The sequence below is a fragment of the Pseudoalteromonas caenipelagi genome (genome assembly GCF_013140855.1).
In the GTDB taxonomy this organism is placed as follows: domain Bacteria; phylum Pseudomonadota; class Gammaproteobacteria; order Enterobacterales; family Alteromonadaceae; genus Pseudoalteromonas; species Pseudoalteromonas caenipelagi.
Window position 1 is genome coordinate 1 of record NZ_JABBPG010000004.1, and the last position, 461,373, is coordinate 461,373.

General features: G+C 42.7%; 361 protein-coding genes, 8 tRNA genes and 2 riboswitches (1 of these 371 only partly in view). Of the genes, 136 read left to right on the top strand and 233 right to left on the bottom strand.

Going from position 1 to position 461,373, the window contains the following annotated elements:
* Nucleotides 1–486: 486 nt before the first annotated feature.
* The 8 genes from rplI to orn form a co-directional block, all read right to left on the bottom strand.
* Nucleotides 487–939, bottom strand: coding sequence for a 50S ribosomal protein L9 (rplI, locus tag HG263_RS10850; protein WP_171626113.1), 453 nt, complete (start codon nt 937–939; stop codon nt 487–489).
* 35 nt (nt 940–974) lie between these two features.
* The gene (rpsR, locus tag HG263_RS10855; RefSeq protein ID WP_002962753.1) at nt 975–1,202 is read right to left on the bottom strand and encodes a 30S ribosomal protein S18; all 228 of its coding nucleotides are present in this window, start codon (nt 1,200–1,202) and stop codon (nt 975–977) included.
* 11 nt (nt 1,203–1,213) lie between these two features.
* Nucleotides 1,214–1,540, bottom strand: a complete 327-nt coding sequence (priB, locus tag HG263_RS10860; RefSeq protein WP_171626114.1) for a primosomal replication protein N — start codon at nt 1,538–1,540, stop codon at nt 1,214–1,216.
* A gap of 32 nt (nt 1,541–1,572) precedes the next feature.
* The gene (rpsF, locus tag HG263_RS10865) at nt 1,573–1,914 is read right to left on the bottom strand and encodes a 30S ribosomal protein S6 (RefSeq protein ID WP_070991141.1); all 342 of its coding nucleotides are present in this window, start codon (nt 1,912–1,914) and stop codon (nt 1,573–1,575) included.
* A gap of 185 nt (nt 1,915–2,099) precedes the next feature.
* Nucleotides 2,100–2,175, bottom strand: a tRNA-Gly gene (locus HG263_RS10870).
* 99 nt (nt 2,176–2,274) lie between these two features.
* A tRNA-Gly gene (locus tag HG263_RS10875) sits at nt 2,275–2,350 on the bottom strand.
* Nucleotides 2,351–2,444: 94 nt separating this feature from the next.
* Nucleotides 2,445–2,520, bottom strand: a tRNA-Gly gene (locus tag HG263_RS10880).
* A 100-nt stretch (nt 2,521–2,620) separates the two neighbouring features.
* The gene (orn, locus tag HG263_RS10885) at nt 2,621–3,166 is read right to left on the bottom strand and encodes an oligoribonuclease (RefSeq protein ID WP_171626115.1); all 546 of its coding nucleotides are present in this window, start codon (nt 3,164–3,166) and stop codon (nt 2,621–2,623) included.
* A gap of 205 nt (nt 3,167–3,371) precedes the next feature.
* Here orn and rsgA point away from each other — a divergent pair, with 205 nt between their 5' ends.
* Both rsgA and asd read left to right on the top strand, forming a co-directional pair.
* Complete coding sequence (gene rsgA, locus HG263_RS10890; RefSeq protein WP_171626116.1) at nt 3,372–4,430, top strand: small ribosomal subunit biogenesis GTPase RsgA; 1,059 nt, start codon at nt 3,372–3,374, stop codon at nt 4,428–4,430.
* A gap of 42 nt (nt 4,431–4,472) precedes the next feature.
* On the top strand, nt 4,473–5,339 hold the full coding sequence (gene asd, locus HG263_RS10895) for an archaetidylserine decarboxylase (protein ID WP_171626117.1): 867 nt from the start codon (nt 4,473–4,475) through the stop codon (nt 5,337–5,339).
* Between the two features lie 61 nt (nt 5,340–5,400).
* On the opposite strand, the gene HG263_RS10900 is transcribed toward asd, so the two are convergent.
* The 8 genes from HG263_RS10900 to HG263_RS10935 form a co-directional block, all read right to left on the bottom strand.
* Nucleotides 5,401–6,144: a HesA/MoeB/ThiF family protein gene (locus HG263_RS10900; RefSeq protein WP_171626118.1), complete on the bottom strand. Its 744-nt coding sequence runs from the start codon at nt 6,142–6,144 to the stop codon at nt 5,401–5,403.
* Between the two features lie 9 nt (nt 6,145–6,153).
* Nucleotides 6,154–7,668, bottom strand: a complete 1,515-nt coding sequence (thiE, locus tag HG263_RS10905) for a thiamine phosphate synthase (RefSeq protein WP_171626119.1) — start codon at nt 7,666–7,668, stop codon at nt 6,154–6,156.
* 21 nt (nt 7,669–7,689) lie between these two features.
* The gene (locus HG263_RS10910) at nt 7,690–8,484 is read right to left on the bottom strand and encodes a thiazole synthase (RefSeq protein WP_171626120.1); all 795 of its coding nucleotides are present in this window, start codon (nt 8,482–8,484) and stop codon (nt 7,690–7,692) included.
* A gap of 3 nt (nt 8,485–8,487) precedes the next feature.
* Nucleotides 8,488–8,682: a sulfur carrier protein ThiS gene (gene thiS, locus HG263_RS10915; protein ID WP_171626121.1), complete on the bottom strand. Its 195-nt coding sequence runs from the start codon at nt 8,680–8,682 to the stop codon at nt 8,488–8,490.
* The gene (locus tag HG263_RS10920) at nt 8,679–9,704 is read right to left on the bottom strand and encodes an FAD-dependent oxidoreductase (RefSeq protein WP_171626122.1); all 1,026 of its coding nucleotides are present in this window, start codon (nt 9,702–9,704) and stop codon (nt 8,679–8,681) included. The genes thiS and HG263_RS10920 overlap by 4 nt, the downstream gene beginning before the upstream one ends.
* Before the next feature lie 98 nt (nt 9,705–9,802).
* Complete coding sequence (thiC, locus tag HG263_RS10925; protein WP_216628423.1) at nt 9,803–11,755, bottom strand: phosphomethylpyrimidine synthase ThiC; 1,953 nt, start codon at nt 11,753–11,755, stop codon at nt 9,803–9,805.
* Between the two features lie 123 nt (nt 11,756–11,878).
* Nucleotides 11,879–11,978: riboswitch (TPP riboswitch) on the bottom strand.
* 29 nt (nt 11,979–12,007) lie between these two features.
* Nucleotides 12,008–12,406: an META domain-containing protein gene (locus HG263_RS10930; RefSeq protein WP_171626123.1), complete on the bottom strand. Its 399-nt coding sequence runs from the start codon at nt 12,404–12,406 to the stop codon at nt 12,008–12,010.
* A 99-nt stretch (nt 12,407–12,505) separates the two neighbouring features.
* Nucleotides 12,506–12,901, bottom strand: coding sequence for a thioesterase family protein (locus HG263_RS10935; RefSeq protein WP_171626124.1), 396 nt, complete (start codon nt 12,899–12,901; stop codon nt 12,506–12,508).
* A gap of 129 nt (nt 12,902–13,030) precedes the next feature.
* Here HG263_RS10935 and HG263_RS10940 point away from each other — a divergent pair, with 129 nt between their 5' ends.
* Nucleotides 13,031–15,106 carry a TonB-dependent receptor gene (locus HG263_RS10940; protein WP_171626125.1) on the top strand — a complete coding sequence of 692 codons (2,076 nt, stop codon included), beginning with the start codon at nt 13,031–13,033 and terminating at the stop codon, nt 15,104–15,106.
* 61 nt (nt 15,107–15,167) lie between these two features.
* Here the strand turns inward: HG263_RS10940 and speD are convergent, their stop codons facing one another.
* From speD to rpe, 11 genes are all read right to left on the bottom strand, one after another.
* Nucleotides 15,168–15,977, bottom strand: a complete 810-nt coding sequence (gene speD / locus HG263_RS10945; protein WP_171626126.1) for an adenosylmethionine decarboxylase — start codon at nt 15,975–15,977, stop codon at nt 15,168–15,170.
* 87 nt (nt 15,978–16,064) lie between these two features.
* Complete coding sequence (locus tag HG263_RS10950) at nt 16,065–16,478, bottom strand: OsmC family protein (protein WP_171626127.1); 414 nt, start codon at nt 16,476–16,478, stop codon at nt 16,065–16,067.
* A gap of 77 nt (nt 16,479–16,555) precedes the next feature.
* Complete coding sequence (locus HG263_RS10955; protein ID WP_105166728.1) at nt 16,556–16,891, bottom strand: DUF3802 family protein; 336 nt, start codon at nt 16,889–16,891, stop codon at nt 16,556–16,558.
* Between the two features lie 180 nt (nt 16,892–17,071).
* Nucleotides 17,072–18,544, bottom strand: coding sequence for a succinylglutamate-semialdehyde dehydrogenase (astD, locus tag HG263_RS10960; protein ID WP_171626128.1), 1,473 nt, complete (start codon nt 18,542–18,544; stop codon nt 17,072–17,074).
* Nucleotides 18,545–18,560: 16 nt separating this feature from the next.
* Complete coding sequence (astA, locus tag HG263_RS10965; protein ID WP_171626129.1) at nt 18,561–19,577, bottom strand: arginine N-succinyltransferase; 1,017 nt, start codon at nt 19,575–19,577, stop codon at nt 18,561–18,563.
* 70 nt (nt 19,578–19,647) lie between these two features.
* Entirely contained in the window at nt 19,648–20,859 is a 1,212-nt protein-coding gene (locus HG263_RS10970; protein WP_171626130.1) for an aspartate aminotransferase family protein, read from the bottom strand.
* A gap of 310 nt (nt 20,860–21,169) precedes the next feature.
* Nucleotides 21,170–22,345: an HDOD domain-containing protein gene (locus HG263_RS10975; RefSeq protein ID WP_171626131.1), complete on the bottom strand. Its 1,176-nt coding sequence runs from the start codon at nt 22,343–22,345 to the stop codon at nt 21,170–21,172.
* Nucleotides 22,346–22,384: 39 nt separating this feature from the next.
* Nucleotides 22,385–22,966, bottom strand: coding sequence for an anthranilate synthase component II (locus HG263_RS10980; protein WP_171626132.1), 582 nt, complete (start codon nt 22,964–22,966; stop codon nt 22,385–22,387).
* A 54-nt stretch (nt 22,967–23,020) separates the two neighbouring features.
* Nucleotides 23,021–24,025, bottom strand: a complete 1,005-nt coding sequence (gene trpS / locus HG263_RS10985) for a tryptophan--tRNA ligase (RefSeq protein ID WP_171626133.1) — start codon at nt 24,023–24,025, stop codon at nt 23,021–23,023.
* A 25-nt stretch (nt 24,026–24,050) separates the two neighbouring features.
* Nucleotides 24,051–24,716 (bottom strand): HAD family hydrolase, encoded by a 666-nt coding sequence (locus HG263_RS10990; protein WP_171626134.1) that lies wholly within the window; start codon nt 24,714–24,716, stop codon nt 24,051–24,053.
* A 3-nt stretch (nt 24,717–24,719) separates the two neighbouring features.
* The gene (gene rpe / locus HG263_RS10995; RefSeq protein ID WP_171626135.1) at nt 24,720–25,400 is read right to left on the bottom strand and encodes a ribulose-phosphate 3-epimerase; all 681 of its coding nucleotides are present in this window, start codon (nt 25,398–25,400) and stop codon (nt 24,720–24,722) included.
* A gap of 198 nt (nt 25,401–25,598) precedes the next feature.
* On the opposite strand from rpe, the gene HG263_RS11000 reads away from it, so the two are divergent.
* Both HG263_RS11000 and HG263_RS11005 read left to right on the top strand, forming a co-directional pair.
* Nucleotides 25,599–25,895, top strand: coding sequence for a hypothetical protein (locus HG263_RS11000; protein WP_171626136.1), 297 nt, complete (start codon nt 25,599–25,601; stop codon nt 25,893–25,895).
* A 5-nt stretch (nt 25,896–25,900) separates the two neighbouring features.
* Nucleotides 25,901–26,080, top strand: a complete 180-nt coding sequence (locus tag HG263_RS11005) for a DUF2970 domain-containing protein (RefSeq protein WP_343043985.1) — start codon at nt 25,901–25,903, stop codon at nt 26,078–26,080.
* Here the strand turns inward: HG263_RS11005 and HG263_RS11010 are convergent.
* The 9 genes from HG263_RS11010 to HG263_RS11050 form a co-directional block, all read right to left on the bottom strand.
* The gene (locus HG263_RS11010) at nt 26,065–26,916 is read right to left on the bottom strand and encodes a Dam family site-specific DNA-(adenine-N6)-methyltransferase (protein WP_171626137.1); all 852 of its coding nucleotides are present in this window, start codon (nt 26,914–26,916) and stop codon (nt 26,065–26,067) included. The two genes, HG263_RS11005 and HG263_RS11010, sit on opposite strands and share 16 nt — an antisense overlap.
* Nucleotides 26,917–26,968: 52 nt before the next feature.
* Nucleotides 26,969–28,423 carry an SPOR domain-containing protein gene (locus HG263_RS11015; protein WP_171626138.1) on the bottom strand — a complete coding sequence of 485 codons (1,455 nt, stop codon included), beginning with the start codon at nt 28,421–28,423 and terminating at the stop codon, nt 26,969–26,971.
* Complete coding sequence (gene aroB, locus HG263_RS11020; RefSeq protein ID WP_171626139.1) at nt 28,423–29,493, bottom strand: 3-dehydroquinate synthase; 1,071 nt, start codon at nt 29,491–29,493, stop codon at nt 28,423–28,425. Before aroB ends, HG263_RS11015 begins: the two co-directional genes overlap by 1 nt.
* 23 nt (nt 29,494–29,516) lie before the next feature.
* Nucleotides 29,517–30,035: a shikimate kinase AroK gene (aroK, locus tag HG263_RS11025; RefSeq protein ID WP_152087244.1), complete on the bottom strand. Its 519-nt coding sequence runs from the start codon at nt 30,033–30,035 to the stop codon at nt 29,517–29,519.
* Nucleotides 30,036–30,197: 162 nt separating this feature from the next.
* The gene (locus HG263_RS11030; RefSeq protein WP_171626456.1) at nt 30,198–32,231 is read right to left on the bottom strand and encodes a type IV pilus secretin PilQ; all 2,034 of its coding nucleotides are present in this window, start codon (nt 32,229–32,231) and stop codon (nt 30,198–30,200) included.
* Nucleotides 32,232–32,250: 19 nt separating this feature from the next.
* On the bottom strand, nt 32,251–32,793 hold the full coding sequence (locus HG263_RS11035; RefSeq protein WP_171626140.1) for a pilus assembly protein PilP: 543 nt from the start codon (nt 32,791–32,793) through the stop codon (nt 32,251–32,253).
* The gene (locus tag HG263_RS11040; protein WP_171626141.1) at nt 32,790–33,395 is read right to left on the bottom strand and encodes a type 4a pilus biogenesis protein PilO; all 606 of its coding nucleotides are present in this window, start codon (nt 33,393–33,395) and stop codon (nt 32,790–32,792) included. Before HG263_RS11040 ends, HG263_RS11035 begins: the two co-directional genes overlap by 4 nt.
* 24 nt (nt 33,396–33,419) lie before the next feature.
* Nucleotides 33,420–33,992, bottom strand: a complete 573-nt coding sequence (locus tag HG263_RS11045) for a PilN domain-containing protein (RefSeq protein WP_171626142.1) — start codon at nt 33,990–33,992, stop codon at nt 33,420–33,422.
* Nucleotides 33,980–35,059 (bottom strand): pilus assembly protein PilM, encoded by a 1,080-nt coding sequence (locus tag HG263_RS11050; protein ID WP_171626143.1) that lies wholly within the window; start codon nt 35,057–35,059, stop codon nt 33,980–33,982. The genes HG263_RS11045 and HG263_RS11050 overlap by 13 nt, the downstream gene beginning before the upstream one ends.
* 132 nt (nt 35,060–35,191) lie before the next feature.
* Here HG263_RS11050 and HG263_RS11055 point away from each other — a divergent pair, with 132 nt between their 5' ends.
* Nucleotides 35,192–37,636, top strand: a complete 2,445-nt coding sequence (locus HG263_RS11055) for a PBP1A family penicillin-binding protein (RefSeq protein ID WP_171626144.1) — start codon at nt 35,192–35,194, stop codon at nt 37,634–37,636.
* A 57-nt stretch (nt 37,637–37,693) separates the two neighbouring features.
* Here the strand turns inward: HG263_RS11055 and metL are convergent, their stop codons facing one another.
* Together metL and metB are read right to left on the bottom strand one after the other, a co-directional pair.
* Nucleotides 37,694–40,042: a bifunctional aspartate kinase/homoserine dehydrogenase II gene (gene metL, locus HG263_RS11060; RefSeq protein ID WP_171626145.1), complete on the bottom strand. Its 2,349-nt coding sequence runs from the start codon at nt 40,040–40,042 to the stop codon at nt 37,694–37,696.
* A 4-nt stretch (nt 40,043–40,046) separates the two neighbouring features.
* Nucleotides 40,047–41,270 carry a cystathionine gamma-synthase gene (gene metB, locus HG263_RS11065; protein WP_171626146.1) on the bottom strand — a complete coding sequence of 408 codons (1,224 nt, stop codon included), beginning with the start codon at nt 41,268–41,270 and terminating at the stop codon, nt 40,047–40,049.
* A 281-nt stretch (nt 41,271–41,551) separates the two neighbouring features.
* On the opposite strand from metB, the gene metJ reads away from it, so the two are divergent.
* On the top strand, nt 41,552–41,872 hold the full coding sequence (gene metJ / locus HG263_RS11070; protein ID WP_171626147.1) for a met regulon transcriptional regulator MetJ: 321 nt from the start codon (nt 41,552–41,554) through the stop codon (nt 41,870–41,872).
* 52 nt (nt 41,873–41,924) lie between these two features.
* Here metJ and HG263_RS11075 read toward each other — a convergent pair whose 3' ends face one another.
* From HG263_RS11075 to rpsJ, 12 genes are all read right to left on the bottom strand, one after another.
* Nucleotides 41,925–42,821 carry a sulfite exporter TauE/SafE family protein gene (locus tag HG263_RS11075; protein ID WP_171626148.1) on the bottom strand — a complete coding sequence of 299 codons (897 nt, stop codon included), beginning with the start codon at nt 42,819–42,821 and terminating at the stop codon, nt 41,925–41,927.
* Nucleotides 42,822–43,227: 406 nt separating this feature from the next.
* On the bottom strand, nt 43,228–43,485 hold the full coding sequence (rpsQ, locus tag HG263_RS11080; protein WP_152087253.1) for a 30S ribosomal protein S17: 258 nt from the start codon (nt 43,483–43,485) through the stop codon (nt 43,228–43,230).
* Nucleotides 43,485–43,676, bottom strand: coding sequence for a 50S ribosomal protein L29 (rpmC, locus tag HG263_RS11085; protein WP_070986408.1), 192 nt, complete (start codon nt 43,674–43,676; stop codon nt 43,485–43,487). Before rpmC ends, rpsQ begins: the two co-directional genes overlap by 1 nt.
* Nucleotides 43,676–44,089 (bottom strand): 50S ribosomal protein L16, encoded by a 414-nt coding sequence (gene rplP / locus HG263_RS11090; RefSeq protein ID WP_046004902.1) that lies wholly within the window; start codon nt 44,087–44,089, stop codon nt 43,676–43,678. The genes rpmC and rplP overlap by 1 nt, the downstream gene beginning before the upstream one ends.
* Nucleotides 44,090–44,102: 13 nt before the next feature.
* Nucleotides 44,103–44,804 carry a 30S ribosomal protein S3 gene (gene rpsC / locus HG263_RS11095; RefSeq protein WP_070986410.1) on the bottom strand — a complete coding sequence of 234 codons (702 nt, stop codon included), beginning with the start codon at nt 44,802–44,804 and terminating at the stop codon, nt 44,103–44,105.
* Between the two features lie 12 nt (nt 44,805–44,816).
* Nucleotides 44,817–45,149 (bottom strand): 50S ribosomal protein L22, encoded by a 333-nt coding sequence (gene rplV / locus HG263_RS11100; protein WP_058031283.1) that lies wholly within the window; start codon nt 45,147–45,149, stop codon nt 44,817–44,819.
* 12 nt (nt 45,150–45,161) lie between these two features.
* Complete coding sequence (gene rpsS / locus HG263_RS11105; protein WP_010561269.1) at nt 45,162–45,440, bottom strand: 30S ribosomal protein S19; 279 nt, start codon at nt 45,438–45,440, stop codon at nt 45,162–45,164.
* 16 nt (nt 45,441–45,456) lie between these two features.
* Nucleotides 45,457–46,281: a 50S ribosomal protein L2 gene (rplB, locus tag HG263_RS11110; RefSeq protein ID WP_171626149.1), complete on the bottom strand. Its 825-nt coding sequence runs from the start codon at nt 46,279–46,281 to the stop codon at nt 45,457–45,459.
* A gap of 17 nt (nt 46,282–46,298) precedes the next feature.
* A complete protein-coding gene (rplW, locus tag HG263_RS11115) occupies nt 46,299–46,601 on the bottom strand; it encodes a 50S ribosomal protein L23 (protein ID WP_070991183.1) in 303 nt (100 codons plus the stop codon).
* Nucleotides 46,598–47,200 (bottom strand): 50S ribosomal protein L4, encoded by a 603-nt coding sequence (gene rplD, locus HG263_RS11120; RefSeq protein WP_070991184.1) that lies wholly within the window; start codon nt 47,198–47,200, stop codon nt 46,598–46,600. The genes rplW and rplD overlap by 4 nt, the downstream gene beginning before the upstream one ends.
* A gap of 17 nt (nt 47,201–47,217) precedes the next feature.
* Nucleotides 47,218–47,853, bottom strand: coding sequence for a 50S ribosomal protein L3 (gene rplC / locus HG263_RS11125; protein ID WP_171626150.1), 636 nt, complete (start codon nt 47,851–47,853; stop codon nt 47,218–47,220).
* 27 nt (nt 47,854–47,880) lie between these two features.
* The gene (rpsJ, locus tag HG263_RS11130; protein ID WP_005495349.1) at nt 47,881–48,192 is read right to left on the bottom strand and encodes a 30S ribosomal protein S10; all 312 of its coding nucleotides are present in this window, start codon (nt 48,190–48,192) and stop codon (nt 47,881–47,883) included.
* A gap of 363 nt (nt 48,193–48,555) precedes the next feature.
* Between rpsJ and plsB the strand changes: the two genes are divergently transcribed.
* Nucleotides 48,556–50,982, top strand: coding sequence for a glycerol-3-phosphate 1-O-acyltransferase PlsB (gene plsB / locus HG263_RS11135; protein WP_171626151.1), 2,427 nt, complete (start codon nt 48,556–48,558; stop codon nt 50,980–50,982).
* A 44-nt stretch (nt 50,983–51,026) separates the two neighbouring features.
* Here plsB and tesB read toward each other — a convergent pair whose 3' ends face one another.
* Complete coding sequence (gene tesB / locus HG263_RS11140) at nt 51,027–51,887, bottom strand: acyl-CoA thioesterase II (protein WP_171626152.1); 861 nt, start codon at nt 51,885–51,887, stop codon at nt 51,027–51,029.
* Between the two features lie 148 nt (nt 51,888–52,035).
* On the opposite strand from tesB, the gene HG263_RS11145 reads away from it, so the two are divergent.
* Entirely contained in the window at nt 52,036–52,485 is a 450-nt protein-coding gene (locus HG263_RS11145; protein ID WP_171626153.1) for an EVE domain-containing protein, read from the top strand.
* Here HG263_RS11145 and HG263_RS11150 read toward each other — a convergent pair.
* On the bottom strand, nt 52,482–52,700 hold the full coding sequence (locus HG263_RS11150; protein WP_171626154.1) for a hypothetical protein: 219 nt from the start codon (nt 52,698–52,700) through the stop codon (nt 52,482–52,484). The two genes, HG263_RS11145 and HG263_RS11150, sit on opposite strands and share 4 nt — an antisense overlap.
* Nucleotides 52,697–53,761, bottom strand: a complete 1,065-nt coding sequence (locus tag HG263_RS11155) for a potassium channel family protein (RefSeq protein WP_171626155.1) — start codon at nt 53,759–53,761, stop codon at nt 52,697–52,699. Before HG263_RS11155 ends, HG263_RS11150 begins: the two co-directional genes overlap by 4 nt.
* A 203-nt stretch (nt 53,762–53,964) precedes the next feature.
* Here HG263_RS11155 and HG263_RS11160 point away from each other — a divergent pair, with 203 nt between their 5' ends.
* From HG263_RS11160 to HG263_RS11180, 5 genes are all read left to right on the top strand, one after another.
* Nucleotides 53,965–54,912 carry a chemotaxis protein CheV gene (locus HG263_RS11160; RefSeq protein ID WP_171626156.1) on the top strand — a complete coding sequence of 316 codons (948 nt, stop codon included), beginning with the start codon at nt 53,965–53,967 and terminating at the stop codon, nt 54,910–54,912.
* Between the two features lie 149 nt (nt 54,913–55,061).
* Complete coding sequence (gene uvrD, locus HG263_RS11165) at nt 55,062–57,227, top strand: DNA helicase II (RefSeq protein WP_171626157.1); 2,166 nt, start codon at nt 55,062–55,064, stop codon at nt 57,225–57,227.
* Complete coding sequence (locus HG263_RS11170; protein ID WP_171626158.1) at nt 57,205–59,277, top strand: GNAT family N-acetyltransferase; 2,073 nt, start codon at nt 57,205–57,207, stop codon at nt 59,275–59,277. Before uvrD ends, HG263_RS11170 begins: the two co-directional genes overlap by 23 nt.
* The gene (locus tag HG263_RS11175; protein WP_171626159.1) at nt 59,252–60,358 is read left to right on the top strand and encodes an ABC transporter substrate-binding protein; all 1,107 of its coding nucleotides are present in this window, start codon (nt 59,252–59,254) and stop codon (nt 60,356–60,358) included. The genes HG263_RS11170 and HG263_RS11175 overlap by 26 nt, the downstream gene beginning before the upstream one ends.
* Nucleotides 60,359–60,401: 43 nt before the next feature.
* Nucleotides 60,402–61,250 (top strand): CZB domain-containing protein, encoded by an 849-nt coding sequence (locus tag HG263_RS11180; RefSeq protein WP_171626160.1) that lies wholly within the window; start codon nt 60,402–60,404, stop codon nt 61,248–61,250.
* A 55-nt stretch (nt 61,251–61,305) separates the two neighbouring features.
* Here HG263_RS11180 and typA read toward each other — a convergent pair whose 3' ends face one another.
* Nucleotides 61,306–63,129 carry a translational GTPase TypA gene (gene typA / locus HG263_RS11185; RefSeq protein ID WP_171626161.1) on the bottom strand — a complete coding sequence of 608 codons (1,824 nt, stop codon included), beginning with the start codon at nt 63,127–63,129 and terminating at the stop codon, nt 61,306–61,308.
* Nucleotides 63,130–63,780: 651 nt separating this feature from the next.
* On the opposite strand from typA, the gene glnA reads away from it, so the two are divergent.
* The 5 genes from glnA to HG263_RS11210 all read left to right on the top strand — a co-directional run bounded on the left by glnA (nt 63,781) and on the right by HG263_RS11210 (nt 68,932).
* Entirely contained in the window at nt 63,781–65,187 is a 1,407-nt protein-coding gene (glnA, locus tag HG263_RS11190; RefSeq protein ID WP_171626162.1) for a glutamate--ammonia ligase, read from the top strand.
* A gap of 114 nt (nt 65,188–65,301) precedes the next feature.
* Complete coding sequence (locus tag HG263_RS11195; protein WP_171626163.1) at nt 65,302–65,811, top strand: DUF4124 domain-containing protein; 510 nt, start codon at nt 65,302–65,304, stop codon at nt 65,809–65,811.
* Nucleotides 65,812–65,876: 65 nt separating this feature from the next.
* On the top strand, nt 65,877–66,983 hold the full coding sequence (gene glnL, locus HG263_RS11200) for a nitrogen regulation protein NR(II) (protein ID WP_171626164.1): 1,107 nt from the start codon (nt 65,877–65,879) through the stop codon (nt 66,981–66,983).
* Complete coding sequence (gene ntrC / locus HG263_RS11205) at nt 66,961–68,355, top strand: nitrogen regulation protein NR(I) (protein ID WP_171626165.1); 1,395 nt, start codon at nt 66,961–66,963, stop codon at nt 68,353–68,355. The genes glnL and ntrC overlap by 23 nt, the downstream gene beginning before the upstream one ends.
* A gap of 118 nt (nt 68,356–68,473) precedes the next feature.
* Nucleotides 68,474–68,932 (top strand): cyclic nucleotide-binding domain-containing protein, encoded by a 459-nt coding sequence (locus HG263_RS11210; protein ID WP_171626166.1) that lies wholly within the window; start codon nt 68,474–68,476, stop codon nt 68,930–68,932.
* Between the two features lie 69 nt (nt 68,933–69,001).
* On the opposite strand, the gene HG263_RS11215 is transcribed toward HG263_RS11210, so the two are convergent.
* The 3 genes from HG263_RS11215 to acnB all read right to left on the bottom strand — a co-directional run bounded on the left by HG263_RS11215 (nt 69,002) and on the right by acnB (nt 73,700).
* Nucleotides 69,002–70,240, bottom strand: a complete 1,239-nt coding sequence (locus tag HG263_RS11215; RefSeq protein ID WP_171626167.1) for a cysteine desulfurase-like protein — start codon at nt 70,238–70,240, stop codon at nt 69,002–69,004.
* Between the two features lie 9 nt (nt 70,241–70,249).
* Nucleotides 70,250–70,882, bottom strand: coding sequence for a 2OG-Fe dioxygenase family protein (locus tag HG263_RS11220; RefSeq protein WP_171626168.1), 633 nt, complete (start codon nt 70,880–70,882; stop codon nt 70,250–70,252).
* Nucleotides 70,883–71,102: 220 nt separating this feature from the next.
* On the bottom strand, nt 71,103–73,700 hold the full coding sequence (gene acnB, locus HG263_RS11225; RefSeq protein WP_171626169.1) for a bifunctional aconitate hydratase 2/2-methylisocitrate dehydratase: 2,598 nt from the start codon (nt 73,698–73,700) through the stop codon (nt 71,103–71,105).
* A 333-nt stretch (nt 73,701–74,033) separates the two neighbouring features.
* On the opposite strand from acnB, the gene HG263_RS22580 reads away from it, so the two are divergent.
* Nucleotides 74,034–74,168, top strand: coding sequence for a hypothetical protein (locus HG263_RS22580; protein ID WP_281358260.1), 135 nt, complete (start codon nt 74,034–74,036; stop codon nt 74,166–74,168).
* Between the two features lie 75 nt (nt 74,169–74,243).
* Here the strand turns inward: HG263_RS22580 and HG263_RS11230 are convergent, their stop codons facing one another.
* The 11 genes from HG263_RS11230 to HG263_RS11280 form a co-directional block, all read right to left on the bottom strand.
* Entirely contained in the window at nt 74,244–74,561 is a 318-nt protein-coding gene (locus tag HG263_RS11230) for a hypothetical protein (protein ID WP_171626170.1), read from the bottom strand.
* Complete coding sequence (locus HG263_RS11235) at nt 74,562–75,197, bottom strand: hypothetical protein (RefSeq protein WP_171626171.1); 636 nt, start codon at nt 75,195–75,197, stop codon at nt 74,562–74,564. It lies immediately after the preceding gene.
* Nucleotides 75,198–75,253: 56 nt separating this feature from the next.
* Nucleotides 75,254–75,946 (bottom strand): PspA/IM30 family protein, encoded by a 693-nt coding sequence (locus tag HG263_RS11240; protein ID WP_171626172.1) that lies wholly within the window; start codon nt 75,944–75,946, stop codon nt 75,254–75,256.
* 25 nt (nt 75,947–75,971) lie between these two features.
* A complete protein-coding gene (locus tag HG263_RS11245) occupies nt 75,972–76,385 on the bottom strand; it encodes a YjfI family protein (protein ID WP_171626173.1) in 414 nt (137 codons plus the stop codon).
* A gap of 76 nt (nt 76,386–76,461) precedes the next feature.
* Nucleotides 76,462–78,114 carry a polyamine aminopropyltransferase gene (locus HG263_RS11250; protein WP_439331991.1) on the bottom strand — a complete coding sequence of 551 codons (1,653 nt, stop codon included), beginning with the start codon at nt 78,112–78,114 and terminating at the stop codon, nt 76,462–76,464.
* 71 nt (nt 78,115–78,185) lie between these two features.
* On the bottom strand, nt 78,186–79,085 hold the full coding sequence (locus HG263_RS11255; protein WP_171626175.1) for a DUF350 domain-containing protein: 900 nt from the start codon (nt 79,083–79,085) through the stop codon (nt 78,186–78,188).
* A gap of 36 nt (nt 79,086–79,121) precedes the next feature.
* Nucleotides 79,122–80,057: a CHAD domain-containing protein gene (locus tag HG263_RS11260; protein ID WP_171626176.1), complete on the bottom strand. Its 936-nt coding sequence runs from the start codon at nt 80,055–80,057 to the stop codon at nt 79,122–79,124.
* 225 nt (nt 80,058–80,282) lie between these two features.
* On the bottom strand, nt 80,283–80,798 hold the full coding sequence (locus HG263_RS11265; protein ID WP_171626177.1) for a DUF2489 domain-containing protein: 516 nt from the start codon (nt 80,796–80,798) through the stop codon (nt 80,283–80,285).
* Nucleotides 80,798–81,385 carry a Der GTPase-activating protein YihI gene (yihI, locus tag HG263_RS11270; protein ID WP_171626178.1) on the bottom strand — a complete coding sequence of 196 codons (588 nt, stop codon included), beginning with the start codon at nt 81,383–81,385 and terminating at the stop codon, nt 80,798–80,800. The genes HG263_RS11265 and yihI overlap by 1 nt, the downstream gene beginning before the upstream one ends.
* Nucleotides 81,382–82,023, bottom strand: a complete 642-nt coding sequence (locus tag HG263_RS11275; RefSeq protein WP_439331990.1) for a class I SAM-dependent methyltransferase — start codon at nt 82,021–82,023, stop codon at nt 81,382–81,384. The genes yihI and HG263_RS11275 overlap by 4 nt, the downstream gene beginning before the upstream one ends.
* A 682-nt stretch (nt 82,024–82,705) precedes the next feature.
* Nucleotides 82,706–83,338 carry a c-type cytochrome gene (locus HG263_RS11280; protein WP_171626180.1) on the bottom strand — a complete coding sequence of 211 codons (633 nt, stop codon included), beginning with the start codon at nt 83,336–83,338 and terminating at the stop codon, nt 82,706–82,708.
* Between the two features lie 313 nt (nt 83,339–83,651).
* Here HG263_RS11280 and yihA point away from each other — a divergent pair, with 313 nt between their 5' ends.
* On the top strand, nt 83,652–84,305 hold the full coding sequence (gene yihA, locus HG263_RS11285) for a ribosome biogenesis GTP-binding protein YihA/YsxC (RefSeq protein WP_171626181.1): 654 nt from the start codon (nt 83,652–83,654) through the stop codon (nt 84,303–84,305).
* Nucleotides 84,306–84,314: 9 nt separating this feature from the next.
* Here yihA and HG263_RS11290 read toward each other — a convergent pair whose 3' ends face one another.
* The 3 genes from HG263_RS11290 to polA all read right to left on the bottom strand — a co-directional run bounded on the left by HG263_RS11290 (nt 84,315) and on the right by polA (nt 88,513).
* Nucleotides 84,315–84,839, bottom strand: a complete 525-nt coding sequence (locus HG263_RS11290) for a DUF1285 domain-containing protein (protein ID WP_171626182.1) — start codon at nt 84,837–84,839, stop codon at nt 84,315–84,317.
* Complete coding sequence (locus HG263_RS11295) at nt 84,823–85,395, bottom strand: YceI family protein (protein WP_171626183.1); 573 nt, start codon at nt 85,393–85,395, stop codon at nt 84,823–84,825. The genes HG263_RS11290 and HG263_RS11295 overlap by 17 nt, the downstream gene beginning before the upstream one ends.
* 352 nt (nt 85,396–85,747) lie before the next feature.
* Nucleotides 85,748–88,513 carry a DNA polymerase I gene (gene polA / locus HG263_RS11300; protein WP_171626184.1) on the bottom strand — a complete coding sequence of 922 codons (2,766 nt, stop codon included), beginning with the start codon at nt 88,511–88,513 and terminating at the stop codon, nt 85,748–85,750.
* A gap of 430 nt (nt 88,514–88,943) precedes the next feature.
* On the opposite strand from polA, the gene elbB reads away from it, so the two are divergent.
* The 3 genes from elbB to HG263_RS11315 all read left to right on the top strand — a co-directional run bounded on the left by elbB (nt 88,944) and on the right by HG263_RS11315 (nt 92,882).
* Nucleotides 88,944–89,594 (top strand): isoprenoid biosynthesis glyoxalase ElbB, encoded by a 651-nt coding sequence (gene elbB, locus HG263_RS11305; RefSeq protein WP_171626185.1) that lies wholly within the window; start codon nt 88,944–88,946, stop codon nt 89,592–89,594.
* A 162-nt stretch (nt 89,595–89,756) separates the two neighbouring features.
* Nucleotides 89,757–90,149 carry a c-type cytochrome gene (locus tag HG263_RS11310; RefSeq protein ID WP_171626186.1) on the top strand — a complete coding sequence of 131 codons (393 nt, stop codon included), beginning with the start codon at nt 89,757–89,759 and terminating at the stop codon, nt 90,147–90,149.
* Nucleotides 90,150–90,308: 159 nt separating this feature from the next.
* On the top strand, nt 90,309–92,882 hold the full coding sequence (locus tag HG263_RS11315; protein WP_171626187.1) for a bifunctional diguanylate cyclase/phosphodiesterase: 2,574 nt from the start codon (nt 90,309–90,311) through the stop codon (nt 92,880–92,882).
* Here HG263_RS11315 and rep read toward each other — a convergent pair.
* Nucleotides 92,871–94,886, bottom strand: coding sequence for a DNA helicase Rep (gene rep / locus HG263_RS11320; RefSeq protein WP_171626188.1), 2,016 nt, complete (start codon nt 94,884–94,886; stop codon nt 92,871–92,873). The genes HG263_RS11315 and rep overlap by 12 nt on opposite strands.
* A 118-nt stretch (nt 94,887–95,004) precedes the next feature.
* On the opposite strand from rep, the gene ubiK reads away from it, so the two are divergent.
* Nucleotides 95,005–95,268 (top strand): ubiquinone biosynthesis accessory factor UbiK, encoded by a 264-nt coding sequence (gene ubiK, locus HG263_RS11325; protein ID WP_171626189.1) that lies wholly within the window; start codon nt 95,005–95,007, stop codon nt 95,266–95,268.
* Between the two features lie 3 nt (nt 95,269–95,271).
* Here ubiK and can read toward each other — a convergent pair whose 3' ends face one another.
* From can to ilvG, 8 genes are all read right to left on the bottom strand, one after another.
* The gene (can, locus tag HG263_RS11330) at nt 95,272–95,928 is read right to left on the bottom strand and encodes a carbonate dehydratase (protein WP_171626190.1); all 657 of its coding nucleotides are present in this window, start codon (nt 95,926–95,928) and stop codon (nt 95,272–95,274) included.
* Nucleotides 95,929–95,938: 10 nt separating this feature from the next.
* Entirely contained in the window at nt 95,939–97,117 is a 1,179-nt protein-coding gene (locus HG263_RS11335; RefSeq protein ID WP_171626191.1) for a methyltransferase, read from the bottom strand.
* Nucleotides 97,118–97,150: 33 nt separating this feature from the next.
* Nucleotides 97,151–98,236 (bottom strand): ABC transporter substrate-binding protein, encoded by a 1,086-nt coding sequence (locus tag HG263_RS11340; protein WP_171626192.1) that lies wholly within the window; start codon nt 98,234–98,236, stop codon nt 97,151–97,153.
* Nucleotides 98,237–98,300: 64 nt separating this feature from the next.
* Nucleotides 98,301–99,842: a threonine ammonia-lyase, biosynthetic gene (ilvA, locus tag HG263_RS11345; protein ID WP_171626193.1), complete on the bottom strand. Its 1,542-nt coding sequence runs from the start codon at nt 99,840–99,842 to the stop codon at nt 98,301–98,303.
* A gap of 2 nt (nt 99,843–99,844) precedes the next feature.
* Nucleotides 99,845–101,701 (bottom strand): dihydroxy-acid dehydratase, encoded by a 1,857-nt coding sequence (ilvD, locus tag HG263_RS11350; protein WP_171626194.1) that lies wholly within the window; start codon nt 101,699–101,701, stop codon nt 99,845–99,847.
* A 95-nt stretch (nt 101,702–101,796) separates the two neighbouring features.
* On the bottom strand, nt 101,797–102,720 hold the full coding sequence (locus HG263_RS11355) for a branched-chain amino acid transaminase (protein ID WP_171626195.1): 924 nt from the start codon (nt 102,718–102,720) through the stop codon (nt 101,797–101,799).
* 39 nt (nt 102,721–102,759) lie between these two features.
* Nucleotides 102,760–103,002 carry an acetolactate synthase 2 small subunit gene (gene ilvM, locus HG263_RS11360; protein WP_171626196.1) on the bottom strand — a complete coding sequence of 81 codons (243 nt, stop codon included), beginning with the start codon at nt 103,000–103,002 and terminating at the stop codon, nt 102,760–102,762.
* Nucleotides 102,999–104,648, bottom strand: a complete 1,650-nt coding sequence (ilvG, locus tag HG263_RS11365) for an acetolactate synthase 2 catalytic subunit (RefSeq protein ID WP_171626197.1) — start codon at nt 104,646–104,648, stop codon at nt 102,999–103,001. Before ilvG ends, ilvM begins: the two co-directional genes overlap by 4 nt.
* Nucleotides 104,649–105,163: 515 nt before the next feature.
* On the opposite strand from ilvG, the gene HG263_RS11370 reads away from it, so the two are divergent.
* Nucleotides 105,164–106,051, top strand: coding sequence for a TraB/GumN family protein (locus HG263_RS11370; protein WP_171626198.1), 888 nt, complete (start codon nt 105,164–105,166; stop codon nt 106,049–106,051).
* A 46-nt stretch (nt 106,052–106,097) separates the two neighbouring features.
* Here the strand turns inward: HG263_RS11370 and HG263_RS11375 are convergent, their stop codons facing one another.
* Complete coding sequence (locus HG263_RS11375) at nt 106,098–107,834, bottom strand: response regulator (protein WP_171626199.1); 1,737 nt, start codon at nt 107,832–107,834, stop codon at nt 106,098–106,100.
* 138 nt (nt 107,835–107,972) lie between these two features.
* A riboswitch (Lysine riboswitch) is annotated at nt 107,973–108,174 on the top strand.
* Nucleotides 108,175–108,287: 113 nt separating this feature from the next.
* Here HG263_RS11375 and dapA point away from each other — a divergent pair.
* The 5 genes from dapA to HG263_RS11400 all read left to right on the top strand — a co-directional run bounded on the left by dapA (nt 108,288) and on the right by HG263_RS11400 (nt 113,457).
* Nucleotides 108,288–109,172 (top strand): 4-hydroxy-tetrahydrodipicolinate synthase, encoded by an 885-nt coding sequence (gene dapA, locus HG263_RS11380; RefSeq protein WP_171626200.1) that lies wholly within the window; start codon nt 108,288–108,290, stop codon nt 109,170–109,172.
* A gap of 10 nt (nt 109,173–109,182) precedes the next feature.
* On the top strand, nt 109,183–109,923 hold the full coding sequence (locus tag HG263_RS11385; RefSeq protein WP_171626201.1) for a 2,3,4,5-tetrahydropyridine-2,6-dicarboxylate N-succinyltransferase: 741 nt from the start codon (nt 109,183–109,185) through the stop codon (nt 109,921–109,923).
* Nucleotides 109,923–111,128 (top strand): PLP-dependent decarboxylase, encoded by a 1,206-nt coding sequence (locus HG263_RS11390; RefSeq protein WP_171626202.1) that lies wholly within the window; start codon nt 109,923–109,925, stop codon nt 111,126–111,128. The genes HG263_RS11385 and HG263_RS11390 overlap by 1 nt, the downstream gene beginning before the upstream one ends.
* Before the next feature lie 7 nt (nt 111,129–111,135).
* Complete coding sequence (locus HG263_RS11395; RefSeq protein WP_171626203.1) at nt 111,136–112,248, top strand: succinylglutamate desuccinylase/aspartoacylase family protein; 1,113 nt, start codon at nt 111,136–111,138, stop codon at nt 112,246–112,248.
* Between the two features lie 186 nt (nt 112,249–112,434).
* On the top strand, nt 112,435–113,457 hold the full coding sequence (locus tag HG263_RS11400; RefSeq protein ID WP_171626204.1) for a phospholipase A: 1,023 nt from the start codon (nt 112,435–112,437) through the stop codon (nt 113,455–113,457).
* 80 nt (nt 113,458–113,537) lie between these two features.
* On the opposite strand, the gene HG263_RS11405 is transcribed toward HG263_RS11400, so the two are convergent.
* The gene (locus HG263_RS11405; protein WP_171626205.1) at nt 113,538–114,794 is read right to left on the bottom strand and encodes a malic enzyme-like NAD(P)-binding protein; all 1,257 of its coding nucleotides are present in this window, start codon (nt 114,792–114,794) and stop codon (nt 113,538–113,540) included.
* A 643-nt stretch (nt 114,795–115,437) separates the two neighbouring features.
* Nucleotides 115,438–115,653 (bottom strand): 50S ribosomal protein L31, encoded by a 216-nt coding sequence (gene rpmE / locus HG263_RS11410; RefSeq protein ID WP_152087320.1) that lies wholly within the window; start codon nt 115,651–115,653, stop codon nt 115,438–115,440.
* A 231-nt stretch (nt 115,654–115,884) separates the two neighbouring features.
* On the opposite strand from rpmE, the gene priA reads away from it, so the two are divergent.
* From priA to HG263_RS11435, 5 genes are all read left to right on the top strand, one after another.
* Nucleotides 115,885–118,056, top strand: a complete 2,172-nt coding sequence (priA, locus tag HG263_RS11415) for a primosomal protein N' (protein ID WP_171626206.1) — start codon at nt 115,885–115,887, stop codon at nt 118,054–118,056.
* Between the two features lie 7 nt (nt 118,057–118,063).
* Entirely contained in the window at nt 118,064–118,594 is a 531-nt protein-coding gene (locus tag HG263_RS11420; RefSeq protein WP_171626207.1) for an SPOR domain-containing protein, read from the top strand.
* A 77-nt stretch (nt 118,595–118,671) separates the two neighbouring features.
* A complete protein-coding gene (gene hslV / locus HG263_RS11425; RefSeq protein WP_171626208.1) occupies nt 118,672–119,190 on the top strand; it encodes an ATP-dependent protease subunit HslV in 519 nt (172 codons plus the stop codon).
* 11 nt (nt 119,191–119,201) lie between these two features.
* A complete protein-coding gene (gene hslU, locus HG263_RS11430) occupies nt 119,202–120,530 on the top strand; it encodes an ATP-dependent protease ATPase subunit HslU (RefSeq protein ID WP_171626209.1) in 1,329 nt (442 codons plus the stop codon).
* Between the two features lie 46 nt (nt 120,531–120,576).
* Entirely contained in the window at nt 120,577–120,948 is a 372-nt protein-coding gene (locus HG263_RS11435; RefSeq protein WP_171626210.1) for a gamma-butyrobetaine hydroxylase family protein, read from the top strand.
* Nucleotides 120,949–121,012: 64 nt separating this feature from the next.
* Here HG263_RS11435 and HG263_RS11440 read toward each other — a convergent pair whose 3' ends face one another.
* The 22 genes from HG263_RS11440 to deoC all read right to left on the bottom strand — a co-directional run bounded on the left by HG263_RS11440 (nt 121,013) and on the right by deoC (nt 145,368).
* Entirely contained in the window at nt 121,013–121,186 is a 174-nt protein-coding gene (locus HG263_RS11440; RefSeq protein WP_171626211.1) for a hypothetical protein, read from the bottom strand.
* 90 nt (nt 121,187–121,276) lie between these two features.
* Complete coding sequence (locus HG263_RS11445) at nt 121,277–122,077, bottom strand: VOC family protein (RefSeq protein WP_171626212.1); 801 nt, start codon at nt 122,075–122,077, stop codon at nt 121,277–121,279.
* Between the two features lie 175 nt (nt 122,078–122,252).
* Nucleotides 122,253–122,915, bottom strand: coding sequence for a DUF799 domain-containing protein (locus HG263_RS11450; RefSeq protein WP_171626213.1), 663 nt, complete (start codon nt 122,913–122,915; stop codon nt 122,253–122,255).
* On the bottom strand, nt 122,912–123,268 hold the full coding sequence (locus HG263_RS11455; protein ID WP_246239949.1) for a DUF4810 domain-containing protein: 357 nt from the start codon (nt 123,266–123,268) through the stop codon (nt 122,912–122,914). Before HG263_RS11455 ends, HG263_RS11450 begins: the two co-directional genes overlap by 4 nt.
* 8 nt (nt 123,269–123,276) lie before the next feature.
* Entirely contained in the window at nt 123,277–123,948 is a 672-nt protein-coding gene (locus HG263_RS11460; protein WP_171626214.1) for a CsgG/HfaB family protein, read from the bottom strand.
* A 289-nt stretch (nt 123,949–124,237) separates the two neighbouring features.
* Nucleotides 124,238–125,947, bottom strand: a complete 1,710-nt coding sequence (locus tag HG263_RS11465) for an Lnb N-terminal periplasmic domain-containing protein (RefSeq protein ID WP_171626215.1) — start codon at nt 125,945–125,947, stop codon at nt 124,238–124,240.
* 88 nt (nt 125,948–126,035) lie between these two features.
* A complete protein-coding gene (locus HG263_RS11470; RefSeq protein WP_171626216.1) occupies nt 126,036–126,395 on the bottom strand; it encodes an adenosine deaminase in 360 nt (119 codons plus the stop codon).
* Between the two features lie 566 nt (nt 126,396–126,961).
* A complete protein-coding gene (gene tuf, locus HG263_RS11475) occupies nt 126,962–128,146 on the bottom strand; it encodes an elongation factor Tu (RefSeq protein WP_152087331.1) in 1,185 nt (394 codons plus the stop codon).
* A 60-nt stretch (nt 128,147–128,206) separates the two neighbouring features.
* Nucleotides 128,207–130,321 carry an elongation factor G gene (fusA, locus tag HG263_RS11480; protein ID WP_171626217.1) on the bottom strand — a complete coding sequence of 705 codons (2,115 nt, stop codon included), beginning with the start codon at nt 130,319–130,321 and terminating at the stop codon, nt 128,207–128,209.
* Between the two features lie 27 nt (nt 130,322–130,348).
* Complete coding sequence (gene rpsG / locus HG263_RS11485; RefSeq protein WP_152087333.1) at nt 130,349–130,819, bottom strand: 30S ribosomal protein S7; 471 nt, start codon at nt 130,817–130,819, stop codon at nt 130,349–130,351.
* A gap of 102 nt (nt 130,820–130,921) precedes the next feature.
* The gene (rpsL, locus tag HG263_RS11490) at nt 130,922–131,296 is read right to left on the bottom strand and encodes a 30S ribosomal protein S12 (RefSeq protein WP_010367657.1); all 375 of its coding nucleotides are present in this window, start codon (nt 131,294–131,296) and stop codon (nt 130,922–130,924) included.
* 394 nt (nt 131,297–131,690) lie between these two features.
* On the bottom strand, nt 131,691–135,872 hold the full coding sequence (gene rpoC, locus HG263_RS11495; protein WP_171626218.1) for a DNA-directed RNA polymerase subunit beta': 4,182 nt from the start codon (nt 135,870–135,872) through the stop codon (nt 131,691–131,693).
* 115 nt (nt 135,873–135,987) lie between these two features.
* Nucleotides 135,988–140,013: a DNA-directed RNA polymerase subunit beta gene (gene rpoB / locus HG263_RS11500; protein ID WP_171626219.1), complete on the bottom strand. Its 4,026-nt coding sequence runs from the start codon at nt 140,011–140,013 to the stop codon at nt 135,988–135,990.
* 268 nt (nt 140,014–140,281) lie between these two features.
* Nucleotides 140,282–140,644, bottom strand: a complete 363-nt coding sequence (gene rplL, locus HG263_RS11505) for a 50S ribosomal protein L7/L12 (protein WP_171626220.1) — start codon at nt 140,642–140,644, stop codon at nt 140,282–140,284.
* A 71-nt stretch (nt 140,645–140,715) separates the two neighbouring features.
* Complete coding sequence (gene rplJ, locus HG263_RS11510) at nt 140,716–141,210, bottom strand: 50S ribosomal protein L10 (RefSeq protein ID WP_171626221.1); 495 nt, start codon at nt 141,208–141,210, stop codon at nt 140,716–140,718.
* A gap of 339 nt (nt 141,211–141,549) precedes the next feature.
* Entirely contained in the window at nt 141,550–142,251 is a 702-nt protein-coding gene (gene rplA, locus HG263_RS11515) for a 50S ribosomal protein L1 (protein ID WP_152087337.1), read from the bottom strand.
* Between the two features lie 5 nt (nt 142,252–142,256).
* Nucleotides 142,257–142,685 carry a 50S ribosomal protein L11 gene (rplK, locus tag HG263_RS11520; RefSeq protein ID WP_105167006.1) on the bottom strand — a complete coding sequence of 143 codons (429 nt, stop codon included), beginning with the start codon at nt 142,683–142,685 and terminating at the stop codon, nt 142,257–142,259.
* A gap of 178 nt (nt 142,686–142,863) precedes the next feature.
* Nucleotides 142,864–143,421 (bottom strand): transcription termination/antitermination protein NusG, encoded by a 558-nt coding sequence (gene nusG / locus HG263_RS11525; protein WP_171626222.1) that lies wholly within the window; start codon nt 143,419–143,421, stop codon nt 142,864–142,866.
* Nucleotides 143,422–143,425: 4 nt separating this feature from the next.
* Complete coding sequence (gene secE / locus HG263_RS11530) at nt 143,426–143,803, bottom strand: preprotein translocase subunit SecE (protein WP_171626223.1); 378 nt, start codon at nt 143,801–143,803, stop codon at nt 143,426–143,428.
* A gap of 130 nt (nt 143,804–143,933) precedes the next feature.
* Nucleotides 143,934–144,010, bottom strand: a tRNA-Trp gene (locus tag HG263_RS11535).
* Nucleotides 144,011–144,131: 121 nt separating this feature from the next.
* Nucleotides 144,132–144,647 carry a hypothetical protein gene (locus HG263_RS11540; RefSeq protein WP_216628427.1) on the bottom strand — a complete coding sequence of 172 codons (516 nt, stop codon included), beginning with the start codon at nt 144,645–144,647 and terminating at the stop codon, nt 144,132–144,134.
* The gene (gene deoC / locus HG263_RS11545) at nt 144,619–145,368 is read right to left on the bottom strand and encodes a deoxyribose-phosphate aldolase (RefSeq protein WP_171626224.1); all 750 of its coding nucleotides are present in this window, start codon (nt 145,366–145,368) and stop codon (nt 144,619–144,621) included. The genes HG263_RS11540 and deoC overlap by 29 nt, the downstream gene beginning before the upstream one ends.
* 332 nt (nt 145,369–145,700) lie before the next feature.
* Here deoC and cysG point away from each other — a divergent pair, with 332 nt between their 5' ends.
* The 6 genes from cysG to cysQ are packed head-to-tail and all read left to right on the top strand — an operon-like array spanning nt 145,701 to nt 152,619.
* Complete coding sequence (gene cysG, locus HG263_RS11550; protein WP_171626225.1) at nt 145,701–147,122, top strand: siroheme synthase CysG; 1,422 nt, start codon at nt 145,701–145,703, stop codon at nt 147,120–147,122.
* A gap of 41 nt (nt 147,123–147,163) precedes the next feature.
* Nucleotides 147,164–148,063: a sulfate adenylyltransferase subunit CysD gene (gene cysD / locus HG263_RS11555; protein WP_171626226.1), complete on the top strand. Its 900-nt coding sequence runs from the start codon at nt 147,164–147,166 to the stop codon at nt 148,061–148,063.
* Nucleotides 148,063–149,478 (top strand): sulfate adenylyltransferase subunit CysN, encoded by a 1,416-nt coding sequence (gene cysN / locus HG263_RS11560; RefSeq protein WP_171626227.1) that lies wholly within the window; start codon nt 148,063–148,065, stop codon nt 149,476–149,478. The genes cysD and cysN overlap by 1 nt, the downstream gene beginning before the upstream one ends.
* Before the next feature lie 33 nt (nt 149,479–149,511).
* The gene (locus HG263_RS11565; RefSeq protein ID WP_171626228.1) at nt 149,512–151,236 is read left to right on the top strand and encodes an SLC13 family permease; all 1,725 of its coding nucleotides are present in this window, start codon (nt 149,512–149,514) and stop codon (nt 151,234–151,236) included.
* A 12-nt stretch (nt 151,237–151,248) separates the two neighbouring features.
* Nucleotides 151,249–151,845, top strand: coding sequence for an adenylyl-sulfate kinase (gene cysC, locus HG263_RS11570; protein WP_171626229.1), 597 nt, complete (start codon nt 151,249–151,251; stop codon nt 151,843–151,845).
* A 3-nt stretch (nt 151,846–151,848) separates the two neighbouring features.
* Nucleotides 151,849–152,619: a 3'(2'),5'-bisphosphate nucleotidase CysQ gene (gene cysQ, locus HG263_RS11575; RefSeq protein WP_171626230.1), complete on the top strand. Its 771-nt coding sequence runs from the start codon at nt 151,849–151,851 to the stop codon at nt 152,617–152,619.
* A gap of 59 nt (nt 152,620–152,678) precedes the next feature.
* Here cysQ and HG263_RS11580 read toward each other — a convergent pair whose 3' ends face one another.
* The gene (locus tag HG263_RS11580; RefSeq protein WP_171626231.1) at nt 152,679–154,007 is read right to left on the bottom strand and encodes a hypothetical protein; all 1,329 of its coding nucleotides are present in this window, start codon (nt 154,005–154,007) and stop codon (nt 152,679–152,681) included.
* A gap of 156 nt (nt 154,008–154,163) precedes the next feature.
* Here HG263_RS11580 and HG263_RS11585 point away from each other — a divergent pair, with 156 nt between their 5' ends.
* Entirely contained in the window at nt 154,164–154,928 is a 765-nt protein-coding gene (locus tag HG263_RS11585; protein WP_171626232.1) for a substrate-binding periplasmic protein, read from the top strand.
* Here HG263_RS11585 and HG263_RS11590 read toward each other — a convergent pair.
* The 3 genes from HG263_RS11590 to HG263_RS11600 form a co-directional block, all read right to left on the bottom strand.
* On the bottom strand, nt 154,925–155,764 hold the full coding sequence (locus tag HG263_RS11590; protein ID WP_171626233.1) for an arylamine N-acetyltransferase family protein: 840 nt from the start codon (nt 155,762–155,764) through the stop codon (nt 154,925–154,927). The genes HG263_RS11585 and HG263_RS11590 overlap by 4 nt on opposite strands.
* A gap of 293 nt (nt 155,765–156,057) precedes the next feature.
* Nucleotides 156,058–156,648, bottom strand: coding sequence for an outer membrane beta-barrel protein (locus HG263_RS11595; protein WP_171626234.1), 591 nt, complete (start codon nt 156,646–156,648; stop codon nt 156,058–156,060).
* A gap of 111 nt (nt 156,649–156,759) precedes the next feature.
* Nucleotides 156,760–157,326: a BON domain-containing protein gene (locus HG263_RS11600; protein WP_171626235.1), complete on the bottom strand. Its 567-nt coding sequence runs from the start codon at nt 157,324–157,326 to the stop codon at nt 156,760–156,762.
* Between the two features lie 269 nt (nt 157,327–157,595).
* On the opposite strand from HG263_RS11600, the gene HG263_RS11605 reads away from it, so the two are divergent.
* From HG263_RS11605 to HG263_RS11620, 4 genes are all read left to right on the top strand, one after another.
* A complete protein-coding gene (locus HG263_RS11605) occupies nt 157,596–158,495 on the top strand; it encodes a mechanosensitive ion channel family protein (RefSeq protein ID WP_171626236.1) in 900 nt (299 codons plus the stop codon).
* Nucleotides 158,496–158,666: 171 nt separating this feature from the next.
* Nucleotides 158,667–159,113 (top strand): PA2169 family four-helix-bundle protein, encoded by a 447-nt coding sequence (locus HG263_RS11610; protein ID WP_171626237.1) that lies wholly within the window; start codon nt 158,667–158,669, stop codon nt 159,111–159,113.
* Nucleotides 159,114–159,139: 26 nt separating this feature from the next.
* Nucleotides 159,140–159,310 (top strand): DUF1328 domain-containing protein, encoded by a 171-nt coding sequence (locus HG263_RS11615; RefSeq protein WP_171626238.1) that lies wholly within the window; start codon nt 159,140–159,142, stop codon nt 159,308–159,310.
* Nucleotides 159,311–159,327: 17 nt separating this feature from the next.
* Entirely contained in the window at nt 159,328–159,516 is a 189-nt protein-coding gene (locus HG263_RS11620) for a hypothetical protein (RefSeq protein ID WP_171626239.1), read from the top strand.
* A 329-nt stretch (nt 159,517–159,845) separates the two neighbouring features.
* Here the strand turns inward: HG263_RS11620 and tuf (HG263_RS11625) are convergent, their stop codons facing one another.
* The 8 genes from tuf (HG263_RS11625) to murB all read right to left on the bottom strand — a co-directional run bounded on the left by tuf (HG263_RS11625) (nt 159,846) and on the right by murB (nt 164,391).
* Nucleotides 159,846–161,030, bottom strand: coding sequence for an elongation factor Tu (tuf, locus tag HG263_RS11625; RefSeq protein WP_152087331.1), 1,185 nt, complete (start codon nt 161,028–161,030; stop codon nt 159,846–159,848).
* Nucleotides 161,031–161,156: 126 nt separating this feature from the next.
* Nucleotides 161,157–161,232 (bottom strand) — tRNA-Thr (locus tag HG263_RS11630).
* A 12-nt stretch (nt 161,233–161,244) separates the two neighbouring features.
* Nucleotides 161,245–161,319, bottom strand: a tRNA-Gly gene (locus HG263_RS11635).
* A gap of 44 nt (nt 161,320–161,363) precedes the next feature.
* A tRNA-Tyr gene (locus tag HG263_RS11640) sits at nt 161,364–161,448 on the bottom strand.
* A 46-nt stretch (nt 161,449–161,494) separates the two neighbouring features.
* Nucleotides 161,495–161,570, bottom strand: a tRNA-Thr gene (locus HG263_RS11645).
* A 121-nt stretch (nt 161,571–161,691) separates the two neighbouring features.
* Nucleotides 161,692–162,396: a type III pantothenate kinase gene (locus HG263_RS11650; RefSeq protein WP_171626240.1), complete on the bottom strand. Its 705-nt coding sequence runs from the start codon at nt 162,394–162,396 to the stop codon at nt 161,692–161,694.
* Nucleotides 162,396–163,418, bottom strand: a complete 1,023-nt coding sequence (gene birA, locus HG263_RS11655) for a bifunctional biotin--[acetyl-CoA-carboxylase] ligase/biotin operon repressor BirA (RefSeq protein WP_171626241.1) — start codon at nt 163,416–163,418, stop codon at nt 162,396–162,398. The genes HG263_RS11650 and birA overlap by 1 nt, the downstream gene beginning before the upstream one ends.
* A complete protein-coding gene (murB, locus tag HG263_RS11660) occupies nt 163,378–164,391 on the bottom strand; it encodes a UDP-N-acetylmuramate dehydrogenase (RefSeq protein ID WP_171626242.1) in 1,014 nt (337 codons plus the stop codon). The genes birA and murB overlap by 41 nt, the downstream gene beginning before the upstream one ends.
* Before the next feature lie 132 nt (nt 164,392–164,523).
* On the opposite strand from murB, the gene HG263_RS11665 reads away from it, so the two are divergent.
* Nucleotides 164,524–166,371: a M1 family metallopeptidase gene (locus HG263_RS11665; RefSeq protein WP_171626243.1), complete on the top strand. Its 1,848-nt coding sequence runs from the start codon at nt 164,524–164,526 to the stop codon at nt 166,369–166,371.
* A 33-nt stretch (nt 166,372–166,404) separates the two neighbouring features.
* Here the strand turns inward: HG263_RS11665 and HG263_RS11670 are convergent, their stop codons facing one another.
* Complete coding sequence (locus HG263_RS11670; RefSeq protein WP_171626244.1) at nt 166,405–167,028, bottom strand: DUF2057 domain-containing protein; 624 nt, start codon at nt 167,026–167,028, stop codon at nt 166,405–166,407.
* Between the two features lie 146 nt (nt 167,029–167,174).
* Here HG263_RS11670 and HG263_RS11675 point away from each other — a divergent pair, with 146 nt between their 5' ends.
* The 4 genes from HG263_RS11675 to HG263_RS11690 all read left to right on the top strand — a co-directional run bounded on the left by HG263_RS11675 (nt 167,175) and on the right by HG263_RS11690 (nt 174,386).
* Nucleotides 167,175–167,546 (top strand): histidine triad nucleotide-binding protein, encoded by a 372-nt coding sequence (locus tag HG263_RS11675; RefSeq protein ID WP_171626245.1) that lies wholly within the window; start codon nt 167,175–167,177, stop codon nt 167,544–167,546.
* Nucleotides 167,547–167,774: 228 nt separating this feature from the next.
* The gene (locus HG263_RS11680) at nt 167,775–168,431 is read left to right on the top strand and encodes a helix-turn-helix transcriptional regulator (RefSeq protein WP_171626246.1); all 657 of its coding nucleotides are present in this window, start codon (nt 167,775–167,777) and stop codon (nt 168,429–168,431) included.
* A gap of 295 nt (nt 168,432–168,726) precedes the next feature.
* Nucleotides 168,727–170,886, top strand: a complete 2,160-nt coding sequence (locus HG263_RS11685) for an ATP-binding protein (RefSeq protein WP_171626247.1) — start codon at nt 168,727–168,729, stop codon at nt 170,884–170,886.
* 209 nt (nt 170,887–171,095) lie between these two features.
* Entirely contained in the window at nt 171,096–174,386 is a 3,291-nt protein-coding gene (locus tag HG263_RS11690; protein WP_171626248.1) for a methyl-accepting chemotaxis protein, read from the top strand.
* 48 nt (nt 174,387–174,434) lie between these two features.
* Here the strand turns inward: HG263_RS11690 and HG263_RS11695 are convergent, their stop codons facing one another.
* Nucleotides 174,435–175,574, bottom strand: coding sequence for a methionine aminotransferase (locus tag HG263_RS11695; protein ID WP_171626249.1), 1,140 nt, complete (start codon nt 175,572–175,574; stop codon nt 174,435–174,437).
* A 113-nt stretch (nt 175,575–175,687) separates the two neighbouring features.
* On the opposite strand from HG263_RS11695, the gene HG263_RS11700 reads away from it, so the two are divergent.
* Genes HG263_RS11700 through HG263_RS11710 form a run of 3 tightly spaced genes read left to right on the top strand, consistent with a single transcriptional unit; the run spans nt 175,688 to nt 177,521 of the window.
* Nucleotides 175,688–176,302, top strand: a complete 615-nt coding sequence (locus HG263_RS11700) for a methylthioribulose 1-phosphate dehydratase (RefSeq protein WP_171626250.1) — start codon at nt 175,688–175,690, stop codon at nt 176,300–176,302.
* Nucleotides 176,299–176,982 (top strand): acireductone synthase, encoded by a 684-nt coding sequence (gene mtnC, locus HG263_RS11705; RefSeq protein WP_171626251.1) that lies wholly within the window; start codon nt 176,299–176,301, stop codon nt 176,980–176,982. The genes HG263_RS11700 and mtnC overlap by 4 nt, the downstream gene beginning before the upstream one ends.
* The gene (locus tag HG263_RS11710; RefSeq protein ID WP_171626252.1) at nt 176,979–177,521 is read left to right on the top strand and encodes a 1,2-dihydroxy-3-keto-5-methylthiopentene dioxygenase; all 543 of its coding nucleotides are present in this window, start codon (nt 176,979–176,981) and stop codon (nt 177,519–177,521) included. The genes mtnC and HG263_RS11710 overlap by 4 nt, the downstream gene beginning before the upstream one ends.
* 88 nt (nt 177,522–177,609) lie before the next feature.
* Here the strand turns inward: HG263_RS11710 and HG263_RS11715 are convergent, their stop codons facing one another.
* Both HG263_RS11715 and mtnA read right to left on the bottom strand, forming a co-directional pair.
* Nucleotides 177,610–179,568, bottom strand: a complete 1,959-nt coding sequence (locus HG263_RS11715; protein WP_171626253.1) for an alpha/beta hydrolase family protein — start codon at nt 179,566–179,568, stop codon at nt 177,610–177,612.
* Nucleotides 179,569–179,642: 74 nt separating this feature from the next.
* On the bottom strand, nt 179,643–180,659 hold the full coding sequence (gene mtnA / locus HG263_RS11720) for an S-methyl-5-thioribose-1-phosphate isomerase (RefSeq protein WP_171626254.1): 1,017 nt from the start codon (nt 180,657–180,659) through the stop codon (nt 179,643–179,645).
* Between the two features lie 119 nt (nt 180,660–180,778).
* Between mtnA and mtnK the strand changes: the two genes are divergently transcribed.
* The gene (gene mtnK / locus HG263_RS11725) at nt 180,779–181,981 is read left to right on the top strand and encodes an S-methyl-5-thioribose kinase (RefSeq protein WP_171626255.1); all 1,203 of its coding nucleotides are present in this window, start codon (nt 180,779–180,781) and stop codon (nt 181,979–181,981) included.
* A gap of 102 nt (nt 181,982–182,083) precedes the next feature.
* Here mtnK and HG263_RS11730 read toward each other — a convergent pair whose 3' ends face one another.
* Nucleotides 182,084–183,808, bottom strand: coding sequence for a DUF885 domain-containing protein (locus HG263_RS11730; protein ID WP_171626459.1), 1,725 nt, complete (start codon nt 183,806–183,808; stop codon nt 182,084–182,086).
* 339 nt (nt 183,809–184,147) lie between these two features.
* Here HG263_RS11730 and HG263_RS11735 point away from each other — a divergent pair, with 339 nt between their 5' ends.
* The 11 genes from HG263_RS11735 to hemB all read left to right on the top strand — a co-directional run bounded on the left by HG263_RS11735 (nt 184,148) and on the right by hemB (nt 193,751).
* The gene (locus HG263_RS11735; protein WP_246239950.1) at nt 184,148–185,149 is read left to right on the top strand and encodes a GGDEF domain-containing protein; all 1,002 of its coding nucleotides are present in this window, start codon (nt 184,148–184,150) and stop codon (nt 185,147–185,149) included.
* A 113-nt stretch (nt 185,150–185,262) separates the two neighbouring features.
* Entirely contained in the window at nt 185,263–186,018 is a 756-nt protein-coding gene (ubiE, locus tag HG263_RS11740; protein WP_171626256.1) for a bifunctional demethylmenaquinone methyltransferase/2-methoxy-6-polyprenyl-1,4-benzoquinol methylase UbiE, read from the top strand.
* An 8-nt stretch (nt 186,019–186,026) separates the two neighbouring features.
* A complete protein-coding gene (locus HG263_RS11745) occupies nt 186,027–186,629 on the top strand; it encodes a ubiquinone biosynthesis accessory factor UbiJ (RefSeq protein ID WP_171626257.1) in 603 nt (200 codons plus the stop codon).
* A 10-nt stretch (nt 186,630–186,639) separates the two neighbouring features.
* The gene (gene ubiB / locus HG263_RS11750; protein WP_171626258.1) at nt 186,640–188,244 is read left to right on the top strand and encodes a ubiquinone biosynthesis regulatory protein kinase UbiB; all 1,605 of its coding nucleotides are present in this window, start codon (nt 186,640–186,642) and stop codon (nt 188,242–188,244) included.
* A 62-nt stretch (nt 188,245–188,306) separates the two neighbouring features.
* Nucleotides 188,307–188,540 carry a Sec-independent protein translocase subunit TatA gene (gene tatA / locus HG263_RS11755; protein WP_171626259.1) on the top strand — a complete coding sequence of 78 codons (234 nt, stop codon included), beginning with the start codon at nt 188,307–188,309 and terminating at the stop codon, nt 188,538–188,540.
* A 3-nt stretch (nt 188,541–188,543) separates the two neighbouring features.
* Nucleotides 188,544–188,852: a Sec-independent protein translocase protein TatB gene (tatB, locus tag HG263_RS11760; RefSeq protein ID WP_171626260.1), complete on the top strand. Its 309-nt coding sequence runs from the start codon at nt 188,544–188,546 to the stop codon at nt 188,850–188,852.
* A 33-nt stretch (nt 188,853–188,885) separates the two neighbouring features.
* On the top strand, nt 188,886–189,629 hold the full coding sequence (gene tatC / locus HG263_RS11765) for a twin-arginine translocase subunit TatC (RefSeq protein WP_171626261.1): 744 nt from the start codon (nt 188,886–188,888) through the stop codon (nt 189,627–189,629).
* Nucleotides 189,626–190,102: a hypothetical protein gene (locus HG263_RS11770; protein ID WP_171626262.1), complete on the top strand. Its 477-nt coding sequence runs from the start codon at nt 189,626–189,628 to the stop codon at nt 190,100–190,102. Before tatC ends, HG263_RS11770 begins: the two co-directional genes overlap by 4 nt.
* The gene (locus HG263_RS11775; protein WP_171626264.1) at nt 190,102–190,893 is read left to right on the top strand and encodes a TatD family hydrolase; all 792 of its coding nucleotides are present in this window, start codon (nt 190,102–190,104) and stop codon (nt 190,891–190,893) included. Before HG263_RS11770 ends, HG263_RS11775 begins: the two co-directional genes overlap by 1 nt.
* A gap of 26 nt (nt 190,894–190,919) precedes the next feature.
* Nucleotides 190,920–192,725 carry a sensor domain-containing diguanylate cyclase gene (locus HG263_RS11780; protein WP_171626265.1) on the top strand — a complete coding sequence of 602 codons (1,806 nt, stop codon included), beginning with the start codon at nt 190,920–190,922 and terminating at the stop codon, nt 192,723–192,725.
* 15 nt (nt 192,726–192,740) lie between these two features.
* Complete coding sequence (gene hemB, locus HG263_RS11785; protein ID WP_171626267.1) at nt 192,741–193,751, top strand: porphobilinogen synthase; 1,011 nt, start codon at nt 192,741–192,743, stop codon at nt 193,749–193,751.
* A gap of 60 nt (nt 193,752–193,811) precedes the next feature.
* Here the strand turns inward: hemB and HG263_RS11790 are convergent, their stop codons facing one another.
* The 4 genes from HG263_RS11790 to HG263_RS11805 form a co-directional block, all read right to left on the bottom strand.
* On the bottom strand, nt 193,812–194,207 hold the full coding sequence (locus HG263_RS11790) for a hypothetical protein (protein ID WP_171626268.1): 396 nt from the start codon (nt 194,205–194,207) through the stop codon (nt 193,812–193,814).
* A 181-nt stretch (nt 194,208–194,388) separates the two neighbouring features.
* Nucleotides 194,389–196,476: an elongation factor G gene (gene fusA, locus HG263_RS11795; protein WP_171626269.1), complete on the bottom strand. Its 2,088-nt coding sequence runs from the start codon at nt 196,474–196,476 to the stop codon at nt 194,389–194,391.
* A gap of 232 nt (nt 196,477–196,708) precedes the next feature.
* A complete protein-coding gene (locus HG263_RS11800; protein ID WP_171626270.1) occupies nt 196,709–198,010 on the bottom strand; it encodes a GntP family permease in 1,302 nt (433 codons plus the stop codon).
* A 119-nt stretch (nt 198,011–198,129) separates the two neighbouring features.
* On the bottom strand, nt 198,130–198,318 hold the full coding sequence (locus HG263_RS11805; protein WP_171626272.1) for a LytTR family DNA-binding domain-containing protein: 189 nt from the start codon (nt 198,316–198,318) through the stop codon (nt 198,130–198,132).
* A gap of 917 nt (nt 198,319–199,235) precedes the next feature.
* Between HG263_RS11805 and HG263_RS11810 the strand changes: the two genes are divergently transcribed.
* On the top strand, nt 199,236–200,651 hold the full coding sequence (locus tag HG263_RS11810; RefSeq protein ID WP_171626273.1) for a sensor domain-containing diguanylate cyclase: 1,416 nt from the start codon (nt 199,236–199,238) through the stop codon (nt 200,649–200,651).
* 16 nt (nt 200,652–200,667) lie between these two features.
* Here the strand turns inward: HG263_RS11810 and ylqF are convergent, their stop codons facing one another.
* Nucleotides 200,668–201,612 carry a ribosome biogenesis GTPase YlqF gene (ylqF, locus tag HG263_RS11815; protein WP_171626274.1) on the bottom strand — a complete coding sequence of 315 codons (945 nt, stop codon included), beginning with the start codon at nt 201,610–201,612 and terminating at the stop codon, nt 200,668–200,670.
* 161 nt (nt 201,613–201,773) lie between these two features.
* Between ylqF and HG263_RS11820 the strand changes: the two genes are divergently transcribed.
* The gene (locus tag HG263_RS11820) at nt 201,774–202,310 is read left to right on the top strand and encodes a YaeQ family protein (RefSeq protein WP_171626276.1); all 537 of its coding nucleotides are present in this window, start codon (nt 201,774–201,776) and stop codon (nt 202,308–202,310) included.
* Nucleotides 202,311–202,318: 8 nt separating this feature from the next.
* Nucleotides 202,319–202,927, top strand: coding sequence for a PGAP1-like alpha/beta domain-containing protein (locus tag HG263_RS11825; RefSeq protein ID WP_171626278.1), 609 nt, complete (start codon nt 202,319–202,321; stop codon nt 202,925–202,927).
* A gap of 118 nt (nt 202,928–203,045) precedes the next feature.
* Here HG263_RS11825 and HG263_RS11830 read toward each other — a convergent pair whose 3' ends face one another.
* Both HG263_RS11830 and HG263_RS11835 read right to left on the bottom strand, forming a co-directional pair.
* On the bottom strand, nt 203,046–203,294 hold the full coding sequence (locus tag HG263_RS11830) for a hypothetical protein (protein ID WP_171626280.1): 249 nt from the start codon (nt 203,292–203,294) through the stop codon (nt 203,046–203,048).
* A 450-nt stretch (nt 203,295–203,744) separates the two neighbouring features.
* A complete protein-coding gene (locus HG263_RS11835; RefSeq protein ID WP_171626282.1) occupies nt 203,745–203,954 on the bottom strand; it encodes a hypothetical protein in 210 nt (69 codons plus the stop codon).
* A gap of 374 nt (nt 203,955–204,328) precedes the next feature.
* Between HG263_RS11835 and HG263_RS11840 the strand changes: the two genes are divergently transcribed.
* Entirely contained in the window at nt 204,329–204,802 is a 474-nt protein-coding gene (locus HG263_RS11840) for a Dps family protein (RefSeq protein ID WP_171626283.1), read from the top strand.
* Here the strand turns inward: HG263_RS11840 and HG263_RS11845 are convergent.
* The 5 genes from HG263_RS11845 to HG263_RS11865 form a co-directional block, all read right to left on the bottom strand.
* Nucleotides 204,770–205,195 carry a hypothetical protein gene (locus HG263_RS11845; RefSeq protein ID WP_171626285.1) on the bottom strand — a complete coding sequence of 142 codons (426 nt, stop codon included), beginning with the start codon at nt 205,193–205,195 and terminating at the stop codon, nt 204,770–204,772. The two genes, HG263_RS11840 and HG263_RS11845, sit on opposite strands and share 33 nt — an antisense overlap.
* A gap of 24 nt (nt 205,196–205,219) precedes the next feature.
* A complete protein-coding gene (locus tag HG263_RS11850; RefSeq protein WP_171626286.1) occupies nt 205,220–207,277 on the bottom strand; it encodes a prolyl oligopeptidase family serine peptidase in 2,058 nt (685 codons plus the stop codon).
* Nucleotides 207,278–207,402: 125 nt separating this feature from the next.
* Nucleotides 207,403–210,543, bottom strand: a complete 3,141-nt coding sequence (locus tag HG263_RS11855) for an efflux RND transporter permease subunit (protein ID WP_171626287.1) — start codon at nt 210,541–210,543, stop codon at nt 207,403–207,405.
* A 15-nt stretch (nt 210,544–210,558) separates the two neighbouring features.
* The gene (locus HG263_RS11860; protein ID WP_171626288.1) at nt 210,559–211,722 is read right to left on the bottom strand and encodes an efflux RND transporter periplasmic adaptor subunit; all 1,164 of its coding nucleotides are present in this window, start codon (nt 211,720–211,722) and stop codon (nt 210,559–210,561) included.
* Between the two features lie 224 nt (nt 211,723–211,946).
* Nucleotides 211,947–213,191: an aspartyl protease family protein gene (locus HG263_RS11865; RefSeq protein WP_171626289.1), complete on the bottom strand. Its 1,245-nt coding sequence runs from the start codon at nt 213,189–213,191 to the stop codon at nt 211,947–211,949.
* A gap of 173 nt (nt 213,192–213,364) precedes the next feature.
* Between HG263_RS11865 and HG263_RS11870 the strand changes: the two genes are divergently transcribed.
* Together HG263_RS11870 and HG263_RS11875 are read left to right on the top strand one after the other, a co-directional pair.
* Nucleotides 213,365–214,543 carry a tetratricopeptide repeat protein gene (locus HG263_RS11870; RefSeq protein ID WP_171626290.1) on the top strand — a complete coding sequence of 393 codons (1,179 nt, stop codon included), beginning with the start codon at nt 213,365–213,367 and terminating at the stop codon, nt 214,541–214,543.
* 110 nt (nt 214,544–214,653) lie between these two features.
* A complete protein-coding gene (locus HG263_RS11875; protein ID WP_171626291.1) occupies nt 214,654–216,426 on the top strand; it encodes a PKD domain-containing protein in 1,773 nt (590 codons plus the stop codon).
* 146 nt (nt 216,427–216,572) lie between these two features.
* Here the strand turns inward: HG263_RS11875 and HG263_RS11880 are convergent, their stop codons facing one another.
* The 3 genes from HG263_RS11880 to HG263_RS11890 form a co-directional block, all read right to left on the bottom strand.
* The gene (locus HG263_RS11880; RefSeq protein WP_246239951.1) at nt 216,573–219,479 is read right to left on the bottom strand and encodes a TolB family protein; all 2,907 of its coding nucleotides are present in this window, start codon (nt 219,477–219,479) and stop codon (nt 216,573–216,575) included.
* Between the two features lie 242 nt (nt 219,480–219,721).
* Entirely contained in the window at nt 219,722–220,573 is an 852-nt protein-coding gene (locus HG263_RS11885) for a D-hexose-6-phosphate mutarotase (RefSeq protein ID WP_171626292.1), read from the bottom strand.
* 123 nt (nt 220,574–220,696) lie between these two features.
* Nucleotides 220,697–222,655, bottom strand: a complete 1,959-nt coding sequence (locus HG263_RS11890) for a methyl-accepting chemotaxis protein (protein WP_171626293.1) — start codon at nt 222,653–222,655, stop codon at nt 220,697–220,699.
* Nucleotides 222,656–222,842: 187 nt separating this feature from the next.
* On the opposite strand from HG263_RS11890, the gene HG263_RS11895 reads away from it, so the two are divergent.
* The 4 genes from HG263_RS11895 (at nt 222,843) to katG (ending at nt 227,386) form a co-directional block, all read left to right on the top strand.
* The gene (locus tag HG263_RS11895; protein ID WP_171626294.1) at nt 222,843–224,063 is read left to right on the top strand and encodes a porin; all 1,221 of its coding nucleotides are present in this window, start codon (nt 222,843–222,845) and stop codon (nt 224,061–224,063) included.
* Between the two features lie 114 nt (nt 224,064–224,177).
* Entirely contained in the window at nt 224,178–224,561 is a 384-nt protein-coding gene (locus HG263_RS11900; RefSeq protein WP_171626295.1) for a YbaN family protein, read from the top strand.
* A 73-nt stretch (nt 224,562–224,634) separates the two neighbouring features.
* Nucleotides 224,635–225,012: a VOC family protein gene (locus HG263_RS11905; protein ID WP_171626296.1), complete on the top strand. Its 378-nt coding sequence runs from the start codon at nt 224,635–224,637 to the stop codon at nt 225,010–225,012.
* A 163-nt stretch (nt 225,013–225,175) separates the two neighbouring features.
* Nucleotides 225,176–227,386: a catalase/peroxidase HPI gene (gene katG, locus HG263_RS11910; RefSeq protein WP_171626297.1), complete on the top strand. Its 2,211-nt coding sequence runs from the start codon at nt 225,176–225,178 to the stop codon at nt 227,384–227,386.
* Nucleotides 227,387–227,455: 69 nt separating this feature from the next.
* Here the strand turns inward: katG and HG263_RS11915 are convergent, their stop codons facing one another.
* From HG263_RS11915 to HG263_RS11925, 3 genes are all read right to left on the bottom strand, one after another.
* Nucleotides 227,456–228,094, bottom strand: a complete 639-nt coding sequence (locus HG263_RS11915; RefSeq protein ID WP_171626298.1) for a histidine phosphatase family protein — start codon at nt 228,092–228,094, stop codon at nt 227,456–227,458.
* Nucleotides 228,095–228,159: 65 nt separating this feature from the next.
* Nucleotides 228,160–228,981 (bottom strand): 3-deoxy-manno-octulosonate cytidylyltransferase family protein, encoded by an 822-nt coding sequence (locus HG263_RS11920; protein ID WP_171626299.1) that lies wholly within the window; start codon nt 228,979–228,981, stop codon nt 228,160–228,162.
* A gap of 177 nt (nt 228,982–229,158) precedes the next feature.
* A complete protein-coding gene (locus HG263_RS11925) occupies nt 229,159–234,735 on the bottom strand; it encodes a two-component regulator propeller domain-containing protein (protein ID WP_171626300.1) in 5,577 nt (1,858 codons plus the stop codon).
* Between the two features lie 162 nt (nt 234,736–234,897).
* Here HG263_RS11925 and HG263_RS11930 point away from each other — a divergent pair, with 162 nt between their 5' ends.
* On the top strand, nt 234,898–236,415 hold the full coding sequence (locus tag HG263_RS11930; protein WP_171626301.1) for a response regulator: 1,518 nt from the start codon (nt 234,898–234,900) through the stop codon (nt 236,413–236,415).
* A 22-nt stretch (nt 236,416–236,437) separates the two neighbouring features.
* Here the strand turns inward: HG263_RS11930 and HG263_RS11935 are convergent, their stop codons facing one another.
* From HG263_RS11935 to HG263_RS11955, 5 genes are all read right to left on the bottom strand, one after another.
* A complete protein-coding gene (locus HG263_RS11935) occupies nt 236,438–236,791 on the bottom strand; it encodes a hypothetical protein (RefSeq protein WP_171626302.1) in 354 nt (117 codons plus the stop codon).
* A 392-nt stretch (nt 236,792–237,183) separates the two neighbouring features.
* On the bottom strand, nt 237,184–237,747 hold the full coding sequence (locus HG263_RS11940; protein ID WP_171626303.1) for a hypothetical protein: 564 nt from the start codon (nt 237,745–237,747) through the stop codon (nt 237,184–237,186).
* Nucleotides 237,748–237,834: 87 nt separating this feature from the next.
* On the bottom strand, nt 237,835–238,206 hold the full coding sequence (locus HG263_RS11945) for a hypothetical protein (protein WP_171626304.1): 372 nt from the start codon (nt 238,204–238,206) through the stop codon (nt 237,835–237,837).
* A 272-nt stretch (nt 238,207–238,478) separates the two neighbouring features.
* Nucleotides 238,479–241,169 carry a CHASE domain-containing protein gene (locus HG263_RS11950; RefSeq protein WP_171626305.1) on the bottom strand — a complete coding sequence of 897 codons (2,691 nt, stop codon included), beginning with the start codon at nt 241,167–241,169 and terminating at the stop codon, nt 238,479–238,481.
* 123 nt (nt 241,170–241,292) lie between these two features.
* Nucleotides 241,293–242,273, bottom strand: a complete 981-nt coding sequence (locus tag HG263_RS11955; protein WP_171626306.1) for a substrate-binding domain-containing protein — start codon at nt 242,271–242,273, stop codon at nt 241,293–241,295.
* A gap of 213 nt (nt 242,274–242,486) precedes the next feature.
* Between HG263_RS11955 and HG263_RS11960 the strand changes: the two genes are divergently transcribed.
* Both HG263_RS11960 and HG263_RS11965 read left to right on the top strand, forming a co-directional pair.
* Nucleotides 242,487–244,112: an esterase-like activity of phytase family protein gene (locus HG263_RS11960; protein WP_171626307.1), complete on the top strand. Its 1,626-nt coding sequence runs from the start codon at nt 242,487–242,489 to the stop codon at nt 244,110–244,112.
* A gap of 52 nt (nt 244,113–244,164) precedes the next feature.
* Nucleotides 244,165–245,034, top strand: coding sequence for a hypothetical protein (locus tag HG263_RS11965; RefSeq protein WP_171626308.1), 870 nt, complete (start codon nt 244,165–244,167; stop codon nt 245,032–245,034).
* A 118-nt stretch (nt 245,035–245,152) separates the two neighbouring features.
* On the opposite strand, the gene HG263_RS11970 is transcribed toward HG263_RS11965, so the two are convergent.
* The 6 genes from HG263_RS11970 to HG263_RS11995 all read right to left on the bottom strand — a co-directional run bounded on the left by HG263_RS11970 (nt 245,153) and on the right by HG263_RS11995 (nt 249,368).
* Nucleotides 245,153–245,638: a hypothetical protein gene (locus HG263_RS11970; RefSeq protein ID WP_171626309.1), complete on the bottom strand. Its 486-nt coding sequence runs from the start codon at nt 245,636–245,638 to the stop codon at nt 245,153–245,155.
* Nucleotides 245,639–245,673: 35 nt separating this feature from the next.
* Complete coding sequence (locus tag HG263_RS11975; RefSeq protein WP_171626310.1) at nt 245,674–246,516, bottom strand: hypothetical protein; 843 nt, start codon at nt 246,514–246,516, stop codon at nt 245,674–245,676.
* Nucleotides 246,517–246,854: 338 nt separating this feature from the next.
* Nucleotides 246,855–247,055, bottom strand: a complete 201-nt coding sequence (locus tag HG263_RS11980) for a WYL domain-containing protein (RefSeq protein ID WP_171626311.1) — start codon at nt 247,053–247,055, stop codon at nt 246,855–246,857.
* Nucleotides 247,056–247,105: 50 nt separating this feature from the next.
* Nucleotides 247,106–247,468 (bottom strand): DUF3325 family protein, encoded by a 363-nt coding sequence (locus HG263_RS11985; protein WP_171626312.1) that lies wholly within the window; start codon nt 247,466–247,468, stop codon nt 247,106–247,108.
* Nucleotides 247,465–249,066, bottom strand: coding sequence for a PepSY-associated TM helix domain-containing protein (locus HG263_RS11990; RefSeq protein ID WP_171626313.1), 1,602 nt, complete (start codon nt 249,064–249,066; stop codon nt 247,465–247,467). Before HG263_RS11990 ends, HG263_RS11985 begins: the two co-directional genes overlap by 4 nt.
* Nucleotides 249,063–249,368 (bottom strand): DUF3649 domain-containing protein, encoded by a 306-nt coding sequence (locus HG263_RS11995; RefSeq protein WP_171626314.1) that lies wholly within the window; start codon nt 249,366–249,368, stop codon nt 249,063–249,065. Before HG263_RS11995 ends, HG263_RS11990 begins: the two co-directional genes overlap by 4 nt.
* 246 nt (nt 249,369–249,614) lie before the next feature.
* On the opposite strand from HG263_RS11995, the gene HG263_RS12000 reads away from it, so the two are divergent.
* The 3 genes from HG263_RS12000 (at nt 249,615) to HG263_RS12010 (ending at nt 253,215) form a co-directional block, all read left to right on the top strand.
* Nucleotides 249,615–252,050, top strand: a complete 2,436-nt coding sequence (locus HG263_RS12000; protein WP_171626315.1) for a TonB-dependent receptor — start codon at nt 249,615–249,617, stop codon at nt 252,048–252,050.
* 422 nt (nt 252,051–252,472) lie between these two features.
* Complete coding sequence (locus HG263_RS12005) at nt 252,473–252,631, top strand: hypothetical protein (RefSeq protein ID WP_171626316.1); 159 nt, start codon at nt 252,473–252,475, stop codon at nt 252,629–252,631.
* 26 nt (nt 252,632–252,657) lie between these two features.
* A complete protein-coding gene (locus HG263_RS12010) occupies nt 252,658–253,215 on the top strand; it encodes a hypothetical protein (RefSeq protein ID WP_171626317.1) in 558 nt (185 codons plus the stop codon).
* A gap of 147 nt (nt 253,216–253,362) precedes the next feature.
* On the opposite strand, the gene HG263_RS12015 is transcribed toward HG263_RS12010, so the two are convergent.
* Nucleotides 253,363–254,259 (bottom strand): LysR family transcriptional regulator, encoded by an 897-nt coding sequence (locus tag HG263_RS12015; RefSeq protein WP_246239952.1) that lies wholly within the window; start codon nt 254,257–254,259, stop codon nt 253,363–253,365.
* Between the two features lie 56 nt (nt 254,260–254,315).
* On the opposite strand from HG263_RS12015, the gene HG263_RS12020 reads away from it, so the two are divergent.
* The 6 genes from HG263_RS12020 (at nt 254,316) to HG263_RS12045 (ending at nt 259,890) form a co-directional block, all read left to right on the top strand.
* Complete coding sequence (locus HG263_RS12020; protein ID WP_171626318.1) at nt 254,316–254,543, top strand: DUF2798 domain-containing protein; 228 nt, start codon at nt 254,316–254,318, stop codon at nt 254,541–254,543.
* Nucleotides 254,527–254,850: a putative quinol monooxygenase gene (locus tag HG263_RS12025; protein WP_171626319.1), complete on the top strand. Its 324-nt coding sequence runs from the start codon at nt 254,527–254,529 to the stop codon at nt 254,848–254,850. Before HG263_RS12020 ends, HG263_RS12025 begins: the two co-directional genes overlap by 17 nt.
* A 178-nt stretch (nt 254,851–255,028) precedes the next feature.
* On the top strand, nt 255,029–255,496 hold the full coding sequence (locus HG263_RS12030; RefSeq protein ID WP_171626320.1) for a GNAT family N-acetyltransferase: 468 nt from the start codon (nt 255,029–255,031) through the stop codon (nt 255,494–255,496).
* Between the two features lie 432 nt (nt 255,497–255,928).
* A complete protein-coding gene (locus HG263_RS12035) occupies nt 255,929–258,127 on the top strand; it encodes a hypothetical protein (RefSeq protein WP_171626321.1) in 2,199 nt (732 codons plus the stop codon).
* 311 nt (nt 258,128–258,438) lie between these two features.
* Entirely contained in the window at nt 258,439–258,621 is a 183-nt protein-coding gene (locus HG263_RS12040; protein ID WP_171626322.1) for a hypothetical protein, read from the top strand.
* Between the two features lie 210 nt (nt 258,622–258,831).
* Nucleotides 258,832–259,890 (top strand): Kelch repeat-containing protein, encoded by a 1,059-nt coding sequence (locus HG263_RS12045; RefSeq protein WP_171626323.1) that lies wholly within the window; start codon nt 258,832–258,834, stop codon nt 259,888–259,890.
* Nucleotides 259,891–260,286: 396 nt separating this feature from the next.
* On the opposite strand, the gene HG263_RS12050 is transcribed toward HG263_RS12045, so the two are convergent.
* The 6 genes from HG263_RS12050 to HG263_RS12075 form a co-directional block, all read right to left on the bottom strand.
* Complete coding sequence (locus HG263_RS12050) at nt 260,287–260,829, bottom strand: cytochrome b (protein ID WP_171626324.1); 543 nt, start codon at nt 260,827–260,829, stop codon at nt 260,287–260,289.
* A gap of 179 nt (nt 260,830–261,008) precedes the next feature.
* Nucleotides 261,009–262,289: a protoporphyrinogen/coproporphyrinogen oxidase gene (locus HG263_RS12055; RefSeq protein WP_171626325.1), complete on the bottom strand. Its 1,281-nt coding sequence runs from the start codon at nt 262,287–262,289 to the stop codon at nt 261,009–261,011.
* Nucleotides 262,289–263,152, bottom strand: coding sequence for an ACP S-malonyltransferase (fabD, locus tag HG263_RS12060; protein ID WP_171626326.1), 864 nt, complete (start codon nt 263,150–263,152; stop codon nt 262,289–262,291). Before fabD ends, HG263_RS12055 begins: the two co-directional genes overlap by 1 nt.
* A gap of 546 nt (nt 263,153–263,698) precedes the next feature.
* A complete protein-coding gene (locus HG263_RS12065; RefSeq protein ID WP_171626327.1) occupies nt 263,699–264,784 on the bottom strand; it encodes an efflux RND transporter periplasmic adaptor subunit in 1,086 nt (361 codons plus the stop codon).
* Nucleotides 264,785–264,854: 70 nt separating this feature from the next.
* Nucleotides 264,855–267,971 carry an efflux RND transporter permease subunit gene (locus HG263_RS12070; RefSeq protein WP_171626328.1) on the bottom strand — a complete coding sequence of 1,039 codons (3,117 nt, stop codon included), beginning with the start codon at nt 267,969–267,971 and terminating at the stop codon, nt 264,855–264,857.
* 507 nt (nt 267,972–268,478) lie between these two features.
* Nucleotides 268,479–269,939: a cytochrome-c peroxidase gene (locus HG263_RS12075; RefSeq protein ID WP_171626329.1), complete on the bottom strand. Its 1,461-nt coding sequence runs from the start codon at nt 269,937–269,939 to the stop codon at nt 268,479–268,481.
* Nucleotides 269,940–270,835: 896 nt separating this feature from the next.
* Here HG263_RS12075 and HG263_RS12080 point away from each other — a divergent pair.
* The 5 genes from HG263_RS12080 to HG263_RS12100 all read left to right on the top strand — a co-directional run bounded on the left by HG263_RS12080 (nt 270,836) and on the right by HG263_RS12100 (nt 281,138).
* Nucleotides 270,836–271,570 carry an SDR family oxidoreductase gene (locus HG263_RS12080; protein ID WP_171626330.1) on the top strand — a complete coding sequence of 245 codons (735 nt, stop codon included), beginning with the start codon at nt 270,836–270,838 and terminating at the stop codon, nt 271,568–271,570.
* 244 nt (nt 271,571–271,814) lie between these two features.
* A complete protein-coding gene (locus HG263_RS12085; protein ID WP_171626331.1) occupies nt 271,815–273,413 on the top strand; it encodes an AMP-binding protein in 1,599 nt (532 codons plus the stop codon).
* 18 nt (nt 273,414–273,431) lie between these two features.
* Nucleotides 273,432–273,986 (top strand): chorismate--pyruvate lyase family protein, encoded by a 555-nt coding sequence (locus HG263_RS12090; RefSeq protein WP_171626332.1) that lies wholly within the window; start codon nt 273,432–273,434, stop codon nt 273,984–273,986.
* The gene (locus HG263_RS12095) at nt 273,983–279,610 is read left to right on the top strand and encodes a beta-ketoacyl synthase N-terminal-like domain-containing protein (RefSeq protein ID WP_171626333.1); all 5,628 of its coding nucleotides are present in this window, start codon (nt 273,983–273,985) and stop codon (nt 279,608–279,610) included. The genes HG263_RS12090 and HG263_RS12095 overlap by 4 nt, the downstream gene beginning before the upstream one ends.
* Before the next feature lie 202 nt (nt 279,611–279,812).
* Complete coding sequence (locus tag HG263_RS12100) at nt 279,813–281,138, top strand: MATE family efflux transporter (protein WP_171626334.1); 1,326 nt, start codon at nt 279,813–279,815, stop codon at nt 281,136–281,138.
* Nucleotides 281,139–281,615: 477 nt separating this feature from the next.
* Here HG263_RS12100 and HG263_RS12105 read toward each other — a convergent pair whose 3' ends face one another.
* Together HG263_RS12105 and HG263_RS12110 are read right to left on the bottom strand one after the other, a co-directional pair.
* Nucleotides 281,616–282,383, bottom strand: a complete 768-nt coding sequence (locus HG263_RS12105; protein WP_171626335.1) for a HEAT repeat domain-containing protein — start codon at nt 282,381–282,383, stop codon at nt 281,616–281,618.
* A 297-nt stretch (nt 282,384–282,680) separates the two neighbouring features.
* Nucleotides 282,681–283,574 (bottom strand): PD40 domain-containing protein, encoded by an 894-nt coding sequence (locus HG263_RS12110; protein WP_171626336.1) that lies wholly within the window; start codon nt 283,572–283,574, stop codon nt 282,681–282,683.
* 191 nt (nt 283,575–283,765) lie between these two features.
* On the opposite strand from HG263_RS12110, the gene HG263_RS12115 reads away from it, so the two are divergent.
* A complete protein-coding gene (locus HG263_RS12115; RefSeq protein ID WP_171626337.1) occupies nt 283,766–284,023 on the top strand; it encodes a hypothetical protein in 258 nt (85 codons plus the stop codon).
* A 148-nt stretch (nt 284,024–284,171) separates the two neighbouring features.
* Nucleotides 284,172–284,879, top strand: coding sequence for a hypothetical protein (locus tag HG263_RS12120; RefSeq protein WP_171626338.1), 708 nt, complete (start codon nt 284,172–284,174; stop codon nt 284,877–284,879).
* Nucleotides 284,880–284,942: 63 nt separating this feature from the next.
* Here the strand turns inward: HG263_RS12120 and HG263_RS12125 are convergent, their stop codons facing one another.
* The 4 genes from HG263_RS12125 to HG263_RS12140 form a co-directional block, all read right to left on the bottom strand.
* On the bottom strand, nt 284,943–285,272 hold the full coding sequence (locus HG263_RS12125; RefSeq protein WP_246239953.1) for a PDDEXK family nuclease: 330 nt from the start codon (nt 285,270–285,272) through the stop codon (nt 284,943–284,945).
* A gap of 427 nt (nt 285,273–285,699) precedes the next feature.
* The gene (locus HG263_RS12130) at nt 285,700–285,927 is read right to left on the bottom strand and encodes a hypothetical protein (RefSeq protein WP_216628429.1); all 228 of its coding nucleotides are present in this window, start codon (nt 285,925–285,927) and stop codon (nt 285,700–285,702) included.
* Nucleotides 285,927–286,217, bottom strand: a complete 291-nt coding sequence (locus HG263_RS12135; protein ID WP_171626339.1) for a hypothetical protein — start codon at nt 286,215–286,217, stop codon at nt 285,927–285,929. The genes HG263_RS12130 and HG263_RS12135 overlap by 1 nt, the downstream gene beginning before the upstream one ends.
* Nucleotides 286,218–286,239: 22 nt before the next feature.
* Nucleotides 286,240–286,524, bottom strand: a complete 285-nt coding sequence (locus HG263_RS12140) for a hypothetical protein (protein WP_171626340.1) — start codon at nt 286,522–286,524, stop codon at nt 286,240–286,242.
* A 608-nt stretch (nt 286,525–287,132) separates the two neighbouring features.
* Between HG263_RS12140 and HG263_RS12145 the strand changes: the two genes are divergently transcribed.
* From HG263_RS12145 to HG263_RS12165, 5 genes are read left to right on the top strand one after another with little or no spacing between them, the layout of a single operon-like run.
* Complete coding sequence (locus tag HG263_RS12145; RefSeq protein ID WP_171626341.1) at nt 287,133–287,507, top strand: hypothetical protein; 375 nt, start codon at nt 287,133–287,135, stop codon at nt 287,505–287,507.
* Between the two features lie 3 nt (nt 287,508–287,510).
* The gene (locus HG263_RS12150) at nt 287,511–287,930 is read left to right on the top strand and encodes a hypothetical protein (RefSeq protein ID WP_171626342.1); all 420 of its coding nucleotides are present in this window, start codon (nt 287,511–287,513) and stop codon (nt 287,928–287,930) included.
* A gap of 4 nt (nt 287,931–287,934) precedes the next feature.
* Nucleotides 287,935–290,340 carry a sensor histidine kinase gene (locus HG263_RS12155; RefSeq protein ID WP_171626343.1) on the top strand — a complete coding sequence of 802 codons (2,406 nt, stop codon included), beginning with the start codon at nt 287,935–287,937 and terminating at the stop codon, nt 290,338–290,340.
* A gap of 1 nt (nt 290,341) precedes the next feature.
* Nucleotides 290,342–291,358: a hypothetical protein gene (locus tag HG263_RS12160; RefSeq protein ID WP_171626344.1), complete on the top strand. Its 1,017-nt coding sequence runs from the start codon at nt 290,342–290,344 to the stop codon at nt 291,356–291,358.
* Nucleotide 291,359: 1 nt separating this feature from the next.
* Nucleotides 291,360–292,121: a hypothetical protein gene (locus HG263_RS12165; RefSeq protein WP_171626345.1), complete on the top strand. Its 762-nt coding sequence runs from the start codon at nt 291,360–291,362 to the stop codon at nt 292,119–292,121.
* A gap of 7 nt (nt 292,122–292,128) precedes the next feature.
* Here the strand turns inward: HG263_RS12165 and HG263_RS12170 are convergent, their stop codons facing one another.
* From HG263_RS12170 to HG263_RS12200, 7 genes are all read right to left on the bottom strand, one after another.
* Nucleotides 292,129–293,817, bottom strand: a complete 1,689-nt coding sequence (locus HG263_RS12170) for an N-6 DNA methylase (RefSeq protein ID WP_171626346.1) — start codon at nt 293,815–293,817, stop codon at nt 292,129–292,131.
* A gap of 205 nt (nt 293,818–294,022) precedes the next feature.
* On the bottom strand, nt 294,023–295,639 hold the full coding sequence (locus tag HG263_RS12175; protein WP_171626347.1) for a Tn7-like element transposition protein TnsE: 1,617 nt from the start codon (nt 295,637–295,639) through the stop codon (nt 294,023–294,025).
* The gene (locus HG263_RS12180; RefSeq protein ID WP_171626348.1) at nt 295,626–297,143 is read right to left on the bottom strand and encodes a TnsD family Tn7-like transposition protein; all 1,518 of its coding nucleotides are present in this window, start codon (nt 297,141–297,143) and stop codon (nt 295,626–295,628) included. Before HG263_RS12180 ends, HG263_RS12175 begins: the two co-directional genes overlap by 14 nt.
* A 1-nt stretch (nt 297,144) precedes the next feature.
* Nucleotides 297,145–298,815, bottom strand: a complete 1,671-nt coding sequence (locus tag HG263_RS12185) for an AAA family ATPase (RefSeq protein WP_171626349.1) — start codon at nt 298,813–298,815, stop codon at nt 297,145–297,147.
* Nucleotides 298,812–300,899, bottom strand: coding sequence for a TnsB C-terminal domain-containing protein (locus HG263_RS12190; RefSeq protein WP_171626350.1), 2,088 nt, complete (start codon nt 300,897–300,899; stop codon nt 298,812–298,814). Before HG263_RS12190 ends, HG263_RS12185 begins: the two co-directional genes overlap by 4 nt.
* Nucleotides 300,883–301,710 (bottom strand): TnsA endonuclease C-terminal domain-containing protein, encoded by an 828-nt coding sequence (locus tag HG263_RS12195; protein ID WP_171626351.1) that lies wholly within the window; start codon nt 301,708–301,710, stop codon nt 300,883–300,885. The genes HG263_RS12190 and HG263_RS12195 overlap by 17 nt, the downstream gene beginning before the upstream one ends.
* Before the next feature lie 157 nt (nt 301,711–301,867).
* Nucleotides 301,868–302,047: a hypothetical protein gene (locus HG263_RS12200; protein ID WP_171626352.1), complete on the bottom strand. Its 180-nt coding sequence runs from the start codon at nt 302,045–302,047 to the stop codon at nt 301,868–301,870.
* A gap of 284 nt (nt 302,048–302,331) precedes the next feature.
* On the opposite strand from HG263_RS12200, the gene HG263_RS12205 reads away from it, so the two are divergent.
* Nucleotides 302,332–302,934, top strand: coding sequence for a hypothetical protein (locus tag HG263_RS12205; protein ID WP_171626353.1), 603 nt, complete (start codon nt 302,332–302,334; stop codon nt 302,932–302,934).
* A gap of 131 nt (nt 302,935–303,065) precedes the next feature.
* Here the strand turns inward: HG263_RS12205 and glmS are convergent, their stop codons facing one another.
* Together glmS and HG263_RS12215 are read right to left on the bottom strand one after the other, a co-directional pair.
* Nucleotides 303,066–304,886 carry a glutamine--fructose-6-phosphate transaminase (isomerizing) gene (gene glmS / locus HG263_RS12210; RefSeq protein ID WP_171626354.1) on the bottom strand — a complete coding sequence of 607 codons (1,821 nt, stop codon included), beginning with the start codon at nt 304,884–304,886 and terminating at the stop codon, nt 303,066–303,068.
* Nucleotides 304,887–304,971: 85 nt separating this feature from the next.
* A complete protein-coding gene (locus tag HG263_RS12215) occupies nt 304,972–305,739 on the bottom strand; it encodes a DeoR/GlpR family DNA-binding transcription regulator (protein WP_171626355.1) in 768 nt (255 codons plus the stop codon).
* A gap of 222 nt (nt 305,740–305,961) precedes the next feature.
* Between HG263_RS12215 and HG263_RS12220 the strand changes: the two genes are divergently transcribed.
* Nucleotides 305,962–307,275, top strand: coding sequence for a PKD domain-containing protein (locus HG263_RS12220; RefSeq protein ID WP_171626356.1), 1,314 nt, complete (start codon nt 305,962–305,964; stop codon nt 307,273–307,275).
* 40 nt (nt 307,276–307,315) lie between these two features.
* On the opposite strand, the gene HG263_RS12225 is transcribed toward HG263_RS12220, so the two are convergent.
* A complete protein-coding gene (locus HG263_RS12225) occupies nt 307,316–307,612 on the bottom strand; it encodes a DUF6482 family protein (protein WP_171626357.1) in 297 nt (98 codons plus the stop codon).
* Nucleotides 307,613–307,841: 229 nt separating this feature from the next.
* Here HG263_RS12225 and HG263_RS12230 point away from each other — a divergent pair, with 229 nt between their 5' ends.
* The 5 genes from HG263_RS12230 to HG263_RS12250 all read left to right on the top strand — a co-directional run bounded on the left by HG263_RS12230 (nt 307,842) and on the right by HG263_RS12250 (nt 314,394).
* Complete coding sequence (locus HG263_RS12230) at nt 307,842–309,125, top strand: beta-ketoacyl-[acyl-carrier-protein] synthase family protein (RefSeq protein ID WP_171626358.1); 1,284 nt, start codon at nt 307,842–307,844, stop codon at nt 309,123–309,125.
* Between the two features lie 100 nt (nt 309,126–309,225).
* Nucleotides 309,226–310,002, top strand: a complete 777-nt coding sequence (locus HG263_RS12235) for a LytTR family DNA-binding domain-containing protein (RefSeq protein ID WP_171626359.1) — start codon at nt 309,226–309,228, stop codon at nt 310,000–310,002.
* 135 nt (nt 310,003–310,137) lie between these two features.
* Nucleotides 310,138–312,105 (top strand): TonB-dependent receptor, encoded by a 1,968-nt coding sequence (locus HG263_RS12240; RefSeq protein ID WP_171626360.1) that lies wholly within the window; start codon nt 310,138–310,140, stop codon nt 312,103–312,105.
* A gap of 97 nt (nt 312,106–312,202) precedes the next feature.
* A complete protein-coding gene (locus tag HG263_RS12245; protein WP_171626361.1) occupies nt 312,203–312,955 on the top strand; it encodes an SDR family NAD(P)-dependent oxidoreductase in 753 nt (250 codons plus the stop codon).
* Nucleotides 312,956–313,104: 149 nt separating this feature from the next.
* The gene (locus HG263_RS12250) at nt 313,105–314,394 is read left to right on the top strand and encodes a LysM peptidoglycan-binding domain-containing protein (RefSeq protein WP_171626362.1); all 1,290 of its coding nucleotides are present in this window, start codon (nt 313,105–313,107) and stop codon (nt 314,392–314,394) included.
* Between the two features lie 48 nt (nt 314,395–314,442).
* Here the strand turns inward: HG263_RS12250 and HG263_RS12255 are convergent, their stop codons facing one another.
* The 7 genes from HG263_RS12255 to HG263_RS12285 form a co-directional block, all read right to left on the bottom strand.
* Nucleotides 314,443–314,967: a hypothetical protein gene (locus tag HG263_RS12255; RefSeq protein ID WP_171626363.1), complete on the bottom strand. Its 525-nt coding sequence runs from the start codon at nt 314,965–314,967 to the stop codon at nt 314,443–314,445.
* A 98-nt stretch (nt 314,968–315,065) separates the two neighbouring features.
* Nucleotides 315,066–318,242: a lantibiotic dehydratase gene (locus tag HG263_RS12260; protein ID WP_171626364.1), complete on the bottom strand. Its 3,177-nt coding sequence runs from the start codon at nt 318,240–318,242 to the stop codon at nt 315,066–315,068.
* 10 nt (nt 318,243–318,252) lie between these two features.
* On the bottom strand, nt 318,253–319,455 hold the full coding sequence (locus HG263_RS12265; RefSeq protein ID WP_171626365.1) for a lanthionine synthetase C family protein: 1,203 nt from the start codon (nt 319,453–319,455) through the stop codon (nt 318,253–318,255).
* A gap of 68 nt (nt 319,456–319,523) precedes the next feature.
* On the bottom strand, nt 319,524–321,647 hold the full coding sequence (locus tag HG263_RS12270) for a peptidase domain-containing ABC transporter (protein ID WP_171626366.1): 2,124 nt from the start codon (nt 321,645–321,647) through the stop codon (nt 319,524–319,526).
* A 29-nt stretch (nt 321,648–321,676) separates the two neighbouring features.
* Nucleotides 321,677–322,921 carry a beta-barrel domain-containing protein gene (locus HG263_RS12275; protein WP_171626367.1) on the bottom strand — a complete coding sequence of 415 codons (1,245 nt, stop codon included), beginning with the start codon at nt 322,919–322,921 and terminating at the stop codon, nt 321,677–321,679.
* Nucleotides 322,922–323,116: 195 nt separating this feature from the next.
* Nucleotides 323,117–324,478 carry a bifunctional UDP-N-acetylglucosamine diphosphorylase/glucosamine-1-phosphate N-acetyltransferase GlmU gene (glmU, locus tag HG263_RS12280; protein WP_171626368.1) on the bottom strand — a complete coding sequence of 454 codons (1,362 nt, stop codon included), beginning with the start codon at nt 324,476–324,478 and terminating at the stop codon, nt 323,117–323,119.
* 139 nt (nt 324,479–324,617) lie between these two features.
* Nucleotides 324,618–325,259, bottom strand: a complete 642-nt coding sequence (locus HG263_RS12285; protein ID WP_171626369.1) for a GNAT family N-acetyltransferase — start codon at nt 325,257–325,259, stop codon at nt 324,618–324,620.
* A gap of 192 nt (nt 325,260–325,451) precedes the next feature.
* Between HG263_RS12285 and HG263_RS12290 the strand changes: the two genes are divergently transcribed.
* Nucleotides 325,452–326,093 carry a hypothetical protein gene (locus HG263_RS12290; protein WP_171626370.1) on the top strand — a complete coding sequence of 214 codons (642 nt, stop codon included), beginning with the start codon at nt 325,452–325,454 and terminating at the stop codon, nt 326,091–326,093.
* An 81-nt stretch (nt 326,094–326,174) separates the two neighbouring features.
* Here HG263_RS12290 and HG263_RS12295 read toward each other — a convergent pair whose 3' ends face one another.
* From HG263_RS12295 to HG263_RS12370, 16 genes are all read right to left on the bottom strand, one after another.
* Nucleotides 326,175–326,327, bottom strand: coding sequence for a hypothetical protein (locus HG263_RS12295; RefSeq protein WP_171626371.1), 153 nt, complete (start codon nt 326,325–326,327; stop codon nt 326,175–326,177).
* 150 nt (nt 326,328–326,477) lie between these two features.
* Nucleotides 326,478–328,901 carry an ABC transporter permease gene (locus HG263_RS12300; RefSeq protein WP_171626372.1) on the bottom strand — a complete coding sequence of 808 codons (2,424 nt, stop codon included), beginning with the start codon at nt 328,899–328,901 and terminating at the stop codon, nt 326,478–326,480.
* A complete protein-coding gene (locus HG263_RS12305; RefSeq protein WP_171626373.1) occupies nt 328,898–329,605 on the bottom strand; it encodes an ABC transporter ATP-binding protein in 708 nt (235 codons plus the stop codon). Before HG263_RS12305 ends, HG263_RS12300 begins: the two co-directional genes overlap by 4 nt.
* Before the next feature lie 13 nt (nt 329,606–329,618).
* Nucleotides 329,619–330,860: an efflux RND transporter periplasmic adaptor subunit gene (locus HG263_RS12310; RefSeq protein ID WP_171626374.1), complete on the bottom strand. Its 1,242-nt coding sequence runs from the start codon at nt 330,858–330,860 to the stop codon at nt 329,619–329,621.
* Between the two features lie 137 nt (nt 330,861–330,997).
* Nucleotides 330,998–332,014: a TauD/TfdA family dioxygenase gene (locus tag HG263_RS12315; protein WP_171626375.1), complete on the bottom strand. Its 1,017-nt coding sequence runs from the start codon at nt 332,012–332,014 to the stop codon at nt 330,998–331,000.
* A gap of 20 nt (nt 332,015–332,034) precedes the next feature.
* Nucleotides 332,035–332,856 (bottom strand): thioesterase domain-containing protein, encoded by an 822-nt coding sequence (locus tag HG263_RS12320; RefSeq protein ID WP_171626376.1) that lies wholly within the window; start codon nt 332,854–332,856, stop codon nt 332,035–332,037.
* Between the two features lie 60 nt (nt 332,857–332,916).
* Entirely contained in the window at nt 332,917–343,284 is a 10,368-nt protein-coding gene (locus HG263_RS12325) for a non-ribosomal peptide synthetase (protein ID WP_171626377.1), read from the bottom strand.
* A complete protein-coding gene (locus HG263_RS12330; RefSeq protein ID WP_171626378.1) occupies nt 343,281–346,307 on the bottom strand; it encodes a non-ribosomal peptide synthetase in 3,027 nt (1,008 codons plus the stop codon). Before HG263_RS12330 ends, HG263_RS12325 begins: the two co-directional genes overlap by 4 nt.
* 143 nt (nt 346,308–346,450) lie before the next feature.
* Nucleotides 346,451–347,455: a TauD/TfdA family dioxygenase gene (locus HG263_RS12335; RefSeq protein ID WP_171626379.1), complete on the bottom strand. Its 1,005-nt coding sequence runs from the start codon at nt 347,453–347,455 to the stop codon at nt 346,451–346,453.
* An 18-nt stretch (nt 347,456–347,473) separates the two neighbouring features.
* On the bottom strand, nt 347,474–351,073 hold the full coding sequence (locus HG263_RS12340; protein ID WP_171626380.1) for a condensation domain-containing protein: 3,600 nt from the start codon (nt 351,071–351,073) through the stop codon (nt 347,474–347,476).
* Complete coding sequence (locus tag HG263_RS12345; protein ID WP_171626381.1) at nt 351,073–366,885, bottom strand: non-ribosomal peptide synthetase/type I polyketide synthase; 15,813 nt, start codon at nt 366,883–366,885, stop codon at nt 351,073–351,075. The genes HG263_RS12340 and HG263_RS12345 overlap by 1 nt, the downstream gene beginning before the upstream one ends.
* A 1-nt stretch (nt 366,886) precedes the next feature.
* Nucleotides 366,887–370,369 carry a non-ribosomal peptide synthetase gene (locus HG263_RS12350; protein WP_171626382.1) on the bottom strand — a complete coding sequence of 1,161 codons (3,483 nt, stop codon included), beginning with the start codon at nt 370,367–370,369 and terminating at the stop codon, nt 366,887–366,889.
* Nucleotides 370,370–370,389: 20 nt separating this feature from the next.
* Nucleotides 370,390–373,245 carry a hypothetical protein gene (locus HG263_RS12355; protein ID WP_171626383.1) on the bottom strand — a complete coding sequence of 952 codons (2,856 nt, stop codon included), beginning with the start codon at nt 373,243–373,245 and terminating at the stop codon, nt 370,390–370,392.
* Nucleotides 373,245–382,916 carry a non-ribosomal peptide synthetase gene (locus tag HG263_RS12360; RefSeq protein ID WP_171626384.1) on the bottom strand — a complete coding sequence of 3,224 codons (9,672 nt, stop codon included), beginning with the start codon at nt 382,914–382,916 and terminating at the stop codon, nt 373,245–373,247. The genes HG263_RS12355 and HG263_RS12360 overlap by 1 nt, the downstream gene beginning before the upstream one ends.
* 261 nt (nt 382,917–383,177) lie before the next feature.
* The gene (locus HG263_RS12365; RefSeq protein ID WP_171626385.1) at nt 383,178–384,929 is read right to left on the bottom strand and encodes a cyclic peptide export ABC transporter; all 1,752 of its coding nucleotides are present in this window, start codon (nt 384,927–384,929) and stop codon (nt 383,178–383,180) included.
* Nucleotides 384,930–384,943: 14 nt separating this feature from the next.
* Nucleotides 384,944–387,379, bottom strand: a complete 2,436-nt coding sequence (locus HG263_RS12370; protein ID WP_171626386.1) for a penicillin acylase family protein — start codon at nt 387,377–387,379, stop codon at nt 384,944–384,946.
* A 527-nt stretch (nt 387,380–387,906) separates the two neighbouring features.
* On the opposite strand from HG263_RS12370, the gene HG263_RS12375 reads away from it, so the two are divergent.
* Entirely contained in the window at nt 387,907–388,734 is an 828-nt protein-coding gene (locus HG263_RS12375) for an O-methyltransferase (RefSeq protein WP_171626387.1), read from the top strand.
* Between the two features lie 37 nt (nt 388,735–388,771).
* Here the strand turns inward: HG263_RS12375 and HG263_RS12380 are convergent, their stop codons facing one another.
* From HG263_RS12380 to mioC, 20 genes are all read right to left on the bottom strand, one after another.
* Nucleotides 388,772–389,890 carry a cupin-like domain-containing protein gene (locus HG263_RS12380; protein ID WP_171626388.1) on the bottom strand — a complete coding sequence of 373 codons (1,119 nt, stop codon included), beginning with the start codon at nt 389,888–389,890 and terminating at the stop codon, nt 388,772–388,774.
* A gap of 274 nt (nt 389,891–390,164) precedes the next feature.
* Nucleotides 390,165–390,761: a DUF4097 family beta strand repeat-containing protein gene (locus HG263_RS12385; RefSeq protein ID WP_171626389.1), complete on the bottom strand. Its 597-nt coding sequence runs from the start codon at nt 390,759–390,761 to the stop codon at nt 390,165–390,167.
* Nucleotides 390,762–390,818: 57 nt separating this feature from the next.
* Nucleotides 390,819–391,505, bottom strand: a complete 687-nt coding sequence (locus HG263_RS22585) for a helix-turn-helix transcriptional regulator (RefSeq protein WP_281358264.1) — start codon at nt 391,503–391,505, stop codon at nt 390,819–390,821.
* A gap of 969 nt (nt 391,506–392,474) precedes the next feature.
* A complete protein-coding gene (locus tag HG263_RS12395) occupies nt 392,475–392,963 on the bottom strand; it encodes a hypothetical protein (RefSeq protein WP_171626391.1) in 489 nt (162 codons plus the stop codon).
* A gap of 110 nt (nt 392,964–393,073) precedes the next feature.
* Nucleotides 393,074–393,226, bottom strand: coding sequence for a hypothetical protein (locus HG263_RS12400; RefSeq protein WP_171626392.1), 153 nt, complete (start codon nt 393,224–393,226; stop codon nt 393,074–393,076).
* Nucleotides 393,227–393,829: 603 nt separating this feature from the next.
* Nucleotides 393,830–395,962: a winged helix-turn-helix domain-containing protein gene (locus tag HG263_RS12405; protein WP_171626393.1), complete on the bottom strand. Its 2,133-nt coding sequence runs from the start codon at nt 395,960–395,962 to the stop codon at nt 393,830–393,832.
* A 330-nt stretch (nt 395,963–396,292) separates the two neighbouring features.
* On the bottom strand, nt 396,293–396,709 hold the full coding sequence (locus HG263_RS12410; protein ID WP_171626394.1) for a F0F1 ATP synthase subunit epsilon: 417 nt from the start codon (nt 396,707–396,709) through the stop codon (nt 396,293–396,295).
* A 14-nt stretch (nt 396,710–396,723) separates the two neighbouring features.
* Nucleotides 396,724–398,109, bottom strand: coding sequence for a F0F1 ATP synthase subunit beta (atpD, locus tag HG263_RS12415; RefSeq protein WP_171626395.1), 1,386 nt, complete (start codon nt 398,107–398,109; stop codon nt 396,724–396,726).
* Between the two features lie 32 nt (nt 398,110–398,141).
* Complete coding sequence (gene atpG / locus HG263_RS12420) at nt 398,142–399,002, bottom strand: F0F1 ATP synthase subunit gamma (protein WP_171626396.1); 861 nt, start codon at nt 399,000–399,002, stop codon at nt 398,142–398,144.
* A 58-nt stretch (nt 399,003–399,060) separates the two neighbouring features.
* Nucleotides 399,061–400,602, bottom strand: a complete 1,542-nt coding sequence (gene atpA / locus HG263_RS12425) for a F0F1 ATP synthase subunit alpha (protein WP_171626397.1) — start codon at nt 400,600–400,602, stop codon at nt 399,061–399,063.
* A 14-nt stretch (nt 400,603–400,616) separates the two neighbouring features.
* Nucleotides 400,617–401,150 (bottom strand): F0F1 ATP synthase subunit delta, encoded by a 534-nt coding sequence (gene atpH / locus HG263_RS12430; protein WP_171626398.1) that lies wholly within the window; start codon nt 401,148–401,150, stop codon nt 400,617–400,619.
* Between the two features lie 15 nt (nt 401,151–401,165).
* Nucleotides 401,166–401,636: a F0F1 ATP synthase subunit B gene (gene atpF / locus HG263_RS12435; protein WP_171626399.1), complete on the bottom strand. Its 471-nt coding sequence runs from the start codon at nt 401,634–401,636 to the stop codon at nt 401,166–401,168.
* A gap of 57 nt (nt 401,637–401,693) precedes the next feature.
* Entirely contained in the window at nt 401,694–401,927 is a 234-nt protein-coding gene (atpE, locus tag HG263_RS12440) for a F0F1 ATP synthase subunit C (protein WP_070988097.1), read from the bottom strand.
* A 56-nt stretch (nt 401,928–401,983) separates the two neighbouring features.
* On the bottom strand, nt 401,984–402,835 hold the full coding sequence (gene atpB / locus HG263_RS12445) for a F0F1 ATP synthase subunit A (RefSeq protein ID WP_171626400.1): 852 nt from the start codon (nt 402,833–402,835) through the stop codon (nt 401,984–401,986).
* A 15-nt stretch (nt 402,836–402,850) separates the two neighbouring features.
* Nucleotides 402,851–403,231, bottom strand: a complete 381-nt coding sequence (locus tag HG263_RS12450; protein ID WP_171626401.1) for an ATP synthase subunit I — start codon at nt 403,229–403,231, stop codon at nt 402,851–402,853.
* A 139-nt stretch (nt 403,232–403,370) separates the two neighbouring features.
* Nucleotides 403,371–404,300 carry a ParB/RepB/Spo0J family partition protein gene (locus HG263_RS12455; RefSeq protein ID WP_171626402.1) on the bottom strand — a complete coding sequence of 310 codons (930 nt, stop codon included), beginning with the start codon at nt 404,298–404,300 and terminating at the stop codon, nt 403,371–403,373.
* A 15-nt stretch (nt 404,301–404,315) separates the two neighbouring features.
* A complete protein-coding gene (locus HG263_RS12460) occupies nt 404,316–405,101 on the bottom strand; it encodes an AAA family ATPase (protein ID WP_171626403.1) in 786 nt (261 codons plus the stop codon).
* Nucleotides 405,102–405,115: 14 nt separating this feature from the next.
* A complete protein-coding gene (gene rsmG, locus HG263_RS12465; protein ID WP_171626404.1) occupies nt 405,116–405,736 on the bottom strand; it encodes a 16S rRNA (guanine(527)-N(7))-methyltransferase RsmG in 621 nt (206 codons plus the stop codon).
* Nucleotides 405,737–405,751: 15 nt separating this feature from the next.
* Entirely contained in the window at nt 405,752–407,641 is a 1,890-nt protein-coding gene (mnmG, locus tag HG263_RS12470) for a tRNA uridine-5-carboxymethylaminomethyl(34) synthesis enzyme MnmG (protein WP_171626405.1), read from the bottom strand.
* 423 nt (nt 407,642–408,064) lie between these two features.
* A complete protein-coding gene (gene mioC, locus HG263_RS12475; RefSeq protein ID WP_171626406.1) occupies nt 408,065–408,511 on the bottom strand; it encodes an FMN-binding protein MioC in 447 nt (148 codons plus the stop codon).
* Nucleotides 408,512–409,128: 617 nt separating this feature from the next.
* Here mioC and HG263_RS12480 point away from each other — a divergent pair.
* Complete coding sequence (locus HG263_RS12480) at nt 409,129–409,896, top strand: EAL domain-containing protein (protein ID WP_171626407.1); 768 nt, start codon at nt 409,129–409,131, stop codon at nt 409,894–409,896.
* A gap of 61 nt (nt 409,897–409,957) precedes the next feature.
* On the opposite strand, the gene HG263_RS12485 is transcribed toward HG263_RS12480, so the two are convergent.
* Both HG263_RS12485 and mnmE read right to left on the bottom strand, forming a co-directional pair.
* Nucleotides 409,958–413,803 carry a COR domain-containing protein gene (locus tag HG263_RS12485; protein ID WP_171626408.1) on the bottom strand — a complete coding sequence of 1,282 codons (3,846 nt, stop codon included), beginning with the start codon at nt 413,801–413,803 and terminating at the stop codon, nt 409,958–409,960.
* A 110-nt stretch (nt 413,804–413,913) separates the two neighbouring features.
* Nucleotides 413,914–415,278: a tRNA uridine-5-carboxymethylaminomethyl(34) synthesis GTPase MnmE gene (gene mnmE, locus HG263_RS12490; RefSeq protein ID WP_171626464.1), complete on the bottom strand. Its 1,365-nt coding sequence runs from the start codon at nt 415,276–415,278 to the stop codon at nt 413,914–413,916.
* A 196-nt stretch (nt 415,279–415,474) separates the two neighbouring features.
* Here mnmE and HG263_RS12495 point away from each other — a divergent pair, with 196 nt between their 5' ends.
* From HG263_RS12495 to HG263_RS12550, 12 genes are all read left to right on the top strand, one after another.
* Nucleotides 415,475–417,841: a winged helix-turn-helix domain-containing protein gene (locus HG263_RS12495; RefSeq protein ID WP_171626409.1), complete on the top strand. Its 2,367-nt coding sequence runs from the start codon at nt 415,475–415,477 to the stop codon at nt 417,839–417,841.
* A 556-nt stretch (nt 417,842–418,397) separates the two neighbouring features.
* Nucleotides 418,398–419,894: an AMP-binding protein gene (locus tag HG263_RS12500; RefSeq protein WP_171626410.1), complete on the top strand. Its 1,497-nt coding sequence runs from the start codon at nt 418,398–418,400 to the stop codon at nt 419,892–419,894.
* Nucleotides 419,894–421,318 carry an anthranilate synthase component I family protein gene (locus HG263_RS12505; protein ID WP_171626411.1) on the top strand — a complete coding sequence of 475 codons (1,425 nt, stop codon included), beginning with the start codon at nt 419,894–419,896 and terminating at the stop codon, nt 421,316–421,318. The genes HG263_RS12500 and HG263_RS12505 overlap by 1 nt, the downstream gene beginning before the upstream one ends.
* Nucleotides 421,309–421,941 carry an anthranilate synthase component II gene (locus HG263_RS12510; RefSeq protein WP_171626412.1) on the top strand — a complete coding sequence of 211 codons (633 nt, stop codon included), beginning with the start codon at nt 421,309–421,311 and terminating at the stop codon, nt 421,939–421,941. The genes HG263_RS12505 and HG263_RS12510 overlap by 10 nt, the downstream gene beginning before the upstream one ends.
* An 18-nt stretch (nt 421,942–421,959) precedes the next feature.
* Nucleotides 421,960–423,555 (top strand): class I adenylate-forming enzyme family protein, encoded by a 1,596-nt coding sequence (locus HG263_RS12515; protein ID WP_171626413.1) that lies wholly within the window; start codon nt 421,960–421,962, stop codon nt 423,553–423,555.
* A complete protein-coding gene (locus HG263_RS12520) occupies nt 423,552–424,268 on the top strand; it encodes a glutathione S-transferase family protein (RefSeq protein ID WP_171626414.1) in 717 nt (238 codons plus the stop codon). The genes HG263_RS12515 and HG263_RS12520 overlap by 4 nt, the downstream gene beginning before the upstream one ends.
* Nucleotides 424,265–425,062 carry a beta-ketoacyl-[acyl-carrier-protein] synthase family protein gene (locus tag HG263_RS12525; RefSeq protein WP_171626415.1) on the top strand — a complete coding sequence of 266 codons (798 nt, stop codon included), beginning with the start codon at nt 424,265–424,267 and terminating at the stop codon, nt 425,060–425,062. Before HG263_RS12520 ends, HG263_RS12525 begins: the two co-directional genes overlap by 4 nt.
* Nucleotides 425,059–426,162 (top strand): 3-oxoacyl-[acyl-carrier-protein] synthase III C-terminal domain-containing protein, encoded by a 1,104-nt coding sequence (locus HG263_RS12530; protein ID WP_171626416.1) that lies wholly within the window; start codon nt 425,059–425,061, stop codon nt 426,160–426,162. The genes HG263_RS12525 and HG263_RS12530 overlap by 4 nt, the downstream gene beginning before the upstream one ends.
* The gene (locus HG263_RS12535; protein WP_171626417.1) at nt 426,159–427,166 is read left to right on the top strand and encodes a 3-oxoacyl-ACP synthase III family protein; all 1,008 of its coding nucleotides are present in this window, start codon (nt 426,159–426,161) and stop codon (nt 427,164–427,166) included. Before HG263_RS12530 ends, HG263_RS12535 begins: the two co-directional genes overlap by 4 nt.
* A 9-nt stretch (nt 427,167–427,175) precedes the next feature.
* Nucleotides 427,176–428,117, top strand: a complete 942-nt coding sequence (locus HG263_RS12540) for an MBL fold metallo-hydrolase (RefSeq protein WP_171626418.1) — start codon at nt 427,176–427,178, stop codon at nt 428,115–428,117.
* 15 nt (nt 428,118–428,132) lie between these two features.
* Nucleotides 428,133–428,870 (top strand): SDR family oxidoreductase, encoded by a 738-nt coding sequence (locus HG263_RS12545; RefSeq protein WP_171626419.1) that lies wholly within the window; start codon nt 428,133–428,135, stop codon nt 428,868–428,870.
* Between the two features lie 27 nt (nt 428,871–428,897).
* Complete coding sequence (locus tag HG263_RS12550) at nt 428,898–430,073, top strand: iron-containing redox enzyme family protein (RefSeq protein WP_171626420.1); 1,176 nt, start codon at nt 428,898–428,900, stop codon at nt 430,071–430,073.
* 166 nt (nt 430,074–430,239) lie between these two features.
* Here HG263_RS12550 and HG263_RS12555 read toward each other — a convergent pair whose 3' ends face one another.
* The 7 genes from HG263_RS12555 to rpmH all read right to left on the bottom strand — a co-directional run bounded on the left by HG263_RS12555 (nt 430,240) and on the right by rpmH (nt 435,358).
* Nucleotides 430,240–431,088, bottom strand: a complete 849-nt coding sequence (locus HG263_RS12555; RefSeq protein WP_171626421.1) for a thioredoxin domain-containing protein — start codon at nt 431,086–431,088, stop codon at nt 430,240–430,242.
* Nucleotides 431,089–431,098: 10 nt separating this feature from the next.
* A complete protein-coding gene (locus tag HG263_RS12560; protein ID WP_171626422.1) occupies nt 431,099–431,560 on the bottom strand; it encodes a TlpA family protein disulfide reductase in 462 nt (153 codons plus the stop codon).
* Nucleotides 431,561–431,569: 9 nt separating this feature from the next.
* Nucleotides 431,570–432,259, bottom strand: a complete 690-nt coding sequence (locus HG263_RS12565) for a cytochrome c biogenesis protein CcdA (RefSeq protein WP_171626423.1) — start codon at nt 432,257–432,259, stop codon at nt 431,570–431,572.
* Between the two features lie 502 nt (nt 432,260–432,761).
* The gene (gene yidC, locus HG263_RS12570) at nt 432,762–434,396 is read right to left on the bottom strand and encodes a membrane protein insertase YidC (protein ID WP_171626424.1); all 1,635 of its coding nucleotides are present in this window, start codon (nt 434,394–434,396) and stop codon (nt 432,762–432,764) included.
* Between the two features lie 8 nt (nt 434,397–434,404).
* Nucleotides 434,405–434,668: a membrane protein insertion efficiency factor YidD gene (gene yidD / locus HG263_RS12575; RefSeq protein WP_171626465.1), complete on the bottom strand. Its 264-nt coding sequence runs from the start codon at nt 434,666–434,668 to the stop codon at nt 434,405–434,407.
* 88 nt (nt 434,669–434,756) lie between these two features.
* On the bottom strand, nt 434,757–435,218 hold the full coding sequence (gene rnpA / locus HG263_RS12580; protein ID WP_171626425.1) for a ribonuclease P protein component: 462 nt from the start codon (nt 435,216–435,218) through the stop codon (nt 434,757–434,759).
* A gap of 5 nt (nt 435,219–435,223) precedes the next feature.
* Nucleotides 435,224–435,358: a 50S ribosomal protein L34 gene (gene rpmH / locus HG263_RS12585; protein ID WP_008488847.1), complete on the bottom strand. Its 135-nt coding sequence runs from the start codon at nt 435,356–435,358 to the stop codon at nt 435,224–435,226.
* A 557-nt stretch (nt 435,359–435,915) separates the two neighbouring features.
* Between rpmH and dnaA the strand changes: the two genes are divergently transcribed.
* From dnaA to HG263_RS12620, 7 genes are all read left to right on the top strand, one after another.
* The gene (gene dnaA / locus HG263_RS12590; RefSeq protein ID WP_171626426.1) at nt 435,916–437,316 is read left to right on the top strand and encodes a chromosomal replication initiator protein DnaA; all 1,401 of its coding nucleotides are present in this window, start codon (nt 435,916–435,918) and stop codon (nt 437,314–437,316) included.
* 14 nt (nt 437,317–437,330) lie between these two features.
* Nucleotides 437,331–438,434, top strand: coding sequence for a DNA polymerase III subunit beta (dnaN, locus tag HG263_RS12595; RefSeq protein ID WP_171626427.1), 1,104 nt, complete (start codon nt 437,331–437,333; stop codon nt 438,432–438,434).
* A 1-nt stretch (nt 438,435) separates the two neighbouring features.
* Complete coding sequence (recF, locus tag HG263_RS12600) at nt 438,436–439,524, top strand: DNA replication/repair protein RecF (RefSeq protein ID WP_171626428.1); 1,089 nt, start codon at nt 438,436–438,438, stop codon at nt 439,522–439,524.
* Nucleotides 439,525–439,536: 12 nt separating this feature from the next.
* A complete protein-coding gene (gene gyrB / locus HG263_RS12605) occupies nt 439,537–441,960 on the top strand; it encodes a DNA topoisomerase (ATP-hydrolyzing) subunit B (RefSeq protein WP_171626429.1) in 2,424 nt (807 codons plus the stop codon).
* Between the two features lie 178 nt (nt 441,961–442,138).
* Complete coding sequence (glyQ, locus tag HG263_RS12610; protein ID WP_171626430.1) at nt 442,139–443,038, top strand: glycine--tRNA ligase subunit alpha; 900 nt, start codon at nt 442,139–442,141, stop codon at nt 443,036–443,038.
* 2 nt (nt 443,039–443,040) lie between these two features.
* A complete protein-coding gene (gene glyS / locus HG263_RS12615; protein WP_171626431.1) occupies nt 443,041–445,110 on the top strand; it encodes a glycine--tRNA ligase subunit beta in 2,070 nt (689 codons plus the stop codon).
* 135 nt (nt 445,111–445,245) lie between these two features.
* Nucleotides 445,246–445,686 (top strand): early set domain-containing protein, encoded by a 441-nt coding sequence (locus tag HG263_RS12620; RefSeq protein WP_171626432.1) that lies wholly within the window; start codon nt 445,246–445,248, stop codon nt 445,684–445,686.
* 19 nt (nt 445,687–445,705) lie between these two features.
* Here the strand turns inward: HG263_RS12620 and tusA are convergent, their stop codons facing one another.
* From tusA to fadB, 3 genes are all read right to left on the bottom strand, one after another.
* Nucleotides 445,706–445,945, bottom strand: coding sequence for a sulfurtransferase TusA (tusA, locus tag HG263_RS12625; protein WP_171626433.1), 240 nt, complete (start codon nt 445,943–445,945; stop codon nt 445,706–445,708).
* Nucleotides 445,946–446,130: 185 nt separating this feature from the next.
* Nucleotides 446,131–447,303 carry an acetyl-CoA C-acyltransferase FadA gene (gene fadA, locus HG263_RS12630; RefSeq protein WP_171626466.1) on the bottom strand — a complete coding sequence of 391 codons (1,173 nt, stop codon included), beginning with the start codon at nt 447,301–447,303 and terminating at the stop codon, nt 446,131–446,133.
* A gap of 10 nt (nt 447,304–447,313) precedes the next feature.
* Complete coding sequence (gene fadB, locus HG263_RS12635; RefSeq protein ID WP_171626434.1) at nt 447,314–449,476, bottom strand: fatty acid oxidation complex subunit alpha FadB; 2,163 nt, start codon at nt 449,474–449,476, stop codon at nt 447,314–447,316.
* Between the two features lie 272 nt (nt 449,477–449,748).
* Here fadB and HG263_RS12640 point away from each other — a divergent pair, with 272 nt between their 5' ends.
* From HG263_RS12640 to HG263_RS12660, 5 genes are all read left to right on the top strand, one after another.
* A complete protein-coding gene (locus HG263_RS12640; RefSeq protein ID WP_171626435.1) occupies nt 449,749–451,635 on the top strand; it encodes a transglycosylase SLT domain-containing protein in 1,887 nt (628 codons plus the stop codon).
* A 119-nt stretch (nt 451,636–451,754) separates the two neighbouring features.
* Complete coding sequence (gene pepQ / locus HG263_RS12645; RefSeq protein ID WP_171626436.1) at nt 451,755–453,077, top strand: Xaa-Pro dipeptidase; 1,323 nt, start codon at nt 451,755–451,757, stop codon at nt 453,075–453,077.
* A gap of 66 nt (nt 453,078–453,143) precedes the next feature.
* Complete coding sequence (locus HG263_RS12650; RefSeq protein ID WP_171626437.1) at nt 453,144–453,758, top strand: YigZ family protein; 615 nt, start codon at nt 453,144–453,146, stop codon at nt 453,756–453,758.
* Between the two features lie 48 nt (nt 453,759–453,806).
* On the top strand, nt 453,807–455,258 hold the full coding sequence (locus HG263_RS12655; protein WP_171626438.1) for a TrkH family potassium uptake protein: 1,452 nt from the start codon (nt 453,807–453,809) through the stop codon (nt 455,256–455,258).
* A gap of 124 nt (nt 455,259–455,382) precedes the next feature.
* Nucleotides 455,383–456,057 (top strand): flagellar brake protein, encoded by a 675-nt coding sequence (locus tag HG263_RS12660; RefSeq protein ID WP_171626439.1) that lies wholly within the window; start codon nt 455,383–455,385, stop codon nt 456,055–456,057.
* A 66-nt stretch (nt 456,058–456,123) separates the two neighbouring features.
* Here HG263_RS12660 and trkA read toward each other — a convergent pair whose 3' ends face one another.
* The 4 genes from trkA to def are packed head-to-tail and all read right to left on the bottom strand — an operon-like array spanning nt 456,124 to nt 460,294.
* Entirely contained in the window at nt 456,124–457,500 is a 1,377-nt protein-coding gene (gene trkA, locus HG263_RS12665) for a Trk system potassium transporter TrkA (RefSeq protein ID WP_171626440.1), read from the bottom strand.
* A gap of 9 nt (nt 457,501–457,509) precedes the next feature.
* A complete protein-coding gene (gene rsmB / locus HG263_RS12670; RefSeq protein WP_171626441.1) occupies nt 457,510–458,796 on the bottom strand; it encodes a 16S rRNA (cytosine(967)-C(5))-methyltransferase RsmB in 1,287 nt (428 codons plus the stop codon).
* Nucleotides 458,796–459,740 carry a methionyl-tRNA formyltransferase gene (gene fmt / locus HG263_RS12675; RefSeq protein ID WP_171626442.1) on the bottom strand — a complete coding sequence of 315 codons (945 nt, stop codon included), beginning with the start codon at nt 459,738–459,740 and terminating at the stop codon, nt 458,796–458,798. The genes rsmB and fmt overlap by 1 nt, the downstream gene beginning before the upstream one ends.
* Nucleotides 459,741–459,787: 47 nt before the next feature.
* A complete protein-coding gene (gene def / locus HG263_RS12680) occupies nt 459,788–460,294 on the bottom strand; it encodes a peptide deformylase (protein ID WP_171626443.1) in 507 nt (168 codons plus the stop codon).
* Nucleotides 460,295–460,413: 119 nt separating this feature from the next.
* Between def and HG263_RS12685 the strand changes: the two genes are divergently transcribed.
* Nucleotides 460,414–461,373: the 5' portion of a LysM peptidoglycan-binding domain-containing protein gene (locus tag HG263_RS12685; RefSeq protein ID WP_171626444.1), read on the top strand. 165 nt of this gene lie beyond the right edge of the window; only the first 960 of its 1,125 coding nucleotides appear in the window; its start codon is at nt 460,414–460,416; the stop codon falls past the right edge of the window.

The following is a 461,373-nucleotide window of genomic DNA, read 5'->3' on the forward strand; positions in this document are numbered from 1 at the left end:
ATTCCCATTTTTTTGTCAACACTTAATTTTAAGAAGTTTTAAATTTAAGTTTTACTCGACGCTGACTCGTTGTTGCTTTGCTTATTCAGCGTAGCGCTCCGTGTCAGTGGGGTCGCATTATAGGGCGATCCTTTTTTTGATCAAGTGTTTTTTTACGAAAAGTGATAAAAACAGATCGTTCGCCTACTTTTCAATCTAAACACTCTATTTTTACTGCTTTTATAGGATAGACGACGATATAACTGGTTAAATTAAAATCAACTATCACTAACCTTATCGCCAATTTATCCAAAGATATGAAAGTATGCTCTTCGAAATAACTCTTTTCTATCTAAAATACGGTATAAGCTAGTACGGACTTGGTAAGGTATAAAAAGAGTGCTTTAGCAGGATTAATACTTGATATGTAAGGGGTGCTGTTTACCAGTTCTTAAAAATAAAAAACCGCGCACATGATGTGCACGGTTTCGCTTAATCCACAAAAAATTAAGCTTCAGCAATAACGATTACTTTAATAGTAGCTGTTACGTCTGTGTGTACTGCGATTGATACGTCAAATTCACCAGTCTCACGGATAGTACCTAGAGGTAGACGAACTTCTGACTTAGCAACTTCAACACCAACAGCTGAGATAGCGTCAGCGATGTCACGAGTACCGATAGAACCGAATAGCTTACCTTCATCACCAGCTTTAGAAACTAATGTAACTTCTGCTAATGCTTCAAGTTTCTCAGCGCGTGCTTGTGCAGCAGCTAATTCTTCAGCGATTTTCGCTTCTAAATCAGCACGACGTGCTTCGAAAGTTTCGATGTTTGCTTTAGTCGCAGGAACTGCTTTGCCTTTAGGGAATAAGAAGTTACGTGCGAAGCCAGATTTAACTGCAACCTGGTCACCTAGGCTACCTAGGTTAGCGATCTTGTCTAGTAGAATAACTTGCATGTCTCTACACCTTTTAAAAACTGTTAATCAGCTGCTTACTTGTGTAAGTCAGTGTATGGAAGAAGGGCTAAGTAGCGAGCACGCTTGATAGCAGTTGCTAGCTGGCGCTGGTATTTAGCGCTAGTACCTGTGATACGGCTAGGTACGATTTTGCCACTTTCTGTTACATAGTTTCTAAGAGTAGCTAGATCTTTGTAATCGATTTGTTGTACGCCTTCCGCTTTAAAACGGCAGAACTTACGACGTCTGAAATAACGTGCCATGAGTAATTTCCTCAATTAATTCTTTCAATATGTTGTGCATGTAGTACGAGTTGACTCAAACCATTTCGGTTTTCGTGACGATTTAAAAAACCTCGAACTTGTACTGCTTGCCCAACGTATAAATGCTGTGTTTGAGACTGGAACTGTTGCCCACTGGCGACCACTTGAAGTCGAACATAACTATTACGGTTAAGGTCAGCTTCGACTTGTATTGATTTATGCTCAAGCACAAAAATACAATGTGGTATACCCGCTGGGCTTTGATTAAATTTGGGTGTTTTACAAATCACGCCCGAAAGCACATATTGATTTGTATACAGGTCAGCCTGTTGTTGCACCGCAAACCCTCAATGTCCAGAGTCAATAACGATTAAGCAGTAGCTGCTTCTCTTTTCTCTTCTCTTACAAGAGGAGATGCTTCAGTTACAGCAGTTTTAGTACGCATAACTAAGTTACGTAGTACTGCATCGTTGTAGCGGAAAGAAGTTTCAAGCTCGTTGATTACTTCAGTTGGTGCTTCAACGTTCATAAGAACATAGTGTGCTTTATGAAGCTTTTCGATTGGGTATGCCAATTGACGACGACCCCAGTCTTCTAAACGGTGGATAGTACCGCCAGCTTCAGTGATAGAACCAGTATAACGCTCGATCATACCAGGTACTTGCTCACTTTGATCTGGGTGAACCATGAATACGATTTCGTAATGACGCATGGATATTCCTTACGGTTAATATAGCCTTTTCCCGTTTCGGCCAGTCGGGTGAAGGCAAGGAACTAAATGTGATAGCCGAAAGAGCGCGTATTTTACGTAGAGTTGGATTATTAAGCAATTAAAATTTGATATGTATCGAAGAAATTTACAAAGGAATTGATAAAAAAGAAATTTTAAAGGGAGATTGGAGCGGCACACGAGGTTCGAACTCGTGACCTCGACCTTGGCAAGGTCGCGCTCTACCAGCTGAGCTAGTGCCGCATTCCAAATTAGCTCTTATTTTCCGTTATACGCAACTTAAAGGTCACTCCTAACGTTTTAGCGGCTGAGCTAAGTAGCCACTTTGTGATTCTGGAAGATTGGAGCGGCACACGAGGTTCGAACTCGTGACCTCGACCTTGGCAAGGTCGCGCTCTACCAGCTGAGCTAGTGCCGCATTCCAGATTAGCCCTCATTTTCCGTTGCGTGCAACCTAAGGTTACATCTAACGTTTTAGCGGCTGAGCTAAATTCCGCATGATTTTGAAAGATTGGAGCGGCACACGAGGTTCGAACTCGTGACCTCGACCTTGGCAAGGTCGCGCTCTACCAGCTGAGCTAGTGCCGCATAATTCTTTCTTAGCTTTTGATACTAAAAACCCCGCAAGGCTTCTCGTCTTAAGCGGGGCAGGATTCTACAACATAAAAAATGCTTTGCAAGTATTTTTTTAAATATTGAAAAACTTTTCTCGGTAGATTTTTAACTCCATGATGGAATCTTTAATATCGTCTAAAGCTAAATGTGAACTTTTCTTTTTCACTTCATCTAACAATTCAGGTTTCCATCGACGGGCCAATTCTTTGACCGTACTAACATCTAAATTGCGATAATGGAAATATGCTTCGAGCTCAGGCATATATTTGTTTAAAAAACGGCGATCTTGGCCAATAGAGTTTCCACACATGGGCGACTTTGCTGGAGGTAACCAGCCTTTTAGAAAGTCCAATGTTTGTTTAACCGCGTCTTCCTCTGTAAATTTGCTTGCTTTACAACGTGCAGTTAGGCCTGAACGACCATGTTGATTCGTACACCATTCATCCATATTATCTAGCAGTTCATCACTTTGATGGATAGCGATAACAGGACCTTCGGCTAATATATTCAAGTCACAGTCAGTTATCACTGTGGCGATTTCGAGGATTTTATCTGTCTTTGGTTCTAACCCCGTCATTTCGAGGTCAAGCCAGATTAAGTTAGATTCATTAAACGACATAGACTACCTTAGCGGTACTTTCCTTTAGATCCAATGCAATTAGATATATCATATTAGCTTCACCAGTTGACCTAAAGCTTTTTTTTAAAAAGCGGGGCATTTAATTGAGTTATAGACCAATTACATGCAGCTCACAAAACAAACAGTACAGGAATAGGCTAATTTAAACAAATTATCCTATTTTTGGGCGGTAGATCAAAGTAACATGGCAAAAAAGACAAAATTAAGTAAAGGCCAATCCAGACGGATCAGTGCCAACCACCAAAAGCGCTTGCACAAAGCTAAGCAGCAAGAGGCAAACCAACCACAGAGCACTTGGCAGAATGATAACCTTGGGCCTATAGAACCTGCCGTAGTGATCAGCCGTTTTGGTCAACACGCAGACATTGAAACCACACAAGGTGACGTGCTGCGCTGTAATATTCGGCGCACCATAAAAAGCTTGGTATGTGGTGACGAAGTCTATTTTCGCCGCGCCAAAGTTAGCGATGGTGATTTGGCTGGAGTCATAGAAACCACTGAAGAGCGTCGCTCTCAGCTCACTCGCCCCGACTTTTATGATGGCGTTAAAGTTGTTGCAGCCAATATTGATCAAATTTTAATGGTCTCGGCAGTCCTACCAGAGTTTACACCTCATATAATTGATCGCTATCTGGTGGCCTGTGAGGACATGGGGATTGAGCCCATTCTAGTTCTCAATAAAGTAGATTTGCTTGATGATGAAAGCCGTCAGTACATCGATGAAGTGTTAGATATTTATCGGGATTTAGGCTATCAAGTGCTATTTGTGAGTAATAAAACAGGCGAAGGCATTGAGGTTCTGAAACAAACACTGGCGGGTAAAAATAATATTTTTGTTGGCCAATCAGGCGTTGGAAAATCAACTTTAGTCAATACCGTACTTCCTAATGCAGAAATATTAACGCAAGAAGTGTCTGAGAATAGTGGTTTGGGGCAACATACTACAACTGTTTCTCGTTTGCACCATCTGCCTAGTGGCGGTAACTTGATTGACTCACCAGGGATCCGCGAATTTGGATTGTGGCATTTAGAGGTGGAACGCGTGACCTGGTGCTTTAAAGAATTTAGAGAGTTTATTGGCGGTTGCCGTTTTAGAGACTGTAAGCACCTCAATGATCCTGGCTGTCTGTTAGTCGAAGCTGTAAGCGAAGGTAAAATCAGTGAATTGCGCTTTGACAGCTACCATCGCATACTTGAGTCCATGGCTGATGGTCGAGCAGGCGCTCGCGCACCTCGTGTTTAATTCTGTGCTAATATCAGCAAAATTTTTTAGGAAAATAACAACGTGAACTTGGATAAATTTAAAATTGCCATGCAGTATGCACTGCCTAAGCATGGACTTTCGCGCCTTGTCGGAAAGCTTGCCGCTGCCGAAGCTGGTGCACTTACAACGCAATTGATTAAATTATTTATCAAGCAATATAAAATAGACATGAGCGAAGCGCTTCACGAAGACCCGGCACATTACAAAACGTTTAATGAATTCTTTACTCGTCCTTTAAAGCCAGGCATACGCCCTCTTGCTGATGATAAAAATATTATTGCTCATCCAGTAGATGGAGCTATTAGTCAATTGGGAGATGTCGTTGATGGACAGATTATCCAAGCAAAAGGGCATGACTATAGTTTGCAAACACTATTAGGGGGTAAAGAAGAAGACTTTTTACCTTTTAGCGGTGGCAAGTTCGCAACCATTTACCTTGCACCAAAAGATTATCATCGTATCCATATGCCGATTGATGGCACATTAAAGCGCATGATCTACGTGCCTGGAGATTTGTTTTCAGTTAATCCACTTACCGCGCAGAATGTGCCAAACTTGTTTGCACGTAACGAGCGTGTAGTGGCAATTTTTGACACCGAAATAGGTCCTCTTGCTATGGTATTAGTTGGTGCAACTATCGTAGCAAGCATCGAAACGGTTTGGGCGGGCACAATCACCCCACCAGCTGGCAAAGATATATTTAGCTGGGATTACCCTAGTGAGGGAAACAATGCCATCACCTTGAAAAAGGGTGAGGAAATGGGTCGTTTTAAACTCGGTTCTACAGTTATCTTAGCCTGGGGCGCTAACCAAGCTGACTTCCTAGATAATGAACAACCTGAAACAGTCACTCGAATGGGCACACCGTTTGCCACCATCAATCAGTAAGAACTGCTTATATTAAAAGGCTAATGTAACCCATTGGCCTTTTAATTTTTTTGTCCTTACCTCATGCTGTGCAAAACCTACATTTACTATCTTTGGCAATATTCCACACACTCTGATGCAGCGTTAAGCCATCAACACTGGCAAAGAAACTACCACTGTGATGACCTAAAATAGTATTCACCGCAAGCAGTGCCTGCTGAGCCCCGATCACACCTAACAATGGACTTAACACCCCAAAATTGTCACAGTTGGTATTGTCTACCTTATCACTTTTAGGAAACACGCAGGCATAGCATGGACCGCTTTGTCGAAAATCAAAGCACATGACTTGTCCTGATGTGGCAATCGCTGCGCCTGAGATCAACACTTTTTGGCTTTTCAAACAGTAATTATTAAGCAAATAGCGTGTTTCGAAATTGTCGCTGCAATCGAGTACTACATCTGCTTGTGCTAGCAGTGCATGAATATTCTCGTTCGTTACTTTTGCACGGTTAGGATTGAGAGTAATACAGTTGTTTAAACTCGCTAACACTTTACTAGCCGCTTGGCTTTTAGACTGTCCTAGATGGCTCACTTTATACAAGATCTGGCGCTGTAAATTAGACAGTTCCACTTCATCGTCGTCTATAAAGGTGAGTGTACCGACACCACTTGCCGCCAAATAGAACAGCGCCGGACTGCCTAGGCCGCCACACCCAACCACCGCAACATGGGCTTTTTTCAGTGCAAGCTGGCCGTGTTCCCCAACCTCTTTTAGCAGCAAGTGGCGGCTGTACCGCAGCCGTTCTTTATCGTCTAACGTCATGGCTTAATACTACTCCAAACACGCCTTAAGTTGCTCAATCGCCACGCGATGATCTTCTGACTCAGTGATGGCCCTCACTACCGCAATGCTACCCACGCCCGTTTTGGCCACGTCAGGTGCCACCGACAGATCAATTCCACCAATCGCTACCGTTGGATAGTACTCAGCCATCAAAGGCACAAAGTGAGAAAGCTTCTCCAAACCTTGAATTTGCCCTGTCATATCTTTGGTTGTGGTTGGGTAGATGGCCCCAAACGCTAGGTAACTCGGCCTGTAGTTATGCGCTCTAAGCATTTCGTAAAAACCGTGCGTAGACACACCTAGTCTGAGCCCCGCTTCTTGAATAGCCTTAAGATTGGCTTCACAGAGATCTTCTTGTCCTAAGTGAACACCATAAGCACCGTGTTTAATTGCCAATTGCCAATGGTCATTAATAAACACCCGAGATTGGTATTTTTTTCCTAAGGTAATGGCTGTTTGAATATCGGCTTCAAGTGTTTCTACGTTTGCATTTTTAATTCTCAACTGCACGGTTGGCACACCTGCCGACAAACACTTCTCGACCCAATCAACACTATCAACAACGGCATAAAGCCCAAGTTCACCATTAGTGTCAGCAAAGCCTGCTGCAAAATTAAATGGGTTAGGCTGTGCAAAATCCAATTCGTCTGCAAGCCAGCTGCCCGCTTCAATCACTTGTGGATAATAGGTTAAGTTGGTAGGAAAACCTGTCTGTGCAACGGGGCCGATTCCCTCACCATAGCGTGTTGCTGCATACAGCCCTTGATTTATGTAGGCTTTAGCCAATATAAAAGCATCTTTTAGTGGGTAGCCTTTTGCTAAACAAGCAGCTATCGCTGAAGATAAACTACACCCGGTACCATGGGTGTGTGGTGTACTAATCGTTTCATTGCCCAGCCAGTATTCTTGCCCTTGCCAGAGGCAAAAATCAACACAGTATCCTTTCGGATAATCCCAGTGCCCACCTTTGACTACGACGGATTTAACGCCCATTTCGACTAACTTACTTGCAGCTTCACGCACCGCATCGGGGCCAATTAAATACACCCCGGTTAACAGCTGAATTTCTTGTGTATTCGGTGTTATCACATCAACCAGTGGCAGCAAGTGAGTTTTTAAAGCATCAATGGTGTCTTCTTCAGTTAACCTATCACCACTGGTTGCAATCGCGACAGGGTCATACACAATAATCGGGGGTTGTGACCACTTTTGCTTGTAATGACTAATGTGCTCAGCGATTAATTGAATTTGCTGCACATTTGCTAACATACCTATTTTAATCACTTTTGCAGGCATGTCAGTTGCCAAAGCTTGAAGCTGTGATTCAATCACATCCGTTGCTACCGAATTAATCGCCTCTACGCCTAGGCTATTTTGGGCTGTTAATGCCGTAATCGCTGTGCAAGCATGCACACCAAAGCTCTGCATCGCTTTAATGTCCGCTTGAATACCTGCACCACCACCAGAGTCTGATCCTGCAATACTCCAAACTACCTGTGCCATTTCAGACTCCTCATTTTATTGTTAGTTGCTTTGATGCCAAAATGGCATACCCATTGTGGGCGTTGAAGGTGCCGCAACGTCTTTTTCAGGCATTGCTTGTGCAACGTATGCCGCACGCCCCGCTTGCACCGCATAGTTAAATGCGCGGGCCATTGTAACAGGACAACCTGCACCAGCGATTGCCGAGTTTAGTAATACCGCATCATAGCCCATTTCCAGCGCTTGGCAGGCATGTGATGGTAAGCCTAAACCCGCATCAACAATGAGTGTTATGTCTGGCAAACGCTGGCGTATCATTGATAAGTTATATGGGTTCAACAACCCTTTGCCGGTACCAATTGGTGCCCCCCACGGCATTAATACGTCACAACCCAATGCTGCTAAACGCTGACATAGTACTAAATCATCAGTGCAGTACGGTAGCACCTTAAAGCCCTCAGATAGCAATATCTGAGTCGCTTCTAACAATGCCACAGGATCTGGTTGCAAATTATATTCATCACCTATCAGCTCTAGCTTTATCCAGTCGGTCGCAAAAACTTCTCTACACATGTGTGCCAATGTCACCGCTTCTTTCACGCTATGGCACCCAGCTGTATTAGGAAGCACTTTTAGTCCTGTGTCTTTTATCAATTGCCAAAAATCATCTCCTGCTGACACCGAGTTTTGGCGGCGCAGTGATACAGTAACAATTTGCGACTGTGATGCACTAATCGCCTCTTGCATTATGTGTGGAGAAGGATACAAAGCAGAGCCAATCAATAGACGGCTCTCAAACTTTTGCCCATATATGGTAAGTGGTTTATCGTCTCGCATGACCTACCCACCTTGAATCGGCGAAAGCAACTCAATGCTGTCACCTTGCGCTAAATGCGTTGATTGACACTGGCTGCGTGGCACAAATTGGCCATTCAAAGCCACTGCATAGGGTTCTTTCGCTCCCATTGAATCAATAAATGCTTGAAGAGTATGCTCTGTTGATTCTATTGCCTGACCATTAAATGTTATTTTCACAATAACTCCTTACTAAGCGCTTGCTTAACTACAGCAGGGGCAAGCAGATAACCGTGACGGTATAAGCCGTTAATACTGATCACATTGCCATGCACTGACGTTTTCGGACGATTATCACTAAAAGCAGGTCTAAGCCCCGCATTAAGTGCCATTACTCGACCTTCGGCAAAACCACTATGTACAGTATAAGCCGCAGAAAGCAGCTCTAGGGTTGAACGTACCGTTATCGACCCACTGTCTTGTGATTCAATTTCAGTGGCTCCAATCACGAATTCATTATTGGGTTTAGGTGCAATGTAGATTGGGTAACGAGGGTGCATTAATCTCACAGGCCTATGCAACGACACTTCCGGTGCGTAAATGCGTGCTACTTCACCGCGTACACCTCGCAGACCATGTAGCTGTTGTTTAGCACCAATACCTCGACAATCAACGACCCAATCAAACTCTGCATCGTTTACTTTTATCCTGCCCTGAGCCTCTTGATGTAACTCAACAGACTGACCAAAGTAAAACTGACTATCCGTTGTTTGAAGCAGCTCAAAGCTTGCTTTGTAAAAGGCTTGATTATCTAACTGCCCTTCACTTGGCAAATAAATACCTTGATGAAAACGCCCGGCAAGTTCAGGTTCAAGTCTTGCAATATCTTGACTCGATGCCTGCTGCGCGTAATGTCCTGCCATAGGCTTCAGGCGCTGCTCAAAACTACGTAAATCCCCCATATCTTGCGGATGCGCAACAATCAACGTGCCTGATTGTTGATACATAACAGAAGACGGCAACGCCGCAAGGAGCTTCGGCCATAGTGCCATCGCTTCTACACCAAGCTCAGCAATATCAGTGTCACAAATCACTGACTCAGCCATAGGCGCGAGCATCGCTGCTGCAAGTGCTCCTGCACCGTTGTCATTGGCATTAGGTGCCGCCTCAAAGATGTGCAGTTGATATCGCTCATGCAGCATTAACGCCGCAATTCGGCCTACAAGACCGAATCCTAATATCGCAACCTTAGGTTTTTTCATGCTAAACATCTACCGTATGCAATGGTTAGTTAAGAAGTGACGCTGCATAGAAACAGCATCACCCAATACTGTTTGGCGTGCGCCAAACAGACACAACTCTAAATTGCCTTGTGATAAATTTCAGAGCCAGATTGCTTAAACTCTTCAGACTTGGCTTTCATTTCAGCTTCAACGTCCACCATTTTGATCTCAATTGCATCGCCAACATTATTTGGATCTATCCCTTTAGCTTCAAGATCTTTGGCATAGTCACGCACTTCTTGAGTGATCTTCATCGAACAGAATTTAGGACCACACATAGAGCAAAAATGCGCTACTTTACCTGATTCTTGCGGTAATGTTTCATCGTGGTATTCACGGGCACGATCTGGGTCTAACCCTAAATTAAATTGATCATGCCAACGAAATTCAAAACGTGCCTTTGATAAAGCGTTATCACGTACTTGTGCACCGGGATGACCTTTCGCTAAGTCAGCCGCATGTGCTGCTATTTTGTAGGTGATCAACCCTTCTTTTACATCTTCTTTGTTAGGCAAGCCTAAATGCTCTTTTGGCGTCACGTAACATAGCATGGCGCAGCCATACCAAGCTATTTGCGCAGCGCCAATGCCCGATGTGAAGTGATCGTAACCCGGTGCAATATCGGTTGTAAGCGGACCAAGCGTATAAAATGGCGCTTCATGACAGTGCTCTAACTGTTCTTTCATGTTTTGTTCAATCATGTGCATTGGCACGTGACCTGGTCCTTCGATGAATACTTGCACATCATGCTGCCAAGCAATCTTCGTCAGCTCGCCCAATGTGCGTAATTCAGAGAACTGCGCTTCATCGTTGGCATCTGCAATTGATCCGGGACGCAAACCATCTCCAAGTGAGAAACAGACATCATATTGCTTCATGATTTCGCAGATATCTTCGAAATGGGTATACAGGAAGTTCTCTTTATGATGCGCCAAACACCACTTCGCCATAATTGAACCTCCACGTGACACAATACCTGTGACACGTTTTGCCGTCATTGGCACATAACGTAGCAGTACACCGGCATGAATTGTAAAGTAATCAACCCCCTGTTCTGCCTGCTCAATCAGTGTATCTCGGAAAATCTCCCATGTAAGATCCTCAGCGACCCCATTAACTTTTTCAAGCGCTTGATAGATTGGCACTGTACCAATTGGCACAGGAGAGTTTCGCACGACCCATTCGCGGGTTTCATGAATGTATCTCCCCGTCGATAAGTCCATAACTGTATCTGCGCCCCAGCGAGTAGACCAAACCAATTTTTCAACTTCCTCTTCAATAGAAGACGTTACAGAAGAGTTACCGATGTTGGCATTTACTTTCACTAAGAAGTTACGCCCAACGATCATTGGCTCCGATTCTGGGTGATTGATATTGTTAGGTAAAATAGCGCGGCCACGGGCTATTTCATCACGCACAAACTCTGGAGTAATAAACTCTGGAATAGATGCGCCAAAAGACTGGCCTTTGTGCTGCTGGGCAAGGATCTCTTCTCTGATCTTGGCACGCCCCATATTTTCACGAATAGCCACATACTCCATTTCAGGCGTCACTATTCCTTGGCGAGCATAATGCATCTGAGTCACATTTTTACCTGCTTTTGCACGACGGATTTTTGGTAAGTGCTCAAAGCGAATGTGGTCTAGCCCTTCATCTGCCATGCGCTGTTGTGAAAACTTAGAGGTGACCGAATCGAGCCACTCGGTATCACCGCGCGCATCAATCCACTCTTTACGCAATTTAGGTAAGCCTTTACGTACATCTAATTTAAAATCTGGATCTGTGTATGGACCTGAGGTGTCGTATACACGAACGGGGTCGTTTTGCTCGTAGACAGGATTATCTTCAGTGCCACCAACAAAACTATCTGATAAGGTAATCTCACGCATACCAACACGTACACCTAGATATTCACCTTCCACATACACTTTGTGAGAACTAGGAAAAGGTTGCCCTGTAAGATTATAAATAAATTCAGATGCCGCGGCACGAGTTTCGCGGCGAGATGGTTTGCTACTATTGTTTGACATGACTTGCCTCATTGTTATTTAAGGGGTCTTGTCAGATCTCCAAAAGGAGCGAGATGAGGGGTTAACCTCAGATGATCGAGTTTTATGACATCATAAAACTTTGGCAGCCTACAAACATCTGTTTGTAATAGGCAGCTTGTTCCCTACGCAGGTTTTAACCTGATCAGGTTCACGGATCCCGCACAATGCGATCTCAGCCCAAAGGGCACTCCGACAAGTAACGAATTGACAATGAGTGTACTGGAGAAGGACTTAGCCTGCAACTCGAAAACGTAGTTCTGGTTGGCCTTTGAAAATCAGTGCATTTTCTATCATAAGCACAGGCACACCACTTTGAAGCATTTTCAACAGCATTTGTTCTTGCTGATTAGTCTGTTTATCACATAGTTTACGCGTCATCCCAATATGCGATACTTTAAGCGAGCTGTCGCGCACTATTCCTTCACCAAAGAATCGATTACAACCTCCGTTGCCGGCAACTTGCATAGCTTCTATAAACTCAATAGAAATGACACTATTAGCAACTAATTTTCCATTAATATGGCTCAGCTGCCATTTGGTATGCTTTAGCTGTGTATCACCCACTTGTGTCGTTGATATACAGCCAACTAAAAACGCGCCAATCACGCTATATAAAATGAAGGATTTCATGTCACACTACTACTCACTAAACTCGTATAATTATACACATTTAACGGGATTTAGCGGCAATAAATAGCTATTTAGAATCGAAAAAGCGCATTTTTAGCGCTAATTTCCTGAAAACAAACTTTGAATTTCCTCACATAGGAACGGACGACCCCTCTCATTCACAGAAGTACCTGTCACAATGGCATCTAACATGAGTTTGTCATCAGACTTACGAATGACTTTTTGTATAAAAATGAACTTTAATTTGCTTTGCTGCTGCATCTCAACTTGTACATAAAATTCATCTCCTGGTTTGAGTGAATCTTTAAAGTTCATTTCCGAACGGATCACTACTAGATTAACTTTATCTCGAGCTAACGCGGCAAAATCAACGCCTTTCGAAAGTAAAAATTCATGTCTTGCATGCTCTAAATAATTAAAATATACCCCATTGTTCACAATTCCTTGTAAATCACATTCGTAATCACGTACTTTGAAATCTACGCTAAATATCACTTGAGCCCCGCAAAATAAAAGTAAGCTATTAATAATTGGCAAAGTTATAACACATTTAAACGCTATTTTGGTTTTAACCTAGCGGTCATTTGCTAAAATGTGCGCAACTCAAACGATAACAGCCGAACTATGAATTCAAAATACTCTTTGCTAAGCGCAACAATAATATCGCTGCTTTCTTATCATTCTTTCGCTAACGAAGCATCAATTGAAACCATTGAGGTAACAGGCGACTTTAAAAGGGAAAGCGTTCAAACCTTAAGCGCAAGTGCCATAATAATGGGAGATGATGCCATCACAGCCAGAGGCGCTTCACATCTAGAACAAATGCTAAATAGCGCAGCCAACACAAACTTTACTGCTGGAGCATCACGAGGGCGCTTTGTACAGATCCGTGGTATTGGACTTCGCTCTCAGTTCGTAGACCCAATTCACCCAAGTGTAGGCATGTTAGTAGACAATATTGACTATTCAGGCCTAGGGGGCAGTGCGTTACTTTTTGATACTGACCATGTGACTATTTACCGAGGACCACAAGGCACACGTTTTGGAGCCGATGCTATGGCAGGTATGGTAGACGTGCATACTCAAGCTGCGACATCAGAACCAGCCCTAAATGTTAAACTGGGCATTGGTAACTACCAAAGTAAAGAAGCTGGTATTGCTATGGGTGGTGCAGTTACTGAAAGTACGGCTTTTCGAGGTAGTTATTATTTGCAGCAATCTGATGGCTACACCGACAATATTTACTTAAATAAAGCCACGCAAAAATTAGATGAGCAGGTTGGTAGAGTTAAATTACATACTCAATGGAGTAGCTCGCTAAGCTCTGAATTTGTTGCGCACCACATTAATATTGATAATGGCTATGATGCCTTTACGCTATATAACAATCGTCAAAGCAGTGCCGATGAGCCGGGACAGGATAATCAACAAAGCAATGCCTTTGCACTTAAAACGCATTATACCGGCGCTAAACTATTTGATATGTCGGTACTTGTTAGTCGATTGAGCGGTGACACTCTATACAGCTATGACGAAGATTGGACTTGCAATGATGTCTCTCGCCCTGACGTATGTGCCGCGGGACTGCATCCAGACGGTTACAGCTCAACAGATAGCTATCAGCGCAAACATGACAGAGGCACATTCGAACTAACGCTCTCAGATAAACAACAAAGCTGGGTTGCTGGTGTTTCAGCTAAACGTAAGCAAGTAGCGCTTACACGTGCATACACTTGGCAAAGCCAAGAGTTTAACTCTCATTATGATGTCAGCCATCTGGCATTGTTCGGTCAGAAGGTCACACATTTATCTGACAAAACTGAACTCATTACTGGTCTACGAGCTGAGCGATACAACACAGACTACTTTGATAACAATGCCATTGTCGGTAGTACCGATGATTGGATGTGGGGAACCAAGCTTGCCTTAGAACACTATGTAGTGCCCAGAACAATGATATACACCAGCCTTTCTCGCGGATACAAAATTGGTGGTATTAATGGCGAAGCGCTTGCCAGAGCGAAAGACGAACAACTAAATGTTCAGTCAGACCAACATAACTTTGCTCCTGAATATCTGTGGAACGCAGAGTTTGGCGTAAAAGGCAGCTCAGAAGACAAACGTCACATAGTTAGAGTCAGCGCTTTTTACATGCACAGAGAAGATATGCAAGTAAAACGCTCTTTGGAAGTCGATCGAAAGTTTTTAGAGTTTATTGATAATGCCTCTAAAGGACGAAATTACGGAATAGAGGTTGAAGGGCAATTTCAGTATACCGATCGTTTGAGTTTATCTTATAGTGTTGGCTACCTTGACACCAAAGTCGAAGGCGAATTTATCAACATCAATCTAGATGGTCGAGAGCAAGCTCAAGCACCAAAATATCAATACTCTTTAGCCGCTAATTATTTTATCACTGAACAATTAGTTGCTGCGCTATCGTTGGATGGTAAAGATGACTACTTCCATTCAATCAGCCATGACGCTAAAGCTAACAGCAGTAACTTAATCAATGCGAGTTTAAGCTATTATGCACCGCAATGGTCACTCACTGCATGGGGTAGAAACTTAGCAAATAAAGACGTAGCAGCCCGAGGTTTCAGATTCCCAAATAACCCATTAAATGGCTATTTGACAGAAACCTACGTTCAATACGCTGAACCGCGTCTGGTTGGACTTACATTTAAGTACGAGATATAAAATAACAGTAGATAAAAAAAGCGCTCATTGAGCGCTTTTTTTTATCGCATCGTACTAGAAGTTAATCAACTTCAGGTAGGTTACGTCCATAGAATACTTCTTGGATTTCACGATTTAGGCGAGCTCGGATCTCTGTTTCTTCATCTTCACTCAAATCTGCAGTGGTGATGCCAAACAAATAAGTGTTCAAATCTGTTTCTTTAAGCATCATTTTAGTGTGGAACAAGTTTTCTTGATAAACATTCACATCTAGCATCTGATAAGCTTCTTTCGTATCTTCTGTCATGTAATTCTGTATTGAGTGAATTGCATGATCGATGTAATGTTTCACACCAGTTACGTCACGAGTAAAGCCTCGCACACGGTAATCAATAGTTACCACATCTGATTCCAAAGAATGGATTAAGAAGTTAAGCGCCTTAAGTGGTGAGATAATACCACAGGTAGATACTTCAATATCCGCACGGAAAGTACAAATGCCGTCATTTGGGTGGGCTTCTGGATAGGTGTGCACACAAATGTGGCTCTTATCTAGGTGCGCAACCACAGATTCAGGTAGTGGCCCTGGGGTTTCATTGCTATCAAAAGTCTGCTGTTCAACAGGCTCTTCAGATACCAAAATAGTTACACTTGCCCCTTGCGGCTCGTAATCTTGACGCGCAATATTCAATACGTTAGCGCCAATAATATCGACAACGTCTTTCAAAATATCAGTCAAACGATCAGCACTATATTGCTCATCGATATATTCTAAATATTCTTTACGTTGTTGTTCTGTTTTGGCGTAACAGATATCGTAAATGCTAAAGCTTAAACTCTTCGTTAAGTTGTTAAAGCCATGGAGTTTAATTTTATCAAAGGGCTTGTTCACGATAGACCAACCTTCAAACTATAAATCTGCGAAGCGCAGAACCAAAAGTTTGCGGATTTTATACGAAAATCGCGCTATGAAAAAGGGTTATTTTCCCTCACTTTCAACAACCTCGTGGCTATGAGTAATTTCTACTGATTTATCAAGCATTAATGCTACTGAACAATACTTTTCCGCAGACAACTGAACAGCGCGAGCTAGGTGCTTTTCAGACACATTACGGCCCGTAACCACAAAGTGTAGATTCATTTTGGTAAAGACTCTAGGCGCAGTTTCTGCACGCACTCCAGTCAATTTCACTTCAACGTTATCAAAATCTTGCTTTGCTTTTTTCAAGATACTTACCACATCCACTGAAGAGCAGCATCCGGCCGACATTAATACCATTTCCATTGGACTGGGTGCTGCACTCTCAGAGCCGGCGTCAAAGACCACGTTATGCCCTGATTCAGAGCGGCCTAAAAACGTATCTCCCTCTACCCACTTTACACTTGCTTGCATAGTTACCTCATAAAAAACAATAACACCGCCAGTCGGCGGTGCTATTGTGAATAATCGTTATTATTAAATTTTTATAGTCATACAGCCGAGTCAAACATATTTTTAACTAAACCGGCAAATTCTTCAATAAACTCACGTTGCTCTACCGTAACACGCTGCTCAGTTACACTTGAAAGCACTTCTTGTAAGTCATAAACGATGCCATCAACTTCACGCACAATCAAGCTTCGTTGCTCTGTGGTCAACTCACTATGTTGCTCACAAATACGTATTACATTCTCTGCAATTACGTCTTCGATCAGTTCCATTACTTTAGGGGCACCAGGCTTAATCTCGCCGGGTTTTTCAAACAAGGCTAAGTTTTGTGTAAGATACATGACTAACTCGTCATAACCTTGTTTATCTAAAACCATCTTTAATTCACCTACGACTTTGAACTTACCTGTTATTGATTTAAGCAGAAACTGACTGCTAATGCTACTATTGTCGTTTAGCTGAATACAAAAAAAGCAGCCTAAGCTGCTTTTTATCAGAACAAAGTGCTAGCTTATAATTTCATCACAAAATAAAGCTAACTCTTTGTATACTAAGCCTTAGTCGATATTAAGACCTGGGCTCAATGTGCCCGGTAGGGTCACTTTTTCAAGTTCTACTGATGCCACTGGGTATGCGCAGTAATCTGCTGCATAGTAAGCACTCGCTCTGTGATTACCTGATGCGCCAATACCACCAAATGGCGCAGCACTTGATGCACCTGTAATTGGACGGTTCCAGTTAACAATACCAGCACGAATACGACGTAAGAAGTGGTCGTAGTCGGCTTCGTTATCACCAAGTAGACCTGCAGACAATCCAAAACTGGTGTCATTGGCCTTTTCGATTGCTGCATCAAAATCTGTGTAGCGGAATACTTTTAATAGCGGTCCGAAATGTTCTTCATCTGGAAAATCAGTGATATTGGTACACTCAATGATGCCTGGAGTAACAAAGCCACTGTCAGCTTTGTGTGTTAACTCAACAAGAGATTCTCCACCTAACGACTGCAATTGAGTTTGCGCTGCAACCATACCCTTTGCAGCTGCTTCAGAGATCATTGACCCCATAAATGGCTGGTCTGCATCATCAAAGTTACCCACTTTGATAGCCTTCGTCGCACGGATAAGGTGTTCTAAGATTGCATCACCTTGTGCGTCAGCCGGTAAAAACAACTTACGAGCACAAGTACAGCGTTGGCCACTTGAAATAAATGCCGATTGAATGATGTCATGAACTACAGCTTTAGTATCTGATGCATCTTTAACAATTAGAGGGTTATTCCCCCCCATTTCTAATGCAAGGATTTTACCTGGTTGACCTGCATACTGCTCATGCAATAAATGGCCTGTACGAGAAGACCCTGTAAAGAACAAGCCATCAATACCCTTGTGAGATGCCAGTGCTTTACCTGTTTCCACTTCACCTTGAACTAGGTTTATTACGCCCGCAGGCAGACCCGCTTGTTGCCAAAGCTTTAAAGTTAGCTCAGCAACATATGGAGTCAATTCTGATGGCTTGAAAATAACCGTATTACCGGCAAGTAGCGCAGGAACAATATGACCATTAGGCAAGTGGCCTGGGAAGTTATAAGGGCCAAATACAGCAACTACCCCATGTGCTTTGTGACGAATAACCGCACGTCCCACCGGCATAGGGTTTTCAACAGTCCCCGTTCTTTCATGATACGCTTTTTCAGAAATCGCAATTTTGCCAACCATTGCTCCCGCTTCAGTACGAGTTTCCCAAAGCGGTTTACCTGTTTCTTTAGCGATTGCAATTGCTAGCTCTTCAGCGTTTTCTTTTAATACATCTGCAAAACGTTTAACTATTTCCAAGCGTGCTGAGAAATCTAAGTCGCTCCACGTATAAAAAGCATTTCTTGCCGATTTAACTGCAGCGTCAACTTGCTCTGCAGTGGCAGAATTTGCACGCCAGATCACCTCATTATTTGCTGGGTTTACTGATTTAAACTCGCTGCCAAGACCTGCAGCCCATTCACCATTTATCAGTTGAGCAGGATGTGTTGTCATAATTAATACCTACAAATTAAAGTGTTGCGATGCTAACTGAGTCACCACTAACAATGTTCAATGCATTTGCTAATTCAGCCGAGATAACGATTTCATCACTCGCTGGATCAACTTGAAGTTCGGCTACTGTTGCCCGATAATCTGCAAGTTTACCATTTGCTACCATCACAGGGGAACCGCTCTGTGGTTTACCAATGCACACTTGCTTGTTTTGCACTGAGCGAACTGTACGAATATTATCTACTTTAGCTTCCACTGTCGGTCCTGCATCAAAAATGTCGACATAACCATTAAAGGTAAAACCTTCACTTTTCAGGAGCTGTATTGCAGGCCTCGTGTTGTTATGTACTTGACCAATCACAGCTTGTGCATCTTTACTTAGCAAGTTCACGTAAATCGGATATTTAGGCATCAACTCAGCAATAAAAACTTTTTGACCGATTCCAGTCAAATAATCCGCCGTTGGAAAGTCCATTGAGAAGAAGTGCTCTTCCAGCCATTGCCAAAATGGGCTTTTGCCATTTTCATCAGAGACACCGCGCATCTCTGCAATCACTGTATCAGCAAACCTATGCTGATGTTGCTTAATGAACATAAACCGTGACTTAGAGAGCAATTTTCCGTTGAGGCCTTTGCGATAACCATCTTTTAAAAACAGTGTACACAGCTCTGTAGCACCGGTGTAGTCATTACATAGCGTTAAAATATCGACAGCTTTATACACATCTAAGGTGCGTGAAGAATGGATCACCTTGCTAAGATGATAATGATAAAAAGCATCATCTAAGCCAACAGCGGCCTCTATGGCGCTCGTGCCAACAACTTCACCAGTGTCGCTGTCCTCAAGCACAAACAGATACCCCTCATCAAAAGGAATATCAGTCTCTTTTAAGAACGAAGTCTCTGAACGAGCTATTTTGTTTTGTAACAACTCTTCATTCACAGGCAGTGACGTAAAGCCATGACCTGATTCATGAGCAATATTTAAAAGCGCTGGATAGTCGCTTTTTTGGATTGGGCGAAGGATCATCATGAGCCCGCTTACTCCTCAATTATAAACCTAGACGGTAAACTAAGGCCTACCTAAGTAGGCCTTGCCAAGATTAAGCGTTATTAGCTACAACACTAGCAACCGCTTTTTCAAAACGAGCCATGCCTTCACGAATATCAGCTTCAGGAATAACGAGAGATGGTGTAAAACGCACTACGTCAGCGCCAGCGACCAATGACATTACGCCTTCTTTTATGCCCGCAACTAAGAACTCTTTAGCGCGGCCTTTGTATTGTTCAGCTACAACGCCACCTAATAATAGGCCTTTACCACGGACTTCGCTAAATACCTTGTACTTGTCATTAATGTCACTGAGAAGCTCACGGAAAAGCGCTTCTTTGTTTTTTACGCCTTCGAGAACTTCAGCCGTATTTACAGTATCAAATGCAGCTTCAGCAACAGCACATGCTAAAGGATTACCACCATAAGTTGAGCCATGAGTACCCACTTTTAAATGCTTAGCAATCTCTGTTGTGGTGATCATTGCACCAATAGGGAAACCACCACCAAGCGCTTTAGCCGTAGTTAAGATATCAGGTGTTACACCTAAGCCTTGATAAGCATACAAATCACCTGTGCGACCGACGCCAGTTTGTACTTCATCGAAAATAAGTAGTGCATTGTGCTTTGTGCAAAGTTCACGAACACCGTTTACAAAGTCAGCATCTGGAGAAATAATGCCGCCTTCACCTTGCAATGGCTCCATCATTACAGCACAGGTACTGTCAGATATTAACGCCTCAAATGCTGCTAAGTCGTTATAATCACAATGTACGATGTCGCCAGGCTTAGGACCAAAACCATCAGAGTAAGCAGCTTGACCACCCACTGTTACGGTAAAGAAAGTACGTCCATGGAAGCCTTTATTAAACGAAATAATCTGTGATTTTTGTTCACCAAAGTTATCCAGTGCAAAACGACGTGCTAGCTTTAATGCCGCCTCATTGGCTTCAGCACCTGAGTTGGCGAAGTAAACTTTCTCAGCAAATGTAGCATCAACCAACTTCTTAGCTAAACGAAGTGCTGGCTCATTAGTCATCACGTTTGATAAATGCCAAAGCTTTTCGCCCTGCTCTTTTAGCGCAGATACTAATGCAGGATGACAATGGCCTAAGCAGTTAACAGCGATACCACCAGCAAAATCAACATATTCACGGCCTTCTTGATCCCATACACGTGACCCTTCACCCTTTACTGGAATAACAGCAGAAGGTGCATAGTTAGGCACCATTACTTGATCGAACAATTCACGATTAATAGTCATTTTAACTCCTCATTTGTTTGAGTAGGGCACCGAGGTAAAAGCATAACTCAGCCTTTGATTATTACATTAGGAGCAATAAAAATTATCACTTGGTGCAAATATCATTCACTTATTATTTCAGAAAAAATGCTGAAAGTCTCATAGAAAACTTTCATAGAGGCCTTGATATTCAAGGGATTGAGATAATATTTCATGACCCGTGAATAACTATTTGCATAGAAAGAAAGGACAAGGAAGATGCGTAAGGTGTATAGCCCTACCGCTTAATTTCTCGGTTGAATGGTTAGTCGTAAAAAAAATTGTATAAATATTACGAAATAGTCAACTGCATACCATGGAATGAGCATGTTGAGAGTATTTTTTGCTCTGTATCGCTCAACCCTAAGTAAGAAAACCATAATTGCGTTTCGTCGTCTTCGATGAAATGGTTCTCTTTTAGTAATAAGTACAACGCATAACCATGGGCTTTTTTTAGTACTATTGTTAACGGCAGGGGGTCACTTAGTTTTTTATGCGAATTTGGTAAATAAGTAACCGCAAACTCTTCCATCGCAGCGTTAAAAGGCAAATATCGAAACGCCATGTTTTCTATCAGCTGTTGAGTAACCTTTGCGGAGTGTTCCAGTAATAAGTTACGCAAAAAAAGTGGATCAGGACTAAGTTCGAGCAGTGCGGTATGTAAGTCTTTGTGGCCTTTATTTCGTGCTTTTAACACTCTGTCCTGCCATGTGGTTTCATAACTTCTTAAATATAGTCGCGTTAGTGCCGCTTTACCGATATCTAACATCATACCTAACGTGTAAGCATGCTGCTCCTTTGCACCATTTAGCTCAGCAAGTGCTTTTGCGGCTAATGCAGTCGCCATACTCAACTCTCTAAGCTTTCGTTTCATTAACTGGAAAGGCTCTGTAGAATAAGGTAACCAATGACGCATAGCATAAGTGGGAATAACCCACTGCAAATTTTCCAGCCCCAAATAACGTAGTGCCAAAGCGGGCGTATCCACTTTAACCGTGGTTCCCATTGAACTTTTTTTACGGTACTGCGGCATGTTAACTAAAGATACCAGCTCTCGCCCCAACCAAGATAAGTCATTAACCAGTGGTTCAAGGCGACCAACAGAGGCCGATTTAACTGCAAGTAAATCGAATATAGCAGGCACACCATCTTCAATGCCCATCACTTCGTAGTACAAACAGTCGATATCATTCACTTCTTTTGTAATGCTGGCTTCTATCGCTTGATGAATATGTTCGCTGGCTTTTGCAATGTATTTATGGTGACTTGTGCTGCTTTCTTTTCGTTTAGCTGAGGCTGCAATTTCGACTTCTAGTAAGGTACGTTGCGGTACTTTCTCACCCAGATTCATCTCTAAGGTATGAATATAACCGAGCTGTTGTTGAGCAAAGCTATGACTAATAAGCAAATCGTGGGCACGTTCACAAAGCGCTTGTGCCATCCTTAAATGCGTATCTTGTTCAGTCATAAGCTCACTTTAAACTAGAAAATTTGTATTATAAAAAGGTTAGAAGCGACGAATAAAGTTATCAAGTAAGTTCAAACCATATTCCGTTAAAATGGCTTCAGGGTGAAACTGCACTCCCTCCAACGCTAAATTAGTATGGCACATCCCCATAATCTCATCCACTTGTTGCGTTGCTGTTTGTGTCCATGCAGTCACTTCAAAACACTCTGGTAAAGTATGCTTATCAACAACAAGAGAATGGTATCTACACACCGTTAAGGGATCCGGTAAGCCCTTAAAAACTCCGATGCCAGTATGCGTTATCTGCGATGTTTTACCATGCATTACAGTATGTGCCCTCACCACGTTTGCGCCTAGAGCCTGTGCGATTGCTTGATGTCCAAGGCAAATCCCAAGTATGGGGATCTGACCTTTAAACTGCTCAATGACTGATAACGAAATTCCCGCTTCGTTAGGAGAGCAAGGTCCGGGAGATATCACTATATGCTCTGGGTTAAGCGCTTTTATATCGGCCAAACTAAGCGCATCATTGCGCTTTACCAGCACTTCTTGATCCAAACGTTGGAAATACTGCACTAGGTTATAAGTAAATGAGTCATAGTTATCGATCATTAATAACATAGAAATTTCCATAAAAAAGCCAGGCCCATGCCTGGCTAACTGCAATATGTAAATTTACGGGCGAGGAATAAAACCAACCGCGTCATAAACCGCTTTTAAGGTTTGCTCGGCTCTAGCGCTTGCCTTTTCAGCCCCCTGCTTCATGATGTTATCCAGTAAAGTTTGATCTTCACGGATCACCTTAAAACGCGCTTGAATTGGTTCTATCATCGCAACTACAGCTTCTGCGGTATCTTTTTTCAAATGCCCATACATTTTATCTGCATATTCAGGTACCAGCTGTTCGATAGAACGCTTAGTTGCAACTGATAGCAAAGTTAACAAATTAGACACGCCAGGCTTCTCGTTACGATCAAAATAAATGCGCGCTTGTTCATCTGAGTCCGTAACCGCCTTTTTGAGCTTTTTCTCAATTTTTTTCGGCTCATCCAGCAACATAATAAATGAATTTGGGTTGTCGTCAGATTTAGACATCTTTTTCAACGGATCTTGTAAACTCATCACACGGGCACCTAACTCAGGAATATAGGGCTCAGGAATTTTGAAGACATCACCGTATAAATTATTAAAACGCGTTGCGATATCTCTAGTGAGTTCTAGATGTTGCTTTTGATCTTCTCCAACCGGTACTTGATCAGCCTGATACAACAAAATATCAGCAGCTTGTAATACTGGATAGGCGAATAAGCCAACATTCACGTTGTTGGCATGTTTAGACGACTTATCCTTAAACTGCGTCATGCGATTCAATTCACCCATTTGCGCATAGCAATTGAGAACCCACGCTAATTGAGCATGTTCTGGCACTTGCGATTGAACAAATAATGCAGACTTTTCTGGGTCGATACCACATGCTGTGTACAAAGCAATTCCATCTAGGACACGATCTCGTAATGCTTGTGGGTCTTGTCGTACTGTAATGGCATGCAAGTCAACCAACATAAAGAAACTTTCATGATCTTCTTGTAAGTTAAGCCACTGGTTTATGGCACCTACATAATTGCCTATCGTCATACCACCGGTTGGCTGAATGCCACTTAACACTACTGGTTTAGTCATGATGTTCCTTTATTAAAATATTGTATTATCGCTGAGTTAAAACAGGGATTATATCTAAGAAATTGTCGCAGAGGTACTGTGGATTAAATTCTTGCAAATTTACTCCTTGATGATAGCCATAAGTTAAGGCTATTACCTCTATGTTTGCGTTGTGAGCTGCTAAAATATCACTCTTTGAATCCCCCACCATAATCACTTCTGATGGCTGCAATGCCATACGCTCACACGCTTTAAGTAATGGCTGCGCGGCTGGCTTCTTCTGCCCATCATCGCCACAAACAAGCACATCAAAATGCGAGCTGAGCTGTAGTTGTTGCAAAAGAGGCACTGTAAACACTCTATCTTTGTTAGTGATTAGCGCTTTTGAAAAACCACTTAAGGCCGCCAAACCTGTTTCCACGTTCGGATATAAGTTTGCGTATTGCCCCGCCAACTGCTCATAGTGACCTTTAAAATTTTTTATGGCAAGGTCAATTAAGGTTTGGGGCAACTCAGGGTTTATTTCGCTATCACCACTTAAGCCGCGTTTGACCAGCATATCAATACCGTTTCCAACCCAAGTGCAAACTTGCGCATAGCTTACAATAGGAAATGCCACTTCGGTTAGCGTCAAATTGAGTGCTATGTACATATCTTGTGCACTGTTAACAAGCGTGCCATCTAAATCAAATAAAATGCCTTTATAGCGCATTACTTATTTTACCTTTGCTAATTCTGCACGCATTTGCGTTATTACGGCTTGATAGTCTGGCTGATTAAAAATGGCCGAACCGGCTACGAACATATCAGCACCAGCTGCTGCAATTTGTGCAATATTGTCAACCTTTACACCACCATCAACTTCTAGACGTATGTTGTAACCGCTTTGATCGATTAAGGTTCTTACCTGACGTAGTTTATCTAACGTATGAGGAATAAAACTTTGTCCTCCAAAGCCTGGATTAACTGACATTAGCAAAATAACATCTAGCTTATCCATAACATGGTCCAAGTAATGCAGTGGTGTAGCTGGGTTAAATACCAAACCAGCTTGACAGCCATTATCTCTAATCAGGCTAATTGTGCGATCAATGTGCTCACTCGCTTCAGGATGAAAAGTAATGATGTTAGCGCCCGCTTTAGCAAAATCAGGAATAAGCGAATCAACAGGTTTGACCATCAAATGCACATCAATGGGAGCTGTAATGCCATAGTCACGCAGCGCTTTGCACACCATAGGACCAAACGTGAGATTGGGTACATAATGGTTGTCCATCACATCAAAATGGATCACATCAGCGCCCGCGTGAAGTACTTTATCTACATCTTCACCCAAACGGGCTAAATCCGCCGATAAAATAGACGGTGCGATTAAATAGTCTAATTGTTTTTGCACAATAAAAGCCTCTGTTCCTCGGTATTGTCTATGCTACTTTACCGCATTTTAGATTCCCGACACACCATTAAGCGCCCACTAACTTTAACAATTCAAAAAAACAACCTACCTGACGCCTATCAACCGTAAATTTCCGTTTGTTTTGTGAACAATTGTTGTGTATTATTTGATGATAACCGTTAGGTGAGGAGTAACACTATGCTGGGTCAGCTTAAAACACGGATGCTTGTTCTTAGTGCGATTGTAGTTATGTCGACGGGATTTGTATTCCAAGATGAAGCTACGTTGGCACTTACAAAACATGACAATTGTACATGTAAAACCACAGATGGCAGTGCTGCACAATACTGTGAAACTGAAAAGGATATCAATTGGTACTCTTGGTTTATGGGTCAAAGTGGCAGTGCACAATTTCACTACCTAGACTTATTGGAGCTTTTATTGGGCTCTGACAGACAAAGCGACAGCGGTATTTCATCAAGGCCAGGACTCTAATCTCCGTGACCTTACTTCGCGTACTACAAAGCGTTTTAGCAGCAATGTTTGGCGTGCAGAGCGAGAAGAAGTATCATGATGATTTCAGTAAACCTGCAATCGCTCCTTACTTGATTGTCGGCATCATCTTAGTTGCGGCGTTAGTCGTTACGCTATCCGCTTTCGTAAACTACTTAGCACAGTAAGGTTTTTGCTTATGGTACATAGCCATGAGCTCATTGACTTTGTTTCGTGCGCCCCCTTTGGGACTGATAGTCCGTTTGACCTGAATAACGTCTAAGTTAGCTTGACTATATATTTTTCGAGTCCATACAGTATCATGATTTGAAATTAATACAGGCGTTTTGTGAACAAATGCCGTTTGCTCAGCTAAGTTTGCTAGGTTCGCCTGATCATCCAAATCAAAACCTCCTTTAGCATAAGACGTAAACGAAGCGGTTTTACTCAAAGGGACATAAGGAGGATCGCAATACACAACTGCGTTTTCAGGAATTTTGCGAAAGACATCCGTATAACTTTTACAGGTGAACGTGGCCCTTTGCGCCTTGCAGGCAAATGCATACATCTCTTTTTCAGGAAAATATGGTCGCTTATATTTTCCAAAAGGAACATTGAATATACCCTTTAGATTGTAACGACATAATCCATTGTAACCATGGCGGTTCATGTACAGAAATAAAATAGCGCGCTCGTAAATGTCGACGCTTTCGTTAAACTGTAAACGATAAGCATAATATGCATCTGGGTGATTGTTCAGCTCAACAAACAGTTTTTTTGCATCGCTTACAAATTCATCAGGTTGGCGCTTAAGCTCATTGTATAAATTGATCAAATCAGCATTGATATCATTTAAGTAATAATATTTAAAATCAGTATTTAAGAATACTGAACCTGCACCTACAAACGGCTCAACTAACGTGTCTGCTTCTTGACTTGCGGTTTTTAACCTACGCGCAATGTCTTCAACCAAACTGTATTTTCCACCTGCCCATTTTAGGAAGGCGCGAGTCTTTTGTTGCATGCTGATTCTATTTATAAAAAATGTGGGCCGATTTTACACTAAAAGTCTATGATTACCGAGTCGGTAGACTAATTTCTTGTTTTATTTTATCAACTTTCTTGAAAAATGGTTGGCCACTTAATATTTGCTCAGACAAAGCTGATTTTGCTTGCTGAGCCTGCTCTAAACTCGAAAATGGCCCCAAAATGACAATCCACCATATTTGACTACTGCGGTTAGCTCTATAAATTTTTATGTTGTCTAGCCTATGCTGCTCGATAAATTCTCGTGCCACTGCTTTATCTTTCACCGCTAAAAGCTGAACAGCCCATTCACTGTCTTCACGCGCCATCAACCAGATACCGTCATCTAGCGTTTGTGCATTACCCGCCGAAGGTGCTTTTGACCCTTGCTGATCTGATTGAACATTTTTCGGTTGCGTAACAGTCACGGACTGTGGACGCTGCTCTGTTCCTTCAACGAGTTGCTCAGCCAGCGCCTCAGCGACTATAGGTGCTGCTGTCGTCTCAACTGTGCCAGCCCCCTCTGCGACATCACTGCCGCTTGCCAGCGCCGAGACAATGGCAGCCACATCCTGCTGTTTTACGACACTACTTTGTTTGCTGGTTGGTAATTCAGTCTCACTCACAACGGGTTCTTGCGTTTCATTTTCGGCTGTTACAGGCTTAGAAACATCCGCAGTATTGACTGTTAAAGGGATGTCGGTTTTTTGCCCATCATTTGCAGCTTGCGTAGCAGTTATGACCGTATCTAGTTGAGTGTTCTCTTCTGGCTCTGGTAATAGCGCAATTAGCTCCTTTTGATAAATGAATGCAGTCATTAGCATGGCCAAAATAACGGTGAAAAGAACAAGGTGCCAAGATAGCTTTGTTGTTTTTTTAGGTGCGGCTCGCAAATCGACTTGCTGCTCACTTTGCCACTCAAGTAATACCGCAGGATTTCCGGCACAACCTCGTAAGAAGGTATGAAAAATAGGATCTTCAAGTGGCGGTAATTGTTTAAAGAACATTTCCATCAAACGGCGAGACTCTGCCATAGATAACGGTTCAATATGAATATCCAAAGCACCTCTTAACATGTTTGGCGCTTGTGCTGTTACTAATATATAAAGCGTTTCAGGACATTTTTTCGCTAATATTTGTAACTGCTCAATCATCTCATCTGATAAGTGTCGCGCGCCATCTAACACCCATAAACAAGGGCCACAAGGTGATTGACTATATAGATTATAGAAGTTCTTGCTCAGAGATAGCTGCTGGTCGATTAAAGGGCCTCTAAAGCTATGTTGCAATAATTGTGTTGTTAGGTCTGAGTCTTTTGTTGTGGCGGAGAGTTGGATGTAAGCTTTATTGAACTCGGGGTACTTACCAGTAATAAAAGATTCCGCAATATAGCTTTTGCCTAATCCTGAAGATCCCACTAAACAAATCAGGTTTTGCCCATATTCAAACTGTAATGCGATACGATCCACTAAGGCGGATCGACTTGGTAATATTTGCGACTGCATTAGCGCCCTATCAGCAATCTCACCGTGTCATCTGACACATCATCTACCAATGCACAAGTACCCAATGAAGTTGGTACTATAAAACGAATGCGCCCTTTTTTGTTCTTTTTATCTTTTCGCATATGCAACAAGAACTGTTCAGAATTCATCTGTGCTGGCACGTCTGTTGGCAATTGATAACTAGCTATTAATGCTTCTATTCTCGTAACTTCTGAGCTAGTCAAAGTATCTCGTAACGAAGCCAGTTTTGCCGCTAATACCATGCCAACTGCAACAGCTTCACCATGCAACCAGTTGCCGTAACCCATTTGAGCTTCGATAGCATGACCAAAAGTATGCCCTAGATTTAATAATGCTCTTACACCCGCTTCAGTTTCATCTTGAGCTACAATTTGCGCTTTAATTTGACAACAACGATGAATAACCTGCATCAGCACATTTTGGTTTAACTCAGTGAGCGCCGTGTGGTTATCTTCTAAAAATGTCAAAAATGGCTCATCATAAATGAGACCGTATTTTATGACCTCAGCCATCCCAGCTGCAAATTCACGGGCGGGCAAGGAGGATAAACTATTGGTGTCAATGAATACCGCTTTAGGTTGATAAAAGGCGCCAATCATATTTTTGCCTAACGGATGATTAACGGCCGTTTTACCACCAACCGAAGAGTCGACTTGCGATAGCAAAGTAGTTGGCATTTGAATAAAAGGTATACCACGTTGATAACACGCAGCAACAAACCCAGTTAAGTCTCCGATAACACCGCCACCAAGGGCGATTAAACAAGTATCTCTGCCACAATTATTTTGCAACAAAAAGGCATTGACCTGCTCGAAATATTCAAGGGTTTTGTATTGCTCACCGTCAGGAAGACAAAAATGTAACGGCTCATAGCCATTAAGCGCATCCAGTAAACTGCCTAGATACAATGGCGCAATAGTATGGTTGGTAATGATGACAGGACGGCATTGACCGATGTACTTGGTGAGCCGTCCGGCATCTGCTAGTAAGTTTTGCCCTATATAGATAGGATAGCTGCGCTCGTTTAAATCTACCTTCAACTCAAGCATCTATCCCTCCTAGGTGGTCAAAATTAAAAATCTAGCTTTTCTATGATTTGATTTGCTACAACCTTTGCACTTTGCTCATCAGTGCGTACTACAAAGTCTGCAACTTCTTTGTACAGAGGCTCTCGTTCCTCTGCTAAACGCTCTAGTACATCGCGTGGCGCTTCTTCTGTTTGCAACAGAGGACGACGTTTATCACGTTGAGTGCGAGCAACTTGTTTTTCAATTGGCGTTTCAAGGTAAACAACAATTCCGCGCGCAGACAACTTATTACGCACTTCTTTGCTTACGACAGAACCACCACCCGTTGCTAAAACTATACCTTGCATTTCTGTAAGGTCCGAAATTACGCCCTCTTCACGCACTCGGAAACCTTCTTCACCCTCAAGATCAAACACCCACGCAATATCTGCGCCTGTACGGCGTTCAATTTCTTGATCCGAGTCGAAAAATTCAAGGTGTAATTGATCAGCTAGGTGACGACCAATTGTGCTCTTACCAGCCCCCATAGGGCCTACTAGAAATATATTACGTTTCTCAGCCATATCTTTTTAGTACTAACGAACTCTAAAATTTGAAATAAAACCCCGCCTAACGACCTGGCCCCAAAATTAAGGAGGGGATTATCTCAGTAATCCACGAACGATTTCAAGTCAAATAGTATAAAAAGCAACTACAGTACGTAAATTCGTTCAACTATTCACTTATTACTGACTGTCAAGCATGATCTTTGGGGTCACGAAAATCAGTAATTCTTTTTTCTCATTTATTTCTCGGGTGTTTCTAAACATCGCACCTAAGTATGGAATGTCACCTAACAGTGGAATTTTACTTACCGCGCTGGTAATTTCTTGCTGGTATATCCCACCCAAGACAACCGTTTGACCATTATCTACCAAAACTTGCGTCTGTATTTGCTGAGTATTAATGGCCACCGCAGGACCATTTGGAGTCTGGACATTATCTCCTCGAGTATCCTGCGTAATTACTAAGTCTAATATAATTTTGTTATCAGGTGTAATTTGTGGTGTCACTTCCAAACTTAATACTGCTTTTTTGAAGCTAACTGAGGTAGCACCACTAGATGCGGCTTCAACATAGGGTATTTCTGTACCTTGCTCAATTCTCGCTTTCTTTTGATTGGCTGTGGTGATACTAGGTGTTGCGATAATTTCACCCTTGTTCTCTTGTTCTAGTGCTGAAAGCTCTAGATCAATCAAAGTACCATCTGCAAGTTTCGCAATATGCATCCCAATTGTACCAGCCGAGGTTCCTGATACTGGCAGATTCACATTTAAACGGTTTGCAAGATCTGGAATTTGACCGTTCGATAATTGCTGAGCACCTGTTAAGTTACCTGATATTGCATCAGTACCTTGCTGATCTCCAAACCCCCAGCGCACTCCCAAGTCTTCTTGAACGTTATCTTTAACGGTCACCATTCGTGACTCAATTCTAACCTGCTTGACCGGTACGTCCAAAGTTTCAACCATTCGCCTGATACTTTCGATACTACGCGCACTGTCTTTAATAAGCAGGGTATTAGTACGCTTATCAACTGACACGCTGCCTCGCTCGCTGACGATGCTGTTAATATCTGTTTTTAATAAATCGGCAAACTCTTCCGCTTTCGCATAATTAAGTTGAATATATTCACTATAAAGCGGCTCTAATTCCTCAACTTGCTTACGCGCTTGAAGCTCCTTAGCCTCTCGAGCTGCGAGCTCTTCTGATGGTGCAACCATCAAAATTGAGCCATCCATGCGCTTGTCTAAGCCTTTGATGCGTAAAACAACATCTAATGCTTGGTCCCAAGGTACACCATCTAAACGTAGCGTAATATTTCCCGCAACTGAGTCGCTGGTAACTAGATTGAAATTGTTAGTATCTGCAATAATTTGCAATACTGAACGTACCGGAATATCTTGAAAATTCAGCGTAATTGGCTGTCCTTGGTAATTCCTGCTGATACCAAAGCTTCGTTCTTCATCGTCTTTTTCTACTGTTAGCGTGAAAATGTTACCAAGCTGCTGATATGTGTATTTAAACGCTTCTTTTGGCTCGATAACCAAGCGGCTTTTGCCATCTTCCCTGAAAGTTTCAACGCGGTTAACTATTGTGCCAAAGTCCATTACATCTAATTCATATAATAGATCATCAGGGATATCAATATGGTGAAAGTCGGCGTAAATTTTACCACCACGCTCTTGCACATCTATTGCTGCTTGAGGAGTATTTAAAAACGCAAGTACCTTCGCCTCGCCTTTGTCTCCTCGTCTAAAGTCAATTGATTGAATTTGGTTTTTCTGCGCTTGTATCGCATCCCCTTCAGCAGAAGGGATCGGGTTGTCAGAAACCTGCAAATAGGCGATATTATTTTTTACAAAGGATTTATAGAGCTTTAATTGCTCCATATGTACCGTTACTATCACTCCATCATCAGTTAACATGCTTTCAATTGTAGTGATCCCCGCTTTGTTGACTTTAAGTGCTTTGAGACTTTCCTCAAATTCAACTTTGGGAAAAAACAATTCTAACCTTGCAGGGTCAGTAAGCGCTTTAACTTGCGGCTCGCCACTTAGCTGCTCGTCAAAAACCAGCTCGAGCTGAGTCTCCCCATTAGGTACGGGGTTGTAACGCACATCGTATAACATAGGCAACGCTTGAGCCCAGCCTGTTATAGCCAGCAATGTGCTACATATTAAACCTTTTACGCTCAAACTACTCCAAGCATGGGACATACTTTCACTACCTTTGTTGTTATTCACTCACACCACTCCCTTGCGCTTCTCGGATCTCGACTCTTGATAGCCGTTCTTTCCAACAGCCACTGCCATCAGGGATTAATTCTAATAATTCAATATATCCTGGTTGTACATTAATAACTTCACCATGATAAAGACCCATATACTGGCCTCTTTTTATTTTATATAGACCTTGATCAGATGCTTTAATCAGCGCCCATGTTACGTTTTGGGTTGCAATTGTCCCTTTCATCGAAAGCGTATCTATTGGATATTTTTCGAGTGGATCTCTTGCTCTATCAGGGTCAGGGTGCAAACAATTTTGCACCTGAATCATTTTACTCTCTATCACTTCAGGCTCCGGCGCCACAAAGGGGCTTCTTAAATTATGGGCCGTGTAAGCAAAATGCGTAAAGTCTCGCATTTGCGGAACCGGTTCAACTTGCGGTGTCGCACTTGCCTGAATTTGATCAATAAACTCTTTTTGCTCTGCTGTATTATCGTTACACCCAAACAGCACACTTAAGACAAGCATCAAATATGCGTTATGTTTTGTCATGGCTCATCACCCTGCCCATAACGATATGTTTTCGCTACTACGCTAAATATCAAAGAGTTACTACCTGCATTTTCTATTCTGAAATCATGTAAGCTAACAATACGTGGCAACTGTGCAACTTTACTAACAAACTCTCCAAACTCATGATATGTCCCAACGACTTCCAATTTAATTGGCAGTTCAGTGTAAAACTCTTTTTTATTTTCAGGTAACCAGCCAATCTTTAAGAAAGTCAAGCCACTAGAGGTACCTACGTACGTCAAATCATCGAGTAGACCTGGCGTTTCATTTGAGGATGGTAACTGGCGTAATAGTAGCGAGAACTGCGCCTCCATATCTTTCATTTGTTGACGATATAGGTCTAAGTTATTAGCTCGAGCATATTTAATGCGATAACTGGTACGCAACTGTGCCTCTTGTTGAACTACGTGCTCGTATTTAGCTATCGAATTAGAAACCAGCAAACTGTAGCCAACGACAAAAGTAATCACCACCACCAATGCACAACACATGACTTTAACAGCAAGTGGCCACTCACCTATATTGTCGAGTTCAATCTCGTTCCAATCAATACTTTGTATAGATTTCAAATCAAAATTCACGCTGCTATCTCGCTAATACCTAATCTATTTATCACGCTCAGCCGCCTGTATTTCACGAAACGGTTTAACATAAAAATGCATTGTAAAATCACTCAGTAAACGTGAATTTTGCTCACCGGTAACAATACCCTGAATAGTTGGCCGTTCTAGTAAATAAGAACTTTCAACAGAGCGCAGCATTTGTGAGAGGCGGTTATTTGATTCGCTACGACCCACAACTTTAATCAAGTCTTCTTTACGCTCTAAACTAGTTAAATAAACACCTGCAGGTACTACTCGTACTACCTCATCAATAATCTGAGTCCCTAAGTTTCTGTTACTTTGTAACTCTTCAATAAGATTGATCCGCCTTTGCAAACTTTCTTTTTGCTGGCTCAGGTCATTGATCTCCACAATACGGCTATCTAATTTACCTACCTCTTTATTCAGGTATTCATTCTTTATTTGCTGTCCTTCTGTCAGAGCGTCGTAAAAAGAACCAATTAAATACAAAACAAAAAGCACCGCAACAATATTGGCGGCAATAATCGATAGAAACTTTTTTTGTGATGCTTGTCTGCGCTGCTCTCGCCAAGGAAGCAAATTTATATGTGGCATGACGAAAAGCTCCTCAATGCCAAACCTGTGGCAATTGCAAACTGTGGTTTATGGCGCTCTAAAACATTGCGATCGACTTTCGGCGCTATTTCCATATCGGCAAATGGGTCTGCAATAATAGTATGAATCCCTAACTCTTCTATTAATAGTCTATCTAATCCTTCAACCAATGCTGTGCCACCTGTAAGCACAATGTAATCGATCTGTTCTTTGCCACTACTTGTGATAAACATTTGTACTGCTCTGCGTACTTGCTGTAACAAAGCCGTTTGAAAGGGCGCTAGCACTTCGAATATATAGTTTGGCGGTAAATCCCCCGTTGTTTTTGCGATTTCAGCTTCATCAAAAGTCTTGTTATAGTAAGCAACAATACTATTTGTGTATTGTTCACCGCCAAACACTTGGTCACGCGTATAAATCGTTTTTCCAGACAGCACCACACTCACCAAACTGATTGCAGCTCCGATATCAATGATAGCCACCGTTTTATCAAAGGCATCCGCGGGTAACTGACTGTATAGTACCGTTAAAGATCTACTCAATGCGTAGTTTTCAACATCGACCACCTTTGCTTGATATCCACCTTCTTCCAATGCACCGACTCTCGCCTCCACACTTTCGGTGCGCGCAGCTGATAACAATACGTTGACTTTGGAAGGATCAGCATCATTCACAGATATTTTCTCAAAATCAATACTCACTTCATCGAGCGAGTAAGGGATCAGGCTGTCGGCTTCAATCGCTATTTGCGATTCGAGTTCAGCATCGGTTAATGAGACATCCATAAAAATTACTTTGGTGATCACGGTTTGCCCTGAGACGGCTACTGCGCCAAACTGAGTCAGCCTCGGAATGCGCTTTTTGATTTTTCCTATCACTCGTCCAATCGCTTCAATATCTTGGATTGTTCGTTCAGTGATAGCCCCCTTCGGCACAAGCTCAATTGCTACCGCTTCAACACGATAGCCAGCAGAAGATTGCGACAACAGTACGGCCTTGACACAATGCGAGCCAATATCAATACCAATCATCATCGGAGCTTGCTTTTGAAAAAGGTTACTGAGCATGCGTTTGGTCTTTATCCTTTGTTTTAACTTTTAATAAGTTATAATTATAACGCGAAAATTATTAATCGTTTTTTATTCAAGATATACTAGCAGTGTCTACCTATAATTGGGAGTCTAACTAGGGAACATTCCGTGACTTTATTGAGAAGAGCAATACAATTTTTCATCGCAATAGGCGTTTTAGCCCTGCTAACGTTAATCAGTCTTTATTATTATGTCAAACAAGATATACCCAGTGTCGAGGTGTTACGTGATGTACAGCTACAAACTCCGATGCAAGTATTTACTCAAGATGGCAAGCTGATAAACCAATTTGGAGAAAAACGCCGTATTCCGGTCAAAATAGACGACATTCCAAAACCTCTGCTGCAGGCCTTTCTCGCAACGGAAGACAATCGCTTTTATGAACACTTTGGCGTTGATCCAATTGGGATAATACGTTCAGCAATCGTACTAATTAGCACCGGGCAGAAGAAGCAAGGTGCTAGTACTATCACCATGCAGCTTGCCCGTAATTTCTTTTTAACTCGAGAAAAAGCGTATATTCGTAAGGTGAAAGAGATTTTTATCGCGTTACATATTGAGCAATTACTTACAAAGGATGAAATTCTTGAGCTGTATTTAAACAAAATAGAGCTAGGTAATCGCGCTTTTGGTATTGGTGCTGCGGCACAAGTTTATTATGGCAAAGACTTAAAAGAGCTTACTTTGGCACAAATGGCAATGATTGCAGGTTTACCAAAGGCTCCCTCAGCATTAAACCCTATTAGAAACCCTACTCGTGCTAAATTACGCAGAAACGTGGTTTTGAGCCGCATGCTCAAGGAAAAATATATTTCCAAAGCGCAGTATGATGAAGCGCGTTTAGCCCCCATTACAGCAAAGTTCCATGGCGCAGAAATAGAGCTGTATGCTCCCTACATTGCTGAAATGGTACGCAGCTATATGGTTGATACCTATGGCGAAGATAAAGCCTATAACAGTGGGTTTAAAGTCTTCACAACCGTTGAATCACAAATTCAAAAGGCAGCACAACAAGCTCTTATAAATAATCTACATAGTTATGATATGCGACATGGCTATCGTGGTCCTGAACGCGTTTTGTGGACAGAAGAGCAATCTGCGCTAAGTAGCCAAGAGATTATAGAAGCGCTTCATAATGCAAAAGAGATAGATCCCCTTAAAGCTGCCGTGGTTGTTGATGTAGCAGAGCAAAGTGTGACCGCATTACTGAAATCTGGTGACTATATAACGCTCCCTTGGGAGGGCTTAAAGTGGGCACGCGGATATATTTCTGATACCCGCCAAGCAATGCCACCGAAAACGGCTTCTGAGATACTCTCGCCAGGCATGCAGGTTTGGGTTCGCCAAATAGCAGATACTTGGCAACTAAGCCAGTATCCAAGACCTGCAAGCGCCTTAGTTTCTATGGACCCGCAAAATGGTCGAATTAAAGCCCTAGTGGGCGGATACAGTTTCGCTCAAAGTCAGTATAACCGTGCTACACAGGCGAAACGTCAAGTGGGCTCTAATATCAAGCCATTCATTTACTCTGCGGCATTTGAGAGTGGTTATACACTGGCAACCATTATCAATGATGCGCCGATTAATCAATGGGATAAAAGCGTTGGTGTGGCTTGGCGCCCTAAAAACAGTCCTGAAGTATATAATGGTCCCATTCGCATTCGTCGCGCATTAGCTCAATCTAAGAACGTGGTATCTGTTCGGTTACTAAAAGGCGTAGGCTTACAGCGTACAGCAGATCATTTACTTAAGTTTGGCTTTGCGGATGGAGACATTAATCGTAGTGAATCTCTTGCCTTAGGGAGTGCCGCCATCACACCACTAGAAATGGCCAGAGGGATGAGTACCTTTGCTAACGGTGGTCATCTGATCGAACCTTACTTTATCAGCGAACTTCAAGATGCGTTTGGTAATACCCTGGGCCAAGCACAACCCTTAATCGCCTGTGATGAAGAGCAGTTAGAAACTCAGTCACAGCAGTGTGCCCCCAGAGTTATATCGCAGCAGAATGCCTTTTTAGTTGCCAGTGCAATGCATAGCGCTATTTGGGGAGGTGGAAGCTGGAAACATAAAACAGGTTGGACAGGTACGGGGTGGCGGGCACAAGCACTCAAACGTCGTGATTTAGCAGGAAAAACCGGTACAACCAATGACTCCGTGGATACATGGTTTAGCGGCTTTAACCGTAACGTGTTAACCACCGTTTGGGTTGGCTTTGATGATGCTGGTAAACCTCTAGGGCGGGCCGCATATAACACCAACCTAGGGAGTAACCAAATTGTGGGAGCTGAGTCGGGTGCCACGACGGCGCAACCTGCTTGGGTTGAATTCATGAAAGTAGCACTGGCAAATCAACCGGAAGCCCCTGTTGAACCCCCACCAGGGTTGATCTCAACGCGGATCGACTTGAAAACAGGGTTGTTGAGTAACAAAAATGACCACACCAGTCGCTTTGAATACTTTATCTCTGGTACAGCGCCGACTAAATATGCGCTAGATGAAAACAACAGCACACCATTTGGTGACAAGCCTTTACAAGAAGAGCTGTTTTGATAATCAAGAGCAATAAAAAAGGCGATTCATAAATCGCCTTTTTTATTGTCCAATTACCTACTTTAGCCGTTGAACTAGCCAATACAAATCAGAATGTACTCCGGCTGCCGTGACTTCTTTACCCGCTCCAGGCCCTTGCAACACAAGCGGGTTATCTTCATACCAGACACTCTTGATCACAAAGATGTTGTCGCCAGGGGTTAAATTAGCAATCGCTGATGACTTATCAACGTAGGCGATACCAACTTTCGCTTTTGCTTTCCCAGATGCAAAAACTTGCAAGGAGCCAGTATATCTCAGCACTTTGTCTTGCGTTATTCCCTGTTGGTATAGATGCTCATAAAAGCTATCTAACTCCCCCTTGCGAGCTAAAAATTCATCCCAGCTACCTTGAGCTAAATCATCTGGCATCAAGGGCTCTAGCTCTATATCAGCCAAATCCAGAGTTAGACCAATGTCTCTTGCTAAAATCAGCAGTTTGCGCTGCATATCTCGACCAGATAAATCTTCTCGAGGATCAGGCTCCGTGTAGCCCATATCCTTGGCTTCTAGCACTAAGCTGGAAAAGGGCTTGCTACCGTCAAAGCTGCTGCATAGCCATGATAAGGTCCCTGAAAAAACACCTTCAATTTGCGTGACTTTGTCACCACTATGCTGCAAATCAGCTAGCGCAAAGTTGATTGGTAAGCCAGCGCCAACACTGGTGTTATATCGCCAGTGCAAGCTACGCTCGTTGAGCTGTTCACGTAGCTGCTGGTACCACGTGCTTTCTGCCGTACCTGCATACTTATTTGCGCTGATCAAGTGACAGTCTTGCTTAACCAATTGCGGATATAACTTACTAAACTCCTCACTCGCAGTGATATCAATAACCACTTTGTGCTCATAGTCAAGCTCGCCAATACGCTCGATTAAGTCCTCATTATTATAATCAACAGACTCGTTTTGCCACTGCTGCTGCCAAGCTGACAATGAGATCCCGTTAGCCGAAAACAGCATCTTTTTTGAGCGTAGCAAAGCTACAACTTTCACATCGAACTGTTGTTGTAAATGTGCTACCTGTCGCTGACACTGATTGACAAAAACTTCACCTACATTGCCTAAGCCCGCGATGACTACCGCCAGCTCTCGTCCTTTATTCACTAACTTGTCGTGTAAAATCGCTAACACATCGCTATCAATTGCCTGATCAGTTAAGAACAGCGCATATTCATTATCTTTGTGGTTAAAACGCACGACGATATTTTGTTCATGCAGTAACTGAGCTGCCTGCGCTTGCAGCTGAGCAATATTGGCCGATGGTGCAACAACGGCAAAGCCCTGCAAGGCGCTTTCAACTATATTCGCACGCCCTGATAATGCCTTTAAAACACGATGCGTGCTTTGCGCTGGCACTAAAATAAACGTTTCGCCTTGGGCACTGAAGTGATGAATACTATGCTGGATGATTTGACTTAGCTGCCCCACTTCACCGGGTGCAATAGCATCCACGCGGACTAGGTCTAAGTCTTCAAACGTGGTGATAAAACGCTTAGCCTTACTGTAGCCTTCTTTAACAATCTCGGTTGGAGGGGATTCAACATCAAAACTACTTCGAACCTGTAGCTTTATTTTGCTGTGCTTAAGTGGAGAAAGCGTCTTAGCATGCAATACTGGATTACCTAAACGCGCCAGCAAATGCGCCTGTGCTCTACACACTTTGGGATATTTAATCGCATTTGCTACTTTACGAGGATCGGTACTGAAAACGCCCTGCGTGTCGGTCCAAATAGATACAGCATCTGCATCAATATAGCTTGCCAACAATGTCGCACTATAGTCACTGCCATTGCGTCCCAGAGTAACTGTATTCTTCTCAACATCGCTAGCTATAAAACCAGTAACCACATACAGCGACGTGTCTTTTAATCGCTCCATGCAAGCCTGCTTATTCTGCTGATGCAACAACTGCCCATGATGCAATGTGAAAAGGTTTCTTGCATCGACGTGCTCAGCGGCAAATCCTAATTGTGATAAATAGCAAGCGAGCAACCTTGCCGACCATAATTCGCCGTGTGCCAGCAATGTAGCTTCATGAAGCGTATCTTGTTTTGCATGTGATGTTATCCGTTGCAGCTCTAAATCAAGTTGCTCTAGTAACGTGTGTTGTTGCTGAGACTCAAACAGTGCTCGTATAAGCTCCGCTTGATGATTTTCTACCTGCAATAAAATATCACTAAAGCCCTGGCTATCATCTTGCTGATAGCTTTCCCACAACTTAACCAACGTATTTGTAGTCTTACCCGCTGCGGAGACCACCACACAATCACCAGCTCGGCAATGACTTAACACAATTTGCGCAACGGCTTGATAACGCTCTGCAGAACTGAGGCTAGAGCCTCCGAATTTATGTACTACTTTAGTCATTTTCTTACCACAAAGCCGTATGTGCCGGCGTTAGTTTAAACGTTTTACCTTCATCTGAAGCGCTCTGACAGCCAGTGTGAAGCCTATTAAATGCTTGCTCCAAGTCATCCAGTAAATCCTGTACATCTTCAATACCCACAGAAATACGTATCAAAGTGTCTCCCACACCAGCTTCTAAACGTGCTTGTGGTTCCATGCCTGCATGAGTCATTGTAGCAGGGTGACAAATTAAACTTTCAACTCCCCCTAACGATTCGGCCAAAGAAAATTGCTTTAAGCTCGTCAAGAAGGCTGCTGATTCTTGCAAACCACCTTTAATATCGAAACTCACCATCCCACCAAATCCCTCTTGCTGTTGTTTAGCTAGTTCGTGCTGAGGGTGTGATTCTAGGCCTGGGTAATACACTTGGCTCACATAAGGTGACTGCGCTAGATACTTTGCAATAGTAAGTGCGTTTTCTTGATGCTGTCTTAAACGTACATTCAAAGTGCGTAATCCTCTTAGCGTTAAATAACTATCGAACGGCGCACCAGTTATGCCTATATTGTTTGCCCACCAAGCTAGCTCTTCACCCAATTCTGCCGTTTTAGCAATGACCGCACCACCAACAACATCAGAGTGACCATTGATATATTTCGTCGTTGAGTGCACAACAATATCTACACCAAATTTTATTGGGTTTTGCAGTGCCGGAGATAAGAAAGTATTATCAGCGGCGACTAAAGCCCCTACGTCTTTTGCAGCCTGTGCGACAGCTTTAATGTCAGTGAGTCTTAAAATAGGATTACTCGGCGTTTCTATCCACACAAGTTTAGGCTTTATTGTTTTTATTTGCTCATAACTTTTTGGTTGAGTTAAATCGAGCACTTCGAGTTTTAGCAATCCACGCTTTTGCAAAGATGTAAATAAGCGATAACTTCCACCATAGCAATCATGAGGGATCACTAAGGTGTCATCGTGATTTAAAAGTTGAGTCACCAGGTGTACAGCCGACATACCGGTTGCAGTAATAATACCTCTTTCACCTCCTTCGAGCTGGGCAAGAGTTTGCGCTAGCGTATCTCGATTAGGATTACCGCTACGGCCATAATCATAAGCACGTTTGGTATCAAAATCGGCGAACGAGTAGGTCGTTGATAGATAAAGTGGAGGCACGACCGCACCGTGGTGCTTATCCGCTTCAATACCGTGGCGCACTGCAATCGTCGACTTTTTTCTTTGACTCATTTCATCACCTAGAAAGTTGGATGTTTAGACGTCTAAAAGGTTAGATGATAAAAAAAGAGAAGTCAAAACATTTATACCGCTAAATGGCTATTTAACTAGTATTTGACTATCTTTTTTAAACCGATAAAATTTCGCCACTTAACTAATTAGTATTGCTAATAAGACTGCGTTTTTGAATAAACTATCATAGGTACATCTAGTAGTTTATGCCACATAGTTAGTAAACGCGTTGACGAACCCAGTCTTATTAGCACTCCCAACACTGAGGCAGCAACAACACTATGGCTAAATGGAACGGTGAATATATTCACCCTTATGCAGAGCACGGTAAAAAATCTGAACAAGTAAAAAAGATCACCGTCTCTATCCCGTTAAATGTATTGAAAGTACTAACTGATGAGCGCACTCGCCGTCAGGTAAATAACCTGCGCCATGCCACCAACAGTGAGCTACTATGCGAAGCGTTTTTACATGCTTTTACTGGCCAGCCGCTACCAAGCGATGAAGATTTGCGTAAGGATAACCCTGAAAAAGTGCCTGAAGAAGTGCGTAAGATTATGGAAGATATGGGGCTGGAAGTACCCGAGATCAACGAAGAGTAATATACTTAAAAATCAGCCATGACTTGGCTCGTGGCTGATTTTACCAAACAAGTTATCCGTTTTGTTCCTCACAGACCACAGGCATATCACGTTTGTTCACCTGCGTCGGTTTAAGCTTTAATAGCAAAATCACGGCAACGTAAATTAATAAGCTACTCAGCAGTATCACTTTAATAGGGTGTAGGGGTAGTAACAAAAGCGTACTGACTGACTCAACTATAATAACCACTATCACAAAACTTAAAATATGTGACGGTTGCAATTTTGTCAGTATATAACCACCTAAAGGCGCTCCCAAAGCAACAACTGGTGCAGCGAAAAACCAGCTTTTTACTACGAATTCCGATGGTTGCTGATCTAAAACAAAAAACAAAACCGCACCGAGCTGTGCATTAAGTGCCATAAATGTCACCGTCGTAGGTATCATTTGTCTAGCTTGACTACCAAGCAAAAGTACAAAATAAAAAAACAGTAAAGTATCTGCTCCTGAGCCTAAGTAGCCGGTTATCATTCCACCTAAAAACGTAAGCAGTGAAAAGGTATAACGTCGTTTCCTATCGTTTAGGTTGATAACCAGATTTCGTTTGTCATGTATGAGTAGAATAGCAACCAGTAGTAAGAAGCAACTAAATGCATACTTTAACAATAGTCCGTCAGTGACAGAAAAAGCAACAGCGCATAACTGCCCTAATACGGCATACAACATACCTCGAGCAATCACGGCCCAATCAATAAAGACGCGTTGACTAATAAAGTAGAGAGTCGCAAAAGTCATACCGACTGACTGTATGAAAAGAGAAAACACGCGAGCTTCTGCTGCGCTCACTTGTAATACTTTGGTGAAGACTGGAAATGCGACAGCTCCACCACCTAAAGGTGTTGACCCAGCAACAAAAGATCCAAATAGCATGGTGAGGCCTGTTTCCCAGCTGGATAACAGCGCTGTCATATCCCACAACAATATAAATGCTATTGCCCATACAGCAGCACTAAAGAGCAGAACCAACCAAAAAAGCTTGCCACGGTAGCACATTTTATGAACGTTCCTTTAAAAGTTAAGATATACACTCCCTACCAATTTAGTCTGTTTTGAGCAGTCAACTGCATAGCAGGGTTCAATTTACTCTAACACAATCCAACAGTCGCAAAAATAGCCACCCATTACCTTTACTATATATCTGCTGCAAACATTCAATAACCTTGCGATTGAGTCCTTCGAGAACAAATCAAGGCACTAGAGTAAAAACCGACATTTATATAAGTGTGGATATTATTTCGATACATAAAAAGCAAAAAGCCCCGACCCAAGGGCCGAGGCTTTTGAAAACAAAGTTTAATTTAGTATAAAACTAAAATTAAGCTTGCTTAGGACGTGAAACTACTTCAACTAAAGTCCATGATTTCTTTTTAGAAATCGGCGCACATTCACTGATAGTAACTGTATCGCCTGCTTTAGCAGTGTTGCTTTCGTCATGTGCGTGCAACTTAGTTGTACGCTTGATGAATTTACCGTAAATCGGGTGCTTCACCTGACGCTCGATAGCAACAACGATAGATTTGTCCATCTTGTCGCTTAGTACACGACCTTGAAGAGTACGGATCTTATCGCTCATTATGCACCTGCCTTCTGGTTGATAACCGTTTTAACACGCGCAATATTGCGACGTACTTTTTTCAGCTCGTGAGTTTGAGCTAGCTGACCAGTGCTCACTTGCATGCGCAGGTTGAACTGCTCACGTAGTAGCTCTAGAAGTTCAGCATTTAGCTCTTCTACGCTTTTGTCTTTAAGTTCGCTAGCTTTCATCACATTACCGTCCGAGTTACAAATGTTGTTTTGAAAGGTAATTTACGAGCAGCTAGGTTGAATGCTTCACGAGCAAGCTCTTCAGAAACACCTTCCATCTCGTAAAGTACTTTGCCTGGCTGGATTTCAGCAACCCAGTACTCAACAGAGCCTTTACCTTTACCCATACGAACTTCAAGCGGCTTTTCAGTGATTGGCTTGTCTGGGAACACACGGATCCAGATTTTACCTTGACGCTTGACGTGACGAGTCATAGCACGACGAGCTGCTTCGATTTGACGAGCAGTCATACGACCACGACCTGTTGCTTTCAAGCCGAAAGAACCGAAGCTTACTTTGTTACCGCTGTTTGCAAGACCACGGTTGCGGCCTTTATGCACTTTACGGAATTTTGTACGTTTTGGCTGTAACATTAATCGCTACCTCTTACTTAGCACTTTTTTTGGCTTTCTTCGGCGCACGTTTAGCTGGCTTCTCTTGCTCTTGAACTAGTGGTAAACCACCAATTACTTCGCCTTTGAAGATCCAAACTTTAACACCGATGATACCGTAAGTGGTTAACGCTTCAGAAGTTGCATAATCGATATCAGCACGTAGAGTATGTAGAGGTACACGACCTTCACGATACCACTCAGAACGTGCGATTTCAGCGCCGCCTAGACGACCGCTTACTTCAACTTTGATACCTTTAGCACCAATGCGCATTGCATTTTGTACCGAACGCTTCATAGCGCGACGGAACATAACACGACGCTCAAGCTGAGATGCGATGCCATCTGCAACTAATTGTGCATCTAGCTCTGGTTTACGTACTTCAGAAATATTGATCTGAGCAGGTACACCCGCAATCTTTGTTACAGCTTGACGAAGCTTTTCAACGTCTTCGCCTTTTTTACCGATAACAACACCAGGACGAGCTGTGTGAATTGTTACACGGATTGATTTAGCTGGACGCTCGATAACGATTTTAGACACAGAAGCTGCTTTCAATTCCTTAGTAAGGTATTGACGCACTTTGTGATCGCCAAAAAGCTGTGCAGAGAAATCTTTTGTATTCGCGTACCAGGTAGAAACCCAAGGTTTAGAGATACCTAGGCGAATACCAGTAGGATGAACTTTTTGTCCCATTACTTATATCTCCTAGCTATCCGAAACCACAACAGTGATGTGGCTTGTACGCTTAAGGATGCGGTCAGCGCGTCCTTTAGCACGTGGCATGATACGTTTCATTGTAGGACCATCGTCCACAAAAATCGTAGCTACACGTAGCTCATCAATGTCAGCACCTTCGTTGTGCTCTGCGTTCGCAATAGCAGACTCAAGTACTTTTTTAACTAATACAGCCGCTTTCTTTGGGCTGTACGCCAGGATTTCTAGAGCGCGATCTACCGGTAGTCCGCGGATCTGATCAGCTACTAGACGTGCTTTTTGCGCCGAACCAGAGGCGAATTTGTGTTTAGCTAATGCTTCCATCATACCCTCCGATTAACGTTTTTTAGCTTTCTTATCCGCAGCGTGACCGCGGTAAGTACGTGTAGGTGCAAATTCACCTAGTTTGTGACCGATCATTTCGTCCGAAACAAATACAGGGACGTGCTGACGACCATTATGGACTGCGATGGTCAATCCGATCATATTAGGGATGATCATTGAACGACGGCTCCAAGTCTTTATAGGCTTCTTGTCACCGCTTTCCAACGCCTTCTCTACCTTCTTCAGCAAGTGTAGGTCAATGAATGGACCCTTCTTGAGAGAACGTGGCATGGCAATTCCTCAACTATTACTTAGTACGACGACGTACGATTAATTTATCAGTACGCTTGTTCTTACGTGTTTTAGCACCTTTGGTAGGCTTGCCCCATGGAGACACAGGGTGACGACCACCAGAAGTACGACCTTCACCACCACCGTGTGGGTGATCAACCGGGTTCATGGCAACACCACGAACTGTCGGACGAATACCACGCCAGCGATTAGCACCAGCTTTACCTAGTGAACGAAGCATATGCTCAGCATTGCCTACTTCACCTAAGGTAGCGCGACAGTCAGCTTCAACTTTACGAACTTCGCCTGAACGAAGACGTAGAGTCACATATTGACCTTCACGTGCTAGGATTTGAACGTATGCACCAGCAGAACGTGCGATTTGTGCACCTTTACCTGGCTTTAATTCTACGTTGTGTACAGTCGAACCTACAGGCATGTTACGCATTGGCAATGTGTTACCAGCTTTGATTGGTGCGTCAACACCAGACTGGATTTGATCGCCTGCTTTTAAACCTTTAGGTGCAATGATGTAACGACGCTCACCGTCTGCATATAATACAAGAGCGATGTTTGCGCTACGGTTTGGATCGTACTCTAAACGTTCAACAGTAGCAGGAATGCCATCTTTAGTACGTTTAAAGTCAATTACACGGTAGTGTTGCTTGTGACCACCACCGATGTGACGAACCGTGATACGACCGTTGTTGTTACGACCACCTGATTTAGAGTTTTTCTCTAAAAGCGGAGCGTATGGCTTACCCTTGTGTAGATCAGGGTTAACCACTTTAACGACGTGACGACGACCCGCAGAAGTTGGTTTACACTTTTGAAGTGCCATAATTCTAACTCCCCTTATTACTCGGCGCCGCCGACAAAGTCTAGCTCGCTACCTTCTTTAAGAGTAACGTAGGCTTTCTTCCAGTCTGAACGACGACCGAAACGCATACCAGTACGCTTTGTTTTACCCTTAACATTCAAAGTACGAACACCAGTTACTTCTACTTCAAAAAGCTTTTCAACTGCAGCTTTAACTTCAGCTTTAGTTGCATTTTTAGCTACTTTGAAAACAATCGTGTTGTTTTCTTCAGCAGCAATAGTGCTTTTCTCAGAGATGTGTGGAGCAAGAATTACTTTTAAAAGACGTTCTTCACGGATCATGCTAGCGCCTCCTCAAGTTGCTTAACAGCACCTGCAGTAATAAGTACCTTATCGAAAGCGATTAGGCTTACTGGGTCAATGCCAGCTACATCACGTGTGTCAACCTTATAAAGGTTACGTGCAGAAAGGAATAGATTCTCATCTACTTCTTCAGTCACGATAAGCACGTCTTTAAGCTCAAGCTCTTTAAGCTTAGCTACTAGCTCTTTAGTTTTAGGTGCTTCTAAACCGAAGTTTTCAACAACTACTAAACGCTCTTGACGAACAAGCTCAGACAAGATGCTCTTAATCGCACCGCGATACATCTTACGGTTAACTTTTTGGCTGTGATCTTGCGGCTTAGCTGCAAAGCTCACACCACCGCTGCGCCAGATTGGGCTGCGGATTGTACCAGCACGAGCACGGCCAGTACCTTTTTGAGCGAATGGCTTTTTACCACCGCCTCTTACTTCAGAACGTGTCTTCTGAGCACGAGTACCTTGACGAGCACCTGCTGCATAAGCAACAACTACCTGGTGTACTAATGCTTCGTTAAACTCACGTCCAAAAGTAGCTTCGGAAACTTCAAGCGCGCCAGCGCCTTTAATTGCTAATTCCATCACTAAATCTCCAGGACTTATGCTTTAACAGCTGGTTTAACGATAACGTCACCGCCGATAGCGCCAGGTACTGCACCCTTAACTAAAAGCAGGTTACGCTCAGCGTCAACACGTACTAGTTCTAGGTTCTGAGTAGTTGTTTGCACATTACCCATTTGACCAGCCATTTTCTTACCTTTAAACACCTTACCAGGTGATTGGTTTTGACCGATTGAACCAGGAGCACGGTGAGACAAAGAGTTACCGTGTGTAGCGTCTTGCATGCTGAAGTTCCAGCGCTTAACACCACCTTGGAAACCTTTACCTTTTGAAGTACCAGTTACGTCTACTTTGTTTACTTCGTTGAATAACTCAACAGTAAGCTCAGTACCTACTTCAAAATCGCCTTCACCACCATTTAGGCGGAATTCCCACAGGCCACGACCCGCTTCAACACCAGCTTTTGCGAAGTGACCCGCAGCAGCTTTGTTTACACGGCTTGCTTTTTTCTCGCCTGCAGTAACTTGAAGCGCTTCATAACCGTCTGTTGCTTCAGATTTGATCTGAGTAACACGGTTAGGCGTCGCTTCGATAACTGTCACAGGGATAGATACACCATCTTCAGTGAAGATACGTGTCATACCCACTTTACGACCGACTAGACCTAATGCCATTTTCCTAAAACCTCTCTAATCTTCCGATTAACCCAGGCTGATTTGAACATCAACACCAGCAGCAAGGTCTAGGCGCATTAGAGCGTCTACAGTCTTATCTGTTGGTTCTACGATGTCGATCAGACGTTTGTGGGTGCGGATTTCATACTGATCACGCGCATCTTTGTTTACGTGCGGAGAGATCAATACAGTAAAACGTTCAAAGCGCGTTGGAAGTGGGATTGGACCACGTACCTGAGCACCAGTGCGTTTCGCAGTTTCCACGATTTCCGCCGTTGATTGGTCAATCAAACGGTGGTCAAAAGCTTTTAGGCGAATACGAATGCGTTGATTTGACATTCTTAAACCTCAATTAAAAGAGCATTTAAAAAGAGCATAAGAAAAACCGCCAGATCGAATTAAATATTAACTCGCTGGTTGCTTTCTTATTTCTACCATTGAATTCCAAATCGGAATTCCTGTTTATTGGCTTGAAATCCAAGCCCTATATTTCATCTTTCCTACTACACTGTAGTAAGAAAGTCCGCACATTATAATGATATTGGTGATAAATGCAACAGTTAATACCAAGTTATTTTAGATAGCGGAATAGTTACGCCTTAATTACTTTTTAACCCTGTAACAGTAAACCAAAACGTCTATAAATAGTCAGTCCAGTTAAAGCTTGGTATGCTATTGCAAATTTTTAAATGTGGTGTTGTCATGAGAATTGTTTCTCGACTCTTAAATCTATTTTCCCAGTGGGCTAATCTATTATTTGTAAAAACAAAATTACTGCCAGACAACCCAATAGAGCAGTTTGACCTAAACCCAGAGTTCCCCACATTTTATGTAACACGGCTTAATTCGCGCGCCGATCTCGCTGCACTTGATGCAGTTTGTAAAAAGCTGGGCCTACCAAGAGCCACTCAGCCACAAGCGTTAGCGGGTAAAGAAATAGACCGATTTATTGCTTTGCAAAACCCTACGCCTTTATTTGCATCCGTTGCTAAACCCAGCAATGCTCTTGCTACTGGAAAAGAAATTTTCACGGCTTTGTGTAGTGATACAAATGCTCAGGCACAAATCATTCCGGTCACCATTTTGTGGGGCCGCAATCCAGGTAAGGAAAAACCTGGTATCGGTACGTTATTCTCTCATTCGTTGACACCAAGTTGGCTGCGCAAGTTGTTTGTTGTGCTGTTCTCTGGTCGCGATAATTTAGTACGCTTTAGCCATCCTATCGATCTGAATCAGCTAATTAACGACAAGTCGGATGTAAACGAGTTACCGCAAAAGCTAGTGCGTGTGGCGCGTGTTCACTTTCGTCGTCAAAAACTGGCTGCGACAGGCCCTAAACTGCCTTCAAGAGATCAACTCTTTAGCTCCTTATTAGCCGCACCTGCAATTAAAAAGGCGATCGCCGATGAAGCCAAAAGCAAAGGGCTAAGTTATGAAGAGGCACGCCTTAACGCACAAGAATTACTTGACGAAATCGCGGCAAATTACTCTGACGCTATGGTACGCGTTGGCGACCGTATTCTCACGTGGCTTTGGAATAAACTGTACAATGGTATTGAAGTTAAATACGCAGAGCGCGTACATCAGTTAGCCGACAAAGGCCATGAAATCATCTATGTGCCATGCCACCGCAGCCATATGGACTATTTATTACTGACTTATGTTATCTATCACCAAGGACTGGTACCACCGCATATAGCAGCGGGTGTTAACCTTAACTTCTTCCCTGCGGGGGGAATTTTCCGCCGCTCAGGTGCATTCTTTATTCGTCGTTCGTTTGCTGGAAATAAACTTTACTCCGCTGTATTCAAAGAGTATTTGAGCCAACTCTTTATCAAAGGTTATTCTGTGAAGTTTTACACCGAAGGGGGGCGAAGTCGCACAGGCCGTTTATTGCCACCAAAAACAGGCATGTTGGCGATGACAATACAATCTATGTTGCGTGGTATTGACCGACCTATCTCCATCGTACCGGTATATATTGGCTATGAGCATGTTATGGAGATCAATACCTACTTAAAAGAGTTAGCAGGCAACCACAAAAAGAATGAATCTATCTTTGCGGTATTTAAAGCCATTAAAAATCTTAAAAACTACGGTCGTGGCTACTTAAATTTTGGTGAGCCGATAAACGTTAATCAATATCTAAATGAGCATCAAAACAATTGGCGTGATGCTATCCACCCAACCGATATTCAAAAGCCTCAGTGGCTCAACACACAAGTGGCAGAACTTGCAGATACAATCATGACCAATATCAACAGTGCTGCAGCGCTCAATGCCATTAACTTGTTAGCGACGATTTTACTCAGTAACAGTCAATTCGCTCTCAGTAAACGCAAGCTACTAGAGCAGATGTCTTTTTATCTCACGTTGCAACGCAGTTCAAAATACAATGAACAGGTCACCGTCCCTGAAGACTCAGCTGAACAGTTACTCAGTCACGCCTTAAAATTGAATAAGCTGGATGTATTGTCAGATGAGTTAGGCGAAATTATCGCCATAAAAGAAAGAGAACGAACTTTGTTCAATTACTATCGTAATAACATCGTGCACTTGTTTGCAGTGCCGAGTGTAATCGCGCAGCAGCTATTTAACCGCTTTAGCGTTACTTTAGAAGAATGCCAGCAACTACTTGAGGTGCTGTATCCACTGTTTGCGAAGGAATGGTTTTTAACCCCTATGCGTGACGACTATATCAAGCAAATACTGACCTGTTTTTCACAGCAAAAACTCATCGAGTTTGATGGCACTACAGCCAAAGTGATTAAAGGAAGCAATGGATTAGCTCAGTTAGAGATGCTGGGTAAAGTCAGTCAATTAACGCTAGAACGTTATGCAATCACAGTGAGTTTAATACACAATAACCAAGGCATTACACGCAAAAACCTTGAGTCTGAAACTGATATCATCGCTAACCGCCTAGGTACTTTGCATGGTATCAAGAGTCCAGAGTTTTTCGATAAGAAGGTGCTAGTAGCATTTATCAATAGCTTAAAAGAACAAGGCTTTATTAAAGTGTCTGACGAGCAATGTATTCGCGCTCAAGATAAGCTGCAAACTCTGCAACTCCACCTTAATGAATTGTTACCCGCCAGCATTTCTGAGTCGATTCAAGATACCCTTTAGTGTATCTGGCGACACGTGCCGCCAGAGGTTTGGTGGCACGTTTGTTAGCCCCTTTGGCGCATGACACCTTCTTGAATGGTTGATGCAACCAACTCGCCTTGACGATTAAAAAATTGTCCTCGCACTAAACCGCGTCCATTGGATGCACTTGGACTATCAACACTATACAAGATCCACTCATCCATTCTAAAGGGCCTATGAAACCACATTGCGTGGTCTATGGTTGCCACTTGCATGCTTGGGTGTAAAAAAGACAACCCGTGCGGCTGAAGTGCGGTAGGTAAAAATTCAAAATCAGACGCATACGCCATTAGATAATTATGAATACGTCTATCATCAGGCAATGGGCCATTGGCTTTAAACCAGACATGGCGTTGTGGCTCTGTGATTTCAGGCTGAAATGGATTTTGGAATTCCACGGGCCGCGTCTCAAGCGGCATATCACAGGTAAACTTATTACGCAGTTGTTCTGGGATTAACGCTTTATTTTCTCGATAAAAATCAATCGAAGACTTTAGTTCTTCAGGCCCAGGTACATTTGGCATCGTGCTTTGATGAGACACGCCTGGCTCATCGCCTTGAAATGACGCTGTCATGTAAAAAATCGGTTTGCCATACTGGATAGCACGAACTCGTCGAGTGCTAAAGCTTCGGCCGTCACGAATAACTTCCACATCATATACTATCGGTTTCTTCGCATCGCCAGGTCGCAAAAAATAGGAGTGCAATGAGTTCACAAAGCGCCCCTCTGGTAACGTATATTTTGCCGCGGAGAGTGCTTGCCCCATTACCTGACCACCGAATACCTGTGGGAACCCTAAATCTTGGCTTTGCCCGCGATAAATGCCTTGCTCAATTTCTTCAAGTTTCAAAAGCGAAAGTAAATCTGTCAGAACCTGACTCATCGGGACCTCTTAATTTCGTCAGTTTAATTCAATAATCATAGTATAATAGTAACCGTTATGAGTCACCTTAAGTGGCACTATCGATACATTAAAGTAAAGACGGTGACTGATGGTTATTTTGGAATTAACAACAGCTCGCAGGTAAAGCATGGCATATTGGTTATTTAAAACAGAGCCCGACACATTCTCCATTGATGATTTAAAGGCTTTAGGAAGTCAGGGGGCATTTTGGGAAGGCGTCAGAAACTACCAAGCGCGTAACTTCTTACGTGATCAAGTCAAATTAGCTGACCTAGTCTTCATTTATCACTCTAGTTGTAAAGTACCTGCAATAGTCGGCATAGCGAAAGTTATCCAACAAGCGCAGCCCGACCCTTTTCAATTCGATATACAAAGTGATTACTTTGATGCTAAATCAACTAAAGAGAACCCAAGGTGGTATGGCGTTACACTAGAATATGTCAAACACCTAAGACCGATTACCTTGTCGGCTATCAAGGCAAACCTTGAGATCACTGAGCTTGCTCTTAAAAAGGCGGGTAGGCTTTCCATCATGCCAGTTAGCGAGCGAGAGTGGCATGTACTGTGTCCAAATTAACGTCGGCGTGCCCGGCTATTTTTTTCTTTTTCTGGATGAATACCTTCTTTGGGTATCATAGAAAAGTATAAAAGCAGGGTGATCCATGAAAAAAGCAGCGTTGCTATTAGCCAGCCGTTCTTTTCATGGCCCCTTGTGCGCTTGCTACTATGTATAATAGCCACAGGCGCTAAATAGGCAGATACGCCAATGAATAACAGAATTAGTTCATTCATGATAACCTTTGCCAAGCCACTTCATCAGGCAGTACCCGCTCAGTAGCAATATAATGTAAGATATCTCCCGCATTCACTAGATAATCCAAAGGCGGGTTCAACTCCATATTTTGCGCACTTAAATCATGGGCTACGCCCAATAAAATTGCATCATGCTTTTCTTTAAAATAATGGAATAAAGCACCAAATTGGCAAGTTTTTAAACCCACAGGTAGTTGCAAGCTAAATTGGGTATCTCCGTGCAGAGTAGACAACAATTCTTCTTGCACTCGACTAGACCCAGGATCTTGCATCGCTCTCACTAAAATTTCCGCCGACTTACTCGATGAACATTCAACATTTTGACAATGAGCCCGCAACAAACTTACTTTGCTTTCATCCACAAAATGCGCGCTGATATGCGCACTCCCCTGAATCATGGGGCTTAGTTTTAACGCGGTTGTAAATGTTTGATCGTCATCTTGACCATCAATGATGATTTTATCTGCATTGGATGTGCCAATACGAGCAAGTTCCTCATCGTCAGTGAAGCTAGATAGTTTCGCAAAATCAACTTGAGAATAGCTCAGCAAGGGGTGTTCAATATCGTCGACGACCGCTAATACAATACGCCTATCTTGGCGTTTTACATCCGCTAAGATGTAATCGATCATCTTTTTAGTTCTGATTGGATGCCAACCAAAAATAATTATATGGTTACGCAAATGGTAAAAGTCTTTGTCGCCAGTCATTGCTCTTCTTATCCAAAATGTCATAAATTGACCCGCTTTACCCAGCAAAATACCAAACAAAGCAAGACCAAACGGAATTTGTACCAATGCAACTATCCAACGGCCCAGCTCCGTCGTTGCGCTAAAGTCACCATATCCAACTGTCGACGTGGTCACTATATAATAATAAATAAAAGTGCTGGGCTCTATAAGAGTCTGCTCACCAGCATAATAAAGTAGTACCCAGACCAATGCTAAATGGCATGCGGTTACGGCACTTAATAATTGCCAGCTAGCTTCATCGACATGTGCACGTAACAGTACAAGTATACGTTTAAATATGATTGGCATAGTGTAGTGCGGTTTATAATTCTATAGCGCTACCTTACTCGATCTCACCTCGCTTTAAAACCTCAATAAATCGACATTCGTACTAAAAAGCAAAGTAAAAACATCAATACATTTATCGCGTTAGCATAGCATTGTGCAAAGCTCGTATTTTATCGCAACTTCAGTATACTGATGCATAGAGTATGGGAATAGGAAGATATAGTATGGCAGGTGTATTAGCTTCGGTAGATCAAAGAACGCAACTGGTTGGTGAAAACCGATTAGAGCTTTTATTGTTTCACCTACATAGCCGTCACTTCTTTGCTCTTAACGTGTTTAAAGTAAAAGAAGTTGTAAAGCTGCCACACCTCCATAGTATGCCAAACGCTCACCCTAAAGTATGTGGCGTTACTAACATACGAGGCGAATCTATTCCTGTCATTGATTTGCGTCGCGCAATCTGTATGCCTGAGTGTGAACGGGATAGCGATAGCAACCTAGTGATCACAGAATATAACCGCTCAGTACAAGCCTTTTTAGTCGGCAAGGTAGACCAAATAGTTAACACCACTTGGCAAGATATCATGCCAACCCCCAGCTCTGTTGGCAAAAACCATTATCTTACAGCATTGACCAAAATCAAACGAGATGGTGTCGAACATATCGTCGAGATCATTGATGTTGAAAAAGTACTGGCTGAGATTGTGTCATATGATGTCGTCATCTCCGAAGATGTTTTAGATAAAAGTATCATTGATGAGTTTCATGGCCGTAAAATTTTACATGCCGATGATTCACCCACAGCCCGACGCCAAGTCGCAGATACCCTTGCACAATTAGGTATTGAAATCATCCCGGCAACGGATGGTCAAGAAGCCCTAAATGTGCTCAAGCACTGGGCTGATGAAGGTATCGATGTTAATAAAGAACTACTAGCAGTGATCACCGATGCTGAAATGCCCGCAATGGACGGATATCGACTCACTTATGAAATACGAAACGATAGCCGCTTAAAAGATTTATATGTGATCTTGAATACGTCACTCAGTGGTAGCTTTAATAAGGCAATGGTCGAGAAAGTAGGCTGTAACGCGTTTTTATCTAAGTTCCAGCCAGATCTCTTGGTTGAAGAAATACAAAATCGACTCAAAGAAGTATTAAACAAAGAATAACTGGTTATTCGTACAGTGATTACACTTTTTTTTGTTTAACAAAATCAATACGATAAATTCCTTATGCCTGCTTTTTAAAGCCCGTAACTGGGCAACGCCCCCCTAACACAGGTATACTTTGCGTTCATTTTACTGAAATAGGCGTGGTAATGGACGTTTCTGAATTAATCGATGGCTTAAACGAAAAACAACGTGAGGCAGTAGCAGCACCACTGCAAAATATGTTGGTCCTCGCAGGCGCAGGCTCGGGCAAAACCCGAGTATTAGTGCATCGTATCGCTTGGTTAATGCAAGTAGAACACGCCTCAGCCTACAGTATTTTTGCTGTTACCTTTACCAATAAAGCAGCCAAAGAAATGCGCACCCGAGTTGAAGAAACTTTGCGCTCACCAGTGGGTGGTATGTGGATTGGTACTTTCCATGGTTTATCACATCGCATTTTACGCGCTCACCACCGTGAAGCGAACTTGCCAGAAGCATTTCAGATTTTAGATACAGACGATCAGGTTCGTATGATCCGTCGTCTTTTAAAAGCCATGAATATTGATGAAAAGAAATGGCCGCCAAAACAAATCGCATGGTATATCAGTGCAAGAAAAGACGAAGGACAAAGGCCCAGAGATATCCAAGCTTATGATGTGAATGAGCAACTATTACTACGTGTTTACACCGCCTATCAAGATGCCTGCGACAGAGCTGGATTAGTCGACTTTGCGGAGATTTTGTTACGCTGTTATGAGCTGCTGCAGCAGCAACCTACGTTATTACGCCATTATCAACAACGCTTCAGACATATGCTGGTAGATGAATTTCAAGATACCAACAGCATTCAATATCGCTGGCTAAAGCTCCTTGCGGGCCAAGATAATACCATGATGATTGTCGGTGATGATGACCAGAGTATCTATGGTTGGCGCGGAGCAAAAATTGAAAATATTAAACGCTTCTTGGAAGACTTTTCGGCAGAAACTATTCGTCTTGAGCAAAACTACCGCTCCACCGCCACCATTCTAAAAGCATCTAATGCTCTGATCCAAAATAATGCAGAGCGTATGGGAAAAAGTTTATGGACCGATGGTAACCAAGGTGAACCCATCTCCATTTACGCCGCCTTTAATGAATTAGACGAAGCGCGTTTTGTGGTCAGTAAAATTCGCACTTGGCTAAACGGTGGCAATGCATTGCAAGATTGCGCCATTTTATACAGAAATAATGCACAGTCTCGGGTACTCGAAGAAGCGATGTTACAAGAAGGATTAAAATACCGTATTTATGGCGGTATGCGTTTCTTCGAACGCCAAGAGATTAAAGATGCGCTTGCCTATTTACGCTTGATCAGTAATCGTCAAGACGATGCCGCATTTGAGCGCGTGATCAATACTCCTGCTCGTGGCATTGGCGATAAAACCTTAAGCCATATTCGCGATTGTGCCCGCAATGAGTCTATGCCATTGTGGTACGCAGCCAAAGCAGTGATTGAACAAAACCATTTGGCAGGTCGAGCTGCCACAGCTGTTTCGCGCTTTATTGAGCTCGTCGAGCAGCTAGATGACAAAATAACGGAGCTTGAGTTATCCGAGCAAGCCAAGACCACAATAGAGCAATCAGGCTTGATGGCAATGTATCAAGCAGAAAAAGGCGAAAAAGGCCGTGCTCGCGTAGAGAACTTAGAAGAATTGATCAGTGCTTGTGGTCAATATGAGCCACCCATTGATGAAGATTTTAGCTCACCACTACAGGGATTCTTAGCCTATACCTCTTTAGAGTCTGGCGAAGGCCAAGCCGATGAGCACGAAGATGCCGTGCAAATGATGACTTTGCACTCAGCAAAAGGGCTAGAGTTTCCATTGGTATTTATGGTTGGTGTTGAAGAAGGCATGTTCCCCTCTCAGCAAAGTCATGAAGAGTCGGGTAGACTTGAAGAAGAACGCCGCCTTTGTTACGTGGGGATGACACGCGCAATGGAGAAACTCTACATCAGCCATGCAGAAAGTCGACGTTTGTATGGGCAAGAGAAACATCACAGCCCATCGCGTTTCTTACGAGAGCTCCCAGAAGAGTGTGTAGAAGAAATCCGCATCAAAACTCAGGTATCAAGACCTGTAAACAGTGGACGCTTCAGCGCGTCTGTAACCCATGCAGCTTTTGAAGACAGTGGCTACAACCTTGGACAACGCGTTCTACACGCAAAATTTGGTGCAGGAACCGTACTGAACTATGAAGGCAGTGGTGCCCAATCACGGATCCAAGTGAATTTTGATGATGTTGGCACCAAGTGGTTGGTAACAGCGTATGCCCGCTTACAAAGCTTCTAACTTGGACACCTTATTTGCCGAATTAGCCCATAACCAACACCGTCAGCTGTTTTTGCTGTGCGGTGAACACCATTGGGCTATTCGGCAAGTCAAAAATCTATTTAAGCCATCCGCCAACTGCCTACTTCTGTCAAAACACCCTGAACTGGCAAACGCATGCTGGCCCGAGCATTTGCATCAGATCCTTGGCCAAGAGTTTGAACTGGCGCTTTACGATGGCTATGCAGGCATAGAGCCAAACAAACTGGCAGCACTCAGTGGTACCGTCAAAGCCGGTGGATTACTCATATTAATACTTCCTGAACTCGATGACTTGCCTTGCTGGCAAGATCCTAGCCTCGCGACATGGTGCTCTCACGGTTTTACTGCCACACAAAGCCCCTTTTTGCAACGCTGGCAAAAGCTGTTTAAAGAACTAGATATCTCGTTTTACTCTCAACGCCATGGGTTATCGTTGTCGCTGCATGGTAAATCCCAGCAATCACACATAGATTTTAGCGAACAACAAAGTACGCTTACAGAGATAACCACACGGCTGCAAAGCAAAAAACCTCACCCGATTTTACTCAGTGCTGATCGGGGTCGTGGTAAATCTGCCACCCTTGGTATGCTAGCGGCAGCAATGCGTGATCATACCTTTATTATTTGCGCCCTACAGTACCGTGCTGTGGTGAATAGTTTCAAGCATTTAGCTCGGCAATTGGATATGAATTATCTAGGCCATGAAAGGCACATTGCAAACCTACGCTTTGTCCCACCGGATCAGCTACTGACAATGCAGTTAAGCGATGAAATAGTCCTTATCGACGAAGCCGCCGCCATTCCAGTGCCTATATTAATAGCCCTTGTGAACAAAGCTCAGCGCTGCGTATTTTCTAGCACAATCATTGGCTATGAAGGCAATGGGCGAGGTTACACACTAAGATTTAAACGTTATCTATCAAAGTACTATCCTGAGTTTTTAGCTTTGCAAATGCAACAACCCATTCGCTATCAGCAGCACGATCCCCTAGAAGCTCAGATAAACCACCTGTTTGCGTTAGATTGTCATTACCCGACCACTGAAGACACTAGCAACTTAACATATGCCAAACTAACCGCTTGCGAGCTTGCGCTAAATGAACCTTTGCTACACCAAGCATTTTCGCTGTTGGTGCTGGCACATTATCAAACAACCGTCAACGACTTGCGTCAACTGCTAGACAGCCCATCGCAGGCTATTTTTATAGTGCGAAATTCCCAACAGCTTCTTGGCTTAAGTTTGGTTAATTTTGAAGGGCAGATTGAATATGAACTACATGACGATATTGCTCAAGGGAAACGTCGCCCTAAAGGGCATTTACTGCCTCAGCAACTATTTGCAGCACAAGGCGAGTCTCACTTTCTAACAGCCAAAACAGCACGTATCGTACGCATCGCTATTGCACCCAACTTACATGGCAAAGGCCTAGGTACGCAGTTACTCAAATATGTCGAGCAGCAACTAGAGCAATCGGTGGATTATGTAGGCAGCAGCTTTGGCGCGACGTCAACCCTCTTGAACTTTTGGCAAAAGAATGACTATAAAACAGTTAAATTAGGGTATAAACAAGATAAAGCCAGTGGGGAATATGCCGCAATGGTGTTGAAAAGCACTACAGATCCAGAACCTCATCTAGAATGTCTTTACCAGCATTTTAGAATGAATTTTACCTATCAACTAAGTAATCTTTATCAACAGTTGCCTTGGCAATTAGTAAAGTGCATTCTCGTTGCCATGCCCACACAGGATATTCCTGAACCTCTCATCAGACAGTTGAACTTTATGATGAGCAAACAAACGCTGCTAGAACAAGATAGTGCAACACTATGGCAAGTATTAGTCTGTTGCCCAGCACTATTATTAGCCTTATCAGATATTTCACAACAATTAGGTATTAGACTATTATTACAAAATAATACTAAAGAGCTGCTTAAAGTCGACTTGTCTCTAGACTCTAAAAAACAGTTTTCTCTAGCTTTCAATACCTTGGTACGTGAAATACATGAACAGCTTAGCACATTACATTAACGCGCTTTTTGCCACTATGCTCTCGTTAGCCAGTGGCTTTGGGCAAGCTGACGCGCCGCCACTCAAACTGGGTATGTCGATAGCTTTGAGCGGACCTGCTCAGGAGATAGGCAAACAACTTCGTGATGGGGCTATGCTGCACTTTGAAGCTGAGAACCTAGAAGGCGGTATTGCGGGACGCCCCATTGAATTACTCGTACTTGATGATGGGTATGAACCTAATCGTACGGTGCTTAACACAAAGCAATTCATCTACCAAGATAAGGTTGACGCATTGTTTGGCTATATGGGCACCCCCACCACAGCTGCAATTCGTCCGCTACTAGAGCACAGTAAAACCCCTCTACTTATGCCATTTACAGGCGCAGACTTTTTGCATCAAATCGACAAATATCACGTATTTAATTTAAGAGCGAGTTACCAAGATGAAGCGCAAGAACATATTAAATACCTTGTTAGCGAGAAAAACCATCAACATATTGCACTACTGATCCAAGCTGATGAATTCGGCATTACCGTTGAGAAAAGTTTAACAAAGGCACTCGCTCTAAAAGAGTTAACGCCCTCGACAATAGCCCGCTTTAGGCGCAATACCAGCGATGTTGAAAAAGCTTTTGAGCAAATCAATCAAACCAATGCTACTGCAGTTATAATGATTGGTACCTACGAGCCTTTGGCAACCTTTATACGGTTAGCTGAGCGGGCCAAACAGCATCTGGAATTTACCAGCGTATCCTTTGTCTCTAGTAAAGAGCTCTTCGCTCGCGTCAAGCCAGAACACCCTATAATGGTTACTGAAGTGGTCCCTAACCCTCTTTTATGCAAGGCAATGTTGTGTGAAAAATTTCGTCGCGTTGTAGCACAAAAACCACATTTAAAAATCGACCATATCCTGTTCGAAGGCTATCTTAATGCGCTCGTTTTTAGTCATGCAGTCAAACAATGTCAAACACAATACTCTGTGCAATGCCTACTCAATAAATTGCCATGGGTATTGGAGCATGAGCGTGATTTAAAAATGCTTTTTGAGCTTTCAAAACAACAAAAGAAATTACCAGTGTACCGCTCATATTCATCATAATGTTCTATTCTTTAACAATACCATTGTGCTTGTTGAGGAAAATATGGATTTAATCAATTTCCGAGTCGGACAAAAAACCATTTCATTGAAGATTTTGGATATTCTGCTCACTGAACGCTACGAAGGAAACTTAACGTCCTTGCCCAACGGTAACCCCAGCTTCTTGGGCGTCAAAGACTACATGGGAACACCCACGCCTATTTTTGACTTGGGTATCATTCTAAATAATCAGTCTTCTCACGAAATAAATTCTGCATTAGTAGAGCTGTTACGCTCTAAAGAAGAAGAACACAGAGATTGGCTGCACGCATTAGAAAGAAGCGTAATGAAAGGCCACGATTTTGATAAGGCAAGAGACCCAAAGCAATGTGCCTTTGGGCAATGGCTTTACAGTTTTAAAACTGAAAATGAAGATTTAAAAGCCATATTACATAGATTTGAAGAGCCGCATAATCGCCTACATTCACTGGCTGATAAATTACTAACATTGTGCGAACAAGATAAGCAACAAGAAGCCATTATGATGCTAGAAAAAGAACGTTCAACAACCTACGTAAAACTAATGCGCCTATTTGAGTCTGCAAGGGAGCAGATAAGCTTGGATCACAAACCAATCATCGTATTTACGACACAAGATGGACACAAGCCCCATATCGGCTTGTTAGTTGATCAGGTTGAAGACAACATGCACTGTGAAGAAGACGAGGTTAAGTCTCTGAGTGAGATTACCAATATAGGCTTTGAAATAGATGCGCAGACAAAAAAGATGATGCAAGGATTGATAAAGCGTGGCAACACACATACCGTGTTAATTGACCCCAGTGCGATATTTAGGCCTGAACATTTACAAGGCTATGAGCCAGAAGAAACCGAAAGCTACGGTTTGTTTTAAACACTTTACAAACAAAAGCGCCGCTATGACAGCGGCGTTTTTTATTGAAAAGAAATTAATCTTTTGCTTGACGGCCTGCGCGCTTACGCTCGCTTTCAGTTAGCAACTTCTTACGAATACGAATATTCACAGGTGTTACTTCTACTAGCTCGTCATCATCGATGAATTCAAGTGCTTGCTCAAGTGACATTTTGATTGGTGGCACAAGTGTTTGCGCTTCATCAGTACCTGATGCACGTACGTTTGTTAACTGCTTGCCTTTCAGGGCGTTAACAGTCAAGTCATTATCACGGCTATGAATACCGATGATCATACCTTCGTATACTTCAACACCGTGACCGATGAAAAGTTTACCACGCTCTTGTAAGTTAAATAGTGCGTTAGTTAGTGCTTTACCCGTTGCATTGGCAATCAATACACCATTCTTACGTTTACCGATTGAACCGCCTTTATGTGGGCCATAATGATCAAACGTGTGGTACATCAAGCCAGAGCCTGAAGTAAGCGTCATAAAATCAGTTTGGAAACCGATTAAACCACGGCTCGGCATCATGAAATCTAAACGTACACGACCTTTACCATCTGGCGCCATATCCGTCATTTCAGCTTTACGTAAACCAAGCTGCTCCATGATTGAACCTTGGTGCTCTTCTTGTACGTCAACCGTTACTGTTTCAAATGGTTCTTCTAGCTGACCATTTACTTCACGTAAAATTACCTCAGGGCGAGATACAGCAAGCTCATAACCTTCACGACGCATATTTTCAATCAAGATACCAAGGTGTAATTCACCACGGCCCGATACGCGGAAGCTATCTGGGTTATTAGTTTCTTCAACACGTAATGCTACGTTATGTACCAGTTCATTTTGTAGACGCTCAAGAATGTTACGAGAAGTAACAAACTTACCTTCTTGACCTGCAAACGGCGAAGTGTTTACCGAGAAAGTCATAGTAACTGTTGGTTCATCAACAGAAAGCGCTGGCAGTGCTTCAACCGTATTCACATCACAAATCGTGTCAGAAATTTTCAGCTCACCCAAACCAGTAATTGCGATGATGTCGCCTGCTTGTGCTTGTTGCGCTTCGTGACGATCAAGCCCAAGATAGGTTAACACTTGACCTACTTTACCGTTACGCGTCTTGCCATCGGCACCTACTACAGTGACTTGTTGGTTCACTTTAACTGTACCGCGCTTGATACGGCCTACACCGATAACACCAATGTATGAGTTGTAATCAAGTTGCGAAATCTGCATCTGGAAGCCACCATCTGGATCCGCATCAGGTGCTGCTACTTGCTCTACAATTGCTTCAAACATTGGTTGCATGTTGTCTGATGGCTCATCTAAGTCTAGCGTTGCCCAACCATTGATAGCTGATGCATAAATAACTTGGAAGTCCAACTGATCATCAGTTGCGCCTAAGTTATCAAATAAGTCGAATACTTGGTCCATAACCCAATCAGGACGTGCACCAGGCTTGTCAATTTTGTTAATAACAACGATAGGCTTAAGACCTAAAGCAAATGCCTTTTGCGTTACGAAACGCGTTTGAGGCATTGGACCTTCCTGTGCATCAACCAGTAGTAATACTGAGTCAACCATTGAAAGAACACGTTCTACTTCGCCACCGAAGTCAGCGTGTCCCGGAGTATCTACGATATTAATGTGGTAATCGTTCCACTCAATCGCGGTGTTTTTAGCTAGGATGGTGATACCGCGCTCTTTTTCGATATCGTTTGAATCCATTACACGTTCTTCATTACCGCCGCGTGTTTCAAGCGTGCCTGATTGCTCTAGCAACTTGTCAACTAGGGTTGTTTTACCGTGGTCTACGTGGGCGATAATCGCGATATTACGTAATTTTTCAATGCTCATGTTTATAACTCAGATAATTACTCGAAAGAGTGGGTTAATCCTAAATACACCTAATTGTGTAAAACAGCCTATAAATTGACCGATAGGATTTATAAAGTGGCGTATTATCCCCTAATAACGCAGTAGATGAAAGTTTATGCAGCATTATTTTTTAGTTACATGCCACAATTCATCGATTTTTAGGCGCTACTTAATACAATCCAAAGCTTTATTCAGGATAATAGTTTTTTTATAGTGCAATGTTATATAAAGAAAATATCGTGATTGAACATATACCAATGATGGCCGCATAGCCAGTTAATAAAAGTACTTGTTTTTACCTCTTAATATTTCACTATTGATTATAAATGCTGTTCACAGCACACCTTACACCCAATTCACAAGAACTTGTCTCTTTCGACAGCCTGATTACATGCTTAATAATGATATATCTCAATGAAAAAACAATCATGTCGACTATACTAAATGCGCACCATCAATGTGCATCATCGGATCATTTTGGTGCAATACAGTAGTAACCGCGTTAAACAAAAAACAATTAACCATTTATTTTCAATAAGTTGAAAAACTGGCACGTATTACGCTTACAAAAGTCGCAATCGCATTAAGTTAATGCAGCAAGCATAAAAAACCCAACGAGTCGGAGGACACATGTCACAATCGGTTTTAGATTTTATCAAAGAAAATGACGTTAAATTTGTAGATTTACGTTTTACAGATACTAAAGGTAAAGAGCAGCACGTTTCTATTCCTCATCATCAGGCCGATGAAGACTTCTTCGAAGACGGTAAAATGTTTGATGGCTCTTCAATCGCTGGTTGGAAAGGCATCAACGAATCAGACATGGTATTAATGCCAGATGCAGCTTCTGCAAAACTTGACCCATTCGCTGAAGAAACAACACTTATCGTTCGTTGTGACGTTGTAGAACCAAACACTCACCAAGGTTATGAGCGTGACCCACGTTCTGTTGCTAAACGTGCAGAAGAGTACATGCGCTCAACGGGTATCGCAGATACAGTATTATTTGGTCCAGAGCCAGAGTTCTTCCTATTTGATGATGTTAAATACAAAACTGACATGTCAGGCTCTATGTACAAAATTGACGCACAAGAAGCATCTTGGAACTCAGACAAAGACTACGAAGGCGGCAACACTGGCCACCGTCCAGGCGTAAAAGGTGGTTATTTCCCTGTTGCTCCTGTTGATTCATCACAAGACTGGCGTTCAGCAACTTGTTTGGTGCTTGAAGAACTAGGTCAAGTTGTTGAAGCTCACCACCACGAAGTAGCTACTGCAGGTCAAAACGAAATTGCTACTCGCTTTAATACGATGGTTATTAAGGCTGACGAAATTCAAGAAATGAAATACGTTATCCACAACATGGCGCACCTATATGGTAAAACGGCAACATTCATGCCTAAGCCAATTGTTGGTGATAATGGTTCTGGTATGCACTGTCACCAGTCTCTTGCTAAAGATGGCAAAAACATCTTCGCAGGCGATAAGTACGGCGGCCTTTCTGAAGAAGCGCTTTACTACATCGGTGGTATCATTAAGCACGCTAAAGCAATCAACGCATTCGCTAACGCGTCAACTAACTCATACAAGCGTTTAGTACCAGGATTCGAAGCACCAGTTATGCTTGCATACTCTGCACGTAACCGTTCTGCATCGATCCGTATTCCTGTTGTACCGTCAGAAAAAGCACGTCGTATTGAAGTGCGCTTCCCTGACCCTACAGCTAACCCATACCTTGCTTTCTCTGCAATGCTAATGGCGGGTCTAGATGGTATTAAAAACAAGATCCACCCTGGCGATGCAATGGACAAAGACTTGTACGACTTACCAGCAGAAGAAGCTGCAGAGATCCCAACTGTTGCGTCTTCACTAGACGAAGCATTGGCAAGCCTTGACGCTGACCGTGAGTTCTTAACTCAAGGCGGCGTATTCACTGATGACTTAATTGATGCATACATCAAACTGAAGTCTCAAGAAGTGGAAAAACTGAACATGACAACTCACCCTGTTGAGTTTGAAATGTACTACAGCGTTTAATCGCGCAATTAAATCATATGTGTTCTCAAGCCCGCGATAGCGGGCTTTTTTATGGTAAAGCCACGTGTTTCGTACTAAAGTAAAGCTGTGTAATATAAACAAAAGGCGCTTAAGATGAGACGTATTCTGTTGGTATGTAGCCTGATACTAACTTTTTGCGCCAGCGCTTCGCAGCCGCAAGTTTACCGCTGGAAAGATGAAAATGGTAACTGGGTGTTTTCTGATGTCCCTCGCCAGGGCTCAGAAAAAGTTAGCCTCAACAAACCTATTAGTATACCGACAACAGACACATCCGTGCTCACCCCAAAAAAAGAAAATAAAGCGCTAAAGTATGAAGTAAAAATATCTTCTCCAGGGCACCAGCAAACATTGAGAGAAAATACCGGCACAGTTTACGTTACAGGACAAGTGACCCCCGTATTTAGCCGAGGGCTCACTGTGCAGCTATCTTTGGATGGCAAATTAGTCGGCGACAAACAAACCAACACCACCTTTGCGCTAAGAAATGTTGACCGTGGTGAGCATCAACTTATTATGTATCTTTACGATGAACACGGCGCGAGAGTTGCAACTAGCACTATGAGCACATTTTACTTACATCGCGCAAACCGCATTAATCCATAGCTCACGACATATCCACATGATATAGTGCACCAAGTTGGTGCAAAATAATAAATAGGTGATCCATCATGGTACAAAGTACCCATCCGTTTTTGAGTGCGTTGTGGCATAATTTAGCAACATGCGTGCTGTTGTTGGACAACAAATTTGTTATTCAATATGCCAACAATAGCTGTAGTGAATTATTTGGACTGGGCATAAAGCGCCTAATTGGGTTGCCTGTCAATGATATCTTTAGTCATCATCATATTGACTTTGAACGCTTAGCTCAGTACACCCTCAATGATGGCGTAGACTGCCAACAGCATAGGATTGACGTGGTCTTCGTCGATAATCGTGCAGCAACATTGAACCTTCATGCACGTAGATTAAATCATCAAAATAACGCCTATATCCTGCTTGAGTGCCGCAGAATAGATGACGAGGTTCGCTTTGACCAAGCATCAAATCAAATGCACCAATATCAAGCAGCTCGTACCTTAATTAGAGGGCTTGCCCATGAAATCAAAAATCCTTTGGGTGGCATCAGAGGAGCGGCGCAATTATTGCAATACGAGACTTGTCAGCAAGAACGAGATCAATGTGCGCAGCTGATCATAGAGCAAGCAGACCGATTAACCGAGTTGGTAGACAAATTACTTGGACCAAACCAGTTACCAAATAAAGCACCATGTAATATTCACCAGACACTCGAGTCGGTCATAAAGCTCAGTATGCTCGATAATGCCAGTTGTATATCGCTGTCGAAAGACTACGACCCTAGCATACCCGATATCGTGATCGACCAAGCTAAAATTCAACAAGTGGTATTAAACATTGTTAGGAATGCTCAACAAGCATTAGAGAAAAAATCCGATGGTTGTATTAGATTAACAACACGTATCAAACATCGTATGCGCCGAGGTGAACGACTGATGAAAAAGGCGTTACTGATCCAAATTACTGACAATGGGCCGGGTATCGCGCAAGAGCTAAAGGATACCTTGTTCTATCCGATGATCACCAATAAAGACGGTGGTTCTGGTCTCGGTTTATCGATTGCACAAACCATAGTAGAACAGCATGGTGGCTTGATTGATTGTGACAGCTGGCCTGGGCATACCGAATTTAATATTTACTTGCCGTTTGACAACAGCGGCACGGGAGCAAGTAATGAAAACAGTTTGGCTCGTTGATGATGATGCCTCGATACGGTTTGTATTAGACAAAGCGCTGTCACGCGCTGGTTTTTCTACCGAAAGCTTTGCCAATGGGCAAGATGTACTCACCGCATTGTCATATAGTCAACCCGCAGTATTAATTTCTGACGTGCGAATGCCTGGTATGGACGGTATGGCTCTACTCGAAGAGATATCCACACAATATCCAAACCTACCGGTGATCATCATGACGGCACATTCAGACTTAGACTCTGCCGTTAATGCCTTTCAAAAAGGAGCTTTTGAGTATCTCGCTAAGCCATTTGATCTTAATGATGCGACTTCTTTGGTAGAGCGTGCGTATCAGGCAAGCCAGCAAGCTCGTAAAACTAAACGCCAAGTAACAGAGCAAAATCACCCCGACATCATTGGTGAAGCACCAGCAATGCAAGAAGTGTTTCGCGCCATAGGAAAGCTTTCCGCCTCAAGTATGAGCGTACTCATCAATGGTGAATCTGGCACAGGTAAAGAGCTTGTTGCGGGCGCATTACATAATCACAGCCCCAGAAAAGACAAAGAGTTTATTGCGCTCAATATGGCGGCTATTCCCAAAGATTTAGTGGAGTCTGAACTCTTTGGTCATGAAAAAGGCGCTTTTACAGGTGCAGATAGTATGCGTCGAGGGCGCTTTGAACAAGCCAATGGCGGCACTTTATTTTTAGATGAAATTGGTGATATGCCATTGGACGTGCAAACTCGTCTGCTACGAGTGTTGGCTGACGGAGAGTTTTACCGAGTGGGTGGACATCAAAGTGTCAAAGTGGACGTGCGCATCATTGCTGCCACGCATCAAGACCTAGAAGCGCTGGTAAAAAAAGGTCAGTTTCGAGAAGACTTATTTCATCGCTTGAACGTGGTAAGACTTAAGCTACCTGCACTGAGAGAACGCACTGAAGATATCCCGAAATTGGCGCAACATTTTCTGGCTCGTAGCGCTAAAGAGCTGCAAACAGACTCAAAAATCCTCAGTGATGAAGCCATTGATAAGATGCGCCTGTACCACTGGCCGGGTAACGTGCGTCAGCTAGAAAACACCTGTCGCTGGTTAACTGTCATGGCGCCAGGTGATCTTATTAGTGTACAAGATCTACCTGAAGAATTAACCACACATACACCTAGCGAGGAAGCTCAAGGTGATTGGCTTGATGCATTTCAGCAGTGGCTCAACCAAGAGCTAAAACAAGGCAAAGAAAACATTTGGCCTGCAGTACAAGCCCAACTTGAAGTGCGTTTGATTAAAACCGCACTCAACGCCTGCCATGGCCACAAACAAGATGCGGCATTGAGGATCGGTTGGGGCCGAAATACCCTTACACGCAAATTAAAAGAAAGAAATATTCAAGACTAACTCACCTACTGGCTGCATAATTAAGTGCAGCCAACCATGTCTGGAACATAAAATCTCATTGACCGTACTGGTAAAAATAGCCACTATCTTAAGCACGAAAACACAACTCGGTTGTCTTATGAAATTACTGGAAAATGTACCTCTAATTAAACAGCTCGAAATTATCAACCGCCTAAACTTTTTTGCTGATTTTAGCCTTGCTGAGAGACAAGTGCTATTGGAGTCTTTTAGTCATCTTTACTTAGTCAATAATGGCCGTCATGCTTTTAAACGCTTTGAATTGGACAATCGGCTATTTATTGTTTTAAGCGGGGAGCTAGTCATTTTTAAAGGCAGTGAATTACAGGAGTTAGGGCGTATTTTGCCAGGTGAGTTTATTGGCGAAGGTGCATTTATTTGTCACCGAGAGCACTCAACAAGCGCCAAGGCTATAAAAGACAGCATACTGCTGGCCATTACACCTGATGCCATGACTCGGCTACCCAATGTGATCAGAGAAAAAGTCAAAGACAAGATCATCGAAGGTATGAGTTTACGTATCAATAAGCTCAGTAGTTTTATAGAAGATAACATGTAGCTTATTGCGCATTAGCATCATCATTGATAAAGCAAAGGCCAACCAAACAAGGCCTTTGCTTTTAAGTGCTTAAATGGATACTAACTGCTCGAAAGCGTTAAATAGTTTATCCAGTTCTTCAATGGTGTTGTAATGCATACAGCCGATGCGCACTACACCGCCCTTATCCATTACCCCTAGTTGTTCACACAAACCTTGCGCATAAAAATTACCATCCCATACACACATGCTCTTTTTACCCAAGAACTCAGACACTTCACGCGGTGCAAAGCCATCAAAAGTTAAGGCAAATGTTGGTGTACGCTCAGCCAAACGAGCTTTATCAGCAATACCAAATAGCGAGATCTGTGGAAACTGCTCAAGGCGAGTTAGGAAATAGTCACTGAGGGCCATTTCATGCTGTTTGGTTTTAGTAAATGCCATTGCTAAACGCTCACGACGCGGTGTATCTTCGCTCATGCCGCTGAGTGAAGCAATATAATCAATCGCAGCAATAACACCCGCTAGCCCTTCAAAGCTTTGCGTGCCCGTTTCCCAACGACCTGGGATAACATCTTTAGCTGGCTCTACTTTATAAGGAGTGAAGCCTTCTAAATGCTCACGCTTACCATAAACTATGCCAACATGTGGACCAAAAAATTTGTAAGCAGAACATGCTAAAAAGTCACACTCTAATGCTTGCACGTCTAGCAGCTCGTGAGGGGTATAGTGTACCGCATCTACATAAACCAATGCACCAACTTGGTGCGCAAGCTCTACTATCTGTTTGATATCATTGATAGAGCCCGTCGTATTTGACGCATAAGTCACCGCAACTAATTTAGTGTTTTGATTTAGAAGACTTTGATAGTGCGCTAAATCAAGTGTGCAATCATCTTCATTAATTTGCACGGCATGTACGCTGGCACCTTTATCTTCTGCAGCTTGTCGCCAAGAAGACACATTTGAATAGTGATCTGCATTAGTCACTATCACCTCATCACCCGCTTGCCAATCGCGAGAAATTGCACGGCTAAAGCTAAAAGTGAGGCTGGTCATGTTGGCACCAAACACGATTTGCTCTTTGCTTGGCGCATTCAACAAATCAGCCACAGCTTGTCGGGCATCATTCATCAAATTGACGGTTTTATCGCTTGAAAAGAATGCCCCACCTAAGTTTGAGTTGTAATAGCCCAAATAAGCTGACATGGCACTTAGTACTGATTGTGGTACTTGCGCTCCACCCGGTCCATCAAGAAAAATAGGCGACTGACCATTCACCTGCTGCATCAGTGCCGGAAACTGGCGTCTTAATTGTGTAAGTTCCATAGGTTGCTCTTAAGCTGTAAATACAAAACAATCTAGGTAGCCTACTTTATCGGCATCTAACTTGTTCATTGGCGTGGCGTTATGCCAAACCTGACGGTCATTGATCAAAGCAAATAAGCCATCTTTGATCTCCATTTTAAAGCAAGGCTCTGACTCTTTATTTTCGTAAACAAGCAGCTCACCACCGGCAATATTTTCGTGAGACACCCCACATACGCATACATGGTCAAAACCATCTTGATGAATGCCTTCTGGTGCTGGCGGTGTATCCGACTCGATGGCCAACATGCGGAACTGATGTACTTCAATATCACGCTCGTCATTAATACCTGTCATTTGCTTAAACTCAGTGAGCAAGCGCTTAAAGCCATCACTATTCACCAAGTCGGCTTCAAGGTTTTCGTACACTCGCTCAACGTTACCTTGAAAGGTATTTATTGAATCATCCTGAACAAATGCTTTGGCTGGCTGCACTGAAACTGTGTTGTCAGCAAATTTTAAAACTGAGTAACGGCGCTTGCGAAATGCACCATCTGCATATGGGTTGTCTGGAAGTTGGTTAAATGAGGGCTTAACTGCTTCGATATGCGCTTGTTGGATAAAACGCAGTTGAAGCAGATTCTGGTTGTTTACTGCTGTCATCTTGCTGCCGCCTATTAATGTAAAATTAGCGACAATTCTAATTAAATATAAAATAAATTCTGTTTAATTTACCTATTATTTAGCCTTTATTTTAGATAAAAGATTCAATTAAAGATAAAATAAACGTTATTCAATCCAAAAAAGTGAGCGCATTTTTTGACCGCTATTCAGGTATAAAAAAGCCGGTGAATTCACCGGCTTTTTTAGCAAAGCTAAGGCATTAAACCGCTTGCTGAATGATCACACCGTCAGCCTTTTTAGTGTACTGAGGCATTTTGTGGAAGTTCAAGTAACGGTATGTATCTGCTGCCGTTGCGTTGATCTTCGCCGCGTATTCTTGGTACTCAGCTGGCGTAGGTAGTTTACCTAAAATTGCAGCTACTGCTGCAAGCTCTGCTGACGCTAGGAATACGTTTGCACCTGTACCTAAACGGTTAGGGAAGTTACGTGTAGAGGTAGACACAACAGTTGCTTTGTCAGCAACACGTGCTTGGTTACCCATACATAAAGAACATCCTGGAGTTTCAATACGCGCACCAACACGACCAAAGATACCGTAGTAACCTTCATCAGTTAGCTGATCTTTATCCATCTTAGTTGGTGGAGCCACCCAAAGCTGAGTTGGGATACGACCAGTATAACCATCAAGTAGTTTACCCGCTGCACGGAAGTGGCCAATGTTGGTCATACAAGAACCGATGAATACTTCATCGATCTTCTCACCCGTTACATCTGATAATAGACGTGCATCATCAGGGTCGTTTGGCGCACAAAGAATAGGCTCTTTGATTTCTGCTAGATCGATTTCAAGTACGTGCTTGTACTCTGCATCAGCATCCGCTTCCATTAATTCAGGGTTTGCTAACCACTCTTGCATCGCTGTGATACGGCGTTCAATAGTACGCACATCACCGTAGCCTTCAGAGATCATCCACTTAAGCATAACGATGTTTGACTCAAGATATTCAGAGATAGACTCTTTAGATAGCTTAACTGTACAACCTGCTGCAGAGCGCTCAGCTGATGCATCAGATAGCTCAAACGCCTGCTCAACTGTTAAATGCTCAACACCTTCAATCTCAAGAACACGGCCAGAGAACTCGTTGATCTTACCTTTCTTCTCAACAGTTAATAGACCTTCTTTGATACCGTAGTAAGGGATAGCGTGTACTAGGTCACGTAATGTGATACCCGGTTGCATTTCACCTTTAAAACGAACCAAGATTGATTCTGGCATATCTAGAGGCATAACACCTGTTGCCGCTGCGAATGCAACTGCACCAGAACCCGCAGGGAATGAAATACCTAGAGGGAAACGTGTATGCGAGTCACCACCAGTACCTACTGTGTCTGGTAATAACATACGGTTTAACCAAGAGTGGATAACACCGTCACCCGGACGAAGAGATACACCGCCACGGTTCATGATGAAATCAGGAAGTGTATGGTGTGTATTTACATCAATCGGCTTAGGATAAGCTGATGTGTGACAGAATGACTGCATAGTTAAATCAGCAGAGAAACCTAGACATGCTAAGTCTTTTAACTCATCACGAGTCATAGGACCTGTAGTATCTTGCGAACCAACTGTGGTCATCTTCGGCTCACAATATTGGCCTGGGCGAACACCTGGCATATTACACGCTTTACCAACCATCTTCTGCGCAAGCGTAAAGCCTTTGCCTGAATCAGTTACAAGTGCAGGCTTACGGAAAATGTCTTCGGCACCTAGGCCAAGAGAATTACGTGCTTTGTCTGTTAAACCACGACCAATGATCAGTGGAATACGGCCACCTGCACGCACTTCATCAAGAATTACATCTGATTTAAGTGAGAAAGTAGAAATAACTTCATCTGTACCGTGACGCTTAACCACACCTTCGTATGGGTAAATGTCAATTTGGTCACCCATGTTGAACTCATCAACATTTAGCTCAATTGGTAATGCACCAGAGTCTTCCATGGTATTAAAGAAGATAGGTGCAATTTTACCGCCTAAACAAACACCACCAACACGTTTGTTTGGTACAAATGGGATGTCATCGCCCATAAACCAAAGTACTGAGTTAGTCGCCGACTTACGAGAAGAACCAGTACCGACCACATCACCCACATAAGCCAGTGGTAAGCCTTTAGTTTTAAGCTCTTCTAATTGTGAAATTGGACCAACTTCGCCGTCTTTTTCAGGGTTGATACCATCACGCGCGTTTTTCAGCATAGCTAATGCGTGAAGCGGGATATCAGGGCGAGACCAAGCATCCGGTGCAGGAGACAGGTCATCGGTGTTTGTTTCACCTGTTACTTTAAATACAGTTACAGAGATTTTTTCAGCAACCGCAGGCTTGTTTAAGAACCACTCAGCATTAGCCCATGATTCAATAACTTGCTTAGCAAATTCGTTACCTGCTTTAGCTTTTTCTTCTACGTCATAGAACGCATCAAACATCAATAGAGTGTTTGATAGGCCCTTAACAACGATTGGCGCAAGCGATGCATCGTCAAGTAAATCAATCATAGGGGCGATATTGTAACCACCTAGCATAGTACCTAGCAGCTCAGCTGCGTACTCTTTGCTCACAAGTGGAGACTCAGCTTCACCCTTAGCAACCGCCGCTAAAAAGCCAGCTTTAATGTAAGCTGCATCATCCACACCCGGTGGTACGCGGTTAACTAAAAGGTCTAAGATAAATTCTTCTTCACCTGCTGCAGGTGATTTTACTAATTCGATAAGATCTGCAGTTTGCTGTGCGTCTAACGGCTTAGGTACGATCCCTTGCTGTGCGCGCTCTTCTACATGTTTACGATATTCTTGAAGCACAATTTTGCCCTCTTGGTGACGTGAATCGGACTGCTTATGTTTTTAAAACACAGCAGCAACCGATAAATTCCGGTGACTAATTATAAAGCCTTTGAGTATAGATGAAAATCTCACAACTGAAACGACTCTAAATAGTGATTATAAATACTATGAATGACCAAATACAAACTAGTATATTTTCATGAATATTTAGTAACTAGGAATCATTCGCAATGAATAGAGGATGTCAGCAGAGATTTGCTTTTTATCACTTCTTATTTATTAATTTTTTCTACGTTAGAATTGATTTAGGTACAAATGGCACTGTATTTAACATCACAAAAAGAAGTCACAATGAAACTAAAAAAGAAGCAACTTAAATCACTAACACAACAACAATCTTCATTCGTTAAAGGCGCTTGCAATGCTACTGTGGCGCCTAATGCGCGATATCAAGCACAGCAAACTATCACTGAGCCACCGCTTTAACTATTTGATTGATTTATACAAAAGACAGTGAAGTATTCCCTTCTACTGTCAAAATTCACTTACTCAGTGCTGAGCTTAGCTAAATTTGGTCTGCTCAATAAGTAACTCGGCGACGCGCTGCTTAACAGCGCGCTTATCATCGGCAGGCACTTCAAACCTAGCAGCTAACAGTTCAATCTCTTCGTTGCTTAAATTAAAGGATAAGCGCTGGCGAGTCTTTTTTGACTTAACTTCAAGCCCAAGGATTTTTCGGATCATATCTGACGGTGTTAATTCTTGATCAATGGCTTGTTTTTTGATTGATTTTTGCACTTCGCTACTGAGATCAAACGCCATTTGCGTCGCCCTAACGGCTTGCTCCTGACGTAGCCATTTCGCTTTTGCATCACTCACTTAATCACTCCCAGGAAACAGTTCCACAATATCAGATATGGGTCTAGTTAATGTTAATGATACATCTGTCTGACCACCGTCCCAAATTTCGATATTGAGCCCATAATTTCCATCATTCGATTCCAGACAGATCATTTCACAAGGCTCACCACCTTCTTGCTCATATCTCGGAAGTGATTGCCCGCGATAGTCACGTTCATGGAAATAGCTCACAAATGGCGCTTCTGTCTGCTTGTAAGTGGTCGCTAAAAACTGGCTGAACTGCTCAGGTGTATTGGCGACAGTTATTTCTGTTAATACGTCTTCATCAAAAATTCTCGCAAACTCGTCTAATGTAAATATCTCATCTACATCATCACGCTGAATTTTAATTGAAAAGTTAACCCACTGCTCACCATCTTCTTGCTCAATTTGCGCAAATACAACTTGGCCCGAGTTATTCTCAAGTACCATCTCATATTCGGCGCTGTGCTGATATTGGTATGTATTCACAGCGACAACCCTCAACGTCTGCCCTTTAAGCCACTGTGGATAGGCAAATGAGTCTATCAACGTGAGCATATCACCCGTTTTTAACTGCGTGGGATCACTTAACTGACGTGTTGGCTGTGTCTTTTTTTTAAATAGATTAAACATACTATCACCTATAAAAAGCAAAGGGGTAAATGAATTACCCCTCGTTTAGCTATCAATTAATTACCTTGTTTAGCTTTTATACGTGCCAAGATATCCGCACCACTTGCATTGGTACTTCCAATACCCGCTTCAGCCATTTTCGCTTTTAAATCGTCGCCATTTGTTTCAGCTTCAAGTGTTTTTGCCGCACCTAATTGATCTTGACGGTCTTGTTGACGCTGTCTAATGCGCTCCAAAGAAGCTTTTGCTGATGTCATCGCTGAACTGTTGGTGTTTAATGTGCTATTAACCGCCATAGTTGCTTGCTGAACACTCTCAGTGGTCTTTACCATACTTAATTGACGCTGATTTTCTTTAATAGATTTTTCAGCCTCTTTAATTTGCTGTTTTAAAACAACAATATGCTGGCTAAAACCACTTAATACTTCTTCATGCTCCGCTTTTTCTGTTTCAAAATCACCAATCTTCTGGGCTATTTCTAACGCTAACGCTTCATTGCCTTTTTCAAGCGCTTGGCCTGCATAATTTTCGTGCTCAGCAATCGAATCGTTCAATGCACTGATCTTACGGGTCGTTTGCATTTCTTTAGCCATAACCTCCGTTAGGCTGCGCTTTGCCTTTTGCAAAGCGTTTTTTGCATCCGCAATTTCTTGCTCAAAAATACGAATACCATTGGCATCAACGATAGATTCACCCACTTCACGTGCGCCACCACGAACTGCTGTAAATAATTTTTTTAAAATGCTCATAATCCTAACTCCTAAAGATACCTATTTAGTCATTTAAATAAGGTGTAACAGCGTCAAGTGCTTCAATCGCATTATCGGCAAGGGTGACTAACTCATGGGTAATGTCATCGAATGAAGAGTTAACTGATAACGCACCAAAAATAGCGTAACGATTATCTACTTTAGCAAACGCACTTAATGGGATCGGTACATTTAAACGTAGTAATGTCTCGTTTAACTCATTTTTAAGGTCTTCTTTCACTTCTTCATCAGCGAACAAGTAACTGATACATAGCAATTGCTCTTCGGTCTGCGTTACAAAAATAGGTAACTCATCATTACCATCAACAATCACTTGCAATACATCCTGCTCGCCAGGGTTAGCTATCATAAAAGATTCAAAGCCTACCCCTTCAGTTTCAAAAGAAGCCAATTTTATTGAAAGTTCATTTAATTCCATTTTATCACCTTATTAAGTTGACATATTATGTCGTAGTTAAGATTTGCATGATTGACATAATATGTCAATCATAAAACTAATTTTTATACAGCTCACTTTCTAATTGCCATGCTTGACGGTAGTAATCATACAACCTACCAGAGCCTAATTGATTGACTTCAATTGTATTTTCTAGCTCAAAAAAACGGTTTGGAAAAATAAATGCCGCCAGTAAGTAATCTCGGCTAGCCCAGCGCGATGGCACTGGCAGTTGAGTTGTTTGCGCAATGCGCGTGCTAGCAGACGCACCCGCCTTAGTTGCAATCGTCCAGCCCCACTGCCCAAATGAAGGAACATTTTGCTGATACTGCTCGACAAAACTAAACCCAGCGACTTTCACTGTCTTTGCGATACTAATAAAAGCTTTTTTCGCATGATATGGCGATGTAGATTGCACGACCATCGCACCATCAGCTGCGAGCAGTTGACGTAAGTGATTATAAAAATAATCACTGTACAGTTTGTTTAAATCAGGGTGATTGGGGTCTGGTAAGTCGACTATGATGGTATCAAACATCTCTCCTGATGCCAGCAAACGCTCAACTTCTAAAAATGCGTCTGCAACTTTAATGTTGGCTCTTGAGTCTTCCATTGCATGCATATTTAACTTGGTCAATCGCTCAACAATTTGCTTTGGGGGTTGGTAGTGAGAGTCTTCATGACCAAACAGGTTTAATAACTGGGCATCTAAGTCAACCAAGGTGACATTTTTAACGGGCCACTTCAGCACATCACGTAATGCTAAACCATCACCGCCGCCAATAATTAATACTTTGTCATGACGGTTTGAAGCCAACATTGCGGGATACACTAGCATAGTGTGATATATTTGCTCATCGACACTTGAAAACTGTAGGCGACCATTCAAATACAGATCTGTAATTGGCTCATTTTGATTTCGGCTTAGGCGCTCAGTCAACACCACATGCTGGTATTTAGTGGCCTGTGAATATATGACCTTATCCTTATAGAGCACATTGCTTAGCTCTTTCATCCAACTGCTGCCAAAGAGCAATACAAATGCAAACAGTATCAACAATAACGCGTGACAGAGCACCAACAAGCGGGCAAAACGAACATATTGATGATAACGCCATAGAAACACCAACCCAGCCACAATATTGAACAGTGCAGTCCAAGCCGCAGCTTGCATAATGGGCATCGCTAACATAATGCTGACCCAAATTGCGGCCCCAATGCCTGCACCAATATAATCAGCGCCATAAATTGTACCGGCATTATTTTCCAAGAACCGACCATATACCTGTTGACGAATACGGGCGATCAGTGGAATTTCCATCCCTATTAACATGCCCAGCAACAAACCAAATACGTAGGGCAAAAATCGCGATATTTCTTGCAGCTTCTCAAACACATAGCCATTTAATACGATATCGGGTGGAAGATTGAAAATCTCAGAGAACATATGAGGTAGAGAGTAACTCACTGCGATGACGCTGGCGATTGCCAAAATACAGCCCATTCCCACCAAAGCGATGAAGCTTTCGAGCCATGCAAAAGCTGTAAATGCATCTTTAAACCAACGCGCCATAAACGCACCAATGCCCATGGCAACTATCATGGTGCCAATCATGGCATAGATAGCGCTTTCTACTGAACCAAGTACACGTCCAGCATAGTGAGAAAGTAAATATTCATAAATAAGGCCACACCCAGCGAGTATGGCCATAACAGAAATGAGTAAAATATCGTGTCCAAGCAAGCCACGCTTACTCGGACTAAGAACTGAATCAGACAAGGTTAGGCACCTAGCAATGTGGCCATAGTAACACCAATTGCGAAAGAGATAGCCGCAGATATCGCTGCAACGCCGACGTTTTTCTGTCGATTAACTTCATCAGAAATATCACTGCCAGACAAAATTATCTTAATAGTGACTAAGTGCAATGCAATAAATACCAAGATACTGATAAATGCGCACATTGCCCAATACCCTAGGCTTGCAGCTAGATTATCAGCAGCATAAGGCGCCAAACCAGATGCTGCGGTAAGGGCTAAGGCACTTCCGATCAAGAAGCCCGCATATCTAATACCAACGGCTAAATTGTCATCTAATATTGCTTGTTGTAAACAATCACCGCTGCGATTTGTGCGCTTAAATAATTGCACTCGATATTGACTAACCAACAGCAAGACTAAGTTAGCGATAATGAACGACACTACAACGATAGGAAGACCATACCAACCTTCCGTTGCAACCCAAAATAGGGCCGAGCGGATCACTATCGCTACGCTGACTACATGACCAAAATCAATCAATGACGCTGTCGCATTACCTTTTACGATTTCATCGTGCAAACTTACTTTGCGCAGTGCTACTTTATCTTGGAAGAAATGTCCCAGTTTTATGAGTAAAATTGCCAGTAAACCATACCCACCCATTTGCAGCGCTTCTTGTTGTAACGAAGGCGCAAAAGCACCACTACTGATACCTGTTAATACGATGGCTAAAGCAACTAACCCACCCGCAAAGCTGATCCCAAAAGCAAAATTATCACGTTCGGTTATTTCATCATTGGCGTGCAAGTTTGACACCCAGCCTTTAATAAATTTCAGGCTTACAAATAGCGCGATAATAATCGCAAAATCTATGGCCAAAGCTTGTAAAGACCACATCGTTATTCCATTAAATTCATACATTTTTTAAACTCCAACAGTTGTTCTTTACACTCAATATCACTTGCCACGGCTCACGCCACGAGAGGTCCGGCTACTGCTATTGCGTACCGTGCCCGCACTGCGCTTACTGTACGAACTACTTTTAGCATAACTACTACGGGTGCTGGTGGGTGTATAACTACTTCGACTCAAACCAGATGCGCCACTACGTTGCTTGGCGTAAGGACTGGTAAATTGCTTCCCTTGGCGTTCATAAGACTGACGAGTACGCCTTTCCAACGTGGTTTGTGCCTTGATTTGTTTGGGACTTGAGTAGCGATAACGGCCGTAATCATTGTAATAGCTATATTTACGGCGTTTACTCCAACTACCATACTCAACCGCACCGATAACGTCGCCCAGCATTCGGTACATACCATACCACTGCCAAAAACTGATACCATTGCTATTCGTTTGCCACTGACCATAGTGTGGGTTACCAACAAGTTGATTACCCTCACCTGGGCCCTCTGCACTTTGACTGACAGCACCTACTCTTGCCAATGTGCCATTTGACATATCAGCAAGCATGTTAATTGGGTCTGTTAATGCATCGCCAAATAAACTTGGCTTCATCGCTTCTCGCAATATCCCTAAGCGCTGCAGCGTTTGTTCATCAGCAGCAGAAGTGGGTAAACTTTTAATTTCTTCAAGACGTTTCACTAAGCCTTGAAAAAGCGGCCCATTATCTGTTGCATCTTGGCCAATCACTTCACTGATCTGAGCGAGCTCAGGGCGTTGGTTTTGTAATACCTTACTATACTCTTTCAGAAGGTTAGCATTACGGATTTGGCCCTGTGCGAGCTCATTTTTGAGTTGATTGAGTTCTTGATCTGCATGTTGGATAGCTTGTGCAATAGACTGTTGCAACTGTTCTTCTTTCGAAGAGCAGCCGCTCAAAAAGCAAGCCGCACAAAACAAACAGATGAGTTCCCATATTTTGATTTTCGACATTCATGTCACCGTTTGATTAACTGATCGTGTTAATTGAATTCCCTATGTTAGTGTCACATAGGTTATCTTCGATGCCAAGCAGGAAATTGCAATAAAATGAGTATGATGGAAGTTAGTTTAGTCACCCATTAATCTGGGATTACATTTTTAAAAGAACGGTAGAAAAAATAAGACTTTGTATAAAAAAGCGGCTCCAAAAGCCGCTTTTTTTGTTACCTGATAAGGTTACTGAAATACAACATTTTCACTGCCAGGCAAGGGTTGAAACTCAACAGCTAAACGCTCACAATCTTTGAGGATCTCTTGCTCTAAACGTTGTTCTGCACGCCAGCGTTCGCTATCCATCTTAAATACTTCCTTTTTGGAATATTTTTTTCTCGCATCATGAGTTGGCATATCTTTTACGACTTCATACATTTGATGCACGCCAGGATAGACAGTGTGTAATTCTAGTTCCTCAGAGAAACTGTATTGAGAAATCAGTACCCATACTCTTAAACATCCTTCAGAGTATTCACATTGCTTCTCTTTCATAGCTCTTGCTAGCAAATTAATGCTATCAGCGAGCTTGGCATTTCTTTGCTGACGCGCTTTGATGAGCTTTTCGCTATGCTCGGCTTGACGCTTAGCAATAAGTTCTCTCTGTGTTTTTAGTTGCCAAAGCAATTTGCCAGCATAAAACGATAATCCTGCGATGATCAGTGCACCTACAACTATTGCCATCACCAACCACATAGACATTACTTCTCCTCATCCTCATCATCTGCTAACCATTCATCAGCCAGATCATTACTCATAAAAGAGGCCAACGGATCATCATCGATGATATCTTGTTCTTCAAACTCATCATCTTCTAAACCCAATAGTTCACATAACTCTTGGTGACGCGCTACACTACGATTAAAGTACTTCGCATCTTTACCAGTTAACAACTCTCCGCGCTCATGGCGTTCAAGCAAAGCCATTAAACGTTCATCGTTTTCAAGCTGCTCCAATTCTTGCTCTGGGGAAAGTACAGGTTTTACCTTTTTCAGCTCTACTTGTGGCTGTAAATGACGCTGTAGCACAGGTTGATGCTGCTCTTGTGTTTGCCCATCTGCAACTAATGGAATTGGTTTTTTACTACCAACGCGATTATCTTTAGCGCCCTTAGCATTGGTATTTTCTTGATTTACCTTCGCTTCTTGTGCATTACGAGAGCCGGGCTTGGCGCCTTTATACTTCTTAGAACGCTGCTCTTTCATTGCTCTAAGTTCTTGCAATTTTTCTTTGCTGAGTCTTGGTGTACCATTGCTGGCAACTTTACGTGTTTTCTTCTTTCTGGTCATAATAATTCTTCACTCGGTGCAGTTGGCACCTCAGGTTTTGTTAAGATAATGACATCGTTGCCGATGAATTCGACCTCGCTATCATAAATTTTTGCCACATAGGCGAATGTCTTGCGACTAAAAAACGCTATATGGGTTAAATCATTTTTATAGTGCCAAGCACTGAATCGCGCTTTATCGATCACCAGTTTTGTCATTAATACTAATGGCGCGCCCGGTTTCAATAAGCTAAACAATTGTGTTAGGACTGTCTGTGGTTGTGCAATATGCTCAATCACTTCAGTGCACGTAATAAAGTCGTACTGTCCTGTTAATACCTCAGGTTGATTGGCATAGTATAGGTCATAAAGTGCCATACGATGGCCTGCTTCTGTGAGCATTTGTGCCAGTAACGGCCCAGGGCCACAGCCAAAATCAAGTCCATTACTTGGTTTTTTGAGGCGTTCCAACAAGGGCTCACTCACCCTTGACAAAAAACGTCGATAGCCCAAATCAAACAAGTCATTTTCATGGCTATCATAAATCGCTTTTTCTTGTTGCGGTGTTAACCGCTCACTTTCGTCAACAAATACCAAGCCACATTGGTTACATTGCCAGTAATGTCTAAATTTATCTTGATGGTAGTGGGAAATCTCCACACTAGCGCACAAACCACAAGGTGAGCTCGGTTTCACAACAAACTTATAAGATATTTAACAAGAGGCGTATTGTAGCAGGTCTATTAGTAGGCATAAATAAAAAGACGGTAGAGATTGCTCCCTACCGTCTACTAATCTGAGCGTCTCAAACTGGACACTTCTCCCTTCGACTTTTAAGTCTTTATTATTTTTATTATGCTGTCTTCCATTTTGTTTTTATTTTTACTTCCCTGAGCCTTTCCATATTGTTTTTATTATTAAACTTCCATGGGGCTTTTATTATTATCGGTCAATCCTGACACTTTATTGTTATTTCCATGATAGTGAGTACCAGACTTAGTACTAAATTTGTCACCTACGCTTCCATCGCGAAATATCCATGTTGTTTTGTTGTCTCGGCGACACCAGTTAATCTACGCCTTAATAAAATAGTTACAACTGGTTAATAGTAATTTTCCTATAATTTCTTTCATGAAAATTTTGTAAGTTTCAAGATTACAAATACTTACAATTCAGAAAAAAACAAAAATAGGAATATTCCTACAAACCTATATGGCAAATGTCTCACAAAGATAAAGGGGGATATCGCAACTCAAAGACGGGATCAAAAAAGGCAGCTTTCGCTGCCTTCTTATACGATTTGCACAGTTTACAACCAAAAAAGTAAACCAACTATCAGACTTTAGTGTAATCCACCCAGATACTTAGAAAGTATCTCAATATCTTTATCTGTCAGCTTTTTCGCAATATCTTGCATCATACCGTTTAGGTCATTTGCACGCGTGCCGTCTCTGAATTTTTGCAATTGAGACTTAATATACTCTGGATGCTGGAACGAGATTTTAGGGAACTTAGCTAAAGATGTACCATTGCCTCTAGGACCATGACAGGCTGCACATGAAGGAATTCCACGCTCTGCATCACCCGCTTTGAATAACTGTTTACCCACTTCAACAACATCTTCAGGCGTTGTTCCAGCGCTCATATTTAATGAAGAAAAATAAGCCGCCAAATCTTTCATATCCTGATCTGATAACGGCATAGCCATACCACTCATCACAGGGTCCATACGACCTTCACTACCGCCTGACGTCATACCTAATTTAAATTCTTTTAATTGCTTATAAATGTAATCAGCATGCTGACCAGCAATTTTCGGGTACATATTCACAGGTGCATTGCCATCTGGGCCGTGACATGCCGCACATGTTGCAGACTTTGCTTTACCCGCTTCTGCGTCGCCATCAAATGCTGTTGCGTTGCTTGCTGACAACGTACCAAGCAACATTGTTAAAGTTAATGCTATTTTTTTCATGGTAAATTCTCTGTTTCGACCCTGTAATATTTCTATCTCACTTTACGATAACATACATTTTTCAGCGTAACGTGAGAAGACAATCTATCTATTTACGTTGCAATTTTTACATTCTACACGATATTAAATTTTCTGGCACGTTTTCTGCCCACATTAAGCTTATAAATTATGGGGTTTTGACATAGATTAAGTTCTCGCAAGGTGAAAAATCTGCTTTTCACGCTTGCTGATGCAATAATGCCTGCTTTTGCAATGCAGCTAAGTGTTATAAACTACGCTTGTTTTACCTTTTATCTTATTGTTAGGAGAGCCAGTGCTCAAATCTCGAATCAAATACCACACTGCAAGTTTTATCACCAGTGCCCCTGATATTTCTAAATTACCTGCTGATGAAGGTATAGAAGTTGCGTTTGCTGGTCGCTCCAATGCTGGTAAATCGAGCGCCTTGAACGCCCTAACAGATCAAAAGCTTGCGCGCACCAGTAAAACGCCGGGTCGTACCCAGTTAATCAATACATTTGAACTTGATGCTGAAAAGCGACTCATCGACCTACCAGGTTATGGCTTTGCTAAAGTGCCTATCGAAATGAAGAAAAAGTGGCAACGCTCATTGGGTGAGTACTTACAAAAGCGTAAAAGCTTGAAAGGGTTAGTAATACTGATGGACATTCGCCATCCTTTAAAAGACCTAGACATGGACCTTATTAACTGGGCTGTAGATAGTGAAATTCCTATACTCGCCCTTCTAACGAAGGCGGATAAGCTGAAACAAGGCAAACGTAAAGCCGAAGTGTTACAAGTGCGTAAAGCATTGGCTGAACTGGATGCAGACATAACTGTTCATGCCTTCTCATCATTAAAAGGCATTGGTTTAAATGAACTTGCTTGGAAGCTTGATGATTGGTACTTGGGCCCATTCGTAAAACCTGAAACAGACCAAGATGCGAATGAAGTTAATGGTAACTAAGCCACACCGCTACTTAGTTAAATAAAATTGTTGCCCCGCTGAGCAGATATAAACACCTTGATTGTCTTGCTCAGCAAGCTCTTCTACCCATTGATAATAAGAATTTCTCGATACCCGAGCCTGTAACCCGCGACCTAATTGCAAATACGGCAGTTCTTGCTGATGAAAACGCTGTAGCCGCAATGGAAACTGCTCACAGATAGGCCATTTTCGACCTAGATTATCAACGGCCACCAACACATCAATGTCTGCCAACGAGTGCCTGTACCAACTGCAAACTAAAAAGGCCACATCAGCTACTTGAACTTCACACCTCTCTACAGGTGTGGTCAGCCAATGCCGTTGCTGTTCACAACTCAACACACTCGCGAATAACTTTAACAATCCTAAGCGTTTTATTTCACTTCCTTGATGAAACCACCGCCCCTGCTCATCTATTGCCATATCGAGCCCCCCACAAACTTGCCCCGACCATTGTTCAGTCGGAGCATGGGGCGTTATCAAATCAGCAATTAAATCACTTAGACTGCTCATTGAATACCAAACTAAAAGTCACGGGAACCGCAGTTGCAATACTATCTAACCCTGCGATTTTTCGCAGCGCTTCGATACCAGCAGCCAAATTAAAGTCCTTAGCATTCACTAACACAGCTCGTAATGGCGTTACATGCAATTGACTATTTTGCTTATTAACAATCAAGTCTAGTTTTAACGCTTTGCGTTGACCGTGCATTAGCAGCTCAACAGGAACCGACTTTATAATTTGTACGCCGGTCTCAAGTGTTTTTAGATATGATGACAGATCAGCGCTCACTTGTGCTTGAGGAAAGTTAGCAACATCAAATAGCAACGATTGCATACGTTGATTTCTAATTGGGATCAAAGTTTCGATACTGCTCAGCTCAATCGTGAATGTGAGCTTTCCTTCATCAGACAAAGCACCATTAAGCTGCGTAAAATGATGATTTTCCGCAATGCTGTTTTTCTTAATTGAAGTGATACTTAAATCGCTATTTGAGTTATCTAATTGCCAAGCTGCAAATGCTGAAGATGACAGCAAGCTCGCACAAAGCAGTAAGGGCTTAAGCATAAAGAGATCCTTTTAAAAACTTAGAGCTCTAATACTAACATGCATTTGCAGTAGATACATAAGGATGGAGAAAAACACGGCTCACTAAAATGGTGAGCCGTTATAGCAATCTGGGGAGAAGCTATCAATACGTTGTATCCTCTTGCGAGAGATACATCATCAACAGGATGTCCTACAGGATGAGGACGCGCGCACTGTAGCAAAACCTAAACTAGAAATAAATGCTTTAAAGCAAAAATGGGGCCAATTTGATGTTTTTTAAACATTCCATTGTTTCCATTTACTCTTTCTTTACTCACAGGCTAATAAAAAAGGGCGCTGCGCGCCCTTTTATAAAAATATTAATTTTTTCTTAGTGTGCCTGATCCCAGTTTTCGCCATAGTCCGCTTCAACTAATAAAGGGACATCTAAAGTGGCAGCGTCACTCATCAGCTGACAAATTGTCGCACTGAACTGAACAACCTTATCTTTAGCGACTTCAAACACGAGTTCATCGTGTACTTGCATTAATAACTTAATGTCATCACTCGATTGAGTATGTAGCCAATCGCTCACCTTAAGCATTGCCTTTTTGATGATGTCAGCAGCCGTACCTTGCATTGGCGCATTGATAGCTGCTCGTTCAGCAGCTTTTCTTCGCGCACCATTACGCGCTTTGATATCAGGTAAATGCAGCCTGCGTCCAAACAACGTTTCTACATATCCTTTTTCAGCAGCCTCTTCACGAGTTCGCTCCATATATTCAAGCACTCCGGGGAAGCGCTCGAAGTATTTATCCATATAGTGTTGTGCTTCATGGCGAGGAATATCTAACTGACGAGATAAACCAAATGCGCTCATGCCATAGATTAAACCAAAGTTCACCGCTTTTGCTTTACGACGCATATCTGAGGTGACCTCTTCCAAAGGGACCGAAAATACTTCTGACGCTGTTGCGCTATGTACGTCTTTGCCATGAGCAAACGCACTCAGTAACCCCTTATCCTGAGAAAGATGCGCCATAATACGCAACTCAATCTGGCTGTAATCCGCCGCCAGAATTTGCTTTCCTGCATCAGCAATAAATGCTTGACGAATACGGCGACCGGCTTCGTTACGGATCGGAATATTTTGCAAATTAGGATCACTTGAGCTGAGTCGCCCTGTTGCTGTCACAGCTTGATGATAAGAAGTATGAACACGCCCGGTTTCAGGATTAACCAATTTCGGCAATTTATCAGTGTAAGTCGACTTAAGCTTAGCTAAACCACGATGCTCAATAATAAGCTTTGGTAATGGATAATCATGTGCTAACTCTTGTAGCACTTCTTCAGCAGTAGATGGCGCACCTTTTGGTGTTTTCTTAATGACTGGTAAGCCCTGCTTATCGAATAAGATAACTTGTAGTTGTTTAGGTGAGCTCAAATTAAACTCTTCCCCTGCCAACTCAAACGCTTCTTTTTCTATTTCTTCTAGCCTCTGCGCTAATTCAACACTCTGTTTAGCAAGCATGTCTGAATCAATTTTGACCCCAGTACGCTCTATATCAGATAGGACAGACAGAAGGGGTAATTCAATATCGTTAAAAACAACCAGTAATTCTTTTTGCTGCTGTAAAAGCGGCCATAAGTGTTGATGCAAGCGCAGCGTAATATCTGCATCCTCGGCAGCATACGGTGCAGCTTTCTCAAGCTCTATTTGATTAAATGTGAGCTGACTTTTTCCTTTACCCGCAATATCTTCAAAACTAATATTTTTGTGGCCTAAAAACTTAAGTGCCAAAGAGTCCATATCATGACGCGTACCGACGCTATTAAATACGTAAGACTCGAGCATCGTATCAAACGCGATCCCATTTAACTCCAGTCCGGCTCTTGCCAGCACACTTTTGTCGTATTTTAGGTTTTGCCCTACTTTTTTCACAGCGGGATCAGCAAGCAATGGTGCTACTTTTTCAAAAACCACACTTTTTGACAGTTGCTCAGGTGCACCTAAATAGTCATGGCCAATCGGTAAATAAGCCGCTTCACCTGCAGCCACAGCAAAACTCATCCCAACCAGATCTGCCTGCATATAATCTAAACTTGTCGTTTCAGTATCAAATGCTATAAGCTCAGCGGCACGTAACTTAGCAAGCCAAGTATCTAATTGCGCCTCGGTCAGAATAGTCTCATAATGTGCTTCAATTTGTTTTAAAGTTGGCGCGCTGCTTTGGCCCTCAACGTCAGCAATATCTGCTTTGTTATTACCCGCAGTGCCTTCTAGTAGCTCACTTAGCCAGCGTTTAAACTCACATTGTGCATATAGTTCAATCAACTGGTCCTTATTCACTTCACCGATAGCAAACTTGTCTAGATCCTGCTCAACATCAACATCCAATTTGATGGTCGCTAACTCATAAGACAATGCTAATTGCTCTTTATGTTCTGCAAGCTTTTTAGCCATTGTTTTTGAGCCCCGAAAGCCCAAACCGGCGATATCATCAAGCCGCTCGTACAAAGCATCTATTGAACCTATGCCTTGTAACATGGCAAGCGCCGTTTTTTCACCAACCCCTGGCACACCTGGAATATTATCAACTTTGTCACCCATCAGTGCCAAGTAATCAATGATAAGCTCAGGGCCAATACCAAATTTATCCACCACACCTTGAGGATCGAGTACCGTGTTAGTCATGGTGTTGATCAGAGTCACATGTTCATTAACTAACTGTGCCATGTCTTTATCACCGGTGCTTATCAATACATGACGTTTTTGTTCAGATGCAATTCGCGCAAAAGTACCAATAACGTCATCAGCTTCTACACCACTGATGCTAACAAGAGGCAAACCCATTGCTTTAATAATATCGTGGATCGGCTGGATCTGTGTACGCAGATCATCAGGCATAGGTGGACGATGGGCTTTGTACTCACTGTACATTTCATTTCTAAAAGTTGGCCCTTTTGCGTCAAACACTACCACCATATGGCTAGGCTGATACTGCTTCAACAGACTTTTAAGCATGTTTATCACGCCATATATTGCACCTGTAGCTTCACCTTTAGAGTTAGTCAGATGAGGTGGCGCATGATACGCACGAAAAAGATAAGAAGAACCATCAACCAAAATTAACGGATTTTCAGGGATCGAAGACATAATAAAGGGGATCCTAAATGAGCTTTAAAAAAACAGCATAAGCATGCCATAAGGACACCGATAAAACGAGGGATAAAAATAAGACTTACAAAACCTGTAGAGCCTAACAAGCTGTGGATAACTTTGTAGATAAACACAGCCTATCGCAGCGGACATGTATAAAAATGCTCACCGTAATATATAAATAATTGAAATCTATAAAGAAAAAGCAATATCTTATTCTTGTTTTTTATGTGTCAAATGTGGAAAAACATTTTACCGCCCACAAAGATTAGAACACTTTGTTCAAAAATCAAGCGCTCATTTTCAAGCGGACGGGTATACTAACATATTTGATCAAAGATCAAATAAGATCCTTTATAATATTTTTCTTCTTGCCTAATGACGATAGAGCATAAGCCAACTAAACCAGATACTAGAAGGAGTCAAAATGAAAAAAATAGCAATAATTTTGAGTGGCAGTGGAGTCTTTGATGGTGCAGAAATTCATGAATCCGTGCTGACAATGTTACATCTAGAACAATTAGGTGCACGTTACCAATGTTTCGCACCTGATATCCAGCAGCATCATGTTATCAACCATTTAACAGGTGAAGAACAAGCTCAACAGCGCAACGTTTTAGAAGAATCAGCCCGAATTGCGCGGGGGAATATAAAAGCCCTATCACAGTTAAATGTCGATGATTTTGACGCCCTAGTGCTTCCTGGCGGTTTTGGTGTGGCCAAAAACCTGAGTAGTTTTGCTTTCGATGGTGCTCAATCTAGTATTTACGAGCCATTGAAACACAGTTGCCAAATGTTTGCACAACAGCAAAAGCCAATTGCCTACTTGTGTATTGCACCCGCCTTGATTGGGCATATTCATCCAGCAGGCACCTTGGCAACTATTGGTAACGATGAACAAACTGCTGAAGCTGTAAACCAGCTTGGAGCAACGCATGTTGCATGTACTGTGGATAACATCATCATTGATAGTAAACAAAAAGTTATTAGCACACCAGCATACATGCTAGCGGAATCAATTAGCGATGCATCGAAAGGGATCCACAAAGCAATGCAAGCGCTGATTGCAATGGCATAAGAAAAAATGCCTAATGAAAGTTTGCGCCAAAGCAATAAATTAGGCATTTTTATCTTAATATGCACAAGATTGGTTTTATAAATTAATTGGTGGCGTTATAATCGCTAGAAATTCCGTCATCTTATCGTGATTGATCACGTCCAAATGAAGTGAGCAAGACTAATGAAAAAACTTTCGGCAGCACTTTTATTGCTATCAACGGCCGCTATTGCGCAGCCTTATGACAACGCTTTAACTGAAGAAGCAATCCAAAAACGCCTCGCCCCTATTGGCGACGTGTATTTAGCTGGCGCAGACAACGCAGCCGAAGCGGCTCCAACTGGACCTCGCTCAGGTGAACAAGTATATCAAGCTGCATGTTTTGCATGTCACGGTACGGGCGCGCTAGGTGCACCAAAAAGCGCTGACGATTGGGCTCCTCGCCTCGCTAAAGGTAAAGATGTATTGCTAGATCATGCAATTAATGGCTTCAATTCCATGCCGCCTCGTGGTACTTGTATGAACTGTTCTGATGACGAAATTGCCGCCGCAATTGACTTTATGACAGCTAAGTAATTCTAGTAAACAGAAGGGAAAGTTTTATTCCCTTCTGTTTATTCCAGACTATTAAAAAACCTCAACTGCAGCCTTTCACATTGCACTTGACCCTCGGCAATAAAAGTGAAAATATACGAATAATAATTGAGCAAATAATAATAACGATGGGTTGAATCATTGGAAGATCCCGCTTCTTTGCTTCGTAAGCTTGAGCACAATAATAAAAGACTCAAGTTTTTACTTAAAAAGTATAAGCAGAACAATCACTTACAGCACGCACTGATTCTACTTTCAGAGCGGGCAAGTACGGTTGCGGAGCTGACTTTGCTTTATCCAGCCATTCACGACATCTTGGTACAGTATCTTCCTAGCCGTAGCTTTTACGTTGTCTTACAAAACCAATATACACAAGCGCTAGAACTTTCTTACTTTGTTGACGAAAAAGATGGTATCGCAGTTCCTCTCAATGAAAAAAGCCATTTTTCTGAAGGCGTAACTGGTTATGTCTTTCGAACAGGTAAAACCGTTTATCTAACCAAAGAAACAATGCTCGAACAGACCAAAAAAGGGATTTTTAAAGCATTAGGTAGTCAGGCAGAACATTGGGTCGGTGTGCCTATATATCGTGATAATAAAATCATCGGTGTCATGGTGTCACAAAGCTACCAAGTCCAGCAAGGTTATAGCGAACAGCAAATCGAACTGCTGGAGGTGATGTCTCTTTACCTCGCTACAGCAATAGAACGAGTGAAAAAACGTGAGTTACTTGAGTCTGAAGTAAAAATACGTACACGCGCTTTAATGCAAAGTAATGAAGCACTCAATAAAGAAATTGAACATCGTAAAAGAGCATTAGAGCGCCAACAAATATTGTTTAAAATTTCTGAACTCGCTACTCAGTTCAATAATATTGACGATGTCTACAAGCAAGTTCATCACATCATACGCTCAATTACTTTTGCCGATAATTTGTATATCGCCTTGTATGATAAGCATGCTGGTTGGTTAAGCTTTCCTTACAGCGTGGATGAAGTAACGCAATATAAACCTCGGCCCTTTGCTAAAGGTTATAGTGAATTGGTGATACGCACCGAGCAAAGCCAATTGATAGATACAAACCGTGCCAAAGCACTTATTGCCGATGGCACAGTTGAACGTGCAAAAAGCTACAACAAAATTCAATTAGCGACCAGTTGGATGGGGGCTCCGCTCAAAACAGCTAACGGCGTGATTGGGTTGATCGCATGCCAAGCCTATGACCACAAATATGAGTTTGATTATGATGATGTAGAACTCATTTCATTTGTTTCCAATCAAATAGCATCGGTATTGCAAACCCATTTAGCTAATCAAGCACTAAAGACAAGTCACCAAGAGCTCGAACACCGCGTAGCAGAAAAAACCAAAGCGCTGCAACAAACCAATTTGCACTTACAAATGCAAATTGAAGAACGTAAGAAAATTGAACAACAACTGTATCATGACGCGCATCATGATCCTTTAACCAGCTTGCCAAACAGAAGCTTGTTCCTCACCCAATTAGAAAAGACACTACATAAATATCAACGACACCCTGAGCACCATTTTGCGGTTTTGTTTATCGATTTAGATAAATTTAAAACAATAAATGATGAATTAGGCCATCAAGCCGGGGATCAGTTCTTAATTTGGGTCAGTAAAGCCTTCTCAGATTGCATACGAGATCATGATCTTTTAGCACGCTTGGCAGGTGATGAGTTCGTGATTTTGCTTGACCATTTGAGTGATAAACAGCAAGCGGAAGATGTCGCTAAACGTATCATCCGTGTTATGCAGCAACCCTTCTGTATGAAGGGCACCTGCGTACAAAGTGGCGCAAGTATAGGCATAACTTATAGCAACAAGCGCTACAACAATATTGATGAAATCATCCGCGATGCTGATGCGGCGATGTACTACGCCAAAAACGCTGGCCGAGGTCGCTATGAGTTTTATCACCCGTTGCTCACTGCAGGTACTGGCAGCAACAAACATATAGAACACCACCATTTAGGTGCTTTACCTACCCATTTCAGACGCACTGAAGTGATATCCATGGATAATAAGCCCAGTAATATCAGCCTATTAGATGCTTTTGGCGAACATCCGGTGTTAGGCAGTACCAGCTTTGATATACTCAAAAAATTTGCAGCAGAAAGAGCTGAGCAACTGGAAATTGAACTTCAACTAATACAGCAAGTTATTCAAATTGGTAATACACAATCTCAAGATCTACTTTTTTGCAGTTCACTCAGCATACTTGACCATCAGGCATTTTTACCGCTTTGTCAGCTGCTAAAAAGTGCCAAACATCAACTATGTTTGTTATTTGATGAAAATGAATTACGTCATGCATCAAGCCAGCAGCTGGAGAACTTAAAAAGCCTCAGTAACAAGGGAGAGTTAATTGGACTTAATGATTTTGCCAAAGATCGTTGCGACTTAGCCTTATTAACCCAGTTTGATTTTAGATATGTGCTACTGAGCTCAACCTTTAGCAAGCGCGTATTACAACAGCAAAGTTATGACCTACAGTTACAAGGCATATTGGCGGTCACAAAACTCAAGCACACTCAAGTTATTGCTAAAGGACCCGCTATTTTGAATTTTAGAGGGTTGTTGGAAAGTCACGGTCTTAATTTGTTTTTTGGCAAACAACATACCATTGGCCATGAGCCCGAGCTTTCTTCACGAAAGCTACAGGGCATAAATCAAGAAACATTATCGTTTTAGCATTGCTCGTAAGTTGGCTACCCTAGCTTGGCCTTTTTCCATTCGCTCCGATTGTGAAGCGATGGTTTTTTTCTGGCCTTCGTAACTTAGATCATCTTGAGGGAGTTCGTGCACAAAACGGCTTATTTCAGGGGTTGCAACATCTCCAAACTGTCGACGATTTTTAGCGTGAGTTAAAGTCAGTGTTTGCTGCGCTCGGGTAATACCTACATAGGCTAGCCGTCGCTCTTCTTCAACGTTATCCTCGTCAATACTGGTTTGATGTGGCAAAAACCCTTCTTCCATACCCACCATAAATACATGTGGATACTCTAGGCCTTTAGAGGCATGTAATGTTAGTAATTGCACTGCGTCAGAATCATCTTCCTCTTCATTGCGCTCTAGCATGTCTCTGAGTGTTAATTTGCTCACTACTTCAGGCAGCGTCATAGCGGGGTTATCCGCATCTCCTGTGAGCATATCCGTGATCCAACGGTACAACTCAGAGACATTTTTCATACGCATCTCTGCTGCTTTTGCGCTTGGCGACGACTCATACAAATACGCTTCATAATGCGTCTCACGAACCATGTCTTTTACCGCCTCCAAAGTGTCACCACGTGAGGCCCTATCAGATAGTTCGACGACCCAACGAGCAAATCCCATCAATGCATTTAAACCACGACCCGCTAAGCGCTCAGCTAATTGTGGATCAAAACACGCTTCAAATAAGCTGATATGTTTTTCATTGGCCAAACTACCCAGCTTCTCTAGTGTAACGGGGCCTATTTCGCGTCTTGGTGTATTTACAATACGCAAAAATGCATTGTCATCATCTTGGTTTACCAATAGCCGCAAATACGCCATGATATCTTTGATTTCACTACGGGAGAAAAATGACATACCACCACTGATTTTATAGGGAATACGGTTACTCATCAGTGATTTTTCAAACACTCTAGCCTGGTGATTCCCGCGATACAAAATAGCGTAGTCGCGATAACTGGTGCGTTTCATAAATTTATGAGAAATGATCTCTGCCACCACACGCTCAGCTTCATGCTCTTCGTCACGAGTTGCGATCACGCGAATGGGATCACCGTTTTCCAGTTCACTAAATAGTTGCTTATCAAATTCGTGGGGATTGTTCGCGATGAGAATGTTCGCAGCTTTTAGAATGCGCCTACAGCTTCGATAATTTTGCTCTAGTTTGATTAGGCGTAATCCCGGAAAATCTTTAGACAATAGCACCAGGTTTTGCGGCTTGGCGCCACGCCATGAATAAATCGATTGGTCATCATCCCCTACCACGGTGAAACGCGCCCGCTCACCAACCAATAATTTAACCAGCTGGTACTGGCTGGTATTGGTATCTTGATACTCATCCACCAGCAAATAGCGAAAACGCGCTTGCCAACGCTCTCTGACTTCTGTGCTTTGCGACAGCAGCAACGTGGGCACCATGATCAAGTCATCAAAATCAAAGGCATTATAAGCTCTAAGCTGCGTTTGGTAACGCGCATATAGTTGCGCAAATAAGGCTTTTTGTGGCTCTCTGGCTTGCGCGATGGCTTGCTGTGGTAAAATTAACTCATTCTTCCAGTTACCTATTTGCATCTTCAGCAGGTTAAGTAAGTCTTTGTCTTTTTCCAGCTCTTTTTCGGTTAACTCACTGAGTAACTGATTGGTATCTTGGTCATCTAGTAAGGAAAAGTTGGTTTTATATCCGAGCGTTTTGAGCTCTTTTTTAATAATTTCTAAGCCCAAAGTGTGAAACGTTGAGACCCACAAACCTTTTGACTCTTGCTTGCCCAATGTCTGTGATACACGCTCACGCATTTCTTTCGCCGCTTTATTGGTAAAAGTAACGGCGGCAATATTCTTAGCTTGGTATTCACATTTTTGTATTAGATAAGCAATTTTATTAGTAATTACACGTGTTTTTCCCGAACCTGCTCCAGCGAGTACTAAACACGGACCACTTATATATTTAACTGCTTCGTCTTGTTTGGGGTTGAGTTTCATTCATTGCGCCAGTTGAACTACCAAACCACTATTTTACCGCAAAGCACAGTGTGCGCCTAGGCGCTAGACAAAGCATTTGCTAATATGATGACAAGCACATTCAAATAAGGGATCTGAAATGATTAACCCAGCAAAAATTGAAGAAATCGCCAAGCAAATCTCAAGCAATATGCCGCAAGGCGTGAAAAATTTAGCAGATACATTTGAAGCAAAGACCAAGCAAGTGATTCAAAATAAACTGTCTGAAATGGACTTTGTAAGCCGTGAAGAGTTTGACATTCAGAGTAAAGTACTTATTCGAACACGTGAAAAGCTAACCGAATTAGAAGCAAAAATAGCTGCTCTAGAAGCTAAACTAGAGCAATCAGACGATACTGAGTAAGCTTTACGATAAGTAGCGTTCTGCCACTTGTTCAACTGCTTGAGTATATCCAGCATTGATATGCTCGGGCAGTGACATTTGAGTCTGCACTTCATGCAGCAAGCCATCTTCTAACCCATATACCCAACCGTGAATAGTCAGCTCCTGATTGCGCGCCCAAGCATCTTGAACCACATTGGTTAGGCAAACATTGCGCACCTGATCGATAACATTCAACTCACATAACGCCGCACAACGTTTACGCTGCTCAATTGCCGTTAGTAATGCTTGATGCTTTTCTTTAACATCAGCCACATGGCGCAACCAGTTATCAATTAAACCAAATCGCGCTTCATCCAGTACAGCTTGTACACCACCGCACCCGTAGTGACCCACTACCATGATGTGCTCCACTTTAAGCACTTCTACAGCATACTGCATTACCGACAAACAGTTATGATCCGTATGCACGACCACATTTGCCACATTACGATGCACAAATAATTCACCAGGCATGAGATCTACGATCTCATTGGCAGGAACGCGAGAGTCAGAGCAACCTATCCACAAATAATCAGGGTTTTGTTGACCTGATAGCTTTTTAAAAAATTCAGGATCTCTTTGTTGGGTCCGCTTTGCCCATTGTTGATTATTACTTAAAAGGTGATCTAGCGAGCACATCTGTTTTCCTCTATTTGGCCTTCGCTTGGATCAGAATATTCCTCGGCGTTAGCTGTTTATCACAAAATTCCCTAAGCACAACATCATACCCAGATGCCTGTAAATATAAAGCCCTATCGAGGACCAACCAGATCTCAATTGCCCGTCTAAATGCATGACGTACCAGCTCTATTCTATCCGTTACTTTCTTACGAGCCTGTCCTTGCAGTAAGTACATATCATAATTACATTTGGTAGGGAGCTCGATACCTTTTTGTTCGGCTGCCCACAAGCAAAAACGCTCAAAAGACGCAGAGAAAATCGCTTTATTTACGGAAGGTACACTGACATAGGTATTAACCCCCGTCACATCTCGACGTAAAGCATCAAACCCTAAACGCCAAGTCACTTCCTTTTGCCGTATCTGAGCAACCCGCCCGGGAGCTGTCACAGTCTCTTGTAATGCAAGCTTCATATCACTGTGAGTTAAAGCTAACTTACTGTGCTTCGCTGCATCACTCATTGCTTGATAGTTGTTATCCGTAAATAAATGATAGCAACACGGAGATAGACTTATTTTTTCGCAACCAGCTTGCACCGCTTGCACCATAAAAACCTGATGTAATCGACCACATGCGTGTAATGCGACCGCGTGCTGTTTCGCAGCAAAGTACTCGCAAGTGTCATCCTTGAGTACATCGGCACACCTAAAAGTCATTGCCAAGTCTTGTTGTTTTGCACTGCGTTGACCTTGCTCACAGAGTGTTTGCTGTAACTCGATACTATGCACATGTGGCGCGCCATTAAAGGCAAGAATCCGCCCTAAATGCCCTTTTCCTGCACACCATTCAAGTACTGGTAAATGTCGTTCGTCAACATGATTAACAAAATCTTGTAACTGTAGTAGTTTTCGTCCTTTAATACCGTTACTTAACCAAAACGGCAAAGGTTCGCTGTGGTGTTGTTGGTAGGGCAAGGCCAGTAAGCGGTTGAGTTCGCTAAGCTGTGGAATAAACTGGGTTAATGCTTGTTGCAACTGTGCTTGGTCATTATCCAATTGCGTCACCTGCTCGTCACTGAGTGACATCAGCCATTCATTTAACTGACTGTCCCAAGGTAGTGCTCGCTTTTCAAAAGCGACTAACTGCCAAAAGGCTTTGGTTTCATAGAGTAAATTATCAAGATAGTTGAATCTGGTCAGTAACTGCATGGTTAAGGGTATACAACAAACAAAATCGAAACCTCATTCTACTCCTTTTTTATCCGCTTGTGTTGTATGCGCGATGCGATACTTCAAGTGGCGAGAAAAAATCAGATGAAGATATAAAGGAATACACAGAAAAGTTAAAATAGATGCAGCAACCAGCATCCATGACCATTGGTAAGGCGCTTTGATAGTTTGTGGATGGTAAACAAAGCTATCGAGCTGGTTTTGGTGTTTATCTTGATCGTAACCATAAAGCTGTGCTATCCAACGCCAACGTGTCTCAGACATGCTACCAATAGAAATTCCTGCTTGAGTAACAAATGGTCGTAACGTGTCAGCTTCGTATGCGAGCTGCTCTTTTGTCTTCTCAGGATTATATAGCGTTCTAATCACATCAATGCTTTCATGCATATTTAGCATCGCGTAACGCCACCCTTTAAGACTCGCTTGACGAAATTTTTCTACCAGCTGTGGCTTTTGCTCTATGAGATTTTCAGTGGTAAATAAAATGTCTCCATATACGTTCACGCCATATTGTTTTGGACATATTTGCCTTGTCGCGATACCAGCTTGACGCATTTTGAATGGCTCATTCGTAACATACACTTGCAAGGCATCAAATAATCCTTTTTTAAAATCGTCCATCGGATATAAGCCTGAATAAAGTGGCAATTTTCTAATATCCACCCCTGCTTGCTTTAACATCACCATGAGCTCTGCATTTTCAGCTTTACCCAAATAACTGATGCGCTTTCCTATAAAGTCTCGTGGTTCATATATTTGTGAGTCTTCTTTGACCATCCAACAATAGGGTGAGGATTGAAAAATTGCCGCTAACGCAACTAGCGGCTTTCCTTGCATACGAGATTGTAAAAGCGCTGAGTGTGTAACCCCAAAGTGCGCTTGTCCCGCAAGAACTTTGAATTGAGTATCCGGGATGCTTGTATCTGCTGGCAAAATACTGACATTTAGGCCTGCTTGCTCGTAGAAGCCCTTTTCTTTAGCCATATAATAGCCCGCAAACTGAAATTGATGGGCCCATTTCAATTGCAGCACGACATTTTCTTGAGCACTGCCATAGCAGCTAATCAACAGTACCACGATGTACACCAAGCCGCGCATACTCTTCCTTGCCTTATAATGAGAGCCCAGTCATAACTATAGAAAAGCAGGCATTAAATGCAAACTAACCTGCTTTTCTTTGCTGCGTTACAGGTTTTTGTAAATACTGGGCAAAACAAGGGTTATATGTTTCTTCAGTAAAGTTATAACCTAATTTAGATAAGTGGCTATCAAATAGATCATAGTCGTGACTTGGCACATCAAATGCGGCCAATACATTACCCTCAGCAGCACCATGATTACGATAATGAAACAAGGTAATGTTCCACTCACTACCGAGCGTATCTAGAAACCTTGCTAATGCCCCTGGATACTCAGGGAACTCAAAGCGAAATAACCGTTCTTGAATCGCAACAGGAGGCTTACCACCAACCATGTAGCGCAAATGCAATTTTGCCAACTCATTATCTGAAAAATCTTCAAATACGTAACCATTCTTATATAGCTGACTTTTAAGTTCATCTAGCTCAATTTGCCCACCACGAAGACCCACGCCGACAAAAATTTGTGCCTCGCCGTCATCCGCATAGCGGTAATTAAACTCAGTAATAGCACGGCCACCAAGCGATTGGCAAAAGCGCTTAAAACTGCCTTTTTCTTCTTCAATTGTAACTCCGAACAAGGCTTCATTTTTTGCCCCAAGCGCTGTGCGCTCAGCGATATAACGGAGCCTATCAAAATTAAGGTTGGCACCTGAAAGCACGGCTGCTACATGAAGGCCTGCTCGTTTCCCCTGCTGGCTCCATTTTTTTAAACCCGCCAGTGACAAAGCACCTGAAGGTTCTGCGATGGCGCGCGTTGCAACAAAAATATCTTGTACAGCGGCACAGATCTCGTCGCTGCTTACAGTAACCACCTGATCGCAAAATTTCTGTGCGAGTCGAAACGTTTCACTGCCAATAATTTTTACGGCAACGCCATCGGCAAAGCTACCTACTTGTGCCAGTTCAACAGGCTCACCAGCTTCCATTGCCGCTTTTAAACAGGCACTTTCTTGCGCTTCAACACCAATGATTTGAATATCAGGCCTAAGTGATTTGATATACACCGCCATACCCGCTAATAAACCACCGCCACCAACGGGGATAAACACGGCATCCAAATCATGAAGTTGCTGCATTAGCTCGCGAGCCACTGTACCTTGCCCAATGATGACATCTTTATCATCAAATGGCGGGACAAACACGGCACTATGTTGCTCCGCCAATTCAAATGCATGCGCCTTGGCAGCATCAAAGTTGTGACCATGCAGTACCACTTCACCACCTAAATTACGCACTGAACTTACTTTTATTTCCGGCGTTGTTACTGGCATAACAATGATGGCTCGGTGCCCTAGATGAGCGGCGCTCAACGCAACACCTTGAGCATGATTACCCGCTGAGGCGGTGATCACTAAACTGCCTTTGGGCAACTGTCGCAACTTATTATAAGCCCCCCGTAATTTGAATGAATATACAGGTTGCTGGTCTTCGCGCTTAAGCCAAACATGTTGTCCTAGTCGCTCAGATAAGTCTTTCATTTCACTGACTTCGGTGACTTTGGCCAAAGGCGACATATCAGCTTGGATGATAGCTCGAAAATAATCTAACTCTTGCGATACCATAGCTAACTGAGCTCCTCTAGTTTGGCTAAATCACGCACCGCGCCTTTATCCGCACTGGTTGCCAGTAACGCGTAAGCCTTTAATGCAGGTGATACCACTCGCTGGCGATCCAGTGGTTTATATGCCTCTTTGCCACGAGCATCTTGTTTTGCGCGACGTTCAGCCATTTGCTCGTCGTCGAGTAAAAGGTGAATACCACGATTTGGAATATCAATTTGAATTAGGTCACCATCTTCCACAAGCGCTAATGCACCGCCACTGGCAGCCTCAGGTGAAGCGTGACCAATTGACAACCCTGATGTACCACCAGAGAAGCGACCATCAGTTAATAGCGCGCAGTCTTTATCAAGGCCCATTGATTTGAGATAGCTGGTCGGATAAAGCATTTCTTGCATACCTGGCCCACCTTTTGGACCTTCGTAGCGAATAATTACGACATCGCCTTTTTTCACACGGCCATTTAAAATGCCATCCACGGCGTCATCTTGTGACTCAAATACGACCGCAGGACCAGTAAAGTTAAGCATTTCATCAACAACGCCCGCACTTTTCACAATGCAGCCATTCGGTGTTAAATTACCAGAAAGCACGGCAAGACCACCATCTTGCCTAAATGCATGTTCAATACTACGAATACAGCCATTTTCACGATCTAAATCTAGCTCATCCCAACGACACTCTTGACTCATTGCTTTGGTAGTTCGAATGCCTGCAGGTCCCGCGCGGTAGAAAGTTTGCGCTTTGCTATTACTACTATCGCTTGCATCCCAACGTGTTATCACTTCTCCAAGTGTACCACCTGCAACGTGACCCACGGTTAAATCAAGTCGCTCACCTTTTGCTAACTCATTCAATAGAGCCATAATGCCACCAGCTCGATGCACATCCTCAATATGGTATTGCTGCGTGGCTGGTGCCACTTTACATAAAAACGGGGTGTTACGGGATAGACGATCAATGTCATCCATATCAAAATCAACACCACCTTCTTGTGCCGCGGCTAATAAATGCAACACGGTGTTTGAAGAGCCACCCATCGCAATATCTAACGTCATCGCATTGGTAAAAGCGGCTTGATTAGCGATGTTTCTCGGTAATACTGCATCATTGTCTTTGCGATAGTACTCATCACATAGTGCCAAAATACGTTTGCCTGCAGCCTCGTAGAGTTGCTGTCTATCTTTGTGTGTAGCTAAAGTCGTACCATTACCAGGTAATGCCAAACCCAATGCTTCTAATAAACAGTTCATTGAGTTAGCGGTAAACATACCAGAGCATGAACCACACGTTGGGCAGGCTGAGCGCTCAACTTGCTCTGAATCTTCATCACTTACACTGGGGTCAGCACCTTTTACCATGGCATCAACCAAATCAAGTTTAATATCGATGTCGGCTAAACGCGTTTTACCCGCTTCCATCGGGCCACCCGAAACAAAGATAACAGGAATATTCAAACGCAATGCCGCAAGTAGCATGCCTGGGGTGATTTTATCGCAGTTTGAAATACAGACCATAGCGTCCGCACAGTGGGCATTAACCATGTATTCAACCGAATCGGCAATCAAGTCTCTAGACGGTAAAGAGTAAAGCATTCCACCATGACCCATGGCGATACCGTCGTCAATCGCGATAGTATTGAACTCTCGAGGTACACCACCAGCATCACGAATAGTCTGAGCCATTAAATCACTGAGTTGATTTAAATGCACATGCCCTGGTACAAACTGGGTATATGAATTAACCACGGCAATAATTGGTTTTTCAAAGTCACTATCAGTCATGCCCGTTGCACGCCAAAGAGCGCGAGCGCCTGCACGTTGTCTACCTTCAGTGGTGGTTTTGCTTCTTAATTTAGCCATGGTTTTTACCCTTCAATTATGCGATGCCTCATGCGGCAGCGGCTTTCCTCATTCCCAAAAAATGGGCCATCGGATGATGACCCAGTCAATTCTAATTACTCGTTGATATAATCTAGCCAGCCATTGCTATCTTCGCTTTGGCCTTTTACTAAGTCGAAGTAAGCTTGCTGTAATTGTGCTGTGATAGGCCCACGTTTGCCGTCACCAATTTGGATCTGATCTACACTACGTACCGGTGTCACCTCTGCTGCGGTGCCTGTCATAAAGAACTCATCAGCTAAATAAAGCGCTTCGCGAGCAATTGATTCTTCACGCACCTCATAGCCGCGCTCACGCGCAAGTTTCATGATGGTGTCACGAGTGAGGCCTGGTAAAATACAAGCCGTAGTTGGCGGTGTAAATAACACCCCATTTTTGATTACGAATAGGTTTTCACCTGCCCCTTCACTTAGGTAACCGTTTACGTCTAAAGCGATACCTTCTACATAACCATGACGTTTAGCTTCCGCAGTAATAAGCTGTGATGACAAGTAGTTACCACCTGCTTTTGCTCCTGTAGGCATGGTATTTGGCGCCAAGCGAGTCCATGATGAGATGCACGCATCTACGCCAGCTTCTAAGCTGCCGTCACCAAGGTAAGTACCCCACTCCATTGCAGCAACACTCACATCTGCTTTGTGTGATTTAGGGTGAACTCCTAATCCTACATTACCTAAAAATGCGAAAGGTCGTAGGTATGCGTTGGTAAAACCATTCGCTTTTACCGCATCTTTACATGCCTGCATTAACTCATCTTCAGTAAACGGGATCTCAATGCGGTAGATTTTCGCTGAGTCATAAAGACGTTTAATGTGATCTTTGAGACGGAAAATCGCCGGACCTTTTGGCGTATCATATGCTCGAATTCCCTCAAACACAGAGCTCCCGTAATGTATTGCGTGGCTCAAAATGTGTGTTGTTGCTTGCTCATAAGGGATCATCTCGCCGTTATGCCAAATTAATTCCGATGTTTTTGTCATTATGTAATACCTTGATTATTCTTTTCTAAATAAAATAATTTAAATTGCCTGTTGCTGTAGTGTGTGCAAATTCACTTGTTGCACCTCTACAAGCTTACTCAGTTGTGACGTTAATAGATAGATAGGTTTGTCACTGTCAACAGTCATTTTGACTTGAAACAACCCATCTTTTCCTTCTAATTCTAAATGAGTAAGACGAAAACCACGATGGCGTGCCACACGTAAAAAGCGCTCTACCGCAATAGCTTGATTTTTTACAGCAACCGTTAATTGGTGTTTCATTGAACCTTCTCCGTCATCATTTCATCATTTGCAGCACCCGGAGGAACCAGAGGCCATACGTTTTCTTTATCATCTATACATGCATGCAGTATGTATGGTCCTTGACTAGACACCAGTGCATTAATTGCAGCATCAACTTCATTTGCATGGGTGATGGTTTGCCCAGGAATACCAAATACCGCAGCCAACGCAACAAAGTCAGGGTTATCTGATAAATCGGTTTCGCTATAACGGCCGTCAAAGAATAGTTGCTGCCACTGACGAACCATACCCAAGCGCTGGTTATCTAAAATAACGATCTTTACTGGTAGGTTATTACGACGAATTGTCGCTAACTCTTGAATATTCATCATGATTGAACCGTCGCCAGACACCGTCACCACCATGTCATCAGGACGGGCGATTTGTGCCCCTATTGCAGCGGGTAAACCAAAGCCCATAGTCCCCGCACCACCACTACTTAAGTGATTGGATGGATGGGTAAATTTCATATGTTGGGCAACCCACATTTGGTGCTGGCCAACATCACAACAAACCACCCCTGTATTTGGCATTTTTTGGCTAAGCTGATTAAGTAGGTAAGGCGCAAATACGCGCTCCCCTGGGTAGTCGTAACGCCATGCATGTTTGAGCTTTAACTCTTTTATCGTGTCCAGCCATTGATTGTCTGTTACGAAACAACTTAACTGTGGAATAGACTGTTTTAAATCTGCTATTAAAGATGCTTGTGCAGGCTTGCGTTTACCTACCTCTGATGGGTCGATATCTAAATGGATCACATCTGCTTTGGATGCAAACTTGGCCAAGTTACCCGTCACTCGGTCATCAAATCGGGCGCCTATACACACCAACAAATCACACTCTTGCACAGCGATGTTGGCTGCTTGACCACCATGCATGCCGAGCATACCCAAGTCGTATTCATACTCAGGTAATACACTCCCCAACGCCTTTAATGTGGAGACAGCTGGCATGTGTGTTTTGTGCAAAAACTGCATTAGCTCAGCCTGTGCATCTGCGTTTTGCACCCCACCGCCGATATAAGCGACTGGTCTCTTTGCTTGTGAAAGTAAAGTCTCAGCTTTTAGAACTTCGCTGGGTGACGCTTTAAGCTGCGTCTCTTCTTGCGCTAGCCATGGATGGAATGGCACTTGAGCCAACTGGATGTCTTTGGGGATATCAACTAGTACGGGGCCAGGTCTTCCCGATTGCGCTACATGCATTGCTTCTTGCAAGATTTCAGCTAAATCTTCAGCATGCTCAACCATGTAACTGTGCTTAGTACATGACAAAGACATCCCCAGCACGTCGACTTCTTGAAACGCATCCGAACCGATAGCCGCGGTTGGCACTTGCCCTGTGATAGCCAACAGTGGCACAGAGTCCATCATCGCATCAGCAAGCGCGGTGATAAGGTTAGTAGCGCCAGGCCCTGAGGTCGCGAAACAAACACCTAACTTGCCCGTACTGCGGGCATACCCAACAGCGGCAAACCCCGCACCTTGCTCGTGACGCGTTAAATAATGCTTTACCGGCGCACCATACAAAGCGTCATAAATAGGCATAATCGCACCACCTGGATAGCCGAATACCTCTTTAACGCCATGTTTGGCTAATAAATCTATTAAAAGTTGTGCGCCTGTCATTGTCATCCCCATTGCCAATTGTTTGCCGATTGCTAATTAAATTTTGCCCTAAAACGAAAAAGCCCCCCGAACTTCTCAGTGCGGGGGGCTTTTGCTAATACTTTTCTTACAGCACTAGATAGCCCCCGCGGTAATAATAATCACCACGTTGATAATCACGACTAGAGTAAGTGCTGTGTTTAGCATTCTTTGAATCACCAAATAAATTTTTTACTACAAGCGAGACTTCTAAATGCCTTGCCTGTTCCTTTTTCTATTAGTAACCTGAGTGTGCTTTTAAGTCAACCATAAATATTATGCTTTATGGTAGAAGAATAAGTTTTAATTTGGATTGTATATCCACAAAAACTCAATGAATTAGAAATATATTTCTTAACATGAATAAATTATCTGAATGTTAAGTGTAAAAATCAGTTTTACAACAGAGCTAATTTCTTAAAAAGACAGATGATTTTTTTATGTATTGTTAACTTATGTGCTTAAAATAGGTTTACCTCTACATTTTAAGGATATTTATGCTTTCTTCGCTTCTCAGAGGCTGTTTTATCAGCTTTGTCTTTACTGTCTTGCTATTTAGCCAGTTGGTAAATGCAAATCCTGCGTTATTTCAAATTGAAAAAAATGGTATCAAGTCCTATTTATTCGGCACCGTTCATGTCGGTACCGCCGATATGAGTCAATTACCTCAAGATGTTCTGCAAGCAATCAAGAGCAGTGAACTGGTGGTTGTAGAAGTAAACCTTGAAGCGCTTTCTCCCAATCAAATACAGGATATTTCTTCTTCATATATGCTGCTGCCAAATGGTAGCAAACTACCGAATGTAGTAAGCCCAAACAACTATCAACAGTTAAAAAGTTACTTTTCAAAAGCAGGGATTGATATCTCACATTTTCATCAGCATAGACCTTGGGCTGTAATGGTCACCTTGTTACAACTAGAGTATCAAAAATTAGGCTTTAGTGAGCAATACGGTATAGACAAGCAAGTACTAGCTTACTCAAAAAAACATAATAAAAGCATCGTAGGCTTAGAAACTTTACAGCAGCAACTGACGATGTTGAGCTCACTTGAAAAACAAAATAATGCCATGCTAGAAGAAACATTTAAGCATTTAAGCGACATAGATTTCTATTTTGTTGATTTGGTCAATGCATGGAAAACAGGCGATATGAAAAAGCTGTCGCAATACTATAAACTCAGCTTTGATGACTCAGATTATGGGAAATTCTCTGAGCAAGTTATGTTGATTAACCGCAACAAACAGTGGCTGGACACTTTAAGTGCATTACTCATAAAACAGCCTACCTTCATCGCTGTGGGAGCGCTTCATTTGCCTGAGCAATATGGATTAGTCAATTTGCTACAACAAGCGGGCTTCAAAGTGACGAAATTGAACTACTAGGGCGAACACGCCCTGTGACTGTCTGTAAACGACTTTCACCCCTTTCCTAAATCGCTGTTAAAATACCAACATCTTCCAATGTTTTGGTCAGGATATCTTGTTGCAGCGGTTTGATGAGGTGATCATCTGCGCCAAATGCGATGGCTTTCGCTAAGTCTTGTTGCTCATCATTTGCAGTTACTACGATAATAACGGTATCGAGGTGAAGCTGAGTGCGAATGTAGTCGATTGTTTCATACCCATCCATATAGGGCATATTTAAATCCATAAAAATAACATCAAAGGACTTCACCGCCAAAACGTCTACCGCCTCTTTGCCATTGTGGACATGTAACACCTTAAACCCCAAACTATTTAACTGTTTTGAAAGGACGATGGCATTGATTTTATTATCCTCTACTAGCAATGCGGTTTTGCCATTTGCGCTGAGTTGTGGCTCAGTAATATCTGATTTGATTAGCGTGACGGGAACACTAAAGCGTACGCACGCCCCACCTTGTTGTCTGTTAGAGAACGTCATTTCTCCAGATAAAGCACCAATTAACCATTGGCAGCGCTCCAGCCCAAGCTGCATGCCTTGAAAGTGGTTATTGGCTTGTTCATGCGCTAGTAACGACTCTAGCTGCTTTTGACTGAATCCATAGCCTTGATCTATTACTTGTACCACTAGCTCGGATTGTGAGCCAGTGCGCTGCAAATTGGCAACCAGTGTCACCTTTCCTTTATCGCTAAATTTAATCGCATTATCAATTAACTGCGAGCACATCCATGCTAAATGTTGATGATCACAAAATAGCGTTTGATCGTCACTTTTAGATAGCTGCACGGTAAGAGAAAGGCCTTTTTTATGGGCTGTCAGCCTGTATGGCGCAACGACTGTTTCAAGCGTATCACTCAATTTGGCATAACTATTTTGAATACTAATTTTCTCATTAGACCACCGACTAAAATCGTGCATTTCGTTAATCAAAATATGTAACTGCTTAACTGATGTAATTGCTTGATCTAATTGATAGGTTTGCCGCTCTTTTTTATATAAATCTAGATATCCTAAAATAGATTGTAGTGGTGTTCTAAGCTCGTGGCTCGCTCGCGCCAAAAACCGAGACTTAATACCCAGCGCCTGCTCAGTTTTTTGCTGTTCTCGCTTAAGCTCATTGATACCATCTTTCACTTGCTTTTCCATAGGGCGAAATATCAACCGCACTTCTAGTAGCAATAACATCATGGCCACAAGCCAAATAGCGACTTCGACGTATCTTAAACGCTCAACCCCCTTATTGGAGTGATCTTCAAAAAGCCATACCGCATGGTCAAGATCAGCTAGTAGCGTTTGCGAAATTAGATATAACTCGTTGAGCTCATTTTGATCTTTCAATTGGATGTTACGCACACGTTCAACAAATTGACGACTACGCTTATCAAGCAATGTGGGAGATGAAAAATACCAAGCATCCAGCTTTTTAGAAAAAAATTGTTGGTTAGTGTGCAACTGAATCAAAAATTCATGGTTTTGTGAAAACAGATCTATCGCCGCATGTAATTGATTGTAAACATCCACAATAGCGTCGGAAGACGATTCGACTTTCGTTAACCGATGCGCAAGGAGTAATACTTTTTGCGATAGCATACGCTGCATACCTGCTACATTTATAACCTCCGCATCCTTTTGTTTTTCATGCAATAACACTTGCATCACGCCTGCTGACATTGAAATTAATAACGCCATCGCCAAGAGTGCCAAAATATATCGCGCTCGAATCGCTTTGATTATTTTTAACATAGATTATCTTGCCTCCTTGTCGCCTTCAAAGTGTAGTCTAATTTGCATTGAATGGGATTTAGTCACTTGACACCCAGACGGCTAAAATGTTTCAATGCGCGCTCACCCTATTTTGAGGTCAAGGCACTGCCTTGGCCTAGGGCTGGAAGAGGTGCGTTATTCAGGTAGTTGTGTTGAGGGGAGCAAACCCCAACGAAACACAACGAGGGGAATTAACGCCGAGAAGTCTTTGCTGTTTGCTAAACATTGACTTCGGGCGACTGGGCTGAATCCCAGCGACTGTCACCAAGTGTTTTTAACTTTTAAAAACGCGTAATTTTGGTGGAGAGCTTCTGGTCTTAAAATAATAAGGCCCGTTGCCTTGTCATTTTTAAGTCCATTGCTCTTCGAATTTTAACTGTTCGAAGTTTGGACTCCCTCCTAAACTCCGAACACGATATAAGTTCGGTAGAGATGAAATCACAAGTAGATTTATCCAACTATCCGTTGTGGACGGCTTTAGTAACACCTTTTGACGAACAAGGTAATGTAGACTTTGACACGCTAAAAGCCCTAGTCATTGAGCAACAAAGTGCCAGTAATGGCCTATTAATTTTAGGTAGTACTGGTGAAGGGCTTGCTCTTGCTCAGAGTGAGCAACGCGCTATCGTAGAGTACGTCTGTGCATTATCTCCATCAGTGCCAATTATGGTCGCAGTCGGTGGCTTTAACCTTGCAGAGCAACTCGAATGGCTAGCATTTTGTGAATCATTACCCGTTGATGCATACCTATTGGGCTCACCTCTTTACGCTAAACCTGGCTTAGTCGGGCAAACTCAATGGTTCGACGCATTACTTGGCGCAACTGAGCGCCCTTGCATGATTTATAACGTTCCAGGTAGAAGCGGCGTTGCGATCAGCCCTCAAGTGCTTGAAAACTTAAAGCATCACAATACGCTTTGGGCCGTAAAAGAAGCCAGTGGCGATATTGCCACCTTTGAAGCATTTCGCACAGCTGCACCCCATGTCGCTATTTACAGCGGAGATGACGCTTTAATGCCTTACTTTGCACAAGCTGGTGCCGCTGGTTTGGTTTCCGTTGCTGCGAATGCTTGGCCAGAGCAGACCGCAGAGTTTGTGCGCCGCTCTTTAGCAGGTACTTTCCCTAATCTATTTGCACCATGGACTGAAGCTATTAACAGCTTATTTGCTGTCGCAAATCCTATTCCTGTCAAAGTGCTTATGCATGAGCAAGGAAAACTGGCTACGCCAAACCTACGCCCTCCTTTGACACATCTTGAGCTGTCATGCAGCCAAGCATTGAACAACGCAAACGAATCAATTTTATCTTGGAACTAAGGCAATCACTATGAGCTGGTTAGAGCTATTAAATAATTTGGAAAACGGCAGTGTTCGCGCTGCAACACAAGACGAGAATGGCGATTGGCATGCCAACGTTGAAGTAAAGCAAGGTATTTTAGAAGCCTTCAAAAACGGCACAAACACCGAATTTCCGGGCGGCTTTGTTGATAAGCATAACCTCGCACCACAAGGTTTTGCTGCCGATGCGGGTGTACGCATGGTACCAGGAGGCACTAGTGTACGCAGAGGTGCCCATGTTGCCGCTGGCACCATCATCATGCCACCCGCCTACGTAAACATTGGCGCTTTCATCGACGAAGGCACTATGGTCGATAGCCATGTACTTGTCGGGTCTTGCGCGCAAGTAGGTAAAAACGTGCATTTGAGTGCTGCCGTACAACTAGGCGGTGTATTGGAGCCAATTGGCGCAAGCCCTGTGGTCGTTGAAGATGATGCATTTATTGGCGCGGGCTGTGTGATCGTTGAAGGCGTGGTAGTTAAAAAAGGCGCGGTGTTAGCACCAGGTGTACGTTTATCGGCAACCATTCCTGTATACGACTGTGTAAACGAACGTGTGCTCGACAAGGGCGAGCCTATCCCACAAAACGCCATAGTGATCCCAGGTTCTCGCCCCTCTTCAAGTACTTGGGGACGTGAACAAGGCTTAAGTATGTCGTGTGCGCTTATCGTCAAATACCGCGATGAAAAAAGCGATGCATCACTAGAGCTGGAAGAGGTATTACGCTAATGCCTTTTTTGAGCAGCGCCCATCGTCAGGTGATTGAAACCATCACCCAAATCGAGCAGACACCGTTTTTTATTTACGACTTAGATGCACTACTGGCGCATCTGAAGCCACTCACCGAGCAGTCGGTAGTTAAGCTTTGGTATGCGGTTAAAGCCAATCCATTGTCGAAAATACTGCAAACGTTGGATAAAGCGGGGTTTGATTTTGACGTAGCAAGTTCTGGCGAGCTAAACCAAGTTTTGGCTCAAGGCGTTTGCCCTTCGCGCGTGCTCAATACTGGACCTGCCAAATCAAAAAGGCAGATCCAACACTTTTTGTCACAAGGGGTTCGCACCTTTGTGGCAGAAAGCCACAACCAAGTAGCTTGGCTAAACCAAGCTGCGATGGACCATGATGTACAACTACGCGTGCTACTACGCGTACAACTTCGTTGGCCAGAAGGGGAAAAAAATCCATTGGGCGGTGATAGCTTAACACCGTTTGGACTAGGCACAGCACAATGGCAATCTCTTGATATTAATACATTTAGCGCACTTGATTTTGTTGGCCTACATATTTTTCAATGGGGTAATATGCTCAGCACGCAGAAGCTGGCTTCTCTTTGGTCACAAATGGTGCCACCTCTATCACAATTAGCCGACTCGCTAGGTTTTAAATTACGTATTTTAGATTTAGGCGGCGGGTTGGGCATTCCTTATGCAAAAGATGAATGTGCACTTGCATGGCCACAGCTAATCGATGCGCTTGCCACCATCAAAGCCTCATCAGGTGTTGAAGAGTTATGGATGGAATTAGGCCGCTTTGCAGTCGGTGAGTGTGGACATTACATCAACCCCGTGGTGGAACAAAAACAAAACTATGGCGAACAGCAACTGATTGTTGCTGGGGGTATTAACCATATTCTACGCCCTGCAGTTACCAATCAAGCATTTCCATGTACGCTATTGCGCGAATCAAACGCCGAACAACGCAATTACCTTTTACATGGTCCATTGTGTACTGCACTTGATCATTTAGGCACTCACACATTACCCAGTGATATTAATGAATACGACTGGCTGGTGTTCAGCCAATGCGGCGCTTATGGCTTCACCGAAAGCATGCCATACTTTTTGTGCCACGAATTACCGGCTGAGTATGTGATAGAACAAGGTCTAGTAAAATGTATTCGGCCATCTCAAATGGCCAGTGAATATTTGAGGTAACCTGAGCATGAACCAAATCAGCCAAGAAAACATCCAAGTAGGCGAAATCGCTAATGGCTTACCACTGACAATTCCGGTTTATCGACTAACAGGTAATGGTAAAGGCCCAAAAGTGTATATTCAAGCCAATATGCATGGTGCAGAGGTGCAAGGCAATGCCGTTATTTACCAGTTACTTGAACAACTTAAACAACAAACGCTAGCCTGCGAAATAACGCTGGTGCCGTATGCCAATCCCATAGGATGCAATCAAAAGTCGGGGGAGTTCACCCTTGGCCGATTCGACCCTATCACAGGCACCAACTGGAATCGTATGTATCATAACCATACAGAACTAGTGGACGAGTTTGTCGCACAGCACAGTGAGAGTTCATTAGATGAAATACGAGACGCATTTAGAACGTTACTGGTAGAGCAAACTCAAGCTCTTTTAGATGCTCCTGCATATAATATTAACACGGGAAAACGTATCGCTCTGAACTTACAGCGTTTGGCACACGAGGCTGATATCGTGCTAGACCTGCACACAGGACCTATTTCTGCAAAACATTTATATTGTCCAGAATATGCGAGGCTCAGTGCCAGTTATTTTGATATTCCCCATGTGCTTTTGATCCCCAATGTGTTTGGTGGCGCTTTGGACGAAGCAAGTTTTTGTCCATGGTGGTCGCTCAGTGAAGCATTTAAACAACAAGGCCGGGACATACCAGTATTAGTTGAAGCCTTTACCGTAGAGCTAGGCTCTCAAGAAAAAATCGACTTGGCAGAGGCCAAAAATGACGCCAACAGCATATTGAGTTACTTAACGTACAAAGAAATGTTAGTTAACTCGACCTACAAACCAAAAGAGATAGCGCGTTATGCTTGTATGCTGAAAGACTACTTTGCCTTTTATGCACCTATAGGTGGTATGGTGGAGTATGTGGCTCCGTTGGGCGCACATATCAAAGCGGGCGATACCATCGCACACATTTTGCGTATGGAGCGTTATTTAAGCGAGCAGCCGCTGCAAGCTATTTCCTTAGACATGGATGCTATTGCTATTTTGCATTTTGCTTCGGCATCAGTGAATCAAGGCACCGAACTCTATCAGTTTTTTACCAACTACTTTGAACTCTAGTTGGTACCCTTTTATTGCGTGAGAGTAAGCGGGCTTTGGCAAGCTTACTAAGGTATGGCGGCATTTGTCGCCAGCCTTTTCCTACAAGCATTTCCTTTCCATCTCTTAAACTGTGCTTTTGGTTAACCGCACTTTCATTTAAAAAGTGTATACTAATGCGACAACCACTTAATAAATCAAACAATTATGAAACTGCATTCAATACTATACAGTCTCGTTGTCAGCGTTATAGCTTTCACTCCCAAGGGGCTTACACAAGAAAAACAACAAGATGAAATCGATTTGGTACAACAATGCATAATGAATGAAATATTGGCAGGAGACCAAAATAGAACGATTGCACAACTTAGGAAAGCCTGTGCCGAAGTAACTCAACAGCTCAGCGCGCTAGATAAAAGAATGGCACGCGAAAGAATTACACAAACTAACCGCAACGTGATCACCCCACACCATCGTAATTATATTTTACCGGTTTCGTATATAACCAACCCTAATAGCCGTCCATTCAGTGGCTTGAAAGCACTGGATGATGATCAAGGTGAACCGCTAGACAACGTTGAGGTTAAATATCAAATATCCCTAAAAGTACCTGTTTACACAGGATTTTCAGACAAAGACCAAGCCATTTATATGGGCTTTACCTTGCAGTCATTTTGGCAATTTTATAATAAAGATATCTCTTCGCCTTTTCGCGAAACCAACTACGAGCCGGAGTTGTTTTGGATTAACTTTTTAGATGACGACAACGTATTATGGGGTGATGAGATGGCGTTTATACTTGGTATTTCCCACCAATCCAATGGTCGTAGCCAACCAAATTCACGTTCTTGGAATCGTATCTATGCTAATTTCATTTGGGAAAATAATGGCTTTGTCTTTAGCTTTAAACCTTGGTACCGACTGCCGGAAAACAAGAAAGAGGATGTGCTGGCAGCTAAAGGCGATGATAACCCCGATATCTATAAGTACATGGGTTATTTTGAGCTAAGTGGAGTCTATCGCTATGAGGAGCATGAATTTGGTTTTATGACTCGTAACAACCTCAATAGTGACAATAAAGGCGCGATTCAATTAGATTGGTCTTTCCCTATCTGGGGTCGATTACGCGGTTATGCGCAATACTTTAACGGCTATGGTGAAAGTATGATTGATTACAATGCGCATATTCAGCGCTTTGGGGTTGGGTTACTTATAACCGACTTGTTATAACGACCCAAAGTAGCGAAAAGCCAGCGTCAGCTGGCTTTTTGAGGCAAGTATTATTGCGAATTGGTATTACTATCAATAAATCACTGTGCCTTGTGATGTGCCATGTAATTATCAGGCAGCTCAATTTGCGCAACACCTGATTCAATTGCAGCATGTGCGACTGCTTTAGCAATACGTGGTAATAAGCGTGGGTCCATAGGTTTAGGAATAATATACTCAGGTCCAAACTGAAGGTTTTCCACATCCGCAGCTTTTAGCACTTCAGCAGGTACTGGTTCTTTTGCAATGCTACGAATAGCCTCTACTGCCGCAATTTTCATTTCGTCATTGATTGCGGTCGCACGCACATCTAATGCACCACGGAAAATGAACGGAAAGCACAACACGTTATTCACCTGATTTGGATAATCAGAACGACCTGTTGCCATAATCAAATCCTGACGCACACTATGTGCCACTTCAGGGTTGATCTCTGGATCTGGGTTAGAACAAGCAAACACCACTGGCTTATCAGCCATTAATTTAAGCTCTTCAGGCTTTAACAAGTCAGGTCCAGATACCCCAACAAACACATCTGCCTCAGCAATCACATCCTGAAGCGTACGCTTGTCTGTATTATTGGCAAACAACTTCTTATACTCATTCAAATCGTCTCGACGAGTATGTATAACACCTTTTCTATCAAGCATATAAATATGCTCACGTTGGGCGCCACATTTAATCAGTAGTTCCATACATGCGATAGCCGCGGCCCCAGCACCTAAACATACGATAATCGCATCATGGATCTCTTTACCTTGAATTTCCAGTGCATTTAACATACCTGCAGCTGTAACAATCGCAGTGCCATGTTGGTCATCGTGAAATACCGGAATCTCACAGCGCTCAATCAATGCTTTTTCGATTTCAAAACACTCTGGTGCTTTTATATCTTCTAAATTTATACCGCCAAAGGTATCTGCAATGTTGGCAACTGTATTTATAAAGTCTTCCGTTGTGCGATGCTTAACTTCAATATCGATAGAATCAAGTCCTGCAAAACGCTTAAATAGTAGGGCCTTGCCTTCCATTACAGGTTTTGATGCCAGCGGCCCTAAGTTACCAAGCCCCAAAATTGCGGTGCCATTACTGATCACTGCAACCATGTTGCCTTTGCCTGTATATTTGTATGCGGTACTTGGGTCGGCCGCTATTTCGCGCACCGGTTCTGCCACACCTGGGCTATAAGCCAATGCTAAGTCTTTTACGGTTTCCGCTGGTTTGGTCAGCTCTACGCTGATTTTACCTGGAACGGGATGAGCATGATAATGTAGTGCTTGTTCACGAAAGTCTGACATGACGCGATTTTTTCCTGCAAAGAAGTTAAAAGTGAGAGTGAGATAAAATTCGCAATATTAGTTAAACAATACCTTGTTTATAAATATATTCAAGCTATTTGAGGTCGATCCACTTAAGCGCTATTTAACCGAAAATAGCCACCATTTTACCGACATTTAACTTAAATTAATTAATTTAAAGCCACGATAAAAACGTTTAATTAAGTGTATTCTTGTCTAGTTCATGTGCAATTTTATCTAATTTTGCCCTACCCTACTAAAAGCTGTAAAAAAATGAATTATAGTGAACTTTAACAACACTTAACCTAACTTTAATGACATTAAGCACAAAACTACGGCTTTAATCTAAATTTCACAAAGGCATTTTTATGCAATAAATGATTTAGACTAAGCAAATCTAACTCTATGTTATGACTAAAATATAGCCCTATGAAATAAGGAAACAAATGCATAACTGTGAATAATGGAGATAACAGCAAAAAATTAGAGTTAAAACTCCAATTGCGGTATTTTTGTGTGACTATGCAGGTATTTGCGCGCTCTGATTAGGTATTTCCTAAATTAAGCGTTGAAGATACGGAGGAGTAGCTCTTAATTAGGCACAAAAAAAGCACCCTGAGGTGCTCTTTTAGTCAAACATTTCTTATTTTTTGCTGCTAAGCGCACCGAAACGTTTGTTGAAGCGATCAACACGACCACCTGTATCAAGAATTTTTTGCTTACCAGTATAGAACGGGTGACACTCAGAACATACGTCTAAGTGGATGTCTTTACATAGTGTTGAACGAGTTTGGAACTTGTTACCACATGAACAAGTAGCGTTAATCGTTTCGTAATTAGGGTGAATACCTTCTTTCATAGCAACCTCTGGTTAGGCCGTATCGCTCTCCAAACCCGAAGTTTGGCACCATACGTAGTTTATACAAATTAGTGGACGCGTATTTTATGTAACTCTCAAGCGATCCACAAGCAATAAATCATCAAATTTGGTATTTTTTGTACAACCAAACAGCAAGTCATGTTAATACGCTAGGCTTTTACGGCCGCCTTTAGTACATTAACCGCTATAGTTGGTCCATCAAAAAGGCTCATGATGTTTGCTGAAGTTGCCATTAAAGTGCCTTTATTTCGCACTTTTGATTATCGCATTGAGGATAATATTGACATTAAAGTGGGAAGCCGTGTCAAAGTTCCTTTTGGTAATCGCAAGCTACTAGCCATTGTTATTGCAATCAAGCATGACAGCGCGATACCTAAAAACAAACTAAAGTCTGTTTTTGAGGTGTTAGATGACACCCCTATTTTATCCCAGCAGCACCTTAAGTTTTTGCGCTTTTGTGCCCAATACTACTCACATCCGTTGGGTGAGACTGTGTTTACTGCACTCCCTGGTGCACTGCGCGATGGCGACCACCCGGATAAAGCAACCGTGGCAACCTTTGCATTAACAGAAGCTGGTAAACAATTACCAACGCTCAGAGCTAAGAAGCAAATGGCTTTGTTAACACAGCTCAATGAATCAGGTGAGTCGAGCTTAACAGAGCTAAAAGCACTGGGCTTTAGCAAACAACAAATTAACGCACTACTAGAAAAAGCGCTGATCTGCGAGCAAATAAAACACGACACGCAATGGCAAACTCAGGTCATCAGTCTATCTCAAAAACCACGTTTGAATGAAGAGCAAGCAACAGCATGCAGTGCCATCAACCAACAAAATGGCTATCGCTGCTTTTTACTTGAAGGCGTCACTGGCAGTGGCAAAACTGAGGTGTATCTACAAAGTTTAGAGCGCATTATTGAAAGTGGTAAACAAGCACTCATCTTGGTTCCTGAAATAGGTTTAACTCCTCAAACCGTCAATCGTTTTAGACGTCGCTTCGCTGGCCTCCCTATCGACCTTTGGCACTCAAATCTCACCGACAATGAGCGCTTACACACTTGGCGACGTGCTGAACAAGGTAGTAGTGCATTAGTGATAGGCACACGATCAAGCATTTTTTTACCATTTAAAAATTTGGGTATGATTATTGTTGATGAAGAACATGATAACTCCTTTAAGCAGCAAGAAGGACTGCGTTATCACGCTCGAGATTTGGCCGTCTATCGCTGTGCAAGTTCACAGATCCCACTTATTCTAGGTACGGCAACCCCTGCGCTAGAAACATTGCAAAAAGCAATGAGTGGCAAATATCAGCTACTTACGCTATCTCAACGCGCACAAACAACCACGGATAATCAATTTTTGCTGGTCGATATGAAAGGCCAAAAAGAGCAAGCAGGGATCGCACCAAACACACTACAGCATATTGAGGCAACGCTTAAACGCGCCAAGCAAGTGATGATATTTTTGAACCGAAGAGGCTATGCACCTACTCTACTGTGTCATGAATGTGGCTGGCTTAGCCAATGTCTGCATTGCAGTGCGAGTACGACTTATCATAAAGCGATGAATCGATTGGTATGCCATCATTGCGGTGAGCAAACATTTATTCCACCTCAATGTCCCGATTGTGGTAGTACACAAATAATGCCAACAGGAATGGGGACTGAACAGTTAGAAAGCTTTTTTACAGAACGCTTTCCCGATACGCCTTTGAGTCGTATAGACCGAGATACAACAAGGCGTAAAGGTGCACTAGAAGATGCGTTAGATGAAATAAATCAAGGGGGTGCCCGAATTCTGATAGGCACACAAATGCTCGCCAAGGGCCACCATTTCGCAGATGTTAGCCTCGTGGTCATTCTAGATGTAGACAGCGGTTTATATTCAAGTGATTTTCGTGCTACTGAGCATATGGCACAACTGATAACACAAGTAGCAGGACGAGCAGGAAGAAGTGGTGAAGCCGGCAAAGTTCTCTTACAAACGCATTTTCCTGAGCACCCACTTTTACAAGATCTCGTTAATAATGGCTATCAGGACTTTGCTCGATTTGCTTTAAAAGAGCGTGAAGAAGTACAGCTACCACCTTTTGGTCATTTGGCAATACTCAGGGCTCAAGCGACTAATGCAAAACTAGTATTCGACTTTTTATCCGATCTTATTCCCGCGACCCCCTTCAGTGGTATACAATTGCTCGGGCCGATCCCCGCACCTATGGAGCGGCTGGCGGGTAAGTATCGCTATCAATTACATATTCAAGCTTCGCAGCGAGTAGTTTTACACAACTATATCAGTCAGTTAATGCAGTACATTAGCGAACATAAACTGGCAAACCGCGTGCGCTGGAGCATAGACATAGATCCTATGGATACCTACTAAGTAAGTTATGGCACAACACGATTATATAAATAGAAAGCCAAAGAGCAACAAAGGCAGCAAGAATACAGCCCCTAAAAAACCCTTCCCAACCATCATGTCGCTCGCAGCATTATTGCTTGTGGGTGGGTTTGCCTATGGCCTTTGGTACATCAAACATAATGCAGAACCTGAAAAAATTGAGGCCGTTGCTAAGCCCGCTAAAACAGAAGCGCCGAAGCTAGAAAAGCCCGTGATCAAACCATTTCTTGAAGAAATAAAAGAGCACGAAGTTAAAGTTGAAGTTAAAGAGATTAAGAGCAAAGGCCCATACCAGATGCAGTGTGCATCAACCAGGACAAGGGCTCAGGCTGAAGAAATCAAAGCCAAAATCGCTTTTGCAGGCTTAATCGCTGAGATCCGTCGTACTGAAGGTAGTAATGGGGTGTGGTATCGCGTCCGATTAGGCCCATACGATACCTTAAGACAAGCCGAAAGCGATAAAAACAAACTCAAACGAGTCAAAATAACCGGCTGTGGCATTTGGGGTTGGACACCTTGATTTTCATCTAAACGCCCATATCTTGTAACAATCAGACAGTAAAAGGCGCCAAGAGCGCCTTCGTTTTAAGGAATACTATGACTACCATCGTTAGCGTCCGTCGCGACAACAAAGTTGTCATTGGTGGAGATGGCCAAGTGTCGCTTGGTAACACAGTAATGAAGGGTAACGCCCGTAAAGTTCGCCGTTTATACAACGGTAAAGTACTGGCCGGCTTTGCTGGCGGTACTGCCGATGCGTTCACATTATTTGAGCGCTTTGAAAGCAAGCTGGAAATGCATCAAGGTCACTTGACCAAAGCCGCAGTTGAAATGGCCAAAGACTGGCGTAGTGATAGAGCCCTGCGTAAGCTTGAAGCACTTTTGGCGGTTGCCGATGAAACAGCATCTCTGATTATCACAGGTAACGGTGATGTAGTGCAGCCAGAAAACGACCTTATTGCGATTGGCAGTGGTGGTAGTTTTGCCCAGTCTGCTGCAATCGCATTGCTTGAAAATACCGATCTTAGTGCCAGAGAAATTGTCGAAAAAAGTTTAAAAATTGCAGGTGATATCTGTGTATTTACGAACAATTTCCAAACCATAGAAGAATTGTAAGAGGAATTGCCATGACAGCAATGACCCCCAGAGAAATCGTCCATGAGTTAGACCAACATATTATTGGTCAAAACAAAGCAAAAAAAGCAGTGGCTATTGCACTTCGTAACCGCTGGCGCCGCATGCAACTTGCTGACGATTTACGCGCAGAAGTCACACCAAAAAATATCCTGATGATAGGCCCAACTGGTGTTGGTAAAACCGAAATCGCCCGCCGTCTTGCTAAGCTAGCCAACGCGCCTTTCATTAAAGTAGAAGCCACTAAGTTCACTGAAGTTGGTTATGTAGGTAAAGAAGTTGAGTCAATTATCAAAGACTTAGTTGATATATCATTCAAAATGACTCGCGAACAACAGGCTAAGAAACATCAACACCGTGCTGAAGAAGCCGCGGAAGAGCGCATTCTTGATGCATTATTGCCACCCGCCAAAGATGCTTGGGGTGAAAGTCAACCAAGTGAAAATAGCTCTACACGCCAAGTGTTTCGTAAGAAACTACGTGAAGGTCAGCTAGACGAGAAAGAAATTGATATTGATGTTGCCGAGTCAGCGCCGCAGGTTGAGATCATGGCACCACCTGGTATGGAAGAAATGACCAACCAGCTACAGGGTATGTTCCAAAACATGACTGGCGAAAAGAAGAAAAATCGCAAACTTAAGATCAAAGATGCGTTTAAATTGCTAGTTGAAGAAGAAGCCGCCCGCATGGTCAACCCTGAAGAGCTAAAAGAACAAGCGATCTTCGCGGTTGAGCAAAACGGGATTGTCTTTATTGATGAGTTTGACAAAATTTGTAAGCGTGGCGAAGCCCAAGGTCCAGATGTAAGCCGTGAAGGCGTGCAACGCGATCTATTGCCACTCATTGAAGGCTCAACAGTTAATACCAAGCACGGTATGGTTAAAACTGATCATATGCTGTTCATTGCTTCGGGTGCCTTCCAAATGTCGAAGCCATCGGATTTAATCCCTGAACTGCAAGGCCGACTACCTATTCGCGTGGAATTAGAACCTCTAACTGCTGGTGACTTCAAACGCATTCTAACCGAGCCACATGCATCGCTCACTGAGCAACAAGAAGCACTAATGAAAACCGAACAGGTTAATATTAGCTTTACCGATGATGCATTAACCCGCATCGCCGAGGCTGCATGGCAGGTTAACGAAAAAACCGAAAACATCGGTGCTCGTCGTCTTCACACTATCATGGAAAAACTGATGGAAGAGCTATCGTACGACGCCTCAGAAAAAACCGGTGAAAGTTTTGTGATTGATGCAGCCTATGTAGAACAGCACCTAGATGCGTTAGTACAAGACGAAGACTTATCTCGCTTTATCTTATAATGTTTGTAAAGCGGAGCTTTTTGCTCCGCTTTAATCTAGGCTTGCTATGTATATTGTCACCAAATTACACTACCACCAACAAAGTAAAACGTTAGATATCTTCTTTGACGATGCGACGCAATTTACTTTAAGCTGTGAGTTTTTGCGCACACATTCACCTAGTGCTGAAGTGCAAGGTCACGGTACTGGTATGGAGCTGGTGTTAGATAAGCAAAACGTAGCGATTACTAAACTTGAACCTGTCGGTCACTACGCGGTACGTTTGAGCTTTGATGATGGGCATAATAGTGGGCTGTACAGCTGGCAATATTTACGAACTTTGTGTTCTGAGAAAGAAAAACTATGGAGCGAATATCAATGTCGCGTTAAAGCACATCAAGAAAACCAACATAATGTGCCCATTAAGTTTATCCCCTAAACACAAACAAAAGTAAACATTGAGAAATATGCCATTAAATTGAGCAACTTAATGGCCATTTATATTAGCAATATACTTCAGAATAATGCCTATCACCTGTGTAACCGCTGCACTCTCCACATGCAGAAACCGTATTTGGATATACGCCACCGCCAATCTGCGGAGTTGCATTAGCAGGTATATGATTCTTGTTATTAGAAACCAACTTCAGATTTTTTTTATTTAGTTTTAATTTCATTATTTCCTTACCTTTATGCTCTAAACGGAAAATTAACAATATCACAACACAAAAGACACGGTCCATTTGTTTTTATCACAAATAGCACAACTAATCCGTAATGGTATCCATATAAGATTCGATGATTGAAAAGAACGCCCCTTGTGGATCACAAATCACCGCATAACGCCCAACGTCTGGCACATCAGTTGGCGGCACACACACCTTAGCACCTAACCCTGCTGCCTTTTTTGCAATCGCATCGCAGTCTAATACGGCGAAATACATCATCCAATGAGAGGGAGTTTTGGAACCCCAAGCACTGGTCATCTCGACCATACCGGCTAGCGCATGATCATCATTACTAAAAATTACATAATCCACCCCTTGTACCGTTTGATGAATAGAGTTCCAAGTAAATAGCTCACTATAGAATACTTCTTTTACATCGCGGTTTCGGCATGCTAGTTCATGCCAATAAGGTGTATTAGCCTCAAAGGCTCGGCGACTACCAATATGTTCTTTGGCTTGCCAAATAGTGATCTGTGCACCACCTGGGTCGCTAATAACGGCCATTCTCCCTGCTTTGCCAATATCGTACGGACCTCGAACCAGTTGCCCGCCTAGCTTTTTCGCTTTAGCAATAGATGCATCAACATCTAATACTGCAACATAGGCTTGCCAAACACTTTGCTCACGCACAGCTTTTTTGTCGTCATCCATTTCATACATACCCGCGATGATATCGCCTTGTTTCTTAAAATTGGTGTAAAAATCACCGTTAGCACCGCGTTCATCATCAAATTCCCAACCAAATAAAGCACAGTAAAAAGGTTTAGCAACGCGCCAATCTGCAGCTCGCAATTCGGCCCAGCAAAACTCGTGGGTATGGGCATGGGTTAATTTGCTCATGTTAGTCTGCCTTTTAAGAACACCTATAAGGGTGATAGTAAAAATAGTGAGAATGCGCAACATATGCGCCAACATATTGGAATACGTTGTATTGAATTAACAAGTATACTCTACATTAGTACGGATTTACTTCTTATTAAAGCAGCTCACTGGAACACATTTCATCACAGCGACGTTAGTGTACTTCGGGCGCACCATATTTTGGAGAACGAGGCCCATATAAGATACCATTACGCTGTTCAGCTGATAACAATCTGTGTACGGCGGTCTTTGATACTACAAAGCTCTTGTCACTGACAGTGTCAATAACCTGATCTAAAATGGCTAACACAAGTGAAGCCTTCCAATTATCATCCTTATGACGTTGCTCACCACTCGATGCCTGAGCTTTTCCTTCCCACAAAAGCTCATTACTTTTTAAGTCGATCAGACTCGCTGATACTTCAACCATGGTCTCGCTCTGAATCACGACATAAGAGGTACCATATTCTTTAATCCGTATATATAAGGCAGCATCTGCGCCAAATATTTCATACAGCTTTTGAGGTGGTACAGCATGAACATCCTCAGCTATGGGCAATCCATTTGCTTTAAATGTTTCATTTACCAGTGCCACAGGTAACACATAATATCCCGACTCAGCCAAAGGCTGTGTAACATGAGAGAGCAATGCATAGGGCGCCACTACTTCACTTGATTCATTAATAGGTGGTAACACCAATATCGAATGAGGATCGCTATTTTTGTAAGCACTATAGTCGTATGAGGCTCTGTTAGATGCACAGCCACTTACTAATGCAATAACAAAGCACGCAATAACTACTTTGCAAAAACTCATTGCACTTCCCCTTTTGTATTATTTATTAAAAAATCTATGTAGCGTGCAGATTCGGGATAGCGCTTCTTCTCTTGTTCTAGATATCTCAAACCTTGCTCTGAATTACCTTCGAGCAAATACAGATATCCTAGATGTGCCATAATACCCGGCGCAATGGCAACACCTCGACTTTGCGCCATTTGCACTGTCTGTTCCAATTCGTTTATCTGCTCGCTAACTGGTACTTCATCCGCTTTAAAGTAGTCATAAAGGTTCTGAGAGTAAGTACCGTAATAGTAGAGTGGTTTGGTCGAATCACATCCAGATAACAGTATCGCACTGAGCATCCCTGTGAGTAGTATGGTTTTATTCATTCTCGCCTCTAGTTTGGCTGCCAATCGCCTTTGTCTATTCCAGTGACCAGATTATTTACCGCCTCTCTAATCGCTAAGTCGAGTACTTTGCCATTTAACGTTGCGTCATAACTAGCCGTGCTACCAAAGCCCAAAACCTCGCGGCTAGATAAACTGTATTCACCTGCTCCTTGAACGGAATAAACTACTTCTGAAGTCGATACCTCAACAATATTCAAATTAACTTTTGCATAGGCAACTTGTGATTTACCTTTTCCAAGTATGCCGAATAACTGTTTATCACCTTGCTGCTTTCTACCAAATTCCGATACATCACCTGTTACAACGTATTTAGCTCCCTTTATGTTTTGTTGTACGCCAGAAAAACCAGCCTCTTGTTGAAGTTCACTTAAATTAGATCGTTCTAAAACCGTAAACCGATTACTTTGCTGAAGGTGGGTAAGTAAGATAGTTTTTGCTTGAGAGCCTAACCTATCAGTACCATTGCTAAATATGCCATTTTGAAATGGGGACTGATTTTGAAACTTACCGACTGACAGCTGACTTTTCTTGCCTGTGTAAGAAGAATGAAACGACTGAACCTTTTTGGTTTCAATTGTTTGCGCTGATTCAGTAACTGAACAGCCACTAAGTAATACTGAAACAACAGCAGCGGCCACTAAAAATTGTTTTTGAAACATGCCTTTATCCTTATTTAACGTATGCCTTTTAAATGAGCAATTAATGAACTTATTTTGCTTTATAAAGTAAGTATACGTGTCGTAACTAGGCGCGCTGTAATAGTATGTAAATATATGTACGAACCAACCGACATAAAATTACGTCTGAGACTTTGGCTATAAATTGAAGAAGTTTCTATTGTTTCTTTACTCGAAACATTGACCGTGTTAGCACGCATTATCGCAACCAAGAGTCGCTATACAAATAAAACACTCTCTAATCGGTGTTTATATAAAGCCAGAGATGTACTCAAAAATAAAGCTTGTAGCCCACAAATAAAGTTAAATTGGAAGTCGGCTCATGCCAGTCGCTATAATTTACTCCAAATAACATGGCTTGATCAGCGTCAATCGTGAATGTATTCCCAAGCTCAATTTTAACACTTCCTTGATGCTGATTATTCTCATTAAACACCCACTTTACGCTTAGGTTTAGTTTATTGTTCCCTCTTAAGTACGCAAACAAGCCAGCTTCCAATTTGCTCTCTAGCCATAACTTTCTAGCATCAGTTACAAGTGCCCCGCCAAGCGTTCCATAGTATTGCAAAGCCGCCATTGGTTGAAAGCTGAACCCAATTCCTCCATCCACAAAAATCTTACTTTCATTTTTAAAGCTGTGGGCATTAAAGCCACTATAAGCCATAGAAAAATAGCCTGATAACCCATTAACGGCTGGCTCATAGGGGATATATTGAGAAATACCATATAAGGTGAATTCATCTAGTTTAACTTTATCATCCGAAATAATAATTTTAGGACTTATAAGTTGTAATGAAGACTCCGAAAAAGCATGTCTATTATCGTCACTAACCAAATGAGATGCTGGAATAGCTTTTATAGATAAATACGGCGATTGATTATTCATAAATAAGCTGAATGATAGCTGGCTGTCTCCAAGGCGGTTTAATGGATTTTTAAAATTACCAACATCAATTTCTAAGCTGCTTACACTGTCAATTAGATTACTAATTTTCCTGTTATTGAGCTGCCATAACTCTTTCGTTATCTTTTTTTGGTCAAATAAGTATTGGTTAAGTGCTAAAAGATATTGACCAGTCAAAAGCATATCAGCCTCAGTACCATTTAATCTTGGCACTTGTCCACTGATTAGCTGTCGATTAAATTGCCTCTTTTTACCACTCGATAAATTTTTACCGTATGCACGCAGCTGCCAATTTAATGATGGAGTAATTGTTGACCTAGAAACCAATCGACTTTGATTAACTACTTTCACAACATCCAAAGGCGTTAGCCAAGATGATTGCGATTGAATCATATTTGGCTCTATAATCCCTAAAATATCCAAAGTGATTGTTGCGCAATTGTGCGTGTGAAAAAAGTAATCTATCCTGCGGTTTTTTAGCTCCCACAAATGCAGTGTGATGAGTTTTACTTCATACTCACTCAAGCCTAAGTGATATTCATAAATATTTCTGGACTCTACTTTTCCGTAAAACTGCTCACTTTCAGAGTAAGGAGAAACAACAAAATGACCTTGCTTTCCAGTAACTATTGACTCAAATAATAACTTGGGCACATTGATACTATCAACATCAGTAAAATACGATACCGCGTGCTCACGACCACTTTTACTATTTAACTTTAAGAAACTGTGACCCATAAAGCTACTTGGGCTGACGAGGTTTTCGGAAGCATAAACCAAGCTGATTGAATCTGTATTCACAGATTTTAAGTAGTGCTTTAAATCATCACAATGATCGAAGCTCACTTGCCCTACTTCAGAGTAGTGTTTACTAATCCATAAAGCCCGAGCAGGGAATGTACATACAAAAGCGTCTTTTTCCTTTTTGTCATCCAGCATCACCTTCAACGAACTACGAAGCTCAACTTCAACATTATCTCGCCTTGAAAAAGCGAAAAACGTTTCATCTTGTACCGCAATAGTTGATTCTTTCTTGTGTAAAAGCGCGCGAAATACAGCAAGATCAGACTCGGTCATTGAAAATGCTAGAGTCTGGCAGGACGTTAATATGCTGAAAAAAAAAGAAGCAACCATGCTTCTTTTTTTGAAAAAGTATGAGAGCATCTTATTGTGCGCAAGTAATACTTACAGCGTCTTGATAACGCCACATTTTTTCTGATGCATAATCTGTTGTAGAGCCAAACGCACCACCAGAAAGTATATTAACAAAGAAAGTAGGTTCTACTTCTTTGTTTAACGCGATTTCTTGCTCACACCCTGCAGTAGTTACTTTCAAAGTTTTATTCTTATTTTCTTTCTTAACTTCAACGATACCAGGTGCTGTTTGCGTTACTCCGTCTACTTCAAGTTGTAAGTTACTCTTGCTTGAGTTCACGTTGATACGGTGAACGTCTTCTGTAAGAATGGTAGAACAACCAGATGCTGTAACAATCGCAGCGCCAATAACTAAGTTAACTAATTTCATTATTTATATTCCATATTTATAAATATCCAAAAACCGTTCTTATAATAGCAACAAAAGTATAGTTTAGGAACAAAAAAAGGAACAGAGCAAGATTCTTACTAATTGAAAATAGAACAAAAATCACCCAGACAGTAAAAATCAGCCAAGAGATCAGAGTTTATTATTTGCAACAATCATCTCACAGTTGTGAAGTAGATAATTCATAAAACTCAACAATCAAGTTAAAAGCAACTGACTTAATCATGAAGAACAAGACAAAATTATCGAATTTAACGATACGATATTAAATGAAGCGTATAAGGTAAGCGAACCCTAACACTGTCGGATGCCCCTCCGTTTATCCGACCTACGCCCCAAATTACAGCCATTAAAAAAAGACCATCGAAGTGACTTTCGTGCAAGAGTTTAATGACAAAGCGCGCTGCGCGCTTACATTCCTTTGCACAAGGTGAAGTGAGCCAATCTAACAACCGCTTCGGGACTCACAACCCAAAATCCGAACATAAAAAAACCCGAGCCTAAACTCGGGTTTTTCTAATGCTTTGTGGCATTAACTAAAGTCGATATTACTCAACGATAGTTGCTACAACACCAGCACCTACTGTACGACCACCTTCACGGATAGCGAAGCGTAAACCTTCGTCCATCGCGATTGGTACGATTAGGTCTACAGTCATCTTGATGTTGTCACCAGGCATTACCATTTCTACGCCTTCTGGTAACTCAACGTTACCTGTTACGTCAGTTGTACGGAAGTAGAACTGTGGACGGTAGCCTTTGAAGAATGGTGTATGACGACCACCTTCATCTTTAGAAAGTACGTATACTTCTGAAGTGAACTTCGTGTGTGGAGTGATTGAACCAGGCTTCGCTAGTACTTGACCACGTTCTACTTCGTCACGCTTAGTACCACGTAGAAGTGCACCGATGTTCTCACCCGCACGACCTTCGTCTAGAAGCTTACGGAACATCTCAACACCCGTACAAGTTGTCTTCGTTGTATCTTTGATACCTACGATTTCAACTTCGTCGTTCACGTTGATGATACCAGCTTCAACACGGCCTGTTACTACTGTACCACGACCCTGGATTGAGAATACGTCTTCGATAGGCATGATGAATGGCTTATCGATGTCACGCTCTGGCTCTGGGATGTAAGTGTCTAGTGCTTCTGCAAGCTCAACAATCTTGTCTTCCCACTCTTTCTCGCCTTCTAACGCTTTAAGCGCAGAACCTTGGATTAGAGGTAGGTCATCACCTGGGAAGTCATATTCAGAAAGAAGTTCACGTACTTCCATCTCTACTAGCTCTAGAAGCTCTTCGTCGTCAACCATGTCACATTTGTTCATGAACACGATGATGTAAGGTACACCAACCTGACGAGAAAGTAGGATGTGCTCACGTGTTTGAGGCATAGGACCGTCAGTAGCTGCAACTACTAGGATCGCGCCGTCCATCTGTGCAGCACCAGTGATCATGTTTTTAACATAGTCAGCGTGTCCTGGACAGTCTACGTGTGCGTAGTGACGAGTTGGCGTGTCGTACTCAACGTGTGAAGTTGAGATTGTGATACCACGCTCACGCTCTTCTGGAGCGTTATCGATTGATGCGAAATCTTTTGCTTCACCACCGTATACTTTTGCAAGTACGTTAGTGATTGCTGCAGTTAGGGTAGTTTTACCGTGGTCAACGTGGCCGATTGTACCTACGTTTACGTGCGGTTTTACGCGTTCAAACTTTTCTTTTGCCATCTTAAAAAATTCCTATAAAGAAATTAAAGTCCAGCCCTAAGAGACCGGACCGAACTAAAATTACTTAACAGCGCGAGCTGCAATAATTGTGTCAGCTACACTCTTAGCCGCTTCTGCGTACTTGGAAAATTCCATAGAGTACGAGGCACGACCTTGTGTAGCAGAACGAAGATCGGTTGCATAACCAAACATTTCAGAAAGCGGTACTTGTGCATTAACTTGCTTCAAACCACCAAATGCTTCTTCCATGCCTTCGATTATGCCACGACGACGATTTAAATCACCTACTACATCACCCATGTTACTCTCAGGGGTGATAACTTCAACCTTCATGATTGGTTCTAAAATAATTGGCTGCGCTTCAAGCGCACCATTTTTAAAACCAATTGAACCTGCGATTTTAAACGCCATCTCGTTTGAGTCTACGTCATGGAACGAGCCATCAAACAAAGTTGCTTTAACACCCAATAGCGGATAACCGGCAAGGACACCTTGTCGCATCTGCTCTTGAATACCTTTATCAACCGCTGGGATGTACTCTTTTGGTACTGCACCACCGACGATTTCATTTACGAACTCGTATGTAGGCGCTTCATCATCAGAGATATCCATCGGTTCAAGCTTAAGCCAAACATGACCATATTGACCACGACCACCAGACTGACGTACAAACTTACCTTCCGCTTTTACCGAGTTACGAATTGTCTCACGGTAAGCTACTTGAGGTTTACCAACGTTACATTCAACGCTGAATTCACGTTTCATACGATCAACAATGATATCTAGGTGAAGCTCACCCATACCAGAGATGATCGTTTGCCCTGATTCTTCATCCGTTTCTACACGGAATGATGGGTCTTCTGCAGCTAGTTTACCTAGCGCAATACCCATTTTGTCTTGGTCAGCCACTGTTCTTGGCTCAACCGCAACTGAAATCACCGGCTCAGGAAATTCCATGCGCTCTAAAGTGATAACAGCTTCTTGTGAACATAATGTGTCACCCGTGGTGACATCTTTTAGACCAATAGCCGCCGCGATGTCGCCAGCGCGTACTTCTTTGATCTCTTCACGAGAATTTGCGTGCATTTGAACAATACGGCCCAAACGCTCTTTTTTGCTCTTAATCGGGTTGTATACCGCATCACCCTGCTTAACAGTACCAGAATAAACACGGAAAAAAGTTAAAGTACCTACAAATGGGTCTGTGGCAATTTTAAATGCCAACGCCGAAAACGGCGCATTATCATCTGCAGGACGGGTAGCTTCAGAGTCGTCCTCTAAGATACCTTGAATGTCTTTAACTTCAGTAGGTGACGGCATGTACTCAATAACCGCGTCAAGCACTGCTTGAACGCCTTTGTTTTTGAATGCACTACCACAGGTCATTGGCACAATTTCGTTCGCCAATGTCTGCTGGCGAAGCGCTGATTTTATCTCAGCCTCGCTTAATTCGCCGCCTTCTAAATATTTATCCATTAGCTCTTCAGAAGCCTCTGCTGCACTCTCAACTAGGTGAGAGCGCCACTCTTCGGCTAAATCCTGAAGCTCTGCTGGGATCTCTTCATAATTAAACGTCATCCCCTGGTCGTCATTATTCCAGTTGATGGCTTTCATTTTGATGAGATCAATAACACCTTTAAATTCGTCTTCAGCACCAATTGGTAGCTGAATAGGCACAGGTGTGGCGCCCAGGCGAGATTTCACCTGTTCCACAACAGCAAGGAAGTCTGCGCCAGTGCGATCCATTTTATTTACGAATACCATACGAGGTACTGCGTATTTGTTCGCCTGACGCCAAACTGTTTCTGTCTGTGGCTGTACACCTGATGAAGCACACAACACGACAACCGCACCATCGAGTACACGTAAAGAACGTTCTACTTCAATGGTAAAGTCTACGTGTCCTGGAGTATCAATGATATTGATACGATGGTCGTCAAATTGCGCGTCCATCCCTCTCCAAAAACACGTGGTTGCAGCAGACGTGATTGTGATACCACGTTCCTGCTCCTGCTCCATCCAGTCCATAGTTGCAGCACCATCGTGAACTTCACCGATCTTATGAGAAAGACCCGTGTAGAACAGAACACGTTCTGTTGTGGTGGTTTTGCCTGCATCTACGTGAGCACAAATACCGATGTTACGATAGCGCTCAATAGGAGTTGTACGTGCCATATTATCCTCTTAAAGGGTGTTAGCAGATTACCAACGGTAGTGAGCGAATGCTTTGTTCGCTTCAGCCATACGGTGAACGTCTTCACGTTTCTTAACCGCAGTGCCTTTGTTTTCAGCAGCGTCAACGATTTCTTGAGCTAAACGTAAGCCCATAGATTTCTCGCCACGCTTACGTGCAGCTTCAACCAACCAACGCATACCTAATGCATTGCGACGAACTGGACGTACTTCAACTGGTACTTGGTATGTAGAACCACCAACACGGCGAGATTTAACCTCTACCGCAGGGCGTACATTTTCAAGTGCAGATTCAAAGATTTCTAGGTGCGACTTGCCTGATTTCTCAGCAGCCACGTCTAACGCACCGTATACGATTTTTTCAGCAGTAGATTTCTTGCCGTCTAACATTACTACGTTAACGAATTTAGCAAGAAGTTCTGATCCGAACTTAGGATCTGGAAGAATTTTACGTTGACCTATTACGCGTCTTCTAGGCATTTTATATCTCCGGTATCTTCAGGTTCGCCTTATTGGGCGACTCCCAAAACAAATTATTTAAAAATTAAAACTTAAGTGCTTGGCCTTACTAACGGAGAACCATTAGCCCTTAGGGCGTTTTGCACCGTACTTAGAACGAGCCTGTCTACGGTCGTTTACGCCGGCACAGTCAAGTGCACCACGAACAGTGTGGAAACGCACACCTGGTAAGTCTTTAACACGACCACCACGGATTAGGATAACACTGTGTTCTTGAAGGTTGTGACCTTCACCACCAATGTATGAAGTTACTTCGAAACCGTTAGTTAAACGCACACGTGCTACTTTACGTAATGCAGAGTTTGGTTTCTTAGGTGTAGTTGTATATACGCGAGTACATACACCACGCTTTTGCGGACAAGCTTTAAGCGCAGCTGAGTTACTTTTTGTAACCTTGCTACGACGTGGCTTACGCACTAGCTGGTTAATAGTTGCCATTAAATAGCTCCTGATTAGTTAAAAATTACTACTGAAAAAATATAAAAATCGTCCCAAATTCTTCGCCACTTTCGTGGAACGAATAAATGGGTGGCCGAATTTTAATGAGCAAAGATTAACCTGTCAATAAAAACCGCGCTTAGAGTGGGAAATTTGCAGTATTTAATCGTGATTTTCGCTTTTTGACACAAATCACTGCTAACAGGTTAAATTAGGTTTGGAATTTGATATGTTCCGATCGTGCTGTATATGAAGCAATGAGTAGGATAACATTTCTTGCAATTCGATGCTATCAAACTAAGAGAATAACCTGCCCAATCAGTATAAAATACAGGCAAAAAAAAGCAGCTCATTGAGCTGCTTTTTCATTTTTACATCTATCAGTAATAACGAATTACTCGTTACCACCTAGTAAATCAGCGTTTAGTGCATCGGTAAGTGCTTGAGTTGCTTCTTCAGCACTTACAGTTTGCTCTTCAACTGGCATTTCTGCTTGTTTACGACGGTTAATGCGATCTTGGTGATACGCAAAACCTGTACCCGCAGGAATTAGACGACCAACAATTACGTTTTCTTTCAGACCACGTAATTCATCGCTCTTACCATTCACAGCTGCTTCTGTAAGAACACGTGTTGTTTCCTGGAACGATGCCGCTGAGATGAATGACTCAGTAGCAAGTGACGCTTTAGTAATACCCATAAGCTGAATTTCAAACTTCGCTGGGATCTTACCTTGCTTCTCAAGCTCACGATTAGAAATGTTCACACGTGCCACTTCAACCTGCTCACCCGCTAAGAACTCAGTGTCACCACCATCTAGGATGATACACTTACGTAGCATCTGACGAATGATAGTCTCAATGTGCTTATCGTTAATCTTTACACCCTGCAAACGGTATACTTCTTGTACTTCGTTTACGATGTAATTAGATACATCAGTCACACCACGTAGACGTAGGATATCGTGTGGAGACTCAGGACCATCGGCGATAACTTCACCTTTAGAAACCTGCTCACCTTCGAACACGTTAAGCTGACGCCATTTCGGGATCATCTCTTCGTACGCATCACCCTGTTCTGGTGTGATAACTAAGCGCTTCTTACCTTTGGTCTCTTTACCGAAGCTGATAGTACCTGTGATCTCAGCAAGAATTGCAGGATCTTTTGGCTTACGAGCTTCAAATAAGTCCGCTACGCGCGGTAGACCACCGGTGATGTCACGTGTCTTCGAACCTTCTTGAGGAATACGTGCAAGTACCGCACCCGGTAGCGCTTTAGCACCATCGGTAATTTCAATCGTAGTAAACGAAGGAAGACGGATCTCTTGCAAACCACGCTCGTCATTTTCAACGATTAGCTTAGGCTCTTTCGCGTTCACTTTAGCAAGGTCTTTAACAACCACACGCGTCAAACCAGTTAGTTCATCAGTTTGCGCTTCTGTGTTGCTATCATCAATATCTGAGAACGAGATCTTAGATTCGTGCTCAATGATGATTGGGTGACTATGCGGGTCCCAAGTAGCAACAATGTCGTTACCTTTAACGTCAGCACCGTCTTGAACTGTTAATACCGCACCATAAGGTACTTTATAACGCTCTTTTTCACGACCATGTTCATCAATGATAGTGATTTCGGTTGAACGCGATGTAATAACAATCTTGCCATCAGTATTTAATACATACTTGGCATTATGCAGTTTCAGGCTACCGTTGGTCTTAACTTGTACACTGTTCTCTGCTGATGCTCGTGATGCCGCACCACCGATGTGGAACGTACGCATCGTAAGCTGTGTACCCGGCTCACCGATTGATTGAGCAGCAATAACACCAACAGACTCACCTGCGTTGATCAAGTGGCCACGTGCAAGGTCACGACCATAACACTTGGCACACACACCAAAGTCGTTGTCACAAGTGATAACTGAACGTACACGAACTTCATCCACTGAGTGTTCTTCTAAAAGGTCACACAGTTTTTCGTCAAGCATAATGTTACGCTCAACTAATACTTCATCAGTACCAGGCTTAACAACATCTTCAGCTACAACACGACCTAATACACGCTCGCGCAGTGGTTCTACAACGTCACCACCTTCAATTAGCGGCTTCATTGTTAGACCATCTAATGTGCCACAATCGTCATCATTGATAACTAAATCTTGTGCCACGTCTACTAGACGACGAGTTAGGTAACCCGAGTTCGCTGTCTTAAGTGCCGTATCGGCAAGACCTTTACGCGCACCGTGGGTTGAGATGAAGTACTGTAGTACGTTTAGACCTTCACGGAAGTTAGCCGTGATAGGCGTCTCGATGATTGAACCATCTGGACGTGCCATTAGACCACGCATACCAGCTAACTGACGGATCTGAGCGGCACTACCACGAGCACCTGAGTCTGCCATCATAAACACAGAGTTAAATGATGGTTGCTCTTCTTCTTCGCCTTGAGCGTTGATAACGGTATCTTTTGACAAGTTCGCCATCATCTCACGTGATAAGTTTTCGTTAACACGTGACCAGATATCGATAACTTTGTTGTATTTCTCACCCGCAGTTACAAGACCTGATTGGAACTGTTGGTTAATTTCATTTACTTCTGCTTCTGCATTTTCAATGATTTCAGCTTTAATTGGTGGGATAACTAAGTCATCAATACCAATTGAAACACCTGACTTCATCGCATAATGGAAACCTGTGTACATTACTTGGTCAGCAAATACCACAGTATCTTTTAGACCTAGACGACGGTAACATTCGTTCAGAAGACCAGAAATTTGCTTTTTACCTAGCGGCTTATTGATAAGCTCAAACGGCAAGCCCACTGGCAGCACTAGAGATAAAATCGCACGACCAACCGTCGTATCAATGATCTCTGTCACTTCCGAACGTTCTTTGGTTTCTTCATCAATACGTGTTTCAGTAATACGTACTTTTACACGTGCGTGAAGTTCAGCAGTCCCTGTACGGTATGCTTTTTCAGCTTCTTTAGGATCTTTAAATACAATGCCTTCGCCTTTACCGTTAATACGGTCACGAGTCATGTAGTAAAGACCTAATACAACGTCCTGTGAAGGTACGATGATTGGCTCACCGTTCGCTGGAGATAGGATGTTGTTAGTCGACATCATCAGCGCACGGGCTTCAAGCTGTGCTTCAATTGTTAACGGTACGTGTACCGCCATTTGGTCACCGTCGAAGTCAGCGTTGTACGCCGCACACACAAGTGGGTGTAGGTGAATCGCTTTACCTTCGATAAGTACCGGTTCAAACGCTTGGATACCCAGACGGTGAAGTGTTGGTGCACGGTTCAGAAGAACTGGGTGCTCACGAATAACTTCATCTAGTACGTCCCAAACCTCTGGTACTTCGCGTTCAACCATCTTCTTCGCAGCTTTGATGGTTGTCGCCATACCACGGCGTTCTAATTTACCGTAGATAAACGGCTTGAATAGCTCAAGTGCCATCTTCTTAGGAAGACCACACTGGTGCAATTTAAGCGTAGGACCAACGGTGATTACAGAACGGCCTGAGTAGTCAACACGCTTACCTAGAAGGTTTTGACGGAAACGACCTTGCTTACCTTTGATCATGTCTGCAAGCGACTTAAGTGGACGCTTGTTAGAACCTGTGATAGCACGGCCACGACGACCGTTATCAAGTAGCGCATCAACCGCTTCTTGTAACATACGTTTTTCGTTACGTACGATGATATCAGGTGCAGCTAAGTCTAAAAGGCGCTTCAGACGATTGTTACGGTTGATAACTCGACGGTATAAGTCGTTCAAGTCAGACGTAGCAAAACGACCGCCATCTAGTGGTACTAGCGGACGTAAATCTGGTGGAAGAACCGGAAGCACGCTCATGATCATCCACTCAGGGTTGTTACCTGATTGGTGGAAAGATTCCATCAGCTTAAGACGCTTTGTGATCTTCTTACGCTTAGTCTCAGAGTTAATTGTTGGTAACTCTTCACGCATTTCGGCGATTAATTGACCAAGATCTAGTTCGCGTAGCAAATCAAGTACAGCTTCTGCACCCATTTTCGCTTCGAATTCATCACCGTGCTCTTCTAGTGCATCAAGGTACTCTTCTTCACCTAATAGCTGACCACGCTCAAGCGTTGTCATACCAGGTTCAGTTACGACGAATGATTCGAAGTAAAGTACACGTTCAATGTCACGCAACGTCATATCTAGCATTAAGCCGATACGAGATGGTAATGATTTTAAGAACCAGATATGCGCAACTGGGCTCGCCAGTTCGATATGACCCATACGGTCACGACGCACTTTAGTTAACGTTACTTCAACGCCACATTTTTCACAGATCACACCACGGTGTTTTAAGCGCTTATATTTACCACATAAACACTCATAATCTTTCACTGGGCCGAAAATACGGGCACAGAATAAGCCGTCACGCTCAGGCTTGAAAGTACGGTAGTTGATTGTCTCAGGTTTCTTTACCTCACCATAAGACCATGAACGCACCATGTCTGGTGAAGCAAGACCAATGCGAATCGCATCAAATTCTTCGGTCTTATTTTGTTGCTTCAGAAACTTAAGTAAGTCTTTCACCTTAGCTCTCCTGTCGGAGGTTAATCTTGAGGGCAAGCGTCGCCTGCCCCTTCATTCTTTCAGTCCGGCTACCCACTGGGAGGGTAACTGCCACAGCTAAGCTGCGGCGGTCGGATTAATTTTCTTCCAACTCGATGTTGATACCCAGTGAGCGGATTTCTTTGAGCAATACGTTGAATGACTCTGGCATACCCGGTTCCATCTTATGGTTACCGTCAACGATGTTCTTATACATCTTAGTACGACCGTTTACGTCATCCGACTTAACTGTCAACATTTCCTGTAGTGTATAGGCAGCACCGTATGCTTCTAATGCCCATACCTCCATCTCACCGAAACGCTGTCCACCGAACTGTGCTTTACCACCCAGCGGCTGCTGAGTAACTAAGCTGTAAGAACCTGTTGAACGCGCGTGCATCTTGTCATCAACCAAGTGGTTAAGTTTCAACATGTACATGTAACCAACAGTTACTTGACGTTCAAACGCATCACCAGTACGGCCATCGTAAAGTGTTACCTGACCGCTTGATGGATAACCACCTAACTCAAGTAGCTCTTTAATTTCGCTTTCTTTAGCACCATCAAATGCAGGTGTCGCAATTGGCAAACCACCTTTAAGGTTTTCAGCTAAGCGACGCACTTCATCATCTGTGAAGCTATTGATATCAACTTTCTGACGGCAATCACCTACTTCATACGCCTTCTTAATGAAGTCACGTAATTCAGCAAGTTCACGCTGTTCTTTGAGCATTTCTTCGATACGCTCACCGATACCACGAGCAGCAAGACCCATGTGAGTTTCTAGGATCTGACCGATGTTCATACGCGATGGTACACCTAGTGGGTTCAATACGATGTCTACTGTACGACCTTTGTCATCGTAAGGCATGTCTTCAACAGGTACGATAGTAGAGATTACACCCTTGTTACCGTGACGACCCGCCATCTTATCACCAGGTTGAATACGACGTTTAACCGCAAGGTAAACTTTAACTATCTTCAATACGCCCGGCGCTAAGTCATCACCTTGAGTGATCTTGCGACGTTTGTTTTCAAATTTCTTATCGTATTCAGCTTTAAGCTCATCGTACTGTGCAGCTAATTGCTCAAGTTCTGATTGCTGCTCTTCATCTGCAAGGCTCTGCGTAAGCAGCTTGTCAGTTGAAAGGCCTGCAATACGACTTTCATCGAAGCCAGCTTTAGCAAGTAGATTGCGTGCACGCGTTAATACACCGCCTTCAAGGATCTTGAATTCTTCGTTAAAGTCTTTCTTCGCTTCACGAAGTTGCATGTCTTCAACTTCTAAAGCGCGCTTGTCTTTTTCAACGCCATCACGTGTAAATACTTGAACATCAATAACAGTACCTGTTACAGAGTTTGGTACACGTAATGAGCTGTCTTTAACATCTGAGGCTTTTTCACCGAAGATAGCACGTAGTAACTTTTCTTCAGGAGTCAGTTGCGTTTCGCCTTTAGGCGTTACTTTACCAACTAGGATATCGCCGCCTTTAACTTCAGCACCGATGTATACAACACCTGATTCATCTAGCTTTCCAAGTGCAGATTCACCTACGTTTGGAATATCCGCTGTAATTTCTTCAGGACCTAACTTAGTGTCACGTGCGATACATTGTAGTTCTTGAATGTGGATAGTCGTTAGACGATCTTCTTCAACCACGCGCTCAGATAGCAAGATCGAGTCCTCGAAGTTGTAACCATTCCAAGGCATGAATGCTACACGTAAGTTTTGACCAAGAGCTAAGTCACCTAAATCTGTAGATGGACCATCTGCAAGTACGTCACCACGAACAACCGGTTCACCAACCATACAAGTTGGCTTTTGGTTGATACAGGTGTTTTGGTTTGAACGTGTGTACTTAGTTAAGTTGTAAATATCGATACCCGCTTCACCAGGAACACGTTCTTCTTCATTTACGTTAACTACGATACGACTTGCATCAGCATACTTAACCACACCGCCGCGCTTAGCAACAATGGTTACACCTGAATCTTTTGCAAGCGTTAGCTCAATACCAGTACCCACTAGCGGCTTGTCTGCTTTTAACGTCGGAACTGCCTGACGTTGCATGTTCGATCCCATCAATGCACGGTTCGCATCATCGTGCTCTAGGAATGGGATAAGTGCCGCAGCCACAGAGATAACCTGCTGTGGAGATACGTCCATATATTGAATGTCAGAACGACCCATGAATGTCGATTCACCTTTGTGACGACACGGGATCTGCTCATCAATAAATTCGTTATTTTCGTCTAAGTTTGTATTTGCCTGAGCGATTACAAACTGACCTTCTTCGATTGCTGATAGGTAATCAACTTCGTCTGTTACAACACCGTCTACCACTTTGCGATATGGTGTTTCTAAGAAACCATAATCGTTAGTACGCGCATAAGTCGATAGCGAGTTGATTAGACCGATGTTTGGACCTTCAGGCGTTTCGATTGGACATACGCGGCCATAGTGCGTTACGTGTACGTCACGTACTTCAAAGCCCGCACGCTCACGCGTTAGACCGCCTGGACCTAATGCAGAAATACGACGCTTATGCGTAACTTCTGATAGCGGGTTGTTTTGGTCCATGAACTGTGAAAGCTGTGACGAACCAAAGAATTCTTTAACTGCCGCAGAAATAGGCTTAGCGTTAATTAAGTCTTGTGGCATTACTGCATCAAGATCACCTAAGCTCAAACGCTCGCGCACTGCACGCTCAACACGCACTAGACCAACACGGAATTGGTTTTCAGCCATTTCGCCAACAGAACGAATACGACGGTTACCTAAGTGGTCGATATCGTCCACTTCGCCTTTACCGTTACGGATATCGATCAATACGCGCATTACAGATACGATATCTTCTTTGCTTAGCGTACCTGGGCCTGTATCAGTATCATAACCAACACGGCTATTGAACTTCATACGACCAACTGTTGACAAATCATAACGCTCTTCAGAGAAGAACAGGTTGTCAAATAGCGCTTCCGCAGCTTCTTTTGTTGGTGGCTCACCAGGGCGCATCATGCGGTAGATTTCTACCAATGCTTCTAGGCGATTGCTTGTAGAGTCGATACGTACTGTATCTGACATATACGCACCACTATCAACGTCGTTGATGTATAGTGTTGCGATACGAGTGTGACCAGCTTTTACAAGCTCAGCCATTAGCTCAAGTGATAACTCATCGTTTGCATTAGCGATTACTTCGCCAGTTGACTCATCGATGTAGTTTTTCGCAACAACACGACCAATGATATATTCATGTGGTACTTCTAATTGCTTAATTTCTTTCTTTTCTAGTGTTTTAATGTGGCGCGCAGTAATACGGCGACCAGATTCAATCACTATTTCACCGTCAGCATCTTTAACATCAAATGCAGCTGTTTCACCACGAAGGCGCGATGGTACTAGCTCCATTAATACTTTACCGTTTGTTACTTCGAATGTTGTGGTTTCGAAGAACAAGCTTAGAATCTCTTCTGTAGAGAATTCTAATGCACGTAAAATGATCGATGCAGGTAATTTACGACGGCGGTCGATACGAACGTAAAGGTTATCTTTAACGTCGAATTCAAAGTCTAACCATGAACCACGGTAAGGAATAACGCGTGCGTTATAAAGCACTTTACCAGACGAGTGCGACTTACCACGGTCGTTATCAAAGAATACACCAGGTGAACGGTGTAGCTGAGAAACGATAACACGCTCTGTTCCGTTGATAACAAAAGTACCGGTGTCAGTCATGAGCGGGATTTCGCCCATGTAAACTTCTTGCTCTTTAATGTCTTTAACTGTGCCTGGTGCGTCTTTATCCATTAGCACAAGACGTAATTTAACGCGAAGTGGAGCAGAATAAGTCACGCCGCGAATTTGACATTCTTTTACATCGAATACTGGCTCACCAATACGATAACTTACGTATTGTAGCTCAGAATTACCCGAGTAGCTTTTGATCGGAAACACAGAACGGAAAGCAGCTTCCAAACCGTGGTCGCCATCAGCGTCCGGATTCAAGAACTTTTTGAACGATTCTAACTGCGTCGACAGTAAGAAAGGTATGTCCAAAACTTGTGGACGTTTACCAAAATCCTTACGGATACGTTTCTTTTCAGAATAAGAGTAAGCCATGGGGTTCCTCAGCTTGCTGATCTTTGACCCAACCTGTTCTTGTAAGAACAGACTTAACTGGCATTCAAGCCATGATAACAACATCTAATTGTTGTACTAAACGCCATTGATATTAGCAAAAAACTGCTTAGTTATTGAAAATACCAGTGAAATTTAGAATTTTATTGCGCGATAGAAAGGTATCTCGCTATAGCGCAAAAGGGCCGGTGATTAAATAATCACCAGCCCTTGCCTGATTTCTCAGGCAGCGAACCTAGCGTTGGCTAGATTACTTGATCTCAACTTCAGCACCAGCTTCTTCAAGATCTTTCTTAAGTGCTTCAGCTTCTTCCTTAGATACACCTTCTTTGATTGGTGCAGGAGCAGACTCTACTAGAGCCTTAGCTTCTTTAAGGCCTAGACCTGTTGCGCCACGTACTGCTTTGATAGCAGCAACTTTGTTAGCGCCAGCAGCAGCAAGAACTACGTCGAACTCAGTCTTTTCTTCAGCAGCTTCAGCAGGACCTGCAGCAACAACAGCAGCAGCTGCAGTTACGCCGAATTTTTCTTCCATTGCTTCTACTAGTTCAACAACTTCCATTACTGACATTTCAGCAATAGCGTCAAGGATTTGGTCTTTAGTTACAGACATTTCAAATTTCCTAATTATTTACGAACCCATGTGGTTCAAAAAATTTATTAAAGAAAGGAGCGGTGCTTAAATTAAGCAGCTTGCTCAGCTTTCTGTACACGTACCGCTTCAATTGTTTTACACAATTTGCCAGCAGACGCTTCTTTCATAGCGCTCATTAAGCGTGCAACAGCTTCGTCGTAAGTAGGTAGCTTAGCAAGCATATCTACGTCTACAACTTTACCTTCGAATGCAGCAGTTTTAAGCTCGAATGCTTCGTTCTTTTTCGCGAAATCTGAGAAGATACGCGCAGCAGCACCTGGGTGCTCTGAAGAGAAAGCGATAAGGCTTGGACCAACTAGTGATTCGTTAAGGCATTCGTAATCAGTGCCTTCAACAGCGCGTCGAGCTAAAGTGTTACGAACAACTTTCATCCATACACCAGCTTCACGAGCTTCTTTACGAAGAGCAGTGATTGCACCTACTGTTACACCACGAGAATCAGCAACAACTGCTGAAAGAGCACCTTTGGCAGCTTCGTTGACTTCAGCAACAATTGCTTTTTTGTCTTGAAGATTTAAAGCCATGGGTGTTACTCCTGGTTTATAGAAAAACAAAGATTTGTTTTTCAGTTCTACTCTACCCTGCTAAAAACTTTAGCAGAGATGCTTTTTACGGCGAGAGCCAGAAGATTAGGAAAAATCTAGCTGGGATTCACACCGTCTACGTAGGACGATTAAGGCCAAAGGCCACCTACGGTCTTGGACGGAAGCGCAATTTATCGCGTTACTATAAAAGTGTTGCGAAATTATACGCTTCAACCCGAATTCGTTTTTTTGTTGATATTATTCAAATGAATTTATCAACAAAATGGCGCAAAATTATAGTTTAAAAATTACGCCATGTAAATGCTAATCTCTAATAAATTATACTTGCGTATTTAGAGTAGCTTGGTCAACAGCAACACCTGCGCCCATAGTTGTTGAGATGCTTACTTTCTTCAAGTAAGTACCTTTTGCTTGAGAAGGCTTAGCTTTCTTAAGCGCAACAAGTAGAGATTCAAGGTTTTGTTGTAACTGCTCAGCAGTGAAGTCCACTTTACCGATAGTAGTGTGGATGATACCGTTCTTATCATTACGGTAACGAACCTGACCAGCTTTAGCATTTTTAACTGCTTCTGCAACATTAGGTGTTACAGTGCCAGTTTTAGGGTTAGGCATAAGACCACGTGGACCTAGGATTTGACCTAGTTGACCAACAACGCGCATTGCATCTGGAGAAGCAACAACAACGTCAAAGTTCATTTCGCCTTTTTTAACTAGTTCAGCAAGGTCTTCCATACCTACTAAATCAGCACCAGCTTCTTTAGCAGCATCAGCGTTAGCACCTTGAGTGAACACAGCTACGCGAACGTCACGACCAGTACCGTGAGGTAGTACAGTTGCACCACGAACGTTTTGGTCAGATTTACGTGCGTCGATACCAAGGTTAACAGCAACGTCAACACTTTCAACGAACTTAGCTGTTGCTAACTCTTTAAGCAATGCAACTGCTTCATTGATTTCGTAATCTTTAGTAACATCCACTTTTTCGCGGATAGTACGCATACGTTTAGTAAGTTTAGCCATTTCTATTAACCCTCTACGTTCAAGCCCATTGCACGTGCAGAACCTGCAATCGTGCGAACCGCAGCTTCCATATCAGCTGCTGTTAAATCTGGACGTTTAGTCTCAACGATCTCTTCAAGTTGAGCACGTGTAACAGTACCCACTTTTTCAGTGTTAGGACGACCAGAACCAGACTTGATGCCTGCAGCTTTCTTAAGAAGGTAAGAAGCAGGTGGAGTCTTCATATCGAACGTGAAAGAACGATCGCTATATACAGAAATAACAACAGGAACAGGTGCGCCTTTCTCGATAGACTCTGTACGTGCGTTGAACGCTTTACAGAATTCCATGATGTTTACACCGTGTTGACCTAGTGCAGGACCTACTGGAGGACTAGGGTTAGCCATACCAGCAGCAACTTGTAGCTTGATTAGAGCTTCAACTTTTTTAGCCATGATAATACCTCATTAGGTGGGTCTTAGCCTTGTGCGCGCGAGGACGCGTACTCAAACGGCTTCCCAATTAATAAAAAAACTTTTTGATTTTGCAAAGAATTAATATCTTTAACATACAAAAAGGCCGCTGATTATAAGTTAACCAGCGGCCTTTTTCAATAGCTCTTTTAAGAAAGAATTATTTATCTTTCTCTACTTGGCCAAATTCTAGATCAACAGGTGTAGAACGACCAAAAATAAGCACGGATACTTTCAAGCGGCTCTTTTCGTAGTCTACTTCTTCAACCACACCACTAAAGTCGGCAAAAGGACCATCAGTTACGCGCACCACTTCACCCACTTCGAACAAGGTTGCTGGCTTAGGAGCTTCAGCATTTTCTTGTAAGCGGTTTAGGATACGGTCAGCTTCTTTTGAACTAATAGGCGCAGGGCGGTCAGACGTACCACCGATAAAGCCCATTACACGCGGTGTGCTATTCACTAAGTGCCAGCTCGCGTCGTTCATATCCATTTCTACCAGTACATAACCTGGGAAAAACTTACGTTCAGATTTACGCTTTTGACCAGCACGCATCTCAACTACTTCTTCAGTTGGGACCAATACTTCACCGAAGCTGTCTTCCAAACCTTCAATTTTGATGTGCTCAATAATAGTTTGAGCAACGCGCTTTTCATAACCTGAAAACGCTTGAATTACGTACCAGCGTAATTTCTTTTCTTTGTTCTCATCCGACATGGGATCAGATCTCCAATCCAGTTAAAAAGCCAACAACTCTGAATAAAATGCCGTCCAGACCCCATAGGATCAACGCCATTACTACTGTCGCAGCCATTACGATAAATGTAGTATGAGTTGTTTCTTGGCGCGTTGGCCAAACAACCTTACGTACTTCGATGCGAGACTCTTTTGCAAAAGCAGCGAAAGTACGCCCCTTCTCAGTTGTAAAAGCGACACCGAGTGCTGCTGCAATTGCTACAACCACGCCAACGGCACGTACTAACACAGACATATCTGCATAAAGATAGTTGCCAACTACCGCACCTGTAAGAAGCGTGATTGCAATTAGCCATTTTACCATGTCCATAGAGCTAGACTGGGTTTCAACATTAGTGCTCATAATTTATTTACCTTAAATACAGACACAACAACCCTGCATATAACAGGGTTAATCCATTAAATCCAAATGTATAAATAAGCGTTTACAACTCAAGAACACATTATTTTAGATTTGGACTCTACTGTATGAATGGCAGGGGCGGCAGGACTCGAACCCGCAACCATCGGTTTTGGAGACCGCTGTTCTACCAATTGGAACTACGCCCCTGCAAAGTGGATGCCCATTATACTTACGAACAATTTGAAAACAAGAGTAAAAGATATGCAAACACAAAAATCATCAAAACAGACACATCACTTTTGATGAGATAGGTCTGTAAAACGTGTTTTCAAGAGTCCAGTCTAATCAAATCAGGGTTATAAAAATCAGTTAATAGCCAAATTTGTTCAAATGCATGATTGCTGTGGAAGTCAAGCCTACCAACAATCGCCACAAAATCATCATGATGCCACAATGTACTGGCATTGCGGATCAACAGCCATGTGCGCTTAGAGTGATACCGTTTAAGCGCTTTTTGGTTTAATAAGCGCTCTAAGGCTACTTGCAGGCGCTTCTTAGTAGGCGCTTGCGCCATTGTCGCCAACTCTCTTTGGATTTCCAACGATAGCGGCCTTCCAAGCACAGCCATCGCTTCTTTCTCACTACCGTACAAATGCGCGACTTCTATATCAAGCCGCTCTTCTCCTTGATAGCAACTGATGTCTGGCATATTCGGCTCATTATGCCAAATATGCCGCATAGGAATACCATATTGCTGCTCATAGCAACGTAAAAACAACTTTGCAGCTTGATGTTCTAACTGCAGCTTTTCCAAATCACTTTCGCGCAGCACCGATTGTTTCATGTATATCCGTTAACAAGCTTGAGGCACCAAAGCGCAAATGTGCAGCGTTGATCCACTCTCGACCCATAATTTGCTCTGCTAAACGCAAGTAATCTGCAGCTTGAGCAACCGTCTTAACGCCGCCAGCAGCTTTGAAACTCACATCTTTGTCAGAACGCTTGATACAGTTAAGTATAGTCTTAGTTGCATCAAGTGTTGCATTTACAGGCACTTTTCCCGTGCTGGTTTTAATAAAATCAGCTCCAGCAAGTATTGCAACATCACACGCTTGAGTGATCAATGACTCACTTGCTAGCACACCACTTTCAATAATCACTTTTAATTTTGCTTTGCCTTTACACAATGCTTTACTTGAATTGACATATTGCCAAGGGGTATCAGGGTCTCCAGCTATTAATTGCTGATAAGGCAACACCAAATCAATTTCATCCGCCCCTTCACTGAGTGCTTGTTCCGTCTGCGCAAGGACCGTTTTTAATGGCTGCTTTGCATCCGGGAAATTTGTAACTGTAGCGACTTTTACTTGTGTCAGACCCCGCTCGGCTAAAAGCTGCTTAACCAACGCCACAAACTTAGGATACACACATATGGCAGCAGGCACCCCGAACTCAGGTTTAATGCTGTTAACCAATGACTCAATGGCATGTTCGTCATCGTTTTCATTCAACGAAGTTAAATCCATTAAGCTTAATGCCAATTTAGCATCTTCATACAATGCCATAATTCTATTCCAGTTAGGTCAATATCTTGGTTTAGTAAAAAGCATACGCCCAAATCCCCACAGGACATATGTCCGCAAAACACTTGGAACAAATAATTGTTATGCTGAATAACTCATAACTAAACACTATAAGCAGTGTGGCATAGTAAAATTTACGGCGCAACGCGCTGTAAATAAAGCCTTAAGCCATTTGACAAGGTGGTATATAACTTTTAGTTATATAAACTAGGTTTTAATTATTTTTTACTAAGCTTTAGGCACTATATTCTGCTTCCCTGTTCACCACTTTGTGTGCATTGTGGTCACGTAATCTTAGTGTTTTGGAGCTAACAGTGCAGTATTTACCCATTTTCACCAAATTAGATAACAAGCCGGTTCTCATCGTCGGTGGCGGTGATGTTGCGCTTCGCAAATGTCGAGCATTGATTAAAGCTCGCGCACATATCACTCTGGTAGCACCTCTATTTTGTGACGAGTTAAAAGCACACGCCGATAAGGGCGAAGTTGTGTTAGTAACAGATTACTTCACTGCTGAGCATTTAAAAGGGAAAATGCTGGTGATTGCAGCAACCGATAACGATACCGTCAATAATCAGGTATTTGAGCTGGCAAACGAGCGAAATATTTTTGTCAATGTGGTTGATGACCAACCTAAATGCACATTTATTTTTCCCTCTATCGTGGATAGAGATCCAATTACAATTGCCATTTCAAGTGCCGGTACTGCGCCCGTTCTGGCTAGACGATTGCGAGAAAAACTTGAAACGCTCATCCCACAGCACATTGGCCCACTTGCTAAATTAGTGGGTAGCTTCAGAGAACATGTTAAAGCACGATTTAAGCACTTTGCTGACCGTAGGCAATTTTGGGAAAGCGTATTTGATTCAAGTGTGGTAAGCAAAGTACAAGCAGGTGATACGCTAGGTGCCACAGAGCAACTACATGACATGCTAAACGCAAAACCTGAACCTGAAGGGGAAGTATATGTGGTTGGTGCAGGCCCAGGCGACCCTGAATTACTTACTCTTAAAGCATTACAGCTTATGCAGCAAGCCGATGTTGTCGTTTACGATTATCTTGTTTCTGATGAAATCATGGACTTGGTACGCAGAGATGCAGACTTAGTGTGCGTTGGCAAACGTTTAGGTAATCACAGCGTTAAGCAAGAAGATACTAACCAAATGTTGGTTGATTTAGCTAAGCAAGGTAAAAAAGTGTGCCGCATCAAAGGCGGCGACCCGTTTATTTATGGCCGTGGAGGCGAAGAAGTACAAGTGCTAGCAGCCAATCAAGTACGCTATCAAATTGTACCTGGCATTACCGCTGCGGCTGGCTGTAGCGCTTATGCTGGCATCCCTCTTACGCATCGTGATCATGCGCAAGCGATACAGTTTGTAACAGGGCATTGCAAAAAAGACGGGCAAGAACTTGATTGGCCTTCTTTAGCCAAGCCTAATCAAACTTTAGCCATTTACATGGGCGTGATAAAATCGCCACACATTCAAGCACAACTGCTGAAGTATGGTCGCGCCGGCTCAACCCCTGTGGCGATCGTCGAAAACGGCACCCGCAAAGAGCAAAGGGTCGTTAGAACACAGCTGAGTCAATTAGCAGAGCAAATAGAGGCACATAAAGTGGTCTCTCCTGCGTTACTCATTATCGGCGAAGTTGCTGCGCTTCACGAACAACTAGCCTGGTTTGGACAAACCGCACAGGTTAGCAGCTTTGCTCAGCCACTTACTGATGTGGCATAAACAAGTTTTATAATTTTAATATTTGATGTAGGACGACTATCATGGCTTTAACACACCTTCAGCAGCTTGAGGCTGAGAGTATAAAGATTATTCGCGAAGTCGCCGCCGAGTTTGAAAATCCAGTAATGCTTTACTCTATTGGTAAAGACTCTTCGGTACTTCTGCACTTAGCACGTAAAGCATTTTATCCGGCGAAGATCCCATTTCCTCTTTTACATGTGGATACAGACTGGAAATTCCGTGAAATGATCGAATTTCGCGACCGCATGGCAAAAGAGTACGGCTTTGAGTTAATAGTACATAAAAACCCAGAAGGTATGGCTATGGGAATTGGACCATTTACCCATGGCTCAGCAAAGCATACCGATGTAATGAAAACTCAAGGTTTAAAACAAGCACTGGATAAATACGGTTTTGATGCAGCTTTTGGTGGCGCGCGCCGTGACGAAGAAAAGTCTCGTGCCAAAGAACGTGTTTATTCATTCCGTGACAAACACCACCGTTGGGATCCAAAAAACCAACGTCCAGAGCTTTGGAATACCTACAACAGTCAGGTAAACCCAGGGGAAAGCATTCGTGTATTCCCACTTTCAAACTGGACTGAGCTAGACATTTGGCAATATATCTACCAAGAAAACATCGAGATGGTGCCATTGTATCTGGCTCAAGAGCGACCCGTTGTTGAGCGCAATGGAACGTTGATCATGGTGGATGATGAACGTATGCCACTAGAAGAAGGTGAAGTGCCTCAGATGAAGTCTGTGCGCTTTCGTACTTTGGGTTGTTACCCACTCACCGGTGCGGTTGAGTCAACAGCCAGTACATTAACCGAAATTATTGAAGAAATGTTGTTATCAACGTCATCAGAGCGTGAAGGCCGTGTCATTGACCATGACTCAGCTGGGTCGATGGAAAAGAAAAAACGTGAGGGGTACTTCTAATGTCAACAGCCAATGAAGTAAGAGAGTTAGGAATTGATGCATACCTTGCTCGTCAGCAAGATAAAAGTTTGTTACGCATGATGACCTGTGGCAGTGTTGATGATGGTAAGTCTACTCTGATTGGTCGACTACTACACGATAGCCATCAAATCTATGAAGATCAGTTAGCCGCGCTGCATAAAGATAACGAAAAGGTAGGTAATGCAGGTGAAGAACTCGACTTGGCCCTGTTGGTTGACGGCTTACAGGCCGAGCGTGAGCAAGGTATCACCATTGATGTAGCTTATCGTTATTTTTCAACAGCAAAGCGCAAGTTTATTATTGCCGACACGCCAGGACACGAACAATATACCCGCAACATGGTTACCGGTGCATCCACCAGTGATCTGGCTATTATTCTTGTTGACGCTCGCTATGGTGTGCAAGTGCAAACCAAACGCCACAGCTTTATCTGTGACTCGTTAGGTATTAAGCAGTTTGTTGTTGCTATCAACAAAATGGATATTTGTGATTTTGATGAAGCGGTTTTCAATCGTATTAAAGCGCAATACTTGGAGTTTGCAAAACAGCTTAATGTGACTGATATTAAATTTGTGCCTATGTCAGCACTAAAAGGTGATAACGTTGTAGCGCGTTCGGAGCGTACTCCATATTACACTGATAAGCCCTTGCTTGAGCTACTTGAAGACTCGCCAGCTGCTGCCGCCAATACTGAGTTTGAAGCGCGGTTCCCAGTGCAATACGTGATCCGTCCAAACCTTGACTTTAGAGGTTTTCAAGGCACATTAACCTCGGGGTCATTCGCAGTTGGTCAAGCTGTAAAAGTGCTGCCTTCTGGTAAGTGCTCTAGTATCAAAGAGCTGGTTACGTTTGACGGTAACTTAGAGCAAGTAGAAACAGGGCAAGCGTTCACTATCACCTTAAATGATGAAGTAGATATCAGCCGAGGAGACGTGATTGTACCTGCAGATTCACATGCTCAAGTGACCAACCTTATTCAAGCAAAGCTCGTTTGGATGCATGAGACCCCACTGGTTTTGGGTAAGAGCTATAACTTTAAGCTAGGCAGCAAAAATACCTCTGCTATCGTTAAGCACATCGACCACACCATTGATGTGAATACCCTCGACCATGGTCAAGCAGACTCATTACAGCTCAATGAAATTGCAATTGTAACACTTGAACTAACTGAAACGATTGTCGCAGATATTTACCGCAATAATCGTGAAACGGGTGCGTTTATTCTCATTGATAGATTAAGCAACTTGACGGTGGGTGCCGGTATGGTTGAGGCTTTGTTAGTTGCACAAGAAGCCACACACTCACAGTTTAGCGAGTTCGAAATTGAACTTAATGCTTTGGTCCGCAAGCACTTCCCTCATTGGCAAGCGCTGGATATCGGCAAACTTAAGTGATCGGCCAACGCCTGTTATTAGGAGCGTCTTTAGATGTATGAACAAATCGTTTTAACAGGCATTATGTTAGCGTTAGTCGGCTGCCTTTTTGGCACCCGACTAAAACCTGCTTGGCTATTCGTTGGCGCAATCAGTCTTAGCTACCTAGCAGGTCTCATTGATCTTGAAGGCATGTTAGTCAACTATGCTAATCCGTCACTTATCACTCTGATACTTCTTGTATTAGTGTCAATCGCAATTGAAAAAACCACGCTTATCCAATCGTTGGCACAATCTTTAGCCAAAGGCAGTTTGTCACATTCAGTGATGAAACTCGGCTTGTCAACCGCCTTTTTGTCATCCTTTACCAACAATACAGCAGTGGTGGCTTCGCTTATTTCAGCGATAAAAGAAAGCCCAACACATTCACCTTCTAAGTTGCTATTACCTTTGTCCTATACTGCAATTTTAGGGGGAACACTTACTTTAATTGGCACCTCAACCAACTTAATAGTGAATGGTTTTGCTATTGATGCGGGAATGGCACCTCTGGGCTTTTTTGATTTTACACTCATAGGCTTAGGTGCTCTGTCTGTTGGCCTAATAACCATTATGGTGCTTCTCAAGTACTTACCTGACAATGGCACCAATGATCAAGAAGTGGTGCCCTTTTACTTAGAAGGTAAAGTTCAAGCAGGCTCCAAGCTGATTGGTCGCACTGTAGAAGAAAATGGTCTTCGTGATCTCAAAGACCTATTTCTTGCCGAAATTATTCATGGTGACCGCCGTATTTGTGCTGTAACCCCTCAGCAAGTTATCCAACAAGGGGATGTATTATTATTTGTTGGTGACATTAAATCAGTGCCTTTGCTATCTCGCTTCGACGGCTTAAAGATTGTTCATGATAAACATGAAAAAGACGTCGAACACCTTGTTGAAGTTGTTATAAGCCAGTCGTCTAAATACATTGGTAAAACGGTAAAAGAAGTGCGCTTTCGAGAGCAGTTTCATGCCGCGGTCATTGCCATTAGACGCGGTCATGACCGTTTGCAAGGCGGGCTTGGACAAGTGCGTTTACAAGCAGGTGATTCATTGATATTAGCGCCAGGCAGCCAATTTTATGAGCTTCCTGATTTAAAGCGCGAATTTGTCTATATCTCAGGCTTAGATTTACAGACTCACTTAAAACCCAAGCAGTCACACCTTGTGTTGGCAGCTTTCAGCGCAGTGTTGGCACTGAGCATTTTTGACATAGTGCCACTGGTCAAAGGCTTGATGGTCTTATTACTTGGCCTATTCTTAATAGGCACTATCAAAGTGAGCGAGCTAAAACGTCGTTTTCCTATAGAGCTTTTAGCTATTGTTGGAAGTGCCATTGGCCTTGCCAAGCTGATGATCAACACAGGGTTGGCTGGACAAATATCTGACGCACTATTTTATGTTTTAGGAGATTTTGGACCCTACGGTGCCTTTATCGCTATTTTTGTGATGACTGTCGTATTTACAGAACTCATCACCAATAATGCAGCCGCAGCGCTATCATTTCCCGTCGCGTATGCTCTGGCTGTTGGTTTTGATGTGAGTCCTCTCCCTTTTGTGATGGCCGTAGCATTTGGTGCGTCAGCCAGTTTTATTTCTCCTTTTGGCTATCAAACCAATTTAATGGTTTATAGCGCGGGAAACTACCGCATTAAGGATTATGTAACGATGGGGCTCCCCCTATCCATCATATATTCAATTACCGTTTTAACCTTAATTCCTCTTGTTTTTCCATTTTAATAGGCAAGTAATATGGACGAAAATATAGTTTGGCATAACTATGCCGTTGACAAAGCACATCGTAGCGAACAAAAGCGCCATAAGCCTTGTGTATTATGGTTTACGGGTTACTCCGGTTCAGGTAAAAGCACGGTGGCAGGCGCGCTTGAAAGTGCCTTGCACCAGCAAGGCGTTCATACCTATTTACTTGATGGGGATAATGTTCGTCACGGTCTATGTAAAGACTTAGGGTTTAGCGACGAGGACAGAGTCGAAAACATTCGTCGCGTTGGCGAACTAAGTAAACTGATGGCCGATGCTGGTTTGGTCGTACTCACAGCCTTTATTTCGCCGTTTCAAGCAGAACGTGATATGGTACGTTCGCTACTAGATGACGGTGAGTTTATCGAAGTGTTTTTGGATACACCGTTGGATGTGTGTGAACAACGCGATCCTAAAGGCTTGTATAAAAAAGCCAGAGCGGGTGAAATTAAACACTTTACCGGTATTGACTCTGATTATCAGGCCCCGGTAAATCCAGAAGTGACATTAGATACTAGCAAAAACTCGTTGTCTGACTCTGTGGAGCAATTAGTCGCATACCTAAAAACTAGAAATATCATAGGATAAGTTATGAACCAGACCGATCTTTTGGAAGAGATCTTGTTGCTAGCGCGCAAAGCGGGTGACGCCATCATGTCAATTTACGCCAAAGATTTTAATATCGAGTACAAGGCCGATGAAAGCCCAGTAACCGATGCCGATTTTGCGGCCCACAAAGTGATAGTCAAAGGTTTGCAAAAACTTACTCCACAACTGCCTATTTTGAGCGAAGAAAGTGCAGATATAGACTGGCCAACAAGACAAACTTGGCAGCAATACTGGCTGGTAGACCCAATCGATGGTACTAAAGAATTTATAAAGAAGAACGGCGAATTTACCGTTAATATTGCGCTTATCAAAAACGGCAAACCGATTTTAGGTGTTGTGCACGCCCCCGCGCTCAACGAAAGCTACTTAGCAGCTGAAGCAATTGGTGCCTTTAAAGAGTGTGGCGAAGCACGCATTGAACTTAAAGTAACCGAAAAGCCAAACAAGGGAACTATCCATGTTGTTGGTTCTCGCTCTCACCCTTCTGCCGACTTAGCTAGTTACCTTGAACAGTTTGAAAATGTAGAAATGGTGCCTAAAGGTAGTTCATTGAAATTATGTTTGGTCGCTGAGGGGCAAGCCGATATTTATCCTCGTCTTGGACCAACTTGTGAGTGGGATACCGGAGCGGGTCATGCAGTCGCTGCAATTGCGGGGGCCACTGTCACTCAAATTGATGGCAGCCCATTGCTTTATAATCAAAAAGAGAGTTATTTGAACCCTTACTTTGTCGTTTCTCGACTCGCTGATTAACCTTGCACCGTGGGCTTAACCCGCAACACAGCGGGTTAAGTTTAGCCTCCACAGCCTCTTTAGATACCATACAACGTGCGCATCGCTTTATAATCAATTCCAAATTGGTGCTCAAACCAGCTATTAACGTAAGCATTATCCGGCTCGACTTGTGCGCACCTTAAGACGTTTTCTGCATTTAACTCGGCACGTTGATCTTGGCAATACTGCTGCTGCCACAGTTGCGTTAGCGACTGTTCAAACCCTTGAGATAACTTAGTTAAGTAGGAGGAAAATACGGCTTTTTGATCTAATAACTCAGCCGCTTTTGGCTGTAAATCCGCTTCGGAAAAGTTCGCACTGTGGCTTGTTGTTTGGTTGCTTTGACTATCCATATATTGATTTGACAACAGCATTCTTGCAAGCTCTCCACGATAGCTTAACCGTGCTGAATATGACTCGCGATAATCGATCAGCGGATAAATATAAACGCGCTCAACGTCCACCTCAACTTGCTTGTTACGATCATTTGGGTCTTGTCTAAGTTCTTTAACAAGATAGCGCTTTTCTTGCTGTTTATGAGTCGCTGTTTGCCGATAGTCAACATCCGCTGTAATCTTCATATCGAGCACCTGAGCAGCTTTTGGTGAATACCAAATACTACGTTGAAAACTATCTTGTAACTGGCTAATAGCGCCATCAATTAACTGCTGGTGAGCACGCCTTTGCGGTGTATTGAGTTGCAACTGTGTATTAAAGGCAAGATTCGAATAACGACTGTTATCCACATGATCAACAGACAAATCTTGCTTAACCTGCCATACCGAGCAATATTTTTGTGTCAGCTGATATAAAAAGAAGCGCTGCCCCTGAACCTGTTCTGCTAAAGCCTCACATTTATGTTTGGCTAATTTGCTTAACTGTGGCTGATAACTCTTTAACGAAGCTGTGAGTTGGGCATTGGCAATTAAAAATGCGTATTTGTGCTCAAACCAACGAAATTGATCTGGGTAATTGCTGGCTGCCAAGCTTTTCCCATGCGCTTTTAGAAATGCTTCACCATAGCGAACTTCTTCACTTTGTGTTGCAGCCTGTGCTCCCATCGCCTCAAGGTGCCAAACGCTTTGATTACGTAAAATAGACTCAAGCTTATCTGCCGCACCGATGTAATTTGAAGCAAGTCTCAGCATACGGACTTCAATCAGCCCTCTATCAATAATTTTGTGCCGTGCCTGATTGAGCCGCTGCTGCGCCTCTACATCAGTAGCGTCTTCCTCTAAAGCTTGTTGATAAAATTCTGCAGCTTGCTGATACATTCCTTGCTCGTACAGCTTGTCGCCTTTTTCGACTAAGCTGGTACATGCGCTTAGTAATAATAGGCTTCCCAGTAACATTATGGCTCGAGTCATACTGCTATTTTCCTTTTGAATTCAACGTTATTTGCTTTTTATCATAACTTACAAACATTGTAGCTAATATAGGCCCGTGATGCGATGGCTAAAATAGCGCCAAATCACCCCTTTTTGACTACGCTTAAAAAGTACAACCAAGTAAGGGATATGATTATGCAACAATACCTGTGCCGCATTTTACTTTGCTGCTTTTTTTTACACTCTGCCAGTGTACTTGCTAATGACCCCAAAAGTAAGATCCACATATACACCGAAGATTTCCCTCCCTATCAGGAGTTTATGGGGCCTGGCAAGATAGGCGGTGTTGCAACAAAGTTAGTAAAATCCATTTTTGAACACAGCAATATCAACTATAAAATTCATGTATTACCTTGGTTTAGAACTAATCATATTGTAAACCATACACCTAACACCTTTATATACTCACTTGCTCGCACCAAAGAGCGCGAAAAGCTCTATCATTGGATTGCGCCTCTGTGCGAAATAAATGTGTCTTTTTACAAACTCAAAGCAAGAAAAGACATTACAGTGAACAGTATTGAAGATATTAAAAAATATATTGTTGCAGTGGCATCTGGGCAACCCACAGAGCAGCATCTCGTAGAGCAAGGTTTCACCCAAGATGACAACTTAGTGATCTTGGCCAGTCATCAACAAGGTGCTTTGATGCTTAATAAAGAGCGCGTAGACTTGTTATTTGGTGCAGACTTATTTATAAAAAATATCGAAAAATCAATGGGAAGAATAGGTGAGTGGGAAAGCGTGTATGTTTCTACAGAGTTAAGTAAGCGCATGTATTTAGCCGCCAACATCAACAGTGATGAGGCACTTATCAGTAAACTGCGCAAAAGCCATAACGCACTGAGTAATAAACTAAAAACGTCAGCGCGTTGTAAAGAAGCCTTGCATAGTTATTAACTTTTTTGTGCGATACGCGTTTGCACTTTATCAAAGGCATGGCTTAAATACGCATCGCTGGCTTGCACACCCATATATTTACTTAATAGATTTTTTAGCTGTGAAATATCATGAATTGTTTGCTGTGTTTGCACACCTGTTTGCTCATTAGTATGGATAAAACTATCGTTGCGGATTAAGTAACGTTGCCCACCTTCAATACGTGATACCACGAGGTTATTCACAAAGGCTGCTTCAAAATGTTGATGACTATAAAAGTGCCCTACTTCACAATCTCCTTCAAATACCTCTGCCAAATCGATTTGATACAAAGAGATAGTCTCAGGCGCAATTTGTGAAATAGTAGCAAACCCTTCACTACAAAGGACTTGATATTGATTCACGCCTTCAATCACCACCTGATTGCGGTTGATCTCAATAGGCATAATCGGTGCTTTTACGCCAAACCCGACTTCGACGGTGTAAGTCTTCTGAGCAAAATTCAGTAAGGTCACGCGATGCGTTCTAGGGTTGTCTGCTCTACCATTTAACATCACGCGCGCCAACGCCAGCTTAACATCATAGCCTAGTGCCTCTAACACTAAATACATGATTCGGTTATGTTCAAAACAATAGCCACCTTGGCGCTTGGTGATTAGCCTATCAAACAATGACTCGGCATCAATCGGTAAATAAGCCCCCTGCATAGCATTAATGCTGCTAAAGCTGTAGGTTGCTAAATGCTGCTGTTGCAATTGCTCAACAAGCGCAAAGCTACCAATAGGAGCGGTGAGATTTAGGTTTTCTAAATATTGCTTTATATAGGTTGGCAAGTTTTGAGTATGCATATTTAACATCTAAATATCCTTGATATGTGTATCGGTCTGTTTGCTAAGATAAAAGCTTAAGTTAAGTTGAGGTCAATAGTTTTTTACACTTCATTTTAGGTCACTCCATTATTGTGAGTTGATTTAATAACTTCTGTTCTGAATAAAAGAATATGCCTAAAAGGCTCATATAGTGCTGGTTTCCGTTGTAATAAGTATTTCTATTTCCCCCCAAACACAAAAAAGCCACCTTACAATATAAGGTGGCTTAAACAACAAACATAGGGGAGAAGTTGCGTTGTTAAAATATCATTCTGGTAAGCTTAGAAAACGTATTCAACAGATACAGATGCCACATCCATATTAGGGTCTATACGATCATCAAGCTCATAACGTTCATATTCAAGACGCATATTAACGTTCTGTGTTACGCCAAAAGCAATCCCCGCACCGTAGAACCAGTCGCCGCCGTCCAGCTCGCGACCGATACGCCCTACTTCAGGGATCGTGGCATAAATATCTGCATTCCACTCCAACCAACCGCCTTTTGCATACAATGAAAAACGCTCGTTAAGAGGAGCCGAAAAACGGGCAGCCAATGACACACCGTCAAGTTCAGCGTTGCTGTCTATATCACTGGCTTCATCAAAATTTTGATAGGCTAATTCAACGCTAAAGTACTCATTGAGCGCCGTACCTACATAGGCTTTGAGCATTGATGCATCATCATCAAAGCTGGTGTCGTTCTCTTTGTCATCCCATTGAAATGAATATTGGCCATAACCAATACCCGTATACACCTTTGGCTCGCCGTTAAAGTCAAAGTAGTTACTATCATCGGCCAATACCGAGGTACTTGCCGTACCCAAAACCAACGCCAAAGAAATAGATGACACAGAAAAGCGATTAAACATAATGGCTCCTTTTTATTTTGCAGAGAGTATTTATTTTAAAAATAGATAGAAAAGGTGAGCGCGGTTAATCGCGCTCAACACTTGTTAGTTAAGTTGCTTGCGCCGTATTACTTACGACTCTTTATCAATGCGTAGGTTGTCATCAACATGCTTTACATCATCAGCGTTTTTTGCAATCGCGATAGCGAGTTGTTTTTCAGACTCTGAGTCTACATCACCCGTTAGAGTTACTTTGCCGTTTTTAACGTCTACATCAATATCTGTACCGCTAATGTCAGTATCAAATAACAAGCGCGTTTTAATAACCGTGGCAATCTTAGCGTCAGTAAAACTCGACTCATCCATACCACGCTCTTTTTCAAGTGTCTTGTGATCCACGTCTTTCACTAGACTAATGCGGTTATCGACGTCTTTAACATCATCAATGCCAGTAACTAGTTCTTCTGCTAGTTTTTTATCAACGTTATGCTCAACCTTACCAGTAAGTACCACCACGCCATTGTGTACATCGGTATTAATATCAAATGAATCTAGGTTGGTATTGAAAAGCAATGTTGCTTCTGCTTTACCATCAATCCACGCATCACTTGCTTCTTTTTCCCAAGCGTTCTCTTTTGCGTGTACTGACGTTACAGTTACTGCTGATGCTAATGCCATTGTAAGTAGAGTGCGTTTCATAATCATTTTCCTTTAAGTTGCTTTGACGAATTAATTAATGCATGGCGTATGCCACATTTAAACACATTAAAATTCAACAACTTAAAGCAAGACACTCCAAACCCCATACTCCCCTTATGTATAGTTTTCTCATAACACGGTAGTTTTTACAGGCAAAGATTACAGACCCAACCCGTTATGACTCATCCAAGCGCGATAAAGCAGTAAATCTAAGCGCTGGCATAAATAATGCGTTGCCACCTCATTATTAATAAAATAGCGAGCGCACAATGAACAACCTATCATTAGAAAAATTTTGGCAACTCATCTATGAAAAGATGGATAGCTGGGCCGAGCTGAGTATTAAAAATCTCCCTAATTTGGTAGTGGCCATTGTTATCTTCGTGGTATTTTTATTTCTCTCCAGCATGATTGCTAACTGGGCACTCAAGCTCATAAAAAAAGTCTCTCACTCCACTCAAGTTGCAGGGCTGTTAGCTGCCATTATCCGCTTAGTGGTCATTGCCATTGGCTTTTTCTTCGCTTTAGACATTATGGGGCTCTCTGGTGCCGTGGCATCATTGTTGGCCGGTGCGGGGATAATTGGTCTTGCTATTGGTTTTGCTTTTCAAGATATGACTGAAAACCTCATTGCTGGTGTCGTCATGGGGATACGCAAACCATTTAAAGTGGGCGATATCATTGAAGCTGATGATACATTGGGTACAGTCAAGCAAATAAACCTTCGCAATACCTTAATTGAAACCTTTTATGGTCAACTCTGTGTTATCCCAAATAAGATACTATTTAGAAACAAACTACTTAATTACTCCACCCTCAAAAAGCGCCGTATAGAAATTCCCGTTGGGATTTCTTACGCCGATGACATTAATCAAGCACGAGAGGTGATTGAGCAAGCTATTAACAACCTCGGCTTTGTTAAACACAAAGAAGAAACCGCCGTATATGCCAGTGGTTTTGGTGACAGCGCCATCGACCTACTTGTTTGGTTTTGGATTGACTATCCAGGAGATGGCAACTTTATGGATATTCGCCACCAAGCGATTGTTACAATCAATCAAACCCTCAATGATAACGACATTTTAATTCCGTTTCCTATTCGTACATTGGACTTTAATGCAAAAGGAGGCACCACCTTGCAAGATGTACAAAGTACAGGTGAGCAGTAATTACATACTCTCGGTAAGACTTACAAGTTCATTACGAACCAAAAACATAACAAATTGATTTTAAACACAAATAAAATTGGCACGGACGCTGCAGCACCCTCTGTGTATAACGATTAATTGCAAATGATGATGTATCCATTTGCCACAGACTTAAAACTAAAGGAGCATATTATGTCAAACAGTGATTTTAATTTAAAACCCGTTGCAGAGCTTATCAAGGTACTAAATGGTGGCATTGAATTTTACTTAGAAGCAAAAAAGAAAGTCGACAACCTTGAACTTGAGCGCATTTTTGAAATGAATGTGCTAGAAAAAACCAAAGCCGTATCCGCATTGCAGCCATTTATTGTGGCCGACAAAGGTGAAATTGAAGAGGATAATGCAGTCAGTGTTGAGCTGCGCGAAACTTATACCAAGGTCATCGCATTAATCAGCACAGATAAAGATCACACGTATATTTCTCAGCTGGAAGAAGTGGAAGATAAAGTCCTTGAGAAAGTAGATGCAGCACTTGAGCAAACGCTACCACAAGACTGCCAACGTGCACTACGTGAAATACGCATGACGATGCAAGCATGTCATGACGAAATGAAAACACTACAGGACATTACAGCCTAATTGCCAAATAGGCTTGAGGAGGCCCCATGTTACACTGGTCAATCACATTTTTAGTACTTGCCCTTATTGCCGCAGTATTAGGGTTTAGTGGCATCGCAGGTGCAGCAGCAAGCATTGCTAAGATATTATTTTTTATTTTTGTCGCATTCTTAGTACTGTCTTTTATTTTTTCACTCGTTAAAAAGCCCAAAGCTTAGGCTTAAAGGAGCACATTATGAATTTCATGAATCTAACAAAAGCTGTCGGTGTTGTTGCTTTACTTGCGCTGGCTGGTTGTTCAGACGGTCCAGCGGAGGATGCTGGTGAAAAAATCGATGAAATGGTAACCGATAGCAAAAACGCCATTGAAGATGCCTGTGAGAATGTTAAAGAAGCCGCTAAAGCTGAGAATGAAAACTGCTAATCGGTTTTCAACAAAGTAGATTATTAAAAAGCCTCCAAAAGTCGTTTTGGGGGCTTTTTACAGTTCACGCCAATTCATTTAGGATTCACACTGATGGATACCCCTTCGCTGATACCGACCTACCGGACCAAAATCTCAGGCATTAAAAAAGGCCACCGAAGTGACTTTCGTGCAAAAGTTTAATGACAAAGCGCGCAGCGCTTGCATTCCTTTTACACAAGGTGGAGTGAGCCAATCTAACAGACTCACAACCCAAAATCCGAACATAAAAAAACCCGAGCCTAAACTCGGGTTTTTCTAATGCTTTATGGCATTAACTAAAGTCGATATTACTCAACGATAGTTGCTACAACACCAGCACCTACTGTACGACCACCTTCACGGATAGCGAAGCGTAAACCTTCGTCCATCGCGATTGGTACGATTAGGTCTACAGTCATCTTGATGTTGTCACCAGGCATTACCATTTCTACGCCTTCTGGTAACTCAACGTTACCTGTTACGTCAGTTGTACGGAAGTAGAACTGTGGACGGTAGCCTTTGAAGAATGGTGTATGACGACCACCTTCATCTTTAGAAAGTACGTATACTTCTGAAGTGAACTTCGTGTGTGGAGTGATTGAACCAGGCTTCGCTAGTACTTGACCACGTTCTACTTCGTCACGCTTAGTACCACGTAGAAGTGCACCGATGTTCTCACCCGCACGACCTTCGTCTAGAAGCTTACGGAACATCTCAACACCCGTACAAGTTGTCTTCGTTGTATCTTTGATACCTACGATTTCAACTTCGTCGTTCACGTTGATGATACCAGCTTCAACACGGCCTGTTACTACTGTACCACGACCCTGGATTGAGAATACGTCTTCGATAGGCATGATGAATGGCTTATCGATGTCACGCTCTGGCTCTGGGATGTAAGTGTCTAGTGCTTCTGCAAGCTCAACAATCTTGTCTTCCCACTCTTTCTCGCCTTCTAACGCTTTAAGCGCAGAACCTTGGATTAGAGGTAGGTCATCACCTGGGAAGTCATATTCAGAAAGAAGTTCACGTACTTCCATCTCTACTAGCTCTAGAAGCTCTTCGTCGTCAACCATGTCACATTTGTTCATGAACACGATGATGTAAGGTACACCAACCTGACGAGAAAGTAGGATGTGCTCACGTGTTTGAGGCATAGGACCGTCAGTAGCTGCAACTACTAGGATCGCGCCGTCCATCTGTGCAGCACCAGTGATCATGTTTTTAACATAGTCAGCGTGTCCTGGACAGTCTACGTGTGCGTAGTGACGAGTTGGCGTGTCGTACTCAACGTGTGAAGTTGAGATTGTGATACCACGCTCACGCTCTTCTGGAGCGTTATCGATTGATGCGAAATCTTTTGCTTCACCACCGTATACTTTTGCAAGTACGTTAGTGATTGCTGCAGTTAGGGTAGTTTTACCGTGGTCAACGTGGCCGATTGTACCTACGTTTACGTGCGGTTTTACGCGTTCAAACTTTTCTTTTGCCATGACGGAACCTATCAGTTTTTGTGTATCTAGATTACATATAAAAATAACCCGCCATATGCGAGCTAAGATTATTCTTTCATTTTTTAATGACAAATCAAAGGAAGTATTTGAGAAGATTCTTAAGACTGGTGCTGATAGGCAGATTTGAACTGCCGACCTCACCCTTACCAAGGGTGCGCTCTACCAACTGAGCTATATCAGCACACCAGAATACTGGAGCGGGCAGCGGGAATCGAACCCGCATCATCAGCTTGGAAGGCTGAGGTAATAGCCATTATACGATGCCCGCTTTAGGAACCTGTTCTTAACTACCTCGAACCGTCAAGAATAAAGTGGTGGAGGGGGCTGGATTCGAACCAGCGAAGGCAGTGCCGTCAGATTTACAGTCTGATCCCTTTGGCCGCTCGGGAACCCCTCCACGAAAAATTCTTTCCTAAAGCATCTGCAGATTGCAGTGTAAAAAATGGTGCCGACTATCCGAGTCGAACGGATGACCTACTGATTACAAGTCAGTTGCTCTACCAACTGAGCTAAGTCGGCACTGCTTTAGTACGGGGCGAGATTCTAGAGCAAGGTTTCAGGCGATGCAACAACAATCTGCAAAAAAATGGTAATTTATTGTTTAAGTGCTCATATTTGCGGCAACAGTGCGCTAATACATTCAAATTTGAATATATTTACGCCAAAAAGCTAGGCCCTGCAATACCAAAGAATCGTGGTAAAAAGCGTCACAATTGAGCTGCTGGGAAATAAATTCACCATATCCCCCCGCACAAACCACCTTAAGATTACCTTTATCAGAACCAAACTCTTCGATTGCCGCATACACGGCGCCCAAAGTTGCAACTAGGGCACCATTTTTCACTGCATTGGGGGTATTGTTTCCCAGCTCTTGAGCAAATGGGCTCTGCTCGTCGCTAAATACCTTTTGTGTATTACTCACCAAACTCTCAATCATCATATCTAAGCCAGGCAAAATCCAGCCACCACGGTGGCGACCGTCAGCACTGAGGATATCCACTTTTGTGGCGGTTCCTGAGTCGACGATCACACAGTTTTGTTGCGGATATAAATAGTGACAAGCCACGACAGTCAGCCAGCGATCTACGCCAAGATTTTGATAGTGCTCATAGGCACAATGTAATTGCCCTAAAGTGGCTGTAACATGCGCGTGTATGACTTTGATCCCGCTCGCTTGCGCTTTTTCCTCATAAGGAGACAAGGCATCAGACTTACCCACCTGAGCCACCAGCACCTCATTTATATCAACCCAAGGTACTTGGTCATCACGAATAAGTTGAATGTTGTCATTACTCGCCAAAGCCAATTTTACAGCAGTATTACCGACATCAATTAGTAAGCGCATTAGCCTTCCTTACGCAGTGAAATTTCACCGCCAAAATAACTTTTCAACACGCCGTCTTGGCGTAATACGATACCGCCTTGTTCATCAATGCCTTCACACACACCTCGCCACTGGCGCTGCCCTGTGGTGAGTGTCACAATTTCACCAGCAAATGCATTCAACGAATTCCATTGTGCCTTCATTTGAGCAAGTCCACCTTGCTGATACTTCGCTAAGCGTGCAGCTAAACGCTGAGTAAGCACAGCGACTAACTGATTTTTGTCTATACACCCTGCATGGCTTGATAAGTCAGTCCAAGGTTGATCTATCTGCGCGGATGCACCGTCAGGCATTAATAAATTAATGCCAATACCAATGACTAAATGACACGGCCCTTCAACCTGACCATCGAGTTCAACTAGCACCCCAGCCAGCTTTTTATGATTAAGGTAAATATCATTTGGCCATTTCAGCGCAACGTCTAAGTTATACAGCACCTTGATTGCATCATATACCGCCAGTCCAACAGCAATAGATACGCCCATTGCTGCCTGCAGCCCATCATCCAATCGCCAATAGTAGCTGTAATAAAGGTTAGCCCCAAATGGTGATTGCCAAGTACGCCCCCGTCGCCCTCGTCCTGCTTGCTGCATCTCAGACACAAGGATTTGTCCAGACTCCAAAGGCTGTCGATTTTGCACTCGGCGCATCAGCTCACTATTTGTCGAATCAATAATCGCTTCAACTTCCACCGCGTTATCACATTCTAAATGCGCTAACTGCTCAATAATTCGGGTTTTATCCAACAAGGGTAAACTATTGTTTAAACAATACCCTTTACCACTGACCGTAAAAATATCAATACCCATTTCTTGCAGTGATGCAATATGTTTTGACACCGCTGCACGGCTGATCCCTAGCTGCTCGCCCAGTGCCTGCCCAGATACAAAACCGCCTTGGTTTAATGCGTTCAAAATGGCTAATTTATTTCCTTCAGGTGCTTTATTCACACACGGCTCCTTGAATATGCACTTCACTGTCATGACCTAGTAAACGTACTTCGTGCTCTAACTTAACTGCAAACTTTTGCCATACTCGCTGTTGAATATACTTAATCATAGTGACTAGGTCATCAGCACTCCCGTTGCCTTGATTCACTAACACCAACGCTTGTTTGTGATACACCGCAATGCCCCCTGTTTGATGTCCTTTAAGTCCGGCTTGCTCTATCAACCACCCAGCCGCAAGTTTTTGCTCAGCATCATTAACATAATAAGTCGGTATATCAGCAAATTGCTGCTTTAACTTACTGGCACGCTCATGACTCACCACTGGGTTTTTAAAAAAGCTACCTGCATTTGCCAACACACAGGGATCGGGGAGTTTACTTTGCCTAATATCAATCACTGCTTGGCACACTTGCTGAGCGGTCAGGTTGGTATGTTTGAGGTTTTGCAAAGGCCCATAGCTAAGTTCAGGTTGCCACTGTTTAGTTATTTTTAAGCCTACTTGCGTGATCACAAACCCTCCCTTTAGTGCATGTTTAAAGATTGAGTCACGATAACCAAATTCGCACTGTTCGCGAGTCAGTTTCACACGTTGTTGAGTGTTAATATCAAACCCTTCTACATACTCAACAAATTTTGCTAATTCAACACCATAGGCACCTATATTTTGCACTGGCGCCGCTCCAACGGTACCCGGTATCAGTGCTAAGTTTTCTAATCCTGCGATGCCTTTTTCAAGTAATTGCAAAATAAGTTGGTGCCAGTTCTCCCCCGCGGCGGCCGTTACAAACCACGCAGTATCAGATTCTTTAATAACCACACCTTTAAGTGCTATTTTAATCACCGTGCCAACAAAGTCTTCGACAAAGACAGTATTACTCCCTTCGCCAAGTAAACAAAATGGCTTTGAAAAGTCGATTTCTGTTAGCTGCTGCCAGTGACTCACTGTGACTAACTGTAAGCACTGACTGGGTAAAGCAAAAGTATGTAGGGACTGTAAAGCGTGCACTCGGTGGCCTTAACAAAGTAATCTCAGTAGCGCTAGTTTACCTGATCACTTCACTAGGCGCATCCATGTGTGATCTTCGCACCAAGCATGTTATAACATGACCACTAACATTGAATAATGAGCAAGGATATTATGAAATTAACAGCCTTCGCGACCAGCTTAGCACTGGCCGGACTCTCACACACTGTAACTGCAGCAACCGCAGTTGACCAGCATACCTATGCTAACTTGAATGATGTTATCTCTACACATTTACTTTTAGACTTAGATGTCGATTTTGCAGATAAACAACTTGAAGGTTTTGTTGAGCATACTTTAAAGTGGCAAAATGCCAATGCTCGAACTTTAGTTCTTGATACCCGCGACTTAGAAATCGACAAAGTCATGTACCAAGGAAAAAACGGTCAATGGCATAAGGCAAGCTTTACTCTGGCAAAACGTGATGATGTGAAAGGTGCCAAGCTAACCATTAAATTTAAAGAGCAGGCCAAAAAAGCTCGTATTTACTACAACAGCCTGCCACAAGCATCCGGTCTGCAATGGCTCACTCCAGCGCAAACAGCAAGCAAAACACACCCATTTATGTACAGCCAATCACAAGCTATCCATGCTCGCAGCTGGATCCCTGTACAAGACACGCCTGCGATGCGTGTTACCTACTCAGCACGAATTCAAACACCAACGGACGTACGCGCAGTAATGAGTGCTGATAACAGCGGTGCATTAATTAAAGATGGTGACTATTGGTTTGATATGCCACAGGCAATCCCACCTTACCTTATTGCCATTGGTGCGGGTAACTTAGAATATAAAGAAATGTCGCATCAAACGGCGATTTTTGCTGAACCACAAATTCTTGATGCGTCGGTTGCTGAGTTTAACGACACACAAACGATGATCAACAAGACCAATGCCATGTATGGTGAATATGCTTGGGGTCGCTACGACTTACTTATGCTGCCACCAAGCTTCCCATTTGGTGGTATGGAAAATCCTCGTTTATCTTTTATCACCCCAACGGTCGTTGCTGGTGATAAAAGTTTAGTTAACCTGATTGCCCATGAATTGGCTCACTCTTGGTCAGGTAACTTAGTGACCAATGCCACATGGGAAGATTTATGGCTTAACGAAGGTTTCACCTCATACGTTGAAAACCGTATTATGGAGGAAGTATTTGGCCGTGAGCGCGCAGTCATGGAACAAGCACTTGATGCCGCAGGTTTAAAAGAGTTACTCAAAACCATCGACGAACCTGATACACGCTTAAATTTAAAACTTAACGGTCGCGATCCTGACGATGCATTTAGCTCAGTGCCTTACACTAAAGGGCAATTATTCCTAATGTACTTAGAAGAAAAGTTTGGCCGTGAAAAATTCGATGAGTTTGTTAAAGGATACTTCAAAACGTACTCTTTCAAATCGCTAACGACTGCTGAATTTGTTGAGTATTTAAATACCAACTTGCTACAAAAGCACCCTGGTATTGTGAGCTTGGACAAGGCCAAAGAATGGATATTCCAGCCAGGATTACCGAGTGATGCGCCAAATCCGACATCTGATGCATTCGAAAAAGTAGATGCACTCACTCAAGCATGGTTAAAAGGTGAAAAAACTTTAGCCGAGCTACCTACAACCCGCTGGAGCGTGCATGAGTGGTTGCACTTTATTAACAATCTACCTAGAGATTTAGACACCACACGCATGACCGAGTTAGATAGCGCATTTAACCTAACCAACTCAACCAATGCTGAGCGTGCTTTCGCTTGGTATATGCTTGCTGTAGGTAACGGCTATGAAGCAATCTATCCTGCACTTGAGAAACACCTAACCACCATTGGTCGTCGTAAACTGATTGTTCGGTTGTACAAAGCGCTGGTCGAAAACGACAAACGTGATTGGGCTTATGATGTTTATCAAAAAGCGCGCCCAGGTTATCACTCTCTGGCGCAAGGTTCGATAGACGCGGTATTCGAAAAATAAGCGTTACTAAATAGAGCAATAAATAAAGGGCCTCTACTGGCCCTTTATTTTTTCTAAAAATGCAGTTCGCTGTGCATCACTGGCTTGTTGCCACCAAAATTCTAACATTGAATAGGCATCAGGATGCGATACACCCTTTGGCTTTCGCACTGCGTTAGCCGGCAGCACGGGAGCGGGAACATGATTCGCCTGCACCGTTACAGAGGTAGGGGTTTGCTGTGGAGTTACATCACCGCCATGTATTGGCATTTGTCGTATACGCTGTAATACAACAACTTGATTGTCAGGGCGTTGTACTGTGACACTGGGTTTATTGGCAAATTGTTTAGCCAGCTCCACATCAGCTGGGCGATTAAATAGCAGCTGATAATCTCCCTCTTGATCAATTAGCATAGTTACCCAAAAAGGCTCAGATTCAACCACTTCATGCTCATCATAATCGAGTTCATACAAATCACTGTATTTGAGCTTCAGTGCGTACTTTCCTGGGGCTAAAGTCAACTCGGTGACTTTGCTAAACAATGAATGCTCTACCTCTTCTTCGTTCACCTGCAGTGGATAAAGCTCTTGAGAAAAATTAACGGTCGCGCTATGTGCTAATCCTAAATGACCGCCAACCCACAAGGTCAGCAACAAAAAAACTGGCCTAATATTCATACCATCCCCTTTCAATTTAACACCTTATCATCACAAGCAGTTTGACAGTCAAAGTAAACTTTGTCATTAGTGTATCTATTAAACCTTAGTATACTCTATATGCGTAAGTGCAAATGCAGTAACAAAAACTTTTAGTAGGACCTAACATGACCGAGAGCACCATTTTTGACAAAATTATCAATAAAGAGATCCCTGCGGATGTTGTTTATGAAGATGAACACACTCTCGCCTTTAAAGATATCAACCCACAAGCACCTTTTCATGTTTTGGTGATCCCAAAACAACGCATCGCAACCATTAACGATGTTAATGAGCAAAATTCACATCTCATCGGCCATTTGTACGTTGTTGCTGCAAAACTTGCCAAAGAACACGGCTTTGCTGAAGAAGGATATAGAGTTGTCATGAACTGTAATGAACATGGTGGACAAACAGTCTATCATGTTCACTTACATCTGCTTGCGGGCAAACCAATGGGATGGCCTCCATATCAAGATAGGAAAAAAGAACTAATCTAAATTATTCTATGTTAATTAATGTAAACAGTTAAGTTATTATTTCAAAAAACAAAACTGTATTCATATCAAAACGTTAACTTTAACAAACAATAAATTGTTACTGTTCATGAAGTTATTGAGCAGTAACATATAGCAATTACTTCTAAACCTTGATGAAAATACTAATACAAAAGGGCGGACCCTCATGTTAGCATTAAGTCATCAGATTGAATAAGAGTGTTAGTATCAATGAGCAGTTCTGCCTTTTTGTTATTAGATAAAGACCCAATTAATACAATAGGAATCAATGTCCTACAGCCATTATTGAAAACCCAAGGGCTAGAAGTGACAACCAGTACAGATATCGAAGATGTTCCTGAAGGAACTCGTATTCTCTTTATCGAAACTGCACCAAAGGATGCTTGGATTAAGTTAAAAGAGCAACTTAGTCGACTCAAAGTCAATTGTGATATCGTTTTGTTTAATCTTGACGAAAATCCTGAATTGGCAAACCGTGCCTTACTAAGCGGTATCCGTGGCGTGTTTTATACTACCGATAATGCCGATGTATTAATGAAGGGTATTCGCCTTCTCATGGAAAACCAGCTATGGTATCGCCGAGAGATCATGTGTAATGCACTCAACCGCATGCTGCAATTTAATAAAGATGCACTGCATAAACTGACCGAAGGCGATATTGAACCAGTCAAACTTACCAAACGTGAAAAAGCGATTATTTCACTCATGAGTAAAGGTGCAAAAAACAAAGAAATTGCAGAGGATTTAAATATCAGCCCGCATACCGTGAAAACTCACTTATACAGCGCTTTTAGAAAAACAAAATGTCGTAATCGTATCGAGTTACTCTCTTGGGCACAGCAAAATATCCCTGATGAGATTCGCTAATGTAAAAAACTTACATTGGCTTATGCATAAATGTTTTCTTACAGCCGCAATTGCGGCTGTTTTTGTTTATTTACTCACCATGAAACTAATTGTATTAAAACATTGATCATTCTAGCGAGCTAAATGACGCATTAACGGGTTAAAAATCACTCATGTAGAATAACTACATACCGTAATCATTGCCTAGTTACTAATGCATTTATCTATCGCAATATCAGATCATTTATTTAATGCAATTGGTTTAACAAATCACTATGCTTAATTGTTAAGTTCTAGTATAAAAACAATAACGAGCATGTTCGATCCAAAAACGCTGTATATCACTAGCATAGCCATGATGGCGATGATGGTTTTGCTAAATTTTTTAACTTGGCGAACCAATAAAGACACTCCAGGCACCCTACTTTACATTTTTTACCCACTGGTATTGCTGGCTGCCATTGTTAGCTTTGCTATCCACAGTAAGTTAGATATGTGGCAAAGTATTGGTAGTGCGAATGCATTGTTATTTAGTGCATCTATTATCCATTGCTTTGCCATTTCTCAATTTCTGGGTTACAAAAAACTCGAGCTAAAGCTATTCTTATGCGTCACCGCAGTGCTGTTTATTGGCTTGGTTTACTTTAGTGCAGTAAACGATAACCTACGCTACCGAATTTTAGTCTCTGATTTACAACACATTACCGAAACTATCTTCTTGCTGTATCTATTTTTACGTTTTGCTCGCCACCTCTATCCAAATGGCACAATTGTTTATTCCATCATACTATGCTTGGTGATGTGTGCTTTTACCGCCCGAACCTTCTTGATGGGCGATATTACCCATTTAGAACTACTGGATGACAATTGGTTTGTTACAACACTCTTCATTAATGGCGTGCTCGCCCCCATTTTTTATGCCACAGGAATGGCGTTACTCTGCAATGAGCGCAGAGAATTAAACTTAAATAGGCTAACCGAAAAAGCACAAAAAGATCTTGAAATAAGGGGGTTATTTTTATCGACAATCAGCCATGAAATTCGCACCCCACTCAACGGAATTTTAGGCAGTGCACAACTTGTACTAAACCGCACAACTAACCACCGAAATAAAGCATATTGCGAAGCAATTATTAACTCAGCAGAGTCGCTAAACCTCTTGATAGATAAAGTATTAGACTATGCAAGTTTAGATCAAAGTGATGAAGCTTTGTATGAAGAGGATGTAGAGCTCAAAAGCTGGCTAAATAACTTATGCTTACTGCTTAGCCCCCTAGCAGAACAAAAGAAGCTGTCCTTCGAATTACTATACGACTTGCCAGAACAAGCTTGCTACTACTGTGACCAACAGAAACTTCGCCAAATAGTCATCAACTTGGTTGGAAATGCAATAAAGTTTACCGATAAGGGCAGTGTAAAGATCCGTGTTGAACTGGTGAATGAAAGTAACATGAACCACCAAGTTCGCTTCAGCGTAATAGACTCAGGGCCGGGCATAGACAGCGAAGACATTGATAAATTGACTGAACCATATGTACAAAGTAATGCAGGAAAGATCAAAGGAGGCACAGGTCTTGGGCTGGCAATAACCAGCCGTTTATTGGAACGCTTAGGCTCCAAACTAAACATAGACAGTACCTTAGGAGAAGGTAGTACATTTAGCTTTGAAGTCGCATTGGCACTGGGAGAATTAAGCTTAGTTGAGCAGCGACATCACAACCCAGACTGCTTGATTGGGTTAAATGTGTTACTCGTTGAAGACCTTGATCTTAACCAAAAAATTGCGATTGAGTTTATGGCCGCAGATGAGCACAAAGTGAAGCTCGCCACCGATGGTCAAAGCGCGATTGCCTTATTACAGCAGTACCAATTTGATGTGGTATTACTGGATATGAATTTGCCCGATCTCACTGGGCAAGAAGTCATGCGCAAACTAAAAAGCATGGATCACAAAAACAAACGTACGCCTTTTTTGGCATTTACGGCAAGTTTAAGTCCTGATGAAATCAAAGAGTACCTAACACTGGGTATAAAAGACATTGTAGGAAAGCCGATTAAACAGGAAAAGTTACGCCGTGCACTGAGCGACTCACAAAGCGCTCAAAAGCCGACAATCAGTGTGGAACTGACAGATACTTTGTATGATGACACAGCCGTAAACTCTTTAAAAGGCGGCTTCAACGAAGATGAAATATCTTCTGTTTACAACGAATTCGTACTCTCTGCTCGCAACAAACTCATCCATATACAGCAGTTAGAAGGGGCTAACAATGAGCAGTGCATTAAGCTCTTACATCGCCAAGCCGGCACCGCTTTACAGCTTGGATTCAATAGATATGGCTTAGCGCTAAAGAAAGTTGAGCGTCGTCTGCTTGATGGCAAATCAAGTGATGGAGAGCTCACCAAAGCGATGACATTGTGGCAAGAGAGCCTAGAAGCGTATTTAAGCTTTGTGAGAAGAAGTACGCTAGGTTAAGCAAATATTTTTAAGCAAAGGAGCAGAATGTCTGCTCCCAACCAAAAAACCACACTTTATTTCTACTTCAAAAACAACAGACCATCCTATTTTCGTAATAAAACCATTCCCTTTATATAGACGCAAACAAGAATTGTTCTACACTTTTTAACTGGCCGTTGTTTTTTGTTAGCCATTCTTAACAACACTTTTAAAACAAGGAATACGTTATGCGTAAATTTGTTCGTGCGGTGACTTCACTAGACTTGACCAAAAAACTCAATATTGCTTTTTTGTCAGTCGCACTTATCCCCATAGCATGCATTATTAGTATTGCCTTATATCAAGCATCTTCGGCATTGCAAACACAATCTTATGCGCAACTAAATGCAGTCAGTGAGGTTAAGAAAAATGCCGTTGTAAGACATTTTCAAGGGGTGAAAGACAAACTACAATCGCTTGCAGTCAATCCTCATACAACCGCAGCTGCACAAGCTTTTACGTACGCGATTGCTAACTTAGATACGCCAACGGTTATACCTGATAATTTAGCACAGTTTTATAATTCACAATTCCTTGAAAAATTTGCTCAAAGCAATCCGGATACACAACCACCTAAAGAGTTGTTTAACCAGCTCTCTCCTGAAGCGGCTACACTGCAAACTCGCTACATTGCTGATAATAGCTACCCGCTTGGTGAAAAACTACGCCTTATTACCACTGGCCATCAAGACAGTTACGACCTTGCTCACCAACAATATCACTCGTATTTTTCAAAAATGGCACAGATATTTGATCTATACGATTTGTTTATTATCGATAATGATACCGGCATAGTTGCATACTCAGTCTACAAAGAGTTAGATTTTGCAACCTCGTTAGTGACTGGCCCTTTCGCGCATAGTGGGCTGGCAAAAGTTTTTACGCAAGCCAAGCAATTACAAGATAGCTCAGAATTTGCGTTTGTAGACTACGAACCATACTTACCGTCATACAACGCGCCAGCTAGTTTTATCGCCGCCCCCATAAAAATTGCAGGCACGCAAGGCGCAACGTTAGTGTTCCAGCTTTCAATAACGGCACTCAATAACATCATGACAGAGCGTGAAGGGTTAGGTAAGAGCGGTGAAACCTACTTGGTTGGCCCTGAAGGATTAATGCGCTCAGACTCATATCTTGACCCAATCCAACACTCCGTTGTTAATGCATTTAAACACCCTGATACCAGCAAAATAAATACAGAGGCATTTCAACGCGCAATCAATGGTGAGCAGGGGCAAAAGCTCATTACTGACTACAATGGCCAAACCGTGCTTTCTTCATACTCCCCTGTTGAGGTTCTTGGTGTTCACTGGGCACTCTTATCTGAGATAGATGAAGCAGAGGCGTTCTCTGCCGTCACCCAACTCACCCAAGTGCTCGCTATCGTCCTCGCAGTATCCATTATCATCATTGTTGTTGCTGCCATCTGGTTTGCAAGAACCCTGACAAAGCCAGTTTACGCTTTGGTTAAGACAATGCACAGGGTTGAGAATGAAGGTGACTTTTCGTTACGTGCCCCCATCACATCTAAAGATGAAATAGGGCAATCTGCACAGGCTTTTAATTCTTTGCTAGATGCGTTACAAGCATCCCTCGAAGAGACTAATCGAGTGATGGATCAGATGGCAAAAGGCTGCTTTTCAGAGCGCATTACTGTGGAGTGTAAAGGTGAGCTCGACATCTTAAAAAGTGCGACAAACCACTGTGCAAGCACTTTAGATACTGCAATAGGAGAAATTAATACGGTTATTAAAGAGATGTCTGAAGGGCAATTTATTAATCAATTAAAATCTCCAATGTCTGGTGATCTCGCGAAGCTCAAAGACAACATTAACTTTTCACTCAACACCTTGAATACCACCATGAACGAAATAGTGCATGTGATGGAAAATGTTGAACAAGGCAATTTTAAAGAACAAATTAGTATTAATGCCAGTGGTAAACTTGAGCAGTTAAAAAATAGTGTTAACAACTCTGTTTCGAGCTTATCTGGCGCCATAGATGATATTAGCGATGTTATGAGCGCAATCCGCGGCGGTGATTTTTCAAAGCGGATCAACTTGCCACTTAACGGCCAACTTGAAGAACTCAAAGATGATATCAATTTTAGCGTCACCAATTTAGCGAGCATTATCAAAGAAATTTGCAATGTTATGGCACTAGTAAGTCAAGGTGACTTTAAGCATACTGTCGACTGCAATGCACAAGGTCAGCTAGGTCGCTTAAAAGAGGATATAAACCTATCAATTGAGTCTTTAGATGATGCTGTCAGTGAAATTTCTTCAGTCATGACCGCCATCAGTTATGGCCGCTTTGATCGCACAATTGACGCCCCGATGAAAGGTCAGTTAAATAACCTTAAGACTGACATTAACCGCTCAGTTAATAACTTAAACCAAATCATTGCCGAGCTTGGCAGTGTGATGAGTGCAATGTGTCAGGGGAATTTTAGCCTGCAGATCACCTCCAACCTACAAGGCCAATTGCAACAACTAAAAGACGACGTAAATGGTTCTACTGCAATTATTAATGACGCTATCAGCGAGGTAACCCAAGTGTTAAGTGCCTTAGCCAAAGGCGATTTAACTCATACCGTACAAAGTGAATATGATGGTGTCTTCGCGATGCTTAAGCAAGATGTGAATACCACTATCAAAAAGCTCACCGAGGTCATTGAAGGCATCCAGCTATCTGCCAATAGCGTATCACAAAGCGCCTCAGAAATAGCCGACAGTAATACTGAGATCAGCGCACGAACAGAAGAACAGGCAGCTAATTTGGAAGAAGCCAGTGCCAGTACCAGCCAAATGCTCGAAGCACTTACTCTAGTATCAGAACAATCAGGGGCCGCGGTAAAATTAGCGCATCGAGCTGAAGAAACAGCTGTAGAGGGCGGTAAACTGTCAAAAGAGACCGTTATCGCTATCGACGAAGTAAATAAAGCGAGTAAAAATATCAATGAAATCGTCTCGGTTATTGATGGTTTAGCATTTCAAACCAATTTGCTTGCCCTCAATGCAGCTGTTGAAGCCGCCAGAGCAGGAGAAAATGGCAAGGGCTTTGCCGTAGTGGCCAATGAAGTGAGAGATTTAGCGGGGCGCAGCGCCGCATCAGCGAAACAAATCAAAGATATTATCGCCAATAGTAATGATAAAGTGGGTCAAGGCATTGAAATGGCAAATAGCTCAGGCTTGAAGTTAGAGCATATCGTCGCTGCGGTACTCGAAGTGAGCAATACCATAGTAAAAATCAATCAATCTACCACGAGCCAACAGCATGCAATTAAAGAAGTTGACCAAGTGGTACAGAGGCTCACCGATTTAATTCAAGAAAACTCAGCAATCACAGAAGAAACCATGGCAGCTGCTAAGCAAATGGCTGAGCAATCGAATGAGATGCGCCGCTTACTAGAATACTTCAGCATAGAAAAATCAGCGCCAAACGCGACGCTATTGGTACACCAATATAATGCGTCGTGAGTCGGTTTTTTAGAACAATGCCCCACGTCATTGAACGGGGGCACCGTTCTAAAGCGAACATAGTTTTTCTGCGGCTCTAAGTAAGGTATCTGTATGCTTTGCAAAACATAGACGGATAATTTTATCTTCAGGTGGCATATCATAAAACACACTTAAAGGAATTGCCGCAACACCGACTTCTTTCACTAGGTATTCACAAAAAGCGACATCATCTAGCTGTGAGATAGCAGAGTAATCGAGTAACAAAAAGTAAGTACCCTCACTCGGTAAAATTTCGAAGCGACTAGGCTGTAATGCCTGTACTAATGTATCTCTTTTTTGTTGATAAAACTGCGCCAGTTCATCAACATGCTCAGCATGCTCTTTTAGCATATCTGCTAACGCCAACTGAGCGGGCGTAAAACTCGAAAACGTCACATATTGGTGAACCTTACGAAACTCTGCTGATAGATTTTTAGGCGCTACACAATAGCCCATTTTCCAGCCGGTGCAATGAAAGGTTTTACCAAAACTAGAGATCACGAAACTACGTGCAAAAATCTCTTCATCCAACAGCGCACTAAAATGACGTTGACCATCAAAAGTCATGTGCTCATACACTTCATCACTAATTAGCAATAGATTGTGTTTTATCAGCAAATTTTTCAGCTGCGCAACATCACTTTGTGAAATAATTTTGGCACTAGGGTTATGCGGGGTATTAATAATAATTGCACGCGTTTTATCGCTCAGCGCATTTGTCACTTGCTGCCAATCAATACGAAAATCAGGGGCACGCAAAGCGATATGAATCGCTTTACCACCCGCCAATTCAATGGCAGGTGCATAGCTATCATAGGCAGGGTCAAACACGATAACTTCATCACCTACTTGTGTAATAGCCTGAATAGCAACAAAGAGTGCTTCGGTGGCTCCACTGGTGACGGTCACGGTACTTTCAGGCTCAACAGTTTGGTTATAACGACGCGCAACCAATGCGGCTATTTGGCTTTGTAATGCACTCATGCCAGATGAGGGCGAATATTGATTAAACCCCTGTTCACTATACTGTGCCAACCGTGTTTTTAAAAAATCTGGGGCATCAAATTCAGGGAAGCCTTGAGACAAATTAATCGCTTGATATTGATTCGCCAGTCCTGTCATTTGACTAAAAATACTGGTGCCAACGTGGGGTAATTTACTTTCCAATGTCCTTCTCTCTTTGATGATGGTGCAAAACTAAAAGCAATGTTATTATTATACAAATAGATGTATAGCCGTCTAAATATTTTATCTTATTTAAGAGTACAAGGTAACACAGGATGAATAGTGATGCTGCTAAATCAGCGCTAATTGACGCCGGAAAGTGGATTAGTAATAAAGGTTGGGTACCAGCAACCGGTGGTAATTTTTCGATAAAAACGGATGACGGTTTTGTTGTTACAGCCAGCGGTCATGATAAAGGCTGTCTTACCCATCAACATTTTTTGGAGTTAAGTGAAAATGGCGAGATACGTTCAGGTGATGGCAAACCTTCAGCTGAAACAGCATTGCATTTAAAACTGTATCAACTAGTGCCAAACACAGGGTGCGTGCTGCATACACACTCTGTCGCCGCAACTGTTTTATCCCGGTTTGAGACGAATAACATTTTACAAATCAATGGATATGAAATGCAAAAGTCGTTATCGGGTATTGCGTCTCACCATACCCCTGTTGATATTGCCATTTTCGATAATGATCAAGATATCGAACGCTTAGCAGCTAAAGTGGCTGAGTATCATCAGCAACACCCTATTTCTCACGCGGTATTGATCCGTGGCCACGGGCTTTATGCATTAGGGAAAGACGTGAGTGAAACGCGCCGACATATTGAAGGATTGGAGTTTTTATTTGCCTGCGAGTTAGAGCGCATAAAATTGGAGTCAATGAAATGATTAAAGCCATAGTGACAGATATTGAAGGCACCATCACACGTATTTCATTCGTCAAAGACATACTCTTTCCTTATGCAGCCAAACACTTAGAAGAGTTTGTCCGCGCGAATCAACAACGTGATGACGTTAAGACGCAAATTGACGCGGTGCGTAACGAGCTTAATAACCCTCAGGCCAGCTTAGATGATGTGATAGCAGCCCTATTAGGCTGGATTGAAGCAGATAAAAAGGTGACTCCCTTAAAACAACTACAAGGTTTTATTTGGCAAGCTGGCTATGAGCATGGTGACTTTACCGGTCATATTTATCCCGATGCGTATGCGTTTTTAAATGAGCAAAACTCACAGAATATCGATTTATATGTTTATTCATCAGGCTCAGTAAAAGCGCAACACTTGCTGTTTACACACTCTGATTATGGTGATATTCGCCACTTGTTTAAGGGCTATTTCGACACCCAGATAGGTGCTAAACAAGAGCCGAGTTCGTATCAAGCCATTGCAGCTCAGCTGCCTTATGATGCGCAGCATATTTTGTTTCTCAGTGATGTAGTTGCGGAGCTTGATGCAGCTAAAGCGGCTGACATGCAAACCTTACAACTGTGGCGAGATAATCAAGCCCAGTCTGATATGCACCCCGCTATTGAAAGTTTTGAACAATTTAAGGCCTTATCACTATGAGTCAACTAACTGTCTTTAATGACCAAGCTCCGAATAGTGCGCTTTTAAAAAGCACCGACGCCAACAAGATAAAACAACATCTTGCACAAGTTGGCGTTAATTTTGAGCAATGGCAAACCGGCCAAGCAATAACCTCCTCCATGGCGCATACTGATATATTGAGTCGTTATCAAGAAGATATAGCGCGTGTCCAAGCAGATGGTGGGTATCAAACAGTGGATGTCATTGCACTTGAACGAGGCAACCCAGACGCAGCTCAGTTACGTGAAAAATTCTTGTTTGAGCATACCCACAACGAAGATGAAGTGCGCTTTTTTGTCAAAGGGCAAGGTCTGTTTTGCTTGCATATTGACGACAAAATATATCAAGTATTATGTCAACAAGGTGACTTGATCTCTGTGCCAGCCAACACAGCACACTGGTTTGATATGGGCAGCGATCCAGAGTTTACTGCTATTCGCTTTTTCAACAATGAAGCTGGCTGGGTAGCACAAAGCACCAATAGTGATATTGCAACTCAATTTCCACTACTTGATTAGTTATCCACTTAGATTGCAGTAGCACAACACTCAAACAATCAAAAACTAAGGCAGTATTCAATCGACATACTGCCTTTTTATCATCAGCTTACAGCGACAAATGCGCATCCAAAAAAGACATTACCGCTTCATAATATTGTGTTCTGTGCTTTGGCTTGTAAAAACCATGACCTTCATCGTCGAGCAACACATATTTGTACGGGTGGCTAGCGCCTTTCAGTGCTTTTATAAGCGACTCGGCCTGCTCTATCGGTGCACGCTCATCTCTACCACCATGCACAATCAACATTGGTGCTTTGAGCTTGGCAACATTGTAGCTGGGAGAGAACGCTTTTAGCTTGTTTTTATCTTCACCAAGCACCTGAGTTAAATAGTTCGTACCCGATTGACGCAATGCAATGTCGCCTTCGTCAAACATCAGAGGCAGGTCATACACTCCCATCACACCTATGGCACATTTAAATAAGTCAGGTTCTAAAATGGCACTTTGTAATGCTGAGTAACCGCCAAAGCTTGCGCCCATAATGCAGATATTATCTTTGCTGGCATAACCCTGAGATACCACATACTTTACACCATCGATAATATCGTGCTGTATGTTGCCACCCCATTGCTGGTAGCCTGCCGACTGAAAAGCCTCACCGTAGCCACCTGAGCCCCTAAAGTTAACTTGTAATACGGCAATGCCACGGCTGGCTAACACCTGCACATCAGGATTAAATTCCCACCAATCCCGGGTGTAATGTGGACCACCATGGGGCATCACAACCAGTGGCAAGTCTTTATCTTTTTTGCCGACAGGTAAGGTTAAATAGCCATGAACAGTCAATTTATCGCGTGATTGAAATGTAATCGGTTTGGTTTGCGACATCAAATCTGGGTTTAACCACTCTCTTGCCGAAAACAACTGCTGTAATTGACTGGTTTTTGAGTCATATAAAAAGTATTGGCCAGCATTAATATCACTCGAGGCAAAAAATATGCTTTTTTTACCATCACGAGTCGTGGAAACCAAGTGAACTTGATTACCTTGTAGAACTCGTATGATGTTTTTCAAACGCTTGGCTTTGATTGAATTCTCATCAAGGAATACATAAGTCGGATAACCATTGTCGATTTCTATCGCATATAACTCTTTGTCATATTCGCTTACCCAAGGGGTTTTGGGCGACACCGTGTCATCTTGATAGATTTTAGTCACCTTGCCACTACTAAGATCCAACTTAAATACGCCTTCAGGCTCTCCTTGATGAGACGCTAAAATATAAACTTGCTGACCACTTTTATCGAAGGTTAGCAACTCAATAGTGCGAAAAACGCCGTTGAGTTTTAACACTTTCCATGGGGCATCATCTTCATCTCGAATATAGATTTGATTACTAATGCCATCTTTTGAGGCAGAAGCCACGCGCACGTTACCTTGATGATCAGTTAAAAAACCGGCCATATTTTCAGGCGATCTGGCACGCAAAGCACGCGTGCCTTTTTCCACATTAACTCGATATACTTTAGTGGTTGGCTCATTGGTACCAGTATACGGAATGTTATAAATTAACATATGCTTAGGGTCATCATGGAGAGGGTCTAGGATATAAGAGATCCCCTCAAGCGGGGTCGCTTTTCTAATGTTTGACCCGACTTGACGTTCACCCTGAAAACCCACTAAATATTTCGGCTTAGAACCATCGGCATTCACACCAAATAATTCACCCTTATACATAGGTTGGCTAGACCAACCGCGCACATACTGCTTTTCCATTACTACTCGTTCATCGTTAACCCACTCATAATCTCCAACTTGTGCATTGGCCTGAAAAGCAACCGCGTGTTTCAATTTAAAAGTGTTCGTATCTAAAATGAATAGCGCGTTTTTATCATCTTGTTTGGATATAAATGATAAAAAATCCCCTTGGGGAGATAACTGTACATTTTGATAAGCCTCATCTTTGGCAAATTCAGATAAGGCAATTGAAGGCTGCTCTTTTGCGTAGCTTTGCATACTTGCGAAGCTACCCAACAAGAGAAAATAGGTAATAAGAGAACGCATCAAGTCCCTTTTTGTATCAACATTAGTAAAACACAGAGTGTACCAACAAAAAGAACACAGGTTAAATTTATGTGTTATTTAAAAACCCCGTTTTGTACTTGCTCTGGTGTGTAAATGCCGCTATTAAGCACCCAACCAGTCACAAGTGCAGCAGGTGTAACATCAAAGGCGGGATTATACACTCTGGCATTATCCGGCGCCCATTGGCACTGACCAAAGCTACCACTGACCCCTGTTACCTCTTGTGGGTTGCGTTGTTCAATCGGAATTGCATCACCATTTGGACAAGCGCTATCAAGCGTAGTCTCAGGGGCTACGACATAAAAGGGTATGCCATGATGCTTAGCGAGTACGGCAAGGTTGTAAGTACCCACTTTATTTGCGAAATCCCCATTGGCTGCAATTCTATCTGCGCCAATAAAAATTTTATCCACTTGTTTAGCGGCCATCAGGCTTGCCGCCATATTGTCGCAGATCAGCGTATAGGGCACTTGCCATTGCGATAATTCGAATGCAGTCAACCTCCCACCTTGCAGTAAAGGTCTGGTTTCATCCACCCAAACGTGAATATCAGCCAATGTTTGATGTGCTTTATAAATCACACCTAACGCTGTGCCAATGCCCGCTGTCGCAAGAGCGCCGGTATTGCAATGTGTCAGTATGTTGTCGCCTACACTCACTAATTGTGCGCCCAGCGTGGCCATTTGCTCGCATAAAGCCACATCCTCAAAAAACAGCTGTTCTGCGGTTTTAACTAACTGATTAACATGATCATCATGCGCCAGTGCAGCGCGCATCTTTGCCATACAATGCATTAAGTTAACCGCTGTTGGGCGTGTTGCCTCTAAGTCATCAATGGCCTGCGCTAATTGCGCTTTACTTTGAGCTTGTAATGCCAGATGTGCCACCAGTAAAGCTGCAGCAAGACCTATCAAGGGCGCACCTCGCACTTTTAAAGACACGATGTATGACTGCATTTGTTCTACGCTTTCACATAGCAACCACTGCTGCTCATGGGGCAGTAAATACTGATCTAACACCCATAACTGGTTGTCCGTGTATTTCAAACTACGTGCTATTAAGGCCTGCATAATGACTCTCTAATTTAAATTCCGCGATGCCATTTTACACCAGAGAAAAAAGAAGTATAGACATCTAAACATTTAAAGGCTTAGAATGCCACATTAGTTTCGTTACTCTATGGCTTCTTATGACTAACTACACCACTTTGGACAATGCTCAAGCACTTGAGTATGTAAAAACTCAAACGCAACTTTTTAGCGATGATGCAAACCTGACTTGCTACGAGTTTGGCGATGGCAATCTAAATTTGGTTTTTCGTGTAGCTGATCAACACCACAACAGCGTGATTTTGAAACAAGCACTGCCCTACGCGCGATGTGTTGGCGAGTCGTGGCCATTAACATTAGACAGAGCACGCATAGAAGCAAGTGTACTCATAAAACACGGAACGATTTGCCCTGATACAACCGTTAAAGTTTTGCATCAAAATAACGAGTTAGCCGTGACAATATTGGAAGATCTGGGGCATATGCAGATCCTCAGAAGCGAGCTTTGTGAAGGGAGAAAATTCGATCATTTAGCATCAAACATTGCTAATTACCTTGCTCATACCAGCTTTTTTAGCAGTGATTTTTATTTAGATGCGCAAGAAAAAAAGGCGCTTGTACAAGAGTTTACTAATCCTGAGCTATGCGCCATTACCGAAGATTTATTCTTTGATGACCCTTACCGAGTTTGCAGCAGAAACAACTTTGCACACGGCTTAAGTGAGCAAGTCACCAAATTGCATCACAACAACGCTTTAAAGTTAGCCGTTGCGAAGTTGAAAAGTAAATTTTTAAGTGCGCCACAAGCTCTACTGCATGGCGATATTCATACAGGCAGTATTTTTGTTGACGATAAACATGCCAAAGTTATCGACCCTGAATTTGGCTTTTTTGGACCGATTGGTTTTGATTTAGGCTCTTTTATTGGCAACCTACTACTGAATTATTGCGCGCAAAATGCGCGCGCTAAATCATTACCACAACGTAGAGATATACATGCGTACCTACTTAAGTGCATACAAACATGCACCAGTGAGTTTGAACAAATTTGGCTGACTTTGGCCCAAACGCATACTAAAGACTTATCTTTTCAAACAAAGGGTTATGCTGAATATTTTGTGAAGCAAGTGCTAAGAGATGCATTTGGCTTTTGCGGCACTGAGTTGATACGCCGTACCATAGGGCTTGCCCATGTTGCTGATATTGATGGCATCGAAGACGAGCATGCAAGGCTCAATGTACAGTCTCAAGCACTGCAGCTTGGTGAACAGCTCATATTACAAGCACCACATTGCAAATCAAAAGAAGACTTATCGCAATTACTGTTAAGCCTGCTGCTGTAAAAAACAAAAAGCAGCCAATGCTGCTTTTGCGCTTCTCATATCATTTTACCTGCTACAAGTTCATGCCTGTGGTCAATAACAGGCATGAACAGCCTTCAGTGATTAGTTGCTCGCTAGGGTTTGTTGAATGTACTGCTCTATCTGTGCTTCAAGTAAAAACAGCGGTACAGAGCCATGACGTAGCACCTGATGATGGAACTCTCTTAAGTCAAACTTGTCGTCTAATTGTTGTTCAGCCTTAGCACGCAAGCGCTTAATGGTGAGCTCGCCTATCTTGTATGACAAAGCCTGCGCAGGCCAAGAAATATAACGGTCAGTTTCTGTTTTCACATTGTGCAAAGATAAAGCAGTGTTGTTTTTCATAAAATCCATAGCTTGCTCTCGACTCCAACCAAACATATGCATGCCTGTGTCTACCACCAAACGAACAGCTCGCCACATTTCGTAGGTTAAACGACCAAAGTTACTATAAGGGTCTTGATAGAACCCAACTTCCAGCCCTAAATATTCCGAATAAAGCCCCCAGCCCTCACCAAATGCCGAGATATAACTATTGCGTCGATAATCGGGTAAGTGCTCCATTTCTTCATTGAGCGCTATCTGCAAATGGTGTCCAGGAACAGCTTCATGCAAAGTCAACGCCTCTAAAACATAGAGCGGACGTTTGTCTAACGCATAGGTATTTACCCAATAATATCCTGCTTCTAAATCATTACTTGCACCTAAGTAACGGCCTGTTGTGTATTTTGGCGCGATACTCTCTGGCACAGGTGCCACGCCGTAAGGACGACGTGGCAAAGTATGAAATAACTGCGGTAACTTTGCGTCCATACGCTTAGCAATATAAGCGGCCTCTTTGAGCAATTGCTCTGGTGTCTTCGCGTAAAATTGTGGGTCTGTTCTTAAAAAATTCACAAATTCGGCAAAAGAGCCTTCAAAGCCCACTTGCTCAATAACGGTTTCCATTTCTTTGCGAATACGTGCCACTTCCTTTAAACCCAGTTCATGGATTTGTTTAGGAGACATATCTGTTGTTGTATAGTGCTGTGCCCTATTCGCATAGTAAGCTTGGCCATTTGGGGTATCACGAAGCGCAATACTTTGACGAGCATTTGGTTGATATTGCTCGGTAAAAAAGTCTAAATATGCCTTATAAGCAGGCATCACCTGATTGCTTAACACTGATTTGGCTCGCGCCTGTAATGCGGCAAATTCAGTATCAGATAACCTAGCCGTGTTGGTTTTAAAAGGCGCATAGAACACTGATTGAGTGACATCTTGATGAATAAACCCAGCTATCGACTTTTCATACCCTTTAAGCACAACCTGAGGTTGCGTGTGCCCAGTTTGCATACCTACACGCATCCAGTGCATGTTTTGCTCAAAGAAGCGGGGCACTTGTTCCAAGCGCTTTAAATAAACCTCAAATCCATTTGCTTTGGTAAAGTCACTATAACCAATAATATAGGTGAGTTGTGAGTGAAACCCGCCTTCGGAAGTCAGTGGTATGTAGTGCTTTTTAAACTGATACTCATCAACTTTATTTTGAATTTGAGAGCGCAGTATCGTGTGGTTAACTTGGTTATCTTTGCTGAGTTTTTGAAAATCCACCTCGTCCAAACGCTTAAGTAAGTCTAACCGCGCCTGATGCTGCTGCGCTAAATGCTCAGCACTTAAATTGGGTAGATAATAGGTAGCATCTAATGAATCAACCTTATTAGGATCGGCTTGTTTTAGAAACTGCTGAACTTGTTGTTCAACTTGAGTAAACATATCGTTACTAGATTTGGGTGTGGCCTGACAGCCCGACAATGACAGGCTAACCATGACAACACCTGCCGATAACGCAAAAATTTTAATCACTTTTGTATCCTAAGTTCTGGATTTTTTCCGACTGTAGCTGAGTAAATACAGACACTGCAACTAAAAGAGTTCAATCCCAGAAATTGCAATATGTTTAATTTGCAGGCAAACTACGAAAAATTGATGATAAAAAAAGCGAACAGTCGCATAAATTTAACTTTTCTATTTCAAATGCGACCATTTTGATTTTAAATACAGATTGCACTAGGTGCTCGAATAAATATGATAGTAGTGAGACCAAACCCATTATTTAGGGGGACTGTCACTGACTCGAAGTAGCGTTTTATTATTGCGGTAAACAGAATGATATTCCATGACTCCATGGCAAATGCACAAGAAAAAATGACACAGGTTTGCCTGTTTTTAGAGCAGTACCATTTGCCGCCAACGCCAATGAACTATCACGTGGCCTACGCCTATATAAGCAAATGTGAAGCTACACTCAATAAAGCGATAAATGATGCTATCGATAGCAAACACAAAATAGACAGTGTATTTGTAGAGCACCTGTACTTCGAACACCTTAACAAAGGCCACAAAACAGAAACCGAACTACTTAATAACGTCGATGGTGTTTTGGCAAATTTATCAAAAACAGCCAACGAGTCGCAAAAACAACTGACTAGCTTTGCCCAAAAAGTCACCTCCTGTGTGCAAGAATTAGATGAAGATAATATCGCGAAAAGCAAAAAAGCCATGTTACAGCTTGGCCAGTCTGCCGATGCGATACTAAATCAACACACCTTGTTCAAAGCACAAATCAAAAAAATGCGCCTCATGCACATGAAGTCGCAGCAACAACTACAACAGCTTCGCAAGCAACATATTATTGACCCGCAAACTGGTCTCTATAAGCGTCACTTTTTAAACCAACAAACGCAAGCTTGGTTAGCCAAAGATAAGTCTATTTGTGCCATTGCCATCCAAATCACGAACCTACAAGACTTTACCCTAGAGTACGGAGATGTCGTTGGTGAAGTGATTGTTAATAGAGTGGCCAAAAAAGTACAAAAATATGTATTTGAAAGTGGCTTACCAGGGCGCACGCGAGAGCAAGAGTTTACTGTTTTATTGGCTGATATTGAGCCAAGCACCGCAAACGTTATTGCGGAAAAGATTAGAAATGGCGTTGAAAAGCTAAAATTCGTAAGTTCTAAAAGTCATGTTGAGTTACCGCGCATACAGCTCTCTTTAGGAATAACCAAGCGGCACCAAGAGCAAAGCTTTGATGAGCTAGCGCATAAAGCACACCTAGCCGCCCATAAAGCCTATTTGTCAGGGCAAAGTTGTTTTACTTGCACTTAGCGATCAAATAGGGCACCAAATTTAACAAATTCTGCTGCGATAAATTGCACCTCAGTCACGCAATCAAGTACACTAGAGAACAACTTAGCGTAACGGCCAGAGCAGAGAGCACCATGAAAGAGTCGCAACAAAAAACTACAGATTTCGGTTATAAAACAGTCGCCCGCGAAGAAAAAGCATCAATGGTCGCCGATGTATTCCATTCCGTCGCTGCAAAATACGATATTATGAACGACCTGATGTCTTTTGGTATTCATCGTTTATGGAAACGCCAAGCGATAGCTTGTTCAGGTGTACGTAAAGGCCATAGAGTACTTGATCTTGCCGGTGGTACAGGAGACTTAACAGCCAAGTTCAGCCAACTGGTTGGCGATACTGGTCAGGTGATCCTAGGTGATATCAACGACTCAATGCTCAAAGTGGGCCGTGATAAATTGCGCGATTTAGGGTTGGTAAGCAATATTGAATACGTGCAAATGAATGCCGAAGCGCTCCCTTTTCCAGATAACAGCATTGATGTGATCACTATCGCATTCGGTTTACGTAATGTAACAGACAAAGATGCTGCTCTGCGCTCAATGTATCGTATTCTCAAACCTGGTGGTCGTTTGCTGATCTTAGAATTCTCCAAAACTGACAGTGAAGCTTTGTCAAAGATTTATGACTTCTACTCCTTTAACCTGCTTCCAACCATGGGCAAACTAGTCGCGAATGATAGCGAGTCATATCGCTATTTGGCAGAATCGATCCGTATGCACCCAGACCAAGAAACATTAAAGAGCATGATGGAAGACGCCGGTTTTGAGCAAACCAGCTATCAAAATATGACCGGTGGTATTGTAGCGCTACACCGCGGTTTTAAATATTAGAGGATAGCATGTTAAACACTTTGCTAGTCGCTGCGGCTGAACGCTTACTCAACACAGCCCTTGAGTTAGACCCTAGTTTTGCGACATCACTTGAGAAACTACAACATCAGGTTTTAGCGGTTGAAATACGCGACTGGCAACAAACTTTTGCGCTCACATATACTGGCAAAAGTTTTATGTTGTTTAACAATTATCAAGAACAGGCTGACTGTCATATCAGTGCCAGTATTGCGACCTTGTCTGAGCTTAAAGACCCAAGTGTGTTAACACGCTTAATCCGCCAAGAAGCGCTAGATTTGCACGGCAATCTAAATGTGGCACAAGCATATAGTCAAAGCTTTTCTAACTTAGATATAGATTGGCCTGAACAATTATCCAGATATTTGGGTGATGCGGGCGCTCAACAGCTTATGCAACATTGCCAATCCGTAAAATCACGCTCACAACAACTGAGCAAAGTACTCAAAAGTACTGCCACAGAGCTACTGCAAGATGAGCTAAAAGTCACCATTCATCCACTTGAAATGGCACAATTTAAAGCACATACGCGAGAGCTTAAACAACGCACAGCACAATTAGAACAACGTATTAATCAACTACTCGCTCGTTAAGGACACCAGTTTGGCAATTGCTCGCTTATATCAGATAACTAACACCTTACTCAGTTTTGGGCTTGATGAGTTTATTCCTGCAAAAAAGCGACCTTGGTTTGCTCGTGTCGCCAGAAGCAGCCTGTTTTGGATGGCCAATAAGCATGCTGATAAACCTCTTGGAGTAAGGCTACGTTTGGCACTACAAACTCTAGGTCCAGTCTGGGTTAAGTTTGGACAAATGCTCTCTACACGCCGAGATTTATTGCCTCTTGAAGTAGCACAAGAGCTGGCATTGTTGCAAGATAAGGTTGCGCCTTTTGATGGTGTTCAAGCTCAAAAGTTAATAGAAAATGCTTTACAAATTAAAGACATAAGCGAGTTATTCAGCGAGTTTGAGCAAACACCACTCGCCTCCGCCTCGATTGCTCAAGTACATACAGCAACCTTAGTAGACAAAGGGCAAGAAAACGAAGTGGTCATCAAGGTGATCCGCCCTGACATTGAGCAACAGATCACCGCAGATCTGGCCTTAATGGCGCAATTTGCTCGGTTACTTGTTAGATTATTTAAATCAAGCCGCCGCCTGCGCCCAGTTGAAGTTGTCAAAGAATACAAAAAAACCTTGCTTGATGAACTCGACCTGATGCGAGAAGCCGCCAATGCGATTCAGTTAAAGCGTAATTTCACAGACTCAGAATCTTTATATATCCCAGAAGTTTTTAGTGACTATTCGCGCACCAATGTACTTGTTATGGAACGCATCTATGGGATCCCTGTTTCCGATACCGATGCACTACTTGCGCAAGGGACCAACATGAAACTCCTTGCTGAAAGAGGCGTGGAGGTATTCTTCACTCAAGTTTTCAGAGACAGCTTTTTTCATGCGGATATGCATCCTGGCAATATTTTTGTATCACGCGATACACCGCACAACCCACAATATATCGGTATAGACTGCGGCATTGTCGGTACATTAAACAAAGAGGATAAGCGTTATCTCGCTGAAAACTTCATCGCATTTTTCAATCGTGACTACCGCCAAGTTGCTCAGTTACACGTCGATTCAGGCTGGGTACCAGCCGATACTTGCGTTGAAGAGTTTGAATTCGCGATACGTACTGTGTGCGAGCCTATTTTTAATAAGCCACTCGCTGAGATATCGTTTGGTCATGTTTTGGTTAACCTGTTCAACACAGCTAGACGCTTTAATATGGAAGTACAACCTCAGTTGGTATTGCTGCAAAAAACCTTACTCTATGTTGAAGGACTTGGTCGTCAGCTTTACCCCCAGCTAGACTTGTGGCAAACAGCTAAACCATTTTTAGAACAATGGGTAAAAGAACAAGTAGGCCCTTGGTCTGTACTAAAACAACTGTACGCCAATCTGCCATTTTGGGCTGAAAAGATGCCAGAAATGCCCGATCTTATTTATCAAAATCTCAAACGAAATAATCGGCAATTGAGCAGCGTCAAAGAAAAGAGTGATGCCAAGCCCATACTATTAGGTATGCTCGCCTGCACCTCCCTTATTTGTGCCAGCCTAAGTTATTTAGCACATGAGTGGCTAGTTAGTGGCTTGACATTATCTGCAAGTGTCGTTTTATTTATCAGCGCATGGCGCAAAATAGGGTGATATTTTGCACACTGGGCGTATAATCACGGCAAGTTAAGTTTTTTATCACAAACGGAGTCATCATGGGTTTAGGTGGGATCAGTATTTGGCAGTTATTAATCGTTCTTGCCATCATTGTTTTGTTGTTTGGAACAAAAAAACTACGTGGCATTGGTAGCGATCTGGGTGGTGCTGTTAAAGGATTTAAAAAAGCGATGTCTGATGAAGACAAAACATCTGCTCAGTTAACCGAGCAAAAGCAACAAGAACGTGAAAACACCACAGAGCAAGAGAAAAAAGACAAAGATAAGGTATAACTCATGGGCATGTGGGAACTGGTGGTCGTACTCATTGTAGGCTTAATTGTATTAGGCCCAGAGCGTTTACCGGTTGCAATCCGTACCGTTAGCCGCTGGATAAATACCATCAAATCTGTCGCAAATTCAGTCAAAACAGAAGTAAGTGAAGAGTTACGAGTTCACGAACTCCATAGCAATTTAAAAAAGGCTGAACAGCAAAATATGCAAGACTTACCTGATGATATTAAGCATTCGGTCAATGAACTGCAAAAAGCGGCTGAGTCAGTAAAACACAGTTATAAAAATACATCAGACGTCAAAAAAGACTGAATAACCAAGTAATAAAGAAGTAAAGAGCAACTTATGTCACAAACCCAACACAGCGGTTTTATCGGCCATTTAATTGAGCTTCGAAATCGGGTTATGAAAGCGCTATTGAGTGTGTTGTTGATTTTTATTGCACTGGTATATTTTGCTAACGACATATACGGCTATGTTGCAGCGCCTTTAATCGCTACGCTACCAGAGCAAAGTACTATGATAGCCACAGATGTGACAGCCCCCTTTTTTGCACCTTTTAAACTCACTCTGTTTGTTGCACTGTTTGGTGCCATACCAATCATACTGCACCAAATTTGGAGTTTTATCGCCCCAGGTCTTTATCAACATGAAAAGCGTATGCTTATCCCTGTGTTGCTTTCCAGTGTGGTACTTTTTTATTCCGGCATCGCGTTTTGCTATTTTGTAGTGCTCCCCATTGTACTGAACTTTTTTACCAGTGTTGGGCCACAAATGATGACCATGTCCCCTGATATTAGTAGTTATTTGAGTTTTGCCTTAAAACTGTTTTTTGCATTTGGAGTAGCATTTGAAATCCCTGTCGCTATTATGGTGTTGTGCTGGAGCGGCGCGACATCGGTAACAAGTTTAAAAGAAAAGCGTCCCTATATGGTAGTTGGCGCATTTGTGGTTGCCATGTTTTTAACACCACCCGATGTGCTCTCCCAGACCCTGCTGGCAATACCTATGCTATTGCTCTTTGAACTGGGCTTATTACTTGCGAAGTTTTACACAAAAGAATCAGAACAACAGGAATCCGAACAATGAAAAAAATAGCACTTTTAAGTGTGATATTAGCAAGTGCTACTGCGTTTGCACAACCTGTAGACCAACAAGCTTTAGCGGCTTGTACTCTTATTAAGAAAGATTTTGAGCGCTTAGTTTGTTTTGACAAAGTGATGGCAAACCAGCCAATCAACATTGAGCAAACTATCACGCAAAACACGCCCTCTGCGCTGTCAGACGAAGAACGTTTTGGCATGACCAAAAAACTATTAAAAGAAAAGACAGACTACTCAGAAGCCCAACAGATCAACGCTTCAGTGCTCGAAGTAATCAAATCGCCTTTAGGCACCCGTCTATTTAAGCTTGATAATGGCCAATCATGGAAGCAATTAGATAGTGGCGCTTTCTACGCCAAAAAAGGCGATAAAATAGAGATTAAACGCGGTACTTTAGATTCCTTCTTAATGACCAAAGAAGGGTCAAACCGCAGTATCAGAGTCAAGCGAGTGGACTAATGACCACACGTTATATCGACGCTGGTGTAAACCTCACAAGTTCACAATTCGATGAAATATGTGACGACGTTGTGGTACGCGCTAAACAAGCTGGCGTCGACAATATGCTACTTATTGGTAGCAATGTGGCAGATGCAACACAAAGCCTACATTTTGCTCGCCATTATGGTTTTGTGAGCACTGCAGGCATTCACCCTCATAATGCAAAAGACGCATCTAGTGACTATGTAGCACAACTATGCCAGTTATTAAGTCAGCCTGAAGTCGTGGCGGTTGGTGAGTGTGGTCTGGATTTTAATCGCGATTTTTCACCCAGACCTCTGCAAATAAAGGTTTTTGCTGAACAACTGAGTCTTGCACAGCAATTAAATATGCCCGTTTATCTGCATGAACGGGATGCCTTTGACTCCATGAGCACGGCACTCGAACAGGTGAACATTCATGGGGTACTGCACTGCTTTACTGGTGATACAACCGCCCTAGAGTTCTACTTGAATTACGGTTTGATGATCGGCATCACAGGCTGGGTATGCGATGAACGCCGAGGCGCACAACTTCAGCAACTTGTTCCGCTTATACCGGATGATAAGTTGCTTATCGAGACAGATGCCCCGTATTTATTACCGCGCACTTTAAAACCCAAACCTAAATCACGCCGAAATGAACCTGCGTTTGTCACCGAAGTGGTACGTCAAGTAGCCATGTTAAGAGGACAAACTGTTGAGCATGTGGCACAAATTAGTCATGACAACTTTAATCGCCTGTTCATGACAGAGGTCGAGTTGGAGTGATACGCCTACTACTTGTTTTTTTATGCATGTTGGTGACACTTTCAACCCATGCATTTGAAATTAACCAAGGCTTTATCAAACGATCAGCATTGCCGTTTTCTTATGTGCAAAATAATAGTGAAACCCTTGAACAGCTACAACGTACCGAGCTTGACTGGCAAAACGTTGATAATGGTTTTTTACACCTTAAGCCTGATTCGAAAATCATTTGGTTGAAAGTCGTTTTAAATAACCAAGCCGCTCAAGACCTCCCATTACTGCTCAGCGTAAACAATAATCAGCTGGATAACATCACCGCTGTTATTCCCGAGCAAAATCGCTCTATTTTGGTCGCCCTTGGCAGTGAGTATCAACAAAGCGCTCAGCAGCCAATTTCACATCAAGTGCAATTGGTGCCAATTAAATTACCAGCTCATGAAAGCACTACACTTTACATCAAAATAGAAAATAATGGTCAAACCTACTTGCCTTTGAGCTTGTGGCACCCTATCGAGTATCTAAAATATACCAGCAAATTCAACTTACTCTATGGTATGTTGGCCGGATTTATTGTTGCTATGGTACTGACCAATATTTCACTGTACTCCTTTACCCATAAGCAATACTTTTTATTTGGCGGTCTAACCATCGCAACTATTTGGATGCTTAATGTGCATCTCTATGGTTTTAGCCATCGCTACCTTTATAATAACTGGCTGTGGCTCCAGCAATATGGGCAAGCGCTATTCATGTTTATTTCCACAGGGCTATTTATACCTATATTGAAGGCCACACTAGTGCCCACAAATGCATTACGTACACAGCGTATGCTCAGCGTGATGTTAAAACTGGGTATTGTATGTACTGTGCTGCTGCCTTTAGCACCACATCGCATTGCATTATTAATCGCTTTTTTCTTGAGCTTTGTCACCGCGGTAACATATCTTTGTTTAGCTGTGATTGCTTACAGACGCTCAGCGCCATTTAATAACGCGTACCTTCTTATGTTTAGCACCCTTTTACTTGTACTGGGCTATCAAAGTGCTTTTGAGTTAGGGTTACTTTCAAGCCCCGTTCTGGATAGGCCTCTAACCTATCTGTGTTACTTATTGATTAGTATGACCTTAAGTTATGCATTAGCTCGCCAATATATTAAAGATCGCGATAACAAAATAAAGCACCAGCAAGCTCGTCTAGCACAAACAAGAGCCGAAGATGCATTATTAAAAGAACGCCTACATCTACAAGAGCAGGCGCAAGAAAAGTTAGAAACAAGTATCGACGAACGTACCTTTGAACTTGAGGTCACGCTTAGAGAGCTACAAGAAAAAAATCGCGAATTAGAAAAGCTCAACATGGAAGATGCGCTTACTAAAGTAAAAAACCGACGCTATTTCGACAAACGCATTATGATGGAAGTACGTCGCTCTCGCAGAGAGCAAACCACATTAAGTGTCGTCATGCTAGACATCGATCACTTCAAGAAAATTAACGATAGCTATGGTCATGTGGTCGGTGATCAAGCCATTTGTGCCGTCGCAAAAATAATAGAGCAGCACCTCAAGCGGCCTCTAGATGAAGTATTTAGATATGGTGGTGAAGAATTTGTACTACTACTACCAAATACACAACAACAAGGTGCACTAGAGCTTGCCGAACAAATACGCCAAAGTATATGTGCAGCACATTTCGACTTTGGTGCTACACATCTAAAAATGACACTCAGTGCAGGGGTATATAGTGCGATTGCAACTGACAGCAAAAACCCCACCCTATTTACAGACTTAGCCGACAAAGCCCTGTATCAAGCGAAACAGCAGGGTAGAAATCGAGTATTAGCGTACGAATTATAATTTTAGGAGACTATAGTGGCTCAATCTGGATTAGATTTATTTCCTTATACACGTATGCGTCGCATGCGCAGAGATGATTTTTCAAGACGCTTAATGAGCGAACATCAATTATCAGTTAACGATCTGATTTTCCCTGTTTTTGTCTTAGAAGGTAAAAATCGCAGAGAAGCGATTGAGTCAATGCCGGGTATCGAGCGTTTATCGATTGATTTACTCATTGAAGAAGCAGCCGAGCTCGTCGCATTAGGTATCCCAGCTATTGCTATTTTTCCAGTAACACCTGCTGATAAAAAATCCCTTAATGCGGAAGAAGCTTATAACCCAGAAGGACTTGCGCAGCGCACAGTAAAAGCATTAAAAACAGCATTTCCTCAACTTGGTGTCATCACCGATGTAGCACTTGACCCGTTTACCGTACATGGGCAAGATGGCATCATAGATGATAATGGCTACGTGATTAACGATGTAACCACCGAGGTGTTGATTAAGCAAGCATTATCACATGCACAGGCGGGCGCTGACGTGGTAGCTCCTTCTGACATGATGGATGGTCGCATCGGGGCAATCCGTGAAGCATTAGAAGCTGAAGGACACATTCACACCCGTATAATGGCATATTCAGCCAAATATGCTTCAAGCTATTACGGCCCTTTTAGAGACGCAGTTGGCTCTGCAGGAAACTTAAAAGGCGCCGACAAGAAAACCTACCAGATGGATCCTGCAAACTCTGACGAAGCACTACGAGAAGTCGCTTTAGACCTGCAAGAGGGTGCCGATATGGTGATGGTTAAGCCTGGCATGCCCTATTTAGACATCGTTCGCCGTGTGAAAGATGAATTTGGTGTACCAACATTTGCTTATCAGGTCAGTGGTGAATATGCTATGCATCGTGCAGCTATCGACAATGGCTGGTTGGCAGAAAAGCCGTGTATCCTAGAATCACTGTTAGCTTTTAAACGCGCCGGTGCTGATGGCATTTTAACCTATTTTGCCAAACAAGCTGCTATTTGGCTAAACGAAAAATAACAAAGCTTTAGCGCCTAGTCTGCAGCTAATCTACAAAAAATGCGCCATGTGGCGCATTTGTTATTTGCTTGCTAAAAGCTGCTCAGCTCTGGCGAAGCCCGCCTCGCTTAACGTCCAACTGTAAAAAGATTTAACTTCGCCACTGTGCAGCTCTACCTGCAGTACAGTAAGCAGAGAAAAACTCTTTCGTTGAATATGTTTAATATCTTCAGATAAAATATAACGCGTACCCAGTCCCAGAGAGTAGCTAATACCCGCTCTATCAATATGCACAAAACGCTTATTCAGTATCGATAACGTTAGCGGGACAATACTCGCTACAAGCAGTGCATAACATAGCACAGATAAAGTCACCACTCGTGACTCTAACATCGACACTAAACTGAACAAGCTACCACAAAGCAACAGAAACACCCCATATAGTAGCCAATTTACTGATAAATCAACGGTTTTCACTAAGAGTCTCCAAAACTTTAATATGCCTAGCGCTATCAACTTTATTTCTTTAGCTGCAATAATAAACAGTTATCGTACCTAAATCAAGTCCTAACATTTATAATTAAGTACTTTTTCATTAGACATAAAAAAACCGCTTGATTATCAAGCGGTTTTTAAAAGTTTAGAAGCTAACTAAAAATTACTTAGCCGCTTTTTTCTCTTTTTCTGCAGCAATTACAGTGTCAGCAACATTTTGCGGACATGGTGCGTAGTGTGAGAACTCCATAGAGAACTGACCACGACCTGAAGTAATTGTACGTAAGTGACCGATGTAACCGAACATTTCAGAAAGAGGTACGTCACCCTTGATGCGAACGCCTGTTAGGCCAGCTTCTTGGTCTTTGATCATACCACGACGACGGTTAAGGTCACCGATTACGTCACCTACGTTGTCTTCTGGCGTGAACACGTCAACTTTCATGATTGGCTCAAGAAGTTGTGCACCCGCTTTAGGGATAGACTGACGGAATGCGCCCTTCGCTGCGATTTCGAACGCGATTGCTGATGAGTCAACTGCGTGGAAACCACCGTCGAATAGTTCAATTTCAACGTCTAATACAGGGAAGCCAGCAAGTACACCAGTTTCCATCATTGACTTGAAGCCTTTCTCAACTGCAGGCCAGAATTCCTTAGGAACGTTACCACCAACAACGGTAGACTTGAAGGTAAAGCCTGAACCAACTTCGCCCGGCTTGATACGGTAATCAATCTTACCGAACTGACCTGAACCACCTGATTGCTTCTTGTGCGTGTAGCTATCTTCAACTTCTTGAGTGATAGTTTCACGGTAAGCAACCTGAGGTTGACCAACGATTAGGTCTACACCGTAAGTACGCTTAAGGATGTCTACCTTGATGTCTAGGTGTAATTCACCCATACCTTTAAGGATAGTTTCACCTGAATCTTCGTCAGTCTCAACTTGGAATGACGGATCTTCTGCAACCATCTTACCAATAGCAATACCCATCTTCTCGTTACCGCCTTTATCTTTAGGCTGTACCGCGATTGAAATTACTGGATCAGGGAAGATCATCGCTTCAAGTGTACATTCATGCTTAGGATCACAAAGTGTGTGACCAGTTTGCACGTTCTTCATACCAACAACTGCGATGATGTCACCAGCTTGCGCTTCTGAAATCTCATTACGATCATCTGCTTGCATCTCAACCATACGGCCGATACGCTCAGTTTTACCTGTTGCAGAGTTAAGGATTGTGTCACCTTTTTTCATGCGGCCAGAGTAGATACGGATGAAAGTAAGTGCACCGAAACGGTCATCCATGATCTTAAACGCAAGCGCTTTAAGAGGCTGGTCAGCGTCAACAGTTGCAACTTCGCCAGTAGGCTCACCCGTTTCAGGATCAGTTAGTGGCTGAGGGTCAACTTCTGTTGGTGCAGGTAGGTAATCAACAACTGCGTCAAGTACTAATTGAACACCTTTGTTTTTGAACGCAGAACCACAGTAAGTTGGGAAGAATGCAAGATCACGAGTACCTTTACGGATACAACGCTTGATGTCTTCTAGAGAAGGGATTTCACCTTCCATGTACGCTTCCATTAGATCGTCGTCTTGCTCTACAGCAGACTCGATAAGTAGCTCATGGTATTCTTCAACTTTGTCTACCATGTCTGCAGGAACGTCTTTTACTTCGTAGTTTTCAGGAAGACCTGAATCATCCCAAACGTATGCTTTTTTAGTTAGTACGTCTACAACACCACAGAACTCGTCTTCGATACCAATTGGTAAAGTCATAACAAGTGGGTTAGCTGCAAGTACGTCTTTAACCTGCTTAACTACGCGGTAGAAATCAGCACCCATACGGTCTAATTTGTTTACGAAAATAATACGTGCAACTTCTGATTCGTTCGCATAACGCCAGTTAGTTTCTGATTGTGGCTCTACACCACCTGAACCACAGAATACACCAACACCACCATCAAGAACTTTTAATGAACGGTATACTTCAACTGTGAAGTCAACGTGTCCCGGTGTGTCGATCACGTTTAAGCGGTGACCTTTCCACTCACACGTTACAGCAGCTGACTGGATAGTGATACCGCGCTCAGCTTCTTGTTCCATGAAGTCAGTAGTAGACTCACCGTCGTGTACCTCACCGGTTTTGTGAATCTTACCTGTAAGCTTTAGGATACGCTCAGTGGTGGTAGTTTTACCCGCATCAACGTGCGCGAAAATACCAATGTTTCTGTACTTCGATAAATCTGCCATTGTTTTGCTCTATTTAAAGTAGAAAAATTATTCGGCGGGAGTATATCACCTCTTATAGCGAACATCATCCTTGATATCGCTTAAAATGCGCACAATTTGCGAAAAAGTTTTTATTCGTGGCGATAAGTAATAATAAACACAGTAAGTATTCGTTATCTAGATAAAATCAATAACAATGTCTAAAGTTGAGTAAATAGGGGCCTTTTAAGCCTCGTTCGCTACAATTATGCTATTAAAACAATATAAACAAACCAAGAATCAGCCCTAGCCCCAATAAAGGCACAAGCACGGTAAGCATTGCTAGCGGCCAATAGGCGGCTTGATGGGTTTCTTTGCAGATTGCTCTGACTGTGGTTACCACATAGCCGTTATGTGGCAATGTATCTATCGCACCAGAACTAATGGCCACAACACGATGAAGTTCCGAGTTGTTGACTCCAAGGTCGATGTAATGTGGTGCAACCAATGGTAAAGCAATTGCTTGTCCACCCGAAGCAGACCCCGTAAGGCCTGCAATCACACTTACCGCAATTGCAGCTCCCAATAATTCGTTGCCAGGAATTTGCGTCATTAACGCTACCGCATCTTGAAAAGCAGGTGTGACTTTAGCGACAGCACCAAAACCAACCACCGCTGCCGTATTTCCAATTGCGACGAGCGCCCCAGTTGTTCCTAAGTTGATCGCTTGTTGCACATTTACAAAATGTTTGAAATTAAGTAATAAAATACTCAAAACCCCACCGAGTAAAGCCACAATTAGGGCGCTTTGCTGAAGCGCTTCATGCAACATAAATGATAAAGTGAGTACCACCAGCAACGGAATAAGGCCGGTGATAGGGTGCGGCAATTGCCGTTTTGATTGCAAAGGGTCATCACCGCGCGCCTCAAATACTTCACCATTTTGCTGTGCTTTTTTGATCATTCTCACCAACAAAAAATACCCTAAAATTGCCATGAATACGGCCACGATGAGGCTTTCTTGCCATGCAGCATAAGGCGAGGTGCCTAAATATTTAATCGGTATCCAATTTTGAATTTCAGGGGAGCCCGCAGAGGTCATCGTAAACGTCACCGAGCCAAACGCCAGCGTGGCCGGGATAAATCGCCTTGGCAAGTTAGCATCTTTAAATAAACTCAGTGCCATAGGAAAAACCGAAAAGGCCACTATAAATACACTTACTCCGCCGTAGGTTAACAAAGCACAAGCAAGTACCACAGCTAACACAGCGTATTTCATACCCAGTTTGCCGACAATATAGTGCGCCACCGCATCAGCAGCCCCTGTATCTTCCATGAATTTACCAAACAGCGAGCCAAGCAAAAACATAAAAAACCAAGCCTGAATAAAGCCACTGAAACCACTCATGTAGCTACTGATAAAATCCACTTCAGAACCCAAGGGGAAAAGCGTGATACCACTGCTTAATGCCACCAACAAAGCGCACAAGGGTGCACAAAGAAACAGATTCATTCCGCGCAGCGTCAAGAAAATGAGTAGTGCTAACGCACCAACAAGCCCAAACATACTCAGCATTAAAGTCCCTATTATTATTATTTTTCAGAACAACATGGCTTTAGCATTGAACAAAAACGCATCAGATTCAAGAGCTAAAGTTCTAATTAATGCGACTATAAACGCCACCTTTGTTTGAACTACTCGGCTTGCTTGCGTGACAAAGGGACTTTATTTTTATTACCCATAGTCACTTTTAAAGAACCTCCGACTTGTATTTCAATCGCTGTTATCTGATTAACGTTAATATCAAGTGGCCCCGAATACATTCCCTCTAGGCTAAGTCGCGACTGGGCTTGTTTGGTAAGGCGTGAAAAAACCAATGGCATCGCTTTTCTTTACGTAAAAGTACCTACAAGCTTGCCTCGCCATTGTTCAACTTGCGCCTGTGTTGGTATTACGCACAAAAGTATCAGAGTATATAAAATTCTTATCATAGTGATCGGTCTCCTTAAAAGTTACAAATACCGTAGCAAATCTCATCGTTGTGTTTCTTAATTTATGACGAATTAGCACGGTTTCTTTTTAAATTGCGCTAAAAACAAGGCGAGGATTGTTTAACCATTGCAACAAACGCAAATAAAAATAAATCTCATTTAAATATTGACAGGTTGAAAGATCTAATTGATAATCAATCTCAACAAAGCGAGATTGACGGCTCACTTTGTTGGATAACTCATATTGTTTCTCGACCCTGAAACAGACGTGTGGCGCACGAAAACAGCCACAGGTTGAGTGTGTTTGCAGCAACGCCCCTTGATGCAAACACTTTCAACCAATTCACTATTTTACTTGCTACATTGCTCATATCGGTGACGGTAGATATGACACTAAAAAGCCCCTTGTGGGCTTTTTTTATGCCTATTTATTTGTTTTGAGTAATCTTATCTCCCCCGCAAAAATCAAATGATAATTAATATCATTTAGGTGTTGACACTCACGAAGATCTAATTGATAATCAATCTCAACAAAGCGTAGCGACACGCATTTTGTTACTCTTATTGTTGATAACCTTGTTCCACGTTTGGCAAACGTTAACTGCTAGGTTCAGGTAACTATTTACACTGTACCACTCACTATTTTACTTGCTACATTGCTCATATCGGTGACGGTAGATATGAAACTTAAAAAGCCCCTTGCGGGCTTTTTTTATGTCCATATTTAACACTGTAATTCGCTGTAATCGACTATAAAATCAACACGTGTATAATGCTGTCCACTTCAAGCGTGAATAATAAAAATACTCATGGACCATGCTCGACGCCGCTGTAATATCACATTAACTCTGTTGTTATTGGCTGGGTTTACTTTTACTAGCTGGTTTAGCTATCACATGGCTCACCATTCGCTGAGCGAGGGTATTGTTGATGACGCGCTTCCTCTTACTAGCCATTTAATTAGCACTGATTTACAAAAGCAGCTACAAGGGCCAATTTATGTTGCCCAAAGCATGGCACAAAACCACTTTGTTCATCTGTGGCTTAAAAATAACCAAGGTGATGCAGACCAACTCTTTGCTTTTTTGAAAAAAACAAAAACGCTCTTTAAAAGCCAGACCAGTTTCTTAGTCGACCATCGTACAAAAAAGTACTACCACTTTGATGGTCGAACCAACCAGCTTAACTTAACCTCCCCAGAAGCAGCTTGGTACAGCGAAGTATTAAACTATACAAAACTCGATTATGTGTTAAATGTTGACGTATCACCACAGGACAACTTTAATCCTATTGTGTACGTAAACCATAAAATCATCGCAAATAATGAACTGCTCGGCGTGACAGGGGTTGGTATTCAACTAGATGACTTACAGCACCTGATCAACTATTACCAAAGCCAGTACAAACGTAAAGTCTATTTTGCAGACCATCAAGGCAGGCTGATTTTTTATAACCAAAATAAAATGCCCAGCCAATCTCTGGTATCCGAATTTCCCGAACACTTAGATGCGATTCTCAGCCAAACAAGCTATAAATTTGCTATTAAACGCCAAGGCATGCAACGGCTGATCAACTCACGTTATATCTCTGACTTGGGCTGGCACTTAATGGTTGAGCAAACCTTTACACCAGAAACAAAATTAACCGATGCACTGATAGCCAACCTGTTGTTAGGTATGGTGATCACCTTATGTATTTTGGCCATTGCTCAGCTGACTTTTAACCAGTATCAAAAACGCTTAGAGACCATCGCATTAACAGACAAACTGTGTAATGTATTAAATCGCCAAGCTTTTGAACCTCTATTACAGCGCCATATTTTACGTGCTAAACCTGGCCGAGTACCGCTGAGCTTACTGCTTTTAGATATTGATCACTTTAAGCAAGTTAACGACCAGCATGGCCACTTAGTTGGCGATCAAGTGTTAAAGCACTTTGCTGAACTCTGTGTGGCCGTTGCCGATAGCAGCGATGTTATTTGCCGCTGGGGCGGTGAAGAGTTTATGATTTTGATGCCTAATGCCTACATAGACCATGCAACGCAATTTGGTGAACGCTTAAGAGAAAAACTCACTGCTTGTGATTGTATCGTACCTATCACCATCAGTATTGGCGTAGCCCAGTATCAACCACAAGAAAGTGAAGATGATTTTATTAAACGTGCTGATGACGCTTTGTATCGGGCAAAACGGCTAGGCAGAAATAGAGTCGAGATGGCTGCGTAGGGCAGCCAATATAGAGTTAGCGTCTATTTTTACGCGCGCGAGCGCGACGTTGACGTTTCTCTTCTTCTTTTGCCGCTTTTTTCGCTTCAGCTTCAGCGCGCAATTGCGCAACCATCACTTCTTCTTCTTCGCGCATTTGCGGTGTTTCCATAGTAATGCGACCAATCACAGCATCACGCAGTTCATTAATTAAGATTTCTGACATCTTGTGCGTATCAATTTGATTGCCGCCTCGAATACAACCGCGCTTTTTACCGGCCATTTCGATAAACTCCCAATCTTGTTCTGGTAGTTCATCAATTTTATAGCGTGTTTTAAGCAGCTGAGGATAAGCCTGTAAAAGGTATTCTGCGGTATAACTTGCCACTTCTTCATAGTCAATGGCAGTATCACGAATCGCCCCTGTTGCAGCCAATCGATAACCAGAGTTTTCATTTTCTACTTTAGGCCATAACATGCCTGGTGTGTCGTATAGCATTATACCGTCGTCTAACTTGATACGCTGCTGTGCTTTAGTAACCGCCGGTTCGTTACCCGTCTTGGCAACGATGCGCCCGGCCAAAATATTAATGAGAGTAGATTTACCTACGTTTGGAATACCCATGATCATGGCTTTAAGCTGTTTATCAGCACCCACTTTTTGTGGCGCTAACTTTTTACATAACTCATTAATTTTATGTACTTCTGAGGCTTTATCATGACCAAACGACAGCGCTTTAACCCCATTTTCTTGCTCAAAGTAACTCATCCATTGCTGTGTCAGTTCTGGATCGGCTAAATCGGCTTTGTTGAGTATTTTGATGACCGGCTTATCCCCACGAAGCGCCGACACCATAGGGTTTTCACTACTGTAAGGAATACGTGCATCCAACACTTCTATGATCACATCCATCTGCGGCATGATCTCTTTGATCTCATTACGAGCCTTATTCATATGCCCAGGAAACCACTGGATGGCCATATTTTTCTCCTACAAGTACAAATAAAAGCGCCATTTTACCTAGGTATAGACAAAATTACCTTAATAGCGCGAAAAATTTCTGTTTTTATCAATTTCAAAGCCGAATATAACGGATAACTCAAGTATACTGCGCGCATCATTTTACATGGGTATCGATTCATATGGCGTTAAAGTCAACTATTATAAAAACACAGCTATCACTGAGTGATATGGATAGACATGTCTATCAAACGCTTTCTGTGACGGTAGCGCAACACCCATCGGAGAACGAACAGCGTTTGATGGTAAGGTTACTCGCGTATGCACTGCAGTATCAGGAACAGTTAGAATTTACCAAAGGGTTATGTGCCGACGATGAGCCTGAGATTTGGGTAAAAAATTACAGTGGTGAAATTGAGTTATGGATAGAACTGGGCTTACCTGACGAAAAGCGACTGAAAAAAGCCTGTAATCGCTCTAAGCGGGTTGTGCTTTATACCTATGGCGAAAATACACAAGCTATTTGGTGGCAAAAGAATCAGTCTAAGCTGGCACACTATAATAATTTATCTATCGTCAGCCTCCCCTATTCAGCCACTGAACAATTAGCAAAAATGGCGGCACGCTCACTATCTTTAACCGTAACAGTACAAGACGGTGAAATATGGGTAAGCGATGAACAAAACAGCGTACATTGCACCCCTGAGTTATTAAAATAGGAGTTAATATGGCGATAAAGCGTGTGGTGGTATTACACGGTTTGTATATGTCTGGGTTTGTAATGCATCCACTTTGCACCAAGCTTGAAAAAGAAGGATTTGAGATATTAAACCTCAGTTACAATACGCTTTCACCTAATAAGCACGCCATATTTGCTGCCATTGATGAATTTATCAACCAGCAGCCTACCGCCCTTGTTTGCCACTCAATGGGTGGCTTAGTGGCCAGAGCCTATCTGGAACATAATTCTGAGCAAAACCACTGGGTCAAAAAAGTGATCACCCTAGGCACACCACACAAAGGCAGTGCCATTGCCCAACACATGCATGATAAAGGCTTTGATATGTTGCTCAAAGACAGTATTGAATTCTTACTCAGTGATAATCATGACTGGCCCTTTAAAGCCAAGCTATACAGCATCGCCGGCGACTTACCTATTGGCCTTATGCCACTGTTAAAAAAAGGCAGTCGCTCAGATGGCACCGTACTCCTTGAAGAGACTAAGCTCAAAGGCATGGCTGAACACAAGGTGTTTCATTTAAGCCATACGTCCATGATTTATTCACGCCAGGTAATGCAGTATATCCTACAGCTACTAAGCCAAGACGATAATTAACCACCACGATAGACGCATCGTTTGCATAAGATTCTGCAACAAGAAGAACAGCGCATCGCTACAAAGATTTTATCACCATAACGAAAGTCGAGATCGCTCAAAAAATCATCTTAAAACATCACCGTGCTTTAACAACCGTGTCTTTAAGGTTAGAGCAATGCATCAGCCAAAACGCCGCTGCGGCAAAAATTCCGACACTCAAAGTCAACAAAAACCAAAAGAACGAGCCAAGAAACCACAACTTCTGCTCACGCTTTTTCACTTGCTCCGCTTCATGATACACCCCATAGGCCAGTACCAAGTGAACAAACATCATAAACACGGTGGCTACGATATAGTAGGGGGTAATTTGTGCTCCAAATTCCATAGTGCATTCCTTTACTTTGTTGCTAATAGATAAAGCAAGTTCTAACGACTTACTATATTACTTTAGCCTACATCAGAGTTTACACATTTTACAACATCATTGACTACACGGGGTTGAACACTTTTCGTTCCGTGCATTGAATGGCCACTAGCAAGCAACTCCCGTATTGCGGCATCAGCCAGTATGAATTATTTATAAAAACGGATTTGAGTTCGTTATGTTTTAGTAGCCACGTAGGAAGTTGACAAAATGGCGAGCCAATCATAAGAAGCGTTATAGAGCGTTTGTATTATTAATAAATTAAGATAGGTAATGAGATAGAAGCATCACTTGCACAAAAAGCAGATAGTGATGGTTGCCGCAAGTTCACTGTTCAGTTTAGCACCATAACGTTGTGTCAAATGGGTAGAGCGCAGGTGAGCTATCTTCACCTGCACTTTAAGGGGTAGCTCAATGATCGCCGTTTGCTGCAACTTTATAGGCAATAAGCGCAATGATACCGGTAAGTAGAGGCACAGGTGCGGCGATGTAACCAAATGCATCGGAATTGGCAAAACTGGCCCCCGCAAGATGGCCAACTAATCCCACCACAAATGCAAGCAATGCGATACAAACAACGATGATCTCTGATTTATGTTGTGATGCAGTTTTACCTTGCATAACCTTCTCCTTAAATGACTTTGCTTAATGACAAGTTCATTATGCGCCTACGAGAAGGTGATTTTTTGACCTAAATCAAATGCTGATTTTGCTAGTCACGCGCTGTTGACCCACTCTTGTTTTAGATCAATTTTCATGCAAAACACTAAAATATTGGCAAGCTTTATTCCCAGATCAAACAACTGAACTAGTGAGAAATCATGAGTTTTACGGTTAATGGTAGAAATTCCATTATTCGCCCATAGGTCTATTATTGAGAAGGTAAATAAAAATTTATGCTTGATTTATTTTTTCGATTGGATGCATAGATTTTACTCGATAGTCATGGACAAGCTTTTCACCCATACTGAGCACATCAAAACAAGGAGCATATTATGAACACGACAAACTCAATTGGTTTAGACAATCAAAAAAGCCAAGCATTAGTTAGCGCACTGAACACATTATTAAGCAGTTACCAAATTCAATATATGAATGCCCGTGGTTTTCACTGGAATATCAAAGGCCGTAACTTTTTTGAATTGCACCTTAAATTTGAAGAAATTTACAACCTACTGTTATTAAAAGTAGATGAAATTGCCGAGCGTATTTTAACCATCGAAGGTAAGCCATTACATGCATTTTCTGACTACCTTGAAAACAGTAAAATTGCAGAGGCAAAAAATATCAGCGATGGCGCAGATGCCTTAAACAACTTACTAAGCGGTTACAAAACCTTAATTGCTATGCAGCGTGCAATTTTAGAACAAGCGAGCGATGCACAAGATGAAGGCACCGCCGCGCTGATGAGTGACTATATCAAAGAGCAAGAAAAGTTAGTCTGGATGCTTAAAGCTTATCTTAACTAAACGTTCAATATTCTCTTTGTGGTGAGGCTGCTTCGATAGCAGCTCATTCATTGAACTATAAAAGCATGGCTCAGTTGTGGTGTTTTGCCACAACTGAGCCAGCATATTGCGAGCTAAGGCATTAGCTCCAATATAATTCGCTTTCCTTAACCCTCGCTGTGTTGCTCCTTGAAAATACTGGCGAGTATCTTCAATACTATCCGCCGTACTCATTTCAAACTCACTTAAGTCAACAACCGCCTCGGTAATGCTTTGCGGCGAAAACTGGCTTGCGGTTGTCATTAAATCACTTTGAAAAGCAACGACGCCTTCTTTGTTAAATGCACCTTTCATGCTCATGTATGCATAGGGTGGGTGCATCAAAATGCGCCAAAGGCCGTGAGCTATAAACATCTAACCTACCTTTTTTACAACGATTTAATCTGATAATAAAGCAATAAAGAACGCCATTTCTAGTGCTTTATCTTGCAAACTTTTAAAACGTCCAGACGCGCCACCGTGACCTGCTTCCATATCAGTTTTAAATAGCAGTAGATTATCATCGGTTTTTAGCTCCCGTAGTTTCGCAACCCATTTCATCGGTTCCCAGTACTGCACTTGAGAGTCATGTAATCCTGTCGTCACCAAAATATTGGGGTAAGCTTGCGCTGTTAAATTATCATACGGTGAGTATTGCAATATAGTTTGATATGCGGCTTCTTCATTTGGGTTGCCCCACTCATCATATTCATTGGTCGTCAATGGAATTGACTCATCTAGCATGGTGGTCAGCACATCTAAAAATGGTACATGCACCCCAACCCCCAAATAGAGCTCAGGCGCTTGGTTTACAATAGCCCCCATCAATAAACCACCCGCACTGCCTCCCGACGCAAATATTTTGTCTTGATGACCATAGCCTTGCCCAATTAACGCACGAGTGACATCTATAAAATCATTGAAGGTATTTTGTTTATTGGTTTTTTTCCCTTGCTCATACCAATTACGACCCAACATTTCTGAGCCTCGAATATGCGCAATGGCATAAACAAACCCTCGGTCTAATAGCGATAATGTCGTGCTAGAAAAACTAGGGTCGATGGTAATACCGTAAGAACCATAGCCATACTGTAAGAGCGGGTTAGTGCCATCTTTATGAAAAGTGTCTTTGCGATACACTAGCGACACAGGCACTTGGACACCATCTCTGGCAGTAACAAACAATCGCTCCGATGCATAATTTTTCGCGTCAAAATCACCGAGTACTTGCTGTTGTTTGCGTAAAATCTTACGTCCAGTTGTTAGGTCACAGTCATAGACCGAGCTTGGCGTAGTAAGACTCGAATAATGAATTCGTACCGTCGAGGCACTTGACTCAGGGTTATATCCAACCCCGGCATAATAACATGCATCATCAAAACTGAGTTGATAGCTCTCACCTTGATAGTTATGTACAACAAAACGAATTTGTCCTAGCTCTCGTTCTGTGATCACAAAGTGACTATCAAATAGCTCCATACCTTCTATCAGAATGTGTTCACGATGGGCAATAAGCTCTTGCCATTGACTCATATCGCCGATGGTTTGCTCATTGGCCTTAAGTAAGCGAAAGTTTTTGGCATGATTATTTGATAAAATAAAATACTCGCCAGCGAGCCTATCGATCCCAAACTCGTGACCTTCAAGGCGCGGTAACAAGCGCCTAAACTCACCCATAGGCGTATTAGCATCCAATGCCAGCACATCGCTGGTTTCTGTTGCCGCTAGATGTATGTAAATCTCGCTGTCATCACGACTCTTGCCCAGCTCCATATAGAACTGTCGATCTTGCTCTTCATAGACTAGGCTATCATCACTTTGCGGCGTACCCAGAACATGACGGTAAACTTGATAACCCAACAGCGTTTGTGCATCTTTTTTTACGTAGAATACGGTTTTATTGTCATTCGCCCATACTAATTGACCTTCGGTGTTCTCTAAAACATCACCGAGATACGTATTTTTATTTAAGTCTTTAAACCGGAAGGTATAAATACGTCTACCATCAATGTCTTCACTATATGCCAAGGTAGTGTCATTCGGGCTAATCGTCATCTCACCGACATCGTAGTACTCGTAACCTTTTGCCAATTCATTAATGTTAAGCAAAAGCGTTTTATCACTCAGTTGCTCATCCGATGCACGGTAGTGACTGGCATACTCATCATCACCTTGCACATCGCTCACATACCAGTATTTGCCATCTTTAACTGGTACTGAGCTATCGTCCTTAACAATGCGTCCCTTCATTTCTTCAAATAAGGCGTTTTGTAACGCTTTATGAGGCGCCATATTTTGCTCTACATAATGATTTTCTTTTTCAAGATGTGCTATCACTTGCTCCGCTTGTCGTTCATCATCACGCATCCAATAGTAATTGTCGATTCGGGTGTGGTCATGATGCGTCATGCTGTGAGGAATTTTTTTTGCAATTGGCGCAGATAGTTTATCAGTCACTACGGTGTTCCTATTTTTATTTTTTATGCAGTCTAACACAGCTGAAAAATGCTCGCTGTGTTGTCATTACAAAATACAAAAGGCCAATCTGATGATTGGCCTTTATCAATATTTGCGCTTAACGTCTAAGCGTTTTGTACTTTGCTTCGGGCTTTGAACAGTCCTATACAGCCACGCCACATAGCACGGAACAGGCCTCTTACATCGGTCATAATGATGTATAGACATGGCACCAGTAAGAGCGTGATAAGCGTAGCAAACACAACGGCGAAGCCTAGCGATACAGCCATCGGAATAACAAACATAGCCTGTAAGCTGGTTTCAAACATAATCGGTAATACCCCGACAAAGGTGGTAATAGATGTTAAGGTAATTGCTCTAAAGCGCGCACACCCTGCATTGATAACCGCTTCTTTTAGATGCGCTCCTTCTTTGCGTGCCTGATTAACAAAGTCTGTCATCACCAAAGAATCGTTAATAACAACCCCTGCCGCTGCAATAATGCCGTAGGTAGACATCATGCTCAAGTCTAAACCAAAGAACAAATGCCCCCAAATAGCCCCAACCAAACTAAACGGGATCACTGACATAACAATCAGTGGTTGTGCATAGCTTTTCAGTGGAATAGCCAGCAAAATATAGACAATCAACATACCAACAATAAAGAAGACGAGCTGTTCATTCGCTTGTGCTTGTTGCTCTTCAACCGAGCCCCCTAGTTTAGTTTTAACCGATGGGAAGTCTTTGAGTAACTGCGGTAAAATATCATCATCAATACGCTTAGTAACAGCATTAGGCTCTACTACTTCTTCATCAATATTGCCGTACACATAAACAGTACGATAACCTTCTTCACGACGAATATAGCTGATCCCCGGCTTTTCAATCAGGTTAACAACGTCCCCTAGCATCACCTCTTTGCCTTTGGGCGTTTTGATCATGGTGTGTTTTAATGACGAAAATGCTTCTCGCGTCAGTTTAGGATAACGCACCATCACGCGTACTTCTTCACCATTTCGGATCACACGCTGCGCTTCACCACCATAAAAGCTTGCGCCAACCTGATTACCTATGTCTTGTAAAGAGAGCCCTAAGTCATAAGCCACTGGCTTCAATACTAGTTGGATCTCCTTGCTCGCAGGATCAATGGTTGAGCTGATATCAAATAAGCCTTTTTCTTCTTGTAGCATACGGATCAACTGACGGCCTGCGGCATTTAAAGTTTCTATATCAGAGCCATACAATAGGTAGCCAAAGTCACCATCTTGGCCTAAATTGATCACCTCCTCTTCAATTAAAATAGATTTCACACCTGCAATTTCAGGCATGTTCTCTCGCCAGCGACGAGTTAATTCAAAGGTGTTAAATGGGCGAAGCTCTTCATCAACTAAGGGCGCTAAAATGCGACCTTCAGTTCTATCTTGGTTCATTACTAATATGTCGCGAACCATTTTACTACCAAATTCTTGCTCGATTTTCTTATCTTCAGCTATAACTAGCTGCTCTAGCTGACGAATAGCTGCAATGGTTTGCTCGTCTGAGGCATTATCATTCATGGTCAAGTTAATGGCAGGAAAATCATGGGGGATTTTAGGTACAAATAAAGTTCTGACCGCGCCACTGGTGACAAGCGTTATGCTCATAATAAACATACCAACAAAGGCAAACAGAACCGTCCAACGCCATTGCACACACAAAGTCACAAAGCGCTTATACGGACCATTTACAAAACTGAAAAAACGCTTGTTAAAACGCACTCGCCAGCTGTTTTCAGCCATTGGCTCAAACTTAGTATGCGCTATGTGGGCAGGTAGAATAAGCTTAGATTCAACTAAACTAAACGCCAAACACAGTAATACAACCCCCGCAATTGAGATGAAGTTAGAGCTATCAGGCCCACTTGAGAACATCAGTGGTGCAAACACCGCCATGGTCGTAAGTACCCCAAATGTGGCAGGCGTTGCCACCCGTTTTGCACCTCGTACAACGTTTTCTACGCCAGGCCCTTTGTTTTCAATTTCAGTGTAGGCACTTTCTCCTATGACAATGGCATCGTCCACCACAATCCCTAGCACCATAATAAATGCAAACAAAGACACGACATTAATGGTAATACCAAGTAGTGGCATGGTCATGATGGCACCCAAGAAACAAATAGGCAGACCCAACATTACCCACAATGCCAATTTAAAGCGCAAGAAAATTGATAACATGATGGCAACCAAAATTGCACCTTGGAACAGGTTTGTTTTCATCATGTTTAAGCGACCATTGAGATAATAAGTCATATCAACCAGTGGGACGATTTCTACACCTGCGGGCAATTGTGCATTCTTTTGCTCAATATAGGCCTTAACCGTTTCGGCAATCGGGATCATGTTTTGCTCTTTGGTCGCTTTAACCGCAATGTACACGCCATTTTTGCCATTAAGCTTGAAGTAACGCTCACCTTCTGTGAACTCATCCTTCACCACAGCTACATCCTTGAGCAGCAGCTTCGCGCCATTCTCGCCAACCTTCACGGGGATCTGACGGAACTGCTCACCACTATAAGATTGGTTTTCTACTCGAACTGAGATGATGCCAGCATCGGTACGCAGTTGCCCCGCCGATAAATTGGTTGAATAGGCTCTAATAGCCGCAGTCACGTCACTGATGCTCAGGTTATACTGGCGCAGCATATCTGGGTCTATTTCTATGCCTATCTCATCTAAAGGCACATTTACTTCAACCAAAGATACATTGCTTAATTGCAGTAATTCATCTTCAATATTTTTGGCAATGGGTTTTAAGTCTGTTAGCGGTAAGTCAGCGGATACTGTCATACCAATCACATCTTGACGAAACTCTCGCTGACTGACCGTTAACGGTTCCATCGCAGCTGGAAAAGTCGCGATGCCATCAACACGTAGCTTCACTTTATCCATAACATCGGCAAGCTCAACATCTGGGTCTATCTCTAGTGTTGCACTCCCCCCATTACGAAAAGCGCGATATACCCCTTCTTCGATTTCAGTCACATCTTTAAGTGCTTCTTCAATCTTAATTAAAATACTTTCTTCGATTTCTTGCGGTGAGGCACCAGGGTAAGTCGCTTCCACATTGATATAATTGAGCTCAACGTTTGGAAACATTTGTCTTTGAATCGTAAAATATGATGCGATACCGACAATGAGGATAAACCACATCAATAAATTTGCGGCGACTGAGTTATTAGCAAAATAGGCGATAATGCCTGTTTGTTTTTCGTGCTGTTGCATACTCATACTATTCACCCGCCCTTAAAGCTTTTGAGAAGACGGTTGTGCATCTGAAGAGTCAGCGCCTGCTACCTTAACCGCCATGCCTTTTTGCGGATACTCAGGCACTGTAGTAACAATTCGCTCGTTGTCGTTCAAGCCAACATTGACAAAGAAAAACTCCCCTTCTTCGCGGATCACTTGCACCTTACGAGGTTCGAGTTTGTTGTCATCATTTAACAACCATACCGTTTGATTATTCACTAAGTCTTGCGGTAAACGATAAATACGATTAAGTGTTTTACCCGCAAAGTTTACTTGTACAAACGCCCCAAACTTTACGGCTGGTTGATCCGATTTTAAGCCATACGGGTCGTCAATTCTCACCACTAAATTCACCATGCGTGTTTGTGTATCAACCACCCCTAAATCTCTGTCGATCACCGCTTCGCGAGTAAAACCATTTAAGCCACTTTGCGTTACATTGGCTTTTGTACCTGCGACTATTTTGGGCAAAAATGCACTATCAAATCCTGCGATAGGTATGATCACTTCGGCAGATTCAATATTGTTCAGCTGTGCAACCGACGTGCCCACGCCAACAAACTGCCCTAAACCTATATTGCGTGACACAACCAACGCATCATATGGCGCAACTACTTCACAATTATCTAAGTCTCGCTGTGCTCGTTTCAGCGCTGCTTCTGCTGATTTAACAGATGCTCTGGCGCTCATTAATTGCGGTTTACGAAGGAATAAATCAGTGTGTTTTTTGCTAGGAAAGCGTCGTGCTTCATCTTCAGCAACATCAGCAAGGGCTTGCTCTTCAATCAAAGCTGCTTTAGCACGTGAAAGCTCTGCTTGAGCTTGTAGCAATGCGGCTTCATAGTTGTCTTTTTCGATGCGCATTAACACATCCCCACGAGCCACAATACCGCCAGCAATAAAACTAGGATGCCAATATGTCACTTCGCCAGACACTTGTACAGACAGCTGGGTTTGTTCAAATGGTTTAACTTCACCATAACTATTGATCATTACTTGGTGGTCTAAAGCTGAAATAGACTCGACTTCTACCACAGGTCGACTGTCAATGGGTTCCTTTGCTTGTGGATCTGCTGCAATAGCATTTATACCTACAGCGCCGACTACGCCTACCATTAATACCGCAAGGGGCAATATCCATTTGAGAGTTTTTGTTTGCATGACTTCACCTTGTAAAATTTTCCTATGCCTATAGTAACAATTATACGCGCATGGAGAATGTGACATTTGTAATTTTATGTTTCTTACTTTGACATAAAAAAAGATCTTTCCATAGTTAAGATCCTTAGCAACGTGCATCTAACAAGTTGAGAATCACATTACTTACTCACACCGATGAAATTCAACAATACGCTTTATAGATAAATACACGCTTGCATGTATTATTAATACATAACGTTAAAGCCAGTTATATTAGAAAAGGTCACTGTTTTACACTGAGATTTGTTCACGCGTAATTGATCGATAGGTGAGCGAGCCCAGCACAACTGGTGCGCTTTTGCCTCATTACTGATATCTAGCCAGTCATCCATGCTAAGGGCAGGGGTATCTTGGTTATCCAATTTAGTAATAATGTCTCCCACCTCAAGGCCTGTGTTCATTGCGTTTGATGTCACAGATCGCACTACAAAATAACCACTACGCAACTTTCTCAATTCCAAACCAGACAAGTTGTAACGTGATTGGAATCCCTGTTCCCTAGGCCGTAAATACAGCGTATTAGTGTGATAATCAAGGGTAGATATAAACTGATTTAAAAATGCATTTCCAATGATCCACAGCTCATCTTCATCTTCCGTGGGTATAAAGTTTGCTTTTACATTAGATACTGTTAGGTCTGCTATCTGGATACTTTTTACATTTCCTCTTTGGTGCTGCGTTTTGCCTGATAGACCAAAGTCGGCAGCTTCAACAAGTCGCCCCATATCCAGTTTATGTTGTTCAATATACTTCGCGCTTAGCTTTAAATAGTGGCGTGATCCTGTATCTATCACTATTGGCATATCTACAGTGTGATCCGCTGTTAGCTGAAACCTTGCAGGTATATTTAATTTACTAAACGAGCGTGAAAATGATACTGCATGAGTCTTAAATTGGCCCGAGTAAGCTTTGTTTGATAGTACAATCTGTTTCGCTACTTTATCAAACGTCCATGCAAAGTGACGCATCACATCATGACCTATAATGCCATCGAATGTAGCTTCATCACCACGCAAGTAATACTTACTGGTAGAAACTGGGATCACCGCCAACACCATATCTTTAAAGCGCACACTGCCCAGGTCAAACACGTTCACTTGGGTCTTATAAGCTAGGCTTCCCTCTTCATCTCCCCATCCACCTATGAGTAACTCTGCTTGTCTAGGTAACGTCATTTTTTCAACTTTAGGCGTATCAAATAAAGCACTAAAGCTTGCACCACTATCAACGAGCATCTTTAAGTGATGACCATCAATATCTACATACACATAACTTTTTTCACCTTCAAAGTGTGCCGTTAACGGTAGGCTCGTTTGCTCAGACAGCCATATAGGTTTGAGGTCTGAATTTACCCACTTCATACCGACCGTGTTTACAAAACTGCACCCCGATAACATGACCAAGAATGTCACTAACAAATACTTTTTCATACCTAGCCCTAAGCTGATTTCATTACTATCAAAATAAAAGAATAAAGGTGAAAAAATCGTGAAGGAGTTTCTGAAGTTTTCTATAGTCAGCATCACCACAAAATAAAAACAAGTTGCTAGCTGGTCACGCAGTAGATAGAGTGTTGGCAGTGCGAATCGAATTAAATATAACTATGAAGTACTTTATTTTATTACTATTTTTAACGCTAGTAGGCTGTAGCCATACTGCTGAAAAAACAACACCTATACAGATAACGCCACCTGTAACATTAATGAATCATGGCCTGTTTCGGCCCATCCCCGTCACCCAAGAAGCTCGTATTTTTATGTTGCCTGAACATGAGCAACGCGACTTTAAGGAGTATGCTCAACAAGCACAAGAGAAACAGGTTCGAGTCGATCGCATCATTGCAGATTATTTAGAGTCTAGGATCAGTAACTTTAGCTACGATGGCGCTACGCTGACAGCCAGTGAAGTGGTGCAAAGAAATGAAGGTAACTGCATCAGTTTAGCTATATTGACTCAGGCTTATGCCAATTTACTTGGTGTACAAACAAGCTTCAGCGAGGTGGCTTCAATACCTGTTTATAAGCAGCAGAACCAAACCATACTGATATCTCACCACTTTAAGACTAAGCTCTATGCACCTGTAGAACAAAAGCAAGATTGGGTTTACTTTATCCGCCCAGGTACTGTGATCGACTACTTTCCTGTGACAGACATTGCCTTTGTTGGCAGTGCTAGCTATCAAGATTTAGTCGCCAAGTACTATGCAAACTTAGCTACAGAAGCCTTACTCAAAAAACAGTACAACCTAAGTTATTCATTACTTATAAAAGCATTTGAATACACGCCGTATGATCCTGAATTAATTAGTTTGGCCGCGGTGTTACATCGACGCTATGACGATACCAATACAGCACAAAAATTGTATGAATTTGCCTATGACAACCAATTTATATCCAGTAATTTGCTTCATAACTATAGCTTTCTTGCTCAGCAACTTGGCAACACCAAATTAGTAAAAAAACTAGATAAAACACTTTATGATAGCGCCAAAACACCGTTTGACTTTATTCAGCTTGCTGAGCAAGCTATTGCGCGTCATCAATATTTAAATGCTGAAAATATATTGAAAAAGCTAACACATGATACGCCTTATCTGCCCGAACCATTTTTCTCGTTAGCAAAAGTCTCTTACCTTAAAGGCGACACAAAAGCCGCTCAACACTATTTGCAAACCGCAATCGACAAAGCTGAGGATCAAAAAAAGCAAGGGATCTATCAAGCCAAGCTCAATACGTTAAAACAATTTGATAGCAGTTATAACCAAATCAAAGAGCAAAATTAAATACAATGTTAATTTATTATTAACAATGTGTTTACCTTGGCGTTTTTTCGTTCTACCTTATGTGTGTCTAACTTTTAGACAAACATACAACAAGCATGTAAGGATAAACAATGAAAAAACGCTATTTCCTCCCTGTTCTAGGCCTAGCTTCAATGACAGCGCTAGCACAAGCACCTTTAACCGACACACAAATGATGAGCTTCACCAGTAAAACCAATGAAACGGTGATCGGCAAAACAGCAACTCTCAATCTCGCGCTCAGTGGTAAAGCAAATACCATTATGCAAACAATCTCTCATCCAGATGCAAGCTATATCAAACTACACTTTAAAAATGTTAACCTCAAAGGTGGTGGCAAGCTGGTAGTCAGGGCAACGGATAATAGCGAACGCTACGAATACACTCAAGCAGATATGCGCAAGGCTACTTTTGAAAAAGGTGACAATGGAGTCAATCACTTTGCGGCTATGTCAGTATCCAGTGATACAGTCATTGTTGAGTACACTCCGGGCACTGATTTAAACACCACATTAGGTACACCTGTTGTCGACTATTACCATTTCGGTATTGAAAACCAGCTAAGTAGCGATGATTTAGGTACAGACTCTACATGTGGTGCAATGGAGCGCCGCGATGTGCAATGTTGGTCACAATCACACTCTGAAGAATTTGAGCGCAGCCGACCTGTCGCACGTCTAGTAATTGGTGGTCGCAGCCTGTGTACAGGCTGGCGTGTTGGTTCTGACAACCGTATGTTCACTAATAACCACTGTGTCGAAACAGCCTCTGAACTCACCTCAACAGAAGTGTGGTTTAACTACCAGCATACAACGTGTAATGGCACAACAAAGGAAACAGTTGTTAAAGTTACCGGTAAAGATTTCTTAAAAACTGACTATACCCTTGACTATACTTTGTTTACAGTAAACAACTTTGAACAAACACAGCCATTTGGCTACTTTGGTCTTGATGTGAATGATGCTACGCAAGGTCAACGTATTTATATTCCCCAGCACGGTGCAGGCAATCCAAAAGAGTTATCTATCGAATCGGACGAAGATAGCAATGGCTTATGCCAAGTGAACGAAGCTAACGCAAATGGCCGCGGTACAGGCACAGACTTAGGTTACTACTGCGATACTACTGGTGGCTCATCAGGTTCACCAGTTGTAGCAGCGGATACTCGTGATGTAATCGCTTTACATCACCTTGGTGGCTGTACAAACAAAGGCGCGAAAATTAGTAAAATTTGGCCACAAGTATCCAGCATCTTTAACAACGTAGTGCCTGTAGGTGACCAGCCAACTGGTGACCCAGTCCCTGTTGCCAGCTTCACTTATACCTGCAACTTACTAACCTGTCAGTTTGACGGCTCTGCATCACGAGTAACAAACGGTACAATTGAACAACACGAATGGCAATTTGGTGACGGTAGCAACGCTGATTTTGGTAGTAATGTAAGCCACAGTTTTGCCAGCTCTGGTGATTACACCGTAACGCTAAAAGTGACTGACGATAACAACCAAACAGCTTCTGTCAGCAAAACCGTATCAGTGACCAACGCAGATGATCCTGCACAATTGCAAAAAGGTGTCGCAAAAACAGATTTATCAGGTGACAAGTACACTGAGCAATTTTTCTACTTTGACGTACCTGCTGGCGCAACAGATATTACGTTTAAAATGGCGGGTGGTACGGGAGATGCCGACATGTACGTACGTAAAGGCGAAAAGCCAACAACTTCAACCTATGATTGCCGACCTTACCGTTGGGGCAATGGTGAAACTTGTACACAAAATGATGGCGCTGGTCGTTACCACGTAATGATCAGAGCTTTTTCGTCTTTTAATGGCGTACAGCTAACGGCTGACTATACTAATTAAGGCATATCGGGGAGCATGTAGGCGGCAAGTAAGCTTACCAGCGTAAAACGCATACCTGGCATGCTCGTCATTCTCCATATCTGTTTCATACCCAAGGCGACATACAATGTCGCCTTTTCCCTACCAAAGCCAAAGCATGAGCTAAATTATAAATCGTACCAAAGACCTAACCAGGCTCTATTTTCATTTTCAAAGCTATCCCCCTCGACTCGGCTTACGCCCAAATCAACGCGAAAATCGCTCAATCCCGCCGGTGCAAATTTTCCTAACCACGATTGGCCGTTAAAGCTCGTTGACCATTTCAAGCCATAACTTTGTCCAAATACCTGCTCATCAAGTTGATGCTGTTGATAGTACAGCCAAGGAAACTGCGCTTGCAAAGCAATAGCGCCACCATAACCCTCATATCGATGACCTTGGGCAGCATAAAATGGTAAGTCGGGTGCAGTAATCGTGTTGACCATACGACTTTGTGGTAACAAAGACGAGCTCATTCCGCCGAGTTGTAGAGTCTGCTGCTGTCGTTTCGCAAATTGATAAGACACATACATTGGTATATGAAATATCTTACCGAATAGTGTGGCATCAAGGTTTTGGCCTTGCCAATCCTGCCCGTAGGTTTCACCTTCACTCCAAAAACCCGCGAGCTTCTGACCAATAGCAAACGATTGATTATCATATTGCCACTGCTGCTGCGCACCCACTCTTAGCCAACGGTGATCTACGCTTTGACCCTGTGCTTGTTTTTTCCCAAGCAGTCCTGAGAATTGACCTTGCACGTGTAGCTGCTGCCATTGATAGCTATGGCTAAACTGTCCATAAATACCATGTTGTTGCACAGTATCACCTAGGTTTGTACGCTGCTGTTTCTGGCTATCTAACTTATAATCAAATACATGCATATCCCATTGCGAAGCACCTTGCTGATATCTCACTTTGGCAAACACCCCATTGAGTGCATTACCTGCAATATCTTGACTCAATCCAGCATGCCAACTTAGTTTCTCTAAAAAGTCAGACCCTTTTACACCGATATTGAGCAATGATGTACTCGCTGAAGCATACTGTGCCCCCAAAGCCAATGACGCACTCTGTTGCCAAATATCATACTGACTGACAGCCGCCTCATAATGGTATATTGCTGCCGCAGGTAAGCGGATCGACCCGTTAAACTGTTCCGTATCATCCACCGTGTTACTATGCTTAGCGATGCTGTTCTCAGGTACACTTGTGTTGCGAGGCGCCAGTTCATATACCAACTCGCCATGTAAACTGGCTGGTAACTGATACATATCATTGCCTTCAAAACCACTTGATAAATAAAGTAAATCACCACTGGATTGCGCTATTGGAAAGGCAAATAGCGATTGACCCTGCGTTAGCTTATATAAAGCGCCCGTCAGCAATTCAAATCGATAAATATCAACGCACCCCTCAGTCCCTGCGATAAAATAAAGCGCCTCACCAGTTTTAGACCAACTAGGCTGAGTGGCGTATTGATACCCTTGGGGCATCGGCACTTGGATATGCTGCTGGGTAGTTAAATCTTGTATATACAACTGCCAGTTTTGATTTAACGTGTGCTTTAAATAAGCGAGCTTCTGCTGTGTATCGTGCAACGTTGGATAATCATATAACGTACTTAATTGCTTTGAAAATAGCGCCTTAACAGTTTGTTCATGCAAGTTAATCTTTACCAGTTCAGAATGACCATTCATCACCTGCTCGGCAAATACGGTATGCCCATCAGCACTGAGTGTGAAGCGACGAATAGCAACACCTTGCGTCAGTTGCTCAATCTTGCCTGTCTTAAGTGACCAACTAAATAGCTCCCCTCGGCGCACCTGCTTTACATCCTTGTCATTTACCGATGCAACAAAATAAAGCGTGTGGTTATCACGCCACTGTGGATAACGTATGCCTGAAAAGTTTATTGGCTCGAGTGTATGAAGCGTTTTTTTTGCAAAAACTATTGGCCTAACATCTGCAATGTCTTGCGGATCGGCGCTTAAAATTTCTTTTTGTTTATCATTAAACTTTTGTTCTGCAGTGGCGTCAGTTTTAGTCTCATAAACGTTGAGTTTTACTCTGCCTTTGGCATCACTTTCAACAATCGCAAGCATGCTGCCATCCGCGCTGAGCACCGGACTCGTGGCAGCATACTGATAGTCTTGCCAAAGGTCGCTCATCAGGGGCGGCTCTTGTTGCTCTTTAGACATCGCTTGATAAGTAAACTCAGCTACAAATCGACGATAAAGTGTACTAGGATGGTCGGAAAAAACGCCATAAAATGCACTGTCAAAATCTCGAGACTCCACGGCTCTCATACGCGTCCACACGGCATCAAGCAGTTGTTCTGAGTAATGCTGTTCAAGCCAAGCTAAAAAACGCCCGCCTATCAAGTATGCCATGGATTTCGAGTAATACTCGTCGTTCCCTTCATTTAACTGAGCATAGGATAATAGAGCGCCTTGTTGAGCAAGCTCTGTTAATAGCGCCTCACCAAAGTTGTCATTAATTCGCCCTCGCCCAGTCATTTTCGATTCCATTAATGTGGCATACCCTTCAGCAACCCAACGTGGCATCATCGCCTGAGAAATATCGTATAAATCCCAAGTATCGCGAAGTGCTTGTCGCCATCGGTGTCGACTGGGCTGTGATAAATGTACCAAATGTATGTACTCATGCAGAATTAATAGCTGCTGCCAGCTGGCATGATTTGATATAGCCGTGTCTGATTGAGGTGGCGTGGTAAACAAGGCCATAAGCGGGTTATCAGTGCTTGGTAGCGCAAATCCATTTGCAGCATGAATGGGGTCAAATACCACCACATCGGCTTTACCCTCAAGCACACGCTTTTGTTGCTGCCACACTTTATCTCTGACTATTTCAAGTTCTTGTGCAGCTGAGCGTGCCCACGCTTCGTTCCCCTGCGTGTAGTGAATATTAAAGTGCTCAGTATTAAGCGTAAACCAGTGTGCAGCACTCCAAGCTGGCATCACCAATAGGCTCGCTAGTTTAATACAACCGGCAGCAAGTACTCTTAAGCGCATAATTCCATGACCTTATAATATTATTAACGTTCAAATTATGCCCACAAATTATCTTTGTAAGTGTATTAAATTGTAAGCGTTGATGAAAAACTCGATATGGGGTAAGACAATGAAATGCAGCGCTAAAGTAAAGCTGTATATACAAGCTGAAGCAACCCCCTATGCACACAAGGTGAGGCACTCAAGACGTACCCCAGCCTAATACGGCAAATGGGATACGTTTTGCTAAAAGATAATCGAACCTAAATCCAACGGATAATGGTTGCAAGCGTATGGCTTTTACCAGGTTCCACAGTGACCATATCACCCATCACATTCGCTGCTTCTAAACACAACATGGTGTGATATTCATCATCTCGGAAGTTACTTAATCGTTTTGACTTTTCAATCCAAGGATTCCACAACACACAAGAGCTTGAATTCTCTCTTGTCACTTCAATGCAGCCCTCGGGAGTGTGGATTGTTTGCGTTACGCCAGCTTGGGTATAGACCATATCTGTTTCACGCGTGAAACCGACGACATCCTGTTGCACAAATGGTCCTTCGTTAAATTCGATATAAGTTGCGCCCTGTAGGCCGTCAACCGTAGTACGCTTAATATCAGGTGTGGGAAAGTAAGTGTGTAAAGCTTGAGAGAGTGTAAACGCTCGGTCACCTAAATTGGTGTTTGTTAAGCGCACCTCCAGCTGCTCTGAAAAACGAAACTCAACTTCCAACTTAGAATTATAAGGCCAGTAAGTTTCATCCACCAAACGCATTGGTAACGACAAGCGCACAACAATGTGATCGCTAAATTCATTCACCTCTTCTGCACGCCATAATAGCTTACGTGCAACACCATGAATCGGCCAATCCGCTTTTTCATGAATGCCAAACCAAGGCCAACAAATTGGTATACCACCTCGTATTGGCTTCCCCTCTTGGTAATCTTCATCAGCAGACACCCAAATTAAGCTGTTTTGTCCTTTGGGTGTAAATTCGCTCAGCTGAGCCCCTTGCAAAAATACTTTGCCAGAGCATAGTGGACTGTCAACGTTGATATATTCAAGACCACTGTCGGTATGTTGAATAGACACGGATGCTGATAATTCCATCTTTCACCTTATTGTTGAGTCTATGACTGGCCCTACATTACCGAAAATATGCGCCATGAGTAAATAAATAACGGCGAATAATGAAGGTTTTTCATCATTCGCCGTTAGCGTGAGGTAAACCGGTTACACCTTAAATTGACCGACAAGATCGGAAAGCTTCATAGATAATTTATTCATTTTTTCACCACTTTGCGCGGTATTAGCAGCAACTTCCGTCACATTGTCTGCCGCATTTTTTATTTCTACGACATTGCGGCTGATATCTTCAGCTACATGCTGTTGCTCTTCCGCTGCCGTTGCAATTTGCATATTCACATCACTGATCGTTTGAATGGATTGCGTAATATCTATAAATTGAGTCTGTGCAGATTCACTGAGCTGCACTGCACTTTCTGTTCTTTGCAAACTTTTGTTCATTTCTTGTGATACTTGCTCAGTCATTTTGCGTAACTTATCTAGTTGAGATGCTATCTCTTCGGTTGATTCGGAGGTGCGCTGTGACAACGCCCGCACTTCATCTGCAACCACAGCAAAACCACGGCCATGTTCACCAGCTCTTGCTGCTTCTATTGCGGCATTGAGCGCAAGTAGGTTGGTTTGCTCTGCAATTCCCCTGATCACACTCAGTATCGACATAATATTCTCACTTTCACTATCAAGTTGAGTAATATTTGAGTTAGCATCGGTGATCACTAATGACAGCTCCGCCACCCCCTCAACCGTTTGCGTAATTACACTTTGTCCAAGTTCAGCCGCTTGCTGTGTTTGCGATGCCAGCTCTGCTGCATTGGCACAACTTGCAGCAACTTCATTGGCCGTTGCGGCCATTTCGTTAATCGCTGTGGCTGCCATTTCCAGCGCTTGTCGCTGTTGTGATGTGGAGTCGGTCAATTCAGCCGCTTGCGAAGAGGTTTCTTGCGCCGTATGGGTCACCTGCTGTGCACACTGGTTTATTTGCGTTACTAACTGCGCAATCAGATTTAGGAATAAATTAAAGCTATTGGCTAGTTTGCCGGTTTCATCTTTGGTCTTAATATCTAATCTTTGTGTTAAGTCGCCACCCCCTTGGGAAATTACCGTCAGTCCATCACTGACGGCAATAATAGGTCCAGAAATCAAGCGTGAAATATACGTGCCCAGCGCCACAAAAACGGCAATCAGAATTGCGCTTAACACCACGATGGTGATCGTCATGCCGTTTGCTGACGCCATGACCTCGCTTTTTTGCACTAAACCTACAAACTTCCAGCCCAATGATTTTGAAGTATAAATATTGGCAAAGTAGTCTTTCCCTTGAAGTGTTACTTCATGTAGTCCACTATCAAATGTTGCTATTGGGCTAAATACGCCGTTTGCAACTTCGTTAAACGCCTTAAAAGTATGCTCTGGGTATTTTGCATCTGCCAGTACAGTACCGGTATCTTCAACCAACACTAAATATCCGGTTTCTCCCAAGCGGATTTTCTTTACAATTCCTGTTAAGTCATTCAGTGATACATCCATTCCTTGCGCCCCAATGAGCCGACCGTCTTGCATAATGGCCTTTGCGGTCGACACTATCACCATATCATCCGGTGGCCAGTAATAAGCATTGGTACGTACAGCCTTACCCGCGGCCCCCTCTGCAGTTTGATACCAAGGCCGATTACGAGGGTCATATCCTGCGTTAACTTCCCCTTGCGGCCATTGAATATAGCCGCCTTCTGTATTACCCATGTAAATGTAAGCAATACCAGGGTGAGTATCTCCAAACAGCTCAAATACTTGATAAGCTTCTTTTTCAATCGGTGAGTTTTGCAAGGAAGTGAGATTGGTTGCGGAACTTTTATCAAAATAGGTCTCAATGCCTGAACGTGCAGCAATCACATTTGGATGGCTAGCTAGATAATCTACGTTTTTGGCAATTTCTGCGAAGAACATCGAGATGCCATTGTCGATTTGTAAGGCCTCTCGGTTGGCCATTTCAGTGAAGCTTTCTAAAGACGCTTGGCGGGTTTGTGAAATCATCAGCCCAGCAATTATGATTAACGGCAACGCAATTGCAGACATAAATGCCAAGCGTAGCTTTTGCGAAATTCTCATACCTACACCAACTTCGAAAGTTCATCATAAAAATATAGTTAGCGATTTCTACTATGGTCAAGCATTCGGAACGTAATCATATGAATTTATAATAATAACTCTGTGTTTCTAATTTGAGTTAACACCTCAAAATAGTCTACCCTAATAAAGACAAGTAACTATCACAGTAACTCAAAAGTGGGTAACCATGCATAAACTAACACCTCTTGCGCTCGCAATGAGCCTTCTCCCAGCTTTTGCTCAGGCAAACGATGGAGAAATAGCTAAATTAAAACAGCAACTTGCAGACTTACAAAAGCAGATCCAAAAGCTAGAGCAAAAATCTGCACAAAAGCCGAAAGAAAAAACATCGGGCATCAAAGTCGGCGGCGCAGTGCGTACTAACTTTAGTCATACATCTTATAACGATGGTAATAAAAATCGCGGTGGCGACTTCGACTTCGATATATTTCGGGTTAACTTCTCTGGTGATATTGGGGATGTGCAACTTAATGCCGAAATCCGATTTTTTGACTATATGAGCGCCATTAAATATGCCTATGTTGGCTACGATTTTGCCAAAGACTGGCAAGTACAAGCAGGCATAACAAAAGTACCTTTTGGCAACTGGCCATATAACTCGCACAACTATTTTTTCAATACCACTTACTATATCGGCCTTGAAGATGACCACGATTTAGGGCTGTTGTTCAAACGTAAGCTCAAAGATAACTGGCAGTTAGATATCGGCTTTTTCAAAAATGACGAGTTAGGTGGTGTAGATGGTTATGTAGAAGACCGCAATGACCGTTACTCGTATGACATTGTCGGTTACCGTAAAGCAGGCGATGGCATTTATGACAACCCAGCGCAACCGTTGGGAGAATACAACACGCTTGCAGGGCGTTACGCCTACCACTTCAAACACAAAGGTGGCACAACTGAAGTCGGCTTTTCCGGTCAAACTGGTGGCCTTCACAATGGTGTAGAGCGCGAAGGTGATTATCAATCTTGGGCTGTGCATCTTAACAGTAACATGGGCCCTTGGAACTTCCAGCTGCAACATGGTGAATATGATTATGACATTGACGGTGTTGACCGCATGGCTGTTGGCGCTTACGCGTTTTATGACAGTATGGCCGCTCAAGCGACTACCACTAATTTGAATGTGGCCTATAGCTTACCTATCAAATGGGGCGCTGTAACTGGGCTACAATTTTACAATGACTTTGGCATCATCTACGACAAATCTGATCATAGTGAAAACACTTGGATGAATGTCACTGGAGTGTCGGTCGCAGCAGGTGGTTTTTTTACCTATTTTGACTTTGTAAATGCTAAAAACCAACCGTTTGTTGGAGGGTCTATTGCTGGCGACAGTGACGACACCGAGCAACGCTTTAATATTAATATTGGTTACTACTTCTAGCAGACGTTTGCGCAGCAGTCAGCAAGGCACTACACGCTTATGACTGCTGCAAAACTCGCAAACTTATTGCTATATGATAAGCTTTAGATATCCAACTTATGCGTGAGCGCAGCTATGGAAAAACTTTTTAATCGGTGTTTTTGGCTTCATGTTGCAGGCATTACTTTTGTTGGCTTAGGCTTCGTTGGTATTGTGTTACCTGTGATGCCAACTACCGTCTTTTTTATATTGGCACTGGCCTGTTTTACGCGCTCCAACCCAAAGCTGGCCAATTGGCTACTGACACACAAAAAGTTTGGCCCAAGCCTGGTGCAATGGCATGAACATCGCGTGATCCCCAAAAAAGGCAAATATTATGCCCTGCTCGGTATGTCATTCGGTTTTGTTGTTCTGCTATTGAGTCAACCTGCGATTTGGGTATTAGTTAGCGTGGCACTGTGCGAATTGCTGGTTATCGCTTATATTTTTTCAAAACCATCACATCCCCCACTAAGCTAAAGTGCAACCATCAGCATATCCTCGGCCGCGCTTTTTTGTATAATGTTTGCCTCTATTACGACAAGGATTTGCAATGAATTTAAACCAAGTCACTCTGCCCGTTGATAATATGGCGCTATGCACTCACTTTTATCGTTTATTAGGGTTTTTACAAATCGTTGATACTCCACATTACGCACGCTTTGAATGCCCTAATGGCGCAACATTTTCATTATCGTTGAGCGACTGTGAGCAGCCAAATGGGGCTACCATTTATTTTGAGCATGAGCAGCTTGATGAGTGGGTGACACAGCTACAACACAAAGGCATCACGTTTACTGAGCTGCCACAAGATAAACGCTATTTATGGCGCGAGGCAAAATTACAGGACCCCAGCGGTAACAAAATCATACTTTATTGGGCAGGAGAAAACCGCTTAAACCCACCTTGGAGGGTAGAGAAGCGCGCGTAATGCATAGTTCCCATAGAAAAAACCGAATACGGCAATCGAGATAACTCACTGTCAATCCAGTAAGTTCGTATCTATAGTCTAAAATACAGTCAATGCTTGCCAGTTAGCAAAGAGGATAACGAGCAAGCTAGTCATGTACAATTTTAGTCTAAAAGGTAAGCGCATGGATCAAAACAACAAAACTACCACTGGGAAATGCCCCGTTATGCACGGCAGCAATACACGTGTAGGTGATAATCGCACCAAAAATACCGATTGGTGGCCCAACCAACTCAACCTCAAGATTCTTCATCAGAATGATAAGAAAGCCAATCCTCTAGGTGCAAATTTTGACTATGCAAAAGCCTTTAACAGACTAGATTTGAGCGCCGTCAAGCAAGACCTTGATGCGTTAATGACCGACTCTAAAGCTTGGTGGCCAGCGGATTTTGGTCATTATGGTCCGTTTATGATCCGTATGGCATGGCATGCAGCTGGCACATATCGTACCGCCGATGGCAGAGGCGGCGCTGCAACTGGCAATCAACGTTTTGCGCCCTTAAATAGCTGGCCTGATAATGCCAATTTAGATAAGGCTCGACGTTTACTATGGCCTGTGAAACAAAAATATGGCAACAGCATTTCATGGGCCGACTTATTCATATTGGCTGGCAATGTAGCGCTGGAGTCTATGGGTTTAAAAACCTTTGGCTTTGCAGGTGGTAGAGAAGATATTTGGGAGCCTGAAGAAGATATTTACTGGGGCGTTGAAAAAGAGTGGCTAGAGAACAATCGTTACAGCGGCGATAGAAACCTAGAAAACCCATTAGCGGCGGTACAAATGGGCTTGATTTATGTAAACCCAGAAGGGCCGGATGGCAACCCAGATCCCGTCGCTTCGGGACGCGATATTCGTGAAACCTTCAAACGCATGGCGATGGACGATGCGGAAACAGTGGCACTCACCGCTGGCGGACACACCTTTGGTAAGTGTCACGGTGCAGCGGCAGATTCTCACGTTGGGCCGGAGCCAGAAGCCGCGCCCATAGAAGACATGGGATTTGGCTGGAAAAACCAATATGGCAATGGTTGCGGCTCAGATACCATTACCAGTGGTATTGAAGGCGCTTGGACGCCAACGCCTACACAGTGGGATAACAGCTACTTTGACATGCTGTTTGGCTACCAATGGACCTTATCAACCAGTCCTGCCGGCGCAAAGCAATGGGTGCCCATAGAACTTGCTGCTGAGCACCATGCACCAGATGTCGAGGATGCCAACAAACGCGTTGGTATTATGATGACCACTGCCGATATGGCGATGCGTGAAGATCCAAAGTATCACGACATATCAAAACATTACCATGAAAATCCAGAGGCCTTTGCAGATGCCTTTGCCCGTGCTTGGTTTAAACTCACTCACCGAGATTTAGGTCCTAAATCGCGTTACTTAGGTGCTGAAGTACCCGATGAAGATTTATTGTGGCAAGACCCACTTCCCGCAGTCACTCACGAACTAGTCGACCAGCGAGATATCGATCACTTAGCGGCTCAAATCCTTGCATCTGGGTTAAGCGTGTCTGAGCTGGTATATACAGCTTGGTCATCGGCCTCAACCTTTAGAGGCTCAGATTGCCGCGGAGGCGCCAATGGTGCGCGTATTCGCCTTGCTCCGCAAAACCAATGGCCCGTTAATCAGCCTGAGCAATTGCAAAAAGTCCTTTCACAACTGGGGCAAATTCAACAGCGTTTTAACGACGAGCAAACCACAAATAAAGCTATTTCACTGGCCGACTTGATAGTCCTAGCGGGTGCCGTCGCCATTGAAAAAGCGGTTAAAGATGCAGGGTTTGATGTATTAGTACCATTTATTCCTGGGCGCAGCGATGCCTGTGTAGAGCAAACCGATGTTGAATCGTTTGACGTATTAGAACCCATTGCTGATGGCTTTAGAAATTACCAGAAAAAAGAGTACAGCATCAGTGCCGAAGAGCTATTGCTAGACAAAGCACAACTGTTAACGCTCACCGCTCCTGAAATGACCGTGTTAATTGGCGGGCTACGCGTACTTAACGTCAATTTTGAGCAACGACCTCACGGCGTATTTACCGAGCGCCCAGGCGTATTAACTAACGACTTTTTTGTTAACTTGTTAGATATGGACACACAATGGCGCCAAGAAGACGAAGGCGGCAATACATTTATCGGCTACTGCCGCGCAACTGGTCAGCAAAAATGGCAAGCAACCCGTGTAGATTTAGTCTTCGGCTCAAACTCACAGCTAAGAGCCATTAGCGAAGTATATGGCTGCCAAGACAATCAGGTTAAATTTGTAGAAGACTTTATTAATGCTTGGAACAAGGTCATGAACACCGACCGCTTTGATATTAGATAAGTATTAATATGATGAAGGAGCACACTTGCTGTGCTCCTTTGTGTTGGTTGTGGCTGTGGTTATCACTTTCTACTTAGGCACAAGCCCCCACTCTACACAACGCCAATCATTAGGCTTGCCAGTGTCATTTTCAAAAATACAGATACCGCCGGTAGGCACTTTGAGGTTACTAAAGTTAAACATTGGGTCAATAACATGGCTAAATCGCATAATACCGTTACTGCTGACCATTAAGGTGGTACTGTCGGCCTGAGTGTGTAATAAATTTTGTGCAAATGCATGCCAACCAGCGCGCAGCTCATCAGGGTTTACTAACCATCCAGGTGGTACTTGTGCCTCTTTATTCCACTTATCAATCAAAGACTTGCCAAGTGCTAAGTCGCCATTACCCAAACGCTTCATCACCGCGTCTTCTACTTGGTTTTCATCCGGCCCGTAATCTATTTCGTTTAAAAATTCGTCTTTTTGAATCGCTGCTTCATCAATATTCAGTACACCACAAATCAACTTGGCAGTTTGTTGATGACGTTTTAACGGGCCTGCGTAGACCACATCTGGCACCAACTGGTTATCACGTAAGTAATGGCCTACAGCGGTGCCTTTAACCTGTTCAACTAAGTCTAAATCTGTACGTGCGCCTACTCGTGTAGGGGTGTCTGTTGGCAAAAAGGTGTTGCCGTGTCTTACTACAATTAAGCGTGTTGTCATGGAATATCCTGTTATCGAGCGCTCACTTCACCCCGCCCGATATATCATTTCAAATATGTAAGCCGTTAAGGGGTCAGTTTATACTCACCGTCGCTGGCAATAATGGCCTCAGCGCGCTCTATGTCTTCGGGGCTGTCGACTCCACTCATACCGGTACGGCCTTGGTAACTAACAGGTACCATTTTCACGGCCATTTCATTTTCTAAAAAACGCATTTGCTCTAGCCCCTCACAGCTTTCGTAGGTGCTTTCAGGTAAAGAAAAATATGCTTCAAGTGCTTTGGCTGTATAACCGTACAAACCAATATGGCGTTTTACTGGTGAAAGCTCTGACGCTGCGCGCATGTTGGCTTCTTTGCGTATGGCTGGAATGATATTTTTACTAAAAGTTAAAGCCAGTTGCGCTTTGTTTATCTGCACAGTAGTCCCGCTAAATGGTGTGCTCTTTTTTACTTCTCGAAGTTTATCCAGCTCTTGCCATGTTAGCTCAACATAAGGCGTAAATACTTCGCCTACGTCACTGGCACGCCAAGACTCAATTAACGAGCTAATAAACCAAGGTGGGCAAAGAGGGTTATCGCCTTGTAAGTTAACAATAAAATCTGGTTTATCTGCTAGTTGTTGTAAAACATCATAGCAACGTTCGGTGCCACTGCTGCAGTGCTCTGAGGTCATCACACAAGGCACTTGGTTTTGCTCACACAGCTGCACAATGCGCTCATCATCGGTTGCCACCACATACTCACACTGTGCTTGGTGTTGGCACACATCACTGGCAATATCAGCAACTCGCAACAACATTTCTCTGCCAGCAATTTTTATTAACGGTTTGCCGGGTAATCGGGTGCTGCCATATCGAGCAGGGATCACTATCAACGTTTTGTGCATTGAAAAGTCCTTAGAAATAATTGAAGGAGGCTAAGTTATTTTAATAACTTTATACAGCGCTCATTATAGAACGTCTGTTGTACTGCTTTAAAGGTCTGCTTCATCAATAACTTTGCTTTTTAGTAAATCTGCAGGGCAGAGTTAAACACCAACAAAAATCAGGCCACAAAGCAACTATCACTGATCGGGTTTATCATCACAGTGTTCCACCAGCCATTGAGTTTGCACCAGCTGCAGCACAATACTCGCGTTCTCAAAATCGTATTCATCGAGTAACCTAGCCAGTTCGAGTAACTGCGGCTGATAACGCTTATTTGGTAACTTACTGAGCAGCTCATCAACCACATCAGTGGCCCCTGTGTCGCTGTCAAGCAACATGCGGTTGAGCACGTTAAACTTGTCTTTAATGTTCGCTGTATCTTGGCTTTGTGTATCAACGCCTTGTGTCTTGGTATTCACTTTGTAATGTGGCTTTAGATCTCGCAAGACACTTTTAACGCTCTGCATAAATGGCCCTAAGCGGTCATGGATCGCTTGTAAATATGGGGCCAGACCCTCTCCTTTTTGTAAACAAGTATGCTCAAGCTTTGACCCATAGTCCTGTAATTCATATGCGCCTATATTACCCGCAAGTGCTTTAAATGTATGTGCCCACAAACCTATCTTATCGTTGTCTTGCATATCGGATGATAGTAAGTCTTGTAATTGATAAGAGAATGCATCTTCTTTGTCTACAAAGCGCCGTAACAGTTGTATATACAAGGCTAAGTCTCCATCGGCAATTTGTAAGCCCGCTCTGGCATCAAGGCCTTTGATATGAACAAAGGGTTTAATATCATCATCATAAATATTCTTTGGTGTTGGCACCGTCACAGTCCCACTGGGTGATACCCATTGCACAATAGTTGCTATCATATCGGCGATATTAATCGGTTTAAAAATTATATCGTTCATACCACATGCTTTAACCGCGTGCTGATTGTCTTTTGTAACGCTGGCGGTCATAGCAATGATGGGTAAGTTAGCTAAATGTGCCTGCGCGCGGATCAATTTGGTGGTTTCATAGCCATCCATTAAAGGCATTTGGCAATCCATCAGTACCCCGTCGAATGAGTGGCTTTGTAAAATATCTAAAGCTTGTTGGCCATTGCTTGCAACGTCTACTTGTGCCCCATGCTTTTCCAACAATGCAATTGCAAGCTCTTGGTTCAACTCATTATCTTCCACCAACAATAATTTTAGGCCGTGCAGTGGTTGTTCATTTGCTGTTTCAAGCTGCGCTTCTTTATACGTTGTGGCTGTGCCATCAAGTTTGGCAAGTGCATCATAAAGCGGCGTTGGAAAAATGGGCTTAGCCAAAAGGGTAACTAGTTCATCCTGAGCCGCTATATGCTGCAAATGTTCAGTCTCATAATCAGCCAGTAACACAACATGACCATCAAGGCTGTGTTTTCGATACATCGCTATCAGTGACAAGATCTGCTCAGCATGTTGGTCAACAAACACAGCATCGCTTTGCATCAGCAGTGGCTCTATTTGCGCTAATTGCGCGCAGCTAAAACAATGAACTTGTAGATGTGCATGCTCTAAGTAACGCAGTAGCGCCCTACTTGCGTATTGGTCGTCATCCACTACTAACACTTGTTTGAACGGCAACTCTGGCGTACTAATGAGCGCGGATGATAAACACTGCACCGGCAAAGTAAACGAAAATGTGCTGCCAATATCAGGTGTACTTTGGCATTCAATTTGCCCCCCCATCAAGGTAACAAGTTTTTGACTGATGGCTAAGCCTAATCCAGTGCCACCAAACTTCCGCGTGATTGATGAGTCAGCTTGGCTGAACGATTCAAACAGCCGGTGTTGCTGCTCTTGTGTCATACCTATGCCCGAGTCAATAACTGCAACAACCAACGTGAGCTGATTGTTTAGCTGCTCCTCTAAGGTGACGTTAAACATAACTTGGCCATCTTGCTCAGTAAATTTAATAGCATTACTACCCAAATTTAACAAAACCTGACTGATACGTAATGGATCACCACAGAGCTGGTGAGGAATATGAGGGTCAATTGACACGCTAATTTTTAAGTCTTTTTCTTGAGCTTTAATACTCAGTACATCAACACAATTAGATAAAACCTCTTCCAATGAGAACGGCACCATTTCGATATCCAATTTGCCCGCCTCAATTTTAGAAAAGTCTAAAATATCGTTGATGATCCCGAGCAAAGACTCTGCACTACGGTGGATTTTTTCAACATAGTTTCGTTGCTTACGGTTAAGTTCAGTATCTAATACGAGATAACTCATGCCGATAATGGCATTCATGGGTGTGCGAATTTCATGAGACATGTTAGACAAAAAATCTGACTTGGCTTGTGTCGCACTCTCGGCGGTTTCCTTAGCCTGCTTTAAAGCAGACTCTAATGCTTTCGCATCAGATATATCCATACTAATACCAAATATACTGCGCTTTTGCGTTTTATTATCTTGGCGAAAACTGCGACCAATGCTGAGGATCCACTTCCATTTGTCGTCTGCGGTGCGCATCCTAAACTCGCAGCGAAATATCGATGACTGTTTTTTAAAGTAGGCGACGAGCGTATTTTGCACATGTTCAAAATCATCAGGATGAATAAGTGAGCGCCAACGCGCTATCCCTTTACCATGTTTTTGCTCAAGCTCATTGTCAAAATAACCTAACATCGTTGACCAAACCGTGTTGGTTAGCAGGATATCTTTATAGCTATCCCACTCCCACGTGCCCACATTTGCACCATGCATGGCTAATTCAATACGTTGCTCTGCTTCTTTAAGCTCGCTATAGGATAGAGAATTTGCTAATGCGACGGCCAAATGATTCCCGACAACTCGCAAGATACTCAGCTGGGAATCACTAAACGCCTGCTCTTTATCAGATTGCAACGAGAAGATTCCAAGCACTTTGCCGTCTACAATCAAAGGCATACAAAATACGGATTGGGTTTGCGTACCATTTAAACAATTCGATGGTGTCAAATTATACTCTTGCCACAGTTCTTTGTTGTCGAGTAATAGCTCTGTACCAAGCTTAATGCTGGTACTTTCAGGAAGAGTGTTGTTGTCTATTTCGATATCTAATAGCGACAGTGGGTTGCCATTTTGTTCCGCAAAAATAAACTCCATCACTTGCTCATCTTGTTGATAAAGGCCAACCGCAAAAAAGTCATAGGCAAGAGTATTAGACAGGTGAGCGTTGATTGTATGACAAATTTTGCTCACATCAAGGCTTGCAGAGGCATCCTTTCCAACCTCTGCTAGTACAATAATATCTTGCGTTCGCTGAGCCACTTTTTGTTCTAACTTCATTCCCGCCAAACTGAGTCGCCTGAAGCGCCAAGCAATTGCACTCGCCACTACCATAACTAACAAGATTGGCATTGATATTTGAAACCAGAGTGTTTGAAACCACGCAGGTATGCGTACAATTTTGATGGCAATGCCTTGCTTATTCCACACCCCATGATTGTTACTACCCTGAACTCGTAGTTCGTATTCGCCCGGTGGCAAGTCTCGGTAGGTCACTTTATGGCTTGCAGTAATATCGCTCCAACCATTTTGATATCCAACTAACCAAGTTCGATAACGGTTATCACTGGGGGCTTGATAATCCAGCGCAGAGAAATGCACCGCTAGCGTATGATTCTTTGGACTTATGGTTATTTGCTGACTGAGGTCTTCAACTCGGTGTTCATCTACCCATGCCTGAGTAAATACCAATTTGGGAATGGTCGTATTCACTTTAACCTCGTTAGGCGCAAAACGCGTGATCCCATCGATACTTCCAAATAATATCTGATCGCCGACCATTACCTGAGAGCGCACCAAAAAGTGATTGTTTGCCAGCCCATCATGGGTGGTAAAATGATGAAAGACGTTGGTTTTTGTATCTAGCCTATATATACCACTAGATGTGGCAAGCCACAAAAACCCTTTTTTGCCCTTTATCATAGACTTAACAACGAATGAAGCATCTGTAGTCGTGTTGTTAAAGCGCCTAAACTGACGGCTTTTCAGGTCATAGCTCGTTAGACCGTTATTAGTCGCTAGCCACACTTTGCCATCAAACTCAATTGCTTGGTTTACATAGTTATTACTTAGACTCGCTTCGTCATTGTGCGCAATAAATTGCACCGAGTTACGTCCATTTGACTCTAACCGAAATACCCCCTCACCATCGGTGCCAGCCCAAACCCGCTGCTCACTATCTACAAATAAAAAGTGTGCATCCACATGAGGTAGCAAAGATTGATATTGCTCAGAGCCAAGACGCCATCTTATAACCGAGTTTTGACCTCCAAGGATCAACCAAGCCCAGCCTTGGCGGTCAAATACAATGTCTTCTACAGAGTGGCGTTCATCGTTGAGCCAAAACAACGGGATTAAATGCAGCTCATTTGTTTGCTCATCAACACGGTAAAGGCCGAAGTTAGTTGCAGCAAACAATTGGTCGTATTGATTTCTCGCCAATTTATGAACTCGTAATCGATAATCACCAGTGAGCTGTGAACGCTTAGCAAACGGCGTAAACTTTTGCTTTACATCAAAGTGCACTAACCCTCTACCAGTGCCCAACCACACCCCTCCCTGACGAGCTTCAGCCATGCTCAGTACTTGACGAAATAACCCCGAGAGTAAGTATTCTTGTAAATAGTTCTGGTGGGATTTAAAAACAGCTGGCTCGGGGTAAATTTTCACCACGCCAGAATAACGCGTCGCTGCCCACAGTAACCCTGTTTCGTCTAAGTAAATCTGCCTAACATCTCTACTTGATAGTAGCGCCAGCTCCGACGTATGCGGCATGTTTATAAATTCACGCTTGGTCGTAGAAAAACGGTAAATACCAGCAAAAGTTGACAAGATAATGTCACCGTTATGGTGCAACATGCTAGAAACGCTAGGTAAGCTCTCTGACGGCAAATCAAACGTTTGATAGCGGCCAGTATCAGGTGAAAAAACCCCAAAACTACGCCTTGTGGCAAGCCACATTTGACCTTGCTCATCAAACGACACGTGTCTGACTTCTTGGTGATCTAACTCGCTTGAGTACATGTCAAAACTGCTTAATTGCCCGGTTTGTCTATCAAGCTTTTGCAAACCATAGGATGTGCCGTACCAAATAACCCCATGCGTATCTTCACTAATGCTCCAAACGCGGTTTTTGCCAGAATGGTTTGGGTCTTCAGCGTCATACACAAAGCGCTTAAAGCTGCGCTGATCACTTTGTAATTGATTTAAGCCTCCCCCGTTAGTACCTACCCATAAAGTACCATCGCGACTTTCAAACAAAGTTTGGATCTTATCCGCACCTAGTGAATTATCTTTTTTACTATCATGGCGAAGGTGTAAAAATGACTGAGGACCATTTTGTAGATTGAGTCCACCACCCCATGTACCGGCCCAAAGCCGCCCCTGTCTATCAAAAAGAATACTCGAGACACTATTAGCGGATAGGGAGTCACTTCGGTTTACATCATATTTGTAGGCGACAAATTGGTAACCATCGTAACGCATAATGCCATCAGCGCTTGCAAACCACATATACCCATTTGGATCCTTTGCCAGCGCATAAATTTGCGGGTTAGAGAGACCGTTATAGGCAGAAATATGTTCCACTTTTAACTCAGAATTGACCACTTGTGCTTGTGCATTATTGTGTGTAGCGGCAAAAAGCGTAACAACCAATAAGATAAAAGTGACTAACAATGGTTTCACATAATGCTCCAAGGTAAACGCAAGCAACGTAATTACCCACGACCAATACGAAACTAAAATTATAACAGCAATTTCACTGAATTAAGGATATTTACCCTTCATGATGCATCTGCTTGACCGTATGCTATTACTATACAACTGGCTAGCAAAAAGAATGTATCCATGACCTCTGCGACAAAAAACATGACCGTGCTCATCGTTGACCCTTTCGAGGCATTCCGAGCAATGATTAGTAAAGTGCTCCAAGAATTTGGAGAAGTCACTGTCATTCAAAGCTCCCATGGCAACGATGCTCTTGATAAACTTGCCTACCATGATGTTGACCTGATAATTGCAGAGTGGCAGCTATCGGGTTTATCAGGAATCGAATTTTTAACACAAGTTCGTACCAACACACGCACCGCGAATATTCCGTTTCTCATGACCTCTTCCACGATAGAACAATCACATGTCGTTCGAGCAATCCAATGCGGAGTATCAGAGTTTGTGGTTAAGCCCTTTTCTAGCAAGCAACTGAAGTCTCGCATTCAAAGCGCCTTTTCACGACCCATTCGGGCCTATCAGGGAGAGGTAGAGCAAGATCCAGAGAAAAGCAAAGACAGTCAGATCCAAGTGTTAATTGTTGACGATGTTGCTGATAACATCAAAGTGATCAGTGATATTTTACGCAAAGACTATAAAGTAAGAGCTGCATTAAATGGTAAAAAAGCACTGCAAATGTGCACTATAGAGCCTCAGCCAGATATTATCTTGCTCGATATCATGATGCCCGAAATGGATGGATTACAAGTCTGCGAAAAACTCAAGTCTGATCCCAATACCCAGCACATCACAGTTATTTTTCTTACCGCGCTTGAGCAAACTGAACACGTTGTCAAAGGTCTTTCTTTGGGTGCGGTGGACTACATTACTAAGCCCGCCAATCCGGCCATAGTAAAATCGAGAGTGCAAGCGCATTGCAGAAATATTCACTCCAATCGACTTATGCGAGATCAAATAGACACTATGCTTGAAAATGCCCGACTCAGAGACGAGTTTGACAATATAAATCAAAATGAGCTGTCCAAACCCATCGCGCATATCAAACAAGCAGGCGACCTTTTAGCCAATCATTTACGTCACCCAGAGCAAGCAAAGTACTATCTCAATGAGATCAAATTAAATTGCAACCAGCTTCAATTGCAATTAGAAAGTATGTCGGCGATTTGTAAAATTGAAAAGGACAACTATGCGTTAAACCCACAACCTCACACTCTATCCTATGTCATTGATGATGTACTAGAAAATTTAGCAAACATGCTAAAGCAGTATAAACTTAGTGCCCACACTTCAGTGGATAAAAACCTGCAATTTTTTGGTGAGCGTACACTAACTTACACACTACTCATTCATCTAGTAAAAAATGCGATAGAAGCATCAAGTAAACGAGCAAGTATCAATATTAATGCCAACCAAAGTGATGAGCATATCGTCATCACCATACACAACTCAGATACAGTACCGCAGCAAGTTCAAGCACAGTTTTTTGAAAAATTTGTCAGTCATGGCAAGCCTAGCCATTTAGGCTTGGGAACCTATACAGCAAGGCTACTGTGTGAAGCGCAAGGAGGAAGGCTTGCTTTTAGAACAGACCAGAGTCTAGGTACTGAAGTGTTTGTGCACCTTCCTAAAGGTAAGTAAGTTTTGTTTATAAGCACAGCACTTATTTTATCACTTTGAGATAACTAGGCTGGGTTTCAGGCCTCAATGGTATTGTTGTCTGCTCACGGTATCCCAAAGTTTCAGCGCGTAGAGCACTGACATGACTAAAGACGGTCTTAACACCATAATATTGCTCAATATCTTTATCACTCTCTAGCAAATCACCCAACTCAAGCATTAGGTAGTAGGCAGTATGTTGAATTTTCTCAGGCACTTGTTCTTCAACGTCACCTTTTACAAACCAGCGACGGAGCCAAAGTTCAAGACGATTACAGCCATGCCCTTGCACAATCATCCCAACCGCCAATGCGATCGCGACAACCATCAAAATTATAAAAATTATAACCGGTTGCATCTTTTATGCACCCTCCACATATTGACCCTAAAATGTGATAAGTTATTTATTCCGACCTATATGCCATAGCCAAACTTTGAGCTGCAAATTTGCCGCTGTTAGCTGCTCAACTTCAAATTTTCCGACTGTTGAGTATGTTAAAGACAAAGCCATTTGAAAAATAAAAACTAGACTACACGTCAAGAAAAAAGCCAAATATTTTCACCAAATATTAACTTTCGCTCTAAAGGGTGTCAATTCAAACTAAGTCCATTTAAATCTAACTATCGGCAATGAACTGATATGACATATAAAAACCGTATACAGTATATAAATATATTTATACAAAACCAAGAGATAAAGTTAATCTTTGTTAACAATATTGGCTAACACGAGTACGGAGTCAAAATAAGCTATTCCGCACTTTTATTTTCTACGTAAACATTGAATAAGTACTTGATTGGAAAGCTTAACAGAACACAACCTGTAATTATATTAATCGCTATCGTGGCAATGCTGTAAACGCGGTAATCATACAATACATTGATATCTAAATAGCCGCGTAAAACTAGCTGAGTGAAGTTTAAAATCACGCCACTTAAGCTGCAATACATGATTATCCTCGCGTACAGAGAAAAGCGACATCCTCTAATTCTGTGTGCAATATAGAGTGTTAGCATGAATAAAAAACCAGTAACCATAAAAGAAACATAGAAGATACGTCTTCGGTCAATGACATCCATATTTAGTTCGATGATGTCATAAACTAATGGCACGGTATAAAAGCTACCCAAAGCAACTGCAAATGTGCTCACTAAACATGAATATAGCTGATGATCTTGCGATGTTTGTAAACTTGCTTTATCAATCAGTGAAAAACGTGTGCCATGACGTAGATAAACAAACAAAGTCAGTAAAAATGCGCTGTTCTCTAAGGTTATCGTTATCGTGTTTGTGACTTTTACATACTCTATCATCAGGCTTTCCCGCGGCTATACACTCTCATTCATCAGACTTATATAATATTTGTATAGCTTTAAATCAGCGTGACTTATATATGCTTATTATTTTACAACTTTTAAGTTAGGCTTTTTAGCCTTATCTGACTGAGTTGTTGTGCCTTCTTCGCCTAGGTTAGGTTGCGATTCATATTCTGCGGTCTCAGCGTGCAATTCACTGACTTTGGATAGCGCCTGCCTTACACTGTGTTGTTGAGCATGATCTTCTTGTTCTTCTAACGCTTTCCCAAGCTCCATCATAATATGATAAGCCTGGCTTTGTAACTGATCTGGCGCATCATCATCGACGTCTTTGCCTAACACCAACTTATGCAGTTTTTTTTCAAACTTCAAACGCTTTTGTCCATGAACAACCGACATGACAACAAGCCCAAATGAAATTACCATAAGCACAGTGCCTATGATCAATGGCTGCATAATAGCCTCTCCCATGCATGTTAAAACTACGATATCTATTTTTTTTAATTATCAAAAAAACCTAAACAGTGCTAATTGCGTCCATATATCAAAATAACCATCTAGGTATTATGCTGTTTTCGATTGGAAGTATAGTGCCCCTCTCAAAGCGCTATGATGTTAAATCTTCTTTGCTTCAGTAGCAATAGACCGACTGCTTTACATACAATTTTTTACACAACTGTTAATGTTGGGTGTCGAGAATGTTAGCTCCGGCTAGCGAACAACTTTTCTTATCGTGTAACTAGCGCTGCAATTTTATGTAATAGTGCATTTTGCTCAATTGGTTTTGCTATATAGCCATCAAAGCCAACTTTCTGATATAGACGCTTATCTTCTTCATAAGCATTGGCAGTAAGTGCAATGATATGGATTGAAGGCGCGATTTGTTTAATAATTTTACATGCCTCAACACCATCCATTAATGGCATCTGAATATCCATTAAAATAATTTGAGGCACTTGCTGCTTAACCGCATTCACTGCTTCTTGGCCATTACTTGTCATGTTAATATTTGCATTTGTAGGTGCAAGCATTGCTCTTACAACCGTTTGATTGATCTCATTATCTTCAGCGATTAGGATAGAAATCCCGCTAAAATCAAATAACTCTGTGCTATTTTCTTCATCTTCAGAGACATGGAAAGTTTTAGCCAGCGGCAAAGTCACCGAAAAAATACTGCCCTTATTTGGTTCGCTTTGCACATCAATAGAACCATGCATCATAGCCACTAAGGAGTGTGTTATCGCAAGCCCTAACCCTGTACCACCATATTTGCGCGTTGTTGATTTATCTGCCTGTTCAAAGCGATAAAAAAGACGGCTAATCTCCTGTGGGCTCATACCAATTCCGGTATCAACAACATGAATAATCAAATCCCCAGACGCTTCCAGTTCTCTAAATAAAACTTCTACCTGCCCTTGCGCGGTAAACTTAATCGCGTTTGATATTAGATTTAATAAAATTTGCCGAACCCTAACCTCATCACCAACCCAATAATCACTCGATAAATCTTTGTCAAAACTTAAGGAAATCCCTTTGTCAAAAGCAATGACCGACAGCTCTGATTTTAAGTTCTCGATTAGCCGACTTAAATTAAAAGGCTGCTGTTCCAAAGTCAGCTTGCCCGCCTCTATCTTGGAAAAATCCAAAATATCATTAATGATGGTACTTAACGCCTTAACGGAATAGATACCTTTTGCCAATAATTCCTGCCCTTGCTCCCCTAAAGACTCGGCCTTGAGCAATTGTAATGTACCATACAAGCCATTCATTGGCGTGCGGATCTCATGACTCATGTTCGCTAAAAATTCCGACTTAGCCATCGTTGCTTGCTCTGCTTGCTCTTTTGCTTCAGATAGAGCTTTTTCATGATTAAGCTGCTCAGTTAAATCGTACGCTATCCCCAAAAAGCCAAACAAATTATCTTGTTCATCTCGCAGTGCCGTAATACTCAAGCGAACTTGGATATGATGTCCATCCTTAGCCACATAAGTCCAACGATTGGCATCTTTCACCCCAGTTCTTGCCTTTGCAACAAAGCTCTCAAAGCCGGGTTCTATCTCAGTACCCAACTCCTCACTAAGCTCCCTAGCATGTTCTACCACCTCCGTTTCTAAATGAAAAACAGCAGGGGTCGCAATCCCCACTAGTTCTTCCGCAGAATAACCCAGCAACTGCTCAGCTGCAGGGTTAAATAACGTAATAGTGCCAAGCTCATCTGTGGCGATAATTGCATAACTTGCAGAAGTTAGAATACTACGCTGTAAAGTATTCGTTTTTTCAACTTCTTGTGTACGCAATATAACTTCATTTTCTAACTTAAGATTCGCCTGCTTTAAGGCAATTTCTGTTGCTTTTGCAATCTCAACTCGTTGCTGCTTTATTTGATTTCTTTTGAGCAGCATGCCTTGCAAGCTAAGCATCAGGATCATCAACAACAGCACTATTCCCATCACCGGAACACTTGCTTCTAAGGGAGATTCAAGATTGAGCGCATAAATGAATGTGGGGGTGGCATATATGGACACTAACCATTTTCTACCAAACATATCTATTTGCTTAGTAACATTAAATTGCTTTAGCGTGTGGCGTTGCTCACCATGAGTAAAAAAAGTGATGCCCTCATCCGGTGTAATATCCGATATGGATAAAATAACATTATCACTGAGCGTTCGAATTGAAGATAAAACTTCATCAATTAAAATAGGTGAATAGCTCCAACCAACTAAGTTGTCGAGTCTCTCATTGACATTATTTGCCCCCCCCGAGCCATATATCGGCAATAAAATTAAAAATCCCTGCTGAGCTTTTTTGTTTGCCTGTACTAAGGTAATCGGGGCTGTTAATCGAGCTTCATCGCTTATAGCTGCATCCATGGCAGCGCGCCTGCGCATTGTTTCAGAGCCAATATCTAACCCTACAGCGCTGGCATTGCGTCTTTCTGGTTCTATAAATTGAATAATAAAACGACTTTGAGCATGTGGGGTTAGTTGCTTAACTTTAAAAGATTTATCAGGCCGTTGCTGCCGCACTTGTTGAATAAACGCCTGTTCCTCTTGCGGCATAACAAAACGGATAAAACCAAAACCTCGTGCCCCTGGAAACTCACGGTTATAGTCTCTGACTTTCATGTAGCGTTGCATGGCATAATAGTCAAAGTTATCAACACCTACCGCCGATATTGCGCCACTTAAACCAAACAGGCCGTATTGATACAACTCAACGCGCTGCTCAACGCCAGTGGCAACAAATTCAAGCCGCTCAGCCAAGGCTTCATGGATTCTTTGCTCTCTAAGCTGAGATTGCTGCTTATAAACTATTGTGCAATAAACCAATCCAGCCACCAAAATTAGCAACGGCAATAGCAGTAAAGTCAGTACCGTGAAGCGCTTCTTTTTTGGTTTGAACAAAATGTCACCCATTAAAACATTACTCTGTGAGTCAGATATTTAGCTTGTTAATACGTTTAAATTTCATACTTACAAACTCTGCTCTGAGTATAGATTTTATACTCCCTGATGCAAATTTGTTTAGAGCATGTTCGTTTAATGGTTTTGTGTACAACTTTGCACATTGTCAGCTTTACAGTAATGGTAGTCTAAAAAGTAATTTTGCTTTTCCGGCAGCTGTTTTTGCGTTATGTACTCATATAACAGTTGAGCAGACAGTTGCCCCATAGCATACGGCTTTTGGCCTATGTTTTGTGTAGAAAGTCCTTGTGACAAAGCTTGGAGCTGAATGTTTTCTGTATCTGCGGATATAATCGTTACCGTTTGATCTGCTATCTTTGCTTTAAATGGCATAAGCATCTCAATATACCTAGGGCTAAACTGTGCAAACCCTGCTACAGCAACAAAAATAGGAGGCTTGGGCTGCTTAATCACATTCAATAATTGTGACAAAGCATCATCTCGGCGACCCATAGTATATAGCGGGCATCGAATGTGCTCTTGCCACCCAGATGTAGAGGTTAACTTATCTGATTTTCCACCAGATAAAGCATACCTTATACCTCGAATACGCTCATTTAAATTTGGCGTGGTGCGATGACCAGATTGAATACATATCGACTGTATGGCATCTTTTTTATATTTTTTGGCCACTTCAGCCAGCGCTTTACCAAAATCAAAATTATTTGTGCCAACATACGCTAAACGGTATGCGCGATGTTGAGGTAATAGGTCAGAATCAAACGTAACCACGGGGATCCCCTTTTGCTTTGCAGCTTGCAAAGCTCCCTCCACCAAATACGCAGAATCGGTGGTAGAAATCATTAGCCCATCGATCCCCTTATCGACCAACTCTTTGACAATAAGCACTTGTGTGCGTACATCTTGATAGTCATCGGCACCATCATAAATACAGCTCAAGTCGTCATGTTGTTTGGCAAACGCTTGGCAACCATGAAATGACTGCTGGTAAAAACTATCATTTTTGGTTTTGCCAATCACCGCTATTTTCAACTGAGCTTGAACATGGCATGCCACACAGGTCAACACCAGTATCAGTAATTTAGTGTATTTCACGCTAACCCTTAAACTCTTTGAATATACTGATTAAAATCAGTACTACTGACTCTTAGATTAACAACAACATTAAGAAAAAAGAAACAAATTTTTAACCACTTTGCCGAATATCTAAACGACAGAACCTCAGTTTTATTTAAATTTTTTAAAAAATAAACCAAATCGTCATACAAAAAAAATACCGTATTCAATTTACACAAATACGGAACACACATGAGAACTCTAAATTTATCAACGTTAGCAATCGCCACCATACTTGTCTTAACTGGGTGCAGTGATGGTGATAATGGCAAAGATGGTAACAATGGCAAAGACGGCGTGAATGGTACTAACGGCCAAAGTGGCAGTCACGGCTTAAGTAGTTTGCTGTCACAAACTCAGTTAACAGCTGGCAACGAGCATTGTTGGCTTGGGGGCGTTAAAATTGACTCCGGGTTAGATAAAAATAATGATGGGCAATTAAGTAATGGCGAAATCAGCGACACTTCTTATGTATGCAACCCCGATAATTTTGCAAGCAGCGGAGTACGGTTGCCCTATTCGGTACTGCGTAATGACTTAGAAAACGGCAGCGTAGTAGGCGCTACTTTTGAAGTACGCAATGGCGGTTATGGCTCGGATATGGATGGTCACCCAACCAAGCCTATGCAGTTTTACGCACTCACTGATAGAGGCCCAAATGCAACCTTCTCTGGCGCTCAAGGGAAGGGTAAAATTTTTCCAACGCCCGAATACACACCGCGTATAGGCTTATTTGAAGTACAAGTAACTGGCAGCATTAAACTCCTGAAGAACATCCTGTTAAAAGACAAATCTGGCAATAACATCAGTGGCTTACCAAATAGTTCCGCACTGGGTGGAACTGGTGAAACCCCCTATGATGTCGAAGGCGAAGTGATTAGAGTCGATATGAGCAAGCCTTATGATAAAGCGACAAATCCAATTCGCATCGATGACTTTGGGCTGGATGCAGAAGGCCTTGTCGCCATGCGCGATGGTACATTTTGGGTAAGTGATGAATATGGCCCCCATATTGTGCATTACAACGCGAATGGCACAGAGCTTGAGCGTATCAATCCATTTAGTAACGACACGCGTAATTTACATACTTTGCCTAGTGAATTTGGCAACCGCTGGGCAAACCGAGGAATGGAAGGGTTAACCATTACGCCAGATGAGAAAACACTCGTGGGGATTATGCAATCAAGTCTGGATAACCCAAGTAAAAACAGAACCGACCTGACTCGCATTGTCACTGTAAACATAGAAACAGGTAAAACTGCTCAGTACTTGTATAGACAAGAGCAAGCGAAAAATTCGAACTCTGCAATCAAAGCACTCAGTGACACTCAATTTTTAGTGTTAGAGCGCGATGGTAAGTTCTATCACCGCGACAGTAGTGCCATGAAGCGTGTTTACAAAATTGATATCAGCAATGCCACAAATTTAGAAGCTCTGGGCACAGATAGCGAGCTGGTTCAAGATCCTGCTTTAGGCTTAATGCTAGCTGGTGAAACGTTAGAGCAAGTTATCAACAATCGAGCTGACAATGGCAATTACTCTGCGGGCTGGGCGGCATTAGAAGCCAAAGGTATTGTACCTGCCAAAAAGCTTGAACTGGTTGTCGACATGGTTGCAGAAGTAGGCTACCCACACGACAAAATGGAAGGCCTATGGCTTATAGACAATACACGCTTAGGTATTATCAATGATGATGATTTTGCAACTTGGTCAACTGGTGGGGTACTTGAGCAAAAATACCTTGATGATGCAAAGTCCATCATTGATGGAAATACGCTATATATCGTCAGTGATTTGAATATCAGTGTAAACGAGTAATTCATGTTTTGGCCGCTTGCGCGGCCTTTTCAGCTCTAAAAAGGAATGAACAATGAGACGATTCGTATTTGTAATATGTAGCGCTGTTTGCACTCAAAGCGCGCTGGCCAACTCAGATGTTACTTCAAGAGAGTACAAACTGTTACTCAATCCTACTTTGTTCAGCTACCAAACCGAAGCTAGCCAAGTAAATAGTTATTTTTCATCCGTTAAGGTCAATGTTGAGCAGGCAATTTCGCGCAGCGTCAGCGGCGCTCTCACACTGAACAAAATACGTACAGTGAAATTTTTTGACACCATAAATACATGCCAATTGCGCCAGATTGGCTACGTATTTCGAGAACGTATAGAAAATGGCGATTCGGAAGTGACCTTGAAATTTCGCAGCCCTGATCGCTATATTGCCGCTTTTGAAGGCCTTGCATCTCCTACTAACGGCGCCGAAACAAAGTTAGAGGCTGATGTTGGCACCACAGGCAATGACACTTTCAAAGTCGTTTATAGCCACTCTACTAAGGCTCCAAATACACGCACGATCAACGACTTTAAAGACATAAACACTCACTTTCCTGGTTTTGAATCCGAATATGGCTTTAATGACTCGCTGCCGTTAGCGCAGGTCGGTAATCTGACCATTTCTGAACAAGTGTATAAAGGCGCTGAAATTGATTTGGGCTCGTTCGACGCCAAACTAAGCGTTACTTTGTGGTATGCGAGTGCACCTTCACCTAGTTCAGTGCCTCTCATTGCAGAAGCATCCTTTAAAAATGAAGACACCAGTGCCGATTACTCTAAAAAAGTGGTACTACGTGCCAAGGAAGCCTTTAGAAGTATGCAAGCACTTACATCTTGGAATGCCACCAGCGGAGCAACAAAAACACAAACGGTTTATCAATACAGCAGTGGTTTTTGTAATCAGTAACAGCCATATTTGTTTAGATTCAATGAGCGGATACGTTGAGCGTATTAGCGTGACAATTAAAAAGTGCAAGCTATTCTGCTTGCACTGTTATTTTTGCTTACTAATCTAGCTTATCGGATTATGGCTCGAAACCACAACGCCATACGCGCACGGTTCTCACTTCTGAACGACAGTTTGTTTGAATAGTGCGAGTATGCTCGGTGGTTTTCAACTGATCACTGGTAAGCGGTAGGCTGCCAGAGTAAGTATACCAATCAGTCGCACTTGTACCATCAGAACGTGTATACCAATAAATACCAGACTCAGATGCATATTGAGAAGATGGACAACTACTGGTTTCATCTAAAATAGAACTTCTTGATGCTGAACGTACTGGAGACAAGTAGAAATCAGGCTGATTCCAAAGGTGACCAAGATACATAAGACCGCTATAACCACAGTGTCTTTTCGTCTCAGTGTAGGTTTCAGTTTCGGTATCACATACTTGCACAGTTCGGGTTACGGTATCCCAATAACCACCAACATCACATTGCATGCGTGCTTGCGCAGAACTAGCGCCAAGTAATAGTAGCGCTGAAACAGCAGCTATATTTGAGGCTTTCATATTCATCCTTATATTTTTTATATTATGTTTCAACATCATAAGTTCAACTTACGCTGTTGCTCTTCTGAGAAAAGAGCTCGGATCTGAGCAAGCTTCTCAAAGTCTGTATTAACACCAGTGTTTGCGTATGGGCTACCCGAGGTGCCAAGTGCTATCGCATCCGCCACAGAGTAAACCTGTGCCGACAGGCGTTTTATCTCTTGCTTTTGGAAGTCGTTTAAATTCAAACTAGTTAGTGAGTTGTTTAGCATGCTGAGCTTTTGCTGCACGTTCAGTTTGGCTTGTGCTCGCTCATATTGTTTATATTGCGTTAACTGCTGCGCTGTGAGTTTATTTTCGAGCGAGCGCTGGTACTGGGCACTATTTTGAGCAATGGCATCCATATAAAGTTGCTGATAGTAGTCACGATTATCAGGCTCAGCTTCAGCATGTTCATTAAATGTTTGCCAGGCATCAAAATCGGCCTGCGCTTTTGTTGTAAGCAATTGCTCCAACTCATTATTTTGCGACTCATCTAACTGCAATTGATTGCTCAGAGAAAACAACACTGGCTGCACAGAAAAGACGTGTAAGTTGTTTTTTATCTCTGCCACAGGAACAACTAGCTGGTCATTTGATGTTTCAGTCTTTGCTACAGAGTTAACTGGCTGCGGTGCAACGTCATTGGATGCAACTGGCAACGCCAACACGGCAACCTGCTCGCGCAAATTAAGGTTCGTCTCTTCAAGCTCAGCAATGCGAGCAGACAAAGCAGATGATGAAGCATCCAGCGTATGTACAGCAGAGTTAGTTTTGTGTTCTTGCGGTGCGTTCCCTAACCACACGTAAGCCACTACAAAACCACTGATAAAGACCATCGGTAATTTGAGCGCGTTCATGATTATTTGCCTACCCTATTTCTGCATTAAACAATGTTGAAACAACACCTATTAATTAAGGCGTTGTGGATACAACTTAATGTTCAAGGACAATTTACATACGATTTAAGGGCATAGTACGCGAGTTATCTGTATAATAAACCAGCGATTTATTACAGGTTTTTGCAAAATAATGCTGAGTATTTAACCTTAGGTTTGAATAAGCGCTTTGAAATAGCAAACACTTGTAAACTGACAAAACGAGCCATCTAATAAGGGGTTTTGTTCAATATCAAGGCACTTTTACAAGTGAGAGCAAGTGGATACTCATCAGCAGGAGTCACTAAAGTGAACAGCCCCTAGAGCGTAATTGGTGTGTCGGTTTCGATAAGGTGAGAAAACGCTTCAAATGCTTTTACTTTAAAAGGTTGTTCAACTAAACAAGCATCTACAATTCGATCAATACGAAAAGTTCTAAATCCTGCTCTTAAATGATCCCACGCGAACATGTACCACACTGGGTAATTAAAATATATACACCTTGGTTTTTCACGCATCATTAGCAGCGAATCATAACCCTAGTCCCAAATTTCCCCTATGAACGCTCTTGTTAGGAGCGCTTTTTACACCTCAAAACCAATTTTCTATTAACCGCAATCAACATACTAATTTTAATAATGAGTAGCACAGGTAATAAAGCGCGCTTGGGATTACTTTGAAACCCTAAGGACAGGCAAACACCTGCAGCGGTAACAGCACCCAAAATGAATACTAAGGCATTGACACCACCTAGCGGAATACTTGCCAAATAGAGGCTTACACCTAACAACAACCATCCACCAGCACGCCTCGCTCTCTCACCATGGTTACTCGGTTTATATTCGCGCCCTAGTGCACGCGTATATTTTGGCATTGAGAGCAAAAACAAACACAACCCCAGATAAACCAATGTAATCGTAAGTAGTAATATCATGGTGTCAGCTCAGAATGTAATTTGCCACGTTGTACGGGCAAGACTTGCTTGGATGTGCTTTTCACTTTTTGAGCAATAAACAAGCACACCAGTCCAGCCGCTAAATTGGTAATATCAAAAGTAACGTACACCCAATCAGCATTGAGCATACTGGCCACTAAACCCCGTTGTGTTGTTATGCCGTTGATCATAGGGACTAGCAAAAATAATACACTGGTACAGAGCCACTGTTGATACCATGCCTTGTGGCTCCTGCTCAGCCATGTTAAACGCATGCCATGTAATAAAAACATCAACCAAGTGATGAAAAAGCAGTGAATTTCCCATTGCGCGCGCGCTTCAAGGCCCAGTGGCAACAATCGATTTGCTAAAAAATACACGGCCACTGCTGCTGGTAAACCAACGATAGTGCCAATATTAAGACCCTCGGTAAGCTTAAAGCTAAACGGCATTCCTTGTGGGTTATTCAGTGCCTTGGTACGGCGCTTTTTGGTCCACAACACCATGCCTGTGGCTATCATTACACACCCCATCCCCCCTGACAAAAAGTACAACCAGCGAGTGGCTAAGTTGGCAAAAATACCTTCATGTAATTCGAGCAAAACCGACTGCACACGCCGCACACCACTATAGTGAGGCTGGTAACTGAGCACATCTCCCGAAATGGCGCTCATCACCAATTTGCTGCCATCGTTGCTGGCATCTGATAGCTCTGGTGAGAACACCGCAACGCTATTTACATCATTTGGATGATAGATACGTATCGCATAGTTGGCCTGCGCATTGCCTTGACGCTCTAAATACACGCTGGCATTTTGATACAATTGGGTTAAAGGCAACATCGTGGCTGGTTTACCCGACGCCTCAGTAGGGGCGGCATTTTTATAATACGCATCAAAAAATTGCTTTTTACCCTCTTCACCAAAGCCATAACTGGCATTTAATACAAAGGGCATATAAGTGAAAGTGAACATCACAAGGCCTGTATATGTGATCATCAAATGAAACGGTAAACTCATCACACTCATTAAGTTATGACCATCAAGCCAAGACGACGCGCCCTTATTTGCCCTAAAGGTAAAAAATTCTTTGAATATTTTTTTATGAACCACAATGCCGGTTAGCAAACCCAACAGCATGAACAGGGTAAATACACCAACAAAGTAGTAAGCCAATCTAGTGGGAATGTAGTGCAATCGATAATGCATACGATACAGCGTCTGCCCGCCTCCCGTAGCGCGACTTTGGAGTACTTCTGCGGTGGCAGCATCTATTTGCTGACGTACACGTACCAACTGACCTTCTGCATTCTTTTGTTGATAGCCAAGCAAAAGGTGTGGCTCAGTACGAGAAATTGGTAAATAAATACGCCAGTCTTTGGCATCTTGCCCATGATGCTCTAAGTGCTGCTGCGCACTACGTAAGGCCGTTTGCACAGTCGCAGTATTGCGTGGCAGTTCAGGCTTCATCCATGCGTCAATTTCGCTATCGAAGTAACCCAAGGTGCCGGTTACAAACATGAAGTACAAAATCCAACTTACAACAATGCCAGTCCAAGTATGCAACCAAGCCATCGACTGTCTAAAACCACTTTTCATAACGCCTCCAATGCCCAGCTATGTACGCCATGGCATACTGCAATTGCAGACAATAACAAGACACTTAAGCACGCAACCCTTTGCCATGATTTAGCAGCAAAAGCCCACATAATGTATGCGCTATAAATAACAAAACTAAGCATCGATGCTGCGGCCACTGAATCAGGTTTTGATAACGGCAGCATGTAAGAAAGAACAATGCTTACCAAGGCAGTCAGAGGGTATCCAATCCCAACGACAACCAGTAAGCGAAGGAGCACCTCTTTATTCAATCTCAATTTGGATAAGCATGTTTGGATCACGGTTAGGTTGCAATTTAAACTTATAATTGCAAATGGTAACAATTATTGATTCTATTTGTAATCTAGTACCGAAAGAATTTTTTTATTGCACACAAATCACACTGAATCATGTGATTTATGTAAATAAAGTATGCCATTACATTGGGATTTTCTTGAATAAAAGTTAAACCTGCTACTACCCTATTGAATATTGATAATGATAGTAGTTATCATTTGCATATTATTTCCTTGAGCTGTAATTCCCCTATGAAATTGTTTAATTTATCTGCACTTGCTTTGGCATGTGCCACTTCTTCGCCTTTGGTTGCTGCGACAACGAGCACCCCCCATTTAGCAAATAACACTGATATTGAAACAATCAGCGTATATGGCCGTCAAAATCAGGTTGTTTTAAACTCTGGCCTTGCTACCAAATCAGATATGTCGCTAATGGAAACTCCTGCCGCCGTTGTGGTGGTAGACAGCGAGTTGTTAAACTCGCAAGTGATCACCAACTTACAAGATGTCGTGCGCAATATCAGTGGTGTAACCCAAGCAGGTAACAACTATGGTATTGGCGATAACTTAGTGATCCGTGGCCTTGGCGCAAATTATACCTACGATGGTATGTATGGCGGTGCGGGCTTAGGTAACACCTTTAACCCTACCCGCTCAATGACCAACGTAGAGTTTGTTGAAGTATTAAAAGGCCCTGCAACTGGGCTTTATGGCATGGGCAGTGCCGGTGGTGTTATTAATCTCATAGAAAAAAAACCACAGTTTAACGCCGCCCACTCTGTCACTGCAGAGCTTGGACAGTGGGACACCTATTCATTTGAACTAGACTCAACCGATGCGCTAACCGAACAGCTGGCATACCGTGTATTAGTAAAATCAGCGCGCAGTGACGGCTACCGAGATCTCAACAACGACCGCGATGAAGCCTATGTGAGCTTTAAATATGTGCTCAATGATGGTCATGATGTGATGCTATCTGCAGCATATATTGATGATGGTATTGCCGTTGACTCAATCGGTCACCCAATTCGTATTTACAACTCAGAATCGGTGGGAGGAAAGCGCGCAGGTGACGTAACGTGGCAAGATCTTGTCAACGACCCAAATGGTAAAGGCTTGCAACTGAGCGATCTACAAAGGCAGCAATTGGCCGACTCACTTGCTAGTAATGATGGACTCACACCGTATACCTTTGGTCACAATGGGATTATTTCGCCTATGGCTAAAGACAATAAAGGGGAAGAGCTACGTATTAAGCTCACTCATAACATTGATATCACCGACCATTTATACTTTAACCAGCAATTACAATATCGTGATTATGACTCAGGGTTTGCCCGCCAAACAGGTGCTTACAACTATGTATACTGGGAGCGTAGAGGCAAAATCAATGAAGAGCCACGTGCCCCGCTTGTGCTTGACGGCGAGCTTTATCCGTTTGCAGCACGTCGTCAAGAATATCGCAAAGTAGAGGCAAATGAACGTTCATGGCAATACTTTGCAGACTTACGTTACGATTTTACCTTCAATGATATCGACAACGAATTTTTGATAAACGCCAACTATGAAGACCGTGATATTCGCTTTAAACAATACTCAATATACGATGCCGACAAAGTGATTAAAAACGCCAATGGCGAAGTTATCTATCAAGGTTCGTTGCCTTATATTTTAGACATTCGTACCCCCAACTGGGCTGACGGTTCGTTTGAAGATCATGACCCGCTTAATACCAGTAACTACAACAAAGCGGTGAGTGCTTGGGGTGTGGGCGCGCAACATGTGGCCTATTTTGATTTTGGTTTAACCACCCGAGTTGGCCTTGCCTACAACGAAATCGACCAAAGTTATGAACACTTAGGGGTAGATACGCGTTATAGAGCCAGCGCAGCCAAACCAAAACCTGAGCAAGACACCTCTGATAATGGCCTTACCTATAATTTTGGTATGACCTACATGCCAACAGACAACCTATCGTTATTTGTAAACCACGCTAAAGGTCGCACCGCCTACAGTATTTTGGGCGAGGTTTCTGGCACAGAAGCCGACAGAGAAGATACCGAGTCAATCAGCAATGATATCGGCATGCGCTTAAAAGCGTTTGATGATCAGCTGGTTGCTTCACTCGTGGTATTTGAGTCAAGTCGCACTAACTTGCGTTACAATAACCCAGAGTATGAAGAAGGTGTTTCTTCTTCGAGCACTCCTCGCTATTTCTACAACGGTAAAGAGCAAACCAAAGGGGTTGAATTAGATTTAAATGCGTTTTTAAATGAACAGTGGAAAGTCAATGTAAACGCCGTTTACCAAGACGCGCGCGATCAAATGGACCCAGCCAATACCTCGTTTGATACACGCCAAAAAGGCGTCCCTTATGTCACGGTTGGTAGTTGGGTTACTCACTCAAGCTATGCATTTACCCAAGAAATACCGCTAGATATCAGCGTTGGCGTACAATATGTAGATAAAAGAAGCACCCACTCAACGTCATTTGGTATTCCAGATGGTTATGTGCCGGGCTATACGGTATTTGATGCCGCCATTGCCTACAACAGCAAACGTTGGGGTGTGCAGTTAAAGGTGAACAACTTGTTTGATAAGTCTTACTACAGCAAAGCCATGTTCCTAGGCGGTATGCCGGGTGAAGAACGCAACGTGCTCGTTCGCGCGCATTACAACTTTTAATCAAACAAAGGTGGGCTCAAAACGGTCATCCTGACGAAGGTCAGGATCTTTTACCAAATGGCATTATATCCATTTCATAATGCCATTTTGCTTCAGCATGGTAAGATTCTTAAACCCGTTCGAGAAGACCGTCGTGCGCATCTCTCACTCCAAAAATCAATCAACATAAAGCTTGTTAAGCCATTCTCCACTTTCTATCTTGTTAACTAATTTATTTGTTGATTAACGCCCAAGTTAGTAACATGGTTTTTGCCTATACACCTAGTTATTAAGGGATAGGTACGAGAATATTAATAAATTCATACATACCAACCCCTTACGCGAAGTTCGTAAAAATAAAATGTTGCCACATAGTGTACAAAAGGTTAACATTTAAACCGCTGAGGCTAGGCATGTATGCCACTCAAATAAGGATTGGAACCATGAAAACCTCAATGACGTTAAAACTTAAATCAAAAAAATTAAAAGAACTCTCTGCTGAGAATGCAAAGAAAGTGGCTGGTGGGAGTACCGATGATACGATTGAGCCGCAGCAAGTGTATGGTGCGTATTGGCCTAGGTTAACTTCCTTTCTATGTTAAGTTTATTGAAATAACAAGGATATGATATGAATGAAGTTTTGTATGGCTTAGGGTGGGTACTAAAAGGAATTGAAGTATTTGTATTAGCTTTCATTATTTTCAAATTTTACCAGCTAAGATGGAAGTTATTTTTTGGTGGTCGAAAGGACTTACCAACTATACAGCATCATGAACTTCATTCATGTTTTTTATCCGCCCTTTGTGTCTTGATTTTTCACGTTGTAAATTCCGAAATATCTTTATATATACTATCTATAGAAATGAATAAGCTAGAGCAAATAAAGTTATTCTATTTAAGCAAAGCTATCGTACAATTCTCTTTCGCTGCAACATTGTTCTTCCTCCATTTACTGAGAGGCTGTACTTTCTCAAAAACAGCTAGAATATGCATGTATACGACACTTATACTGATGTTGATGCAGGGTATGCAACTGACTGCTAGGGGTTACTTTGATTATCACGAACTGAAGATTATCTATGTTACGGTTGGCTGGATATGCAATATTATAATCATTTCTGCAATAGCAGCTTACCCTTTAAAATCTCTGAAGTTATATATAAAACAAAAGCGGGCAACCGAATAATTCAACAAAATTTCATCTGCAACGGTAGCCCAGCCTACCGTTTGCATGCCTGCTATATCTAAAATTAATCGTAGGTTGCGATAAGCGCAGCGCCATCTAATATGCTGATGCAATGCACACACGCGCTTAAATTTGCAAGCCGATTATTTAGCCTAAAGCCAACACCTCACCTTGCATATATCCCAAGCGCTGGCATTGGCGCTGTAACAAGTCTATAAACGCACCAACGTGTTTAGGTGGAATACGCTGATTAGGCCAAAGCGCATACACGTTACGCGTAAATTGGCACTCATCAACATAACAAAATGCGGTATTATTAGCATGCGCTAGTAGCGCGGCTATCTCAGTCATCGGTAACACCCCGGCGCCATTGCCAGCACCCACCAGCTTGCGCACTAAGGTAATATCCCCCACATACGAAATATGTTTATATTTTGCCAATAATGTTTGCCACGATTCAGTTGCAGGTAACTGTGAGCGTCGAAAAGGTAAAAATAAGCTTTGCGCGTTAGCTATATGCTTAGCAGCCAGTGCTTTAACTGCAATTTGCCCAAGACGTTTTTGGTATACGCTAGAGTCGTCCAGCTCACCCACCCGTATCGCTAAGTCAAAGCGTTTTTGACTCAAAAGCTCTAGGCTATTTGCGGGCTCAACATGAAGCTGAAGTGCTGGATAGCGACTTTGAAAAGACTGTAATGCGTCGTACAAAGGTCCAATCATCAAGTTTTGTGGGCACAATAAATGAAATGACTTAGCCTCGAGGCCAGTCAAGGCATCGCATTGTGCTTGTAGGGCCAGCAATTCGCTCGCCATGTTATCGATGATGGTTTGCCCATGATTAGTCAGTGTGATGCCTCTGGCACTGCGCTGTAGCAGCGCATAACCCAGTTGCTGTTCCAGTGCTGTAACACGCTTAGAGAGTGTCGGTGCACCAACACCGAGGTCTTGTGCAGCTTTGGCAAAACTGCCTCGGCGGCTTACCTCCACAAAAAGTCGTAAGTCATCTAGCATGTTTATTTTTGCAACCTTTGCTTTCCATTCCAATCATTCTGCTTTTGTGTCAATACCTTACAATCATATCAACAGCCAAAGGAGAAAACATGCAAAAACTCATTTTTACATTACTACTTTCATTATGCCTGTCGTTTATGGTGTCGGGCTGGGTCACTTACATTAATTTGGGCTTAGTGACCGACTTTGCGTCACGTTGGACGCAGGCCTTTTGCAATGCGTGGCCCGCCTCTTTTACAGCGGCCTATTTATTATCAAGCCCCATTTCAGTCATCACTTTACGCATCAAGGAGAAGGTCTATGACAAAGCACAATAATGTTAACTTTATCGCCCATATCACCCCTAAAGCAGCGTATTATCACGACTGTATTGAGGCAATTAAACACATTTTGCCCGCAACACGAGCCGAAAAAGGATGCCTACGTTTTGAGTTGTATGAAAATGCGGACCGCAGCCAACTCACGCTCATTGAACGCTTTGCCAATCAGGCCGCGTTTGATTTTCACCACCAGCAAGATTACACCCAAAACGTATTTGAACTATATAAAGGTTGGTTGGCTAAAGAGGTGGAGATAGTTCCATTGCTTAGGGGAGCAAATCCAAGTAACTTCAGCTACGGTTAAGTACGAGGGGCCATGCCCCTTAGTTGGCATAAAATAACAGATACATGCAGCGACGATTTTGATAGTCAATCATATTGTTTCTCTACCTACAATTGATCCCCCATTATTTACATATCACACTGATAGTGTGAGTATTCACATACATACTTTTTAACCGCTCAAATTAGAGGGTAATGCCGTGGATGTACGTCAGGTAACTGGTGAATTAATTGAAGTTTACATGAATTTAGCTCAGGCCTATGAAGCAGAGTTCTCATCGCTCACTGGTAAATTGCCAAATCAAAAGGGGGTCTTTTCTCTTGATACGCCACTGGATGAAACACATATCGGATACTTAGCCTTTGACGGCGCATATCCAATCGCATTTGCCAATATATCAAGTCGTGGCAACAATCACGAAATATGTGAGTTTTACGTGATCCCCAGCGTAAGGAAAAGAAAAATAGGTTCCCTGTTCATCAATAAAATTTGGCAAGCGCATCCTGGCAAATGGGAAGTTAAACAAATCCAAGGCGCGGATCATGCAATTCAATTCTGGCGAAAAGCACTCACACTAAACGGAGTCTCATACTCAGAATCAGAGTACGAAGATGCCTATTGGGGTAAAGTGAACCGTCAAATATTTACAATAAAAACAAATAATTGAAAAATCATCTCACGTGAGCATTCGTTATTACCCATCGAGTAAGTCAAACATGGATAGTGCTTGCTCAGGTAATAACGCTGGCACGCTGGGGTTTATTCGGCGCTCCTTTATCGTTCAAACTAAAACTGCGCAAATTAAGTAGAAAGTAATCAACTGCTAACGGCCCTAAATGATAAACGAGCATTAGTAAGCGCCCCCAAACAGATCGACGTTTAGTGCACACCCATTAGCAAAAATACCATATCGACCTATTCTTAACGTCAATCTGAGTAATCTATACAGATCGCGCTTTGTGCTTTTCCTAACAATACAAACCATGGATGCGCTTAGCCTATCCCACATTGCTAAGGAATTGACATGACCGACGATATGCACGCTACCCAGAGAATTGATAAAAAGTTTGCAAAAGACATTTATTAAAAGGATATATCTATGAAAATAAGAAGCTTATTGTCACGGATTAGTATAGTGGCGGTTGCCGTTACTCTATCAAGCAGTTGTTCGAATTCTGATAAAGCCCCCAATACAGCCTCTACGCCAACCCCTCAAGCACAACAGGTATTTTCCCACTTTGGGCCCTATCAACCTTTACCCACTTGGTCTGACTGGTGCCCAGTTAATAGCGCCTCGACAACCTGTACTGCAATATTGCAAGATGCCGTACAACAACAAAGTAAGAATAGCCGTAAAACCGTGCGCGCTCACGGCTGGCAGTTATGGGCTGGTATTTCGTCACCCTTGGCAGACTCGGGTTACGATAGTAAAACCAATACCTCTACGATGTTTGGCAGCCAAGGCTGCTGGGCTGAAAATAGCAGCAAACAAAGCGCCTGCAGCGGGGTTTTTCCGTTATGGCTAAGCTGGCCAAATACAGGCTTACCCTACTCCCCCAAAAGCAGTTCAGCCTTGGAGGCAACCAATATCGACAACGTCGGCTCTGCGGTTGCGGGGCTGATCCAAATCAACCGCGGCTTTTCTGAGTCTGGGGTATCGCACGCCTCACCTGAACTCACACTGGCACAAACAACCACCGCGCAAGACCCAGACCCAACTAAAACACAAACAGTGAATACAGTGGGTACGATCCCAACCTATAAAGTTCCCGCGCAGGCCATTGTAAAACAATGTGGGCTGTCTGAGAGCCAAGTAACGCCACAATTAGCCATCGCTTATGACGCGAAAAAATCAAGCAAAGACCAATTACAAGCATGGAAGACATTGGATCAATTGTGTACCGCGCAAGGCTACCCCGACCTCGTTTGCCCAAGCGCCAGCGGTATTTGTGATGGTACTGCCTTTGTGAATCAAGGCGATGTGATGATTGCGACAGAATCGCTCACCACGCAGGCGTGGGATGCGATTCAAAATAACGCCCTGTATGCAGGCACATCGACACTCTCAGATCTTTACGCAAAAGCTAACGACAATATTGCGGCCAATAAAGTCGCCAGTTGGTTCAATAAGGAGTTTATTTCAACCAAACATATGTTCTGGCCAGTCAAAGGCTGTAACCCCAACGCCAAACAAAAACAGCAAGGCTGTCGTATTCGCTACGGTGCGCTACCACCTTGGGTACCGAAAAACTTCAAAGATAAAAGCTACGCCAGCAATGCCGAGTATCTTGGCTATGAACAATGGGGTAAAGTCGTCGCCATTGATACTTGTGGCAAAGCCTGTAAGCCTACACCTAGCGCCACCTTGCAACTTGCGCATGTCGAAGGCGCGTCAGCCATTACCACACAATCTCCTAACGTGTATAAAGTAAACGATTTTATGCACTTACAAGTGTCAGAAGAAACCCTAAGCAATGCTTTCACTGCGACCGACCGCGCATTGTTAGATCAAGCAACCATTTGGGCCTATGGCGATGATTCTAAGGGTTTTGAAGCAGGCGACTTCTTAGTCGTGGTGGCCATGCATGTGAATACCAAAGAAATAGACACATGGGCGTTTCAAAGTGTATGGTGGAGCCCGATGGATGACAACCTAAAAGATTGCCCTGTAGATCAATACAACCACTGTTTTGGTCAAGCAATCGCTTATAAAGCAACGACCTATAAGTATTCTGGGTTAAACCGTAAAACAGTGGCAACGCTGGACAAAAAAGTTGGCAAAACTTGGCGAGAAAACTACCTACTCACTGACAGTTACGGCATCAATTATGAAATTGATGGCACACCCGTCGTTGCCACCAATTACTTTACCGATACGCCCCCCAAATGGGCAACGCAAAGACCCAATGGCGATGCTGTTACTATGCTACCGGTTTCAATGAACCCTTACATTGAGCCCGTGATCCATCCACTAGGCACTAACTGTCAAAACTGCCATCGCCGAGCAGGCGCAGTAAGCCAGGCACCGCAAACAGGCGAATATGCCGCAGGCGTTGGCAGAGCCAACTATCAAAATGCCCAATGCCCTGGCTTACTTGCAGATTACAGCATGCCAGGCAACGATCCATGTATGTTAAAACCATGGGCGTGGAACCAAAATGCCCAATGGGATAAAGCCGCCAACAATAACTGCCAAGAAAAAGACGACACCTTGTGTAAAGGCAAACAAGCCTACCCCATCGTTAACACCGACCTATCTTGGTTTGTTGCCGATGGACATGTGCAAAAGGCGAAGTAGCCGCTCGCTCACTGAGTTATAAATATGACAGATAGACATCAATGTAGTAGCTGGTGTCTATCTGCTTTTAAATGAAGCACCTGCCGTCACAAAATAACACTTATCGAACTATCATAAATCGCCAACCCAACGCCTAGCGCGCAAATAGTATTTATAATCGCTAAATGAACAGGTATATAAGTTCGTAACTAATTCGATTATTTAATGACCCGCTCTTAGAACTGTTTACGTTCAAACTCTCTGTCATAAACATCGATCTCTTGCCACTATTTTTACGTCCAAGATGAATTACTCGAATGATAAGGAACCTTATGAATAAACTCACTCTTGCAATCAGCGCAGCCATACTAAGTACGGGCGTAGCTGCCCAGATGGAATTCAACACACAATACACACTGGAATATGACCTGCTACTAGACGGTCAACTGAGCAATGTTTTGTACAAAAGCTACGATTTTAAGGGAGACACTAGCCACTTTATCGCAGAAGAGTAACTCAGCCTGCTGACTCCCCTTTATATATAACTTTACTATTTGATATATAGGGGGTTTTGAAAAACGTTTTAATACGAACAAGCGCGATACGAACCCAATGTATCGGTATAATCTGTTACTTATCCAAGAGATATAAACTACTCACGGAAAGATATCTCACCTCTATACGGTCATTCAATAAACCAAGTATAAATAAAGGTACTTTTTGTTATGCAACGTAGAACGTTTTTATCTCATTTGGCATTAGGCGGGCTCTCTTTGGCTGCAGCGGCTTGCGCACCCTCTTCTCTGATGGTATCAAAGCTCACTTTACCCCAATGGCAACCAAGAAAGAATCTGCCCCGTGCAATGCAGGAGATTTACCCACACGTATTTAAAGGTAACATTTGTATTGCAGGCGGGCTGCAAGCATCAAATGATCCCAGTGCGCCTTTTGGTCATCTTGCACCGACAACTGACTTGCATATTTATGACCCAATCACAAACATCTGGCATCAAGGGCCAGCTTTGCCGCAAGCACGGCACCACCTTGGGCTTGTCGCCTGCCAAAATCAACTCTATGGCATCGGTGGCTTTGCTGCCGATCAACAAAATCCGTGGCAAGTGCGCGCCAATGTATTTGCAAGTGACGAACAACTCACCACTTGGCGTGAAGTCGCGCCGCTGCCTGCGCCTCAAGCTGAGTCTGTGTATGCCAGTGTTCACGAACACATTCATGTGATTGGCGGAAGAGGCTTAAATGCTCAAAATGAACTCTCCGACACCAGCGCACATTGGATTTATCATCAAGGCCAATGGCATCAAGGTGCGCCTCTTGATACTGCCCGTAACTCAGCCGCTTCAGCCGTTCACAATGGCTTGATTTACATCATCGGCGGTCGGCAATTTAGTCAAAACAATGTAAATATGAGTACCGTACAGTGCTATGACTCAAAAGAAGATCGCTGGCGCACACTCGCCCCTATGCCCCTTGCCAGTGCAGGTTTAGCCTGCACACAACTGAACGATAGAATTTATGCTTTCGGCGGTGAGCAATACATTTACCAACGCACTTCACAGGGGAGCAAATTAATTGACTCAAAAGCGTTTAATTCTGTTTGGAGTTATGATTTGAATAACGATGTGTGGCGTACAGAGGCATTCAAACTAACTTCCACCCGACACGGTCTTGGCGCTATCACCCTCAACAACCAAATTTATATCATGGGCGGTGCGGTTCAGGCTGGTGGCACTGGCACCTCAAACTTATTAGAAACGCTGGTATTATAAGTTGTTATATCGCCAAACAGACAGTCTCGGCAATACCGGCCTATCTTGGTTGCTTGTCAACGGACATATACATAAAGGACAAGCTGATGATATGGACATCTCCTAAATGATGCTTTGATGTTGATACACCACTGTTGTTACCTGGGCGCGCTGAGCTTGTTTGTTTTTGCAAGGTGACTTAGGCAAAGCATAGGCTGCGTCGCATAGCTAACCTCAGCTTTGGATAAGCGAATTGCTCCAAACCTAAGGTTAGTTATGCAATGTAAGTTAGCCGATAACGCTGAATAAGTCGTCAACACTTCCTAAAGGTGAGTCAGTAAAAATGCCAATGCATCATCACTAATCAAGACTTTATTCAAAACACCAATCCCCCTATACGTACGCCCATCGTTCTGCCTACAACATTCTTTGTAAAATCTGATTTCCAGAGTGCTGATGCTTAGCCAAAGCACCAAGGTGTATTATGATAAATATCAGCAATACGTAGCTGCTGTATTCGTGAACTCTTGCGAAAAAGAGCAACCATGTTTGATCAACAATCATCGGTGACATATTCCACAAGCCAAAAATACCAAAGGGCCGATTCATCATCAGCAGACCAGAACAAAGCAATGTTGCAATCAAGGTATACATACAAACATGTGCAACATGCGCGACTTTGACTTGTGCTGTTGGTAGTGATTTACAATAAACAGGCTTTTTGGTCCGTATTGCATGCAAAACACGCCAGATAAAAAAGGGGATGTATAGCATGGTTAAAGACACGTTAAACTCGGTAATAAAGAGCTTTAGTTGCTGCAAAGTGGCCTGTTGAGATACGGCCACGGAAGGTAAAAAACTAACAAATAAACCAGACAACATGGCCCAAACTATCACCACCGCTGATACCCAGTGCAGTGTTCTGGCTGTGCGATCAAACTTTAATACTGTAGATTCCATAATTTGCGTCTAAATAAAAGTAAAAAAAGTCAGCCCTATAGCATGAAAGTAAAGTCAATTTAACCGCTTTACTTTCGATACAAGGCTTGTGATGGCACCTTAAATATTTGACTAACATCATTTGTTCTTAAGGTGTCTGTGGCGATTCGATTACGTTACTTATAAAGCCTATTTATTTATCAGGCTTGAACAAAGTTACTAACCGCTTTTTTCGCTGAAGACAGGCAAGCGCCCATGTTATGCCCTTCCAAATAATCTCCAGCAATTTCTAGACCTTGGATACTATTCACGTAATCACAAATGACTTTTTTCGCTTTAGAATGATGTGCGCCATACGCACATAGACCGCCCATATGCCGTTTTACGTGATAGCGGACTCTTGCAGAATTAATCGGGAGAACAGACGAGAATTCTGTTTCAGCTAGATCGATCAACTTCTCATCGGATAGCTGTAACGCCTCTCGTCCTTTTTTACCAGCAATCGTAAAACGCACAGAATTGAGTTTATAAGAGCGGTTGGCCGAGCAATGCCCTAAGTGATAACTATCATCAAACATAATCGACTGGCACTGTTCATTAAATATATCCGCTTCATACTCAGCATTGATCAACGCCACAGGAAAATATCGAACCGACTCGATGGCCTGTTTAACTTGCTCAGGTAAATCAATCAAATTTGGGATTTGATGTAACGGCAGCGTAATTAAAGCATGGCGCGCAGCAACAAATTCTTGCTTCCCTTGTCGCTCGACCATCAACCCCGAGACTTTATTGTCTTCGATCACAATTTTTCTGACGGGAGTATTAAACTCCACATCATGGTTTGCCGCTAATACTTCGAAGAAATTGCCAATACTATTGCTAAAAGTACGTAATGAACCTACACCAAACGGCAACAAATGAAGCAAATTAGAGTAGTAGGTTTCTTCTGGTTCAGCGCCACCCATAATGATCGAAAACATACGCAACGGTCCTTTGCATAGTTTTTTATGGAAATGCTCAGTGATCGGCGCGTGGTCGTACGCTTTTTCGATTTCAATCAGTTTGCCTTCATCGAAATTTAATTGGTCCTTGTGTTTCAATTTATAGCTAATCATGCGCTTAAATTGCAGGCTGCCAATCACACCAACATCCTTCATCATATTAACAACTTCGGTCAAGCCCATCTTTTTTCTAAAGGTCTTCAGCTTTCCCTGCATAATAATATTAAAAGCATGATGTTGAGTGTCCAGCTCATTTATTTTGAGGTCGTTTGCAATTTCCATAAAGTGAGTCCAAGACTCAGAGAAATTCTTGCCGCCGGTCTCAAAAAAACCGTCATTCAGTTTCTCATATCCAGCTCGACCACCAGGTTGGCTTTCAGACTCATAAACAATGGGAGAAAAACCATTTTTCTTCAAAAAGTGTGCGCTACCTAATCCAGAAATACCCGCGCCAACAATATGTACACCCTTATCCATTATGCAGCTTCCTTATTATTCATTTTATTCGCTATCGCACAAATCAGTTTGCTCAATACATCACCAGGGCCTACTTCTTCAAAACGACATTGCCCGTTTGCATTGATAAAACGTATTGAATCTACCCATTGGACTGAACTACTTAACTGTTTAGTTAAATTCTCCGCAATGGAGTCATCTTGGTAGGGTTTAGCAGTTGCATTTGAAATGACTGGCACCGTTAACTTTCCAAATGTGAAATGTGCTAAATATTGGCTAAAAGCGTCTTCAATCGGCTTCATATATCGGGAGTGAAAAGCAGCACTGACCGGCAACTTAACAAAGATGGCACCTTGTTCTTCAAAAATGCTTTGTGCGATTTCAATATCATCCATCGAGCCTGAAACGACCGTTTGGGTAGGAGAGTTATAGTTAGCAACATCAATGCTACTCAGCTCTGGCGCCTTTAATATATCATTGACTCGCGTTGCATCGACACCAATAATGGCTGCCATCGCACCATTGTTCGCAGTGCTCATTAGTTCGCCTCGCTTTTTCACTAATCGCAAACCCTGTTCAAAACTAAATGCACCGGCGGCAAAAAGTGCCGTAAATTCGCCCAAGCTGTGTCCAGCAAAAAAATCTATTTTTTCATTTAGGGTCTGTGTTCTTTTTAGGTAATGCAGCGCGTTCACAACATAAAGGGCTGGCTGAGTGTACTGTGTTTTAGACAAAACCTTATCAGGGTCGACTAAACACAACTCTTTGATTGAATAGCCTAAGATATCATCCGCAACGCGAACGTAATCATCAAATTCATCAAAGAGCTCTTCACCCATTCCCGTAAACTGAGACCCCTGCCCAGGAAAAACCATCGCTTTCATACTATCCACCTTTTATTGTTATATTTTTATAGCTATATCTTTGGAAGTAACTAAGCCTTACCGTTTGTAGCTGCCAACGTTCTAATTGGCAGCTACAAGCAATGGCATGCTCATTTCCATTCACTTAATAATCAAAAAATAAAAAATCCTTGGATGTTTCGTTTTTTACTCTATTGCTTTGCCCTGTAAAGAACACTCTACGTGCGGTGCTCTAACACTTGGTATTTGCTTTCTATGAAGTATTGGCAAACAGATAAGAATACATTTTGCTTGCAGCAATCGACCAAATATTACCCCTGTACCACACACTCAATGCCGCTTTCTTATGTGCAGATAATTAGCTTTATGCTAGGCGGGCTACAGACTCTTATCCTCATTTACTCTCTAGCTAAAGAGTAAATGAGGTACTTCGCTGTAGATTTATCAATCAAGTTGCTTTTTACCTGCTTTGCAATGTGCTCCACTTTAGAAGTAGGTACTTACTTTTGGTGCATAGAACTAAGACTGAAATCAGCCATAATCTACGCCTGTTTGTCTACCTCAATATCACAGAAGCGGTCGCACATGCTGCCCCGCGCGCATGCGCTCAGCACCACGGACAATCACGGTATCACCTTCACGAATGTTTCCATCAACCGCAATATAGTCACCTGCACTGGCGCCAAGGCTCACAGGTACTTGATGCGCCTTTCCTTGTGAGTCGACGGTGTAAACAAAAATCTTATTTTGTCGTAATACCAAAGCATCACGTGGTACCGTAAGGCGCTTTTCAGCCACTCCACTTGGCAACTGAACTTTAACTGCCTCGCCTATTACCCAATCAGCAGAGTCTGGTTTCACTCGTATTTCCAACATTCGTGAGCGGATATTACCTACAGGGATAACACGGTTTACTACGCCAGACTTTGGCAATGACATGGTTTGTGCCTGAGCTGACAGTAACTGCACACGCGCCCCTACACTTAAGTTGCTGTACAGATGAATTGGTGCGTATAGCGTAATTTCCTGTTGATCTACATTCACAAACCTGAGCACAAGTTGCCCCTCAGAAAGGTACTCGCCTAGATTAGCCATACGTTCAACCACCACCCCATCGAACGGCGCTATGATGCTTGATTGTTCAACTAAATAACGCGTACGCTCAACTTGAATTTTGGCGGCTTCCAATTCTTGACGGCTAATATCCCGTTCCATTTCCAGTCGATCTAACTCTGATTGAGATGTACTCTCTTGTTCTGCAAGTTTTTTTTCACGAGAAATTTGGCGTGATAAGTAATTTAATTCGGTTTTAAGTCGCTCAACTACTGTTTGGTTATCTCGTAAACGAAGTAGTAACAGCTTATCGTTAAGGGTCGCCAAAACTTCCCCTTTCTTTACTCGCTGACCTACCTCTGCGATATTTAATAGATGGCCTGAAACCTCTGTCGCTATTCGTGAATCCGCACGACTGATTAAATCACCTGATAACCAAGTTGCAGGGGAAACATCTTGCAGCTTTACGGTAGCTACATCCACCGCTGCACCTTTGGGTTGCTCACTGGCAGTCGCAGACGTCACCGAAACCATCACCGACAGGACAAGACTGCTGAACAGTGTCTTTTTACTTAAGATTTTGAAGGTGTTTTTTAACATTACATACTTACCTAATTTGAATTCGATAATTTGAGAAAAAGCTAGGGTTAAACCAAACCTAATCCGCTACTTATTTTAATTCTGTCTTCACTGCACCAGACAAAGACGTTAATTCTGCATCAACTATCTCATCGGAAGTGAAAGCTAACCCTTTTCCCATACGTAAAAGGCACGGCAATAGCAATAAGGTAAAGACTGCACTGATAGTCATACCTCCCACAATCACAGCTGCTAAACCTCGATAAATTTCACTGCCTTCTCCTGGAATGGTAAGTAGCGGAAGCATGCCAACAATACTGGTTGAGGTACTCATGAAAATTGGACGTAAACGCAACAATAAAGCGCGCTCAACCGCTTGGTGACGATCCAGCCCAGAACGTTCTCCCATACGAGTTTGATGAACCAATAAAATGGCATTATTCACAACCAAACCAAGTAGGATCACAAACCCAATCATGGTTAATAAATCCAGTGACTGGTATGTAATTGAGCTAATACCTTGCAATGCAATGATCCCCCCCACCATCGCCAACGGCATAGCTAACACCACTAGAAAGCTGTCTTTTACTGAGCGAAACAATGCACTCATTAATAGAAATAGCAGACCTATGGCAACTAAAAAGTTCTGTCCAAGTGTGAACACGGCTTGCTGCAAATTATCGGCACTGCCACCGTAGACGATATTTCCACCTTCCGGTAATACAGCACGAATTTTAGGTTCAACCTGGTTGTGTAAAATACTGATCGTTTCTTCAAGAGATTGTTCTTGAGGGGGGATCACTTCTAATGTTATCGTCCTGCGACCATCTACTCTCAAGACGATGCCAGGGCCTACGGTTCGCTCAACATTTCCCAGTTGATTTAACGTTAAAAGATTTCCAGCAGGTGTAATAACCGGGGTATTACCCAAGCTCTCTGGGCTCTCCCAAGGTGCGGTTTTAACGATAATATCGAGTCGTTTCTTCCCATCAAAGTGCTCCCCAACATAGGCCCCATTACCTAGAGTACGTACTAACAAACCAAGGTCTGTTCGATTCCACCCCTGCTCCACTAAACTTTGGTCTATTGGCGTAATTCGTATTTCAGGCTCTGCACGCTCCTGTCGTGGATGTACTCGAACGCGTGCTTTGGGCATCGCTTCTTTAACCAAATCATTGGCAAGCTCAGCAATTTCATCTAGCGCTTGTGGGTCTTTGAGCTGAATATGAAGCGGCACGCTGCGGCTTCCTCCCAACCGACCAAACAAGCTTCTTTGGTTAGGAAAACCAACCAAATCAGGCAAATCGACTAAAATTTCTTCTCTTATAAGTTTTTTGATTTGCGCGACCTGAGCCTGATCTTCACCCAATATCCCCATATTTCCCCCACCATCAGGGAAAACCATGATGTAATAGTTTTTCAGCTTCGGCTCTTTTTCACCGTTCAAATAAGGCTGTAAGCGCTCAATCATGACGTTAACGACATCTTGCTCTAAAGTATTAATATTTGTCGCAGGAGGGAATTGTAGATAGGTGTCCACATTGTCTCGTTTAACCGCTGGTAAATAATCTATTTTAGGTAATGCAAGCCATGAAACTGAAACCGGTACACCAATGAGTACCACGGTTAATAACACTCTTCGCGTGCGGCTAGACGTTAGATTCATGACCCCGCGAGTAATTCGAGCCCACAAGGTGTGCAGATGATCCGCACTTGAAAGATCCTTACCTGTGATATAGCGATTCATCAATAATGGTGTAATAGTCACTGCAACCAACAAAGAAAAACAAACCGCAATAGCAATGGTTAACGCTAGATCTCCAAATAATTGCCCTTCAATATCCTCTAAAAAAAGCACCGGTATAAAAATAGCTACCGTGGTCGCCGTGGATGCTAACAGAGCGGGCCAAACCTGAGTGGCCCCTTGCACGGCCGCTGAAAAACGGTCTTTGCCCTGTTCTCGCAGCCGGATGATATTTTCCAGTACCACAATCGAAGCATCCACCACCATACCAACAGCAAACGCCAACCCAGCCAAGGAGATAACATTGAAGCTACGCCCCATCAGCTTTAAGACAATAAATGTTGCCAACAACGACAACGGGATCGCCACAGCAATAATCAGCGTTGCCTTTAGCTGCCGTAAAAACAACCACAAGATACCAATAGAAAGTAAAACACCAAATCCAAGATTGCTGGAAAGTAAATTAATAGCTCGATAGATAAACACTGATGAATCAAATGATTGCGTCATTGCCAATTGATTGTCTTTTAAAACACCTTGCTGTAACTCATCAACCGCCGCTTTCACTAGAGTGAGCGTCTTAAGTACATTGGCACCTGGCTCTCTATCGATACGTATACTGATCGCAGGGTTACCGTTTTGCACGGCAAGGTTAGTGCGTCTGCTATCTGCTACCTCAATTGTGGCAATATCACCAAGAGTAATCGCTTGTCCATCATGCCAATCTATAATTTGATCAGGTAAATTGCTCGGTGAATAGCGCCCAGTCATTCGCAACGTATATTGACGTCGCCCAAGATCGACTTGCCCGCCGGAAACATCATTAGCTCTTCCTAGTTGTCGCGTTAATTCAGGAATACTCAATCCCAACTGGGCGACACGATAGGGGTCAATGGTTATCTGTAATTCTTGCTCACTGCTTGCACCACTTCGCACCTCTACATTTCCCACACCAGGAATTGCAGTCAACACCGGACGAATAACATCCTCAATAAATTCACGATATTCGCTGATAGGCTTGGTATTACCAGGTAAAGATTGTAAGAAGAAGAATGTTAATGCTGGCGCTCCACCGCCTAACTGAATTTGAGGCTGAGTGGCATCACGCGGCAAAGGATCTAGTCGATTCATTCGTCCAATTACATCAACCAATACCTTCTGCATATCGGTACCAATCGAGAACGTTAGGATGATATTGGCATACCCTGTGTTGGCAGTTGCATTCATTTCTTCCAAGCCAGGAATGCCTTCTAGTACCCTCTCTATTGGCACAACAATTTCAGATTCAATTTCTTTTGGCGACGCCGTTCGCCAACCAGTATGTATCGATAATTGCGGACGTTCAATATCTGGAAACAACTGAATCGGCAACTTCGCTACCGAGAAAATCCCCATTAAAGATACAATCGCGATCAAAACCGCTGTTATAGCTGGGTTTTTCATCGTTATTGTTGTTAAATTCATCTTTGCTAGTCCCTTTAAACATTATTCGGGTTCAAGCCTTTTCTAGCCGTGCAACAAGAAAAGGCAAAACAACTGATAAGAATTAAAGGAAGAAAAACGAATGAGCTTAGTCGTTGGACTCATTAAGTCATTCACTCCTTGAAATCTAATCAATAAATTTGGCCGATAGCGATTATCAAACGCTATGCCTTAGGTCACTCCTTGCCATCGTTGATTTAGCGTAAATCGCGATGGATAAAAATAGTGTAAAACACCATTTCCTTTACAAATTAACATACCTTGCCAATATCACTACAAACCATCAACCATGACCAATTCAGTCTCTAATAGACGCCAAAACTAGGAGTAATTATTTTTGCTTTATAACGTGTTTGCGTTTTAAAGCGCCACAAACTCCATGGTATTGTTTCTCCCTGTCACAGAACGAATACGCATGCATAAACAATGGCGGTATCACAGATGCCCATCATGACTAAAGGCACGTGTATTGGGATACCGCAAAAGCACTTAATCTCGGCTAACCAACTTTGGAGGTGTAACCGTTTGGGTATCCGTCAAAGCTTTTAAAAACGCGACAAGAGCCGCCTCTTCTTTTTCAGTAAGGCCGAGGTTCCCCATTAACTTCAGTTCATCATTACTCGCTTGATTGGGACTGTTAATTTCAGGTTCTGGCCAACAATCTCTTTCACGAGCCTGTTTAGCTGTCGTTCCAGGAGGACATTTCAGCGGATCAACTTTCGTCAGCGAAGTGTTGTAGTAATGCACAATATCTTCTAGGTTTTTAAAATACCCATTGTGCATATATGCCTTTACAAACCCCTCGTTTATTCTTTTATCAACATTACGAACTGTTGGGGTACGAAAATGCCCCGCATGGCCACTTGTAAGAGGCGTAGCACTGGTATGTTCGGCAAGTCCTGTATCGGGCCTGTTTGGATTAAAGTTTGATGCCTCATAATTTGGTGGCAGACCGATGTGGTTAAATGCATTGTCTGTAAACTGCTGATGTAGCTCATTTCCGACAGAATCTCGTGCTTCACTGTTGTGACAATCAACACACATCGCGCTCTTACCCTGAGGATTGAGTTTTGTTTTTAAGCCAAAAAATAAATCATTACCTAGGTTTTCTAGATCGGTTAGATGCTTATAGGGGGAATGCCCTGGTGTATCATCATCATCGTGCATCACAGCAAAATCTCGTTTTGAGCTGTAAGAGTTAACTTCATCAGATTGCTGCCACGCAGAAAGCGCAACACCAATGCGCTTGAAGCTAATATCTACCCCCGTTGTTTCACAATCGATCGGCTCTTTCCAAGCTTGCTCATATAACTTCGCATAGTCTGAATTTGCGACATGACGACAGACAAATTCGGCCCCAGGCATACCATTATCTTCGCCATCAGGTACGTTTTGCTCTACATCGTTTGCAAATGGTCCCAAAGCTTGATCGGCCAATGGCCCAAGGAAACGTTCATAGGCATTTTTCAGCTCATCAGAAGTACCTGCAAATACCTCTTTGCCAACATTCTCACCAGTTGCGCGACCATCCCAAAATAGGCCTCCCGCACATAAAAACCCATAGTGCTCTTCTTCACATCCTGTTGGGTTTCGCGCGAATTGAGACACGCCAAAGTTCTTAGCACTACTGGTGTAAGCTACCGTGGGTGGTTTGCGGTTACCTGAGCGGGGGGACTTTGCACCGGGCACAACGACTGCCAGCTCATTAATCTGCGAATCAGGTGATGTCCAACCAGCTTCAGGCGCATGGCAAGAAGCACAAGATTGTCCGTCAGGAACCGAGATTTCGTCGAAAAAAACGTGTTTACCCAAGCTTTCTAAAGCTTGCACATCAGGCTCAGCAGATACTGATGGTTCTTCCCAAAAAACTGATACGCACGATACACATAGTGTCGCTATTGATACACATAGTGTCGTTCGTAAAAAAAGATGTTTCTTGGCTATACTCATAATCAACTCCTTAATTAGTACCTTTCAGCACTTACCAAACGCAATCCTTCATTTATCAGCAACACAACGATATCCATTAACAACTTCGCGTTACTGTCACCACCATTAACAACCAAACCTTATAGTTAATTATTTATTGCCTGACTGTTAATCAAACACGGATAGTACCGCTTTGTAAAAAATTTTCAACCCCCAATGTTTCAAACATGAGGTCAGAATACATCCATTCGTCTTCATGCAATGGTGAAACTAGCTTAATTATCTGTATATGGCATTTGTACGAGTTACCTTTACATATGGTAACTATTTAGGGCCATCATTACGTGCGCTACTTCCTCATTACAACTTGGCATTAAGCACTGATCGTTTTATCAGTTTGATAGGGGGAGTTCGAATAATTAAAAGGTGCTTTTGACTTCGCTATTGACAAGGGGAAAACAGAAATCAGGCTCCTGAAATACACCGTCAGTTATCATCTTTTTTTAGAAACTAGACGGCATTGTTTGCGCTCTTCTCTCCCTTTTTTATACACACTTCACTTAGGAAAAAGGGGAGAATTTATCACTGCATCAGAGCATTTTCCTATTTGTAAAAACTAACCCCAAAACAGAAACAGCATCCACCAATAAGCAACGGTTATTACCACAATCAAAATGCTCGAGGTGAAAAAAAGTTCAAAAACTGGTTATTATCACAGCACAAAAAATTACTTGAAAAGCAACAATGCATTCCCTAGTATTAGGCCTTTATCGCTCAGTATCCAAGATGGACAGAGTAGGTGCCAGTATTAATTTAGTGAAAAAATGGCTAGCTAACCATATGAATTAATTAATATTTAACACCAGAAAAAGGGATTAACAGTAACAAAGCAGTAAGGAAAGTGGTAGGTAATCATTATGGATTTAACAGGAAAAAAAATATTAATTACTGGGGGCAGCTCCGGAATTGGCTTAGAATTTACTCGCCAGCTTATCAAGCGTTCAAATAAAATAGTCATTTGCGGCCGTGACCTAGATAAACTAAAAAAGGCACAAAAAGACCTCCCTTCAATTGATTACTTTCAGTGTGATATCGCTGATGATGAGCAACAGCAAAAACTTGTTGAATTTGTTCAAACTCACCACTCTGACCTAAATGTACTTATCAATAATGCAGGCATTCAAAAAAATTACAGTTTTACTCAGCTAGAGAGTCACATTGACTTAATCGATGAAGAAATGAACATCAATGCGACATCTCAAATGAAGCTTATCGATCGATTACTCCCTCTACTTTTGCAACAGCATGAAGCCGCAATTGTAAATGTAACCTCCCTTTTAGCTGCTGTCCCAAAACAATCGGCCCCTGTATATTGCGCCTCAAAAGCCGCATTTAGAATGTTTACTCAAGCGCTCCGCTATCAACTAGAGAGCACGCCTGTCAAAGTTTTTGAAGTTGTACCGCCGTTGGTTGACACAGAAATGACCAAAGGACGCGGAAAAAACAAAATGAGTGTAAACGAACTGGTAAAAGAGGCGCTACAAGGTATCGAAATGGATAATTCCGATATTCTCGCCGGAAAAAGTAAGAATGTATTCTTTTTAAAACGACTATTTCCAAAGAGGATATACGCAATGATCAGAAATGGTTAAAGCCCATTCCTGACATGGCAACCACCTCTAACTAATTGTTAAATAAATTTTTTTTAAAGCGCGCGTTCAATGGCGTTGGTTTACTGACGCCCAGAACAAAAACAAAAAATTAACACTAGCTACCTTAGAAGCAATAATTCAACTTATTTTACATATTGAAACACAAAGAAAACCATCATGGTTAAAGGTATCAATTTGTAAATAAAATTGAAGTCGAGCATATGTTTAGACCGGGATATTAAAAATGAATAACAACAAAGCCTCCTATCATGATGATTTTATAAGAAAAAATAGTCCAACTGAAGATTTACCAACTTTAATTAACTTGGATAAATTTGCTCTATCAGAGTATATCAACTGTGCCACAGACATCTTAGACAACGCGATTGCCGAAGGTTTTGCTGATAAAACCGCCGTGATCACAGCTAATCGCAGCTATACCTATCAACAGCTGCTCGATAAAGCGAATCAAATAGCCAATTACTTAGTTCATGATTTAGGAGTATTACCAGGCAACCGCGTGTTACTTTGTTCTCCAAACAATTTCATGATGGCTGCCTGCTGGCTTGGTATTGTGAAAGCTGGTGCCGTAGCAGTCGCCGTTCTACCAACGCTAGAGCCACAAGGAATTGTCAAAGTGGTTCAAAAAGCACAGGTTAAGTTTGCTTTGTGTGATGACAGATTTGAAGAACGCTTTGCTAGTGTAAAACAAGCAACCAGTATACTTAGCCACGTAACCACTTTCGATGCCAACTTATCGACTCATACAAAGTTAAATAATCAATCAACTCAGTTTAACAATGTTAATACAGCGGCCAGTGATTGCTGCCTAATTGGGTTTACCTCAGGCACAACCACAGGCAATCCAAAAGCCGTTATTCATTTGCATCGAGACATGTTGATTGCCTGCCAGGCTGCGGGACAACGCACTTTCAAGATTACTGAAAAAGATACTCTGATAGGCAGTCCTTCTATGGCATTTGGGTTTGGCTTAGGTTCGCTTTTGCTATCAACTCTTTATTGTCGAGCCACAACGGTATTGTTAGAAAGCCCGACGCCTGACGCATTATTACAAGGCATTGATCGTTACCAACCAACGGTTCTATTCACTTCGCCAAATGCCTATAAGGCCATGGCTGAACATTGTGACAACTATGACATTTCCAGTTTAAGGCTTTGCGTTTCAGGCGGCGAGCATATCATGCCCTCGATTTGGCAGTCTTGGAAAAACAAAACCAATATTTCCATTTATGAAGGCATTGGTTGCACCGAAATGCTGTTCCTATTTTTAGGCCCAGATATTGATGATATTCAACCTGGTCGTATTGGCAAACCAATATTCGGCTATGAAGCTAAAGTTGTTGACGCTCAAGGCAATGACCTCCCAGTAAACACAATCGGATTACTGGCAGTACGCGGCCCCTTAGGGTGTCACTATTTATCGGGTGAGCAACAAAAGAAATATGTGGTCAATGGGTGGAACATTACCGATGACTGCGTCCTTATGGATGAAGAAGGTCACTTTTGGTGTCATGGCAGGGCTGAAAATGAATTTAACTCAGACTCTGGCCGCCTCAATCTGCTGGAAGTGGAATATGCGCTTTTTAACCATGAAGCCGTTGCGGAATGTGCGGTGGTGAAATCAAAGCAGACATCTTCGATACTAGCGTACGTTATTTTGAAAAAGCATGTCACTTCCGATAAGGCTGAGCTAGAAGCTTCGCTCAAAGCACGTATAAAAATGACCTTGGGGGATATAAATTGCCCGGAATCCATCCTATTTGTTGACGTCTTCCCCAGAACAGCGTCAGGGAAAATACAACGCCATAAACTACAAGACTAAGCTAGAGGTATAGGGATCATGCTTAACGAATTAAAAAACTTGAATTTAGATCAGCCTGACAGAAAAGTGCTAGAGCAGAATGATCTGAGCCTTTTTCAAAAAGTTCTGTTCACCACAGATGGTACCGTAACTCGTCTGCTTGAACTGTATACTGGCGAAAAAATAAAGGTAAATAAACTGGATCAGGGTATTTCCACAGGTATATCTTCACAAGTACTTGGCTGTACTGAAGATGATCCACTTTTGAGAAGAACAATACTACTCAGTGGCGCAGCTAAACACTATATCTATGCTGACTCGGTTTTTATCTTCGAAAAGTTATCGACAAATATTCAATATAGTCTTTTGCAATCAGACACGCCGATCGGTTTGTTGTGGGAGAAAGAGAAAACCGAAATATATAGAAAAATCATTGATTATAAATCAGAAATTTGCGAAGCCTCCTCCTCCCATTTTGGTTTAGAGCCAAACACTCCGATGTTATCAAGAACATACCTTGTAATTAATAATGGCGCACCTTTTGGGGTTATTAACGAAAAATTTCCCATGTCATATTTTAAGGATAAATCATGAAACAAGAACAACAAGCACAACTCATTGACGCATGTGGAATTCCTCTGTGGAGATCTGTAATTGACTTCATAACACCTTTATCCGAGAAAACACTGTTTGCCACTCCAGCAGCTGAAAGTTCGTTAGATCTGATAACCGGTGCCAATTTAATAGATGGAACACAACACTTGGGCAGCGTATTAAGCACCACATTGGCGCCACAACAAAAGGTTATTGTTCTTTTTCCACAAGGTTTTGACTATATCTATAGCCTGTTGGCATGTTGGTATGCAAACCTCGTTGTTATTCCGGTTCCTCTTAGTGATCTAACGCAAACAGACACGTTATTGGAAACCTTAGAGCGCATCATCGCTGACTCCCAAGCAAGTTGTATTCTTACCTATAGTGAGATGTCTCAGTTGATTAACGATTCTGGCTGTCTAGTAAGCAGCGAAGTGCTCGATATCAATCAGCTAGCTCACATCGAGCTAAAAACTCAAAGTGAAAAGACCAAACAGCCTGAAGAGTTGGCCATTTTGCTCTACAGCTCTGGGTCAACTTCTCAACCAAAGGGGATTAAAATTTCCTACCAAAGCTTGGTATCTCAAATGAATCGTGGCGCTGAGCAATGGGGGATCACGAGTGATAGCCGCATTGTTTCATGGATGCCCCATTTTCATAACTTTGGCTTGCACTTTAATATTTTAGCTCCGCTTGTAAAAGGCGCTTTTAGTGTCATATTCGATGCCAAACACTTCTTACAGCAACCAAATTTTTGGTTTGACCGTATTTTGCAGCATGAAGCCACTCATACCGCAGCACCCAACTTTGCGCTGGATTTTTGTGTCAACAAAGTGGATATCAGCTCATATCAATCGTCAAAACAAGCGCCTTTAGCATCCATACAAGCCATTATTTGTGGAGGCGAACCAGTTAATCAAGCCAGTTACAATAACTTTAATGAGCGATTCAAGTGCCTTGGACTGAAATCGCAAGCCATTACTTGCCACTACGGCCTATCCGAAGTAGGTGCGGTTACCACTGCAAGCCCCAACAGCGAAGAACGCTTTATAGAATTAGATGCCCAAAGCTTGGAACAAAACAAAGTAGAATTGGCCCAACACGCCAGCCAAGCAAAGACAGTAGCTTGCAGCGGCAAAATAACAGCTGATACCTCAGTTATTATTGTCGAACAAGGCACTCTCATCCCATGTGATAAAGGCACCATAGGTGAAATTTTAATTCACTCACCGTCGGTCGCGTCAGGTTATATGAACAGACCAGAGGAGTCAGACGCAACCTTCTGTGCAAAAATAAATAATGAAGATAAACACTACCTCAGAACCGGAGATTTAGGCTTTGTTGACAATGACTGTCTTTATGTTGTGGGTCGAGAAAAAGATCTCATCATTATTAACGGTAAAAACCATCACCCCATTGATATAGAAGCGTCGATTAAGCGTGACGTCGAATACCTCAGTCTGACTGTGCTGGTGTTTTCTCAGGAAATCGATAATGAAGAAAAAGTCATTATCATCCAAGAGCTCGACGATGGATTAAGTCAAAGTGACTATCAATCTATTGCTACTGATATTAGGCATGCGGTCGCTCAAAACCACAGTATAAGAGCACATGAAATTCGCTTAGTCCCAGAAAATACCATACCAAGAACAGGAAGTGGCAAGGTCAAAAAACAAGCATGCCGCAAGCTGCACAAAGCCGACTCACTACCAACACTTTATTGCGAAGTAGCACAGCCAGCAAAGGTTCAAAATCCTCCCCCCACCGCAATGAGTGAGGGCCTTGCATCTATTGTAGAGCGCTTGAAAAACAAGGTGTTTGCACCTGAGTTAAATTTAACGGCTCATGACTTAGCGAATATTGATGATTTTAGCACCATCATACTAGATTCGATTCAATACGTTATCATTTCTAAAAAAATCGAAGAAGTCTTTGAATTTGCATTCGCCCCTGTGATGTTATTTAAGTACCCAAGCTTTAATAAGCTTGCCAGCTACTTAAACGAAGAACTTGCATCACTTGGCAGACCAACTGAGATATCCGGTGATGTCGATTCCTCCTTCAAAGAGCCGCAGGATAATGATAGCGACAACGAACCAGACGATGACTCAATCGCTATCATTGGCATGAGTGGCCATTTTCCTGGAGGCGCGACAGATCTAGATCTCTTCTGGGAGAATTTAATCAACCAGACCAACTGCATTACCGAGATACCGTCTGATAGGCAAGCATTTTCACGGGCAAAAAATGCGCAACAGGGGTCCTCAAACGCCTTTCCTAACTGGGGTGGTTTTTTACAGGATATTGATACTTTTGATGCTGAGTTTTTTGGTATTTCTCCTTTAGAAGCTAATAGTATGGACCCGCAACAGCGCAAAGTCATGGAAATGACTTGGAGTGTCTTTGAAAACGCTGGACATAACCCTAAAAAATTAACCAACCAAAACGTTGGGTTGTTCATTGGTGCGCATAACAATGACTACTTAGAGCTCACTCTGACACAACCAGAATTGTGCGAAAAATATGGCGCATATTTAGACTCTGGTGTGCACATGAGCATGATAGCGAATCGAGCTTCACGATGGTTTGACTTTAACGGCCCGAGCGAAGTTATCAATACCGCCTGTTCAAGCTCATTAGTAGCCGTTCATCATGCCGTAGAAGCGATAAAAAAAGGCAATTGCTCCGTTGCTGTAGCCGGTGGTATTAATCTTATTTTAACCCCTCGCATCTATAAAGCAGCCCATAGTGCCGGCATGTTGTCGGCTGATGGTGCATGTAAAACCTTTGATGAACAAGCGAATGGATTTGTACGTGCAGAAGGGTATGGTGCTGTATTGCTCAAACCTTATCGGCAGGCAAAAAAAGACCATGATTCAATTTATGGTGTGATTAAATCTGCTGCTATCAACCATGATGGCAAATCAAATTCGCTGCGAGCGCCAAACCTTGAAAGTCAGGCTAAGTTGATACAATCAGCCTACCAATCAGCAAATATAGCGCCAGAGTCCGTAAGCTATATAGAAGCCCATGGTACAGGTACAGCTTTAGGCGACCCCATTGAAATTGAGGCGCTCAAAGAAGCCTTTAATTCCATGTCAGACACTTTACCACATCAATATTGTGGTTTGGGCACTGCAAAAACCAATATTGGCCATTGTGAGTCTGCCGCAGGTATAGCTGGATTGATTAAGGTATTGCTGTCGATGAAACACCAAACTCTACCCAGTATGCTGCATTTTAATCAGCTCAACCCTGCTATTGCTTTGCGTAATAGTCCATTTTATGTGGTCGATAAAAATCAACCGTGGCAACGCTTAACAGATGCAGACGGTAAAACGATACCGCTACGAGCAGGTGTTAGTTCATTTGGGTTTGGCGGTGTGAATGCGCATGTAGTCATTGAAGAACCAAATGAACAGGAGCGCAACGGGACAAAACATAGCACCGAGACAAGCTCGGAAAATGCAGATTCACAGTTAATTTTACTTTCGGCGAAAACCACTGCGCAACTACAGACCGTTGCCAGCAGATTGCACCACCAGCTAACGAAACTCTGTGCAAATGGCTTTTCATGTGACCAACAAACTCTGATTAATATTGCGTATACCTTGCAAGTCGGTCGCCATGACATGCAAGAACGTTTAGCGATGATTGTTCATACTCCTGAAGAATTGATGGTAATGCTGCAGCAATTCTTATCTGCGACGCCTATTGCGCATAATTGCTATCGCGGTACGGTCGATAAAGAGCTTGAATTACTCAATTGGGACTCAGATGAAGGCCTAGAAACAGCGCTTAACCACTGGTCTGAAGCTAAAGAACTCCATAAAATCGCTAGCTTTTGGGTGCGAGGTGTGACGCCCTCTTCATGGCAGTCACTGTATAAGAACACCTGCCCTAAACGTATTAATTTACCCTCATATCCGTTTGCTCAAAGCCGCTATTGGCTACCGAGTCTACCACCACTTGATACTGTATCGCCTGATCCTGTGGCTAACATCTCTGAGTGCACCGTCCCTGCAACTGAAGCCCCCAGCTCAACTGCCAATGACGATGATATCACTGCGAAGATAATGAACGCAGTCTCAGCAAATACAGAGCTGCCAGTAGAGCGCATCGACAAGTCAGCTAAGCTCAGTGAGCTTGGCATTGATTCGATTCTTCGCTTAAAGCTCGCCAACCAAATCATCAAGATGTATCCAAACGAATCTCTTGACCTCAATACGCTATTGCACCTACAAAATGTCAATGAAATGGTGCTATTTATTGCGGAACAAACAGGCGAAGCCACTACAATTGAGAGCGATGAGAGCAAAAGCTTTGATACACTGCCATCTGATACCAGTGACCCTTGTGCGAGAGATATCAGCCTTAAAATTAAAGAAATATTTTGCGATCATACGGGGCATTCTATCGAAATACTCAACCCTTCTACTGCTTTGGCAGAGCTGGGCGTCGACTCCATTACTCGACTTAAAGCCACCAATGACATTTTAAAAGCCTTTCCAGAGCTTTCTTTAGAACCTAGTCAACTTCTTGCACTACATACCATTGACGATATAAGCGCGTTATTACGCAAAGAAATCGCGCCAGCAAGTTTGCTGAATGCTCAACAAGTAGTAGCCGCATCTGACTTAGACGAAGAAACGAGCCATGCTTTACAAAAGATAACCCACAGCCTCAAAGAACAAGGCTGCAATATTTTAATCAAAAACGTGAAGCCAAGTGGCAGCCACCCCAATGCTTTACAAGCAGAGATAGTTGTGTGCGAGGATCATGCTTTTTTTAATGATCATCCTTTAGACCATATAACGGGTGTGCAATTGATTGAGTCAATGATGCAATTAATTAAAGTCTCACGGTTGCATAATTCCAATACATCGAGTTTCTATACGTCAGCCTTGAGTATTCATTTTGATGCTTTTTGTGAAAGTGATAGTGCTGAACTATTCTGCTCTGAGGCCAGTAGTGATAAGCAAGCTCACTCTCAATCGTTTACTACACATGTCAGACAACATGAGAAAAACATTTGTCAGGCCAATGTAACTATTCAAAGTGTGTCACCGTCAACAAGCGAGCCACAACGTCATTCAAAATTACCTGAAGATGTCGACCTTTGCATTCACGATATGGTGAATAAGCACAATCTCGATAATGTGTTCATTAGTATGCCAACGTCAGCTTGGGACCAAGCTGGAGTATGGTTTTCACCAAACCACTCAGACACTATATTTACTGATAATACAGCGGGCTTAATTGATGTAACCCATTTAATTGAAGGATGCAGACAGCATGAGCGGTCGATGACCAAACGCTTATTGGCCGAAAGCAACACTCAAGAAAATGACCAAGTACAAGCTGATAATCCAAATAAAGGTGTTGGGATACTCAAATCGCTTGAAATTCGTTTACTAAGAGCGCTAGAGCGACATGAATCCATCTTTATCACCAATGGTGATATGAACGTACTGGATGTTGGCGGCAACCGTGTGATTAATTGGCAAAGTGACTTGTTAGTTAATGGCGAGGTGGTAGGACTCTACAAAATGGAAGCGCTCATACTCAGCTCTGACGTATACAACACTTGGAGAACGGTTAAAAACGATGAAATAACAAGTTAGTTACCATCCATCCGCCTCACTGTTGAGCTCGAATAATCTCAACAGTGAGACGGACTAATAAATGAGCATCTGTTAGCACTCATAGCTGCACCTGCTAATGAGTACTATAGATAAGTGACGTCAATCATACCTAGTGGGGCTTTTTAGAGCCATGGATGTAATACATCGACCAGAAAAAGCGAACTAGGGTGATGGCTGGAGTATGGTTTTGCTAAATCGAATAAAAACAATAGTAAGCTTGGCGCTGCCCATCATTGCGGGTCTGGTTTCTCAAAATATTATGGTTGTGATAGATATGGCCATGGTAGGCACTTTGGGAACTGACGCCTTAGCTGCGGTAGGTATTGCGTCCCAAATCAATTTTATGTCTTTTGCGTTGTTGATTGGACTTGCCAGTGGTGTACTCGCCATTTCGGCCCGTATGCAGGGAAAAGGTAATAATAGTGAAACTGCCGTACCGCTCAATGGTGCACTGCTCATTAGCTGTGTTGTGGGGATCCCACTATCTGGCTTACTCTATTATACAGCGCCGTTTTTTTTCCCTACGCTGCACAGTGACCCCAATGTCATAGCACTAGGTAATGACTATTTGCAAGTACGTGTTTTATCTATTACGGCGGTTGCAATGACATTATCATTTAGAGGCTACTGGAGCGGTATTAAGCGCCCCAAACTGTTTATGAACACATTGTTGTTGATGCTTGTTTGTAATGTTGCGCTCAACTATTTATTAATTTTTGGCAATTTAGGCTTTCCCAAAATGGGCGTAACAGGGGCCGGCGTTGCAACTTCGCTATCGCTGTTTATCGGTGCCGTATATTGTTTCTATTTAGGCTTTAAGTATTCTGCTACGTCTGGTTTTTTGCAACGACTTCCAACTAAAACACAACTTCGTACACTGATTACTATTTCATTACCACAAGGTGCACAACAACTTTTTCGTGCAACCGGATTAACGGTTATGTTTATCATTATTGGCTCGATTGGTACTGATGAATTAGCGGTGGCAAACGTATTGGTCAATATCACTCTTGTTATGATTATACCCTGTATTGGTTTTGGTTTAGCCGCAGCTTCTCTCGTTGGCCAAGCTTTGGGAGAGAGTGCACCTGAACAGGCCAAGCGCTGGGGGTGGGATACCTCATTGATAGGGCTGTTGTTTATGTGCTCTATAAGCCTACCAATGGTGTTATTTCCTGAGTTGATATTATCAATTTTTGTGCACGAGCAAGCGTTAATTGATATGGCTAAACTGCCTTTGCAATTAATCTCACTGTTATTAGCCTTTGATGCAGTGGGTGTGATTTTACTCAACTCACTACTGGGTGCTGGCGCCAGTAAACAAGTCTTAAAGATCACCTTTAGTATTCAGTGGTTAGTATTCTTACCGGCAGCTTGGATCGTCAGTCATTATCTTGGTATGGGTTTGCTTGCGATATGGTGTTTGAATATTGCCTATCGTGCAATTCAAGCGGGTATTTTTGTCAAAATATGGCACCAAGGGAGATGGAGTACGATTGAGATTTAACCAAGCGCATTTGTACTAGACTTGATATGACAGTTACCCGTTTTTCTATCGGTGACTGTCAGTTTAGATTTCTTTTAAAGCCGACGATTATTCTTTGCCATGACAGGCCCCGACCGTTGCTAAAGTTGAAAACAACAGGGGGGATTGAAAATAAGCTTAACTTCATGATTTTCCTTACTCAAAACAAACGAATTATTACGTTTAAAACGGTTAATTCACCTCAGCCAAACCCACTTATCAACACTTGACGTAGTCATGACTTTTAGATGATTTTGCACTGAAAACGAAAAAAACGTTTAACGCGCTGTACCACTCACACCTCTTACAAGCAGAAGCAAAAACACCGACAAAAAATAAAGTTATCAATATGTATCAATACGTTAAACTTTCCATATTTGCTATTCGGCGCCTTTTTCACAAAGATGACATTCCAAATCATAATTTGGACTTGTTGATAGTTGCGCGCTTAACTAGCTGTTATAAATCTCCCACTAATCGTCTAAAGCGCAAACCTAACGCCAACTTGCGCACGCTATAATCGGGGTCATGGGCTCGATTGAGCAACAGCGGCGCACTAAACTCCTCTTCACGCCCTATATAAGCCACGTAATACATGGAAGATCTTCTAACGTTAGGATCTGGATGATGCTTCGCCGCCCATTCAAATAGCTTAAGCGTCTCTGTACCCATCTCTGGCAACCAAGCCAAGGTATACGGAATACGTGTTGCGGTTCCGTGCTTGGCCGTTTCGATCAGTCCTTCTGACAACGCATTTCTCACGTTTGGTAATTGCTCACCTAAATCCTTCCAAAATTGGTTTCTTTTCGGCGGAAAACCACTTTCATCGTGATGGCTAAATTTAATGTTTACCGCAGCAAATGCTGACGCTATCTTGATCCGCACCGCCTTATCAGGGTGGGCAAACAACCCCCAGAGTTCATCCAACGACTCACCTGCCATAATTGCTTTAAACACCAAAGCCTCTTCATAAGAGAACCCCTGCATCCACTTTGTATAATGTGCACCTTCAGGGCTTTCAAAAGCAGTTGCATTCACCTTTACTAAAGATGAGGGCTCTGAATACTGCATGTTTTCAGCATATTGCGCCACAAACGCAGGTGGCGCTGCATATAAGATTGGCTGCGTACTCAAGCCTGCCAAAGCATGAACAACCACAGCCACAACAACTAACACCACGGAAGCCAAGGTGACGAGGATTTTCTTCCTCGTAGAACAACGCATCATAATTTTCTCCAATAATAACAAAGTGCACCTAAATGTAGGTAAATCGAACACTTGAAAACTTAATGGCAACCTAGAGAAAACAAATGATGTGAGGCTGATTTCTGGCTGAATTTTTGGTGATACAAACAAAACAGATGGTTAGTTGGATAAGGGCAGACCGTCTCAAACTTCTTTTAAGGCACTGCCCCCAAGACGAGAGCAGCTTTAACCCTAGTTTGCTTAGTTCAGAAGCTAGATAACGGGCTTTGACTCACAAGGTACGATTAGCAAAAGGTTAGACGACTCGGCCCGCCTTTTTTATTTCGGCCTAAGATTTTCAATGATCTGCGCATCCACCCAATAGATATCCGATTGGCGCTGCCCACTGCCATCTTTACGCAGTACCATTCTATTGAAAAAGAGATATTTTCCATCCGGCGTGACAGATGGCCCCCCTTCTTCTGCGTCTGTATTAACCTGCTCACCTAAGTTTATTGCATCACCCCAACTGCCATCAGAAAGACGAAAACTAATATAAAGATCGGCTTCGCCATATCCGCTTTCTCGAATGCCATCCCACATAATGTAACTCTCATCGGGGGCAATAAATGGGTGCGCATTCCACATTCCCGTATTAATCGTTTTTGGTAGCGGTTTGGGGTCTTCGTATGTGCCGTCTATTAATCGCGAATAACGAAGAATGCCATGGCCTCCGTTGTGCCTCGCATTCTCGTCCAATACCAGAGTCCCCTTGGCTGAAGATTTCAGCCCCATAATACGTATTTCATCAAATTTGGGTCCCAAGCTTTTAAGTTCAGACCAGCCGTCTGCAGTACGCTCTTGATACTGAGCACCAAAATACATGACATTACCATCTGGTGAATATTGTGGCTTACGTGTGCCTGCGGGCAATACGGATTTACGCCAACGGTTATCCACCTTCTTATATATTTCACTTTCAGGGTCTTTTACCTCATGCGTGTGCCGCCATCGATGGACAAAAATAGTATTCATATCTGCAGAAAAGCCGATAGAGTCTCCCCAGTTTTCGGTATTAACAAGACCAGGGGCAAAAGCTTTTGGCACCATACCGGGCGGAGTTTGCCCAAGATAAGGCCCGTCAAGCGTAGCCACATCATTCCCGTCCAGATTAGTACACCCCATCATCATCACAGAACACAACAAGGCACGTTTTCTATTAATATTCGTCATAACCCTTTTCCTTATCACCTTGGCTATTTACCCAGAGCTCCATCGCTCAAATACACTTAAGGTGCTAAAGGTATCTCAGTGAGAGGAAATAACTTGAGGTTAGACTTACTTCTGTATGACTTATCAATGATGAAAAACAAAGCCTAAATATTAAATGGTTAGGATTTTAAAACTAGAAAATGGAGGAGGGTTTGCTTGTTCTATCGGGATTATCGCTGAGAATTCAAAAGAAAAGACCTAACCTCCGAGGTCGTTATAGCGATCTCACACTAAGACATACTGAATATAGCTTTGGCTACAAAAATATATGGGATACCGACTTGGTGTATGGCGTTTGGCGAATGGAAGTACCACACTCTGTTGGACTGGGAGTTAGCAGTGACAACGTCGAATACGTCTGGTTTGGTCATTTATGCGATCAAGATTTAGTTAGCAGCAACCCATCGTAACTCTTTGAATAATATGAGCAGTGTGCAAGCACTGCTCTGTTTTTATTTTAAGTTACTTGGTATAAATAAAAATTAGAGTTAAGTGTTACTAAAGTAATTACTAGAACCTACCGATAAATAAAGCCTCTTCACGTATAAGGAATATATTATGAAGATAGCTAACCCAGCCATTAATCTGGCCCAACTCAATACGACAAAGCAAGTAACAGACAGCAAACAGTCTATGACAGATGAGCTCAACATTGCTGCCAAACAACAACACGCCCAAAACAACTTGAGCGACGTTCCTGCCCTTGCTAACAACCAAAACCTGCACCGTGTTGAAGTCACATCTGTGAGCGTTTACGAACCTGAGCGCTTTGCAAAGGTATCGCAAACACTTTATTTCGGTGAATTACCCAGCCTATTCAGAGATATGCAATCTCATTATCAAGACTTTATGAGTGAACTGGAAAAATCAGAACCTCAGCTGGCAAAACTGGAATGGGGATTTTCTGTCGATGAAGGCGGCCAACTGGTTGCAAATGGCCCAATCAGTGATGAAAGCAAAGCTTACCTTGAAGAAAAACTGAATGAAAACATTGAACTTGTAGAATTAGCCAAACAAGTACCCGATGTTATGATGAAAGGACTAGCCTACGACAGAGGCGCTGATGGTAAAGCCAATGCCTGGGGCAAGTATGATGTAAACACTGAAAACCTAAAAGATGTTCTGGATTTTAGGGAAGTGCTAGAGCGCACTTACACCGAACGAGATGATATTTCCTACTTCAAAGGCAACTTTAACACCTTTGAATTTGCCGAAAACGTAGCAAGCCAGTTAAAAAGAAACGCCGAGGTAAAATTTAGTTATTAAGGTAATACTCAACCTATTGTTTGAATAGATATGTATTTAGTTTTGTAAGACTGAATGCGCTTTTTATGTATGGTCTACGCCCCGAACATTTGGGTGTTTGATACCAGCAGATTCAGCTAGCTCTAATGTTATCTCGCGCTCTAGCGGAAACTGCTCTTTGACTTGCAGCACATCTTGCCGCCACTCGAGCAAATAGAACATGGATAGTTCAAGATCGGATAATAAATGATGGGTTCGTTTGGACTTATAACCAAAGACTCGATGTACACGGCCATCGGATGGTACATCGTACACCGTTAACCAAGGCTTATAATCTTGATACTCACCTGTACCGCGTCCCTCTTTAATCCACTTACGATATTGCGCCTCAGTATGGCCAATCTTCCTAGACATAATATACCGCTATAACTGATTGAAATTTCAGCATAGCTAGAGTGAAAGTGTGATGCAAACAAAATAATATTTTGAGTGATTTTCACATTTTAAAAGCTAACCTCTGTATTTAGAATGCTTCCTTAAAGCGCCTAGATTATTCTTTATTCTGCCACTTTTTATATATTCTTCGGCGTTATACAAAAAGTCGGGCTGAAATTTGTCAACTAGCCAAAAATAGTCACTATATTTCCTGGGGTTTGGTTGCAAAAGACGTAGAACTTCCAGAAAGATATCATCAATTTCATCCATAGAAAGAGAATTCAAATACCGTGTTTTGTAGTCTTGAATATGGGCATATTCATTTTCTCTGCTAGGCCTAACATGTTGATAGTTATTCTCTATCAGATCAAGAAAGTTTTTTACCGACTCTTTCATGTAACTTATTCTATATAAGTTTGTTTTTTAATTGGTTTAACAAGTGACTCAATGCTGCGCTTTCAGAATCAAATGTCACGAGAGCGTTTTTATGGCCTCTTTCGGCATAAAAAACTTCCCAACCAAATCCACTATTTTTTAAACAATACCTTTCATTTATTGGTCCGTTTAGCGAGAAAGATGATTTATCAATACCTAACTGAGACACATGTTTTAAGAAACTTACTTTATCCATCATTAACTTTCCGGCTCGAAAACAATGGAAAGCCGCCTATCTTTGAAACCAATGAAGTTTTCTTTCAGAATGATATTCATGCGGTCAAATTCGATATTTTTTAATTCCGTTGAGTGTATAAAAGCGCTATTCGTGTATAAAACAGGATCTGGAGCTCTAACATTCCACAGGCCTCCATCTAATATGGCAACCCCTTGTATTTCTAGTGCTTGCAATACCTGTTTTACTTCCCCATTAATGAAAGCCTCGATCTCTGCCTGCTCAAACCACCTGAATATTTCTTTTCTGCGCACTTCTAGCTCCTTATGAATTGAGTCATTCAACATTTAAATGATATATCTTAATTTGATCTTCATCTGTGAGTTGAATCACTTGAACAAGTTCTAATTTGCCCATTTTCACAAGCGACATTAGCACTTCGTCTAAAGGCTCTAAATGATCCACCTTTACTTCCTCACCATCTACTTCAATCCAATGATATTGTCCGTAAGGCAAATACCCCAACCATTCTGACTTGTAGGTAACTTCTTTGGTTTTGTGTCGAAGCGAAGCTGCCCTTAATTTTGATAACAACTCTTGTTGATGCGCGGTAAGTACCATTAAGCGAATATCCTTACTTCATATCCAACTAAAGCCAGCTTATCAAAAGTAGCATAATAAAGTAGTAAGCTTTATCTGATAATTGAGTATGAAACTTTATTGTTTGGGATGATACTTTATTGTATAGGGTGAAACTTTATTGTTCACCCACAACAAATGTGGCCCCGCAATATAGTTTCATACTGAACGGGGCTGTAAGACCTGTGTTTTGGTTAGGAAATATGAGGTTGAGGAAATAGAGTTTCATACTCAGCTTAAGAGCACTCTCAGGACTACCTAGATAGCAAATAATAAAGTTTCATCCTTTATTCAGTTTTTCCAGAACCCTTTCTACTCACTACAACTGTTTTTCTTTGAAACCTTTATCAGGGTACTATTTATAGTCAACGTTTTCTCTGCTCGTAATGTGCGAGACTTTCTTTAATGAGTTGAAGATCTTCACTTGTTAAATCTAGCACTTCAGTATTATCTAAAAGTTTAGCTTTCTTCGAATAGCATATGATTGTTACCCCCCCACCCTAATCAAAGTTCGAAGGTTGCCGTTTAGTACTATAAAAAAGGGCTCTTTAATATTATAGTAGTAACTTCTTTGTTAAGGAGATGAAACATTGGAGTTATTGGAATTAGCAATGGACTTAGCTATTTTGGGAGACTCTGAGCATCAAAGCTACACACCTATTGTTTTTGCGTGCTCTTCAGCCTTTTATGGTATCCTCATGGTTTTGCTCGATTTTTGTACATGTAAAGCGACTCAAAAACCAAGCTTCCTTAAATTGAGCTATTCTGGATTGGCATCCATTTCTATGATCTTCCTTTGGGGCGTAGGCGCTGGGTTAGCTGGTCTGTTAGGTACTGGTGTAGGTATATTTGAAATAAGTCGGACAGCTTGTATTTTTGTAGGAGCAGGATGGCCCGTGGTACTACCTAGACTAATTGCCTCGGCAAACTCTGAATTATCCACTGAAAAAGTACCGATGGAGTAGTTAATGCTTAATTACCTTTTAGGTCGCAGAGACTTTCACGCACGAAAAAAGATTATCAACGCAGTTAAAAGCTTTGATAAATACAACGAAAGCGAACTTTTAGATAATGCTAGTGCACTTCTCATATTTAAAAGTGATATTCAACAGTGCTGGCTGGTGTTTACTAGTCAAAGAATGTATTTCGTAATTGATGACACTGAAAAAGGAATCTTGAAGGCTCTATGGGCTAGAGATAAGGAAAATATTATTGTCGATGGCAGAGTAGCATTGCACTTGAAGGAAGAGAAATACTCTAAGGAAACTGGTCGCTTACTCTTTGGAAACATGAACAACAGCTTAATGTATACTCACTCTTTATTCAATGGAGTTAGTATTTCAGGGGCAATTATTAATCTCGCTCAAAAACATTTCATCGATGAATAACCTCATGGAAAAAAATAACTATAAAGAAGACTCCCTCAAGTTTGACGTAGACGCCCAGCTAATACGAGAATTAGGTGAGAGGCTAGTAAGTAGAAACCATATCGGTATATCAGAGTTAATAAAGAACTCTTATGATGCCGATAGCCCAGATGTCGAAGTCAAGTTACAAAACGTCACTTCCACGGCGCTTAGCAACTCAAAGCTGACTATTGTTGACTCAGGTACCGGTATGAACTTTACTACCGTCGAAAAGCACTGGATGACAATTGGAACTGGGAATAAAAGGCTTAACCCTGTTAGTCAAATTTATGGTCGCCCTGTTACAGGGAACAAGGGTATTGGGCGTTTTGCTTGCCAAAGATTAGCTAAAAAGCTCGAACTCATTACGTGCGCCAAAACCGAACAAGGTTATGATCACACTACCGTACATTTTGAGTGGGATGACTTTGAACCTGGAAAGTCATTGTCACAAGTGAAATGCAAATATGAGTACTTCTCCTCCTCCACGGGCAAGCCTGGAACGACTCTGAAATTAAAAGAATTAAGAGAGAAAATAACTACCCGTGATTTTAATATGCTTTTGAAAAGCATAACTTTTATTTCAGTGGCGCAACAAACAAAGAGAGCTGGCTATGAAGAAGACCCTGGGTTTAATGCAACAATAGTTGCACCTGAATTTGAAAATACACCTGGTACAGAAAGGTTTTTAGCAAGTGATAAAATCTTATCTGCAGGGTGGGGAACCCTTCGTGGCACTATAAAGCATGATGGAACGATCTACTTAGCTTTAGATAGCAAAGATACCGAAACTCAAAACTACACTGTACGAGACAGTCGCTATCATGCTCTATCAGGTATCGATTTTACTGTTCATATTATTCCTCTTAAAGGTAAAGTGGGGATAGATAACAGAAGAGAGCCCTCACTATTAACTAATGAAACATTAAAAAGCATCAGAGATGAGTACTCTGGGATAAAACTTTACTTTAACAACTTCAGAGTATACCCCTATGGTGAAGTCAGCGAAGGAGATGATTGGCTAGGAATAGCTAAAGATATATCTACTCGAAGAGGAGGAAGTGAACATGCAGAACTTAGTGAGCTAGCATTAAAAATGGGACTACCCACTGCTAGTAGAGCTATGCTAAACCATCCAGGCACTCGCTCACTAATCGGTAGCATTCTAATCCATGGAGAAGCTACAGATTCTTTTGTAGTGAAAATGGACCGAGAAGGTCTAGTCGAAACTGAAAATTTCATAAACCTTAAAAAAGTAATTCGTTTATCTTTGGACTGGGCCACAATCAATTATGAAGCATGGTTGATCAGCGCAAGAAATAAAAGGCACCAAACTGTTGTTAAGCGGTTTGAACAATCATTTGGTCAATCTTTTGAAGATGATAAAAGTCGATTCATTAAGGCAATTGAAACTCTTGAAAGTAATAAAAATCTAGAAGAAACCCCAGTTGTAAGCCCACAGCCCGCTTCTCTTCTTAAGACTGATGACCAATATAATCTTGACAGTGGTAACAGAGATTTAACCGTTGAAAATCATTTTAACATCGGTACAAGACCTAATGTTCAACGAGAGCAGGTTGGTTCAGCAAAAGAGCTCGCAGTATCTCAATATGAAGCAATAGAAGCTGAAAATGAGCTGTTACGAGCAGTTTCAGCTACTGCACCGCTGTTATTTGTCTTTGCGCACGAAGTGAAGGGAATTGCACACTCATTACTCAGCCAATCTACAGAGCTTAAATCAATAGCAGAAAAAATAGATGATCCAAAAATCCAACAGCAGCTTTTAGATATGGCCAACAATGCTAGTCATTACAAAAAAGCTTTCGACGACCTTTTTGAATTGTTCGACGTGTTTTCAGATTCAGCTAGCAATACCAAAAAGAAAATTTCATTCTCGAATCTATTTGCTAGAGTTAACAAAGGCTTTAGGTTTTTCATTGAGCAATTCGGAATCTCACTGACATTTTCAGATGTTAGCCCCCGCTGGATGATTCCTAGACTAAATCAAGCTGAAGCATATTCTGTACTAATAAACCTACTTTCAAACGGTATAAAGTCTCTAATCGCAAGTGAAGAAAAAACAAGAAAACTCCATGTAGAGTTATCTTTAGATGAATCACAATACACACTAACGGTCAAAGACAACGGTATAGGGCTTAGCGAAGAACATTGGGAGAAAGTCTTTGAAGCTAGAACCTTTGATCCAGAAGGTAAATTATATAGCTCAATCTCATCTGTTCTATGTGATGAACAATTAAGCAACCTTGGTAAAGGCGCAGGATTGGGACTGAATATAGTTAGAAATATACTTAGAAAGCATAAAGGTTCTGTAGCTTTTTCAAAGCCTACGGATAGTTGGAATGCTGAAGTAAAAGTAGAAATAGGGAAATAACATGAACATACTAGTCATTGACGATAAAGCAAACGACACGAAGCACACTCGCACTCGTCTCCTAAATATCTTGAAAGAACAAACACAGATCGAATTTGACATTATCCCTCCAAGTGAAGAGGCACTAAAGCCAAAGCTACGAAAAATAGATAGTTATGATCTCATTATTGTAGATTACAAATTTGATCAAACTGATTCACCTATATTCAAAACAGGAGCTTCGCTGCATTCTCTTCTTCGAGACTACACTAAGTCAGTTCCAATATATCTAATATCGGTTTTAACCTATACCACAAACAAATTTGGCGAGTTTGATTTGTTTATCCGCGATGAATTTATAAGTGACCACGTTTCGTTCAAAAAAGAAATTGAAGATCATAATCTGCTAAAACATGTCAGAAATACTCACGATATAATAAACCTACTGAGAGCCCCTGATGAAACTCAAGATGACTTTACTTTAATGCTTGCTCCAATCTTAACGGCTGATAATTCAAAAGCTGAAGGTGCAGATGATGGAGAGTTACTGCCCACTGCTTCACAAGACAATACGCACATAAGGCTTTTTCGCTGGTTAATACAGACACTTTTCTATAAAGAGGGCCCTCTAGTAGATGTAGATGGAGCAGCATTGCGTCTAGGCATCAGTAAAGATTACTTTGAGTCTATTTGCGAACGTTTCGAATTAGCAAAATACAATGGCATTTTTAATCATTCTCATCGTACACTTTGGTGGAGCTGCCTTTTAGAAGACTATGTATTAGAACTAGAAGACGAGCATAACTTTTTGTCTAAACACTCATTTTTAGAAGCTGCACCAAAGCTTCTTGGTGCAACAACTTCAGAGAAACAATCGAAATGTATTGTATGTAATGAACGATATCCAGATAGCCTTGGCATAATTGTTGACGACGATGAGAAGTCCTTGTATCAAGTTCACATAGCATGTTCTGAGTTGAATGATTCCTTAAAACAAGAGCCATTCTTTAAAAACCCACGAATCATTGATGGCGAATAAAATGTACACTGATGTAAAATTCACCAAGAAATACCTAGATATTTTAGCCAAGTTTTCCTCTTTTTTAGTTCAATACTCGAGCGAGCTGCCACACTCACAGAAATCTCAATTAAGTACATTTTTATCCCAACTTCAGCATGCCAGCCGTCTTTCTTTAAAACAATTAAGCAAGAATAAGCCTCTGACCACAACAATAGAGATTAAACCCAACATCATATTTCCTTATAAAAATCCGGTAGGTCAAAAACGAAAATTTTACGTTTCTTTGGGCGGTAAAATCGAGATTCACAATGGAGTAATTACTGACCAAAGCCTATGTCTCAATCTGATGCTAGAACACACTCCGAATTGTCAAAATGTTCCCAGTGATTGGAAGTTCTACGATACAGAGCAAGGCTTTCACATAATTCGCAGATTTCACTTCGATTATGACTCTTTAAATGACGATCAAGTGAAACCCAAATTTCATCTCCAATATGGTGGTAAGTTCAATAACGAGTACTTTGATTTAAGCAATGTACACTACAAACTATTTCAGCCAATCGATCACCCAAGGTTACCTCAACAACCTCACGATCTAATCATGTTACTAGATTTTGTACTCAGAGAGTTTTCACTAAAGGGGCAAGAAATTACCCGTGAAAAAAGGTGGAACGAATTTGTAATTCAAAGTGAAAAGCTCTGGCTAACACCATATTACGAAAAACTAATAACGAAGCTCCAGTGCGGTTCTCGAATTACCCCACTTCACCGCACGAAATAATTTACCTTTACGAAGAGCGTTTAACACCACGATATCGCTCTTCTCTTAGTTCTTCTTTAGCTTTTGATAGCAGTGATATTTGTTCCTTGCTAATTAAGCCGTAAGAGCACAATACGTCATCAACTAACTTAGCCATCAACTCATATTCTTCATTTTCAATCGCAGCTTCTACTTTACGTTGTTGTGCACATAGTGCATCGATACAAGCATCTGAAAAAAGTAGAGCAATCCTCTTACCTGCTGTCGGTTCTAACTTCAAGACACCTGAACTATAAGCCCTACCTTCGACCTCTGCTGAAAATTGCGAAAACGTTGACAGCATAGAAATCGCCAGTGCCAGCTTTTTATTAGCTCTCACTTTCTTATCGTGAAAAATTACTTTATGAATAGAATTAGTGCAGTTATAACGGCCTTTATTTATAACAATACGTGGGCCGCGATGAATCATATAAGACAAGAATGCATCAGCAACAAGGCCATCAATTCCCCACCCAGGAGCAAACCAATGAGGGCGTTTTTTAAACGTTTTATTTTTTCCAATCTCTTCCTGAGAGATTTGCGATAAATACTTAGCAACAGGGCTGTTTAAATCTTCCATTTGTTCTTCTGTAGGGCAAACCAAAAAAGCTCTATGCCCATCATTTTGAATTAGCTTCTGTTGCTTCTTCCCATGTGTAACCCCAATGAGAGATTTAAATCTACCTACTACAGGTTTTAAACATTCCTCAGGTAAAGCGTGTTTCTCAATAGTATCTTGATTTACAATGAAATAATTATTAGCGCCCGTAACCATGCCTATTTTGACATCAGCATAGTACCCAAGAGATTTAGCAAAAGGAGAGTTAGTTATTTGAGAATATGCCTGCCTTGCTTCTTGAGAAATTAAGTTAAGCTTGTAGTCTTTTATTTCCGCAGTGTTTGCCTCTTCATTTGTATCAATACAATTTACTAACTCTGCAAGATTGTTCACTGAATGAATAATTAAGCCTTTTCCATCATGTGGCTCTTTGGTAAACCCATCAGCAATTAAGACAATTGACGTTTCTTCAGCCCCCTCAGCTTTAAAGAAGCGTTCAGCTAGTTTTATAACCTTTATTTGAGTGAAGTGTTTCTGGTGTACTGCAAGTAATTTCATCGCATAGTCAGCGTGTAACAGGCTACTTGGTAAAACCCAAGCTATCCGACCACCTTCGTTTAAAAAAGATAGGCTATGGAGCAAGAAAAATGCCCACAGGCTCGCATTGCGACCAATGGAATGCTGCACAAAACCTGAGTTGGCCAAAACATCATCACAAGATTTGCGTTGTTCAGGCGTCATATTATGCATCGATACGTAAGGTGGGTTTCCTAAAATGACATCGAATAGCGACACACTAAAATCTGTAGGCTTGACCTTGATGAAATCATCTAAGATGAAACGCTTGTTGGTGTTTATGACTTTTCCAAATTTACTACTCAGAATATCAAATGCTTGGTTATCGATATCCACACCAAAAAGTCTGTCTTCTGGCTTTTTACAGCCAAGTCCTTTAAGTCTCACTATACTGCTTTCAAAGAAACCACAGCCCCCAAAACTAGGCTCTAAGATATTCTCATCAGACCTTTGAATAGCCCAATCAGCCAAGACTTGGCTAAGCTCAGGTGGAGTGTAGTAAGCACCCAATTCCTTCTTTTTGGGCAGTGAATGCAGATTCATGGTTTTAAATACTCGTTAGTCATATGACATAATCTAAAAACTTATCCAAGCATTCTATAGTATAGAACCTCTTTATTGAATAGTTTATAAAACGTTGAGATACCCTTAACCTTAAATTTCATCAAGTTACAAAAGCACTTTATCGAGGAATTTCAATACCTAGGATCATTTAGGAAGCACATCAATCATTGAAATATTTTTTAAATTATTTGATAGCATCTAGCATACGCTCAGCCCATCTTTCGATCTTTTCCTCAGTCAGCTTTCCTTTATCTTTTGAAGGCTGATGCGACACACTCTTGTGATTGCCTTCTCCAACCAGCGCATCAAAGTATTTCTTTGGCCAGCAGAATTGGTTGCTGAGCAATCTTTTTTCTATCTCTGGTATAAATTCTATTAACTTGCCTTTTGGCGCTAATGCTCGCGCTGAAATGACTTTGGTGGCAATGGAAGCTCTGCCATCTGAGGTATCCACCTCTAATAAGAAATAGCCTTCGCTTTGATGTTCAATCCGTACAATAGCCATACATCTAGGCGAACCATCTACCATAAGGTGGCTCTCACTGCGTCCCACTTCTGGTAGCTTATGAACAATGGGCTTATTTTGTTTAACACCATGTTCTTGTTCTAATATCTCCAGCATTTTGAAGAAACTATCGAATTTATTGAGATATAAATCTGCGTTGTCGGTGAGGTCATCTAAGCCATCAATGGCGGCTCTGGGTGTACCGCCTCGCGAATTTGGATCGTCGGTGCTTACATCAGGTGGTAAATTGTCGGGTTTATCTTCGTCTTCTTTACCGCCAGGATTTTTTCTAGGCTTTGCATCGACTTTACGAGTGCGTGGCACTCTGTTGTATATGCGCTGTGTTGCATCACAGAATATCAGCACCGATTCATTATCTTGACTGCCATCGCTGTTTTCATCGATTTCTTGCTCTGACGGTAACTGTGGGTAGGTACCGCCTTTTCCTTTACCCGAACCTGGTTTGTTTTCGATGAAATCTGGATGTGAAAAGCCAATGTCCGAAATATTAGGGAAGAACAAACCATCTAACAATTCTATGCGATTGATAAACCATGTGCTTTCATCAGATGACTTCCAGCCTCTTGCCGCCACTTTTACACCCTTGAGCTGAGGTGGATCGAATCGAAACATCCAACGCTCTACGTTAGGTGCCCTAACTCGCTCTTGCGAAAAATACTGATAAATGCTGTTAAACGAATTTTTAATGTCACTGTTTAACAATAACCAAGCGATTTGATATCTAAACCCTTCATTATTAAACAGTACTTTTGGGCATAATGTTGTTGGTAAGGCGTTGATCACAAGATCTAAAGGAAACTCTTTATCATCGTTGTTTGGGTGGTGGTCAACATAAAACTCTAAGTCGAGTGCACTGTTAATGAGTGCGGCGTTTGCCAGGTAGTTGTTTGTAAAAAACAAGGCTCTGGCCAGTTCCAACTGTGGCACGTAAATGGTTTTGCCTGCACTTTCAAACACAAAGCATTTTTGCGATTGCTCTTCGCTCAGCTTATACGTCACTAAACCACTATCACCCACCGTGGCGGTTTGCCAAAATGCTCGTTCGGGTAAGGTAAACTCAATCGGGAAACCTAGGGGCAAGGCAGCAACCGTTTGGTTTAGTACGACTTGTCGGCTTAAATAGGGGAGCTGGCTAAATTTAAGAGCCTTGCGAGTGGATTGCTTAAAACGAACACCAATATCCCACGTTTTGCGGTCATTGTATTTAAACAGATTGCCTATCGCCTGTATTCTGGCGTCGTCTGGTAGTGTTTTAAATCTATTAACTTGGTTCATACGTTACTGCAAATCCTAGCAATTGTGACGCGAGTGGTCGGGTCCTTTTCTCGTTTAGCCCTGCCATGCGTTCAATTCGCCAAGCTCTGAGTATTTGATGTTTTGCAATACAACGAATACATGCCACAGCGATACGACGGCATTGGTATTCCTCTATAGTTTCACAATATTTATTAAAAAACAATTTACATAACGGTAACTTTTCTAAGTGTTTGATCTGACACAAAGGAATGTTTGCATGGGTAACTAGCCAAGTTATTGTGTGGCGGCTTGAGCCAAGCTGAGTTTCTACTTTATTAATCAATGAAATAAGTTGTCTTACGTATCTTTTGTCACGTTTTGACCAGTCAACTCTGCCTGTTTTTGCAATTTTAGGTTTGGCAGAGCTTTGATTAAATTGCATCAGCCACTGCTTATCATGCCGATATAACCATGTGTAAAGGTGAGAAAAACCATTTTGTCTCGCGCCCTTAACACCAAATTTAGCCACAGCACGTTGCCACTTTGCGCGACGAGTTTGGTCAACCACCACAGGCTCCGTGCTCGAAGGCACATCATCGTATGGGGTGTTTGGTAATACTGATGCAGTACTGAGTATGTTCGCTATATCCAACTGCTGTTCATAACACGCTTGCCATACCAATAGATGCTGAAGGTAGCTAAATGATTTTCTGTGCTTTCTAAACAAACACTTCAACCAATTAGTGTCTTCATTCTTGTTTATATCGAGCCCAAAGCTTGCGAGGGTATGGCTGCCCCAATACCCTAACACTAATTGTGCGATCAGCGCGTGCTCAACCTGCTTACCCTTTACAAACCCCAGCTGATAAGCCAAGTGATGATAAAAATAGCGCCATTGCAACGGATGTATATGGTGCTCTGACAAGTTCAGCAGTTGCTGTGCATATTCCGCTAGTAGTGTGATTTTGTGGTTTGTTTGATTTGGATTTGAATGCAAAAGCACATAAGGGCTCAGCGCAATAAATTGGTGCCTATGCAACTCGCTTATTAAAATAGGGCTGTTTATCAATTGCACGCCATGCTCCGCACATACCGATAAACCAGGCAGTTGCCAGCGCCGCGTCCAAAAAGGTTCTCCATATTGTTCTATTTGCTTTGTTACGCACAATGGGCAGTAACGCAGGTAGTGCGGGCTTTTAACTTTGGATGCGGCTTTGCCTAGCTGTACTTCTGCCGAGTGCCTGCAATCGGTCAGTAGCTCATGTTTAGCTTGAGCTGCAATGTCGGGGTGCACAAAAGGTGCGTACAACGGAAAAAGCGTATGCCCCTGTAACAGCTTGTATGGTGTTAAATCAGCGTTACCTTGATAATGAGCTGAAATCTGCGATAAATGCCCTTGAAAGGCTACTGAGGCGATTATTTGTCGGTTTTGGAATACCTCATCAAGCAATTGCTTGGGTGACGTGATACCTGCATGCACACCGTACCTTGCAATGACGCTATACAGCAGCTCATCGGGGTAAGGTACGGGTAAACAGGCCATGCTACATGCTTTGTTTAAGCCAAGCAGTCATATCAAAAATCTTTCCTTGTTGTTTGTAGTATTGATAAAGCTCACCCGATTGCTTTTTGTGTTGAGAATAGCCAAAACGTAAATCGTCACTAGGCAATGTATGCCAGTCCTTGAGCTTGATGAGTGCAGGCTTTTCTTTGGCCTCCTCCACTTCATCTGGTGTTTGCTCATACCATTCAAGAACGAGTGGAATAAGCGCTCTTACCTGTAGGTTTGGATGATCTTTAATGGCTTTTTGTACTAATGGTACCAATAACTCTGATTCACACCCCATGCCGAGCAAAAGGTTATAAAGCCTCATGGCCTCTGAGTCGCTCGCAAAAGGGAGTGTGTCTGACTTAGCTGCGGTAACTTCAGAGATCTGCTGACTGAGTTCCAACAACCGCTTATCAATCTCTTTGTATTTTAAGTCTGAATACTTGGCAATGCTCTTAGCTTTACCAGACTTGAGCGCTTCAATCATGGGATGGATCGGCTGTAATTCAGATTCATACACCTTCAAAAATAGTTTTGAAGATAGCCGTTCAACGCCAGTAATAATGGCGCGTAGTTGTGCAAGCACGAATAGCTTAACCACAATATCTAACACACCTTGTGACAGCTCAAACCAAGTATTGCGGATCTCTTCTGTGAGCGGTTCATCGCGGTGAATAAGCCACTGATACTGCCAAAGCTTATCTGTCAACAATCGCCACTCTGTGGGCTTTGGTTTGCCCGTTACTTTGTCAATTCTGTTTTTGTGTTGTGGCAGGGGCGCCCACACCATAGAGCCAATCCCAGTACTGCGCCTTGCTGATTGCAGCTCTAGTTCGAATATGGGCCTTGCTTTAGGAGTACCAACTAAAATCACCGGCACGCCAATAATATTCACCAAAGCCACAAAGAACTCGAGCATACGTTCTTGCCCTTCTTTTTTCTTTCGGGCCAACCTTTGAATTTCATCAATCACTAACACGCCTATAGCATATTGATTGGCGACTTGTCCCATAAATGCTAAAAGCACTTCGGGACTATGCCGCTTATAGCAATACCTTTCTGTGAGTTTAGTATTTAGATGTTTATCAACCTCTTGAAAGAAATTTAAACATAGACTTTTTAATGACCCATCCACGGGGCATTCGATACGTAAATAGGCAAGCTGGTACGTATTATATTTCTCGTGATAAATCGCTTGTGGGTAGGTGGCCAATATTCGTAGCACGCTGGAGCTTTTACCACATCCAGAGCAACCAATAAGTGATAAGCAACGTGCCGTAGAGGGCGCTTCGGTAAAACGAAAACTGCTGATGTCGCCCGTCATCAAGCGTTCGTAGCCATTTTGTAGATGCTGTTGGAGCTGGCCAGTTGCAATGTTTCTGGCAACATAGCCGCCGCGGATCATCAACGCTATTTTTTCCTCTAGCGCCACATGCATCGACAAAGGTTGAAAGAAGTCATCAAGCAAACCACATAACTCGTGAGCACGTTGCCTTGCATCTAAATAACCAGCAGCAGGATTGTATTTTACCTTACCCTCTAGCTTAGTTTTCAGCTCTTCAATTTTGCTCACTTTTGGTAGTGCTTCAATAAACGGGTTGCCTTTATAACGCTCAATATCAGATTCCTGATACACCGCGCGGAATATATTAGAGGGTAAACTCATGCGTCGTCATCCTCCTTAAACAGCTGATCTGAAAAGTCAGGAAAGTCCAAATCGTCATCGGGCTCAGAAAGATAATGCACTTGCGCTGATTTACTGGTGTCGATCTCCACAGGTTTATAAGCCTGCTCTTTACGCTCTTTGGCTTTTTCCTCTGCGCGGTTGTCGCGAATATTGCGAATACGCTCCGCATCCGACAAACCAATGTGTTTTGGCGCGGCCTTTTCTGCCTGCTTTACCACCTCTATCACTTGTCGCTCCAAGGCACGCTTTTGCTCATCAGCGACTAGTTTTGCATCAGCATGCGTCTGTTTTAACTCATCATTTTGCTGCCACACATCCCAAAAACTCGCACCTGAAAACTGTCTTGAGCGTGTTGCCAACTGACACACAAAATAATCATTGCTGTTAGGGCCGTGATAAATGTAGATGTAGTCTGCCGTTGCTAAGTCATAGGCAACTTCCACACTTTTAGGGCGTTTCACTTCTTTACCCCGATGCATCCAGCCTAATTTTAAAAGCTCAGCACTGGTGTAATACACGCCAAATATACAGGCCCCCGAATCAGATATAGTTGCCCGAGTTCTTGGCATCAATGCTACACGAAGATGCTCAGCTGCTGGCTTTTTCAACCGACCAGTACGATTCTGCAAGCCCCAATTCCATATCGCCAACGGGTTATTCGGTAGGTCTGTTGGCATATCAGGGGCTTTATCGTAGTCTTCAATCACGTGATATTGATTGTGATAAAGTACTGAAGCTAAGATGATTCGAGTAAACTCTTGGATCGTAAGCTTCGCATCCAAGCGGTAATCTCTATCGCCTTGCTTTTTAATTTTGGTACCAGTGACCACACCAGGTGCAAACGGTTTGAATGCTTGTTGAAAGGTGAGAAACGCTCGTTCGACAACCCCTTTAGCCTCGCTTCTAAATGGTGGCGTATTTTCAACGCGAACACCAAAGCCCTTTTCAAGACATTCAATTTGATGGCCCATTAGCTCGCCTCTGTCAGCCAACAACGCTGAAGGTAAGCCAATACACGGCCATTGCTGCGGGGTTACGTCAAAACCAAACTGACGGCAGTAGTCTGATTTATCCGTCGTGGCCATATGTATTGCCTGAATGGCCGCAGCATATGAAGGGTTTTCAAAACCAATATAAAACCCAGCCACCATGCGACTAAATACATCAATAACCATGTAAATCACTGGGCGACCGACGATATTGCTTCTTTGAGAATCTGATACCAAATAGATGTCTGCGATTGTGGCGTCAATTTCATAACGCATACCAGGGCCCAAAACATCTGCGGCGGCGGTACCTGTAAGCGGTCGAATATCTTTCTTTCGCTTTATCTCACCCGCCTGCGCTTCAATTTTGTCTACTTGACGATATTCACGTTTGTAGAAATGTTCCATTTGCCAATGGGTCGGTAACTCTTCTTCCGGTAGCTCTGGAAAGTACTGACTATAGATATCTTTTAAACGGTTATGTGCATAGCGAAAAGTTTTACCTTTGTCGGTTAATATGTGTCGCTCAATCGCTATGCGAAATAGCTTTTCAGCAAAGTCGTCAATTAGCGCACCAGTGCCTGGCATATATTTGCGAGGTCGTCCCAACTTTGTTGTTGTAGCTCGACGCTTTTGGCCCTTGGCACCTGAATTTTTATAATCGGGTAATAATGCGTTGGGGATCTGCCCACGTTGCCAGTATCTACGAGCAAAACGATAAATAGACTGTTTGGTTTTGCCTGTCTCAGTCATTATTTGGTTAACCACTTTGCCACGCGCTTTCGGTTCATAGCAATTCTCAAGCTCTACCAATGGCTTAATTGCAGCATAGTTTTCATCACGTTTTAACTGAGCGGTAGAACCTGCTTCTGGAATTACAGTAGCAATGTCGCTATATGGGTCGGCTACACGTTTTAGCACTTCATCTTGAAAACCCTGTTCTAACTCAGCTATTTCAACAAGCTCAGGAAAGGCTTTGTCATCGTGCACTTTTATCCAAAGCACGTAATAATCAAATACCATTAAAATGCGATACAAGGTTTGTTCGTATTGCAATACTTCATTGATTTGAAACACGAAACACCTCCTGAATTTGTTCAACATCACCTAGCTTAAGATGGCCAACGTGCAGCTTTGGGACTGGCGTAAAAATATCAAAGGTAAAGTAACGGTCAGCCAACAAAGCTCTTATCTCAAACAATGACTCTCCTAAGTCTAGTCCATAGGCGGTATCTATCTCTTTGCAGGCATTTATAAGGGTTTTGGTAGGGTGTTTTGCAAAGTAATCGGCATAGAATCTGGCTTGCTCAATGGCTGAGTCTGGTGCTTCATCATGTTCGCCTTGTAAAGGGTAAATCCACTCAACATTCGCTTTAACGACTTTTGGGATCTCTTGCTCAGTGACTATTTGCCAAGGGATCTGCTTTTCGTGCCAAAAGCGTTTCTCTAGTTCAAGTATTTCTATCTTTCTCTGTTCTTCAAAAGCGCTGACATATTTGGCTTGTAGCGCAAAATAGGGCAAATCTCGCGAGGTTGTTTCAACAAGAAAGTCGCTTGATAGATATTGGTCAACACCCCGAACATTTGGGTGCTTGATACCCGCGGATTCGGCTAACTCTAGCGTTATCTCACGCTCAAGCGGAAACTGCTCTTTGACTTGCAGCACATCCTGTCGCCACTCAAGCAAGTAGAACATGGATAGTTCAAGGTCGGATAATAAATGATGGGTTCGTTTGGACTTATAACCAAAGACTCGATGTACACGGCCGTCGGATGGCGCATCATACACCGTTAACCACGGCTTGTAATCCTGATACTCGCCAGTACCACGCCCTTCCTTAATCCACTTACGATATTGCGCCTCAGTATGGCCAATCTTCCTAGACATAATATACCGCTATAACTGATTGAAATTTCAGCATAGCTAGAGTGAAAGTGTGATGCAAATTTATTAATTCATGATGTCACTGCGAGCGCTCAAATCCAGTGAAAACATCAACTAACTCTGGCCAGAGCTAAAAAATTAGCGTTACTTTACAGCACCTTCACAGCCACACCTCTAGAATAGATTTGGTCAATAGGCACGCAGCAGCAATCAGCATAGAAAACCCACGACACGTAGATTCAAAACACTGTCCCTTGGCAATTAACCTACAAGCCTCATCAGCTCCTTTTTTACTCATAACGCCTTTAATCTCTATCTTGCCGTTATCTCGTAGTTTCATATTGAATACCTCTTTAAAGTACAATTATTTGGATATAAAACAATCTAGCAGAGTCGGCTGTTGAAAGTTGCTGTACAGTAAAATGATCAAGACCGTACACCAATGGCATGCCTCTTAGATAAGTATCTCGGAGAAACAACCTACCAACTCTTGGCTTGATGACGTCATTATTCGGAAATGCAGCTGGAATGTATTTTAAACTGGATTAAAAAATAGAGTGTTGCCTATGATGTAATTGAACGCATCTACTAAGTTAGAGGCTTAAACTTTAAGGAGAATGCGCCATGCGCTTACCCTCAACCTATGCTCTAGATAAAGAATCGATAAAACTCAACGCTTATAGACTATTGTGCCATTTTTATGCAAATAAGGAGATTGCTAGGAGTGTCGACCCAGATAATAGAGATGACCCGTTCGCAAAACTGGAAGATTGCTATTTTCATAGAGAAATGAGTAAGCTACTAATAGATATAGCGATATCCCTAAGAATATTAGATGACCAAATGTCTAAAGCAGATGAAGCCTCAGATGAGGTTATCGCATATAACAGAAGAAAGACTGAAGTTAACAGGAAGTATAGCTGTATGATGTTTGACGATATGTCGTTAAGGGAAGTTTGCAACAAGATAATCCACGCTGAAGTCGTCGAGCCCCACTTTGCGGAGTCTGATGATGGGACTCACAAAATAGATAGCTTCAATTGGCTCTATTGGTCAGATTCCATGGAACAATCAGGTGATACAGACATACCAAAACCAGAACCAATAAAATGGAAATACCTAGCTAGAAGAATAAGGCTGGGCGGTAGGAAAGGCAAACAAAAGTGGTGGTTTTTGTTAGAAGTCCCCACCTTTGTAAACGCCATCATTGAGCTTTTGGACGAGTGAACCAAGTACACCGGTTATTGCCGTATACTCAACTTCATTAGTATGAAACTTTATTACTTAGGATGATACTTTAATACTTGGGATGAAACTTTATTCCTAAGTTACAACAAAAGGCGCTTTCGCGCCTTTTCTTATTCTACCGTGACCGATTTTGCGAGGTTTCTCGGTTGGTCTACATCGGTGCCTTTAATCACTGCAACGTAGTACGATAGAAGCTGTAGCGGGATTGTATATACAACTGGCGCAAGGATGTCTTCTACGTGGTTCACGTTGATAACACGCATGGTGTCGTCAGATGCAAAGTGTGAGTCTTTGTCAGCAAATACGTAGATGATGCCGCCACGCGCGCGTACTTCTTCAACGTTTGATTTTAGCTTTTCAAGTAGCTCGTTGTTTGGTGCAACAACAATGATTGGCATATCAGCGTCGATCAGTGCCAATGGGCCGTGTTTAAGTTCACCTGCTGCATAGGCTTCGGCGTGAATGTATGAAATTTCTTTTAATTTCAACGCGCCTTCCATTGCGATTGGGTATTGTGAGCCACGACCTAAAAACAATGAGTGGTGCTTATCGGCAAACTCTTCCGCTAGCTCTTCAATGCCACCTGCCAGTGTTAGGGCTTCTTCTAGCTTGTTAGGTAGGGTTTTAATAGCGTTGACGATGTTGCTTTGATCTAAACCTTTTTCTTGCGCAATTGACGCTGTTAGCATCAATAAACCCACAAGTTGGGTGGTAAATGCTTTGGTTGACGCCACGCCAATTTCTGCACCCGCTTTGGTCATAAAGGCTAAGTCTGATTCACGTACTAATGATGAGCCAGGTACGTTACAAATGGTCATTGATGCCATATAACCTTGCTCTTTCGCTAAGCGCAATGCAGCTAGGGTATCTGCGGTTTCACCCGATTGTGAAATGGTTACTAACAGGCTGTTTTCGTGCACAAATGACTGGCGATAACGAAACTCTGAGGCAATTTCTACGTTACAGCTAACGCCTGCAAATTGCTCTAGCCAGTAGCGCGCTACCATGCCCGAATGGTAAGAGGTACCACAGGCGATGATCTGCACGTGTTTTACGTCTTTAAATATCTGCTGTGCGCTGTCACCAAAGGCGTCTACTGCTACGCGGTCATTTTCAAGACGGCCTTCAAGAGTATTACGTACCGCCAGTGGTTGCTCGTAAATTTCTTTGAGCATGTAGTGGCGGTATTCGCCTTTGCCTGAGTTATCTTGGGTGATGTTAGACTCAACTACTTCACGCTCAACCAGCTGGCCATTGATGTCGTAAATTTCAACGCTGTCGCGGGTAATGCGTGCTACATCGCCTTCTTCTAAAAAGATAAAGTTGCGTGTTACAGGCAATAGTGCAAGTTGATCAGAAGCAATAAAGTTTTCGCCAAGTCCTAAACCAATAACCAGCGGGCTGCCCGAGCGTGCCACTATCATTTCTTGATCGTTGGCTTTGTCAAACACAACCGTGCCGTACGCACCTTCTAGCTGTTTTACCGCCGCTTTTACTGCGTCTAACAAGCTGTCGTGTTGTTGGCGAAGTTGGTGAATAAGGTGCACCATTACTTCAGTATCGGTGTCTGATAAAAATTCGTAACCATCACCTTTTAGCGCATCACGAAGCGGTGCATGGTTTTCAATGATACCGTTGTGAACTAACGCAATTTCGCTGTTTGATACATGTGGGTGGGCGTTGTTTTCTGTTACTCCGCCATGGGTTGCCCAGCGTGTGTGTGCAATACCCGTTGTACCTTTTACCGCAGCCTTTTCAAGGGCTTGCTCTAGGTTAACCACCTTACCCACGGCTTTTACAGTATTTAATGTATTAGCCAAGCTCAGCGCTACCCCTGCCGAGTCGTAGCCACGGTATTCAAGGCGCTTTAGGCCTTCAATCAAAATTTTGTTTACTGGGCGTTCTGCAACCGCCCCTACAATACCACACATAATTTCTCCATTTTGCACGTGAAGTGTGTTGTCATAATGATGTTTACTGCGTACGGTGTTGTCGTATGTACGCAGCGTTAAATTTTTAAACGCTTGCGCGAATTACTGTTACGCCACTGCTTTCAATGATTTGGCACTGCTCCAACGCTAAATTGTCGTCGGTTATTAAGGTCGTTACTTGTGACCAAGGCAGCTCTAGGTTGGGAATTTTGCGCCCCACTTTGTCTGATTCCACCAGTACGATAACTTCTCGGGCAGATTCGGCCATAACTTGGCTTAAACCTACTAGCTCGTTAAAAGTCGTTGTACCACGCGCCACATCAATGCCATCGGCGCCTATAAATAGTTGGTCAAAGTCGTATGAGCGTAAAACTTTTTCTGCCACCTGCCCCTGAAATGACTCTGAATGTGGGTCCCAAGTGCCTCCGGTCATCAAAAGCGTTGGTTCATTTTCAAGTGATAACAGTCGGTTTGCTATGTTCATTGCATTGGTCATCACCACCAGTCCGTGCTTGTTAGCAAGTTCAGGGATCATCGCAGCTGTGGTTCTACCGCTATCGATAATGATGCGGTTATGATCTTTAATCAGGTTAGCAGCCGCTTTAGCAATGGCCATTTTACGCAGTGAGTCGCGCTTATCGTTGCTTTTTGCCACGATCTCTTGCGGTAATGCCACAGCACCACCATAGCGGCGCAGCAACAATCCGCTTTTTTCCAACGCGGTTAAATCCTTTCGAATCGTAACTTCTGACGTTTCAAACTCAGCGGCCAATGCATCCACACTCACTTCACCGCATTCGTTTACTTTCGATAAGATGGTATGGCGTCTTTGCTGGGTGTTTCGTTTCGTCATATTTCGTTTGACTAAGTTTCGATTCGTAATTTACGCATAGTTTAAACGAAACTTATAAGTTTTGACAACTTTGATCTAAAATTCTTTCGCTTTGTATAAAAAGCAGTGAGGTAGACACGACCTTCAGCATCCGTTCAGATTAAAAAATTTACAGTGAACACCCATTATAGGTACAATTAGATACTACTAACATTAAATACGCTATCAAAAGGATTAGAATGTATGCGTAACCAAAAATATGCTTTGCTCGCTGTAATAACGGCTCTCACCAGCGCTTGTGGCGGCTCAGGATCTGATGCAAAACTTGTTGATATTGTTAAAAAAGCCAAACAAGAAACGCCCAAAAAAAATGTCCCCTCACCTCCACCGGTCCCAGCGCCGGCATTAGAGGCCAAAGCAATAGCAACCGGCACTAACTCAATTGGACAAATAATCATACTCGACGGGCTAGAGAGTCAAATCTACGACGGTGTTACGCCTCAGTGGCAATGGCTAGAAAGACCACAAGGTAGTCAAGCCAAACTTATCAACGCCACATCATTGCGCGCGCAATTTATGGTAGACAAAGCCGGTAACTATAAAGCGCAATTAACATTGACCGATAGCGATGGTAATACCTCATCAACCGAGGCCAGCATAACGATAGAGGCACCCAATAAAAATACTCTCCCTCGAGCTAGTTTTCAATTAGCAAATGCCAGCGTACTGATTAACCAGTCACTTGAGTTAGATGGCACGGCCAGCTCAGACGCCGATGGTGATACTCTGAGCTACTTGTGGAAAGTAAGTTACTCTACCGATAATGCTATGTTTTCGCTACAAAACCACTTATCGGCTAAAGCGAACTTTTCTGCGCAAGCGGCGGGTATGTACAATATTTCACTCACAGTGAATGATGGCCAAGCGCACCATACGTTAAGTAGAACATTACAAGTGGTAGACGCCAATCACACACCAACTTTAACGCGTATTGAGCAAACTCATAATGAAGTTTACCCAAATGAGTCTGTGTATTTTACGGCCTACGCTGAAGACCTAGACAGTGACCCTATCTCATATCAATGGCGTATTGTCAGCCGCCCAGCAAATAGCAGTGCCATTATTCAAAACGAGTACACAAAACAAGCCTACATTGTATTTGATGAAATAGGCGAATACGTCGTGGAGGCAGTTGTCTCTGACGACCTATCACATAGCGAAGCCAAGCGCGCGTATGTTAAGGTTATTGCGCGACCAACAATCCCCTCTAAAAACAAAGCGCCTTATTTAGGTGCCATCAATATCAGTGCTAACCCAAAGCCCAACCAACCAATCACACTCACTGTCAAAGGAGATGACCCAGATGGTGACCCGATTACTTATCGATGGGTTATGCAAACGCCAGCGAAAGGGTCAACCTATTCTTTTTCTAATACAACAGAGGCTGAAGTAGAACTGACCGTTGATAAAGCAGGCTGGTACTTACTGCATGTATACGCCAGTGATGGACAACTGGAGTCAGCGTTTCCTAGTACAACGATTGTCGTTGTAAAATAAAAAAGCAGGCTTGCGCCTGCTACCCAAACAGGAGGAGGGATTAATGGAGAAGATTTAAACTGGTCTTTACATTGCCCACTGATGCAGAGGCAACCATTTCGTCATAGGCGCTTTGCATCTCGAAAGTCGCTGACGTAACGCCCATACTGGCTAGCATTACTTCGGCTTCTCGCAAGGAATTAAAGGTCATGGTTTTACCTTTAGCATCACTTAGCAAGTGGTAGTTTCCTTGCGAATCAATACCACCGGCTAAGTAATGATTAGAATCTGCATAACTTAATATAACGGCTTCAAGTATTTGCTGGTTTAGTTGAGCTTTCAATTCATTTACGCGCATATCAAAACACCTGCCTTCTTTAGTTTGCTTAAATTTTAAACGACTGATAAGGACTTTTAGATCAGTGGCGATCAAAGTTTTTATTCAACATTGTGTTCAGTGTCATGGTTTTGTAATAGGGGCTTATTAGGCTGGTTTAGTTGTATCTGCGTCTGAATCAAATTAGCTGCAGTAATAAATAAGTTAGGCGCTGCAAACCCCAATGATGAATGAGGTAAGAAGGAAGATCATGAGAAGAATTGTTGTGACTGGCATCGGCGCTATTTCTCCAATTGGTAATTCGGCACAAGACAGCTTTAAAAACTTGCTGCAGGGGAAGCATGGTATTCGACCTATTGAACACTTTGACCCCGAGCTGTTTGCCTGCAAAACGTCCTTTGCCGCCCAAGTGAATGCTAATTTAGACCCCGCAACGCTTGCGCCGTTTAAACACATGGATGACAGCACCCGCACTAAGTTATTAAAAAAACTAGACCGTCACCAACTCTTTGCCATGATAGCAGCTGCTGAAGCAATCACTGAAGCGGGCCTTGATAAAATCACTCAAGAGCAGCAACTACACCGCATTGGTGTTAACATTGCCACAGGTGTCGGCGGGCTCAATAGCCTAGAAATTTGCGCTGGCAAAGCTGTTAAGGGTAAAAAACAATCGCCTTTTGGTAACTTGATGTTTTTACCCAACTTGGCAGCAGGCTATGTGGCCAGTCACTGGAATTTTGGTGGCCCTAATAATTCGCATTCAACGGCATGTGCGGCGAGTGCCCATTCAATCATTGATGCCTGTAATGCGATTAAAAGCGGCGAGGCCGAAATCATCGTAGCCGGCGGTGCGGAGGCGTCGGTCACCCCCGTGGGGATCTCAACCTTTAACGCGCAAAATGCGCTATCCACCAGAAATGATGACCCTCAAGGTGCATCTAGGCCCTTTACACAAGACAGAGACGGTTTTGTTATGGGAGAAGGCGCAGCCTGTTTAGTGTTAGAAGAATACGACCATGCGATCACCCGTGGTGCGCATGTGTATTGTGAAATCGTTGGCTTTGGCCGAACCAGTGATGGATATACTGGGCAAGCACTCAGCGCGCCCCACCCTCAAGGTTTAGGGGCACAACGTGCCATGCAAACGGCGCTCAATATGGCTGATATCAATACTACAGAAATTGACTATATCAATGCACACAGTACCAGCACAGCAGCAGATAGCATTGAGGTTATGGCAATCAAAAACGCATTTACCGACCATGCCAAGCATATTGCGGTGTCGGGCACTAAGTCGCAAACAGGCCATTTACTCGGGGCTGCGGCTGCTATCGAAGCGGTATTTACCGTACTGGCACTAAAACATCAAACCTTGCCTTATACCTTGAATCTCACCCCTGACAACGTGGACGCAAAATGCCAAGGCATTGATTTAATAATGAAAAAGCCAATGCAAAAACCCGTTCGTTATGCCTTATCTAACTCATTTGGTTTTGGTGGTACTAACGCATCACTGGCTTTTAAAGGATTTTAGCTACAACACAGTCATTGTAGGCAATGCAATTTGCCTGCAATTGTCTTGCATCTAGTCTCTATCGATTTAAAATACCTTTATTTGATACGCAGTGCCCCGCATGCAAGAGCTCAAAGCGCATATCAGCAAGCCCAAACAACGGACTAAATATCAGTGGCTACTCAGTGCTTTAGCGTGGAGTGCTATTATCTTGGTACTCAGTGCCATTGAGGGCACACACGATTTACTGGTTGCAGCTGACAAACAATACAGCAATCCATGGTGGTGGGCACTGCAAGAGTGGTGTATCTGGTACCTGCTCTCGCCCATAACCTTTATGTTATTAGATAAACTACAACAGCAAAATCTACTCAATCAAAAAGGCTATTTGCTAACTCTATTACCCATGTATTGCACCGCAATGGCATATCAAGCCATTTTTGATGTGTTTGTTTATCAAGATCCGATCCCCGGTACTTTGGTGTACTTTGCCCCATCGCATTTTCTTGTGCTGCTGATCAGTACAGCGATTTGGCATAAACTCTGGAAGCCTCCACAGTCAGAACACTTCCCGGCTATGCTACTCGTTGATCAGGGTCGACACAAAACACTGTTGGCTTTGGATGATATTGTTAATATCAATGGGGCAAGCAACTATGTTGAAATTCACACCTCAGAAGACGCCTATATCAAACGAGCAACTTTGACACATTTAGAGCAGTCTCTGCCTGCATCCTTATTTATTCGCTGTCATCGCTCTCACCTAGTAAACCTTCGCTGCATAGAACATATAGAGCGCAAACCCTCAGGCAGTGCGATGCTCCACTTAAACAACGGGCAAACTGTTCCGCTTAGCAGGCGCTACTACTCACAGGTAAAATCTTTAAGCGCAGCATAATTGTCAATCAGCCTGCTTGATACAGCAGTGCATTCGTCCCAGCATAGCTCCAACTACCCCTAATATATTGTTTTATATAGTTTGATATTTTCAAATGGCGGGCAGGATCACATGGAGTAAGAGTAAAAGTACACAATGAAATCAGTTCAGATGACCATGCTGGGAACGCTCTTTTTATTCAGTGGTTCGGTATTCGCAATAACCGAATCGATGGAAAGCAAGCATCAAGCTCAGCGCTTTTTAGCAAGCCACTTTATACAATTTAACGCGCAACATGCTTTAGATATGATCACGCAAACACCTGGATTTGTATTACAAGAAGGAAGTACGCAAAGAGGCTTAGCAAATGCTGCTGGCAATGTACTCATTAATGGCATTGCGCTGCAGAGCAAAAGCCAATCGCTGAGTGACATGTTAGAAAAACTCAGTATAGATCAGGTGGAATTCATAGATTTTTATCAAGCAAACCACCCTTTTTCAAGTGCCTCTCAATATAGCCAAGTTATTAATATTAAAGTTAATAACTCTTCAAATTCCGTTGATGTACAGTCAAGCCTAGCACTTCGAGACAGTAAGCGTTCTTTGACCGAATTTAATGCTCAAATACATACACCTTGGTTAGACTGGCAACATCAATTAAGCATTAAAGCACAAAATAGCCGCTACGAATCCAATTTTTTGGCCAATGAGTATGCTCAGCAAGCGATATTACTTGAGCAGCAAACAGAAGACTTTATTGAGCAACTTGGTGAGTTTCAGCTCAGCACTCAGTCCACCATGGTCACTGATACAAGCAACCTGCGACTCACCAGTCAATTTTGGAGCGAGCGCTGGCAAACCGACTTTATACACGCGTATTTCAAGCCAAACAGCGCCACTCCTTACGAAAACACGCATACGGTAGAGTGGCTTGATATGGATGAATATCAACTTGGGGTTGATTGGCAAACCGCTTTGCATGATACCTTTGAGCTACAGCTAACGGGTTTAGCAACAGACAACCAGCAGGCTAAAACTATCAGCGAGTTAAATGTACAAACTGAGCCATTCATTCAAAATAAACACCATAAAGAACATGCCGTTAAATTGTCTATACAAGCTAAAGACTGGCGTTTTAAGCCGCAATTGGGTTTAGAATTCAGCTACAATCAACTGCGGGCAACTACGCATTCTGCCAACCAGTTAGTGTACAACCAAGTATCAGAAACACGCTATCAACCCTTTGGCGCTATACACTGGAAGATAAGTGAAGCTTGGCAACTTTATAGTAAATTAAATGTTGAGTTTGCCACTTTGAACACCCATGCACACAAACCAACGGAGCACCATATCAAACCGTTGCTAAGGCTCAGTTATAATGCCGACAACTGGGATATAAATTGGCAATTTAAACAGCATGTTGAGCAACTAGACTTTGCCCTATTTGTAGTGAACCAAGATATCAGCTTTGACCGCATTCAACTTGGCAATAACAATATAAAACCGAGTCGTTATAGCGAGTTGTCTATACAACTCAATTACTCTGCAAGTGAATACTTTGCCATCAATAGTAAGTTATTCTCGCAGTGGCAGCGGGACATTCATGAATCAATGTGGCTCAGTAGTGACAACGAAGGTATCGCCAATGCAGGGCGTGCTCGCCTCAATGGCCTAGATGCTTTGATTGATATAAAAACGGATGCGTTATTAGCAAATAGCACCCTCACGTTTGACTATCAATATCGTCAAGCCCGTTATCATGATCCACTCGGTGGGGTGCGCGCTGTTGATGAACTGACACCGCATACGTTGAGCACCGAGTTTAGACATCGCTATGAGAGCCTCTCCTGGGGTATCGAGTTTGTAGCCAAAGAGCGTGAAACACAATACTACGTTACTGAACAGTCGGTTGAGCGTAATAGCGCAAGTACGTCGATATTTTTTGAAATGCCTTTGGCACACAAAACCACACTGCGTATTGAAGCAAACGCAATTGAAAAAGAAAAAACCCAGTACTTGCGACAATTTTACCAGCCAACACGCGCGGGTAAATTAGATGGATATCAAATAGCCAATGAAACGACCCAAAGTGAGCTTAGGTTAACACTGCGAAGCCAGCTTTAATTAGTGCAATTTGGTAACCAATGAAGTGTCTAATCGCTACTAGTCAGTCAGCAATGGAATTGGTAACTTTGTGTCCAAGTTAACAAAGGAGTGATACATGTCTACTAACACCGTTTTGCTTACTGGCGCTACTGCTGGAATTGGTTTAGCTGCTGCCAAACATTTACTACAACTTGGCTGGAGCGTCATATTTACTGGTCGAAATAGCGATAGAATAGCCGCGACGATGAGTCAACTCAGCCCATTTGTTAGCCAAGAAAAAACACTAAAAGGAGTGCTATGTGACAACAGCAATTATGACCAAATACAAACCCTCGCGGCATCGTTAGAGTACGATAAAGTCAAATTAGATGCCGTGATACTCAATGCCGGCGTGTTTTATCCGAAGTTATTCGAGCATGAGCAACTCGCTCATTTTGAAAAAACTATGAGCGTCAACTTTACAGGTCCAGCATTGATGCTACAAGCTTTGCTACCACACCTAAATAACCCTGCAAGTGTGGTGTATGTGTCGAGTATCGTGGTAGAAAAAGCATTTGCTAACGCCGCAATTTACTCTGCAAGTAAAGCGGCATTTGAAGCGCTTGCCAATACCTTAAATATTGAATGGGCAGAGCGCGACATTCGAATTAATTACCTTCGCCCGGGTGTTACCCTTACAGAAATACAAGCAAAAGCTGGGATGCAGCCTGCGCAAATTGACGAGTTTGCCAAAAGCCTAGCCACTACACCCGCGGGGCGTATTCTTGAGCCAGATGATATGGTCAGTGCACTGGCCTTTTTAATCTCTTCGGGCTCAAAGATGATGCGTGGCGCGCATATTAGGGTCGATGGCGGCTCTTGTTTATAAGTTTTTGATGAAGCCCACGGCGGGTTTCTGCCGCTATTTTTTCAACATTCATACCTGATTAATCCCATCACTTTAGAGTAATTGAGCCTTATACAACCCGGTAACCTTAAGTTACAATCGGTACAAACAACAATAATTTATGGCTGACTATGCATTTTCTTCGACCTCTTTTCTTAGTGCTTGCGCTTTTTTTGAATGGCTGTGCAAGTGTCTCTAAACCGCATGTTGACCCGCATGAGCCTGCACATACAAAGCCCAAGGTTATTACGCAACAATCGAGTTCACACACGCCCGAACGCATTCCAGCGCAGACCATTCCTTTACAACCTCATCAGTACCAAGACGTATGGCAGCGCATACGCGCTCAATTAGCCTTTGCACCGAGTGATCATCAAGCAGTGCAAGACCGCGTTGATTGGTATATGTCTCATCCAAATTATATGGATGTGATAAGCCAACGTGCCGCGCCATTTTTACATTATGTGGTAGAGCAAGTTGAAAAACGTGACTTACCCATAGAGCTGGCGCTGATGCCACTGATCGAAAGCGACTTTGATACCTCAGCTTACTCGCATAAGCATGCTTCGGGTCTTTGGCAGCTGACGCCTTTAATCGCCAAACATTACGGTGTGAAAATGAGCCCTTGGTATGATGGTCGACAGGATATCGTTGATGCAACCAATGCCGCGCTTGATTTTTTAAGCTATTTACACAAACGCTTTGACGGTAATTGGTACCATGCGATTGCCGCCTATAATACCGGTGAGGGCCGAGTCGCTCACGCTATCGGGAAAAATCTGCGCCGTGGTAAATCGACTGATTTTTTTGCTTTGTCTTTACCCAAACAAACCCGCCATTATGTGCCCAAACTGCTTGCAGCAGCGCAGCTATTGCGTGAACAAAAGATGGTTTTTCCAAAAATAGTCAATCGCCCTGCCGTTGCTGTAACAGCATTACAGCAAGGCGTCATTTTGAGTACCGAGCAGCAATGGCAGGCGCTACAAATGCTCAACCCGGGCTATACCCGTTTCCCGGCACTGTTAGATGGACCGAAACATATCGTAGTACCAGTAGAGCAGGTGTCTCAATGGCGTGCTTATTTAGCTAATTTACCCGCAATGCCCAGTTCACAGTGGCAACAATACACGATTCAACGTGGAGATAGCTTGAGCGTTATCGCCAAACGCCACGCATTGAGTGTCTCTCAGCTAAAAACCTTTAATCAATTGAAAAGTAATCATATACGCGCTGGAGACACCCTGTTATTACCTATTCTGGCAGATCAACAGCTAGACTATACCGTTCGTTCGGGGGATAGTTTATGGCGCATTGCCAAACACTTTAAGGTCTCAATCAGTGATATCAAGAAATGGAACGCGTTATCAAAAGATTCACTGCGTGTTGGCGACACGCTGACCCTATTTTTATCTAACGGTTAAAAAAATAACAGCCGAGCACTTATTGGTTGCTCGGCACTGGCATGTTAATCAGTGAAATTTTACTGTTTTATTTGAAGGTTCATACTCTCGCGTTTGGGGTTTGGTCCAAGTGCCATACTTAAGGTATTGCGTAGCAACACGCATCTTCCCATCAACAAAGCGACTCGTTGATTTAACTTTGCTAATACCATCTTGATTGCCTGCCACATCTTCATAAGCAACAAAACTGCCATCATCTGAAATGGTGATAGTCCCTTTGGTGTAAAACCCCGCTGTCGTAAAGTAATAAAACGCGACTTGCTGCTTAGTTTTATCCCAAAAGATCAGCGATTCGCCGCCATACATGCCCGCATTAATCGAGTGCAGCGTGCGTACTGCGGTACCGTTCAAAGCTTTTTCCCAGCGACTCACATCTTGCATCACAGGCTTGCCTTGCTCAACAGGGAAGTCAGCTTGCCAAGTACCTAAGTAAGGTTCAAACACCTTAAGTTCATCCACTAACCCTTGCGCCCAAACGCTTCGACCACACAATAACACCATGATGATCAGCAAAAAGACGTATACCTTTTTCATGTATTTGCCCCTGAGAGCCCATTTAGTTTGTTCAACTGTAGTCTATTAATGCCAATAATGTGCAGCGCTTTGACTGCACTGCACATCACTGATTGGTTTTATTGCTGCTTATTAGCCGAGAAATACTTTCTGCGTAGCAAGTCATGGATCACCAACTCTTGCTCACGACCATAGGCTTTAAACATGCGGTTATTGTGCATATGTAACAATGACCCTAATAGAGAGTCTTTACTACAGTTTAACGCTTCATCACTAATGAGCTGATTCAATTGCTCAACTACAGGCTCAGCCTGAACTTGCCACTGCGCGAGCAGCGCAAACAAGTCACTTTGTAACGCATCATTGGCTTGCACTAATGGCTGATTAAACTGCTCAAAATCTTTATCTAAATCTTGCTGGTAATCTCGATAACGATTGCCAAGCTGTTTTCTAAGCGCACTACTGTCGCCAAACTCTCGCCCAAATCCGTCTCGAAGTCGGCTTATCAACGCCAATTTAGCATCGTGATCATAGTTAAAGAGTGTAAGTAACCTGTCGGTGTACAGCAACGCAGCACGCCAGCGCACCTGTTCACCATGCTCTTCAATGAGCGCACACACTTTGGCAATAAATTCGCTGTCGAACATAAACAAAGACTCAACCAACGCCATTGACTGCGGCCCACCGTAACGCTCTACTTCGCGCTCATAGGTCATCAACTCCACTTTGTGCAGTTCGCCCTGTTCAATCATCGGGTCAAGCAACTGATTAAGAAGCGGTAGTAGCTGACCACATAACACCTGCGGTTCACCAAAAAAGCGCAACCTTAAGTGCCAATCGGGGTCGCTATAACGAATAAAGAACCACTTGTCGTATAGCTCACGATGTTGCTCAATCAACGGTTGTAGTTGCTCACTAAGCAGCTGTTCAACAAGCGAATTACCCGAGTATATTTTTAAACTTAACCACTGTGAGCCGGCACTAAAGCGACGCTTAATCGGCGCTGCAGTAATATTGGCAATGGGATTATCGGCAAAATGTATATGCTTAGGGGCGTTGCCATTGAACAGTGGCACTATCAGCTCGTTGTTATAATGCAGGCCTTGCGCATCCACCACTCTTGATTGATATTGACTGCTTAGCACCTCTTTAAGCTCAACACGCGTTGTGCCTTTGGTTTCGGATAACAAAATGGCAAACATATCAGGGTTGGTTAAATCAAGCTGCAAGACATTATCAGCTATGGCGTAGCATACTTGCGCATCAAGCTGATACTTAGCCATTAATGCATTGAGTTTGTCTCTATCAAACTGGCCTTTCTTGGCGATAGCTTCTAATTGCGCTCGCTCAATACGCCATGTTTTCTCGCTCAGGATTAAATTATCTAACATAACACGAGGGACAAAGGCACTTCGTGCCGTGCTGCTTGGCATTTGGAAGTTTGGCGCTCTGCCAGACTGATGTTGTAACATACACAAAAATTTATAAGCACTTAAGCTTCTTGCTGAATAATTGTGTGCACTCGATAATCTGGGTACCACTTGCTTATTTAAGCGTTTGCTCCACAGCTTAACCTTCTGCCCCTCAACCCAAACGTGTAAGTCACTCAATGGAATTTGATATTCGTCAGCCAGAGAACTGTCGGCCATAAACACAATTTCGTATTCACGTAAGTGAGGACGCGCTATCACATTACCAGGCCTTCCTTCTGGCATGTGTACTACTTCTGCAAAGATCACATCCGGTGAATGGGCTTGCTCTTTACGCAACTGTGCAATCACTTGCTCTTTCAATGAGGCCTCTAAGTGACAAAAACGACCTAATAAATTTGCCGATGAAGGCCCATAACATCCGTTTAGCTTAACAACGGGGTTATGGTTATCGTCTTCGTACACACTGAGCATGGCCGCAAATGAACTAGGAAATTTGTTTACCGCACCTTTGTTGGTTACTTGTGATTTGAGCTCTTTGCTTTTTAATACAATGCAGTCTTTTGCCCTATTTTCGGGTAGACTGATAGCATCATCGATAATGCTCTCTAGTACGCTGACAGGTGGCGTAGTTCTGCCACTTTGCGCTTGTCGATTACCAAGTGGTAGGCCAGCAATCAGTGGTGCATCATATCCAGTTTCATCAGAAATACCAATTCCCGACTCATCATCCAAAATTACGTCCAGCGGTACAAACTGACCTTCAAAGCGGGCATTAAATTGCGCCATAAAATCATTCAAGGCAGTGGAGTCCGAGTCTGTACTTAACCCAGCGATTAACTCTAACTGTTTCTTTAACCTAGAAATTTCCATTTCACTGAGCTGGCACTGATCAAAATGGCGATAAACATCCGATTGAAAAAGTTTATTCTCTTGAACTTTAATCGGTAAGCGCTCTAGGTGCGCTAAGATCTGCTTATAAGGTGCTATCTGCCCAGTTTTTTGCTCATCCAATCGCTCAACCTGAGCAAGCGCCGTTGCCAGATGATCGGCTGTTTCATGCTCTTCAATGGCTTGCAAAGACTTGAGTAGTGCTAAATCGGGAGAATCCCCAGTCAATGGTAAAGGAATATCAGCTTGCAGGACGCCTTCATCAATCAAGTCTTGAATATAAGCTTCCACATCTTCTTTATCTGCTTCAGGATATTGCGCATGAAACACCTCGACCAGCGCATTAAAGCTTAAACCCGGCTTTGCGCTTTCTAAGGCAAATTTGAAGTACTCGTCGCTTTCTACCGCACTTAAGCGATATTGCATACTGTCATCAGAGAGGTATGTTTCGATGTATCGACATTGCTGAGCAATAAAATAATGAGATGAGTTAGGCTTATATTTTAAAGAATCTGAGCGCGATGCATGCTTAATAAAATGCTCTTTTAAAGCCGACAAATAAAACATATCAAGGCGAGTGCTACGGTTATCTTGGGTGTGTTCACCGCCAACCAATGCTGTTTGATTGCCAACTTGACCCATATGCACGCCTGAGAATAAACCAAATGGCGTCGGTCGTGAGCACATACGTACCATGTACTTTATCAGTGCATGAGCAACCTTTTTACCTTGTTTTGAGTCAGGTTTATCACGCCACTGTTCAATCCGATCAAGTAAGGACGGGCTTGCTAAATACAGCGCTTCAAGCACACCTGGAGTCTCTAGCCAGTCATTAAGCACGACATTACTATCTGCATCAGGTGCCGAAAATGCGTGTAAGTGTTCTACTGCTAGTCGCGGCGTGCGAACAACAAAAAACGGGGCATTTTCAATCGGTTGAATAGTAGCGTTTGCTTGTTTTGAATTAGTCGTCATACATCCTCCGTTATGCCATCAACAAACAGTCAGTCCAACTTGTGTCATCATTGAGCACACCGAGTAACGCCAGACCTATCCCTGAGTAGCCCATTAAAAACCCATAATCCACCACATACTTTTGTTCTCGACCATCAAAACAATACATCGCTTCAATACCGCGCTTCTCAAACTGCTCTACTGTGTAATCTAGCCAAGTCTGCATCGCTGATGCGAGTGCTGGGTGAGGCATCACTTGATTGAGTAATTGATAAATAGTCACCATGCCAGCGAAGCCATGACAAAGACCAGCATCATTAATTTGACCCGATTCAGCGTCTCTTTTAGTCGTGTGCAACGCAATCTCTAAAGCCTTCTCGACATAACTTGGCCTATCGATTGCGTGCCCTACTCGGGCCAAAGTCAAAGCAATCGTTAAATCGCCGTAACACCAACCCAAGCGTGAGCCGTGACTTTCACTAGGTACGCATGTCCCGTAGCACGAACGTTCAGTGTCAGTGTTTTGTTGGGCTAAAAGCCAGTCGCAACTACCTTGCAGCAACTCACTCACATGTGCTTTTAATTCGTCAATAGCTAACGCTGGCAACAAAGCCGCAATAATGCCTGGCACACCATGCGCCAAGCCAAGGTTATACTCTGGTTCATCCGTTACATCTTTATTCAATCGATAAACCGAGTTACTAGGTTGAGACCAAGCAATATGACCCTTATCTAATCTGGTTGCCGTGCTCTGTAGACCTCTAACAATCACCTTCCAAAGCGCAGTTTGGTCGCTATACAGCGCACGTCTTGCCGCGTAAGGACTATAGCCTGCAAGACCGAGCACGGACTCAATTTCCCCCGGCCATGGGTCGTGTGCCAAAGCATCGCTAAACAACTGATCAACATCTTCCAACAGCTCTGCATCATAATCTTCTTTATCCGCTTGGTTCAGGTACTCTAATAACCAAGCTTGGCCAGCTAAACCGTTACTCAACTCAAAAGTCTGCTCTGCCAGCCCTTCTTGTAACTGTTCAAGCTTTTGCGAAAATACCGCTTCATCCACCCAATCAGCATTCCACTGGTGGGCTTGGTACAAAAACAACAAATGCCCTGCGATACCACTGAGTAAACCGTGATTATGTTCTGAGGTATCTAAATGGCTGACCTCGGTGGCAAGAAGCTGAATGATTTGCTCTATTTTCTCTTTATTTTTTATATGATTATTATTCATACTTTTCCTTAAGCCTTTATTATTATGATGCTGCAAAATGAGTGGCTCCTCATTTTTATTATTTGTCATCACGCCTCTGTAGGGCTTTGCTCTTTGTATTTGCTTAGCTTTATTTCACGATCTGCGGATGCGATGGTTTCTTTACGGTGCGCGATTATCACCCGCGTAATTTTTAACCTTGATACGGCATCATTGATATCTGATTCTAAACTGGTATCAAGGTGGCTCGTTGCTTCATCCATAAATAGGATTTTGGGGTCTTTATACAAGGCTCTAGCAAGAATAATACGCTGCTTCTGCCCGCCAGACAGACTCGAGCCCATATCGCCAATCAAGCTATCGTAACCCATAGGCATCGCACTAATATCATCGTGAATCGCCGCAAGATCGGCACAATACACCACCTTTTGCATATCAATCGGTGTATCAAAGAAGGCAATGTTATCAGCAACAGAGCCCGATAATAGCTCATCATCTTGCATCACCGCAGCGATTTGCTGGCGATATTGACGAGCGCCGATTTGCTCCAATGGAATACCATCGATGAGCACTTCACCACTTTTAATAGGGATCAAACCGAGCATAATCTTAAGTAATGTAGACTTACCGCAACCAGACGGACCTGTAATAGCAACAGACTCACCTGCGTTAATTTTTAAACTCAGATCATGCAACACATTGGCAGATGCATCTGAGTAAGAAAAGCTCACATTCTTTATTTCTATATTACCTTCAATGATATGGCGCTTGGTTTTATCAGGCTGTAGTTGTTCTTTTTCAGTGAGGGCAATATCTGCAATACGATCAAAGTGCAAACCAAGCATTTTAAACTCGATGAATTTTTCAATCAGATTGGCGGTTTTATCCATAAATTGGCGTTTATAAGACATAAACGCAAACAACATACCGGTACTAAAACCACCTTGAATAACCAATTGAGCCGCCAAGTACACAACGACGATATTCTCTATGCCAAACAAAGCTCGGTTAACAGCGTCATAGCCAATCTGAAAGTTACCTAGGCGAATATTTTGATTGATTGCATTGGCATAACGATTTTGCCACTGACCTTCTCGTTTTACTTCAGAGCCAAACAATTTAATAGTTTGAATACCACGTACCGTCTCCATGAAGTTGGAATTTTCTTCGGCGCGCGCCATGATCTCTTGCTCACTAATGGCGCGAAATGGTTTGTACATCGCCACCCGAACCAAGGCATATAGCACAACGGCAATCAAGACTACCAACGATAACATAGGCGAGTAGAAAAAAATCATGGCTAACGTGATCACCGCCATCAAACCATCAATAATGGCCTCTATCACACCGGTTGTCAGTAGCTGCTTGACCTGCTGTAATGAACCAAACCGAGAGACCACATCACCCATATGGCGAGTTTCAAAGTAGCTTAAAGGCAGGCGCACCAAATGATGAAATAAGTTGGCGCCCAATTGAATATTCATTTGGTTACCAAAATGCAGTAGTGTAAAGCCCCGCAAAGCATTAGTTGCGATCTCAAAGGTCAATACTAAGAAGAAGCCAACCGCGAGTACGGTGAGTAACGAAGTGTCGCCAGTGAGAATCACATCATCGATAACCAGCTGAATGTAATAGGGTGATGCCAAGGTAAATATTTGCAATAAAACCGACAGCGCAAATATAAGCACTAGTGAACGCTTAAGACCGGTGATCCGACTCCAAAAATCAGAGAATTTTAAAGACGGTTTGGCCTCTTGTTTTTCAAAATTCTTGGTGGGTGTAAGCTCCAGCGCTATCCCAGTGAAATGCTTGGAGGCTTCCTCTAAAGTAAAGGTTTTTTCTCCTGACGCAGGGTCATGAATGACAATGCGCTTTTCATTGGCCTTTTTTAACACCACAAAGTGGTTCATATCCCAATGCAATATACACGGTGTTTGCAGCGCATCAAGATCTTCAAGCTCAATGCGCAGTGGCCGAGAGGTCAATTCAAGCTTTTCGGCAAAGTGCATAATATCTAGCAGCGTAGCGCCTTCTAAAGAGATACTAAATTTTTGCCTTAAGGAAATCAGATCGCTGTTATAACCATGGTATGCCGCAACCATGGCTAGACTGGCTAAGCCACATTCAGCGGCTTCTGATTGTAAAATAATAGGCAGAGATTTTCTCGACCAAAACTGTAGCTTAGCTACGGGTGATTCATCTTCAACATGCATAATAAGCCGCCTGTTCCTTTGTTTACAGCTTACAGCTGACCTTTAATGCTAAATACCGGATCAAATAGCCACCTTAATAAAGACCGCTCTTCGATAACAATGTCTGCGTCTAATGTCATACCAGGGCGCAGTGCAGAGTCTTTACCATAAGCTTGTACAGCTTGTTGCTCTAATGCCACGACGACCCGATACGCAGGAGAAGAGATAATACCTGGCGTGTTGGTTTCATCCGGAAAAATTACACTTTGGCTCACTTCAATAACGTGTCCATCGTAAACGCCAAACTTCTCGTAAGGAAAAGCATGGTACCTTAAACGTGTTGGCTGGCCTTCTTTTACAAAACCAAACGCACTGGTTGGCACAAAAATGATGGCCTGCATTTGGCTATTTTCGGGTAATACCGATAGCAAGTTTTGACCATTAGTGACATTTTTACCCACCTTAGCCATTAACCCACTGACAACACCAGATTTTGGCGCTCTAAGCTCACCTAGACGCTGCTGCTCTACAGATGAAAGCTGAATTTGTAGCTCCGCTTTTTGCGACTGAAGTTGAGATAGATGATCGCTTTGCTCTAACGGTAGCTGCTCAAGTTGATTTTCAAGTTGTTCGATTTGGCTTTGTAGTGCCAAACGCTCAGACTGAATACTTGACGCCTGTTGCTTTAAAGACAACAAAGTGTCTTTTTGCCTTTGTAGCTCCAACTCAGAAATATAGCCAGTGCCCTTCAAAGTACCTATTTGAGATACCATTTGCTCGTTTAACGTCAAACGTTCAGCAAACGTCAAAGCCTGCCCTTCAAGCTCTCTTAAACGTGCTTGTGCCGATGCTTTTTGCTGAGACAGTTCATTGAGTGCAAGCTTGTTTTGCCGCTGTTGTTGTACAATTCGTTGCTCTAATGCGCTTAGTTGAAAGTTATACTGATTCAACAACGCCTGATTAAGTTCCACGGCATGCTTGCTATGCTTAGCAGAAGCAATTCGCAATAACGGCTCACCTTGCTCTACGTATTGCCCTTCTTTTACCAAAATTTCAGATACGACGCCTGTTTGGGGCGCTTTAAGCCGTAAGATGCCAGTATTTGGCTCAATGACACCTGATACGCGCTCTTTGCGCGTGTACTTGCCTAAAGATAAAAATATAAGACTGATAACAACCACTGCCACTACCATCACAGCGAGCGTGCTAAAAAGGGGGGGTTGTACCAAAGAAACTGCACCTTCTAGCCTGTGCCGCTTGTTCTCCATTACTTCTTTGCGGAATAAGTTTTCCATAGCTCTACTTCGGGTAACATTATTGTTAAATTTTTTTCACTGAAATCACAATGTACCATGGAAGGCGACAAAAAGGAACGCGCCCAATACACAGCATTTACCTGTTATTTTTGACGTTTACATTTCGGTTAGTCGCAATATGCCCTAAACCAAAAAGAGCGCTTTAACGCGCTCTTTTATACATAATACTGTAGGTTAAGACTTTTTAGTCGGTCGTTGCCAACCATTTAGATTTCTTTGCTTAGCACGCGCTACAGCGAGCTGTTCGCTCTCAACCGTTGCGGTGATCACCGACCCGGCTCCGATTGTCGCGGTTGCACCTATGGTAACAGGTGCCACTAGCGCAGAATTAGAACCTATAAAGGCGTTATCACCAATAATCGTTTTTGATTTATTCACACCATCATAGTTACAGGTAATTGTGCCAGCGCCAATATTCACTTTTTCGCCAATTTCAGCATCCCCTAAATAGGTCAAGTGATTAGCTTTTGAGCCTTTGCCCAGTCTGGTTTTTTTCATCTCAACAAAGTTACCGACGTGAGAATCTTCTTCCATAATGGCACCCGGTCTTAGCCTTGCAAAAGGTCCTAACGTACACTTGTCACTAACCTGTGCGTCTTCTATCAGGGTATTTGCTTTGATCACAACGCCGTCACCAATCACACAATTTTTTAGTACGCAATTTGGTCCAATGATAACGTCATTACCGATCTCGACTTTACCTTCAAAAATCACGTTGATGTCGATTGAAACATCTTGGCCCGTGGTCACTTCACCGCGTACGTCAACTCTTTGCGGATCAGCCAAACTCGCACCATTAAGCATTAAAGATTCAGCTTGCCAAGCTTGATAAGCACGCTCTAGCGCGGCTAACTGCACACGATTATTCGCCCCTTCAACTTCCATCGCATCTTCTGGTTGAGCAGATGTGATCTCAACACCTTCGCTATGGGCCATAGCAACAATGTCGGTCAAGTAATATTCACCTTGGCTATTGTTGTTAGAAAGAGCACCCAACCATTTTTTTAGCAAGCGGCCATTAGCCGCCATAATGCCTGTATTGATCTCTTGAATTGCTAACTGCTCTGGTGTCGCATCTTTTTGCTCTACAATGCCTACTAACTTGCCATCTTCTCGTAGCATACGACCATAACCCATTGGGTTATCCAGTGTGACGGTTAACACCGCAAGCCCATTTTGCGGTGTGATAGCTAATAAACGCTCCAGTGTCTCGCGTTTGGTCAAAGGCACGTCACCATATAAAATCAATACTGTGTCATCATCACCAATATGGTCTTTTGCTACACCCACAGCATGACCCGTCCCCAGCTGCTCTTCTTGCAGTACCCAATTTACATCGTTGTGCGACAACGTAGCTTGCAACTGCTCTGCACCATGTCCGTATACCAAGTTGATATTTTTCGACCCAAGCGCAAACGCATTATCAATCACATGTTGTACCATAGGCTTGGCAGCAACAGGGTGAAGCACTTTAGGTAGTTTTGAGCGCATGCGAGTACCTTTACCCGCGGCAAGAATAACAGTCGTTAATGACATCGTAAGAAAGTCCCGTATTTACGTTGTATGAGTGGTGCATAAGCATTAATACACGCATTCTAACTGATATTAAGAGTTTTGAAAAAGAGAAGATAGGTAAGTCAAAGGCGGTAATAACGGGTGATTATCTCGAATAGGTCTATGCACTCTCTAAATACAGCACTTTTAAGCTTTCATTCAAAAACTGACTGCGCTCTGTGGCAGACGAACAAAATTGCCTCGATGCAATTTTCACTTCATCACAGCGTGCATGAACCGTTAAAATGCAGCTCTTATCGCGCAGCGGGCACGATTCATAATTATTGTTAGGCCCACACGCGCAACATTTTTTAAACGCTTCAACATCGGTGTGCTTAAGATAGGAAAATGACACAGGCAGAATATCCAACGCTACACTACTGAATAACGTTGACAAGCCATTTTCAGGACTAGGCTTAATAGTTCCGATTAAAGATAGACCTTGCTTATTTGCCTGCTTTAAAACGTACTTTTTCAGTCGACTATAAATACCTCTTCCTCTGAAAGCGGGACTTATCCATGCAGTGCCAATTTCGGCAAAGTTATTTGATAACTTTCTTAAACAGGCATGACCAATAACCTTATCACCAGTAAACTCGCTAGTTACAACAACGTATGCGTCGCCATTATCTAAATCTTGCTTTACTTCAGTGTAGGTTCGCTGCAATAAGGCTGGCTCCTTGATAGAAGCTTCGCTAATAGTGGTTGCAAGCATGCACTTCAACTCATTTGATAACGACAATGAACTAACGATCCTTTCCATAATTAAAGCCCTTACATTCTATATAGAAATCAAATTGACTCTTAATGGGGTGAGCCTGAACGCGTATTTTATTGCACTATCAAAAATTAAACAGTGGTGGATCTGACAGTATTGCGCTCATTTTTCGTTCGCTAAGATACGGTGAGCGATAGAGTTTAAAACTAAAATGAAACTAAAGATGAAAGGTTTATTATGGAAAGTGTAATAAGGTCAATTTTTGGTAGTACACACGGTACACAAAAAGTTGCACAAGGGGATACTAGCGGTAACATTTGTTCAGTAAGTGGCCAGGTTATCGTTCAAGATGATGCTACCGTTGAGTCAATCGTATCTATTAGTGGCAGTATTAGAGTCGGTAGTAATTGCAAAATTGGTGCAATAAAAAGCGCAAGCGGTAGCGTAAAGATCAACGATAGTAGTCACATAGGGAAAATCGAAATAGCGAGTGGTTCACTCAGTATCGCACAACAGTGTCAAGTTGAGTCTATAGCGGTCTTAAGTGGTAGCACTAAAATAGATAAAAACTCTCAAATAAAAGAGAGCCTTATTTGTTCAAGTGGCACCTTAAGACTGATGCCTAACGTAACTGTTGATGGTAATATTCAAACCGATAGTGGCAACATTATAATAGAAGAAAATGCGAGTCTAGGTGGTGATATAACGTTTACAGAAATGCCAAAACCTAAACTTGGCTTTTTCCGAGCTAATTACTCAAAACCGAAACTTATCATCGCTTCAGGTTCACGCTTGGAAGGCAACATACATTTGTATAGAAAAGTGGATGTAACATTACCACCAGAAATCTCACCTAATAAAATTATACGCCACTATTAAAAACCCAATTTAAATACACAAATTGCTCGTTAATATAAATAAAAAAGAGGCTTCCTCCTCTTTTTTTAACTTTTAAAAGTACTATTTAAACGCTAACGTGCAATGATTTTTCGATGTAATGGGGCATCCATTTGTCTCTTTCATTCCACCTGCAATTTCAGCCGTTTGCTTTTGGTTTAATGCCGTTCCACCTACTAGTTGCTTAACTATATTCTTTTTAATTTTCAACTTCATACAACCCCTCTAAAATAACTTTTATAAGATACAAAAAAAACAACAAACAAGAATAAAAATATAACCTGTTAATAATTACAGGTAATAAAATCAAATCAAAAAAAAGAGGCTTTCGCCTCTTTTTGGTTCAAACAAAAAACAAAAACAAAACTATTTAAGTGCTCTTACAGGCTTATTATAAACAACCTTACTCATTGGGATAAAACATGAAAACAAAGAGACAAGCAATATTGACAAAAAAGCTAAAACAAATGCCAAATAACTAAATCCAACTTCCAATTCGTAATAACTATTAGCTATAAAGTACAACCCAGATATAAAAGCAACACTCACAATTAACCCTAAAAGAACGGGCTTACTACAATCGAAAAGTACTAATTTAGATAGTATTTTAGGCGACCCACCTAAGGCCATCCTAACACCGAGCTCATAGGTTCTTAAGTTAACACTGTAGCTAAGGACCCCATAAATACCCATACCCGCAAGCAGAAGAGTTAACAGTGATAGTATTGATGTTATCGTTGCTATCGCTATATCTCTAGATAGCAACGCTCTATATGCTTCATCGACTTTTATATATTCACCCACTCTAAGGTTTCTATTAATCTTCCTAAGCACTTTGTTTAACTCGATTTTACTTAAGTTTGCATTAGGACTAACGCTAATCATAAAGCTCAGACTTGAAGTTCTGCCAGTAAACATCTGGGGCACATCTCCCGCGCGAGGTACATAGACATCTTTAACGATGCCAATCACTTTATAGGGGTCTTCTTTATCATCCCAATATAAGTTTTTACCCAACACAGACTTAGCGCCACCAAAGCTGTTTGCTACCGTTTCGTTAACCAACATAACCTTTTCAGAGTTTCTGATTTCTTCAGCTTTAAAGTCTCTACCCATCACTAACGGAATATCAAAGGTGCTTAAGTACTTCTCGTCAACTAAGTTCACATTTGGGAGCACTTTCTCCCCCGCTCTTGCAGCATCTTTTGTTAGAATAGATGTCCAGTTATTCGTAATTAAAGGTGGGTATATTGCATTACTAACCTTATTGACGCCTGATATATTATCTAACTCGCTCGTGAGGTGATCTATAAATGCAATTCGTTCATCTCTATTGAACTGTTGACCACTTGAATCAACTGACACCCAATATACATTTTCCGTTTTAAATCCTGACGGTTGCTCAATCACCTGCAAAGAGTTTTTAAAGAATGAAAAATTAATAGTAAGTAAAACTCCAGCCAGCGCAACTTGAGATATAATTAAAACACTTCTCGTTTTTGCTGAAATTTGCAACCCACTCCCTTTACCACTCACCCTCAAAACATTATTCAAAGCTTTATAATCTATTAAATTCGATATTATAAAACCAAAAACAGAAGCGATTAAAATAGAAATGAGCACAGAAAAAAATACAACAATGTAGTTTATTGATAATTCTTCAAGCCTTGGCAAATGGCCATCAGCGTATTCTCTTATAAATGAAAAGCTAAAGTGAGATAAGACTAATCCAATAACCGTCGCAGTCAATGTCAAAACAAATGACTCAATAAATATGCCCCTGAAAATATGATGTTTTTGCGCACCTAATGTAGCTTGAATCGCATATTGTCGTTGTTTTTCAGCAGCACGAGACAGGAATAAGTTAGATATATTGGCACATGCAATCAATAATAAAGCAAAAACAGCGCCCAACATCATCAGTGATGTCGAGCGGCTATCACCAATGATCACCTCTTCAAAGGTTTTTAGCTTCGCTTTCGTGGATACATTTTGTCCCCATGGAAACGCTTTCGCTTCTTGTACAAAACGCTCATTTATTCTTGCACTTAAATACTGCTGTGCTTGTGCAGGTGTTACGCCAGTGGCAAGTTTTCCTACAAGCTTGAGCTCAAAAAAACCAGCAATCCAATTTCGGCGGGTTTGCTCATCTCGACTGTTAAAGTCAAAAGGAAGCCAAATTTGTGTTTGTCTACCCTGCATATACAGCGCAGGTTCTACAAATTGCTCGGAAAGAACACCGATAATCTTATAACCTACTTGCCCTATTTCTATCTTTTGGGCCAAAACATCGGCACGACCATTAAAGTCTTTTTGCCACAGATCGTAGCTGATAACGGCGACAGGAACATGGGTGTCGAGCCCCTCATTTTTGTCAAAATAGCGACCAACTGCCATTTGGGCGCCCAGTAAATTAAACAGCTCTGGTGTAGTAAACGTTGCAAAAACCTTCGGTATTCCTGCTAGGTTGCTCACCTGCAATTCTTCATAATGCAATAAGGCTGACTGCGAAAATTTATCGTTATTTTTGTACGCATCAACGGCTCCAGCATACGAATGCACGCCAGCTCCTAAAAACTTCCCGTTGTCATGTCGCTCACCCTCAACAACAAATAATCGCTCCTGCTGAGGATATGGTAGTGGTTTTAGTAACACAGTGTAGTTTAGTGTCACCATAGTAATAAATGCGCCAAGCGTTATACTCAGGGTTAATATAACTACAGCCGCAAAGCTAGGCCGCTTACTCAGACTATAAAGCGCTACCTGCAGTTCTTTTAGCCAATAATTCATACAGCCTCCCGAAGTGGTTCTTGCGCTTTTTGGATTTGACCATCAAGTAGGTTGTAGTGAATGCTGGCTCGGTCAGCATAACGAGGGTCATGGGTAACAAGACAAATCGTTGTGCCATCGTTATTGAGCTTTTCTAATAGATCCATAATGGCATCGCCATTTTTTGAATCTAGGTTTCCGGTTGGCTCATCCACTAACAAAATTGCTGGGTTAGCTACAAGTGCTCGTGCTATTGCGATACGCTGCTGCTGTCCACCAGATAGCATATTTGGTCGATGGTCTTTACGATGCAACATCTCTACACACTCTAAACATTGCTCAACACGCTGTGTTATCTCTTGTGCACTATATTGCTGCTGACTATATTGCAAAGGCAGCGCAATGTTATCAAACACAGACAATTCATCAATAAGGTTAAACTGTTGAAAAATAAAACCTATTTTTTCAGCTCGAATAGCTGCACTCTGTGCTAAAGATAGTTTGGTTACATCATGACCTTCGATCATGTAGGTACCCGATGTTGCTTCATCAAGCAAGCCAAGAATAGACAACAAAGTAGATTTACCACAGCCAGAGGGGCCCGATATGGATATATACTCACCACTTCTAATTGTTAAGTCGATACCTTTTAGCGCATGTGTTTCCATGCTCTGCGTTTCGAATACTTTGGTGATGTTAGTCATTTGAATTTTAATGTCTTGCATGTTCTTGCTCCTGTTAATGAACGAGTTTGATTGTGGGTTCGTTTTTCAGATATGACAGGTCAGAAATAACCAAACTATCACCAGGAAACGCACCAGATTTAATTTGAATGTACTCTCCAGCCGTCACCCCAAACTCTATTTGTGTCGCATTCGCAGCTAGTTGGTCCGCTGACAACTTATACAAAGAAGACGAGGAAAAAGCAGAGATATTGGCTGGTCTTTCAATGAAATAAGCATCTTCAATATCATCAATATAAACAACAGCATCGACCGTTTGCTCAGGACGTAAATTTACTGAATCAGCGCTATCAAAAGCGATTTCAATTTCAACCGAACCGCTTTCAACTGTAGGGCTCACTCTGACCACTTGTGATGCAATTTGGTATTTGCCGGCACCTACTGATGCTTTCTGGCCAACTTGAATTTGTGAAGCTTGTGCTTGTGGTACTTTGATCAAAGCAATCAAGTCCTCAGTACCACCGATTAACGCTATTTTCTGACCTGCCGTTAGGCTTTGACCCAGCTCAACATGCTGCTTTTGCAATATGCCATTCATGCCAGCTCTCACCGTTAATTCATCGTAGCGTAGCTGAACTGATGCCAGATTGCTCTGAGCATCAACAATGGCTTCCTTTTGAATATTGATAGATTCAACATGCACCATTTTTAACTTTTCTATGTTTTTCTGCGCAATGGCGATGCGCTTCTTATACTGCTTTGCAGATAACACAACTTCTTTATAATCCAATTTAGAAACAATACCTTCTTTAACAAGCTCTTCCATTGCTTGCTTGCGCATCTGCGCAGTTTCATATTCTGATTTCACTTGCTCCAGCTTTTCCTCCACCGCTAACAACTCTTGCATTTGCGTTAGCTTAAGCTTACGAAGATTTGCTTGCTCATGATTGTAGGCACGTTGCGCTGCTTCTAGTTCATGTTTAAGTTCGGGGTTTTTAAGCAACATAATCACGCTGTCGTGAGTTACCATAGCCCCAGGTTTTAGAATGATCTCTTCAACGGTCGCATTGCTTGTGCTCGTAAGTAGTTTTTGTTTGCTCGAGCGCAGCTTTCCGTAACCTTCAACCTGAACTTGCAACGCCCCTTGCTGAACCGTATTAATAACAAGTTCATTACGCTCCACAGCTTCATTTGAGCCAGAGAAAAACCAGATACCAGCCACAATTAAAAATGCTGCAGCGCCACCTAAGAGGGTACTTTTGTTATTCCTTTTCTTGTGCTTTTTTACGACGTCCATAATATGCCTCATTTACAAAGTTTAGACTTAGCCACTGCAGACTCTTTAGCCCCGATATATGGTAAATCGCGAGCTTGCGTGGCTAATGGTAAATTCCTAACTAATGGGTTAGTTCACTCATGTCCGACTCACGGTCATTAAGCAACCTTTTCATTATCGAGTTGAGCAACGGGTGAATTGGGATGAGCCATTCCCGTAAGTATTTTTCGCGGCCCTGTGAAAGATTCTCTACCGTGCGTAAAGAGCATGTTATCTAGCAACATCACATCGTGTTTTTGCCAGTCAAAACGAACCGTTGATTCACGGTATAATTCTCGGATCAACTCCAGGTCACGCTCATCAATTGGGCTGCCATCACCATAGAAACAATTGCGTGGTAAATATTCTTCGCCAAATGTCTCAACCATGGTTTTGCGCACCTCATCATCCAAACTAGAGACATGGAATAAATGTGCTTGGTTAAACCACAACTTTTCTCCCGTTTGCGGATGAAAAGCGACCGCAGGATTAACCTGCTTAGTACGCAGACGATCGCCATCTAACCACTCACACTGCAGCTGATTTTGCGCACAATATCGCTCTACCTCAGCACGGTCTTCAGTTTGAAAAACTTCAGTCCAAGGCAAGTCAACATTGGAGTAATTACGCACATACATGATGCCTTTTTCTTCCATTTTCTGACGGATCTCAATGGGTAAGTTTTGATAGATGTAACGAGAGTCGCTAATCGGTGTTGCTCCACCCGTTTGACTTGGCAACATACATAAAAAACCAATTCGATTAGGCCAACTTTGCGAATAGGCATTCTCGTTATGCTGTGGGATAACTTCAGCGCTGCTATATTCAGTCGCTGTGTACACATTACCTTTGAGGCTAGTGCGTGGTGTCGAGCGGTAAACATATTCAAGTAGTGGTCCACCAAATAATGTTTCTAGCAACTCACCAAATTGCTTTGAGCTATTTACTTTTAATCCGCGCAGCAGCAATGCACCATTTTCTGACACTAATCGCTGTACCTGCTCGGCATTATCTTGACACCACTGGCTGAGTTTTTTTCCACCCATGTCAACATTCAGTAGCAGCTTCATACCACCGATAGACTCTAAGCTCTCTACAGAGACGCTCTCTAAATTCGTATATCCTGAATTTTCCATTTTTAATCCCCAAGATTATTTCAAAAAACTAAAGACTTAATATTCTGAACAGTGTTATCTAAATAAGGTGGCTGAAGTATGTCAGTGTGCTGTGCGACAAATTCAGGTGCAGGCACATAGCTCAGCTCCTTTGATGTAAGTTGTTCTCTTTCAAACCATGGTTTTGCAAGATGCCGCTGCGATGCAGGAACACACCGATCCAAAAGCACGACATCACAGTCGACTTTTATCACTTTGTGTCTGCGCGATGCATGATGATAAAAATACAGTGATTGCATCAGCGAATATGCAATCTGTTGCTGGCCTTCATCTTTTATCATGCCAAGCTCACTCATCACTGAGACTAAATGTGCAATGACGACATCTCTTGGTTGGTTGTCAAATTCCGCCCAATTCAAGGCGTTTAGATCTAGCTGATATTTATTAGATAGGTGATGCTTTAGGAAATAGAACTCACTTAGATTCTCTGCTTTCCCAGTCATGATGGCATCAAGCTGAGAGCCAAATAACACAACTTTGTTTACTTGTTCACCTGCGATTGACAGCTGATTAGCTAGCTCAAGTGCTATTGGACCCGCTGAGCAATAACCGAACAGGATATATGGTCCCCTCGGTTGCACCTCTTTTATTGTGTCAAAGTGGTATTGGGCCAGTTCGGGTATAGAACGATATTGATAGTTATCATAGATACTAGGATCCTCTAAGCCAAACAGCTTAGCGTCGCTAACCAATCGTTCAGCAACATGTTGGTAAAAATCGACACCGCCCCCTCCTGTATGCAAGCAAAATACGTTTTGCTTTGCCTTCGACTGATTGAGTGCTATTAAAGTTGGATGATTCATAGTTCTTCTCCGTATCGCCCCAACAACTGGGGCGTTTCACACAGTTTGGATATATCAACGCTAGGCTGATTGATGCAGCTTCAGTAGCTTTGACTTAAACGCCTCAACCAGCGCCTCCCAACAGCTTTGTTCAATAAGCAGTTCGTTCGCAGCCAATATGCACACTTGTTGTGTGTTACCGTTTAATAAAGTGGCCGCTAACGGTGTACTTTCAGGCGAAGATGTTTTTTCACTTAGCTGTGCTTTGTGCATTTGCACCAGCGATTGCGAAATAACCGTTTCGTCTTGCCACAACCACAGTGCATTTGTATGTCGACGAGAACGCTTAATACCGAGTTTTTCGACACCATCGGCGGTGTATTTCAACTCATAAGCAAGCTTCTCATCCGCGAAGAAAGAATGGAGCACATGTCTTAAATAGCTCTCATCTAATAAAGAGTCCAAATAAACAACGGCAATCAGACTATTGCCAGCCTGAATATGCTTAGCTTCTGACACAGTTAAGCTTTGGCTTACCCGCTCTTTGTTAATATCATCGGCCAATCCCTTGATTGTTGGATTATTCCAGATTTGACCAACGGTTAGTTGTATTCCCTTAGCTTTAGCCTCTGAGATAACTTGGATCACTTTCAGTGAGTTACCACCCAACTCAAAGAAATCATCTTTACAACCTACTTGAGCGATTCCGAGCACGTTTTGCCAAATGCTACACAATGCCTCTTCGAGTGGATTTGCCGGTGCCACATACTCAGCACGCTGAAGCGCCACATCTGGATGAGGCAATTTGTTCCGATCGACCTTACCGTTGTTATTCATAGGCAAAGTATCTAGTAACACAAAGGCGGATGGGTGCATGTATTCAGGTAGCTGTTCGCTTAACTGAGTTCTCAAAGCACTGATAAAGCTTCTTTGTTCCACCGAATCTTGCACATCAATAGAGGGCTGACTGGGGACTATATATGCTACGAGAGATTTATTACCTTCCCCCTTATCGAATGGAATAACAGACACTTGCGACACACTTTCAAATTTAGAAAGAGTATGCTCCACTTCACCTAACTCAATGCGATAGCCATTAATCTTAACTTGATGATCTATACGGCCAAGAAACTCTATGTTGCCATCAGCGCCCCAACGAACTAAATCGCCCGTTCTATAAAGCAGTTTGCTACTTGATGCGTCATCAGGATTATAAAAAGGATTAGCAACGAATTTTTCTTTCGTTAAATCTTCGCGTCCTAAATAGCCTCGGGCTAGGTTGACCCCTCCGACCAACAACTCTCCAGGCACTCCAATTGGAGCAAGCTGCTCATTATTCATAATAAATGTACTTACATTCGGTAATGGCTTACCAATGTGTAAAACACTTTGTCCTGGCGAATAACAACCGTAGGTTGCACATACTGTTGTTTCTGACGGCCCATAAGCGTTAACAAAGCGACGGTTTGGTGACCACAATTCAGCCATCGCGATGCTGCATGCCTCTCCTGCAACTATCAATGTGGATACACTAACCCAGCTACCTTGGCATAATTGAGGTAACAACACAGGTGGCAAAGTCGCATGTGTAACTTCATTCTTTTCAACAAGTTGCGTTAAAGATTCTGCCGATTTTGCTTGGTCTTTATTAGGGATCACCAACGAAGCACCATTGGTAAGTGCCATACACCATTCCCACGTCGCAGCATCAAAGGCAATAGAAGCAAACTGCAAAACCTTACTGTGTGCTGTGATCTCGAATGCTTGTTGTTGTGCAAAGCCCAAATTCACAAGCCCTTTATGAATGAGTTCACAACCTTTTGGCTTCCCTGTTGAACCTGAGGTGTAAATAACATAAGCAAGGCTGTCTGTATTGACCCCTATTGTTGAGCACTCAATGTTTAATTCATCATATTGCTCAAGGTCGTCATTAAGCTGCTCATCATCTAAGATGAGGTGTGTAATGCGTGACTCATTAATATCTTGCACTAAGTGTCGCTGGGTAAGTACCAACGTGACAGAGGCATCTTCCAGCACATATTTAATACGCGCATTTGGGCTACTAGGGTCTAATGGTAAGTATGCACCTCCGGCCTTCAAGACCGCCAAGATCGAGACAAACATCTCAATTGAACGTTCACAATAAACGCCTACCAGCCTATCAGGTCCAACTAGAGAGTATCTTCTTAAATAGTTAGCCAATCGATTTGCTCTTTGGTTCAACTGATCATATGTAATCTCTTGATCTTCAAAGATAAGAGCAACCCCTTTTGGGTTCGATTTGACCACATCTTGAAATTTCTCATGAACACAACGGTTATCTACCTCATGGACTTGCCCTAATGACCAGGCCATTAGTTGCGGGAGATCTGGCTGAGCAACCATCACTTCAGAGATAAGCTCGTTCGGACGGTGTTGCAAACAATCTGACATCGCTTGCAGTGCATGGATCATATAGTCCATAACACGTTCAATATTGACGGACTTATCAACCTGAAAATCCAGGTTAAAGCCTTGCTTCATATCATCAACTGACAAGCTAAATGGGTAATTCGTCCGCTCTTTGGAGCTTAATAACCTCACACCATTATCTGTGCCCTGAGTTGCCGCCTCACTATCGCTATTCGCCACTGAGTGTCTATAGTTCAGCACAGCACTAAACAGGTTACGGCCATGTGATAAACCACTACATTGTTGAGCTAGCGAGAGCGAAGCTTGCTCATAAGGAATAAGTTCCTGCAATTCGTCTCGAATTGACATGACAAATTCCAGTACGCTCTTGCCTTGTGTATTCGCTCTAATGGGTAACGTATTAATAAACATACCAAGTACATTTTCTAATCGCTCAGACCCACTCAGCCTGCCAGATAACACGGTGCCAAACACCACATCATTCTTAGCACAACACGCTGAGATAACTAATGCCCAGGCAGCGTGGAATACCACAGCAGGGCTAATGTGTAAGTCTTTTGATAATCGTCTTATCTGGTTTTCTAAGTGTGAAGGCACAGCGGCTTTAAGTTCCGCCATGTTGCTCCCATCCCCCATGACATCAAGCAAGTTAAAGGGTAAGCTCGACTCTGTCACATCCGCTAATTTGGCACAGAAGAAAGCCTCTGCATCATATTCCTTCGCTTGATTAAGTACTTGCGCAATAAACTCTCGATACGGTAACGGTTGTTCAAGAGACTGTGTATTCGCGTTTTGGAATGCCGAGATTTCCTTTTCAATGATCTCTAAGCCAACGTGATCTGCAATAATATGATGATATTTCAACGCCACAACGTAATGCTGATTTACCTGATCATGTGCAACGTCCAGTTGAATCAAAGGGGCTTTACTTAGATCTAGCTTTAGCTTTCCAACTTGGTTTAACTGTTGGATTTGCTCAAATACATCTTTATCAGCTGCCAATTGTGGCCAGTTGACTGGCAGCACAGCCTCTCTTTGCACAACTTGATGCGGCTCAGGTAGACCTTGCCAATATATCGCTGTACGAAGTACATCATGTCTATCAATAATAAACTGTAGAGCTTGTATAAAGTGCTCTAATTGCGCGTCACTTTCGACTGTAAACAACGACGTTAAAACATAAGGGTCATTGTCTTGAGCACTAATATGGTGATACAAGATCCCTTGCTGCAATGGCGCTAGCGGGTAAATATCTTGAATATTTTCATACCCGCCATCAACACTATTTGCAATAGACTGAATCTGCATTTGTGTTAATTCAGTCAACGGCAACATCTCTGGCGTAATATAACTACATTGCTGAGGAATTAAGTTCTCAGGCACTTTAAATTGACGGGGTAGCTGCTCAGTTTGGTTATCAATTTGAGCCGCTAAATCTCTCAAAATAGGACTTGAGAATAGCATTCTGGCTGTCATCGAAAGCCCTTTTTGCTCAGCTTTAGATCTAACTTTCATAACCAGAAGTGAATGCCCACCTAACTCAAAAAAGTTATCTTCAATACCCACTTGCTCTAAGGTGAGAACCTCTTGCCAGATATCACATAAAATCCGTTGAGTTTCACTATGTGGTGCAACATAAGCAGCTGCCTGTGATGCGAAGTCAGCCTTTGGCAACGCTTTTCGGTCAATTTTACCGTTTTCCGTTAGCGGGAAAGCGTCAAGATACACAAATGCACTTGGGATCATGTAATCTGGTAATGACTGCTGCAATGTTTGGCAAATCTTAGCGGTCTGGCGTTGCTGACTGTCAGAGTCAGTTAATAGCTCTCTGAGTTCAGAAGAGGCTACAACATAGGCTATCAGCTGTTTATCTGCGCCATCGCCTGCAACGAGTAGCGTCGTATCACAGACATCCTCATGTTCAGCAATCGCATGCTCTATTTCACCGAGCTCAATTCTAAAGCCACGGATCTTGACTTGATGATCACGTCTGCCAACAAACACTATATTGCCATCTTTTTGTTGATAAACGAGATCACCTGTTTTATACAATTTTTTACTGCTATTTAGCGCTGCTGGGTCATAAAAAGGGTTGTCTACATACATTTGCTCAGTTAAATCAGTACGATTCAAATATCCTCTTGCGACACCTGCACCACCAACATACAACTCACCAACAGTGCCCGCTGGTAGCAAAGTCATATTTGGACTCAATACAAATGCCACACGATTTTGCAAAGGTTTACCTATTGGCAAACCCTCATACTCATAGAAGTTCTTCGGTAATAAGTAAGATGTGCTGAAAGTCGTATTTTCAGTTGGACCGTAAATATTGCTAAGTGCAATCGTTGGGTTCAACTCTTTCATGCGTTTAAACGATTGCTTATTAACAATGTCTCCACCAACCATAAGATACTGCAAGTTGGGCAAAGGTTTTTGGTAAATTGCTGTGAAAACATCAAACAGTGCCGTTGTTAAGAACGCCGTGTTGACATTATTTTTAAGCAGAAACTCACCGAGCTCTTCCATCTCAATGTGCGGTTTACTTTGAATAGCAACCTGGCCACCATTGAGTAGCGCCCCCCAAATTTCAAACGTCACCGCATCAAAAGACAAGGTCGCGCCATGCAACATCACCGTTTGTTCAGACAACGAGACGAAGTTGGGGTTATCTACCAGCGAGATCACGTTGCTGTGTTCAACCATCACCCCTTTAGGTTTACCTGTAGATCCAGAGGTATAGTTTATGTATGCCATATGAGAGGCACACTCGAATGCTTGGTTGAGGTTGCTATGGTCACAATCACGTAGGCGAGTTTGGATTAAGTCAGTGTCTAAAAACAGCCACTGCATGTCACTATGCAAGCCGTTTATATGATTACCTGACACGGAAATAATCGTCTTAACACCCGCATCTTCTACGATGAACCGAGCTCGCTCTTCTGGTAGAGAAGGCGATAGCGGCACATATGTTCCCCCAGCTTTGAGAATGGCCAGAAGAGAAACAATTGCCTCAATAGAGCGCTCCAAACACACACCAACAGGTTCTTCTTTGGTGACTTTACAGTACGCCGTTAAATAGTGAGCAAGTGCGTTAGCTCTTTCGTTCAATGCCTGATATGTTAATTGCTCATCATCACATGTCAGCGCAATTTTGTGCGGCCTTTGGCTAGCAACCTTTTCAAATTGTCCATGGATACTCGCCTGCATCTTTGCAACTGAGCACGTATCATTCCACTGGATAATTTGCTGCTTTTGCTCGCTCAGTGTTAGTACTTGAGCATCAAATACAGGTGCTTGCGGGTTAAGTAACAAGTCTTCAAGCAAAATATTAAAGCGCTCGGCCATCGCCGCGATAGTATCGGTATTAAATAAGTCACTATTGAATTCCCACCCAATGACCAAGCCATTTTCATTTTGCGTGATATTGATTGTAAGATCATATTTTGCGCACAGCTCACTTGGCTCTATAAGGCTCACGTCCATATCATGTAAAGTCAGCTCACTTTTCTCATTGTTTTGCAGCGCTAACATCACCTGAAATAAAGGGCTATGACTTAAGCTGCGAGATGGTTGTAACCTTTCGACTACTTGCTCAAATGGCACTTGTTGATGAGCATATGCATCGAGTAACGTGCGCTTACTTTGTGTTAGCAACTGATCAAATTGCGGATTAGATGATAGATCACTGCGTAAGACCAGCGTGTTAACAAAGAACCCGATCAGCGGCGCAATCTCTTGCTGTTCCCTATTTGCCACAACAGTTCCCATAACGATATCACTGGCATTGCTGTGCTGAGCCAGTAAAGTAGACATCGCAGCATGAAGACCCATAAACAACGTTGCGCCGTTAGCTTGACAAAATTCGTTCAATGCCTGAGTTAACCCAGGGCCAATATGCGTGTGTAGCTTCTCACCGTTAAAGCTTTGTACCGCAGGGCGAGGTTTATCCAAAGGTAGACTATGTACAACAGGTAAGTCAGCAAGCTGTTGACACCAATAATCAAGCTGCTGATCTAGCTCGTCTCCTGTTAGCCAACTGCGTTGCCAATAGGCATAATCAGCATATTGAATGTCTATCGGTGCAAGGTTGAGCGGGGTGTCATTGGTATATGCATCATACAGTGCGCATAGCTCTTTAACTAAAATGTTTAATGACCAACCATCCGATGCAATGTGGTGCATCGTCACTACGACAACATGTTGTTCAGCTGCAATTTGAGCAACCCCAACTCGAAGCATTAAATCTGCTTGCAGATCGAAATGCTTTGTCGATTGTGCTTCAACCCATGTCCGTAGTTGCGTGCCATCGTTAGACTCTTTAGCCGTACTCAAATCAACATAATCAATGTTGAACGCATCACTACTGTGAATAATTTGCACAGGGAAATCACCACTGCCTTGAGCAAAACAGGTTCTCAGGCTTTCATGTCTGTCGACGATCGTGGTAAAGGCACGCTCTAGCGCTGTTTTGTTTAGCTTCCCTGATAATTTAAGTGCTGCAGATATATGATAATGGCTACTACCACCATCAATTTGCTCTAGCATCCACAGTCTTTGCTGCGCATAAGACGTTGGAATTTCTTCGCTTCTCGCTACGCGGCAAATAGGCGGCTGCTTTATCGCACCCTCACTTTCTTTTAGCTGAGATTCTAACTGTTCGATTGTTGGGAAGCTGAATAACGATTTTAAATTGAAATTGCTGTCAAACTGTTCGTTTATCCGCGCCACTAACCTAATGGCCATCAACGAATGTCCGCCAAGCTCGAAAAAGTTATCAGTAATTCCTATTTGCTCAATTCCCAAGACATCTTGCCAGATTTGGCATAACTGCGCTTGTTGTTGGTTTTTAGGTGCCGTGTAATTAAGCTGTTGTTGCGCTGTTTGTTCTAGCTTTGCCAGCGCTCGGCGATCAATTTTACCATTGCTAGTAAGTGGCATATTTTCCACAATGATACAGTGTGACGGTACCATGTAGCTCGGTAGCTTTTGACGCAATATCTTTAAATAATCAGCCGCTAAATTCGCTTTGTCGATTTCACTAAGCGTTTGCTCATATGGTGTTACATATGCACTTAGCGCATGCTCATTGCCATCATCTTTTGCAATGACCAATGCATCTCTCACACCTTCAATTGCGCGAATAGCACTTTCAACTTCACCCAGTTCAATCCTAAAACCACGGATTTTAACTTGATGATCGACGCGTCCAACAAACACCAATTCTCCATCATCTCGTAACCTGACTAAATCACCTGTTCGGTATAACTTTTCACTCTTTAAGCTAGGGTGTTGTACAAAGCTGTACTGGGTTTGCTCATCTTTGTTTAAATAACCCAAAGTCACGCCATCACCGCCAATGTAAAGTTCACCGATGGTGTTAAGGGGCTGAGGCTCCATATTTTGCGACAAAACATATAAACGAGTGTTGCAAATGGGTCGCCCAATAGGCACAGCCCCACTAACATCTAAGTTGAGATCATCAATCTCGTTATACTGCGTTGACACGGTATAAGTACTACACCCTACAACGGTTTCTGTTGGGCCATACTCATTAATAAATGTACTGTTAGGTAATAACACTTTGGCAAATTGCGTCAGCAAAGATTGGTTCAACTGGTCTCCGCCGACCACAATACAATGGCTTGCATTATGATTACCTGATTTAGGTAACAAATGAGACAGCGCTTCTAAGTGAGCAGGGGTGACCTTAAATAGCCATGATTCATCCTCCCCTAATTGACGCGCTAAGTACTCTAAATCCTCATCGCCGCTAGGGAGTAGTTTTACCGTTTTACCACCCATTAACGGCGTAAGTAATGAGGTAAGCGTCGCATCGAATGCCAGTGGCGAACTAACCACTGCACCTTGAATGTGCTCTCCTAAATAATTCGCTTTCGCATGAGACAGATAGTTTACAACACCACGGTGAGGCACCATGACGCCTTTTGGCTTACCTGTAGAACCTGAGGTATATAGAATATAAGCTAGACTTTGCGCAGATACTGCAACTTCATCTGCAGACAAATTATCGCTTTCATACTCTTCCATCCACTGTTCATCAGTGGCTGCGTTATCCATCAATAACACATCCACTCCCGACATCGGGAAAGTTTCCATTTGCTCTGAATTCAGTAACGCAACATTGATATTCGCATCTTCGATAATCGTTTGAATTCGGCTACTTGGATAACTTGGCTCCAACGGAACATAAGCTGCACCGGCTTTAATAACCGCAAGTACAGCAATTAGTAAATCAGATGAGCGCTCTAGGTAGATACCAACGTGGTCGGCAGGCTCAACCCCAGAATCAATTAACAAACGCGCTAATCGATTGGCTTTAGCGTTAAGCTCATCGTAGGATAAAATATGGCCGTTAAATTCCACAGCACGGTGTGATGGATAGCACTGGACTTGCTGCTCGAATAACTGGTGTACAGTGACAGCATCATCGTACTGAGTTTGCGTTGCATTCCAGGCTGCTTGGGCCGACATATCGGCGTCATCTAGCATAGGCAAAGAAAACACATTATCATCAGGCGAAGCAATTGCACTGGCCACTAGATTACGAAAATGAGACGCCATTCTTTCGATAGTTTGGCGTTTAAATAAATCCGTATTGTATGCCCAACCAATCTTTAAGCCGCTAGCCGTTTCATCAATGTTTAACGCTAAGTCGAACTTTGCAGGGCTATCCGCACGCTGCATTGGTTGAAGACTGATGTCAGGAACATCAAGCTCTCCCTCATCATTATTTTGTAGTACTAACCACACTTGAAATAGAGGGTTATGACTGAGGCTTCGTTTAGGTTGTAGCTTTTCAACTACTTGCTCAAAAGGCACCTGTTGATGTGCATATGCATCTAACAAAGTGCCTTGGCTTTGCTTTAATAACGTTTTAAAAGTTGGTGAGTCAGATAAATTGCTACGCAATACCAAAGTATTGATAAAAAGACCTATCAATTTACCAACGCCTTCTTGCTCTCGGTTGGCAACGGGACTACCAACTACAATATCGGTTTCATTGCTGTAGCGAGATAGCAATACAGATAATGCCGCATGTAAACTCATAAACAACGTGACACCGTTCTCTTTAGAGAACTTATTGAGCTGTTCAGATAGCTCTGGACCAAGCCAAGAATCGAATGTGTCTCCATTGTAAGTCTGGATTTGAGGTCTAGGTTTATCTAACGGTAAGCTGTGAACCACAGGCAAATCGGCCAATTGATTTTCCCAATAGGCCAGCTGTTTATCAAGTACCTCACCTTTGAGCCAATTGCGCTGCCAATGTGCATAATCAGCATACTGCAACGGCAAAGGCTCTAAAGGATTATCTTGCCCATCAACGTAAGCACTATATAAGCTACAGAACTCATTGATAAGCACGCCTAAAGACCAACCATCCGAAGCAATATGATGCATAGTTGTCATCACTATATGCTCTTGTGGCGCGAGCCTAAGTACGGAAACTCTAAGCATATAGTCTTTGCTTAAATCGAATAATTTTACTGCCTCAGCTGCCACCCGAGTTAGGACTTCTGACTCTTTGTCGGCATCATTTAGCATCGACAGATCATCAAATTTAACGTTAAACCCTTCTGCTGATTGAATTTCTTGCAGTGGGTTGCCTGGACTCTGTTCAACAAAGCAGGTACGTAAACTTTGATGTCTCTCTACCACACTTTTGAACGCGCGTTGCAACGCATTCAAGTCTAAATGGCCAGTTAATCTAAAAGAAGCAGGTACATTATAATTGGCACTCCCCCCTTCAATTTGATCAAGTAGCCACATACGCTGCTGAGCATAAGAGAGTAATGTTCGATCACCTTCATTGCGCTCAGTCACTGTGATTGCAGGAGCGCTGCTAGCGCTGGTTTGCTCTAGCAGTGCGATAATTTGTGGTTTTAGTGCCACTATTTGCGTTTTTAGCGCTTGAGTCATAGACCCTGAGGGCCCTTTAAATGCTAGCTGACCGTTATCAAGGTACAGTTTAATACCTTTATTTTTGGTCAGTCTCAGTAGTTCAAGTAGAGTCATAGCATGCCCCCTTCTTCAGACACAGAGGCGTATTCATCATTTTGGTTTAATAAAATTAAAGGCTCAATGTGCGAAGCTAACTGCGCCACTGTTTTGTGTTCAAACAACACACGGACACCAATATTGATATCAAACTGTTCAATGATGCAGTTAAGCACTTTCATTGCGGCGATTGAATGACCACCAATTTCAAAGAAGTCATGGTTGGTGCCAATCTTAAACGGTACATCAAGTAACTGCTGCCAAATGGCAATAAGTGTTTTTTCTGTTTCTGTTGTTGGCGCTACATAGCTCTGATTAGAGAAATTAATTGCTTGTTCTAACAGCGCACGTTTATCTAACTTACCGTTTGATAAATAAGGGAACTCTTGTAAAGAAATGACCTGCTGAGGCACCATATATTCAGGTAGAGCCGCTTCTAATGAGGCGATAAGTTCTTTTTCACTCACCTGAGCATCAATGTAAAATAGCGTTAAAGCATTATGCTGAGCATTGAACAGACAAGTCGCTTTGCTCGCTAACTGATGATTGGTCACAAACATCGCCACTTCTTCTGGTTCGATACGATAACCATTTAGCTTAACTTGGTCATCTAAACGCTCTTGGAATAGCAAGTTACCGTCCGCTAGGATTTGTACATAATCACCAGTTTTATAATATGTTCTGCCATCTCCCAGTTGCTCATTTAGCGCCGCAAATGTTAATTCAGGCTGCTGGTAATAACCATTAAATAAAGATTCACCAGCAATATACAGCTCACCTGATTCACCTTCGCTGGCAAGGCGACCATCGGCTTTAACTACTCGCATAATCAAGTTGTTAACAGGCATTCCAATTGGTACAAAGTCTGTTTTCAAGTCGCTGCGGTACAGCCATGATGTGGCATTAACACAGCACTCTGAAGGACCGTATAAATTCACAATATTACAGTTGAAGGTGTTTTGAGCCTGACGCGCAACTTGAGTTTTGAGCGCCTCACCACCGCAAAATATTGTGACTAGACTATTGCTTGTTGTAGCCCCTGCTTTTTCAGTAAGTAGCTCTAACAAAGAAGGAACAAGCTGTACTCGACTAATTTTCTGCTGTGTTAACACTTCAAGGAACTGCGCCATATCATAGTTGATATCTTGTGGCGCAATGACCATCGTAGCGCCAACCAATAATGGACTCCAAAACTCCCATACTGATGCATCAAAACTAGCAGAGGTACGCTGTAAGAAACGGTCACTAGCGGTGAAGTCAAAGGCGCTATTAATCCAACTCATTTGATTTACAAGTGCACGGTGGCTTATGCTGACACCTTTTGCTCTACCCGTTGAACCCGATGTGAATAGTATATAGGCGAGGTCATCACCGCTGACTGTAATAGCAGGCTTATCGGTGGTATACCCTGATAAATCAGCGGCTGACATATCGATACCTTGGCAACCATCAACCTCAAAATCCCCAGCGCTAATCAAAGCTTTTGCTTGCGCATCTTGCAGCATATTGGCAACACGTTGACGAGGCAGTGACACATCCACAGGCACATAAGCACCACCCACTTTGAGTACGGCCAGCATAGCTACAACAAAGTCTATTGAGCGTGTTAGGCATAGCGCTATCACATCACCTTTGTTTATGCCCAATGAAATTAGATGATGGGCAAAACGGTTAGCTCGCAGCTCCACTTCAGCCATAGAAGCGCTCGCCCCCTGCACTTCGATAATTTGCCCAGAGCTGTTCGATACGCTTTTTGTCAGCATATCTAATACTGTTTCATCTGCTGCTTCGACTGCTTTTCCTTGCAACAAGAAGTCACTCTCTTTGCTCAGCTCAATAGCAGTGGCTGAACTTAAATCTGACTTACATGCTTTTAATAATATGGCTAACGCATCAGAGTCGATTTCAGCTTGGTCATAGGTTAGCTGTAACTTAGTCGCACTGCCTTGCTGGATAAGTAAAAATTGAATTTTGCATCGCTCGTTTAAATAAACGAGTTTTTCAATGCCAGCAGGTGCAGACTGCCCACAATCAATGCTATCGAAACAGAAACTAAAGCCTTGTTGTTGGTATTCGTATGGCTTACTAAAGCATTCAACATAATCGACGCCGTTTGCGGTACAATCAACCTCCTCGCGTACTGCATCAGCAAAGTTACTGTGTGTATTTGGAAATAAAGGTAAAGTGCGAGTAAGTGGCCCTTGCGCCGTTGCCAAGGACTCATCATCACGAATGGCAAATGCCCTAGCAAGCTTTGCTGAGGGTGCATATTTGTTCAATGTGATCCGTAAGCTAGCACATACCACTTCAGCGACTGTTGCCTGTTGCTCATCTGCGTACTTTTGTAAATCAGCGTAAATATCACCCAGTGCAATATCGGCCGTTTTGTAGCCAGATTTATCTGTTTGAGTATATCGAGCTAGAGACAATGACGATTCAAGTGCCGCAGCACTTTTATCTTTACTCCAAAAAGCGCGCGCTTCAGCCATTTCTTCTTCAACTAAGAAGTCAGCCAACCAAGGAGCCAACTCGCCATATTGGATCAGTTCATCTTCATCCGTAATAATCTCACCCGTTGCTCCTGCTTGCACTAAGCCCTGAAATATTGCGTAGATTGAGTAGGTATCCGTATTAAGCGCCGACACTTCAAGGTAAACCCACGTTTTATCAGGCACTTTTGCCACTACAAGCTTATGCCATGCGGCTTCTATACCCACATCATTTTTTTGTGCATAAAGCTGTTGCTTAGCCTGCTCTATTTGACTGTCATTGAGGTCACGCCAATCAAACTCCGTCACATTGCATGATAAAGCGGATGCAACTTGTTGCCAAAGTGCACCATATTCATCGCTTTGGTAACTAGTACGTAAAATCTCTAGCTCGGTTAACCTGTTTGCCAAATACTGCTGCATCTTAGCGCTGTCCAGATCCCCTTCGTATGTACAACTAACGGATGCCGTACTCAGCTGCTTATCTGTATTTTCCTGTAACTGAGAAAAGTGTGAGATCTGTAGTGGAGAAGCCGGTGTCGTATTACTCATTTTATTACCCTTAAAAGCTTAATTCGTTTGCAAAAGCACTATTTATTATTGTCAACGCTAGTGAGTACCCTATTTCACCAATAGAGCATAAGTCATTGTTATATAGTTTTTTTTGATTGCCGGTAAATTACTGGCGAGTGCCATTAACCCATTGAAACCAGAACGCTGCGGTTTCCTGTAAAAGGTTTTCTGCCATGTGCCACCTTCCAGTTATCCAGTAACATGACGTCACCTTCACGCCAATCGAACTTACATTCCTCATCAGCATATGCCTGACGGATTTCGTCGATGGTTGTATCGTCAATAGGCGAGCCATCACCAAAGTAGGTGTGGTAAGGGAGTCCCGATAGACCTAAACTGCTTTCCATCGTTGCTCTGATAGTTGGACACAGACTGCTTGGGTGCCAAAAAGAAATATGATTAAACCACAGCTTATCGCCGCTTTTGGGGTGTGAGTGCACAGCATCACGTACTTGCTCAGTTTTCACTTGAGTGTCACTTATGATAGTGACTTTTAAATTACGCTTTTCACCATAAGCTTTGATGTCTTCAACATTGTCCATACCAAATGCTTTGCTCACCGTTGGACCAAAGCCAGTACCGTAGTTGCGACATAATAGCCAACCATTGCGGTCGTTAAACTCATTGATGATTTTGCTGTCGATGCGTTGATATACTTTGCTAACATCAACTATCTGGGTTTGACCTCCCGACTCTGGTGCTTGTAAACAACAAAACACCAGTTTATCAGGAGGGTTCATGGTATATGATAGTTCGTTATGTGGCGCTATCTCTTGGTCTGCAGGAAACTCGGTAGCAGTATAAATACCGTCATTTAACTGAGTTCTTGGCGTTGCCCCTTCAACATACTCCGCTGTTTGCGGGATCATCTTAGTGACAACACTTTGAAAATCACTCTGGCTATTGACCTTGAAGCCTCTAAAGAGAACGGCTCCATATTTATCCAAGTTAGCTAAGATAGCCTGTTCGTTTTTCTCGTACCAAATAGATAAATCGACATCAGGAACATTACTTCTATATACCAAAGGCAGTGTTGGTGACTCTTCTAGAAATAATGTTGATACCAATTCGCCGCCCCCCTGCGCAGGGGATGCGGCTTTTTTATTGCGCCACTTATCAAACTTCATATTTTCATTTTCCTTTCGCTATTTTCGAATACCTCCTGGCTTAAACTTGCGTTTAGCTGAACGCATTCTGTTACGCACCTGCTCTTTTAGTTGTTGTTTCACTTCAACAAGCGTGTGTAGTTCTTGCCTTGTAAGCCAAGGTAAAACTGCATTTAAACCACTTGTGAGCGCACTAATCGTTGAGCTGCTGTAAAGGTCTGTATCGACGTACCATTCGCCTTTAACACGATGTAAATCTATCGTAGATATTTGCAACACAACACCTGCGACATTTACATCTTGCTTTTGTGTCTCCAGTCGTGATATGTTTTCTGGTTTTTCAAAATTCACCTCTAGCGAATAAAGTGAATCTTGTTTGCTGTTGTGGTAGTCGTTGTACTGCTGTGTAACCCAGCTTTTATCTACTGCGCCGCAAGATAAGGCTAACTCTAACTGCGCGCTTAACTGTGTTAATAGCTCTGTTATTGGCAGACCTTCATCCAATTGATTTAGGTTAATGACAGATCTGACAGGTTCCACTAAGTGCGCAACAGTCACCCCACTTAGCGCATGGCTCACTATTTTGCTTTCCTCATGAATACTCTGAGCAATGGTCAGTGCCACACACAACGCTCGCGGTAAATCAATTGATAGCATATCTGCCAAACGAACCAATGCCTGTTGAGCTTGTTCATCAAGCACAAAGGCCACTTTATCTCTTGCAGCAAGCGGCTTTGATGACAAGTTGTTCACTGGCAACTGTGCAAACGCTTTTATATGTGATTGCCAAAATGCGACTTGCTGTTTAACCATCTTTCTATCTATCGCACCACTTTGCAGTAGCGGCAATTGAGGTACTGGCAGCAAATGCTCTGGCACCATATAAGCTGGCAAAGAGTGCTTCATGATATGTATCAAGGTCGCAAGTGCTGCATTGACATCCTCACAGTCACGGCTATAGCGAATAGATACGTTGTCATCGGTCACCGCTACTTGCTCCACATACTGCTGACGAGCAATAAATTGCTCCACCTGCAGCTGCTGCGAACTCACCTCAAGTGCTGGGCTGGCTAACAACTCAAAAGTGCCATCGGCTAAGACTCTTGCCGTAAGTCCTGTGTCTATGTGCGCATCAGACGTATCACCTTGCAGATACAAACGACCTCTTGCACCAACAGGTGCAACCTGTTTGCTTTCGTGCAGTACTAGCAACGGTTGATAGTCCGACATAACACCTAAGTTAAATACCTGTTCACTGCTCACCTTGACCTGACTCAAGTAACTATATGGTCCAACATTTAGGATGCTGCGCACTTCGTAAGCACTCGCCCACTGCCACAATAATTGCATGTTAGTGTCGGCTTGAGTGATACATAGCTGTTGCACTTGGTAGTCTGGTTGCCATGGGATGCTGGCAAGCTGTGCCGCGCTCATTGTGGCATGAGTGATTGCACCTGAAGCAATAGCAAGCGCTAAGGCCTCATTGCTTTGAACTAAATGCAGTTTAGCGCCCGCCAATAATGCCCCAAGCCAATCACTCGCAGACACATAGCAGTTATCAGGGCTCAGCAGCACTTGCGCATCATGGTTTATCGATTGCGTGGCAAGCTGTGATTGAATCTGACGATAGACGGCCTGATGTGACAAACTGTGCTTGCCATATTGCAGCGCATCGTTAAATACTGACACAAATACATCATACAAATTGCTCTGATCGTAATGCTCAAATAACTCATACATCATAACCATCTCTTTTGGACTCGATGTGTGAGAGCCTGTCTCCGTTACTCGCCATTGATCCGATGATGCGTCTAACACATCGTAGCTGTAACTGGCACCCAGCTTTAACGCAGCTAGCATGGCAACATATCGACTTTGAGTGTGAGGCAAATCGACATATAACGTATCTATGGCACTAAATCCTTGCGCCTGAAGATAGCGTGCAAACTGGTTTGCTCGGCCATTGAGCTGAGCATAGGTTAAGTACCCTTGCTCACTTTCGATAGCAACAGCACTGGGTTGCTGTTGCACCATTTGCTCAAACTGCAAATGAATGGGCTGCGCCTCTAATTTTGGCAATTCAACATGTCTTGCACTGCGTTGTAGCTTTAACTGCTCAATGGCAATGTCTGGGTTATCTGCAATTTGTTCCAGTATCACATTAAAGCTCTCGGCCATCGACTCAACCGTTTGCTCATTGAACAAATACGTGGAGTAGTTCCATAAAAACTGAATACCACTGTCAAGTTCTGCAGCCTCCATTTCCATATCATATTTAATAATATCATTGTCGCCGCCCAGTGATTCAACTTGCAAACCGGGTAAATCAAGCTCGGAGGTTTCATTATTTTGCAATGTAAACATCAGCTGGAAAATTGGGCTATGGCTGAGCTCTCTAGACACTTTAAGTTTATCAACCAAGGTTTCTAGTGGGATATTTTGGTTATCGTAGGCCACCAGCGTATTCACTCGGTTTTGCTCTAACAATTGCGCAAAGGAAGTGTCTTTCTCCCATTGGCTGCGATACACAATACTATTGATAAAGTAACCAATTAGCGGTGCCACCTGCGGGTGTGTACGCCCCGCGATCGGGCTACCAATCACCACATCTCGGGTCTGGCTCCAACGGCCAATAACAATCGAATACACACTATAAAGCACCATAAACAAGGTGGACCCACGCTGTTTTGCCATGCTTTTTATTTTTGTGCGTAACCTATCATCAACCATCCAAGTGTAAGTACGCCCTGCAAATTTTTGCTGTGGCAAACGCGCATAGTCCAAAGGCAAAGAGTGGCGTTTAGGCGCGCCGTCAAGGCGCTCCTTCCAGTAAGCAAATTGCTGATCCAGAGCTTGCTCATCATAAAACTTACGCTGCCAGCTGGCATAGTCACCATATTGAATTTCTAGCGGCGCTAAAGTGCTGGCTACCCCTTTGCAGAAGCAGTCATAAAAGTGGATAAACTCTCTGACCAACACAGCCTGTGACCAGCCATCAGACACAATATGGTGCATGGTAAACATCATAATGTGCTCATCTGCCGATAAGCGAAGTAACTTGGCTCTGAGCATTAAATCAGTGCTCAAGTCAAAGGTTTTACTCATTTCTTGAACGACCTGCTTGTTCACTTCAGCTTGTTGTTCAGCTGCTTCCATCTCTGCCAAGTCTATGACCGGAAATGCCACACGCTCGCTCGGCATGACCCGTTGAAATGGTTCGCCGTTATCCACCACAAAGATGGAGCGCAGCACCTCATGTCGTTCAACTAATGCATCCAGAGCGCGATGAATTGCATCTATGTTCAATGCCCCCCGCAAACGAAATGCTGCAGGAATATTGTATTGACTACTGCCGCCTTCTAGCTTATCAACAAACCATAACCCTTGCTGTGCATAGGATAATGGCAACAAGGTTTTATTATCGACAGGCGTGATCAACATTGGATCTGCTTTGGCCTGCTCCTTTTCTCTTAGCTGTTTTAAAAAGCTGATAATGCTGTCTTTATGCTCGCGGATCTGCTCTTTGAGCTGGGCGGGAAACCCGCCCTCCTCGCTCACATAAGCAAGCTGATCACCTTTGAGGTATAAAACAATATTGTTGTTACGTGCTTGTTCGTAAATCTCTAGTGATACACTCATTAGAACACTCCTTCTTCAACGGCTTTACCAGCGCCTAAAATATGCTCTTTGGCTTCGAGCGCGTCGCTATCCACCATGCCTTTACTAATTTTTTCTGCGATAGCTTCGATAACTGGGTTATCAAAGAAATCCTTAATTGAGAACACCTTCTCGGGAATAGAGAATGTTTGACGAATGGCACTTATCACGCGTGTCGCCACCAGTGAGTCACCACCTAAATCAAAGAAGTGATCTTCAATCCCTATTTCCTCGATGCCCAAAATATCGCGCCATATATCAACTAACTGCTCCTCAACGTCATTGCGAGGTTTTACATAATCAGTTTCAAGATCAGGGCGAGAATACAAGTTCTTATTGGTGTCTTGCGTTTTATCAATCCACTGACTCAGTCGTGCTTCAAGTGAGCCTGTAGAGTTGATTAGTTGTGGCATATACCCACCGGCAAGAGCCATGGCAAATGCCTGTGCACCTTCTTGCGGGTTCATAGCAAACACATTGTCATTGCTGACATCAAACTTCCAACCATCCCAATTAACACTTAACCAACGCGTGTCACCTTGGGTATGCTGGCGTTGCACAAAGGCATCCATGTAGGCGTTTGCCGATGCATACGCACTGAAGCCAAGACCACCTAATACCGTTGAAAGTGAAGACATCAGTAAGCAGAAGTCCACTTGATGTTCGCTTAGCAGTTGCTCAAGCACTAACAGACCATCAACCTTCGAGCGACATTGCTGTGCAAAGTCTGCTTGCGTTGTATCTGATAAGGCTTTCATTGAGCCATGGATCTGACCGGCACAATGAACCACGCCATCGACAGCACCAAAACGCTCAACCGCCGTGTTAAATACCTGACGCATTTGCCCAATATCAGCAACGTCAGCGGCCATAACTGCAACCTCTGCACCATTTGCTTGCATAGTTTGAATTTGGCGGATACGGCTCACCAGAGTGTCATCTTGTTGTTGAGCAACAATGTCATCCCACTGTGCAGGATGTGCAAATTCAGAGCGACCAAGTAGCACAATGTGCGCATTGCTCACTGAGCTACTGATGTGCTCAGCTAATAACAAGCCAATGTTGCCAAGACCACCAGTGATGATATAAGTGCCATTGTCTTTGAGCGTATGCGCTGGCGGTAACTCAGTCTCTATAAGCTCAGCTTGATATTTTTGCTCCCAACGCTTGTTACCTCTAATCGCAATAGCAGGAATACGCTTCGCGGCCAACAACTCTTGGCACAGCATGTTGCCCAGTGCACTGCGCTTGTTAGCATGACTTGGACCCGTCTCGCTAATATCAATATGGTGACAAACCAACTCTGAATATTCTTGCGCTGCCACCTTAACCAAAGCGCCTATCGCCGCGTTATCAGGGTTAATCATCTCCCAGCCAGTGACAGAGAATACATCGCGGCTCAGTAAATCAACTTGCACCTGAGCACCAAGCCCTGCATCAACAAGTGCCTGAATGGTGTAAAGAGCGCTGAGTGCACCGCGCGATTGTGCATCATTAAATGCCGACAACGAAAGAGACTCACTCGCTTCGCTGAGCGCCCCCATATGAACCACTCGATCAAGTGGTGCTGAAGAGTTTGCGGCTTTAATCAATGCGCCATACTGAGACTGTGATGCCATATCTAAGCGATACTCATGCTCACCAAGTTGCGAGAATGCAGCGCCATGACGTGCCATCATTACGGTATGACCAGCATCATTTAATTGCTGCGCTAGCACATCTGCCAATCCTTGTTCATCAGCAATGATCAACCAACGACTGACATCGCTTTGTACGGCATGACTAACCTGTCTTGCTGCTGACGTTTGCTGCCAAGTTGGTACATACCACCAGTCCTGTGGTTCTAATTTGCTATTAGCCACCGCTTTTGATGATGCACCAGAGCGAACACGATCAATCCAAAAACGACGCTTTTCAAATGGATATGTCGGCAATGGCACACGTTTTACAGCTACGTCGCCGTGGTATGCTGACCAATCAATAGCGATGCCATGGCTCCATAACTTACCCAATGAACTGGCGAGATAGTGCAGATCGCACACCGCTTCATTAGGGTGGCGAATCGTCGATAAAACAACCTGTTCTTTGGCATTATCGTGCTTACGAGCCAGTGTGCCTAAACCAATGCCAGGGCCCACCTCAAGTAACACTTTGTGCTCATCAAGACGCATTGTTTCGGTCAATAGCGTATCGATACCCGCAGCAAAGCGTACTGTGCCACGCAGGTGATCTACCCAGTATTGTGGGTCTTGTGCTTGTTGTGGTTCAATAAATTGGCCTGTGACATTTGACACAAACAGCTGCGTTGGTGCAGATAGCGTAACTTGCTCAACTTCACTTCTGAATGTGTCTAAAACGTCATCCATCATGGCACTGTGAAAAGCATGCGAGGTTCTTAGCATGCGCCATTGCACTTGCTGCGCATCTAACAATGTGGTTAGCTGTGCTATCGCCTCAGCGCTGCCCGCAGCAACACAGTTACCCGCTGCATTCACACTTGCTAAACATGCACCAGCACGAGTAAGTAACGGCTGTAATTCTGCTTCAGACATTACCACAGAGACCATATCACCCGGTTGTGCTTGAGCCATGATACGGCCACGTGCACTCACAAGTTTTAATGCATCAGCCAAGCTGAATACGTCTGCCAAACAGGCCGCTACATATTCACCGATGCTGTGACCAATCATGGCATCCGCTTGCACTCCCCATGATTGCAGTAATTTAGCCGTACAGTATTCGACCACAAATAATGCAGGTTGCGTATATTGCGTTTGGTTCAGCAGAGCATCTTCTGCTTGCTCAGCACCAGCGAATACAACCTCTTTGATATCTACATCTAAGTGGGCATTAAGTAACTGAGCACACTCGTCAAACTGCGCTTTAAATACCGCTGACTGCTCATACAGCGCTTTAGCCATATCTTGATATTGCGCGCCTTGCCCAGGGAACATAAACACTGTCGAGCGATGCGTTTGTTTTTCACGCACTATACGCGGTTTTTGAGCAAGCAATTCAATCGCTTCTTCAACCGAACGACATGCAATACTGGTGCGATATTCGTGCACCTTTCTGCCCACTTGTAAGGTATAAGCAACATCTGCCAAGTTCACATCTTGGTTGCCAAGTAAGTGTTCGCGTAAGTTATCGCAAGCAACCTTCACTGCGTCTTTAGACATTGCCGATAATGGCAATACATGCACAGTGTCACACTTAGCAGCTGTATCAACACTTGGCGCTTCTTGCAAAATAACATGGGCGTTTGTGCCACCAATACCGAACGAGCTAACACCAGCACGTCTTAGAGGCGCTTTACCTTGCCAAGGTTTTAACTCTGTATTGATATAAAATGGCGTATCCGCAAAGTTAATTTGACTGTTACTTTGGGTGTAATTGATGCTTGGCGGTAACTGCTTATGCTTCATCGCCTGAATCACTTTGATCATGCTGGCAACACCTGCCGCACTGTCTAAATGACCCACATTGGCCTTCAATGTACCCAACGCGCACTGCCCTTTGTCAGCGCTTGCATACGCTTTTTGTAAAGCCTTCACTTCAATTGGGTCGCCGATTTGCGTACCGGTGCCGTGCGCCTCAACATACTCAATAGACTCAGCCGTCACATTGGCGTTTTTCAGTGCTTGTTTGATCACCTCAGACTGACCACGCACACTCGGTGCGCTATAACCCACTTTGTCGGAAGCATCATTGTTAATCGCGCTGCCTTTAATAACTGCATGAATGGTATCGTTATCTGCTAGTGCTTTATCAAGGCGCTTGAGTAGCAATACACCAGCACCACTACCAGCTCGTGTACCTTTGGCGTCTTTATCAAATGGGCGACAATGTCCATCAGCTGATACTATGCCCCCTTCTTCATACATATAGCCACCAGGTTGCAACAAGTTAATACTTGCTCCCCCTGCGAGTGCCATTTCACATTCACCCTGCATAATGCTGTTACACGCTTGATGAACCGCAACCAAAGAAGTAGAACACGCTGTTAGCACGTTAATACTTGGCCCTGTCAGGTTTAACTTGTATGAAATTAAAGTAGATGCAAACCCTGAGCTATTGCCAAAGAAGGTTGATTTACCCGTGCCGGCCATCACTTCTGGATTTGGCATAATGTTATTTAATAGGTAGTTACTTTCAGCAATACCTACATAAACACCTACATTTCGATACTGCGAATCATCACCGTAGCCACTTAGTTCAAGCGCTTCGGTTGAACACTCAAGTAGTAAACGTTGCTGCGGGTCAAGTAGCTCAGCCTCACGCGGTGAGTAGCCAAAGTAGTTAGCATCAAACTCTTCAATGCCTTCAAGTACATAACCTGATTTCACGAAATTAGGGTTATTCAGAACTTGAGAACTGAAGCCAAGTGCTTGTAACTGCTGCTCATCGTAGTGCTGAATTGACTCCACACCCTCACTTATATTTTGCCAAAATTGCTCGACGTCTTTGGCACCAGGGAAGCGACCCGACATACCTATGATGGCAATATCCGTGCACTCCTCACGCTCAACAGTAGATTGAGACTGTGACTCTTCCTCATGCACTTCCTCTTCACCAGATAAATAAGCAGCAAGGCCAGATATGGTTGGATACTCGAAAATATCGACCAACTCAATGGAGAAGTCTGTGCGTTCAGACACCATTTTTTGTACCTGAACACTCAGCATTGAGTTGCCGCCTAACTCAAAGAAGTTGTCTTTGCTGGCTACTTTCTCAACGCCCAATACTTCGCTCCAGATCTGCTTTAACTGCTGTTCAATGCTGTTCACAGCTGCTCTGCTCGCCGAGGCCTTTTTAACGCTTGAAGCTGACGCTTGGCTTACGCTTGGCAGCGACTTTTTGTCCACTTTACCGTTTGCTGTCAGAGTAAACTGGTTCACCATAATAAATTGTGCTGGCACCATGTAATCTGGCAGGTTACGTTTCATCCATTGCGTCAGTTTTGTTGCTTCTACGGCTTGTGCTTGTGGTACGTAGTAAGCGACTAATGTGGCTTCATTTCCTTCTCCCACAGCCACCACGACGGCTTCTTTAACCTCTTCATGGGCGCTCAATTGCTGCTCAATTTCTCCCGTTTCTATGCGGTAGCCACGAATTTTAAGTTGATCATCAATACGGCCAACAAACTCTAAGTTGCCATCAGGGCGATAACGCACTAAGTCACCACTGCGATACAGCTTCTGTTCTGTGGCTAAAGCACGGTGTGACGTAATGAATTTTTCAGCCGTTAGATCATCACGGTTGAGGTAGCCTAAGGTCACCCCTTGACCCGCAATATATAACTCACCAATAGCCCCAAGCCCTGCCGCTTGACCGTCTTTTAGGATGTGCAATTGTGTATTACGAATAGGTTGACCAATTGGAATTGCTGGCATATCAACATCGATATCAGCCAACGTTCTAACCCAATAAACACAGCAACCAACCACGGTTTCTGTTGGTCCGTATTCATTCACATACACGCTATTTGGTAACAACGATGCTTTCCAAGGTAGCAGTGTACTGGTTTTCAATTGCTCGCCGCCGATGACCACCACGTGCTGTGCATCACTGGCCACTTTCGCTGAGTTAAGTAACTCTAAATGTGCAGGAGTCAGCTTAAACAGGTAGCTCTGCTGAGCACTTAAGTATTGATGTAAACCTTTCACCAATGCTTCTTGAGACTCTGGCAATACCACCAGCTTGCTACCACATAGTAATGCGGTAAATAGTGTGGTAACCGTTGCATCAAAGCTAAGCGGAGAACTCAAGATAGCGCCGCTTAAGTGCTGTGCAAAATAGTTTTCTGTGGTGTGTTGTAGGTAATTCACAACACCACTGTTATGTACCATCACACCTTTCGGTAGCCCCGTAGAACCCGAAGTATAAATGATGTAGCACAATGACTGCGAAGCATCGTCGGCAAGCACGAAACGGCTTTGTGGGTACGCTTCGTACGCTTGCAAAGACGCCAGCTCCATCGTGGCACATTGTGTGAATGTGTGGCTTTGTGTCAAGGTACTCTCAACCAGTACAAGTTGCGCGCCGCTGTCAGTTGCCATGTAGTCCAAACGAGCTTGTGGCAAGCTTGGGTCGAGTGGTAAGTACGCTGCGCCACATTTTAAAGTTGCCAGTACCGCAACCACTTGCTCAACACTGCGTGGGGTGCATAAACCAACAATATGACCCGGTTTAACACCTTGTTCGGTCAGTGCATGTGCAAGTTGATTTGCCTTTGTATCCAACTCACTAAAGGTCAAAGACAACTCTCCAGACTCCAGTGCACATTGCTGAGGATGTGCATCGACTTGGCTTTCAAACCATTTGATAACACTGTCATAACCGTTGTTTTGTTCAGTGGTCTTGTTTTGCGCCGCTAACCAATTTGTCTGCGACTCATCAAGTAACTGATAGTCATAAGCTGCTTGCTCAGGCGCTGTAGCAATCTGTGTTAATAGGTGTTTAAAGCTGTGGCCCAAAGCTTCAATACTTTGCTGCTCAAACAAACTCTTTGCGTAAATCCAGTTGATAAACAACTTGTCATCTTGCTCAGTGATCACAAGCTCTAAGTCAAACTTACTTTGCGCACTGGCACTTGGTAGATTACCCAATTCAAGTTCAGGCAGTTCGATGCGGCCATCACCACGATTTTGCATGGTGAAAATCACTTGAAATAACGGCGCATGACTCAAGTTTCTTGGAATATTTAGCTCATCAACTAACATTTCAAACGGTACATCTTGATGTGCAAACGCATCTAAGATCATCCCTTTGTTGTCGTGTAGTAACTGTGCAAAACTTTGCTCTTCGTTTAATTGTGTTCTAAATACCAGCGTATTAACAAAGAACCCGATTAATGACTCAACATCAGGGTGAGTACGGCCTGCAACTGGGCTGCCAATCACAATGTCTTTTTCATTGCTGTAACGACCAAGTAGTAACGCAAAGGCACTGTAAAGCACCATAAATAAGGTGACACCGTTGGCCTTTGCAACGCGCTGTAACTGCTCTAACAGGGCACCATCAATCATGTCATCGTAGCCACCGCCTGCAAACTGCTGCTTAGCCGGACGACTCTTATCTAACGGCAAATTATGTAGCTGAGGCGCTCCCGCCAGTTGCTGTGTCCAGTAGCCAAGCTGATCAGCTAACTGTTGCTCAGCATAGTCAGTGACTTGCCAATGAGCAAAATCCGCATACTGAACAGGTAACAGACTTAACTGTGCCTCCACTCCTTGGTAACCTGCGCGATAAAGCTCAACAAATTCATTCACTATGATATCTAACGACCAACCATCCGAGGCAATGTGGTGCATTACAAATTGCACTACGTTATCTTGCTCAGACAATGCCACTAGGTTTACACGTAGCATTAAGTCTTGGCTCAAATCGAATGGCTTCGCTGCCTCTTGTGCTACTAGTTGATTTAAAGTTTGCTCTTGGTCTGTGCTGTTGGCTGCCATCGTACTTAAGTCATGGCGCTTCATTTTAAAGCCATGCTCTTTGGCAATCACTTGCACCGGACCTGCTGTGTGATCATGATACGTAGTACGTAACACTTCATGGCGTTCAATGATCTGTGTAAATACCGATTCTAAAAGCGCTTCGTCTAAACGACCTTTTAAGCGGATCGCAATGGGCATATTGTATTGCGCACTGCCTTGGCCAAATTTGTCAATAAACCACAAACGTCTTTGTGGGTAAGACAGTGGCAATGGTTGCGCTCTATCGACAGGCTTAATTGCTACAAACTCCTGACGTGCTTGGCCGTCAATATGCGCCGCTAAATCCGCCAGGGTGCTGTGCTCAAACAATGCATTGAGTGTAATTTCAACATGCTTTTGCTTAGCCAATGCACTGATAAAGCGCATTGCCAACAAAGAGTGACCACCCGCTTTAAAGAAGTCCGTGTTTGCGCCGATCTCTTGCGTCCCTAAGATATCCTGCCACATCTGTGCCAGCCAATGTTCGGTGTCTGTTTGCAGAGCAGTTACTTCAACTTGCAGGCTCATGCCACCTTGCGCAGGTAATGCTTTTCGATCAATTTTACCATTGAGTGTTACTGGGAATTCTTCAAGTACATAGTATGTTGAAGGCACCATGTAACTTGGTACTTTATCTTCCAAATACTCGCTAATTTGACCACCACATGCGTGCTCTAATGCTTCTTTGTCGCTGATGTGAGTGCATACTAAATACGCGGCTAAGTGTTGCTCTTCGCCTTCACCAACCAACATAACAAGAGACTCGTCTACGCCTTCAAACTTGTTGAGTAAGTTTTCGATTTCGCCCGGCTCAATACGGTAACCGCGTAGTTTAAATTGCTCATCAATACGGCCAACAAACTCTAAATGACCCTCATCGCGATAACATACTAAGTCTCCGGTGCGATATAGACGCTCGGTACGACCATCCTCAAAAGTATGGCTTACAAACTTTTCTGCACTTAACTGTTCACGAGCAAGGTAGCCTTGCGTAACACCCGCACCACCGATGTATAACTCACCCGTTGCGCCAAAAGGTGCAATACGCCCTGCGTTTATTACATATAAAGTGGTGTTTAAAATCGGCTTACCGATAAGCACTGCGTGCTCACAACGTGCTAAGTCGTCAAGTGTATTGACTGTATATGTACTACAACCAACCACCGTTTCCGTCGGGCCATACTCGTTAACGAATGAGGCATTAGGTAGTAACTGTGACTTCCACTTAGTCAGCGTTTGTACGGTTAACTGCTCACCACCAATCACGATGGTGTGCGCGGCATTCGATGAGGCATCGTCACTTTGCATGTACGCCAAGGCCATTAAGTGCGCAGGCGTGATTTTGAATAACTTCGGCGAATCACTCATTAGCTGCTGCGATAACACACTTAGCGTGTCATCGTTATCCGCTAAGAGCGTCACGGTTTTACCTACACATAATGGTGTGAGTAATGTGGTGATCGTCGCATCAAAACATAATGGCGAGCTAACAATAGAGCCACTCATTGAAGGAGTTAGATACTGCTGATGTGCGTGCGTTAAATAATTCACTAGGCCCTGATGAGGCACCATAACCCCTTTAGGACGACCAGTTGAGCCCGATGTAAACAGAATATAAGCCAAGCTTTGCGGTGTTACTTGTGTTTCAGTCGCATCAGGGTTTTCGTCTGAATACTCTTCTAACCATTGCTCGTCGTCTGATGCATCATCCATCAACAAGACATCAATGCCCTTGATTGGCAAACTTTCCATTGACTTACTGTGTAGCAATACAATGTCAACATCGGCATCTTCAAGAATCATTTGCGCACGTTCTACAGGGCCATTTGGCTCCATTGGCACATAGGTTGCGCCCGCTTTCATCACAGCCAGAATGGCAATCATCATTTCAATAGAACGCTCAAGGTAAATCCCTACGCAGTCTCCGTGCTCTGCCCCACTTTCGATCAGCAGGTGGGCAAGTCGGTTCGCTCGTTGGTTTAACTGTGCGTAGTTCAATTGCTGTGACTCAAACTCCACCGCAATCGCATCCCCTGTCATTGCAGCTTGCGCTTCAAACAACTGATGCATGCATACGTCTGCTGGGTATTCACCATTGTTGTTATTTAAATCAATCAGTTGATGAGTTAACTGAGCCTCATTAAGCATGCCAATACGTGTAATTGGACTTGCAGATGCCTCAGCAAAATTCAAAATAAGCTCTTGTAAATGCTGTGCTATCTGTTCAATTTGTGATTGCGCTAGCAGGCCGCGTCGTACTTCGAATTTAATTGACAAAGTGCGCGCTAGATCCGCAACCAGCGTAATACCATAGTTAGTTCCCGTGTATGACTCAACGTCTTGTAAATTCAATGCAGCATCAGAGGCTTTTTCGTCAATGGCATCATCTACTGGATAGTTTTCAAATACGATTAAGCTATCAAATAAGGCATGCTCATGAGTGCTCAATTGCTGAATTTCATGCAGCGGTACATGGTTGTAGCTTTCTCTTTCAACTTGCTGTTGGTGTAACTGAGCCAGCCATTGTTCAACCGTTAGGTTTTCATCAATATTGACTACAACCGGCAAGCTGTTAATAAATAATCCAATGATTTCTTCAACACCATCCAGTTCCGGTGGACGGCCAGATGTAACCGCACCAAAGGTAACTTGATCAGTACCATTGTATCTAGCTAATAGCAGCGCCCAAGCAGCTTGCACAATTAAGTTCACCGTCGATTGCGATGACTGCGCTAAAGAAACGAGCTTGTCAGTTTGCTCACTATCAAAAATGATACTGAAATCATCATGCTCTTCTGTTGTACTCGCAGCAACTTCTTCGGTACTCAACAAAGGTAACGCAGTTGGCTGTTCAATCGATGCCAACGCCTTAGTCCAATAATCTATGGCTTGTTGAGGGTCTTGCTGCGCTAACCAATCAGCATAGTCATGGTATGAGCGAACAACTCTTAAGTTTGGTTGCTCACCTTTTAATAATGCACGATAGCATTCGGTCACTTCACCAATCACCAGCGGAATACACCAGCCATCCATTAAGGCATGGTGATAAGACCAAATTACCTGCTGCACATCATTACCCATATGTAGCACTCTAAAGCGCATTAATGGGGCTTCTTCTGGGGTAAAACCACGCTGTTGATCTGCTTGGCGATATGCTTCTAACTTGGCTTTTTGTGCTGCACCGTCAAGTTGTGATAAATCTTCCTCTAACCAAGGAATAGACACTTGCGCATGCACCACTTGGTGTACGTTGCCCGAGTCCATGCCAACAAACGAGGTTCTAAATACGTTATGACGCTGTGCAACTTGGTGCCATGCTTGCTTAAACTTGTCACAATCAAGTTGCTCAAAGCGCAGTACGTTTTGCACCACAAAGCTACCACTATGTAGCATACTGTGGAACAATAAACCTTGCTGCATACCTACCGCAGGATATAGATCAGCGACATCTGTTGCGCCCACCCATTGCTGAAGCTCTTGGTCTTGCACATGAGCAAGTGGGAAATCAGAAGGAGTGTAACGTCCGTGTTCAACACTCATACAATGCTCAATGATCTGGCTCAATGCACCAACAATGTTATCGCATAGTGCCTGCATGCTTTGTGTGGTATATAGCGCTTTGGTAAATGTCAAAGAGCCCTGTAAACGACCATCACTTACCATACAGTTAATGGTTAACGGGTTGCTTGGCTTGCGTGCAGCACTGATGTTATTACCTGCAAATTCATTGGCTTTGCCAAACGCACTGTCGTCATTAGCAACTTGGTCAAACTGCCCTAAATAGTTAAATACCATCTCACTGGCAGGTAGCTGAGCAAATGCTTCATCTTGAGCACAATAACGTAATAAACCATAGCCGATGCCTTTTTGTGGAATGGCGCGATATTGCTCTTTCACTGCACAGATCAGGTCTTCCAGTGACGCACCAGCTTGCATGCTAAGCGTTAATGGGAAGATAGTTGTAAACCAGCCCACGGTTTGGCTTAAATCAAATTTATCACTGAGTTCTTCACGGCCGTGCCCCTCAAGATCTAAACGCACAGCATTTACATCAGCGGTGTGGTGAGCTCCAAGTAAAATTGCACATAGCAACAACTCATTAATTTGTGTGCGATAAGCGCTATTACTGTGACGAAGCAATTGCTCTGTTAATTGTGCGGGTAGTTCAAAGTTAACTGAACTTGCACCTTGCTCACTTGTGTCTGCATTTGGCAACACTTGATGTAGTGGTGCGACATCGACAGCAAACCCTTCTAGCCAGTAATCTCTTTGTGCAGCAACTTCGCTACTTTGTGCGTACTCGGCTAAGAACTCACCCCATTGCTGATATGATGACGTTTTGCTTTCAAGTTTCAGAGTTTCGCCGTTTTGCCATTGACCATACAACTTTTCAATATCTTCAAGTAGTACACGCCACGACACACCATCAACAGCAAGGTGATGAATAACAATCAGTAAACGTCCTGCCATCGCTGTTTCTGGTGCAAAATAAACCGCTTTAAGTAATTGACCATTTTCTGGGTTTAAGCTTTCTTGGTAAGCACTCGCAACGTCATGCAAATTATCGAAACTGCTGTTGCTCCATGACTCACTGATAACCGCTTGTGCAACCAGTTCATCAGTCAATGGTGCATACTCGCCCTGCCACACATCACCTTGCTTAACAAACTGCAATCTTAGCGCATCGTGACGTTCATATAGTTTGGCAACAATATTAGGTAATGCTTGTGGGTCAAAATCCACGGGGGTTGTCAGTAATACCGACTGGTTGTAATGATGTAAGTCCGTTTCATCGGCAAAAAACACATGATCGATTGGCAGCAATGTTTGCGACCCAGTCACAGCGTCTTGTGACGCTTCTACTTTACCGCCAGATTTAACCACTGGCGCAAGCTTTTCAATGGTTTGCGAAGAAAACAGCGCTTTAACACTAAAATGTAATCCCGCGCGTACCGCACGAGAGACAACTTGAATTGATAAAATAGAGTCGCCACCGAGTTTGAAGAAGTTGTCGGTAATACCCACTTGCTCAACGCGTAACACGTCTTGCCATATCGCACATAACGCTGTTTCAACATCGTTACGTGGTGCAACGTATTGTCCTTGCTGTGCTGATACATCGGGCTCTGGCAGAGCTTTGGAGTCTACTTTGCCATTGCCAGTTAGTGGCAATTTATCAAGAATAACAAACAGCTGTGGAACCATGTACTCTGGCAAACTATCACTCAATGCTAAGCGCAGTGACTCTGTAAATTCAAAGCGTGCCGCTTTAACTTGTTGCTCATCGCCATGACTGACAACATCACTTGCAACATAGGCAACTAAACGCTTATCACCATTCTCTGTTTGCTTAGCAAGTACAACGGCATCATTCACTTGCTCATGGCACAATAGTGCATGTTCAATTTCACCCAGTTCAATCCTAAAACCGCGGATCTTCACTTGGTTATCGATACGCCCTAGGTACTCTAATGAGCCATCAGGCATGCGACGAGCTAAGTCACCACTGCGATAAAGTCTTGGGCTGCTCAGCGCATCATTTTGATCATAAAACGGGTTGTCAATAAAACGCTCTGCAGTCAGTTCTGGGCGGTTCAAATAACCACGCGTCACGCCCGCACCACCCACATACATTTCACCCACAACACCCACTGGTACTAGATTCTTTTGCGCGTTAAGTAGCAAAATATCCAAGTCTCGCAGTGGTACCCCGATCATACTTGCTTCACCTTTGCTGGTGATATCATCACTAGTGATACGCTTAAAGCTGGCATGCACCGTGGTTTCTGTAATGCCGTACATATTAATAAGCTGCGGCGCATCATCACCAAATTGATTCACCCACGCATTTAGCGATTGTAAGTTCAGCGCTTCACCACCAAAGATCACATAACGCAACGCCAATGGCTGCACATTCTCAAGCGTCACACTCACAAGCTGTGCAAACGCAGTCGGTGTTTGGTTAAGTACCGTCACCTGCTCGTCAATCAGCAACTGATAAAAGTCACTGGTCGAGCGAGCCACTTCTTTTGGCACCACAACTAAAGTGCCACCGTATACTAATGCACCCCAGATTTCCCACACAGAGAAATCGAATGCAAACGAGTGGAACATGGTCCAAACATCGTCAGCGCCAAAGGCAAATCCAAACTCTGTGGCATCAAATAAACGGCAAACATTCTGATGCTCAACAAGTACCCCTTTAGGTAGACCAGTGGAACCAGAGGTATAAATCACATAAGCAAGATGACTTGGCGTTAGCTCAAGCTGCGATGCAGGGATGTTGTCTACAGGGTATTGCGCCACTGTGCTTAACAGTACGTCATCGTCTAAACATACCGTATCAATGTGCTCAAAGCCCGGCAGCTTAACAAGGTGAGATTGTGTCAGTACCATCTCAATCGCTGAGTCTTCAATAATATGACGTAAGCGAGACTCTGGATGCGCAGGGTCAAGTGGTACATATGCTCCCCCAGCTTTTAAGGTGGCTAAAATGGCAACCAACATGTCAACCGAACGATCTGCACACACCCCCACCAAAGTGTCTGGCGTAATTTGCTTTTGCGCTAACAAGTAATGCGCTAACTGGTTAGCTCGCTCATTAAGCTGTTGATAAGTGAGTGACTGACGCTCACTGTCTGGTGCATCAAATACCAAGGCCGTAGCGTGTGGGTGCTGTTGTGCTTGTTGCTCAAACAACTCATGAATACAGTGATGCGTATCAAATGTCTCCTTGGCTTGCCAAGTAGACAGTTCAAGTTGACGCTCTGATTCAGTCAGCATATTTGCAGCCAGTACTGGCTGCTCTGGTGCAGCGACTAAGCTACTAAGTAACTGCTCAAAATGGCTAGATAGGCTTTCAATGGTGCTGCGATTGAATAGGTTAGTGTTAAATTCCCAACCTAAAATAAGACCACGCTCTACTTCGGTCACATTCAAAGTAATGTCATATTTAGAAGTGATTTTCTCTTCTTGTTTCAACACCTCCAATTGCACATCTGGCAGCTCCAATGCACCTTGCTCATTGTTTTGCAGTACCAACATAATTTGGAAAAGCGGGCTATAAGCTAGGTTACGAGCTGGTTTTAATTTATCTACAATCTGCTCAAACGGCACTTGTTGATGCTTGTAAGCACCTAGCAACATGGCTTTGCTTTGCTCTATCAACTGGGTAAACGTTGGGTTTTCAGATAGATCACTACGCAGCACTAAGGTATTTACAAAGAAGCCGATAAGCGCTTCTACTTCTGATTGTTCACGATTTGCAATCGGACTACCCACAACAATGTCAGTCTCAGCGCTGTATTGTGCAAGTAATGCAGAAAATGCAGCGTGGATAACCATAAACATGGTGGCATCTTGGCGCTGACAAAGCGCTTTTAGTTGCTGCTTAACATCCTTATCAACTAACGAAATATACAGATCACCATCAAACGTCTGCTCTTTTGGACGGTTGTAATCAAGCGGTAATTGATGCACTTCAGGTAAGTCTTTTAACTGCTCACCCCAATAATCTAGTTGCTGCTCAAGGACTTCACCTTGTAACCAGTTTCTTTGCCAGTACGCATAATCAGAATACTGAATTTCCAGTGGTGCAAGCGGGTTATCTTGACCTTGAGAGTAAGCCGAATAAAGGGTTTTTAGCTCTTGTACTAATACCCCCATCGACCAACCATCTGATGCAATATGGTGCATAGTAAACAGCAACACATGTGACTGCTCACTGAGCTTTAATAGTTGCGCTCTAAGCATCAAGTCTTTTGCAAAATCAAACGGCGTGTGCGCTTCTTGTTCAATGCGTTGCTTAAGTTCTTGGTCAAGTTTATCGGCACTGATATCTGACAAGTCAATCATTTCAACACTAAATGCTTGCCCATCATGAACAACTTGCTCAGGTTGTTCATCGTCGCCATACACAAAATATGTACGCAAGCTTTCATGTCTCTCAATAATGGTTGCAAATGCATTTTGCAGTGCATCCACGTTAAGCTCGCCAGTAAATTTAAGCGCACCTGGGATGTTGTAGTGGCTGCTGCCACCACCGATATGATCAAGCATCCACAAACTTTGCTGTGAAAAAGACAGTGGCTTTTTAGCTTCTTGCGGTGCTTTTTCAATCCGCTGATTGTTTAACTGTGCAGCTTGAGTTTGCTCAAGTAAAGCAATAATTGCCTCTTTATGCTCTTTAATTTGCGCACCAATCTCAGCTGTGATAGCGCCTGCTTCTGCGCGTGATTTTAATTTACCTTGCTCCACAAATAGGTGGATACCACGCTTGTATAAATCAGTTAGGAAATCTTTTAAATTGTTCATCTTACCACTCCACCTCTTCTGGTGTTGCTTGATTGGTTACTTCACTTTGCTTGGCTGTCATGGCTTGTTGCACTTGTAAAAACTCTATGTGTGCAGCCATCTCTGAGACTGTTTGCATGTCGAAAATAAGTTGTAAGGAAAGGCTCAGTCCCAGCTCTTGGTTTACTTGTGTGATCAAACGTGTAGCCGTTAAAGAGTGACCGCCAAGGTCAAAGAAATTATCGGTTACACCCACGCGATCCACTTGTAATAATGTTTGCCATTTTTGACATAACAAACGCTCTACATCATTACTTGGCGCAACATACTGCGCTGTTAATAATGCATTGCCATCGGGGTCTGGTAGGGCTTTACGGTCAACTTTACCGTTTTCTGTTAACGGCATGTTTGCCAGTACCACACAGTTACTTGGCACCATGTAGCTTGGCAACTCTTGACGAACCTTGTTTAGGTAGTCGCCTGCAAGCGCCGCCTTAGCTGTGCTCTGAGCTTCTCCTTCGCCAGGAAACTCGGTGGGAACAACGTAAGCCACTAATTTGGTGTCGCCCTCTTGAGTGTTGGCAATGACCAATGCATCTCGTACGCCGTCAATAGCGCGCAGTGCATGTTCAATTTCACCCAGTTCGATCCTAAAGCCACGCACTTTAACTTGATGATCCGCGCGTCCTACAAACACCAATTCACCATCACCGCGCCAACGTACTAAATCACCTGTGCGGTATAGCTTTTGCTCACCAAGCTGAGGATGAGTGATAAAACTCTGTTGCGTTTGCTCATCACGGTTTAAATAGCCCAACGTTACGCCGTCACCAGCGATGTATAGCTCACCAACACTGTTGATTGGCTGTGCTTGCATATCAGCTGATAGCACGTACAAACGAGTATTGCAGATAGGTTTACCAATCGGGATAGCACCGCTGCTATCTTGCTGCTCTTCGCTTTGTGGCGTAACCGTGTAAGTACTACAGCCCACGACAGTCTCTGTTGGACCATACTCATTGGTAAAGGTGGTATTTGGTAGTAATTGCAACCTAAACTGCGCAAGCAATGATTGAGTCAGCTGCTCTCCACCGACCACAATATGATGCTGTGCCGTCTTGCTCCCCGCTTTTGGCAGCATTTGTGACAGTGCATCCAAGTGTGCAGGCGTGATCTTGAATAGCCATGCACTTTCGTCAGCTAACTGCGCGGTTAGGCTATCTAACTCCCCCTCTCCAGCAGGGAGAATGCGAACCACTTTACCTACCATCAACGGCGTTAGTAGCGTGGTCAATGTTGCATCGAATGCCAAAGGAGAACTAACCACCGACCCGATAAGTGTGTCGTTTAAGTAATGCGCTTGGGCATGCGTTAAGTAGTTAACAACACCTTGATGTGGCACCATAACGCCTTTCGGACGACCGGTTGAGCCTGATGTGTACAAGATGTAGGCTAAGCTTTGGGCGTTTGTTTCTACCTCATCTACACAGATATTTTCATCACTGTACTCAGACATCCATGATTCATCAGTTGCCGCATTGTCTAGGGTTAAAACATCTACCCCCGACATTGGGAATGATTCCATAAGCGCTGAATTTAATAACGCCACTTCAATCTCTGCATCTTCCAAGATGGCTTCGATACGGTTACATGGATAGCTAGGCTCTAGTGGTACATAAGCCGCCCCTGCTTTCATGGTGGCCAATACAGCAATCAACATCTCAGTTGAGCGCTCTAAATAAATACCCACCTTCGAACCTGGCTCTACACCAGACTCAATTAGTAGGTTTGCTAAGCGATTCGCTTTACCATTAAGCTGCTGATAAGTCAGGCTTTCATTATTAAATTCAACGGCTTTCTGAACAGGATTAAGCGCGGCTTGTTGTTCAAATAACTGATGAACACACAACGACTTATCGTATTCTACCTCCGTTGCATTCCACTGGTTTTGCATCAACGCGACTTCAGGCTCGCTTAACATTGGTAATGCAAATGCCGAAGTATCAGGCTGCGTCAGCATCATCTGAAGTAGATTACTAAAGTGTTGGGCCATGGTTGCTATGGTGTCTTCACGGAACAATGCCGTGCTATATTCCCAGCCTAATGTCAGACCTTGCTCGCTTTCACTGACGTTGAGTAGCAGATCATATTTTGCAATATCGCCTCCTTGCTCTACATTGCTCAGTGTTACCCCTGGCAGTGATAATTCGTGTTGTTCGTTGTTATGCAGTGCCAATACAATTTGAAATAACGGACTGAAACTTAAGCTACGGGTAGGCACAAGTTTTTCTACGATTTTCTCGAATGGCACTTGTTGATGGCTGTAGCTGTCTAGCATCATTTGCTTGGTGCGCTCTAACAGCTCATTAAAGCTCGGCTCACCTGCTAAATTACTACGCAGTACTAATGTATTGATGAAAAAGCCAATCAATGGTGCGATTTCAGCTTGCTCTCGGTTTGCTATTGGGCAGCCGATCACAATGTCTCGCTCATTGCTATAACGCGCTAACAGCACACTGAAGATGGCATTTAGGCCCATGTACAATGTGGCCCCTTTGGCTTTACACAATGCATTTAATGCCTGGGTTGTTTCAGCATCAATATGTGATTGGTAAGTACGGCCAGTAAAGTTTTGCTTAGCAGGACGTGGGTAATCCAAAGGTAAACTATGCACCGCAGGTAAGTTAGCTAATTGCTCACTCCAATACGATAACTTCTCCTCCAACATATCGCCTTTTAACCAATTACGCTGCCATTGTGCGTAGTCAACGTATTGAATATCGAGCGGCGCAAGCGGATTGTCTAGCCCTTGGCTAAATGCACTGTATAGCTTACTGAATTCATCAACCAAAATGCCCAGCGACCAGCCATCCGAGGCAATATGATGCATGGTAACCAGCACTTCATGGCTATCGGCTTGCACTTTCAGCACTTGCACTCGCAACATTAAATCACTTGTTAAATCAAAGCATTGCTGCGCTTCACATTGCGCGATGTCATTGCGTCTGGCGTCAAGTTCGACACCTTCTAAATGAGATAAGTCGGTGTAGCGAACATTAAACTGATAATCTTGTTGGATTTGCTGATAGGGTTCACCTTGCTCATCTTCAAGGAACCGTGTGCGTAAGCTTTCGTGGCGCGACACAATGGTTGTAAATGCTTGCTCTAACGCTGCAAAATCCAATGTTCCTGTAAGCTTCAAACGCGCAGGCATATTGTAATGAACACTGCCACCCTCTACTTTGTTTGCAAGCCACAAACGTTGTTGAGTAAAAGATAGCGGTAATTTGCCTTCTCTACTGACAGGCGTGATGGCTTCCACCTCTGTGCGAGTGGAGTTTTGCTGAGCCTGAATAAAGGCGAGGATATCCGCCTTTTTCTCACGTAAGTTTGCAATTAGTTCTTCTGATGGGTATTGGTCAAAAGAAACTTCTAGATCATTACCATTAACGCTTAACTCAACTTGTTGCTTTGCACATTCAGCTATGATGTTTACTATTTTCATTTTTTGTTTCCTTGAACCACTTACAGAACTAATTTTTGTTGTTTGTTGTTTGTTTCTTCGAACACAGAGAACTCAATGGCACCGGCTGCTGAGTTGATGATGCCGTTCCCTTGTCCTTTATTTTTTGCCCTGACAAAGGCACCGCTGTATTCATTATCTAGGTCGAAAATGCCCCAAACCGGCTCATAAATACCGATTTCAGAAGACTGTGAGCTGGCAACCACGGGGTCTGGTTTGCAAAACTGTTGCACCAACCAACCATTGTCATCACGTACTTTGTTAAAACATGCTTGCCATTGCTCATCACTCATGTAACGACCAATAAACACATCTCGGCCTTGTAATGAGCGGGATTTTTTGAGAACAAATTGATCTTTGTTTTCAAGTAATAAGGTTTCTAGGTCGTGTTTTTTACCTTGCCATACAACTTGCTTTTGATTGACCTTGATGGTCCATGGAATGTAGCGTTGGATAAATGCAACCGATGCCTCATCTAGCTGTGCATGCAGTTCAGGTTCATGCATCAATGCCAGCATGGTCTTATTACCTAAAACTCCGTGGATTGGGTTATCTGGAAAAACGATTTTTCCGCTCAGGTAACTCGATACGAGGCGCATCATCGTTGTACGTGGAATTTCCACATCCTCTCCTACTGTCAGCAGCACCGCGTCCATGGTTTTGCCGTCAAATATCACTTGGCCGTCGTTGCTAAATTGCAGTTGTGCAAAGTCACTAAAGAAGTGAATGGTTCCTTGCGGAAACTTGGCAACACGTTGATATAGTTCACAGTAGCTTTGCTTAAAGCTGTCAAACTGCGCCATATCCTGCTCACCGCGAGAATACAGTAAAATATTACCTTGCGCGTTTGGTTTGGTACGACGAATTGTGCTGCTGATAGCTGCGAAGGTTTTTGCCGTTACATCACGATAAGTTAAGTCCCAGTTTGCCGTCGTATCACTGAGTTCAAGAGACTTGTCGAACACACAGTTCACCCAGTCATGCTGCCAACCACCTACCGTTGACCCCACATTGATCTCGAGTAATTTAAATGCCTGCTCAGAGAAAATAATGTCATGGCGGAACAGTAAATCGCGCGGGTCAACTTTTGCTCTCTTTAGCAAGTCAAAAACAATCGCCGGCTCATCTAAGTAGTGAGCAAATTTGCTACTATCTTGGGCAAAAAATACATCAACAGCACGATACATAAGCTCAACTAATGGCTTAATAAAGTCATTAAATTGCGCCACTTGCTGGCTAGAAATGACAAATGGCCACGCCGAAATCGTATACTCATAGTGGCGCATAAAATCAGGCACACCATCAATATCCGTGTTCAGTTGATACTGCTGCATAGCTTCATCAACGGCTAATGCTTCCATCATTTCTCTAAATAACGCTGAGTGATGCTGATTATTTTCCAAAGAAGCGGTGTAATCCTCATCAGAAGTTTTATTGCAAACAGGCGTTCTATCTTCTAATAACACGATGATCTCAGCGCCACGACCTAAGTTTACAACCCCTTGATCTAGATGCACCGGTACACCACGAGCAATTGAACCGTTATAAACCTCACCAAATCCAAATGCCGCTAGCACTGGGATCACTGGCTGAATATGGCTGTGCTCACTGGCACTGTTTATAACGTCTGAAGGGCAAAACTGCTGCACAATCCAACCGCCTTGACCACTGAGCTCGCGTACTAACTCAGCCCATTCAATATCGTTGGTGTATTTACCAATGAAGACATCTTTACCCTGTAATGAGTGTGACTTTTTGATGACAAATTGATCTTGTTGTGCCAACAGCAATGTGCCTAAATCATGTGATTCACCTTGCCATAGCACGATGTTTTGATTAGCTCTAACCGTCCAAGGTACGTGTTGCTCAACCCATGCTACTTGCTGCTCACTGAGCAACGCTTTTGCTTTTGGTTCATGCAGTAAGGCCATCAACGTTTTACTGCCAATCAGGCTATGTACTGCGCTATCTGGGAAAAGAATATGCTGTGCGATATAAGCCATGTCTAACTTACGATACAGACTCGGTGGCATATCTCTATCAAGTAATAAAACCGCGTCCATTTCTTGGCCTTGGAAGTACACTCGATTGTTATTTTTAAACTGCAGCTCAGCCATGTCAGCGAAGAAAAATACTTGTCCGCCTTGATAATGCTCGCTCGCTTGGTAATGGCTTTGAATATACTGCGCCATCATCACCATGCCAGCTGGAGGCAACTCGGTGGCGCGAAACAGGATGTTGCCGGTTTTACCCTCTTTTTTCAGCGCTTTTACAGATTTTGCTAGCGCATCCGCGAGACCATTGATAACCGGACGATAAGCTATATCTTTATCCACTAAAGGTGCAACACTGCTAATCGCTTTGAACGTATCAGCATGTAACCAATCCAGCTCCCAACCACCTATGTTGGTGCCCATATTCATTTCCAGCAGCTTTAACTGCTGATTGCTGTAAAGGATGTCATGACGACAAATAATCTCGTCAACATGAATGGTGGATGCATTCAACAAATCGAAAACATCTTTGCTACTGTCGAAGTAGTCACAAAACCCTTCTACATCATTACCAAAGTAATTTTTCAATACCGTTATTGCGATATGTGGCAACTCTTTAACAAGCTCTTTGAACTCATCAATACGATCTGACGACAACACGACAGGCCAGGGTTCAACACCATAATGCGCTTGAAATCCGCCATCATAAGGCTGTGCTTTGATTTGTTTTAAAATCTGTCCCGTAGCATCGCGATTGCTTTTCATATAGTCATGTAAAATGGTATTACACGATGATAAAAATGACGTATTTTCAGATGCATAGGCTTCTTGTTTCGTCAATTCTTGTGAAGTTTGTTTAGGCATTACAAGATCACCTTATTTTTGTTTTTGTTTGATTTAAGTACTGAGTTAGCCAGTTTCACGCTTTCGATATGCGCGGCGATTGCACGGATTGAGCTGTCATCAAAGAACGCCTTGTACTCAATCTCTACACCAAACTGTTGCTTAACTTTTGCTAGTAATCGGGTTGTAAGTAGCGAATGGCCACCAATCGAGAAGAAGTCATCAAGCATGCTAATTTGCTCAACGCCCAATAGCTCTCGCCATATTGCTAGTAATTCTGTTTCTAGTTCATTGGCAGGTGGCTCAATTTCGCTAGGGCCAGCAATGAGGATTAACTCGCTTAACTTATTGCTATCTAGCTTGCCGTTTTCTGTCATCGGGATCTGCTCAACGATGGCCAAATGCGCAGGCACCATGTAGTCAGGTAAACGCTCAGCAAGCCATGTGCGGATTGTTTGGCTGCTTTGTTCGTGTCCATTAGCTAGCACCACGCAGCCTACAATCATCAGCTCATCAGCACGCGCTTGTGTTGTAATCGCAACTTGATGCACGCTTTCGTGGCGTTTGAGTACCGCTTCAATTTCAGCAAGTTCTACCCTAAAACCGCGGATTTTCACTTGCTTATCCATACGTCCAAGACAGGTCACATTGCCATCGGCGCGGTAGTAGCCAAGGTCTCCGGTGAGATAGATAACATCACCTGGCTTCGTTGAGCCGGGAGTTTGAATGAATTTCTCTTTGTTTAGTTGTGCATCGTTGCCATAACCCAGTGATAAATGCTCACTGCGTACGCCAATTTGACCCACTTCGCCAACACCACAAGGTGTCATTTGCGAATTAAACAGCACCAATTGCACACCACCAATTCCGCTACCTACAGGCACAATCTCATCGGTATTGGTGTAATCAAGATGCGCGTCTACATTGAAGTAGCTCACCGCGCGACTGGTTTCAGTTGAGCCATATAGGTTCACCACTGATAGATTTGGTGCAAATTCTTTAAACTTGCGTACATGTGCGGTCGTCAACGCCTCACCAACAAAGAAGCCTTTGCGCAGGGATTCTATCGGACGCTCTACCGAACCACTTAGCATGTTGCCAAGGCTTGGCGTTAAGTGAAGGACTGAAATTTGGTTGTCCAATAACCAGTCATTTAAACGAGCAACATCATAGTCTTGCTCTTGTGGGATACATAACGTCGCGCCCATGCACAACGGCGTAAACATATCGCGTTGTAGAGGATCATGCACAAGTCCAGACATCATGCCGAAGCGGTCATCCACCGAGAGTGAAAAAGCTTCGCGCATCCACGGCATAAAAATACTCAGCGCACTATGGCGACCCATCACGGCTTTAGGTTGACCAGAAGTACCTGATGTGAAAGCAATACAGGCTGGCGCATCTGCGGCAACTTCTGGGCCAACAAACTCTTGTGCGTTAAGCTGTTTTGTTGCGATGTGTTTATCGGCGATAACATGCACTCGAGTACAGTCAATTTGCGTGATATGCGCTTGTACTTTGTCGTCAATAACATCGTCAACGCATAAACTAATCAATGCCTTAGGCGGCACTGCTTGCATCTGTTGTAAGATGCGTCTTGCGGGTACTGTTTTAGAAAGCATCATAAATGCTGCGCCCGCTTTGAGTACTGCCAAGGTGGCGATAACCAACGCATCTGAGCGCTCGGTCATGATAGCTACCGTATCACCGCTTGTAACACCCGCTTGTACTAACTGCTGCGCATAGTAGTTAACGACAGAGTTAAGCTCATCATATCGCCACTGTGTACCGTTAAAGCGTAAGGCTATGTTGTTTGGCATTTGCTCAGCAACTTGCTCAAAACACTGATGCACAGGACCTTGCCACGGCAGCGATAAAGACTGTGTTAAGTGCGGTACAAAGTCTGTTTTTTGAACTAACTTATACTGTCCGCATGCTTTATCGCTATTTTCTGATAATTGCTCTAACAGCAAAGTGTATTGAGCTACAAGGCGTTCAATGTCTGCCGCTGCGAATAACTTGTTGTTGAAGTTACAGTGGATCTCCATACCCGAATCTGTTGGGACAACATAGAAAGTGATATTGAACTTACTGCCTACATCAGAGCCTTTTTCTAGCGATACGCTAAACGCCTCGTTGGCAGACTCCACTTCAGGTAAACTCAACATATTAAGGAAAATTTGGAACAATGGCGTTGTATCGTTCGTACGCTTTGCCTCGCTCAGTGTTAGAATATGCTCAAATGGCAAATCTTGATTTGATAAAACCGACGCAATATTTTTCACTTCACGGCTAAGCATATGTGAAAATGGCTGGGCTAAATCTAATTGTGTACGAACGGGTAAATTATTAAGGAATGCACCTAAAATGTTTTCAGTACCTGCAATATTGCGCCCAGTTACCGGAATACCAATATTAAAGTCCTGCTCACCACTTACGCGACCAATGAGCAATGCAAGTGCGGCATGCATGACATTAAACAAACTGCCCTGATGACGCGCTGCAAGTTTGTTCAGTGATGCCGTCAGGGTATTGTTAATTTTTGCTCTGACAACGTTCTTTCCTTGCGCTTTTGCACTAGCCACTTTGTGTTGATATGGCAGCGTAATTTGCTCGTTACAGCCTTGTAAATACTGCTTCCAGAACGCCGCTTGACTGTCTGCTTGTTCACTTTGTAAAAATGCTTTTTGCCACAACGCAAAGTCTTGATAGTTAAATTTCAATACCGGTAGATGAGGCTGTTTTTGTGAAGCAAACGCATCGTAAGCCGCTAGTAACTCATTAACGAACAAGCTAATTGACCAACCATCAGAGATAATATGATGAAAGTTAATATGTAACTGGTAGTCTGCTTGTGTTAGCTGAATTAATATCGCTCTTAACAGTGAAGGCATGGCCAAATTAAATGGCTGCACATCATTTTCATAAGCCAGCAAACGTGCCTTAGCCGCTTTGTCTGCCTGAGGCATATCGCTTAAATCTGCAAAGCTGAATACTGGAGCAACCTGCTCACTGACCATTTGGTATGGTTGGCCATCTTGCATATCAACAAACGTACGTAGACTATCATGACGCGCAACCATGTAAGTCATCGCCTGCTGCAAGATCTCAATATCAACATGTCCTTGCATTTTTACAACGATTGGCATGTTGTGCTCACAGGTTTTACCCTTGAGTTGCTCAACCAACCAAATGCGTGACTGCGTGTATGACAATGGTACTTGAGTAGGTGCAGCATAATGCTGCATCGGCTGAATATTCGAAGCGCTCATGTGCTGATTCGCTTCATCTACTCGAGCAGCCAACGCTTTTATTGTCGGGCATTCAAAGATGTCTTTGATACGCAGTGTGATGCCAAACTTTTCGTTGCATAGGTGGATCATTCTAGATGACTGTAAAGAGCTTCCCCCGATTTCAAAGAAGTTAGCCATCACACTGAGTGCATTTTCATCTAGTGAAAGTAACTGTGCCCAACAACTCACCAATTGCTGTTCTGTTTCTGTGCTCGGGGCTACATAGCTTCCCTGTTGCACAAAAAGATCTGGCGTTGGCAACGCGTTACGATCAACCTTGCCATTGTCAGTCAATGGTAACGAAGCTAACACCATCACCACAGTCGGTACCATGTACTCAGGTAACTGTTGCGCTAATTGCTGCTTGATGGCAGTGATATAAGCTTTTTTATCCGCTTGGCTGTGCGCATCACTGTGTGACGACGCAATGTAAGCAACCAGTTGTTTTTCGCCACCAGCCACTTGGTGCTCGATAACAATTGCTTCGTTCACGGATGTTAGAGATGCAAGAGCATGCTCAATTTCACCAAGTTCAATTCTAAAACCTCGAATTTTAACCTGATGGTCAATACGGCCCATGTACTCCAGCGAACCATCTGGCAGCCAACGCGCTAGGTCGCCACTGCGATATAACCTTTCACTATGCTTGCCATCAAAATGGGGGTTATCAATAAAGCGTGCTTGCGTTAGCTCGGGTAAATTTAAATAGCCCCTCGCGACACCTGCACCACCCACATACATTTCACCAATCACACCTACAGGCACCAAGTTTTGATGTGCATCCATTAGCTGTACACTTAAGTCACTGAGAGTTCGACCGATAATGCTTGCTTCTTTGCGATTCAGAATGTCGCTCTGTAGTACACGCTGATAAGTAACATGCACAGTGGTTTCTGTGATGCCATACATATTGATTAACTGCGGTGTCGCATCGCCATATAGCGCAACCCATGAAGACAGCGCAGCAAAATTCAACGCTTCACCACCAAACACCACATAACGCAGTGAAGTTGACCTTGCTATGGACTGAGCATCTTCATGAGCACATGCAATGTTAGATAGCTGAGCAAAAGCGCTTGGCGTTTGACTCAAAATTGTGACTTTGTGCTCTTGAATTAATTGGAAAAACTCCGCTGAAGAACGTGTAATCTCTTGAGGCACAATCACCAGCTTAGCGCCGTAAAATAGTGCCCCCCATATTTCCCAGACTGAAAAATCAAAGGCAAAAGAGTGGAATAAAGTCCAAACATCGCTTTGTTTAAACTCAAAATGTTGTTCACTAGCCCTGAATAGCCTAGGTACATTTTGGTGCTCAATAAGTACCCCTTTTGGCTGACCTGTAGAGCCTGAGGTATATATGACGTACGCTAAGTGGTTAGGCTGTAAGCCAAGCTCTGACGAGACAATGTTATCGTTACACTGTAATGCAACCTGTTGACGTATAGACGCATCATCTAAACACACCGTAACATCATCCGCTAACTGCAACTGCTGCGCTAAGCGCGATTGCGTGATCACCGTTGATAGCTGAGCATCGCTTTGAATAAAGTTGATACGTGAAGACGGTGATGTAGGGTCTAAAGGAACATAAGCACCTCCAGCTTTTAACACTGCCAGAATAGCCACTATCATATCCAATGAACGATTTAGGCAAATGCCTACACGCATATCAGGTCGCACCTGGCGTTGCTCAATAAGGTAGTGAGCCAATTGGTTCGCTTGCTTATTTAAGGTCGCATAGCTGATGCTTTGCTGCTCATACACAACCGCTGTGGCGTGTGGAAAAGCGCGAACTTGTGCTTCAAACACCTCGTGGATACATGCAGTGCTGTCTTGCACTTGCACAGGGTTCCAGCTCACTAATTGCTGGTGTTGTTCATCTTTATTTAATAACGGGGCTTTAAAGACACTTTGTGTTGGTGTGTATACCAAGGCTTCAGCCAAGTATGCAAAATGACGCGCCATGCGCTCGATAGTATCTGCATTAAATAGATCTGAGTTGTATTCCCAGCCAAGCTGCACTTCGCTTTGTTGCTCTTTAACACTCAGTGTTAAGTCATATTTGGCAATCAAGGTGCGCATCTGTGCTTGCGCTAGTGTTACACTAGGTAGCTCAAACGCAATGTTTTGCTCATCAGTTTGTACCATCATCACTTGAAATAACGGGCTATGGCTTAGGTTACGCGCTGGCTGCAAACGCTCAACGACTTGCTCAAATGATACTTTTTGATTTGCATATGCTTCTAACAACACCTCTTTGCTTTGGGTCATTAGATCTAAAAAGTTCGGCTCGTTGGACAAGTCACTGCGCAGTACCAAGCTATTGACGAACATGCCCATCAAATCGGCTATCTCTGCTTGCTCTCGGTTGGCGACAGGAGTACCAATTACAATATCTTGCTCATTACTGTACCTAGCAACAAGTGCTGCAAAAATCGCATGTAAGCCCATAAAGAGCGATGCACTCTTGCCACGACATAGTTCACGTAAAGCAGCTACTGTCTTTGCACTTAGCGTGCTGTAGTGTGTGGTACCGTTGTAGCTTTGGCGCGCAGGACGAGGTCTGTCTAACGGAATACTGTGAACTTGAGGTAAACCCGCTAGCTTTTTCGCCCAGTAGCCAAGTTGAGTTTGTGCTGTAACATCACTCAATTGCGCTTGTTGCCAACACGCATAGTCACTATAAGTTGTTGTAAGTGGACTGAGTGGACTCGCTTTACCTTGTGACAAGGCAGTGTAAAGTGCATTAAACTCTTGAATGAATAACTTAATTGACCAACCATCAAAAGCTATATGATGAATGTTGAACAACAAAATACCGCTGTTCTGTTGTGCTTCATCAGCCAAATGCAGTTGCTTTACGCGGATCATTAAATCTGATGCCAAATCAAATGGGCGTAGCGCAAACTCAGTACATAGACGTTCAACTAAAGCCTGTTGCGCACTGGTGTCTTCATTGCTCAGATCTACGTACTCAATACAAAAGTCGTCGGCTGAGCGTAATTGCGGCACCGCTGCACCACAGTGATCTTGATAAATGGTACGTAAAGGTTGATGGCGAGCAATGATCTGTACCACTGCTTGCGTTGCAATTTCGATGTTAAAGTGACCGCGAATTGTCAACGCTTGTGGCATGTTGTACTGCACACTATTGCCCTGCGCTCGGTCAATCAGCCACATACTTTGTTGTGCACTGGACATCACCAGGGTGTCTTCGCTGCAGCCACTGATTTGTGTGTTGGTTGAGCTATCTTTGGTTTTGCTTGAGTCAATTAGGGATGCTAAAGCACGTAAGTCTCGCGCAGCAAATACTTGATCGAACTCTAATTGGCATGACAAGGTATTACGAATATGTGCAACGAGTTGCATGACTAACAAAGAGTGTCCACCGAGTGCAAAGAAGTTAGCAGTCGTGCTAATTGCTTGTTCCTCAACATCCAGTAACTTTGCCCATAGCGCGCACAGTACTTTTTCGGTATTGCTGGTCGCAGCGACATATTGATTTTGAAATACCGTAACATCTGGTGCTGGTAGCGCTTTCTTATCAATTTTACCGTTTGGTGTTAGTGGCCATGCCTCTACCATAGTAAATACGCTGGGTATCATGTAGTGAGGCAGTTTTAATGCCAGTGCCTGTCTTAACTCATCTGTTGCATTAAATTCATTACTAATCTCATAGCACTGCACGTATGCGATTAACTTATGATCACCTTGTGAGTCTGCACGTGCGACCACCAAGCAACTATTGACCATTGGCAACTGGCTGAGGTGATGCTCGATCTCACCCAATTCAATGCGAAAACCTCTAATTTTAACTTGATCACCTATACGGCCTTTATAGGCAATTGACCCATCAGGTTGAAAGCAAACCAGGTCACCCGTTTTGTACAACTTGCTGGTTGTATCTGTGGTAAAAGGATTGGCTACAAACACACTGTCTGTTAAATCCTGACGGTTGATATAACCTAATGATTGACGCTCACCCGCTAAATAAAGCTCACCTGTCACGCCAATGGGTGTTTGCTGACCTTGCTCATTCAAAACATAGGCCTGACCATTAGCAATTGGTTTACCAATTAACACATCGCCAACAATGGGCTCGCAGATTGAATGTGCTGTAGCGTAAACTGTGTCTTCTGTTGGCCCGTATAAGTTAACCACTCGCTGTGCATTGCTGTGTGCAAGAAGTGCGTTCGCCAATGCTTTAGGCAATGGTTCACCAGCACTGTTTATTGTCAAAACAGAACTAGGGATTGCTGATTCGTTAAGCACCGCCTTAATGCCTGATGGCACACTATTGATAAGCGTTATACCTGCATCTTGATAGTCTAGTTCTGTTAGAGATAAGATATTTTCAACAATGACGCAGCAACCACCGCAGCTTAAAGGCGCAAATAACTCAAATACCGATAAATCAAAGTTTAATGAAGTCGAAGCCAATACCTTATTGAGTTCAGCTTCGCTAAAATAAGCCTGTGCCCACTTAACAAAGGCAACGACATTGCGATGCGCAATCTGAACGCCTTTAGGTTTTCCTGTAGAGCCCGATGTATATAAGACATACGCAAGCTGATCGGCGCTCAATGCATGTTGCTCAGATAGATTAGCGGTATCACACTCACGTAACTGCACTTTAAGATATGGGTCATCTAAAGCAACAATCTGAATTTGCTCAGCAAAGCTTATCTGTTGCGCAACGGCTTGTTGGCTAACCACAAATCTCATTGCCGCATCGTCAGCAATATAGGCTAAACGATCGGCCGGATAACTTGGGTCTAACGCCACATATGCACCACCGGCTTTAAGTATACCAAGCACAGCAACGGCCATATCAACGCTGCGCTCAATACATACACCAACTAGCTCTTCTTTTTGCAAACCATGATTGACCAAGTATTGAGCTAGTTGATTCGCTCGCTCATTCAGTTGCTGGTAACTCAACTGTTGCTGATTGTGAATGAGTGCAACCTGCTGTGGAGTACGAACAACTTGTTGTTCAAATAACTCGTGTACCAGCAGAGTTCTGTCAAAATTCAGTGATTCAGGTTGGAATTGCTGATTTAAAAGCACCTTTTCACTATTAGGAATAAGGTCTAAATCACCTATTGTGATATCGGCACCATGCTCCTTGGTTAACTGCGCTAATAAAAACTCAAATCGCTCACCTAATAACTGTATCTCTGGTTTAGAGAAATAGCCTAAGTTATGGTCAAGTTGCAGCTCTAAATCCTCACCATCACCATCCCAAATAGTAACGGTCAGTGGCACTGCGTCATGATGATGGTGATGGTAAATCACCTCGGCTGGCACACCATCAAAAGCAAGATCGCTATAATCTAGCTTTAGGTAGTTGAAGCTGATATCAAACAATGCGTCTTGCATCCCACTTTTGTTAAGGGCTTGCATCATGTGGCCAATTGGGAATCTTTGATGTCGAAAACTGGCTTTTTGTAATTTTGCTATCTGCTGAGCCAAGGTCGCAAACGGCTGTGTTTTATCAACTTGAATGACTAAAGGACTCACGCTGGTAAACACGGCAACCATATCTTTTTCTGTGCTATTTCTGCGGTTGTGGGCAGGGATCCCAAAACTAATAGCATCTTGATTGTATGCTAATGAGAAGTAACAGCTCAGCATGCCAATAAATAATTGTGGAACACCAACACCCATCTTGCTTGCAGCTGCATTGAAGCGCTGAAAATTAGCTCGTGAAAGTGGAATTCGGTGGCGTGCACTAGGAATAATATCTTGCTCAGCAAAGCTACTCGCATAATTCTGATTTAGTAACTTTTCAGGCATGTTTTGGCTGTGTGATTGCCAAAACGTTTTATCATTTTGATATCGTTTAGAAGAGAGGTAGCTCAGATCCTTTTCACACGTACTCTGCCAAAGACCACTATCATTTTGTGATAAGTCTGCTGCATCGTTGTAGTAATCAGCCAGTTGATGAGCCCAATTAGCAAACCCCCAACCATCCATCGCTAAATGATGACTTAAGCCAACATACCAATATTGATCGTCAGCTAACTTCAATACAAAGCCGAAACACATTTGTGCATTTTTAAATTTAATTGGCTTTTGAAATAGTTCATCAAGCCACTTAATAGCGGCTTGCTCAGGTTGAAGCTCAAAACTAAAGTCATGCAGTGGTAAATCTGATGAGCGAGTGTTGCTGATGTACTGCTTAACTTCGTCTTGCTCGGCAACAATACGTATGCCAAATGCATCATGATTAATCACCAAAGCTTGGTGCGCCAATCTAATTTTGTCCAGATCTATGGCACCACATCGAATATAGCCACCGATGTTATACAACGGACTGCTACTGTTGTGCAGTTGGTCAAAGTAAATGTCTTGTTGTGTCAGAGATAATGGAAATCTCACCTGTGATTCACTCATCTTTTCAATATCCTTCAAGTAGATATTTCACTTTCAGCTACCGAGAATTGCCTACGAAACTGAAAATTTTCCTATCAAGCACCCACAACTCGGCCTATCTTCTGATTTGCAGAAAATATGCCCCACTTCTAGGGAAGTTAAGTTATGAGGAACGACGCTTTATTAAGGCTTCTCTTGGTAGTTTTTTACTATGTTGTTATGCACTACCAAGAGAAGTATTTGCCGACCTAGTTACGCCGATAGTCGACTCGGTTTGACGCGTTAAGTCTGCGCGGCCACCTTTTTAGTACTGACAATGTTTCTTGTTTTAGTACGCTCATCGATGATCTCTCTCTCGGTTATACAATCGATTAACGAACCACTTTCCATCACAAGAATTTTGTCAGCTACATCGAAGTAGCGATCATCGTGACTAATCGCAACCACAGCTTTACCTTTGGCTTTTAGCTGAGGCAAAATGTGGTAATAGAAAAACTCTTTGAAAATTGGGTCCTGATCAGCAGCCCATTCGTCAAATAGGTAGAACTCTTTATCTTCCAAAAAAGCCACCAATAGAGCCAAGCGTCGCTTTTGGCCATCAGATAGGGAGATAGTCGAGAACTCACCATTTTTGATAGTGACTTTGTCATCAAGGCCCAACTCTTTAAGATATACGTCAATCTCATCCTGTTGAATTTTTAACGCCTCTTCTGATTCACCATTTTCAGTCAGTAGACGATTAAACAAGTAGTAATCTGAATAGATTGACGAAATACTTTGTCTAACGCTTTTAATACTATGTGAATCAACCACAGTGTTACCAAAGCTGATAGTGCCACTACTTGGCTGATGGTGAAGTGTAAGTAGCTTACTTAACGTTGACTTGCCTGAACCATTACCACCAACGATAAAGGTGATTTGTCCCTTTTCAATGGTGAAATCAATCGGCCCAATTTTGAAACCTTCTAAGCCATCACGCTCAGGATATTGATAACCAACCTGCGAAAAACGGATTTCCTGCCAATCCTCAAGAGGGAAAACATCATGATTAATGTTCTCGGGTGGGATTTCTTGGAAAATTTTGTTCACTTTATTCAATGACACACGCGATACAATGATCTGTGGAATCGAGTTGATAACGATTGATACAGGGCCTGTGATATAAAGTAGAGCCATCACAACACCTACCAACTCATCAGAACTCATTGACTCATAGTTGATAAAGATGAAAGTCACTATTCCGATAACAAAGAAACTGATCATGTCACCATAGTTAGCTGCAGCACGCGTAATGGTGTTACCCGTTTTCTCTGCATCACGAACATCATGCTCGTTCTTTGTAAGTACTTCATCAAGGTAGATACGGCTTTTTACATCGTTAAGCTTTAGTTCTTTGTTGCCATAAATAAGGCCATTAATAGCCTCTAACAGGTCATCTACTTTCTTTCGAGAATGAGATAGGTAAGCGTTACTTAACAAAATAGGTAATTGATAAGTAATAACACCAAATGTAATCGCTCCAATAACAAACCAGAACACATTGATATTCAGGTAAATTAAGAACCCTAGTAGGCCAATAATTGTCACACTGTTAATGAGTACATCTGGTAGCATACGTGCGCCCGATACAATGCGACCTACATCAGTGGTAATGGTTGCTAGTAGTTTAGCTGACCCCATTTTTTCAAGTACATCAGTTGAGGCAGCCATAATGCGCTTGTAAAAGCCGATCCGCATTTCTGTACTCAAATCAATAGACACTCGCGTTAAAATAACTTGCGACAATGTTCGCGTCACAAGAATAAAGACACACACAATTAAAAACAGAGTGGCGACTTTATAATCACTCACATCGTATGAAAGTACGGTTCTAACGGTCGACTCGTACTCTACGACAGATGCAGGATCTTCACTGATAGCACTCAATACAATTGGTATTAAAAGTGCGTAACAGATACCAGAGAGCGCCCCCAATAGTATTGAGAAAAAAACCTTATTAGGCGCTTGTCTACTAAAAGCATCAAAAAGCTTCATATTCTGTTCCCTATCTACTGCTTAGTGTTTGTTGTATTTGCATTCTTAAGCACAAGCTGTGTGCCTTTAGCTACGTTCGGTAGTTCAAGGAATTGCAACCCATTGAACGGCTCAATCATGTCGTCATAGTATTCACTAAACACATTCTCTGATTGGCCCGTCGAGTTCATGTAAAAATGTGTTTGGGCGTTTTCACCTAGCTCAATAATTTGGCGATGTGCCGCACCGAAATACTGCTCAAACCCTTCAGACTCTACGAAGTTTGCAGTACCTACATTAATAGTGTTTGGTCCACCACTGCTGGCGATACGACGCTCAAACAGGTCTTTCAGCATGTTTACTTCACTAAATGGTGTATGTTTATAAACAGTGGTGTGTACTTCACCCCATTGCCAGTCTTCCATATCGGAGCCCACTAACTTAGTCAGTTGTGAAATCGCCATGTTCAGTGCTTTTTGGATAGCCACATCGCAATTTTCTAAACCTTCAGTGGTCACATCATCACACCAATTTGCATCACTTTTTGTCAGTGCTTGCGCAATCTGGTCATATGTTACATTCATATAAGAACTGCTCATTAGACCGCTGTACTTTGCACGTCCATATGGCGCTTTAAACTCGTCTGAATACAGTACAATTCGTAAAAAACGGCTCCAACTGTAAAAAATCGCAGCAGCTTGACTATCCGCAGACATATCGCCATTCCAACTTGCTAAATACTGCTGTGCTTGCTTTTGCTCTTCTGTCTGCATAGGCGTATTGACTAGTAGATCAATCAAAGCATGTGCACCAAAGCTAACGGTGTCTCCTTGCATCTCTTTCATGTACTCAACAGTCAGCTTTTCACCAGAGCGAATTTTTTGTTCGAGCAATTGCGCTATACGATCAGCGCGTGCAGATGGCGCCCAATCATAAGAAATGTGATACGGATACTGCTCTCCCATCATGTTATTATTGGCTGACACGATGTAGCCCTGTTTAGGGTTATAAATGTGAGGCATTTGCTCAAATGGAATGTAGCCACTCCAGTTATCACCATTTGACTCGCCAATAAGAGGGATATCACCATTTCCTTTCTTGCGCATAGGGATACGACCAGCACCTTGGTAACCAATATTGCCTTGGCGATCGCTGTACAAGAAATTCAATGTTGGAGAAACGTGATAAGCCAGCGCTCCTTTAAATGATTCCCAGTCTTGTGCATAGTTAAGTCTGAAGAAAGATTCGTAAGTAGTGCCACCGGTATCCAGTGCAGGCCAACGTAAAGAAATGGGTTGATCAGACAAGCCAAAAGCATCACTTACTATAGGACCTCTGATTGTTTTTCTAATCTCAATTTCAACAGGCTTTGTGTCTTCTCTTAAAATAGTCGGGAAATCAGGACGTACTGTTATATATTGTTTTTCAACCTCAAAAGGCATCCATTCGCCATCATTTAAGTACAAGTTGGCATTCGCACTATTTACCTGCTCAAAATAGAGATCCTGTACGTCAGCCATCATATTGGTGCCGCCCCAAGCTATATTCTGATTACGGCCAAAAATAATGATGGGCAGGCCTACCAAGGTCATTCCTTTGGCATTAATTTTGTCGCCGACCAAGCTTGCTACATACCAACTTGAAGGGATCTGCAAGCCGACATGAGGGTCTCCTGCCAATAGACTGCTATTGTTTTCGCCTAAATCACCAGATACAACCCATGCATTACTGCCTACATAATCACCACCGATTTTAAAACGTTGTTCGATGTCTTCTTGCACTTCAAGCATTGCCGTCAAAGCATTAGAAACATTTTCATCAACATGGCTTATCTGTGTATCTTCAATGCCTTCAAACAATTCTACGCGTTGTGCTTGGGTTAAATAAGGGATTGACAAAAATCGAGCAATTTCAGTCCACATACTGTTTGATAAGCTCAACGCAAATACTTTACTCCACGCAAGCGAGTCAATTTCAGTCCAGGGTTCAGGTTTAATATCAAAGAACAAAAACTCTATTGGTAGCGAGTCATTGCTATTAATACGCGTATTAATACCTTTTGTATAAGCGCTGAGCGAACTTTTAGCTTCATCCGATAACGCATGCCATTCTGTTTTAGCTATTTCTTGGAAGCCGAGCGTACGCATTCTCGCATCAAGGGCTAACGCAGACTCGCCTAGAATTTCACTTAAACGTCCTCGAGCAATGCGGCGTTGTAACTCTAGTTGCCATAGTCGATCTTGTGCATGTGCCAAACCGATACCAAAAAAAGCATCTTCATCGCTAGTAGCTTCTATATAAGCTACGCCATTTTTATCTCTGGTCAGACTGATATCATTTTTTGTCTCGCTTACTTGAATAACGCCACTGGTTTGCGGCAATCCAAAGTCCATAGAGACATATACATAGCCTAGAATAGCTACGAGAGGCAGTATGACTAATAGGAAAAACCTTAAGAATATTGAACGCATTCTTGATACTCACTCCATTATTATTTCTTATTTTCGGCTTTTTAATACCGGCTATATTAATCCGTCACTTTTTGGCTTTGCTATACAAGGTAGAACAATGAGTTATTTATTTTCACCATCTATAATTTTATAAATTATCAACTTCGCAAAACTAAAACCTATACATATAAAAATGTTTGAATGTTAATTTTTATACGTAAGCAATCAAAATGTCCGAACAATTTCATTTATTACAAATCTTTTCTTCGGCACTTCCTTTTTTGACTAGTTGTTATTTTGTAACAACGCAAGAAATAAAAACACCTGTTAACTCTGTCAGCCTTTTGCTATTGATACTTTTATATATGACAAGAATGCATGAACAATACTTAAAACCTTGACTCTCAGCCTATACAGGGAGAGAACCTAGAAATTTTTGATATAGAACTACATGAAATGACAGCTAGATCTTTGATTTTTTGCTCAGTATGCTGGTCAGATAACTATAAACATTGCTTAACTGCTAGAAAATTACAGGACGCTGGTATATGCCCTTAGATTCACAGTTTTTAAAAGTAGCAAATGAGTATTGCAACCCGTATTTAGCGACATCTGGGACAGAACACGTTGGAATACTTTTATATTCGTTAGCAAGAATGACTCGCCCGCAAAAGATCATTGAGTATGGGTCTGGTCACTCAACTATGTATGTGCTTCGAGCGCTTGCAGATAACGTAAACGATATCAAACAGGAAAAGACTGCTTTATTAGAAAAAACACAAAAATTGCTGTCATCGGCTGATAACTTAAATGACGAAGCCGCGATCTTCGAGTGGTTTAGCTCAGGAGGGAAAGCCTGTGGCGTTAACCCAGAATACTATTTGCAAGAGTACCACCCAAAACTCATTAGTTTTGAAGACCTCAACTCTGATCACAAATACGTTCAAGGGATTAGGGAGGCTATTTCACAGATTGGCCATGATGATATTTTTGAGCACATGACTGGGCAAAGTTTTTCTAACCTTGCGCTGCACGAAGATCATAAAAACATTGACTGGGCTTGGAATGACCATATTGAATACAAAAGGTTTTTTACGGAGTTTTGGCCTCTTTTAAACCCTCAAGGAGGGTTAATGATCTTTCACAACACCCCCTCTCAAAAAGAAAATTATCAGGCCATCGAGTGGATGTTAAATTCCTGTGGAGATGAAGCAGAAGTATTGTTGTTGGAAGAGCCACATAAACTGAACCAAAATGGCTGTACAATATTAAGAAAAAAATCTCATTATAACCCTACCTTCCACCATTTAGATCGCCAAAAAACCTACAACAGCTTATTGCAATTCATTAGCAGGCAAAAACAAATTATAATCTAATAAAAATAAAAAACCCCAAAATGGGGTTTTAAAAACATTATAAAAATGAAGACCTATAATATAAACTTTCAACATCGTCATTTCTTTCAAACTTTTTATATGGCTGAGGAATACAACCGAGCTTTATTTTTTCTTTCGCCTGGTTCATAACTCGATTAAAATGTTGCTTTTCACCATCATTTAACTCTGCAGCCATTTGTTCGATACTAAAAAGTGTATTTTTTGTTATTTTAAGTAGTGTGCGTTGCTCACCATCTTTGTATATAAACTCAGGTCTTATATATTGCTTTTCATGCAAAGCCTGATTATCTCTACCATGATGTGACCAAGTTAAATGAGACTGCGGCGTTGGAAATATCCCTTCGATAAACTGTGCATGCATATCCTCAAAAATACTCAGGACATGGGCCACTTCCCGTTCTGAAAGTTCACTCAATAAAGCTTCAAAATTCTGCATTACCCCTTCTATATGAGGCAAAAAGTACGATTTACGCTGACCGTATTGCTGGTGATACCAATAATTTATAGAAATAGCGTTTTCTGTAGGTACTGAGACTTCATGAAGCCAATATGGTGGCAGATATAACATTTCACCTGGTTCAACGATCACCTCTAAATAGTTTGTATAGTGCTCGGCTAAGGCATGGGCTCTTAACTGGCACCACTGTCTATTTGTTTTTGCAGCGGCCATCGCATCAGGTGGAAACAGCATGAGTTTTTTTTGACCTTCAATCACGGCTAAAAAGTTATCATAACCGTCGAAGTGCAAAGGTGTTACTCCTCGGCCAATCCAAATATTTGCTTCATTAAAGTTATTTAGCCAAGTAGGTGCAGGGCATGCCTGCGATCCAAGGTCTCCCTCTTTACCTTTATTTAAATAATTGAAAAATGGCAGTTGTGGGGCATAGCATACTTGCGACTCCCCGTTTTTTAGGTGCTCTGATAACTGAGTCAATGTCATACGCTGTATGCCTTGATCAAGTTTGCAAGGCAACTCAACATCAGCATAGTAAGATGCAAAGTAATCCATCGAGAAAAGATTGAATCCAGGCCAATTCTCAACAACACCTGTTACAATCACAGGTATGCCTTGCTTTAAAAAAGGGGCGAACTCCTCTTTACTCGATATTCTTTTTATTTTTCCAAAGCTATTCATATTTGCTCCATCGGCCTAAACCACTGACAATGATGCCGTACGTGACATGCCGCGAATCATTCCATCAAATTTACGTAACTACACAGGTAGAAAAATGCCTCATTCCCTTTTGTAACTTTGCACTTATTCAGCACTAACTTACAAAACAGTTTATCTACCTTATAGATACAGCCGAAATAATCTTAGCGTACTCATATCTGTCGATGTACTGTCACTTTTACCGTTATTATTTCTTTTTATATGGTTAAAACGGTGCGTTGGGGGGTTAATTCAATCAATAATGAATAGTGATTAATTCTTTATTGATTGAGTCGTCCAGCTCCAACTTTATTGGCCGATAGAGATGGATTTTTCCCTTCAATTTGACATCTTTGCCAACTTTCAAAGTGGGCGTGTGGTTTTCAAACTGCGAACTAATAAACCCAGGTTTATTGAACACCAAGTCACCCGATATTTGAGCGGCCGGTTTAACAATGATATCCCCTGTTGAAGTTTCAACAGTCCCATTGATTTGACTTTGTTCTGATATAATAATTGTTCCATTGGTAATGATTACATCACCTGAAACTTCAACATTACTTAAAATTTCTATCTGACCATTTGTGACACTTAAGGCCCCGCCTTGGCTAAGTGCACCAATTTGAATATTCCCATTTGTTACATCAACGCGCTTATAAATGGTGTTTTTGCCAAGAGTTACATTGCCATTGGTTACTTCAAGTAAACCGACATGCTGGCCGTCCAACACGGTAATATTACCTGCAAAGAGATGCGCATCGGCACCTTGTCTGACGACTCGATCACCGACTGAGCAAGCTCCCAGACCAAACAAAGAGGTTACTAATACGGCCAGCTTAATTTTGTTTTTCAAAGTACACTCCACTAATATTTCCTCGCTACGCTAGTTTTTTCATTGCAATAGCGCAGTTTAAATTAGGTTCTTTACGATACATTTAACGATTGCCTGTTGCCTATTTGCACTATTGGTTTTCTCAATGCAATTAGATAAGTGAAAATTCACCGTTCGCTCAGACACGCCTAATATTTGGCTAATTTCCCAAGAAGTTTTACCCTCACATGCCCACATCAGGCAGTCTCTTTCACGTTTAGTGATGTTTATTTTATCCGTGCGGCAACGAATAGCTGCCTGCAGTAAATATGGAGATAAAATTGTCCAGAACCAATCAATTAGTTCAATACCTTTGTATTCTAAAAAATCTTTTGGGATATTGAATACCAACGCGCCAACAATGCCGTACACACCTCTCAATGGCAATACATATAATTGCTCTATATCAGAGCGCTCTGCTAGAAGAGATTCCAACGAGGTTAAGCGAAAACCATTTCTGCAATATTTATATATTTCTTCACTGTCAAGGTAACACTCAACATCAGCACCATACTTACCATAAAGGTGCTTTTGGTAAGTTGCGGTCGACATAGGTGCATAATCAATAAACGCTAAGCATTCATAACCTGAGCTCAATGCAATATCGCTCAGCGTGTTGGTCAATTCAATCCCTTGCTCTACGGCCTCAAACTTCGCGATCACCTCGTTTAAGACTGAACTGCTTTCAAAAGGACCATAAAAATCTATTTCATTTAGTTTTTTCATTGTTAACTCCATGCATCATGTATTTTAAAAACTGACACAAAGTAGCTTGTGTTCTAGAGCCATTTTGGATGTATAAAAAGCATTCGTCAAAACAACAAAAAATAAAAACAAAACATTAAAAACAACAACTTAACAATGAATATTATTATTAAGATGATCTACATATTGATTGATAATGACGAATATTATTCGTTTAATTAGCTCACTTTTTGCAGTATTAAATGAATAAATTCACAATCGCCTACGCTACCTGTAGTTGAGGGTTTGCTACATAACTTGAAGACAAGTTCTTAGTGATACAACTTACCTATAAAAGTTAACTAAAACTCTCTAACAAGGGTTGGCACTTGACTGAAAAGAGAGAGCTTGCGCTTTTTACAGCTTAATTACTCACTGACTTGGATAGTTCAAAGGACAGCATGTTGAATCATGATAGAGCGGCGAACAATGCTGTGATATCTAATGGTAACCTCGAAACTATTTCCAACTAACAAATGAACGAAATTACCCAACTAGAAAACAACCGCTTCGATTTAATTTGCTGTTTTAAAGCCGTATCAGTTCTATAGGTTCGCAAGTTAAACGGATTCAATTTAAAAAGCTGGGCTGGCAGATAGGTTATCTTTGAATGAACAAAATAGGGCACGTAATTTATAGCGCCGCTTTAGCTAGAAAACCTTAGGTATAGACGAGCGCTTTGAAATAACAAATATTTTTAACGTGCCATACTCGCAATCCAATAAAGATCATTTATCCAATATCAAAACCGCACTTATGCGGCAATAGCATGTTATTGCAAGTGTAAACGACACAGTGTGAGTAAAAAACTGTCGCTTATCCTAAGGTGAGGTTCAATAATTAACTACAGAGCGATTTGAATAGATAAACATCGATAGCAATCCGGAGATACTATAAAGCAGATTAGGGTTTTAAGTTTTTAGTGAAGAGGAATTAGTGAAGAGTGAGCCTTTATTGGACACTCTTCACGCATTCAGATTGGCTGTGATACATAGTCAATTGCTTTTGACTCAGCGAATACAGACGACTATAGTCTTGCGTCGCTAAAACGGAAGAAAGAAGGACTCTATCACCTTTGACTGAATCGATGTTAAATTGCCATTGCTCACCGTTTTGGGTGCAAGCCCATAGCTGCGAATTTGCTTTTATTTTTTTATCGTCAAATCCGTCTATATAGTACCAAGCATGCACTAAGTTAGATTTTACCTTATATAGCATTTCGCCAGCGTCAATTTTGCTTCCTGTGGATAGATCACTATTAGCATACTCAAGATAACCAGCCGAGCGTGACACTATCGTCTTCTCGACTTGTTCTGGCACCTTAATATAGGTCAATAATGCCTGCCCTTTCTTAACTTTACTTTCTTTTCTTAAACCATATTCATGAACCACAGTTCCAGGCTCCCTAGAGTAGTAATACTCTCGAACAGGCTTTTGCATCTGTAGTACTCCAACCAATGGATCAAGGCTTAACGATACTACAAGCAATGAATAAGCAATGCCCAACTGAATCTCCTTATAAAATTTTATTCTTGCTGCTCACTTTTAAATTAATCCAGAATCTTATCTAAAGAAGTAAATGTTTCAGTCTCTGATAAATTACCGCCCGCTATTTTTTTTGTTTGTTGAGCATTTAACGCTTGGTTGCCAGATAGTAATTTAACTTTCTTTGTTTTTAGCTTTAATTTTAGAGTAGATAACATAATGTATTTCCTTTGTTGTTTTGTATTGTTGTTTTGAGAACGATTAATACATTAAACAACTTTCGCCTTTTTATGTAATTATCAAACCTTACACATTCTGCCATAAGGTTTTGATAAAACATTGATTTATAAGCTTATTTATTTTATTTGATAAATATTATCTAAACCTTAGCTAAAAGACACCATTTTGCAGACATTTTTGAGCAACGAAGCAGTGAAAAAACCTCAAAATATATGTTTGGAGTGCACTATATTCTCTGTCAGTGTCCCGTACTCAGCGCGCAATCAGGTGACATTGGAGTGATTTTCTTAACGTTGGATAGATAATAGTTATGCCTACATGAGTTTAGATAGTGAGCCCTATCATCTATTGTCTGAAAGTATGGAGTGGCAGAAGCTTAACAATATGTCGGTGTGGGCTAGCAACAACCCAACAACCCAATGAGCCAATGAGCCAATGAGCCAATGAGCCAATGAGCCAATGAGCCAATGAGCCAATGAGCCAATGAATCAATGAATCAATGAGTCAAATAACCTTAGGTGAATAAAAAACAGCAGCGAATAGCTGCTATTGGAATGACATATTAACTTAAAGATGTGTCGTTACTTACTGACTTCTTCTTTTATCTTAATATCTAATAATTGATTTTCGTTGGTTTCAATTATATTCATCCAAATTGTTTCATCATGAGAAGCATAACTAATATCTCGGATCACATATTTGGACTCTTCAACCACATACACTTCTTCAGCCGAACCTTCAATATCAGGGTCAATACGATATATGCGTTTACCATCAGAGTGATAAATGTAACCGTTACCTACTGAGATAGAATGCCTATATATCGCTTTAGGTAAGTCAAATTCCTGTACCGTTTTACCAGAATTAATATCGTACAGCACTACTATATCGTTTGAGGATAATGAAATTAACCTTTTGGCATCGAGGCGGCCTATCCACAAAGAATTAAGAGCGGGAATGAATGTGTTCTTCTTAAATTTTAATGAGTACTTATAAGAATTGCTTTTAACCTTTTGCTCACCTAGAACAACATAGCCAATTTCATCATCGCTTAAGAACTCAGCGGATATAATGGCACCTTCAGCGGTTATCGTATCTAGTAAAGATAAGTCTGAATATTTATATATCTCAATTTTTCTACGATGATGAACCAATAACAAGTCACTCTGTTCATCGTAACGAATATTGCGGATATCCCCTGAAGGTATATCAAGTATGTCGCTCTTTCCGCTATTAGCAACCTTAGTAACAACTCGCCCACCACCATGTTCGGTTAACACCATATATCCTTGCTTGAACTTAATAGGATTTATACTATCCAGACTGAGCTGTATATCCGGATTCATCACCTTTTCATTTAGGTTCAAAGTATAAACATAAGAGATAAATGGATAGCTAACTATCAACATTTCATTTTTATCAATGAACTGAAAAATAGCATAATTTTGTGAGGTGTTTAACTGGTCTTTTTTAACTAATTTGCGTTGGCTTAAGCTATAGCCGTAAACAATATTTTTCTTGTTATCAAACCATAGAAGTAAGTCTGATTCAGCATCATAATTGACTGACCAGATTCTACTTTGAGACTCTAATAACTTAATCTGATCACCACCATCGGGATCGGTCATGTATAGCTCATTGGTGTCGTATTGGCGCCTTTCGAATATGACCACTTCTTTTTCAGGTATATATGTTAAGAATTGGTCTCCATAGGAGTTCAAGTTAGGAGAACTAATTTGAAATTCCTCGCCAGTTTTCAAATCACGACTTGTTAATACGGATAATTCGTCTCGATTTCGATAGCCAGATTTAGAGTAAATAATACGGTCTTTACTCACTCCGCTTCCTGTCACAAGGCCTCTCATACTGCAATCAAAGAGCGCCGTATTACCCTTGCTAAAATCAGCATTAATTTGCCAAATTTGACACGATTTATCTGTTTTTGCACGGTAATAAAGCACACTAGAGTCAGTTGACCAGCCTAACGGGTAATAATGAACACCTTCATCACCTAAACGGCGCTCATACCCACTATCTAGCTCTTTAACCACCAAAGAGTAATATTTAGTATCTTGAGGTGCGAAAGAAAAGGCGAGTAGTTTTTTATTATATGAAAGGCGCAATTGCGCATAGCGCCCAGGAACCCAAGATAGAACTTTCTCTTCGATATCCCTATTACTAATTTCTAAATCATCGTTTCGATAAGAGTAATTGCTAAATAAGGCGTAACATACAACCACCAATAGCACGATTGATAGTATCGTTAGTAATTTGCCGTTTCTAGCGTTGGGTTTTCTTCTTGGTTTTGATTTTTCTTCAATCGAAAGTTTTACAGGAGGAGCCTTGCTTTCTTCATCAGTTAATTCTTTATGGTAAATAATCTCTGGTTCAAGAAAAAAGCTATAGCCTTTGCGGTAGTGTGTTTTAACTACAATACCTTTTTGTTCATCAGATTTTAACGTTTTTCTTAGCTCTGACATTGCTCTATTTATGGCATTATCATCAACATATTTTTGGCACCAAACATCGTCAACCAGATCTTGACGAGTAATGATCTGTTCGTTATTGATGATAAAATAGCAAAGAAGTCTAAATAGAAGAGGTTCTAATTCTCGTTCCGTAGAGCCGTCATAAATACACTGCTTCTTTGGGTCCAACGTCCAAGCCCCAAATTTGACTTCCTTAACTTGCCGTGAAAACCTTACTTCATTCATTATGAGTAATTTAGTGCTCCAAGATACCATTCAGGATTGTACCGACTCATGCTCTAAACTCAATAAAAATATTCATGTAACAGCCATAAACACAAAGTGAAGGGCAACAAAACTGTTCAAAAACGATTACATTTTACACAAAAAAATGCAACTTAAAATGAAAACATTAATAATATTTCTTTGTTGTAACTATGAGAACGATCTCAGACTTTCTGATATACCAATATAACCTAATATCAATGGTTTGCTATTTTAAAATTAGAGATGTATGCGTTAGACATAAAAAAGCCCATGCAATGCACGGGCTTTTTAAACCAGATAGGTTTGTATTTATTTACGCAATTGGCGGATAACGCGCAACTGAGCGATTGCTTCGGCTAGCTGTACAGCAGCAGCGTGATGATCAAGCTCAGTTGCAGAGCTTGAAGCCATTTGCGCTTCAGCGTCACGTACAGCCTGCTCAGCAGCTTGCTCATCTAAGTCTTCACCGCGCATTGCTACGTCCGCAAGGACTGTAACAACGTTTGGTTGTACTTCAAGCGTACCACCTGCAACGTAGATGATCTCTTCTGAGCCATCTTTCGTTACAAAACGTACCATACCAGGTTTTAGGCCAGTCAATAGTGGGGCGTGGCCAGGGTGAATACCCAACTCACCTTCACTACCACTTACTTGGATAGCAGCTGCTTCGCCTGAGAATATGCTCTGCTCTGCACTTACTACGTCAAGTTGTACTGTCAATGCCATATCAACCCCCTAAATTACATGTTTTTAGCTTTATCAACTGCTTCGTCGATAGAACCAACCATGTAGAAAGCCTGCTCTGGCATATCATCGTAGTCACCGTTTAAGATGCCTTTGAAGCCTGAGATAGTGTCTTTCAATGAAACGTATTTACCAGGCGCACCTGTGAATACCTCAGCAACGAAGAACGGCTGAGATAGGAAACGCTGGATTTTACGTGCACGAGATACAACTTGCTTATCTTCATCAGAAAGCTCGTCCATACCTAGAATTGCGATGATGTCTTTCAATTCTTTATAACGCTGAAGAACTGTCTGAACACCGCGTGCAGTGTCATAGTGCTCTTGACCAATAACTTGTGGGTCAAGCTGACGAGATGTTGAATCTAGTGGGTCTACCGCAGGGTAGATACCAAGAGACGCGATATCACGTGAAAGTACTACTGTTGCATCTAAGTGCGCGAAAGTTGTAGCTGGTGATGGGTCAGTCAAGTCATCCGCAGGTACGTATACCGCTTGGATTGAAGTGATTGAACCAGTCTTAGTTGACGCGATACGCTCCTGAAGTACACCCATCTCTTCAGCTAGTGTAGGCTGGTAACCTACCGCTGATGGCATACGACCTAGAAGTGCTGATACTTCAGTACCCGCTAGCGTATAACGGTAGATGTTATCTACGAAGAAAAGTACGTCACGACCTTCGTCACGGAATTTTTCTGCCATAGTAAGACCAGTCAAAGCAACACGTAGACGGTTACCCGGTGGCTCGTTCATCTGACCGTATACAAGCGATACTTTATCAAGTACGTTTGAATCGTTCATTTCGTGATAGAAGTCATTACCCTCACGAGTACGCTCACCAACACCTGCGAATACTGAGTAGCCGCTGTGCTCGATTGCGATGTTACGGATAAGTTCCATCATGTTTACGGTTTTACCTACACCGGCACCACCGAATAATCCAACTTTACCACCTTTAGCAAACGGACATACAAGGTCGATTACCTTGATACCAGTTTCTAGTAGCTCAACTGAACTTGATTGATCTTCGTATGAAGGCGCAGCACGGTGGATAGACATACGCTCTTCTTCACCGATTGGACCTGCTTCATCAATAGGCTGACCTAATACGTCCATGATACGACCTAGGGTCTTAGTACCAACTGGAACCATGATTGGTCCGCCAGTGCCTTCTACTGCTGTACTACGACGTAAACCGTCAGTAGTACCTAGTGCGATAGCTCGTACCACACCGCCACCTAGCTGCTGTTGAACTTCTAAAGTCAAACCAGCTAAGTCGCCTTCTGTTACTTTTAGTGCGTCATATACGGCTGGCACGTTGTCTTGTGGGAACTCAATGTCCACAACGGCGCCGATAATTTGGACGACCTTACCTAAACTCATGTCTATTCCTCTCGTTAAACTTTGCCGAAGCGTTACACAGCTGCTGAGCCGCTTACAATCTCACTGATCTCTTGTGTGATTGCAGCCTGACGCGCTTTGTTGTATACAAGTTGCAGCTCATCCATTAGGTCGCCTGCGTTATCAGTTGCGGCTTTCATCGCAACCATACGGGCAGCCTGTTCAGAGGCAGCATTCTCAACTACACCTTGGTAAACTTGTGACTCTATAAAGCGTACCAGTAGCGTTTCTAAGATCGCTTCTGGGCTTGGCTCATATAAGTAGTCCCAAGCGTAGCTTGATACTTCTTCTTCAGCTTTTGGCAAAGGCAATAACTGATCGATTACGGGCTCTTGCTTCATGGTATTTACAAAGTTGTTGTATACCACGTACAAACGGTCAATTTTTCCTTCAGAAAATGCATCTAGCATTACTTTTACAGGACCAATTACGTCCTGAACTGAAGGGGTATCTCCTAACCCTGCTTTTTTAGCAAGTAGTTGACCACCAAAACGTTTAAAGAAACCAGCAGCTTTGCTGCCAATGGTTGCAAACTCTGCGTCTACACCCTTTTCTTTCCACGCTTTTACGTCTAATGCCACTTTTTTGAACTCATTTGAGTTCAAACCGCCACATAGACCACGGTCAGTAGAGATAACAATATAACCAACTCGTTTCACGTCACGTTCTGCTAAGAACGGATGACGGAAATCAAGGCTAGCTTGAGCAACACGACCGATCACTTTGCGTAAGTTCTCAGCGTATGGACGGCTTGCAGCCACACGGTCTTGCGCCTTCTTCATTTTTGAAGCGGCAACCATTTCCATTGCACTGGTGATCTTTTGAGTATTCTTGATACTCCCGATCTTGCTTTTAATCTCTTTTCCGCTGGCCATGACTCTCTCTCCGAATCAAGGTGAGTGTTAGCGATAACCCTCACCAAGCATAACTAAATTACCAAGTTTGCGTTGCTTTGAACTTCTCTAGAAGTTCTTTAAGCTGCGCTTCAATCTCAGCGTTGTAGTTACCTGTTTCATTGATTTGAGCCATTAGCTCTGCGTATGTGCTGTTTGCATAACTGATAAGTGCCGCTTCAAAGTCACCGATCTTGTTGATTTCGATGTCTTTTAGGTAGCCTTTTTCAGCTGCAAATAACGACAGAGACATTTCAGCAACAGACATTGGAGCGTACTGTTTCTGCTTCATTAGCTCAGTTACGCGCTCACCGTGCTCAAGTTGTGCACGAGTTGCATCGTCAAGGTCAGAAGCGAACTGAGAGAACGCCGCTAGTTCACGGTATTGAGCTAGCGCTAGACGGATACCACCACCTAGTTTCTTAACGATTTTAGTTTGCGCAGCACCACCTACACGAGATACCGAGATACCAGCGTTAACCGCTGGACGGATACCTGCGTTGAATAAGTCAGTTTCTAAGAAGATCTGACCATCGGTGATTGAGATAACGTTGGTAGGTACGAATGCAGAAACGTCACCACCTTGAGTTTCAATGATTGGCAATGCCGTCAATGAACCTGTTTTACCTTTCACTTCACCATTAGTGAACTTCTCAACGTAATCAGCGTTAACACGTGATGCACGCTCTAGAAGACGTGAGTGAAGGTAGAATACGTCACCTGGGTATGCTTCACGACCTGGTGGACGCTTAAGTAGCAATGAGATTTGACGATAAGCAACAGCTTGCTTAGACAAATCATCATATACGATTAACGCATCTTCACCGCGGTCACGGAAGTATTCACCCATAGTACAACCAGCAAACGGCGCTAGGAATTGTAGCGCAGCTGATTCAGAAGCAGATGCAACAACAACGATAGTGTTTTCAAGTGCACCGTGCTCTTCAAGTTTGCGTACTACGTTAGCAATAGTAGATGCTTTTTGACCAATCGCTACGTACACACACTTTACGCCTGTGCCTTTTTGATTGATGATTGCATCGATTGCTAGTGCAGTTTTACCAGTCTGACGGTCACCGATGACAAGCTCACGCTGACCACGACCAACAGGGATCATCGCGTCGATAGACTTATAACCAGTTTGTACTGGTTCATCTACAGATTGACGCTCGATTACGCCTGGTGCGATTTTTTCAACTGGTTCGAAACCGTCGTTATCTAGTGCACCTTTACCATCGATAGGCTGACCTAGTGTGTTAACAACACGACCAAGTAGACCACGACCAACAGGTACTTCTAAGATACGACCAGTTGCTTGTACTTTTACGCCTTCTTTAAGGTCTGCGTAAGGACCCATTACTACTGCACCTACTGAGTCACGCTCAAGGTTTAGTGCGATAGCATAACGGTTGCCAGGAAGCTCAATCATCTCACCCTGCATACAGTCTGCAAGACCGTGGATGCGGATGATACCGTCAGTAACAGATACGATAGTACCTTCGTTACGAGCTTCACTTACAACTTCAAACTGTTCAATACGTTGCTTGATCAGCGCAGAAATTTCTGTGGAATTAAGTTGCATGCTCTTTTTCCCAATTACGATTGTAGTGTAGTAGCTAAACGGTTTAATTTACCGCGAACTGAGCCGTCGATGACTGTGTCACCAGCCTTGATAACAAGACCACCAACTGTGCTTTCATCAACACTACAATTTAGCTTAACTTTGCGTGCGAAACGTTTTTCAAGTGCCGCTACTAGATTTGTTTGCTGTTCTTCAGCCAATTCAGTTGCAGAAATCACATCTACGTCGATTTCTTTATCGTATTCTGCTTTAAATTCAGCATACAAAGTTGCAACTGCTGGAAGTGCAATCAAACGACCATTTTCAGCCATAACCTTTATTAGGTTGGTAAATTGGTCGTTAATTTGCTCTGCACAAATTTTAGTAAAAATTTCTACTTGCTTTTCTGCAGATGCGCTACCGGCTAGGAAACCTTTAATTTGCTCGTTGTTTGCTACTTCAGCAGCAAAAACAAGCATTTCGTTCCAAGCGTCAATCGCGCTTTTTTCAACAGCAAACTCAAAAGCTGCTTTTGCGTAAGGACGAGCGATAGTAGCCAATTCAGACATGCTCACACCTCCTTATTACAGCTCAGCGACAAGTTTTTCAACGATGTCACTGTGCGCAGCTTGATTGATTTCACGTTCTAAAATCTTCTCAGCGCCAGCCATTGCCAGAATAGCAACTTGCTTACGCAAGTCTTCTGTCACACGGTTACGCTCAGCGTCGATTTCAGAATGCCCTTGAGCAATGATTTTCTCACGCTCTTGCTGACCACGCGTGGTTTCTTCATCTACGATAAGCGCAGCACGCTTTTTCGCTTGTTCGATGATGTCCGCCGCTTGAGACTTCGCTTCTTTAAGCTGTTCAGCAGCTTCAAGACGTACGCGCTCAAGTTCTTTTTCTGCTTCATCAGAAGCAGCTAGGCCGTCTTCAATTTTCTTTTGGCGAGCTTCAATCGCACCGTTTAGCGGTGGCCATACATACTTCATGCAGAACCATACGAAAACGATAAACGCGATTAATTCACCTAGTAGAGTGGCGTTTAAGTTCACAACCGCTCCTCCTCAAGTTAGTTGTTCGATAAACAAATTGGCTTAAAAAACCAGTAATTACATTACGAACAACAATACCATTGCGATACCAACACCGATCATCGCGATCGCATCGATAAGACCAGCAACGATGAACATTTTAACTTGAAGTTGAGGCGCAAGCTCAGGTTGACGAGCAGCTGACTCTAGGAATTTACCACCAAGAGTACCGAAACCAATTGCAGTACCTAACGCACCTAAACCAATTAGAAGTGCTACAGCGATATATTTAAGACCTAGTACGATTTCCATTTTTGTCTCCGATTATTTAAAAATTAAAAGTTAATGAATTTGGTGTTTAATGTTTATTAGTGATCCGACGTTGCCATACTTAAATAAACAACGGTCAACATCATAAATACAAATGCTTGCAATACGATAACTAGGATGTGGAATACCGCCCAGATAAAGTGCAATGGTAACTGGAACAAGCCAATCGATGCGATGATGATAAAAATCAATTCACCCGCAAATAAGTTACCGTGTAGACGCAGCGCCAACGAGATAGGGCGAGCAATCAGTGTAATAAATTCCATCACGAAGTTAACAGGGATAAGTAACGCCTGAACAACAGGGTTCTTAGCCGTGAACGGGTGTAGTGTTAGCTCTTTTACAAAGCCCATCACCCCTTTAGTACGGATGGTATAGAAGATAATGAGTGCGAATACACCCAGTGACAACGCAAACGTTAGGTTAACGTCTGTAGTCGGTACCACTTTCATGTAAACGTCATGTGGATCCATGCCCATCGTTGCCGCACCGATTTGCCCTGCAGCAAATGGTAGGAAGTCAACTGGGATCAAATCCATCAAGTTCATCAGAAATACCCAAACAAAAATAGTCAGGGCTAGAGGAGCAATCAATTTACTCTTACCATGAAAAGTATCTCTCACGTTAGAGTCAACGAATTCAACGATCATTTCTACGAAGCATTGCATTTTACCTGGTACGCCAGTGCTTGCTTTATTAGCAGCACTTTTGAAAATCCAGATAAAAACAAGACCTAATAGAATTGACCAAGCCAAAGTATCTACATGCCAAGTCCAGAAACCAGCCTCACTACATGCCTTGTTAAATGCTAGACCTTGCTCGGTCGAACACATTTTGGCATTCGTAAGGTGGTGCTGAATATAGCCTTGTAAGCTTTGTTCTGCAGCCATTGTTTTTCCTAAAAGTTAATGATTAAAAAAAATCGATGTAAACCAATGCACTATGGTCACTAAGACAAAACTGACTATCAACCATGAAGGTGTCAAAACCAGGACTTTAAATGCCACTAAAAACAGTGCAGTAGTTAACAAAAATTTTAACCCAGCGCCTCGCTTAAACGATTGATGCACTTGGTTTGCCTTGCTAGCGCCCATATAACGAAAGGCGTAAATGGCAAATACTAAATTGGGAAGCACGGCTATCACTCCACCGGCTAGTGCCGACTGAGCTGCCAAAGCTCCCCAACATATAAAAACGATAACTGCGATGACTAATGCCACGGCCCCCTGAAAAAAAACACCTTTTAATGCGGCACGCCGATATGGGCTTGCTAACGATTGAGTCACTTTTAGTTAACCTTTAGTGGCGTAAAATTTAATCAGGGTATTAAAACTGGCGAAATTATACTTATATTTGGTGATTTTGCAACTTGATGAGACAAAATGTGGCGCTTTTTCACCGCCACATTTGTAGATTATTCGCACTTTAGGAAGGTTGCTGCATATCAGATTGAATGCGTCCCAGTATTCCGTCTAATTCATCTAAATTGGCATATGAAATAACCAATTTACCTTTTCCTTTCTGGTTATAATTTATCTCTACTTTAGCGCCTAAATTTTCGGCTAATTGTTGTTCTAACAATTTGACATCTGGATCTTTTTCTTTTGCCTGTTTTTTCTCCGCAGGCTCTAAAATAGAACGTACCAGCTTCTCAGTTTCACGTACCGTGAGCGCCTTAGCGACTGCTGTTCTGGCCGCCTCAGATTGTTGCTCATCACTGAGTGCCAATAGGCAGCGGGCATGACCCATTTCAATATCGCCATGCTCCAACAAAATTTTAACATCATCGTTTAGATTATTGAGTCTAAGTAAATTAGTGACTGTCGTGCGCGATTTGCCAACCGCATCAGCGACTTGCTGATGTGTTAGCTCAAACTCGTGTAACAATCTGTCCAGTGCAACGGCTTCTTCCATCGCATTAAGATCTTCGCGTTGAATATTCTCAATTAAAGCAATTGCCACCGCAGCTTCATCAGGGACATCTTTTAAAATACAGGGGACAACATCTAACTCAGCAATTTGCGCTGCACGCCAACGACGCTCACCGGCAATGATCTCAAATTGTTTATCCGCAACGGGACGCACCACGATTGGTTGTAATACCCCTTGCGCTCGAATAGAGCTCGCTAGTTCTTCTAGCGCCTGTTCAGACATATCTTTACGCGGCTGATACTTACCTGGATGTAAAAACTCAATGGGGATGCGCTTTAGCTCACCATCTAGTGTTAATTCACTCGACGAACTTGATGCTTGCTGGGAACGTTCAACCTCTGCAGGTTCAGCGCTGGGCGCTGGCTTCGACGAACTCAGTAAGGCATCCAAGCCTCGGCCTAAACCGCGTTTTTTTACCGACATGTTGTTATTATCCTCTTAGGCAACCGCTGCGGATTGTTTTTCTTTACGACGTAACATTTCGCCTGCCAAAGCTAAATAAGCTTTTGCACCACTTGATGCCCGGTCATAATACATCGCTGGCGCACCAAAACTTGGCGCCTCAGCTAAACGTACATTTCGTGGGATCACGGTGCGGTATACTTTATCACCAAAGTGTTGTTTAAGCTGCTCTGATACATCATTAGCGAGACGATTACGCGGATCATACATGGTCCGTAAAATCCCCTCAATTTGTAATTCAGGGTTAACCAACTTAGCCAACTGTGTAATGGTATCCATCAACGCCGTCAAACCTTCAAGTGCATAATATTCACATTGCATAGGCACTAAAATTGAATCAGCAGCAGCCATGGCGTTAACGGTGAGCATATTCAATGAAGGCGGACAGTCTATAAAAATAAACTCGTATTTGTCTTGTATTGCATCCAGAGCATTACGCAAGCGTACTTCACGGGCAAACAACTCCATCAATTTTACTTCAGCAGCAGTGACATCACCATTTGCAGCGATAAGATGGTATTCACCAGATGTTTCTTTGCAGATCACTTCGTCAATTGCCTGCTCTTCAATGAGCAAGTCATAGATGGTGGCTACGTCGCCATATTTGTCGACACCGCTGCCCATGGTTGCATTACCTTGCGGGTCTAAATCTATTAATAAAACCTTGCGCTTAGTTGCCGCCATAGACGCTGCTAAGTTTACAGCCGTGGTGGTTTTGCCAACGCCACCTTTTTGGTTTGCAATTGCAATGACTTTTGCCACGTTGCCCTCGAATACTAATCTTTAGAAAGAATAATTAAATGTCGCTCTGCATCCAACTTTGGCACGTTAAGATGAATATCTTGCTGCAATTTTACCCCGGCAGGTAACTGTTCAAGCTCTTGTGCTGGGAACTGCCCTTTAAGTGCCAAAAAATGTCCAGATTGGTCTATTAAGTGTCCGCACCAATCAACCATATCTTGCAAAGATGCAAAAGCACGGCTGAGTACACCATCTAATTTAACACTTGGCTGATATTCTTCAACACGAGACTGCACAGGAGTCACATTATCTAGCCCAAGCGCATGTTTTACCTGCATTAAAAAACGAACTCGTTTACCTAAGCTATCAAGTAGTACAAATTGTGTATCTGGCAGGGCAATCGCCAACACAATACCAGGTAACCCAGGTCCTGTGCCGACATCAATATAATGTTTACCAGTTAAATGAGGTGCTACCACTAAAGAATCCATGATGTGTTTTACCATCATCTCTTTTGGATCGCGAACAGAGGTTAAATTGTAGGCTTTATTCCATTTATCTAATAACTCAACATATTGCACTAATTGTGCTTGTTGATGTTCACTTAGCGCAAGTTCCGTTTGCGCTAACAAAGAAGTCAGTTGTTGCTGTAACACAGTATTCCTATGCAACTACGCAGACTTGCGCAGTAGCCCTTGCTTTTTCAGATACACTAATAATAGCGAAATAGCGGCTGGGGTGATACCAGAAATACGCGAAGCCTGACCAATGGTTTGCGGACGAGCATCACTTAGCTTCGCCACCACTTCATTTGATAGTCCGCTAACCAAAGAATAATCATAATCTTCAGGTAGTACTGTTTCTTCATGACGAAGCTGCTTATTGATCTCATCTTGTTGACGAGCAATATAACCTGCGTATTTAGTTTGAATCTCTACTTGTTCAAGAGCTTGAATATTATCAGAGTCAGATCCCAATCCCTCAATTTTCATCAGTTCGTGATAAGACACTTCAGGGCGGCGGATCAGATCTTCTAAGCTCGCCTCTCGGATCAAAGGGGTTTTCAATAATGCATTTACCTGTGTAAGTGCAGGATGATCTTTGTGGATCCACGTTGACTTAAGGCGTTGCGATTCTTGCTCCATGACTTCGAGTTTATGATTAAATGCAGCCCAACGTTCATCATCTACTAAGCCCAACTCTCGGCCTTTTTCGGTTAAACGTAAATCAGCATTATCTTCACGTAATAACAAGCGGTATTCAGCACGACTCGTAAACATACGATAAGGTTCTTTAGTGCCTAATGTCGCTAGGTCATCAATCAATACGCCTGCGTAAGCTTGATCACGACGTGGTGTCCAAGCTTCTTTACCTTGTACTTGAAGCGCGGCATTCATACCAGCTATTAAGCCTTGCGCCCCCGCTTCTTCATAACCTGTTGTGCCATTGATTTGGCCAGCAAAGAATAATCCGCTAATAAATTTGGTTTCTAAAGACTGCTTTAAATCACGAGGGTCAAAGAAATCATATTCAATTGCATATCCTGGGCGACAAATATGGGCATTTTCAAAACCTTTAATTGATCGTACTATCTGAAGTTGCACATCAAACGGTAAACTTGTTGAGATACCATTTGGATATAACTCGTAAGAGGTCAATCCTTCTGGCTCAACAAAAATCTGATGTTTTTCTTTATCGGCAAAACGCACGATTTTGTCTTCAATAGATGGGCAATAGCGTGGCCCAATACCTTCAATTACACCAGCATACATGGGAGAGCGATGTAAGTTTTCACGAATTACATCATGGGTATGTTCATTGGTATACGTGATATAACATGGTATCTGCTTTGGATGATCAGATTGTTTACCCATAAACGAGAATACCGGTGTAGGCGTATCACCAGGCTGCTCCTGCATCACAGAAAAATCCACTGTTCGGGCATCAATACGCGGAGGTGTTCCTGTTTTTAAGCGATCAACTCTAAAAGGTAACTCACGCAATCTTTGCGCAAGCGCTACTGAAGGTGGATCACCTGCACGACCGCCTTTGTAGTTTTCCATACCTATATGGATTTGACCACCAAGGAAAGTACCCACAGTTAACACTACAGAATGAGCGCTAAAGCGAAGTCCCATTTGTGTAACAACGCCTTTAACTTGGTCTTGTTCAACAATAAGATCGTCGCACGATTGTTGGAAGATCTTTAAGTTTTCTTGCTTTTGCAGGATATCTTGGATTGCTGCTTTGTACAAAGCACGATCTGCTTGAGCACGTGTTGCTCTTACTGCTGGGCCTTTTGAAGAATTTAAGGTTCTAAATTGAATGCCGCCCTTATCGATAGCCTTAGCCATCGCGCCGCCTAGCGCATCGATCTCTTTAACCAAATGACCTTTACCGATCCCACCTATTGCAGGATTACATGACATCTGACCTAAAGTATCCATATTATGGGTCAACAAGAGGGTATTCATGCCCATACGGGCTGAAGCTAGTGCTGCCTCTGTACCTGCATGTCCACCACCTACTACGATTACGTCAAAATGTTCATGATAAATCATTTACGGGATCCTACTTAAAAACAACCAGCAAATTCTGAAAGGGAGCGTATTCTACCTAGAAATGCTCAGAAGTGAAATGTTTAAATATTGACCAACATATAAAAAGGTTAACTTGATCACTAATTATATATAAGGATCTTTTTAAAGATCTTTTATTAGATCTTACTACTAGTGATCGCCTTTTCTGTGGGTAAGGCTATATATTACATATAAAACAATAGATTATACCAGATCAATAGATGTGAATTAGATCGGATCTAAGGGCGCACAAGCTCTGATCAAAGTGCTGTTTTATACACAGGGCAAGATCCGGTTAAACTTATCCCATGGATAACTATGCTTGGATCACCGTTTAGATCAAGTGTTATCCACAATGCGATCTATATTTCCATAAAATTGTGTATAACTTATTGAAAAGATCTATTAAGCCGCTTCTGTTACTTTTTCAATAAGCTTAGGAAGCCAAGCCAAAGCAGTCTCTTCTGGTAGGGCTTCATCAAGCACATTTAACTCTAAATTAGGCAGAAGCTGCTTTGCACCTTTATTGATCAGTAATTTTTCGCAATTTTTTGCCGCATAATTAAAGGTATCGTAACTAGAGTCACCTAAACCGACCACTGCAAAATATACCTGATCTAAACTATCCCTTTGATCTAACTCATTAATGAACGGGATAAGGTTATCTGGATAGTCTCCGGCACCATAGGTGGACGTCACTATTAACCATATTGATTGTGATAGTTCACTTGCCACCGGTTGTTCATGCAATGTCGTAATAATAGCTTGATCTTCAAGCGCTTCTTGAAGTTGCTCAGCGACATATTCTGCAGAACCCATTTGGCTGCCAATAATGATCTCTATGTGGTGCATACTATCTCTACCCTTAAGCGAATGGCGACATCATAAAGCTGTTCTGATAGATGTAAAGTGTTGATCGCTTTAAAAGGGATAAAAATATTAGCTTGTTAAATGAGCAACTCAGACTGATCTACGGTAACTTATTGAAAATTAAAAGGTGAATATTTTATTCCAGCTTGTTATGCGGTGGGGATTTTGTGGATAAACTGGCTATATGTTTACTATAACTTTATTATTAGCGCTGAAAAAAGCCTATCGTTGAGCAAGTTTGAACGACAAAAGCGGTGTTATTTACCCAGATCATATTATGTGGACAGTCTAGGTGTGAATAACGCCTAGATCCATAAAATGGCACAGGGCTTTTTGGATCTATCTAGTTCTATTTATATAATTAAATAATCTAAAAAACACAAAGAATGATCTAAAAGTGTACTTATACCGCTTTTATATTGGCCGTTATTTACGTTTCGTGGGGGGCGGTTGATAAAATAATTGCAAATTACAGTGAGATCTTTAAGCGATGCCTGCCACTTTTACCCATTTAGGCTCTTTATTAAGCACTGTTTTACGCTTGCGATGCGCATTTATGAGCGCTAGGCTTTGGTAAACAGCGCGCGAAAGGATTTAAAATGACTGAGTATTCTACCGGTTGTGAGCGACAAATATGTCGTAATTGTGAAAATGCAGATTCCCTATGTTTCGATTTTACCATGGCATTTCAGCCTATTGTGGATGTAGATAAGCGCACAATATTTGGTTATGAAGCGCTCGTAAGAGGGCTCAATAATGAGTCTGCTTGGTCGATTATTTCCCAAGTAAATGAGACAAACCGCTATACTTTTGACCAATTATGCCGCGTCAAAGCCATCGCGCTTGCAGCAAAGCTCAATATTGATGGCTATTTGAGCATTAATTTTTTACCCAATGCTATTTATAAACCTGAGCGCTGTATTCGTACGACTTTAGATGCCGCGAAACAATATAATTTTCCTATTGAACGTATCATGTTTGAGTTCACAGAAGTGGAAAAGATAGAGGATAGCCACCATATTGAGCAGGTAGTAAAATACTATCAATCTCTTGGTTTTTTAACTGCAACAGATGATTTTGGCGCTGGATATTCTGGGCTAAATCTATTGGCTGACTTTCAAACCAACATAATCAAACTCGATATGGCGTTGATCCGAGATATTCATCGTGATCCTGTGCGCCAGTCAATAGTGAGTCACTGTTTGAACATGTTCAAAGAGCTTAAAATTACAGTCTTGGCCGAAGGTATTGAGGTTGCTGAAGAGTTTATATGGTTAAAAGCTGCTGGCGTTACCCTAATGCAAGGGTATTTTTTTGCCAAGCCTGCATTAGAGCAACTGCCTGAGGTGGATTTCGATAAGTTATAAATAACAGTACTTTGTGAGTGGGTGTGCAGCAGCAAACGGCACACCTTACAAAGCGTGATGATCACTTCTTATGTTTTCGGTTTATAAGATTTTTAAGCGTTTGTTGATAGTTGGCAGGGTCGCGCGAGACGATTTGATCACTAAGCCAAGTGAGCATATTAGCAATATTATTCATAAAACTGCGGATCTCTTGTTGGTATCTAATTGCTTCTTGACCAGCAGCTTCATGCCCGACCTCATTAATTAAACTTTCAATCTCCGTTAACTCTGTTTTCCAGTATTTTGTGTAAGCGAGCCGACCTTTCATTGTATCTATATTTACACCTTGATCCGTAGGGGAGTCCTCATCATTATCCAATATAAACGGACATATACGTTCATTAAATAGTTGCCCGTTATTGAGTGAGCTTTGATATAAGTAATTTAACTCACGCATACAATGCTCAGACTTTAGGTATTTATCACTTACGATCACGACCACCAGCTTGGCGTGACCAATTTGTTGCTCAAAGGCATGGATGGAATCGCCCGTGTTTGTGTTATTTCGATCTCTTACAGGCGTTGCAAAGTCTTGTGCACAGTCATACAGTTCATCACATATTTGTTGATGTCTATCGTTTTCGCTGCCCCATGCATAAGAAAAGTACACCTCGGGCAGCGGCTCGGTTGGCCTTGCTTCCCCCAATTTGGTAAATGGTGGGTCTTGATGCTGTTCTTCTGTATTCATAGGTTGTCCTTTTAGCCAATGAACGCTGGGTGTTTTACCCAGCTGATGACTCTGCAAAATAGAGTCAATGATATGGTTAGCAAGCTCATGGGCTTGTTCGCAGTAGAGTTTTAGCTGTATGCGGCCAGGATGGCCGTAATGGGCCAGTTCATCTTCACTGAGTTGATTATTGGCTTCGCACTGTAAGTACACTACGGTGCGGTGTTTGTCATCATAATAACAACAGCCATAGCGCCAGTACGTGGCATATTTTCCCGCCTGTTCGCCAATGGCACTTAAAATACTGCGTTGACTGCCTTCGTGTAAAAACGCGTAGTTGAGCTCGACTGCTATTTTGGCTTGTGCACCGCGCAGCAACTGCGCAATACGTTTCTGTATATCGTGATCCGTCCGTTCGGGTAAGCAATCGGGCGCAATGTAGCTGTCTTCTGCGATTTTAAAGCACACCCCACATTGGCGCATCATGGTTAAAAACAGCTGTTGTTCATTATCACTGTATTGATACTCTGACCAGAGTAGCTCAGCCAGTAACGCTTGAGAGAATTGCCCGTGTTGTTTTTGTAATACTGGCAGCGTCGTGCCGCGCTCTAGCAAGCTATAAACCCCTTGCAGTGCCCAAGCTTGGTCTAAAATTAATTGGTCGTTAAATAGCCCAGCTTTGTAAAACACCAAGCCACAACGGTGTAAATAAATGAGCAAGCTGTCGGGGGCACTGACTTGGTGCTGCGCACAAAGCGCTAGATAGGCCTCTTTTTCGACCACCTTTTGCTGTTGTTGTTTTTGTTCAAGTAGTGTCTGCGCCACTGCCCACCAGCATTTGGGTAATTTAATTTCACCAATGCGCTCTGCTTGATACTCAAAAGCCCAATCAAGCAGTGGTTGAAAGCGTTTAAGATCGTTATTTTTGGCGCTGATCTGCACCGATTGTAGCCAATTAAAATTATGTGCTGGAATAGGCGCTTGTTGCACTTCAGATGAGCTATCACATTGGCTTTGGCATACAATCACTGGGGCTTTTTCACCCGCAATGGAGTCGATATAGGCCAACCAGTAACTGAGTAAATGGTTTTTCATCGGTATACCGGACTCTTGCTCGGCAAAGATTTTCTCATCTTCAAAATCTGGGTGCCAGAGTAGGCAATACACGGCCCGATCATCTAAAAATAATGCGTGAGTGCCCAGATAAATATCTTGGCCACCAAAGTCCCAACTATAAATATCCTTACCTTGGTTATCTTGCCAGACATTAATTTGAATACCGTGGGTGCTTGGGATCGTGTCATCAAATGAGAGTCCTTGAAGCCGGCGTGTTAGTTGAGTTTTACCAATACGGCCATTGCCTAAAATCATCAGTTTCTGCTGATTAACGGTCACTTCGCCCGATTGTTGCAAGGCAAAATAGTAATCTTCAAGGGCCTTTAAGTTGTGTGTATTTTGGGTGAGCTCTTCCGGTACACCGGTTATTTTCAGGTCGCTTGAATGGGTTAGTAAGTAATTTAAGAAGGGGAGTTCATTGATGACCGTTAAAAAGTCGCACTGCGACAGCGGGGACAATATTTTGCAATTACTTAAGTCAATAGCTTGCAAGTAAGGCATTTGCGTCAATCTCGGTAGATGTTTGAGCGCATCACACCCTTCTAAATCAAGCTGCTGTAATTGAGCAAGGTTATGAAGTGGTGATAGGTCACTTAACGCTTCACACCCGCTTATATCCAGTCGCTGTAATTGAGTTAGGTTATTGAGAAAGGATAGGTCTCTTAGTGCATCACATCTGCTTACATTAAGTTCCTGTAACTGATTCAAATTATTGAGCGGAGATAGGTCACTTAACGCTTCACACTCGCTTATATCCAGTTGCTGTAATTGAGTCAGGTTATTGAGGGGAGATAGCTCTCTTAGTGTATCACATCTGCTTACATTAAGTTCCTGTAAATGATTCAAATTATTGAGCGGAGATAGGTCACTTAACGCTTGACACTCGCTTACATTAAGTTCCTGTAAATGAGTCAAGCTATTGAGGGGAGATAAGTCGCTTAGTGCATCACATCTGCTTAGATTAAGCTCCTGTAACTGAGTCAAGTTATTGAGGGGAGATAAGTCGCTTAGTGCATCACATCCACTTAAATTAAGCTTCTGTAGCTGAATCAAGTTATTGAGAGGAGATAGGTCATTTAATGTTTTACACTCGCTTAAATTAAGCTCCTGTAACTGAGTCAAGTTATTGAGGGGAGATAAGTCGTTTATCGCATCACACCCGTGTAAATAAAGTTTTTGCAATTTAGCAAGATTACCAAGCGGTGATAAGTCGCTTAGTGCTTCACATCTGTTTAAATAAAGCTTTTGCAATTCAGCAAGATTACCAAGCGGGGATAGATCGCTTAGCGCATCACATCCGCTTAAATTAAGCCATTGTAATTGAGTTAGATTATCAAGTGGGGATAGGTTGCTTAGTGAATCATATCCGCCTAAATCAAGCATTTTTAAATGAGTCAAGTTATTGAGGCTAGATAAGTCTTTTAGTGCGTTACACCTGCTTAAACTAAGCCACTGTAATTGAGTTAGGTTATAAATTGGAGATAGGTTGCTTAGCCTATCGCAATCATTTAAATCGAGAAGTTGCAATTGAGCTAGGCTATGAAGTGGGGAAAGGTCGTTTAGGGAATGACAGAAACTACAATTAAGGTCTTGTAAATTAAAAAAATTATCAATCCCAGATAGGTCACATAGTAACCTACATCCACTTAAATCAAGCTTTTGTAATTGAATCAGATTATTAAGATCGGATAGGTCACTTAGTAACCTGCATCCACTTAAATCAAGCTCTTGTAATTGAATAAGATTATTGAGGTCGGATAGATCGAACAGTGCATGACACCAGCTTAAATCAAGTTTTTTTAATCGCTGTAAAGATCCCAAGGGTGATAAATCTGATAACTCAATGTTTCCTTGTAGCGTCAGTTCTGTCAGCTCGGTTAAACAGGCGATGTGTGTGATATCAAACAACCCTGAGCAATTGCTTAAATTGAACTTCTTTAGCTGCCCAGCTAAACAGCTAATGTCTTGGGGAATACTACGCAATCTTAAATTGGATAAATCAAGCTCTTCACTGCCGGTGTCATAGGCTGTTTGAATACGCTCAAGCGCAATTTGCCAAGCGGCGGGGTTTTGATAATGTGCCATGGGGTCCTTGGTACTCTTTTTAATCACAAGAGTATCAAGGACACGGTATTTGGTAAATAAGTTGTTACAGCAAAGCTCATAATGCACTTTGCGGTCACTGTGATTAAAAACTACTTACCGATACAAAACGAGCTAAATATTTTGCCAAGCAGGTCATCGGAGCTAAATTCGCCGGTGATCTCGTTCAGGTACTGCTGAGTGAGGCGCAGTTCTTCTGCCAGAATTTCTCCTGCGATATGCATTTCTAACTGGGTTTTACCTATGTCTAAGTGCTCAGCGGCGCGCTCTAGGGCATCTAAGTGACGACGACGAGCCATAAAACCACCTTCGGTAGAACCTTCAAAACCGATACAGGCTTTAAGATGATCGCGTAGCAAATCAATCCCTTGTGTATTTTTGGCGCTTAAGCGTAGCACTGGGTAGTCACCTTGTTGGCACATGCCCGATGTTTCTGCTGATAAATCTATTTTGTTGCGTACCACAGTCACAGCCATACCTTGCGGTAATTGCTGCATAAACTCAGGCCAGATCTTGGTAGGGTCGGTTTCTTGGGTATCGGTGCCATCCACCATAAATAACACATGATCGGCTTGACGAATTTCATCCCAAGCACGCTCAATACCAATTTGTTCTACTTTATCAGGGCTTTCACGCAAGCCGGCAGTGTCGATAATATGTAGTGGCATGCCATCAATATGAATATGTTCACGCAGTACATCGCGAGTGGTACCCGCAATGTCGGTAACAATGGCGGCTTCTCGACCTGCTAAGGCATTGAGTAAGCTAGATTTACCTGCATTAGGGCGACCGGCGATAACCACCCGCATACCTTCACGCATGATGCTACCTTGCTTGGCTTGTTTGCGCACTTCCTTTAACTGTTCAATGATAGTGTTAAGATCACCACTGACTTTACCATCAGATAAAAAGTCGATTTCTTCATCTGGAAAGTCGATAGCTGCTTCAACGTACATACGTAAGTGGATCACTTTCTCCACCAGCGTATTGATATGTTTTGAAAAGTCACCTTGTAAGGAGTGTAGGGCGCTCTTTGCTGCTTGTTCACTGGTGGCATTGATCAGATCGGCAATGGCTTCGGCTTGGGTCAAATCCATTTTGTCGTTCATAAAGGCGCGCTCTGAGAACTCGCCAGGTTGCGCGAGTCTAACCCCAGGGATTTGGCAAATCTCTTTTAATAACATGTCGATGACGATTGGGCCGCCATGGCCTTGCAGCTCAAGTACATCTTCTCCGGTAAACGAGTGAGGATTTTTAAAATAAAGTGCAATACCTTGATCTAGCTGCTCGCCTGACAAGTTGTTAAATGGTACATATTCGGCGTAGCGAACTTTTGGTGTCTTGCCAATAACGGTTTGCGCCACTTGGCTTGCAAGCGGACCGGAAACACGAATAATACCGACACCACCTCGTCCAGGTGCTGTGGCTTGGGCAACAATAGTATCTTGATTTGTGATCATGCTGAGTATCAATTGAGCGTTACATAATAGTCAATTGTATCTCAAAGTGGACAGCGCAGCTATGGTGGCAGGTTTATCATGCTTTTGTCTCATTTATTGGACTGTAAGCTTATGATCATAATACAATACGGTTGGTTTACTTTACTACAAATGTAGTAATTTTATTACATTTATGGAAGTTGTGAAGGAATATATGGCGTACATTTTTGAGACTTACACTTTTGACCCTGAATTGGGTGTGTTGTACAGCGAAGAGGAGGAAATCCAACTTAGGCCTAAATTGGCACAGCTATTAGAGTATTTTTTGCAAAACTCAGGGCGCGTGATCACGCGTGACGAACTGTTATCAGCCCTTTGGGTAAATGGAGAATATCGAGAGAGCTCTTTAACGCAAAGCATTAGAGAGTTGCGTAAGCAACTAAAAGACAATGTACAAAACCCCATATTTATTAAAACCTATCCACAAAGAGGGTATGTTTGGATCAGTGCACCAAAAGCACTCCACGGCAGTTCTGACGATAACGCACTTTCTACTTCTAAGATAAACAAACATACGCTGTCTGATTGGCTTAAAAAGCCAATGGTGATCATCCTGTGTGCTTTATCACTGGTGTTCTTCAGTGGTGGTGTGACTTTTTTAGTATCAAAAAATAACTTTATTGCGGATTCTAAATATGAAAATAATCATAATGATCGACTACTTATCGCGCCTTTTAAAAATCTAACAGGGGAAACGGAGTTTGATTGGTTAAATTATGGCTTGCGCCATTTATTGATACAGAATTTAAAAGATTCTGGGGTATTTACCGTGATCCCCGACAAACCTGCATATCATCTGTTTTCACAAGAGCATGAAGCGCATGAAAATATGGGAGAAACACTCGAAGCGCTCGTTCAACAGGGGCATGCAGATCGTTGGTTAGAAGCAAGCGTTTCTCAAGAAAATGGCTTATTTGTTTTTCATTATACCTTGTCGGATAAGACGGGTAAGGCCAAAAAAGGCGTTATTTATAGTGATGATCTGACACACCCTTTGGCTGACTTAGCTGCAACACTAGCCAAACAAATAATAGGTAAAAATGGCATAGTCAGCACATATCAGGTCTCTGACAATGATTTTTCTACTAAAGACTATCTTGAAGGCTTATATGCGCTAGAAACCAGAGGTGTTGGGCTTGCAATGCGCTATTTTGAGGCGTCGGTACTGCATGATCCTAATAACTTACACTCGCAAGTTGAGTTGGCGAGAACTTATTGGCATACCGGTCGGTTAGCGCAGGCCAATGAAATTTTTAACCAGTTAAATCGTGACTCGAAACTTGAAGCGCACTCTATGCTCAAAGCGAGGATGCTAGAATATTGGGGAGAGCTGAAGCTTGCGCAAGGAGATTATGAAACTGCAAATAGTTTGTTGGAACAGGCTTTGATGGGGGTCGATGAGATTGATAATGATGTGCTCAGATCAAAAATTTACAACAAACTTTCAGCCATCGCATGGTTACAGCAGGATAAACTGCGATCAGAACATTTTGCGCTGCAAGCTAAGCGCCTGTTTGATATGCATGATATGACGGAGTCCGAAGCACAACGTTTGTATTATATTGGTAACCCTCCTGCTGCTAGGCCTGATAAGGAGCAACCTCTTGATTTAGAAGCCAGTTTGCAGAGCTTGTATAAATCAGTGCGTTACTACACGGCAAATGGCAATCTTAGCTTGTTGATGAAAACCTACTTTGCACTTGGGCAAAATTATTTAGCTCCGTTAGATGATAGGCTCAATGCGTTGATGAGTGCATTAGATTTGGCTGCTGAGCAACAAGAGGTTGTTTATCAAATAAAAATAGCAAATTACCTTGGCTTTTACTTTATTCAATTGCATGAAGGAGATAAAGCGTTGCAATATATCAACCTTGCCGCTGATGTATTAAAGCATGAACTTGATATTGCGCCGCTGCGTTATTACAACCAACTATTGCTTGCTATGGCTAAAATGGACATCGGTATTGCAACTGACGATGTGCAAGCTTTAGAAAGCGCTAAACGTACCTTCACAAGGCTGTTAGCTCAGTTATCTGGCGTCGATAATTTTGCAAATATCAAAGCTGATGCGTATTTATTAAAGGGCTGGTCTTTGCTTGCTTTAGCGCAGTACCAGGGGGCATTAGAGAGTTTGACGCAAGCGAATCGCCTTTATGAAGATTTAAAAATGAAAGATTCACAGAGCTATGCAGTGTACTCTTTGATTTATACCCACTTGCAGCTGGGTAATGATAAACAAGCGATTGCGCTGTCAGAGTCAGGCAAGTTTAATAAGAAGCTAATTTATGACTACGCAGCGTTTGCCTACTTTCGAGCAAAGGATATTGATAATGCCATCGCCCAGCTGAAAAAAACCAAACGGCATTTTGCGCCTTATTGGCGTGAACAAGACGAATCAATTCTAACGCAGCTGCTCAGTAGGCAAGCGCAAATAAAGCCGCAAAAGTGGCTCGAGGCACTGCAAAAGCCTTACTCAGTGTACTGTGAGTCAGAATGGAACTTACAATCGGGGCTAAAATAATCTCTGTACTTTTATATTAAAGGCCCTACATGGGCTTTTTTTATGTTTTTGGCGCTGTTAACTGGCGCTTACTTGTGTGAGTTAACGCGTATTACATTAACGCAAAGCATTCAATAAAGCGCGTTTTAAGCTATTCTAAATGTCAGCCTTCCATTATTGTCTAAACCTTTTTAATGCTTCCTCTTGTTGACGTGTTTCGTGCTGAAAATATTTGTCACTTCTTTTGCAATTAACGATGCCTGTCTATGTAAAACTTAATGAAAATATTCATATAGTTAATCTCTTTTTTATCTCGCCTTTATATTCAAAATTTAAATTTTACTCATGTTTTAGCGTTTTTGTGTCGCTATAAAAACCATTTTAGTTATAGGGTCTTGCCTGCGCAAAATTAGCCTGGGATGAGGGTCTCAATACTCGCAAATCGAGTAGTAGGGCAACGCACACTATTGGGCTTTATGCAGTAGTTTCTGATGACAACAAAAGGAGGCAAAAGGAATGATTTGCACTTTAATGAGGTTTTCTCGTGCGGCAAGTTTAAGCTGGTGGGGGCACCGTTATGAGTTTTGAAAACTTAGCTGTTACATGGCTTGTGAATGCTTGCAACAAACAAAAAGAAGTGATCTGTACGCAGCAAGGGTCACTTACTTATCAGGCTTTGCTAGAACAAGTTTGTGCCTTGGCAAGTACATTTCAGCATCTGGATATCAAGGCGAATGACCGAGTTGTGATAGCGCTGAACGATGGGGTTATTTTACATAGCTGCTTTTTAGCATGTATCGCCATAGGTGCTATTCCTATTGTGGTCAACCCGAAGCTCTCTCAACCGAGTTTGGGTTTTATTATTGGTGACAGTCAAGCGAGTTTAGTTGTCAACGAACTCAATCATACCGTTAATTTTGAGCTCTATCATAATGGTGCGGTGGCTCAGTCATATACGTATCAACAATTACTGAAATATGCTCAGGTAGGTTGGCATAACTTCCATTATAAACAAGCTGATGATGTGGCATTTATGCAATACACATCAGGCACAACAGGGAATCCTAAAGGGGTGATGCACAGTAGCAGTAATGCACTCAACAGTGTGCGTTATTATGCTCAGGATGTGTTGCAAGCGCAAAGTGAGGATAGGTTTTACTCTTTAGCCAAATGCTTTTTTGGTTACGGACTTGGCAATAGCTTGTTCTTCCCATTGGCATGTGGTGCCAGCGTGGTACTTGATAGTGATTGGCCGAGCAAAGATAAAGTACTCGCTAATTTAGAACAATATCGACCAACCATATTTTGTGGTGTACCGGCGATGTACCAAGCGTTGCTAAACGATAGCCAAACTCAGCATGCATTTATGAGTGTGCGAAGGGCTGTTTCAGCAGGTGCCCCCTTACCTAACAAGCTTTTTGATCAATGGCAGAAAATCCATAAAACCACGATTTTAGATGGGCTAGGCTCAACAGAGTTATGTCACATATTTTGCAGTCATAGTGCAAATACGGCCTCGGCAGGGACGATAGGAAAGCCATTACAACAGTATCAAATCGAAATCCGTGACTCACAGGGAAACGTACTGGAAGAGGGTGAGTCGGGCACTATGTGGGTGAAGGGTCCATCGCTTTCACAAGGCTATTGGCGCAACCCTCAAGCAACGCAGGCTAAGTTTCAAAATGGTTGGTATAACAGTGGTGACCTAGCTCTTCGTGATGAACAGGGCTTTATACACTTTAAAGGGCGCGCTGATGACTTATTCAAAGTCAATGGCCGTTGGGTTGTACCCAGCGATATTGAAGCACGGATACTTAATGACTTTAATCAAATAACTGAGCTGGCTTTAGTCCCGAGTGAAGATGAAAGTGGTCTTACAAAAGCCGCCTTGTATATCGTTGCAAATACGGTTGAGCAAAGTGAAATCATCGCAAAGGTTGCGCTTTGGTGTCAAAACAACTTATCGAGTTATCAACGACCTATTACTATTTCCTTGCTTGATGCTTTACCGCGCAATGATAACGGCAAGGTTATCCGCAAACAGCTTTACTGTGTTTCACAAGAGGTGGCGTAATGCAGTTTAGTTATTCACATCAAATCTGTGAGTTACCGTATCAAATTGATCAAGTGGTTGATTTATACAAACGTTATGCAGATCCAAAGCAGTCTTTTATTTTTGAATATAACAATGCAGGTAACAAAACCATGCCACCGCGTTTTTCGGTGATTGGGTTATCAACACTTGCCAGTATTCGAGTAAAGAACAACGCACTGTTGTTAAAAACGTCTCAGGACGAAATCGCTTATCCAATTGCAGACAGTACACAAGTTTGGTCAACACTCGAACAAGTGTTGAGCGAGTTTGAGATCATGACGCCTTCGCAGTTGCCTTGTTTTGCTGGTGGCTGGTTTGGTTTTTGGGGTTATGAAAGTGTTCGTTATTTTGAGCCTCAAAAACTGCCATTCCCAAATAAAAAAGATCTGACCGACTCTGCGGATATTGCTTTGATGCTGCCTAAACAATTGTTGGTCATGGACCACCAGCAAGCTCGTATGTGGATGGTGGCTTACGCTCAAAAAGGAGAGTCAGTTGACCTTGATCTAACCGACAATGGATTTGATTGGCAACAGGATCAAACCCGCTCAGATGTACGCTATCAGTTTGATAAACAAAACTTTATGCAAGCTGTAGAGCAATTGAAGCAGCATATCACTGATGGTGAAATTATGCAGGCCGTATTATCACAGCGGATGTGTATCGATGTTAGCGGTCAGGGCATTAATTTTTTTGCCAAACTGCGCAAAGCCAGTCCCTCACCTTATGCGTTTTATGTACGCATGGACAACAGTTGTATTTTTGGCGCTTCCCCTGAGACGCTGGTTCGCTCCCACGACGGGCAGATCGTATCATTCCCTATGGCCGGCACTCGACATAGAACGAGCTGTGAACACACCAACCAGCGTTTAGAAGCTGATCTACTTAATGATGAAAAAGAGTGCGCTGAACATTTGATGCTGATTGATTTGGCGAGAAATGATGTTGGTAAGGTTGCAAAACTGGCTTCTGTGTCGGTACCAAAAATGATGTCCGTAGAGCATTTTTCTCATGTAATGCACATCACTTCTGAAGTTCGCGCAGAGCAATTAGCCCACACCTCGGCACTGGATGTTATTCGCGCCACCTTGCCTGCAGGCACGCTAAGTGGCGCGCCAAAAATTCGCGCCATGCAATTAATAGATCAATATGAAACGGTACGTAGAGGCCTTTATGGCGGCGGTGTCGGGGTCTTGTCAGAGCAAAATGTGGATTTAGCCATCGTGATACGTTCGGCATTGATCAAAGACGGATGTTTACATATCCAAGCTGGTGCTGGGGTTGTTGCTGACTCTGTGGCTGTCAATGAGTGGCAGGAAACCCTCAATAAGAGCCGCGCCATGTTGGAAGCATTAGGCATTGAAGAAACTAAAAAAGATAAGGAAAAATCAATATGTTACTGATGATAGACAACTATGATTCCTTTACCTACAACCTGGTTCACTATGTCGCGGAACTCGGTCAAAAGGTGAAGGTGGTACGCAATGATGAGGTAAGTATTGATGACCTTATCGCTTTGCGACCCGATGGCTTGATTGTTTCGCCTGGCCCATTTGGACCCGAACAAGCCGGTATTTCTTGCGAAGCAATTCGATACTTTTCTGGCCTAATCCCCATTTTAGGCGTGTGTCTTGGGCATCAGTCGATTGGCCATGTTTTTGGCGCTAAGGTCAAACATGCTGATAAGCCAGTACATGGTAAATGCTCAAGTATTGTGCATGATGGTTCGGGTTTATTTACCGGACTCCCGTCACCTTTGCGTGTTACTCGTTACCACAGTTTAAGTTTGGCGTGGCCACTACCTCACTCACTAGAAGTTATTGCAATGACTTCCCAAGATGCTGTTAGTGATGTGAGCTCTTCTCAGATTATGGCGCTAAAACACAGAACTTTACCCATATACGGTGTGCAATTTCACCCAGAATCAATTGCTTCTGAAGGGGGAAAAGCCATGTTGGAAAATTGGCTCAAAGAAACGGGTCTGAGCAAGCTTAGTAACAAGCCTCGTACCGTTGAAGCCGCTTAACTCAATAGGATGTGAACGATGTTTTCTACAGAAGTCATTAAACAAATACAAGAAGATAAAACAATTGGGGCCGGGAATTTTTTAGAAATACTGGCGACTATGCCCATTGATATCAATGCCACTGCATTACAGATTGACCAAGCTATTCCACTTTATGTTGGCCAGCAAACTTCATTTAGCGTTAGACATTTACAGCATTGTGCCACACAAATAGCCAGCAAGTACTGTGCACTTGGTGTACATGAAGGTGATTTAGTTGGTTTGTATTTACAAGACGATCTGAGCTACTTCCTACATTACTTAGCATTAACGCGTTTAGGCGCAATTGCGGTGGCTATCAATAACAAGCTAGCGCCAGAGATCACCTTAGCGTTTTGTAAGATGAATAAAGTCAATGTGGTGATAAGTAGCGAAGATAATTATACCGCTTTACGTGAATTGGATTGCGATTTTGTGCATCTGATGACCGATAAACAATTGATGGCACTGTGCTCTGAACCAGTGCCAGCTATGAAGCAGTATCACCCTGATGATGTGGTGTTACTCGCCCATACTTCTGGCACGACTGGGGTGCCAAAAGCGGTAATGTTCAGTCATGAAGGCTTTTTCTTTGGTGTTCGCAGTCAATTGCATAAACAAAAAGGAGAGCGAGTATTAAGTGCGCTACCTCACTCACATAGCTCAGCTATCTCTGTACTTATGTCCAGTTTACTACGAGGTGCAAAAGTACATGTACTGAGTGATAAACGAGCCTGTGCTATTGCACAAAGCATGAGAGAGTACCGCCATGACTTGGTCGTTGCCTTTCCTAAAACATACGTCGATTTATGCCGAGAAACGCTTAACCCAGAAGATTTTGAGTCGGTGGGTTACTGGATAGCAACGGGAGACGCAAATCATGAGCCGCATATCCGTAAGCTGATTGCACTTGGCCATCATTACGTTAATGGTCAGCGCCAAGAGGGCTCTATTTTTATCGATAATTTAGGGTCTTCTGAATTTGGCTTTGCGATGTTTAGAAACATCCATTCACTGACTCAGAACAAGTTTAACCGATGTATTGGTCGACCCTTTGAGTGGGTAGAGGCTGCCATTTTGGGTGCCAATGGAGAGCAGCTGCCAGCAGGCGAAATTGGTCAACTAGGCGTAAAATCCAATACGGTTACAGCTGGATATTGGAACAACCCTGATTTAACCGAGCAGGCAAAGCTAGCTGGGTACTGGCTGACAGGGGATCTCGCTTATTTTGATGAGCAGGGGCTTTTCTATCATGTTGACCGCACCACCGACCCTATTCATACCGAGCTTGGTACCATTTATAGCTGCTTAACTGAAGAGTTAATCTTAACGCATTTTCGCGACATATTTGAATGCAGTATCTATGGCGCGCCAACAAAAAAAGCGGGCGTCAGTGAAGCCCATATTTGCATTGAATTAATCTCTGAAGCGGAACTTGTGATCCCCGACAAGTTACTGCAAAAAATTAATCAAGTACTTGAACTGAATGAAATTCCACCTCTGAGTGCGCTTACATTTCAATCTGCGCATGCCCATACAGGTGTCACGGGGAAAAAGCTTAAACGCCGACTTCGTCAATTAATGGAGGTTGCATGAACAAATCGCATTTATTACCTCCGCGCATAGAGTTATTTGGTTATGGTATTTGCCCCTATGTAATGCGCGTACGTTACGTGTTGGCGTTACTGGACCTCGATCATCATTATGTTGAGCTCGATATTTATAAAGCTAAACCAGCGGCTTTATTACGTTACAACCCACTTGGTCGAGTACCCACTTTAGTGGTTGATAACGACAGTATTTGTGACTCTACAGTGATTGCGCTGTGGCTCGCTCAGGTTTATAGAGAATACAAACTGCTGCCTGTGGACGCTTGGTCGCAGGCAAAAGTGATGAACGATATGGCTGCGATTGATTTTGTGCATAGCAAAATTAGCACCTTAATGGGGGCTGCAGATCAAGCGGCGTTTACCGCCAGCCTTGATGCACTGAGTGAGTCTTTACAAGCTATTTTACCTGTGTTGAATGCGCTTAATAGTAACCAAGTTTCTTTAACGCATGTATGGGTGATGCCTTTGGCATTATTGCTTAAAACCTTAGATCAGCTTTTTGATGGACAGCTCAGTGATGCAATCGCTGCTATTCGTTCGCTGCCTAATTTGCAGCTAGCTGCGCAGTCACCGAGCGCTAAATTTTCAGCCTTACTCCCTGTGGATTATGCGCAACAGCTGAGTGTGATGCTCAGTAAGCGAAGCCGTTATTACGCCGAACTGTTAGACATAACAATGCAAAAGGAATGCGCAGTATGAATACCCAAGCAATAAATACTTTGCGGTTGATGAGCCTATCAACCGAGCTATTGGCAACTGGTCACACACGTGGCACATGTATGAACTATGTCAGTGATGTTGTACCGAGTTTGTTATCTGTTAACCAAGTGAGCGCCCCAAGCATTGATTTAATTCTTACGCTAAGTATGAGCATCGATCATTTAACGGATGACACTGCGATTCAGTCACCGCGTTTAGGCTACCCAATTCAGCATTATTTGGCTGCCAGCAATGCTTTTGTATTGGATCTTCAAGATACCTCTTGGGCACAAGCATTTGAGGTAGCAAATGGTTATCTAAGCTGTACGGATATGCAGCGAGTGCTGGTAGTTGAAGCTAACTCGTTTGCTCAGCCTGTGGCATCACAATTATTTAATGGTGCACGTGCTGCTTTGCTTGATAAAGCTGCCGTCGAAACAAGTTGCATGATGGTGAACAAAGAACTGCCATTAGAACAGATGCGTACGTTAGTACTTACTGATGACAAAGGGTTTGCTTTATCTGAAGCTGATGAACATGAAAGTATGTTGCTCTGTGAGAGCATTATACAAATGGTAAAACAAAGCTCTGTTGCTATGCCTGTTGTATTGGACTTACCTCTATATTTGCAAGAGGGGGTTTATTCACATTTACAAAGCGCGTTACCACAGATGCAATGGCTACTTTGGGAGTCGTTAGGTAGCAATCAAGCTAGTAATGTGTTGTGGGTTAGTTATGAAGTGTTTCGTAAGCGTGTGGTGGCGCGTGAACTATTGATTAAGGATGAGTTATGAGTACATGTGGTGTAGCCATCAAAGCCGTTGCAGCCAGAGTGCCGAGCATTGCGGTTAGAAATTTTGATGAGCAGTGGTTTGGTGAGATAAGTGAAGCGGATCAGCAGGCTTGGCAAGAAAAATGGGGGATAGAGCAACGATTTTTTACTGATAGCTCGCGTCACACGCCACTACAGCTTGCCCACAGTGTGGCGGCTGAGGCGATATCGCTGGCTCAGCTACAAGCGCAGGATATAGACATGCTGATCAGTGGCACGACTAACGTGGTGCAATTGTCGCAAAATGAAGAGTGTGGTTTGCCTAAAAAGCTGTTGTATCCTCGTGTCAGCCAAGCGTTAAAACACATGTTAGCGCTTGAAAATGCCATCGAGTTTGATATTCAAAATGAATGTTCAACCATGATGGATGCCATGCAAATTGGCCACAATGCAATAAAAACAGGACGTGCTAACCATGTTTTGCTGGTGGTATTTGAAACATCTAGCAACTCTTTGGATAGAAGCGAAGCCAATGGTATGAATTTTGGCGATGGTTATGCGGCTGTTGTGTTAAGCCGTCATGATGATCCTAGTTTGGGCATTAAATCTCAATCTTATCAAAGTTTTCCTAATAACTATTCGCTAGCAACGGTGAAGTGGGACGAGCAACCTAAAACCCCAACTGGATTGAGTTTTCAAATGCCTGAAGGGGGAGCCAGTGAAATGGGCAAATTTGTACCAAAAACACTCCCTAAATTGGTTTATAGCGCATTAGAAAAAATCGTGATGCAACCTTCAGATATCGACTTTTTTGTGTTTCATCAACCAGCAAGAAAGCTGATCGATGCATGGTGTGCTTATTTAAATATTCCCGCAGAGAAAACCATCAAAATCATGCAAGAGTATGGCTGTGCTGTATCTGCGGCTATGCCACTGGCTTTTAACTTGGCACTGCAGCAGCAAAAAATCGTAGCAAGGAGTCAAATTGTGATAGCAAGCCCGTCAGTGGGCTGGGGATTTGGTGCCCAAATTTGGCAACTAGGGGAGTTACCTAAATTCAGCTCGCAAATACACCAAAGCCTTTTAGATAGTCAAAACACAACAAGGAATGAATCACTATGAAGCCCTCTTATATCTTAGGTACTGGTTTTTACTTGCCCAGTCAATGTGTTGATAACCATATGATTTCAAAAGTTATCAATACTTCAGATGAGTTTATTCGTCAGCGCATTGGTGTAGAAACGCGTTTTCACGCACAGCCTGAACAAGCATGTAGCGATTTAATGTTAGCGGCTGCAAAAATGGCGATTGAAACAGCAAAAATAAACATTGAAGACATCGATATGCTAATTGTGAATACCCTCAGCCCTGATGTTCACGATCCATCGCAAGCCTGCATTTTAGCCAGTAAGTTAGGTCTAGAAGAGGTGCCTGCATTTGATATTCGAGCGCAATGCAGTGGCTTGTTATACGGTATTAACATCGCCAAAAACTTTATTGCAGCAGATGATAAACGTTGTATTTTGGTGGTGGCGGGCGAATTGCTATCCAAGCGTATGGATACCAGTGATGACGGTCGTAATTTGGCGGTAATGCTCGGTGATGGATGTGGGGCAGCGGTTATTTCAGACCAACCGCGCGATAACAGCCAAATGACTGGTAAGGTTATCGATATGGTGATCAATGGAGATGGGCGTCAATGGGAAAGCCTTGTAACGCGCGTGCCTGGCACCGCTCAACGCCAATTCCATCGTGCTGATGATAACCAACAAGGACATAGCTTTATGCGTATGAATGGCCCTGATGTATTTCAGCATGGTGTGAGCAAGTTTTGTGAAATTGCTCAACAGCTGCTTGAGCGAAATAATTTAGCGGTTGCAGATATCGACAAGTTTATTGTTCATCAGCCTAATTTGCGAATGTTAGAAGAAATTCAAGCACGTTTGGATATCGACCCGCAAAAAATGCCCATTAATGTTACTAAGTACGGAAACATGGCCTCAGCATCAACCGCGGTTACGTTGGCGCAGAGTTGTCATGAGGGCGTTGTTAAATCTGCTGATCGGGTATTGATATTGTCTTACGGTGCAGGAGCCACATGGGCTGGTGCATTGGTGCAGTTTTAAGGAGGCATTATGCAAAACACACGACAGTGGCAAGCGCATATGGGTGAGCATGACAACGGCTTACACTTACTGGGTACGATTGATGTACCAATATTTTTATTAAAGCTCTCCGATGGCTGGGCATTGATTGAAGGGTCTGTTGAGCCACTTGCGCCACTGATTTTACGACAATTAAAAAGTATTGTGTCGGATCTTGGCTTGATTAAACATTGGTTTATCACTCACTCACACTATGACCATATTGGCACCGTGCCATTGCTTTTACCCTGGTTGCCGAATGCGAAGGTTTACGCGTCTGCGCTGACCAAAAAGGCTTTGCGTAACCCTAAGGCAAATGAAGTCACTTACAAGTTAACACAAAGCTTGTATCGCATTATGCCTGAGGCGGAGCGACCTGATGATGAGCTGGAACAACATCGAATGGCATTGGCCGATATACCGGTAACGGTCCTAGAAGAGGGGGATGAAGTCCATTTTGACGCTGATCACAGCATGGTTGCACTTGCCACCCCTGGTCATGCCAAATGCTTACTGAGTTTTTATGAGCCGCAATATAAGCGCTTATATGTGTCTGATACCTTGGGTGAAATGGTTTCTCCTAGTCAATGGGAGCCACTAATATTCCAAGACTATCCAGCCTACATCGCCTCGTTAGTTAAATTACAAGGTTTAGCAATTGAGCAATTGGTGCTGGGTCATCATGGGGTGCTCTACGGTGCGCTTGCGCAAGATGCGCCGAAACTTGCAGAGCAGGGTGTGTATCGCTTTATTGAACAAGCCAAACACGTCTATTCAGAGCTTGCTCAAGATGCACAAAAGACCGCACAGCATATCTCTGAGCTAACGCGTGACTCAACGGGCACGTTTGTTTCTAAAAAGCTTCACTATAACGGTACTTTGCTAATGCTCACTTTGCTTGGCGTGGTACCACACCCTGAATTAGTTGAATAAATAAGGAATATGAGTATGAGCAATAATCAAGATAAAAAACTGATTGTCGTCACTGGAGCAAATAAAGGACTGGGTTTTGAAACGGCTAAACAGTTAGCGGAGTTAGGACATCACGTGGTCTTGACGGCTAGAAATGAACAAGCAGGAAAAGCGGCCTGCCGCTTACTTGCAGAGCAAGGATTAGAAGCCGATTTTATTCAACTGGATATTAGCGATTCGAGCAGTATTAAAACCTTCACTGAAACCCTTGCTGATCGCTATCAGCATGTGGATGTACTGATCAACAACGCAGGGGTGTTTTTTGATTGGGAGTCGAGCGCAGCAACGCTTAAGTTAGACGAGCTCAGCGATACACTTAAAACGAACTTGTTTGGCACCATTGAGATCACGCAAAGTTTGTTACCTGTGCTTGGACGGGCATCCGCGGCTAAAGTCATTAATGTAAGCAGCGACTTAGGATCAGTCTCTTTTGCGTCAGACTCAAATAATGAATATTACGGCGTAAACGGCACCGCGTACCGTATTTCAAAAGCGGCACTGAATATGTATTCAACCCAACTTGCTAAAGAATACGCGCAATCCAATTTAGTTGTGAGCGTGGTATCTCCTGGTTGGTGTCAAACAGATATGGGCACCAATGCTGCCCCTCGAAGTGCAGAGCAAGGTGCCCGCAGTATCGTTGATGCTGCGTTAGAACCCGCAAATAAATATCACGGTAAGTTTGTTTTAGATAGCCAGTTTTTGGCTTGGTAAATCATTTTGTCACTAAGGAAAGAAATAATGAGTAAACATAAAAATAGCCATCATCAGCGCATTGGCGAACGATTTGAGTCTTTCGTAGCAAAGCATCCGATCTGGAATAATCCATTGTTCATCGCGTGCAACAACAATAAATTAAGCTTAGAAGATTATGGCTTTGTGATTAGTCAGCACTTTTATTATTCTCGAGGATTTACCCGTTTGTTATCTGCATTAATGATGCAGTGTGATAACGATTACTATCGCGCAGAGTTATCTCATAACCTTTGGGAAGAAGCAGGAGAAGAAGACCAAGAGAACTGCCACTCAAACTTGCTGCGTCGTATGATCACCAATACCTTCGGCCTTGATAATCCAGATGCGACAGAATTTAGAGATTACACGGTAGGCTACTTTAACGATTGCTTAGATTACTTAAAAAATGGCGACTTGATCCGTGCCGCAGCATTTTTAGGTTGGGGGACTGAAGGGGTTGTACCACGCATTTATAGCCACTTTTTCAACGGGTTGACGAAGTTAGGTGTACCTGAAGAAGAGTTACTGTACTTAAGCTTGCATATGGAATGCGATGATGAGCATTCTGAGGTGATAGAAGCGATTGCGTTGGATGCTTGTAACGATGATACAGAAACACATTGGTTGGCGATTGAAGAAGCCATCGATCATTCGCTTACATTACGTGACCGTTACTTTAGACAGCTATATGAGGAGTTAGAGGCACGTCAACTCAAGCAATTAGTCAAGCAGGTTACGAATGAGAAGCCGTATGCCGACTTAGCGCAGTTAAATGATTTATATGCTAATGTAGCTAATAAGCAGGGTGTGCCACTTTATAAAAACGATGCCCAAGATCAAAATGTTAGTTTTGAAGTCACACGCTTTAAAGTGGCCAGTGAAGTGATTGACCCTCGTTTGCTCGAGATCCCCGTTGGTAAACGAAACGAAAAGCATCGTCATGCACATGAGTCAGTATTTTATGTGCTAAGTGGCTCAGGTATCGTGCATGTAGATGAGCAAGAGATCAAGGTTGCTGCAGGCGATCTCGCCTATGTACCACGTTGGTATGATCATTACACACAAAACACCGGCGACACACCGCTAAAAGTATTAGCACTAACAGACTATGGATTTACTCGCTGTTTTGCTAAAAATACAGAGCGAAGCTATCGTCAACAGCCTGATAATGTTGCCGTATAAGCTTTAGCCTCTTTGTTAACTAAACACAATCAGCCATGCACACCGTGCGTGGCTTTTTTATGTTTAAAATATGCACTTTGCAGCATGGATTATTTTAAAAACAATGAGAGATAAAAAATCGACTGCCGCAGCAGTCGATTTGTTTGGGGATGAAATTAAGGGGGAACTAAAGTCGTTTTGGTGGCTTTTCGCCGCGGTATATAATCTTGTCGTCGCTATTTAATACAATCCAATACGGTAGACTGGTTATCTCATACTTTTGAAACAGTTGGTTATGCGCATCTAAGATCACCGGGTGATTGAGCTTAAAGCGCTGCTGATAAGATGCGACATCCTGTGATGTGATATAAAAAGGTTTAATAACTGTTTTAACCGGTATCTCACTGAGGTCGACGAGTCGATTGTTTGCTTTAATTTTTTGCTCGCATTTAGGCAGATGTTGAAAAGGACATAATGCGTCGCTAAAAAACAGCACTTGTGAGTTGCCGTGATGGCCAAAGTGGTGCGGTTTGCCATTTGTGTCTTTGAGCGTGAGATCTGTGTCTGACTTGTTTTCGAGTAAAATATTATCGTGGCTTATCACTGTGTCTGATGATGGTTGTTTACCAAGAAAGTTGATTTCTTTCACTTTACCATCGTCTAGTATCACCTGAGAGGGGGTCTGCCATACCCCAAGTGATAGTGCCAGCTGCTGGTTTTTGTCTATTTGTAATCCTGAAAACTGTGGGTAGGTTTCAACAAAGCCGTTGAGTACGTTGTTATCAACATTGATATCTGGCTGTAGGAAAACTCGCGTTACATCTGCTTGCTTAGGAGGCAGTGTTGTGGGGGTGTAGTATTCATCCCAAAGATTAATAAAAATCAGTTCTACTTTGCCATGTTTTAAAGTGCTGGTCGCTTGGTCTTTTTTAACCATACTGAAAGCGCCGCCTTGCTTTGGAATATTCTGTGCAAAGCTTGAATTACTAAAGGCTAACAGAGCAAATAAAGCTGCTAAAATATGCGTTATTTTCATTAGATACTCCTTATTTTAAAGCGCTAAGGCGCTGCTTTAATTCATCGGTTAACAGCGCACTGCGAAATACTTCTTTGCCTTGTGAATCAAGCAAAATGTGCGTTGGAGTACCCGTGACATTGTATTTTTTTACGAGCTCTCCTCGCTCATCGAAAATAGTCGGTACTGTATAATCATGTTTTGCCATATAGCGCTTAACCAGTCCTAAATTCTGGTTAAAGCCGATATTAACGGAGATAACCTCCAAGGTATCTTTGGTGTGTTCGTAGGTGTCCTGTAAATGGGGCATTTCTTCTAAGCAGTAGCTACACCAAGTTGCCCAAAACTTGAGATAAATAGGCGAGTTACCAACGGGCAGGATATCTCCTGCGATAGAGGTTGCCTTAAACGGTGGTGTGACGGGCTCTGCAGCATGATTGGAAAAGCTCGCGATAGCCAGTGCCACTGCACTTAGTGAGTTTCGATAGTTCATTATCTTTCCTTATAGATATAAAAGTTGTCCGGCGCGCAGTAAGTAATATTCACTCATGATTAAAAACAGCAGAAATAAGGCCCATTGGATGGTACTCAGCCACTTCCCTGATTTGGGCAATTTAGTAATGAAGCCGCTAGAAATGCCGGCTAAAAAAAGCAATAAGCACATACCAACGGAGAACGTAAAGAGAATGGAGATGCCCCATGAAAGGCTTTGCTTTTGGGCTACAAACAGCAAGATGGCTGCGAGTACTGGAGAGCTACAAGGCGCAGCAACAAAGCCGCTGGCGACGCCCATCAAAAATGCAGACTTTGAGTTGGTCTGAAAGTTATGCTGTGTAATAAATGCCGGAAGAGGTATCCAGCCTTTTAAAACAAAAGCAAAGAGTAGCAAGATGTTGGCAAACGCGATTTGCACATAAGGGTTACTTGCAACAGTACCAAAAAACTGTCCTGTCATGGCGGCTGTTGCACCTAAGGCAGTATATACCAAAGCTACCCCCAAACAGTACAGTAAAGCTCTTAGCGCAATTGGAGAGCCGCTGCGTTGTTGTCCCAAAGTTGCAACGGTGATAGGGATAATCGGGTAGATACAAGGTGAGAGACTCGTTAAAACCCCCATCAATAACGCAACCCCAAGCCAATATAAGCTAGGAGTGTCTTGCTGTAGTAAATCAATAAAGAATGATTCTGACATACTCTTTTTCGCCGAGTTGTTGTAAAGGTCGCCTCAAAGTTAATTGAATTGTCCCAGATTGGTATCAATAACGACTGAAATATATATAAAATAAATAAAACCAGTTAAATCAAAATATTAGTGGTATTCAGTTGATATGAATTTGGTTTAGGAAGAACCCTCATTTACCCGTTATTCGACGATGGGTGATTGTCAAAGCACAGATGTGGTTATGGTGATCGAGCCGCGCATTAACACGTTGTAGGCTCAGTAGGAGATATAGTAGTAATACATTGCTCATTCTAGCGAGCTAACTGACTTATTAACGGCGAATAACTACATACCGACATTGTTGCCTAGTTAATCTCAGTTTTGGGCAAATTTGTTTATCTGAAGCTGAGGTTAGTTATGAAGCCATTTATCTATCGTGACTGGCATAACGCAGAGTAGGGACGCTGATTGTGGCAAATAAAAACGCTCACATGATTGTGAGCGTTTTATGATGATTAAATCTATATAGGGCTTATCTAACTTTTAGACCCTTTTTCTCCATACCACGGTAGATAACCAGCATCTGTGCAATGGTGATCAAGTTAGATACTAACCAGTACAGCACAAGACCCGATGGGAATGGGAAAATAATGAAGAAGAAAGTAAATACCAACGGCATATACGTCATCATCTTCTGTTGCATTGGATCTGTTACCGTCATCGGCTGCAGTTTTTGCGTTAGGAACATACTTGCACCAAACAAGATTGGCAGTACATAGTATGGGTCTTTTGATGATAAGTCAGTTAACCAAAGCATAAACTCAGCGTGGCGAAGTTCTGTTGATTCTAAGAATACGTAGAACAATGCCAAGAAAATTGGCATTTGCAGTAATAGCGGTAAGCAGCCACCCATAGGGTTCACTTTCTCTTTGCGGTATAGCTCCATTGTTGCTTGACCGAACTTTTGGCGGTCATCACCATAGCGCTCTTTTAAAGCTTGCATTTTTGGCTGTAGCATACGCATCTTAGCCATTGAGGTGTATTGCGCTTTGGTAAGCGGGTATAGGGCTGATTTTACAATAATGGTGATTGCAATGATTGCCACACCCCAGTTGCCCACTACGCCGTAAATGAGTTTAAGTAATACAAACAGAGGTTGTGAAATAAAGAATAACCAACCGTAATCGACAGTTAGATCCAAGTCTGATTGAATTTCTTCAAGTGCATCGCTATCTTTTGGACCCATATAATAAGTTGCCGATAGTGTTGCGTTGCTATTGGCTGCGATATTAACTGGCTCATTTTTAATCCCGACAATACCTTGGCCATTGCGCAGTAATGAATAAATAGTACTGTTGATGGTTTGATCAGGTACCCAAGCACTTACAAAATAGTGTTGAATAAATGCAATATAACCACCCTGAGTATTTTTATTCAGATTCGCTTCGCTCATATCGTCAAAGCTATACTTCTCGTATGGCTCTTCAGATGTGCCGTATGCTGCACCTAAATAAGTTTGGTCTACCATACTACCTTTGCTTTGGATAGTACGTTTAACCTGGGTATATAGCTGTACTTGAATTGGATCGGCTGAGCTGTTGTTTACGTTGTACTCTAGAGCGACATCGTATTTTCCAGCCTTAAATACAAATGTTTTAGTAAAAGTAACACCTTTACTATCAACAAATGTAAGTGGAACGCGCAGTTCTTCACCGTTTAATGTGTATGCCGTTTGCTCACTTTGGTAAACAGGACGACCATCACGAGAAGCATCAGGACCATTTAAGCCAATCAAACCACTTTGTGAGATGTATTGTTTGTTTTCAAATTCGCCCAGTAATAAGTAAGGTTCTTCGCTACCATGGGTTTCGGCATGCTGAAGAAGTTTTGCCTCAACAATATCACCGCCCTTAGTATCAATTTTTACTTCAAATACATCGGTTGTCACTGATACGGTTGAACGAATGGCCTTAGTTGCTGCAACAGGCACATCGTCTTGGCTAGAAGCCGGAACGTCTTGTGATACAGGATTGGATGTAGGGGTGGTCACTTGCGTGGTGGCACTGGTATCGGCAATTGGCTTGTTATACGTATTGTTCCATTCTTGAAACAATAAAAACGATACAAGCAATAAACCAATAAATAAAAACGTGCGTTGTGATTCCATAACAGCTCTTATTTCTCGTGTTGGTGTTTAACTTGGGTTGATTTATCAGGCACGGGATCATCCCCGCCTGCGCTTAAAGGGTGACATTTTAATATGCGTTTAACTGCTAACCAACTCCCTTTTAGCAATCCATGACAATTAATTGCCTCAATTGCGTAGCTAGAGCAGGTTGGGTTAAATCGACAGTGTGGACCCAACATTGGGCTAATAAAGCGTTGATAACCCCTAATGATAAAAATTAAGGCAGCTTTTGGTAACGCAATTATCTGCATACACCTACGCTGAAACACTTTATTTGTCATTGTCACATTTACTATGTTCAAAAGGTGAGCTAAAGATACCTTAAATAGCCATTTAAAGCTATGAATCAGAGGGATTATCGCGCTTTTGCTGGTTATTTGCTGGCGATTTATTTGGTTTTGCATTTTTCGCTGGACGCTTTTTAAACGGCTTAGGTTTTGCAGCTCCAGGCTTGCAGCGCTCGTTGATTTTGCGCCATAGTTTGTCGAGTTGTTTAGTTAACTCTTCATTACTTTGTTCTGCAATCCCACTTTTAACCATCAAAACAATATCTATATTGTCGAGCTTATTTTGGTTCAAACGGAAACTTTCGCGAGCAAGTCGTTTTATTCGGTTACGTTGGCAGGCTAACTTACAACGCTTTTTAGCTACGGTTAGACCTAGACGCGGACGTCCAACATCATTTGGTTTTGCAAGTAAAGTAAAGAAGGGGGTAGCTGCGCGAGCAGGTTCTTGAAATATACGAGAGTAATGCGAGGGAGTTAACAGACGTAACTCCCTGCCAAAGCTAAAGCTTTCCACTTATATTAAGCAGAAAGTACTTTACGGCCTTTAGCACGGCGACGTGCTAGTACTTTACGGCCATTTGCAGTTGCCATGCGAGCACGGAAACCGTGAGTACGTTTGCGCTTTAATACGCTAGGTTGAAAAGTTCTTTTCATAACAATTCCATCCGATCGGTTAAGTTTAAAACATCCTATGCAGGTCGCGATCCTGGCACAGGTGCCATTGCGAGCGCGAGATAGTAATGCCGACAGGCCCTAAAGTCAATCATAATCTTACATCGCTGGTGGTTTTTTACGTCCAAAGCGATATTAAGCCTGTCAGTTAGGGTTGGCACTATTATATAGCAAGATCTTCCGATCGACCTAGTAGATCGTGATCGATCTGATCTAATTGAAGTTTTCCACAGGTATTGCGCAAAATCTGACAGAAAGCTATGGAAAACTAAAATAGATCGTAAATTAATAATGAGATCTTGGTGGTTTTTTGCTATGATCTAATTCTTGGATCTAAAATAAAATTTATATAAAAACAAAGGGTTGTATTTTTTTATCAACAAGATCCTCATTTTTAAAAAAGTCAATATTGAAGTTGTGGATAAGATCGCTTCATAATACTCGGCTTCCACAAATAATTTAATGATAATAAACGATAATTCCTGTATATATTTACACCTTTTGGTGTCCGGGAATATTAACTGCTTTTGGAGTTCAGCGTGTATCTGTCGGTTTGGCAAAGTTGTTTATATGTATTGCAAGATGAATTACCATCTCAGCAATTTAGTATGTGGGTAAGACCACTACAGGCAGAGAGTACCGAAGATACCTTAACGATTTACGCGCCTAATCGCTTCGTATTGGACTGGGTTCGTGAGAAGTACCTTAATCGTATTAACGAATTACTGATCGAAATCTGTGGTGATGAAGCCCCTGAGTTGCGCTTTGATGTTGGTAGCAAGCCTATTCTTGGGCAAGCTGGGACACAAGATAAGCCAGCGCAAGTGACTACGCACACACAAAATGGTCATCACTCTGCTGCCGTGCCAAAAGCGCCAGCAAGTAGTGAAAAAGTTGAGCCCGCACCTAAATCTGCCTATAAGTCGAATATTAAAGAAAACTATACCTTTGATAACTTTGTTGAAGGTAAATCTAACCAATTAGCAAAAGCAGCTGCAACGCAAGTAGCGGATAATCCTGGTTCTGCATTTAATCCGGTTTTCATTTATGGTGGCACGGGTTTAGGTAAGACTCACCTATTACATGCTGTTGGTAACGGCATTTTAGATAAAAAGCCTGATGCAAAAATTGTTTATATGCATTCTGAGCGTTTTGTTCAGGATATGGTTAAAGCACTGCAGAATAATGCTATAGAAGAGTTTAAGCGTTATTACCGTAGTGTAGATGCATTAATGATTGATGATATTCAATTTTTTGCTAATAAAGAACGCTCTCAAGAAGAGTTCTTTCATACCTTCAATGCGCTGTTAGAAGGTAACCAACAAATTATCTTAACTTCTGACCGTTATCCAAAAGAAATTGAAGGCGTAGAAGACAGGCTTAAATCGCGCTTTGGTTGGGGGTTAACAATTGCAATTGAGCCTCCTGAGCTTGAGACTCGTGTTGCAATTTTAATGAAAAAAGCGCAGCAAAGTAATATTAACTTGCCGCATGAAGTGGCGTTTTTTATTGCTAAAAAGCTACGTTCAAACGTACGTGAGCTTGAAGGTGCACTGAACCGCGTGATTGCAAATGCAAACTTTACCGGTCGTCCCATTTCTATTGATTTTGTAAAAGAAGCATTGCGCGACTTGTTAGCATTGCAAGATAAGTTAGTTACCATTGATAATATCCAACGCACAGTTGCAGAATATTATCGTATTCGCGTATCAGATCTATTATCTAAACGTCGTAGCCGCTCTGTAGCTCGACCTCGTCAAGTAGCAATGGCGTTATCTAAAGAATTAACCAATCACAGCTTGCCTGAAATAGGCGATGCATTTGGTGGTAGAGACCATACTACGGTTTTACATGCATGTCGCAAAGTGAAGTCACTTCGTGATGAATCTCACGAAGTTAAAGAAGATTATCAAAACCTGATCAGAACATTGTCATCTTAAGGGCTGTTTAAGTTATGCAAATTATCATTTCAAGAGAGCAATTTTTAAAGCCGCTCATGCAAGTGTCTGGCGCGATTGAGCGCAAGCATACATTACCTATTTTATCGAACGTGTTATTAGAGATAAAAGACGGTACCTTGGCAATGACGGGAACTGACTTAGAAATTGAGTTAGTTGCTACTGTAAACTTGGAACAGCCAAGCGCTGATGCAAAAATAACTTTACCAGCTAAGAAGTTACTTGATATCTGTAAAAGTTTGCCCGATGGTAGTGAGCTGAAGTTTGAGAGTCAGGAACATCAGTTATTAATCACAAGCGGTAAGAGCCGTTTTTCATTGACCACGCTTGCTGCGGAAGACTTTCCAAACCTAGAACAATGGGATGGCGAAGTTGAGTTTCAATGCTCTCGCTTGGAATTGCGTAAATTACTAGAAAGTACGCACTTCTCTATGGCCAACCAAGATGTTCGTTATTATCTAAACGGCATGTCTTTTGAAGTAGATAATAATGAAATTAAAACGGTTGCGACCGATGGACACCGTTTAGCTATCGCGCAAAAAACATTAGCGAGTTCAGTAAATACGCAGCGCCAATTAATTATTCCCAGAAAAGGGGTGCAAGAGATTATGCGCTTGTTACCAGCTGATGAGGAGAGCATCACAATTCAGTTTGGTGCAAATCATGTTCGTTTAATGGACGCTGAGTTTACATTTACAAGTAAACTCGTAGATGGCCGTTTTCCAGACTATCGTCGTGTTTTACCTCGCGGTGGTGACAAACTTGTACATGCTAATCGCGAATGGCTGCGTAGTGCATTCCAACGTGTATCAATCTTGTCGAATGAAAAGTTTCGCGGTGTTCGTTTGAACTTATCTAATGGTATATTGAAGATCAGCGCAAACAACCCAGAACAAGAACAAGCGGAAGAAGTGGTTGAAGTTGGGTATCAAGGTGACGATTTGGAAATTGGGTTTAACGTTTCTTATGTTTTAGATGTACTTAATACATTGAAGACAGAAGATGTCCAATTTACCTTGCTTGATTCTAACAGCAGTGCTTTGATCGAAGGTGTTGGGGATGAAGAAGCAACTTATGTTGTGATGCCAATGCGTTTGTAATATGAGTTTAACGCATCTAAGCCTCGGTGATTTTCGTAACATCGAGGCACTGGCTTTTGAGCCAAGTCCTGACATCAATATTATTTATGGGGCTAACGGCAGCGGTAAAACTTCATTACTAGAGGCCATTTATTTTCTTTCCCATGGAAAATCTTTTCGAACAAATAAGCATAAAATTCTTATCCGTCACGAACAAGCTCGTTGCGTAGTTCACGCAAAAAAACAAATACATAACTTGTCTATACCAGTGGGTATAAGTAAAGACCAAGCGGGCGAAACTAAGCTGAAAATTCAGGGGCAGTCTAGTAGAAGAATGTCTGAACTCGCACAGCTTATTCCTGTTCAGGTGATAACTCCAGAAAGCTATGAATTATTTTTTGGCGGGCCAAAGGAGCGTAGAAAGTTTTTAGACTTAGGCGTGTTCCACGTGGAACATTCTTTTTTTACAGCTTGGCGTGATTTTAATAAAGTACTCAAGCAGCGTAATGCGCTTCTTAAATCAAGGCCTTCAAACTACGCGGAACAGATCCAATATTGGGACAAAGAATTTGTAAGGCTTGCTGAGCAAATAAATAATCATAGAAAAGCGTATATAAGTAGGTTTGAGGCGCTATTTTTTGATAAAATAGTTGGTCAGATACCCATATTTTCTGGGTTAGAATTACGTTATGATGCAGGATGGAAAGATTGTCTTGCGACACAACTAAAACAACAATTTGAACGTGATGTTAAGCTTGGCTATACAAGTAGAGGGCCTCATAAGGCTGACTTTAGTTTTTATAGTCAGGGTCACGGAGTGGAAAATATTCTGTCTCGAGGTCAACTCAAACTGCTTTTGTATGCATTGAAAGTATCGCAAAATAGTTTGATTGAGTCGGAGACGGATAAGCAGTCAATACTGCTTATTGATGACTTACCTTCAGAACTAGGTGAAGAAACGATGCAGAGTGTTTCTGCTTTATTGGCACAATGTCAATCTCAATTGTTCATTACAGCCATCACCGCTGAAAGTATTTCTGCTGTTGTGGAACCGATGCAAAGAGCATGTAGTATGTTCCACGTGAAACATGGCAGCTTAATAACAAAATAATTGGAAGAAACCATGTCTGAAAATTACGATTCGTCCAGTATTAAAGTACTGAAAGGATTGGATGCAGTAAGAAAGCGTCCAGGAATGTATATAGGGGATACTGATGATGGGACTGGTCTACATCATATGGTGTTCGAGGTTGTAGATAACTCGATCGATGAAGCTTTGGCGGGCTACTGTGACGATATTTTTGTCACTATTCACACCGATGGTTCTGTATCAGTTCGCGATAATGGTCGAGGCATTCCTACTTCAATTCATGAAGAAGAAGGTGTGTCTGCTGCTGAAGTTATCATGACCGTATTACACGCGGGTGGTAAGTTTGATGACAATTCATATAAAGTATCTGGTGGTCTACACGGTGTAGGTGTATCGGTTGTAAATGCGCTTTCTGAAAAACTACAATTAACAATTCGCCGCGAAGGCAAAGTGCATCAGCAAAAGTATTCGATGGGTGTACCAGATGCGCCACTAGCAGTAATTGGCGAATCGGATACAACGGGTACTGAGCTTCGTTTCTGGCCAAGTGGTGAAACATTCACAGATATTAACTTCCATTACGATATTCTTGCTAAGCGTTTACGCGAACTTTCATTTTTGAATTCAGGCGTGAGTATCATTTTAAATGATGAACGAGAAGAGAATAAACAAGACCACTTTAAGTACGAAGGTGGTATTAGGGCATTCGTTGAATACTTGAACCGTAAGAAAACGCCAGTTCATCAAAGTGTATTCCATTTTACCACCGAGCGTGAAGATGGTATCAGTGTAGAAGTATCTATGCAGTGGAACGATGGCTTCCAAGAAAATATCTATTGTTTTACCAACAACATTCCTCAACGAGATGGTGGAACACACTTAGCTGGTTTCCGTGCTGCGTTAACACGTACGTTAAATACCTATATGGAAAAAGAAGGGTTTAACAAAAAAGCGAAGACCACAAGCAATGCGACAGGTGATGATGCCCGTGAAGGCTTAACGGCTGTTGTTAGCGTTAAAGTGCCAGATCCAAAGTTCTCGTCTCAGACGAAAGATAAACTAGTATCAAGCGAAGTTAAGTCTGCTGTAGAACAAGCAATGGCTGAAAAGCTCACTGAGTTCTTACTTGAGCACCCAGCTGATGCAAAAACCGTTGTCGGAAAAATTATCGATGCAGCACGAGCGCGTGAGGCAGCGAGAAAAGCAAGAGAAATGACGCGCCGTAAAGGTGCTATGGATTTGGCTGGCTTACCAGGCAAGCTTGCTGACTGCCAAGAAAGAGATCCTGCGCTTTCTGAACTATACATAGTGGAGGGTGACTCTGCGGGTGGTTCTGCTAAGCAAGGTCGTAATCGTAAAAACCAAGCTATTTTGCCGTTGAAAGGTAAGATCTTGAACGTTGAAAAAGCACGTTTTGATAAGATGCTTTCTTCTCAAGAAGTGGCAACACTGATCACCGCACTAGGCTGTGGCATCGGTCGCGATGAGTATGACCCAGAAAAACTTCGTTATCACAGTATCATTATCATGACCGATGCTGACGTTGATGGTTCTCACATTCGTACGCTTCTTTTGACGTTCTTTTATCGTCAAATGCCAGAAATCATTGAGCGTGGTTATGTCTATATTGCTCAGCCACCACTTTACAAAGTGAAAAAAGGTAAGCAAGAGCAGTATATAAAAGATGATGCTGCGTTGACTATTTACTTGACCTCATTAGCTTTAAACGGTGCGGCGTTATACCCAAGTGAGGGGGCTGCTGCGATTGAAGGTGACGCACTTGCTGAAATCGTAAATGATTACCAAAATACGGTTAAGATCATCGACAGACTCAATCGTAAATACCCAGCATCGGTTACTAATCGTTTGATTTATCAATCAGAATTAACAGAATCTGATTTATCAGATCAAGTAAAAGTAAAAGCTTGGACAGAGTCATTGGTAGCTGATCTAGTCGACTGCGATGAAGATGCGACTATCTTTAGCTCGGATGTGAGTTTTGATGATGAGCGAAATATGTATTACCCAGTGGTGAAAATTCGCCAGCATGGTGTTGATAAGTCATACACGCTTGATTATAACTTCATCACTTCTAAAGATTATGTACGCATTGCTCACACTGGTAACAACATCAGCAAGATACTTGGTAAAGATGGCTATATTCAGCGTGGTGAAAAAACCTACCCAGTAGATAACTTTGTAGATGCTTTAGAGTGGTTGATTGGTGAGTCGAAACGTGGCTTGTATACACAACGTTATAAAGGACTTGGCGAGATGAACCCAAGTCAGCTTTGGGAAACTACAATGGACCCAAGTGCTCGTCGTATGCTACGCGTAACCATTGAAGATGCTATAGCTGCAGATCAGCTATTTGCAACGTTAATGGGTGACCAAGTTGAGCCTCGTCGAGAGTTTATTGAAACAAACGCATTGCGCGTAGTTAACTTAGACGTATAACACCCACATACGTTGAAAAAAAGCAGCCAAATGGCTGCTTTTTTGTATTTTAACGCTTAAAACGTGACACTGCTCGCGGTATACTGAGCATAATTTTCAATCATTATTCCTTGCTGGCGCGTACTTGCGTAGCGCTAGTTTCAAGGGCAAGAAGATCCTAATTATAATTAAGCCAACTATGCAAAAATATGACGTAAAAACCTTCCAAGGGTTGATCCTGGCTTTACAGGATTATTGGGCACAGCAGGGCTGTGTGATTGCACAACCGTTAGATATGGAAGTAGGCGCGGGTACATTTCACCCTCTGACTTTCCTGAAATCTATTGGCCCAGAGCCAATGTCGAGTGCGTACGTGCAACCGTGTCGTCGCCCTACAGATGGCCGCTATGGTGAAAACCCAAACCGTTTACAACACTACTATCAATTCCAAGTGGTACTTAAGCCGTCTCCAGATAACATTCAGGAGCTTTATTTAGGCTCGTTAGCGGCGATGGGTATTGATACTCTCACTCATGAAGTACGCTTTGTAGAAGATAACTGGGAGTCACCTACATTAGGTGCCTGGGGTTTAGGTTGGGAAGTGTGGCTAAATGGTATGGAAGTAACACAGTTTACCTACTTCCAACAAGTCGGCGGCTTAGAGTGCTCACCTGTAACAGGTGAAATTACTTATGGTTTAGAACGTCTTGCCATGTATATACAAGGTGTTGATAGTATCTATGACCTTGTTTGGACTGATGGTCCTATGGGTAAAGTGACCTATGGCGATGTATTCCACCAAAACGAAGTAGAGCAGTCTACTTATAACTTTGAACATGCTGATGTGGATGCACTGTTTGCACAATTCGATCAATGTGAAAAAGAGAGCCAGAAGCTTATTGAAGCTGGTTTACCATTACCAGCATACGAACAGGTAATGAAAGCATCTCATGCCTTTAACTTACTAGATGCGCGACATGCCATCTCTGTAACAGAACGCCAGCGTTATATCTTGCGTGTACGCGCATTGTCTAAGGCATGTGCACAGGCATACTATGATGCTCGTGAAGCACTTGGTTTCCCGCTTTGTAAGGATTAAGCATGTTGACTGAAAATCTATTAGTAGAAATTGGTACTGAAGAGTTACCACCAAAAGCCTTACGTAAGCTTGCTGAGGCATTTCGCGATAATATGGCAAGTGAACTTGCTGCGCTTGAGTTAGGTTATCAAGCCATCGAATGGTATGCATCGCCTCGTCGTCTAGGCCTACGAGTAACTGCACTTGAAACACAACAACAAGACAAAGTTGTTGAAAAACGTGGTCCTGCAACTAAAGCCGCATTTGATGCTGAGGGTAACGCCACTAAAGCAGCGCAAGGTTGGGCGCGCGGTTGTGGTATTGACGTATCTGAAGCGCAAACGTTAGAGACTGACAAAGGTGCGTGGTTAATACACCGAGCTACGGTAAAAGGCCAGCAAGCAAGTGAATTACTTGCGGATGTCATTAACAAGGCTCTGGCTAAGTTGCCTATTCCTAAGCCGATGCGTTGGGGTGCAAATAAGACGCAATTTATCCGTCCTGTGCATACCGTTGCCGCATTATTAGGTGGCACACAGATCTCTGGTGAAGTGCTTGATAAGCCAATCAGCAATGAACTACAGGGCCACCGTTTTCATCACCCAGAGCGCGTTACACTTAGCCATGCAGATGACGTTTTTGAGGTACTAAAAGGTGCTTATGTTATTGCCGATTATGAGGCACGTAAGCAGCTGATCAGAACTCAAATTGAAGACGCTGCGGCTAAAGTAAATGCTAAAGTTGCAATGGACGAAGACTTGCTTGAAGAAGTGACCTCTCTAGTTGAGTGGCCAGTAACGTTAACTGCATCATTTGAAGAGTCTTTTTTAGACGTGCCTGCTGAAGCGCTTATCTATACCATGAAAGACGATCAGAAGTATTTCCCGCTGTTAGACGAGCAAGGTAAGTTGATCAACAAGTTCTTGTTTGTTTCTAACATCGAAAGTAAAGACCCAAGTGTGGTTATTTCGGGTAATGAAAAGGTAGTACGTCCGCGTTTAGCCGATGCGCAATTCTTCTTCGAAACCGATAAGAAGAAAACCCTTGAAAGTCGTTTAGCGTCTTTAGATACCGTGCTGTTCCAAAAGCAATTAGGAACATTAAAGGACAAGTCTGAGCGTATTTCCGCGCTTGCAGGTTTCATTGCCGATCAAGTAGGTGCAGATAAGGCGCTTGCTGAGCGTGCTGGTTTGCTAAGTAAAACTGACTTAATGACTGAAATGGTCATGGAATTCACCGATGTGCAAGGTGTGATGGGGATGCATTATGCTCGTGTAGATGGTGAAGCGGAAGAAGTCGCACTTGCACAAAACGAGCAATATATGCCACGTTTTGCTGGTGACGATTTGCCTTCAAACCCGATCAGCTATGCTGTAGCACTTGCAGATAAGTTTGATACCTTAGTGGGTATTTTCGGTATCGGCCAAGCACCGAAAGGGGATAAAGACCCATTTGCTTTACGTCGTGCTGCGATTGGTGCATTACGTATTATGGTTGAAAAAGAGCTTGCGCTTGATATCAACGATATTGTTGCCAAGTCTCGCGCGCTGTTTGGCGATAAACTCAGTAACAACAGTGTTGCTGAAGACGTACTCGAGTTTATGCTTGGCCGTTTCCGCGCTTGGTATCAAGACGAAGGTATTAGTGTTGATGTTATTCAGGCAGTGTTGGTGCGCCGTCCAACTTCCCCAGTTGATTTTGACCGTCGTGTTAAAGCAGTGAGCCACTTCCGTTCGTTACCGCAAGCTGAAGCGCTAGCGGCTGCAAATAAACGAGTGAATAATATTCTTGCTAAGAACAATGTTACTTCTGATGCACAAGTGAACAGTGCGCTATTAAGTGAAGATGCAGAGAAGGTATTGGCTGAGCAAGTTTCTGCACTTACAGCTGAATTGGCGCCTATCTATGAGCAAGGCGACTATCAACAAGCATTAACCCGATTAGCAAGCTTACGCGATGCGGTGGATAGCTTCTTTGATAATGTTATGGTTATGGCTGATGACGAAGCGGTTAAGCTAAATCGCTTGGCGCTATTAAGCCAATTAAGTCGTTTGTTCTTAAACACTGCTGATATTTCTGTGTTACAAAACTAATACGCACTTTAGAAAAAAGCCAGCACAAAAGTGCTGGCTTTTTTTTCGTAAGAGCAAATAAAATTAAAGAGCTAAGAGTAAGCAAGTATTCACTTAATTTTGCTTAACCTTGGTCAACAATATTGGAGTGGTAATATGAAAAAGCTTACTTTGGCTGTGTTGGCATTGCTGTTGTCTGCCTGTTCGAGTCAAGTCAGTTTATCAAATGGCACCAGCGGTACGTCAATATCACAGACACTTGAGCGTACAATGTACTTACGTGGTGACTTTACTTTATGGGATGCAGAGCCTCATTACATCCTTAAACCACAAGGTGCAGGGGTTTATACTGTCAAAGCGAAATTTATGACACCTGGAAAGGTATATGAATTTAAGATAGCAGATGAACAATGGAGCAAAGGATATAATTGCGGTTACAAAGTACAGGGCATACTAAAGCTTGGTCAACCACAACTCGCTGACTGTAACAGCATTTATAACTATTTTAGCTTTGTGCCAAGCAAAAAGGGTTGGTACGTGATTGCCTTTGACTATAGTGATAGCCGAGCACCAAAAGTGACTATCAATAGACAATAGCACTGAACATACTATCGAGTTAACGGCCTTTTTTTAGCACATAGCGAAAAGGGGCCTGCTCAACTTCTTTGGCTAATAAAGTGTGGTCCATAAATTCACAAAAGCTGGGAATATCTCGAGTCGTTGAGGGATCATCAGCGATGATTAACAGCGTTTCTCCATTATTCATTTTGCGTACCATGCCTCTGATCATCATCACAGGCTCTGGGCAGCGTAGCCCCATGGCATCAAGCGTATGATCTGCTTTAGAAAATGGCATGATAATCCTCTTTTACGTCTAGAATGCTAAAATTAGCCGACTATTTTACCCATAGCAGTAAAACAAATAAACCGATGTAGACAAAAAGACAAGAAAAAAGGCAAAGCAACTAAAATTGCTTTACCTTTGTCACCAAGTTGAATTGGGGTTAGCCAAGCAGACAACTCACTTGGCTAGGGGATTGATTAATCGTGTTCAACACGCTCAAATACGGTTGCAATACCTTGGCCTAAACCAATACACATGGTTGCTAAGCCGTATTTGGCATTTTTTTCTTCCATCAGATTGATGAGTGTTGTGCTGATACGTGAGCCAGAACAACCTAACGGGTGACCTAACGCGATTGCACCACCGTTTAAGTTAACTTTCTCGTCGGCCACATCTAATAGGCCTAAATCTTTAAGTACGGGTAAAGACTGTGCTGCAAACGCTTCGTTTAGCTCGGCAACATCGATGTCGTCAATGGTAATGCCAGCTTGTTGTAGGGCTTTTTTACTTGCAGGCACAGGTCCATAACCCATGATTGATGGATCGCAACCGGCTACAGCCATTGACTTGATACGTGCGCGGATAGGTAAGCCAAGCGCTTTTGCTTTGCTTTCACTCATGACTAACATCGCTGATGCGCCATCAGAAAGTGCCGATGATGTACCTGCCGTAACGGTGCCTGATGCTGGGTTGAATACTGGACGTAGCTGGCTTAAACCTTCTACTGTTGTTTCTGGACGAATCACTTCGTCATCCTCAACTAAGACAGGCACGCCGTTTTCGTCATGGCCTTCCATAGGCAAGATCTCTTTTGCAAATCGGCCTTCAACGGTAGCAGCATGTGCGCGTTGATGTGAGCGATAAGCAAATTGGTCTTGCTGTTCACGGCTTATGCCATGTAGTGTTGCTAAGTATTCTGCCGTTAAACCCATCACACCTGCTGCTTGCGCAATAGAGGTTGATAGTCCTGGATGGAAATCAACGCCGTGTGTCATAGGCACATGACCCATATGTTCAACACCACCGATAAGGTAAGTATCACCAGCACCTGTCATGATAGCGCGTGCAGCGTCATGTAGCGCTTGCATTGATGAACCACATAAGCGGTTTACAGTCACTGCTGGCACTGAGTGAGGAATACCCGCAAGAAGCGCCGCGTTACGCGCAACGTTAAAACCTTGCTCTAGAGTTTGCTGTACACAGCCCCAATAAATATCATCAATAGATGCAGGGTCTACACTTGGGTTGCGATCTAGTAAACCTTTCATTAGATGTGCACTGAGGTCTTCAGCGCGGCGATTTTTAAATACACCGTTTTTTGAGCGGCCCATTGGGGTGCGAAGACAATCTACGATAACCGCTTGTTGCATTGCTGACATGTTACTGGCCCTCCACTGAATAGAACACTTTACCTTCGCTTGCCCATGCTCGGGTTTGCTCTGATACCTGATAAATAGCACCTAGATGAGCATACTTGTCGGCCATTGCAACAAAATTGGCTAAGCCTATTTGGTCTAGATAGCGGAACGCACCGCCTCTAAATGGTGGGAAGCCGATGCCATAAATGAGGGCCATGTCTGCTTCTTGTGCAGAAGCTACGATACCTTCTTGTAAACAAAGTAGTACTTCGTTCAGCATAGGTATCATACAACGCTCGATAATGGTTTGTTTGTCGAACTCTTTGCTCGCTTCGCAAATTGAACTTAATAACTCTACAGATGCGGCGTCTTTTGACTTTTTCAAGCGGCCTTTACGATCTGGTGCATATTGATAAAAGCCCACTTTGTTTTTCTGGCCAAAGCGCTCAGCTTGCGCAAGCACAGCCACAGGGTCTTTTTCTTGACGGGCCATACGCTCGGGGAAGCCATCAGCCATCACACCTGTACAGTGGTTTGCAGTATCGATACCCACTACATCAAGCAGGTAAGCAGGGCCCATTGGCCAACCAAATACATTCTCCATTACCTTATCTATTTTCGTAAAGTCAGCACCTTCAACGACAAGTTGGCTGAAACCGGCAAAGTAAGGGAATAATACGCGGTTTACGAAAAACCCTGGGCAATCGTTTACAACAATAGGAGACTTTCCTAGTTTTAACGCATAATCAACGACAGCATTAATCGTGGCTTCGGATGTTTTTTCGCCACGAATAATTTCAACTAGGGGCATTTTTGGCACTGGGTTGAAGAAGTGCATACCACAGAAGTGCTCAGGGTGTTTTAACGCAGACGCTAATTCATCAATACGAATGGTTGATGTGTTTGACGTTAAAATAGTACCTTCAGGTAGCTGAGCTTCTAGGCTTGCTAGTACAGTTTGTTTTACTTTTGGGTGTTCAACAACCGCTTCAACCACGATATCAGCGTGATCTAGGTCACGATCTTCAAGGGTTGGCTTAATCTTACCCAAAGTTGCGACCATTTTATCCATGCCCATATGGCCACGGTGTACTTTTTTACCTAAAATGGTTGCTGCTTCATTCATGCCCAAATCAAGCGCCGCTTGATTAATGTCTTTCATGACAATAGGCGTGCCTTTATACGCTGATTGGTAAGCAATACCGCCACCCATGATGCCTGCACCTAAAACAGCCGCTTGTTTGATGTCAACTGTCGAGGCTTTGGCTTGTTTCTTTGCCACACCTTTGATGTATTGGTCGGCTAAGAAGATACCTGTTTGTGCTGCAGCTTCTGGGGTTTTAGCCAGTTTAGCAAAATTAGCGTTTTCAATCGCCATCGCCTCGGCGCGCGTTGCATTTGCAGCAGCTTGAATGGTTTTAACCGCCATCACAGGAGCGGGGTAATGGCCTTTGGTTTTACCCATCACCATGCCTTCTGCCATTGCAAAGCTCATACCTTGTTCAACGCGGTTCATTTTTAACGGTGCTAGTTTTACTTGACGTTTAGCACGCCAATCTAGTTTGCCAGCCACGGCCTGCTCAAGTACGCTAATTGCACCATCAAGTAGTTTCTCTGGGGCAACAACACCATCTACTGCACCTACTTTAAGTGCTTCGTCTGCACGATTTTCTTTACCAGTGGTGATCCAAGTCATCGCATTGTCAGCGCCGATTAAGCGAGGCAAGCGTACGGTACCACCGAAGCCTGGCATGATACCGAGTTTTACCTCTGGTAGGCCAATTTTGGCTGTGGTGCTTGCTAAACGAAAGTCTGTTGCAAGTAACCATTCGCAGCCACCGCCAAGGGCTAGGCCGTGAATTGCAGAAGCGGTTGGGAAAGGTAAATCTTCAATGGCGTCAAAAACGTCCGTTGCATCTTTGATCCAACCAACTAGTTCTTCTTCTGGACGCTGGAAAGTAGGTAAAAATTCGAAGATGTCGGCACCAATAATGAAATGCTCTTTATCACTGGTGAATACCATAGCGTCGATGTCGCCGCGTTGGCTTAATTCTTTGAATGCGTTGGCGCATTCTTTAAGGGTTTGCTGAGAAAGTTTGTTTACCGAGCCTGGCATACAAAACTTAAATTCAGCGATCTTGCCTTTGCAAAAATCAACAACAAAGGACTCGCTTTTATATAACATGCTTGTTCTCCCGTGTAGTTACACTGGTACGATGAGTTGCTATTTCACCCAGTTTGGCCGCTTTAAATGAAAAATGCAATGAAAAATTTACTCAGCGTTTACCCATATCTTAAAAAGTGCTTGCATTGGTGTTATGGTGGCTGTGTCTCTTTTTATGAACTTACAGCCTAGTCAGTAAATGCTGATTTTGCTGCATAAGTTGGGTTGTAAGATGATGTAGACTTAACAGCCATCTTACACATTTTAAGACAACTAATTATTCGAAGGTCAATATGAAATCATGGATCTTAAAAGTTGCTGCAACTGGCTTGGCTGCTATGAGCTGGTTTTCTTTTGCAAGCAGTGACCATGAGGCATTCAAACAAGCAGAAAGAATCGCTTGGTCAGGCAATTATAGTGCGTTTACCAATGCACTTAACGAGTTGGATCACCCACTTAAGCCTTATGTAGAAATGGCATTTTTTGAACGTCACCCAAGGCTTAAGTACGAACAGCAAATCGCCCACTTTTTGACTGTTTATCAAAGTACTCCGCTAGAGTGGCCAGTACGTGAAAGCTGGCTGAAATATTTAAAGCGTCGCGGTAAAAAAGCATTATTCATAGATTATTATGAGCCGAGCAGTGATGTGGAGTTACAGTGCACTTACTTGCAGTATCAGCTCGATTTGGGTGCACCTAGAAATGCCATATTAGAACAGGTTTCAAATCTATGGGTAGTGGGAAAGTCTCAACCTCGTGCATGTAATGCCATTTTTGATGCATGGCAACAAGCTGGTTATTTGACTACCGAACATGTGTGGGAGCGCATAACAAAGGCGGCACAAGGGGGGCAGGTTTCTTTACTGCGTTATCTAAAAACTCTTCTTCCCCAAAAAGAAGCCTATTTAGCCGACTTATACACCGCTGTTCGTCGCGATCCAAGTGCGGCTGCAGGGCTTTATAGATATAAAAAGCGCAGTGACAAAGAGGCGCAAATTGCTGTGTATGGTGTGCGTCGCTTAATATGGCGAGACCAAAAGCTCGCACTAAAAGCGTGGGATAAGTTAAAGACCATGTTTGACTTCACTGAGCAGCAAAGAGATAGCGTTGCGTATCGGTTTGCACTGGCTTTGGCGTCCAAAGGTCATTCCCAAGCGAAATTTTGGCTAAACAAAGTGAAACCAGAACATCAAGACGCTAAGTTGCGTCAGTGGATGATGAGCAACATGCTCAAAGAGCAAGACTGGTCAGGTATTGCTGCACTATTTACGGGTATGGACAATTTAAGTCATGGGCAAACCTACTGGCTAGCCTATAGCTATGCGCAACGAGGAGAGCAAGATAAAGCCGAACAGTTGTGGCGGAAAATCGCCAGCGAGCGAGACTACTACGGTTTTTTAGCAGCTGGGCGATTAGGTTTGGATATTTCTTTAAACCAGAAGTCTTTGGATGTGCCACCAAGTCTAGTGGCAAAGGTATCACAAGCCCCTGGATTTAAACGCGCGAAAGCACTTTATGAGTTAGAGCGTTACACATCGGCGCGTCGTGAATGGAATTATTTGACCAATACTTCAAGCGTTGCCGAGAAATTAGCCGCCTCTATTTTGGCAGCCGAGCTAGACTGGTACGACAGTACCATTTATACCTTGGCACAAATTAAGGCATGGGACTATGTGGATCTGCGTTTCCCACTTGCTTTTGAAAAGCATTTTAGTCGTTACAGTAAACGCAGCCACATCGATATGGCATGGAGTATTGCTATTGCACGTAGAGAAAGCTCATTTGCACCAGATGCGCGCTCACATGCCAACGCTTATGGCTTAATGCAGTTGCTGCCGAGTACTGCGCGCTATATCAGCAAGCAGCGTGTGGCAAAACGCAACCTGATGCAGCCTGCAACCAACATTCGCCTTGGCAGCGATTACTTAGATTATTTGAAAAAGAAAAACCATGGCAACGAAATGCTTGCCACGGCTTCTTATAATGCGGGATACCATAGAATTAAAAAGTGGTTACCGGATGAAGCTATGCCCGCAGAGCTATGGATAGAGCTTATTCCCTATCAAGAAACTCGTGATTATGTGAAAAACGTGTTTGCTTATCGTCAGGTTTATCACACCCGCTTAGGTAGAGAGGGCAACATTGTGGCACCACTGCTGGATATGCAAATCGGGAGATAAGTGTATTAGATAATGCACAGCTTGACGCTTCGTTAAAAGGCAATCTAGCGACTTCGCTGGATTGTTTTTTTTCGCTTGTGTTAGACTCAAAATCATCACAATCAACAATACGGTTAACCATGGAACAATTAGCACACTATTACGCTGAACACATTGCTACTTTGCAACAGCGCACGAAAACCATTCTCGATCAAGAAGGGCTAGAAGGCCTTGTTATCCACTCAGGTCAAGCAAAGCGTCAGTTTTTAGATGATATGTACTATCCATTTAAGGTTAATCCACAGTTTAAAGCGTGGTTGCCAGTGATTGATAATCCGCATTGTTGGGTGGTGGTAAATGGTGTTGATAAGCCTAAGTTGATTTTTTACCGTCCTGTTGATTTTTGGCACAAAGTGCCAGACGAACCCAATGATTTTTGGGCGGATTACTTTGATATACAGCTGTTGGTTCAGCCAGATCAGGTAGAAAAGTTCCTTCCTTACGATAAAGCTAATTTTGCCTATATTGGGGAATACCTAGAGGTGGCACAGGCATTAGGTTTTACCAATGTAAATCCTGAGCCTGTTATGAACTATTTTCACTATCACCGTGCCTATAAAACGCAATATGAGCTGAGTTGTTTGCGTGAAGCAAACCGTATCGCGGTAATTGGGCATAAGGCGGCCCGTGATATGTTTTATGCGGGCGGCTCTGAATTTGCTATTCAGCAAGCTTACTTAAATGCAACCGAGCACATGGAAAACGACACGCCATATGGCAATATTGTGGCGTTAAATGAAAACTGTGCGATTTTGCATTACACCCACTTTGAGCGCAAAGCACCAAAACAACATCACTCTTTTTTGATTGATGCCGGGGCAAACTTTAACGGTTATGCATCTGATATTACACGTACCTATGACTTTGCAAAGCAAGGAGAATTTGCTGAGTTAATTCAAGTGATGAATGATCATCAAATTCAACTTGGCAAAGCACTCAGCCCAGGTAAGCTATACGGCGAGCTACATATTGATTGCCATGCAAGAGTTGCTCAGGTACTCAGAGACTTTGATATTGTTAAGTTACCTGCGCAAGATATTCTTGAAAAAGGTATTACGTCTACTTTCTTCCCACATGGCTTGGGTCACCATTTAGGTCTGCAAGTGCATGATATGGGAGGTTTTTTGGCTGATGAGTCGGGCACGCATCAAGCACCACCTGAAGGTCACCCATTCTTGCGTTGCACAAGAAAGATTGAAGCTAAGCAAGTGTTCACCATTGAGCCTGGTCTTTATTTTATAGATTCTCTGCTTGGTGATTTAGCGCAAACAGATAATAAAAAGTACATCAACTGGGATAAGGTTGAACAATTTAAGCCATATGGTGGTATTCGTATTGAAGATAACATCATTGTACACGAAGACAGACTTGAGAATATGACCCGTGATTTAGACTTAGACTAAACTCTCGGTGTATGATTGAGGGGAGCATAAGGCTCCCTTTTTTGTTTGTAAGGCGTTAAAAAATTCATGTCTGAATACCATATCCCATCAACAGCGTTAAGTTATCACGAAGAAATCAAGAAAAGCACCTTCATTGTGCACCTTGCTCATACCCCGAGCATCGAAGACGCTAAGGCATTTATTAAGCAGATAAACGAACAATATCCTGATGCGCGCCATAATTGTTGGGCGCATGTTGCCGGTCAGCCAGGAGGAAGCCATGTTTACGGATTCTCAGACGATGGTGAACCGAATGGCACTGCGGGGAAACCCATGCTTAATGTATTAATTGGCTCGGGGCTTGGAGAGATCACTGCTGTGACCACTCGTTACTTTGGTGGGATAAAGCTTGGTACTGGTGGTTTAGTGAGAGCATACGGTGGCACCTTGAATAATGCTTTAGCGCAGTTACAAACGAGTTTAAAAATTCCTGCGATACACTTAACAGGTCAGTCAGACTATGCTTTGCAAGGTATTATTGAGCAATACCTTAATAGCCACTTTACGATATTGGCGATAGACAAACTCTATGGTGCTGAGATTGAGTGGCTAATTGAAATAGATCACCGACAGGCTGCTGAGGCTTGCCAAGAAATTTTGGATTTAACGCATGGTGTGGTTGAGTTAAAAATCAAAGCGTAAGACAATCAACATTCTATAACTTTAAACGACAGATAAGCGAAAAGCGGCATGCAATTTCGTACCATAATAAAAATACTGGGCCAATTGGTAGCGTTATTTAGCATCACCATGGTGCCTCCTGCGCTGGTATCTTTAATTTATAAAGATGGTGGTGGTGTGCCATTTGTACTGGCTTTTGTGTTTAGCATCGTAATTGGCTTAATCGCTTATTATCCAAACCGCAAAGAAAAAGGCGACTTAAAAGCGCGCGAGGGCTTTTTAATCGTGGTACTTTTTTGGTTAGTACTGGGCTTTTTCGCCTCGGTGCCACTGATTTTCTTACAGTCTCCCAATTTATCATTAGCAGACGCGGTATTTGAAGCCTTTTCTGGGCTAACCACCACCGGTGCCACCGTATTGACGGGCATAGAGTACTTACCTAAGTCGGTATTGTTTTACCGTCAGCAGTTGCAATGGTTGGGCGGTATGGGGATCATCGTTTTGGCGGTGGCTGTGTTACCGATGCTCGGTGTGGGTGGTATGCAGTTGTATCGAGCTGAAACGCCCGGTCCAGTAAAAGACTCCAAGATGACTCCGCGCATCGCCGATACAGCAAAGCATCTGTGGTATATTTATGTGTCATTGACGATTGCCTGTACGATTGCGTATTGGGCTGCTGGTATGGGGTGGTTTGACGCCATATGCCACGCCTTTTCAACCATCGCTATTGGTGGGTTCTCCACCTATGATGCATCAATGGGACACTTTGATAGTCCCATGATCAACATTATTTGTGTAATATTTTTACTGATTGCAGGGATAAACTTTTCTTTGCACTATGCTGCAGTGTCGAGTCGTAATATCAGGACATACTTACGCGATCCTGAATTTAAAGTCTTTTTATTAATTCAGCTGGCTTTGGTGGTTATCTGCTTTGCTGTACTGTCGTCAAATCAAGTCTATAGTAACGGTGATGAAACGCTTAATCAGGCGATGTTTCAGGCTGTTTCGATTAGTACAACCGCAGGGTTTGCGACTGACAATTTCTCAGCTTGGCCGTTGTTTTTACCCATTTTACTTATTTTTTCTAGCTTTATTGGGGGGTGTGCGGGTTCAACGGGCGGCGGCATGAAAGTCGTGAGGGTGTTTTTACTGTACTTACAAGGTGTGAGAGAGCTTAACCGCTTAGTTCACCCTCGTGCTATTTACTCAATCAAGTTAGGGCGCAAGGCCCTACCTGATAAAGTTGTTGAAGCAGTATGGGGGTTCTTTTCGGCTTATGCTTTAGTATTTGTGATCATCATGATAGCACTGCTTGGAACGGGTTTAGATAATATTACTGCATTCTCAGCCACCGCGGCTTGTTTAAATAATCTAGGCCCCGGCCTAGGAGAAGTTGCTGCACACTATGGTGATATCAGCGATACAGCAAAGTGGATACTCACAGTAGCTATGGTGTTTGGTCGACTAGAAATATTCACGCTACTGGTTTTATTTACACCTACCTTTTGGCGAGGCTAAGCAAAGTTATCAGCAAATTTGACGCGCTGTTTATCAAGCAGCGCCAGTCTAATTTTGTTTAACAACCGTTGTAGATTTGTTCTAAGCTTAACGGATGTGGTTTATAGCGCTCTAGGCACTGACTATGTTCAAAAGTAAGTCTTCTTCAGGGTATCAAAAAATTGAGTTGATTTCGGTCGGCAGCGTTATTGACCTTGAGATCCTTCTAGCCGCGAATTCTAAACGTGTAAAAACGGAATTTATTGGTTACCTTGAAGGGCAATACATCATCTTAAACTACCCTAAGCAAAAGCAGTTAGGACAAGCCGTTGACCATGTCAAAGAGGGTGCTACTGTGATTGTTCGCGCGGTTGCAGATCACAGCGACGGGCAAATTATTGCATTTAAAACAGATATCAAAGCGGTGGCGTATACACCGACTAAATTGATTTTTTTATATCCTCCTCAACAAGTTCAGAGTCAATGTTTACGACATCATGTTCGTATCCCAACCTTGATCCCAGCAACACTGATGACGCAGCGCTCTAGTTGTGAAGGGGTGATAAAAGACCTTTCTCGCACTGGATTACTATTTAGTTTACCTGAGTCAGCGCTTGACTTACCCGATCATGATCAATCTTGCCATGTTGTTATTGCTGACAAAAATAAGCAGCAAATTCGCCTTTCAGGAGAAGTATGCAGTACCACACATCAAGATGACATTACTTTAATAGGCATTAAGTTGATTGCAGATGAAGGGAAGGTTGATCAGATATTGCAGCAATGCTTGATAGACCTATCTGCATTGCATACAACCTGATAACTGTTAGGTTCGGATAAGCGAACCATTGCCGTATGTTTTAAAAACCGCTTATCCAATATTATGTTAGACGAATAGTGCGCTAACCTGAAATAGCTTTTCAACAACGCTTATTTGACGTTTGTCGATTAAAAACATAATGACATGGTCGCCAGACATGATTGCTGTGTCATCATGGGCTATTAATACCTCATCATTACGTACAATTGCACCAATGGTAGTACCTACAGGTAGTTTTATTTCAGAGATAGTTCGACCAACCACTTTTGAGGTGTTTTCATCACCATGTGCAACCGCTTCAATTGCTTCGGCAGCTCCCTTGCGCAATGAATAAACATTGACAATATCGCCACGACGCACATGGGTTAATAGTGCTGAAATAGTGGCTTGCTGAGGTGATATCGCAATGTCTATTTCACCCCCTTGTACTAGGTCAACGTAAGCACCTCGTTGAATAAGTACCATGGTCTTTTGTGCCCCCATGCGTTTAGCAAGCATGGCGGCCATAATATTTGCTTCGTCGTCATTGGTAACGGCAATAAAAGCATCAACTTGTTCAATATGCTCCTCTGAGAGCAGCTCTTGATCTGATGCGTCGCCACAAAACACCACGGTGTTATCAAGCATCTCGGATAGTTGAGTAGCGCGCTGCTGATTTCGTTCTATCAATTTTACGCTATGGTTGCGCTCTAAAGAGCGTGCTAGCCCTGCACCTATATTACCACCACCTGCAATCATTATTTTTTTGTACGAGCGCTCTAGCTTTTGCAATTCGTTCATTACGGCACGAATGTGTTTGGTTGCAGCGATAAAAAAGATTTCATCGTCTGCTTCTATCACGGTTGTACCTAGCGGTTTTATGGCTTTGCCTTGACGATATATAGCCGCGACTCGAGTATCAACATTAGGTATGTGTTCTTTGAGGGCAGACAGAGCATAACCTACCAGCAAACCACCATAATAGGCTTTTACCGCTACGAGTGACAGCATACCATCGGCAAATTGCAGTACCTGCAATGCGCCCGGGTAGTCAATCAAGCGACGGATGTATTTAGTGACCAGCTGCTCGGGTGCAATATAGTGGTCAACAGGTAGGTCGTCGTTTTGGAATAGCTTTTCTTTATATTTTAAATATTGCTCAGAGCGAATACGGGCTATCTTTGTGGGGGTATTAAAAATACTGTACGCCACCTGACAGGCTATCATATTCACTTCATCTGAGCTGGTTACTGCAATGATCATGTCTGCATCTTCAGCGCCTGCTTGGCGAAGCACATCTGGATGTGCACTGTGACCGGTCACACCTTGTAGATCGTACTTATCTTGAAGCTCACGTAATCTGTCGCCATCAATATCAACAACCGTGATTTCATTTTGCTCACCAACCAAGTTTTCTGCGAGTGTTCCGCCAACCTGACCGGCGCCTAAGATGATGATTTTCATATTGGTAACTTATAGTTGTTTGGTTATTTTTGCATAATAAAAGCCATCACTTATGCCTGGCAGCAGTTGCAATCCAGGAGAAGATGGGGTGTCGTTTTCATGCAAAGGTTGATGTATCGCATCATCGGTGCTTTGCAAAAACGCCGCTACTTGGTCACTGTTTTCAGTGGGTAGAACTGAACAGGTTGCATATAGCAATGTACCGCCGGGTTTCAGTAGTGGCCAAATATTATTTAATATTTGCTTTTGTAACTGCGCTAAGTCATCGATATCTGAGTTGCGACGCAACCACTTGATGTCGGGGTGGCGGCGAATCACGCCAGTAGCAGAGCAAGGTACGTCTAGTAAGATTCGGTCGTACGCAATCCCATCCCACCAGCTACTAGGGTCTGATGCATCTGCATGAATACACTGTGCGTTTAGTTCGAGTCGCTTGAGGTTCTCTTCAACTCTAAGTAAGCGGTTACTGTCTGCATCTAGAGCATCTACACTAGCGTTGGCCAATTCTAATATATGACAAGTTTTGCCACCAGGCGCCGCACATGCATCTAGAATGCGTTCATTATCTTGTGGAGCAAGGTAACGAGCCGCGAGTTGGGCCGCTGCATCTTGCACCGAGCAGGCACCTTCTCGAAACCCTGGTAAGCTATATACATCGCATGGTTTATCTAGCACGATACCATCTTCAAAATGAGGTTCTAGGCAGTGTTCAATACCAGCTTCATCTAGCAGTTCACTGTACTCTTCAACGCTGTAATGAGCTTTGTTTACTCGTAGCCACATAGGTGCTTGTTCTTGGTTGGCCGCAAGAATATCTTGCCACTTTTGCGGGTAAGCGGCTTGCAACTTTTTAATAAACCAGCTTGGATGATTGTATTGGCATACAGGGATGCGGTTGGCACTGTCTTGCAACTCGGTAAATTGTCGTTGAAACGTGCGTAAAATCGCATTAACTAGAGCTTTAAGTCCAGGTGCGCGCATGCTTTGCAGTGCATTTACGGTTTCTGCAACGGCCGCATGCTCTGGCGTGCGCATATATTGTAGCTGATACATGCCGACATACAGCAAAAACTGAAATACTCTGCGTTTTCCTTTGAGTGGCTGGTCAAGTAATTGCTGACAATAGTGCTCAAGCGTTGGTAGGTATCTCAGTACGCCATAGCAGATCTGTTGTAACAGCGCTTTATCTTTAGGGTTGAGCTTTTGTGCTGCATAGGGAAGTTGGGTACTTAAAGACTGCCCTTTATCAACGACCTGAAAAAGAGTTTCTGCTGCTAGCGCACGCACATTCGCCATTAGTGACCTACCTTAGAACCAGGTGCTACCCAATCGGCACGGCCGTTTAAAAAGTCTTGCGCTGACATCGGTTTTTTACCTTGTGGTTGTAGTTGTGTGATTTTTAGCGCTTGTTCGGCACATGCGATCACTATGCCGTCCTTGTCACTGCTCAGAACTGTGCCTGGGGTTCCATGGCTATCAATAACTTCTGCTTGCCAAATTTTTACAGTTTGATTTTGCATTTGCGTAAAACACACTGGCCAAGGGTTGAAGGCGCGAATGTTTAGCGCTATTTGTTTTGCACTCATTTGCCAGTCAATATCAGCTTCTTCTTTGCGTAGTTTTTTTGCGTAGTTGGCTTGAGCATCATCTTGTTTGGTTGCCACCGCTGTGCCATTGCTTAGTTGCTCAAGTGTCTCGAGTAAGGCTACAGGTCCTAACTGAGCTAGTTTGTCATACAAGCTTGCACTGGTGTCTTGAGTTGTAATTGGACAGGTTGCGATATGTAACATATCGCCTGTATCTAACCCTTCGTCCATTTGCATGATGGTGACACCGGTATGCTCATCTCCAGCCCACAAAGCGCGTTGAATTGGGGCTGCACCTCGCCAACGAGGCAAAATCGAGCCATGTACATTCAAACAGCCCATTTTAGGTGTTTCTAAAATCGCTTTTGGCAACAATACACCATAGGCAACAACGACCATTACATCTGCATTTAATGCAGCTAGCTCAGTTTGAGCTTGTGGTGTTTTTAACGATTCAGGTTGGTAAACAGGCAAGTTGTGCTCCAGCGCCAGCATTTTTACTTCGCTGGCTTTTAGCTTTTTGCCGCGACCAGCTGGGCGGTCTGGTGTGCTGTATACAGCTACAACTTCATGGTGTGAATCGATAAGGGCGCTGAGGTGACGCGCAGCAAAATCTGGCGTACCTGCAAATACAATGCGTAATGGCTTGGTCACTGAACTATCCAAAATTAATTATGAGATGAGAGTTAAAGAGTTTGCTACTAGCGAGCAGCAAACTTTGCTTCTTTTTCAAGTTTTTTACGAATACGTTGACGCTTTAAAGGCGATAAGTAATCGATAAACAACTTACCCATTAAGTGATCTAGTTCGTGTTGTGTACAAATAGCTAAAAGGCCGTCAGCATCATAGCTATACTCTTCACCTTTTTCATTGAGTGCTTTCACGGTGATTTCTTCAGCGCGGTCGACTTTAGCCCAAGAGTGCGGTACTGATAAACAGCCTTCTTCACTTGTGGTTGAACCTTCTTTACGCACAATCTCTGGGTTAATGAGTACCAGTGGCTCATTACGCTCTTCAGATACATCAATTACCACGATGCGCTGGTGAATATCAACCTGAGTTGCTGCTAAGCCAATGCCATTTTCATCATACATGGTTTCTAGCATGTCTTTGACTATTTGACGAATTTCGTCATTCACTTCAACAACGGGTTGTGCAACTGTGCGCAAGCGCTCATCTGGAAATCTAAGTACTTCTAACTTTGCCATGGTTACCTTTTATAGTTAAGCTTAAATGCAAAATATTGTATGTTCTTATTTTAGCCATTCGCGTTCCCCTTTAACAGGTTTTGGTTGATAATATCGAAAAATAACTCAAGGAAGCCATAATGAAACACTCATTTACAGCGCTTATCATGGCAACTTGTATTGCTTTTTCTGCCTTTGCACAGGAAACCCTTACTGTAAAAGGTGATGCTCCCATTCAATATACCGTCAAAGACGGTGACACTTTATGGGATATTTCTAAGCTGTATTTATCATCTCCGTGGCAATGGCAAATGCTTTGGCAGCAAAATCCACAACTAAGCAACCCTCACCTAATTTATCCTGGGGATGTCCTAAAATTACAGTTTGACTCGCAAGGGCTGCCGTTACTATTACTGGATAAGGGGGTTAAAAAGCTCTCTCCGGTGGCGCGCGTGACAGTACAAAAAAGTACGGCTATCCCAACTTTACCAATGGCGTTAATTGAGCCATTAATTGCGTTTGAACAGGCTTTAAGTGAGCAAGACTTAAAGGGTCATCCATATGTTTTGGGGGCAAACTATAACGTGAAGTTGGCAACTCAAGGGCACGTACTATATGTAAAAGGCGACCTTGAACAATATACACACTACGGCATTTATAACATTGGTGACCCATACCTCGACCCCAAATCGACCGAAATATTAGCGTATGAAGTGCGTTTAGTGGGGACTGCTAGAGTGCTAGCTGAGGGTAATCTTGCGCAAGGCGCTCCGGCAAAAGTACGCGTTGAGTCAGCAAAACGAGAAATAAAAGCAAGCGATATATTAATGCCGCTTTCAAAAGGGCATAGCTTTTCTGTTCAATTTAACATGTTGCGACCGTCGCAAGAGGTTAACGGCACTATTATCGCCAGTGATAATAAGTTAAGGGAATTTGGTGCTACCTCAGTGGTAATTCTTAATATCGGAAAAGAACAACAACTCAAAGAAGGTCATATACTTGATATTAATAAACGCTCACCTACAGTTATTGAAGGCAATAAAGGGCCTCGTTATGTTGAAGATGCCAATAGCTTAGAGAAGTTTACAAAAAGCGTTAGG

Bases quoted from the DNA above. Each gene is read 5' to 3' on its own strand.
- rplI (WP_171626113.1), bottom strand. From the start codon at position 939: ATGCAAGTTATTCTACTAGACAAGATCGCTAACCTAGGTAGCCTAGGT.
- rpsR (WP_002962753.1), bottom strand. From the start codon at position 1,202: ATGGCACGTTATTTCAGACGTCGTAAGTTCTGCCGTTTTAAAGCGGAA.
- rpsF (WP_070991141.1), bottom strand. From the start codon at position 1,914: ATGCGTCATTACGAAATCGTATTCATGGTTCACCCAGATCAAAGTGAG.
- orn (WP_171626115.1), bottom strand. From the start codon at position 3,166: ATGTCGTTTAATGAATCTAACTTAATCTGGCTTGACCTCGAAATGACG.
- rsgA (WP_171626116.1), top strand. From the start codon at position 3,372: ATGGCAAAAAAGACAAAATTAAGTAAAGGCCAATCCAGACGGATCAGT.
- HG263_RS10900 (WP_171626118.1), bottom strand. From the start codon at position 6,144: ATGACGTTAGACGATAAAGAACGGCTGCGGTACAGCCGCCACTTGCTG.
- thiE (WP_171626119.1), bottom strand. From the start codon at position 7,668: ATGGCACAGGTAGTTTGGAGTATTGCAGGATCAGACTCTGGTGGTGGT.
- HG263_RS10910 (WP_171626120.1), bottom strand. From the start codon at position 8,484: ATGCGAGACGATAAACCACTTACCATATATGGGCAAAAGTTTGAGAGC.
- HG263_RS10920 (WP_171626122.1), bottom strand. From the start codon at position 9,704: ATGAAAAAACCTAAGGTTGCGATATTAGGATTCGGTCTTGTAGGCCGA.
- thiC (WP_216628423.1), bottom strand. From the start codon at position 11,755: ATGTCAAACAATAGTAGCAAACCATCTCGCCGCGAAACTCGTGCCGCG.
- HG263_RS10930 (WP_171626123.1), bottom strand. From the start codon at position 12,406: ATGAAATCCTTCATTTTATATAGCGTGATTGGCGCGTTTTTAGTTGGC.
- HG263_RS10940 (WP_171626125.1), top strand. From the start codon at position 13,031: ATGAATTCAAAATACTCTTTGCTAAGCGCAACAATAATATCGCTGCTT.
- HG263_RS10950 (WP_171626127.1), bottom strand. From the start codon at position 16,478: ATGCAAGCAAGTGTAAAGTGGGTAGAGGGAGATACGTTTTTAGGCCGC.
- HG263_RS10955 (WP_105166728.1), bottom strand. From the start codon at position 16,891: ATGGTTTTAGATAAACAAGGTTATGACGAGTTAGTCATGTATCTTACA.
- astD (WP_171626128.1), bottom strand. From the start codon at position 18,544: ATGACAACACATCCTGCTCAACTGATAAATGGTGAATGGGCTGCAGGT.
- astA (WP_171626129.1), bottom strand. From the start codon at position 19,577: ATGATGATCCTTCGCCCAATCCAAAAAAGCGACTATCCAGCGCTTTTA.
- HG263_RS10970 (WP_171626130.1), bottom strand. From the start codon at position 20,859: ATGACTATTAATCGTGAATTGTTCGATCAAGTAATGGTGCCTAACTAT.
- HG263_RS10975 (WP_171626131.1), bottom strand. From the start codon at position 22,345: ATGACTGAACAAGATACGCATTTAAGGATGGCACAAGCGCTTTGTGAA.
- HG263_RS10980 (WP_171626132.1), bottom strand. From the start codon at position 22,966: ATGTTATTAATGATCGATAACTATGACTCATTTACTTATAACCTAGTG.
- trpS (WP_171626133.1), bottom strand. From the start codon at position 24,025: ATGACTAAACCAGTAGTGTTAAGTGGCATTCAGCCAACCGGTGGTATG.
- HG263_RS10990 (WP_171626134.1), bottom strand. From the start codon at position 24,716: ATGCGCTATAAAGGCATTTTATTTGATTTAGATGGCACGCTTGTTAAC.
- HG263_RS11000 (WP_171626136.1), top strand. From the start codon at position 25,599: ATGCTGGGTCAGCTTAAAACACGGATGCTTGTTCTTAGTGCGATTGTA.
- HG263_RS11010 (WP_171626137.1), bottom strand. From the start codon at position 26,916: ATGCAACAAAAGACTCGCGCCTTCCTAAAATGGGCAGGTGGAAAATAC.
- HG263_RS11015 (WP_171626138.1), bottom strand. From the start codon at position 28,423: ATGCAGTCGCAAATATTACCAAGTCGATCCGCCTTAGTGGATCGTATC.
- aroB (WP_171626139.1), bottom strand. From the start codon at position 29,493: ATGCTTGAGTTGAAGGTAGATTTAAACGAGCGCAGCTATCCTATCTAT.
- aroK (WP_152087244.1), bottom strand. From the start codon at position 30,035: ATGGCTGAGAAACGTAATATATTTCTAGTAGGCCCTATGGGGGCTGGT.
- HG263_RS11030 (WP_171626456.1), bottom strand. From the start codon at position 32,231: ATGTCCCATGCTTGGAGTAGTTTGAGCGTAAAAGGTTTAATATGTAGC.
- HG263_RS11035 (WP_171626140.1), bottom strand. From the start codon at position 32,793: ATGACAAAACATAACGCATATTTGATGCTTGTCTTAAGTGTGCTGTTT.
- HG263_RS11045 (WP_171626142.1), bottom strand. From the start codon at position 33,992: ATGCCACATATAAATTTGCTTCCTTGGCGAGAGCAGCGCAGACAAGCA.
- HG263_RS11050 (WP_171626143.1), bottom strand. From the start codon at position 35,059: ATGCTCAGTAACCTTTTTCAAAAGCAAGCTCCGATGATGATTGGTATT.
- metL (WP_171626145.1), bottom strand. From the start codon at position 40,042: ATGACTAAAGTAGTACATAAATTCGGAGGCTCTAGCCTCAGTTCTGCA.
- metB (WP_171626146.1), bottom strand. From the start codon at position 41,270: ATGAGTCAAAGAAAAAAGTCGACGATTGCAGTGCGCCACGGTATTGAA.
- metJ (WP_171626147.1), top strand. From the start codon at position 41,552: ATGGCTAAATGGAACGGTGAATATATTCACCCTTATGCAGAGCACGGT.
- HG263_RS11075 (WP_171626148.1), bottom strand. From the start codon at position 42,821: ATGACAGCGCTGTTATCCAGCTGGGAAACAGGCCTCACCATGCTATTT.
- rpsQ (WP_152087253.1), bottom strand. From the start codon at position 43,485: ATGAGCGATAAGATCCGTACTCTTCAAGGTCGTGTACTAAGCGACAAG.
- rpmC (WP_070986408.1), bottom strand. From the start codon at position 43,676: ATGAAAGCTAGCGAACTTAAAGACAAAAGCGTAGAAGAGCTAAATGCT.
- rplP (WP_046004902.1), bottom strand. From the start codon at position 44,089: ATGTTACAGCCAAAACGTACAAAATTCCGTAAAGTGCATAAAGGCCGC.
- rpsC (WP_070986410.1), bottom strand. From the start codon at position 44,804: ATGGGACAAAAAGTTCATCCTACTGGTATTCGCCTAGGTATCTCTAAA.
- rplV (WP_058031283.1), bottom strand. From the start codon at position 45,149: ATGGAAGCATTAGCTAAACACAAATTCGCCTCTGGTTCGGCGCAAAAA.
- rpsS (WP_010561269.1), bottom strand. From the start codon at position 45,440: ATGCCACGTTCTCTCAAGAAGGGTCCATTCATTGACCTACACTTGCTG.
- rplB (WP_171626149.1), bottom strand. From the start codon at position 46,281: ATGGCACTTCAAAAGTGTAAACCAACTTCTGCGGGTCGTCGTCACGTC.
- rplW (WP_070991183.1), bottom strand. From the start codon at position 46,601: ATGATCCGTGAAGAACGTCTTTTAAAAGTAATTCTTGCTCCACACATC.
- rplD (WP_070991184.1), bottom strand. From the start codon at position 47,200: ATGGAATTAGCAATTAAAGGCGCTGGCGCGCTTGAAGTTTCCGAAGCT.
- rplC (WP_171626150.1), bottom strand. From the start codon at position 47,853: ATGGCATTAGGTCTAGTCGGTCGTAAAGTGGGTATGACACGTATCTTC.
- rpsJ (WP_005495349.1), bottom strand. From the start codon at position 48,192: ATGTCAAATCAACGCATTCGTATTCGCCTAAAAGCTTTTGACCACCGT.
- plsB (WP_171626151.1), top strand. From the start codon at position 48,556: ATGAGAATTGTTTCTCGACTCTTAAATCTATTTTCCCAGTGGGCTAAT.
- tesB (WP_171626152.1), bottom strand. From the start codon at position 51,887: ATGAGTCAGGTTCTGACAGATTTACTTTCGCTTTTGAAACTTGAAGAA.
- HG263_RS11145 (WP_171626153.1), top strand. From the start codon at position 52,036: ATGGCATATTGGTTATTTAAAACAGAGCCCGACACATTCTCCATTGAT.
- HG263_RS11150 (WP_171626154.1), bottom strand. From the start codon at position 52,700: ATGAATGAACTAATTCTGTTATTCATTGGCGTATCTGCCTATTTAGCG.
- HG263_RS11155 (WP_171626155.1), bottom strand. From the start codon at position 53,761: ATGCCAATCATATTTAAACGTATACTTGTACTGTTACGTGCACATGTC.
- HG263_RS11160 (WP_171626156.1), top strand. From the start codon at position 53,965: ATGGCAGGTGTATTAGCTTCGGTAGATCAAAGAACGCAACTGGTTGGT.
- uvrD (WP_171626157.1), top strand. From the start codon at position 55,062: ATGGACGTTTCTGAATTAATCGATGGCTTAAACGAAAAACAACGTGAG.
- HG263_RS11170 (WP_171626158.1), top strand. From the start codon at position 57,205: ATGCCCGCTTACAAAGCTTCTAACTTGGACACCTTATTTGCCGAATTA.
- HG263_RS11175 (WP_171626159.1), top strand. From the start codon at position 59,252: ATGAACAGCTTAGCACATTACATTAACGCGCTTTTTGCCACTATGCTC.
- HG263_RS11180 (WP_171626160.1), top strand. From the start codon at position 60,402: ATGGATTTAATCAATTTCCGAGTCGGACAAAAAACCATTTCATTGAAG.
- typA (WP_171626161.1), bottom strand. From the start codon at position 63,129: ATGAGCATTGAAAAATTACGTAATATCGCGATTATCGCCCACGTAGAC.
- glnA (WP_171626162.1), top strand. From the start codon at position 63,781: ATGTCACAATCGGTTTTAGATTTTATCAAAGAAAATGACGTTAAATTT.
- HG263_RS11195 (WP_171626163.1), top strand. From the start codon at position 65,302: ATGAGACGTATTCTGTTGGTATGTAGCCTGATACTAACTTTTTGCGCC.
- glnL (WP_171626164.1), top strand. From the start codon at position 65,877: ATGGTACAAAGTACCCATCCGTTTTTGAGTGCGTTGTGGCATAATTTA.
- ntrC (WP_171626165.1), top strand. From the start codon at position 66,961: ATGAAAACAGTTTGGCTCGTTGATGATGATGCCTCGATACGGTTTGTA.
- HG263_RS11210 (WP_171626166.1), top strand. From the start codon at position 68,474: ATGAAATTACTGGAAAATGTACCTCTAATTAAACAGCTCGAAATTATC.
- HG263_RS11215 (WP_171626167.1), bottom strand. From the start codon at position 70,240: ATGGAACTTACACAATTAAGACGCCAGTTTCCGGCACTGATGCAGCAG.
- HG263_RS11220 (WP_171626168.1), bottom strand. From the start codon at position 70,882: ATGACAGCAGTAAACAACCAGAATCTGCTTCAACTGCGTTTTATCCAA.
- HG263_RS22580 (WP_281358260.1), top strand. From the start codon at position 74,034: ATGAAACTAAAAAAGAAGCAACTTAAATCACTAACACAACAACAATCT.
- HG263_RS11235 (WP_171626171.1), bottom strand. From the start codon at position 75,197: ATGTTTAATCTATTTAAAAAAAAGACACAGCCAACACGTCAGTTAAGT.
- HG263_RS11240 (WP_171626172.1), bottom strand. From the start codon at position 75,946: ATGAGCATTTTAAAAAAATTATTTACAGCAGTTCGTGGTGGCGCACGT.
- HG263_RS11245 (WP_171626173.1), bottom strand. From the start codon at position 76,385: ATGGAATTAAATGAACTTTCAATAAAATTGGCTTCTTTTGAAACTGAA.
- HG263_RS11250 (WP_439331991.1), bottom strand. From the start codon at position 78,114: ATGGCCATACTCGCTGGGTGTGGCCTTATTTATGAATATTTACTTTCT.
- HG263_RS11255 (WP_171626175.1), bottom strand. From the start codon at position 79,085: ATGTATGAATTTAATGGAATAACGATGTGGTCTTTACAAGCTTTGGCC.
- HG263_RS11260 (WP_171626176.1), bottom strand. From the start codon at position 80,057: ATGTCGAAAATCAAAATATGGGAACTCATCTGTTTGTTTTGTGCGGCT.
- HG263_RS11265 (WP_171626177.1), bottom strand. From the start codon at position 80,798: ATGTCTATGTGGTTGGTGATGGCAATAGTTGTAGGTGCACTGATCATC.
- yihI (WP_171626178.1), bottom strand. From the start codon at position 81,385: ATGACCAGAAAGAAGAAAACACGTAAAGTTGCCAGCAATGGTACACCA.
- HG263_RS11280 (WP_171626180.1), bottom strand. From the start codon at position 83,338: ATGAAAAAAATAGCATTAACTTTAACAATGTTGCTTGGTACGTTGTCA.
- HG263_RS11290 (WP_171626182.1), bottom strand. From the start codon at position 84,839: ATGAGCAGTCTAAGTGATTTAATTGCTGATTTGATAACGCCCCATGCT.
- HG263_RS11295 (WP_171626183.1), bottom strand. From the start codon at position 85,395: ATGCTTAAGCCCTTACTGCTTTGTGCGAGCTTGCTGTCATCTTCAGCA.
- polA (WP_171626184.1), bottom strand. From the start codon at position 88,513: ATGTCTTCGATCCCTGAAAATCCGTTAATTTTGGTTGATGGTTCTTCT.
- elbB (WP_171626185.1), top strand. From the start codon at position 88,944: ATGAAAAAAATAGCAATAATTTTGAGTGGCAGTGGAGTCTTTGATGGT.
- HG263_RS11310 (WP_171626186.1), top strand. From the start codon at position 89,757: ATGAAAAAACTTTCGGCAGCACTTTTATTGCTATCAACGGCCGCTATT.
- rep (WP_171626188.1), bottom strand. From the start codon at position 94,886: ATGAAACTCAACCCCAAACAAGACGAAGCAGTTAAATATATAAGTGGT.
- ubiK (WP_171626189.1), top strand. From the start codon at position 95,005: ATGATTAACCCAGCAAAAATTGAAGAAATCGCCAAGCAAATCTCAAGC.
- can (WP_171626190.1), bottom strand. From the start codon at position 95,928: ATGTGCTCGCTAGATCACCTTTTAAGTAATAATCAACAATGGGCAAAG.
- HG263_RS11335 (WP_171626191.1), bottom strand. From the start codon at position 97,117: ATGCAGTTACTGACCAGATTCAACTATCTTGATAATTTACTCTATGAA.
- HG263_RS11340 (WP_171626192.1), bottom strand. From the start codon at position 98,236: ATGCGCGGCTTGGTGTACATCGTGGTACTGTTGATTAGCTGCTATGGC.
- ilvA (WP_171626193.1), bottom strand. From the start codon at position 99,842: ATGGTATCGCAAGAGTTAGATTATTTTCGAGCTATCATCCAAGCTGAT.
- ilvD (WP_171626194.1), bottom strand. From the start codon at position 101,701: ATGGCTAAATTAAGAAGCAAAACCACCACTGAAGGTAGACAACGTGCA.
- HG263_RS11355 (WP_171626195.1), bottom strand. From the start codon at position 102,720: ATGACAAAAACATCGGAATTAATTTGGCATAACGGCGAGATGATCCCT.
- ilvM (WP_171626196.1), bottom strand. From the start codon at position 103,002: ATGAAACACCAATTAACGGTTGCTGTAAAAAATCAAGCTATTGCGGTA.
- ilvG (WP_171626197.1), bottom strand. From the start codon at position 104,648: ATGACAGGCGCACAACTTTTAATAGATTTATTAGCCAAACATGGCGTT.
- HG263_RS11370 (WP_171626198.1), top strand. From the start codon at position 105,164: ATGCTTTCTTCGCTTCTCAGAGGCTGTTTTATCAGCTTTGTCTTTACT.
- HG263_RS11375 (WP_171626199.1), bottom strand. From the start codon at position 107,834: ATGTTAAAAATAATCAAAGCGATTCGAGCGCGATATATTTTGGCACTC.
- dapA (WP_171626200.1), top strand. From the start codon at position 108,288: ATGAAATCACAAGTAGATTTATCCAACTATCCGTTGTGGACGGCTTTA.
- HG263_RS11385 (WP_171626201.1), top strand. From the start codon at position 109,183: ATGAGCTGGTTAGAGCTATTAAATAATTTGGAAAACGGCAGTGTTCGC.
- HG263_RS11390 (WP_171626202.1), top strand. From the start codon at position 109,923: ATGCCTTTTTTGAGCAGCGCCCATCGTCAGGTGATTGAAACCATCACC.
- HG263_RS11395 (WP_171626203.1), top strand. From the start codon at position 111,136: ATGAACCAAATCAGCCAAGAAAACATCCAAGTAGGCGAAATCGCTAAT.
- HG263_RS11400 (WP_171626204.1), top strand. From the start codon at position 112,435: ATGAAACTGCATTCAATACTATACAGTCTCGTTGTCAGCGTTATAGCT.
- HG263_RS11405 (WP_171626205.1), bottom strand. From the start codon at position 114,794: ATGTCAGACTTTCGTGAACAAGCACTACATTATCATGCTCATCCCGTT.
- rpmE (WP_152087320.1), bottom strand. From the start codon at position 115,653: ATGAAAGAAGGTATTCACCCTAATTACGAAACGATTAACGCTACTTGT.
- priA (WP_171626206.1), top strand. From the start codon at position 115,885: ATGATGTTTGCTGAAGTTGCCATTAAAGTGCCTTTATTTCGCACTTTT.
- HG263_RS11420 (WP_171626207.1), top strand. From the start codon at position 118,064: ATGGCACAACACGATTATATAAATAGAAAGCCAAAGAGCAACAAAGGC.
- hslV (WP_171626208.1), top strand. From the start codon at position 118,672: ATGACTACCATCGTTAGCGTCCGTCGCGACAACAAAGTTGTCATTGGT.
- hslU (WP_171626209.1), top strand. From the start codon at position 119,202: ATGACAGCAATGACCCCCAGAGAAATCGTCCATGAGTTAGACCAACAT.
- HG263_RS11435 (WP_171626210.1), top strand. From the start codon at position 120,577: ATGTATATTGTCACCAAATTACACTACCACCAACAAAGTAAAACGTTA.
- HG263_RS11440 (WP_171626211.1), bottom strand. From the start codon at position 121,186: ATGAAATTAAAACTAAATAAAAAAAATCTGAAGTTGGTTTCTAATAAC.
- HG263_RS11445 (WP_171626212.1), bottom strand. From the start codon at position 122,077: ATGAGCAAATTAACCCATGCCCATACCCACGAGTTTTGCTGGGCCGAA.
- HG263_RS11450 (WP_171626213.1), bottom strand. From the start codon at position 122,915: ATGAGTTTTTGCAAAGTAGTTATTGCGTGCTTTGTTATTGCATTAGTA.
- HG263_RS11455 (WP_246239949.1), bottom strand. From the start codon at position 123,268: ATGAATAAAACCATACTACTCACAGGGATGCTCAGTGCGATACTGTTA.
- HG263_RS11460 (WP_171626214.1), bottom strand. From the start codon at position 123,948: ATGTTTCAAAAACAATTTTTAGTGGCCGCTGCTGTTGTTTCAGTATTA.
- HG263_RS11465 (WP_171626215.1), bottom strand. From the start codon at position 125,947: ATGACCGAGTCTGATCTTGCTGTATTTCGCGCGCTTTTACACAAGAAA.
- HG263_RS11470 (WP_171626216.1), bottom strand. From the start codon at position 126,395: ATGAAATTAGTTAACTTAGTTATTGGCGCTGCGATTGTTACAGCATCT.
- tuf (WP_152087331.1), bottom strand. From the start codon at position 128,146: ATGGCAAAAGAAAAGTTTGAACGCGTAAAACCGCACGTAAACGTAGGT.
- fusA (WP_171626217.1), bottom strand. From the start codon at position 130,321: ATGGCACGTACAACTCCTATTGAGCGCTATCGTAACATCGGTATTTGT.
- rpsG (WP_152087333.1), bottom strand. From the start codon at position 130,819: ATGCCTAGAAGACGCGTAATAGGTCAACGTAAAATTCTTCCAGATCCT.
- rpsL (WP_010367657.1), bottom strand. From the start codon at position 131,296: ATGGCAACTATTAACCAGCTAGTGCGTAAGCCACGTCGTAGCAAGGTT.
- rpoB (WP_171626219.1), bottom strand. From the start codon at position 140,013: ATGGCTTACTCTTATTCTGAAAAGAAACGTATCCGTAAGGATTTTGGT.
- rplL (WP_171626220.1), bottom strand. From the start codon at position 140,644: ATGTCTGTAACTAAAGACCAAATCCTTGACGCTATTGCTGAAATGTCA.
- rplJ (WP_171626221.1), bottom strand. From the start codon at position 141,210: ATGGCTTTAAATCTTCAAGACAAAAAAGCAATTGTTGCTGAAGTCAAC.
- rplA (WP_152087337.1), bottom strand. From the start codon at position 142,251: ATGGCTAAACTTACTAAACGTATGCGTACTATCCGCGAAAAAGTGGAT.
- rplK (WP_105167006.1), bottom strand. From the start codon at position 142,685: ATGGCTAAAAAAGTTGAAGCTCTAATCAAGCTACAAGTTGCTGCTGGT.
- nusG (WP_171626222.1), bottom strand. From the start codon at position 143,421: ATGTCGGATGAGAACAAAGAAAAGAAATTACGCTGGTACGTAATTCAA.
- secE (WP_171626223.1), bottom strand. From the start codon at position 143,803: ATGAGCACTAATGTTGAAACCCAGTCTAGCTCTATGGACATGGTAAAA.
- HG263_RS11540 (WP_216628427.1), bottom strand. From the start codon at position 144,647: ATGAAACAATCGGTGCTGCGCGAAAGTGATTTGGAAAAGCTGCAGTTA.
- deoC (WP_171626224.1), bottom strand. From the start codon at position 145,368: ATGGCATTGTATGAAGATGCTAAATTGGCATTAAGCTTAATGGATTTA.
- cysD (WP_171626226.1), top strand. From the start codon at position 147,164: ATGGCTTTAACACACCTTCAGCAGCTTGAGGCTGAGAGTATAAAGATT.
- cysN (WP_171626227.1), top strand. From the start codon at position 148,063: ATGTCAACAGCCAATGAAGTAAGAGAGTTAGGAATTGATGCATACCTT.
- HG263_RS11565 (WP_171626228.1), top strand. From the start codon at position 149,512: ATGTATGAACAAATCGTTTTAACAGGCATTATGTTAGCGTTAGTCGGC.
- cysC (WP_171626229.1), top strand. From the start codon at position 151,249: ATGGACGAAAATATAGTTTGGCATAACTATGCCGTTGACAAAGCACAT.
- cysQ (WP_171626230.1), top strand. From the start codon at position 151,849: ATGAACCAGACCGATCTTTTGGAAGAGATCTTGTTGCTAGCGCGCAAA.
- HG263_RS11580 (WP_171626231.1), bottom strand. From the start codon at position 154,007: ATGACTCGAGCCATAATGTTACTGGGAAGCCTATTATTACTAAGCGCA.
- HG263_RS11585 (WP_171626232.1), top strand. From the start codon at position 154,164: ATGCAACAATACCTGTGCCGCATTTTACTTTGCTGCTTTTTTTTACAC.
- HG263_RS11590 (WP_171626233.1), bottom strand. From the start codon at position 155,764: ATGTTAAATATGCATACTCAAAACTTGCCAACCTATATAAAGCAATAT.
- HG263_RS11595 (WP_171626234.1), bottom strand. From the start codon at position 156,648: ATGTTTAATCGCTTTTCTGTGTCATCTATTTCTTTGGCGTTGGTTTTG.
- HG263_RS11600 (WP_171626235.1), bottom strand. From the start codon at position 157,326: ATGAAACGCACTCTACTTACAATGGCATTAGCATCAGCAGTAACTGTA.
- HG263_RS11605 (WP_171626236.1), top strand. From the start codon at position 157,596: ATGAACAACCTATCATTAGAAAAATTTTGGCAACTCATCTATGAAAAG.
- HG263_RS11610 (WP_171626237.1), top strand. From the start codon at position 158,667: ATGTCAAACAGTGATTTTAATTTAAAACCCGTTGCAGAGCTTATCAAG.
- HG263_RS11615 (WP_171626238.1), top strand. From the start codon at position 159,140: ATGTTACACTGGTCAATCACATTTTTAGTACTTGCCCTTATTGCCGCA.
- HG263_RS11620 (WP_171626239.1), top strand. From the start codon at position 159,328: ATGAATTTCATGAATCTAACAAAAGCTGTCGGTGTTGTTGCTTTACTT.
- tuf (WP_152087331.1), bottom strand. From the start codon at position 161,030: ATGGCAAAAGAAAAGTTTGAACGCGTAAAACCGCACGTAAACGTAGGT.
- HG263_RS11650 (WP_171626240.1), bottom strand. From the start codon at position 162,396: ATGCGCTTACTAATTGATGTCGGTAATACTGCTGTAAAATTGGCTTTG.
- birA (WP_171626241.1), bottom strand. From the start codon at position 163,418: ATGACAGTGAAGTGCATATTCAAGGAGCCGTGTGTGAATAAAGCACCT.
- HG263_RS11665 (WP_171626243.1), top strand. From the start codon at position 164,524: ATGAAATTAACAGCCTTCGCGACCAGCTTAGCACTGGCCGGACTCTCA.
- HG263_RS11670 (WP_171626244.1), bottom strand. From the start codon at position 167,028: ATGAATATTAGGCCAGTTTTTTTGTTGCTGACCTTGTGGGTTGGCGGT.
- HG263_RS11675 (WP_171626245.1), top strand. From the start codon at position 167,175: ATGACCGAGAGCACCATTTTTGACAAAATTATCAATAAAGAGATCCCT.
- HG263_RS11680 (WP_171626246.1), top strand. From the start codon at position 167,775: ATGAGCAGTTCTGCCTTTTTGTTATTAGATAAAGACCCAATTAATACA.
- HG263_RS11685 (WP_171626247.1), top strand. From the start codon at position 168,727: ATGTTCGATCCAAAAACGCTGTATATCACTAGCATAGCCATGATGGCG.
- HG263_RS11690 (WP_171626248.1), top strand. From the start codon at position 171,096: ATGCGTAAATTTGTTCGTGCGGTGACTTCACTAGACTTGACCAAAAAA.
- HG263_RS11700 (WP_171626250.1), top strand. From the start codon at position 175,688: ATGAATAGTGATGCTGCTAAATCAGCGCTAATTGACGCCGGAAAGTGG.
- mtnC (WP_171626251.1), top strand. From the start codon at position 176,299: ATGATTAAAGCCATAGTGACAGATATTGAAGGCACCATCACACGTATT.
- HG263_RS11710 (WP_171626252.1), top strand. From the start codon at position 176,979: ATGAGTCAACTAACTGTCTTTAATGACCAAGCTCCGAATAGTGCGCTT.
- HG263_RS11715 (WP_171626253.1), bottom strand. From the start codon at position 179,568: ATGCGTTCTCTTATTACCTATTTTCTCTTGTTGGGTAGCTTCGCAAGT.
- mtnA (WP_171626254.1), bottom strand. From the start codon at position 180,659: ATGCAGGCCTTAATAGCACGTAGTTTGAAATACACGGACAACCAGTTA.
- mtnK (WP_171626255.1), top strand. From the start codon at position 180,779: ATGACTAACTACACCACTTTGGACAATGCTCAAGCACTTGAGTATGTA.
- HG263_RS11730 (WP_171626459.1), bottom strand. From the start codon at position 183,808: ATGGTTAGCCTGTCATTGTCGGGCTGTCAGGCCACACCCAAATCTAGT.
- HG263_RS11735 (WP_246239950.1), top strand. From the start codon at position 184,148: ATGATATTCCATGACTCCATGGCAAATGCACAAGAAAAAATGACACAG.
- ubiE (WP_171626256.1), top strand. From the start codon at position 185,263: ATGAAAGAGTCGCAACAAAAAACTACAGATTTCGGTTATAAAACAGTC.
- HG263_RS11745 (WP_171626257.1), top strand. From the start codon at position 186,027: ATGTTAAACACTTTGCTAGTCGCTGCGGCTGAACGCTTACTCAACACA.
- tatA (WP_171626259.1), top strand. From the start codon at position 188,307: ATGGGTTTAGGTGGGATCAGTATTTGGCAGTTATTAATCGTTCTTGCC.
- tatB (WP_171626260.1), top strand. From the start codon at position 188,544: ATGGGCATGTGGGAACTGGTGGTCGTACTCATTGTAGGCTTAATTGTA.
- tatC (WP_171626261.1), top strand. From the start codon at position 188,886: ATGTCACAAACCCAACACAGCGGTTTTATCGGCCATTTAATTGAGCTT.
- HG263_RS11770 (WP_171626262.1), top strand. From the start codon at position 189,626: ATGAAAAAAATAGCACTTTTAAGTGTGATATTAGCAAGTGCTACTGCG.
- HG263_RS11775 (WP_171626264.1), top strand. From the start codon at position 190,102: ATGACCACACGTTATATCGACGCTGGTGTAAACCTCACAAGTTCACAA.
- HG263_RS11780 (WP_171626265.1), top strand. From the start codon at position 190,920: ATGTTGGTGACACTTTCAACCCATGCATTTGAAATTAACCAAGGCTTT.
- fusA (WP_171626269.1), bottom strand. From the start codon at position 196,476: ATGGCAGATTTATCGAAGTACAGAAACATTGGTATTTTCGCGCACGTT.
- HG263_RS11800 (WP_171626270.1), bottom strand. From the start codon at position 198,010: ATGCTGAGTATGTTTGGGCTTGTTGGTGCGTTAGCACTACTCATTTTC.
- HG263_RS11805 (WP_171626272.1), bottom strand. From the start codon at position 198,318: ATGCCATTGGTTTTTTCACGCCTTACCAAACAAGCCCAGTCGCGACTT.
- HG263_RS11810 (WP_171626273.1), top strand. From the start codon at position 199,236: ATGGACCATGCTCGACGCCGCTGTAATATCACATTAACTCTGTTGTTA.
- ylqF (WP_171626274.1), bottom strand. From the start codon at position 201,612: ATGGCCATCCAGTGGTTTCCTGGGCATATGAATAAGGCTCGTAATGAG.
- HG263_RS11820 (WP_171626276.1), top strand. From the start codon at position 201,774: ATGGCGTTAAAGTCAACTATTATAAAAACACAGCTATCACTGAGTGAT.
- HG263_RS11825 (WP_171626278.1), top strand. From the start codon at position 202,319: ATGGCGATAAAGCGTGTGGTGGTATTACACGGTTTGTATATGTCTGGG.
- HG263_RS11830 (WP_171626280.1), bottom strand. From the start codon at position 203,294: ATGGAATTTGGAGCACAAATTACCCCCTACTATATCGTAGCCACCGTG.
- HG263_RS11835 (WP_171626282.1), bottom strand. From the start codon at position 203,954: ATGCAAGGTAAAACTGCATCACAACATAAATCAGAGATCATCGTTGTT.
- HG263_RS11840 (WP_171626283.1), top strand. From the start codon at position 204,329: ATGAACACGACAAACTCAATTGGTTTAGACAATCAAAAAAGCCAAGCA.
- HG263_RS11845 (WP_171626285.1), bottom strand. From the start codon at position 205,195: ATGTTTATAGCTCACGGCCTTTGGCGCATTTTGATGCACCCACCCTAT.
- HG263_RS11855 (WP_171626287.1), bottom strand. From the start codon at position 210,543: ATGAGTATGCAACAGCACGAAAAACAAACAGGCATTATCGCCTATTTT.
- HG263_RS11860 (WP_171626288.1), bottom strand. From the start codon at position 211,722: ATGCAAACAAAAACTCTCAAATGGATATTGCCCCTTGCGGTATTAATG.
- HG263_RS11865 (WP_171626289.1), bottom strand. From the start codon at position 213,191: ATGAAAAAGTATTTGTTAGTGACATTCTTGGTCATGTTATCGGGGTGC.
- HG263_RS11870 (WP_171626290.1), top strand. From the start codon at position 213,365: ATGAAGTACTTTATTTTATTACTATTTTTAACGCTAGTAGGCTGTAGC.
- HG263_RS11875 (WP_171626291.1), top strand. From the start codon at position 214,654: ATGAAAAAACGCTATTTCCTCCCTGTTCTAGGCCTAGCTTCAATGACA.
- HG263_RS11880 (WP_246239951.1), bottom strand. From the start codon at position 219,479: ATGCGCTTAAGAGTACTTGCTGCCGGTTGTATTAAACTAGCGAGCCTA.
- HG263_RS11885 (WP_171626292.1), bottom strand. From the start codon at position 220,573: ATGGAATTATCAGCATCCGTGTCTATTCAACATACCGACAGTGGTCTT.
- HG263_RS11890 (WP_171626293.1), bottom strand. From the start codon at position 222,655: ATGAGAATTTCGCAAAAGCTACGCTTGGCATTTATGTCTGCAATTGCG.
- HG263_RS11895 (WP_171626294.1), top strand. From the start codon at position 222,843: ATGCATAAACTAACACCTCTTGCGCTCGCAATGAGCCTTCTCCCAGCT.
- HG263_RS11900 (WP_171626295.1), top strand. From the start codon at position 224,178: ATGGAAAAACTTTTTAATCGGTGTTTTTGGCTTCATGTTGCAGGCATT.
- HG263_RS11905 (WP_171626296.1), top strand. From the start codon at position 224,635: ATGAATTTAAACCAAGTCACTCTGCCCGTTGATAATATGGCGCTATGC.
- katG (WP_171626297.1), top strand. From the start codon at position 225,176: ATGGATCAAAACAACAAAACTACCACTGGGAAATGCCCCGTTATGCAC.
- HG263_RS11915 (WP_171626298.1), bottom strand. From the start codon at position 228,094: ATGACAACACGCTTAATTGTAGTAAGACACGGCAACACCTTTTTGCCA.
- HG263_RS11920 (WP_171626299.1), bottom strand. From the start codon at position 228,981: ATGCACAAAACGTTGATAGTGATCCCTGCTCGATATGGCAGCACCCGA.
- HG263_RS11930 (WP_171626301.1), top strand. From the start codon at position 234,898: ATGACCTCTGCGACAAAAAACATGACCGTGCTCATCGTTGACCCTTTC.
- HG263_RS11935 (WP_171626302.1), bottom strand. From the start codon at position 236,791: ATGCAACCGGTTATAATTTTTATAATTTTGATGGTTGTCGCGATCGCA.
- HG263_RS11940 (WP_171626303.1), bottom strand. From the start codon at position 237,747: ATGATAGAGTATGTAAAAGTCACAAACACGATAACGATAACCTTAGAG.
- HG263_RS11945 (WP_171626304.1), bottom strand. From the start codon at position 238,206: ATGCAGCCATTGATCATAGGCACTGTGCTTATGGTAATTTCATTTGGG.
- HG263_RS11950 (WP_171626305.1), bottom strand. From the start codon at position 241,169: ATGGGTGACATTTTGTTCAAACCAAAAAAGAAGCGCTTCACGGTACTG.
- HG263_RS11960 (WP_171626307.1), top strand. From the start codon at position 242,487: ATGAGAACTCTAAATTTATCAACGTTAGCAATCGCCACCATACTTGTC.
- HG263_RS11965 (WP_171626308.1), top strand. From the start codon at position 244,165: ATGAGACGATTCGTATTTGTAATATGTAGCGCTGTTTGCACTCAAAGC.
- HG263_RS11970 (WP_171626309.1), bottom strand. From the start codon at position 245,638: ATGAAAGCCTCAAATATAGCTGCTGTTTCAGCGCTACTATTACTTGGC.
- HG263_RS11975 (WP_171626310.1), bottom strand. From the start codon at position 246,516: ATGAACGCGCTCAAATTACCGATGGTCTTTATCAGTGGTTTTGTAGTG.
- HG263_RS11980 (WP_171626311.1), bottom strand. From the start codon at position 247,055: ATGATGCGTGAAAAACCAAGGTGTATATATTTTAATTACCCAGTGTGG.
- HG263_RS11985 (WP_171626312.1), bottom strand. From the start codon at position 247,468: ATGATATTACTACTTACGATTACATTGGTTTATCTGGGGTTGTGTTTG.
- HG263_RS11990 (WP_171626313.1), bottom strand. From the start codon at position 249,066: ATGAAAAGTGGTTTTAGACAGTCGATGGCTTGGTTGCATACTTGGACT.
- HG263_RS12000 (WP_171626315.1), top strand. From the start codon at position 249,615: ATGAAATTGTTTAATTTATCTGCACTTGCTTTGGCATGTGCCACTTCT.
- HG263_RS12005 (WP_171626316.1), top strand. From the start codon at position 252,473: ATGAAAACCTCAATGACGTTAAAACTTAAATCAAAAAAATTAAAAGAA.
- HG263_RS12010 (WP_171626317.1), top strand. From the start codon at position 252,658: ATGAATGAAGTTTTGTATGGCTTAGGGTGGGTACTAAAAGGAATTGAA.
- HG263_RS12020 (WP_171626318.1), top strand. From the start codon at position 254,316: ATGCAAAAACTCATTTTTACATTACTACTTTCATTATGCCTGTCGTTT.
- HG263_RS12025 (WP_171626319.1), top strand. From the start codon at position 254,527: ATGACAAAGCACAATAATGTTAACTTTATCGCCCATATCACCCCTAAA.
- HG263_RS12035 (WP_171626321.1), top strand. From the start codon at position 255,929: ATGAAAATAAGAAGCTTATTGTCACGGATTAGTATAGTGGCGGTTGCC.
- HG263_RS12040 (WP_171626322.1), top strand. From the start codon at position 258,439: ATGAATAAACTCACTCTTGCAATCAGCGCAGCCATACTAAGTACGGGC.
- HG263_RS12045 (WP_171626323.1), top strand. From the start codon at position 258,832: ATGCAACGTAGAACGTTTTTATCTCATTTGGCATTAGGCGGGCTCTCT.
- HG263_RS12050 (WP_171626324.1), bottom strand. From the start codon at position 260,829: ATGGAATCTACAGTATTAAAGTTTGATCGCACAGCCAGAACACTGCAC.
- HG263_RS12055 (WP_171626325.1), bottom strand. From the start codon at position 262,289: ATGGATAAGGGTGTACATATTGTTGGCGCGGGTATTTCTGGATTAGGT.
- fabD (WP_171626326.1), bottom strand. From the start codon at position 263,152: ATGAAAGCGATGGTTTTTCCTGGGCAGGGGTCTCAGTTTACGGGAATG.
- HG263_RS12065 (WP_171626327.1), bottom strand. From the start codon at position 264,784: ATGTTAAAAAACACCTTCAAAATCTTAAGTAAAAAGACACTGTTCAGC.
- HG263_RS12070 (WP_171626328.1), bottom strand. From the start codon at position 267,971: ATGAATTTAACAACAATAACGATGAAAAACCCAGCTATAACAGCGGTT.
- HG263_RS12075 (WP_171626329.1), bottom strand. From the start codon at position 269,939: ATGAGTATAGCCAAGAAACATCTTTTTTTACGAACGACACTATGTGTA.
- HG263_RS12080 (WP_171626330.1), top strand. From the start codon at position 270,836: ATGGATTTAACAGGAAAAAAAATATTAATTACTGGGGGCAGCTCCGGA.
- HG263_RS12085 (WP_171626331.1), top strand. From the start codon at position 271,815: ATGAATAACAACAAAGCCTCCTATCATGATGATTTTATAAGAAAAAAT.
- HG263_RS12090 (WP_171626332.1), top strand. From the start codon at position 273,432: ATGCTTAACGAATTAAAAAACTTGAATTTAGATCAGCCTGACAGAAAA.
- HG263_RS12095 (WP_171626333.1), top strand. From the start codon at position 273,983: ATGAAACAAGAACAACAAGCACAACTCATTGACGCATGTGGAATTCCT.
- HG263_RS12100 (WP_171626334.1), top strand. From the start codon at position 279,813: ATGGTTTTGCTAAATCGAATAAAAACAATAGTAAGCTTGGCGCTGCCC.
- HG263_RS12105 (WP_171626335.1), bottom strand. From the start codon at position 282,383: ATGATGCGTTGTTCTACGAGGAAGAAAATCCTCGTCACCTTGGCTTCC.
- HG263_RS12110 (WP_171626336.1), bottom strand. From the start codon at position 283,574: ATGACGAATATTAATAGAAAACGTGCCTTGTTGTGTTCTGTGATGATG.
- HG263_RS12120 (WP_171626338.1), top strand. From the start codon at position 284,172: ATGAAGATAGCTAACCCAGCCATTAATCTGGCCCAACTCAATACGACA.
- HG263_RS12125 (WP_246239953.1), bottom strand. From the start codon at position 285,272: ATGTCTAGGAAGATTGGCCATACTGAGGCGCAATATCGTAAGTGGATT.
- HG263_RS12130 (WP_216628429.1), bottom strand. From the start codon at position 285,927: ATGATGGATAAAGTAAGTTTCTTAAAACATGTGTCTCAGTTAGGTATT.
- HG263_RS12140 (WP_171626340.1), bottom strand. From the start codon at position 286,524: ATGGTACTTACCGCGCATCAACAAGAGTTGTTATCAAAATTAAGGGCA.
- HG263_RS12150 (WP_171626342.1), top strand. From the start codon at position 287,511: ATGCTTAATTACCTTTTAGGTCGCAGAGACTTTCACGCACGAAAAAAG.
- HG263_RS12155 (WP_171626343.1), top strand. From the start codon at position 287,935: ATGGAAAAAAATAACTATAAAGAAGACTCCCTCAAGTTTGACGTAGAC.
- HG263_RS12160 (WP_171626344.1), top strand. From the start codon at position 290,342: ATGAACATACTAGTCATTGACGATAAAGCAAACGACACGAAGCACACT.
- HG263_RS12165 (WP_171626345.1), top strand. From the start codon at position 291,360: ATGTACACTGATGTAAAATTCACCAAGAAATACCTAGATATTTTAGCC.
- HG263_RS12170 (WP_171626346.1), bottom strand. From the start codon at position 293,817: ATGAATCTGCATTCACTGCCCAAAAAGAAGGAATTGGGTGCTTACTAC.
- HG263_RS12175 (WP_171626347.1), bottom strand. From the start codon at position 295,639: ATGAACCAAGTTAATAGATTTAAAACACTACCAGACGACGCCAGAATA.
- HG263_RS12180 (WP_171626348.1), bottom strand. From the start codon at position 297,143: ATGGCCTGTTTACCCGTACCTTACCCCGATGAGCTGCTGTATAGCGTC.
- HG263_RS12185 (WP_171626349.1), bottom strand. From the start codon at position 298,815: ATGAGTTTACCCTCTAATATATTCCGCGCGGTGTATCAGGAATCTGAT.
- HG263_RS12195 (WP_171626351.1), bottom strand. From the start codon at position 301,710: ATGTCTAGGAAGATTGGCCATACTGAGGCGCAATATCGTAAGTGGATT.
- HG263_RS12200 (WP_171626352.1), bottom strand. From the start codon at position 302,047: ATGAAACTACGAGATAACGGCAAGATAGAGATTAAAGGCGTTATGAGT.
- HG263_RS12205 (WP_171626353.1), top strand. From the start codon at position 302,332: ATGCGCTTACCCTCAACCTATGCTCTAGATAAAGAATCGATAAAACTC.
- glmS (WP_171626354.1), bottom strand. From the start codon at position 304,886: ATGTGTGGTATTGTAGGGGCGGTTGCAGAACGCCCAGTAAACAAAATT.
- HG263_RS12215 (WP_171626355.1), bottom strand. From the start codon at position 305,739: ATGACGAAACGAAACACCCAGCAAAGACGCCATACCATCTTATCGAAA.
- HG263_RS12220 (WP_171626356.1), top strand. From the start codon at position 305,962: ATGCGTAACCAAAAATATGCTTTGCTCGCTGTAATAACGGCTCTCACC.
- HG263_RS12225 (WP_171626357.1), bottom strand. From the start codon at position 307,612: ATGCGCGTAAATGAATTGAAAGCTCAACTAAACCAGCAAATACTTGAA.
- HG263_RS12230 (WP_171626358.1), top strand. From the start codon at position 307,842: ATGAGAAGAATTGTTGTGACTGGCATCGGCGCTATTTCTCCAATTGGT.
- HG263_RS12235 (WP_171626359.1), top strand. From the start codon at position 309,226: ATGCAAGAGCTCAAAGCGCATATCAGCAAGCCCAAACAACGGACTAAA.
- HG263_RS12240 (WP_171626360.1), top strand. From the start codon at position 310,138: ATGAAATCAGTTCAGATGACCATGCTGGGAACGCTCTTTTTATTCAGT.
- HG263_RS12245 (WP_171626361.1), top strand. From the start codon at position 312,203: ATGTCTACTAACACCGTTTTGCTTACTGGCGCTACTGCTGGAATTGGT.
- HG263_RS12250 (WP_171626362.1), top strand. From the start codon at position 313,105: ATGCATTTTCTTCGACCTCTTTTCTTAGTGCTTGCGCTTTTTTTGAAT.
- HG263_RS12255 (WP_171626363.1), bottom strand. From the start codon at position 314,967: ATGAAAAAGGTATACGTCTTTTTGCTGATCATCATGGTGTTATTGTGT.
- HG263_RS12260 (WP_171626364.1), bottom strand. From the start codon at position 318,242: ATGACGACTAATTCAAAACAAGCAAACGCTACTATTCAACCGATTGAA.
- HG263_RS12265 (WP_171626365.1), bottom strand. From the start codon at position 319,455: ATGAATAATAATCATATAAAAAATAAAGAGAAAATAGAGCAAATCATT.
- HG263_RS12270 (WP_171626366.1), bottom strand. From the start codon at position 321,647: ATGCATGTTGAAGATGAATCACCCGTAGCTAAGCTACAGTTTTGGTCG.
- HG263_RS12275 (WP_171626367.1), bottom strand. From the start codon at position 322,921: ATGGAAAACTTATTCCGCAAAGAAGTAATGGAGAACAAGCGGCACAGG.
- glmU (WP_171626368.1), bottom strand. From the start codon at position 324,478: ATGTCATTAACGACTGTTATTCTTGCCGCGGGTAAAGGTACTCGCATG.
- HG263_RS12285 (WP_171626369.1), bottom strand. From the start codon at position 325,259: ATGGAAAGGATCGTTAGTTCATTGTCGTTATCAAATGAGTTGAAGTGC.
- HG263_RS12290 (WP_171626370.1), top strand. From the start codon at position 325,452: ATGGAAAGTGTAATAAGGTCAATTTTTGGTAGTACACACGGTACACAA.
- HG263_RS12295 (WP_171626371.1), bottom strand. From the start codon at position 326,327: ATGAAGTTGAAAATTAAAAAGAATATAGTTAAGCAACTAGTAGGTGGA.
- HG263_RS12300 (WP_171626372.1), bottom strand. From the start codon at position 328,901: ATGAATTATTGGCTAAAAGAACTGCAGGTAGCGCTTTATAGTCTGAGT.
- HG263_RS12305 (WP_171626373.1), bottom strand. From the start codon at position 329,605: ATGCAAGACATTAAAATTCAAATGACTAACATCACCAAAGTATTCGAA.
- HG263_RS12310 (WP_171626374.1), bottom strand. From the start codon at position 330,860: ATGGACGTCGTAAAAAAGCACAAGAAAAGGAATAACAAAAGTACCCTC.
- HG263_RS12315 (WP_171626375.1), bottom strand. From the start codon at position 332,014: ATGGAAAATTCAGGATATACGAATTTAGAGAGCGTCTCTGTAGAGAGC.
- HG263_RS12320 (WP_171626376.1), bottom strand. From the start codon at position 332,856: ATGAATCATCCAACTTTAATAGCACTCAATCAGTCGAAGGCAAAGCAA.
- HG263_RS12325 (WP_171626377.1), bottom strand. From the start codon at position 343,284: ATGACTCTACTTGAACTACTGAGACTGACCAAAAATAAAGGTATTAAA.
- HG263_RS12330 (WP_171626378.1), bottom strand. From the start codon at position 346,307: ATGAGTAATACGACACCGGCTTCTCCACTACAGATCTCACACTTTTCT.
- HG263_RS12335 (WP_171626379.1), bottom strand. From the start codon at position 347,455: ATGAAGTTTGATAAGTGGCGCAATAAAAAAGCCGCATCCCCTGCGCAG.
- HG263_RS12340 (WP_171626380.1), bottom strand. From the start codon at position 351,073: ATGAGTGTATCACTAGAGATTTACGAACAAGCACGTAACAACAATATT.
- HG263_RS12345 (WP_171626381.1), bottom strand. From the start codon at position 366,885: ATGAACAATTTAAAAGATTTCCTAACTGATTTATACAAGCGTGGTATC.
- HG263_RS12350 (WP_171626382.1), bottom strand. From the start codon at position 370,369: ATGAAAATAGTAAACATCATAGCTGAATGTGCAAAGCAACAAGTTGAG.
- HG263_RS12355 (WP_171626383.1), bottom strand. From the start codon at position 373,245: ATGCCTAAACAAACTTCACAAGAATTGACGAAACAAGAAGCCTATGCA.
- HG263_RS12360 (WP_171626384.1), bottom strand. From the start codon at position 382,916: ATGAGTGAATCACAGGTGAGATTTCCATTATCTCTGACACAACAAGAC.
- HG263_RS12365 (WP_171626385.1), bottom strand. From the start codon at position 384,929: ATGAAGCTTTTTGATGCTTTTAGTAGACAAGCGCCTAATAAGGTTTTT.
- HG263_RS12370 (WP_171626386.1), bottom strand. From the start codon at position 387,379: ATGCGTTCAATATTCTTAAGGTTTTTCCTATTAGTCATACTGCCTCTC.
- HG263_RS12375 (WP_171626387.1), top strand. From the start codon at position 387,907: ATGCCCTTAGATTCACAGTTTTTAAAAGTAGCAAATGAGTATTGCAAC.
- HG263_RS12380 (WP_171626388.1), bottom strand. From the start codon at position 389,890: ATGAATAGCTTTGGAAAAATAAAAAGAATATCGAGTAAAGAGGAGTTC.
- HG263_RS22585 (WP_281358264.1), bottom strand. From the start codon at position 391,505: ATGAAAAAACTAAATGAAATAGATTTTTATGGTCCTTTTGAAAGCAGT.
- HG263_RS12395 (WP_171626391.1), bottom strand. From the start codon at position 392,963: ATGCAAAAGCCTGTTCGAGAGTATTACTACTCTAGGGAGCCTGGAACT.
- HG263_RS12400 (WP_171626392.1), bottom strand. From the start codon at position 393,226: ATGTTATCTACTCTAAAATTAAAGCTAAAAACAAAGAAAGTTAAATTA.
- HG263_RS12405 (WP_171626393.1), bottom strand. From the start codon at position 395,962: ATGAATGAAGTAAGGTTTTCACGGCAAGTTAAGGAAGTCAAATTTGGG.
- HG263_RS12410 (WP_171626394.1), bottom strand. From the start codon at position 396,709: ATGGCATTGACAGTACAACTTGACGTAGTAAGTGCAGAGCAGAGCATA.
- atpD (WP_171626395.1), bottom strand. From the start codon at position 398,109: ATGAGTTTAGGTAAGGTCGTCCAAATTATCGGCGCCGTTGTGGACATT.
- atpG (WP_171626396.1), bottom strand. From the start codon at position 399,002: ATGGCCAGCGGAAAAGAGATTAAAAGCAAGATCGGGAGTATCAAGAAT.
- atpA (WP_171626397.1), bottom strand. From the start codon at position 400,602: ATGCAACTTAATTCCACAGAAATTTCTGCGCTGATCAAGCAACGTATT.
- atpH (WP_171626398.1), bottom strand. From the start codon at position 401,150: ATGTCTGAATTGGCTACTATCGCTCGTCCTTACGCAAAAGCAGCTTTT.
- atpE (WP_070988097.1), bottom strand. From the start codon at position 401,927: ATGGAAATCGTACTAGGTCTTAAATATATCGCTGTAGCACTTCTAATT.
- atpB (WP_171626400.1), bottom strand. From the start codon at position 402,835: ATGGCTGCAGAACAAAGCTTACAAGGCTATATTCAGCACCACCTTACG.
- HG263_RS12455 (WP_171626402.1), bottom strand. From the start codon at position 404,300: ATGTCGGTAAAAAAACGCGGTTTAGGCCGAGGCTTGGATGCCTTACTG.
- mnmG (WP_171626405.1), bottom strand. From the start codon at position 407,641: ATGATTTATCATGAACATTTTGACGTAATCGTAGTAGGTGGTGGACAT.
- mioC (WP_171626406.1), bottom strand. From the start codon at position 408,511: ATGCACCACATAGAGATCATTATTGGCAGCCAAATGGGTTCTGCAGAA.
- HG263_RS12480 (WP_171626407.1), top strand. From the start codon at position 409,129: ATGACTGAGTATTCTACCGGTTGTGAGCGACAAATATGTCGTAATTGT.
- HG263_RS12485 (WP_171626408.1), bottom strand. From the start codon at position 413,803: ATGGCACATTATCAAAACCCCGCCGCTTGGCAAATTGCGCTTGAGCGT.
- HG263_RS12495 (WP_171626409.1), top strand. From the start codon at position 415,475: ATGGCGTACATTTTTGAGACTTACACTTTTGACCCTGAATTGGGTGTG.
- HG263_RS12500 (WP_171626410.1), top strand. From the start codon at position 418,398: ATGAGTTTTGAAAACTTAGCTGTTACATGGCTTGTGAATGCTTGCAAC.
- HG263_RS12505 (WP_171626411.1), top strand. From the start codon at position 419,894: ATGCAGTTTAGTTATTCACATCAAATCTGTGAGTTACCGTATCAAATT.
- HG263_RS12510 (WP_171626412.1), top strand. From the start codon at position 421,309: ATGTTACTGATGATAGACAACTATGATTCCTTTACCTACAACCTGGTT.
- HG263_RS12515 (WP_171626413.1), top strand. From the start codon at position 421,960: ATGTTTTCTACAGAAGTCATTAAACAAATACAAGAAGATAAAACAATT.
- HG263_RS12520 (WP_171626414.1), top strand. From the start codon at position 423,552: ATGAACAAATCGCATTTATTACCTCCGCGCATAGAGTTATTTGGTTAT.
- HG263_RS12525 (WP_171626415.1), top strand. From the start codon at position 424,265: ATGAATACCCAAGCAATAAATACTTTGCGGTTGATGAGCCTATCAACC.
- HG263_RS12530 (WP_171626416.1), top strand. From the start codon at position 425,059: ATGAGTACATGTGGTGTAGCCATCAAAGCCGTTGCAGCCAGAGTGCCG.
- HG263_RS12535 (WP_171626417.1), top strand. From the start codon at position 426,159: ATGAAGCCCTCTTATATCTTAGGTACTGGTTTTTACTTGCCCAGTCAA.
- HG263_RS12540 (WP_171626418.1), top strand. From the start codon at position 427,176: ATGCAAAACACACGACAGTGGCAAGCGCATATGGGTGAGCATGACAAC.
- HG263_RS12545 (WP_171626419.1), top strand. From the start codon at position 428,133: ATGAGCAATAATCAAGATAAAAAACTGATTGTCGTCACTGGAGCAAAT.
- HG263_RS12550 (WP_171626420.1), top strand. From the start codon at position 428,898: ATGAGTAAACATAAAAATAGCCATCATCAGCGCATTGGCGAACGATTT.
- HG263_RS12555 (WP_171626421.1), bottom strand. From the start codon at position 431,088: ATGAAAATAACGCATATTTTAGCAGCTTTATTTGCTCTGTTAGCCTTT.
- HG263_RS12560 (WP_171626422.1), bottom strand. From the start codon at position 431,560: ATGAACTATCGAAACTCACTAAGTGCAGTGGCACTGGCTATCGCGAGC.
- HG263_RS12565 (WP_171626423.1), bottom strand. From the start codon at position 432,259: ATGTCAGAATCATTCTTTATTGATTTACTACAGCAAGACACTCCTAGC.
- yidC (WP_171626424.1), bottom strand. From the start codon at position 434,396: ATGGAATCACAACGCACGTTTTTATTTATTGGTTTATTGCTTGTATCG.
- yidD (WP_171626465.1), bottom strand. From the start codon at position 434,668: ATGCAGATAATTGCGTTACCAAAAGCTGCCTTAATTTTTATCATTAGG.
- rpmH (WP_008488847.1), bottom strand. From the start codon at position 435,358: ATGAAAAGAACTTTTCAACCTAGCGTATTAAAGCGCAAACGTACTCAC.
- dnaN (WP_171626427.1), top strand. From the start codon at position 437,331: ATGCAAATTATCATTTCAAGAGAGCAATTTTTAAAGCCGCTCATGCAA.
- recF (WP_171626428.1), top strand. From the start codon at position 438,436: ATGAGTTTAACGCATCTAAGCCTCGGTGATTTTCGTAACATCGAGGCA.
- gyrB (WP_171626429.1), top strand. From the start codon at position 439,537: ATGTCTGAAAATTACGATTCGTCCAGTATTAAAGTACTGAAAGGATTG.
- glyQ (WP_171626430.1), top strand. From the start codon at position 442,139: ATGCAAAAATATGACGTAAAAACCTTCCAAGGGTTGATCCTGGCTTTA.
- glyS (WP_171626431.1), top strand. From the start codon at position 443,041: ATGTTGACTGAAAATCTATTAGTAGAAATTGGTACTGAAGAGTTACCA.
- HG263_RS12620 (WP_171626432.1), top strand. From the start codon at position 445,246: ATGAAAAAGCTTACTTTGGCTGTGTTGGCATTGCTGTTGTCTGCCTGT.
- tusA (WP_171626433.1), bottom strand. From the start codon at position 445,945: ATGCCATTTTCTAAAGCAGATCATACGCTTGATGCCATGGGGCTACGC.
- fadA (WP_171626466.1), bottom strand. From the start codon at position 447,303: ATGCAACAAGCGGTTATCGTAGATTGTCTTCGCACCCCAATGGGCCGC.
- fadB (WP_171626434.1), bottom strand. From the start codon at position 449,476: ATGTTATATAAAAGCGAGTCCTTTGTTGTTGATTTTTGCAAAGGCAAG.
- HG263_RS12640 (WP_171626435.1), top strand. From the start codon at position 449,749: ATGAAATCATGGATCTTAAAAGTTGCTGCAACTGGCTTGGCTGCTATG.
- pepQ (WP_171626436.1), top strand. From the start codon at position 451,755: ATGGAACAATTAGCACACTATTACGCTGAACACATTGCTACTTTGCAA.
- HG263_RS12650 (WP_171626437.1), top strand. From the start codon at position 453,144: ATGTCTGAATACCATATCCCATCAACAGCGTTAAGTTATCACGAAGAA.
- HG263_RS12655 (WP_171626438.1), top strand. From the start codon at position 453,807: ATGCAATTTCGTACCATAATAAAAATACTGGGCCAATTGGTAGCGTTA.
- HG263_RS12660 (WP_171626439.1), top strand. From the start codon at position 455,383: ATGTTCAAAAGTAAGTCTTCTTCAGGGTATCAAAAAATTGAGTTGATT.
- trkA (WP_171626440.1), bottom strand. From the start codon at position 457,500: ATGAAAATCATCATCTTAGGCGCCGGTCAGGTTGGCGGAACACTCGCA.
- rsmB (WP_171626441.1), bottom strand. From the start codon at position 458,796: ATGGCGAATGTGCGTGCGCTAGCAGCAGAAACTCTTTTTCAGGTCGTT.
- def (WP_171626443.1), bottom strand. From the start codon at position 460,294: ATGGCAAAGTTAGAAGTACTTAGATTTCCAGATGAGCGCTTGCGCACA.